This window comes from Paenibacillus sp. J22FR21, from assembly GCF_056269135.1.
In genome coordinates, this window is sequence record NZ_JBWDNJ010000005.1 from 230687 (window position 1) to 579379 (window position 348693).

Genomic DNA, 348693 nt, shown 5'->3' on the forward strand with positions numbered 1-348693 from the left:
CGCGCAAGCTGGTCCTGTTTCAGCAGCGGAGCTCGGACAAGGATACCTATCCGGGTTACTACGATATTACGGCGGCCGGTCATCTGGCGGCCGGCGAGTCGATGCGCGATGCTGCTCGCGAAATTGAAGAGGAGCTCGGCGCATCTATCCCGTTCGAGGCGCTAATTCCGCTTTGCGAAGCCCGTAAAGAAGCTTCGGGCTTCGCCAAGGGTGCAGCGTTTATCGACCGCGAGGTCAGCGAGGTGTTCGGTTTCGTTTATGACGCGCCGCTCGGGTCGCTGACCCTGCAAGCCGAAGAAGTGGCCGGGGTGTACGAAGCCGACCTCGAAGAGATGATTGCCCTGTTTGAAGGATCGCGGGATCTTGCAGAGGCGGCCGGTTTCCGGCTTGGCCCCGATCACCAGCAGCTCCCTTCGACGGTACAAGTGAAGGCGGCCGACTTTGTAACACGGCCTTCAAGCTATTATTCAGGCGTATTCCGCGCTTTGCTGCTCCATTTGTGAGCAGCAGGGCGGAACTGCGCCTTTTTTTGCCTCTTCTGGACGGACTCATTGTTGAGCTGACCTGCCCTCGGTTCCCTGTAGAAGCCGACTTCCGGGTCTGACTCGCCCCTCTGCCGCCTCCTACGTTCTGCCCCGCCAACTGTTCCCACCTCTTATAAAACTGATCAAGCATGCCATGTATTTGATAGAAATACGTGCTCTGAGGTGCCAGATCGAAATCATTCAGAAAGTCTTCGCCAAAAATTCTAGACGCCTCTTGATGAATGCATCCATGCAAATTCGAGCCCTCGATAAACAACCCGAGCTGATCCAGCGTGCTGAACGACTGCAAGTTATTCATAAGGCGCGCTTCGGCGTTTCTGTTGTAACAGCTGGTGTTGCGGATCGCCTCAGGCACACTTTGCCACGGCGCGACCAGCTGCGGGTCATACCCTTGTTGATAATACCACTGCAGCGCTTTATTGATAAAATAACGATGGAATTGCATAAACTTTGCACCATATCCCGCCGGCAGCTGCGAAGGATCATCGTGATGATTGGCATGGTGCCATTGCACATGCTCCTGCAGAAGTGCTGACGGAAAATTCTGAATAAACGGCATACCTGTCCCCTCCTATGCCAAACGTCCATTTCCAGTTAGTCTATGCCGGTGTCCCGGGAGGGGTTCATCACAAATAAGGGCTGCCTCACCGAAGTGAAGACAGCCCTTACAGAGGAAGACGGTTCGCCAATCAAATTTAGAAGTTGTTACAATTTCCCATCGATACGCAAATGTCGAATGTAATGCGGACGTCGCAGCAATTACCAAACACACATGAAATGCGTACACAAGCCATACGGCCTTGGTGGAAGAAACAGACAACGTTACAGTTGGAGCCGATCAACTCTTCAATGACTTTACGATTTCTGCAGCGGATAGCACGCACAAGCTTAGCAGCTGCTACCGGCGAACGAAGCTGACAGAACAAATCGGATAGATCCGCACCTGCCTCTTGGATACCTTCAACAGCGCCATCACGTTGATTACAACAATGGCTGCCGCTTCTGTTTCCCATCACTTGCTCGTTGGAAACACGCGCACCGCGAGATTTGCGGGATTTTGAAGCCACCTTTTGAACACTCTTCACTTTCAATTTAATTGACACCTGATTTCCTCCTTTCAAACGAACTACAATACACTATGAAAGGAGCGGTGTTCTAGTATAAGACAAGATTCCCGCAGCAAACGCATAACCTGAAAGCCGCTGTTTCTGCGTAGTCGATCGCCTTCCCCTCTATCAGCCTACCTCTTATAGCCGATTTGGTGTCATGACGGTATAATGGCCTGCTATTCCAAGCGATTGGATGCCTATATGAACAGCAATTCTATGACTATCCGAACATCAAAATAAGCGCAGCCTCCGAAACCTCGGAAACCACGCCCTTATTGGATTGTTATGGTGCTGGTGAAGGGAATTGAACCCCCGGCCTACGCATTACGAGTGCGTTGCTCTGCCCCTGAGCTACACCAGCTTGACCTTACTTTTGCTGCACATAACGGCTACTTTTTTCAATATACTGCAACGCTTTCTCATCGTCAATCCTCTTAATAGCATCTATCTAGGACTGCTGCGAGTCTCCTATTGAGCAAGAATCCCCCGTGATTAATCACGGGGGATTCGCCTAATTCGCATCCACCCGTCTATTAGCTACCTAACCCCACAGCCTACTGCGACGTCAGAGGCAACTGGTTGTGAGGTTAGAGGCGGCCACCTGCGAGGTCAGAGTTAGTTTGGTCCGAGGCCAGAGGCCGCTCGCGCCACTCGTCAGGAACACGCCATCACATCACAGCGCAACGTCTACTCCTGCGCCACCGTCGGCACGCCATACGGCATAACCGGCAGCCGCAGCGTGAACTTGCTGCCCTCGCCCTTTCGACTCTCGAGCGACAACGTGCCGCCAAGCAGCCGGGCTAGCTGCAGGCTGATCGACAGGCCAAGCCCTGTCCCGCCATAATTGCGGTTAATGGAGCCGTCTTCCTGCTGGAACGCCTCAAAGATTAACTGCTGCTTCTCCGCCTCGATGCCGATGCCGGAATCGATGATGGAGAACAAAATTCGCTGCGGCGACACCATTCGCACGGCCGGGCGGCCCCACGACACCGGATTCCAGTTCCGAAGCGTCCGTTTCTTCAGCGCTGACGGCTCGATCGGCACGCCTCCCTCAACTTTGACAACGAGCTTAACAGAGCCCGATTCAGTAAATTTGAAGGCATTGACCAGCAAGTTTCGCAAGATCTGATTGACCCGCAGCGCATCGGATTGCATAGCCTCCGGTACAGCCGGGGAAATTTCGGTTTCAAAGAGCAGCTTCTTCTGTCCTGCGACTGGGAGAAACTGCTGATGCAGCGTTTGGACAAGCTCCTCGATCGACAGCGGCTCGATGTTGACGTCCATCTTCCCGGCTTCCACCTTGGAGAGATCGAGAATGTCATTGATCAGCTGCAGCAGATCGTTTCCTGCCCCGTTAATCAGCTCCGCATATCGGACATCCTCAGCACTATACCGACCCGTATCCTCTTCCTGCATTAACTGAGACAGCAGAATAATACTGTTCAGCGGCGTCTTCAACTCATGCGACATGTTTGCAAGAAACTCGGATTTGTATTTGCTCGCCAGCATCAGCTCGCGAGCCTTCTCTTCCACATCACGCTTAGCCTCCCGCAGCTCACGCGTCTGTCTGCGCAGCAGCATATTCATGGTTCGCAGCTCGTCAACGCGCTGCTGCTCCTTCTGGAAATCACGAATGATAAAGATTAGCAGCGCACATAACAAGAGCCGCAGCGGCAGCGCGTAGATGCCAAACTCCTGCCAATACGTACGCACACTCATAAGATCCAGATGGAGCAAGGTCAGGGTCACAATTAAAGCATACACGACATTTACTACAAGTAAGGTGGCTGTACTTTTCCAGATGAATCGCCACGGCTTCCATTTCAACCAATTGCTTAGCCAAGCACTGACGAGACCCACGATAACCATGTTTAAGAATCCTGCTATGGCCGCTTCATCGAAGTCGAGAAATAGCCGTCCGAAGCCGATACCCACGCCGATCAGAGCGATGACATAAGGGGATGGAAAGACGAGCACAGCAATAATGAGCGGCGCTATGCGCAGATCAAGCAGGTGCAAATCGCCCATCCGCGGCCCGAATGCCATCGCACACCAACCGCCGACTATGAACATCGCTATAGTCAGACCGTATTTGACACGATTCGACGCATATTGAAAAAGGTATCTGTACCCCAAATCAAACAAATAAGCAAGAGCGATGAGCAAACTGATATTGGCGAACAATGCTTTTGCATTAGTCAAAACGTGATCCCCCTGCCTTCCGATTGTTGGTTATTACCCTATATTTGGTGGAATGACACACGGGTGGATTAATATTGTACCACTTCGCAAATAATACCATTACCCCCCTGCTCAAATTGCCGAATTTTGTTGTAATTTGTTAGAAAAGGTTAAGTAAATCAAACAAAAGTCTCATTTCGATTTTATAAGTGACTAAAAGATTTTGTATACAATGTGGTTATTAAAGTAAACGGAGGCGCATTCCCAATGACAAAGGTCATTACCTTCAAAAATCGTTCCGTACCAGTCCACTACCCATCCGAGCAACTATCCTACATGGAGCTCCTGCACAATAAATTGTTGGAAATGGAATTCAACTTTGATTTCCGTAAGAAGTGGAAACGTATCAAGTCCGTTGAAATGATTCGTGACGTCGCTATTTTACAATACAGTGACGGTACAAAGCTATATCTGGAAGTGTGCTAACGGAATCCCCCTCCGCCTTGCATACACCGCAACGAAAAAGGCAGTCCGCAAGTTGGCGTACATTCGATGTGTCGAATGTGCGCTCGTGCAGACTGCCCTTTTATTTGATTACACGGACTGAAGCTGAAGGAGATGCGTACCGATGGCTTCTTCTTGCATCGGCATGCCGAGCAGGTACCCTTGATAGAAGTCGCAGCCCCATTGCTTCAACAGCTCCAGCTGTCCCTCGTACTCTACGCCTTCTGCGACCACCTCAAGACCAAGCTCATGCATAAGTGCGATTAATGCCTTCACAATCGCACTATCCGCGTCCTGGTCGCAAATATGCCTGATATACGAGGTTTCCAGCTTCAGCGTATGGAGCGGCAGAATCCTTAAATAAGTCAATGACGCATAACCGATACCGAAGTCATCCAGTGAAATGCGAATGCCTAAATCACTTAGCTGCTTCAGAACCGCGCACGCCTTCTCACCACAATCGATCATGCTTTTCTCGGTAATTTCGATTTCCAAGCCTTCTGCCGACGTCGCTGTTTCTTCCAGTATGCGCTGCAAAGATTGGACGAACTCCGGCAGAACAAGCTGGTTCGGCGATAGATTAACAGATATGATCATGTTCGCCAGCCCTCTGGCGCCGGTCCTGTTCAGCATCCCGCAAGCTTCACGGATGACCCACTCGCCGATTTCCACAATTTGACCGCTCTGCTCAGCAAGCGGAACAAATTCCTCCGGCAAGAGTAAGCCGAGCTGTGGGTGCTGCCAGCGCAGAAGCGCCTCAAAGCCTCTCAACCGCCCATTCACCTCGTATAGAGGTTGATAATAGAGCGACAGCTCCTCGCTCTGCAGAACGTTGCGCAGCGCGATTCTGATGGCTTCTGTCCGAAGAATCTGTGCAGCACCGTCTTCCGCATATACAACAACCTGGTTGCCGCCTGCTGCCTTCGCTTGCTGAAGTGCAGTTTCAGCATGACGAACGATCCGCTCTGCCGTCTCACCGTCTGCTGGATAGCTGCTTACACCGATACTGCATAAAGGCTGCAAATTCTGTCCGCGGACCTCCAGCCAATCCTCTGCGGTCTTCTTCAGCTCTTCGATGAGCTTGTTCGATTCTATAGGCGCATCGTCCATTTTCACAAGTCGGAATAAGAGGAATGTATTGCCGCTAAACCGGAATACCGAACCTGACCAATGCGTAAGCTCGCACAGTCGATTGGCCATCTGACGAAGTGCCTCGTCGCCGAATGCAGTTCCTCTGGTTTCATTGATGAGATAAAAGCGATCCATATCTACTAGCGCTGTAAGCACGCCTCTATTGCAGCTTCTTGCCAAGGAAACCGCTCTTGCAAGCATCGCAAACGCAGCCTTCCGCCCCGGCAAGCCTGTTAGTGAATCATATACCTGATCAGCAGGCACATTCCCACGACGCTGCGAAGCAGCCCGCTGAGAGAATGGATCCCTGACTTCCATCACCAATCACCGATCCTTTCGACCTAACCCCAACATAGCTACACTAGGTCAATTATCACATAAAAGCAGTAGGAATAAAGTAGGTATGTAAGGTTCCTGCATTAATTTTAGCTAAAAAAATGCGTAAAAAAGCTCTCTGCCGCATAAGTTTCGTGCCCCGGCACAGAGCTTCTGTTATTTCTGTCATTTTATGGTTTGTTTCATGAAAAAAGCAGCGCTTCAAAGATGCGCTGCTTTCGATCCGCTTTCATGCAAAGCAGCGCAATACTATCGCGCCGCATTTGCATGATCAATATACCGATTCCACCTCAGTAACATACTTATACCCGACTCCCCAGACGGTGCGGATATAGTGCGGCTCCTTCGGGTTCTTCTCTAGTTTGCGTCGTAGATTCACGATATGTACATCGATTGCTCGATCCGTAACAAAGGAGTCAAACCCTCGAATCGCATTAATTAGGTCTTCTCGGCTGAATACTTTACCGGGATGTGTAAGAAACAGCTTCATCAGTTCAAACTCGGAGAAGGTCGTTTCGACAAGCGTTCCGCGCACAAGCAGCAATCGCCGCTCCGAATCCAGCCTGATTGTCGTCTCGGCTTTCTCGTTGTCGTTCTCTGCTTGAAGGGCGCCTTCAGCGACCGACGTTTGCATCAGCTTCGCTCTGCGAATAAGCGCTTCTACACGGGCACTCAGCTCGTGCATGGAGAAGGGTTTGCATAAGTAATCGTCCGCGCCCGCACGCAGAGCTTGGACACGCTCAGATACTTCAGACTTCATAGATACAATCATAATGGGAACCGAGGAGTGCTGGCGTATTTGGAGGCACAGCTCTGTACCATCCCAGTCAGGTAGCATGAGATCGAGTAGAACGACATCCGGTTCGAACTGTTCCAGCAGCTTCAATCCTTGCCCGCCGGTAGCAGCCTGTTTAATTTCGTAGCCCTCTTCAGACATGTACATGGACAGCATATCGCTCATCATCACATCATCTTCGATAACCAGTATTTTGTACATGTTTCTCACCTCATGAAGGGATTCATGAATCGACTAATCTTCTTACTACTAATATACAATAGGAAGATCAACCCAACAATAGATTGTTAGAAATTTGTTAGGATATATTGTCGAATTCTGTCAACTCTGACAAATGAGAAATAAGTTCTTTCAGAACCTCATTCACTTCCGCTGCGGCTGTATACACCGCGTCAATTTCCAGCCATTCTTCCGACGCCTTTAGCAGTTGCTCCAGATCCTGCGCGGTTCTGGCCAGCTTGACTGCAGACAAATTACCCGCAACCCCTTTGAGCGTATGTGCCATCCGGCGAGCCAGTGCAAAATCCCCGTTCGTCAGCGCTTCATGCAGCCGCTCATCAAAACTTACGTAATCCTTCACAAACAGCTTTAACATATGGTTCAAAATATCTCGCTTCCCATTCACCCGCTGCAGCGCCGCTTCCAGTTGCAAGCCGGGTATCCCCTTGTGCAGCCATTCGTCATCCAGCGATTGAACAGGCACATAGACAGCGCCTACGGCATCACGTTCTCTGGACTTCGTCTTGGCCGGCTCGACACGCAGTTCCCCTCCGTAACGAATCCACTTCGATATGATCTGCAGCAGTGTACTCGGAGAAATCGGCTTCGTCAGTACATCATTCATGCCCAGCTGCATATACCGATCATGGTCCTCCTGCATAATATTCGCCGTAAGTGCCACGATAGGCAGCCGATCATACTTCGAGTCTAGGCGAATAATTCGCGCTGCCTCATCGCCGTCCATCTCCGGCATATGGATGTCCATAAGAATGAGATCATAACGTCGTGTGGTTAGTTTCCGAAGTACTTCGGTGCCGGTCTCCGCCACATCCACGGTAAAACCCCATTCGCGCAGATGTTCCACGGCAACCAATTGATTGATATCGTTATCCTCAGCAAGCAGAATAGCGCCGCTTGGCCGTTTCGGCTTCTCTATAGCGGCAACAGCCACTTCGGCATTAGCCTCCGTCACAACCCGCTCCGTACGCTCACACAACGTCAATAACGATTGATAGAGACTGACCCGAGTGGCCGGCTTCACCAGAATCGCATCCGGACGTTTCTCCTCCGGCAGCTTCAGCAGCTCCTCGCGTCCGTAGGCTGTCGTCAGCGCAATCGTTTTAACCCCGGCATCCCTCGCCGTTTCATGCATATCATGCCAGGTCTCTTCCCCGTACATATCAGACATTTCAAAGTCGAGCAGCAGCGCGAATGGCCGTACACCTATGCCAGACCGAAGCAGCCTCTCTTGGGCTGTTTTCCATGAAGTGAGCGCAATTGGCGTCAATCCACTATCTTCGAGTCCAATGCAAAGCCGCTGACTAAGCAGCTCGTAATCCTCGACGACCCAGACGGAGTACTCTTCGCCTTGTCCCAGCACGAATCGGCCCTGCTGCCGTTCCTCCGCTATTGGAAGCTCAATCGTAAAGGTAAACTGACTGCCTTTGCCGATCTCGCTCTTCACTTGAATGGTGCCGCCCATCAGTTCGACTAGTCGCTTCACAATGACCAGCCCAAGACCTGTTCCGCCGTATTTACGATTCGTGGCAGCATCCGCTTGGACAAACGGCTTAAACAGCTTGGACAGCTGCTCTTCCGTCATGCCGATTCCGGTGTCCTCCACAAGGAAAGCAAGCCGCACATTCTTCTCTAAGCGCCCTCGCGATTGCAATTGGACCTGCAGCTTGACATGCCCGTGCTCCGTAAACTTAATCGCATTCACACATAGATTCAGCAGTACCTGCTCAATTCGCAGCCAGTCTCCGATCAATTGCTCCGGCAAATCATTCGGTGTATCAATAATAAATTGGAAGCGTTCCTTGCCGCCTACGAACATACTGAGCAGCTCGGTCAGCTTATGGATCATACTGTAAGGATCAAACGGCATTTCGTTCAGCTCGATTTTACCGGCCTCGACTTTAGCAAAGTCCAAAATATCGTTAATAATCGAGAGCAGCGCTTCGGAGGAATCTCGCGTCTTATGGAGATAATCCAGCTGCAGCGAAGTCAGCTCCGTCTTCTGCATCAGCCCGGTCAGACCGATGATACCGGCCAGCGGAGTTCTGATCTCATGGCTGATTTGCGCCAAGAAGTGGCTCTTGGCCAAGTTGGCACTTTCCGCCTCGCGCCTTGCATGCTCAAGCTCGAACTGCACCCGTTTATGCTCCGAGATATCACGGGCAATACAGGAATAGAAGGTTTCGCCAGTCTCATCATCACGGTGAACGACAAGGATCTTGGAAACCGGAATAAACTCCCCTTGAACCGTCCGCAGCAGCACCTCGTCCTCTTGGTAGCCGTAGGCTTGGGCATCCTCGATTCCTTGCAGCAGCTCGCCGATGGTGCGCATCGGCATTTCATCATTGTCATTATAGGATTTATGTATGCCAAGAAGCGCTCGACCCGCCGCATTAATGTAGAGCAGACGGCCTTGATCATCGAACATCGCGATAAGGTCCTTCGCAGCCCCCATAACCTTGAACTGTCTGTTGCGCGCCTTCTCTGCTTGCTTCTGCATCGTAATATCACGGGCAATCGCAGCTACACCGATAAAACGGCCCTCTCGGTCCCTCATCCCGTTCGAGCTGTGCGCAACCGGGAAGCTCGTCCCATCCTTACGAAGATAGTTCCACTCCCGTTCATAGGAGAACCGTTCCGATCGAAGCATTTCGAATACCGTAAGATCTGCAGGAACCGGGTAGCCATGACGTATAGAAAGCCGTTCAGACTCCCGCTGAATATCCGACGGATCAATAAACAGCAGTCCCGTTGCTTTATTGATGACCTCTTCTGCTTTGTACCCCAGCATCAGCTCTGCCGCTTTACTGAAGTAAGTGACGCGATATTGATCATCCAGCACTATGAAGGCGAATTGATTCTGGTTGATCATCGCATCCATGCGGCCGAACATGCCGCTCAGCTGCACCTTCATTTCATTGACCGAATGCGACAGCTGCGAGATCTCATCGCCGCTGTCATCCAGTACGTTATTCACGTCAAATCGACCGGCGGCGGCCGCTTCCGTTACATTGATTACGCGTTTAATCCGTCTGATGATATGATCGGAGAACAAGAAGAACAGAATCGTCAGCATAGCCTCCGCAATAACAATAGAGAGAACAGAACGCCACTTAATCGCTTCCAGCGGCTGCCTAATTTCAGATAGGGATACGTTTAATCCAATATGCCAGGACGTACCTTTTACAGCGGAGAAGAACAAGATGGAGGAGCCGGATTGCCCATCCAGCTCAAAATAACCCTTATCATTAACGAGCATATCCAGCGCGGCCGGCTGGAATGGCAGCTCTTCGGACAGTATCGATTTCGAGGACAAGTCAAGCAGCCCGCTATCCTTGGGCGCTTCGATAATTTCTGCCTTATCGTTATACATGAATAATCTGTCGGTTGTCCCCACCCGAATATTCAAATGTTCGCTGTACATACGCTCGGCGAGCAAGGAGGCATAGATAATGCCGATGACCTCGTTGGTCGTGCCGTATACCGGAACTTGGATCACAATGATTTTGCTCTTCGTGCTGCCATTTGTCATCGGATCTGTCACGACGACCCGACCGCTCATAGCTATGGGAAAGGAGGGGTCATTAGCTAATTCGATGATTCTTCCGTCGCTGAGCAGCGCTTTGCCGCTTGGATCGGCATAACCGATCGTCTCAAACGGCGAACCCGTTCTGCGCGTCTCATTCCAGAAATAAGCTTCTCGCTCAAAATTCGCACCGAAACGGACTTGATCGGTTCGGCTCATCACTTCTACCTCTGCTCGGCGGGTATCGATCCATGACGACAAATTGTTTGCTGTATTTTGAACCTTCGTATTCGCCTTCTCGATTAGCGCTTCCATTATGGTATGCTGGGCTGCTGAGTAATTGCCGTAGCCGACTATCGTCAGCGCTCCTGAGGTCACAACGAGGATAAGGACAAGAACTTTGGTTCGCAATGAGAAACTTCCCAATCTAAGCCCTCCAGTAAGAAACAATGGTAGTAATTCCCCTATTATACCTTGAGAGGAAATAGCTTCATAGATCATGCTGGAGTTTCACGTTCGATATCGCCCTAGGAATTTGTTTGCATTTGCTCAACCTGCAAGCGATGAATGTAATAATGTTTGGAGCAATAGCCTTTACTGATCGACGATTTCTGGCATTTCACCCACTTGCACAGCGTGGGCTCTGCGGATTGACGGACCTTGGTCACGACCGGATCCCCGTGTCTGCGCCAGCGCTGATGATGCATGGAGCACATGCTCTTCGCCTTCACCGGTTTGTCACATTCATTAACGGTACAATTTTGCATACAAATTCGCCCTCTCGATGTAAATACAATGATGCAGCTCTATGTATTATTATGAGTGAAAATGCTTCATTTGGAAAGTTGCCAATCTTGCATTTTTGCTGGCGAATGTAGCATTGCACGATCCGCTTGGATGATAATCGGAAGACCGAATAATAAAAATATTCATAAATAATCATAATTACTTATAAATAATCAGTTGATAATTCAGTTTTGCGCTCTTATACTGTTCTATAAACGACGAATGGATTGCGTTTACATTCGATAGATTGTACATGCACTCAACAGCCAAAGCCGATTGCGAGGGATAGCCAAAGTGACACTATTGACCGCTATATTTCATACCATACGAACGCCATTAGCTGTTGTTGTAGGACGGGGTGACGACATACGGTTTAACAGAGCAAACAAGGCCTTCTCCAATCTTGTGGGCTGCTCTGAAGCAGAACTGGCAGGCTTGCCGCCAAGCAGACTGTTCTCAGCCTGGAACAATAACAATCTGCTCACCTCCATTAGTTCTGAAACTGTGCTGTTAGATCGGCCGAAACCCGATGAGCCGCAGCGACTGCTCCTCACCTGGGAAGCCGTGAAGGATACGGAAGAGCCAGCCTATCTGCTCACAGCCGAAGATATTACAGCCAAGACCTGGATCGACACGATGAGCAGCTCGAAGAAAGTGATGTTCTCCGGCATATTAAACGATCGTTATGTCATAGAGCGGTATTATCAACATGATTCTGCACCTCTGTTTGGCCGCCTCTTCCGTATTCAGCAAGAGTCTCTGCATGTGTTCTTCAATAACCATGATCGCGACCGTCTGATCTATGCGCTTGAGCAAGCCTCTCTTCACAATCGAATGGACCGCATTGTCGTTCAAACCAAGCTGGCCGCCAATACCGCCCAGCTGGAGCTGCATATCACCTTCCGTCCATTCTACAGCGGCGATGGTGTACTGAAGCACTTCGGTTTCGTTGTGACCGATGTCCAGACGATTTCGGAGGCCGTCGACCCGTCGGTTACGTTAAAAGTGCTGATGGCGCGCAGTTATATGTCAGCTCAGCAGCTATCCATCGAAACCGGAATATCGCTGCAGACGATTTCGAAGCTTCGCAATGGCAAGATCGGCAAGCCGCAACGGCAGACCGCGATGCTCATTGCATCCAAGCTGAACGTGACGCCTCAAGATATTTGGCCGTAACCAAGATGCAGTTATCCTTATAATCACACAAAAGCGGAGATCCCAAGGATCTCCGCTTTTCTATGTTTTGAGCTTCCGTCGTGGCACTTTAATTCCCCGATAATAGTAGGCTGAGTCGCTTCCCAACTCTAACGGTTGTGACAGTGGTTATTTGGCTTATATAGACCCATTTCATTTTCTAAGGGTTGCCAACGAGCTTATTTGAACATTTCCCACTGGGAATCGACCAATCTGGTGCAAATAACGTCTGTCACAACCGTTAGCTTTTTACAAAGGCATATTTCCACGTAATAGCCACGCTGACAACCGTAAAAATTTTGTTCATCAAGTATAGACTACAATGAAGCAGCAGCCGAGACTTTCACGGGCAGCATGAAAGAGGAGATCCCTCCTAAGGATCTCCTCTTATTCGCATTATTGCGCTGCTTTATGTACGAGCTTCAAGCTGCGACTGTTCGCCGCGATCTCTTCGAAAAATTCCGCATCCGCAGCAGCCAAACGTCGCCAAGCTTTGACACAGGTAGGATCAAAGTGAGCTCCGCTGCCTTGAATGATAATATCCATCGCTTCCTCATGCGTCATCGCCTGGCGGTAAGAACGCGAAGAGGTTAGCGCATCATAGACGTCCGCGATCGCCGTTATACGAGCCAGCAGCGGAATACTCTCGCCGATCAGCCGATCCGGATACCCGGTTCCATCCCATTTCTCATGATGGGAACGGATAACCGACAGCTCGTCTTTCAGGAACCCGAGCCTCTTGCACATATCATAGCCGGAAACCGGATGACGTTCGATGACTAGCCGTTCTTCCGGCGTAAGCTTCCCTGCCTTGTTCAAGATCGCATCCGGCACCCTCAGCTTCCCGACGTCATGCACAACGCCGCCCTGCGCAATGGCGCGCAGCTGATGCTTGTTGAGTTCCATCTCCTCGCCAAGTCGAAGCGCATACAGCGCTACGCGATTGTTATGGCCAGCTGTATAGGCGTCGCGCGCCTCCGTTGCCATAATAAGCGCCTGAACGCTTGGCGTCTTGCAGGCTTCAAGCCAAGCACGCGGATCGGATTGAAACAATACTTTCAGCGAATTGCTGAAGGATCCTTGCGAGAAGTACTGCCGAAGCAGTCCAACTAACATGATGACCATAGAGAACAATAACAATAGGTGATAGAGCCACCAGCTTAATTTCCAGGCCGTGCCCATGACGATGATATATTGAGCCGCGATAATGAGTCCGACACTATGAACAATCGCGCGCTGCAGCGGGAACCCGGCACTTCGGTACGATTGCCAATACCGATACATCGTCCACACACAGGTTATACAGGTGATCGACGCGGCGATCCATTTGTATGGGTCAATATTAAGCGGAATATTGTCTATGAGATGCGGCTGCTGCAGGGCGAGCAAGAAGACGAAGCCGAGCAGCACCAGCCAAGCCGGGATGAGCCACGTTCGCATTTTGGAAAGCTGCCTAATAATGAATCGATCGGTCGATACGGAAGACAAGAAAAGCCACACGGAGGTAACCAATACGCTAAGCTGTGCCAACACACTCGGCAAATGCCCGGCATGAATGATGAATCCGGGCGTAGTCAGTCCATGCAACACGAATATACCGGCTAGCGACACATACGCAAGCGACATGAATCCAACCTTAATATTCCGCAGACGATGTCCGGCAATACCAACAGCGATGGCAGCCACAATTGCCAGCGCAGCCACAAGCGTTACAATTTGAAAATGCCGCTCCGGCGCTTCTACAGAAATATCGAGTGTCTTCAAGGAGCGCAGCCCTTCAAACAATAAAATCGGCAGGAAGACGCCCAGAATCGGTCCGATGGCGGATTTTTCTTTCATCTGCATGGGTTTAAGCTCCTTCTCATAGTTCTGCCTCTCCAAGTAACGCAAACGCCAAATTCAGTCGCCGACTTGAATGGTCGTAAACATCCCGCCGGCAGGCAGCGTGAAATTATTCGAGGCATGATGCGGGATATGGCAATGAAACGGCCAGCGGCCCGGGTTCCATGCATCGAATTGAATATCACGTGTCTCACCCGGTGCCACGAATACGGTGCTCTTCCGAAGTCGGTTCCAAGGCGGTACCTCATTGCCGTCATAAGCGGTTTCCAGCATCTGCACGCCATGCAGATGCATGGGATGCCCTTGCATCCCCAAATTAGCCAGCCGGATTCGAACGCAGTCCCTCACCCGCACATGAAGCGGCGACGTATTCGGGAAGCAGCGTCCATTCATGGTAAAGAAATTGAATCCATCCGATAAGGGGTCAACGTGATAGATCCCCGGGTGGAGTTCACCTTTCGGAAGGCCGTTCAAATGAAACTCCTGAAGCATATAGGCAAAGTCTCTGGTGACTAATTTCTCCTGTCGATTCGCAATGATTAGCAACCCGCCAAGCCCCATCATTTCCTGCCGTATGGATTCATAATGGCTGTGATACATATGTGTGCCGGGCGGATTCACAATCTGAAATCGGTAATCTAACCCGTACCCCGGCTGAATGAGAGGTGAAGGCTCAAACGGCGGCACACCATCCATCGCATTAGGCACGTCAAGCCCATGCCAATGAACACTCGTCGGCTCCGGCAAGTTGTTGATGACTCGAATTTGAACGAAATCCCCCGGCTCCACTACGATGGTCGGCCCGGGAATCGAACCGTTATATCCATAGCCTTGCATAAATACTCCTGGCAGAAGCTCCTGCTGAACCACACCGGCGAACAATTCAAAGCATTTCACCCCACCAATCACACGATAGGGCAGCAGCGGCAAATCCGGCGATTCTACCAAACACATCTCCCCCTATTCATAAACAACGAAGTTTATGCCGGGAAGTGCTAGAATATGACTTCTTCCTGATAGGTCTAATATCCTTCTTTCAGAATATCGGTATTTCGACAATAAAATTGTAGTTTCGCAGATAATTCCCAGAGATTTCGCAGACATAAAGAAAATAGGGCTCCGCTTGCTTGAATAAGCAATAGGAACCCTATAATTGTTCTACTTGGGGCCAACCGATAAATCGCCGGATCCTGTATGAATATGCACTGGAATGGATCCATTGCCGAAGAGCAGAACGTCGCGATCATCCTTGTCCGTCGACTGCTCACCACCATCCCAATCATTATCGAGGCTGCCAGAGCCGTGACTAAACGTTATGCGTGCCGATGTCGGCTGCTCATCTGTCTGAATCGAAACATCACCGCTGCCGGTCTCCAGATCCACAGGCTGTTCGAGTTCTTTCTGAATCAGATCGATATCGCCGCTGTTCGTTTCGATTTGAAGCTCTGCAGCACTATCCGTTAGTTCGACATCACCGCTGCCGACGTCAACCGTGAACTTCTTCGCCTTCAGGCCTTCCGTGGAAACATTACCTGAGCCTGCGTTCACCGCAATAAGATCCGTTGCCGTAACATCAGCGAAGCTTATGTTCCCGCTGCCGATCTCGGCTTCAATGGATTGCGCGTTCAACTGCTGGAGTGTCATATCCCCTGAACCGGTTTGCAGATTAATGCGGTCCACTTTCAACTGCGCCATATCAATATCTCCGCTGCCTCCATCAAACATCAGCTTCCGATACTGCTGCTCCGGCAGCTCTAACCGCAAATCCAGATTTAGAATGTTAATTCCTATTGTAAAGCCGACTCCATCCTGGACGGAAACCCGAAGGACATTGCCTTCTCTCTGAAGCTCCAGTTTTAATTTATCCCGATACTTCTTGCTGGCGCGGCCTGTCAGCTCTGCCTTCACTTCATTATTCGAGCTCGGGACGATGGTGATATCCAAGCTGCCGGTATCGATCTCAACCTCTTCAATGCCGTCACCGGCCACCGATTGCTCCTGAGTCACCTTCTCCGTTCCAAGGGAGAGCGCTCCGTCTTTGCGGAATGTGCCGAAGGCGCCGATCAAACCGACAACGAGCAGTATCAATGCGACAACGATCCAATTTCTCATCCTTTTTTCACCCTTATCACTCTGGAATTAAATTTCAAATAACTCAAGGTCATCTTGGCAAAAGCTCGTGTCAACCAATGCGCGCCTGCACCTATCAGCATCCCGAGCGCAATTAGCACCATGGAGAGGAAGGTTCCTTGCAGAAGCGTAATTCCGCCTCCAAATGCGCCTTCATAGATCGCCATTATGGAGGAGAGTCCGACTGCAATAGCTGTCGCCCATATCGCAACCAGTACGCCAAGCAGTCCGACGTAAGGGCCCAGCACGAAAACGAGATTGAAGAAACCTAAGCTGACTGCGGCGAGTACAGCTCGTGATACGAGCGTGATGCTTCCGCTCTTAATCGAAGCTTGATCGACGCGATAATTGAGCATCAGCTCCTTCGCAATCAGACGCGGATCGCCAAGCTCGTCGGCTGCTTCCGCTTCCGATCGACCATGCTCGGCTGCCATGCGAAAATGTTCTTCATAATCGTACATCCACTCCCTGCGAAGCGACTCCGGCACAGGTGACAGCAGCTCCCACAGCTGTCCCAAATACTGCTCTCTGATCATCGTTCGACACCCTCCTTAATCAATTCATCCACTGCGACGGAGAATGTCCGCCATTCACTGATTAGCCCCATGAGATGCGTATGCCCTTTAGGCGTGAGTTTGTAATATTTGCGCGGAGGACCTTCAGATGATTCTTTAAGATAGGTTGAAAAATAACCCTCCTGCGTCAAGCGGCTAAGCAGTGGATAAACACTGCCGACAGCGACCTCGAACTTCGCGGACATGGTGACCGCAAGCTCGTAACCATATCGGTCCTCCCAAGCGGTCAACGCAAGAACGCACAAATCGAGCACGCCTTTCTTAAACTGTACATTCATAGTCAACGCTCCTATACCATATCGTTAGGTATTCATTAATGTAGAATAGCTGATCAAAAAAAATGTTCCTGCTGCTATAGTATATCGTTGAGTATTCATTTATGCAATATAGCGTTTGAAAAATAGTTGTTTGCCCATGGAGAAGCTCTGTCGTTTTAGTACACCGCTGCAATATGGTATGCTTGTTCGCAAATAACCATACTTAGGAGGCTTCCACAATGAGTCAGAACCGCTATGAAGTACAATCACAACACGATGGAACATATACAATATACACGTTGACGGATTCCGTCACGAATTCTTCGGTTACGATCTGTCCTGAGCGAGGTGCGATTGCAACCAGCTGCATGCTGGGCGGCGAGGAGCTGTTCTATCTTGATAAAGCGACCTACCTTGATCCGGAGGCGAATATCCGCGGCGGTAATCCGATTCTTTTCCCGATCTGCGGTCAGCTGCCCGGCGGGCAATATGAATGGAATGGCACGGTTTATTCGATGCGTAATCACGGTGTTGCGCGGAATCGTGCTTGGGAAGTTGTTAGCGACTCCGATGCGGGCGAAGCCGCAGTGACGGTACGTTTGCGCAGCAGCGAGGCAACACTGACCGAGTATCCTTGGCAGTTTGAGCTGTTGTTCACTTATGCGCTCGTTGAAGGCGAGCTGCAAATCCGCCAGACGTACAGCAACCTGTCGGACTCTCCGATGCCGTTCTATGCGGGATTCCATCCGTACTTCCGTTCGGAGTCGAAGGATCTGGTGTATGGCACGGATGCGACGCGTTATTTGGATTATAACGACAATGAGGTTAAATCCATCGACGGCGTGATCTCACTTGATGGCTTGAAAGAATCCGTCGCTTTGCTTGATGCTGATGCGCGTTCCATTACCTTCCCCGGCCCCGATGGCCGTGGAACCGTTTCGTTAGCTTACAGTGATGCGTTCAAATACGTGGTGCTGTGGCAGGTGAACGGCTCCCCGTTCGTCTGCGTCGAGCCATGGATGGCACTGAACGGCGAGCTGGTGAGCAGAGATGAACTCCCGATGCTGGAGGCCGGCGGGAAGATGGAGCTGTTCGTGAAGATCGGGTACAGCGGGTAGGAAGCTGCTGATCTAAATCGGGTACAGCGATTAGGAACGTCATTAGCGAAGAAGGGCCAGACATCCTGCGGATGTCCGGCCCTTCTTCTTATTATTGGCTCGCCGACTGAGTGGCCCTTGCGCTGTCGGGCCATTTGGCGTAGGTGAGGCGCATGTATGAGCGGTACTGTGTACCTCTCTTCAGCCGATATCCACCATTCCCGGCGCATGAGAGGTACCACGTACCTCACTTGCCCGCAATAACCTCGATAGCTGCTCATGAGCGGTAACCGTTACCTCTCACACCCACCAAAAGTTACTCCAAACCGATCTTCAACTAATTATGCCGTATCTGCTTCATTCGTCGCTTTCCCACCATAGTGCTGCTATGAAAACAACTCTCCGGGCAGACTTCTGCACGAAAATTCGCTGCTTCCGCTTCCATGTAGACCTCTGGGTAGGCTTCTTCCTCGAAATTAGATGCTTTGGCTTCCATGTAGACCTCTGGGTATGCTTCTTATACTTAGGAGCTACTCTTGTGTTGTCCTGGGTTCTACTCTTTCGCCGAACTCACCATTTCACCACCAATGTGTTGTCCTGGGAGCCACTCTGAAAGTTAACTTCCACCACTCCGCATTATCTACTTTGCTCGACACCTCCAACCTTTGCACCGCCTGAGCTATTGCACGCGGCAGGCTATGACTTGCCGCTCGAACTTGCCCTTGCGGACGATGCAGCGGTCGGTGATGGTGAAGCCGACTTCCGCAATATCTTCGTCGATGTGCTCCGTCGTGACGATGATGACGCGCTTCGCCAAGCGGCCCGCGCTGCGGAGCATAGCCACCCGCTCCGCAGACGGCAGCTTCGAGCACAGATTGTAAGGCAGATCGATGATCGCCGAATCGAAGGCGCGTCGATTGCCGCCAGACCCTGTGCCACCTGACGCTGCGTCGCCAGCCCCCCGTGAGAGTAAATCACTCGGTTCTAGCGTCGTCATATCCGCGAGCTTGACCACGTCCGGCATGCCGAAGTGAGCCAGATTAATACGGGCTCCCTTCAACGCCAGCGGGTTATTGTCGAAGCCAACGATGGAGATGCCCATCGACAATGCCTCGATAATGACCGTGCCGATGCCGCAGCATGGGTCGACCACCTGCTCATCCGTCGTCGGCGCGGCAATATTCACGACTGCCCGTGCCACACGCGTACTAAGCGCAGTGGAATACGGCTGCGGTTTATCGTTGTACTTTAGCCACAGCGCCTCGCTTTTCTCATACTCCCCGAATAGGTAGCGTCCATCCGCGTAGGCTACGCCAAATAACCGATCGGGCCGCCGCATCTCCGCTTTGCCAACGATCTGCCAGCCGATCTCCTTCTCGATCGCCCGCTGGCGGTCGAAATCAAACGACACACGCTCATCGCCGCCCCCGACAAACACGACTTTGAACGTTCTTCCCTCAAGCCGAACGGCATCCGCAACCTGTGCTGCAATACCGGCAGAGTCGTCTGCTTCGAGCCCAATACTGAGTTTCCCGCGGATAAACGGACTTCTCCCCGGTTCTATGTTTTTATCGCTTATCACACAACCATTATCTGGATCGAAGCCGAATAACGAGCGAATTTCCATATCACATAAGTCCGACTCATCCTCATGAGACGTGACCGGATAATAAAACCGATCTCCGGGTAGCTCTTCAACCGCCCCTAAACCTTTTACCACTTTTTGCACATTTTCACCCTCATCACCTAGCTGCTAAACACCTTAATATTACTGTCCCAAACTGCGGTAGGTTCGAAATACGATCGATTGATTGTAGTTGCCGAAGCCTTCACCGTAGATGGTCAATCCGCCGACGTGCTCGGCACCTTCCGGTACAGCCAGTCGGAGCAGCCAATCATTACGCGTCATCACAATATCCTGCAGCGACACATTCGACAAGCGCTGACCATCGATGAACGTCCCGTGGTTCGTAACCCGAATCACTTTAAGCCAGCCATATTGATTGACACTCCACCAAGAAGGGGTCAAGCGGCCGCGCCCTTCGCCGGAATCGCCGGGACTGGTCCAGACGCCAAGCAGCGTATCGTTTAAATGAAAATGAATGTCTGATGGCCAGTCCACGCGGACACCCGGGTATTCCGAGCCGATCTCAACCGAGATCTCAATTTCCTCGAGTGCTTGCCCCTGCAGCACATAATTGGGGATGCGGTATTCCACATACCCTTTGCCAAACCACAAAATTTGCGCGTGCATCCGTTCCGGTTCCATGAAATAACGCGGATCATCGAATTGGCCGATGATGTGCTCGGAGGTTGCAAGACCACAGGTAGGATGCACCTCGAAAGCGGTATAGTGGCCTACCGGAATCGACACCTCATGATACTCCCGTTTCGGCTCAACAGTCTGCGGAATGGTAATTTCCACGTGGCCGGCAGCAAGCGAACAGATTTTGTGCGTACCGCCTCCTCGCCGAACAAGCTTGGTCTCGATGAGACCGCCTTTCTCCAGCTTCTTGGCGTGCATGGTCAAGATCGCGCTGCTTAAGCCGAGTGCAGCTGCAAGCTCCTTAATATTCATAGGCTGCACCGTAAGAAGCTCCAGGATGCGCAGTCGCACATCACTTGCAAGCGCTTCGTAAAGAGGGAGCCATTTGCGGTCCAGGTTCGCTTTGATCATCGTGTACGGTCCTTCCGTCTCGCTTTAGTTAACAGATATATTAATTCAATTCCTGCAAAAAGAAAAGCTTGCACGTGCCACCCGAATTGCGGTTTAATTAGCGGTAGATGGATCTATTATATATTAATTAATTAATTATTTCATTAATCCAATGCAATCCAATCCAATTCAATGATGAAGAGGTGAATCCCCGCATGTCACTGAAAGCGAAAATGATAGTCGATAAGGATTTTACGATTGGCGAGGTCGATCCACGGATATTCGGTTCGTTCGTCGAGCATCTGGGGCGCGCGGTATACGGGGGAATTTATGAGCCGGGTCATGCGACTGCGGATGAGCAAGGCTTTCGCGGCGATGTGCTGGAGCTGATCAAAGGCATCGATGTACCGGTCGTTCGGTACCCGGGAGGAAACTTCGTCTCCGGCTATAACTGGGAGGATGGCGTTGGACCGATCGAGCTGCGCCCAAGGCGCCTTGAACTCGCATGGCGGACCATTGAACCGAATTTGTTCGGGCTCAATGAGTTTGTGGACTGGTGCCGCAAAGCGAACACTGCGCCGATGATGGCCGTCAATCTGGGAACGCGCGGTCCCGATGAAGCACGTCAACTTGTCGAATATGCCAACCATCCCTCCGGTTCGCAATTAAGCGACCTGCGCATTGCACATGGTTATAAACAGCCGCACGGCATCAAAACCTGGTGTCTGGGCAACGAGATGGACGGACCTTGGCAAATCGGGGCCAAAACCGCCACAGAGTATGGCCGAATCGCCGCCGAGAGCGCGAAGGTAATGAAATGGGTGGACCCTTCCATAGAAGTGGTTGCCTGCGGCAGCTCCAACCTCGGCATGGCTACGTTCCCAGAGTGGGAGCGCACGGTGCTGGACCTTTGCTACAATGAGGTCGACTACATCTCCCTGCACCAATACTACGGCAACAGGGACAAAGATACGTCGAACTTCTTGGCCCAATCCATGGGTATGGATTCCTTCATCAATACCGTCATCTCCACCTGCGACTACGTACAAGCGACGAAACGAAGCAAGAAACGGATGAATCTCTCCTTCGATGAGTGGAACGTGTGGTATCACTCCAACGAGGCCGACTCCCGTATCGAGCCATGGTCCATTGCACCGCCGCAGCTCGAAGATGTTTATAATCACGAGGATGCGCTGCTTGTCGGAAGCATGCTGATCAGTATGTTAAAGCGAGCCGATCGCGTCAAAATGGCCTGCCTCGCGCAGCTCGTTAACGTTATCGCGCCAATTATGACGGCAAACGGCGGCGGAGCTTGGAAGCAGACCATCTATTATCCTTATATGCACGCTAGTATTTTCGGACGCGGTACGGTCCTTGTGCCCCTTACTTCTTCGCCGAAATATGATGCAAAAGATTACACCGACGTCCCGTACCTTGACGCGGTTGCCGTACACAATACGGAGGCCGGCGAAGTAACGGTGTTTGCCGTTAACCGCCACTTAAGCGAATCGCTGCCGCTCGAAATCGATCTGCGCAGCTTCGGCGAAGCTCGTATCCTTGAGCATATCGTGCTGGAAAGCGATGACTTGAAAGCCGCTAATACACTGGAAGCGCCAAACCGTGTCGCTCCTCATACCGGCGGCAATGCAGTTATTGAAGGCAGCGGCGTGGCAGCATCCCTCGGCAAAGCGTCATGGAATGTGATTCGACTTAAGCTGGCGTAAAGCGCAGCAGCAATAAACAAGAGCAGGCGGATACTTCTGACTACGAAGTACCCGTCTGCTCTTTCTTTTTCCTATAATCGACCGTCTGCAAAAGCTAAAATATACGTCCAATCCACCTCGGTCAAATCATGCTTGCCCGCGCGAATATGATAGCCGCAGCGCTCGGTATACAGCGGTGTATCCAGCTCCGGAAACGGCTCTGCCGCCAGTCCGTCAGCCTCGAACAACCGGTACGCGGGCTCTGCTTGCTGCAAGGATAGATACTCGGATGCCGGATCAGCCCACTCATCTTCCGCCGCGCTCGAAACATAGAGCAGCCGCGGTGCAATCAGCGCTAGCAGCATATGCTGATCAACCGGCAGCTCATCCTCGCGTTCATTGTAGCTTTTATAGTTCTCCGAGAACCAATGCGGGAAGTACGAGTTAATCTGATGAACGCGCTCCCCGACTTTCCCCCGCGAAATCGCCGCGCCGGTGCAGCCGGACTCATTGCTGACGACCATTGCAAAACGTTCGTCGAGCGCGCCGGCCCAGAGCGCGGTTTTGCCCCCGCGAGAATGGCCGATGACGGCAACCCGGGCCGAATCGACGTCCGGATCCGTCTCCAAATAGTCCATGGCGCGGCTAAGCCCCCACGCCCATGCGGAGATCGTGCCCCATGAATCCCCGGCGCGAGGGCGATCCTTCGGATCAAACAACCCGTGCACCCCGTTACGGAAGCCATCATGCTCGTCGGGATCGATGTCCTCGGCGGCAATCATCGCCGTGCCATACCCGCTGTCGATAATTTGCTCCACCGGCCAGAAAGGCGTGGAAGGCGATTCTCCTTCCCGCACCGCAGACAGCCTGCCGTGATCGAGCAGCAGAAACACGGGCCACCGCTTCTTCTCGGCTCCGCCAGAATCGGCAGGAACATACAAGGTTAAGCGAATGCGGCCTTGGCCGCCGCTTTCTCCTTCGCCATCCCCTACGAAATGTATATCGATGTTCTTGCGGACGGCCTTGCCATCTAAGCACGGCTCTTGCGCAGCAACGGCGAAGATCATCCATTGCGGCCGACTCACCGGCTGCCTGCCGTAAACATGCTCAGCGAATAGCTCAAGCAGCTCGGGCCTGCGCCGCTCCTTCCATTCCCCTGCCGAATCGATTTCTTTGCCATCAAGACTGACCAGAAGCTGCGGTATCGAACGTTCCACGGATTGTTCCTCCTTTGATAGCTGCATATGCCGTAATACATTCGACCCGGTGCATATTTTTCCTCCGCTTGGAAAAAAATACTTCGAGAGGTGTAGCTATGGAAGCCTATGTCGAAACGCTGCAAAAGCAAACAAAAACCCAGCACGACTTAAGAATCGATCAGCTCCAAGTGGGATCGATCACACTGTGGATGGCCGGCTACGAATCCCTTGTGAACTGGGAGGAAACCATTTCGTTTATCTCGAACTGCGGCATCGGCACGGATTCCGGCTTCGAGGAAATCTGCGCGCGCTTATTAGGGCAAGCTTGGACACCTGCTACTATGGATCTTTTGCTGCAGGGGAAGGTCGTCTTGATCGACGCGACGGCAAATCGCGCATTCAGTTTTCAAGGCAAGCTCAAGCAGCTCGAACGTGCCATTGATAAAGCGGAAAACGAGTTCCTCCCCTTCTCGTCAGCGATCGCCTTCATGGAGCCCTTAACCACCAACATGGGCATTCTGCGCAGAACGATTGATTCAACCGAGCTCCAGATCGAGATTCTTCACTTCCAAGGTGTTGCTCAGAAGCAAGCTGCCTTGGTGTATCTATCGGAAGACGTGGATCGAGATTTGCTCGAAACCGCCAAGAATGCCTTGAAGAAGGCTTCGAAGCAAGACGTCCGGAACGGACAGGACCTCATCCGCATCTTCGGCCAAAGCCGCTATCATTTGTTGTCTCCTTATCATAAAACGGAGCTGCCCGGACAAGCCGTCGCTTCCATGATGCAAGGCAGAGTCCTTCTGCTGATCGACGGCGAGCCGACCGCGTACGTGCTTCCATTGGTATTCAGTGATTTCATTGCATTGGAATGGGACAGACAATTCCCTATACCCATCATGCTGCTCCTGCGCGGCTTGCGCTTGCTCAGCATTCTGGTCGCACTGCTGATACCAGGGCTATATGTAGCTCTTGTATCCGTTAATCCCGAGACGCTGCGGATCGAGCTCGCCCTTTCAATCGCCGAAAGCCGGATCGGCATACCGCTGCCGACGTTTCTCGAGATGCTGCTGCTTCTAATAATCAGCGAAATCATCATCGAAGCGACGCAGCGTCTGCCCAAAACCATCGCATCGACGAACTGCTTGATCGGCGGCATTATTCTCGGCCAGGCCATCGTTGACGCCAAGCTCGTAAGCAACCTCGTCATCATCGTGCTTGCAGCCTCGGTGACGGCTCATTTTGCTTTTCCAAACTACTTGAATACGCTGATCGTGCGGATGCTGCGGTCAGGGGTCGTTATCCTTTCGGGCGTATTCGGGATCTTCGGCTTATTCGTCGCCTTTATCGCCATCTGCTACTACGTGTGCAGCCTGGAGCGGTTTGGCGTTCCGTTCATGGATTTTCTCTCTGCGAAAGAAGCAAGAACAATGACTCCAAGAAAGAAGTGTCGCAATTGATGCATCGATGGGTCGCCACTATGACTGCTCCTATATTCTTTATAGCCGCCCACTGCAGCATCCTGTTTGCCGCCTTTACGCGTTCGATGCTGGAAACGACCGAATACGGCCATTGGGAGCCTGTATGCTTGAGTATGGGGATCGAACTGTTACTCCTTCTGCTGCTGCTGCTGGGGTTCCGCAAAGCCGGGAACAAAGATTACGCCGACCTGTTTCTGCCCCTTGGCAAATGGATTAGCGCCGCGTTGATCGTGCCGCTGACCGGGTTCATCATGCTTATTCCGATTTTGGCGCTGCGTTATTTTGCCGAACTGATGATTATCGTTTTTATCTCGAGCTCACCGCTTCACGTCATCTTGGCTGTGCTCTGCCTGCTTATGTTCTTCGGAGCATCAATCGGACCGCAGGGCATTATGAGAGGCAGCACCCTACTCACGTTAATTAACTTTCCTGTGCTGTTATTCGCCATATTCGCATGCTTTCAAAATGCCAAATTCGTGCGCGTTTACCCGCTTATCAATCCGAGTATGGACTTTTTGTCGAATAGCACCTTTTTAATAACGCTGTTCTCGATCTGTCCGTTCCTGCTTCTAGGCATGCTGCCTCCCGTGTGCAAGGTGAAGATACGGCCAATCTTAATCAGCTTCGTCTTAATATCGTTGCTGCACGTTGTCGTCCTGTATATTCCAATCGTCATTTATGGCCTCAATGCGGCGAAGATTATGAATTTCCCGCTCATGACCAGCTTCGACTCCGTTAATATTACATGGACGGTGTTCAACCGGATTTCGCTGTTTTATGCCGTTGCGCTGCTTGCATTCGTCATGACGCTCAGTTCGTTCTCTCTGTGGTCTTCCGCGCTCCTGATTCGCAAGATGATTCCGGCTTGGCGCGAGACCTACATCCGGATTTCTCTTAGCCTCGTTGTCTTCATAATCAGCTTCGTCATTCCAAGCTGGAACGATTACATCCGGGTCTTTGCCGCCGATACGTGGTTCCGCCTGTTGATTTACGCGGTCATTCCGATCGCCGTCTTCTTACGGGGAAGATCGATTGCCGCTCAGGAGGGAAAGCGGGTTTTGACTGAATGATGCGCCGGGCACGTACAGCTGTGTTGTTGCTCCTCTGCATGCTCTCCTTAACCGCCTGCTGGGACATCAAAGATGTAAACCATCGCATGCTTCCTATCGTGATGGGCATCTCTTACGGGGAGGCAAAGAAATATCGGGTTTTTATTCAAGTTCCGCTTCCGTATGGCCGAAAGCTCATATCCAAGGTGCATTACGAGGAGGCCGACACGATCAGCAAAGCGCTGACCCAAATCGATACCAACATCGAAGCCGGCATCGACTTCATGCATCTGCAGCTGGTTTTGTTCGACCGCAAAGTCGCCGTAGACGGCATCCGGGACGAAATGGCTTATATGATACGAAGCCAGCATATGCCGACGAAAGCGCTTGTGGCCATCACCTCGCAAAATATAGAGCAATTTCTCAATCATACCGGAAAATCCATCCAGACTGACGGAAGCGCCTTAATGAATTTTTTCAATAAGAACGCCGGCTGGAGCCCCGAAATCAATCTTGCCTACCTCTGGGAAACCTTCGGCGCCATCCACTCGGATACGCAGGATGTCACGATTCCGATTCTGCAATCGGGCAAATCGACCATGATGGAATTCGTTGGTTCGGCCATCATGTCGAAGGAAAAAATGGTGGGCGAAATTTCGCAGGAGCAATCGCTGCTGGTGAACTTATACGACGAGCTGTTCCAAGGCTCCGTAGTCGAAACCGCCCATCAAGCCAGCGTGTCCATCGTCAATTGCGATAATCGTCTTCGCACGTCTTGGCGGGACGGAAAGCCCGTGCTGAATATGCGCTTGAAGCTGTCGCTGCATCTGCTCGAGAACAACGGCAACATGTCCGAGCAGCAAATCGAAAGCGCGTTATCGGAGGCGATGGAGAAACGGTACAAGCAATTATTCAAGAAGCTGCAAGCCAGCAAATCGGATTCGCTGGGGACGGGCGAAATTTTCCGGAACAAGTTGGCCTTCTCCAAGCTCAAGCTATGGCGCGAAACGTATTACCCCCGGCTCATACCGGAAATCAAGGTAAAATGTGTCATTACGAATACGGGCGACATCCAGGAAAATTAGCCGCTTTATGATCGGCTCTCTTAAGTAGAAAAAATGACGGCGCTAATATCTCTGCGCCGTCATTTTTTTTATTTGGATACCGCTACTTGTTGTTAGTTCGCTGCTTTCCCGCCAATGTGGGGTACCTGGTACCCAGCCTACAGCTGATAGCCGACGGCTCTCTTCCAGCCCCCGTATACTTCACCGCGCCACGCTTCATCAAGCTCCGGTTCGAAGGTGCGATCGAGCGCCCATAATCCGCGCAGCTCATCCATGCCGCTCCAGAACCCTACGCCGAGCCCGGCCAGATATGCGGCGCCAAGCGCAGTCGTTTCAAGCAGAACCGGCCTAATGACAGATACGCCGAGCAAATCGGCTTGGAATTGCATGAGCAGCCCATTCGCAACTGCCCCACCGTCTACCCGCAGCTCCGTCAGCGGCAATCCGGACTCCTCGGTCATCGTGTTCAGCACGTCCGCCGTCTGATACGCAATTGACTCGAGCGCCGCGCGCACCAGATGAGCCGAAGTCGCGCCGCGGGTAAGACCTGTGATCATGCCGCGCGCATCCGCGTTCCAATACGGCGTGCCAAGCCCGGTAAACGCGGGCACGAAGTAGACGCCAAGCGTATCCGCGACCGACGCGGCCAGCGCTTCGCTGTCTGATGCATGCGCAATCAGACCGAGCCCGTCGCGCAGCCACTGCATGACGGAGCCTGCCGTGAACACGCTGCCTTCGAGCGCGTAGGTAGTCCGGCCGTCAATCTGCCACGCAATCGTCGTGAGCAGCCCTTTCGCCGATGCAACCGGCGCGTCGCCGGTGTTCTTGAGCAGGAAGCAGCCCGTCCCGTACGTATTCTTCGCCATGCCGGTATCGAAGCAGCCCTGCCCGAACAGCGCGGCTTGCTGATCGCCTGCCACGCCTGCGATCGGAATCCCCGCTGCTTGCGAGCTCGAACCTGCTGCATCGCCGCCTGCTCCATCGCCAAGCGAACGCGTATACCCGAATATGCCGCTGGACGGCTTCACCTCCGGCAGCATGGCAGCCGGAATACCGAGCTTCGCCAAGATGTCGGCATCCCATTCCAGCGTATGAATGTTATACAGCATCGTCCGCGACGCATTGGAAACATCCGTAGCATGCACGGCACCTTCCGTCAGCTTCCAGATCAGCCAGCTGTCTATCGTTCCGGCCAGCGCTTGCCCCTGCTCCGCTTGCTCGCGAAGCCCCGGCACGGTATCCAGCAGCCACTTCAGCTTCGTGCCGGAGAAATACGGATCGAGCAGCAGGCCGGTTCGCGCGCGCACCTCATCCTCCCAGCCATCGGCTTTCAGCGCTTCGCATAGCGCGCTCGTCCGGCGGCACTGCCATACGATCGCAGGATGAAGCGGCTCGCCGGTTTGGGCGTCCCAGACCACAAGCGTTTCACGCTGATTCGTAATCCCGATCGCGCGAATCTGCTCCACGCCAACGCCGGCCGCCGCATCCCGCATCACTTGCAGCTGCTTCTGCCAAATCTCATTTGCATCCTGTTCCACCCAACCAGCCTGCGGGAATACAGAGGCAAACTCGTGCTGCGCGGATCCGGCAGCACGCCCTTGCTCATCAAACAGGATCGCCCGGCAGGAGGTCGTTCCCTCGTCCAAAGCTAATATATAGCGCTCCATTGTCTTCGCTCCCCGTTACAAGCCTTCACCTTCAACCTATTCTTGCACCAATTCGGGAAATTCCGTAACCGCCTTGAATTCCGCCTGCACGCGGGCCAATTCCGCCTTGCCCTGTGCATCATTCCAGCCAAAGCGCTGCCCCATCAATCGAAGGACAGGCTGTACCAGCGTTTCTGCCCGTTTGCGGTCAAACAATATCATACTCGTCCGCCGCAGCAGGAAATCAACCGCGCTGCAGGTCATCTCTTCCTCAATCGCGTAATCGAGCTCCGCTCGCAAGGTGCGATCCCAATTAATAGATGCTCCTCCGAACCCGGAGGAAGCCTGCCCCGCAGCCGCAGATCCAGCCGCTCCAGTCGCGCCAACCGCCACCGTAATACGTCCAGCCACCGCTTTGGTCGCTGCCGGAGCCGGCCCTTTTGCCGAAGCTCCCGCTCCTGCGCCAGCCGAGCCGCCGGCTCCGGTCGATCCTGCCATCGCCACAACGCCGGCAGCTCCCGCAGCAACACCGGAGTCCCCGCTGTCCGCTTCCCGAAGCGCGGAATAACGCGCCAATAAATGCGCGGCATTGCTGCCATATCGCGCAATCCAGATCTTCAAATCCTCCTGCGGCACACCTAGCTTCAATCCTTGGTTCAGCAATTCCGCACGAAGCTCGTCGAACGAACGATACCCGCCATAATCGCCGCCGGAGAGCATTTCATCCCCTGTCGTGCAGCGGCCGAACTTCCGTCCGGTACCGCGTTTAATCTCATCTGCGACGAGATCCACGACCTTCTCGGCCATTTTGCGGAAGCCTGTCAGCTTGCCGCCTGCGATTGTAATAAGCCCTTTCTCCGAAATGAACATTTCGTCCTTCCGGGAAATTTCCGAGGGGCTCTTTCCATCTTCGTGAATGAGCGGCCGAACTCCTGCCCAGCATGACTCTACATCCGCTTCCGTAAGCTTCGCCGTAGGAAAAGCGGCATTCGCCGCATGTAACAGATAACCGCGGTCCGCGCGCGTCGTCACAACGGAACCGGGTTCGCCGTGATAGAACGTATCCGTCGTCCCGATATAGGTTTTGCCGTCCCGCGGAATGATGAAGATCATCCGGCCATCCGGCACATCGATATAAACCGCCTGCTGCACCGGCAGTCGCTCACCGCCTACAACCAAATGCACGCCCTTGGTCAACAGCAGCCTTTTGCCCGTCACTTCGCCGTCCAGTCTGCGCACATGATCGACCCAAGGACCTGCCGCATTCACGATCTTCCGCGCATAGACGTCATAATGCTTGCCGCTGCGCACATCCGCAATTCGAGCGCCGCACACGACGCCGTCTCGATACAGCATCTCTTCCACTTTGGCATAGTTCACGATCTCCGCGCCATGCCGATGAGCGGTCTTCATCACCTCAAGCGTCAGCCTCGCATCGTCGGTCCGGTACTCATAATAGTAGCCCGAACCGCGCAGTCCCTCCCGCTTCAGCAGCGGCTCCAGCGCTTCCGTTTGCTCACGCCGATACATTTTACGCCGCTCCGCACGCTTAACGCCTGCAAGTCTGTCATAAATATACAAGCCAATGGAAGAAGCCAAATACCCGTAGGTGCCGCCTTTATAAACCGGCATCAGCATCGGTGTCGGCGTCACGACATGCGGCGCATGCTTGTGCAGCAGCGCCCGTTCGCGACCTACCTCGGCAACCAGCTTAACTTCACCTTGCTTCAAATATCGCAGTCCGCCATGCACCAGCTTGGTCGAGCGGCTGCTCGTACCTTGCGCAAAATCGCCCATCTCCACAAGACCTGTCCGAAGACCGCGCCGCGATGCATCCCACGCGATGCCGGCCCCCGTAATGCCGCCCCCGATGATAAGCACATCGAGCAGCTCCGATGACATTCGCTCTAGACGCGCCGCCCGGTGCTCCACCGAGAAAGATTCGCCCATGCCGTTCATTCCCCCTTTACCGTACATCCGAAATAAATGGAATCATTACCCCTTAACCGCCGAACCGACCGTAAGCGCATTTTCCACTTGCTCGCTAAAGAGCATATACATCAGCAATGTCGGCAAGCTGGCAATCGTCATCGCCGCGCCCATCGCACCCCAGTCCGTCGTGAATTGACCTTGGAAGAAGAGTAAGCCAAGCGGCAATGTTTTCAAAGACTCTTTAGTTATCAGTATAAGCGCAATAGGAAATTCATTCCACGCAGCCAGAAATACGAAAATGATCATCGTCGCAACCGCAGGTCGTATAATCGGCAACATAATGCTGAAGAACGCCCGATAGATCGATGCCCCGTCGATGCAAGCCGATTCTTCGAGTTCAACCGGAATACTGCGGAAGAAACCGTAGAACACCAAGGTGGCAAAAGAAAGATTGAACGCAATATAAGGAACAATCAGCGTGGCATAGGAATTCGCCAGATGAAAGTCGCGCATCAGAATCGCGAGCGGAATCATAATGACCTGCACCGGTACAAACATCCCGATCGTCATATAGACTCTGGCTGCTCCGCTAAGCCGCCATTTCATACGAGCGACCGCATACGCGAACAGCACCGCAAGCGATAGACTTCCGACAACCGTAGCTATCGATACAATAACGCTATTCGTAAAGTACTGCGGCACATTAAAGCTTCGCCAAGCGGTCACATAATTCTCGAAACGGAAATGCGTCGGCAATCCAAACGGATTGGTGACGAAGATCTCATTATTGTCTTTGAGCGAGTACGCGATCATCCAGAACAAAGGATAAATAGAGAGCAAGGCGTACAACCAAATCATCAGATTGGACACGGGGTGCTTCAGTTTGAACATTCTCATAGGTGACATCTCCTTCCTAGTATACGATGGGATCGCGCGCGATAAGCCGGTTAATCAGCAGCGTAATCACCAAACATTCAATAACGAGAAATGCTGCCGAGGCGCTGCCATAACCAAACTCGCCTACCCGGAACGCCGAACGATACATCATGTAAGTGAGCGTATACGTTGTTGTGCCCGGACCGCCGCCAGTCATAATGAACATGTTGGCAAAAGCATTCAAGCCGCCCGTAAGCGCCAGCACCAAGCAGAACTTATAGGTTTCAGAGAGCAGAGGAATCGTAATGCGGGCATGGGCCTGCAGCTTGTTGGCTCCATCGATCCGTGCCGCTTCCATGTAATGCTCCGGCACTGATTTGACTGCCGCGAGCAGCAGCGCGAAGTGATACCCCATGTACTGCCAGGCATTAACGGCTGCAAGTGCAAAGATCGCTGTCTTCTCATTCGTCAGCCAATCCTGCCGATACGAGAGGCCAAGCGCCTCGAACAGCTTGTTCAGCAAACCATACTCACCGTTGTACATCGCAAGCCACAGCTGACACACGACCGTGATCGACAGCACGACGGGAATAAATACGCTGATCCGCACGAATTTACGGCCGCGCATCGCAATTTCCGCTACGGCGAAGGCAAGCAGCGTGCCGATAATAATCTGCACAACCGCAATAACTACCGCAAACATCGCACCGTTATACACGGATGTTCGGAATATGCGGTCATGGAACAATCGCTTATAGTTGTCGAGGAAGATGAACTTCCCTTGGGTCAAACCGTCCCAATCCAGCAAGCTTCGGTAGAAGACCTGCACGACAGGATAGAACACAACAACGGTATATAGTAAAAGGGCCGGTAAAATAAACAGTAGAATTGCCGTCTTGTTGCCCAGGTATTTTCTCATGCCGCCACTTCCTTTGTTATGAAATCATCCGTTTAGAGAAGAAAAACCCATACCGGGAAGCCGGCATGGGTTTTTCCGGTTAAAGCTTACGCGCCGCACCGCTATCGGACGGCGCTTCAAACCTCATGTTTCAAGCCGCTTCCTTACTTCGAAGCTTCAATTGCACTGTCAACGTCTTGCACGAACTGATCTGCCGTATAGTTGCCTGTCATCAAATTCTGCGAAGCATCCTCAATCGCCGCTTTAAACTTCGGATTGCTCAGACCCCATGCGAACGAGGTTGTTTTCATGTTCGGAATATCTGTAGCCAGCTGCTCCATGATCGTCGGGAATTTGTTGATGATCGCTTTATCGACCTTCGTTGCCACGAACGGCGTACCGCGCTCGGTGTATTTGTACTCCGCATACTTCTCTGCGATGAACGCTGCTACTTTCGCCGCAAGCTCTGGGTCTTTCGTTGCCGAGCTGACCGCGTAGCCGCCAGGACCGCCGCCGCCGCTGAAGTTCAATTTGGCACCATCATACGCCGCTGCATCCGCTGCCGGGATGTACATGTAGCCCAATTTGTCGCCAAGCGCTTTGGTCGAGGCATCGATTTCCCACTGACCGTTGACGAACATCGCCGCTTTTCCTTCATGGAACAGCGCTGCCGCTTGGTCGTAGTTGAGGTTCGTTGCGCCTTTCGGCAGCAAGCCTGCACGTACAAGCGTTACGATTTGCTCCGCTGCTTGCTTGAACGCCGGATCGCTTGCTTTTGCCTCGCCTTTGTCCAGCTTCGTAATGCCCGCCGGCTCCGTGCGAGTCGCGAACATATCGAACAGGGCAACGGTCGGCCATTTCTCTTTCGCAAATAGGGAGAGCGGTGTAATACCTTTCTCATTGAATGCTTTAACGGCCGTCATCAGCTCATCGTAGGTTGTCGGCACCTTCACGTTATTGGTCTCGAAGAGCTCCTTGTTGTAGAACATCAGCGCCAGCTCATTGCCGGCATACGGGAAGGCGTAGATATGGCCGTCTTCCGTGACGAGCGTATTCATGGCACTCGGCTGCATTTTGTCCTTGAAACCGAATTTGTCGGCATATTGGTCAAGCTCCAGAATGTTGCCTGATTTCTTCATCGTATTGATAATATCAAGACCCGCTTGGAAAATATCCGGCAAATTGCCTGTCGCTGCATACGTTTTGAGCTTCTGTCCATCATCTTGCGCCTGCACGTCAAGCTCCAGCTCCACATTCGGCATTTCCTTCTTCAGCTCAGCGACTGCATAATCGTAAGGCTTCTTCGTATCGTCATCCGCATATTGCGCGTAAATCCGCAGCTTAACCGGCTCTGTATTCTCGGCTGGCGCGTTTGTGCCTTCTTCTGCCGGCTTGTTGTTGCTGCCCGTATTCGTCGCATTCTTGTCTGTGTCGTTATTCGAGCCGCAGGCCGCCAAACTTGTTACCATCACAGCTGAAATAAGCATTAGTGTCCATTTTTTCATCTTTAATACCCTCCCCTAATACTGTGTGCATCCCTTACGTTTCTCATTATAAAATGCCCTTTCACCCCCGATAATGGAAAAAACGATGGCGTTTTGTATTATCCGCGCATCGTTTCATTCCCTTTTATCCGATTCTCGTATTCGCTCGGCGACCAACCGAAGAACTTCTTGAAGCTTTTGCTGAAGTAGCTGCCGTCGCTGTATCCGATACTCTCCGCGATATCCGACAGCTTGCGGTTGCCTGCTCCGAGCAGCTCCTTCGCTTTATTCATCCGAATATGCGTAATGTAATCCGTGACGGTCATCCCGTTCTCTTTCTTAAACACGGCGCGCAAGTAGCTGGCGTTGATGAACACATGCTGGGCAACCTTCTCTACGCCAAGCTCGGCATCGCCGTATTGCTCTTCGATGAAGGTTTTGGCCGCCTGGGCTATAATAGACGACCGTGTCTTCTTGTAACGCCTCGTATAGTGAACGGCCTTGGTGAACAGCTCCTTCATCCACCGCTCGGCTTCGTCTATGGAGGCCAGCTCGCGGATTTCGTGATACGGGAAGAAATGCTCACCGAAGCAATCCTCAATCGGCTGACCCGCTTCGCTGACATAACCGAGACAGACCGATACGAGGCTCATGCAGATTACGTAGGTATAGTCGATCGACAGCTTCTTCTCCCGGATCAGCCGGAACAGCTCGCTTAGCTTAGCCTCAATTCTCACATCATCTTGTGCACGCAGCAGCAGCTGCAGCTCATCGCCAAGCTCCGGCGGATATTGCACGCCTGTTCCTTCCTTCGAGATATGCTGCCCGAAGGCGATGACGCGGTCATTACCCAGCACAAACTTGTTCTGCAGCGCCGTTAGCGCCTCTTCGTAAGAGCAGCGTATGCCGCTAATTCCGCTATAGATTTGGCCAACGCCGATCGTAATCGTGAGTTTCAAATATCGCTTAATCAGCATGCACAGCTTCTCGAACGGCTCCAGCTTCGGAAGCTCCGGCTGCGGCGATTGCGAAGTAACTGCAGCAGCCCCAGCACCGTGCGCCAAGCCATACAGACAGATAATTCGCCCTTCCGGTCCATTGAAGATAACAGGCTTCCCGCCGGAATCCTCCATCGCTTCGGCAAGAATGTTGGTCACGGCATATTTCCATAGCAGCCGTTCGCTGACCTCGCCCCACTTGCGATCAATCTCATCGATCTCGATACAAGCGACCGCATAAGCTTTGGCATCCAGCCGCAGCTGATAGGAGCTGAGCTGCTGCAGAAGCACATCCTCATGTTCGGCTAATTCTCCGCTGACCAGCCGGTTCAGCACGCTCTCCTTCATCAGCTGCAAATTCTTCAGATGCGTCGACTGCTCTTCCCTCTGTTTGCGGTGATGCTCCTGCAGCTTCAGCAGCGTAAGCGTCAGCTCATCCTTGGAGAATGGCTTTAAGATATAGTCCTCGACACCGAGCTTCAGCGCACGCCTCGCATAGTCGAATTCATTATGTCCCGTGATCAGCACGATGCTGATGCCGGGGTAATCTTCCTTCAAACGCTGAGCCAGCTCCAGCCCATCCATGAATGGCATCGTAATATCGACAAGCGCGATATCCGGCGTTATCTTCCGGGCGATTTCGAGCGCTTCAAGCCCGTTCTTCGCTTCACCAATGATTCGATAGCCATATAACTCCCAGTCCAGCACCGTGCGCAAATACTCGCGGAAGATCGACTCATCATCTGCGATCAGTAAATTCAACATGTTTGCCGCCTCCCGTCTCTTCCTGCTGCTCCATTGGCAATCGTACTTGTATCTCTGTTCCCACGCCGGGTTCACTGATCAGCGTCAGTCCATACCCCTCGCCAAAATACAACTTAATCCGGCTGTCCACGCTGCGCATCCCGAACGAGCTCCCCGTATTTCCGGCAGCGGACAACGGCGCGACTGCCGATGTCTTGGCGGTATCCGCGCTTGGCTGCAGCAAGGTCTCCAGGCGGTGCTGCGGAATTCCGACTCCGTCGTCCTTCACGGTGAGCAGCAAATCCTGCCCTTCGATGCCGCCTGTCACGATGAGGTGGCCAAACTCCCCCTTCGTCTTCAGGCCATGATAGATGGCATTCTCCACGAGCGGCTGCAGCGTCAGTTTCAGCACCGTGCAGGAGAGCACTTCCGGCTGCACGTCGATTTGGTAATCAAACACATCGGCATACCGAATTCGCTGAATGGCCAAATAATCGCGCAGTCCCTGCAGCTCATCCTGAAGGGGAATCGCCTCTTTCCCCTGGCTTAAGACGATCCGGTAATAGTCGGCGAGCGATTTGGTTGTGCGCTGCACATCCTTGACCCGCCCGATCTCCGAGAGGGTATAAATGACATCGAGCGTATTGTATAAGAAATGAGGCTTTATTTGAGATTGAATCAGAGCAAGCTCATACTCCCGTTTCTTCTTCTGCTCGAACCGCACATTATCCAGTAACTGATTAATGCGAGTAAGCATCGTATTAAAGCCGGATGCGAGCAGCCCCAGCTCGTCATTCGATTTGACCGGCAGTTGGATGGTAAGATTCCCTTCTTTCACCAGCTTCATATACTTGGTCAGCAGCACGATAGGCCTGGCAATGAGTCGATTCAGAATGCCGGCACCCATCAGCGCGAACAAGAAGCAGAAGAAGCCGATCGTCATAATGAGCGCCGTGATTTTGCGATTATCTGCTGTCAACGCGTTAAACGGCTCCATGGAGATCAGCTTCCAGCCGAACTTCGGCATCTCCGAGCTGATCACAAGCAGCTTGTCCCCTTGGAACCGATCGATTGTCGAGCCGCTGTTCGTCTCATTGATCCACTGCCGCAGCGCCTGATCTTCAACGGGCTTCAGCAGCTGTTCCTTGTCTGTCGAGGAGACGATCGTTCCGGCTTGATCGGTCAGCATGTAGCTGCCGCTCTGGTCCGTACCGATGTTATTGTAAATCGCCGAGAGCGATTGTTCCTTCACATTAAGCACCAACAGACCGAGCTCCTGGCCGGTGTAGATGTTGTTGATTTTCTTACCCACCGTAAGCACCGGCTCATCTGCCCCGAGTGTAAGAAAGTTTCTCTTATCCATCGGAAACCAGATGTTCTGACCAGTCGTTTCCCGAATGCGCTTCAGCATTGCGGTTTGCAGAAGTGTCTCCGGCTGCGGCTCACCCGCGTTCTCAATCGCAGCCGAGGTGCCATAGATCGTGCCATAGGTATCAATGAATGCAGCGCTCTCGACATCCGGGAAGACGAGCAGCGCAAAACTAAGCTGATTGGTAATCAAGGTCGACAGCAGCAGCGAGCGCTCCCGGCTGATTTCCCCTTTGTTATGGTCTTGAATGACGCGGTTTAAGTTAATCGTCAAGATATTCGCGCAGCTCTCCGCATTCGTCATGATCCCATTCATTCGCGTGATGATCAGCGAGGAGTTGTCACTCACGTTACTGATCGTCTTATCGACGATCGCATTCGTATAAATGCTGTTGGACGCAAAACCCAGCACAAGCAGCGGCACAATGATAAGCGGAATATAAATGGCGATGATTTTGTTGCGAATCACTTGATTCCGCAGCCAATTGGGATAGAACCAGTTTATCAGCACAGTTGCTTTGCTCCTTTCGCATGTTCCCAATATCCAGCAACATTATAGCACAGCCCTGTTCAAAGACACCTCTGCATGCTACACTCTAGGAAAATAACGCTGCATGCAACTGGCGAAATCAGTGGAATGAACCACGAGGGAGCATGCGGATCGAAATACACCGTTCGCCTGGGGAGAAGTATTTGCGGCTGGCTATGTCTTGCGACGAGCCTGCCCGCGAATGCTTTTTTTCGTACATGCAGGTCACTCAATTCCAATTTGAGGGAGAAGATCTCTATGGCCATTGTCTTGAAAGCGAAAGAAGCGGCAGAGCTTATGTATTCGGAAATAGCGGCCCGCGTAGAGGAATGGAAGAAGAATGGAAACCAGCCTTCTCTGGCGACACTACTAGTCGAAGGAGATCCTGCTTCAGCTTATTATGCACGCTCCAAGCAGAAGATTGCCGAGAAGCTGGGCATATCGTTTCAGCTCCATACTTTCGGAACCGATGTCTCGGAAGAGGAATTGAAGCGCGTCATCACAGCGCTGAATGCGGATGAAGACATTCACGGCATCATGCTTGAGCTCCCTCTGCCCGCGCATCTATCGGCAGCTGCCATTGAGGCTTGCATTGCCCCTGCCAAGGATATCGACGGTGTTACACCGTCGAATAAGCTGGCGGTTTACACCGGTAGTGATAAAGGGTTGCAGCCCGCAACGCCGCAGGCTTGCATCGGACTTCTTAAGCATTACGGGTACCAGTTAGAAGGACGCAACGTGGCTTTAGTAGGCAGAGGGCAGACGGTCGGGCTGCCGTTGTTCCATCTCCTTCAACGCGAGAATGCTACCGTGACCGTTTGTCATTCCAGGACGCCTGATCTAGGCGCTCATTTGAAGCATGCGGAAATCGCCATCGTTGCGGTTGGCAAGCCGGAGGTGATTACGAAGGACATGGCGCATCCGGGCTTAACGGTCATCGACGCAGGTATTAACGAGCTTGCCGATGGTACGATCACCGGTGATGCAGCTGCAGATCTGGGAGATGCGGCAGCGGCTGTCTCGCCGGTTCCCGGTGGCGTTGGCACCTTAACGACGGCGATCCTGTATCGCAATCTGATGAGAGCTATCGATATCCAGATGTCTCTGAAAGGGGATGCGTAACGATGTCTACTGTAACGTGGGATGATTCCATTCGCCGCTTCCTAGAGAAGGCGGCCAGCTCCGACCCGACGCCGGGCGGCGGAAGCGCAGCCGCACTTGCCGCAGCGCTCGGCACAGCCATGACGGCAATGGCGGCACATCTCTCGCAAGGGGAGAAATACGCGGATGCTCGTCTCGAAATCAATGCGACCTTGAACGAGATGAGCCGACTATCCACTTCATGTGAAGCTATGCTCGCCTCCGACATGGCAGCCTTTGACGGTTATATGCTTGCACTGAAGCTGCCCAAGCAAAGCGAGGCTGAGAAATCGCTTCGTCAAGAGGCGCTCCATGACGCAACCATTGCCGCCATCGAAGCCCCGCTCCGACTGATGGAGGTATGCAGCGCGGCGCTGCAGTCGACGCTAAGCATTGCTTCCTGCACGAATGCGCATGTCATCTCAGACCTGGGAATCGGTGCTGTGCTGCTTGAAGCCGCCGCGCAAGCTGCGCTCTTAACGGTAGAGATCAATTTAGCGGCGCTGAAGGATGAAGGGATTAAGGCTCATTATGCAGCGAAACGGTCCGCCCTTATCGCTGAAATTGAACAACTCAAAAACCGGACATTAGCTGTCGTTCGCGACAGAATCTAATGTCCGGTTCCTGCTTCCCTTTACACCCTCAAGCCGCTCCCTGCACCCTTACGCTGAAGCGCACTCCTTCGGCCGTATTGGCAATGCTATATTCAGCGCCATGAGCATCCAGTACTTTGCTGACAATATAGAGACCAAGTCCGCTGCCGCCGGTTGAGCGGCTGCGTGACTGCTCTGCCCGGTAGAAAGGCTCGAACAATCGAGGCAGCTTCGATTCCTCTACCTGCACACCGGTGTTCAGCACTTCAAGTCTATACCAGGTACAAGGATCACGCTGCTCATTGGCAGCAGGCACCTCTTCCGATAGTCGAACAACGACCCGCTCCGCATCCCCGGAATATTGAACGGCATTCGTAATAATGTTCGATACCGCCTTCGACATGAGCCGCTCATCGGCCGTAATCATCGCTTCCTCCGGCAGCTCAACCTCCAGCTGCATATGTTTGACATCTGCCAAGTAGCTCATACTATTCATCGATTCCCGCACCAATTCAGTTAGATCCACCTTGCGCATCAGCGGACGGAAATCCCGGCTTTCCAGCTTGGACAGCTCCAGAATCTCGTGCACAAGCTTATCCATATCCTGCATGATCGTATACGATTGGCGCAAATATCTGTCCCGATCGCGGTAGGAGCCCACATTAGCAATCATCGCCTCCAATTGACCGCTGACCGCCGTTATCGGCGTCTTGAGTTCATGGGAAATCGTCGCCACGAATTCCCGCCGTTTCGCTTCCTGCTCACGTTCCTGCTCGATATCGCTCTTGAGCTGGGCGTTCGCATCCTGCAGCTCCCCCATCGTCAGCTGCAAATTAACCGCTAATTTGCTGAGGCTAAACGACAGCTCACCCAGCTCGTCCTTCGTGTTCAGCGCAGGCTTCGTAACGGAGAAGTCGAGTTTGGCCAACCGTTTGGCCACTCGATTAAGCGAGAGAAGCGGCCGTGCGATTAGCCGGGAATAGATAAGCGCTCCGCCAACCGCAATCAATAGAATCGGGATCAGCATATACGGCAGGAATAGCAATATCACATCGGCCGCTTCCCCGATTGGCTGCAGCGGGGCATCCACTGACAGGGTGTAAGGATCGTCGCTTTCTGCGAATTTAATCGTCTTATCGACGCTCAGCATTTGCATGTTCGGGCCGCCGCCATTACCGTCGCCGGGCCCTTTCGTAATCTCACGGCCATCGATCACCCGACCCGCTTCAAGCTGCTTTCGCATACCAAGGTAACTCGCATTACGGGACAGCCAGCCGTTCATTCCCCGATAACTCGGCGGGATATAATACCCCTGCCCCTCCTTATCACGAATCATGAGCGCCGCATTATGCTCTTGACCAAACTTCGCCATCAGCGGAATGGCATCAGCCGCACTCACGCCGTCGATCTGTTTCACCAGTTCGCTGAAGCTGCTCTCCAGACGGGATTGCTTGATGTTCTTGTAATAACCCGGCAGCATGAAGTAGAGGGTTAAATAGATAAGTAAGGCCGATACGACCAGCAGCGCCGCCGTAACCATGAAGATCTTAAACCGTATTCCCTTGCGCCGGATCATCCTTCCACCAACGCCAGCTCAGACTCCAGCGAGTAGCCGACCCCTTTTACCGTACGAATGACGGAGATGCCGAGCTTCTTGCGGATATTCTTAATATGAGCATCGACGATACGGGAATCGCCGTAGAAGTCGTAGCCCCATACTTTGTCCAGCAGCATGTCACGTGTCATAATCCGTCCGGCGTTATGTACGAGCGTATGCAGAATATCGAATTCCTTCGTCGTCGTGTCTATGAGCTTGCCGTCGACGTAGATTTTGTAAGCATCGGCATCCAGCCTCAGTCTACCGTCGAACAGCTGCTCCCCGGAAAGCCCGCTGCGCGTGCGCCTAAGGACGGCCTCCACCCGTTTCATCAATACATGGAACGAGAATGGTTTCGTCACATAATCATCCGCTTCTTCCTCGAACGCGCGCAGCTGATCCTTCTCCTCGCCCAGTGCCGTCAGTACGATGACCGGCGTATCGGAACGCTCGCGAATGCTGCGGCATATCTCGTAGCCATGCATGGAAGGCAGCATCAAATCTAAGATGACGAGGTCGTACGACGATTGCTGAAATTTCTCCCAGCCTTCCAATCCGTCCCCTGCTACATCCACCTCATATTGTTGTGCCCGAAGAAACTCAGCAATGAGCTCTTGTATATAATAATCGTCTTCGATAACCAATATCGCGGCAGGCATCGTCCAATCCCCCATCCTACTTAAGCATGTTACCTCCAGCTTAACCGATGAAGATGAAAACAGTATGAATCGTTTCTGAAAAAATACTGAAAACCGTTAGTGACATGCAAAAAACCACCAGCTTCCTGCTGATGGTTTCGTTAAGCACGTTTATCATTGATGGCCTTCATTAATGTTCCGTGTTCTGGCGTGCCAGCTTCTCCTGCGCCATCCGCACCAGCTCTTTGACCATCGCTCCGCCGATCTGACCGCCGATTTGACCTGCTGATTCCGTCGATAACTGGCCGTTGTAACCGTGCTCCAGCGGAATGCCGAGCGATTTCGCCACTTCATATTTCACATCATCAGGCCTGCTCGCATTTACGACATAGCCTTCACGGCGCATCACTTCCGCCTTAAATGCACTCATCTGAGCTTCTGCGCCCGGTACCAGGTGCTTCCTCCGACTTCTTCTTGCCATTATTTCTGCCGCCTCCTTAAGGGTGAGTCGTATAACTTACCGTTCCCTAAGGATAATTTCTCTATTCAATTTCAATCATCATTGATCTATTCAATCATCATTGATCTATTCAAACCAACCCTTGAACTTAAACCAAGCAAACATGCCCAACGCAAGCAGCACCATAAACACAAGCACGATATAGTAGCCTGCATGCCAGCCGAGCTCGGGCATATTGGAGAAATTCATGCCATAAATACCGGCAATAAACGTCAGCGGCATGAAGATGACGGTAATGACCGTCAATGTTTTCATGATGGTATTCATCCGATTGGAATTAAGCGACATATAGTGATCCCGCAGATCCGAGGTCATATCGCGATTGGAATCGACCATCTCCGCCAGCTTCAGCAGATGATCGTAGATATCGGTGAAGAAGTGATGATAATGCTTTAAAGCCTCGATTCTTTGCGTATTGAGGATCCGATACAGTAAGTCTCGCATAGGGACGATTGTTTTGCGCAGCCGGAGCAGCTTGTTTCGAATTTCGAACACATGGCTGAGGTCCGTTCGGAATCCTTGATCGGAGCCGCCTAATTCCAGCAGCTGATCCTCGATTGCCTGCAGCGCCGGAAAATATTGATCCACCAGCTCATCCATCACGGTATAAGCGGCATGCAGACTGCCATGGGCTTCCGTGTGCGGTTTGCGGATGATTTTCTCCCAGGCCCGGTCGACCTCCTGTAGCTGCAGTTGATGGTAAGTCACCAAGAAATTCGGACCGACAAACAGATCCACTTCAGACGCCTCCAGCGTCTGCTCGTGAATCGCATGAAGCACGAAGAAATGTACATCGTCGTAATGGTCCATTTTGGGACGCTGCAAGTAAAGCAGACAATCCTCTATAGCCAGCGGGTGAAAATGAAAATAATCCTCCAACAGCTTCGCTTCTTCTCCTGTTGGCTCGCAGAAATCGACCCAGTACCATCTAAGATGCGTTACGCTGCTTAAGTCTTCCAGTTTGTTCAACTGCCGGATATGGTGATCGTTCGTAATGGCAAGAATTCGAATCATGGATCAAGAGACTCCGTCCGTTTTTTTGTCCTTATTGTATCATTAACGGTACTTAAACTTGAAGCTCACAACACCGCTATTATCCATCGTGTAGGAATAAGATGCGAGAACTTCGCCATAGTTCTTCAGCAGAGCTTCCCAGCCGCTTGGCCCTTGCTCGTCCTTATAGGTGCGTTTGATGGTGATGGACGACAAACGCGCTTCAACAGCGCTGCTGATTCTCGCTTCGAACTCTGCTTGATTGTTCACGGTGAGGCCGTTGATTACGTAGTAATTGAACGTATTGGCGGCAGCTTCCGGAAGATTGTCCTTCCAAGCATGATCCTCTCGAAGCGCTTCATCTGTCACGTTGAAATAGCCGTAGTTCAATCTCCCCGCCACATCCGGAACAGGATCGTCCCACGTGACATCGAGGTTGTAATACGCTCCATCAATCTTCACTTTGTTCCACGCATGGCTGCCGCCGTCTGCCGTGCCGATTACGATATGAGATTCAATTCCCGCCATGCTTAGCAGTAGATCAGCGGTTCCCGCATAACCTTGGCATACCGCGACGCCATTCACCAGCACCCCGTACACGGAGTACGATTCCGGCGGAACGGTGTCATTCTTGTAATTCTCGTAATCATAGGCGGTATGCTGCAAAATATAATCATGAATAGCCAGCTCGCGTTCATATTCGGTCATACCCGGTCGGATGATCTCTGCAAGCACCGCTCTCGCTCGGGTGTCGATTTCTTGGAGCTGCTCATCCTTGATGACGACGGGAAGCGATTGTTTGGCCGCCCCCAGCAGATCTTCCTCATCGTTCACAAAATAAGTCCCGAACCGCGAGAAAATCCGGTACACCAGCACGATGGCCTGCTCCCGTGTCGTCGTCACGCGCGGCTGAAATCGCAGCTGGTTGCCGCTCACATTGCCTTTCATGATGCCGTTACCGGACAGCATGCTGATCGCATCGCGCGACCACTTGGCGAGCTGCTTGTCGTCCGCGAACTTCGCCGGCGTTCCTTTGCCCTCTTGGAGCTTCGTTTGGAAGCCCGCTTTGGTCAGCGTGTTATAGAGCATCAGCGCGAGCTGCTCACGCGTCACATTCGCCTTGGGCGAGAAGGTGTTCGGGCTTGTCCCTTTAATAATGCCGAGCTCGTAAGCTTGGCCGATTCGATAATTCGTCGTATCCCGGAACGGATTCTGCTTCGGCTCCGCCGGTTTCGTATTCGTCAGCACTTCGTAGAGCTGAACGGCCATCTCGCAAAACTCCTGACGCGTCAATGCCAATCGATAGCTATTCGTTAACCCATAGGGGATAAGTCCGCTCGTAATCGCGTCTTGAATTTCTTGCTTCGCCCACTCGCTCGGTGATCCGGTTACTGCTGCTACTGCTGCATTCGCTCGTTTCGGCGCCGTCTCCAGCTGACTCGCTGCTGTTAGGCCGACGGCGGCAATGAGTGCGATTTTGATCCACTTCGTTCTCATGTTTCTCGTGATCCCCCTGCTATTGGCAAATCTATCCACGTAGTTCCTACTAGCTTAGCATAAAATTTGTCTATCATTTACAATTATTTGGATATTAGTCGTTTTTACTATATTAATAACCTCTGAGCGAGAGTTGTGAAACTTGGGGGGATGCTGAGTGGTGGGTGCTGAGAGTCGGGTTTTCCGTCTCTCAGGCGCTGGGGCAGCAGGTTTCCCGAGTGTGGAGTATAAGCGGATATTCCGCTTATCGAGTCGGTCTCCGATCCGAAATGAGCTCATTAGACGATATTCACGAGAAACTAAGAAAACACCTTCGGAAAGCAGCCGCAGCCGCTTTCCGAAGGTGTTTCCCCCACTATTCGTTCAAATAAATCGTTGCCCGATTCTGCAGCTGCTTCGCCGCTTCGTCCGCCGACTTTCGGCCCTCGAAGAACGCCGCTGCCTCTTCCTTCACCATATCCATTATGGCGCTGTCGTCGCCGCTGAACCGCTTGATCCGAGGAATCGTATCGACGATCGCTTTGACATCTTCCTCCGTCACCGTCGGCGGCGTAATTTCCCCCTCCGGTCCCGCTATCTTGATATTGCCGCTCTCCAGCATGTTCATCGACTCTTCCACCTGTTTCGCCGTCATATCCTTGCGCACGGAGAAGCCCATAATGCCAGGCGTTCCCTGAGCCTCGGCGGACAACAAGTATTTCATGAATGACCATGCTTCCTTCTTGGCGCCTGACTTCTCATTCAGTGCAAGCATCAGATCGCTGTCGTAGGTCATGCCTTTCGCCTCGCCGCCGGACGGCGTCTGGAATACCTGACCTTTGCCCTGGAACATCATCTCCGGAAGCATAACCAGATCCATCGGCATCATCAGATTCATATGACCGAACGACTGTTGACCGGGACCCGGCATCCCATCGCTGACCAAGCCATCGTCGTAGAGTCCCTTCAAGTTTTCCAGCATCGCCGCGAAATCACCTTGGTCAAAGCTCGCCTTCTTCGCCGCCGCATCCACATAGTGCTCATAGCTGGACTCCACCATCAACCGCAGCATCTGATCCTTCGACATCCCGCTCATCGTATACTTGTCCGGCTTGCCGTCGCCATCCTCGTCCTTCATAAGCTTATGGGCAATATCCGTAAAATCCTTCCATGTCCATTTGCCATCGTCGACAGTAACACCTGCCCCAGCCAGCTCCTCCGTATTAGCGAGCATCACATCAAGCGAGAATCGAAGCGGCAGCGCTGCCTGCTTGCCTTCGACCGTCACCCCATCCATAATGCCCTCATAGTAATCTTGAATGTTAAAATCTTTATCGTCCTTCATCAGCGACCGAAGATCCGTAAGCAGTCCTTTCTCCGCATACTTGTTGAACGGCAGATCCTGCACCGCTATAAGATCCGCGCCTTTGCCCGACATCAGCTCCGTGTTGACGGTACTCAGAAACTTCTCCTTGTCCGCCGAATTCTCGTCCCCGCCGCCCGCTCTTCTGGTCACCTTCTTGCCCATTTCCGGCGTTGCAATCGCAGCAGTGATCTGGATATCGATGTCCGGATGCGCCTTCTCGAAATTCGCTTCCGCCGTTTGCAAGAAACGGTCATTCTCCAGAACGGATACGGTGACTACCGTCTTGCCATCCTTCGTTTTGGCCGGCGGCTGCTCTCCCGTATTTGCGTTCCCGCCGTTGCCGCCTCCACTTGAGCACGCTGTTATCGCCGTCATGAGCGCCAGGCTGACACAACCGGTTGTAATCGCAGTTTTCGCTTTCTTCTTCATTCTGAACACACTCCCTGGGATCATCTAAACTATTATTTCAAACGCACGCGCTGGTCCTCGCTTAGCGGCTCGCTCATCTCATCAACGACCTTCTCATCCGGCATAATCCCGTCCACAATCTCCGTATTCGTCGCATCCGAATCACCGATCGTAACCGCTGCTTTCACTGCCGTATAGATATTGCCGAGCGGTCCTTTCTTCTCCTTCACAACCCAAACGTAGTACCCTTCGGTACCTTGCTGTACCGTATCGCTGGCTAGAATGATACCGCCGATCCGCCCGGTCTTCTTCACGGAAAGCTTCACTTGGTCGCCAAGCTGCAGCTCCTGACCGGTGAGCTTCACTGTAATTTTCTTCTGTTCGTCATCGGCATCGCCCGAGCCGCCACCGCCGAGTGCTCCGCTGTCTTCTACGTCCTCGATATCGTCGACCGCGCCTTTCACCATCTTCCGCTTATCGCCGATATAGGCCGACAACGACACCGTTTCACCGATGCGCAGCTTATCCGCATCGTCTGCGTCGTCGGTAAAGCTGAAGATAAGTCCCTCGCTTACATCCGCCAGTTCAGCCACAGCCTGCCCACGCGAGGAAGGCAGCCCCTCCGTCGCTTGCAGCTTAGTTACGATGCCGTCGAACGGCGCACGAACAGCGCTGCTGCTCACAATGTCTTCGCGCATCGTTTCGAGCTTTCGGCGCTGAATGTCCAGATCGTACTCGGCAATTTTCAAGTCACGTTTAAGATCACGCACCGACGACTCGTTGCCCTGCCGCAGCGCATCGATGATCTGTTCCCGCTGCTTCTCCATCCGCAGCTTCGCCTGCGCATATCGCGTCTCTTCATCCGTGAGATCCCGCTTGGCGTCCGTTGTATCATAGGAAATCAACGTCTGCCCTTTCTTGACGGCGTCGCCTTCTTCTACATGGATCTTCGTCACATCACCGTCGCCTTCGGCGTACAGCTCCTCCGATTTCTCCGCCTCCAGCTCGCCTTCACCGGAAACGGTACGTTCCAGCTGTCCGAAATCAGGCTTCGTCACCGTCACTTTCGGCAGCGCCATGCCCGCAATCGTGTTCGAGAAGAACGTGAGCACGGCAAGCGCGCCGAAGAAAAAAATCAGCACTGTGCCCATGAGCCGTTTGCGTCGCTTCAAGCGATTATCGTCCAGCATCGTGGACATTCTCTTCACTCCTAAACTGTTGTGTACTTTTGTTTGCCACCAACCTAGCCCCGGCTACCCCTTCAGCCCGGACAGCTGAATGCCGGCTATGAGATCGTTCTCGCCATAGAGAAAAATAAACAACATCGGCGCCATATAGAGCACCGAAACGGCAAAAGCGATGCCCTGCTCCCCTTCCCGAATCCGGGACAAATAGACCGACAGCGGCTGCTTCACCGCATCGGTCAGCATGATGAGCGGCTGCTCGACCATGTTCCAGTTGTCGATGAAGAGCAGAATCACCAGCGCGGCAAGTCCCGGCCTGCACATCGGCAGTACAATGCGCAGGAACAGCTGCGTATGGCCTGCACCGTCCATTTTGCCTGCTTCCACGTAAGCCGTTGGAATCTGCAGCATAAACTGTCGCAATAAGAAGACGCCGAATGCCGCGAAGATGCCGGGCCATATGATTGCACCGAAGCTATTCAGCAATCCAAGCCGGTCAGCCATGATGTAATTCGGCACAAGCGTGACTTGGAACGGCATGAGCATTGTAATGAGGTACAGGAAGAACAGCTTGTCTCGTCCCGCAAATTGCAGCTTGCCAAGCGCATAAGCCGCCAGTGCCGCAACGAGGGTCTGCCCGGCAATAATCGGCACCGTCATCACAACCGCATTCCAGAACATCGCCAGAAACTGCGGTTTTCGGAAGAGCGCCTCCCCGTACTGCTCGAGCGTCACCTTGTCCGGAATCAGCTTGAGCACGGCGAACTGATCTGCTTTTGAATCGGATGAGCTCCCGGAATCCCCTTCCGCACTAGGCGACAAAATACCATAGGCTGCCGTAATTTCATCCTCCGACATGAAGGAATTGCTGATCGTGAATACAAGTGGAAACAGCATACCTGCAGCGAATAGGGCGAGCATGAAAGTAAGCATGATTTTGGCAAAAGTTCGCGGCTTTTCCCTCATTCCATCCGCCTCCTCAGCGCCCGCTCCAGCCTGAACACCACGGCAACAAACAACGTAATGACAAGCGCCATCACATACGCGGCCGAGGTCAGCTTCTGGTAATCCAAGGACAGAAACATATTGTTCATATAATGCTGCAGCATGTAGATGCTCTCATCGGGATATTCCCCTGCAATCAGATACGTCTCGCGGAACACTTTGAACGAACCGATAACCGACATGACGAAGACGAAGAACGCCGTCGGTGTCAAGTAAACAAGCGTAATATGGCGCAGCTTCCACCACCAGCCTGCACCTTCCACAGATGCGGCTTCGTAATAGTCCTCCGGGATATTTTGCAAACCTGCCAGATAAAGCACCATGTTATAGCCCGTGTTCTTCCACAGAAAGACCAGCAATACAACGGCTCTTGCCGTTCCCGAGCCCATCCAGTCCTTCGTTGCCAGCCCATGCTCTTGCAGGAAAGCATTCAGAAAACCGTTGCCGTCGAATAATATCTGCCACAGCATCACGATCGAAGCGACCGGAACGACCAGCGGCATGACATAGAACGTGCGCAGCCAGTTTCGGGCATACACATCACGCGTGAGCAGAAGCGCCAGTAGTAACGAAATGACCATCAGCAGCGGAACGCTTACGGCCGTGAACAATGCGGTGTTCGATGCCGCCTTGCGAAATGAGCTGCTCTCCAGCAGCTCCACATAATTGGAGAGGCCGACGAAGCTGCCGTTCACCGGACTGTCCACCAGCGAATAGTAGCATCCTGCCGCAAACGGAATCAGGAAGAACAGCCCGAAGCCGATCAGACTCGGCAGAAGGAACACGACCGCCGCACTGCTGTCTCGCTGCAGCAAGCGATTGAATTTCATAACAACCTCCTATACGATAGTGAGAGCGAATGCTTTTGCTTCGGGCGTGCAGCAAATCGATTTTGGGGATCCTTCTCTGCAACGCGCCCAGCTAAAGAACGGCATGAACCGTTTCTTCTCACTTGTAACTGTAAAAGCGCGATGTGACAGCTGTGTGACAATGAAGGAGGAAACGGTATTGTGAGCGGACATGTACTACTTGTCGAGGATGAGCCCCTTATGCGGCAGCTCATTGTCGATTACTTGCATGGGGAAAATATTACGGTTATCGAGGCAGCCAACGGCGAAGAAGCGCTGCTCCGGTTCGCGGCAGAACCGGTCGCACTCGTCATCTTGGATATTATGATGCCGAAGCTGGACGGCTACAGCGTCTGCCGTTCGATTCGAGAACGGTCCGATGTGATGATTATTATGCTGACGGCTCGGTCAGCCGAGGACGACAAGCTTCTTGGCTATGATCTCGGCGCGGATGATTACATGACGAAGCCGTTCAGCCCGAAGGAGCTGACCGCGAAGGTGAAGGCGCTGTTGAAACGAGTAGAACTCTTGGCCGCAGCTGCTGCTTCGACCTCGGTTTCTAAGGCCGGAGACGACCAAGACGGCAGCTTGATCACGCTCGATGGGCTGACGATCAAAGAGGCTTCGCACGAGGTGAAGGTCGATGGCGAGGAGCTGACGCTGTCGCCGAAGGAATATGATTTGCTGCTGTATATGTACCGCAACCGGAATATCGTATTAACGCGGGACATGCTGCTCAATCATGTATGGGGCTTCGATTATTTCGGCGATGCGCGAACGGTCGATACCCATATTAAGCGTCTGCGGCAGAAGCTCGGCAGCAAGGCGGAGCTGATCTGCACCGTGCGCGGCAACGGCTATCAGCTCAAGGTGAAACGATGAAGCGCGGGCGGAGCGTTGCGTTTAAGCTGTTTACCGTCACGACCATCGTGTTCATCGTGTTTATCACCCTCATTATGGTGCTGCAGCTGTTCTTCTTCGAGAGCTATTATGAACGGCAGAAAATCAAGGCCATCAAGCGTGAATTTACGGAACTTCGGAACAAGTATGTCGTGGTGGGCGACACGCCTCCCTCGGGAACCGACGCGGGGACGCCGGGGACGAATACAGCAGTGCCTGCCCCTGACTCGGAGACGGGGACCGATGGAGATGCGGGAGATCCGGGGACAAGTACAAATGCAAGACGTACCACTGCCCCTGCAAGCGGGCTAACAAGTCCCGGTGTAAGCTTCAAAGTCAAATCAGAGTCAAGGGCCGAGTCGGACTCAGCGTCTGAGTCCGCTCCTGCCGAAGGTGGTAACGGATCGACTTTCGAGCGGTTTTTCGGGGATTTCCGCATGCCGCTCCCTGCAGGATTATCGGGAGAAATGACCTCCGGGGGAACGGGATTACCGCTGTACTTCTCCCCCTTCGAGAACAGATACTTCGCGCTGACGGCCAAGTTTGAATTTGATGAAGAGGGAATTAAGGCCATTGCGATCGGTGCGGGTCAGCAGCAAAGACGTATCTTTATTAGCATTGATCAGCTAAACGGCGATGTGATGCGGATGATTCAAAATCCGGTCTCGCAGGAGCAAGTAGACAATTTGATGACAGGTGTCGTCCAATGGCTGCAAGATCCGGAGAAGGTGAACCGGGTGTTCGACCGAGGCGAAACCGTCGTGTATCGCAGTAAAGGCTTTGGCCCGATGAATATTGGCAACAACCAGCTCATTGCAGCCGCTGCGTTGCCTCCTGTAGACGGCACTCGCCAAGTGCTGTTTGCAGTCTCATCGCTGCAGCCGGTCAGCGATGCGGGGACGGTTATCAAAGACTTCTATCTGTATTTCTATGGACTCGCCATCGTGCTCATCCTGCTGCTGTCCTTCCTCTACTCCGGCATGATTACGAAGCCGCTGCGCAAGCTGAATCAGGTTGCGCTTCGTCTCTCGAAGCTGGATTTCTCGGTGAAGAGCGGCATCAAGCGTAATGATGAGATTGGGAGTCTGTCGCAGACGTTTGATTTTCTGTCGGATAATCTTCAGCATGCGCTTGGCGAGCTACAGGCAGCGAATGTACAGCTCAAGGAAGAATTCGAGAAAGAAAAGCAGCTGGAAGCGATGCGGCGTGAATTCGTTGCAGGTGTTTCGCATGAGCTCAAGACGCCGATCAGTCTCATTAGCGGGTATGCCGAAGGCTTGCGCGATGGGATCGGAGGCGCCGAGAAACGCGAGCAGTATCTCGGTGTTATCATGGACGAGACCAGCCGAATGTCGGGTCTCGTTAACGATATGCTGGATTTGGCGCAGCTGGAATCCGGCAAATATCGGCTCGTCAGCGGCAGCTTCGATCTGCGCGCATGTGCGAATGCTTTCTTGCAGCGTCACGCGGAGCCGCTGGAGCGCAAGGCGATCGCATTGAACGCAATACTTCCGGAGGAGAAGGCCGAGATGCCGGCGTACGGTGACCGTTTCCGGCTGGAGCAGGTGCTGGCGAACCTCATGAGCAACGCCATCCGCCACACCGTACAAGCCGGAGCCATCGAGCTGCGAATTGCCGAGGAGCCCGATCAGTGGCTGCTCTCACTCTGGAATGAAGGCGAAGCGATTCCGGAAGCCGAGCTAAAGCGCATCTGGGAGCAATTCTACCGCACCGACCATTCCCGCAGCCGCGAGCTGGGCGGAACCGGCATCGGGCTCGCCATCGTGAAGCATATTCTGCTGCTGCACGGCAGCACCTTCGGCGTGCGCAACCACGGCAGCGGCGTGGAATTCTACTTTACCGTCGCGAAAGCGGAGCATGACATAATCGAAGCCTAGAAAGACCGGAGTAACGATACACAGATGATGTTACTGAGGGGTTGTTTTTGTCATCGCTAAGATGATGGGGGCAGCCTTTTTAATATTTGGTCAATGTGGGGTACTGGGTACCTCTCTTCAGCGTGCAATGTTAGTTTTTAGACAATGTGGGGTACTGAGTACCTCTCTTCAGCGCGAAACGGTGGTTTCTGGTCAATGTGGGGTACTGGGTACCTCTCAGCGAGTAAAGTAGCATACGTAGAGAGATCCACATCGATGGATCTTCGGGGAATAGGAGATTGTAGATCACGCAGGGAACTAAGTTAGAAGGAATTCAAGGATAATAAAACAGTAGATTACCTAGGGATCTACTTTAACGGGAAATCGGGGTAATGGGTGATCTAAACCTAGATCCACCCATTCTTCTCCGCGATCCCAATCGCGTCGATACGGTTCTTCGCCTCCAGCTTCTGGATCGCTTCGGACAAGTAATTGCGGACCGTCCCCGCTGAGAGGAATAACCGCCCCGCGATGTCGCTTGCGGTCAGACCCGCAGCCGCGAGCCGGAGCACTTCCTGCTCCCGTTCGGTGAGCGGATTCTCCGCTTCCCAGAACGATAGCGCCAGCTCCGGACTAACCGCGCGGCCGCCTTGCGACACGGTGCGAAGTGCTGCGCCAAGCTCGTCGATCGGCGAATCTTTGAGCAGGAATCCGCGCGCGCCAGCCTTCATCGCCCGCTGGAAATACCCCGAGCGAGAGAAGGTCGTCAGGATGACCACCCGGCACGGATGGGCCAGCTCCTTCAGCTTCTCCGCTACATCGAGGCCGCTCATCTCCGGCATCTCAATGTCCATGACGCAGAGATCGGGAGACAGCTCGCGGATCATATCCAGCGCTTGTTTGCCATTCTCCGCTTGACCGATCACTTCGATGTCATCCTCCATGTCCAGCAACGCACTCAGCGCGCCGCGCAGCATGCCTTGATCTTCAGCTACCACAATTTTCACCGCTCATCCTCCTCCCTTGCCGCCCGATTTCTCCACCAGTGGAACCGTAAACGTCAGCACAGTGCCTCTTCCTACTGACTCCAAGACAAGATCGCCATCGATTAATTTAAGACGCTCTCTCATGCCCCGCAAACCATTGCCGCCAAGTAATCCACCGCCTATATCGAGCGGCCGCTGACCTGCAGCCTCACTGCTCTTGCTCACTCCGATTCCGTCATCCGCCACGATCAGCTTCAGCTTGCCCGGTTCCCATTCCAGTCGAAGCGTACATACCCGCGCACGACTGTGCTTGACGATGTTTGTCACGGATTCCCGCAGGCACATCCCCAGAATATTATCAAGCAGCGGCGATGGCAGCTCCCGTTCAAAGTCGCTCTCCCCGCGCTCCAATACGATACCCGCAGCAGCCAAGATGCGCTTCGCCTGATCGACCTCGTCACGCAGCTTCACCGCGTTCATCCCGGACACCAGCTCCCGTACCTGACGAAGCGCAGCACGCGAGGTCGCCTGAATATCGCGCACCTCCTGCACGGCCCGCTCAGGCTGCTTAAGAATAAGCTTCTCCGCGAGCTCACTCTTCAGCGTTATAAGCGACAACGTATGACCGAGCGTATCATGCAAATCCCTTGAGATACGCTGCCGCTCCTCATTCTTGGACAATCGCGAAATTTCTTCGTTTGCCAGGCCCAGCTTCTTCCGAAGCTCCTTCGACCTCCGGCCTAACACCAGAGCGAAGGGAACAACGATGATGACAATCATCGCCGGAACAAACTGCAACAGCGCATCTGTGTGGTTATACATCTTCCAATACCACATCGTCGACGCAAACAGAGCCACAAGCCCGCCCATAGCAAGGGTAAGTTGCTTGCGATTGGTCAGCATTCCAATAACCGGCGCTGGGTAGAAAGCCATATACAAAGCACCTTCACTGCTGAAACAGAACGCTCCGACGATCAAGAGCATCCCGAGTATGCACAAGAGACGCCCCCGTTCAAAACAGTAGCTATAAATGTACATCGCTATAAAAATAACGACTGCCGTCAACCCCAACGCAACCCTGACTGGCGGCTGATTGAATAAATGATAAAGCGGGAACACAAGATAGACTAACCATATCATTGCAAATAACACAGGTGGTCCGACTTGTGGCCGCTTCATCATGTTCCGCATTCCGTTACACCGCTTCCTGCTTTTTCATTATCCATGATGATACCACCATCAGAACGACTACGTAAATTGCCAGAATGCCGATTCCCGACCAATCCAAGGAATGGCCGCCGATAATGTTCCAAGCCCCTTGCCCGAGTCGGTACGTGGGTGTTACCTCGGCTACCTTCTGCATGGTGGAGGACATCGTTTCAACCGGCATCCACAGACCGCCCACAACAGACAGACCCATATAAGCGACCGTACTCAATACCTGTACGGCATCCGGATTGCGCATTGTGCCGAACAAGGTGCCAAGCGTCATAAACGACAACCCGCCGAGCCAAATCCATGCTCCGCTTGCAATCCAGGTCGAAGCAGGCAAGTCGATACCCTTAGCGATACCGCCAATCAGGAACATCATAACAACGATGAAGAGATTGATGATGGCTTGTGATGCGATTTTCGATACGATATAAGCCCATGATGGAAGCGGGGTAATGCGCAGCATGCGAATCCATCCTTGCGAGCGTTCACGTGCTAAGCGGATACTGTAGGTCGAGAAGCTGGCTCCGATAATGCCATAGCAAGTCATCGACATGAGGTAATAAGCCGACCAGTCCACGCCACCGACAACCTTATTGTCGCCAACGATATTGGAGAACAGGAAGTAGAAAATAATCGGCATGACAATAGAGAAGATAAAGAATCGTTTATTGCGGACCGTACGCAGCAGCTCCGCCTTGCACTGGGCGAGAGTCGCCCTAACCATAGTTCCATTCATTATTTTCACTCCCACTAGTTTATCCCGATCACTCAGGGGTTATTTGACTAATTCGTTGACTGCTGCACGAGCGCTTGGAACGCATCCTCTAGCCCGCCGGTTTGAATTTCGATGTCGCGCATATCAAAGCGTTTCTCAACTAACGCGATAATGAGTCGGTCCGTGTCAGAGCTGTACAGCTTCACTTTGCGACCGCTCCATTCCACATCCGTCACATCCGGCAGTGCAAGCAGCGATTCGGTCGTTACACTGTCACCTGCGATGAACGAGATTACGCGTCCTGTCGTCTCGGCTTTAATCTCGCTTGGCGTGCCATCGGCGATCAGCTTACCGTTATTGATTACGATAATGCGGTCAGCAACGCTGTCGGCTTCGTCTAGATAATGCGTCGTCAACACAATCGTTTTGCCCTTGCCTGCCATCGCTTTGACCGTATCCCAGAACAGCTGGCGCGAAGTGACGTCCATCCCCACAGTCGGTTCATCGAGAAAAATAACATCCGGATCGCCGGCAAGCGCCAGCGCAAAACCAAGCCTTCTCTGCTGCCCGCCCGACAACGCGGTTGCGAACTTGTTCTTCTCTTCTGTCAGGTTGGAAACCTTCAATAGGTATTCGAGCGGCAGCGGCTTCTTGTAGTAGCTGCGGAACAATTCGATGCTCTCGCCTACCTTCAGTCCATCAATTACGCTGACATCCTGGAGCATCGCACCGATTCGATCACGCACTTGCTGATCACGGGGATCGCCGCCAAGCAGCTTCACTGTCCCTTTCGTCGGCTTGTGCATGCCAAGGATCATGGATACGGTTGTTGTTTTGCCGGCACCGTTCGGACCGAGCAGTGCCACAACGGTTCCCTCCGCAATGGATAACGTCAAATCGCTTACGGCCGTTTTGTCTTTATACACCTTGCTGACACCGGTTAGCTGTATTGCAGCTTTCATGATCGTTCACTCCTCATATCGCTTTCTCTGATGTCCTTAGTGTACCGAATGGAGTACCTGCCTGACATCCATGAATGTAATCTGTTTCGCATGACAAATGTCATATCGCTGTAGTTTCCAAAGAAAAGAAATGAATGGAACTTGATTTCCAGCCTAGTTGTGTGTATAATTAGGAGTTGTATCAAGTGTAACCTCTGGTTTTTTCCTCGTATTCGTTGTGATTACCCTTCAAATCACCACACATTCAAATTCCTTTTATTCACGGCTGCTTTAAGGAACACGGATTCACACTGGCGCGGTCGAGGAACCGCAAGGACGTTAGAGAGGTTAGGGCTTTCGTTGCTTTCGTGCACGTTTTTTATTGAAAGTAGGAAGACATTGGCGGTTACGCTTATCATATATTGCGGCGCAAGTTACGACGCCTGCACATAGTGAACATACAAGAAGGAACGAATGACGACGCATTTGGCGCGTTGTACGTCTCTTCAAACCACAAGACCCTCGCTTCTATATGAAGCGAGGGTCGTCCAATTTCTACGGGCTATCTTAATTTATCGGGACCGTATTCCCTTTCTTCTCCAAGCTAATCCACACCAGTCCGGCAATCATGAACACCGTACCGCCCAGCTGCCAGCCGCTGATTTGCTCATTGAAGAAGAAGTAACCTACCGCAACCGCCGAAGCCGGGACGACATAACGGAAGAAATTCGCCCGTGTGGCGCCGATTTTGAACATGCTCGCATTCCACACCATGAACGAGAATATCGTGCAAATCAGCACGTTAAACGCGATAGCCGTATACGAGCTGGACGTTAGCGAGCCCCATTCTACCTTACTCCACGAGCCTAACGTGAACGGGAACATAAACAGCATGCCGAAGGTGATGTACCAGGTGCTGACACGCAAGGCCGAATACGTCTTCATCAGCGGCATACACGCGAGGTTATACAAAGCACCGATGACGCTAACCCCAAGAGCCAGCATATTGCCTACCATATTATCCGAGGAGAGATCAAAGCCCTCCGATCCGCCCAGAATAACTAAGCAAACCCCCGCCATAGCCGCCACACCGCCAACAATCAGACGAGCCGACATCCGCTCCCGCATAAATAACGGTCCAAGCAATGCTGCGAAAATCGGCCACGGTGCCACATTCAACAGCGATGCGTTAGCGAGCGTCGTTAATTTAATCGAGTACATCACCGCGATTTCCAGCCCCGTTACGCCTACCAAGCCGATTGCCGCCAGCTGTAACGCTGCCTTGATCGGTACTCGAACGCTGCCTTCCTTCAGGTAGAGCAAGAGGAAGAAGAATGGCGTAGCGATGGAGAAACGCAGAAAAGCGAACAGAATCGGATCAAAGGTCTCCATCGCTTTACGTGATACGCCGAAATTAGCTCCCCAAATCGCCGAAACCAACACCAAACCAAAGTAATACATCCATTTGCGATCTTGCTTCATTTGGTTATTCGAGCCCCATTCCCGTAAGTTTCCATTGCCAACAGTTTGACGGATTTATGGTTGAAATACAACAAAAAAAATAATCGGCGCTCCGCGTTTGGAGCACCGATCAGGATACCATAAGGTGAGCCGTCCGCCGCCGTCCTCTTCCGAAAGCCGCTCGTAGGCGCAGCTTTAATAAAACGGCTTCAGCACCATGAAAATGAAAAGCAGGGTCCCCATCGCCGTAGCTCCGTAATAGAGCTTGTTAGCTTTGTTCAGCAATCGAACCTGACTGTCGGGAACCACTTGATCTGCGCTTAGCGACTTCGAATTCTCGATCTCCACGCCGAGCTGCTTCGTCACCGGCGCGGCAAAGCCGATTACCAGCACTTGAATCGCGATATAGAGCGCAAGCGAGGCCAGAATCCAGAAGCTGACGAACTCCCATCCGTCCGCGAAAACGAGAATTAGGCCCGTAATGACGGCGAGCGAGCCGCCAATCTTCGGAAACAACTCCAGTTTACTGCCGAGTTTAAACGCTGAGCGCAATTCCCCGACACTGTCTTTCTTGCCAAACAGCGTGTGGATGAAGAACGTTGGGCCTACCCCAATGATGGCTGACATGACGTGGATGAGTACAAGCCATTTCAATTTAACTCACCTCTTCGTGTAATTATTTGGAAAAACCGTCCTATGTATGGAACAAGATGTATATTACCACGTGTTCACTTACAGCTATCTTACGTGCAACTTACACTAAATAATTCCAAATTTACTGACTGCCTTTGTCAGTCATGTAACGTATACTAGAGACTGTGACAACGGCATTATGAGAAGAGCGGGAGGAACGCGAATTGGATAAACTCGACTTAACGAAAGCAGACAAAACCTATTACGGCGCCCGTAAGAAGCCTGAGCTGATTACTTTGCCTAACTTGCCTTATTTGCAAATTACAGGCTCCGGCGCTCCTGAAAGCGAGTCTTTTAAGGCAGCGATCGAGGCGATGTATACAGCGGCTTACAGCATTAAAGCGCTGTGCAAGCAAGCCGAGCAGGACTTCACCGTTGCTAAGCTGGAAGGACAATGGTGGGTAGAGGACATGAGTCTGGATCCGCTCGAAACGCCGCGCGAGCTGTGGCAGTGGACGCTGCTTATCCGTCAGCCGGACTATGTAACCGCCGCTATTGCGGAAGAGGGCTTGCAGATTGCCGTGAAGAAGAAGCCGCTTATACCGGTGAGCAGCGTCAGCTTCGGCCAGCTCTCAGAAGGAACATGCGTGCAAATGCTGCATGTCGGCCCGTTCAGCACGGAGCCGGAAACACTGGCAATCATGTATGCGTACATAGAGCAGCAAGGACTCGCAATTAGCGGGAAGCATCATGAGATTTATTTGTCTGACTTCCGGAAGACGGCGGCGGAGTCGCTTCGGACGATTTTGCGATATCCGGTTGCTAAATGATGAAACAAAAAAACGTTCCTCAGCCGCGCATGTACGGTGAAGAAACGTTTTTGATAGGGGCTGCATTCGTTTTCGTTTAGGAGACTTTCATAATGCTGCTTAGGGGTGAATCACTACTTGATTCGAGATTGCGGGAGGCAATTTGGAACAGCATATCCTGTGCCATCGTCTCCAGCGTGTAGCGTGGCTTGAAGCCCCACTCGTTCCGGGCTGCAGACGTATCGAGGGAGTTCGGCCAGCTCTGGGCGATTCCCTCTCTTATCGGATCAATCTGATAAGTAAGCTTGAACGAGGGCAGCAGCTTTCTGATTTCGGCAGCCAACTGCTCCGGATCTATGCTCATCGCGGAAACATTGTAGGCGTTACGGTGGATCAGCTTAGCGGAATCGGCCTCCATCAGTTGGATGATGGCGTCGATGGCATCAGGCATGTACATCATATCCATGAATGTTCCCTTATTAATATATGAGCTATATTCGCCGCCGCGGATCGCTTCGAAGAACATCGCTACTGCATAATCGGTCGTCCCTCCGCCAGGAGGCGTGAGGTACGAAATCAGACCAGGGAAACGCAAGCCTCGCGTATCAACGCCGAACTTACGATAATAATAGTCGCACAGCAGCTCGCCCGCTACTTTGTTAATGCCATACATGGTGATCGGACGCTGAATGGTCACTTGCGGCGTGAGATCCTTTGGCGAATCCGGCCCGAACACGCCGATCGAGCTCGGAGTAAAGAACTGACATTTCAGTTCTCTGGCTACTTCAAGCGCATTCAAGAGTCCACCCATGTTCAGCTCCCAGGCGAACAGCGGGTTTGCTTCGGCAGTCGCTGACAGAAGTGCGGCGAGGTGGATCACGGTATCTATGTTATATTTGCGCGCGATATCAAGGAAGGCTTGCCGATTGTTCACATCAAGCAGTTCGAAAGGTCCGGCTGCCGCTGCAGGTGCATGGCTTGGTTTAATATCGGTCGCAATGACTTGATCTTCTCCATAACGGGCGCGCAGCGCGGTGACAAGCTCACTGCCGATTTGGCCCGATGAACCGGTTACTAGTATCTTCTTCATATCCGTTTCGCCTCCGAATCCTAAGGTGAGCTTTCCCTACACGCCGATTTGCTTCTTCACATTCTCATAGATGGCGAGCGCCTGATCGAGCATCTCAGTCGTATGTGCTGCCGTTGGCATGTTGCGTACACGGCCTGCGCCCTTCGCAACGGTCGGGAATACGATCGCTTTGGCATATACACCTGCTTCGAACAGTGCCTTGCTGAACTGCTGAGTTTTCACTTCGTCTCCAATAATACACGGAATGATCGGCGTTTCGGTGTGTCCGGTATCGAAGCCGAGCTGCTGCAAGCCATTGCGGAAATACGCGGCATTGCTCCATAGCTTCTCCTGTAGTTCTGCGCTATCGGACAAAATATCCAGTGCAGCGCTGCATGCGGCGGCAATTGCCGGCGGTGTTGCCGTCGAGAATAAGAACGGACGGCTTCTTACTTTCAGCCATTCGATCAGCTCGCGTTTGCCGGCCACATATCCGCCAACGACGCCGATCGCTTTGGACAACGTACCGATTTGAAAATCAACCCGATCGGACAACCCGAAATGTTTAACCGTGCCTGCCCCTTTGCCAAGTACGCCTGAGCCGTGCGCATCATCGACATAGGTGATGAGGTCATAGCGTTCCGCAATCTCCACGATTTCCGGTAGCTTCGCAATGTCTCCATCCATCGAGAACACGCCATCCGTGATGACCATGATTTTGTTATATTGACCGGACGCTCTCGCTTCCTTCGCCTGCTTCTCCAGGTCTTCCATATCCGAATGCTTAAAACGAATGACCTTCGCTTTGGTCAACCGGCAGCCGTCAATAATAGAAGCATGGTTAAGCTCATCAGAGAGAATCGCATCCCCTGCCTCCATTACCGCTGAAATCGCTGCCATATTACAGTTGAAACCGGATTGGTACGCTATAGCGGCCTCCGTTTGCTTGAAATGCGCTAATTTCGTCTCTAATTCCTCGTGAATGTCCATCGTTCCGTTGATCGTACGTACGGCACCGGCACCTACTCCATATTTGCGAAGAGCACGCTCTGCGGCTTGAATGAGTCTTTCATCGCCTGCCAAACCTAAGTAGTTATTGGAGGAAAGATTGATCAGTTCTCGGTTGTTAATATGAATAAGCGGACCGTTGCCGCCTTGCAGGACGTTAATCTCGTTAAATAACCCGTTCTTCTTCATTTCTTCCAAGTTACGCTGCAGATAAGCGGTCAATGATGAACTAGACATAGTCGGCATCCCCATCTCAATTGGTTTAAACATCCATTGGCTTATATTATACATATGTATGTTATGACGCACAATAGTTTTGTATGCTATAACGCACGCAGTGTCTTCGACTTTTGTTCGCGCTTGGGCTACAATAGGTTAAATAGGAGAGCGAAGCAGGAGGCTTTATATGGAGCAGATTCACATCAAACTGGGGCGGAATTTGAAGATGATCCGTCAAACGAGAGGACTCAGCCTGGACAAGGTTGCCGAGCTGACCGGCGTCAGCAAAGCGATGCTCGGTCAGATTGAACGCGGTGAGACAAGCCCGACGATCTCGATTATTTGGAAGATTGCCAATGGGCTTCGGCTTTCTTTTACCACGTTAATTGAGGAGCCTCCTTCTGAGGTTGCGGTTATTACGAAGGAAGATTTGGAACCGCTGCTCGAAGCAGACGGACACTATCGCGTCTATCCGATGTTTCCGTTCGAGCCCACGAAGAAATTCGAGGTCTATTCGGTCGAAATGGATGCCGGCTGCACGCATGAATCCGAGGCGCACAGCCCCGGCGTGGAAGAATATATTCTCGTCTCTTCAGGGACGCTCATCGTCGAGATCCAGAACACTTCCTATACCGTAGGAGCAGGCAGCGCTGTTCGCTACGCGGCGGATCAGCCGCATTTGTACCATAATCCCGGTGAAGAGATCGTGCGTTATGATGCGATTATCTACTATCCTTAAATGCTAAAAGACGAAATAGATGAAGAAAGGACGATTCATGTTATGAATAATCGTATTGAGCAGCTGGTTGCCTATATGGAGCAGCATGCCATTGACGCCGTACTTATCACCATGCCGAAGCATGTCTATTACTTGACCGGTTTTGCGACCGACCCGCATGAGCGGTTTCTCGGACTCTTGATTCCTCGGCAAGCGGAGCCGCTGTTGATCGTGCCGGCTCTTGATCTGGAAGCCGCGCAGGCTGCATCCTCTGTGACAACCATCCATACGCATACAGACACCGACAATCCATATGAGGTGTTAACTAAGCTTATGCCCGCAGGCGTTCAGTCGCTTGGGCTGGAGAAGGACTATATGACGGTCAGTCGTTTCGAGGCGATCAGCCGTGCCGTTGGTGCGAGCGTCTATGCGGATATCGACGAGCCGCTCCGTGAAATGCGCGTCATTAAGACGCCGGACGAAGTCGTGCGCATGAAGCATGCCGTCCTCATTATCGAGGACGTGCTGCGTGCCGGTATCGCGCAAGTGAAGCCGGGCGTCAGCGAAATCGAGCTCGTCGCCGAGCTGGAGTACCAGATGAAGAAGCTCGGTGCGAGCGGTCCTTCCTTCTCGACGATGGTGCTGGCCGGCGAGAATTCTGCTCTGCCGCATGGCGTGCCGGGTTCGCGGGTGGTGCGCGAAGGTGAGCTGCTGTTGTTTGATCTTGGCGTCTATGCGGATGGGTATGCATCCGATATAACGCGGACTTTCGCGGTTGGCGACATCTCGGAGGAGCAAACGAAGATCTATAACACGGTGCTGGCGGCGAACCTGCGCGGGATCGAAGCCACGCGCCCCGGCGCTACGCTTGCGAGTCTCGACCGCGCGGCCCGCGAGCATATTGAGTCGGCCGGCTACGGCCCGTACTTCATGCACCGGCTCGGCCATGGCCTTGGGATGGACGTGCACGAGTACCCATCCGTGCATGGTCAGAACCAGGACGTGCTGCGCAGCGGCATGGTCTTCACGATCGAGCCGGGCATCTACGTGCCAGGCATCGGCGGGGTGCGGATTGAGGACGACGTCCTCGTCACGGATGGCGGCGCCCTGGTGCTGACGACGTTCCCGAAGGAACTTACGGTGATCGGGTAGGGTCGGCAGCGGACGGGTTGGTTCGGTCAAGGGCTGAGAGTCGGGTTTTCCTACTCTCAGCTTCTCGTGTGGGTTCGGATTGGTTAGTTTAAAGGCTGAGAGTCGGATTTCTCGACTCTCAGCCTTTTTTCGAGGTGGTTTTGGCGGTGAAAGTCGGGTTTTCCTACTCTCACTTTCTCGGGAAGGTCTGGATTGGCTACTTTGGAGACTGAAAGTCGGATTTCTCGACTCTCAGTCTTTATTAGAGTGGTTTTGGCGGTGAGAGCCCCTGAAGGACAGATTGGTTAGTTGTGAGAGCCCTGTATCTGTTATTTCGGCAGTTTCGACACTCTTTTAGCGGATATGCCGCTTACGCTTCCCTTTTCGCCTCCGATTTGCATCTGTAAGCGAAATATCCGCTTACACCTTCCGCGGCGAGCCCTTGTCCGCTTACAGCAAGGCTCCACCGCGAGCCCTATCCCTGCTCACCTTCCGCATTCACGTTAATTAGAGGAATCACCCATTCAATCCAGGACAATTCTTCTTTCAATAAGCCTACCTTGCGCCGGTACAGCAGGTAACGGCCGAATTGCTTGGAGGTTGGATCCTTCACAATTGCGGGGTCGGCCTCCATGATCTCGAGTTCCGCCTCCACTCGCTGCAATCGCTCCATGAGCGCCGCCGTCCGTTCTTTAAACAACCGGAGCGCAATAGCAGGTTCCACCAGTCCGATCGCATACACTTTGAGCAGAAATTCATCGCGCTCGATGCTCTCCCCGGCCGGTGCGTCGTCGATCCAGTTTCGCAGCACTGCAGCGCCATCCTCGGTGATGGTGTACAGCTTCTTGTCCGGCTTCCCCGTCTGCCCGATCAATTCGCAGGTTACCATCTTCTCTTGCTCCAGCATCGCGAGCAGCGGATAGATCTGGCTATGCTTGGCCTGCCAGAACAATTTGAGCATTTTTGTCAACTCATACCCCGTGCACGACTTGCGTGCCAGCATGCCGAGCAGTCCGTATGATAATGTATTCATGAAACCTTTTCCCCCTTAGTGCGCTCTATATGAGAAAAGAGTACCATAACTGCCGCCGAAACGCATGCAAAGCCACAACGTCATTGCCATGAGTGCGCTTTCTTGCTAAGATGATAGCAGAAGCAACAGCCGTTTCACCTTGTTCCGCTCGGTACGGAGCAGCGATCCTGCCACCGATTTTGCGGGTAAAAGAGGGGTAAGTAACTATGAATCAAACGGAAGCGGAATTCAGCAATTTGGTCAAAGCGTTCCGCAAACGGCATATGGGCAAAGGCCCCGGCCGCATTTCGACGACTTTCTGCAAGCACTGGGCCATTTGCGAAATGGAAGGCAATCTATCGCCGGTCGAGAAGTTTATTGCCACCGCGAGCGACGGCAAACAGATGCTGCGCGAAGCGCGAACACAGTGGGTAAAGGACATTTACCGCAACCATCCCCCAACGGAGATGGAGCAGCTGCTAGGCGCACGATTCCTGGAGTTATATGTAGATATCGATATTGACAAAGATTTCGGCATGTCCGTGTTCGTGTTCGATCAAGACATTGAACGCAAATTCGGCAGCAGCCGTTAACGATACGTGTTGGCGCTTGGCAGCGAACCTGCAAGAGACTAACCGCGAAGAGACGATTTTTCTTGGAAAAGAAAATGTCGGACTCGGCGCGGTTTTTTTATTTCGAAGGAGGCACCACTAATGGGTAATACCAAACACACCGGGCCAATCAAACTCCCCGGCAAACCCGATCCGAAGCTATGGGTAAGCAAAGTCCCCTTCGGGCTCGGCAAAGTAAAACCGAAGCATATTCGAGACACGATCAAAGTAATGGCCGATAACCGGGACAATCTGCCGTATGCGATGCGGATCTTGACGCAGGGCGTGTGCGATGGCTGCGCGCTTGGCGTTTCCGGTCTCTACGATCAGACGCTCGCAGGTCCGCATGTGTGCACCACCAGACTCAATCTTCTGCGGCTCAACACCATGCCGGCGATCAAGCCTAATGTGCTGCATGCCGACATCGACGAGCTGCGCAAGATGGACAGCACCGAGCTGCGCAAGCTAGGTCGGCTGCCTTATCCGCTCATCAGGCGTAAAGGCGAGCGCAAGTTCAGCCGTTTGTCCTGGGATGCGGCACTCGACATGATCGCGGCGCGAATCCGCCAAATCGATCCGAAACAATTGGCGCTCTACTTAACGGCGCGCGGCATTACGAACGAGTCTTATTATGCTGCAGCCAAGGTCGCTCGCTTCCTCGGAACGAATAACATCGACAATGCCTCGCGCATCTGCCACTCCCCTTCCAAGACGGCGCTTAAGCGTTCCGTCGGCATAGGCGCATCGAGCTGCAACTACAAGGATTGGATCGGCACCGATGTGCTCGTCTTCTGGGGCAGCGTTGCCGCTAATAATCAACCGGTATCGACCAAATATATGTATGCGGCCAAACGCAAAGGGACGAAAATTATCGTCATTAATCCTTATCGCGAGCCGGCCATGGACGGGTACTGGGTCCCTTCCATCGCAGAGTCTGCGCTGTTTGGCACCAAGCTCGCCGACGACTTCTATCAAGTGAACATTGGCGGCGATATCGCCTTCATGCACGGCATCATGAAGCATTGGTTCGCTATGGAAATGGAGAAGCCCGGCTCAGCCATCGACCGCAAATTCGTCCGTGAGCATGTGAACGGCTACGAGGAGCTGCGGCTGCATGTCAAGAGCCAAGACTGGGCGCAGTTGGAGCGTTCCTCCGGTATCTCGCGTCAGCGGATGGAGGAATTCGCGGAGCTGCTCGCTGCTTCGAAGTCCGGAGTATTCGTCTGGAGCATGGGACTCACGCAGCACCGCTTCGGCACCGACAACATTTCGCAGGTAGCCAATCTTGCGCTGCTGCGCGGTTTTCTGGGCCGCGAATATTGCGGCCTGATGCCGATTCGCGGGCATAGCGGCGTACAGGGCTCCGGTGAAATGGGGGCCGATCCCTTCAGCTTGCCGGGCGGCGAATTCAAGGGCGACGACATCCCTCGTGTCGAGAATGTATGGGGCTTTAAGCTGCCAACGTGGCAAGGCGACATCGTCGGTGTTACGCTGGAGAACGCGCTGCTTCCCGAGGATCATGAGCGGAAGCTGAAGCTGTTCTATACGTCCGGCGGCAACTTCCTGGAAACGATGCCGGAGCCGGATTTTGTCCGTGAATGTTTGGAGTCCATTCAGATCCGCGTCCATCAGGATATCGTGCTCAACACCTCCACGCTGGCTGATGCGAAGGAAGCCGTCATCGTGCTTCCGGCGATGACACGCTATGAGCAGCCTGGCGGCGGCACCTCCACCTCGACCGAGCGTATGGTGTATTTCTCGCCGGAGATCGCCGGTCCTCGCATCGAGGAAGCGCGCACGGAATGGCAGATCTATTGCGATCTCGCTGCGCGCGTAGATCCGGAGCGCGCTGCGCTTGTGCAATTCAAGGACGCGCATGCCCTGCGCGCCGAAATCGCCAAAGCTTCCCCCAATTACGACGGCGTCCAGCATCTGAAGAACAAGGGCGACGTGTTCCAGTGGGGCGGCGCTTGGCTGTGCGAGGACGGTGTCTGCCCGACCAAGGACGGACGCGGACGACTCATCCCGGTTGAACTGCCGGAGCTGCGCAAGCCGGAAGGACATTTCTATATCACGTCGCGCCGCGGCAAGCAGTTCAACTCCATGATCTACAGCAACAAAGACCCGTTCAATGCTGCAGATCGGTATGATGTCCTGCTGAGCAAGAACGATGCGGCGAAGCACGGAATTACGGAAGGCGAGGCCGTTGTCCTCTACAACAGCAGCGGCAGCTTCCATGGCAGAGCCAAATTCGCCGACATCGCCTCCGGCAATCTGGAGTTGTACTGGCCGGAATGCAATGCGCTGCTGCCGAAGAAAGTATATGAACCTTATGCCGGGATACCGGAGTACAATACAGCAGTCGTGATGGAGCGAGCGGAAACGTATCATGCGTTGAAGGATACGAGATATGTAGAGAAACGCATCGCGGAACTGGATCAGGAAATTGCGGACGAGGATTAACATCGGTTCGAAGAAGTCTCTTACGATAGGGAGGAACCATACATGCTGCCAAGCATCACAGCCAAGTGGCGCATTCGCAAATACAGCGGCGGCGCAGTCTCCCTGCAGGAGGACGACATCGCGACGGAGTATCCGCTGACGGTGCGACTGAATGGCGAGGAATTTGCCACCATCGTCTGTTCACCAACCGATCTGGAGGAAATGATCATCGGCTTCTTGGCCTCCGAAGGGGTCATCAGACAAGCGGCCGAGATTGAATCGCTTCGTATCGACGAGGAGCGAGGCTTCGTCTACGTCGAGCTCTTTAACAAACACTCAACTAGCAAAGACGAGGTTTCCAAACGATTCATCGGCTCCTGCTGCGGGAAGAGCCGCCAGTTTTATTTTCACAACGATGCCCGTACCGCACGTACGTCGATGAGCCGAATGACGATCTCGCCGGCCCAGTGCAGCGCACTTATTCGATTACTACAAAATAGCTCCGGAGAATTCAAGCTGACCGGCGGCGTACACAATGCAGCCCTCTGCACCGCTACGGAGCTGCTTGCCGTACGAACCGACATCGGCCGCCACAATGCGCTCGATAAGCTGTTCGGCTATTCGCTTCAGCAGCGCGTTGCGATAAGCGATAAAATCATCGCCTTCAGCGGTCGACTGTCTTCCGAGGTCGTACTGAAGGCGGCCAAAATCGGCGTCGGCATTCTGCTCTCGAAGTCCGCACCGACGGACCTCGCGCTCAAGCTCGCCGAGGATCTGGGCATCACATGCGTCGGGTTTATCCGAGGCCATGAAATGAATGTGTATACACATGGTCATCGAATCGTGGATGAACAAAACGAAAGCGAGGGGCGCTAGTGCGCCCCTCGCTTTTTTTGCAGCATGATTAGTGATGAACCGGAGTCTTCGCCTTCTCCAGCAGCTTCTTAATATTCGCCTCAAACTTCAGCGGTTTGGTCGTCGGCGAGTAACGCTTCACGACGCGCCCTTGCGCATCCACCAGAAACTTCGTGAAATTCCACTTGATCCCCGAGCCGAACAATCCGGATGCTTCACTCTTCAGATACTTATATAACGGGTCGGCGTTTGGCCCGTTCACGTCGATTTTGCCAAGCAGCGGGAACGTGACGCCAAAATTAATTTGGCAGGTCTCTTCCATGTCGTCATTCTTTACAGGCTCTTGATTCTGGAATTGATTACACGGGAAACCCAGCACGGTCAGTCCCGTATCCTTATACGTTTCGTGCAGTCGCTGCAGCTCTTTGAACTGAGGCGCCAGTCCGCATTTGGTCGCTGTATTTACGATAAGCAGCACTTGGCCGCGGTAATCGGACAATGATTTCTCCTCGCCCTTAACCGTTTGCACCTTAAAGTCGTACACGTTCATGCCACGTCACCTCGTTTATATTTTATACAATATTATTGTAAACAATTTATTAGGGTTTGAAAAGCATGTTTTTCCATCATTATTAATATTGCACAAATCGTTCTTAATTCTGCATATCCTCAGCACACTTTCTAATCCATACAATGAAAACAGAGCACGAACCCATTGAAGGAGGCGTCACACTTGGTTGCCATGAGACAGCAAATCTTGTTTCTGAATTTGACTACACCTGATTTAAAATCCCCCACGATTGCCTGGTCCCTGTACGACGGCGCTGCGCCTGAAGATGCACTGCCCATGAATACCGGAGACTCCAACGAGCCGCCATACAAATCGGTTCTTCATGCCATGCGAGATGGCTGGAATGTCATTCAGGTCCCTTCGCTGCCGCACTATCCCGCAGGTCAGGAGCATGATACCGGCCATCTGCCTTACGAATATGTACTTGAGAGGAAGGTGCCTCTACATGAGTAGCTTGAACATGACACCCGCAGATCCGAAACATCTGCTCACTTCTGCGCAAATGGCGAAGTTCGTCACCGACGGATTCCTGCTGCTGGATGCCTTCATCCCCCAGCATCTGAATGAGTTGGTTTATAAAGAGCAAATTCAGCACAGCCAGGGCCATAAGTTCTGGAACGAATCCGAGCATATCCGCAGCGTGTTCGAATTACCCGAGGTGCAAGGAATCATTCAGAGCTTGGTCGGTCTCGAGCCCGTGTACGACCATTCTTTTCAGCATATCGTTCCTGCAAACTACCTGATCTCGCAGGATTGGCATGGCGATTCCATTATCGATGTTCGCCCGCACGCCTTCGATATCCAGCTGTTCTACTTCTCCCACGACGCTCCGCCGGAGATGGGGCCGACCCTCATTCTGCCAGGCTCCCATTTGCGCAAGATTAATACCTTCAGTCTCGCAAGGTACAAAAATATTACCGGTCAACGGCAGCTCGCAGGCAAAGCCGGTTCGCTCGCCATTCTTCATCACGGCATCTGGCACTGCGCGCAGCCGAACTATACGGACAAGACCCGCTACGTCTTCAAGCTCCGCTTGCGTCCGGGCCAGGAGCAGCGCGGTCTGTTCAATCTCGAAGGCTATCGCGAGCCGGAAGTCGCCCGTATTATCCAGCAGGGCTACCAACGCTGGCAGGGCAACGAAGACCGCCTCGATCATATGCAGCGGGCCAAATTGTGGCGTTATGTAACCGGAGACGACACTGTCGATGTGTCCTTCGAAGGTGCGCTGACTCGGATGGGCATCTAGCTCGCATCTGGCATCCAACTGCCAGCTAAGCAGTTCTCCAACAACGAATAGAGCCCTCTACTTCCGCGGATGAGAGGGCTTTTTATCATACCATCGATTCTTGCGTGACCAGGCTCTTCGTCCGCCTCCGATATACGACTGGCTGTACGCCTGTCAGCTCCCTGAACAGTCTGCTAAACTGCGACGTTGTAGAGAAGCCGCAGTCCATCGCAATCACGGCCAGCTTCTTGTCCGTGTTGGCGAGCTCCAGCTTCGCTTGATTGACACGCCGCTGTATCAAATATTGCACCGGCGAGAGCCCCGTGCTGCGCTTGAACAAATGCCGGAAATAATCGTAGCTGTAGCCGGAGATTTGTGCCAATTGCGGCATATTCAGCTTCTGGCTGTAATTCTCGTCGATGTACAGCCTTGAATGCAGCAGCTTCTCGCTGTCCGGCAGTGCAGATACTCTTTTGCCCGTACGCTCTAATTCGATAATGACAAGCTGCGTGAGGACATCCAGTTTGACGCTGAACAGCGGCTTCTTCTCCATCATTTCATGTTTCATCTGAAGCAGCAGCGTTAATAGCGTCTTGTGTTCATCATCCATATAAATACCGTTGGCAAGCGGAACCGGATAGTCGTCATACGTGAATCCGATAAAAATCACTTCCGTCTCCGTATCATGCCGCTCATCATGCAGATGATCCGGTCTCGTTAACGTAATCGTGTTGGCGCTGTACGGGTACCATTCGCCGTTCAAATTCATCATTCCGGAGCCGCTTACATAATAAACGAGCTCATAGCAATTATGCTTATGCAAGTCCACGTAAGTGCCCTGCTTATGTGTGGAATAGAACAAAAAGTCGAATTGACAATGCATGCTCGGCCCACCTCTCCAAATAACCATTTCGTGCTAGAAAAGAACCGTTTGATTATCGCTGTGGTTGCGTATTCCGTTTACATTTAATGTATTCGAAGCTCATTATACATCCACATAATAGTATTGAGAAGGAGTGCAGCGGACATGAGTGCTTGGCGTGACGGACTTACTGAAGATGAGGTTCAGCGATATTGGGAAGATGGGTTTCTCGTGTATGACGATGCGCTTACAGCAGAAGAGGTCGAGCTCTACCGGACGATTTGTGCAAGTGAAGCCGTGATATCCAATCGCTCGCAAGCGATGTATAAGCAAGAAACGGTTCATCTGCTTGGCTTAACGACGATGCATCCGGCGCTGCTGGATTTGGCGAGACACCCTGCCATCGTATCCAAAATCATCCCATTGCTCGGACCGGACATTCAAATTCAGCATTCGAAGCTGGCTACGAAGCCGCCGGCCAAGGGGCTCGGCGAATTCCCGTGGCATCAGGATTTCGCTTTCTACCCGCATACCAACACGGATCTGCTGTCGGTCATGATCATGCTGGATGATGCGACGCCGGAGAACGGATGCATGCAAATGGTCAAAGGAAGCCATAAGCTCGGGCTGCTCGATCATTCGATGGATGGTTATTTTGTCGCTGGCTGCCAGGAACCGCAATATTGGGAGAATGCAGAGGAGCAGACCGTGCAGATTACGCCGAAGGCGGGAGGCATCAGCATTCATCATTGCCTGACGCTGCACGGATCCCCTGTGAATCTGTCCGGTAAGGAGCGAAGAGGCATCGTGATTTCATACCGGGCCGATGATGCTTATCAGCTGGCGGATAACTTGTTCAACGACACGGGCCTCATGGTATGCGGCGAGCGCAAGGAGTTGGTACGGTGCGAGCCTGCGACTTATCGTTTGCCGAAGCGCCATCAGCCGCTCTCGAAGTCCGGAACGTATAGACCTTTCGGAACGGCGTGGAATCAAGTTGGCAGTGAAGTGACCGATTATTCATAGGAACAATAAGCCCTCCACATTCGCCAACCCGGCGATCGTAGAGGGCTTTTATACTCGATTACTGTTGCTGAGGTGATTGCTCGCGCATCACTTTGCGGTAGTCGCTGGGGCTGACGCCGGTGTGCTGCTTGAACATTTTGGAGAATTGATATAACGAGCTGCCAATCCGCTCTGCCGCTTCGGAGACGGACATGTCCGTCGACTGCATCCACTGCTTCGCCTTCTCCATCCGCCGCTGGTTCAAATACTGAATCGGCGAGCAGCCGGTTACCGACTTAAACACGCGAATGAAGTAATTCGGGTGAAAATGGACAAGCTCCGCCAGCTGATCCAGCCTCACGTCATCGGCCAAATGATGATCCAAATAAGCGAGCACCTGACTAACCTTATCCAGAGACCCGCCAGCCTCGGATTGCCGCAGACGCGCTTCGCCTCCCTGCTCCAGAAACTCACACAGTATCTCCTGCAGCAGTAGCTTGGCCCGAAGCATCGAGGTCAGTCCATTCTCACGATAGTGGCGCACAAGCTCGCCGAACCGCTCCGACGTCGCCGCTTGATCCGGAACATCGACGCAGCTTGGTGCCTCCAGTAGTTGAAAGAGCTCCTGATCGCCGACCTTGGCATTGAAATGGCAGAAGAACTTGCTGAACACCCGATCCTCCAATGTTCGTACCGACAGCATAGTTCCGGCAGGTAAAATGACCAGCTGCCCGCGCTTCGGGTACAACTCCTCATCCCCAATTCGAACATGTCCCCCATCCCCCAGAAAATAATAGAGTCGATTGAAATCCGATAATACATCCATATGGTACCAGCTTGAGGTGCAAGTGAAGAATGCCGCCTCTGATATATGCATGTGCAGGTTCGATATATAGCTGCCCAGCGCTTCTCTTTGCAAGCTCAACAAACCCCGTTCCCATTCATTCGTGTATTTAGCTCATTCTCCTAATCTACTACAATTTAGTAAAAATTGAATAGGCAACCTGCTAGAGTCATGCTAGAATTTTATACGTTACAGTTTGTATATATATGTTTGCGAAGGAGAGACGCTATTTGTCATTAAAGAGACTGATCAAAACGACCTCAGTCAGCTTATGTTCAACACTTCTCGCCACTCTACTCTTACAACAGGTCGCATCTGCACAATCGGTAACGCCCTCATCCATCAACCCTAATCTCATCCACTTCAACAGCCAGTCAAGCATCCTGCCCGCCTCCCTCTCACCTAAGTCAACTGCCCGCAAACCTGCCTTTATCTCACCTCATTTGCATACCGAATCATCCGCAGTCACTCGCGTCATCGTTCAACTTAGCAGCCAACCCATAGCTGCAGGTCAATTTGCTGCAAAATCAGGCATCAGCTCGCTTGCAGCCGAATCGTCGGAGAGCTCGCTTCGTACGGAACAAACCGGTTTTATCAACACAGCGCTTACGAAAGGCATCAATCTCAAGGTTAACTACCGCTTCAATACGGTATTGAACGGTCTCGAGGTATCCGTGCCTGCTAATCAAATTCCACAGCTAGCCAAGCTGCCGGGCGTGCTTTCCATTTACGAGAACCGTACGTATACAAGCATTCCGGTGATGGAGCCTACAGTGAATGAAGACGAAATCCCTTATGACATCGACCCAATTCATCAGATCGGCGCTGATGCCGCTTGGGCGAAAGAGCTTACCGGTGAAGGTCTCAAAGTCGGCGTCATCGACACCGGCGTTGACTATTTACATCCGGATTTAGCCGGAGCTTATAAAGGCGGGTATGATTCCGCCAATGGGGACGATGATCCTTATGAGGACTATGGTCCAGGACTAGCCGTATCGGCGCATGGGACGCATGTGTCCGGTACAATTGTTGGCAGAGCCGAGAATACAACCTCCAGCGTAGTTCAGAAAGGTATTGCATACAAATCTGATTTGTATGTCTATAAAGTACTGTCTGCCGATGCTAACGGCGACGCCACGGGAACCACTGCTACTGTCATCGATGGTATTGAAAGAGCTGTTAAGGACGGCATGGATGTCATTAACTTGTCACTAGGGTCTAGTGGCGATTTGGATCCGAACTCGCCGGATGCCATTGCGGTAAACAATGCCGTACTGGCCGGAACTGTTGTTGTTATTGCAAACGGCAACGCCGGTGAATATGGCTATTACACGATGGGAACGCCGGCAAGCTCGCAGCTGGGCATCTCCGTCGGTGCTGCGGACAGCCCTGGAATCCGGTTTGCTGCAGACGCTGTAAGCTCGCTAAGCAGTACTTCCTATGAGCTGCATGCCATGGGCTGGCGGACAGCCGAAGAGAATTTTGAAGAGACCCTTGGCGCGGCGCCGCTGGATGCGGTGTATGTCGGCCTTGGTGCTGAAGCTGATTATACGGACTTGAACGTAACCGGCAAAGTAGTTCTGATTTCCCGAGGCACGCTTGCGTTCGTGGAAAAAATCGCAAACGCCAAGAAACACGGTGCTATAGCGGCTATCATTTTCAATGGCAGAGCTAAGGGCGATGATAAAAATAAAGCAGACCTCTCGGATTCCATTTCAGAAGCTCTTGACGGCTATATCGGAGAGAATGCCTTCCTTGGAGACAGCTTCGATTTCATCCCGACCTACGATATGTCCGGGACTGAGGGCCGCGCACTTGCCCGTGCCATTGTTGCAGACAACGGAGTTACTCCGCTTACGCTGACATTCAGTGGGTTCGAAAGTGCTATGTCCAGCGGTGACCATATGGTTTATTTTAGCTCCAGAGGTCCGAATTCGGACGGCATGTACGGCATAAAGCCGGACTTTGCTGCTCCGGGCAACAGTATTAGGTCAACCTGGCCTGAATATGCCAAGTATGACCCCGAAGCTTCCTATGAGGAAGCCTACAACCGCATCTCCGGGACAAGTATGGCAACACCTCATGTTGCTGGCCTCTCGTTGTTGTTACTGCAGGAACATCCGGATTGGACTCCTTTCGACGTACGTGCTGCACTAGCTAATACGTCAGATACCCTCTACGATCCGAATGGCGTGCAATATGATGTATACACGCAAGGCGCGGGTCGCGTTAATATGGCGAATGCGATTGAAACGCCTGCTTTGCTGCAGACGATTGACGAGCTGACGATCTACGACAAGAACCTGCAGCCGGTTCAAGTGACTAACTACGGCGACTCTGCCAGCTTCGGTTTGATGATGGCAGGTGCTGAAGCCGCAACTGAACAGCTGCAGTTGAAAAACACCTCGGATGAAGAAGTGACTTACCACGCTAAAGTTAATCCGTCTAATCCAAGTGCTATCAATGTTCAGCTAACGGGTTTGGAGGGCGAAAATGTAACGGCGTCTGCTCATTCTGCGTCACCTTTTGCTCTCACGCTTGCACCTCTTGCGGATGCTGCCGAGGGAATATATGAAGGCGAAGTGGTGCTTGAGAGCGACGGGCATCCTGCCTTGCATCTTCCTTTTGTGGTGCATGTCGGCGAGCAAAAACCTGATAATGGATATGGCGTGCAGGATTTGATGCTATCACCTAATGTAATTTCCCCTCCCTTTGAGGGCATTGATGGTGTGCCGGAGTCGATGAATCTAAACTTTGATTTACGCGCAGATGATGCTTTTGCATTAGGTGCAAAAGTATATAATCTCGATGATCAATTTATAGGCTATTTGAAGTTGGACATCAATACTGACAGGGAAGGGAATCTGATTCCTATCGAGCCGGGCATCAAAAAATATGAAGACCTGAACACCACTTACATGACTGTCGACGACGAGGGCAACATCCTATTTGATGCGAACGACGAACCAATCTGGGGTGAGCTTTCTGACGGCACGTACCGTTTGGAAGTATTTGCACCTTTGCTTGATAAGGTAAGCGGAGAGCCGCTCTACGATGAAGAAGGCAGGCTTTACGCCTACTCCTCTATCACCACTTTTGCCGTTCACTCCTACGGAGCTCTCGTTCAAGAGGCTGATAAGGATTTCGCAGCTACGATCTCCAACCGGACCGTCCTTAATCAAGCTGTACTGACGTTTCCGGAAAACGAAGGTATTACCTACCATGTTACAAAGAGCAGTGATACTACGCTCATTGATGATAACGGTGTACTCAAAGCACAGCCTAGGTCCACTAGAACAGTAGATCTTACCGTCACGATTGCCTCAGCAATCATGCCTAGTGTTAAGACTAGCGAGGTAGTATCTGTAGATCTAGCAGGTATTGGTGGAGGTAGTGGGTTCTACATTCCATACACGCCAACGATCCCAAATGATAATCCAACAATCACGAAGTTGCTTGAGCAAGGCCAACATGCATCCTTTCTCAATTCCTCTACTTCACCAACAGGAACAACGGTGAAAGTAACCATTACGGAAGATGAGCTGAAGAAAGCGTTGCAAGAAGCTTCTCCTGCACCTGCCGCACTCATCCTGAAAGTGAATGTGGATGAGAAGCAGCAGGCGGTATTGGAGCTGACACCTGCACAATTGAAGCTGCTAGCCGGCGCAGCTGCCGGTAGCACGGTTATTCTGACAACAGGGTCATCGTCGATTTCACTTCCTACATCCCTGTTCGCGAATCTCCCTGCGGATGAATCTGTTCGCGTGACTATCGCAGCCGACGGAACTGCCGCAGATGCCTTCAAGGCGGAGAACTCTGGTGCCGTTGTGGTAGGAACGCCGATTTCCTTCGAAGTGGATGCCGTGACGGATAAAGGAGCAACACCGCTATCGGTACCGATTACGACGATAATTAAACGCAGCTTTACCGTGACCGGCAGCAGTGCCGTCAATCGACTCGGCGTATTATTCGAAGAGAATGGCAGTTTCTTCCCTGCTCCGGCCGCCTCTGAAACTCATACAGACGGCACGGTTACGGTTGTAGTAAGCCGCCCTGGTCTTTCCACTTACGCTGCGGCTTACCGGAACACAGCCTTTGCAGATATTAAGTTCTCATGGGCCCAATCCGCCATTCAAGCACTTGCGGATACGTTCTTGCTCAACGGTACATCGCCTACAACCTTCGCGCCGAAGCAGCAAGTGACGCGAGCCGAATTTGCCGTCATGCTCGCTCGTGCGCTTGGCTTGCAATCTTCTGACGCGAAGGCTGCTTTTGCCGATGTGGCTCAGAATACTTGGTATGCCAATGGAGTAGCCGCCGCCGTTGAGGCTGGACTGGTTAAAGGCGACAGTCAAGGACTGTTCAAGCCGAATGCTCCAATAAGCAGACAGGATTTATCGGTCATCTTGGCTCGCGCGTTGAAGCTGCTGCAAGTATCTGCGCCAACACTTCCACCGCATGTTGCGTATCACGATGTAGCCGATATCGCTCCGTATGCAACGGATAGCATCGAACTCGTGACCAACAGCGGCCTGATGAAGGGCATCGACCTGAATGGCGCGGCTAACTTCCAGCCAACTGTTTCTGTCACTCGCGAAACCGCGGCAAGCGTTATTTACAACCTGCTGCGTGAGGCAAAGCTGATCAACTAATGGAATGGTAAAGAAGCCGTAATCCCCGCAGAGCTGTTGAACTGCGCGGGGGTTGCGGCTTTTTTATATGCGCTGATATGGAGTGGCAACAATAAGCAGGTATAGAGCGTCAAAGGGATAGAGGTGAGTGTGATGAAGAAAACGCGGGGCTTGCTCGTCGTTTGCCTGCTGATTATGTCCATGTTTATTATCGGCTGCTCAACAGGAGGTGGAGCATCGATTTCGGAAGAGAACTCGACTGAACCGCCTAATGCTGTCATGGTTGTTGATCGAATGGAGATTCCACTTATTAAGGGCTCCTACCAATGGAAGAATGCCATCGCAGACGCTCCAGCTCCCGACATGCTGGTGCGGGATTCGAAGGTTTATACTGTTAAATCTCGTGCAGCGTTAACGATTTCTTTTCTAAGTGGACCAGAGCCTACCGAAACATGGGGCGGTCTTTGGGTCAATCAGAATTTCACGCCATTAACGAAACAAGATGGCAAGATCATCCTTCCATCTGAACCGGGCCAATACATTCTCCTCGCAGGCGGAAAATGGTCGGAAGGCGATTGCAGCTACGCCGCGATTATTGATGTCGTTGAATAGTTCCATATGGGTTGAGTAGCAGTGGTGTGCGACCAACAACAACAAAACTCCGGGCCACCATGCACAACCACGCATGGTAACCCGGAGTCCTATTCTACTTCGCAGCTGCAGCTGCAGCTGCGACAGCCTGCGACAGCTTCTCTACCGCTCTGGCTGTGCCGCTCTTCTGCTCTTCCAGACCTTCGTACTCGACGCTCATCCAGCCGTCGTAGCCTACGCCAGCAAGATTGCCGACGATTGAGGCAACTCCTACGTCGCCTTCGGTCGGCACGGAGCCGACAAACGGCAGACCGCTAAGCGCGCGATACACGCCATCCTTCTGATCTTCGCCCACGCGCGCGAAGTCTTTGGCATGCACGTGACGGATCAACGGATGCAGCGCTTCGAATGCTTGCGCAGGCACATCGTCTACGAGCAAGAAATTGCCCATGTCGAAGGTGCTGCGCAGTGCCGGCGAACCGACCAGGGTGATGATATCCTGCACCTGCTCCGATTTACCAGCGAAGATGCCGTGGTTCTCCAAGCAGAGCACAACGCCTTTGCTCTCTGCATAAGCAGCTCCTTGCGCCAGCCCTTCCACGATCCAGCCTTTCGCCTGCTCGTAGCTGATGCCTTCTTTGCGATCGCCCGCGAACACGCGAACAACCTCAGCGCCGAACTCGACTGCCATATCAACAGCCAAGATGATATCCTGCAGCTGCACTTCACGCTCTTCAGCCGTCGTTTTCACAAAATCATTGCAAGCCCCGAAACACGCCAGCTTAATGCCCGTACGAGCCAAAGCCTCGTGAACCGCAGGCACGTCGCTCTCCTTATTCCAGAACACGCTGAGCAGCTCGACTCCTTGCGCGCCTACCGAAGCAGCGTAATCGATAAAGTCCGCATTTTGCCAAGAACCATCGTACAAATATTTATGGCAGCTCCATACACTAATCGCGATTTTCATCCTAAAATATCCTCCAATCAGCACCCTATCGGTACTGTTTAATAAACTCCACCGCTCTGCGAATATCCAGCTCCGGCTTCGCGCCGACCTCACGTTCGATCGTTAGATAACCTGTATAGCCAATGGACTGCAGGGCAGCGAAATAAGCGTCAAAATCAACAGTTCCCTCACCAAGCGGAACTTCTTCAAAATCCAATCCGCCGGCAGCCATCTCTGCAATATGCTCATGCGTCATTTTCTGATAACCAAGGAACCCGTAGACCTGGCGCGGATCAACGACACGCAGTCTCCGGCCATCCTTCACATGGGTATGCACGATGTAATCCTTCAACGTAATCACGCCTTGTACCGGATCATCACCTGTTACCATGACCATATTGGCCGGGTCGAAGTTGACGGAAACGCCGTTCGTGCTCAGCGTATCGAGGAAGCTCTTCAAATGCGCAGCCGGTTCCGGACCTGTCTCAATCGCAAAATAAGCATTCAAACTCTTCGCATACTGGCCAAGCTCTTCGCACGCCTGCTGCATCGCCGCATAGATCGCACCGTTCTTATCGTCAGGCACAATACCGATATGAGTCGTCACGATGTTGGTGCCGAGCTCGACAGCCAGATCAAGAATCCGCTTGGACTGCTCGACCTTCTCCGCATTGGCAGCCCCATCCTGGAAGCCATGTCCACCCAAATCGCCGCATAGCGCAGAGATATCCAGCCCTAGTCCGTCGATATACGAACGCATTTCACGTCTTGCAGATGCATCCATATTCGCAGGGTCCATTTCACCGGATACCGCATAGATTTGTACGCCTTCTGCGCCGACTTCTTTGGCCTTCAACAATCCTTCGCGGACGCCAATACCGAAGCTGTCCACAATAACGCCTATTTTATTGGATAAATGAATCGTCATCGTATGTGTCAACCCTTCTGATTAAAAATGAATTTCGGTTCCTTTTGCAGCCGACTCATAGATTGCGCACAGCATGCGTGTCACTTCTACGCCATCTTGCACAGGGCTCAGCGTCTCTGTACGACCGAGGCAGCTGTTGATGAAATGTCCGATTTCACGCCCGAACGCATCGTTGAAATCAAACGTAGTGTGATCCACCTGCGGCGTCGTATTCACGATCGTGTTGTGTTTCTCGCCCATGATAACAAGCGCCGGCTCCACTTCTGCTCCGCCTTGGTCGCCATATAACTTCACAGACAGCTCATCCTTCTGCGCATGCAGCGTGAAGCTGACATCCACCATCAAGGAAGCGCCGTTCTCGAAGCGGATAATTGCATTTGCCAAATCCTCTACATCGTTCTTCTCTGCATCATAATCCGCGGCTTGATAGAAGCCCAGATTCTTAATATGCGAACGGTTGCCAAGCTTACGGTACGTATTGCCGCTTACGGACTTCACCTTCGGTTTGCCCATGAGGTACCAGCAAATATCAATAATATGAACGCCAAGATCGATCAGCGGACCGCCGCCGGAGCGTTCAATATCGGAGAACCAGCCGCCCGGATTGCCGAGCCTGCGCAGGCATGTTGCTTTTGCATAATAGATTTCGCCAAGATCGCCGGCATCGATAAATCGTTTCAGAACCTCAATGCTCGAAGCATATCGACGTACAAAACCAACCTGCAGCAATTTACCTGTTGCTTCGACTGCCGCTTGAACACGTTCTGCTTCCGCGACTGTTTTGCAAAGGGGCTTCTCGCACAACACATGCTTGCCCGCTTCCAGCGCAGCAATCGTAATTTCAGCATGCGTGTTATTCCATGTACAGATACTTACCGCATCAATGCCGGGATCAGCAAGCAGCTCATGATAATCCGTGTAAATTTTGGAAGCCCCATACTTATCTGCCGCCGCTTGAGCGCGCGCTTCGTTCTTATCGCAAATCGCTACAAGGACAGCATCGCTATTGGAAGCGTAAGCCCCCAGATGGGCACCGGAAATCGAACCCGCACCAATTACTCCTATGTTTAACTTCTTCGCCGTCGTTGTCATGATTTGATCAACCTTTCGCTTCTGTAATCGTTTCCGTTTATAATGAGTTTACCTTGTGATGAAGGATGGGAGAATGCACACCATGCCAACCTACATGGACAATATGATCAGTCCGCTTCCAATGCGCCTGTTCGACTGCATGGTTGATGTGAAGAAGCTGCGGGTGAAATCGCTGATGATCACGAATGCCGGTCATTTGCCCGGACGCACTTCCAGGCGGGAAAACGCTGAATTTGATCGTTGGTCATTCGTATATATCGGAGCAGGTCGAGGATACTACCAAACGGACGCTGAGGATCGGCAAGTTGTCGAGGCCGGATCGCTCTTCTGCTTGTACCCCGGCGCCGTGTTTCAATACGGACCGGAGACGGATGGCTGCTGGGACGAGTATTATTTTGCACTCGAGGGCGAACGTGTCGAAGAATGGCTTGCGAACTGGTACGAGCATCCCGAGCTCGTGAAATTCGTCGGTACGGACGAGAGCTTCCTAAGTAAAATCGAGCTCATCTTCCAGCTCATGGACAGCGCCGTTCCCGCCAATCAAGATCGTGCCGCACTCGCGCTGGAATCGCTGCTCTTCGATATGTCGCTGCGCTTCAATCAGACGCAGACGAGCAGCCGTGCCTTATTCGTGCATAACCTGCTGGACGACTTGGCCGGCACGGTCTACCAGCCGCTCGACAGCACGGCACTCGCTGCACGACATCATATCTCGATTCCGACGTTAAGACGAATCGTGCACGACTATACGGGTTATCCGCTTGGCGAATTTGTTCACCGGCTCAAAGTAGCGGAGGCCAAGAAGCTGCTCCTGAACACCGACAAAACCGTCATGGAAATCTCGTCGCTCCTGGGCTATACCGATACGTTCTACTTTTCTCGCCTGTTCAAGAAACTTACGGATACGGCGCCAACGACTTATCGCTCCCGGATGGGGTAACGAAACGAACGAAAACCCGCCCTTTCAAGGGGCGGGTTTATTTAGGTATCATCCTTAGTCGCGCTCTTCCAAATTCCGCTCCAGATAACTCTCGAGCGCATTGGAGATTTCAAATACGGTATGCGCGAGGTCATAATTCTCGAAAGCGTGCTCGCACCGTGATTGATAGCGGATAGCCGTTTCATATTGATCCAAATTAGATTTTATAATATCGGGGTCTATTCCCTCTTGGGTTTGCCTTTCCTGAACGGTACGCCGATCTGCATAAATGAACAGCCGCACTACCTGTTCCCCGTACATATCCTTAAGCGCATGAGCACCTTCATGATTCAGAATCAGATAGATGCTGCCGCCTTTCTTCAAACTATACGCAATGTCTTTGCCCCGTAACCCGTAGCGATTCCCATTGACGGTAACGCTTTCAATAAAATCGCCGTCGGCATCGAACTGATCATACAGCTCAGGGGTGATGAAGTGGTAATCCTGACCGTTCACTTCACCCGGACGCGGTCTGCGTGTCGCATACGAGATTACTTTGGTAATACCGAGCGTTGTGCCTACACTATCTGCTACTGTCTTGCGTCCGGAGCCATCCGGTCCCGTAAATACGAAAATCAGCTCACGATCCTTCTGTTCACTCATCGTCACAGCCTCCTGAACTCTTGGATTGGTCTATCCGTTCGGGTCTAGCAGGGCGAAAACTTCAGGCTTTGAATCTGTTATTCCATTATAGCTTAAACCAGTAAAATCCAGCAATCGTCGACTGTACAATCCCATTGACTTTTTTTGGCGGATAGGATACATTTTACAAAATAAACAAAATAAGTTCTCTTACGTTGGAAGCACCCGTAAGCAAAGGCAATCTTGCCTTTCTTGCGGGTGTTTTTGCGTTTACAAGGGGAACCCGTCCAAGGAGGAGCTTATCACTATGCTACATTCTATGATGAGAAAGCCGATTTCAGCCGTATTACTTGCTCTGCTCGCACTATTGATCTCCATGCCTTCCGCCGTCTCCGCGTCATCCGTGAAGCTGACCGAATCTGCCCAAACCAAGCTATCCAAGCAAATATCCACCGCCAATTATGCCATGAGGCAGAATCTCACCGCTCAATTGCTGAGCCTAACGACTCTCCAGCAGAGGGAGGACACACTCGATACAGCAATCGCTTCCCTTCACTATTACAATGGCAATGCAATGACCGCGCTGCGCGCGCGAATCACCCAGATCGATGCAGCGAAGATCACCAAGCTTACGCAGGACGTAGCTCAGACCAAAGAACGATATAAACCGCTCTTCGCAATGTACACGTCGTTAAATACGCAAATTAAAGACGCCAAATTCCTCAAACTGAAGAGTTTGGCTGCCTTACTCCAAATTCAAGCGGATCTGCTGAAGCCCTCCACCCAACTGGCCCGCACTGAAATTCGTATCAAAGAAGAACTGCTTAAGAATGCAAAGGCTGCCACTTCTGCCACGATCAAGCATTTGCGTGCGAAACTCGCCGAAACAGACCCGCTGCGCAGCCAGATTACATCGGTCCAATCGGTTATTTCCGGCATGAAGAAGAACATATCACCCGTCGTCAAAACCATGAACGAGACGATAAAAGCAAACTCCTATGAAGGTACGCTGCAATCGCTGACCACGCTCGTATCCATTTCTCGCACCATTGTGGAGCAGAAACAGCGAGTCAGTACTTTTGAAAATCGCATTTCCGAAATCATCCGCGCAACGAACACCGAAATTCCGGCCAAATAACGACTGCACTCCTGACATGCGCGGCATTAGAATGGAATAGCATTGTAAGAGGAGAGTTCCGGCATCTGCTTTCTTAGCGTTGAACTTGAGGAGGGGAAACAATGCAAATTCATGTCGTGCAGGCGGGACAAACACTTTACCGACTGTCACAGGCGTACGGGATACCCGTTTCTGATATCACTTCCGCTAATGAGATTTCGCCTAACGATACGCTGGTTATCGGACAGGCACTTGTCATTCCGATTGTCGGGCAATATTATTGGGTGCTTCCGGGGGACACACTAACTACAATCGCGAGTAAATTCGGTACTACGGCGGCCACGCTCGCTTCAATTAACGATATCGGGATCAATAGTCCATTAAAGGTAGGCCATCGCCTCTATATCCCGCCAATTCCAAGACGCAACGCCGTTATCAACGCTTACATTGATCCACGAGGGACCACGGTCTCCCCTGCATTGACAGAGGCAGCCAGAAGTGCGTCTCCGCATCTTACCTATCTGGCACCATCAAGCTTCCGCATCCAACGTGACGGTACAATCGCCCTGCCTCCGCTCGGTGATCTCGAATCCATTGCCCGGCGTCATCGAACAGCGATGATGATGACGATCACCAACTTGGAAGGCGATCAGTTCAGCGCTGAGCTCGGCGAGCTCATTCTAAACGATAAAGCGCTGCAGGATAAACTGATTGCCAACATTTTGGACACAGCGAAACGCCTGAATTTCAAGGACATCCACTTCGATCTGGAGCATCTCCGCCCGGAAGATAAGGAAGCCTATAACCGATTTCTGCGCAAAGCTGTCGTCCCGATCCACAAGGCAGGACTCACCATGTCCACAGCGCTCGCTCCCAAAACAAGCGCTACCCAGCAAGGCGCATGGTATTCCGCCCATGATTATAAAGCTCACGGGGAGATCGCCGATTTTGTCATTATCATGACCTATGAGTGGGGCTACAGCGGTGGACCGCCAATGCCCGTCTCACCGATCGGCCCGGTTCGAACGGTGCTGGAGTACGCCCTCACGGAAATTCCGGCGAACAAAATCGTCATGGGGCAAAATTTGTACGGCTATGACTGGACACTGCCTTATGTGGCAGGCGGCGCCTATGCCAGGGCCATCAGTCCGCAAGCGGCTATCGCTCTCGCGCGACAATACAATGCTGAAATCTTATACGACAACACCGCTCAGGCGCCGAATTTCTCTTATTGGGATGCGAATGGCAAGGAGCATAAGGTATGGTTTGAGGATGCCCGTTCTATTCAAGCGAAATTCAACCTGCTGAAACAACTTAATCTGCGCGGCATTAGTTATTGGAAGCTCGGTCTTAGCTTCCCGCAGAACTGGTTGTTAATCGAAGATAATTTTAATGTCGTTAAACTGCTGCCTTAGCATCGCCGATGCTGTAATGGCGGCATTAAGATGATGATTAGCACTCTGATTGCAGTTTCGGCCTTGCGCCGAGCTGGATGAGGAGTGCTTATTTGTCGTCTCAGCAGTCTAAGGTCGGAGGCGTCCCCCGCCTTAAGGCCAGCATCAAGAACAGCCGCCAGACGGTTTCGAGGAAGGCCGTCCTCTTTTAAACTAAGGATATCAGTTAAACGACATCACCACACGCCAGCACAACACATCACTTCACAATAGACGGCAATCACTTCACCACTATAACAAACACAAACCTAAAGGAGATGTTTCGCATGAAGAAGCTTTACCGTTCCACTTTGAACCGCAAATTAACGGGGCTATCCGGTGGGATTGGCGATTGGCTCGGCGTTGACCCGACCATCATCCGACTTGTTCTGATCGTATCCGGCGTGTTTAGCCTCGGTACCACACTGCTTGTGTATATTATCGCAAGTTTGCTTGTACCGAAAGCGCCATTCGAGGTATTGTCCCCGGACAGCCACTTCCGTTTTCACGCCTAATTCATAAAAAACCAAAACTAGGAGATGTTCAACAATGGGATTGTTAAACCGAATTTTCAACATTACACAGGCAGCTGCCAACGAATTGCTCGACAAGCTGGAAGATCCGTCCATGATGCTCAACCAATATGTACGCGGCATGCAGGATGAGATCGCCAATGCACAGCAAGAGTTGTTTAAACAAGAAGCCATGATTAAAGGGCTGCAGCAGCAAGCGAGCGAAGCTGCTGTAATGGCAGAACACAGCGAAACCAAAGCGCTGGATGCCATGAGAGCCGGCAATGAAGCAACGGCGCGCGAGGCACTAACCGCGAAGCTGCATTACACCGATAAGGTACAGGAATATTCGCAGTGGATCGAGAAGGCGAAGCTAACAATCGCTGAGCTGACACAGCGGCTGGAGAAAGCCCGTGCAGAGCTCCCTCTGCTGCTCAAGAAACGTGAAGAGCTGCTTGCACGCATTCAACAAACAGCAGCGAAGTCCCGCTCCGGTATGCCGAGCTTCAGCGTTGGCCGTGCCAGCCTGGAAGGCGGATCCGCTTCACGCGGCTTCCAACGGATTGAAGAGAAAATCGCGCAATGGGAAGCCCATGTGGCCATGTCCCGCCAACCATACGGCGCGGGCTACAGCGATTCTTACGGTGCATCACCTGCTGCGGGTACAACAGGCATACCTGCTAAGGATGCGCTGATCAATGAGCAAATGGAACAGCTGCGCAGAAAACTGCCAACGGAATAAGCTGCACTTAAACGAAATAAACAACCTGATTTCGGCACATGCCGTGATCAGGTTGTTTGCATTTATACCTATTTAGGCTTCTCTACCAGCCGTATTTAGCTGGACCCCATTCTTTGCGCACGAGGTCCTGCTTCACATAGAGCAAGCTGCGATTCGGCACATCTTCCTCTAGAATGACGCCTGATCCGACAACGCTATAGATCCCGACCTTCACACCCGGCATCAGAATCGCATTCACGCCGGTGCGGACAAAGTCGCCTAAATAAATCGCATTGCTGTGCTCGCGAGGTGTTTCTCTGCGACCTTTGATACGATGCGAGGTGTTCCCATCGTCGAAACGCAGCGTGCCGCAGACGGTAGCCGCACCAAGATCAGTAGAGGTGCCGATTACACCGTAGAACTCCATGTAATGATACAAGTACACCGTATCGAAGATAACGCCGTCGAGCTCTGCGCAATGATTAACCACGCAGTGATTGCCCACTGTCGTACCCTCGGAGAGAAAGCAATAATTGCCGATGTACGTATCATTACCGATCATATGGCTGCCTTTCAGTATCGCGCCATTCTCGATTGTCGTATGATCCCCGACAATCACGTTGCCTTCGATAATGACATTACGGCCGATTTTGCTGCCTACGCCAAGCTTTACGAAACCTTCGATCGAAGCGCTCGGATCAATCGAAGCGCCTTCGGCGAGCACATGGCCGGTCAGCTTCGCACACTCACGGCGAGCCACGATTTCATTGGCAAGCAGAATATGCCATGGTTTGTCCAGATCGACGAATTCACCGATTGTCTCCACCGCACGAACCGCATAACCGTCATTCATGCAATCCAGCAACGACATTTCCAAATGTCCCTCAAGCGGCGGCATCATGCCGACCTGTACGCTTGTAAACAAACCGGAGCTGGCGCTGGCATAAGCCCAGAAATCCTTGCTGAATGCAAATGCACAGAAGCGGTGGCTGTAGTCGTCGCGCGGATGCCCCATAATATGGTCAACGCTGTCGTTCTTCAGTCTGCAGCAGATCCAGTCCGAGGAAGGCTGTTGCCCCAGCGGATGCACCAGCGCAGCGGCTATCTCGTTTCCGGATCGCTGTTCGAACGAGGCGGCAAGTCGGCCAAGATCCGCTTGATCCACCAGTGTATCACCGTACATGACGAGGATATCCTCATCCCCGCATGCGCTGCGAGCAGCACATAGTGAGAACGCCGTTCCTTGCGCCTTCTCATCGTTAACGACGATAATGTCCATTCCTTCGTTTGCACACGAGCTGGGACCATGCTCCCGGAAGTAGTTGCGGATCTGGCCGTGCAGCTTGCCTCCGACGATGATGACTTTGCTATAACCAAGCGCCTTGAGTGACTCCACTTGATGCGCGATGAGCGGCTTCGTTGCAACCGGGATCATCGCCTTTGGCCGAATTTCGGCGTAGGGCCACATTTTCGTACCCGCTCCGGCGGCCAGAATTATCGCTGTTCTCATGCAGGCTTTGTTCCCTTCACTCTTATAGATTGTCAATCCAGCGATCTCTAACGGCAATCGCCGCTCCGACGAGCGTACTCTTCTCCTCATAATTCGAGAAAGTCAATTTCAAATTATCGTATATGTCTTTATGCAGCCGATCCTTAAGCCGCTCCGAGATTAACGCAATAAACGGTTCGCCGAACGCATTGTACTGTCCTGCGATAATAATCATATGTGGATCGAACAGCCATGCGATATTGTTGAAAGCTGTAGCCAAGCAGTCTGCAACACGGATTAATTCCTTGGCAACAATGGGATCTCCCCCTTGAAACCGCTCCACATAGCTCTTCGAACGTGTAGCGCCCGCAAGCTCATCCTGCTCTTCAATGCGGCGAACAAATTCATTCCACGAAATCATTTGCTCCAGGTTCTGTCCGCTTCCATGCGCAATGACGATCTGTCCGATTTCACCGGCAAGGTGGTTGGCACCCTCCGAGATTTCGTTCCAAGCCGCACTCGCCCCACCGACGCCTTCACCCAAATAAATAAAGAAAATCGATTTAGAAGCAGGGTCCGGCACCCGCTGCAGCTCGGCCATCGCGGCCAGCTTCACATCGTGGTCGATAATAATCGGAAACTCCGGCAGAAATTTCGTGAGCACGTGATGCAGGTTCACTTCTCCAAATGCCGGGATGAGACAGTTCACAACCAAATCCTTCTCTTGGTTGTACGGTCCGGGAGTGGAGACTCCTATGCCAATCAGCTCATTCTCCTTCTGCAGCTGCTCAATCGTGCCAAGTATGTCTTTGCAAAACTGCTCAATATTTTGAATATACGTCAGCTCATTCTGATACGTGTACGAATAAGAGCTTAAGGTAACAAGCGATAAATCCTTAATCACATAATGAAAATGAATCGATGTGAAGTCGATGACGAGCATCTGCTTCTGACCGGGCAAGAACCGAAGCAGGTTCGGTTTCCTGCCGACTGTGCTTTTCTCATCCTTCGTTTCATCGGTTATACCGACGTTCACGAAATCCTCCACAATCGAAGAAACCGTAGCGGCGCTTAGGTTTGTTTTACGAGCAAGCTCCAGACGAGTTGTAAGATCGCTATGAATTAATTCCTCGAATACCAGCTTACGGTTCTGAATTTTGACCGAGTTAATATTAACCAACTGCTTCTTCAATAGGACCACACTCTCTATCGGTTAAATAATCAATGTTTATACTCCTATATTCTACCACTACATTCTACTTGAGTGAACCTTCCGTTAAACCGCTTACGATGTGACGGTGGAACAGCACATAGACCAGAATCATCGGGATCGTCACGATCGAAAGCGCGGAGAACAGCAAGTGATAGTTCGTAATGTAACGGCTGGAGAAGGCGAGCAAGCCTGTCGGGATGGTCTTCAGTTTATCGTTCTGAATATACAAGAGCGCAAGCAGAAACTCGTTCCAGGAATTGAGCGCCGAGAAGATCGCTACGCTGGACAAGCCCGGCATCATGAGCGGTACCATGACACGCGAGAAGATCGTAAAATCGGTTGCGCCATCCATGCGCGAGGACTCTAACAGCTCTTTCGGAAGCGAGTCGTTGTGCGCCTTGAGCAGAAATACCGCAAGCGGCAAGCCCATCGCAATGTATGGAATAATGAGGGCAAAGCGGGTATCCTTCAGGTTCAAATATTCGAAAATATAGTTTTGCGCGATAAAATAGGATTGCAGCGGCATGAACAACCCGAGTACGAACATCGCCAATAACAATTTGCTGCCCTTAAACTCCAGCTTGCTGAATGCGAAAGCAGCCAGCGCGGCGAGGACAAGAATGAAGACGACGGTTACGGATGTCGTAATCAGGCTGTTGAGCGCGTACACGTTCATCTTGCCGACCTTCCAAGCTTGCACCCAGTTGTTCAAATCAATCTTCTCCGGGAACGAGAATGGTGAGGAGAAAATCTGTCTGTTGGACTTGAAGGACGAAATAATCATCCAGTACATCGGATAGAAGAATAGGAGCGACAACAAGGACATGCCGATATAATAGCCGGCGGATGATAGTTTATTCACAAAGCTTGGTTTGCTTTTGTATACGGTAGCACTCATGGGACAATCTCCTTTTCACGCCTAATATTCCAGCTTCCCTGCATCCTTCGGCTTTAGTTTGTTGAACAGAATCCCAATCAGTGTAATGACAATCGTCATCAGGACAGCAAGCGCGGAGCCATAACCGACATCGCCGTTCTTGAACACCACTTTGACTAGGTAGGTCGTTACGATTTCGGTTTTGTTGTTTGGTCCGCCGTTTGTCATGACGTAGAACAAGTCAAAGGCTTGGAAGCCGCCTAAGATACAAAGCAGGAGACCTACTTCAATCAGATCCATGATCATTGGAATCTTGATACGGAAGAAGACCTGCCATTCCGTTGCTCCATCCAAATGCGCAGCCTCGTACACTTCCTTCGGAATACGCTGGATCCCGGCATAGAAGATCGTCATGTAGAAGCCTGCGGAGACCCATCCGGAGACGACTGATACCGCGATCATAGCCGTCTTGCTCTCGCCCAGCCACACATGCTGCAGGCTGTCCAGCCCCAGGGAGTGAAGCAGCGAGTTGATCAATCCGAAATCGGCGTTATACACGAACGCCCAGAGGTACGAAACGATAACCATCGGGAGCATCATCGGCGTGAAGAAAGCAACGCGGAACAATCCGGTACCGCGGAAATTCATCGTAATCAGCCCGGCCAGCGCCAGTCCAACCACAATTTCCAGCACAATGGTCAATAAGATATATTCGAAAATGTGCACGTACGACATCACGTAGATCTGATCTTTAATAGCACGAATGTAGTTATCAAAGCCGGCAAAGCTCATCTCGCCGTATCCCTTCCACTTGAAGAAGCTGAAGGAGAAGGTCATGACGATCGGGATCAGCACCGCAAAGGCGAACATCAGAACAGCCGGGGCGACAAACAAATACGGGGCAATACGCCATTTCTTATTCAAGTTCCGCGACCTCATTTCGAGTTTCGTTTGTTTAAAGGGATGCACCGAGCATCGCTTAACGCGAATTCCGAGTGCATCCCACATTTTGGCGAAGTGTATTAAAGTTACTTCTTGTCCGTCTTTAAATGTGCAATTTTCTTATCCACTTCCGCCAGCGCGGCTTCAGGTGTATTGTCTCCACCCAGCACTTGGGAGGTCGCGGAGTTCAGTGCATCCGCGATTTCCAGGTTGTAGCCCGTATCCGGCGGCGATACAAGCGCGCTCGCGTTCTTCAGCATGTCGTTCAGCTTTACAGTAAGCGCATCGGTCTTCGAAGGATCTACTGAGCCTTTCGCCATCGGCGTAATGCCGTTCTCAAGCAGCTTCGCAGATGCTTCAGGGGATACATAGAGCTTCATGAAATCAATCGCAGCTTGCAGATGCTCGGTTTTCTTGTTGATCATGTAGCCTGTTGCTACGCCCAGCACGCTGGACTGATCCCCTGCGCCGCCCGGCATGGAAGGCAGATTGAAGAAGTCATATTCGAAATCCGGCGCCTCTTCCATCGCAGTCGATACAAACCAGCTGCCGATCGGGTGCATAGCAGCTTGTCCGTTCATAAACAGCGTATCCGCTTCGTTATCCGCAATCGCGTTCGCGCTCTTGTTCACAAGCTCGTTATCACGCAGTTCCTTAATATAGGTAAGCGCCTTAACGAATTCAGGCGAATTGAATGGCTTGTTCAGTGTCAGTGCGTCCGCATATGCCTGCTCGCCTACTACGCGGGAGATCATATGCGCCATCCAGTTGCCGCCTGCCCACAGATCTTTGTTGCCTACGGCAATTGGCGTAATGTCGGCTGCTTTGATTTTCTTCGACACGTCGATAAACTCGTCCCATGTTTTCGGCGGGGTTAGCTTCAAGTTGTTGAAGATTTCTTTGTTATACCAAACGACGTTCGTCACGTCTGCATTGCTTGGAATCATGTATACCTTGTCATCGATCTTCATGCCGTTGTAATCCGAATCCACGAAACGATCCTTCAAGCCTTCTTGCTGAACCGCTTCCGTCAAATCTGCCGCGTAGCCTTCGTCATTGCGCATCTTCAGACGCTGACCGGCCCATTCAAAATAAATATCCGGCGCATTATCGCTGTTCAGCAGGTTCGGAAGTCCAATCGTTTGGTACATATCATCGTCTTGGAAGTTCAGATCAACCGTGACATTCGGATGCGCCGCCTCATACTCGTCTTTAAGCTCGTTCCAGACCGCAATCAGCTTCTCGCCCGGAGAACCCATTGCAATGCGAAGCGTAAACTCTTCCGTACTTGCTGCTTGATTGCCTTCATTGCCATTGGCAGCCTTGTTATCCGCATTCCCGCAGCCTGCCGCACCGGATAGAACCAGCATTGCCGCACTTAACGTCATCATCATTTTTTTCATCGTAAGAGACCCCCTATATGATAGTTAAACACGGACTTCTTCAAACACTTTGTTAGCAAAAATATCAATGATATCGCCGAATACATACGTCCGATCCGCCTTGAATGCAGCGTACTGACTTTTAAACGATGACATGCAAACCTGGTTCGGCGTCTTCAAACAATCAAGACCCAGTTGCAGCATTTGGCTGCCATTTGCAAATTTCAGAATCCAACGATCCATCTCATCGTGGGCCGCCTCGTTATCCATGCCGCGCAGCAGATGCGCCGCAGCCTCTCCCAGCTCCGCAACAAAGGCATCTATTTGCTCAAACGCCTCTTCGCGACTGCCAAAATCATGCGTGAATAAAAACTGCTCGATTGCTTCGTTCAGCCTCGGCGCATTTCGCAAGTTCAAGCAGGAGTAGAGCACATTGTCGGCAAATACGAGAAAAGGCTTATAATCCTTCTCGCCCACAATCTGCAGTACCGCACGCTTCCAACTACTCTCCGGGTCGTAACTCACAGGATTCCACAGATAATCCGCGATCGTTGCAATTGCAAATTTACTGCTTTCGGCATACTCCATGCAGTTAGCGATAATCCCTCTTGTAAAACGATACAAATGCGGATCGCGCTCACGGTAAGGTCCGATGTGCATTTCATTGGTCATTTCGACATCGTTGACCGGATAGTTGTCCCAGTAGAGCGGCTTATGGTAGGTGTTCTGCACGAACGTCGCAGCTTCAAGCAGCGTTATTTCCCGGGAGCAAATGTACCGTCCGGTCCAGAACATATCGATGCCCGGATCCAAATTCCGGCCAAGCTTCGATACGTAATACTCATTGCCTTTGCCGTGATACTGAGTCGGGCAGACGACCAGTTGGATCGAAGGATCGAAAGCTTTGAGTTCCGCGTACACCTGCTGCGTCACCTCAATATGCGCAGCTACGAGATCCTCGTAGACTTCCCGATCCTCCGCGTGCTGCAGCTCGCTTGGAATATCATCGAAGAGCAGGCCGAACTTCCGGATACCGATACCGTGAATATGTTTGATTTTGGAGATGAGCTGCGCACGGTCTTCACTGCTGGAATACCGCATCGACAAGCCGGGTCCAATGCAATAATAGAAATCAAGATATAGCGAACTCGCTTCCGCGAATATCAGTTTCAGCCGCTCGTAGGATGCTGCGTCATACATCTCCCGCCACTTAGCACGATGATAGATATCATCCTTCGGTCCGTAGAAATAAGTATTCATGCCGGATAATGAGATAAACCGCAGCATTCGGCGCTGCTCCTCTTGCCCCCATGGCTCGCCATAGAAACCTTCAATAATGCCGCGCAGCGGGAACAAGGGATACTCATAGATAACGCCGTTTGTCAACGTATCGCCCTGCATGAGCACACGCAGTTTGTTGAGCGCAAACCATAGGGAGCGTTCCCCCGAATGGGTAATGACGACATTCTTTCCATCGCCGTCGCCCTCAGAGCGAATGTCCAGCTGAAAAATTTCATCCGACAACGTGCTCGTCTCTCGGATATAAGTGAACCGTTCGTTATGCACAGAGATGGTCGCGATACGGAGCTCTCCTGCCGCAGCCGGCTCTTCGGTGACCCGGCATTCGCTCTCATGCAGCTCGCACCACTTCTGGATCACACGGCCTGCCGTACTAACCGCAGTCGCTTCTTGTATCGTGATGGTCCTTGGCAGAGTCCGTTTCATAACGCTCGAATCACCCCTCTGTACTTGTGCACTAGGCTTTGATTGATGCTGTCTCCGCCATCCGCGTTGCTGCTCGCAAACACCTCGGGCATCGAGCCACCCTCCACCATAAGCTCAACCGTCTCAGCCACGATCGCATTGACAATCGCAGCGCCAATTGCTGTCGACGTTGGCGCAACCCTGCGCGGGAAGCCGTCGATCGCAACGCTTGCATCACCGATTGAGCCGTGATTATCAATGACGGTATCGCATACTTGGTAAAGCAGTTTACCGCTGCTGTGTCTGGACGTTGCCGATTCGGAGTGCTTCAGACTAGTCAAAGCCACAACATGCAGCCCCCGTTCACGGGCAATCAGAGCCATTTCGATATTGACCGCATTGCGTCCCGAATTGGATGCAATAAGCAGTACATCGCCATCGCAGGTTTGCTGTTGGTCGAATATGATTTGCGCAAGTCCCGGCAGTCGTTCAAGCTCCGTACTCTGCAGTGCATTGGAGTGAAGCATGAGCCCCTCCAGAAAGATCGGGTTCACGTTGGCCAAACCGCCGGCACGGTAAAACATCTCCTCCGCCATCATATGCGAATGCCCCGTACCGAATAGATGCAGCCGGCCCCCGTTCGTGAAGGCATGAGCGATTTTCCCGGCCGCCTCACGTATCGCATGGATTTCTTTATCCATGACCGAAGCAAGGAGCTCTTCTAGCTGTGCTAAATATCGTAATGCTGCCGTCACCGTAATTCCCCTCTCTCTGATTTATGCCGATTCGGTAGAACGCCGCGGATAAGTAGTGCCTAATTGCTGTAAAATATCTTCCGTGAGCATCGTTCCCGTTCGCTGAAAGCAGCAGATAATCGCTCCAATCTCCGGGGGGAAGCCTAGCAGGTCAACCTTCACATGGCTATGCTTCAACTCGATTTTGCCTTTAAGCTGTTCATATATATAGCGGTTGTGTTGAAAAACGCCACCGTACACACCGATCTTGACACCTTCGAAGTTACCGAGCTTTTTCACCAACATGTCCGCATGCTTCTCTAAGTCATAAACGGCTTGATCAATCACTTGCCTCGCAACCTTATCGCCTTGCTCCGCGCATTTGGCCACTTCTGTTGCAAACCCTGCTATCAGATGGCGTTCCATGCGGGGATTATAATACACGTCGATTAATTCGCGCATATGCGCGATTGAAAAATAATCCAATACCTGTTGAGATAAGTATGTCTCTTCGCCGAGTTGCTCATAACTCGCAATGGCTGCTTTAATGCCGTTCATGGCAATATCATGGGCGCTGCCTTCATCGCCAAGTCGATAACCCCAGCCTCCGACAATGCTTAACTCGCCGCTTGACAGCATCGCAACTGCCATTGAGCCGGTGCCGCTGATAATCAGCCCTCCCGGGTTGCCGAGTGTTAACGCCATAAGTGCGATATACGAATCGCTGTGCATGTATATCGATTGTGCTTGAATAATCGGTGATGCAAATGCTAACGTCGCTTCCTCGCTTGCTTCTTGATCGAGTGCCGACATGCCTATAAAAGCAGTATCGTATTCCGCAAATCCATACTCAGCTTGCAATTGCTTCATGATTGCCGCACAGTTCGTACGGGCTTGTTCCATACCAACCGAATAATAATTGATGGAATGTCCGGTAGCGCCAGCCAGAATCCGGCCCGAATCATCGGACACGATCGCCGTCGTACGCGTTCCGCCACCATCAATGCCCAGAAATAGCTTCCGATTCTCCATCCCATTTCTCTCCTGCCATAGCCATGGAGAAGGGGATCAAGTTGATCCCCTTCTATGGCCGGTCATTCTAGCTTGTCTTAGTTTTGAGCTTCTTTGATCATGCCGTAGTAGCGGCCGAGCCAGTATGGAAGGGTGAACGGTGTACCGTCTTCCATGTTATTCTTCTTGTAATTGAAGTTTTCATTAGCTGCATAAGGTGTTTCAACAAAGAATGGGTTGCTGTTGTCCTTCGTAATTCTGCGCTCATCCGTAGGAAGTGCATAGTTCGTCTGATTGTTCGCTTTCGTTTCACGATTACCAGGTTCAATGAAGAACACATCCTGACGGTCATACCGCGCGGTAAACACGAATCGGTATTCCGGCATACGGTAGAGGAATCTAACCGCAGAGTCCAGATCCACGTCCGATTTCTCCGGATGCGCAAGCTGATACAAGAATGTGTAGAATGGATTCTCTTCACGCTTCTCGTTCTCGAACCATTGATCGAAGGCAGCTACGATTAGGTCATATCTGGTTTTATCTTTCTCAAGAACAACCAGCTGATAAACCGGGAACCAGCCAAGCTCCTCGTCGGAATAGTTGATGTATTGCGTCCAGTCATTGTGAATAGTCGCATTGATATTGGAGTATTCATCTGAGCTTTCAGCATCACCGTAACCATCTTCTGGGGCTACTTGTTCTCTTGTTGCCACCTTCTGACCAAGAATGTCATAAGCGGTGGTCGCTTGACGTACAACGCGACGCTTGATGTAATCCAATGCCATAGCGATATAGCCTTTACCGTTCTCAAATTCATCTTCTTTGCTGTAATCGCCATCAAAGGCTTTCTCGTATGCGGCTTCGAATTTCGCTGCATCTTCCGGGTAGTTCTCTTTTGTAACGTAAGCAGCGGTTTTGAAGGCAGCCATAACTTCAAGCGCGTTCAACGGACCATCTTCATAGCCGTACGAAAGTGCATCGTTACCTTTGTCGTCTACGCCTACGTTTGCGTTCCATAGCTGCTGACCTTCCATAACCGAAAGGCTGTCATTAAAGTATTTGGACGACCATCTCGACCATTGCGTCGATTTGCCTGTTGCATCTTTAATGTAGTAGTTTTCGTTCTCGATGATTAGGTTCGTCATACGGTCCGTAGCTTCGGCAATATAATCTTTCAATTCAGCCAGGTCCGCATCGCTCTCATCGTCACACAAATATTTGTATGCGGTCATAAACAGAGCATAGTGACCGTCTACTTCATCGGAAGAAGTATCAGCTTTATACACGATCTGGTTCTGATCGATATAGCCGTCTTTGATTACTGATTCCGGGAATAGGTCGTTAAAGAATTGCGGGATTTTCTCATAAATCGGTACTGTCAATTGGAACAACGGTTTATCAGCTGCAGATGTGCTTTGATCCCCATCCTTATACTTCTTGTCTACCGTGTTGCCGAGATCAGTTTCCTCTTTTATCTTTTGTGTGATAACGGGCATGACTTGATACACCGGTGCTTCGTAATCGCCATCTTCAAAGGTATCAACGAGAGTTTTCAGATCTGTACCGAGCTTCGGAAGACCTGTTCTGCCTGCGTTTAACGCTTGGATAGAATCCGGGCTCAAACCGACACCATTATAATTGAGTACGCCATGACCACCAGATGGGAATAATGTGTCGCCCTTCTTGACCATCGCATCCTTCGTCACGCGAACGATGGAATAGCCAATTGGCTCTTTACCTTCTTGAATCATACTAGGAACAATGGCATTCGGATTCGGGGAGCCATCCATAATGGAATGGAACCAGAAGCCATTCGTGTTTTGGAAGCCATAATCTGTATTGTCAGAAGTCTTCGCGCCTGCTTCGCTTGTCAGCATGTACGAACGAGCAGGGAATCCATTGCCGCGTCCCGATACATAATCCAGCAGAAGTACGGCTTTCGTAGCTTTCAGCGCTGCCGCTTTAGCGACATCGATTTCCGCTTGCTGCTCTAAAGTCGGATTCGCATATTCCGTTTTCAACGTTTGATAACGGAATATTTCACCCATGGCATACATAGCTGTCCACAGGCCGTCATTGTCGCTAGTTGACGGTGTGGAAGTAAACTTACCTGTCGGGGAGTTATAGTCCACATAGTTCTTTCCTTCATCCGTGAACGTAACCGTTGTGCCAGTGACCATGCCGCGTCTGGTATGAACGTCACTGGTAATTTTCTCGTAAATCGCCGATTTCTCTTGCAGCGTCTTCTTCGGCATTGTGATATGGGTAGCACCAATAGCATTTCGCACCCAAACTCCGCCTGCGCCATCGCTTGCAAGACCCGTAACGTTATCGTCTGCGCCGTAGAGGTAACGAGCGCCCGCCATGTATTGCACAACGTCACGTGCATCTTTTTCAGTGAAATCAACACGCTGAAGACCATTTTGCGTACCGATCCAGAATACGCCGTCTGCATCCTTGATCGCGACATTGACATCAGCCTGATTGCCGGAAGGAATGAACACCAGATCTGTTTTGGTAGTTACCCAAGTAAGGCCGCTAGGAATATTGGCAGTTGTGTAGTACACCACTTGTTTAGTCGGATAAGCTTGCAGCTGAACCGGTGAATAGTTAACTGCCGATGCAGGAGCATCTGCTGCGAAGACATTGGTAACCGGCAGCGATAACAACATCGATGCGGCGAGTACGCCGGAAAGAACTTTAGAACGTTTCTTAAGTTTGGACATGTCTAATTTCCCCCTCTTCTATTCCATGATGTGTGATACGCCGTCTACCGTAACTGCATAAACACCTGTTTTGCCATCGTCAACCAATAGCAGTACTTTGTTATCCGCCAGATCACCGCTGTCCTTCGTGTAGGTAACCATTTCATTGGTCGCCAGGTCCACACGGGTAACACCGGAATCCGTTCCGAGCCACAAGTAATCTCTTGCTTCTTTCAGAACCGAAGTATTAACACCGCGAAGCGCCGCAAAAATCGATGGCTTAATATCCAGATCCGCGTTTACGTAGTTACCGGCATTCACCAAGTTCGGAAGCGCATTGGCTGCCGGATTGGCCGTTTTATCATACGTCGGGTCCTGCATTAGCTGAAGATAAAGCTTCACATATCCGCGTGCTCCGTTATCAGCGAATTTCGTTGTCACGTAGTCGTAGGTAAATTGCTTTACGTCCGCGTCGTTAGTGCCGCCTCCGCCGCCAATTACGCCACCTCCGCCTTCAATTGGCGCCGTGCCGCCTTTAACTTCTTTGCCGCCAATTGTAGCGCTGTCCGCTTTAACCGTAACTTTCTCCGGAGCAGTCTCAAGCTTTACGCCGTTTGCGTTAATCGTTGCGTCAGCAATCTTACCTGTACCCTTCACTTCGGCAGCACCGTCAACGCTCAGCTTCTCAACCTTCGTGCCGGCATCGAGTGTTACTGTGCTCCCTGCCGCCGTGTTCGCGATGGAGAAGTTGGTTACCGTTGCCGATTCCATACCCACATTGGTATCCGAAATGACCGTTACATCGCCAAATTTACCAACCAGTGTAACGTTGTTGTTTGTGCCTGCGGCAACCGTAACATTAGCTGCTGTGCCCGTTGTATTCTCAACACGACCATCGGAGAGAATACTAATGCCATTAGTCGATGATGAAGTACCGTTCAATACGACGCGAACCGCTGCGTCTTCTTTATTAATCACAATGCTTCCTGCCTGCGTGTTGTTAAGCTCGACGCTATGCACGCCGCCGCCAAGTACGTAAATCGTGCCCGCAATCTTGGCATTCTCGATGGTGAGGTTACCTTCGCCAACGCCTGGCGTGATGTACAAATTGCCGGATAGCGTAACTCCTGACAAGGTGCCGCCAGCTGTGTTTACAACAAGGTTCTTCCCTGTAATGTCCGAATGCTTGTCCGCATCCGCTACCAATGTACCCATGATATTGTTAATCATCTTAATCGCTTCTGCGCGTGTAAGCTGTTTAGTCGGTTGGAAGAGTCCTTCCGGAGTACCTGCAATGTAGCCTGCGGCTTTCATTGCATGGACAGCATCCTTCGCCCATTGCGATACTTGATTGTCATCTTTAAACCCGGCAGCGCCGGCTGTAGCCGAAACCTCGAATAAGCGGCTTAGAATAAGTGCTGCTTTCTCTCTGGAGAGATTCTCTAGCGGAGCCATCTTGCCGCTTGGATCACCGGTAATGATGCCCGCTGCGTGAGCTTTGGCAATTTCGGATGCGTACCAAGCAGAAGCAGGAACATCACTGAATGTTTGGTTGCTTTGTTTGGAGAAGTTGAACACCCGGTTCAGCATGGTAACGAACTCCGATTTCGTAACTGCACGGTTAGGACTAATTGTGCCGTCATCATTCCCTTTGATCAGCCCAAGCGTCTTCCATGTGCTAATTTCAGATGATGCCCATGCCGGGATCGCTTCTGTAGAAGACTTGTCCGCTGATGCAAATTGCGCGCATGCAATTGTCGTCGCGATTGAAAGTGATACAACCAAGCCTTGCTTCAACTTTCTTTTCATATTGTTACCCCCCTGTGTGATGTCTGCTGCTTGAAACCAAATGGCCCCATGTGATCATCAATTCTTGTTAGAAAGCGCTATCAACTTCTTCATTATAGATTGGGTTATTACATATTTCAATAATTATTTTAATACATATTTTAATTGTTATATAATATGCATTCTCGCTGGTTTTAAAGAGAAAATAAAAGAGCCTTCCCTGATTGGGAAGGCTCTGTTTCAATCTTGTGCATTTATTCAGTTTGCTGCTGCTTGGAGCTGTGCCAGAAGGCCCGCCAATGTCTCATTCTCATAGCCTGTAATCTGAATATCCGCCTGGGATAAATCCATGTGCGAGGTGATCGGATTCGGAACCGCGATGGCCTTCAGCCCTGCAGCTTTTGCTGCCTTCAGTCCGTTCAGGGAATCCTCCACCGCTACAGCTTCAAACGGCTGTACGCCAAGCGCCACAACGGCCAACCGGTAAAGCGCCGGATCAGGCTTCACAAGCTCGACATCGTCTCTTGTATAAATCGCCTCGAAATAATCAGCGATGCCCTGCTCCCTCAGATGCCTGTCGATCCATCTCCGATCGGAGCTCGAAGCAAGACCGATCCGCAGCCCGAGCTGCTTCGCTTCCTCCAGGAGCTCCAGAACACCTTGGCGGAGTTTCACTTCGCGAAGCGATTCGTCATGCAGAACTTTGAAGCGCTCCTTAAGCGCAGTCTTATCAAGCGCCTTCCCCGTAAGCTCCTGCAAATCATCATATGGATTGAATGGTCCACCTATTGTTCCTACGCAGAGTGCCCATTTCTCCAGCTCGAGCACCTGCCCGTGCTCCTCATAAATCTTGCAAAACGCGTCATACTCGCAGGATTCCGTATCCACCAGCGTACCGTCGAAATCAAATACAATTGCACGTATTGTCGATGACGACATAGAATCTCCCCCATTTCCATTACCCTGATCGTAGTCGAATGGCTTCCTTTATGTAAATAGCGAAGGACCACTTCACAAAAATAAAACGATCGCACGCCGCTACCTCGCACGCCAAATTCTGCATCGCCATCCGGTTGCTCATGCCCCCAATACGCCTCCCCTTCGGATCAGGCGTATCGCCGAAATTCCGCATGCCGCGCCGCGAGCTGCGTCGCTCATAGTCAGCGCGCGCAATAAAAATTAAAAACCGTCAGCCTCCACAGCTGACGGTTCTCATTGCGACAATTATAGCAGGAAGAAGCCTTCTTCCTGTAGATATTGTTCAGCCTCTTCATAGGTTTCGAGCACCATTTCGAGGTTCGGTCCGGCATACACGTACCACAGGTCATCCTCATGCTTCAGAATCAGCGACTGCTTCTCGGGTCCGAACCACGTCGAGGCATGTACCTCACCGCGCGGGGCAGCAGCTGCCTTGGCGCTCTTCGATGTCGGCTCCGGCGCACGGTAGGATAGAGAGCGAATCGACTCCTCTACCAACTGACGGAACGCATCGGCTTCATAGCCGCGGACGTTCACAAACCCCTTCTCATCCGTATCATAGCCACGCAAATGTCCGGCATACACGAACCCATTTCCATTCGGGTGCAGGTGGAACGCCACATTTTTCTTATCGAACAGGCTTTCATCATACTGATAATTCACACGGCCGAGTGACACGTCCTTCCGCTTGAGCTCAGGAAAGGACTCCAAAATCGAAAGCTTCTGGTCAAAACTGAGCATAATCGCCTCCGGGGAACGGTAATATTTGCTGTGATTATACCACAGCAGCTACGCAAGACAAAACTTACATCACGGACTGATACGACATTTTATGTCGTAACAGCTATTTTATACTTAATCCTGTATTCACTTCAGCTTTCGAAAGAGGGTCATTACCAATGGCAAAAACGAAACGCGGGCGTGCACTGTGGAGCCTTCCATCTCGCGGCCGCGGCACTTGTCCGGTCTGCAGCAGAACACGTACCAAACTGCTCTATCCTCGGGCTAAAACAGACGGATCTACGGTCAAAGTATGTAAACGATGCATCCACTCTCCGCAGGATTCCGTAGATCGCATTACCGGTTAGACAGCTGCCCGTTCTCCATCAGGGGGGCGGGCGCCTATTTCGGACTCAAACTTTGCTTGTCAGTCGAAGGCTTCGGATGATGTAATACATACAGATGCATCATGCGAACGTTTGATTAAAGGAGGGTACGACTTGAGCAACATGCACCGAATCAGGTGGTTCGATAGTCAGATCAGAGAAGGCAAGTACCCGAGCAGCACGCAGCTGGCTCAGCAATTCGAAATCTCGAAGCGCCAGGCGCAGCGCGATATCGAGTATTTGACCTACTCGCTCTCAGCCCCCTTGCTTTATGTCGCTAAATACCGCGGATATTGCTACGAGAATAAAACATACGCGCTTCCCTTGCTCTATATGACCGACGAGGAGAAGAAGGTGTTAAAATATTTAGCCTACCGCTACCGACAGTACAATTATGATAATGCGGCATCGGTCAACCGTGTCGCGCATTTGCTTGAACGCTTCTCGGAAGAGGAGACCGAAGAGCTGGAGCAGCGACTGCCCATCTTTGAAACGAATCCGCAGCTCATTCACATCTTTGAGCGGCTTTCTTATGCGATTTCGCAGCATTTGGTCGTAAGGATCACCTATCGGGATGAATCGGGGCTGCTGCAGTTATCCATACGCCCGCTCAAGCTGATGAGTCAATACAACAGCGATTATGTCATTGCCTATTGCGAAGAAGCTGACAAGCAGCGCTTATTGAGGCTGGATGGCATCAGCAGTGTGGATGTGACGACTGCGAGGTTCGAGCCCATGGATGCAGAGTCGCTGGAATGGGGCGCAGGCGGTACTTCTGCGGGATCACCGCAGCGCAAGCCTTACACCGCCCAAGTAAAGCTGGCTCAGCCAATCGCCTCGGATTCTTGGCACGGGTATCGGATACGAACCTCTACGCCTGAACAGGCCTTATACACCGTTGAATTTCATGAAATTGAATCATTCCTCCATCATTTGATGGTGTCCGCTTGGGAGGCGCTGCTCGCACCAAGGTGGCTTCGAGAACAGCTCGATGCTCTGTGCAGACGTACGCTGGAACGATTAGGAGAAGGAGGCGCAGCGAAAACATGACACGTGTATTGCTGGAAACTATCAACATGAAACGGCAATCCAAGTCGTACATCGACAGCCTGCATGCGATATTATCGGCAGCGAGGTTGTTCGAAGGCCCTAAATATATGCTTGCCGGCCTCACCGGAATGGCCTTCAAATTTACGGTCCATGAGCGGCTGCTGCCATTCTCGGTATCCGCATATGGACAATGGGGCGACGAGCATTCCCCGGCTATTCGCAATCTAGGTCTCTATACCGTTTGGGATGCAGGTCGCACTCGCCACCCCACCTTCGCTTATTATCAGCAGGATGCTGTCAAATGGATCAAACAATCGCTTGATGATGGGCTTGGGGTCATCTACTGGATTCCGGAGTTTGGCGTCATCTGCGGTTACGATGATGAGGATGCCGTATTCTATATCCAAGACGGACACTCCTCCGACTATACAATCGTGCTATACGATAATCTCGGCTTAAACTTCACCGGCTTCTGGTACTGTCAGATTTTCGGTGAGCGGCTTGAGCCTCCGATTCCGGATATGGTGCTGGAATCGCTTCGGCTCGCCATTCACGACTGGGATACCCCTTATAAGACCTTACCGAATACCGATATCGCTTCCGGTAAATTCGCTTACACCTTCTTGCGGAATGGACTGCAAAGCGGAGATTACGATGAAGGCGGCGCCGTCTATATCATGGATGACTATATGTACACGCGCGAAGAAATCGCCTCTTATCTGCGTGATGTCTCGGGGGAGTTTAGCGGGCTGGAGGAGGCTTCCGCCGCTTACGAGGCGTTACTCCTGCTGGTTCCCGGCATGAAGTCCTGCATCATGGAGAATGGCATCAAAGGCAGACATATTGATCCTTTGAGCCGTGATGTCTTATGCGATCTGCTGCATCAAGCTGAGGAGCTTGAGGAGCGTGCAATTACAGTATTCCGAGCCATCTCCGAGCGCTATCCGGATTTGAGCCGTTCAACGATTCGCAGGTGGGGCGTTGCCACGCCGCGCTAATTAAGGGAGGAGGTGTCGCCGCACATGACGCCGACAAGACAACTTGCACATTTACAGCTCACTAGGCAGTCGCTTTCCTATATGGATGCGATGCACGCTGTACTCGTCCATCAAGGTTTTTTTGCACAATCCAAGTCGATGCTGGCAGGAATGACCTCGATGGGATTTCGGTTTACGGTCCATCGCAGGCTGGCCGCTCCATCCACTTCCGCTTACAACTGGCTCGCGGAGCATTTTCTCGCTGCCGATTTCATTGGCATGACCAGCTCCCAGCACGCGGGCTTCAACTTTGACCATGCCTTCCCTCTCTATCAGAAGCATACACTCCGGGCTATTAAAGAGAGCATTAACCGCGGCGCAGGTGTGATCTTCTGGAAGGATGCCTTCGTCATCGCCGCCGGGTACGATGATGATGCCCAGGTTCTGCTGTATGCCGATGGATCAGAAGCAGACGGGGAGCTTAGTCGGCTGCCTTATGCGGATTTCGGTCGCAGCGGTCACTCCCCTTACTGGTACTATCAACTCATCGAAAATCACATCGCGCTCGATTCGCATGAGGTGTACCGGGAGTCGCTCATGCAAGCGATACACTACTGGGAGTCGCATGATGCCCTGCTTCCGGCAAGCGAATACGCCTGCGGTGAGCAGGCTTACCTCGCGCTGATCGAAGTGCTGGGGCATGGTGAATACGACTCGGCCGAAGCAGTGGCGGTGATCCGCACGTATGCCGCAGCCAAGCAAGATATCGCTGCGTATACGGACGCGCTCGGACTTATCTGGCCCGGCTGTCAGCCGATCGCCGCTTGTTATGTTAAGGTGAGTGAAATTTTCGGGCAGCTGTCGGAGACGTTGGCAGGTACAATCGACGGGGATGATGGCGGCGTGAACGGGGATGAAGCTCGTGCTGATGGTGAGGTAGGCGGTGATGTTATTAATGCTGATGCTGGCGGTGGCGCCAGCCCCGGTGCAGACGCCGCCTTACATGCGAACCGTCTAGTCTCTCTGCTTCGGGAAGCACGAGACCACGAACAAGAAGCGATAACGCTCATCAAGCAGTTCATGCGGGAAACGGTCCATAACCGATTTCATGACATTGCTCTGCGGTAATTGGAACTTGTTTCTTATTTTGGTTGTATCCAGGAATCGCGGGGCACAATAGGAGTGATTTGTGACATGTATACTCCAAGCAAAGGTGGGCCTAAGCAATGCGTAACCGGGAGCAGTACCAAGACAGAGAAGCATACAACGAAACCTCTAACACGGCGGCAGGCATCAATACGCCGTTAGACCATCAAGACACCAGTCCTCTGGACATGATCAGCCATGCCATTGAAGAAATCGTCGACAAAGTCCAGCATGCCTTCGATGGCGCGGATAATGACGATGAGCAGCGTTATTCCAGTCATTCAGACGGACATTCGTTCTAACCTGAGATTTGGCAAGCTGCTGCTGCAGGTGCAGTTGCAGTTGCAGTTGCAGTTGCAGTTGCAGTTGCAGTTGCAGTTGCAGTTGGCAGATTGTTGAAATGCTGCATTTTCTGCAACATTTCTTTGGGAAAAGAGCCTTCGCCGAGGAAATGTTGCTGTTAATGCAACAATCTCTGCTCCAATTGCGAATCAGCGGCCATTCCTCGAGCAAATGTTGCCTACTATGCAACAACTGGTCACATCCACACCTCTCAGTGGGGTAAATGCTGCATTTGCTGCAACATTTCTAACGGCGGCAGCCCCTATTGGAACGCTCACTCAACATGCCAGACAAATAGACAAAGGGGCATCCGCCAACCAAACGGATGCCCCTCTATTGTTTACAACGGCAGTACGCGTACCGCAGCTTGTTTGCCACTCAGCTGAATGCCCGTTTCCTTCTTCCCGCTTCCGGAAAGGTCCTTTAACAGCTGCTCAAGCAGCTCCTTCGCCTTGGGTCCTTCCTTCCCTTGAACGCGGACAACAAGATCAACAGCGTTGCCGGAAGCGAGCAGCTTCTCGCACTGGCGCAGCTTCGTGTCGTAATCATGCTCTTCGATATGCGGCGTCAGGCGGATTTCCTTCGCTTTAAGCGGCTGATCCTTCTTCCGCTCTTCACGTTTCGCCGCAGCCGCTGATTCCTTGGCTGCGCCGCGGCTAATCAGCGTGCAAGGCGGAGGGCTGCTCATCAGCGATGTGCAGACCAAATCAACCTTATACTCTCTTGCAAGCGCCAGCGCCTCCTCACGAGAGACAACGCCCAGCGACTCGCCGTTTAACCCCGTTAACAGAACCTCGGATGCTTTAATTTGCTCATTTACGATCATAACCGATGACCATTCCTCTCTATCAGAACTAGATAGTACAAATTCTGTTCTATTGAATAATCACTATATGTTTCAAACCAGTAACTAACTCTTCAACAAATAATCACACCGCTCTGATGAGCGTGTGCTTATTGACATGCCAACGCTAACGGTTGTGACAGTGGTTATTTAGCCTAAAAAAGCCCTATGTATTTTCTAACGGTTGCCAGCGAGCTTATTTGCACGTTTTCCACTAGGAATCGACCCATTTGCTGCCAATAACGTCTGTCACAACCGTTAGCGTTTCAAACAGGCTAATTTACATGAAATAGCCACTCTGACAACCGTTACACCTATTATTCATGGTTTATAGACAATAAAATTGGCTGTCGAGATGACTTTCTCGGGCAGCCTGAACACCCTATACAGGTGTTCCCCGTTAAACATAGTATTATTCAAGATCAGGCTTCCTCAACCGACAATGTCGCCTTCTCCTCACTGCGGAACGTCCAGTAATAATTCAGGACAAAGTTAAACAGAGGGATGACAACCGTGACCAGCAGCTGGCCGACGGTATAGCGGAAGTGCAATGCCTCAACCGAGACATACATGATGCCGGTATTTAACATTAATCCGCTTACGGACACGACCGTATACTTGACGATCGAGCGTAATCCGGTAGTCCGGGCGGAGGAGAACGTCCAAGTTCGATTCAAATAATAAGATACTACTAATACCGCAATAAAGCCGATTGCCGATGCCAGCGCCGGATGGAGTTGAAAACGTTCGACCAATGCAATAAGCAGCATAAAGTGAAGCGCCGTTCCGATAACGCCGACAACACCATACTTGATCATGATCTTAAGTTTCATGTTTCCTCAATGCTCGCGGCCACTTCCGCACGATAGTCTAACGACTCTTTCGAGGAGGCCGCTCCATATGCTGCTTCACGGATGAAATAGCGAGGCCTTCCCTTGACTTCCATATAGATCGACGCCATGTACTCTCCTATTATACCAAGCGAGATTAAGATGAGACTACCCGTAAAGAGAAGGAGCAGAATAACGGTCGTAAATCCGCTTACGGCGGTACCCGTGAAATAACGAACCAACGTTTGAATACCCAAGAGGGCGGAACCGATCAAGAAAATAACACCGAATAAGTTTACGATTCGCAGCGGGATGGAGGAGAAAGCAACGATTGCTTGCACTCCAAGTTTAATGAGGCTAAATAGGCTCCACTGGCTGTTGCCCCCGACCCGCTCCGGCACCTCGAAAGGAATTTGCGCGCGTTCGAAACCGACCCATGCGGTCATCCCTCGGAAGAACGTGTTTCGTTCGGGCATCAGCCTCCACGCATCTACGATCCTGCGATCCAATAGTTTAAAATCGGAGGCGCCGCGCAGGTCGAGTCCGGATAATCGATTCAATAAACGGTAAAAGATAGAGGCGCCAAGCGCTTTGTCGAATCGTTCTTTGCCGCGATTTACTTTGACGCACTCCACGATTTGTTTGCCCTCATGCCTCCAAAGATGGATCATCTGGGCTAGCAGGCTCGGGGGATGCTGCATGTCAGAGTCCATAATAATGACGGCTCTTCCTCTCGCTTGATCCAAGCCGGCACAAAGCGCGTATTCTTTGCCAAAGTTGCGGCTTAGCCGGTAGGAGTACAACTCGGGCAATTGCTGACTAAGCGCCGACAGCTCGTGCCAAGTCCCGTCCCGGGAGCCATCATCAATGACGATGATTTCGAATGAGGATGTCGTTTTCTGCAATTGTTCCGTTACGGTTCGGAGCGAATCGGCAATATGAACCGCTTCGTTATAGACGGGGATCACGACTGAGATTTCAATGTTCTTCAATTGGTTGTTCCCCCTTTACCACCTTGTATAATCGCCATTCATAACGTTGCATCGGATCTTCAAAACTTTTGTAGAACGTGGCAAACTCGCTGCCATGCTCGAATAAATTCGGATAGGTTTTATTAATCGTACTATACACGGGCAACCGAGGAATTAAGATATAATCGACCCCATTTCCCTTCGGATCCGTAACGGCATCTCGAAAATCATAATCGCTCGTAATCATGAACCGTTTCGGATATTTGCTGTTCACGATGATCATGAACGATGCGGCGCTGTCGGTTAGGATCGTATCGTTCTTCAGGTTCTCGTCCAGCCATTTGGCTACCGAACGATCCAATTGAATGCTCTTGATATGCCTGCCCTGCTTATACGTGAGGAACGTATTCTCATCCGGCGCAATGAGCGGATTCGTCAAGGCATAGGTGAGCAGCCCTACCGTCACGACAAGGCTGGTCAGCACAACGGCGCAATTCCGGAAGTTGATCTTCACTTTGCTTAATTCATAAGGCAACCAGGCTACCGTTATCGGATACACGTACATGAAGTAACGGAACCAGGCAAAGGAAGAAGAGTTTAGCAGCAGCAAAAACTGCAAAGCAGGGATCGAGCAAAAGACGAGAACAAGAACCACGATGTCCCACTTGAAGAGTCGCTTGTTCATCAATCTAAGTAAGATTACACCAATAAGCGGGGCAGAGAACCACGCTGTTTTCTTGATGCAGAGCCATAGCGCTAGGATTGGGCTATTGAATATTTTCTCGAAGTTAGCGTCTGCCTTGAGTGAATCGGATTGCGCGACATTCGAATATTCCGAGTTCAAGAAATAGAGCGGATTGTGCATGATCGTATAGTTAAAGAAAATCCAAATGAGTCCCGAGAATACGGCTGGAAGCAGCAGGAGAATCCACGTCGCTTCGATATGATGATACTTCTGCTTATATCGAAGTTTCCTCGATTCCTCCGGATGGGCATGACCGAAAATAAACCAGATGACCACGAATACCGCGCACGCCATCGCGAACCCGACCGGTACCGCTTCATATCTCGTCCAGAATGCGAGCGCTAAAGCAAAACCCGCTTTCACCAACCCGGTCGAGTCCCGCCGCTCCATCCAATCCGTAAACTGAATCATGGCATACAGCAGGAACAATAAATAAGGAGAATCGCTTAAGCCATTGACGCCGAATAAGAAGATAAACGGGTTCAGGGAATACAGGATCACGATGCTCAGCGTTAACCAACGTGGCAAACCGAACCGAATTCCCGTCTTGTAGATCAACATGGCAGCGAGTCCCGAGAAGATGCTGCTGACAACGACGGCAGCAAGCGCGTGAGACGCAAGAGCCGGAAACAAGGGATAGAGCAGCAGAACGACAAGATCCAACAAGCTTGGCAGCGGCGTCCAGACGAAGCCGATCGCGCCAAGATGGGGATCCCGACTATAGAGAACATAGAAAGCATTAGCGACCCGACTGACAGAATCGGAATGCATGTACCCCTGCGTATAGCTGATATAGAATCCTACCGCGAACGCGGTCAGGCTTATGAATACGAACAACATCCAAGCTAGCAGCTTGTCCGACTTACTTTGCTGATGCGGAGGAGATTGACTAATCATTATCCTTTGCGAGCCTCCATTAATAAGGTAAGCAGCGACTATGCACCGATCTTCTCACTTGCGCTCGCAGGTGCGTGTCCATGCGTGGTTTTCTCCCAATAGAAGGGGTTCGTAATAAGCTGAATGCCCGCTTTGACGGCTGCTATACTAATTAGAATCCAATAGATCGGCGTAAGCAGCGTGTATTTGATGTTGCCAAACGAGAATACCGATTTGTTCTTGTTGTGCAGCTGTTCGGTAATGCGATAGACGCCCATCGTGTTGCTGTAAACGAACAGGAAGTTCCCGCAGAATAGCTCAATTGCGGCCAGGTAATAAATCGGACCCGGGAAGAACAACGAAATCGCGTCTACTTTACCCAAGTACCACACCACAAGCATCAGCCAGAAAATAGGATTCAATAACGGAAGCAGCGGTGTCGCCAAGATCATGACTTGGAATCCGATGAATCCTTTCGTACCGATTTCTCTCCATAACTTGATCGGGTTTCGCATATGAACAAGCCAGGTTTGCATATAGCCCTTAATCCATCTGGAGCGTTGACGAATCCAGTTGCCTAAACGGCTGTTGGCTTCTTCCCACGTGTGGGAATCAACGATAGCCGTCTTATAGCCTTCCTTGTACAGCCGTACTCCCAAATCCGCGTCCTCGGTAACGTTGTACGGATCCCAAGCATTTAACTTCTTAAGTACACTCATCTTAAAATGATTCGAGGTTCCACCAAGCGGAATCGGAATGTCCAATTGCATAACGCCCGGCAGCAATAATTCGAACCACATGCTGTATTCATGGGTAAACCATCTGGTCAAAATGTTCTGTTCACTGTTGAAATAGTTCAGCTTCGCCTGAATACAGCAGCAGTTCTCGGACTCTTGCTGGAAAGCCAGATGGACTTTCTTGAGCTGGTCGGGATCGGGTCGATCTTCCGCATCGTAGATGACTACATATTCTCCGTATGCCCGAATCAGTCCGTAGTTGCAGGCCTTCGGTTTGGTTTTGGGAAGGCTGTGCGGCACGACAAGAACCGTATAATAAGCCGGTAAATTCATCGCTTTAAGCATGTCCTGCGCTTCCGTATCGTCTTCCTCGATCAGAAGCCTCACGTCGAGCTTGGATTTCGGATAATCCAAGCCCTCTATATTGTTCAGCAATTGCGGGATAACGGCGCTCTCCTTGTACATCGGAACTAATATCGTATAGACGGGAAGCGTTCGTTCATCGATCTCAGCGATCTGCTGCGGAGTAAAGCGAAGCTGAGAGGACTCCTTCATGCCGAATAAGATAATGGTGTATTTGAAGACGGACATCCCGATATAAGCAATCTGAATGATGATATTCGCAATGATCAGCGTCCAAAGCCAATTCCATACCAACCCGCCGACCAGAATCGCCGCGGCAAGTCCGATCATCAACCATTGAGATAACATAATCGTAATATGGGCTGAATTCTCGGGCTGCGCGAGCATAAGCTTCGTGGTGCTTTCATCCATAAGCTCCTGCTCGTAAGCCGCCTTGTAGAAAAACTCCATTTCTTCGCGGGTAGCCAGCACTTGCTCAACCGCTTGTCCGAGATGCTGTTCGAGCTCGGCTAACTGTTCTGCCGTCAGAATCGAACCTACGGCTACTAACAGACGTTTCTTATCGCTATTTATAATAATGGCGTTATAGGCTCTGGCCGTCGCCTCGGGAAGCTTCAACTCTTGCTCGATGGAAAACTCGCTCCCGATGCGCCCTACTTGGTTCTGCGTCGCGATGGCTCTGTACAGCCGATCCGGCTCAATAAACCGCAAAGACAACAGAATATCGCCCAGAACACCGCCGCTTTTCTGCTGGAAAGCAAGAGCCTCGCGCAACTGCTCCTGCGTAATTTCACCAGTCTGCACGAGCATCTCCCCGAGACGCCCTTTGGAAGCGACCTTCTTGGTTGCCCATTGAATAAGCTCGCGATCAAGATGGAATAACTCCGCAATAATATCGCCGATCCGACCACCGAATTTAGCTTGGTAGTCTACGGCTTCCTTTAATTCGGCTTCTGTAATTAAGCCTTCCTTCAGGAGGGCATCCCCAATCCTTATCACCTGCATGCTTGCGGTCATCCTCCTTTCCTTGCCTACTTCCGTTCTTCCCAATCGTATTCGCAGCGACGTATATCGGAATCGCTTATAGGGTCTCCGATTTGAACCTCGATGAGGTTAATGGGATCTATCGCTTTGATCGCATGTTTGGTACCGGAAGGAATGTGGATCACATCTCCGGCCTTCGCATGGAATCTCCGTTCGTTTACCAGAACCTCCGCCGTCCCGCTGATGAACGTCCATATTTCATCCCGGAACTCGTGATCATGATAAGGAATCGCTTTGCCTGCCCAAATATGAACGCGTTTCGTCACGACCTGGCGGCTCGCGGACGGATTCTCCTCGTCGATGATGCGATACCAGCCATATTCGGTTTCTTCGTACATGGGGCGTGTCGTAATGGACTGTACGAGATCCTTCAGCCTTGGACTGGCTTCCCGGTCAATGACCAGGATTCCGTCCGGACTTGCGGCAACGATTGCGTCCGTTATCCCCATCACGACGACCGGAATTTGCAGCTCGTTAATAATGTAGGTGTTTACGCTATCGTCACTGATGATGCCTTTCCCATTGAGATGACGGGGCATCGTTTCGGTCCACTCATCCCATGTCCCCAAGTCGTTCCATCGCCCGGCATACGGATACACGAGAATGCTGCGTTCCCGTTCTACAACCTGATAATCGAAGCTAATGGAGGGCAGGCTAGCATAGTGAAGCTGAAGACGCTCGTAATCGATCGGCCACGATCCCTCCTGAAGCAAATCCAACATATACTGCAACCGGAAAGCAAATACGCCGCAATTCCAAAGCGCTCCTTGATTAATTAAAGCGGAAGCCTCTTCGATGGATGGTTTTTCTACAAATCTATCAATCTGAAGCAGCTTGGATTGTTCGTGCACAGCGCCAGCGAGAATATAACCGAATTTCTCGGAGGGATGCGTTGGTTTTAACCCCATTAATCCAAGATTACCCACTGTATCGTTAAATTGAATAGCTAATTGCTTAATGGAGGAGAAGAAGCTGTCATCCGCATCAACATCGACAGGCATCACGACAACGACTTCGTCGGCATTGACCTTTAATTCGCTGCTAAGAAAGCTGGATGCCAAGCAAATAGCAGGGAATGTATCCTTTCGGCTAGGCTCAAGAACAAGCGGGACCTCGTTCCCGATTTGAGCTTGTATGATTTCCTGTTGATCTTTACTGGCAGCTATGACTGAATATGCCGCAAGGCCATGTTCCTCCAGCTTCGCCCAAACACGCTGTATCATCGAGGTTTGAACATCTTCCGAGGGATCCTGGGCAGCCATGACCCGCATAAATTGTTTCGAGCGGTAATCATTAGACAGGGGCCACAATCTTTTCCCTGACCCCCCGGATAAAAGGATGATTCGCATATTGTTCTCCTCTATCGTTAAAAAATCGAATGAAATTATAGGACTTAAGTAACACAACTTTTACATACACACTACTACTATAATCGTAGATACCCGAAAATCATTCATTTAGTTTCTTCCAGTTTCTATTTAAATTATGGGAGGAATGTTATTTATTTTACGTAAAGGAAGAAGTACGTAAACTAAGTTTGCACATACGAAATAGCCTCAAAGTCAAAAACATTGATTTCGGGGCTATCTCGCTTGCATTGCATTACACTATTTACCACTAAATTTCAGCACTGAATTCCAATTCCATTGTTCATAGTAATTAGTACCGATATCGATGTTCGCGATCCATTGCACCGCCTTGTTCTCACCTTGACCGAGAGGTGCAACGAGTACATTGGCCATGCTCCGATTCGATCTCACCCAGGCAAGCCCATCTGCTCCAAGCGATACCGGGCCATAATCCCCGTATCCGCCTGCGCTCTTCGTGATTCGTTTCTGCTGTCCCCCATCCAAACTCACGCTCGCCAGATACGGGTAAGGTCGATTTCCCGAGCTGCCTGCTCCTTCGCTCGCCTTTGCCCGTGATACGACGATATTCACCGGACTCCGCCAAGCGAAATCTTGATCGACAAAGCCTGCCGGCGTCAGGTCATTCCTCGGCTGAATATCCGGAACGCCTGTCACGCGCAGCTGTTTATTAGACGTCGCTTCTCTGCCAATCCCACCGATATAAGCCAGCTCGTCGCGTTGCAGTGACCATTGTATCCAACCGGCATGGTTCACCATCTGATCAACCGGCTTGAATACGGAGCCGTCGGCCGCCAGCACGCATAACGTGTTGCTGTCTGCTGAGAGGGAAGCCGTCGGAATCGCGAGGAACGCCATCCATTTGCCGTTTACCGACCACTTGAACACGCTTGTTCCAACGACAGGCAATTCATTCAGCTGCGAAGGCAGCACGTACAGCTGCTTCGCTTGAACGGAGCCTGCCCCAGTCATATCCGGCTGCATCGCAAGCTGCATGATGCGAACAGGCGTCTGACCGTTAAATGTCCCTTGCGTCGAAACCACGAAGCCGGCACCGTCCGGCAGCCAGCCATAATTGCTGATATTTCCAATCGCCGAGCTCACCTCCACCGGCTTCGTCGCTTCCTGCGTGTCAACAACATAGAGCCGCTGCTCCTCATCGAAAGCGAGCAGCAGTCGATTCGGCGACCATTTATAATTGCGGCCGCCGTTCACGGCAACCAGATGTTTCGCTCCTGTCGATACATCCAGCATCCATAGCTCATTGGATTGTTCCCCGGCTGCATAGGCAAGCCATTGTCCGTCGTTAGACCACTTCGGCGAAAGGACGTGCTCCGCTTGCGTGAGCTGTTTCTCATCGCCGCCCACCTTCACCCACAGAGCACCGCCACGCACAAACGCAGCCGTTAGAGGTTTCTTCTGTTCTTGCGCCGACGGCGCTGGTGCCTGCATTTGCTCCTGCACCTGTGCCTGCATCTGCTCCTGTGCCTGCATCTGCTCCTGTGCCTCTACCTGCGATGGCTCCTGCTTGGTCTCCGCCGCCCGCACGATCGTCCCATTCATCCCGATTAGTGAAGCACCAATAACAATTGTGAACAGAGCAGCGAGCAGCCGGCTCCCGGTATGTGTCATTCGACTCTTTTTCATATACCCTCCATCTATTCCTTCGTGTTCCGAAGTAGTATGGGCGGTTTTCCCAATTAATATGAGCGGCTACTCCCCTACATAAAGAGAAAAGCTGCCGAACATCGCAATTCTGCGACACCCGGCAGCTATTCCAGCTTACTTCTTCTCTTGTACGATACGCTCAATCAGCGGCAGCATCCAATCATTCAGCTCGCGGAACTCGTAGCCGGCTGCTTCAGCTTTGGCCGTATCCATGTACCACGGCTCCGGCACGCCAAACGGCGAGCTGTGCTGCTCATCGGTTTCAATCGCCACGTAGGCTTGCTTCCCCGTCGCCTTCTCAATCCATGCCACAATGCCGCCCGGCGAAATCTCCCCGCGTGAGCAGGCATTGAACGGACCGGTCTCCGCGTTGCGACCCAGCCAGTCCAGGAACGCTGCCGCTTCATCCGCATCGATGAAGGACATCACCGCATCGGCATTCGGAATGCCCAGCGGCAGCTCTTGCTGCACATGCTCCACATGGAAGTGCAGCCGCCTTGTGTAATCATCGTCTCCGAGCACAATGGGGAAACGGACTGCCGCAACGGGGAACGGAGCCTTTTGGAAGAAAACCGCTTCTACTAATCGCTTGCCTTCTCCATAGTTGATTTCCGCCGGATAAGGCTGCGGAATGGGGTACGTCACCGCATCAAAGAACGACTCCGACTTACGCGGCTCCCCGAATGGATACACGCTTAGCGTCGAGGTCACGATATATTTGCCCGTGCGGCCGGCGAACAGCTTAACCGCCTCTTCGGCCTCTTTCGGGTTATAGCAGATGTTATCGTAAACGACGTCATAACGACCCTCGCCGATCGCGGACTCCAGCGCCTCCGCATCCGTCCGATCTACCTGCAAATGCTGCACGCGATCGCCGAATGGATGCTCCTGTGCTCCCCTGGTTACGATCGTCACCCGATCTCCCGCTTCCAACAGACGTTCCACCAGCTTCTTGCCAAAAAAACGCGTACCGCCCAACACCAGCACATGACGCATATCTTCCACTCCTTCTATTGCCGTATGTTTCTATCTTGCCATATTTGGCAGTTCCTTCGCAAAAGCCGCCCTCTCAAACAAAAAAACCACCCGCTCTTGACGAACGGATGGCTGCATGCTCATTAATGATGCGGTTTTAACTCAATTACCTTGACAGCCTCCGTGATCTCGCGCAATACATCGGACTGCTGCTGCGGGTTCAAATAATGAGCTTTAATATAAGCCTCACCCTGTTGAGAAGAAGTGTAATGAGTGGGAAGATGGTTAAGTGTTAAGAGCAGAATATCCAGCTTGCATCGGTCACAGCCGCACTTGAGGATACCCGTCTTGACATAATGCTCCTCCATTACAGCCGCCACAATAGGTTCCATGACATTCAATACAGGCAAACTCCCGGAATAATTCATGCGCACGCTCCCATGCAAGTCTTTGAAGTCCATTATACTGGATTTCGTTTCCTAGCACAGCGGCACTTTGGACCTATAGCCAGCTGCCTATATAGCCTTGTTGATTACAGCCTCACTTATGCCTGTTTGCTCCAAGACAGCCAACTGCTCCAAGAGCATGATTCCGCTAAGCTGCGTACTCAGCGTAACGCGTTCCACGGGCTTCGAGCTCCAGTCCGTATTGAACACGCAGCGGCTCTCATCTCGGCCATGCTCCCAGAGCGATGCAGCGTTGTACATCAGCAGTGGCAAGGCGGCACTAAAAGATGAAGGAACTTCCTGCGCAAGCTCGCCTAAGTAGCGTACGAGAATGCCTTTGAACAACCCGCCATCTCCATCTTGCTCATCCGGAAGAAGCCCGCTGCTCGGATGAATCAGTTCCTTCTCAGAAGCAATCGCAGTACGCATCGCATCCTCTAGGTAAGCTTGCTCTCCCGTGATCCGGAACAGCTCCACGGCTGCGCCGATAAACACGCCTTGGCAGTACGTAAACTTCCATTCCTTATCGATCGCACCGTCGCCTTCCCGATTCATCCCATCCCACACGAAGCCGTTGTCCGGGTTTACGAGCTTGTGCTTCAGCCAGCCGTAAATCTTCTCAGCCCACTGCAGATCCTCCGCGCGTCCGAATTGCTTAAACAAGCGTGCCGCAAGGATTGCCGCAGGCCCATTCGCAGGCGTATTCTTGTAATCGAGCTGCGACTTCTGCCAGGCGATTCCGCCGCCCATATGGTCGTTCCAGCCGGTCTGAATATCCTCCCATAGCAGCAGTGCCGCCGCTTTGTACTTCTCCGCACCAAGCGCCTTATACGCGCGAAGCCATGCGATCGCCATCCACTCCATGTCGTCGTACAGCTCATTGGGGAATGCACCGCCATTGCGCGTCAGCAGCCCCTCATAGATTTCCTCGAGCAGCAGCGCATACTTCGCATCCTTCGTCCGCTCATAGCCGTCTACCAGCGCATCGACCGCATGCGCCATCCACCAATAATGAAAGATTGTATTACAAGCCCCATCGGGGCAAGGAATTTCAATATCGAACAACCGAATAGCAGGGTTCCAAAATAATTCTGACAGCGCCTGCTGCGCCTCTTCCGCACGACTATCCCATGTCATGGCCATCACTCTCCCGCTAATCCGAAGTTATTGTCTCTCTATCTGCGCCGCCTGCTCGAGCAGCATGACCGCACTCAACTGTGTACTGAGCTGAACGACCGTGTCCGGCGTTTGAGCCCAGGAGTTGCTGAACAGTGCGTTGTCTTTCCCTTTGCCGTATTCCCATAAGCTGTCTGCATTCGTGAGCAGCATGTCGCTGAGTTCCTTCTTCGAAGGGTCCAGCTTGATTAGTTCACCGATGTATCGGACGAGCACGCCTTTGAATAACCCGCCATCCCCATCGCCCTCAGAGGGCAGCATCCCGGTTGCCGGAGACAAGAAGTCCTGCTTCAAATTAGCTGCCGTCTGACGCGCATCGTCTAAGTACGACTTCTCCTTCGTCACGCGATACAACTCAACCCCTGCGCCAATATAGACACCTTGGCCGTAAGTGAATTTCCAATCCTTATCCACGGCGCCGTCGCCTTGACGGTTAATGCCATCCCAGACCAGCCCTGTTGCCGGATCAACAAGCGTCTGCTTCTGCCAGTCGTACAATTTCTTCGCCCAAGCCAGATCAGCCGCATCTTGCGTATGTTCGTATATACGTGCCGCCAATATGACTGCAGGTGCATTCGCCGGCGTGTTCTTATAATCCAGCTGCTCCTTGCGCCAAGCAATCCCGCCGCCCATTTCATCATTCCAGCCGGTCTGAATTTCCTGCCACAGTGCGAGCGCTGCCTGTTTGTATCGTTCGTCCTCTGTCGCATCGAAGGCTCGCAGCCAAGCGAGTGCCATCCATTCCATGTCGTCATAATAATCGTTAACGAATACTCCGGCATTGCGATCAAGAATACCCTGGTACAGCTTGCCCAGCTGCTCCGCATATTTCTTGTCCTCCGTCCGTTCATATCCATCCACCAGAACATCCACGGCATGCGCAAGCCACCAATAGTTAAACGGATCCGAGCATAGCTGTGCGATGCATGGGGCCGCATTATTGAACAAGCCCCGTTTCTCATCCCAGAAGGATTCCTCCAGCTCTTGCTGAGCTAAGTCAGCCCGCTCGCTCCATACGGAAGCAGAGCTGCCTCCCGCTCCCGTCAAAGCGGTTCCTGCTCCGAGCCGCCACGCTATCGCCAGGCCGACAATGACAAGGATCGCTGCTGTGATGATAAGGAGTGCGCTAGGTTTCATACGATTCATTCGGTTCACTCCCCTAACCTTTAACGCCGCTAAAGGCAATCCCTTGGACAAAATATTTCTGCAGCAGCAAGAACAGCACCAGAATCGGCAGCACGGCAATGAGCGCACCGGCCATCATCGGCCCGAAATCGGTCTGATGGTTGTAAGAGAACGCTTGAAGCCCCATCTGCACCGTCGCTTTCTCCGGATCATTCAGAATGATCATCGGCCATAAGAAGCTGTTCCAGCCGGCTTGGAAGGTGAAGATCGACAGCGTCGCGAGCGCCGGCTTCGTCAGCGGCAGATAGATGTTCCAGAAGATGCGGAACTCTTTGCAGCCTTCGATCCGCGCCATCTCCATCATGTCCGAAGGCAAGGTAAGGAAGAACTGCCGCATGAAGAATACCGCAAACGACCCCGAAGCGCCCGGCAAAATAATGCCCCAAAACGAGTTCAGAAACCCGTTGCCGCCTCCTCCGAGCAGGTCATTGCCGCCCATGAGCGGAAAATGCTTCAGCACGTAGAAGCTTGGAATCATGGTGACAATGCCCGGAATCATCATCGCTGCCAGCAATACTCGGAAGAGCGGCTTGCTTAGCTTGAAGTTCAGCTTCGCAAAGGCGTATCCGCTGATGGAGCCGAAGAACAAGTTGGCCAGCACTCCGGCAGCGGCCAGAAGAAACGAATTCCAGAAATACAATCCGAACGGAACGGTCGTAAACGCGCTCCTGTAATGTTCCAGCGTAAGCGTGGATGGAATCCACTTGATCGGCATGGAGAAGATCTCGTCGCTCGGTTTAAACGAGGTGATGAGACTCCAGAAAAATGGCAGAAACATCATGACAGAGATCGTAATGGTCACGATGTAGAACAACACCGTCCCTACCGCTTTGCGAACGGAATAGGAGTTGAATGTGCCCGTCCCATGATTCGGGGCGAGGCGATTGATTACTTGCTGCTGCGCCATACGTGCGCCCCTCCTTACACGATCGACTCTTCGGATTTGTTAACACGCATATTGATGAACGAGAAGATAAGAATGGCGATTGCCAGAATGAAGGCTTGCGCGGAGGCATAGCCCATTTGCAATTGGTTAAAGCCCTGCTGATAGATCAGGTAAACCGGTGTCTTGGTCACGTTGCCCGGACCGCCTTGCGTAAGCACGAAAGCTTGATCGAACAGCTGCAGCGCCCCGATGATGGACATGGTGCTGACGAGGAACGTGGTCGGACGCAGCTGAGGCCATGTGATATAGCGGAAGCGGTCAAACGCCGTTGCGCCGTCCAGCTTCGCCGATTCATACAAGTAATCCGGCACGCCTTGCAGACCCGCGATATAGATGACCATATTGGAGCCGACGCTCTGCCACAGCGTAACCATGATGATCGAGAACATCGCCGTCTCAGTCTGCGCCAGCCAAGCCGGTCCAAGGATGCCGAAGTAGCTGAGAATATTGTTAATGAGGCCGAACTCCGGGTGGAGCAGCCAGATCCAGACCGTAGCCGCAGCCACTGCGGACGTTAAGGTTGGCAAATAGTTCATCGTACGGAACAGCTTCACGCCAAGCCGTTTGAAGTTCAGAAGCAGCGCGAGCAGCAAGGAAATCATAATATTTAAGGGGATAAAAATAACGGCGTAATAACACACGTTCTTGAACGTCTGCCAGAACAGCACATCGTCCACAAGACGCTTATAATTGTCGATGCCGACAAAGTCCATCCGGCTGACAACGTCATAGTTCGTAAAGCTCAAATAAAGGGCCATTACGACCGGAATGACCGTAAATGCCAGAAACAACAGCATCGTGGGGGTAATGAAGAGGTAAGCCGTTCTCGCCTGATGCCGATTTAATTTGCCTATGGAAGCCATGATTGCCGGTTCCTCCTTCCGCTTGCAGCGCTTAATGACAGCTTAAGGTACAGAGAAGGGAGGTATCTCCCCTCCCTTCTCGTATGACCTATAGGCGTGCTTATTTTACAACAGCATTATCCGTTAGCAGTTGGTCACCGCGCTGCTGTGCTTTCTTGAGCGTATCCTCGAGACTTTGCTTCGATTGCTGGAACAGCTGCAGGTTCGGTGTCAGTGCATCGCCTTCCATGACCGAGTAGCCTGGGTGTGTCGGACGAATCTTCGCGAATTCAAGCGTATCCAGGAACGGCTTCCAGAACGGATCGTCCTTGAAGAACGGATCTTCGAGCGCCGGCTTGAAGCCCGGAATGTTCAAACTTGTTTTGGCCCACAGCAGTGCGTTGTCTTTGTTTGCCGTCCACCATTTAATGAATTCCCATGCTTCTGCTTGATGCTTCGAGCCCTCCGGAATGACAAGGCCGAAACCGCCCATTACGCTGCCTTTGTCCCCATTCGGTCCTGTCGGCGGAGGCGCGATACCGAAGTCGAGGTCTTTGCCGTATTTCTTATACGTGCTCAGCATCCATGGACCTGTATATTGCATCGCCAGCTTGCCTGTTACAAATGCGTCTGTCCCTTCGCCAAGACCTTGCTCGAAGCCGACTTTATATACTTTATCCGTGTTTAGCAGGCGATCCCAATATTGCAGAACGGCTTTGCCTTGATCGTTATTGAAGTTTGTTTTCGTACCGTCTTCGCTCAGCATCTGTCCGCCTGCTTGCTGCAGGTACATGTTGAACAATCCGTTGTCGCCAAGGGAGAAGCCCGCTACTTCCAGCTTATTGCCGTTCCACTTGGTTGTTTTAATCGCAGCCTGCTCCAGCTCATCCCATGTGGTCGGCGGTTGGTTGATTCCCGCATCGGTAAGCAGCTTCTTGTTATAGAAGAGTGCGCGTGCATCTACAGTGAGCGGCAGTCCGTATAATTTATCTTGGTAGGAGAGCTCATTCAGTGCTTCACCGTAGAAATCATCCTTGCTAAGGCCATCCTTCGCCATAAACTCATCAACCGGGTGAAGGACGTTCTTCGGTGCATATAGGGAGGTTCTCCATCTGTCCCAGAACAGAATATCCGGTGATCCGCCAGAAGTGGCTGCCGTGAGGAATTTCGTAATCATATCTTGCTGCAGGACGTACTTGACGCGAATCTTGTCTTGCGCTTTGTTGAAGGCATCTACCATGGTTTCAAACTGCTTCTGACCTTCGCCGCCCCAATCGCCCCAAAATGTAAGTTCAACCGGTTCCGAAGATGTAGAATTCGAGCTGTTGTTAATCGATGCGTTGTTATTGGCTGTCTTATTGTCGTTGCCATTGCTTCCGCATCCGGTTGCCGCCACGACAACTACCGCTGCAAGTGCTGTTAAAGAGATCCACTTTTTCACTATAACTGCCTCCCTTTATGTATTTGTTATTGCTTCCCGCAGGCCTCTGCGCTCGAAACCGCGGTTGGTATTCCGTTTGTTAACCGCTTACATTTTTCATTATATTGGCATGTAACTAGTATGTCAATATAAATATGTATAACATTTAATTAATATTGTTATACTATATAATTTAGTTGATATATTAATAGAGAAATCCACAACCCGCGAGACTCTCATGTCCTCCTATGCCCGTTTCCGGGTCATGAGCGGTTCCTGGTACCTCTCTTACTCTCAAAACCGTCGCTTTCAGGCCATGAGCGGTACCCAGTACCTCTCTCTTGTAACAAAACAAGTCCATGAACGGCACTGCCGCTCATGGACTTGCTCTCTTCATGATGAAGCTGGTATATTATCTGGCTCGCATCGGGCCTGTCGAATTCCCCAGAATTAGCGTGGCCTCCAGCAATGTTCGGTTAGGAGTCGTGTGGCCCTCGCGCAGCTTAAGCACATTCTCGTAGGCGGTTTTCCCCATTCCGAACTGATTCTGCTGCAGATGGGTCAGCGGGAAGCCGCCGTTGATCTCAGGGCTGTCGAAGCAAATGACCGAGATATCGCCGGGGACGGACAGTCCCATCTCACTGGCAGCACGAAGCGCTAGTTGTGCGATGTTATACTCGGTTGCGAAGATCGCCGTAATTTGCGGGTATTCGCGCAGGCGAGCAATGATTTTCTCAATATCCCGAATGCGGTTCTCTTCTGCGTTGCCCTGCGGCAGCGCCGACGTAATATCATCGATCCACAGCTCGCGGTCAACCATAATGCCCTTCTCCGCATGCGCTTGAATGAAGCCTTCAATGCGATCCTCAATTGCCGTCGTATCCCTCGGCGGAGGCGTCAGGAACGCAATGGATTTGTGGCCGAGCTCGAAGAGATAATTCGTGCCTGTGATGGCTGCCTTCACGTTATCGGTGCTGATCGAGCCGGCAGAGATCCCTTTCAAATGACGATCTATGAGCACGAACGGAAACTTCATAATAGCAAGCTTCAGTATCTCCGCATTGAAATATTCCCCTTGCGCCGGGAAAATAATAAGCCCGTCTACGCCAAGCTCCAGCAAGCCTTGAATGGCTTCTTCTTCATAGGAAGGGATACCGAAGGAACGGCGCAGCACCAAGTAGCTGTCATTCTCGCGGGATGCTTCTTCCATTCCATAGATAAGCCCCGTTCCGTAGCTGTCTGCAAAGTCTGTAATAACAAGCCCGATAAGCAGCTTGCCCCCCGCATTGCGCGGCGCCTGCTGTTGATGGGAAGCGCCAATTGCCGGCTTAACGGCCGCCTTCTCCTGCGCCTCCGCTACGAAGGAGCCGCGCCCGGGCTGGCGAATAATATAGCCTTCGTTAGCCAGCAGCTCCAGCGCCTTCTTGCTTGTGATGCGGCTGACGCCGTGTTCATCGCCAAGCTCCTTCTCCGAAGGCACCCGGTCGCCAACCTCGTACTTCCGTTCTATAATTTGATCGCGAAGTGCTTCGAATATCTTTTCGTACATAGGTTTGGATGCAGACTCGTTAGACATAGTTGAACCTCCATGAGATCGCAATTGCTCCACCGTCTCAGCTGACGGCTCGTTCCGAGCTTATTTTATACCAATATATCATGATATATGCGATTTGCCAAGATGAATTGATATATCGGCCTTGCGGAAATGTGAGCAGACACAAAGAACTCCCTGCCAGTAGACGACGCTCTACTTAACAGGGAGACTGTTTATCTATTATCTATGCGATCGATTAGGTTGCAGCAACCACTAATTCTTGTTTGAGGAAAGCGATAAACCGTTTGGATTCTTCCAGCGACAATTGTTGACCACACTGCGTGAATTGAAATTTCTCTGCGATTTCATTGTCTGACAGATGAAGTTGATTAACAAGTGACTGTACTTCCTTACTGATTGGTGTCATCTAATCCTCTCCCTCTATTAATACCTAACCCCATCATAGCAGTAGAGTTTCAGATAACTATTAGATTTGTATAAGCCAATTATTAGATTCGGAAAAGCGCTTACAAAATAACACTTGCAAAAAATGGATGGCCCATGATATAACGAAATCAAGAAATCTAAACGTTTAGATAACTGAACGTGAAGGGTGGATCGGAGGTCCTGCCAATGACCAAAATCGGCATTAAAGAAATTGCCGCGATGGCTGATGTATCCACGGCCACCGTATCTTACGTACTCAACGGCACCCGGAACGTCAAGCTGAAGACTCGTGAGCGCGTATTGAAGGTGATTGAGGAGCTGAACTATAAGCCCAATGATATCGCCAAGAGCCTCAAGATTAAACGCACGAACACCATCGGCGTCATCGCTGAGGATGTGACCGTATTCAATGTGCCGGAAATCATCGATGGCATTAACGATTTTGCCGACCAGCATGACATGCATATCTTGCTAACGAATCTACGGCTTCACAAGCGAATCGGACGTAACTTTGAGCACACCGAGAACTACCGTAAATATGCGGTCAACGCGGTTTCCGAGCTGCTCAGCAAGCAGGTCGAAGGCATTATTTATATCGGCGTGCACCCCCGCGAGCTAACGGGACTGATTGACACCGCAGGCAAACCCATCGTATACACCTACTGTTACACGCAGAATGATCTCTCCATCCAATACAACGACGAGCTAGCCTCCTATGAAGCCATGTGCCACTTAATCAAGAAAGGCCATACCCGAGTTGCCATCATCAGTGGCATAATGAACTCCCTTCCGTCGCAGCGCCGATTTAACGGTTATTACAAAGCCATCACCGAACACCAGCTTCCATTTGATCCTCAATTAGTCAAGATGGGCGACTGGGAAGCGGAATCCGGCTATCGACTAACCCAAGAACTGCTTGCCCTGTCTGATCGACCAACTGCCATTCTCTCCATGAACGACGTCATGGCTGTCGGCGTATTGCGGGCCGCTTCCGAGGCAGACGTACATATTCCCAGAGACTTGTCCGTTGTCGGCTTCGACAATCGTGAATTCAGCAGCTACCTTATCCCTCGTATTACCACTATGGATCTTCCACTTCACGAAATGGGCTTTCAAGCCATGGACTCGCTCACACGTATTATCCGCGGAGAAGTTCTCGATCTGAACCCGCTGCCTTCATGCACACTCATCGAACGGGATTCCGTAGCTCCGCCAAAAGGGTGACGCTCCCCCTTTCCCTGCTTCTGAGAAGTAACTCGCCGCACCTGCATGGGACGGCGACTGGCGTTTCTTCTATTTTCACAAAGTTAAACGTTTAGATTTCGACTTAAAACCTGCAAAGGTTTAAGTATATTGACTACATTGGAGGCGTTTGTATGGGGTCAGCCAGTAAATTCGTGAAATTGGCTTCGCTCGTCCTTCTTACTGTCGCACTTATCGCGGGCTGCAGCTCGAATTCCAACAACAACGACAACAAAGCAACGAATCAGAATGCTGCAACAAACGACAAGGACACGAGCACGGATACGTCCAAGAACGTGGATACCTCGAAGGAAACGGTGACGATTACGTACACGGACTGGGCTAACAGCGAGGAAGCCAAGTCTTACCGCAAAGTGCTCGACAAGTTCGAAGAGCTGCATCCGAACATCAAGATCGACTACCAGAACATTCCCTACAACGACTATGGTGCGAAGCTCACAGCCATGGCCGCCTCGGACACCCTCCCTGACATTGGCAACCTGCTCGAAGCCGATGCGCTTAAGTGGAATGAATCCGGCAAGCTGCTCGACCTCACTGCTTTCTATGAGAACGGCACCGTAACACCGAAGATCGAGAGCAACAAGTTCGTCTCCCCAGATGGCAAACTGCTAGGCTACAGCATCGCCAATGAAATTATCCTCCTCCACTACAACAAGCAGCTGTTCGACGATGCAAGTCTCCCTTACCCGCCTGCCGAAACCGAGAAAGCCTGGACCTGGGATCAAATGCTGGATACAGCACGCAAGCTGACACTGGACAAAAACGGCAAGCACCCGAATGATGAAGGCTTCGATAAAGACAACATCATCCAATACGGCATCCAAATCACAACGGCGGCTGACTTCTTCTGGACTCCCTTCGCGATCAGCAATGGCGGCGGCGAAGTAAGCCAAGACGGCAAAGAACTGCTGCTCGATAAACCGGAAACGATTGAAGCCATTCAGAAGGTTGCCGATCTCGCGCTGAAGGAGCATGTCGCACCGCTGCCTGCTCAAGCTGCCAATCTCGGCGATGTCGGTCAACGTCTCCTCACGAAGAAGGTTGCCATGGTCACCTCCGGCCAATGGGAGCTCGTCAATATCAATCCGCAGCTTAGCCAAGGCCTCAAGAACGGTATCGGCGTCCTGCCGATCTTCAAGAAACCGGCGACGACCAATACCGGTACCCCTGTAGTCATCTTCAACACGACCAAGCATAAGGATGAAGTAGTCGAGCTCTACAAATATATTATGGATCCCAACAACAGCCAGGCCAACTTCGACAGCGGCGTCTGGATGCCTACGGAAGCCAACTGGTACACGGATGATGCCCTTATCAAGAAATGGACAGCAAGCCCGGTTCATCCGCCGGAGTACAGAACAGCGGTTATCGATTATGCACTCAAAGCGACTTATCCGACACCATGGTTCTTCCTCCCAACCTACAGCCGCATCGGCGAAGTGCTGAATCCGGGCCTCGATCCGGTATGGCTGGGCACGAAGACCGCGCAGCAGGCAATCACCGAGATGATGCCTAAAATTCAAGCGATATTCGACAGCGGCAAAGCAATCGAGTAATTACGATCACGTATCTGCGTGTGAGGAGACCATGAGTCATGAGCTGCAATCATGGCCTCCTCCACGTTCCGGCCGGAGGAGGAACGAACCGTGGCGATTCGGAAGACAACAAGCTATAGGAATCATACCCGGCAGCGGGTTTTGTTTGCCTATTTGACCATATTGCCTGCCATACTGGGCGTGCTGCTGTTCACTGTCCTGCCGCTGCTGTACAGCTTCTATTTGAGCTTTACGAAGTGGGATATTTTTCACTCGGAGCAGTGGGTGGGGTTCGACAATTATCACAAGATTTTCACAGAGGATCTCTTCTTCACGAAGTCCCTTCGAGTGACTGCCTATTACTCCATCGGGAATGTACTCGCTTGTATCGTCTTCTGTTTCGTTGTCGCGCTGCTCCTTAATCAGAACATCCGCGGCCGAGCTTTCTTTCGTTCCGTGTTCTACTTGCCTTCTGTCATTCCGATTCTCGCAACGAGCTTAATTTGGTATTGGCTCTACGACATTGATTTCGGCGTCATTAACCACATCCTCAGCTGGTTTCACATTCCGAAGCAAATGTGGGTCAGCAGTCCGGGCACTGTTATACCGTCGATTATTATTATGTCCGTGTGGGCTTCAGGCAATATCATCGTCATCTTCCTCGCCGGGCTGCAGGATGTCCCCCGTCATCTGTTAGAAGCGGTGGAAATCGACGGCGGCAACTGGTGGAGCAAGCTTCGCTCCGTCACGATTCCGCTGATGTCACCGGTTATTTTCTATAACATCATTCTGGCCTTCGTCAATTCCGTGACTACCTTCACGCAGACCTATACGCTGGGCACGCAAGGCGGCGGCCCCAATGATTCTGCGTTATTCTATGCCTTTCTTATCTATCGCGAAGCGTTCAAGCATATGAATATGGGCTATGCCTGTGCCCTTGCGATGGTGCTGTTCGTCATTGTCTCGCTCTTCACGCTGCTGCTGTTTAGAATTTCTCGATTCTGGGTCCACTACGAAGGGGGCAGAAGCTGATGGCCAAGCGTTTACCAAGCCGGCTGCTCACTTACTTCGTGCTCCTTCTGTTGACAGCCATCGTGCTGCTTCCGATGTACTGGATCGTTCGCACCTCACTGATGAACCTGATCGAAACGATGCAGTTTCCGCCAAAGTGGATTCCATCCGCCTTTCGGATCAGCAACTACACAGATGTCATGGACCGCGTCCACTTCGGGCGGGATTTTAAGAATACCTTTATCATCGTCATCCCCGTCCTCATCGGCGTTGCGTTTACGAGCAGTATCGCTGCCTTCTCGTTCGCCAGAGTCGAGTTTCCGCTGCGAAATTTCTGGTTTGCGCTTGTCATCATGACCATTCTGCTTCCCGGCATCATTACGCTCGTTCCCCTCTATGTAGGCTGGTCCAAAATTGGGCTGACCAATACGTTCTGGCCGCTTATTCTGCCTGCGTTCTTCGGAGGAGGGTCCTTTAATATCTTTCTGTTCCGGCAGTTTCTGCTGACGATTCCGCGGGAGCTGGATGAATCGGCCATTATCGATGGGGCCAGCTATTTCATGGTCTATCGCAAAATCATTCTGCCACTCATTCGGCCGGCTATGGTCGTCGTTCTCCTGTTTACCTTTATCGGCGTATGGAATGACTTTCTCGGACAGCTCATTTATTTGGGCCGGGAGCAGCTCTACACGGTCGCACTTGGCTTGTCCTCTCTTCGCGGCGCACTGAATACTCCCTACAACCTCCTGATGGCCGCAACCACGATCGTTGTTAGTCCCGCCATCATCGTATTTCTAATCGGTCAACGCTACTTTATCGAGGGTATTGCAACGACCGGGATTAAGGGGTAAAGGAATGAGACCTATGGATCAGATGGAGAAAGACTCCGTTTCCGTTTCAGCATTGAATCGTTCACGTCCGCTGCCGCTAAGCAGTGTTCGTATTCAAGATAGCTTCTGGTCCGAGTACATTCGTCTTGTACGTGATGTTGTCGTTCCTTATCAATGGGAGGCGCTTAATGACCGCGTTCCCGGTGCCGAACCGAGCCATGCCATTCACAACTTCAAAATTGCCGCAGGCGACGAACAGGGTTCCTTCTACGGCATGGTGTTTCAGGACAGCGATGTTGCCAAATGGCTGGAGGCCGTCGGCTATTTGCTCGCCTCCGAGCACGACCCCGAGCTCGTGAAATTGGCCGACGAGGTGATCGATGTGCTCGCGCGAGCACAGCAGCCGGATGGATATCTCAATACGTATTTCACGTTAAGAGAACCCGGCAAACGATGGACGAACCTGAGCGAATGCCATGAATTATATTGCGCGGGACATCTCATTGAAGCGGCCACCGCCTATCATGCTGCTACCGGCAATCTGCAAGTACTCGACATTGCCTGCCGATTCGCGGATTATATCGATACGATATTTGGCCCTGAGCCAGCCAAGCTGCAAGGGTATGACGGCCACCCCGAGATCGAGCTCGCGCTGGTAATGTTATACCGGGTAACAGGTGAACGCAGGTATCTGTCGCTTAGCCAATTCTTCCTTGATCAGCGCGGCTCGCAGCCGCATTTCTATAAGCAGGAATGGGAGAAACGAGGCGGAACGGTCCATTTTCCGGGGCTTCTAATGTCTCATGATTATGCCTATAGTCAAGCTCACTTGCCTGTCCGCCAGCAGGAAGCAGCCGACGGCCATGCCGTTCGACTCGTCTATCTGTGTGCCGGAATGGCCGACGTAGCGGCGGAAACCGGAGATCTGGAGCTGCTGGCAGCTTGCCGGAGGTTATGGTCGAACATGGTGACCAAGCGCATGTACATCACCGGCGGCATCGGCTCCATGGCGCATGGAGAATCGTTCACCTACGATTACGACTTGCCCAGTGATACGGCCTATGCGGAGACTTGCGCATCCATCGGGCTGATCTTCTTCGCATCGCGTATGCTGCAGATTGAGCCTGCGGAAGGCTGCTACGCCGATGTGCTTGAACGCGCGCTGTACAATACCGTAGTCAGCGGCATGTCTCGAGATGGGAAGCATTTCTTCTATGTGAACCCGCTTGAAGTGCATCCGGAGGCCTGTAGTCACAATCATAATTACAAGCACATTAATCCCGAACGCCAAGGCTGGTTCGGCTGTGCCTGCTGCCCGCCTAATATCGCGAGGCTGCTCGCATCCCTCGGCCAATATATCTACACGACGCGTGATCGGACGCTGTACACCCATCTCTACATAGGTGGGCAAGCCGAATGGGAGCTTGACGGTAACGTTATCAGCCTTGTGCAAGAGTCGGATTACGCATGGAATGGCGCCGTTCGGATACGGATTGAGCATGCCGCTGCGGCGCCTGTGGCATTCACGCTTTCCCTGCGAATTCCGAGCTGGAGCGCCGGCGGATACAGCATCCATATTAACGGACAATTGGCCAAGTCCTCCTCCTCGGATTCGGATTCGAGTGAAGCAGTGCGCGGTAGCGGGTATGTAGAATTAAACCGAGTATGGCAAAGCGGCGATACAGTCGATATTACATTCGATATGCCGATCCTGCGTATGAAGGGCCATCCTCTCATTCGGCATACTTTCGGCAAAACAGCCCTGCAGCGAGGTCCTTTCGTTTATTGTTTGGAGGAAGCGGACAACGGTGCCCATTTACATCAGGTTGCGCTTCTGCACGATGGTGATCTTGCGGTGCAGTTTGACCCGCGGCTGCTTGGCGGTCTATGCACGATCACTGCAGATGCAGAGCGGCAAGGCTCTCCCGCAGACTGGCAGGGGTCGCTGTACGCCAGCGATATGAAATGGGAAAACACCCCCATGAAAGCGACCTTCATCCCCTACTACGCCTGGGCCAATCGCGGCATTGGCGAAATGGCGGTTTGGATTGAGGATAGGTTATAGCGAAAAAGCTGACCCAAAGTGCGCCTTATGGCGGCTTAGGGTCAGCTTTTTGACTGGAATGCCATTCATCGAGCTCGCAGCAGGTTAGTGATTGGATGTTCCTGCACGCTAACAAATCCTAGTGGTCTTATTTCAACAGAATAATAGGGATTGAAATTCTAACGAATCCTACATACTGGCCTTATTCGGAGTCAATCGGCCCTAATGCTGCCGATTTTGCCAAAATAGTCCCTCTACGATTCGTTAGAATTATTTTCGCGCTAATTTCGTACAAATAAGACCTGCTGGATTCGTTAGCGCGAATCCATGGCTATAACAGCCCAAATTGCTGTCTCTGGCTTAGCAGGCATTGAGTCTAGATCCACAATCCTAGGTGAATCGTCGCCGATTACCGCGTGATGGCGAGCAGCCACAGCGAATTCACCCCAACCTGTCACCTCCTTCTCCACCGAACAAATGGCAAATACATGAGCGTGAAAATAAGCAGCGCGATGACTTCTTCTACGATTAAGTAGTACGGATAGGGCCCTAGCAAGTCGAGCAAAGAAGCGCCTTCCGGCTTGTGCCGGAGGAACATATAGTTGGCATCTAACAAGAGGTCTGTCCCTCCCACAACGACGAGGAGGACATTCAGAAAAATCATCGTAATCCCAATCGATCTCCAAGTAGGCCGGTAGTTATCAATCCAGGTCATATACAGCGCGGCCAGAATAATAGCGATATGCACAATAAAGAAGTGAAAGTAGCGGAAATGCGGGAACGGATAATCCAGATCCGGCGTCAGCATCGCCTGCAGCGCTCCGCCAATTCCGGCGAAGAAGACGATTTGATACAAGAGTCGGTTTCGAGTGAGCAGCATGATTACAGCGAGCAATTGCGATATACTGCATAGTTCGAGCGGCAGCGTATACTGGATATCCCACAGTCCCTGGTCAGCATACCAGTAATAGAGGACAACCTGAGGGACAAGCAGTCCCAGCAGAATAACATATCGGATAATCGTTCTGGAAGATTCATGCAGCCTTATACTGAATTTATACCCGTACATCAGAAGAGCCAACACTACCATTACAGCGAGCACTGCTATGTGCGAGTTAGAGTACGCGATGAAATGCTCTGTCGTATGACGCGAGAAAAATGAAGGTATATCGCCCATCCCCCTTTGATGTTAACTGTTATGTCGCTCTACTAAGGCAGCCTGTAATCACTCTATATAGCTTGCGGCGATGATTATAAACGAAACCAGAAAGACTCCAATGTAGAACAATAGAGTCGGTATGCGTGAGCCGACTTCGAATTCGTTTTGCGAGTTTATGCTCGGATTACCTGGTAGGTACTCAAGTATCGTATTATCCTCTTCGTCATAAAAGACATTTGCCCTCTCGAGCCCATCCGTACTTGTAGAAAGTACACTTGCCTCTTTCTTCTTCCGCCTCATATCCACGTAGCTGTAGCACAGGAAAACTAAAGTACCGTTATTATAGATCATAAACGAATTCTTCCATTCTTTGAACGTACCTATTGATTGATGCCCGCTCTCAAGGAGTTTGATTTTTCTACTAGCCCTTACTTGGCTGACACAAACAAGTACGCAGCCCAAGAAAAGCAGTGCTGCGGATAATGCTACACCCTCCGGATTCCCGGGGATATTATACACGATGAGATAGATGCCCAAAAGACACATGATGAAACTGCTCTTCATCATTTTCGCTCCAAAACGTACAGTAAACTTCAAAGAATCCGGTATGTTTCTCATGCTTGCCGCTCCCGCTACAGTGTCAAATACACGCTCAAACTCTAGCATAATATGGAAGTTGGTTTTTCACAATCATACATATGTCTATCGGGAGGGAGCTGAACCTGCCATGGGGCTGCTCGTGATCTACTGGCTCGGACCAGCCCGCCTAGCCTTAAGGAACCCACGTCTATCAGGGGCTGAACCTGCCATGGCTGCTGCTCGTGCTCTACGAAAATGTTGCCTATTATGCAACAAAAGTGGACTCTCGAGGGTGGTCGGGGAGTGTGGCTCAGCGGCATAATAAAAAGACGATCTCAAAAGTAGCTCTGCACACTTTTGAGACCGCCCCACAATTATTCCTTCACGCTTCCAAGCACAATCCCTTTCATGAAGAACCGTTGCAGAAACGGATACACCATCAAGATCGGCAGCGCGCCGAGGAAGATCTGCGCCGCCTTCGCGGTGCGGTCGTTCACCTCGGTGAGCGACTTCATGTCCGCCGAGGACATCAGCGTCAAATCCCGGTTGATGACCACCGTCTGCAGGTAACTTTGCAGCGGATAGTGATCCGGCGAGTTCATGAAGATCAGCCCGTCAAACCAGGAGTTCCAATGGTTAACCGTAGCGAATAAGGTGATCGTTGCCAGCGCCGGCAGCGACAGCGGAAGGAAGATCCGCCACAGCGTCGTCCAATGTCCCGCGCCATCCATGAACGCGGCTTCCTCCAGCTCCTTCGGCAGCCCGCGGAAGAAGTTCAGCAGCAGAATAACGTTGAACACCGGTACTGCACCTGGAAGCACCATCGCCCAGATACTATCCATAATGCCGGTGTATTTGATTGTCATATAGAGCGGAATCAATCCGCCGCTGAATAGAATCGTAATGACGAACACCCAGGCATAGAACGTCCGCATCGGAAATTTCTTGGCTTCTTTAGCAAGCGGATATGCAATTAGCACGGTAAGCAGCATGTTGACCGGAATACCGAGGGCGACCCTCTTCAAGGTTACGAGAATGGATTTGAAGAAGGCCGGTTTATGTAATACATATTCATAGGAGCTCAGTGAGAATTGCACCGGCCAAAGCTTGACGTAACCGGCCTGAGCGGCCGCGCTTGAGCTGAACGATATGGCAAGGACGTGTATGATCGGCAAAATACATAGCAGACCGAGACAGGCAAGAAAAACGTAGTTAAAGGATAGAAACAATCTGCGACCAACCGTGTAATACTCCAGCACTCCCGCCCTCTCCTCTCATCAGAAAATACGATAATTGGCGAATCGATAAGCCAAATAATAGGACAATGATATGCTGAACAGCGAGACAACGGATCTAAAAATACCTACTGCCGTTGCCACCCCATACTGCGCATCAATCAGACCGATTCGATAGACGAAGGTATCAATGATATCGCCTGTCTCGTACACCTGCGGACTATATAAATTAAACACCTGGTCAAACCCGGCGTTCAGCACATTTCCTAAGCTTAAGGTCATTAACAAGATAATAATCGGCATCATTCCCGGCAGCGTCACATGCAGCGTCTGTTTCCATCGGCCTGCTCCATCGACGATAGCCGCTTCGTACAGTGTCGGATTAATGCTCGTTAATGCCGCTAAATAAACGATCGTATTGAAACCAAACTCCTTCCACGTGTCCGTGATTACCAGCACATAGCGGAACCAGTTATTATCCCCCAGAAAATAAATCGGCTCAATGCCGACCCACCCCAGCACTTGATTGACAATCCCGCTCGTCGGCGACAAAATATCGATCAGAATGCCCCCGAGAATGATCCACGACAGAAAGTGAGGCAAATATACAACCGTCTGAACACCGCGTTTGAAAACTTCCTTCCGCACCTCGTTCAGCAGCAGTGCAGTGACGATCGGCGCCACCAGGCCGGCAACGATTTTCATAATGGCGATCAAGATCGTATTCCATACGATCTGCCTGGACTCCGGCATTTCCATCACGTAACGAAAATTATCGAGCCCCACCCATTTGGATTCAAACACGCCTATTGCGGGTTTAAACTTCTCGAAAGCAATGATAAAGCCTAACATTGGACCGTAGCTGTAAATCAGAATGAGGATGAGACCCGGCAAAATCATCAAGTGCAGCGGAAGCGTTCCGCTCCAATTTCTCCGTAACAAAGCGTTCCCTCCCTGCCCTGTTTAGTCAAAAGACGGGGGAAGACGTCGCTTCCCCCGCCTGCATCGTACTACGCATGCACTGCATGATCGAGCTTACTTGCTCTTCGCCCAATCATTCACTTCTTGCGTAATTTCATCGCCGCCAAGTTTCTTCCACTCTTCAACGAATTTATCGAACGTATCCAGCGAGTCGCCCATAATGATCTTCGTGAACGTCTCAAGCTCTCTCTTCTGCAGGTTCGATTCTTTCTCGACCATGGCAGGCGTCGGAGCACCGTAGAACTCAGTCAGCTTGAGCGCTTTGCCGCTGACATATTGATCGATGACTTTGAACGAGCCTTCTTTGCCGAAGATGCGCTCATACGCCCAGTTCAGCGGTTCTTTGCTGCTGCCATCCATCCAGGAAAGGGTTTTGTCGTACATATCCTTTTCTTCCGGATTGAGTGCCGACAAGTCTTTGCTGTCTAGTGCGGACGTGACGTGAAGGTAGATATCTAGGTTTTTGCGTGCCGGCCATGCTTGGAACGGCATGTTCTTGAACTTCTCGAACCCTTCGCTCGTGAAGTATTTCGCATAGTTCTCAGAAGTTGTTGTTTCGCCCCAGCCGGTTTCCACGAACAGGTTGATCATCTTCAGCAGCGCTTCAGGATGTTCAGCACCCTTCTTCACGACAAAATATTGTCCGACCGAGAAGCCGACCTGCGGCGTAACCGGTTGATCGTCTGCCGAAACGAGCGGGTACGACTGCCACTGCGCGTTCGGGTCGTTCTTCTTGTTATCTACGAGCGGCCACAGCGGATTCCACATCTGGCCGAACTGCATGCCGATTTTGTTCGAAGTCGTCAATTCCGCTTCTTTACCGCCATCTTTGACGCCGAACTCTTTGTCGATTTGACCCTTCTTATACAGCTCTTGCAGAACGCCGAGCGCTGTCTTCATCTCAGGCTGAATGCTGCCGTAGACAATATTGCCGCTTGCGTCTTTGATCCATGATTTCGGATAAGCGTGGTAGCTGTTCATAAGTCCCGTAATATCGGCGAAGCCGCCGTATAAGTCTTTGTTCATCGCGATGCCGTAGGAGTTGGGCTTGCCGTCGCCGTCCGGGTCTTGCTTCGTGAACGCATCCGAGATGGCAAGCACGTCAGCCATCGATTGCGGCGGCTGCAGGCCAAGCTTATCGAGCCAATCCTTACGAATCCAGATCATCCCCGCTCCATCCATGGAGGAGCCGGTGTTCGGGATCGCCATCAGCTTACCGCCGAACGTAGCCGAGGATAGCGCTGCCGGACCGTCTTGATTGAGAATTTCTTTCAGGAAAGGAGAAGCGTATTTCTCATAAACAGCGGTCAAATCTTCAAGCTCATCCGCTTCCTGCAGCTGCTTGAGCTGCTTGGCGTTAACCGGGATGAATGCCGGTAAATCGCCCGAGGCGATGGAAACGTTCATCTTCTGCTCACCTTGGCCGCCCGGCTGATCGCCGCTGACAACCCAGTCATACTTCACTGTAATGCCAAGCTTCTCTTGGAGCTGCTGCGTCCACATGTTGTTGTCGATCGTCTGACCTTCCATGAACTTGAACGTATCGTTGATGATTCGCACACTCGTGATGTTGATCGGCGGATCATACTTGCCGAAGTACGGATCAGGCTCTGCCGCAGGTGCAGGCTCGTTCGTATTCGCATTGGTGCTGTTACCGGTATCCGCCGTATTCGTCGATGTATTGGTTTTGTCATTCCCTGTGGAATTGGAAGTATTCTTGTTGTTGTTGTTATTCCCCGAGCTGCAAGCGGTTACAAAAACAAAAATAAAAGTCATAAGCAGAACCGCAGTCCATTTGTATGGCTTTCGCATTCCCCTAACCTCCCTTTTATTTTGCAAGCTTCCTACTCCTCCAGTATAGAATGATGGCACTTTGCTCCACTATGGAACAATCTATAGATTCGTGGTCTCCTGTATAGGTATTCTCGCAGACAACTATTCCCTTGCCCGATATTCCTGCGGAGTCAGCTGAATCCGTTTCTTGAAGAAGCGGATAAAATAACCCGATGTCTCAAACCCGACCTTGTCGGCAATCTCATGGATTTTGAGCGGCGTGGCTGTAAGCAGCTCTTTCGCTTTCTCCAGGCGCAGCTCGGCGATGTATTCCGATAAATTCATGCCTGTCTGCTGTTTATAGAGAACGGACAAGTACGCAGGATTTAAGTAGACGATCTCGGATAAGCTCGTGAGCGACAGATCGCCGCCCAGATTGTTCCGTATATACTGATGCAGCCGTGCAATCAGCTGATGCGTCCGTTCATGCTGAATCGATTTGCGCCTTGCATAAATCGTGGACGTCGTCTGAAGCAGATAGTTAAGCGCAGCCTCGCTCGATGGATGGGCGGAGAGGTTCATCAATCCATCCCTGACAGCGGCATCGCCTTCGCCGGCGCGTCCCTCCCCTCCCTGCGTCAGTTGACTGAGCAGGAGATTGGCAATGGCATAATAGACAAGCGTATATTCGGCATATTGAGTAGGCAGCGAGGTATAGCTCTTAATCGCCCCAGCGAAAGCCTCCTCGGTACCATCCTCCAGCAAATGCTCCAGCTGCAGCATCAGTGTTCGCAGGGGCGGCAGGGCAGCCTCAGGAGCGACTCCCTCTTCACGCCGGTCTAAGATCAGCAGCATGCAATCCCGCGTCCCCAGTCCGACGATCAACCTTTTCTTCATCTGCTCGTATACGCGAGGCAGCTGCTCCCACTCCGCGGGCTGTGCACCGCAAATCAGCGAGACAGGCAGCTTCAGCAGCTTGTCACAGGTTTGCTGAATCGATTCCATCGTACCCTGTACGAAGCTGACGGTGTCCCGCCATGTATCACTTTGCTCGCTAGCTTGCGCTGCCGGCTGCAGGAGGCAAATAAAATGGTGCATATCCAAACTCGCAGTAAACACGACTAACGGCGCATAGTATTCTGAGGCAATATTTTGGACGGCATAGAGCATCAATGCTCTGTCGTGATAGCTTCCTTCTCCCCAGCGGTCGATGCGTCCGATGAGCGGAATAACCGGCGCATCACTGCGCAGCGGAATGTGCAGCTCCTGCAGCTTCTCTTCCGTCGCAACGGAATGAGCCTCGCTCGACTCCAACACCGCCATTAACCAGTCTCGGTGCAGCAAGGGCAGCGCACGGCTCAATCGGTCCTTGGCCTGCAGCATAAACTGCTGGCTCTGCGACTCCGCAGCCAGACTATCAATCGCTTTGCGAATGCTGCGAATGATCGCTTCGTCGCCTTCGGTTTTGAGAATATAGTCAATGGAACCTGTCCGAATGGCAAGCTGCGCGGTTTCCAGGTTATGAATGCCGGTGAGAAAAATAATCTTGCAGCGCGGCCACTGCGCCACAATCCGCTGCTGGAGCTCAAGTCCGGTCATGCCCGGCATACGTACATCGCTAAGCACAATGTCAATCTTCGTCCGCGTCAGCCACTCGAGCGCTTCCTCCGGGGAGTAGGCCCGATAGATGTCCAGCTCCAAACCCGGCGTATCCTCGATCATTTCATACAGGCCGTCTACCGTGAATCTCTCGTCATCCACAATCAATAAGCGGTTCATCCTCCGTACCCACCTCCCTCGGAATCGTCATCGTCACTTTGAGGCCTCGTTCCTCGCCCAAGCTGAGCGTCAGACCGCCGCCCCCGTACTTGATAATAATGCGCCGGTGGACGTTAAGCAGACCGGTATGCTCTGTCGGCTGCGCTTTGTCGAGTAAACTCAACTGCAGCTCGCGCAATTTCTCCTCATCCATGTTCTCCCCGTTGTCGGTAATGGAAATCTCGATCGCCCCGGGTTTCGTGCGGAATGCGACTGTAATTAAACCATTCCTTCGCTTATGCTCCAGGCCATGGTTGTAGGCGTTCTCGATAATCGGCTGGACGATGAGACGAGGAACCGGGAAGGCGCGCAGTTCCTCAGGTACCTCCTCGAACTCCACCATGATCCGCTCGGAGAATCGGATCGATTGGATTTCCGCATACGTGCGGGCATGGTGAATCTCGTTTGCCAGCGGTACTTCATCCGAGCCGTCGCGTGTGATGTATTGAAAATATTCACCCAAATGCTTCGTGAAATAAATAACATTATCATGGTCCCTCTGCTGAGCCATTCGGTACAGAATAAAGTAGCTGTTGTACAGAAAGTGCGGATTGATCTGCGACTGCAGATGGCGCAGCTCTGCCAGTCGGGCAAGATACTGCTGCTCATATACTTCATGGACAAGCACATCAAGCCGCTTCACCATGCCGTTAAACTGTCCGTACAAATATCCGAATTCATCCTGCAGCGGGTAATGGACCTCCAGATTGAACTGTCCCTGCTCGATGCGCCGAAAGGAGCGAACGAGCCGTTTGAGCGGTTGATGAATAATGAGATAAATACTGTAGGAGAACAATAGAACCAGGAAGACGGACATCGCAGACAGCACATAGAACCAGAACCGATAGACTTGCAGCGACGCGTTAACTTTGTTCGCGGGGACATACATAAGCAAGGTCATGTCGAGCCGCGAAGAATGGTTGGAGACCACCAGATAAGACTGGTCTTGCCATTCCACCGACTGCAGTTTGCCTTCCTCCGTCGCATCTTCTTCGTGCTGAAAATCATGAATGAGCTCCTCATCCACCGCGTCCGAACCGCCGCTAATGAGAAAAGGCTGTTTGTTCCCGATCAGCGCCGTATGTCCGCCTTCATTCGTAAACTCCTGCAGCACTTTGCTTAATTCAGAACGCGAAATCTCAATGGCAAGAAGGAAGACAGGACTTCTTCGGCTAGAGATCGCAGGGTCGGGATATGGAATACTAATGAAGAGCCGTTCTTTCCACAATAGAAAGGGAGACTCAAACCGATTCGTCGACTTGCTCAGCGCGTGGAATTGCTCTTCATCAAAGTTACCGATGACGTTGGCATTGGCAGACACGGTTCGGTTCATGGCAGGGATAAAGGCGATGGCATTATCCACGAATTTGCTGGATTTCTGAAGGGCATCGAGGCGGCTCTTCAGACGAAGCTGCGCTTGCATCTTCTCGATTTCCGTCATCACCTCAGAGGAGGAGGACAGTTTAAGCAAATCGTCATCATTGACATATTCCTGGAGCTGCCGAATGGCACTGTCGATATCGAATTCCAGCATGTTCATATAGAGAGAGGTCCGCGATACAAGGGAGTCTGTGATTTCTTTCTGGACGTGGGAGGAGCCGGTTTCGTTCATTTTCCAGCTGATGATGTAAAGCGGTGCGAGTGTAACAAGGAAAGTGAGGACAAGCTTGGGCAATATAGATACAGAAGCGATGCGTTTCAGGATATTCAGCAGCATTTGCCACCCCCGGCATAGTAGTTGCTTCTATCACGCAGGAAACGCTCCACCTGTGATGGGAAAGCACAGATGCACGGATGCACGAGCCAGGAGGAGTATCCTACATAATTCTCCACATATCGCCAATTCCCTCCCCGGCCCATTAATGTATAATGGTTATTTACTTGTAATTAGTTAGCAGCTTGAAATAACTCTGAGGGTGTTCCATAATAAAGATATCAATGGCGCACTACCGCATACCAACTACCAAAGATACAGGAGGTCATGTTAACAATGACTGATTCCATAAAAGTACCGCTGTCCGTATTAGACTTAGCATCCGTTATCGATGTCGGGACGCCGGCGGACTCGTTCCGTAATACACTGGACCTCGCGCGCCACGCTGAGCGGCTTGGCTATAACCGCTACTGGCTCGCCGAGCATCATAACATGGCAGGCATCGCAAGCTCGGCTACCTCAGTCGTCATCGGCTATGTAGCCGGCGGCACGAAACGCATTCGCGTCGGCTCCGGCGGCATTATGCTGCCGAATCATTCTCCGCTTGTCATTGCCGAGCAGTTTGGCACGCTGGAGTCGATGTACCCGGGCCGAATCGATCTTGGCCTTGGCCGCGCACCGGGCTCTGACCAGACGACGGCTCGCGCGCTTCGCCGCGATCTGGCTTCGAACGGGCAGGAGTTCCCGGAGCTGCTGTCCGAGCTGCGCGCTTACTTCCATCCGCCGGCGGATTCCGTTAGGCCGGTGCGCGCCACACCCGGCGAAGGCTTGGATGTGCCGATCTGGCTGCTCGGCTCAAGCGGCTTCAGCGCGAAGCTGGCTGGCGAGCTAGGCTTGCCATTCTCGTTCGCGAGCCACTTTGCTCCGGAGTATCTCATGCCGGCGATCCATCTCTACCGCAGCAGCTTCCGCCCGTCCGAAGCACTCGCGAAGCCTTATGTCATGATCGGCATCAATATTGTCGCCGCGGACACTGATGAGGAAGCAAGCTTCCTCGCGACTTCGCAGCAGCAGCAATTCCTCAGCCTCATCCGCGGCCGTCCGGGCAAGCTGAAGCCGCCGATCGACGACATGGATGAGCTGTGGATGGCGCATGAGCGCGATGCGCTGCAGTCCAAATTCAAGTATGCGATCACCGGAAACAAGGCAACCGTAGCTGCTCGCCTGCGTGAAATTCTAAGTGAGACGATGGTCGACGAACTAATCGTCACCTCCCAGATTTACGATCATACCGCGCGTCTGCGGTCTTATGAGATCGTGGCTGAAGCAGCCGGGCTGGAAAGCTCTGCGGCGGACTAATTAAGCATGGTATCAAGAAACGCCCTTTACTCGGCCCGCTTCATAGCGGAACCTCGTAAAGGGCGTTTCTTTATTGTTCATCCATCGCCAGAACCTTGCTCATGTTCACCTGCTCCAGCATATGCCCGATGTTGCCTTCACCGGCATAGAGCGACATGTCGAAGAAATCATGATGCAGCTCCGACCAATAGAGCTCGTTCTCATCACCAGCTACCTCCACATCGCGTTTCAACTTACCGGCGTAAACCTCCACATAACAGTCCTGCAGATAATAGGTGAAGTCCATGACATGATGCAAAGTGACATCCACTTGCGAAATGCCGGTTTCTTCCGCCAGCTCACGATAAGCTGCATCGATCCCTGACTCGCCGGGTTCGATTTTGCCGCCAACCAAATTGCTTAATCCTTTATACGGCTCCTTCAGTCGCGTGCACATGAGCAGCCTTTCCTCGTTCTTGCTGTAAATCATCAGCACATTATATCCCTGCAAGTTCAGGCGCCCTCCCGCGAGTTATTAATAAGAAACCTTCTTCGTCGCTATAGCCTTACCATCCTGACCGACAGCTTCCATTGTAAGTTCTCGATCCGTAATCCGCTCATCCGCCAGTACATACCAGAGTCTTATTGGCTTGGTGTCTACGAGGGTCGCCTTCGTCCGGACCTGTTTATCTCCATCTTGGAACATCACGTTTATGGAACGAATGTGATCATCGCTTATAACCCCGTAGAGCATAGTCGGTACCAGTGCGATTTCGCCGGCAAACCCGTCATCCGCGAGATAAGCCTTGATGCTGCCATATTCCGCCGACTGCTTCGTTACCCATTTGCCGAAAATATTCTTTTTCAATAATCCATAGCCCAGATCCGTTACCGCAAGGTCCTTGGCTGCACTTACCGCCTGTTCCTCCGGTACGCTCAAGTAGAACGCTAGCGTATCTCCCTGATCCACTTTCGTTTGATACAGGAGCTGCACCTTCTTCATATGGCCTTTATTGAGCACTTCCTCCACGGTGGAGCTGTTCCGCGTGCCCATGAAAGTATTGAGCAGCAGCAGCACGAGCACTGCGCCCAGCACATAGTAGATTCTCTTGCCTTTAAGTATCACTGCCTATCCCTACCTTCCGAAGCTCCTAACACCGAATGTTCGGTAGCTTCCCCACTGCTCAGCCTGCTATACAAAAGATTGCTTAACCGTCCCTTTGCCCGCTTCCACTTCAATCTCCGCATAAGCTCCATTAATCAAAGTGATCTGCGGCGGAACATGTCCGCAATCGACATCCACGACAATAGGCAGCCCAAGCTCTGCAGCCAAATCGGTGTACACATCTTCAATGGTGTAATTCTCAACCGGTCTGTCAGCGGGACTGCGGCCGAACAAAATGCCGGAGCAGTTCTCGAACCAGCCTGCCAGCTTCATCTGAACCAGCGATCGGCGTACATCCGCCGTGTTCAACTCGCAATTCTCGAGCACCCATACTACCGGTTCCCCGGGAATGTATTGCTCTCTGAACCGCCGAACATCGCCGTACGGCGTGCCGATTAAATGCCGAACGACATCGATGCAGCCCGCGAGCAATCTTCCTTTCATTATTGTTTTGCCGCTGAACCGCTCATCGTTCTCTCCGCTGGGTGATTCAATCTCGCCGCTAGGCAGCACTTTGCGCCAATAGGTGGGTTCCGTCAGGTTGAACACGTTCGGATTGTCGCTCACCCAGTCCTTCTGATAATGAAGCGAGGACCGCTGCTCGCAGGATTCGCCGGCTTGGGTCGAGAGAACGGTCTGCCACATGGCAGTCGTCTCATCAGGCACTTCTCCTCTGAGGTCCACAATATTCGTACCATGCGCCGTGGCGATTCCCGTCCTGAGTGTGATGGCAAGCAGCAGTACGCTTAGATCGGAATACCCGAGCACCCATTTGGCTGGCAGATGAGCATAGTCTACCTGATCCACCATCTCAATTAACAATTCGCCGCCCCAAGGGGGAATGATCAGATCGACTCCGGCATCCTGCATCATCGCATTAAACTCTTGTGCGCGCACTGCAGCGGGAGCGGATTTCGCTTTATTTTGCGTATAGGTTGTAGCTCCATATTTAATGGCAAACCCTCTCGTTCCTAGTCGCTCACTAACCTGTTCCAGCAGTCCGTGCGCCACCGGATCTACTCCGGACGAAGGTGCAGTAACCCCAATTGTCGCTCCCTCAGTCATCCAAGGGTATTGAATCGTTCCCATCTTCGCGCTCCCCTTTTGTTAAATGGAATAGGTGAACCTCGTCGCTTGCTCGCTCCACGCCCAGAATCGGTTAGCCTCTTCCGCGGATGCCGCCAGCTTCGAAACCGCAAGTGGCTTCAGCTTGTAGAAATAATCGCCGGACTTGCCGCCAATCTTAGACTCGGCCGCACTCGCCAGAAACACAGCTGTCGCCGAGCCCTGCTCCGCCGTCTGGAAGAATGGACGCATCAGCTTATGGACGAGCGCACCGAACCCCGTGTTCCGATTCACCCCGATGTCGGTCGACACTACGCCGGGATGCAGCGCATAGACCGGGATGCCGGCTCCACTTAATTTGCGTGCAAGCTCCTTCGTGAACCAAATATTTGCGATCTTCGAGCGGCTGTAAGCGCGCCAGACCGTGAAGCTCTTGGACATTCCCGGATCTGCGTAGTCCATTGTGCCAATCTTATGTGCACCGGAGGATACGTTTACAATCCGCGCCGATTGACTCTGACGCAGAAGCGGCAGCAGCAAACCCGTCAGCAGATAATGCCCCAGATGGTTCACGCCAAGCTGACGCTCGAACCCATCCGCCGTTTCTTCCCGCTTCAGCGTAATAACGCCCGCATTGTTGACCAGCACATCGAGATGGCTTGTCCGGCTCGCCAGCTCCGTCGCAGCTTCTCGGATGCTCGCGAAGGAAGCGAGGTCGCAGAGCAGCAGCTCTGCATCTCCGCGACCGGACTTGCGGTTCGCGTAGTCTACAGCCGCCTGCCCCTTCTCCCGATTTCGCGCAAGCATGAATACCTTCATACCGTGCTCCGCTGCAAGCATCGCGGCCGTTGCCCGTCCCATACCACCGCTTGCTCCGGTTACTAGGGCGATTCGCTGTGAATGATCACTGTTCGTCATTGACGAGTCACTCCTTTAGAGGGATTATGATTGCGCGGATAACCTGGCGACACATTGCTCGAGGTTGTCCAGCGTTTCCTTCAACTGCTCCTGCAGCTGCTTTATGGACCACTTGCCGTCAACTCCGTTGAGACGCCGCAGATCACCTGCGATTAGAAGCACCATCCATAACGAGAACAGCGCGGTGAATAAGTAATAGCCCTGCTTGAATGCGTTCGCTTCGAGTTTGATCCCGTGGCTGGCACTTTGAAGGATGTATCGATTCAGCAGTTCTTCGCGGAGCTCAGGCGTCATCGCCTTCGGGAACACGGGATGCGTCGAATCGATCAAGTGATACAGATCCCAGTAGCGGCTGTTCAGATGTGCATGCTCCCAATCGAGCACGCTGACGGCGCCCTTCACCCGCGCGTAGTTGCCGAGGTGCAGGTCACCATGCGAGATCACGTTTCTCTGCCACTGCTGGGTGGAGGCTGCTGATTGCATCATTAGTGACTCCAGATGCCGGAGGACTGACTCTGCATTCGTGAACCTTGTCGCGAGCGGTTCCAGCAGCTCATTACGGCGACGGAGATCCATCACCTGCTTCGCAATATCCTCGATGAACGGCTTCGGCCCAAGCAGCTGTTGCTGCTGCAAGTGTTCCACAGGCAAGGCATGCCACCACGCCACATGCGCGATGAGTTCAAGCGCAGCGTTCTCTTCGAATTTGTGTTCAAGAGGTCCCAAGTCCTCGAACAGCTGCCAGCTGTTCTCGCTGGTCGCAACCTCCGAGCCAGCCAGCAGCTGCGGATAAACGGCGGGAAAAGACATCCCCTTCAATATATGCTCATACACCCAGGCCTCTTGCCCAAGCTGACTCTCATTCGTTAACGGCTTGAATATGTAACTTTCCTCGGGCGACACATAGACGCGCTCCACACACTTCCCGTTCGTACCCGTGTAGAGAATATCTCTTCTCCAGATTCGACGATCATCCAGCGTCCCATCCGGCCGTACGATTTCCTTCAACGCGCGTCACCTCCTACTCCACTGAAAACATTCCCATATAACGCCTATTGTACATGTAAAATGAGGCAGATGAAACGGCCATCCGCACGATATCGCGGGAATCCCGCTGCCACGCCGAAGGGTGGGAGGTGATTGGTTGGTGGCAATATAGTTGGTAGGTGGTCGATGTGCTCGTTTGGTGGCAGTCGGCGCATCACTTCCCCCTCCTAAGTAGTATGGCCACCGGAAATGTTTCGCTTTCTGCAACATTACAAGGCAATATCGAGCCTTTTCTAATAGATATTGCACAACATGCAACATTTTCGGCTCAAAACGCTCTTTAGGCGCTCATCTGCTCAGAAATGTTGCATTTTCTGCATAATTAGCGACTGAGGCACCCTTAAGACAGCCGATTTGTTGCACTTTATGCAACAATCGCTCACTCCTCTCACTATCGGACACCACTGCCACGTACACCCCCCCCGCTCCTCTCTCCCATCCCGCTCAACAAAAAAAGAACTGTTCCAAAAGTCACCTAGCACACTTTTGAAACAGTCCTTCACTATTACAAACCCTTGCTCGACGCAGCTGCCGCGGCAGCATCCATTCCGGCTGGAGCATCAGCCGAAGCGGTCGCCTGCTCGCCCGTTTGCAGCTGATACATCTTGAAGTACCGGCCCTGCAGCGCCATCAGCTCGCGGTGATTGCCTCGCTCCACGATCTCGCCGCGATGCAGCACGAGGATCTGATCCGCCTCGCGGATCGTCGAGAGACGGTGCGCGATGACTAGCGTCGTGCGTCCTTCGCTGACGACCTTCAGCGCCTGCTGTATCAAGCCTTCCGTTTCACTGTCGATGCTGGCCGTCGCCTCGTCCAGGATGAGAATGGAAGGGTCGAACGCCAGCGCCCGAGCAAACGAGATCAACTGTCGCTGCCCGGAAGACAGCGTGCTCCCGCGTTCCACTACCTGCTCATCATAGCCGCCGGGCAGCTGCTCGATGAACGGTGCGGCACCAACTTCACGCAGCGCATTCTTCACGCGGTCAATGCTAATGTCCTTGTTGTACAAGCTGACATTGAACTTGATATCGCCTGCGAACAAGAACGGATCCTGCAGCACGATGCCCATATGCTTGCGCAAAGCCTGCTTCGAGAAGCTGCTAATATCGCGCCCATCGATGGTGATGACACCTTCCTGCGGCTCATAGAAGCCGAGCAGCAGGTTCATGATGGAGCTTTTGCCAGAGCCGGTATGGCCGACAAGCGCAACCGTCTCGCCTCTATGCGCCTCAAACGAGATGCCTTTCAGCACATTCTCGCCTTCCTTATAAGCGAAGGTCACGTTGTCGAATTTCACAACGCCTTCTGGGCGGTTAACGCCTGCAGTATCTTCAACTTCCTTGCCTTCGATGTCCATAATCGCGAACACCTTCTCAGCCGAAACGAAAGCCCGCTGTGCATTGGTCAACTGATCGAATATCCCGATAATCGGCTGGAAGATCCGGCCCATATAATCGATAAACGCATAAAACACCCCGAAGGAAATGGCCGTCTGCAGCGACTCTCTTCCGAAATACCACACCACATAAGCTGTAACCAAACTGCCGATGGTGCCTACGATATTACGCGAGGACAGAGAGAACACCCGGAACTGCTTTACTTGATTCACATAACGATCCTCGTTCAGCACCTCGAACTCCTCGATCGTTACTTTTTCCCTGCGAAAAGCTTGAATGATCGGCATGACGACTATCGATTCATTGATCATCGCGTTCATGTCGCTTAACCGAGCGCGCATGATGGTGATGAAGACCTTTGAGTATTTTAAATGCACATACATGATGATCACGAACAGCGGCGGCAGCAGCAGCGCGTACAGCGCAAGCCGTGCATCCAAGATAAACAGCGCCGTGTAAATCCCCGCCAGCTGTACAAGACTGACCACGAAGGTCGCCATGAAGCTCATAAACAGATCACGCACAGCTTCCGTATCGTTCGCGATACGCGAGACGACCTGTCCAATCGGAGTGTTGTCAAAATACTTCAGCGGAATTCGCCCGATATGCCGCATCAAGTCGATCCGCATGTTCTTAATGATGCGAAGTGCCGTGGCTTGCAGCAGGTACGATTGTGAAAAGTTACATATGCTGGCTGTGAGCAGCAGCCCCATGTAGAGGCCCAGTAGCTTAAGCACTGCGCCGATGTCTCGTTCATCGATCGATAGATGCTTGTCGATGATGGTTTTGGTAATATACGGTCCGCCGAGCTCAGCGCCGACCGCAATGCAAAGGATGAGCAGCGCCGCGATAATACGGTATTTGTAGACGAGTGCATAGCCGAGAAGCCTTCTCGTCGTCGATGGATTCATAGCTACCTCCTGAATTCGGATGCCCGTAAGCGGGCTAATTTGTTGGCTTGCGCCTATTTCCGATATACCTAGCTCACTAACGCCGCTAATCGCGCCTAGTTTAGACAGACCTATCTCACTAAGGCCGCTAATCGAGCCTAGTGTAGCTAGTCTTCCAAACTAGCTTCCATCTGCTGGCGGTCCCATTGCTGCCTGTACCAGCCGCCGAAATGCATCAGCTCTTCGTGTGTGCCTTCTTCAACAATGCGCCCATCATCGAGCACCAGAATCCAATCCGCGTGGCTGACGGCAGATAAGCGGTGCGTGGCGATGAAGGTCGTCTTGCCTGCCCGCTCCAGGCGGATATGATGCAGGATGCGGCTTTCCGTTCTGGCATCCACCGCCGACAAAGCGTCATCCAGCAGCAGAATCTCTGAATCGATAAGCAGCGCCCTCGCGATGGCAAGCCGCTGCTTCTGACCGCCGGAGAGCATGACGCCGTTCTCGCCGACGATCGTGCCAAGCCCTTCCGGCATCGCGGCGATATCCGAGGTGAAGGAAGCCATCTCGACTGCTTTTGCAATCTCGGCTTCCGTAGCCTGAGGTTTGCCGAGCGCGATATTGTCGCTGATGGACTTCGAGAGCAGCAGATGCTCCTGCGGCACATAGGCGATCCAGCGTTTCACTTGGTCGATGGCGATCTGTTCAACAGGCACCCCCGAGATAAACAGCTTGTCCGAATCAACGGGGTATTGTCTTAGAAGCTGCTTCAGCAGCGTACTCTTCCCGCTTCCCGTACGGCCAACGATGCCAAGCGTCTGCCCACGCTCAAGCGTGAACGATACCTCGCGCAAACTAGGCTGATTGGCTGTTGGGTAGGTGAACGTCAGCTCCTTCATCTCAATCGTCGTCGGAGTGGCCACCTCTACCGGTGATGCTATATCCGCAAGATCCGGCTCTTGCTTGAACGCTTGCTCCAACCGATCCGCAGAGGCACTACCCCGCTGCAGGACGTTGATAAACTCACCGAAAGAAATCATCGGCCAAATTAACATCCCTAAATAAATATTAAAGGAGATTAACTGTCCCAGCGTAATCTCATCGTGAAATACCAGATAACTGCCATAGCCGATGCCGATGGAGTAGCTGACACCCACAATAAGCGAGATAAGCGGCTGAAACAGTGCATTAAGAATAGAAACTTCACGGTTGCGATCCATAACCTCCGTCGTCACCCGGTCAAATGCAGTCAGATCATGCTCTTCCTGCACGTAGGAACGAACAACTCGTATACCCGAGATGGACTCCAGTGCATGGTTGTTCATTTTGCCAAAAGCATCCTGAGCCGCCATGAACCGAACCCGGACTCGTTTCCCCAGCTTGTTGATGACGATGGCCAGCAGCGGCAGCGGAATTAATGCGGCGATCATAAGCTTGTAGTCGATCAGCGAAATCATCGTGATGATGACGACCGATGCGCCCACGAGCGTATTCACAAGCGTCATCACCCCGTACCCCGCCGTATTGCCTATGGCCAGAATATCGTTGGTAGCCAGCGCCATCAGCTGACCGGTATTGTTCCGTTGGAAGAACGAAGGCGTCATACGAGTCATATGAGCCAGAAACCGTCCGCGCAGCAGCTTCTCGATCAGCACCGAGTTGCCGAACAGCGTTGTAATCCAAATATATACGAGCACATATAAGAGCAAAGAGAGACTAACCAGCAGCAGCACGGTGCTGCTCAGCTGAGAAGCCGTCAGCGTGTGCTCGCGAATGCGGTCAATGGTGTTCCCGATCATTTTCGGCGGAACCGTCGTTAACAGGCTCACCACCGTCATCAAGCTGATGGCAAGCGTGTAATGCATCCATCTGAGTTTAAAGAACCACTGAAGCCGTGTCACGAAAGACAAGATATTGCCCCCTTTATTCATTCTGCCAAAAGTTACTACCTTAATTGTACCTCTTGCTGCAATGTACCAACATCTCACCTTGTATCCTTATAGTAATTTGCCCAAAACTGGATATTTCCTCCTACCTGCTGTAAACGAACATCGCTTTACTGCCGCAAGCAAACCCGCCTTCGAGCTGCATGCAAAATGACAGCCAAAAACGGGTCCATCGTTTGAACATATCTTCGCGATACTTCTTGTTCAATGAACGCTTCGCGGCTTCAACGCTGCCTCTCGTCTTGGCTTCCGGCTTGCCAGGAAGACGCCGAAGAGGATAATAACGAGCCCTGCGAGCATGTTCCATTTGATCGCTTCGTCTAGAAGAACCGAGCCCCAAATCAGCGCGGTAGAAGGCACCAAATACGTGACCATGGAGGCGAATTCTGCGCTGCCCTTCTCGACCATATAGTAGAACAAGATATAGGCGAAGCCCGAGCCGAAAATCCCAAGCCCGATAATATGCGGCACATTGCTCATATCGCTCACATGCCCCCACGTTATCGACTCCGTAGAAAATGCCAGCGTGCCGCTGACGATCGCACTGCTAAGCAGCGTGCCGTATGTAATTTGGTACATGGAGCAGCCTCGCACGGACAGCCTTTTGGACAATTGCGAGCCCACAGCATAACAGAACGTAGCCGTCAGCATGCCGATTAGTCCAATGCCGTTGACCGACAGCAGCGCGCCGGGACGAATGCCGAGCAGAATCACCAGGCCGATTGTCGCTACACCGATGCCTACCCACTGCATGTAATGCGACTTGCTCTTGAAGAACAGAATGCCCACGATGATCGTCCACACCGGTGTCATCGCATTCAAGATCGAAGCCATGCTGCTCGTCAGATGCTGCTCGCTGAATCCGATCAAGGTCCAAGGCAGCGCCGTATTGATCAGTGCCATGATAAACATCGCCGGCCAGGGCAGGCTGCGGAAAGCAAAAGGCTTCTTGAAGATCAGCATAATGAACAGCACAACAACCAGTCCGCAGAATGATCGCAGAAACGCAATCGACCACGGGCCAAAGTCATGCAGCAATAGTTTGATAAAATAAAACGAACCGCCCCAAATGAGGCTTAACAGCAGAAGTGCAGCATAGATGAGTCTGGGCAACCTGTAATCCTTCTTTCTATTCCTTAATAATTCGGTTCAGGCTCGTAGCGGAATTCCCCCAAATCGATCGTGCCGGCGGGACTCACGTAGACTCCTTCACCCTCAAGCAACACACGCTGCATGTAGCGCCCGTCACCGTCGCCGATGGCGATCTCGCCTTTTCCGTTAATGACGCGGTGCCATGGCAGTCCATGCTTCTCGCTCATGGAATGAAGAATACGCACCACCTGCCGCGCCCCTCTTGGGCTGCCGGCCTGTGCCGCGATCTGACCGTACGTCATGACCGTGCCTGATGGGATTTTCGCGATAACTGCTATTACTTGTTGCGTAAATGGCGTCATGACGCACCTCCTATAATCTCTATTAGTATACACCCTATACTGCCTGCCCCTGCAACCAAAGTTGAATGATCGACCCCTGCTGCCCTCCGAGAAATTCCCCCCTTAGGGAAAAAGTAGGGTTATATGTTAGAATAAATTTATTCTGCCTTGTAGGAGTGAGTCCATTGCCTAATTTTCAAGAAAAACTCGAGCGTTACGCAGCTCTTGCCGTTGAGGTCGGCGTAAATGTTCAGCCTGGCCAAACCTTAGTGATTTCTACATCCCTGTCATGCGCGCCTTTCGTGCGTCTTGTCGTGAAGAAAGCTTATGAAGTCGGCGCCAAAAACGTTCATGTAGAGTGGAATGACGATGTCGTCACTCGCACCAAATACGAGCTTGCCCCAGATGAAGCTTTCACAGAATATCCGGAATGGCGTGCAAAAGGCTGGGAGCAGATGGCTGCTGATAACGCGGCATTCCTCAGCATCATCGCACCTAACCCGGATCTGCTGAAAGGCACGAAGCCTGAGCGCATCGCCAATGCGAACAAAGCGGCAGGCATCGCGCTGAAGACATGGAGAAGCTACACCATGTCCGACAAAGTCAGCTGGTCCATCGTCGCCGTTCCATCCCCGGATTGGGCGGCTAAAGTGTTCCCGGATGTGGAGCCAAGCGGTCAAGAGGATGCGCTATGGGATGCCATCTTCGCAGCAACTCGCATGAACGAAGAAGATCCTGTCGCTGCTTGGAAGTCGCACATTGAAGTGCTGGATACGAAAGCTTCGCACTTGAACGAGAAGAAATTCCGCAAGCTGCACTATACAGCGCCGGGAACCGATCTCACGATTGAGCTGGCACCGGGCCATATCTGGATCAGCGCAGGCAGCGAGAACGCGAAGGGCGATATCTTCGTCGCGAACATGCCGACAGAGGAAGTGTTCACTGCCCCGCTTAGAGGCGGCGTGAATGGAACTGTGTCCAGCACGAAACCGCTTAGCTACGGCGGCAACCTGATCAAGGATTTCTCGCTGACGTTTAAGGACGGTCAAATCATTGACGTGCAAGCCGAAGAAGGACTTGAAGTCCTTAAGAACCTTGTCGCCACAGACGAAGGCGCCGCTTACCTCGGCGAAGTCGCGCTTGTTCCCCATCGTTCCCCAATCTCGGATACGAACCTCGTGTTCTACAACACGCTGTTTGACGAGAATGCTTCCTGTCACTTGGCAATCGGCAAAGCCTATGCTTTCTGTATTGAAGGCGGCAAAACGATGAACGAGGAAGAACAAGTCGCGAACGGCCTCAACAACAGCCTCGTGCACGTGGACTTCATGATCGGCTCCGCAGAGCTGAACATCGAAGGCGAGCGCGTCGACGGCACGACGGAAACGATCTTCCGCAACGGCAACTGGGCGTTCTAGAAAGCTAGACGTACGAAAACACCAATCTGAACAGCCTTATTGGCTGCAGATTGGTGTTTTTCAGTGTGTCGAGAAATTCACGTTGATAATACGTCGGTTGAATACCTTCCGGCACGGCAAGAAGGCAATCTTCTTTATGTCCTGTCCTACGCGATGAGCGCATGCTTCTTCGCATTCCAACTTTAACGGTTGTGACAGTGGTTATTCGGTATAAATCCAGCATTTTTAAATGCTAACGGTTGCCAGTAAGCTTATTTGAACGTTCTCCTCTGGAATTCGACCCATTTATTGCAAATAAGTTCTCTCACAACCTTTAGATTGTCAAAAAGGCTTATTTACATAAAATAGCCACTCTGACAACCGTTAAAGTTTGTTCAATCATATATAGACCAAAAAGTGCTGCCGAGACTTCCTCTGGCAAACTGAAAAGCACCAATCCAATGCCGCATATGGCATTGAGATTGGTGCTTTTTCTAGTTAAGTTCCTTAAAGCACCTTCGACAAGAACGCCTTCGTCCGCTCCTGCTGCGGATGCTCGAAGATCTGTGCCGGCGTGCCTTGCTCGACGATGTAGCCCTGCTCCATGAAGATGACGCGGTCGCCTACTTCGCGGGCGAAGCCCATTTCATGCGTGACGACAACCATCGTCATGCCTTCCTTCGCGAGCTGCTTCATAACCGCAAGCACCTCGCCTACCATCTCCGGATCGAGCGCCGATGTCGGCTCGTCGAAGAGCATGATCTTCGGCTCCATCGCAAGCGCACGCGCAATCGCGACGCGCTGGGATTGACCGCCGGACAGCGAAGCCGGATAAGCATTCGCTTTGTCGGACAAGCCTACCTTCTCGAGCAGCTCCAACGCTTTGGCGCGTGCTTTCTGAGCCGGCCATTTGCGAATTTGAATCGGACCAATCGTAATATTGTCCAGCACCTTCAGATGCGGGAACAAATTAAACTGCTGAAACACCATACCCACTTCGGTACGGATGCTTGTGATGCTCGTATTCTTATCCATCAGCGACTGGCCTTCGATCACAATGTTGCCGCCTGTCGGTTCTTCCAATAGGTTAAGGCAGCGCAGAAACGTCGATTTGCCTGATCCGGAAGGACCGATGACAACGACAACTTCTTGGTTGCTGATATCTACGTTAATATCTTTAAGTACGACATTCGTGCCGAACGCTTTGGACAACCCGGTTACTTGAATGATTGGACTCATGTGCATTACACTTTCCTTTCCAACGCATTGAGCAGCTTACTTAATGAGTAAGTAAGAATGAAGTAAATGAGCGCAGCTGTCAGGTACGGCTCCCATACACGAATGTACTGCCCCTTCATGACGTTGCTCCAATACATAATCTCAGGCGCCGTAATAAGCGCAACCAGCGAGGAGTCCTTCACAAGGACGATAAATTCGTTACCGAAAGCCGGAATCATCCGTTTGATCGCCTGCGGGAGCACGATGAAACGCATCGTTTGAGCATGCGTCATACCAAGCGATTTCGCCGCTTCTGTCTGACCTTTGTCGATGGACTGAATACCAGCCCTGTATATTTCAGCCGTGTAGGCTGCAGCATTCAAAGATAAAGCGGTGATAGCCGCAACAATCGCATTCGTTTTACCGTAAACGAACGGAATAAGACCGAAGTGCACGATATAAATCTGCACAAGCAGCGGAGTTCCGCGGAAGAAATTGATGTAAGACTGCATCGGCCACCGAAGAAACCAGCGAGTCGACATTTTGCCGAAGCTAACGAGTAATCCCAAGATCGAACCGATCAAAATCCCCGATAAGGAAATCCCGATGGTATACAGCGTCCCCTTCAGTAGAAGCGGCGCATAATCCATAATGATATCAAATCTAAATCTTAAATCCATCCCAATTCGCCCTTTCGTCTTCTTTACATCGATGATAGGCTAAGCGAACAAAAGGGCATGCGCAATCACGCATGCCCTTGGCGCTTTCTTACTTCAACAGATTAGCCGTATTCGGCTCTTCGCCAAACCATTTCTTATACAGTTCTGCATATTTGCCGTTCTGGATGATTGTCTTAATCGCCGGGTCCAGCTTCGCTTTCAATTCGCTGCCTTTCGGATACAGAATGCCGTAATACTCCGGCGTGAAGTTTGTTGTATCCGAAATTTCTTGGTATTTCTTATCCGGGTTATTCTTGATGTAATCACGAACGATCGCAATATCGGCCACAACCGCATCTGCGCCGCCTTGATCCAGCTCAAGCAAAGCAACGGCATTGCTGTCGAATTTCTTCAAATCCGTGTTGCTGTTACCCATGATCTCCGTCATCAAGATGTCAGCTGTAGTACCGGTTTGAACAGCAACCTTCTTATCTTTCAAGTCAAGCGCACTCTTAATGTCGCTGCCTTCTTTAACCATAATGACGTTAATGGATTCAAAATACGGCATAGAGTAGTCGTAAGTTTGTTTGCGCTCGTCTGTGATCGAGATACTCGAGATTCCTGCTTGGAACTCTGTAGCTTTCTCTACGCCAACCAGCATGCCATCCCAGCCCGTGTTCTTCACTTCATGCTTTAGGCCGGCTTCATCCATAACGGCGTCAAGGAATTCGATGTCGAAGCCCGTGATTTTGTCTTTGTCCATATATTCCATTGGAGCATAAGCCGCATCTGTTGCAAACATGTACGTTGTATCATCACTGCTGTTGCCTGCTTCGCTGCCTGTGTTGTTATTGTTACTGTTCTTCGCACCACAACCAGAGAGAATTACCGCTGTCACTAATGTAAGAATAGCTATAATATACCACTTTTTCATTCTGTTTCCCCCTAAAGTCATCTTTAATACACTAAAGATTCTATCAAGAAAAAAGTCTTGTTTCAATTTAAATTTTTAAATTGTCAGGTAATCTCACATATTACCAAGTTTAATGGATATCCATGCTTGTGAATAAATGTGTACCTAAACCCCAGTATCTATTCTTCTCCAATTTCGATGTTTGGATTAAAATCCGCTACAACAAGCACATCCATATGCCGTCCATCACGCAGAATGGTGTCGACCACGCATTTATTCCGCAGCTTGCTCCAGAAGCCTTGACCGGATTGACCGAGCACCATTTGGGAGCTCTTCAACACGTTCGCCTTCGCCAGCAAAGCAGCAGGTACATCGTTACGCGAGACATTGTGCTCGACCTCGAACGTACCGCCAAGTCGCGCCGTTAACTCTTGCAGCTCTGCAATCCGCTCCTCTTCACCAGGCACCGCATCCGTCTGCACGTAATGAACATGCCAATCCGCTTTGAGCCTATGCGCAATTCGGAAGCCGCGGCGAATGAGTCGCTCCGCTTTCTTGTTCACCGTTACCGCAACGAAGATTGATTCGTGACGACGCCATGGACCGCGAAGCGAACCGTTGCGTTCCCATGATTCCAGTCGCTCATCGACATCGTCCGCGATTTCCCGCAAAGCAAGCTCGCGCAGCGCAATTAGATTACCTGTCTTGAAGAAGCCGCAGAGCGCGTCCTCAACGTCGCACATTTTATAAATATGACCTTCCCGCATCCGTTGCTGCAGCGTGTCAGGCGCCACATCGATCAGCTCAACCTCATCGGCAACGCGCAGCATCAGGTCCGGAACCGTCTCTTTTACAGCAGTCCCTGTAATTTGCTCCACCGCATCCTTCAAGCTTTCCAGATGGTGAATGTTCATTGTCGCAATAACGGATATGCCGGCGTCCAGGATCTCCTGAACATCCTCGTACCTCCGTTTGTTGCGGCAGCTCGGTGCGTTGTTATAGGCCAGCTCATCAATCAGCACAACCTCCGGATTGCGCGCAATAATCGCGTCCACATCCATCTCCGAGTAAACCTGGCCATCGCATTCAACTGTCCGACGAGGCACAACCTCAAGCCGTCCGGCCTGATCCTGCGTTTCCGCGCGGTCATGCGTCTCCATAAGTCCAACTACAACATCGATTTCTTTGCGCAGCAAATCATTGCCCTCGCGAAGCATCATATAGGACTTGCCCACTCCCGGTGCTGCGCCGACATAGACCTTGAATTTACCGCGGCGAATCCGCTCGATCTTCTTCTCGACCTCTTGCGCACTCAGCCTCCGGTACGGCTCGGCTGTCATCTTCGGGGTTGCCCGTTTCGTCGGCAGTACTCGCTCCCCCTCATGATCGGCTCTGTCCGCCATGAAGAAAACGTCAATGTTGCGCATTTGTTTCAGCACGCTTCCCGCGATAGAACCCTGTGCAATCTCCTGTGCACGCGTCTGCTTGGAATGCCCCATAACAATACGGGTGGCATTAATCAGCATCGCGTATTTAATGAGTGCACGCGGGATTTGTCTTCTATTATTAACCAGAATCTCTCTAAAGCCGGCATCCACCTTCTCGGTCAGCTTCAGAATGGAGCGCTTGAAGTCATCTCTCTCCTTCGTGGGCTCCTGGCTGGAATCGACGAAGACTACAACCTCCAAGTCGCCGCCAAGACGTTTGGCGATTTGTTGCCCGCGCCGGATATAGATCGAACCATTCCAGTGATACTGCGCCGCTACCAAGATGCGCTCCGTCGCGCCGGACGGCCCGATGAAGCCCTGCTCTTCGCGGTATTTCTCCAGCGACTCGTTCACGCCCTCCGCCATCAGCCGAAGCGCAATCTCTCTGAGCTTGCCGAGGTTCCCACGCTTGAGCAGCCCGGGATCTTTAATATTATTTAAACGCCCTTCATTTAGGCGTGACAGAATCGTTTCCGGTGAAGCATCGATTAACCGCACCTCATCTGCCAATTCCAGCAGATCCGCGGACACCGTACATTCCGCTGTGATGCCTGTCAATTTCTGCGCAAGCTCGGTTACTCCTTCGAGTTCGTATACATTCACGGTCGTGATGATGCTGATACCATGACTCAGAAGAAATTGGATGTCCTCCAAACGGTTCGGGAATTTCGCTTCCGGACGGTTCTCGTGCGCCAGCCCGTCAACGAGCAGCACCTCCGGATTCCGTTCCAGAATGGCATCCAAATTAAGATCCTTCTTCTCCACGTCCCCCTTGTACCAATGAATACTCGGAATCCGCTCCAAATCAGCAAGCTGCTCCACCGTTTCAGGTCGGCGCATCGTCGAAACTGCGCAGATCACAACCTCAATGCCTTGCTGCATAAGCGCTTGGCCTTCGCGCAGCATATGATAGGTTTTGCCTGAGCCGCTCACGGCACCAACATAAATTTTAAGACGGCCGCGATGAATTTTGGAGATGGATAAGAGCATTTCTTCAGGGGTTTTGCGGCGGTAACCAGCCATGACAACTTCGCCTTCCTTTCTACACCTTTAAACTTACATAATCTTCGCAAACTTATTCTTCTTTGTGACCATCCTTACCTTATAAAACGCACAAAAAAGAAGCCTGCAGGGGGATTGCCTCTTTAACACAGAGGAACGCCTCTCGCGGCTTCTAGGCACAAGTTATCATCAAAGTGTCTATTGCACGAACATTCGTTGCCTCTCTTATACGCTTTCGAGGTTAGCTGACGGATTCGGGCGTGAGAGTCGCCCTACTTGAAGCGTCGACCATGCGGTCTGTTCTTCAAGATTCACCCCAGATGAGTGGTTCCCCCGATTTCTATTCAGAAATTCAGCGCTATAGCAGAAGATTAAGCATGAATCGTATGTTACGCCTGCGCATGTCTTTTGTAAAGGAATGCCGCAAACGGTTTCGTTCTCATTTCCAGCCAACTGACGCGAATATAACGCTTACAATGGAGTAGATCGCAAGCACTCTCCTTCTACCTCACTAATTTGCCGTTTCTCACAAATAAGGCGAAATAGAAGAGACAGCCTGCTGCTTCGCGCTAGTTATAACCGAAGCCCATTTCAATTAACCGGAGCAGCAGACCAATCAGGAAGCCGCAAACGGCACCGTTCACCCTAATCCATTGCAGGTCCTGCCCCACTTTATCTTCAATTAACTCCACCAGCTGATCATTGTCGAGACGATCGAGGTTCTCCTTGACGAACGAGCCGATCTTCGCGTGATTGCGTTCAATGAGTCCGGCGATCTGCCCTTTCAACCAATGCTCGGCATCCTGAACCAAGCCGTGGTTCTCCTCCAGGCGATCAAGCAGCCCCTCCAGCATCGGCCAAACCTTAGCTGCAAAATCCTCCGAATGAAGGAACGTAATGCCCCTCTCGCGCAGCGATTCGAACAACCGTGTCATCTCGCCATCCAGATCGAAGGAAGCAAGCAATTCATCGCGCAGCGCGTTCAACTGTCCGGTCTCGGCCAAACGTGAGATTAACATCTCCAGCCCTTGATGCAGATGCTTCATAATAACTGCACGACGATCCGTGCCTTGAACCTTCAGTTCATTAATCTTCGTTAGGATAAAGGATTGCAGCATCGTGCCCAGCCGATCCTCATCCAGATAGCCGATAAACGCGTTGACCGCAAATTGCATCAGGCCGCCCAGATTCAGCCCTTTCACGAGCTGCATCGCCGCATTGCCCAGCTCGCGGCGCATCCCTTCGGTGCTCGCCCATTCTTCCGCACGCTCCAGCAGCAGATCGAGCAGACGCTCGTCTACGCCATTCTCCACGGCGTTGCGCAAGAAGCCGCGCAGCGCTGCTTCCAAATCAATTCGCTCCACCGCGGAGCGAATTTCCCCCGAGAGAATAGGGACTAGCTTCTCCATCTCGATCGTACGCAGCGCTCCCTCAAGCAGATGAGGCAGACGCTCGCTGTGTACCGCCGAATGAGCCGCCTGGCGTAGAGCAGGCAACAGCTGCTTCGCCAGCTCAATCTGCCGCAGCTTCTCGATCATGCTCTCCTTCGCAAGCAGCCGATCCTCGAGCACGCGCACGATACCGTCCGACATCTTCTTGCGATTGCGCGGCAGCAGCGCCGTATGCGGAATCGGAATTCTCAGCGGGTGGCGAAACAGCGCCGTAACGGCAAACCAGTCCGCGAGCCCCCCGATGACACCGGCCTCGAAGCCGACATGCAGCAAGCTAAGCCCCGTGCCGCCGAAAGGCAGCGTAGCCGCGAAACCCGTTGCCATAATACCAAGCGATATATTAGCAATATGTTTGTTTTTTCTCGAATCGTTCGCCATGTTCTTCCTCCTACTAGTGCTTCTTTACACCATACCACTTCATACGAATCAGTTGCAAAAACAGCCCTAAAAGCAAGAAAAAAGAGACAAGACCCGGGGTCTGTCTCTTCCTCCGCCTTCAGTCGCCATTGCGCTCGTCAGTTCTTCCGGCGCTCTAGCTTATGAATACGGGTAATTTTGGATTTATTATATGCTTTTTGCGATAGCTTGTATAGGAAGGAACAGAAATTATGCTTGATAAACAGAGAGGCCTCCACTACAATAGGGAAAGAAACAAAAGTTAAAGCACTTTAACTTTGAATTCGAACAAGTTAATTATCATCGGGATTAGATCCTATATTTTTTTGAATTAAAGTATAACCGCTTTAACTTTACTCGCCGGAGGAGAATGCATACGCATGAAGGTTAGTATTTTCGATGTCGCCAAGAAGTCGGGCCTCTCTGTTGTCACGGTATCCCGCGTGCTTAACGGTGCAGGTTCTGTGCGCGAGAAGAATCGACAGAAGGTGCTTGAGGTGATGAAGGAGCTCGATTATCGCCCAAGTGCGGCCGCTCGCAGCCTCGCAAGGGGCAAGACCGGTATTATCGGCCTCATCATGACCACCATGCAGGATTCTTTCTTCGATGAAATCGTCAATGAGATTAACGGTATTCTGGCTGAGCAGGGATACTTCCTCGCTGTAGCTGTGACGAAGAGCATCAGCCGGGAGGACAGTCACTATCTGATCCAAGAGGACCGCGTGGATGGTATTATTCTGCTCTCACCGATTGAAGAAGACCATTATATTATTGAAATGAAACGACGGAATATTCCTTACGTCCTGATCGATAATCAGAAACCGGAGAATGATGTCTACTCCATTACCGTGAACAATTTCAAAGGTGGTTATACCGCGGCGCAACATCTGATTGAGCTTGGACATACATCCATTGCGCATCTTAGCGGCAGTGAAATGTTTAGAAGTACTCGGGAACGCCGCAATGGCTTCCTGGAGGCGCTTCAGGAAGCCGGCATCCAGCCGTTCGAGCTCGTTTCCGGCGAATATTCGGCTGAGTTCGGCTATCAATCGGCTAGGCGATGGATCGAAGCGCAGCAGCTTCCGGGCGCGGTTTTCGCCGGCGATGATTATATCGCGATCGGCGTTATTAATGCCTTTATGGAGGCCGGCATTCGCGTTCCGGATGAAGTTGCCGTAATCGGCTATGACGATCAGCAGGTCGCTACGTTGCTGCGCCCCCTCTTGACGACGATACGGCAGCCGGCTGACCGCATCGGAGCGGCCGCTACAGAAGTGCTGCTTAAGCGAATCGACGGATCGATGAAACGTGCAGCCAATCTGCGGATTGACCCTGAGCTCGTGCTCCGCCAATCAACAGGAACTGTCATGAAGCACAATCAGCTGGAAAATACTTAATGGATCGACCTTTTGGAAACAAGCATTACTAGGGGTAGCCTACGGAGACAGGAGTGGCAATAATGGCTTATTATTTGGGCATAGACGGCGGCGGCACGAAAACGCACGCCCTGCTCACAGACGAACACGGCAATGTGCTTGGCAAAGGACACAGCGGGAACGGCAATCATCAGCTTGATGCAGAAGGCGCTGCTCGGCACTTGGCGGAAGCCGTATCCGCGGCACTGACACAAGCGGGAATCAACCACGAGGATGTACAGCATGCCTATTTCGGTCTGGCAGGTGCTGACCGGGAAGCGGATTATCGGATCCTGCATCCCATCGTGAGCGCGATCGGCCTACCTCGCTACTCGATTACTTGCGACACCATGATCGGACTGCGCGCCGGAACAGATCGTTCCTATGGAATTTCGGTCATTTGCGGTACCGGCACCAACTGCGCCGGCCGCAACAGGGAAGGCGTCCATATCCAATGCGGCGGCTTCGAATATATGCATGGCGATTTCGGCGGAGGCGCTTCGCTGAACATTGAGGCATTCCGTACCGTAATTCGCGCCTGGGATGGTCGAGAGAAGCCAACGCTGCTCACTGATTTGCTGCTTCGTTTCCTGGGATATCCCGATGTTGAAACGATGTTTCACGATTTCCTCGATCATGACAAGAAGGTGCCGGTAGACGTCACGAAGCTGCTGTTTGAAGCAGCGGCGCTTGGCGATGAAGCTGCGATTGCTATCCTTCACCATCAAGGGACGGAGCTCGGCAAGTCAGTGGCCGCCGTTGCGCGGCGCCTAGGGATGGCCGGCGAGACTTTCGATGTTGTGCTGGCAGGCAGCCTGCTGACACGCGGTGACCGCGGCGGCTGGATTCGGGGGCCGGTTGAAGAGCTTGTATCGGCCGCCGCACCATCGGCAACACTTGTCACATTGACGGTCGATCCGGTCTTCGGCGCTGTCTGGTCTGCTATGGAAGCAGATGGCTTAACGATTGAGCAAGATGTTTATACCCGTATGCGAGCACTTGGCGAATTCGATGATATCAAACTATAACGCATAACTAACGATATGGAATGGGATGTGACTGGGATGGCAGACGGATTGAAGGTTGTTGTTATTGGGGGAGGTTCCTCCTATACCCCGGAGCTGGTTGAAGGATTTATTCGATTTCATCATGAGCTTCCGGTACGCGAGCTATGGCTCGTCGATATTGAGGCAGGTCTTCATAAGCTAAACATTGTCGGTAATTTAGCCAAACGTATGGTGGAACGCTCCGGCCTTCCGATCGAAGTGCACCTGACGACAGACCGCCGAACGGCGATCAAAGGCGCTGATTTCATCAGCACCCAGATGCGTGTCGGCATGCTCGAAGCGCGCGGCAGAGACGAGTCCATTCCGCTGAAATACGGCGTAATCGGGCAGGAAACGACCGGCCCAGGCGGCATGATGAAAGCATTGAGGACGATTCCGGTATTGCTGGACATCTGCCGAGATATCGAGGAGCTGGCGCCTCAAGCATGGCTGCTTAACTTCACGAACCCGGCAGGTATCGTTACCGAGGCCATCCACACCCATTCCAACGTACGCAGCGTCGGTCTGTGCAATGCTCCGATCGGACTGACCAAATGGCTGACTACCACATACGAAACAGCGCCGGAGCATATCTACACCGAGTTCGTTGGCTTGAATCACCTGCACTGGGTGACACGCGTAGACGTTAACGGCGTAGATAAGCTTCCTGAGCTGCTAAACAATACGGAAGGCTTCAGCGGCAAGAACGTGCCGCAGACAGGCTGGAATCCGGATTTCCTCCGCTCGCTCGGTGCACTGCCTTCTTATTATCTAAAGTATTTCTATATGACCGATGAGATGCTGGCCGAACAGCAGGAATCCTTCAAGCGAGACGGCAACCGCGCAGCAGTCGTGAAACGTGTAGAAGATGAATTGTTCCAGCTGTACGCTGACCCTGATCTGAGCGAGAAACCCAAGCAGCTTGAGCAGCGCGGCGGGGCTTACTATTCCGAGGCTGCCGTTAATCTCATGAAGTCGCTTTACAACGGCAAGAACGACATCCAAACGCTTAATGTCGCTAATAATGGCACGATTGACTTCTTGCCCGACAACGCGTCAATTGAAGTGAACTGTGTCGTGACGAAGAGCGGCCCGCTGCCCCTTCCTCTGACGAATGTGCCTCTGCATGTCAAAGGTTTAATTCATGCCGTTAAAACCTACGAGCAGCTCACAATAGAAGCAGCCGTCTCCGGCAGTCGTGATATCGCGCTCCAAGCGATGGTTCACCATCCGTTGGTACCGAGCGTAGAAATCGCGATTAAACTGCTGGATGAGATGCTGGAAGCGAACAGAGACTATTTGCCGCAGTTTTTCCCACAATCGTAATTGCAACAGTATAGACCGAGCAGAGAGTCATGGGACTCACTGCTCGGTCTTTTGTATTTATAAATTAACATTTTGTTCATTTTCTTTCTCCTACTTTCGTTGTATGATGATTATTGTGATAATGATTCTCAGTATCAGCGAATTTATTTCATGGGCTTTCATTTATATGAACCATTAATCATTACGTTTCGAGCAGCGGCGGAAACCAACTTAAATAGAGTAGAAGAAAGTAGGCACATACGTGAACAATCAACTGGAATTATTCGATGTTACCATAATCGGGGGCGGCCCGGCCGGCCTCTACTCCGCTTTCTATAGCGGCATGCGGGAGATGAAGACGAAGCTGATCGAAGCACGTGAAGAGCTAGGCGGACGCATTCTCATCTACCCGGAGAAAATGATATGGGATGTTGGCGGCCTCACCCCTACGCTTGGCGCCAAGTTAATCGAGCAGCTAGTGACGCAAGCGATGACGTTCGAGCCGACTGTCGTGCTCGGTCAGCATATTATCGGCCTCGAGCGGCAAGCAGACGATACGATAATACTTACTGCTGCATCCGGAGAGAAGCACTGGACGCGCTCGGTCGTGCTCGCGATCGGCTACGGCATTCTGGAGCTGGCAAAGCTTGAGATCGAAGGTGCGGATCGTTTCGAGGTGACGAACCTGCATTATACCGTGCAGTCGCTGGAGGAGTTCCGAGGCAAACATGTGCTCATCTCCGGCGGCGGGGACTCCGCGGTCGACTGGGCCAATATGATCGAGCCGATTGCGGCAAGCCTGACCGTCGTGCATCGACGGGATAAGTTCGGCGGCCATGAGCGCAACGTGACGCAGATGAGGCAATCGTCCGCATCCGTTCGTACGCCGTACGCTGTGCAAGCGCTGCACAGCAGCAACGGGAGCGCCATCGACCGCGTGTCGATTACCCATATGGAAACCGGCGAAGTAGAGCAGCTTAGTGTGGATGCGGTCATCGTCAACCATGGGCTGCGGTACAACTTCGGCGCGATTCGCGATTGGGGCGTCGAGATGGGAGAATGGAACGCCCATGTCAGCAGCAAAATGGAGACGAACCTCCCGGGCGTCTTCGCAGCAGGCGATTTCGTCGTGCACGATAGCAAGGTGCATCTGATCGCAGGCACGTTCACCGATGCCGTGAACGCGACGAACAGCGTCAAAACCTATCTTGACCCTGCCGCCGACAAGACGGCCTATGTCTCCTCGCACAACTCGCGCTTCAAGGAGAAGAATCGCCAGCTTGGCGTTGCCGTGGACGATGAGGAGGAGCATTAAGGGGGGCCGCCTCCTTCGTGCGACTCTCGTCGGTGAAATGTTGATTATTGAGCAACATATCACCGACGAGAGGCACCGAAATCACCAAATATTGCGATAAATGCAATATTCCAGGTCTATCCGTGCCAGATATGGCGAAAATCAATACGAATGTTGCATTTGAGCAGCATATTCGATATAAAGGCTGCTGCTAGGAGAGAATGCTGCATGTTGCGCAACATATTCACTGCGAGTTTAACTCCGAGATGCAAAAAGGGCTGAGAGATCGCCTACGATCACTCAGCCCTGAACTGTTACTACTTTTCACCGGGAATGTAGGACACCTGGAGGTCTAGATGAGAGAAACTTCGGCGAATTGAGCCCATGTAGCGAACCAGGAGGTCTACATGGGAGCAACTTCGGCGAAATCAGACCATGTAGCGCACCAGGAGGTCTACTTCTTGGAAGCAACTTCAGCGAATTGAGCCCATGTAGCGCACCAGGAGGTCTACTTGGGAGCAACTTCGGTGATTTGAGCCCATGTAGACCTCCAGGAAATCTACTTATGAGCAACTGCGGCTAGCTCAGCCACGCTACCTCTCCGCCAGAAGCTGCTGGCGGTATTCCGTCGGCGTTACGTTCATCTTCCTGCGGAACACCTGCGTGAAATGGCGTACATCCGAGTAGCCGATTCGCTCGGCGATTTCGGCCAGCTTGAGGCCCGGCTGCAGCAGCAGCTCCCTTGCCTGCTCGATGCGCAGACTGATGACGTAGTCTTTGTACCCTTGCCCTGTCTTCTGCTTGAACAACTGGCTGAAATAGATCGGATTCAAGAACACGACCGACGCCACCTTCTCGAGCGACAGCTCCTCGTTATAATGCGCCTTCAAATATTGCAAAGCCACCTCGATTGCCTTGTCCCCGCCCTCTTGACGATCGCCTGCAGTCGTCACCGACGACTGGCGCAAACGCCTTACCTCGTCCGGAATGTGAGTAAACTCACGAATCATATCCGAAGATGTAATATGAAACGGCACCTTGAGATAGTGGCTGAGATGCGTGCGCAGCTCCTGCAGCAGTTCGCCCTCGGTCCGATTATCCTCCAGTTGAACAAGCCCAAGCAAGCTCTGGCGGTCGAAGTTGACGACAACCCCTTGTCCATGCCGATCAATCAGCTCAGACATTACATTTTCGATAATAAAATGCTCCAGCTGTACGTTCTTAACCGCCTCTTCTATCCGCACCATGATCAAACGGAATTCCGGGTATCGGTCGATCAGCTCGCCGATGTCCAAGTTGCCGATATCGAGTCCCGACGCCAGCCGCTGGAAGACGGCTTCCCGCAAGTACTTCAGGTTCGTCTTCAGCAGCTCGCTTTCCCTCGTAATCGCGGACTCCTGCTTCGCTTCATCGGCCAGCTGCGCCATCAGCTCGACAAGACGTGTTTTGCCAATCGGCTTAAGCAGGTAGTCGCGCGCACCTAGCCGCACTGCCTTCTGAGCGTACGAGAACTCGGAATGCGCGGAGATGACGACCCATTTGGCATGGGGATACTTACGGCGGGACATCTTCATAAACTCCAAGCCATCGATGCCGGGCATCAATATATCCGTCAACACAATATCAATCGGCTGACTGTCCATCAGTTTAACCGCTTCCTCCGCCGAAGCTGCCAAATGAATGGAATAGTCGGGAAAAGCCCGCTTGATCGTCCGTTTCACGCCTTCACGAATGACGCCTTCATCATCCGCGATGAGAATATTCACTGCCATGGACAGTCGCTCCTTCCTTGGTCGGCGGCAGAAGAAGCGGCACCGTAATGATTGCGGTTGTCCCTTCGTTCAGCACACTCCTAAGTTCCACACCGTATGCATCGCCATACATATGCCGAATCCGCCGCTGCAGGTTCACCAGACCGATGCCGCCTTCATGCCGGACTGCCTCATGCTCCTCCAGTTCAGCCTCATCCTCCGGATTCAGCAGCGATGCATTCAACTTTGCCAGCGCAGCCTCATCCATCCCCGCACCGTTATCCTGCACGATGATTCGCAATTGACGTTCATCCGCTTCCGTGTAGACGCGCAGCGAGCCGCACCGATCAACGAGCGGCTCCAAGCCGTATTTCACCGCGTTTTCGATAATGGGCTGCAGGGTCATTTTGGGCAATGGGATGTTCAGCCACGGTTCTCCTACATCTATGTCCACGGTTAGGCGTCCTTCCAAGCGTGTCACAATAATCGTCAGATAATGCTCGGTCTGTTCGATTTCCTCCCGCATACTGACCGCATGATCTTCCCAATAACTGCTGTAACGGAACAGCCGCGATAGAGACAGCACCACTTCGCCCAGCCGGTCATGGCCTTTCTCATCGAGCATCCAGTAGATCATATCAAGCGTGTTATAGAGAAAATGGGGATTCACCTGCGACTGCAGCGCCTTCAGCTCCGCATTCTTCTCACTGACAGAGGAGATCTTCACCCGTTCAATAAGCTCTGCGATCTGATTCACCATCTGATTAAACGAAGCGACCAATATGTTGATTTCCTGATAAGAGGTGACATTCAGCGAGCCGCGGAAATTACCGATTTCGACCTGCTTCATCTCGGAGATCAACCGCTTAAGCGGCGAAGATATCGTCCGCGAGAAAATCGTCGCAATGAGCGTCGCAACCAGAACGAGCGCTGAGCCTACCAGAAGCAGAAACCGCTGCGTCTCCGCCAGCTCTACATTCAGATCCTTATCCGGCGTCACGCTGAGTACCGTCCAATCTGCATAAGGAAGCTTCGAAGATACGATTAACTGATCATCTTTCTCCATCACAACCGGAATCCCATCAATCGGGCGCTCTAAGCTCGCAAGCCAGGGTTCATCCCAAGTGATAGAGGTCGTGGAGACGACTTTTCCCTCACCGGACATCAAAAAAACCTGGCTATGCGCGCCAAGCTTCAAATTCTCCATAGCCGCAATAATCGCCCTCGGACTTGTTTCGAACAGCTCGATACCAACCTGCTTATGATTGTTCAGATCATAGATCGGCCGGCCAAAAGCAAACACAGAGCGGTTCTCCACCTGATCGATAATGGAGCGTTCAAACACACCAAGCCATACCATACTGCCGGTAGATGCTTTGATTTGCTTATACCAATCGGTTTTCGCATAGTCCGGGTCCACTACATTGGCGTAGTTTCCGTAGTTATACACTTTCCCTTTGTCCGTTAATACATGAATCCCGATGATATCCTCCTGCGACAGGAAGGCTGCGCCAAGGATATTCGTAATGTTCCGCTCATTAAAATAATCGACAGCAGGGCTGTCGACTACAGGATTGCTCAGAATCCGAGCTAAATCGTTATTGCCGATGACGGACTTGGACAGACTGTCATAGCTTTTCAGAAGAAGGTCAAACAAACCTACCGTCTGCGATACGTTCTGCTTGGATAAGCCGCTGACCTTCTCATGAAATTGCACCGTCGTTCGGTTATAGTACAGAATGCTGACGATCAGTAAGATTGCAGCCATACTGATGAGGAACAGCACGAATAATCGGTATTGAATGGAGTGAAATCCGCGTGCCACTGGCCTTTCCGCCTCTCATGAACCCATTCCTTACCCTTTCACCGCTCCGGCTACCATACCCTTCGTGATTTTCTCGGAGAGTACGAAGTAAACGAGCATAACAGGCAAGGCGCCAAGTACAAGGTATGCACCGATTGCACCAAAATTGGCGTTGTACTGACTAACGAAATTATATATGCCGAAAGGAAGAGTTTTCAACTTCTCTGCAGAGATAAATGTCGCAGCCATGATGTACTCGTTCCAAATCGTGATGAACGTCAGGATTACTACTGTCATAATCGGCGGTACCGATATCGGCAGGATGATGCTGCGGAAGATCCGGTATACGCTAGCTCCGTCCATAAAGGCCGACTCTTCGATCTCGGCTGGGATGCCGCGCATAAATCCGCTGAGGATAAAGACGGCAATCGGCGTCGAGAACGCGATATACGGCAGAATGAGCGACAAACGAGTATTCAGAATATCCAAGTTACTGAAAATAACCATAAGCGGCAGAAGCGTTGCTTGCATCGGAATCATCATCCCAAGCAGAAAGATCAATGTTACAAGCGGTCCATACTTCCATTTGAATCGCGAAATCGCATATGCCACCATGGAGCTCAGCACGATAACGCAAACCAATGTAATCGAGGTAACAATCAAGCTGTTGCTCAAGTATTTCAAGTAATGACCGCTCGTATAAGCGGCTTTATAGTTACCCCATTGCGGCGAGGTCGGCAGAGAAAAGAAATGACCGCCGAGAATTTGCTCGTTTGTTTTGAGCGAGTACATCACAAGCCAGAGCAATGGGTAAATTTGCGTGACGACAAGGATCGAGAGAAGTAGATACACGAGCCCTTTTTTAATACCTGCCATGTTCTTTGTTCTCCCTTCTTAGCTGTATTTCGCTTCGACTTTTTTGAAGACGAAATTGATGACGACTGTAAAAATCAAGCAAATCATGACAAGGATTGTAGCGAGTGCACTTCCGTATCCGTATTTAAGCGATAGGAACGACATGTTGTACATATGCATCGAAATGGTATCCGTCGCATGTGCAGGACCGCCGCCTGTCATTACCCAAACAAGGTCGAAGGCTTGCAAGGAGCCGATAAACGCAAGAATGATTGAGATTTTGAAGATCGGAATCGCCATCGGATACGTAATGTACCAGTCGGATTTGAAGCCTTCCGCGCCGTCGATTTTGGCCGCTTCATAAATTTCACTCGAAATGTTCTGCACACCTGTGTATTGAATGAGCAGATGGTAACCGAAGTATTGCCATAGCGATACAAAATACAAACAGTACATGGCAACTTTCGGCTCTGTCAGCCAGCTGCGTGTCCAGCTTTCCAGTCCAATCGCGTTCAGAACGCCATTGAGCATACCGCCCATTTCAGTTGGGTTGTAGATCGTTTTCCAAAGTTGACCAATAATAACGACTGACAAGATAACAGGTACAAAATAGAGCGAAACCAGCGTGTTTGCTTTACGTACGTAACGATTCATCAGTGCTGCGATAAATAGACAGATCGGAATTTCCGCCATGGAAAATACCGAGTACATTAACGTGCGGCGAACGGATGGCCAGAAGTTTGTATCTTCAGTCAGGATCGTTTTAAAGTTATCGAGCCCGATAAATTTCGCCTTGTTGATGCTGTCCCAATCCAGCAAGCTGTCGTATACCGAAACGACGATCGGAACGAACACGAGGCAGATATAGAGAAGCAGACACGGCAGGACGAAAACTGCAATAGTGCGGGCCGGGACTTTTAAAACATTCACTGGGGTTGCCTCCTGATCGTAATAGATTGAAAATAAAGCCGTAAACGGATGGAAGCCGCTAAGTATGCCTCCACCCGCAAACGACTAGCTATTTAGTACTTCTTATTTATTCGCGTCAAATGCTGCTTGGTGCTCCTGAGCTACTGCTGCAGGGTCAACCTTTTGAACGAACATGTTTTGGATGCTGCTAAGGTGAGCTTGTGCGATAGCTGGTTTCATTGTGTTATCGAACGCCAGGTCTCCGCCTTTAACGCCTTTGAACAGATCAAGTACGCTGATTGCAAGATCGGAGTAGCCAGCTGCTTTGAAGTCACCTTCAATGATTTGACCGCTGCCTACTGCGTTTTTCAGCTCGAACTGTTTCTTAGGCATGTTCAGCATGAAGTAGTTCAGGAAATCTTTTGTAGCTTGCAGATGTTTGCTGTTAGCCGAGATTGCGAATGCGGAACCCGGAGCAAGCATGAATTGGTCTGGATCGCCTTTGCCGCCTACAGTAGGGAATTTGAATGCGCCCACTTTGCCGCCAACGGAGGAAGCATCGATTGCGCCTGTTTCCCAAGTACCCATGATCATCATAGCTGCTTTACCTGTTTTGAATAGGTTGCCGCCTGTGTTGTAGTCAACGGATGTTGCGCCTTCGTTGAATGCTTTGGCTTGGATCAGATCTTGCATTTTGGATACTGCGTCTACGAATGCAGGATCATTAAATGTTTTCTTGCCGTCTTGCACGTCTTGCAGGAAGCCAGGGCCGCCGTTTGTGCGAAGCAATACGTTCATGAACAAGAACGAACCTGTCCAAGAATCCTTCTCACCGATTGCGATTGGCGTGATGTTTTTGGCTTTCAATTTCTTCACGTCATCGATGAACTGCTCGTAAGTCGTAGGTACTTCAGTAATACCTGCTTGTGTGAACAGATCTTTGTTGTAGTAAACAACTTCGATATTGTTGCCGTCTGGCAATGCGTATACGTTGTTGTCGAAGCTGTAGTAGTCGAGAAGACCTTTTTGGAATGTATCTTTCAGGCCGTTCTGATCCAGCATATCGTTCAATGGAGCGAAGAGGCCAGCGTCTACGAAAGGCTTCATTTGTGCGGATGGGTTCACGATCGTGATGTCCGGCACTTCTTTGGAAGCGGCTTGCGTTTTAAGCTTCAGCTTCTGTTGGTCTGTGTTAAGCGTATCCAGCTCGATCGTTACGTTCGGGTGATCCTTCGTGTATTGATCTACGATCGAGTGAAGCATTTTGTACGAAGGCGTTTCAGGATCCGGGTAGATGTTCTGGAACGTGATCGTTACTTTCTCGTCGCTTGCGTTGCCGCCTGCATTTGTGCCTGCGTTTGTACCTGTATTCGTATTATCTGCTGTGTTATTGTCTTTGTTACCACATGCTGTTGCTCCAAGCAGCAATGCTGCTGCCGTCAACGCAACTGCAGTTGTTTTCATCGTTTTGCTTGCCATGTTCTCTATTCCCCCTCGGGTTGATATACGCTTATTATCATGCACAGAGGCATCAGCAACAATGCGCGAAATCAAGGAGTGAGGTTTGCTTTTTCAAGGTTGTGTGAAGAAAACAGACTTCTTCTGCACCAATAAGAAGAGCGGAATGCGCGCCTGCGGTGGCTGAATTCAAACAAATATGTAAAGGATTACAAGCATATGCCGGTGAGTTATGTGCGGGAAGGCGAGCGGTTTGCAACTTTCGAAACAACTTTCGGAACAGCTTTCGAAACAATTCGAAACTTAAATAATGTACCTCCGTCGTGCTATGATGGTAGAAGCGTTAGAACATTGATGTACTCACTATCCCCCATAAGCGAAAGGACGTTTATTCATGGAATCAATCCGTAATATTTATTGCGTCGGACGCAATTATGCGCTGCATGCCAAAGAGCTCGGCAACGATGTGCCGGAGGAGCCGATGATCTTCTCCAAGCCTACGCATGCGCTTCATCCCGCAGTGGGCAAGCTTGAACTTCCCGGCACCATCGGCGAAATTCATTATGAACTGGAGGTTGTGGTGCGCATCGGAGCGAGTTATCTGCCGGGCATGAAGGCTGAAGAACTCGTGGACGGCATTGCGCTCGGCATCGACCTGACGGCGCGCGATGTACAGTCGAAGCTGAAGGAGAAGCGCCATCCTTGGCTGCTGGCGAAAGGCTTCGTCGGCTCTGCGGTGCTGAGTCCGTTCACACCGTTTACAAGCGTGGAGGATTTCACGCAATTAACGTTTAGCCTGCTTAAGAACGAGGAGACGGTGCAAACCGGCTGTCCGCAGGACATGATCTTCCCGCTGCAGCAGTTGGTCGACTTCATCGGCACCAACATGGGACTCGGCGCAGGCGATGTCATCTACACCGGCACACCGGCCGGCGTTGGTCCTCTGGCCGATGGGGACATGCTGGAGATGAAGCTGATCGCCGGCGGCAAGGAAGAGACCTATGGTCCACTTTATGTGGACATGATTTGATTGATGGGCCGCCCCGGGTTATGTGGGGCGGTTTTTTTGTGTTGGCCGCGGGGGCGCCGGGGTTGGCCGTGGGGCGAGGGCATTCCCGTGGCGTGGCCTATGGCCCTAGGGGAGGCGCGGGTGACTGCGCGGTAGACTTCTAGGTAAGCTTCTTGGCACCAAATTCGCTGCTATCGCCACCATGTAGACCTCTAGGTAAGCTTCTTGGTACCAGATTCACTGCTTTCTCCATCATGTAGACTTCCTGATTAGCTTCTTTGCACCAAATTCGCTTCCATCTCCATCATGTAGACTTCCTGATTAGCTTCTTGGCACAAATTCGTTGATTCCTCCACCATGTAGACCTCCTAGTCAGCTTCTTACTCCAGATTCGCTCGCTCCCGCTACAGCCGTGCCTCTTGTGTTGCAACTATTGTAATTGGAGCTGAGAGTCCGTTTTGGGGACTTTCAGCGTTATTCCGGCATGGTTTTCGCGCTGAGAGTTCAATTTTTGCACTCTCAGCCAACTTTCACAGGGGGGACAGGTTAGTTTGTTTGATGAGAGTCCGTTTTGGGGACTCTCATCTTCATACCGTTGTGGTTTTGATGATGAGAGTTCAATTTCCGCACTCTCAGCCATCTTTCGAAGGGGACTGGTTAGTTGAGGTGCTGAGAGTCCGTTTTGAGAACTCTCAGCTTCTTTTCGCCGTGGTTTTCGAGATGAGAGTTCAGTTTCCGCACTCTCAGCCATCTTTCGCGGGGAGACTTAGCGGCGCGCCAACGAACAACAAAGGACAGCTCCACAAACCCGAGCTGTCCTTCCCGTTACTCATACATCGCAAGTGCCGACACCGAGATTGCTGCGATTCGGTCGTCCTTTAACTCGAACTCCAGCGCCAACCGATTCTCTTTGTCGATGTAGCCAAATGCATTTCCACGCGTATAGTAGTTTTCCCCGTACAGCTTCTGCGCGCTTTCCCGGGTATCGCCCAGTTTCACGCCCTTCGAGGTAGCGACCTTGGGGCTGAGCGAGTAGGCCAGCACGACATTACTGAGCGAGGTGTACTGATATTCCTCGTACATGAATAGAAAAGTTCTGCCGTTATTAAGCGTACGCTGCGGCTTACCTAACTTGGTAACGAGCTCCTGCTCGGTAAGGCCCAGCTTCACCTTATCCCCGCTTTTCTCGGTACTCAAGTCAGTCGAGCCAATTTTGTCGATGAACGTTAGCGGCGTTTCACTCTTGCCACCGCATGCTGCAAGCAGTATAGCTAAGCCACTTAATAAGATGATGAATTGCATGATGCGTTTCACTGCAAACCTTCACTCCCTCATACACTTAAACGGCGCGAAACGCCGACTTCCGGCTTTCGCATCCCGTTTTCCAATCTCAAGCATTCAGCTTCTCAGGTTCCAACGTCATTCCAGCCATTCAGGCCTCTGCTATCCTGACTACTCCGATTTCTGACTTTCACTTACAGCTTACAGCATCCCGCGAAGCCTGTCCGCAAGCACCTGCATCATGCTGCGCAATACGCCAATGTTCTGGAAGCAAAGCATGAACACTTGGTCGCGGTGCAATTGAAGCAGTACAGTCGGGCTCGCTGCTGTGCAATCTGCGGAACGAAGTCCGCTGTCGATGACGGCCATTTCGCCGAAGCATTCGCCTTCCGCGAGCGTCGCGAATGTTTGGCTGCCCTTATGTACGCGAACGCTTCCCTCTATAATACCGTACAACGTATCGCCGTAATCATCAACCCGGCAGATCGATTCACCCGCCGCGTACTCCACTTCCTCAACAAGCTGCGCGAGAGCGATGACATCCTCTTGGGATAAACGGGCAAACAGATCGATCTTTTGCAGAATGAGCACCCGCCGCAAAATAATATCGTTCGCCATGCCGTGCCCCTCTTGTGAAGACTCCGTGACCGCCCCTCCTGCATCAGCAGCCGAAGCCGCTGCAACTTCCGCTTGATGCTCCTCCGCAGGAATCGAACGAACCGACGATTGCTGTGCCAGCTTCGAGCGCAGACGCCTCGAGAGCAGCTTCATCATTTCAAGCGCAATGCCGGTACGGTCAAAGATCACATCATAGAAGCCCGACGAATCGAGCCGCCACAATACAAGATCCTCTTCGGCCATAACCGTAGCTGTCCGCAATCGACGCGTCAAAATCGCGGTCTGTCCGAAGCACTCTCCGGCATTACGTTCATTGATTTTCTCAGCGCCACGATAAATACCGGTTCGCCCGCTTTGAATGAGATAGAGCGCATCTCCGGGATCATTCACCTGAAACACGGTAGCCCCTTTCGAATAGGTCACCCGCTCCATGCGCATCGCAATCATCGAAAGCTCCCGTGCCGACAACCCATCGAACAAGGAGACCTTCTTCAACATGGAAATCCGTTCCATCTGTTCGCTTAGCCATGTCTCATCTACGGAATGTCGGCCAGGTACCGCCTCTTCCGCCTTGCTCCTTGAAGCAAACTGAATAACTTGGCAGAGCCACTCATCGCCTTGATCATTCATCCAGTCTAATTCAAGCGACGCCTCGTTCTTCACGACATTCGCTGTCACCGTACGGGAAGCCGACATCAGCTTCGCCAGCTCCATTCGCAGGTTCCCCTGCACCAGCTGGTCGATAATTTCTGCCGCATTCGCTTGTTGGCGTGCCGCGCCTTCGGTCCAGTTCACGTACACCGCTTGAATGGTTTTGGCTTCATAGATAAAACCGAGCAGCAGGAATATCCGCTTAATCATCGCAGAACGAACCTGCTCGACCGCTTCCGCCACTTCCTCATAGCCTTCAACTGCAATGAGATCACCTTGGTACGAAGTAAACCGTCCGTACAGCTCCAGCTCGAGCAATATATTCGCCTCGAACCCTTTGGCATCCACCTGCTGGATGCCTTTACGCATCCGGGTCATCGCTTCCAACAGCTTATCTCGCATTTCGAAATTCGCCGGTTCATATCGCTGGAACAACAAGTCGAAAGCCTGCTGCCCGCCGATTCGCTCAAACACTTTCGGCAAATGTAAAGTTACCGATTCCACATCAAAATAGGCTGCGAGCAGCTTCAGAATCTCCCGCTCATCATAAGCAGCCAGCGTTTCGACAGCCGCCTCCCGTGTCTCGTTATGCTGCAGCATCGGCACAATATGCGGCACAAGCTCCGGCACTTGCAGCACAGCAGCGGACTGCACAGCGAATTTACGAACTTGCGGCGCCTCATCCCGAAGCAGCGGAATCAGCGGTTTGTAGAACTCCCGAATGCCGATCTGACCGAATAGAATTGCCATTGAAGTACGCTCATCCTCACGAGAGCTCTCCATGAGTTCCTTCAACGTGCCCACGGCGCGGAACATTCCCTCGATGCCGTAATATTTGATCAAACCCGCAATGGCAGCCGACTTCACGTCCATGTCCTCTTCGCTAAGCCGCGCCGTAATATCATCCAAATGCTCATCCTTCGCATACGCCGCCAAAGCAAGGATGGCAGCAGCCCGAACTCGGCTATGCCCTTCCCCAATAAGCGCCAGCAGCGATTCTTCTTGCCCTGCAGGCTGCTTCCGTTCCATGTAACGAAGCGCCTCTTCGCAAACCTCTTGCGAGGGGTGACGAAGCAATCCTTCCAGATGCGGCATAAGGTCAAATCCATCAATATCCTGCAAAATCTTCAGCGCATACAGCACCTGCACCTTATCGGGCTGCACAAGTGTATCCGTCAGCACCCGCAAGCTGGCAGGGTCCATCAGATCGAGCTGACCCTCATGCAGGTCATGTCCCCTGGTTTTCAAAGTAGACAGAAGCGCCTCCAGGTAAGCCCCTTTCACCTTCACGGCTGCTACGATACAGACGCAAAGCAGCGTCAAAATCACATAGCTAAACTGCTGCGTCGTCAACAGCTGAGACAGCAGAATTAAACTGACAGCGGCGATCCCTTTGGCACCGTTACGAACGATACCGTCAAGGAAGCTCTTCGCCGAATTACGCCACTCCGGCGGAATCGGGAACATGACGAGCTGGCTGACCGATGAATAAATCGTATCGCCAAGCACCTTGTCGCTCCCTTTTACAATCACAACCATCGCCAGCACAGGCATCATCAATACGCCGAGGCTTCCGGTGAACAGGGCAATCGGGAATACCAAGATCGCAGTCATGACACCGAACCTTGTAAGCAGCTTACCCGCGACGAATAGCTGAATAAACAATGCCAGCAACCCGGAGAATCCATAGAAGCTCCCCATAAATCCGGCCAATGCCTCATCCTGAAGCGTCCCCCGCAAAATAACCTTAAACTGATAGTCGATCAACGTCAGGGTAATAACGAGCGCCGCTGACATGATTGCAATATATTTGAGATGGGGGACATTGCGGAATAAGCCGCCGCTTTCCTTCTTCTTCGCACCGCTGCCGCCAGCCTGTTTACGTTGAGGCTTAACGGAGGTGAACAGGTCTGACCCTTTCCCTGCGAGCTTCAATAACCGAATAACCGCTACAAGCGCAAGCAGTTGAAGCGCGGCATAGAAGCAAATCAGGTTCGCTGTCCCTACTAGAGGAACAACAAGCTTCAGACCGAAACCACTTATTATTCCGCCCATAAGTCCGCCGCTGCCGACAAGTCCGATGGTCCGTTTGACCTTGCGCTGATCCAGAATGGACGCTGCAAACTGCCAGAAACAGACGATCATAAGGAAATTGAACACATCATAACCAACGTAGATTACCGGATATACCCAGCTGAAATCCATGCCCACGCCAAGCCGCGAGATCAACACCAGCGCAGAAATAAGCGGAATGAGCAGCTTCAGCAAATGATCCATCCGAAACCGCGGACTGAATCGTTGGAACAGCAGCCCGATTAACAGAAGCGCTGCCGACTGCGGCACATACATAAAGGAAAGCTGCGAGGCGCCGAAACGGGACAGAAACAGCGCATCCGCCGCAGTTCTGCCAACCGTCGAAGCCGATGAAACCGCAAACAAATAAATAAAGAGGAAAAGCACCTTCGTATACTCTTCCTTGTCTTCGCCAAATTTGCGAAAGGTTTGCCCAAACGCGTTTCCCGAAATTAATTTCATTACCGGCCGCTCCTACCCGAACACTTTAGTGACATCTTTTAGTAATTTTCGACAGAGGGAATCCGATGTCCTCCAAAAGTCGCAATCATTTTACAGGAAAAAAGTCCCATTACGATGAGGGGTGGAGAACAACGCAAAAAGAGCACAGACCAGATGGGTCCGTGCTCTTTGCTCTCAGGCTACTCGAGAAAGACTGGGGCAGCCACTTTCATGTTTAACGGTTGCCAGCGTGGCTATTTCATGGAAATAAGCCTGTTTGAAACTCTAGCGGTTGTGACAGGCGTTATTTGCAGCAAATGGGGCGATTTCCAGTGGGAAACACTCAAATAAGCTCGTTGGCAACCGTTAGAAAATAAAAAGGGCCAATTTAGGCCAAATAACCACTCTCACAACCGTTAGCGTTGGCATGCGAAAAAACATACGCTCATCGCAAATTTTGCGGAGCCATTAATGGGCAGATAAGCGCTCAGCCGCCCAACCCAGCAAGCCCCTTCGGTGCTACTCAGACTATCGAGACTTTCACGGAGGGAGACAACGAGAGCACAGACCCGATAGGCCTGTGCTCTCCTCACTTGCTTCAATCGCTTACTTCCCGCCTGCTGCCGCTCCGTTATCCGATTCCTCGCCGGTAGTTTGATAGGCGATTAATACGATATTGCTGGCTGTTTGCTTACGCAAATCCGATTCGAATTGCTGCAGCTGCGCCAATAGCTGTCCGTCTAGTTGAGCCGGTTTATAATTCACGAGAGTCCCTCCATTGCTAGATTTCAGGTTTACTCTCATTGTTAACTGCAATAGCCCTGCTTATGCGTCGACCGGACAGAATTATGGCAAATCGATCAGCATGAATTGCCCGCCATTCTTGCTGGCAATAACGAGCTCCTCCAGATCGGTAATTCGCGCGGAATCGCTTCGGCTCAACTGATGCTCACCGTTTAACGTGACTTCACCTTCCATGACGAACAGGAAGATTTTGCGTGCGGCATCCTGCTCGAACGAAACGCTGTTACCTGCTTCAAGGCGAGAAAGGTAAATGGTAAGATCCTGATGAATCGATGTGATCGTTTCGCTTTGAAGACGCTGCGACACAATGGGAAGCAGTGCATTCTTCATCGCAGCAGAATCGAACGCCTTTTGCTCGTAAGACGGTGTTAGCCCCTTCGCCTCTGGGAGGAACCACATCTGCAGCAGGTTAGCTACTTCGGTGTCTGACGAATTGACTTCGGAATGCAGAATCCCCGTTCCCGCTGTCATGCGCTGAACCTCGCCTGCTCTTAAAACCTCTTTGCCGCCCGTGTTGTCCTCATGCGCGAGCTCGCCCCGCATCACGACCGTAACGATCTCCATATCCCGGTGCGGATGCGTGCCGAATCCTTTGCTTGGTTGAATATAATCCTCATTAAATACGCGCAGCGGACCAAAATTCAAGTTGTCCGGATCGTAATAATCTGCAAACGAAAAACTAAAATTAAACTGTAGCCATCCCAAGTCCCCAGAATGTCTCGATGCTGCCGGATATATTGCGATCATGGTCCAGAACACTCCTCATGATTTCATTTTTACTCACTTACTTTATGTAAGTATGTGTGCTATAGTTAGCTTTGTCAAGGAGGGATTCCATTGGATCATTTGTACATTCGCCACACCGTTGGCGGCCGATTATTTCTCGATTCGAAGAAGCATGAACTAACGTTCTCCATCGCACCCGCAGAGGGCCGAGAAGGCTGGAAGCTCTGTATTGATGCCGTGGAAGAATCCATCGGCGCACCGATTTGCCGGCATCATGACGAGCTGAATATCTTTGTCGTCGCCGATGGCGCTGTTGATCAGAAGACTTGGTATTATTCTACACATGGCCTCGTCGAATATGACGCAGCAGCCAATCAGCTCATCATCTGGGCCGATGGCAGAATCGACTACACCGTCTAGCTTGTGTAAGCTCGCTTCACCTTTATACCCAACCCCAGAAAAACCCGTCCCGCTCCCAAGCTGCGCGCCCGCCGTGCAGCTTTTTGAATGCTTTCTTGACTTCCTTGTCGATGGACTCGTTGCCATTCTCATTGACATAAATAAACTGCTCCCCGAAATGCGCCTTGATATGCGCAACCGCCTGCTCCTGACGCAGCATGCCTGCCGACTTCAGCTCCTGTACCATCCACTCTGCTGCTTCTTGCGCTGTATGTTCCATTTTACCCATCGCCTCTTCCCGCTTGCATTTGTTGAACCATTTGTTCGCCAACTCCGTATGTATCGATTAAGTACGCATACCTATTTATTAGGAGGGGTTGCCATTATGCATGTTGTGGAACCGAATACGAAGAAGGTCAATTTGAAGCCCTATATTCTGTATGCCCTATTGATCGTGGTCGGTGTCATCGTCGCCTTTAACGGGTTCCAGACCGTCCAGTACGGCAATGTCGGTTTGTACAAAACGTTCGGTAAATTGAATGATAACATACTGTCGCCCGGCATTCATATGAAAATCCCATTCGTGCAGAGCATCATTCAGGTGAATGTGCAGGTGACCAAGGCGGAGACCGATACGAGTGCGTCCTCTATGGACTTGCAGCCTGTTTCCACGCATGTGGCCGTCAACTACTCCGTCGACAAAGCGGCCGCGTATAAGCTGATGAACAACGTCGGCGGCTCGTTCGACAATGTGATCGTGAACCCGGCTATTCAGGAAATCGTAAAAGAAGTGACTGCCCGCTACCCGGCGGAGGACTTGATTGCGAAGCGCGACGTCGTTGCCGCCGAAATCCGGGAGCACCTGACGACGCGGCTCGCCAAGTATAATTTGATCGTGGCAGACATTAACATCGTGAACTTCAAGTTTTCCGATGCGTTCAACGCGTCGATCGAAGCGAAGCAGGTTGCGCAGCAGCAGGCGTTGAAGGCCGAGAACGACCTCAAACGGGTACAAATCGAGGCGAAGCAGAAGATCGCTCAGGCACAGGCGGAAGCGGAATCGCTGAAGCTGAAGAAGCAAGAGGTAACGCCGGAGCTAATCCAGCTGAAGCAAATCGAGGTGCAGGAGATGGCCGTGGAGAAATGGAACGGCAGCCTGCCTAACGTGACCGGCGGAGCGACACCGTTTATCGATGTGAGCAGCTTTGGGAGCGGCGGGAAGTAGGTCGAGTGGTTGAGAGTTGGTTGAACGGTTGATAAAGGGCAAGTTAGAAGGCTGGAGCCGGGGGTTGAGGCTCTCGGCCTTTTGTGTTTTATAGCCGGTTGGTCAAAGGGGCGCGCTTTCTAAAGTGGTTTCGCACGGGGATCTTCTTTCGTCTAAAACTCGCACTTGTGCGGTATCTGCTACCTCTCTTTTACTCTTCTTGCTGAAATACCACCAATGTGCGGTGCCTGCTACCTCTCTTTCATTCTTATCTTGCGCTCGTTTCACCGCTATCTGGCCAATCTGAGTCTCTTTTCGTCGAATTTAAATTTATGTAGTTTCGGGATCCTCTTTAATGGGGTTCGTTAATTTGCTGAGAGTTCGTTTTTCGCACTCTCAGCACCTTTTGCAGGGAGAGGGGGGGTAGTTTATTTACTGAGAGTTCGCTCCTCGCATTCTCAGCTTCGGCGCTGCGTGGTTTCGCCGCCGGGCTCCATCTTCAAAGCTTCGCATCCGGTGTGAATCGGCCGAAAGCAACGAGAAACTTGACGAACAGCACCTGCCGCGAGAGCGCGAGATGCGCGTAAAACCACTTTGTTTAGCGAATGAGCACTTCCTTTGTCACCCTTGCAGGGAGTGGTTGCGAGAGCGCGAATTACCTATGCATTCCACCCGAACGGAGTGATAGGATTGGAACTTGTCAAAAGCAAGGACGCAGCTGAGTCGTTGAACGTCAGCCAAACCACGGTCAAACGCTGGGCTTCCCACTTCCCTCATTATTTTCAAAAGGATCGATTCGGCCATTATGTATTCTCGCGCAGTGACCTGTCGATGCTCGCTTATATCAAAGATTCGCTCGAACGCGGAGAAACGATGGATATGATCGTGTTACCTGAGCCCGAGCTGCAGCCGGAACACCATGCCGACGAACGGGCAAACCATTCCGATTCGCATCCCCTGCTGTCCGGCTACAACGAGCAGGTGGCCGCCGCATCAGAATCGCACGACTCCGAGCTTCACTGCCGCTTGGTGCTGGTTGAGCGCAGACTCGAACAGAAGGCCGACGAGGTTGTCGCAGCGCAAATATTGCAGCATCGCTCCGAGCTGGAGGAGCTGCGCAAGATGATTGATCACCTAAGCGCAGCCATCGAATATGCCAAGCAGCCTATTCCGCCCTTGAGCATACCCCCATACGCCGCCGAGACCGCGGCAGCCTTAGAATCGCCTGTTTCCGTCCCATCGCCCGCACGCAAACGCGGCTTGTTTCGCTCCTTATTTGTCTGGTTTTGATTTCCCCGGAAATAGGATTGCAAAGGGGAGAATAATGACCGTCACGACCGCGAGTGCTCCGATAGCCAGAACGCGTTCATCCAGCAGCAGCTGTACGAGCAGTGACAGCACAATGCCGCCTAAATTGCCGAACAAGAGCAGCAGCCCCGTAACAGCTCCGGCAGTGCGCGGCTCCGCTTTGGCCTCGGCAAACGAAAGCACTATAGGCAAGTCGGCGAGCAGCAGCAGTCCGGCCAAAGCCAGCAATGTCATAAACAGCCAGGTAGGCATCCCTGCCGCAAGGAACACAAGCAATACCGCGCTAACCGCGAGTGACAGCACAAGCACGTTTCGTGCACGATTCCCGCGCATTGCGAAGTCCGGCAGCACCGCCGCCCCGATAATACCAGCCGCCGTCATGAGTCCAAGGCCAGTTCCGACCTGCACCGAATCATAGCCGATGGCATCTGCCAATACTTCGAGCCATGTCGCCAGCGTAATGAAAATGCCGAAGCCCGCAAACAGGAGCAAACTGAACAAACGAACCCACTGCTGCGACCAAAGTGCCCGCAAGGCGCGAAGCGCCGGCGCAGGCTCTGCATCAGTCGCCCCTTCATACAAGGGAGGCTTGCGAAGAGTAACCAGCAGCGCAAGGCAAGCAGCTGCACTAATAATGGCCTGCGTCCACAGAACGGCAGGCATTCCGCCCCATTCCAGCAAGAATAGCACCGTCACATTGGATATCATGATGCCGACAAACAAGCTGGCCGTACCGGCTGCAATGGCAATTGGACGTTTGGGCGGTGCTGCATAGAGCACCGCCATTTTGTTCACCGCATTGAGCACAAGCGGCTGACCGACGGCGATGATGAACTGTCCGGCAAGCGCATACTCATATCCGGGCACAACCCGGATCAATGCGCCGGCGACAGTAAGTCCCGCTCCCCATGTGAGCGCGCCACGGAAACTGCGATCGGATGCGAAACCAAACGGGATAGACAGCAGCACATAGATAAGCGGGAAAACGAGCGACAGCCACCCGACAGCATCGACAGATACGCCCCACTGCTCGGAGGCATCCGTCGTAATCGGCGTAAAAGTCACCCATAGCAGCTGAGTGACAGCCACCAATCCTGCATAAGCAGCGATAACGGACCAGCGCGAAGCTCCTTGCTCTTGCTCTTGATTCAAGCGATTATTATCCCCCGTCATAGCGACAACTCCGGAACCCCGAACAGCTTCTCCAAGTAAGGGTTCAACAGAACGCGATCCGGATCATACTGTTCCCGCAGATTGACGAATGAGTTCCACATCGGATACAGCTCCTGCAGCTGCGATGCGCGAAGAGAGTGCATTTTGCCCCAATGCGGCCGCCCTCCATAACGCAGGAAGATCTTCTCCATCGCCGCAAAATAAGCCCCGTACGGCATCCCTTTATACATATGTACGGCAATATAAGCAGAATCCCGGCCATAGGCAGGGCTCAGCCAGATGTCATCGCCCTTGGCATAACGGCACTCAATCGGAAAATGAACCGCAAATTGCTCTTCTTCCATTACCGCACGCATCTCTGCGATGACAGCGGGCATCGCCTCCGCGGGCAGATTGTATTCCATCTCATTGAAACGCACGAGCCGCTTCGTCGCGAACAGACGATGGCTGTACGACACCTTGCTAAACAGAGGGAACTGCGCCGCAGAGAATCGGCTTACGGGCCTGCATAGCTTCGGAACCTGTCGGCACATTCCGGATAACAAACCGAATACGCCATTCTCCAGCACCACGTCGCTGATATAATCGCCTACCCGCCTCGGAGTGACGGGCTCGGTCGTTTCATTCATGATTTTGAGCTGACACGATTCCGCGTAGGGAAACCAATACATCTCGAAGTGACGGTGCGAGTCCGCAAGCGTTGTCAGCTGCGTCAAACTTTCCGTGAGCTTCGTCCGCTTGCTCTCGTAGCGCATTCTGAATGCAGATCGGAGTCTCAGCTTCACCTGTACCAATACGCCGAGTGCGCCTAGCGATACTTGCATGCCTCGAAACGTCTCCGGATGAGAATCCAACGAGCACTCGACTACCTCACCGCTCCCGGTTACAAACGTCAGTCCAATCACCTGTGTCGCAATATTGCCGAACTCCCGGCCTGTGCCGTGCGTGCCGGTGCTTATTGCACCCGCAATGGACTGGACGTCAATATCACCGAGATTCTCCTGCGCTAACCCTTGCTGAAACAGCAACTCCCCTAGCAGCTTCAGCTTCGTACCGGCCCAGACCGTGGCGGTTTCTGCTTCGGCATCGACTTCAACCAAACCTTGCATGCGGTCAAGGGAGACAAGCACATCACCGGAAGCCGCGATTGGCGTAAACGAATGCCCCGTTCCGACAACCCGGAGTTTCCTCCCCTCTCGACTGCACATCCGTACAATTTCGACGACTTCTTCTATGGATTCGGGATATAGAACCATACTCGGTGTGGCCTGTACGGAGCCTGACCAATTCGACCACGCTACCCGCATTGCCGCATGTCCATTCATACAAAACAAGCCCCCATTCCGCGATAGGTTGCATATTCACCGATGATTTGCCCATTGGATACGGCAACCAGCTGCAAGAAGCGCTCGCACAGCTCTCCTGCTTTGGCGTGGCGGAAGAAGACCGGATCGCCTAGCGACAGCGTCAGTCCCCTCTTCACACGCAGAGGTGTCTGCACCTCGCCTGCCCCCTCCAGCGGTAACAGCTCCAACCCTTCCGGGAGATACACCTGCGCCTGTTTCTCGATCCCTACCGCCCCGGAGGCTGTATAACCGCCGCCCATACAGGTGACGATATCCGGCCTTGGGCAGCGGACAATCTCCACCGCATACCCTGCCGCAGGCTCATAGCGAAACCCGCTGTAAGCGTCAAACAAGCCCGGCGCATAGAACCCGGAGCCTGCCGTTATCTCCGTCACGCAAACTTCCAGACGCGAGCTGTCCATGCTGCCCGTGCCCCCGGCATTCACGAAACGAAGCCCCGCAACGCCGATCGCTTCGAGGCCCTCCACGACTTCGCGTCGCCGTTTCGCCACTTCGGCGATCGAGCGTTTCTTCAGCCAGCGGATCACGCTGTTCTTCAGAGGCTTGCCTGGCACATTATCGCCAAGACCGGCAACCTGCGCCTCGTAGCCCATAATGCCGTCCAGCTTAAGCCACGGTGATGCGACGATAAGCTCCGCAACGGGGCGCACTTGCTCCCAGCTCGATAATGGCGAACGCCAGACGCCAAAATGCAATCCCGGATAATCGGCCGACATATCGATATCCACACATAACGGCACGACAATTGCCTGTTCTGCGGCAATGCGCTCCAAGTGCTGCACATGTTCGGCACAGTCGACCATGAATGTAATGGAGCGCCCTTCCCCGATGGACCTAACCAGCTCGGCAATCCGATCCGGCTGCCACTGCGGGTAGCCAAGCAGCAGATCATCGAATCCTTCGCGAATGAGCATCGCTGCTTCGTCGGCGGTATAACACATGATCCCTTGATATACCGGACTGCTGGCCAGAATGCGCCGCATGACCTCCGGGCAGCGGATCGATTTGCTCGCGATCCGTACCTTCTTGCTTCCCGCAGCCTGCGCAATGGCCGCGATGTTGCGGTCCAGCCTATCCAAATCCACGAATGCAAACGGCATCGGCAGACCCTCAAAAACCGTTTTGTAATACGCATAGGTATCCATCATAGTCGTCTGCACATCCTCTTTCGGCTACGGCTTCATTAGCATGCGAATAAACTTGAGTCCATTCTTGGCAGACGGGTAACGGAATGGAAAATCAAACAACGTGGTCTGCTTCAGCACACTCTTCTTATGGGAGAACGTGAGGAAGCTTTGTTCGCCGTGATAGCTGCCCGTTCCACTGTGACCTACCCCGCCAAACGGCAAATACGGAGTTCCGATATGCAGCAGCGTATCGTTAATACAGCCGCCCCCGAAGGAGACAGTTTCCGTAAACAGCTGCTGCACCGCTTGATCCTTGCTGAAAATATACAAGGCCAGCGGCTTGGGCCGCGCATTCACAATCGCTACCACCTCGCGCGGGTCCTCATAAGTGAACACCGGCAGGATCGGACCGAAGATCTCTTCCTGCATAATAGGGGAGTCCCACGACACGTCTTCAAGCACAGTCGGTGCGATGCGCAGCTTCTCGTCGTCCGCTCCTCCACCGATGGCAGCCGTGCCATCTTTCAGAAACCCGCGAAGACGATCATAGTGGCGGCGAGAGACGATCGCGCCATAGTCCGGGTGCTCCAAAGGCGTCTCGCCATAGAATGCCGTCACCGATTGGTGGATGGCGGCAAGCAGCTCATCTTTGACGCTGTGATGCACAAGCAGATAATCAGGCGCGAGGCAGGTTTGCCCGCTATTGAGAAATTTGCCGAAGGCAATCCGTCTGGCCGCAAGCGCAATTGACGCATCATGATGGACGATGCACGGCGACTTGCCTCCGAGCTCTAACGTGACGGCAGTCAGATGCTTCGCTGCCGCAGCCATCACGGACTTGCCAACCTCTACCCCGCCGGTGAAGAAGATATGATCGAAAGGCAGCTCCAGCAATGCCTGACTCGTCTCTACCCCGCCTTGGATGACGGCAATATACTCGGGCCGGAAGCTGCCTGCAATTATAGAAGCGATGACGTCCGTCGTTGCCAGTGATAATTCGGATGGTTTCAACACAGCTGTATTACCAGCGGCGATTGCGCCGATTAGCGGAACTAACGTGAGATTGAAGGGATAATTCCAGGGGGCTATGATGAGTGATGAACCAAGCGGCTCCGGCATCACGTAACCTCGGCTGCCAAGATGCGTAGACGGCGTCTTGACCCGCTTCGGCTTCATCCATTTCTTCAGATGTTTAATCGCGAAGTTGATCTCGGTGTAGAAGGGGCCGATCTCCAGTGTGTACGCTTCATGCTCGCTCTTATTTAGATCCGTGTGGAGCGCCGCGATAATCGCGGCCTCACGCTCCACCACGGCTTCTTTCAATTTCCGCAGCTGCTCTATTCGAAACGCATAACCTCGGCTTTCGCCCGTCTGAAACCAGACGTGCTGCCGTTTCAACAATTCCTCGAAGGAAGCCATGATATCCCTGCTCTCCCGGTGAGCCGGACGAAGCCGGCCCTCCGAATGTAAGTGCTTACACAAATTCGTAACAAAGAAGCCTATGCCTCCGATTAGCGTACCTGGGCAATGACCGCATTGTGCGCCTTGATATAGCCATGGCGAATGATGTCGAAGCCATTTTTGTAAATATATAAGCCCATCTGCTCCACCGTCATCAGCTCGCGATACGTGTGATTCATGATATCGGCCATAATGACGTAGAACAGCCTGCTCTTCCACTGATTGCGTGGTGTCGTGAAGATCGCATAGCCGCCGTCCTTGAGGAATCTGCGATGCCAATCGACAACCTCCGGTTTGTAGGTGTCCGGGAAATGCTCCAGCAAGCCGACCGAGAGCACAATATCAAACGTCTTGCCAAACGATAGATGACGAACATCATCGACCACGTATTCGATATTGAAGTCGGGCTTATAATACACCTTCGGCCCGCCTGTAGATGAGCTTGAGCCCAGAAACGGATACGAATCGGGAAACTCTCCGTGACGTACGGTTTTGCAATACGCGTCATAGTCGACCAGCACAACCTCGGCACCCGGATACAGCGCCGCAAGCTGCATCGCCTCATAGCCTTCCGCAGCACCAAGAAACAGAATGCGCGGACGCACCACATTCAGACCTTCAAACAAGGATCGTTTACCGCGTGGGTCCCATACACCGTCTTGCACACGGTGCACATAATTCCAAAAATGAATGCGGGCCACATCGCCAAGCGCAGCACGAATTTCGGAGGGCTTGAACGTTGCGAGACTCTTCATGAACGCAGACTGCTCGCTGCTGATTTCCTTCGGGATGTCCTTGTCGAACCACTCATGAAAGGCTTTGTTAAAATAGGTCCACGATGTCTTCGCATCCATCGCCTTCTCATGCTCCTGCTCCCACTGCTTACGGGTTTCCGACATTGTCCGCACCTCGTAAGGCTTGCCTACCCGCTCCCAGGTCAGCTGCGACCAATCCTGCACCGTATTCACTCGAATAAACTTCTCGTATGCCTTGTCTTTGTGCGAACGAAGGTCAACCCGGTAGGAAGGCGTAAGCTCCGTCAAGCCAAGCTGCTGCTCCGAGTAGGGCTGCGCTAAGCGGGAAGCATTCTTTGCTACATTCATTCCTTACTCACCTCGCTCCGTGTAATGACCAGCTATACAACAAATTATATCATCCGCAACCAATCTGTAGTGGTGAATTATTCCCGGTTTCCGCACCCTGCTAGGCTATTCTCTGCAAAGATTGCAGCAGCACCGTGTAAATCAGAGCCGGATCAAACGGTTTGGTCAAATAATAGTCCATACCCGCTTCGAGTACTTCTTCCTGCACACCTTTCATCGCATCCGCGGTCATCGCAATAATTGGCGTTTGCTTCGCATGCTCGATCTGGCGGATCAGTTTGGTTGCCTCGTACCCATCCATAATCGGCATCTGCAAATCCATCAGAATAACGTCGTATCGCTTGCCGTGTACGCTGTTCACCGCTTCCTCACCGTTATCTACAACATCGATGAGCATGCCCATTCCCTTGAGCAGCTCCATCGCTACAAGCTGATTAATCGCATTATCCTCCACAAGCAGCACGGAAGCACCGCGAAGCAGCGCGTATTTCTCAGCATTCTCCGCATTATCCGTCTCGAGGGGCTTAACGCCGGCTTGCGGCTTCATCAGCGAAATGACTTCATCGAACAGATGCGACTGGCTAATCGGATAGAAGAACACCTTCTCGATTGCCGGAGAAGGTACGCCTCTTTGCAGCTCCATTTCGTGATAGGCGCTCGTAAGCACAATAGACTGCGATTTGTCCGGCAGATCTCGTTTGATCCGCTCCGCAAGCTGCACCGCATCTCCGGCCTGCAGCTTCCAATCCACCATAATTAAGTCATACCGGTTATGCATCGAGATGTTATAGATCGCTTCTTGCTCCGATGCCGCCAAGCTGACAATAAACTTAAACTGCTCCAGCTGATTGCGCAGCACCTGCTGCATCTCCGGATTATCGCAAATGAGCAGCACGCGCAGAAACTTCATGTCCAGCTCCAGTCCCTGCCGCATGACCGGTGCATCCGTGCTTCTGAATTCCGCCATGAAGGAGAAGCAGCTGCCTACGCCGGGCGTGCTTTCCACCTCAAGCTTACCGTTCATTAACTCCACGAATTTCTGACTGATAACGAGCCCTAATCCTGTCCCGCCGTATCGCCGCGTCGTCGACATGTCTGCCTGCGTGAAGTTATGGAACAGCTTCTTCTGCTCCTCGGCGCTGATGCCGATGCCGGTATCTCTCACTGCAAAATGAAGCGTGACATCGTGCTCATCGCTCTTCACATAATCGATGGCAATCGCAATTTCCCCTTGATGCGTGAATTTCACCGCATTGTTAACGAGGTTAAGCAGGACCTGCTTGAGGCGCAGCGGATCGCCGCTCAGCATTTGCGGTACACGGTGATCAATCGCGAAATGCAGCTTGAGCTCCTTCTCGTACGCTTTAACCGCCACAATATTGGAGAGATCATGAATGACCTCGTACAGGTCAAAAGCAATCTGCTCAAGCATAATTTTGTTCGCTTCGATTTTCGAGAAATCCAGAATGTCGTCAATGATATTGAGCAAGCTTCTCGTCGATAGAATCGATTTGTTGACATAGTCCTTCTGTCTGTCCGAGAGCTCCGTCTTCTGCAGTAAATAATTAAGTCCCAGAATCGCATTGATCGGCGTTCGTATCTCATGGCTCATCTGCGCCAGGAACTGGCTCTTCGCTTTGTTCGCCCCATCGGCTTCGCGTTTGAGCTTCCAGTCGGTCAAGTCATGGAAGGTGACCTTGATCCGCAGCTTCCCTTTCACAGTCATAGGCAGAATCGTGACGGAGAAGCTTCTGGGGGATTGGCCCTCGAAGTAAAGATCCAGCTCGAAGCGGTGCATCTCTTTCGTTTCTACGCCTTCACGGAAATACCGCTCCCACTCTTCCTCTTTGCCGATGCGCACCAAATCCGTCAGCCGTTTGCCCTCGATTCCTTCCATATTCAGATCCAGCATCTGTGCCAGCTTCGCGTTAACCGACAGAATCGTCCCATCGCTATTGAACGCAATGAAGATATCGTTCGAATTCTCTACGATGGTCCGGTATCGTTCCTCGCTCTCGAGCAGATCATCTTCCGCTTGCTTCCAATTCGTAATATCAGTGCTGGAGAGAATGATCTCCGTGACTTGTCCCTCCTTAAAGATCGGCTGCACGATGTTAAACGTCCGAAACTCGTTAAAGCCGGACTCATATCTGACTTCCTCGCCTCTAAACGCACGATCGTAAATGGCTGAGACCAGTTCAACATGCTCTTGGGTCAACCCTTCCAAATCATTTGGCCGTTTGCCCGTTATCTCGCTGCTATTCCAGCCTTGTTTGAGCAGCAGCTGTCCTTCAATTAAGGAATAGCGGTAATCGCCGTGACTGTCCCGAATGATCTTCGCCGTCATCCCGGATTGGAGGTGCAGCAGCCGATGCAGCTCTTCGCTTGCGCGGAGATTCTTCTGCTCGAGCTCACTCGCACGGATGATGTAGGATCGGAAATAAATCATCGCGTAACAGCCCAGTGTATTCGTCGTGCTGAGAATCAACAGGATCTTAACCGGAATATGAATCATCTGCGTTCCGATGATCAGGAAAGCAATTCCGCTGAACAGCGTGACATACACCCACTGACGGAAGTGGCCTTTGACGCGCAGCATGATGAATCCGGCCCCGCCTACATAAACCAGCATCGTCACGATTGCCGTAATGGTGCCGATCCCGAACGGTGATACCGTCATCCGATATAACATGACTAATGCTCCCGCTATCGCCGCAGCCCAGAACCCTCCGAAATATGTCGCCATCAACACCGGAACATAACGTAAATCGATGACAATGCTATCGCTTAGCCGGACGCCGTAGTAGACCAGAATACAGCCAAGAACCCCTTGCACGAGGCCTAATTTAAGGATTTCTTTCCACTTGCTATATTTTCTGTTAGTTGCAAACAGCCTGCTGGAGAAGAAAGTGATCATGGTCATGAATGCTGCGTTAACAACCAAATCTTTTATCATTAATGCTCACCTTCCCGCTGTGAATGTCATAGGTATCGTTATCCATTATTCGACATAATTCGCCAATTTCCTCTGCTTGTCGACAAATAAAAGAGAGATGCCGGATCAGCACCTCTCTTCATATTCGCCTCTTGTATACAGTTAATAAGTCTTGGTTTCCAGCTCATTAAGCGGTTTAAAGGTGTAGCCTTGCTGCCTTGCCGCATCGATGATTTGAGGGAGCGCCTCAGTATTGTCTTTGGACACGCTGTGCAGCAGGATGACCGCTCCCGGGTGAAGCTGCTTCATTACATTGTCGTAGGCGTAACGCCAGCCGCGCTGAGCATTAGGCTCCCAATCCCTGTAGGCGACCGACCAGAACACACTCGTATACCCTTGCTCCTTGCTGACGGCAAGTACCCGACTATTGAAAATCCCCCGAGGCGGACGAAGGAACTGCATCTCCTGCTGTCCGGTCAGCTCCGTTACGGCCGTCTTCACTTTCGCGAGCTCCGTTTGAATCTGCGTGCTTGGAATGACACTCATATCCGGGTGGCTCCAGGAGTGGTTGCCAATCAGATGGCCCTCTGCGGCCATCCGTTTTACCAGTTCGGGCTTGTCCTTGACGTAATGACCGGTTACGAAAAAGATGGCCGGTACGCCCTTCTCCTTCAACACATCCAGAATGCGGCTTGTGAAGCCATTCTCGTAGCCGTTATCGAAGGTCAGATACAGCTCTCTTTGTTTCGTATCGCCAAGGAAGATCGCTCCATGCTGCTCCAGAATCTGCTGAAAGCCTTCTTCTCTGATCGAGGGCAGCGTGCCGCCGACGCTCTTCTTAAATCCAAAATGATAGGGCCCTCCCGGCGCACCAATCGTTTCCGATGCCATCGCTGTTCCTGCAACGGATAACATAAGGACAAGCGACGCCAACAGAGAAAGCCAAGCTTGTGGGCGAAGACGGTTTGGTTTGTACATGATGTTCGATGCTCACCACTTTCTTCTCGCATGTTGCCTGCTGCATGTTGGAATTGGAACCATACAGAAGTTACTGTATCCTGTAATGCTGGAAGTTATGTGAATTTTTCGGACAAGCTGCAAGGTCTTGGTCATATCTATGCTAAAATAAGCGGAGTAAATGCCGACTGTGAGGAGAAATCGACAATGACTGCTGCAATTGTGAAAATAAGAGGAAGTGTATTTATCGGCGGCTTGCAGTGGCTCCCTGCCATGACCGACCCCGAAACCGGGCTGATCCATGAATATGCTGGCGATGCGCGGGAATTCACGCCTCATGCTGTGAATACAGGGCGATCTCGCGTGGAGCAAGAGGTGGTCGTTGATTTCGTGAAGCGCAAGCTGTTCACGTTCGCGAATACGGGCTCGACTACGCTGCGAGTGACTAAGCCGGGCGGGATATCGGAGTTTAAGCAAGGCAAGGCATCTGCCGATGGCGTAATCGTTTCGAATGAAACATGGGACGCTTCCTCGGTTTCCTTCATCATGAGCGCGACTGCCGCCAATCCGCTGCGTCCAGCTGCTCCGGCTGTAGATTATGAGCTCCAAGTGACCGTTCATGAAGAATCCGGTCACGTCGAAGTGAAGGGCAGACATGACGGTTTCCCTTGCTTCGAGTTTTATAAGCAGGTTGATTTTGGCGATTTCGAGCTGCTCTACAGCCACGATTTCCGCGTTACGGGCGATACCCCTGCCGCAATGGCCGGAGACATGGAATATCAGTTCGAGCGCATGCTCACTAGCACGGAAAGCTAAGGAAGGAAGGAGGGACTTTCATGGCCTTGTACCGCCGTCTCCAGACGGATGCCGATTTCACTGAGGCGATGGAGCGCCAGTTCAAGCTTCGCGTCTATAAGGACGACCATATCGTCGACTCCGGCGGCATCATTATCCGCTTCGATGACACGATCGTCGTCAGTCAATCCAGCGTCAGCGACGTCGCTTACCACGACCGCAACGCATGCGAGTTCTTCGAAATTCGCAGAAGGTAGCCCAGTCGTCGCTAGTAGGAGTGCGTACGCTCACACGGGAAGAAAAGCTTCATTGCCTTGTTGGCAGTACTCGAATCGGTCGGGTTCGACCTGTTGAGTTGAAATGTTGCCTTTTGTGAGCAACATTCGGTTAGGTACGACCTCTTGAGTTGAAATGTTGCCTTTCGTGCAACACTTCTTCTGTAAATGAGCTCGATTAGCGGAATAGGTTCGACCTCTGGAGGCTTCAAACACAAAGAGCTGTCCCCTAAGTGACAAGTCGCACTTTGGGGACAGCTCTTCTTTGCCCTATTCGAATCGAATCGTTTGGATCTCGTATGGCTTAAACGACAATGTCAGTACGCCGTCTGCACCGATGCTGCATGGTTCCAGCTCATCCTCAAGCAGATTCACGATGCTCGCCCGCTTCGTACCTGCCGGCAGCTGCACTTTCACTTGATCACGGCTTCCCGTCGATTCATAGAAGCGGAGAATGGTTCCTTCGCCGCGTTCTGCCGGTTTGACGGTATCCAGCAAGACCGTGCGGCTGTCCAGCTTCAGCATCGAGTGGGATGCCGGCAAGGCATTTGCCGATGCGCTGCTCTCCGGAAGACGGAGGGCAATCGCCGGATGGTTCAATTCCGCTGCCCTGCGCACAACCTCAGCCTGACGCCAGTCCTGCTCGTGCGGGAACAAGGAATACGTGAACTCATGCTCGCCCAGATCAGCCGTATTATCCGGCCATTTCGGAGCGCGCAGCAAGGATAGACGCAGCACACCGTCTTTCACGTCGTAGCCGTATTTGCAATCGTTCAGCAGGCTGACGCCGTAGCCGCCTTCCGATAAATCCGCCCAGCGATGGCCGCAGACTTCGAATTGCGCCTGCTCCCAGCTCGTATTGCGGTGTGTCGGACGCTCCATAGCGCCAAACGGAATTTCATAAGTTGCCTTCGTGCTCAAGACATCCACCGGGAATGCAACCTTCAGCAATTTATGGCTCTCATTCCACCGCACGCGCGTCTTGAAATCAACACGCTTCTGATGATGGTACAGCATGAGATCCTGCTCAATCACCGATTCGCCCAATCGCCACTCGAAACGAATGACGTCAAGCGCTTCGCCGGAGAGCACAAGCCGCTTCGAAATCAGCTCCGCTTCGCCCGCTCTGTATTGCTCAAACTTTGGATCGATGTCCCACGCGTCCCAGTATAACGGTCTGTCGTGGAAGAACTGCAGCTCATTCGCTTTCGCACCTTTTGGCAATAGCTCACGATTCGCCGCTTTGTCGAGCCAGCGGACGATTTCCCCGCGCTCATTAAATGCCAGCTTATAGTGAACGGTTTCCCACTCGTCCAGGGAACCGCCTTCGGCAGCTGCGGCTCGGCTCACCCGACGCTGCTTCGCCTCATCCCCTTTGGGCTCCCGCAGCCAGATCGTTGTGTAGCCGAAAGCCGGGATAGCGGAGACGGCAATCGACAACGCAAATTTGCCGCAATCCAGCTCAATCCGATCGCACGGCAGGCGATTGCCTTCGCCATCAAATGCACAAACGCCTACTTGATGCGCGCCGACTTCGAGAACGACCGTTTCATCGCGCTCCCAACCGAGACTATTAAACACGGCGTATGGCGTGCCTTCGCCGACAGCGCCAATCTCTCCGGCGACGGTAAGCATCGCTTGCGAGAGCCCTTGGTTGCCCAGCTCAAAGATTCGCTCGTATTCCGCAGCTGACGTGACATACGTTTCCGTAATCGCGGTACCCGGAATAATGTCATGGAACTGGTTAAGCATCATCAGTTTCCAGCCCTCGGCAAGCGCCTCCGTATCACCGCCGACTCCCGTATATGCACGAGCCAGCGAGCTCCAAATCTCCGCTTCGCGGTACAGCACTTCCGCTTTACGGTTGCTTCTCTTATTGCGGCCATGCGTCGTCAAGGTGCCGCGATGCAGCTCCAGATACAAGTCCCCATGCCACTCCGGCAAGGTGTGCGAGACTTCCTCCACGGATTCGAAGAAGGCAGCCGCCGTGCTGAAGCTGCTTGTCGGAAGACCCGGCATCAACGAGCCGCGCTTCGCGAACTCAATCATTTCGCGCGTTACCCCGCCGCCTCCGTCACCATGTCCGTACAGCAGCATCAGCTCGTTCAGCTTGTCCTTCTGACGATACTCTCTCCAGTGTTCCTCAACGTCTTTGGGTCTCGTGTGCTCATTAATGCCATGGTTCAAGTAAGAGACAATGGCAGTCCCGTCGATGCCGACCCATTGGAACAGCTCATGCGGGAACTTATTCGTATCGTTCCAATTCAGCTTCGTCGTCATGAAATAATCGACGCCTGCCAGCTTCAGCAGCTGAGGCAGCGACGCGCAATAACCGAACGTGTCCGGCAGCCATTCAATCGCCGAGCTCTTGTTAAACTCATCGCGGTAGAAGAGCTGACCATACAGCATTTGGCGAACGAGCGACTCCCCGCTTGGGATGTTAAGATCCGGTTCGACCCACATACCCCCGACGAGCTCCCAGCGGTCGTCTGCTATGGCTTGTTTGATTTTGGCATAGAGGGCCGGATCATGCTCCTTCACAAACGCATACAGGAGCGGCTGGCTCTGGGAGTAGATGAACTCCGGGTATTCCTCCATCAGCGACGTCATTGTCGAGAACGTACGGCTCGCTTTGCGCACCGTCTCCCGAACAGGCCACAGCCACGCGATATCGATATGGGATTGTCCGACCAGATGCATCTTGCCCTGCGACGCGTTCGCCGGGAATTGCTCACCGATAAGGTCGCGAAGTCCCTTCTCAATGGCAGCAAGCAGCTCCGGGCTATGCCAGCTATCCTCCGGCAATTGCTCCGCTTCTTTCATGGTCCCATACAGCGCGTCAAGCATCTGCTGGCGGCTGTAGTCCTGCTCCGGCAGCATGCGCATCGTCTCGTAGACGGCTTGAACACTGTAGAGCAAGCTCTGCGCCGCCTTATTCACGCGAACCAGCTTCACCTCATAATTCGTTACCGGCGATACCACAGGAGCTTGGTTGTTCAGTGGATCAACCGGCTCCGGAATGGGATCAAACAATTCAATCTCAAGGAGCGGCTCACGGCCCGCACCTTTGAGGTAGAGTGGAACGAAATCATGATTGCGATCCAGACCCTGATAAGACGCACCGTTCACGCGCAGCAGTCCCTCGCCGCCACCGCTCATCGTCAAACCGGCCGTTCCATTCTCCCAATGATCAGGAATCGAGATCTGCTTCTTCAGAAAATAAGTAATGCCATGCTTCCCGTCCAGACGTGTGTCCTTCAGGATACTTGGCTCCCCGCCGGGAAGCGTCTCATATTCGCCCGGCAAGCCGTAGCGAACCTTTCTGATCTCCCAATCCAGCAAAGTCGTCGCCTCTGCCCATTGACGCTCCGACAGGTTACGAATAAAACGATGAATGCGATACATTCCCTACACCTCACTTCGCACATGCAAAGATGTGCTGATTACGTCTTCTGCGTGTCTTCCGATCATCATCAGGAATTCCCCTGCTTCTACAAACGGCTTCAGGTTGACATCCAGCATTTGCAGATGCTCCTTACTTACGATGAAGCTGACGGTCTTGGTTTCTCCCGGCTCAAGCGCCACACGCTCGAAGCCTTTCAGTTCTTTCCCCGGACGGGTAATGGAGCTCACTTTATCGGAGATATAGAATTGAACGACCTCTGTACCTGCAACCTTACCGGTATTGGATACCTTTACGGAAACGACGGCCTTCCCATCCGGTGCGATCACTTCCGGGAATACAGCAAGCTCGCTGTATTCGAACCTAGTATAGCTCAGTCCGAAGCCAAACGGATAACGCGGCTTGGCATCCATTTCCAAATACCGCTTGCCTCGGGAGCGTTTGCCGTTATAGTAGACCGGAAGCTGGCCGACATGCTTCGGAACCGATATCGTCAGTCTGCCTGACGGATTGACGTCGCCGAACAGAATATCGGCAAGCGCGGCACCGCCTTCTTGCCCCGGATACCAGGCCTCAAGAATGGCATCGGCATGCTCGTCGATCCATGGCTCTACGATCGGGCGCCCGTTAATATAGACTACGATGAGCTTCTTGCCTAATTTATGAATTTCCTGCGCCAGCATAAGCTGTACGCCCATCAAATGAAGTCCGGTGCGGTCGATCCCTTCACCGCATTCCATATCGCTCCAAGCAAGCTCCGATACGACGGATGCGCCTGTGCGCAAATCGATCGTGCCTTCGCCAAAGTCTCGCGCGCTCGAACCGCCAAGCGCCAGTATGACCACATCGGCCTGCTCCGCGCAAGCCAAAGCGGAAGCGAAACCTTCCTTGGAATCGCCTTGAATTCTGCAGCCCGGGGCGTAGAGCACACGGTCCTGCGCTTGCTTGCCAAGCGCTGCCTTAATGCCGTCAAGCAGCGTAACGATTTGCTCGCGCGGCTGCGGCGACGTGTAATCGCCAAGCTGGTTGTAGATGTTATCGGCATTGGGACCGATCACGGCGATTCGGCAACTGCCGGCCGCTTTGGACAGAGGCAGTGCCGCGCTTTCGTTCTTCAGCATGATAATGCCTTGACGAGCGACCTCGCGCGCCAGCTCAGCATGCTCCCGGCAGCCGATAATCTTCCCGGCCGCAGTCGGATCAACATACGCACGATCGAACAATCCGAGCTCGAACTTGGCTCTAAGAATCCGCTCGACGGCCACATCGAGATCCGCTTCCTCAATCAAGCCGTTACGCAGCGCATCATGTAGATGTCCGGCGAACATCGCCCCCGACATCTCCATATCGATGCCTGCCTTGAGCGAGATCGCCGAGGCTTCTTCGCCATCCTTGGCGACATCATGTCCCCAAGCCAGCATGTTAATCGCTCCGCAATCGGTAATGACGAACCCGTCAAAACCCCAATCTTCGCGAAGCACTTGCTCCAGCAGCTCGGCATTCGACGTGCAAGGAACGCCGTCGATCTCGTTATAGGCCGGCATGATCGACTTTGCACCCGCCTCGACGCCTTTACGAAACGGAAGCAGGTCGACTTCATGCAGCTCCCGTTTGCCCATATGGGCAGGACCGGCATTGCGTCCTCCCTCTGAGGCGCCATAGCCGACAAAATGCTTCAGCGTAGCAATCACGCTTCCTTCTCCATCAAGCCGTTCCCCTTGCAATCCCTGTACGGCAGCAACCGCCAGCTCCCCGATCATGAACGGGTCTTCCCCGAAGCACTCCTCGGTTCTGCCCCAGCGCGGATCCCGTACGACGTCAAGCACCGGCGAATAAGTAGCGGCCCCGCCTTGGCTGCGGGTTTCGAGCGCAACAGCACGGCACATCTCGCGGTATAGATCCACATTCCATGCGCTTCCGATCAGAAGCGGAACCGGAAATACGGTAGCGCCAATCGCCATATGACCATGCGAGCACTCTTCACCAAACAGAATCGGAATACCGAGTCTGGACTGTTCCATGGCGAAACGCTGAATTTCATTCACCGCGCGTGCGCCTTCCTCTGGCGATAGCCCGTTCTCCAGCGTCACTTCTGTCCACGGATCGGCACGAAGCGTGCCATAGAGTGAACCGATGCCGCCTTTCTTCATCTGCTCTTGAAAGTCAGCGTCCAGCTCGATCGTACCATCAGCCCTCTTATGATACATTTTCCACCCGAATGGCTGGGTCATCTGACCGATCTTCTCTTCGACTGTCATGTGTGCCAGCAAATCACTTACCCGTTCAGAGATTGTAAGCGAAGCGTCTTTGTAACGCATAATACCTTCCTCCTTCATTCCTAACAAGAAAACACAAGGAAGTATGCCCGAAGGAATACTTCCTTGTTGTTTGATTTATTTCTTCTCAATTGCGGATTGATAAATTTGGATGTATTGCGGCAGGTTCAAACCATCGAACCCTTTCACGTAACCATCCCAATCTTTTTCAATGTCCTTGTCGCCGATGATGAACTGAGCCATGTTCGAATTGACATAATCCTTGATGGAAGTCGCCAATTGAGCGATTGTATCCGTATCTTCTGCTTTCACATAAGCGCCGGATGGGTAAGTTTCCTTCGGTGCATAGGCATCATATGCTGCTGTTGCATCTGCAAGGCGTTTCTCGTAACCCGCAGCTGTCAGCGGATCTTGAGCTGTCGCGAACAAATCGCGGAATTCCTTGGACAAGTCTTTAGGTCCAAGAAGCGACCAGCTATCATTGCGCACAACATTTTCGTCTAGCGGCTGCAGTCCGGAGAAGCTGTACTTCGCAGGTTGTCCGGAAATGTTAAGCTCGCCTGCTTCTGCTTTCTTCCAGCCAATGCCTTCTTTGACGCCATATTCGCTGAACAACGAGCCTTCTTCGCTATACGCATAGTCCATGATTTTGATTGCGGCGATTTGCTGCGCTTCAGACGCTTTGTTCGTAATGGCCATCGGGAACTCGCTGATCCCTTGGGATGTGCCTGCAAGTTGAACGCCGCCTGGGCCTTTTACCGGCGGTACGATAACCCAGTGCTTCTGACGCTCATCTTTATCTTCGTAAGCTTTAACCAGGTAGCTGACAAGAGCAGTCGTAATGGAACCTACGATTTCATCGCCCTCACGTTGGCCGAGTTGACCAACCGCTTGGTCGTTCTGTGTAAAGGATGCTTTGTCGATCAAACCTTCGGAGTACAGCTTGTGCATATAGGCCAAGCCTTCTTTCCACTCCGGCTTGTTCGCTGCAAAGTCTACTTTACCATCTGTTACCGTTAAATACTTATCATTATCGTTATAAATAAATGAATTCATTAGATAGGAGTCGATATTACCGTTCCAAACCGATTTGTTCGGAGCACCTGTCAATGGAATTTCATCTGCCTTGCCATTGCCGTTCGGATCTTGCGTTTTGAAAGCTTTCAGAACCGTATACAGCTCGTCAGTCGTTGTAGGAACAGCAAGTCCTACCTTGTCGAGCCATTCTTTGTTCATCCAGAACTTCTGTGCATGTGTACAGTGGTAACATTCATTCGTACGTGCAATGCCGTAAATATTGCCGTCTGGCGCTGTCATCGCTTCTTTCAGATAAGGCTTCTTCTCAAACATCGCTTTCAAGTTCGGCGCATATTTGTCAATGAGATCGTTAAGCGGAATAAGCACGCCTTGCTTGCCGTAAGTCATCAAGTCACCGGTCGTAAATTTCGCTTCCAGGAACACTTCCGGATAGTCGCCGCTTGCAAGCAGCAGCTGTCTACGGTCTACGAGTGCGTCAGTAGGAGCGACATCCCACTTGATTTTAACGTTGAATTTCTCTTCCACGAGTTTCGTGTAATCATTGTCCTCAAGCGGCGCTTTGCCTTGTGGTGCAAAAAATCCGATATCGATAGGACCAGAAGCCTCTTCAGTAGCTGCATTGTTTCCAGTTGTTTCATTGCCTGCACCGGCATTCTCTTTGTTGTTGCTGCCACATGCGGAAAGAACGATACTGCTGATCAATACGATCATGAGTGATACCCAGATGGACTTTTTCAAAACGAACTCCTCCTAGAATGAATAGTTTCGTTGCAGCTGCTCGAACTTCCCGAGCAGTTCCCCCTGATTGCCTGATTGCCGACGCGCTTCTGACTGATCGATGATGTCGTTGCCCCACCTCCACAATTAGTTCACACTATTGTTGAAGTTAGCCCTTTAAGGAACCAACCATAACACCTTTGACGAAATGCTTTTGTACGAAAGGATACATGATGAGAACAGGTACGCAGGCTACGACGATCAGCGCATATTTCAGCACCTGCTCGAAGCCTTTATCACGAAGACTCTGTGCGGTATTCGCCAGCATCGCCGGGTCAGCTGCATTAAGAATCAGCATGTTGCGAAGGACATATTGCAGCGGGAAAAGATGTTCCGATCTCAAGTAGATCAGGGCATCAAAGTAAGCATTCCAGTGGCCTACGGCGTACATCAGCGTCATTACGGCCAAGACCGGTTTGGACAATGGCAATACGATGCTGAGCAGATACCGTATATCTCGGCAACCATCCATTTGCGAAGCTTCTTGGAGCTCCTGCGGAATCGAGGATTGGAAGAAGGTTCGGGCGATAATGACTTGAAAAATGGAGAACGCTCCGGGGAGCCACAGCGCCCAGCGTGTATCCAGCATGTGTAAATTTTTTACCAACAAGTACGTTGGTATGAGTCCGCCGCTAAAGAATAATGTCACCATCATGAGAATCATGATGTATTTGCGGCCCGGCATCGTACGCTGCGACAGCGGGAAAGCCATGAGGACCGTAAAAGCGACGTTAATCAGTGTTCCGAAAATCGTATAAATAAAGCTGTTATAATAACCTGTCATGAGCTGCGAGCTCTGGAAGATCGACTTATAAGCTCTAAAGGAGAAGTCGACCGGATAAAGCCACACTTTGCCCGAAACAACGGCATCCGGCGAGCTGAGCGATGAGCTGAAAATATAAAGCAACGGATAAAGTACTGTCAGCGTAATTGCTGCAAGCAAGAGATAAAGACTTATCAGCAAGACACGGTCGCCGAAAGGTTCCCTGATTTTTTGTTTGATTGTCATAGACGGCCGCCTTTCTACCATAAGCTGTTTTGTGAAACTCTGCGTGCAACTGCGTTTACACCGACAAGCAGGATCAAGTTAATGACGGAGTTGAACAGTCCAACCGCAGAAGAGAAGCTGAAGTTCGCTCCAAGCAAACCAACCTTGTACACATAAGTCGAGATAACCTCGGACGTACTCAAGTTCAACGAATTTTGCATCAAGAAGATTTTCTCAAAGCCGACTGCCATGACATTGCCCAGACTTAGAATAAGCAGCGTAATGGTAATCGGGAGCAGGGAAGGCAAATCGATATGAATGATTTTCTTATACCGCGATGCGCCATCCATCCGTGCAGCTTCATAGAGCGAAGGATCGACGCTGGCCAATGCCGCGATATAGATGATGGATGCATAGCCCATTTCCTGCCACACGCCGGACCAGACATAAATGGATTTAAATAGCTTCGGCTCACCCATGAAGTTAACGGACTCCCATCCTAAGAAGGACATGACCCTGTCAATTACCCCGACATGCGGTGAAAGCATCAATATAATAATCGATACCATGATAACCGTCGAAATAAAGTGAGGCGCGTAAGTGATCATTTGAACCGACCGTTTAAAGAAGCCTGTCCGTATTTCGTTTAACGCCAGCGCCAGCAGAATCGGTATCGGGAATCCTGCCAAGAGCGAGTAGAAGCTGATGATCAGCGTATTTTTAATAAGGATTGGGAAGTTCGGCGAGCTAAACAAATTATCAAAGTGTTTAAACCCTACCCATGGGCTGCCCAAGATTCCTTTAATGACATTAAAATCTTTAAACGCGATAATTACTCCAAACATCGGTATATATTTGAAGATGATAAGATAGAGTACCGGTAGAAGGACAAGCAGGTATAGCTCCCAACTCCGCTTCATTTTGCCCCATGTCTGCGCCATCCGCATTACCCCTTTATTCAGTGTCGTATTCGATAGCTCGATTCTAGCCCGCCGAGGACAACACCAGCAATTCGTAAGATTCCGCGATACCACCTTTTTCGCACAGTGCACTGTTGACGGTTAGTAGCACGAGGAAATAAGGGTACTCCTCATTTTTCTACAGATGGACTTTTTCGCCCCCGTAAAGCGCCGAATTTCGTGTAGACACGGCCTTATACCAGGCTCTTAAGCGCAAAAAAACCTTGGTATCCGCCACTGTTGCTGGCATGACCCAAGGTTATAGAATGCCCATCACTTCTGCTGCTTGCGGTAATCACTTGGTGAAAGTCCCGCAACGTTCTTGAAGGCACGATTGAAGGAGTTGTAATTAAAATAGCCGACCTGCACGCTTATTTCCTGTAAAGATGTATCGGTAGTGAGCAGCAGCTGTTTGGCTTTATCCATTCGCAGTCCGATTAAGAAATCCACAAAGTTCCCGCCGGACTCTTCTTTGAACAGCTTGCTGATGTTCTTCGCATGAATGTTGAATTTGTCGCTAAGATGGTCAAGCGAGAGCTCCGGATTGGCATAATGCTCTTCAATATAGGCCCGAATATCGCTGATTACAGCCCGCGTCCGTTGGGAATCCTTAAGCGCCTGTAAGCGATCTGTAGCCGTTTCGAAGATTTCTGTGCAGCCCTGCTTCAATTCCGCTGCCGTTTCCCAACTTCTCCCAAGCTCAACCAGCTCAGCGCCTGCATCCTTCCACACATTCCGATAATCCTTGGACAGCTCCACAAACACGCGGCTAAGCTGCTGGTGCAGGAACTGCAGGAAGCTCTCGATTTCCTTCCGCGATGAGATGGAATCTTGGATTTGTTCGAACAGCTCGTCCAGATGTTTCTTCCAACCACTTTCAGCAAGCCTGATCGCCTGAGATAGGGAGTGAATGGTGCCAAAATAATCATGCACACGGAACTTAGACGCATCTAGCTCTGATGGCTGAAGCAATCTCCCCGTCCCGAGCACGGCTTTATATTGCAGTAAATTGCCTGCGAGCTCGTAGGAGCTCCGAATTCCTTCGAGACTGTGCGCCACAGCTCCTGAGCCGATCGTAACCGTGAAGCTCAAATTGCTGTGAACCCATTCCACGATTTGTCCGCCGATGTGTACGCTTAGTAGAGCTGCATCCGCTTCATCCGGTACCCATACGACAGCGGCCAGCTTACTATCTACAATCCACTCCGCCCAAACGCTTGCCCCGCTAAGCGCAGACATTTCCTGCGTAACGCTGGATACGACGAATTTGAGAATGGATTGATCCTGATGATGATAGTTCTCGATAAACTGCTGATAACGGTCAATTTCCAGAACAAGCACGAAAGCCTGTAAACCCGCCGGATTAATATGATAAGTAAGCAAATCCGCCTGCCATTCTGTCTCGCGAATAGGCACCCGTCCTTCCATGGCCTCATGAAAGCGATGCTTCTTCTTCAGAATAACTGTTTCTTTGTTCTGCTCCCTTGTCTTCGTCGTTTCCTCCATCAGATGCTCCAGCGCACCGCGGATAAACCCGAATTCATTGTCTCCGGTTTTGCCATCCTCCGGTTTAATTAACGCACTTGTGCGAATCAGGGAAACTAACTGACTGATCGGTTTATAATTGCGCCTCGTCACGTGGACGACCCAGATAACGCCCAGGAGAACCGCAACGATGGCAATGATGACCCAAATGCTATAGAAATTGAGGGCAAGCCGCGACAAAACCGAATCAACCGGCCCGCTCTCCACTTCCCATCCCGTATAAGGAGAAACGTAATGGGAAAGCACACTTCTGCTTCCTTGGCTTGCCGCGCTGTTATCCACTAAGCTGCTGCCAAGCTTGTCGCTGATGTGAACAAAAGTGAGATTCTGATTGTACATCGGCGTAATGGAGGCTTTCAATTTGGACAAGCTGACATTCACGACGATATAACCCTTCTTCTCCGTCGTAAAATGCGGATAATCCTGCACAAGCGTAATGACATCCTTCAGTTTCTCAGCCGTATAGGGTTTATAGCTTCTTTTTCCTGTCCATTTCCCCGGCGGCAGTCTCTGCTCTATGTAAGGTTGTATAAATGGCTTGTCCACGAAGTCTGCGGTGATGCCGGATCCGTCGCCAACGACGAAATCATCCTTTAACCGGATGAGATACGCGGAATCTATGATCGGATAATTAAGCTTCCAGTCATCCATGAGCGTATTCGCTTGCATCGTGATGTACACATCTTCGCTCTTCGCATTAAAGAACTTCCTTAGCTCCGCAGTCGAAAGCGTGTCCCGCAGGATGCGGTAATCCAGCGTTTTGAGCGAATTGTCTGTGAACCGTACAACCTGCTGGGCAAGAAATTCATTGGCCTTAATCGCTTCTTTGCGGTTCTGTTCATTCAGCGTTTGGAAGAAAACCACGAATAGTATGGTTACCACGACAAAAAACACGGGAAGATAAGATAATAGTAATTTACGGAACCAATTGCTGTTCATGTTCATCCCCCATTATCTTATGTTCCCGCGCTACCGGTTAAAAATACACTTTATTCTACACTAATCAATCGCTTATTTCCAATCCCCCAAGTAAAACGATTCTATCATTTACTTCGTAGCCATGCGGAAAACATGTGCAATCGGAGCTGCTCCGACAAGCTGACTCTTCGGAAGATGTACGATTATGCCTTCTTGATCCAGCGTGTAGAACACATTTTCTTCCGTTCCCACGAGCTCGATGCCCGTAATCGCTTCTGTATACGGAATTCGGATCTGTTCGGAAACCGGCGAATCTTCGCTTGCATACAGATACGTGCAGTATACGGTGTCACCTTTGCGCGTAAATGCACAATCACTAGTATAGTAAGGCGCGCAAATGCGCGTGCCATAGACCGCTTCGCCATACACTTTCATCCAAGCTCCGAGATCCTTCATGCTCTTCACTGCGCCTTTAGGCAATCTGCCGTCAGGCTGTGGTCCGACATTGAGCGCCAGGTTGCCGCCTTTAGCTACAACCTCCATCAAGATATGAACCAATTGGCGCGCCGACTTGTACTTGTCCTCGAAGCCGAACGAGAACGACGTACCAATCGTGATGCAGCTTTCCCATGGCACATGCAGCGGACGATCCGGGATCGTTTGCTCCGGTGTGACGTAGTTCTCATACGCGCCGCCAACTGTACGGTCAGCCGACAGCAGCCATGGCTGCGATGTCTGACGTGCACGCTCGACCACTTCTCCCAAACGAATATCTTGATTCACTTTACCGCCATCTCGTACCCAACCGGCATCCAGCCATAGAATGTCGATACGGCCGTAGCGAGTCATCAGCTCCATAATTTGCTCATGCGTGAACTGGACAAATTTCTCCCACATGGAAGGATGCTCCGCCGGATTGTAAGAAGGTCCGCGCCACATATGGCGGCCTCTCTCCATTCCCGGTGCCCAGTAATAAGGGGTATTCCAGTCCGCTTTAGAGAAATACGTCGCGATCGCAAGCCCTTTATCACGGAAGGCATCGAATACATTCTTGCAAATGTCCGCGTAACGGTGCGCATGGAAAGGCGTTTCCTTGCCAGTAATGCGGTAATCCGTCGTATGCGTGTCCCACATGCAGAAGCCATCGTGATGCTTAGTCGTGAAGATCAAATATTTGAAACCGCCCTCGGCAGCTACTTCAGCCCACTTCTCCGGTTCGAAGCGAATCGGATTGAACGTCTTGTTCAGCGCGAAATACTCGCGTTTCATTTCTTCATAGTCATTCGTCCAATCGACGTCGTTTCGTGCCCAGTCGCCGTCTTCGTCACTAAGTGTCCACGATTCCACCATGCCGATTTGGGAATAGGGACCCCAGTGCATCATCAAGGCGAGCTTCTGATCCTGGAACCATTCCAGACGCTCCAAGGTTATAGGGTCTGTCGGTTTGACCCATTCAGATTCACTGCTATAATTATGAACGCCATTTTCCACTTCATGTACGGTTTCACTCATGTATTTAGCCTCCTTAATAGTTAACGATGCTTCGCTTAGGCGAGCATGGCTCCAATCTTCTTCTCATTCATCAGCTTCAGAATCAGCTCGCCGAACAACGTGTTTGCCCAAGCAAACCACGATCTTGTGAATTGCGCCGGATCATCCACGCTGAAGCCTTCATGCATGAAGCCGGTATTGCCATCTGTCGCGATCAGCAGCTTCACCAGCTCCGCGATCTCCTGATCGTCGGTCGAGGTGAGTGCTTGCATGACCAAGCTGATATGCCAGATATAACGCGGCGGTGTATGCGGGCTTCCGATGCCTTTCGCACAGCTGCCTTCGTAGTAATAAGGGTTGTCCTTGCTTAGGATGAATCGGCGCGTATTCAGGTAAATCGGATCGTCCTTGGCTGCATAGCCCAGGTAAGGAATAGACAACAGGCTTGGCACGTTTGCATCGTCCATCAGCGTGTAATTGCCCTGCCCATCGGTTTCATAGGCGTACATATCGCCGTACACCGGATGCTTGTAGATGCCGAAATCGCGAATGCCAAGGTCAATCTCTTCCTGCAGCGCCAGCGCTTCGCTCTGCAGAGATGCATCGCCCAGCACCTCGTTTGCGATTTCAGCCAAATAACCCAGCACCACGCTCGCGAACATGTTAGCCGGAACCAGATATCCATAGGCGCACGCATCATCACTTGGCCGGAAGCCGGACCATGTCATGCCTGTGTAGCTGACCGGTGCGCCCATTCCGTTGTTGTGGATCGTATCGCTCGGCGGGCCGGACAGACGAGTGAAGCGGTAAGGCGACTCCTCTACATGCTTCTGCTCCGTGCGCCATAGCTGTAGAATTCGTACCGCCGCCTGCTTGAAATCGTCATCGAAAGCAGCTGTGCTGCCTGTTTGTTTCCAGTACAGGTAGCTGATCTGGAGCGGATAACAGAGGGAATCAATCTCGTATTTGCGCTCCCATACCCATGGGCTTGGTGCAGGCAATTCGGTCACATCGTTCTCGTAGCGCATGTCGTTGGCCTCTTCATTGAAGGCATTCGCATAGGGATCGATGAGGATGCAGCGGAATTGGCGTTTCAACAGCCCTTCAATAATGCCGCGAAGCTCCGGATCTTCCGAAGCCAGCTGAATATAGGGCCTGACCTGTGCACTGGAATCTCGCAGCCACATCGCCGGGATGTCGCCGGTAAATACGAAGGATGTTCCGTCTTCCAGCTGGCGTGTAGTTGTTTCCAATGTGTTCGGGAAGCATTGCTTAAACATATGAAGCAGCTTCGGGTGCAAGGCTAGCTCGGCCTCCGCCATAGCTAGGATGTTTTCGATGGATTGCGGCAGTTTCGGTTTCAATTCAGTAGTCAGAGGATTCACCTTCTTATGTGTATTTTTCTTATTTCTTACGTTTAGTTGGCTGCTTGCTGCGGCTGGTGATTTAGCACCGGCGTATCCGTAAGCATAACCGTCGATGCTTGCGACGCATCATGCAGCTCGAATACGATGATTTCATTGCTGCCTTCGCGGAGAAGAGGGGCTGGCACATACAGCGTTTGCTGAGGGCCTTTGCTCCAGTAACGCCCCAGGTTGAAGCCATTTATGAAGACGACACCTTTCGTCCAGCCCTGCATGTCCAGGAACGTATCTGCGCCGGCCTCCGAAACGTGGAAAGTTCCTTTATAGAACCGAGGTCTATCCGTATTCGAGCTGTTCGCGGCCCAAGCCAGCTTCGATAAGTCTTCAAGCGGAATCGGCCGAATGGTCCAATTGAAGAGAAATTGGAACCCCAGTCGAACCCCTTCCGTGATCCCTTTGCGGTCTCTTAGGTAAGGGCCATAGTTGATTCTGCCCATATTCTCAACGAGAATATCCAGCCTCGCGCCTCCGGCCGGCACTTCAATCGCCAGCGATTGCGGTGTCTGCGATCGTTCGATTACGCCTCTGAATTCGCCATCCACATAAACCAATGCCCGGTCGCGTACCTCTTGCAGATAGAGCTGCTCTGAAGGCCGCGGTCCGGAAATGTGCGTTGAATACAAAATAAAACCATAATTCTGTCCAACCTTCTCCATCGGAAGCGGTGTAACGGATTGGAACGGTGCCGACAGAACGTCGAGCTGCTCCCATAATGCTGCCTGCTCAGTTAATTCGACTTGCCCGTAGGCACGGCGAGGGATAACAGGAGGTAACTCCAACGGACCGAGCTCCTCATACCGTGCAATGACTTCTCGGACCGCATAATACTTGGCTGTTGGCACACCAGTCTCATCCAACGGAGAATCGTAGTCATAGCTCGTAATCGTGGGCTCGAAGAGATTAGGCTCCTGGCAGTTTGCGCCATTATAGAAGCCGAAATTTGTACCGCCATGGAACATGTAGAAGTTGACGGAAGCGCCGGCAGCCAGCATTTCGTCCAGCACTGCTGCCGCGTCTGCAGCATCGCGTGTATGATGCGGTTTGCCCCAATGGTCAAACCACCCATTCCAATACTCCATGCACATAAGCGGCGAATCCGGCTGATATTCCTTCAGCTTATCGAAGGAAGAGGTCGGATTGGAGCCAAAGTTGACCGTTGACAGCACGCCTTGGACAGATCCGCCCTGCAGCAGCGCATCAGTGGGTCCATCGGAGGTGAACAGCGTTACATCAATACCGCGTTTAATAAGCGCCTGTTGCAAATAGTCCAGGTACACGGCGTCGTTGCCATAGCTGCCATATTCGTTCTCGATTTGTACGGCGATAATCGGTCCGCCATTTGTACAAAGCAGCGGTTTCAACCGCGGAATGAGTACATCATAATAAGCATCAACCTTGCTCAGATAAGCGGGATAGCTGCATCTCAGCTGCATATCGGAATCAGCCAGCAGCCATGCAGGCAGACCGCCAAATTCCCATTCCGCACAAATATATGGACTCGGACGAACAATGACATGCAAGCCGAGGCTGCCCGCAAGCTCGATATAAGCAAACACATCGGCAAGTCCATCGAAACAGAACTGCCCTTCGTACGGCTCATGTACATTCCAGGGAATGTAAGTCTCCACCGTGTTTAGTCCGCAAGCTTTCAACTTCATTAAACGGTCTTGCCAGTACTGAGGGACAATCCGGAAATAATGCATAGCGCCGGACAGAAGGCGGACAGGCTTGCCTTCATACACAAACGCACTTCCTTCTATCGAAAAATGGGTCAACATGCTCGCTCCTTACCTCTGTCTTGTAGACATAGGATAAACGCGGTACTTCCTGCGCTCAACGGGATTTTTTCGGGAAGTTCCCCTTTTTCCACCCTAAACAGGGTACTACACGATTTTCCCAAGCCCCTTCTACGTTGAAAAAGGAGAAGTCGGCGAAACTTGCATCCTCCATGACGCAAAATTCGCCTGCCGGCAGCAATAAGAAAAGGCGCATCCGATTATCGGCTGCGCCTCTTCTTAGCAGACCTATAGGTTAAAGCTTACGCTTCTTTGCGTTTCACAGGGAGATAAATGTCCATCTCCACGAGCTCTCGGCCCGGATGGCAGCGATAATCATACAGCTCGAACTCCGCGGAGCCGGCATGCTCATAACCGGAATGCGGGAACCACTCGCCGAAGATCGCTCCCCATGTGCTTTGGATCGTGTTAGAGAACTGCTCGGTCGGCACCTTCGGTGTCGTAAACACCGCATATTCAGCAGCTCCGAACTCGCGGCAGACGAGACCCTCCGGCACATTGTCGAAGTTCTCGGCTTCCATGCCAATCAGGTACTTGAAGCTTCCGGTCGCCATGTCGAAGCCGTGGCAGATGCCGAGCTCGATCGGGCTTTCCTTATGAACGCGGTTCGGAATACGGCCCGCCCAGCCGTTCTTCAGATACTCCTGCCAGTATGCCGGAATCTGGCGTTGATTCTCGCCATCGTTCGTGGATGTTGTAAGCTCGTAGCCGATGACCTTGTAAGCGGGTTTCGTTTCAATCCGATAATCCATGCGAATGCCTCCCAAATAAGGATTGTATTTGCGCTGCAGCACGTTTAGCTTCGAGTAAGCCGGCGGCTTGATCCCTTGCTTGCGGTAGTCAGCCGGCGTCATCTCGAACATGCGCTTGAAGGCGCGGGTGAACGTTTCATGATTCTGAAAGCCGTAGTTCAGCGCAATGTCGAGCAGCCTTGTATCCGAATAGGCAACCTGCCAAGCCGATAACGCCAGACGACGCTTACGCACGTATTCCATTACGGTATCTCCCGCCATGGACAGAAAGACCCGGTGGAAATGAAAGTCGGACAGCCTCGCGACTTGCGCCAGCCGCGATAAGGACAGCTCCTCCGCTACATGTGCTTCTACGTAATCAATAGTCGTTTGGATCTGCAGCAGGTAATCCTCCCTCATTCGAATGCATGACCTCCTCTTCCTTGCTGTACTCGTACTCCTTGTATTGTAACGTGGCTCCATGCTAATTTCTTGATGATTCTTGCTGAATCCTGCTCGCAGCATAAAAAAAGACCACCGTACTTTCCCGGCGGCCACTTCGTGCAATTTAAGCTACTTATTTGAACTTATCAGGAAACTGAGCAACGATCCCCTGTGCGAGAATATCCGCAAACATCAGCATGTGTGCCAGTCCTTCATCGAAAGCAAGAATATCGCCATTCCAGTCCTTCTTCAGCCTCGCGGTCACCGCAACCGTAATGAGCTGCAAATGCCTATCCATCATGCTCTTGATTTCTTTGTGCGTCCAATTCGGGTTAGCGCCGCTTAGAAATTTGGCAATATCGTCGGCATTGCGGTACCACGCTTTATTGTGCTTCTCCAAGTCCGCCTGATTCCCAGCCTTCGCCGCTTCAAGCACTTGTCCGGCAATCAGGATATGCTCCCGCAGCAGCTCAGCCAGCTTGTTGCCTGCGTTCTCGCCATAGTAGGGCTTAATGGCGTTGCCGAGATCCTGCTGATTGCGAAGCAGGCGCTCCAGCACCTTATCGCGGTCCGCAAGTCCCTCGGTCGCACTCACAATGTAGGATCTTGTCCAGTAGACATGGTCGCCCCACAGCTTCCGGAGCTCTTTGTTCAGGTTTACCATCGACTGCGTATAGCGAAGTTGATGGGCATGATGATCTTGCCTTGACGCTGAGGCATGTATTGGAGTAACTCCCAGCCCAAGCAGCACGCATACGAGCGTTAGGCTTAGCCATTGTTTTCTCATCCGCATTGTTGTTCTTCTCCTTTTGTGAGGCCGGTATAGTCGGTATGGTTAGCTCCTTTATTGTGGACATTTCCATTCATTTCATACACACAAGGTGAAACGGCCCGTGTTTGGCGGCGCAGCGCGTTTCATTCCGGTGAAATAGAAGCATTGTAGAAGGTGAAACTTATACTTTCTTCTATGTAGAGGCAGAAACCCGTACCCTTTGGCCACTCTCGGCATCTATTAACAGGAGTATAGCAACTAGCAGCGACATGAATGAGAGAGTAGGAGATAAGAGAATGTCGATGAGGAGAAACAGCAGTAGAGTCGTCACAAGCAGCAGCAAAACACGAGGAAATACCGTCAAAAACAGCCGAAAAGTTCGAAGCAGCAGCACGTCATGCACCGGGAGCGGCTACAGTAGAGCCGTTTATTCCACGGGAATAATTCGGCGAAATCCCGGTACCAACTTCGCCCTCGTTGACCTCGTCAACCTTGGCTATAGAAATGCCTTACGAATGAGTTTTCGAGTATTCGACTGGTCGAGCGGCCTGCCTGTCGCACTCACGTTGGCGCCGTGTAACACGACCAACTGCTTCGTATCCCTGGCCCCAGGCACGTCGAATTTCGTGTACGCGGACGTATCGAGCGTGAAGTATAAGTACGAAGTGCGCATCAGCCGCAGCACAGCGAATCGCAACGTAATCCTCAACGTGTTCGGCCTTAGCCAAGAGCCTGTCACGCCGCAGATTGGCAACAACGTGCTGCAGCATGCGCTTGTCCGCATTAGATGAGATTGCATAGATTCATCTCTCTACCGTCACGATAAAGAACGACAAAAAGTGGCTGAACTGAGTCCCCTCGGTTCAGCCACTTCGTTTACACATCCAGCTTCGCTTATACCCGCTTCTTCCACGCCTTCTCGCGTTCCCCGATCAGCGGGAATTCGCCAATCCGCAGGCGCGCGCTGCCGTAAGGGACAAGCGTCAATTCCGCGATCTCCTGACCTTCGGTCTTCGGATAGATCGGCGGCGTCCCCGCGTTGTTGCCCTCCATCTTCCACTCCCGCACCAGCTGACCGATTGCCTTCAACCGAACAGGCGCATGCTCGGCATCGAATGGTTGATACGGCACTTCACTCTCGCTAACCGCATAGTCGTTGTCTGCCAACAGGCCGTATTTCCAAGGCGTGCCCGGGTAAACCTCCCAGTCGTGAAACTTCGCCCGCTTCGTGAGCAGCTGCCAGTTCTCTTGAATCGGCAGGGCATAGACAAGCGGTCCGCGCTCAACGCTAATCGCATACAGATTGCGGGATGTCGTCGTAACGACCATCGGCAAACCAAGCGTCAGCACGTCTCCGTTCTTCCACTCGCGCTCCACGCGCGCATAACCATTAACGACGTTTAGCGAAACGTTAGCGCCGTTAACCGACAAGCTTGGCGAACCGCACCAGGCCGGAATGCGCAGCGAAATGGAGAAGGCTTCACTCGGACGATCCAGCGCCACAGCTATGTTAACCGTATCACGAAACGGATACTCACCGCTCACCGTTACCGTTGCCGTCGCACCGCTTCCAACCGACGCGTTCACCACGCTAGGCGCATACGACACAGCCGCCAAGCCGCCGTTCCCGTCACCCATCCACAGATGGGACGTAAACTTAGGCCAGCCCTGATGCATATTCGACGTGCAGCAGCCGAAATGCGGTTCCAGACCAAACAAGTTCGCATCGGGGCCGTTGCTCCAAGTCCGCGGAGCCACGTTGCACACGATTTGATTGACCTGCTGATCATATTGATGCGAAGTCCAGTCCTTAGAGATTGCGGCCGGGAGCGCGTTGAAAGCCACCTTTTCCAAAATATCCCCAAACCGTCCTTCGCCGAACACGCGCGTCAGATGCTCCATGGAATACATATACTCGACCACGGCGCACAGCTCGACGCCTTGACTTGGGCTCGTCCCCGATAACCACTCGTCTCCGGAGAACATGCCATGCGCTTGACCATGGTACGTCATCAAGCTGTCGATTCCGCGATGAACGGCAGCAAGCTCAACCTCTTCACCGCTTAGCTCATACCGGATCGCCGGGGTTTTGATGCCCATTGCCACATTGACGACATGCGTGCTCCAATCCCACTCCTCCACTTTGCGCCAGTACGGGAAGTCGTGAAACACATCGGTCCAATCGAGCGTCTGCTCGGCTACCGTCGCTGCCAGCTCCAGCAAGAACGCATCCCCTGTCTCTTTGTACAGCCATTGCACGCACAGTACCATCTCTGCGCCGCGTGCCTTGGCCCATCCCTCAAGCGGGTTAGCTGCAATATGACTGTGCACGTAACGGAAATATCGGGTCAAGAACGGAACAATACGCTCATCCCCCGTCACTTCCGCATATTGGGTCATCACCTTGAGCATGATCATGTAATGCCACCAGTCGTGCTTCTTGTTGATGTCATTATTGACCGATTGAATCGTTCCGCGCGGACCGAAATTGCCATCCTCCCCTTGGCTTGCGAGCGACCATTCCACCCAGCGCTGCGCTTTGGCAATCAGCCCCTCGTCCTCCAGCAAATAAGCAAGCGGCAGCAGTCCGTCCAAATAATAAGGCCCGCGCTCCCAGCTCTCCCCTTGACCGCCAATCCAACCGTTATCCGGCCCAACATCGCTCCAATGCTCTTCCAAATGTCCGGTTAATCCATCTGCCTGAATACGCAGCTGATTGCGGAGCCAGCCTGCAGGCTTAATCGCCCCTAGCGGTAATGCTTGAAATGCTGTGGCGATCAGCTTATTTATCGTCGTCTCCATATAAGTCGTCTCCTTCAGATCCTCATAGTAAGATTGCTATGAAGCGAATATAGCATGGTTACGTGTATACAGCCGATAGCCGATGACAACCCTTTTTTATCTAATCACAACATGAATTCAAATTCGCCCATATGGCACAATTCCTGATAAACACTTATGATAAAAGCAAAACCCTCCGAAAGGAGCGACTCTCGAATGTTCCGATTTACTTCTCCGCCCATGCCGCACTATATCACTTCGGGTGAGGATACCTATGCAGCAGGCGGCAAGCATCCGGGCCGTGCAAGCATCGGTGTATTCGATCTGCTCGCCGTAACACGCGGCACGCTCTATCTGGAAGAGGATGGTGTGCCGCTCACCGTTAGTGCCAATCAGTTTGCCATTCTGCGTCCGGATCGCGCGCACAAGACCGTGATTCCCTGCCAAGAGGAGACGCATTTCTACTGGCTTCATTTTCAAACGCTTGGCAGCTGGAGTGTTGTAGCGGAACGCGAACCGCATATGCCCCCGCCTATTACCGATCCCTACCCACAGATCGAAACCTTCGCGTTTCATGTGCCGAGATTCGGTGAGCTGCTCGCAAGGGAGGGCGTCTATGAACGGCTGCAAAATCTGCTGCTGCTCCATGCCGACTTCCATGCTGCAGCCCGTTTCCGCCAGCAAACCCTGCTGCTCGAGCTGCTGCTTCAGCTGCAAGAGGAGGGCAGCCATACCGCTGCTGCCAAGGACACGCAGCTTGCGCTCGCGGATGAAGCGGCTGCTTTCTTGCGCCGCAATTACCGGGAACAGCTCAGCTACAAGGAGCTGTCGGATCAGCTGCATTTTCACGCCAACTACATCGCGCTCTGCATGAAGAAAGCATTCGGCTGCACGCCGCAGGACTACCTCACACGCTACCGCATCGAGCAGGCGAAGCAGCTGCTCATTCATACCAGTGAGCCCATCGGTAAGATTGCCGAAGAAACCGGCTTCCAGACCTTCCCCTACTTCGTCCGCTGCTTCAGCAAGCACACGGGCGCTCGCCCGAAGGAGTTCCGGCTTCGATATCGATGATCAGCGAATGACAAAAGGCAGCTCAGCTTAGGACAACTTGCTTTCGTCCTGAGCCGAACTGCCTTTGCTAAACGGATTTATTTGACAATTCCCGTCCGGAGCTGCGTCACGCCGAACTCCAAGTACCCTTTCAAGCACGTCAGCACAAACACCCAGCCTTCTTTGTTGTCCACGATTTTACTCAGCAGCTCGGGATCATGATCTTGAAAGCCCTCTTCATTAATGGCAATAATCGTACACTCGTCAGGCTGCTCTTCCAAGGTAATGGTGACAATATGATCCTCGCCGGCCCATTGAAACACGATCTTCTTATCTGCCTCAACCTCAAGCAGCGTTATGCCCACTTCGGCATTGTACTCTTTGTAAATCAGCGTAACGCTCTTGCCTTTCTCCCATCGCTCCGAGCTGGTAGAGAACCAGAAGTTACCGATCTTAGCAGGGTCTACGAAGGCTTCGAACAGGTCGTGTGCCGGTCTGGCGATTCGAAATTTGGTTAGGTTATTCATAGGTATGTATCTCCTTTTGTCGCTCGGATTCATGGGAATGCGTGTGCCGGTGGCCCCGCTTCCTATTCTAGGATCTTCTGATAACTGGCAATGTCGAGCCACCTGCCAAACTTATGACCCACTTCTTTGAATAGTGCCGCTCGCTCGTAACCTAGTCGCTCAAACATTCGAATACTTCGCTCATTCTCCGTGCACACCGTGGCAACAAGCACATGAAACTCGCTCGCCCGCGCTTTCGTCTCCAGAAAAGCAACCATCTCTGCGCCAATTCGCTTGCCGAGATGCCCCGGAGCCAGATAAATCGTGACCTCCGCCGTCGTATTGTAGGCCTGCTTGTTCTTATGCTGCGTAAGCAATCCGTAGCCTATTATCGCACCTTCTTCTTCACACACATAGGTGCTGTACAGCGGATTGGCAGGCAGTACATTCGGCCGAATTTCGTCCATCGTCAGGGGAAGCGTGTGAAAAGAAACCGTCGTATGCACGACATAATGATTGTAAATCTCCAACACCTGCGGCAGATAACGTTCTTCCATCCGGGCAAATCGCATGATATTCGTCCCTTTCAGCAGTAGGTTCGACTCCCAATCCGCAATCCACTTTAACTCTACTCACCATACCATATTTTAGCGCGCAAAACGTAACCTATCGCGCCACCTGCAACAAACTAACCATGCTTATTCTAACGAACCATGGGGGCCTTATTTGGTCTCAAATGACGGCCAAAAAATTCTAACGAACCCACAGGGCCTTATTCAGTGAATTTCAGGTCCGTTGGGGCATGTTTTCTCCGAATAAGACCTCCTGGATTCGTTAGAGTATCGAGCTTCGAGCGGCGAGCGCAAAAAAGCCTCCCCATCGTCTCATCAGACAACGGAGAGGCTCCCTTCCACTTTTACGCCGATTGGCGTGCTTCCACGGCAGCAACCTTCTGCTGCTTCGCTTTGCCGACGAACAGCGCAAGCGGGAATGCAACAGCAGCGATTAAGGTTGCCAGCAGATATACATCGTTGACACTCATCGTGAACGCCATGTTCGCGATGTGCAGCTCATTCGTATCGCCGGCCATCGCGAGATCAGTACCGTGTTGAACGGAACGCGACGCAAGCAAGGTGGTGAAGATCGCAATCGCGAAGGAACCGAATACGTTACGCGTCCAGTTGGAGATCGAGGAAGCATGACCAACCAAGTGACGCGGAATTTGCTCCATCGCCGCGTTGCTCGCAGGCATCATAACCATCGCGATGCCGAGGTTACGAACCGTCATCCACCAGAGGATGTAGGAATGAGAAACGTCGATACTGAGCCAGCTAAGCGTCAGCGTACCGAGCGCAAGCAGCGGGATGCCCATCGCCATCAGCCAGCGCGGTCCGATTTTGCCATATAATTTGCCGACAACAGGCATAATAAGAGCCATAGCCAGCGAAGCCGGAAGAAGAATCAGCCCCGTGTCCATCGCAGACACATGCTGAATGCGCTGCAGGAAGATCGGCGTCAGGAATGTACCGGAGTACAAGCTGATCGTGAGAACAATCGTAATGATTAAGTTCAGCGTATAACGTCCGTTCTTAAACACATGCAAATTAAGCAGCGGAGTATCGGTCGTAAGCTCCCGCCAAATGAAGAGTACCAGCATCACAACACCTACGACGAGAAGCGAAATAATCCGGCCCGAATCCCAGCCCCAGTTGTGACCTTGACCAAGCGCAAGCAGCAACGAAGAACTGCTGACAAGGACGGTAATAAACCCGATGCCATCGAAGCTCTTCGGCACACTGAGACGATAGAATGGAATAAAGGCAAACACCAGCACGATCGAAATCAAGCCGATTGGAATGTTCATCAAGAACAGCCACTGCCAAGCGAAATTCTCCAGCAGCCAGCCGCTGAACGTCGGTCCGATTGCCGGAGCCATCATCGCAGCAAGCGACCAGAGCGCAATCGCCATCGCTTGTTTCTCACGCGGAACCACTTGATAGATAATGGCCATCGATGCCGGCAAGATCAAGCCGCTGAATGCGCCCTGCATAACACGGAATGCGATAAGCGAATACTCATCCCAAGATGCGGCACAAAGCACAGATGCAACAACGAAGCCGATAAGCGCGAATAAATAAAGCCGCTTATAGCTGAATTTCTCTCCCAAGTATCCAACGATCGGAGCCAGTGTGCCCATCGCCAGCATAAAGCCCGTCAGCGTCCATTGAATGGAGCCGAGCGTGGTATGAAAATGGTCCTGCAAAATCGGCAGCGCAATATTAATCGTACTCGATGCCAAAACACACAAAAAAGAGCCGACAAAAATCGCCGTCATAATCGGCCAAAACTTTACTTTGTCCTGCTGCTCCTGTTCAGTCAACTTCATTTCCCCCTCAATACCAGAGCATCTTCTCAAACAGGCACCTCTCCCGGCACCGTTGCATATATGTCGGTATTTACATATAATCAAAACCAATGACAATCATATACCACTACCAATAATATGTCAAAACTAACATATGGGAAGGACATCCTATGAACACCCTTGCTTATGGGCTCCTTAGTCTACTCTCTTATTCTCCTGATTCAGGTTATGACCTGATGTTGAAAATCCAGTCCTGTTGGCCCGCCAAGCACAGCCAAATCTATCCGCTCCTCTCCCAGATGGAGAGCGAGGGCTATGTTCGGCACGTACTCGTCACCCAAACCGATAAGCCGGATAAGAAGGTTTATTCGATAACCGATAAGGGTCGCGACGCCCTTCGCGCCTGGCTGACTGTACCTGCCAACGACCCCGTAATACGTGATGAGCTTATACTCAAAGTATTTGCCATGGATCAAGGTGACCCGGACGATATGAAGCGTCAGCTGGAGCTTCGCATCAATTACTGCCGCGACAGGGTACACTGGCTGGATCGCAGAATCGAATTCTATTCCTCGAAGGAGCCGCCTCCTTCACGGGGCATGCGGCTGCTGCTGGAGAGAGGACGGTTCGCCACGCAGTCCGATCTGAACTGGGCGGAATGGGCGCTTGAACAGCTGGAAGACGAATCGTAAACAAGAAGAGCTGAGATCCGGCGGACAATGCCAGGGACTCAGCTCTTTTATCTTATAGAGATGCAATAAGCTGGTGCAGCCATGATCAAAACGGTTATGATGCTGATAGAGCTTCACGAGCAGACCTTGCCCGATAGGGCACAAAGGAAAGGAATACCGCACATGAGCTACCATCTGACGCAGTCCGCTATTCTTTCGATGTGCGGGCAGCTTTCCTATAAGAAAGGGGAATCCGCTTTCCGCAGCCGGAAAGTAGCGATTACCTATTATGATCCGGACGCCGCTCGATGCGAGGCGACAGTCAAGCTGCAGGAAACGTTCGAAGTCAGCATCCGTTTCGATGACGATGGCGATGTTGCCGCCAAATGCAACTGCCCCTCCTTATCTTCCTACGACAAATATTGCTCCCATGTCGCGGCCGTCCTCTTGCTCTTGTACGATGCGCAGCAGAGCGGCCGAGCTCCGATGGGAGGGGGTAGCCAAACCGCACAAACCGCACATGCCGGCAACAGCCCTACTTCCGGTTCTGCCTCCCTAGAGTCGAGCGGCGAGCTCGCCCGCGAGCTGCTCTCCATGTTCGCTCCGGCGAGCTCGCGGAAGTCCATTCGCAGCGCTCAGACTCGGTTCGATACCCGCGAACCGCTTGCCGTCACCTTCGTCTGCAAGCCGTTTACTTACAGCGGCGGCAAGCTGCTGCTTGGCATCGAGCTGAAGGTCGGAACGAAGCGGCCGATCATCGTACAGCAGATTCGCGAGTTTCTCCGTCACATTGAACTCGGCGAGCCGTTTACGATTGCGAAATCCTTTCACTATGATCCGCAGCTGCACAGCTTCCTGCCGGAAGACTTCGAGGTGATCCGGCAGCTGATTGCGGTGCTGCAGCAGGAACGCTTATACCAAGAAACATCGAGCATCTATGCCATACATGCGGCTCCGCTCAGCGGCCAGCGTATGCTGCCGATCCCGCCCGGTGCTTGGAAGCCTCTGCTCGCCACGTTGATCAGCGCGCCTTCGACGATGCTCGAGCAAGGCAATACCGCTTATCCAACCATTGCGATATCCGAAGAGCGGATTCCGCCACTAACCTTCGATCTCCGGCAGCTTCATGAAAGCGGCGCTCCAATTCGCGACCGAGGCAGCTATCACGTTCAAGCGCAAGGCTTGGACCAACTGGTCATCATTGAAGCCTACGGTCTTATTCTCGTGGATGGCAGATTTATCGAGCTGCCGCCAGCCGCTTGCCGCCGACTGGCAGTGCTGCAGCAGCTGCAAGAACGGTCCTCCTTGCCTTATATTCCGATCCTTCCGGAACAAATCGAGCCCTTCATGGAGCGCGTAGTGCCGGAGCTGCTGAAGCTGGGCACTGTCCATATCGCGGAAGACGTGTCGCGCCGCATCACGCATCGGCCGCTCAAGGCTAAGCTGTTCCTCGACCGCGTCCGGGACAGACTTCTCGCTGCGCTGGAATTCCACTATGGCGACCTGGTCATCAATCCGCTGGAAGCCGAGAGCGAGGTCCGTACGAACGGACCGATTCTCGTGCGTGATGGCGAGCAGGAACGCCAGATTCTCACGCTTATGGAAGAGGCTTCTTTCGCCAAAACGGAGGCCGGCTACTTCTTAGGTGACGAGGACAGTGAATATCACTTCCTCTACCATGTCGTGCCGCAGCTGGAGAAGCTGCTGACGGTGCATGCCACTTCGGCCGTACGTACACGCATCCATACGGGAAGCGTACCGCCGATTGTGAAAGTCCAGTTTAACGAACGAACGAATTGGCTGGATTTCAAATTCGATATCGATGGCATACCTGAGGCCGAAATTCGCAAGCTGCTTAAGTCCATTGAGGAGAAGCGCAAATTTCACCGCTTGGCAACCGGCGCTCTAATGCCGCTTGAGACGGAAGCGATGCAGGAAATTATTCGCATGATTAACGAGGCTCGGTTCACGCTGAAGGATCTGCGCGATTCCGGCATTTCCATCCCGCTCTTCCGTGGTCTGCATCTGATGGATACGCCGAGGCAAGGCAGCTCGGTCAAGCTCGATAAACCGCTCAGACAGCTGCTCGAGAATCTCCGAAATCCGGATAATCTGGATTTCGAACTGCCGGAAGGCATGTCCGGCGTGCTGCGGGACTATCAAAGCTATGGTTATCAGTGGATGCGGACGCTGGCCCGATATGGCTTCGGCGGAATTCTTGCAGATGATATGGGGCTTGGCAAGACGTTGCAGGCCATCGCGTTCCTACAATCGTTCCTACCGGATATTCGCGAAGAACGACTGCCCGCACTAATCGTCGCCCCCGCTTCCATCACCTACAACTGGCGAAATGAGCTGCGTAAATTCGCGCCAAGCCTTCGCGTCGCGATTGTCGATGGGACGAAGCAAGAGCGAGACGCAATACTGAGAAGAAGCTCGACCCTTGATGTCTTAATTACATCTTATCCGCTGTTGCGGCGGGACATCGAAGCTTATGCCGGCATGTCCTTTCACACCTTGATTCTGGATGAAGCGCAAGCATTCAAGAATTACACCACTCAGACTGCGCAAAGCGTAAAGCTGCTGAAGGCGCGTCATCATTTCGCTCTGACAGGAACGCCTGTAGAGAATCGATTGGAGGATCTGTGGTCGATCTTCGATGCGGTGTGCCCCGAGCTCTTCCCGGCAAGACGCGCCTTCGGCGATCTGCCGCGCGAAGTCGTCGCGAAGCGCTCGCGTCCGTTCTTGCTGCGCCGCGTGAAGACCGACGTTCTGAAGGAGCTGCCGGAGAAGATCGAGTCCACGCAGGTGTCGAAGCTGCTGCCGGAGCAGAAGAAGCTGTATGCCGCCTATCTCGCCAAGCTTCGCGAGGAGACGCTGAAGCATCTGAACAAGGATACGCTGCATAAGAATCGGATCCGCATCTTAGCAGGCCTTACCCGTCTGCGCCAGCTATGCTGCCATCCCGCCCTCTTCATCGAGGACTATGCGGGCAGTTCAGCCAAGCTGGAGCAGCTGCTGGAGCTGATCGACGAATGCCGCGAAGCAGGCAAGCGGCTGCTCGTATTCTCGCAGTTCGTGGAGATGCTGAAGATCATCAAGCTGGAAATGCAGCGGCGCGAAATCCCCCATTTCTACTTGGATGGCAGTACGCCGTCCTCGGAACGAGCTGAGCTAAGCACAAGGTTCAACGATGGCGAGCGGGATTTATTCCTCATCTCGCTGAAAGCCGGCGGTACGGGACTTAACCTCACGGGTGCAGACACCGTCATTCTCTATGACCTCTGGTGGAACCCTGCCGTAGAGCAGCAGGCCGCCGACCGCGCGCATCGCATCGGACAGAAGAAGGTCGTCCAAGTCATCCGACTCGTCTCCGAAGGCACAGTCGAGGACAAAATGTACGAGCTGCAGCAGCGCAAGAAGAACCTCATCGACGAGGTGATTCAGCCCGGTCAAGAGGCGCTCTCTGCCCTCACCGCCGAGGAAATACAGGAGCTGCTTATGATCGAAGGATAGCTCCGCAGCACAAAAAAGACCGACTCCCCCGCGTAACGGCTACGCGTTCGGAATCGGTCTTTTTTCTACTTAGGAATCGTGCCGGGCGGCATTGAGCTCAATCACATTACGATCGGGATCGAGCAGGAAAATCTGAGAGAAACCCGTGATACTGTTACGGTTGTGACGATGCGGGATGCCGCACTCATTCAGCCAATCGATTGTTTCGTCAAAGTCGGCCACGCGAATCGCAAAATGTCCGTCCCTCGTATCAATGCCACTGGTGCGCTTCGTCTCGCCGTCATGTACGAGCAAATGCAGCTGCTGACCACCGCCGCCAACGGCATACCAAGCCCCTTCAAAATCAAACGCCGGCCGCTGAATCTCCTGTAAGCCGATCACATCTCGATAAAATGCCTTCGCCCGCTCGATATCTGTAACGATCAAGCTCACATGATGAATGCCCTCGTGGTGAATCATCGCGCTCGTTCACCGCCTTTTTCCCACCATTATAGCATCATTTACTGAGGCTCTGGCAGCGAAAATCGTTTCGCCCACGTCTTCCCGCCGTCAACGGTCCGGTAGACGCCGGACTTCGACAGGCTCGTTACCGCCAGATAGCCGGTAGTCGGCGACACGAACGAAAGCTTCCCTTCATACCCGGGCACAGCTATCGGCAAATTGCTCCATGTCTTGCCATCATCCAGCGATCGGCCGAATTGCAGATTATCCAGCGCTCCGCTGCCGGCTGCCAGGAATGCCCCTTGGCGCCCAAGCACCGCCATATCTGTCGGCCTTCCCGCCGGTCCTTCAAGTGTACCCGCAGGAGCAACCGGTCCCGGCGCCGGTCCGCCACCCGCAGTAGGATGCGAGATCACTTGCTTCCAGTGCGCGCCTGCATCCGCGGTATGGAACAACGAGTAGGACGTCTGCGACATCCCGGAATCGCCAACCAGCAGCACCCATATATCAGAGCTGTCCGTGCCATAGATGGCTCCGCCATAGTTGACGGATGCTTTGACCTTAAGGGAATCGGTCCAGTGGCGACCGCCGTCAGTCGTGCGCTTCACCTCATACCCGCCGGCAGCCAGCACCGTAATGACCCAGCCTTTATTTTCCGTTACGAAATGAACGTAGCGGGAGTTCGGCGGTGTCGTCAATTTGGTCCATGTTTGGCCGCCATTCGTCGTCTTGAAGGTGAATGCACGCGTAAACCCGTAACCCACTTGCTCGTTCAGAAAATCAATCCGCTCAAAACCATACTGCCCTGTAGGCACCCATGTATAGTCGGCGCCGCCATTTGTCGTTTTGAGCAGCGTATTCTGCTTCGTTGCACTCGTCTTTGCCAGCACATAGCCAACCGAATTGGTCAAGAACTCCATCTGGCTGAAGCTCAGTTTGCCTGTGTTATAGATGGCTTGCCAGTGGCAGCCCCCGTCTGATGTGCCGATCATGAAGCCGTTCCCGGCCGCGCGTCCGATAGTGGCGCCTAAGAACTGAATCGCCTGTATATGCGGAGCGTTCGTATCCGTCATCGCCTGTAAGTTCAATCCATGATTATCGGTTCTGCAGGCTGCGGAAGCCTCCGGTTCCGGCGCTGCCGCCTGTGCAGAAGCGTTATACCTCGCCGGCACCCATAAAGATGTCCCAAGCAGCACGGCCATCACCCACATCGCAACTCTTCTTCCTCTTCTCATCAACATCACCTCATATTCGTAAATTACCCAACGTTCCCCATTCTCTATCTCTTCTTCCTCTGACGAGTGAACGAAGCGGCCGGTTGCAGGACACGGAACCAAAATCTAACACTGCTTTTACAATTCTCACATCTTCCTCTAATCATTCGTTGCTATACTGGGTTCAACTAAACCACGAAGGAGCTGCACCAAATCCATGTCCACGTCTACGTCTACGAATTCCAGCATCATCTACACCACCAGGTTGAGCGAAAGTGACACCATGACCAACAAACTGATTTACCAAGTGAAACAGAATCAACTGTCAGATCAAGAGCTAAACAGACTTCAAACCCGCTGCAGTAAAGAACTAAGCGACCTGCGTAACGAACTGAACGTCTTGCTTCAAGAGCTTCGCATGATCGCAGATCGCAATACGGACAAGCCCCTTTCCCCTTCGAAAGCTGCCTAATCCTCGTTTTCATTCTTATCTACATGTTCATCGACCTATCCTCTACACCTACAACCAAACCCTGACTAAGCCAAAACAAGCCCGCGGTCACATAATCAAGTGCCGGGGCTTGTTTGCTTCTATTATTCACCTGCGATATTCCAGCGATGACGATATTGTTCCAGCTTAGGATGCAGCGATTGCGATGGTTTAGATGCCAGCAGCAATCTTAATTTGACGATCCACTCCTCGAACGAAGAGTAAGAGGCGAACAAATTAGCCGTCTCCGGCGTGATATACAAGAAGTAGGGGGATGGGTAGGACTCTGCCAGATGGCGCAGTGCCGCTTCGATCGGCGTATATTTCTTCCGCTTGCCTTCCAGCCCCTCTATGACAATGGTTAGCCCTCCGCTGTCTCTTCCGCCGACCTCATGCTGAGCTTCAAGCTCACGTTTCCAATCATGCAGTCGATCCAGCCTTTTATAATAAGGCAGCACGGTTTCCTTCGTCATCCGTCTGATTGTCTCTTCATGCAGCGGGTACAGCACCAGCTTGGCAAAACGATGCTTTACCGCCGTTTCCACGGCAAAAGCAAGACTCTCGTTTGACATCCGCTGGAAGGAATCATACACAATCATGGTTCCTTTTAGCTGCTCCTTAGGCGGCTCATAGCCATATGGAACGGTCTGGCCAATTTGATTCAAATCCGATCTCCTCCCTCCCAAGGTACTCTTTACCTGCTTGCTGTACTGAGTATACCCCGGCATTTGTGAATTGATGTCGTACTTGCGAAGGTTAAAACGTTTTAATTGTGAGTCTAGCGACAAAGTTGCATAGCCCACTCCCACTTATTCTAACGAATCGTAGAAGTCTTATTTGCCCGAAAATAACCCCTTCTCAGATGTAACGAATCGTGGGGGTCTTATTTCGGGACCCCTTACTTATCATAACAAATTCCATATATTGACGCTCTCAAATCGGTGTGCTACGTTAGCCGTATAAAACGTTTTTAGAGGGTGCGAGCGATGAGAAAGTCAGACCGCAGCGTCACGATCAAAGATATTGCGCGAGAAGCCGGCGTATCGATTTCTACGGTTTCTTTCGCCTTTAATGGCACCGCACCTGTCGCGCCTGATACGAAAGACCGCATATTCGAGGTTATCAAACGGCTGAACTATCAGCCGAACTCTGCAGCCCGCGGCCTTGTCACACGCAAGACGAACAATATTTGTTTGTTTACGCCTCAGCCTGCTTCTAATTTCTTCTCCTTTGCAGGCAACAGCGTGTTTCCCCATCTGCTGCAAGGCATAGGCGAGATACTGGATCAGAAGGATTATAATCTGCTGATTTCCTGGGATAATCAAGGCCATAAAGCCAAAACACCGAAGCTCATCAAGCTGATGCGCGAGCGTGCGATGGACGGTGTGCTGATCTGCTTGCCTAGCCACGATTCCTCGGTCATCGAAGAGCTGCTGGGCCATCATTTTCCCGTCGTCATCATTGGCAGCAACGGTCTGAAGAACCAGGTCAATTCCGTCGACGTCGATAATTACGATATCGCCTACCGCAACGTGCAGCATCTACTGGCGCTCGGGCATACGCGAATCGCATTCATCAGCCCGGGACCACTCGAATTTCTCGTATGTGAGGATCGGCTTGAAGGCTATCGTGGCGCCCTTGAAGAGGCAGGAATTCGGTACCGCGATGAGTACCTGTTTATCGGTGATGAGCTTGAAGGAAGCGGCTACCGCGCTGCGAATGCTTTGCTTAGCTTGAAGGAGCCGCCGACTGCCATCGTATCCGGACGGGATACACAAGCTGTCGGGGTGTACGAATATGCGAGGGAGCATCGCATATCCATCCCGGATGACCTCGCACTCATCAGCTTCGAGAACTCCGAGCTCGCCGAGAAATACGGTATTTCATCGGCGACAACAGATCTGCATGAGATCGGCAAGGAAGGCGCGAGGCTCCTCTATAAACTGCTCACCCGCAAGAAAGAACGCAGCGCTCAGAATATCGTCATCCCGTCGGAGCTTATTATTAGGTCCAGCTGTGGCGGCGCGAATCAGAAGATAGATAAGATAACCCATTCCCGGAGGTAGAACTCGCTATGTTTAAACATGCACGCCCCATCTGGCCGGAAGGGCTAGAGCAGGAAATGAATTGCACCGGCGGCTTTAGAGCTCAGTTTCAAGAGATTGGGACGGAACGCCGGATTGTAAGAATCACGGCTTCCTCCCGTTATCGCGTTTATGTGAATGGGCATTTCTGCGGGCATGGCCCGGCGGCAGGACCGCACGGCCATTACCGCGTCGATGAATGGGAGCTTTCGCCGAGTGTGGTGCAGGAAGGTCTGAACATCGTCGCCATTGAAGTCGCGGGCTATAATGTGAACAGCTTTTACACGCTTGACCAGCCTTCTTTTGTCCAGGCAGAGGTTGAGCTTGATGGCGTTGTCGCAGCTGCGACAGGTGATTCGGCTCGAGTCTTCGACGTGTTCGTGCTTCCGGAACGCGTGCAGAAGGTGCAGCGTTACAGCTTCCAGCGTGCTTTTATCGAGGCGTATCAGTTGGATGCGCATGTTCATGAGTGGCGCACAAACGCGGATTCGATCCCCGCTTCTCCGGCGGCTTCGAGTGCTATTATGGAAGAGAAACAGCTTCTGCCGCGGCGGGTAAGTTATTCGGACTTTGCGGTCAAAGCTCCGGCCGCCATCGTTGCCTCCGGCACGGTTGCGAAACGCGCCGATGGCGGGGCTGACGCAACTTCCCCATGGCGGGACCGTGCGTTAACCGGAATTGGCCCCTTGTTCAAAGGCTTCGAGATCAGCGAGCTGGCGCTCCTTCCTACGGATGAGTTGGGGGAGCTCGAGACGAGCCTGCCCAGCGATGCGGCAGCCGTTGCGTATGATGGGCAACCACTTCAATTGGGCACACAGGATACTTCGATACTGGCTTTTGACCGCAATCTATCCGGGTTTATTGGCATTCAGTTCACATGTGAGCGTGCTTCGCGCATTGCGATTACATTCGATGAGATTCTCTTGCATGGCGATGTCGATCATCTGCGGCTGGAATGCTCGAACGTCATCCATCTCGCCTGCGAGCCTGGTGCTTATGCCTTCGAATCGATTGAACCCTATACGCTGAAATATATGAAAATCATCGTTCTCGAAGGTGACTGCCTTCTCTCCGGCTGCACCTTACGGGAATATGCGAATCCGGATGCGGATCGCGCGAATTTCAGCAGCTCTGATGAGGCACTAGGGAAAATCTTCGAAGCAGCGAGGGAATCGTTCCGTCAGAATGCGGTTGATATTTTCATGGACTGCCCTTCTCGTGAACGTGCCGGCTGGTTATGCGACAGCTTCTTCACAGCTCGTGTTGAGGCCGATTTGACCGGACGCTCCGTCATTGAGCACAATTTCCTTGAGAATTTCGCGCTGCCGGAGCACTTCGCTCATCTGCCTGAGGGCATGCTGCCCATGTGTTATCCCGCGGATCATTACAGCGGCGAGTTCATTCCCAATTGGTCGCTGTGGTTCATTATTCAGCTGGAGGAATTCCGTTCGCGCGGCGGGGATGAGGAGCTGATCCGTTCCCTGCAGCCGCGAGTGGATGCGCTGCTGCGTTATTTTGAAGGCTTCCATAATGAGTTTGGGCTGCTGGAGAACTTGGAGAGCTGGGTGTTTATCGAATGGTCGAAGGCGAACAGCTTTGTTAGCGGCATTAACTTCCCTTCCAACATGCTCTACGCCGGGGCACTGGAAGCAGCAGGCCGGCTTTACCATAACGACGATTACTTGGCGCAAGGGGTCGCACTGAAGCAGGTCATTCGGGAATTTTCGTTCGATGGGAAGTTCTTCGTCGATCAGGCGATTGAGAATGCGGATGGCGAAATCGAAATGACCGACAACCGCACCGAAGTGTGCCAATACTACGCTGCCTTCTTCGGGATTGCGGATGCCGAGACGCAGCACGATTGGTACGCGAGCCTCGTTCACGATTTCAGCCCGAGCCGCGGCGCGGAGGAACCAACCATCGCCGATATTAGCGAGATCCATCCAGCAAACGCGTTTATCGGCTATTATTTACGCATGGAGCTGTTATCGCAATTAGGCGCCTCCGCACAGCTGCTGGAGGAGATCAAAGCTTTCTTCGGCTTAATGGCTGAGCAAACCGGTACGCTCTGGGAGCATAACCGTACGACTGCCAGCTGCAACCACGGCTTTGCCTCCCATGTCGTACGCAGTCTGTACCGCGATGCGCTTGGCATCGAATCGCTCGATCTGAAGCGGAATAAGCTGTCGATCGTCTTCACGAACACGTCGCTGCAATGGTGCAGCGGGAAGCTGCCGACACCGGAGGGGCTTGTCGAACTGGAATGGCGCATCGAGGATGGCGAGCTTCGTTACCGGATATCGGCACCGCCGCAGCTTACGGTTGAGGTGCGTAATTTCAGCGGGAAGCCGCTTGTTCGTGAGGAGTAGGAGGAACGAGTATGTCGCACTATGAGCACCTGTACAACGAAATCGGCGATCAGCTGGTCGTAAGCGATGAAGTCGTGAAGGGCAGCATGTTCGGCGCAAAATGTTTGAAAATCAACAAGAAAGCTTTTGCCATGTTCCACCGTGGCAACATGGTCTTCAAGCTGCCTGCGGACAACAGCGCCGCAGCTCTTGACGGCGCGGGGACATTCGAGCCGTCCCCGGGCAAAGCGATGAAGGGCTGGATCCAGGTCCCGCCTAACCACGCGGATCAGTGGGAAGAGCTCTCGAGCACGGCACTGCGCTATGTGCGCTCGCTGAGCGAGTAGCGATACTCCGCTTCTCTAACGCAGCTTCTCCCGGTGCGCGATTTATGTCTTAGCATCACGCATCATCACGACCATCACACCTCGCACGTGATTGAGAAAATGCTGCCTTTCATGCAACATTTATCGGGAAATGGTGGCCTCACGGAGGAAATGTTGCGCTAACTACAACATTTTCATCTCATCAAGCCATATATGGGCCATTCTTCATTGAAATGCTGCCATTTGTGCTACATTGGGCTCCATTTACCCACCGATGAGGGTGAAATGTTGCATTTCCGGCATCATTTCCGCCTCCAACAGCCCGGTCCGCTCGCATAAAACAAAAAGCTGCTCCAAAAGTCGCCTAATCGCAACTATTGGAGCAGCTTTTATTCATTACTTCGCGCTAAGCGCTCGCAGGCCAAGTGCCAACGCACCGCTCAAGCCGGCGTTGTCGCCAAGACCCGGAGGCACGATGTACTCGTCGATGCCGCCAAGCAACGCTTCCGCGCTGACGTAACCGTTCAGGTTCTTGCGAACCTCTTCACGGATGAGCGGGAAGAGATGCTCCTGATGCATAACGCCGCCGCCCAGAATAATACGCTTCGGCGACATGAGCAGAACCGCACTCGATACGGCCTGTCCAATATAGAAAGCCTCCATCGCCCAAGCCGGATGATCCACACCTAGCTCGCTGCCCTTCACTTTCCATCTGCCCTCAAGCGCCGGACCTGCAGCCATGCCTTCCAAGCAATCGCCATGATACGGGCAGAAGCCTTCATACGTATCCTCCGGATGACGACGCGTCAACACGTGTCCGCCCTCCGGATGAACCAATCCATGAACGAGCTTGCCTTCTGCATATACGCCGACACCGACACCGGTACCGATCGTGTAATAGAGACAGCTGTCCAGTCCGGCAGCCGCGCCCCAAGTTGCTTCACCGAGTGCAGCCGCGTTTACATCCGTATCCCAGCCAAAAGGAACGTCAAACACCTTGCGCAGCTCCGGCAGGAATGGATAGTTGCCCCAGCCCGGCTTCGGCGTTGTCGTAACATAGCCGTATAACGGACTATTCGGATCAATATTAATCGGACCGAACGAGCCGATCCCGATAGCTTCTACTTCTTTCTCACGGAAATACGCAATCACGTTCGCCAGCGTTTTCTCCGGCTGCTCGGTCGGGAAGCTCACCCGATCCAGAATTTCGCCTTTCTCATTACCGATCCCACAAACAAACTTCGTACCGCCGGCTTCCACCGCTCCAATAAGCATTATCCCCAGTTCCTCCCAGTCATAGTGTCACCATAATTAGTTTGTATACTATGCAAAATAGCAAAATTACCAGAGAACAGCAAGACTTTGTTCTAGATGATTCCGCTAAGCCAGCCCCATACCGCCTGCAGCGTCAGCCACTGGTTCGACAAGCCCATCCGATTCGTATACGGTGCATGCTCTCGAAAATAATCCGCATGTTTGCCAATAATCGGTACGCCGCATGCTCCGGCCGGCCCATGCTTATCCGGCTGCCATACAGGCAGGAAGCCGCGCTGCCCGCGAGCCCAGCCGCCGAATGTGCCCAGCCGGCTTATCTTATCAATCGCTCGGTCGCCAACAGACTCCGGCGACTCTGCGGTAGCATGAACAAACAGCACCGACTGCCGCAGCTCCTGCGCAATGCGGCATCGCGGCGAGCCAATCATCACTACCGGGCTCGGTGCCCCGCCCTCTTGCTCATGCAGAAGCTTCGCCGCTTGCACGGCTGCTACGCCGCCGCCGCTGTGGCCGATCAGAATCGTCCGGCCTCCCTGCAGCCCTCGGCGAAGTCGTCCAGCCTGAATCTCAGCGACCACGCGCTTCCCTCCAATGGAGCGAGCAGCATGCCGCGAACTAAGCCGCATATCACGCCCGATTTCCCAAAGCTGCGGGATGACGTTCCGGCTCCAATCCCCATAGGGGAAGAGCAGCTGCGAAGCACCTACCTCGTAGCCTTCTCGAGTCAGTATAGCATGCAGCGCAGCTCGAAAGCTCTCCATGAATTGCGGAGCGGTCGCCAGACCGCTCAGCAGATAAAGCGAGACCTCGCCTTTGGCAGGAGAATTACTCATGCGTTCCTTCCCCTTTATGCTCACGTTCGAATGTCATAGCCGCCGCAATCCGCTCCAGATCGCTGGGATGCGTATCCCGGAACCAGCGCACCAGCAGCGGCGGGTTAATATCGCTCAGCGTAATAACCGCAGTCTTCTGCTGCATCGAGATAGAGCCGTCCGCACTGCCGAGCAAATCCATCGCATAGGCATCAGCCGCGGATTCCGCGCCTCGCGACACGAGATTGCTAACCGGCAGCGACGCGAAAGACAGCACAGCGATAATCAGCAGCAAGAACGGCAGTGCCGTCATATCGGAGCGACTGCGAATGCCGAAGCGATCCCCGTAGCGGCGAATGCTCCATGTATAGATCCAGCCGCCAACAACAATAACCACAAGGGACGAACCGACAGCGCCTAGTGCGCTCCACTCTAAGTGGTGCATCACATAGTGCCCCATCTCATGCGCCATAATGAGCAGAATCTCCTGCTCGGTCAGCTGTTTCAGCGTCGTGTCCCACAGCACGATGCGCAGAGAAGAACCAATCCCAGTCACATAAGCGTTGATCGCATTGGTCTTGATGGACATATCCGCCTCATACACACGATCAGCCGGTATATCTGCTTTGGCAGCGAGCTCCAGAATTCTTGCTTCCAGCTGCGGATTAGACAGCTCCGTAAAATGATTGTACAGCGGATCAATGACGACCGGCTGCACATACATCATGAACACCGTGAACGGCACCGAGATCAGCCACAGCTTCAGCCACCATCGGCCCTTGCGAGAGAGAATCCAGAATGCTACCGCAGAAACAGCCAGCAGCGTCACATACCCCACGCCAAAGGCAACCAGTTTATCCCGAATCCACCCCGGTACAGGCTGCGTCGTAATGCCATACGACTTCGACAAGCTATAGCCAAACACGCGAAGCGGCAAATATAACAGAAACGAAGCCGCGTCAACTAGCAGCACGAATAGCGGAAACCGCACAACAAGCGGCAGCCCCCGGCGCTCCAATGCATCCCGCCAATAACGAGCGAGACCGCCGAAGAGCAGAAACAGATAAATCAGCCATTCCCATGGCCCGCTAATGAAGAATATCCAATTACGCAGCGCATTCAACACCGCACTGTCCTTCAGCTGCTCCGCGCTGAAGAATGTCGCCGGATCGGCGGCGGTCCCGACATACGCAGCCGGTACGTTATTCGGCGAGGTAAACCAGACATATACAGCCATCAAGACCGCATAGCCGGCCGTTAGTGCGATCCATTTCCATAACCCGGCGAACTTTCGCGAAGGCATAGAGTTACCACCTGCTTTTCCAATGTTTGGGATGAGATTATCATAGCACAGAAAAGAAGCCGACTCATCTTGAGCCGGCTTCCATCCACAAACACGAATTAAATAACTTCCCGCTCGTCATTGCCCGGCAAAGCTGGGAATGGCGCATGCGGTTCCGCTTGATACCAGAAGGTCGTAGAAGCGATATCGCTTTGCTGAGGCAGGTAGCGGCCGCCGGAACGCCAGCCCAGATCTTGAATCGTCACGCGCAGCTCGGATTCGAAACGAATCGGATCCTGAACATGCCAACGATACATTCCGAAACGTTGTTGGCTGCGGTACAGGCCATCCGGCTTAATGACTTGGTGCATACCGAGGAATGGCGTGGAGTAAACCCCATATTGTCCCTGCGGATGCTCCCAGTTCCATGCACCGCCGAAATAATCCTCCGTACCCGTTCCGCAGATCGTCGGGAACTCGCTGTCGCCGTCCATGAAGAACTTGATTTCGCCTTCGCCCCACCAGCCGGTGTTATTGACTTGCCAAGCGAGATAAGTACCCACGTAATGGCCTTTACCTTTAACGCCGTCAATTAACGTATGAACATCCTTGTAAGCGACCGGATTGCTTCTTCTCCACTGGGCGTGGAAATAAGCCATATCCTCCGGCACTTCCGTAAGGGTGTAATCGATTTGATAGTACAGGACAGCCTTGTCCGACTTTGACGTATTCTCCATTGTGAGGCGCGCCGAGCCGCGGAAAGGCATTTGCCAGTAGCTGTTCATGCCTCCGGCCGGATTAACCGCAACCGGGAACGAATTCACGTTGCAGCGCTCTTGCCAGCCGTTACAGAAGAAGTCGCCGACAGGTACTTCTACGGAAGGCGTCTCCTCATTGTCCCAATAAATGCGGAAGATCATATTTCTCCACGAACCGGGATGGCAGGTCAACCAAATATGTTGAATCGCACCGGGTCCGGTAATTTCGCCCATCGTTAATGTTTCTCCCGCCGCGATTTCGACGGATGGCGATACTTTCCAGCCGACTCCCAAATCACGTGCGCAGTTTGCGCCTGTACCCTCAGCAGCCATGGCGCCCTTGCCTGGCTCACCCGTAAAGTTCTCCGGGCTGATCGATCTCGTCTTCGCATTCGACAGTCTTGCTAGGTTTCCAATTCCCAAATCCAAACCATTAAAGTTATACAAGTCGCTGTACACTCCTCACGATAGAATGAAAACGGTTTACTTTTGTAACATGGCACCTATGCTACTCCCGCTTGGGACAAACTGTCAACGTTTTTTTGTAAAAAAAAGCAAGTCCACCCAACCGGCGGACTTGCTTCTTACTAACGCTGCATGAGCTCCTTCTGTTCCTTCCAGAAGGTATCCCAAGCCGTCAACGTTTCCTTCAACGTTGCTTCCCCGAGGAGCATCTGCTGTTCTGCTTTGGTCGAGCGTCTCTCCCATTCGGAATAGCTGGGGTATTGAATCGGGAGTCGATAGTACATGTATTTATCCGGGTTATTGTTCATTTCAATCAATGGTTTATAGGGACCTGTCATAAAAAACGGATCTGCAGCCGCAGTCGTGTGAATCGGCACCAATCCGTATCGTTTGCCCATAGAGATGTTCTGCTCAGGGCTCGACAGATACGCAATCAGCTTCCATGCCTCTTCCTTATGCAGCGATTGCGTGGGAATTCCCCAGCCTGCCGCTCCGACTGTAATTAACGCCTTGCCATTCGGTCCTGCTGGCATCGGGGCTGTGGCCCATGTGCCATGCGGCATCTTAGCCTGAAGCGTCTGAATGACATCGGAATCCTGGAGCAGCATAGCAGTCTGACCCGAGGTGAACGCATTGACCTGCTCTTCAAACCCAAAATACAACGACTCCTCCGGCGAGGCGTTCTTATAGAGCAATTCAAATAACGAAAGTGCTTGCTCCGCTTCAGGCGACGAATACGCACTCGTGCCGTCTTTGCGGAAGGCGCCGTCATCCACATTCATCCCATCGCCATTGTACGTCCGGACCATCGTATCAAAGATCGAATTGGCTCCCTTCGCGCCGCGGAAGGAGAATCCGTAGCGGTTCTTGCTGCGATCGGTCAGCTTCACGGCCGTCTCATACAGCTCCTGCCACGTTGCCGGCGGCATCAGCTTCTGACTGTCGAACCAATCCTTGCGATAATAGAGCTGCCGTTCATACAGGCCGTTGGCCAGAAAATAAAGCTGTCCCTGCACACTGCCCACATTCAGCGGAATTTCCGCCACGGTCGAGAAATCCTTCCAGCTCGCAGCATACGTATCCAGGGGATCGATGTACTGTTTACTTACATAGTCCGCAATATTAACATCCCGTACCTCGATCACGTCCAGATCTTGTTTAGCGGCAAGCATCGTTCGAATCGTCTCGTCCGCTTGGTCGAATGGAGGCGAAATCAGCTCCACATGAATCATCGGGTTCTGCGCCTCGAACTCCGCAATTTGTTCTTTCAAGATGCCCGTTCGCTGAGGGTTCGTCAAACTTTCCATCATCTTAAGAGTAACCTTCTCCGATGGTGCATTCGCCTGCACCGGCTCGCTCATTAGACTACCATTCTCCGAACTCGAATTATTCTTTGCGCTGCAGCCTGTTACCACGGTCAACATTATCAATGCGTAAACAAACGGGCGCAGCTTTCTAGTAGGATGAACTCCCATAGCTATAGCCTCCTGCCTGCATAACTGACATTTTCGACTAAACGATTCGCGCATTCCTCTGGTAAGAGAGGACGACTGAATATGTATCCCTGAACATCGTCACAGTTCAATTCGCTCAGTAGCTTCACTTGTTCCATCGTCTCGACGCCTTCGGCCGTTACGCATAAATTCAAACTGTGCGACATGACGATGATCGCTCCGACAATCGCACGCTCCTTCGGGTTCTGGATCATATCGTCCAAGAAGGACTTGTCCACCTTCAGTCGATGAATGGGGAAGTTCTTCAAGTAGCTGAGCGAAGAGTATCCTGTTCCAAAGTCATCGATGGAAATTTTGACACCCAGCTCAGAAAGGCCTTGCAGCGTAAGAATAACCTTCTCGACATCCTGCATCGCAATCGATTCCGTAATTTCAAGCTCCAGATATTGTGGTGAAAGTCCTGTCTGTTGCAAAATATTCGATACCGTTTCAATAATGCCGTTGCTCTGAAATTGATGAATGGATAAGTTGACGGAAACTTGCACCGCGGGTAATCCGGCGTCTTGCCATGCTTTATTCTGCTTGCATGCTGTATATAGAATCCATTCCCCTATCGGAATGATGAGACGGGAATCCTCGGCGATCGGGATAAATTCAGCCGGCGAAATGAGTCCATGCTCGTGATGTCTCCACCTGACCAGCGCCTCGACACCGGCGATTCGTCCGGTTGCGAGCTCGTATTGCGGCTGATACATCAGCAGCAGCTGCTCCCGCTCCAGCGCCTTGCGCAAATCCCGCTCCAGCGACAGGTTGCCGTAGGACTTCTTATCCATCGCTGCATCGTAAAACCTGTGACTGCTTCGTCCGCTTTCTTTGACGCTGTACATCGCCATATCGGCATTCTTAATGAGCGACTGTCCATCCTCGCCGTGGTGCGGATAAATACTGACACCGATGCTGGCGGAAACAAACAATTCTTTATCCTGATAATAAATAGGCTGTTGGATGAGTGCTGCAATTTCATAAATAACCGTTTCAACCTCGTCATACTCACTGATTTGAGGCATTAATACAAGAAACTCATCCCCGCCAAATCGTGCAATGGTGAAGGCTTTATTGAGGTGCCGCTTCAGCTTATCCGAAATATCAACGAGCAGCTTGTCACCCGCACCATGTCCGAAGGTATCGTTAATGATCTTGAGTCGATCCAAGTCAATAAACAGGACGGCAAAACGCTGCCCATGCTGCTTGGCAATGACGATCTCCTTCTCCAAGAGTTCGTTAAACAGCTTGCGGTTGGCCAAATCGGTCAAATGGTCATGATACGCCATATAGCGGATCCTGGCATCACTTCGCCTGCGCTGGTACAAATAATTGAGCAAATACGTCACAATCGCAATGGTAAGCACGCTTGCGAGTGTTGTATTGCGAATTTTACGTGTATCCTTCACAAGCTCCGAGACCGGAATCACCGCCTCAACCTTCCAACCCGCGGTGGACAGCTTGCCGGCCACAATCAACTGCTGCGTGCCGTTCACCTTGATCGTAGCGGTATCGATCGTCGACAAGGAGGCATCCTTGTCTATATCGGTCCGGTTCAGTGCAGGAACCGCGTAAACCTCTCCTTCACCGGCACCACGCGCCGCGCTTAGCAGATGGTTGCTCCCATCTAACATGACAATTTCGCCGCTGTCCCCAAGCTGTCTATCGGAGAGCGTATCATTCAACACACGAGTACTAATCTCGACCATGAGAAGATATCGTCGGCCGGAGCTCAGTGTCAAATTGCGGCTGATCGCAAACGACGACAAGCCGGACATGTAACCCTCGCTCTTCGTTTCATGCCATACGATCCTGCCTCCGGCCAAAGCTTGTTTATACCAATCGGTATGGGTGTAATCGATACTAGGTACATCAGGAGGGGTGGTCGTGATGACCTTCAAATCGGAATCCCGAGGCAAGAGGTGGACGGCCGTGATTTCGCCTTTGCTGAAGAAACGGACGGCAATGGTTGTTTTGATCGCATTCGAAGCGGTGTAACGTTCCAGCTGTCCGCTGCTGGTGCTGCTGTAATCGGCCAAATTGCTTAAGATCACGCCGTCTGTAATAAAGTTGTACGTCAGGTCCTCATAACTCCGTAACGTGAGGTTCAATTTATCGACAGACTGCATAACCATCTGCTGCGTCGAGAGCGTCATCTTCTCTTTCAGTATGGACTTGGACTGTGAGTAAGAGAAGAAGCTGATTCCGGCGACCAGCAAGGTAGAGCATAATAATATAAATAGAAAGGGCTTGAAATTCGCCTTCACAAACTCCGCCTCCTCAATCAGCATCTATATGTAGTAAAGCGGCATTTTCGACAAATTCCACCAAAAATCGTGCTTTTGGACTAATCTGATACTAATGTACCACACAGTCGTTAGTAAAGTTATTTAGTAACTGTTAGATTTCTATTTTTTCTCAAAAAAAATAGAAAAAAAACGTTCCGATCTGTGAGGAAAGGAACGTTACTTAAGCAGTCGATAGAGGTCATCAACAGACCTCATCGCGTATTCGAACCGGACCGGCTCTCCATCCTCCAGAAGGACGAGACAAGGTACACTGGCGATTCGCCATTCATCTCGCAGGGTCGGTGAGAAATTGATATTCATCGTCCGAATCGGTGTCGTGCTGCCGGCTGCTTCTACGATTTCGAGCATGCGCAGCCCCAGCTTGCATGTCCCGCATAGCGGCGTGAAGAAGTAGATCGCTTCCCGCCCCTTCTTCGCTTTGGGCTGTCCCAGCCATTCCTGTTCGGTCATCTCTTGAAAAGCCATATGCATACTCCAATCATCTGCCTGTATTCGGCGTAGAACGGACGCTTACTTGCGCCCGTAATCCGCTTTAATCTCGCCCCACTGCTTCGTCTGCCACTTGAGTACTTTATTCGAATACGTATTGGTTTGCAGCCACTTGACGGCACGGTCTACCATGCCCCAAATTTCTGCCGTTGACGCATCCCTGACAAGCGTAGAGGATACTTCCTTCTGTCTCACCCATTTGAGTGCATTCATCGAATCGCTGTATACCGTCTTATTACTGCCAAGTTTCTTCAAATAAGCCAGCCCATGTACAATGGCGAGAAACTCTCCGAGGTTATTCGTGCCTTTGGATACCGGGCCTACGGCGAAGATCACTTCGCCCGTTTGCGTATCCACGCCTTTATATTCCACGGGTCCGGGATTACCGTTTGTGCCAACGTCTACGGAGATGCTGTTATAATCTATCTCTTCGCTGCCTGCTTCCGCTGCGGAGCTCTTCCGTTTAAAGTTCTGCCCGGAACTGCTCGAGGCGCTGCTGCTGCCTTGTCCCCAATGCTTCTTCCATCCGCCTTGATAGGCTTCGTCGGCTGCTGCCTTTGTTTCATAGGACTTGAATTTCGCATCGTCAAATCCGCTCGTTTGAGCCTGACACTCACTCCAATTGCTGTATACGCCTGGCTTTCTTCCTACCCAAACGACATAAAACTTCTGCTTGGCCACCTGCCTACACACCTTCTTTAATCAAAGATTCACTGCCATAGACCTTCATTTGATTCCGACCCTGCTGCTTGGCCTCATAGAGTGCCTTGTCCGCATGCCGAACGAGCATCTCTTTGTCGATCAAGACCGTCGGCCTTAAGGCTGCTACACCTACACTAATTGTAACCGAGCTGCTAACGTGCGAAGCACGATGCGGGATACCCAGCTTCTTGATTTGATTGCCCAGCATGCTGCCAAACACCGCTGCATCTTCAATGTTCGTTTCCGGAAGCAGCACGATGAATTCCTCACCGCCGTATCGCGCAACAAATCCGCCGTTCGGCAGCGGTAAACTGCTTAGTACGCCGGCGACCTGCCGCAAGCAGGAATCCCCTTCTTGATGTCCATAGCTATCATTATACGCTTTAAAATAGTCGATGTCGCAAAGGATAACCGACAACGAAAGCGCCCCCTGAACAGCCAGCTCCCACTCTTTGTCGAACATTTCATCAAAATGTCGGCGGTTAGCGATGCCCGTCAGTCCGTCGACATGGGCTAGTTGAGAAAGCAGCTTATTCGTTTCCTGCAATTGCTGTTTCTCAAGCTTACGCTGCGTGATATCTCGGAAAATGACCATAACGGCGGGCTCGCCATTATATTGCATCCAAGATGCTGTCACTTCCACATCGATCGACTGCCCATCCATGCGCAAATATACGCTCTCGAAAGGCCGCAGGACGTCCCTGTTCTCAAGCACTTGCTGGACATGCTTGCTTGCTCTCGCCAAATAATCCGGATGCACCATATCCCGAAGCGGACGCTCCATTAACTGCTCCAGACTGCCATCACCCAGAAATTGAACGGCCTTCTGATTGGCGAGTACAACTTTACTGTCGATGACGACCAGAATGGCATCCGGTGACAACTCCACCAAGCGACGATAGCGGTCTTCACTTTCTTGTATGTCCTGCTCCGCTTTCTTCCGCCCGGTGATGTCGCTGCCAACTATGATGACTTCCACCGTTTCTCCGTCTTTCCTAATCGGCATGACACTGTTCAGATAGGTATATCCCTTTAGCTCGGACTCGTATTGAAACTGTTCCCCTGCCCATGCTCGGTCGTACACACTTCTAATATAAGCATGCATACCCTCCGGCATGATATCTTCCATGGTCTTGCCGATGTCCGCTTGCGTCAGCCCGATCCTATAGAACAGTTGGCCGTCAGCCATCGTGTAATGATAGCGGCCATCTACCTTCTTAATCTTAAACGTAATCCCCTGCTGCTCTCGCAGCAAGGTCGCATATTCCAACTGAAGCGCCTTGAACTGCGCCACCGCTCTGCTCATCCGAACGTAATAGAAGCGGCTCCCTAAGAGAGCCGCTGAAATTGCACCTATAATTGTGGTTGTACTTATCCAAGTCGTCATGTCTGTGCACCTGCTTGATAGGTTTATCAGTCATCATTCGACAACAATGGTGAATTTTCCTCTAAATGTAAGATCGCCGATTGTCTACTCAACTTACGAACTGAGAGGTAACGTGGAGAGCTTAATCTCGCCTGTCTTCACACTCATAATAAGCGTACGGCTTACTTGGCCGCCGACTTCAGCCTTAATGGGCTCTATGTTCATGTGCTGCAGCATGAGCTGCACTTGCTCCAGGTTGCGGCTTCCGATCCGGAAGTAATCACGCTTCTTCGGCTGTGCGCCTCCGAACAGCTGGATAATCAGGTTGTGCTTGCGGCAGCCAAACTGCTCCACCATCTTGCGAATAAGTAATGGAACGCCTGTTGTGGCAAAATGGCCCGGTCGATTGAGCTCGTCCTTCACGGAAAGCGGCTGCGGAAGCACAATATGAATTAAGCCCGCTACTTTCTTAACCGGGCAGTAAGCTGTAACCGCCACACAGGTGGACAGGGAGAAGGTTGTGATAGTCTCTACTTGGTTGCCTGAACAAACCCATTCTCCCAATCCAACGACTCTATTCATGCTGACTGACTCCTATCCCCTGTGGCGGTTACATTTGTTTGCTGCTCTGTCAGTATAGCAAGCAAATGTTAGAATTCTTCTAGAGTACAAGTTGTATGCAAGAAAATTTCGCTCATACTTTTCAAACTTTTTTTAATGATTGAAAAATGCGAGCTGGATGAAAAATAAGACCGCGAACAAATAGAAGATCGGGTGGACGTCTTTGCTTCTGCCGCGTACCAGCTTCAGAACCGGATAGACGATAAATCCTACACCGATGCCTGTCGCTATGCTATACGTTAATGGCATGAGGACAACGATGAGGAATGCAGGGAAGGCTTCCTCGATATCATGCCACTCGATTTTGCGCAGCACATTCAGCATTAAGAAACCGACGATAATAAGTGCAGGCGCCGTAATTGCCGGAATGCCTGCCAGTATGGATACCACAGGTGAGAAGAATAAGGTTACCGCGAGAAGGATACTAACGACTACAGCTGTAAGCCCTGTTCTGCCGCCGATCGCAACGCCTGCACTGGATTCAATATAAGCGGAAGTCGGACTTGTTCCAAGCAGCGCACCAACCGTTGTACCGGCAGCATCAGCCAGCAGCGCTCCTTGCGAACGCGGGAATTTATTGTCTTGTAACAGATTGGCCTGCTCGGCCACCCCCAGCATGGTTCCTGTTGTATCAAACAAGGTGATCAGCAGGAAGGTGAAAATGACCGAATAGAGCCCTTTCGTAAACACGCTGCCAATATCCAGCTGGAAGGCTGTTGCAGACAGTCCGCTGGGCATGGAAACAATGGCATCGGGAAAGTGCATCTGCCCGGTTATCGACGCAATAATGGCTGTAATGATCATGCCTATAAATAGAAACCCACGTACACGGTAAGCCATTAATATAAGAGAAATAACAAGGCCTACTATAGTAAGCAGCGTCATCGGCGCAGAGAGATCGCCCAGTGTCAGCAGTGTTGCCGGAGAGTCGACGATGATCTTTGCATTTTGCAAGCCGATGAAGGTAATGAACAACCCGATCCCTGCCGTGATGGCATGTTTCAGACTTGTAGGAATCGCATCGAGCAGCGCGTAGCGGAACGAAGTGAGTGACAGCAGCACGAACAGAATTCCCGCAACAAACACGGCTCCAAGCGCCACCTGCCACGATATCCCGCTTCCACCTACGACACTGAAGGCAAAATAGGCGTTTAACCCCATCCCGGGCGCAATAACGATCGGATAGTTTGCGAATAAACCCATAATTAGCGTTGCGACTATGCTGGCCAGCACCGTTGCGATGAATACGCCGTGAAAATCCATGCCCGCTTCGCTCAGAATGCCCGGGTTTACGATGACGATATAAACCATGGTTAGAAACGTCGTGATCCCTGCCATGATTTCGGTTGACACCGTAGTGCCACGTTCTTGCAGCTTAAATAGGTTGTCCATGTCTTGCAGCGCCTCCTGTAAACCTTGTTGACCTAGCTTCCCCCAAATCAAAAAACCTAACCTGCAAGCATAGGGAAAGTCATAGATACACGTATTCTATGGGCTGCCGATGAATTTTACAGGAATATTGTCTCTGTTCGCCTTTGTGTGAATCGAAACCTGATATAATAGAATGCAGTTTATGAGAATTCAATTGCAGGAGACGATTATGACGATATCACTCCCTTTTTCCATTAATGACACCGAGTGGACCGCGCTCGTTATGCAGGTGGGTACCCATTTCGACGACCTCACGATCAAACGAGGCTTCCAATACTATAAACAGGACCGGGTCCATTCGGCCATCATGACCGAACCTACAGTAATAGAAGCTTCGGTGGACGGCTCAGAGATGTACGATGTAAGTTTGTACTTGGATGATCTTCCGGAAAGCACGTGCACTTGTCCTGTCAAATCGAAAGGCTGCAAGCATATTATCGCAGTCTTGCTCTATTACGCCGCCTCGCAAGGGCGTTCCGTGCATGCCATTGTGAATGCTCGCTCCGCGGCAGCTGCTCATGCAAATGCCGCAGCTAAAGGCACTATAGGGACCGGAAAGGCTCAACCGCCCGTTCGCCCCGCAGCACTTCGTGCGGATGAGCTCGCAGCACTGAGCATTGCCGAGTGGCATGCGCGGTTTGGCAAGACGTTAGGCCCTTTCAATCACAGCCCTCGCTTCTTGCAGGAAGCGAAGGAAATGCTCTCGGGCATCCACAGCATGAAGCCGCCTCTCACACTGGTGCCGGAGCAGCTGTTTAATCTGCATGCTTACTTGTTCGTGCTGGAGAAGCTGGTGAAGCCGGCCCAGGAGGACTGGCGCCATTCCGGCCATTTCATGGGGTATCATACCCAGCTTGCGATGGATGAGCTGCTCGAAGCTGCGCTTCGCTGTTTGACCGAACCGCTGCCTATTGGTTCAGAGTCCGATTATTGGCCGCGCCTGAAGGAAACGCTGGCTTATTTGCGAGCGCATATGCTGAGGGAAGATCGCAGCTTGAACTGTTTTGCCAAGCTGTATCAGCTGTTCTGGATGAAGTGGATCCGGCCAAACTTGGATGGCAGCGAAGAGCTGGTGCAAGACGAATTGCGCGAGCTCCAGCAGGCCGAAGACGTACATGGGCAGCATCTGTCCCGTGTGCCTTGGATGCTGGCGCAATGCTTGCTGTTCTTCGAACTGCACCAAGACGAGGACGCTTGGGCGCTGCTTCAAGCAGAAGGTAAACGAGCCTCTCTGCAGCCGAGCCAAGTAGACCCTTTATTAGAAGCGCTCGTGCAGGCTGAGGCATGGCCAAGGCTCGTGAACTGGCTGGAACAGGTCGGTCCGATGCTCAGCCGTTATCGCAGCGATGACTTCAATTCCTATGGCGGCTATTGGGAGACTGCCCTCGCGCATGTTCAAGATGCGGAGCCGCGGATGTGGGCGACGCTTGGCGCCATGCTCCCCTATTCCCGCAGTCTCTACGAAGAGGCGCTGCTGACCTACGGCAGATGGCAGCAGTGGATGGATTATCAAATCAGCTCTGGTAAAGAACCCCTTGAGTTTAAGGTCGGTGTGCTGAAGCCGATCGAGAAAGAAGCGCCGGAGCTGCTGCTTCCTTTCTACCATCAAGCTGTTGAGCGTTACGTGCTGCTGAAGAATAGAGACAGCTATAAGGCTGCCGTGAAGCTGTTGAAACGTCTGAACAAGCTGTATAAGAAAACCAAGCAGGACGAGCGCTGGGAAGTCTTCATCGGCGGTTTTGTTGCCCGCCACAGCCGCCTTCGGGCCTTGCAAGAAGAGCTTCGGAAAGGAGGATTGCTGTCATGAGCACGTACACGGAGACGATCTCGGTTCAAGTCAGCCTGACTTCGCATGGGGATGCACTCATTCACGGCACGATACCGGGCCTCCTCGTAACGGGCGTATACGTGAAGCATCGGCTATTCGCATGGCACGCGCCTTCCTTCTACGGAACGGAGCTGGAGATCGAGAAGGTCCAGGACATGGAACTTGTGCTGCTCCCCTCAGAGCATGTCATTTCCTTCTTTGGCGAGCGCCGGCTGCTGGAGCATATGGAGTGGAATTGGGAAAATGATGCCGAGGCGCTGGTAAAGCTGGCACCTGTTCTCTCCGCATGTCTAGAGGAACGGAAGTATGCGCCAAGCTTCGCGGCTTACCGGAGCGGCAAGCTGCAGTGGATCTGGGACGAGGCGCAGCTGGATGCCGAGGCTATTGGGCTGCTTCGGCAATATGGATTGCAGGCCGAAGCCGGTGTTGATGACGGTGGGGAAAGCGAAGATGATGCTTTCTTCGCCGGTTTGCGCGCCGCGTTCTCGGCGGCTGTGTACGCGCGCTATTATGGAACGGAAGAGACAGCGGCAGATTTGCGCCGCGACTTCCCGATGCTCTTCGCGAAGGATCGTGCATCGGCAGTAGCCGGCATGGATGCACAGGCCTGGCTTGTCGCAGCCGGCTGGAAGGCCGATATGTCGCCGTTCCGGCCCTTGCTGCAGCTGCTTGAGCCGTCGGATGAAGGCGAGGATGAGTGGCAGCTTGCGCTCGTGCTGCAAGATAAGCGCGAGCCTTCGCTGCTCGTTCCGCTGCGGCTGACGAGGGATGGCTCGGCGCTAGGCTCGTGGCCGACTTCTTGGACGCCGCATGTGCGCGAGCGTTCGGCCGCTTGGCTGACGCATCTGCAGGCAAGCTTGCCTGCAGAACAGCTTGAGGGCGGCGACGACGATGTCTTGAATTGCCCGCTGACCGACGCTGATGCATGGCAATTCTTGACCGAGGGCAGCCAGCGGCTGCTCGCAGCGGGTTGGCAAGTGCTGCTTCCCGCCTGGTGGGAAGCAGCCAGTCGCAAGAAACCTCGGCTGCGGGCCAAGGTTCGTCCGGGCGCAGGCGGCGATCGCACAAGCGGCGGCGGTTCGCTGTTCGGTCTTGATTCGCTCGTGGATTTCGACTGGCGGATTGCAATCGGGGATACCGATCTGACCGAGGAGGAATTCATGGAGCTTGTTGCCCGCGGCGAACGTCTCGTTCGTTTCCGGGGCCGCTGGGTGCCGCTGGATCCGGTGCTTCTCGCGCAAATTCGCAAAGCGATGGCTAGTGTGGATCGCAGCAGCGGCTTGTCTTTTCAAGATATTATGCAGCTGCATTTGCTTGGGAACGGTGCGGATGGTGCGGTTGACGGTGCCGCAGATAGCGGCGGCGCTATCGGTGGCGAGGCAGATCCGGGCCGTGTTCAGCTTGAAGTGGAGCTTAATGAGCATCTGACGAAGCTCATGGCGCAGCTGACGCAGCAGACAGAATGGCCTTCGGTCCCTATTCCTGCGGGTTTGCAGGCGGAGCTGCGCAGCTATCAACGGGATGGCTTTGCATGGCTCGCCTTCCTGCGCCGCTTCGGGCTCGGCGCTTGTCTCGCCGACGACATGGGGCTTGGCAAAACCGTTCAGTTTATTACCTACCTCCTCCATGTGAAGGAGATGACTGAGCTTAACGGCGGTGGTCGTGGTGATGGCGGCGGTGATACGGTGCCGTCCCTGCTTATTTGTCCGACCTCCGTGCTCGGCAATTGGCAGAAGGAACTCAAGCGATTTGCCCCCTCGCTGCGCATCATGCTTCATTACGGAAGCAGGCGGCAGAGCGGCGAAGCTTTCCTCGCAGAGGCGAAGGAAGCGGATCTTGTGCTCACTTCGTTTGCTACTGCTGCGCTGGATCAGGATACAATCAGCAGCTTTAACTGGTCTTCGGTCTGCCTGGATGAGGCGCAGAACATTAAGAACGCCGGGACCAAACAATCTGTGGCCGTCCGCAGCTTCCCTGCTCGGCACCGCATTGCGCTGACCGGTACTCCCATTGAGAATCGACTTTCCGAGCTATGGTCGATCTATGATTTTATCAATCCGGGGTATCTCGGCAGCTCTCGCGCCTTCAATGAGCAATTCAGCCAAGCCATCGAGAAGGCGCGTGATGAGGAACGTACGCAGGATTTGCAGAAGCTGGTGAAGCCGTTCATGCTTCGCCGCAAGAAGAAGGATCCCGCGATTCAGCTCGATCTGCCGGATAAGAATGAGATGAAAACCTACATTAATCTCACCGCAGAGCAAGGCGCGCTCTACGATCAGACAGTTAATCAGCTGATGGAGAAGATGCAGTCGCTGGAGGGCATTGAGCGCAAAGGCGCCATTCTCGCTGCGCTTACCCAGCTCAAGCAGCTATGTGATCATCCGATGCTGCTCACGAAGGAACCGATTCCGGAACCGGATGAGGAAGGGTTGCTGGCTACGGAGCCCTTGATCGGCCGATCGGCTAAGCTGGAGCGACTGCTGGCGATGGTAAGGGAGTTGCGCGAGGAAGGCGAGCGCTGTTTGATTTTCACGCAGTATATTGGGATGGGGCAGATGCTGCAGCGGGTGCTGGGGCAGGAATTGCAGGAGCCGGTGCTCTATTTGCACGGCGGAACGTCCAAGACGGGCCGCGACCGGATGATCGAGCAGTTCCAGTCACAGTCTCTTCCGGCTGCGGAACAGCCGAACGTGTTTGTGCTGTCCATTAAGGCCGGAGGAGTCGGGCTGAATTTGACAGCGGCGAACCATGTCTTCCACTTTGATAGGTGGTGGAACCCGGCTGTAGAGAACCAAGCCACCGACCGGGCATACCGGATGGGCCAGACTCGCGATGTGCAGGTGCACAAGTTCATCTCGCTCGGCACGCTGGAGGAACGCATCGACGAAATGCTGGAGAGCAAGCAGCAACTGAGCGACAACGTCATCACTAGCTCCGAAGGCTGGATCACCGAACTGTCGACCGAAGCGCTGAAGGACATGTTCACCCTGCGCCGCGATTGGATGGTAGGTTAGCCGGTTTGATAATAATGCTTTCTCAAAATTGCCGCATTAGGGCGGCTTTTTGAGAAAGCTTTTTTTGTGTCGTGCTGCGCAAGCACCAGAGGCCTCGTTCGCCGCTCCTGCAAACTAAGCAGTTTGTTCCTGAACGATCCACCCGTTGTCATTTTGCGATTCGAAAATTCTAACGAACCGTAGAGGTCTTATTCGGTGAAATTCGAACAATATAAGGCTGTAAATTCAATAATAAGACCTGTAGGATCCGTTAGATTTTCAAAAGCACTCTTTTTCCCAAAATAAGCCCTCAGTGGTTCGTTAGCGTGTAAGTCTGCTGAGAAACTGTTGCGATAGCATCGACAATCGAGCGAGGACAGCGGACAGCCCCCAGTTGAAGGGCATTGGAGTCAACAACAAAGGCGACCCATCCTAGGTCGCCTCTATTCCGATCTATTTCACCTCAACCGCAAAATAAAACTCTGCCTGCCCTTGGTCAAGGAACCACTCGCAATGAATGTGGTACAAGTAAACACCTTTCTCGGCGGGGACGTAGTAGGGATCACCCTGATAATCCTTGCTTGTATGGGTCAGCGTGAACTCTTTAATCCCCGGCGGCGGGACTTGCTCTATTAGAGCACCACCTCCGACGACGACGGATTCCACTTCCGGTATAGATGCATCCACACTTGTGCAGGTTGCAGAATCCCGAGCGGATGAGCCGCACCACGAGTAGGCGCTTAGTTTCACGGGAATCGTTTCCCCATCGATAACGATCTTCGGTAATGGAGGTTTATCCCCTTTGATCCATCTTGAAGCGATTGCTTCCTGGACCGCCCCTTCCCCTGCCTTGTTCTGATGCGAGCCGAGGAGGAATCCTCCATAGAATGCACATGCGAGCGCAATCAGTGCGATCAATATGATGTTAGTTCTATTCATGCCAGCTCCCCCCTTTACCTCACCAGACGGCCGCTCTACATAGAAGGTTGCACGCACAGCACACTCACAGCTCCGTTTCAAGCAAAGAGCCCAGCCACTAACCGGCTGAGCTCTCTCTCCGTTCATGCTGCAAAAACCACTGGTACAACTCCGTATTCCGGTACGTCTCACTCATGATGGGGTGCTTCAGCCCCGGGTAGCTCGTGAAGGCGATATTGCCGCCGATCGCTTGGAGCGCCTGCACCATATCGCGCGTGCCGCTCACTGGCACAACATCGTCGTCTTCGCCGTGGAACGCCCAGATCGGGACGTCCTTCAGCAAGGCCGCTGCCTCGGGCTGGTACCAACCGGAGAGCGGAGCCACCGCCGCGAAGCGCTCCGGATAACGAGCCGCCAGATCCCATGCCCCGTTGCCGCCCATACTAAACCCGGTTAAATAAAGACGCCGCTCATCAATCCGGCAGGTCGCAACGAGATGATCGATCATCGCCATCACGCCATCGCGCTCGATCGGCCAGAACGAATGTGTCCTACACTGCGGAGCCGCGACGACAAATTTGAAAATGCCGCGGCTCTCCGCAATTGCCGGCAGCCCGTATCCGTCAAGCGCGCTCAGGTCGTCGCCGCGACGATTAATGCCGTGAAGAAACACGATCAGCGGCCAATTCTTCTCTTCGTGCTCGTCATAGCCCGATGGCAGAAAGAGCTGATAGCCAATCGAGATCGGCTTCCTGATTTCGGTCTGCAAGCTTTGCTTATACAATGCCATTCACAGCGTCCTCCCGCCAATTAACTTGGTAAAATAATACATCCACCAAGTCCGAATGACAACAATAAAATAGGACACCTACAAAGGTGCCCTGCTACAACTAAGATGAGACCGGATAATTCACTTGAAATTGCGCGCCTTCCACCCATTCGCCTCGTTCAAAGTCCCTGCCGATCACGAGCACACGATCGGGATACACTTCTACATAATAGCCTTGACTGCCGTCCTTATGCTCATCCTCATCGGTCCATAGGTAAGCCGTCGAAGCGGCATTAAACATCGCCGGCAGCTGCCCGCCCCCGTCGAAGAAATTATGCGGTGCATCCAGCTCCCAGTGCGTGTGACCGGTGAATAGAATCGCTTGGCGATGTTTGGCCAGCACGGCTTTGAGCTCCGCATCCTGCGTGACGCCATACCAGTTCTGCGCTTCCAGCGAGCCTGCAACCGTATCCTTCAGCGGCTGATGCAAGAAGACAAACACCGGCTTATCGGGCGAGGCCTCTTCGCCAAGCTTCGCATCCAGCCAAGCAAGCTGCGTCTCCGATAAGGTGCAGTACAGACCGATCCCCTCCTCCGTTCCGAGGAAGATAAAATGATACCCTTCAATCCAATGGTCATGATACATGCCGCTCATGCCGGTTTGCGCTAAGAATAGCTCCATGTGATGCTGCCATTCATCACCAATATCATGATTGCCGCTCGTCACGTACAACTTCGGGAGCGCCTCTCGGCTCGCATTCCAAATCCGGTTAAATTCCTCATACTCCTCGATAAACCCGTTATCCGTCAAATCGCCGGCATGCATGATACCGCAGCTTCCTTCACCATTCGCCGCAATATCGGCCAGCGCCCGCTCCAAATTCCGATTATGCTCATGCGCCGGATCATTGTTAATATGCGTGTCCGTTATGACTTGGAAGGAGAGCAAAGGCCGCTCCGAGAGCTCTTGATTAATTTTGATTTCCATAGAATGCAAATATCCCCCTTTAAAGTCGGTTTCAATGCCCCTTACTGCTCACTTGCAATCCGATAACACCAACAAGGATCAAACCAATCCATAAGAAGGAGACCGGAGGCAGTTTCTCGTCGAAAATAAAATACCCGGCAATCGTAATCAGCACGATTCCGACACCTGACCAAACGGCATAGACAACGCTAACCTGCAAATAACCAAGCGCGTAATTAATTAATGTGAAGCTTGCTGCATAGCAGACAAACATGATAATCGAAGGAATCAGCTTCGTGAAGCTTGCGGACAATTTCATCGAAATCGTACCGGTTAGCTCGAAGGCGATAGCAATCGCTAATAGAATCCAACCCACGGTGCTCTCACCTTTCATCATAGCTGCTTACGCAGTTCTAATTGAGACATAGAGACGATAACGGCATCCGCATCGGGCAGCTTCGCCCTAGCGCCATCACTAGCGTCGGCCGCAAGACCGATGGCAACTGCCGCTCCGGCGAATCGGGCCATCTTCATATCGCCATTGGTATCCCCGATGACAGCCACCCGCGAAGGAGAAAGCGACAGCCTCGAGCAGGCCAGCTCCACCATATCCGGGAACGGCTTGCCCCGCTCCACCTGATCCGTACCGATACAGGCTGCAAAATAGGACGTAAGCCCAAGCCATTCCAATTGCTTGACGGCTGCCTCGGTCTCATCCGCAGTTACGACAGCAAGGGTAAGCCCGTTCTCGCGGCATTGCTCCAGGAAAGGAATGACGCCGGGAAGCGCTTTGGCTGCTCGCGCCACGTTAAGCTGCTCATCCGCATATTGCCGGCATTGCTGCACGGCGAGCTTCGCCTCGGCCCATGATAGGCCCGCGAGATAACCTTGCCAGGCGAGCACGGCAACCAGATCATCGATCGTGCCCATCGCAAGGGGACCATTGCGATCGTAGTCGATGATCTCCCCATTCGAGGCATGACGCGTCCCCCATAGGGTTGCGATATCAAGCTGCATCGGCGGCAATTGGTTTGCCTCGAGCTGGTTAGCGAACGCGTCCAGCATATGCTCGCTCCATTTGCCCCAAGTGAAGATAAAATCGATTAACGTGCCGTCCTTATCAAATAAAATAGCATCAATCGGATAACTAACACCTGCTGCCGTCAATTGATTCAAGTCTTCATCCCCCTCATTACCACTATACTCATATCATACGCCTTCATCAATCGCAATTTGTTCAATAAATATTTAATTTTTGTCCAATAACAGCATATTCACGTATTTAATGATTTAAATTCAATAATTATTGAACTAAATAAACAAGGTTATTTCGTTTCTCCCATCGGTTTGGTATAATTTCTCGGAACCCTTGTACATTCGGAGGCGGAGGCGTAGAACGTGAAGAAAGTCACTTCGGGGAAACTAAAAGAACCGGTGTCGCCGCGCGAGCAGTTTCGCATGAAGGTCATCGATGCCATTGCAAAAACAATGGACTTGTACGGCGTTAATTATTCCTTTGGCCAGCTCTACGGCATTATGCTCTTCGAGGATCGGCCGATGACCCAAGAAGAGATGCAGGCCAGCATGAACATGAGCAAGAGCAATATGAGCTACGCCGTCCGCGCATTAATCGATTCCAAAATGATGGTCAAACTCGAAGAGAAGGCTGACCGTAAAGAGCTCTATGAAGTCGAAACAGATTTCTTCAAAGCGTTCCAACAATTCTTCGCAGCGAAGCTGCAGCGGGAAATCGATGTCATGCGCAGCGCTATTGACGAAGTGTTCCCTTCCTTATCGGAGATGATCCTCGAGCTGGACACCTCGGAGGAAGAGCGGATGTTATGTCTTAAGGACCTCCATAAATTAAAACACGCCGTACGTTATTATGAATGGCTGCAGCAATTCGTCAACCAGCTGGAGAGCGGACAATTCTTTCAGGGCTACTCAACTGAATAACACGTATATGCAAAAGAACCTTCAAACCCACTATTGCAGTGGCGTTGAAGGTTCTTTTTTCATAAAGCGATTAGCTTTCACCTTGTGGCTCCATCTTCTGCTCAAACGCAGGCAGATCCAGCTCACCGGAGATGAACAGCCGCTTTAGAAGATATGGATTCTGCAACGAGGTTGTCATGCCATCATCGAACGTAAATGCATAATCATACCCGCTGTCCTTCACGATCTTCATGGTCTCAAAGCTGCGCAGTCCATACGGATAAGCGATGACACGAACCGGTTTGGAGAAATGCTTCTCAAGTGCGGCCTTGGAACCGGCAATTTCATCAACCTGGCCTTTCGCCGTGTGGAGGGGCAAATACGGATGCGTCCGCGTGTGTGACATCAGATCCCATCCGCTGCTGCCAAGCTGATCAACTTCGCTCCAATTCATATAGTCCGGTCCGCCAACCCAGTTGGTCACCAGAAACTCCACAGCCACATAACCATACTTGTTCAAGATCGGATAGGCATTCGTATAGTTGTCCTTATAGCCGTCATCGAACGTGATCAGCACATTTCGTCCATCGTTCGGCATTTTTCCTTTCATTAATAGCTCGAATTGATCCAAGTTAATGCTCCGATAGCCTTGTTCGTGCAGCCACTGCATCTGTTCCTCGAGGTGAGCCGGACTGACCACATACTCCCCTGATTTCTTATCCGTAATCGAATGATAGCAGAGCACCGGAATCTGAACCTCTGACTCCCTGCCCGAGGCGAATACAACCACCGCTTTCTTGTAAGTAAGCAGCTGATTGACGCCAATAGTGAAGGATAGAATTGCAAAAATAAAACCAACGCACAGAATAAGAAGCTTGCGCTTGTAACGTCTATTCACTATGATCTTTTCTCCCGATTTTGCAGATTAGTTTTCACACTAGTTATTACTAAACCATACTAAATAGATCTAAATATAAAATAGAGATTCAATTCAGTAGGCTACTATGTTACGATACATCACATACATGATTTCATAGACGATGAAATGGAGTGTTCTTACTTATGATGAAACGCACTGCTGTGAAGATGCTGAGCATCGCCTTGCTAGTGGCTCTTCTTGCTGCAACGGCACAACCTGCAATCGCTGCTTCGAAGAAAACAGAGCTGCTTGTTTCGGCTGCCGCAAGCTTGAAGGACAGCCTTGCTGAAATCGAGAAAGGCTATGAAGCCAGCCATCCTACGATTGACTTGGTGTTTAACCTTGGTTCATCCGGTACCTTGCAGAAGCAAATCGAGCAAGGCGCTCCTGCTGACTTGTTCCTCTCTGCAGGTCAGAAACAAATGGACGCACTTAGTGATGCGAAGCTAATTGACCGCAGCTCGCTGCTGCTGAAGAATGAGCTCGTCATGGTCGTACCAACCGACAGCAAGAAAGCATTTACTACCGTTAAGCAAATGGCGGATAAAGATATCGAAACGATTGCGATCGGTCAACCGGAATCCGTTCCGGCCGGTCAATATGCGAAAGAAACGTTAACTACTCGCAAGGTATGGGATTCTGTTACATCCAAACTGGTCTACGCTAAAGACGTTCGCCAAGTGCTGACTTACGTAGAGACCGGGAATGTAGATGCAGGTTTCGTCTATAGGACAGATGCGCTCACTTCCAAGAAAGTAAAAGTGGCTCTTCGTATTATTCCGGGCGTTCATAAGCCGATTCTTTATCCGGCCGGTATCGTGAAAGACACGAAACATCTGAAAGAGGCTGCTGATTTCTATACGTATTTACAAGGCAGCAAGGCTGATGCTATATTCGTCAAATACGGTTTTATGCTGCCATAAGTCATAAGTCAGGATGATGAACAATGGATTGGCCAACCTTTCTTGAACCCATATCACTTTCCATCCAAGTATCGCTGATCGCCAGTGTCATCATGCTGGTGTTATCCGTCTTCATCGCTTGGCGGATGGCCCGAATGCGATTCTTCGGCAAAAGCATTGTCGATGCGATTCTGATGCTCCCGCTCGTGCTTCCGCCAACGGTCATCGGGTTCATCCTGCTCGTTACCTTCGGTCGGCGAAGCTGGGCCGGCAAGCTCTATGAGCAGCTGTTCGGCGGTCCGATTATTTTCACTTGGGAAGCTGCCGTCATCGCTGCTGTAGTCGTCGCGTTTCCGCTAGCTTATCGTACAATGAAAGCCGGCTTTGAGGGAATAGACCGCTCACTGGAAAATTCGGCAAGGGTGTACGGAGCGTCCGAATGGCAGGTGTTTCGATATATTACGCTTCCTCTCGCTTTTCGCTCGGTGACGACCGGCTATATTCTGGGCTTCGCACGCGGGCTCGGCGAATTCGGAGCAACGCTCATGATCGCCGGGAATATTCCGGGCAGAACGCAGACGATTCCTACCGCCATCTATGTTGCGATGGACGGAGGCAGCATGCGGATGGCATGGGCGTGGGCCGGATCCATGGTGGTGCTCTCCTTTATCATGCTCCTGATCGTCAATCGAATAACCAAAGAAGATCACTAATTGGAGAATCCCCTTTGCCTCGCATGCTGCGTGGCGAAGGGGATTTCATGCATAAGAGCCCCTCGCCGTGCACATCGAAGTGAAGTGCTCGCCGAGGGGCTCTCTTTGTCATTTTACATATCGAGCAGAATCCGTCCGCTCTCCCGTAAATCATAACCGCGAATGCTCCGCAGTTCACTTTGATAAGTATCGGATTGAATAATCTGCACGATGGCTTCGATCCACCGCAGATTATCCGGCCGCTTCAGCATGACCAGATCGTAACGCTCCTGAATAAGCGGCACGAATTCGACGCCTCCGACGATGTTTGCTGCCTGCTCGATCCCAACGCCAACATCGGCTTCACCCGAGGCGATTTTGCCGGCGATAGCCAGATGGCTATGTTCTTCATCCCGGTAACCGTCCAGCTGCTGCGCTGAAATCTGATGCAGCCTCAGCTGTTCATCGAGCAGCACGCGCGCACCCGAACCTTGCTCGCGGTTTACGATTCTTAGCCCCGGCTGACTCAAATCCGCCCATGTCCGCACCTGCTTCGGATTCCCTTGTTTGACATAGAAGCCAGCCGAACGCGCGAGCAGATGAACGACAATGACCGGCTTGCCGACAAGTAACTTTCGAATATAGGGCAAATTATATGTACCTGTATCGCCGTCAAGCAAATGGGTGCTTACGATGTCGGATTCGCCCTTGTACATGGAGATCAAACTGTCCGTGCTGCCGACGAATGAACGCAGCGGCCGATAGCCTGGCAATTGCTTCTCCATATGCTTGCTCAGCATGTCGAGGCTACTATCATGGCCGGTGATGACAAGCGAGCGTTCTGAAGCAGTACCCGGCTGCGGTGCAAACGGAAAAGTCGAGGCCGACGACGATGTGAGTCCCTGCGACTGCGAGTGTGACTGTAATTGCTGGTGCGCGGCTCCTTGACCGGAGGCTCCGGTTCCTTGTGCCCGATGCTTGTACACGTCAAGAGCGGAAGCATCCACCCGGATCTGCTTCCCGACCCGGTAAGAAGGGAGCTCGCCTTTCTTGATCAGATCATACACGGTGAGCTTGGATATTTTGAGCAGCTTGGCTATTTCTTCGGTCGTATAAGACGTATCGCTGGACATAGACACCTCTTTGTCATTTGTACTGTTCGTTCAATTATGACAGCCATTTCTTGTTGTTTCAATATGAATAGAAGGTGTATGATGGTTAAACACTTAGAACCAGAGGGATTTGCACAACATGAAAATCAGAGATTGGGATTCAAATTTAAAAATCCGCCTTGGCGGGGAAGCTGCTTTTAACGTTATTTTCTGGACCTTCTTTCCTTTCCTCTCCATCTATTTCACCCGCGAGTTCGGCAAAGGCTGGACCGGTGTCCTCCTCGTATTGTCTCAGCTGTTATCCGTATTTGCGAATTTGCTCGGTGGCTACTGCGCGGACCGTTTCGGACGCAAGCGCATGATGGTGTTTGCCGCATATGGACAAGCCATCGGTTATGGACTGTTCGCCCTTGCCGCATCTCCGTGGCTGTCGATGCCGATTCTCGGTTTCACCGGCTTCACCATGGCGAGCTTCTTCGGTGCCTTGTACTGGCCTGCCAGCCAAGCGATGGTCGCCGATGTGGTCGAGGAGAAAGACCAGGCGAGTGTCTTCGCCATCTTCTATACCGCGGCCAACGTAGCCGTTGTTGTCGGACCGTTGCTCGGGTCGCTATTATATGAGGATAATCCATATTCGGTATTGATGGGAGCCGCCATTATCTGTATGCTGCTCGCGCTCTTCATGAACTACCGCCTGCAGGAGACGCTTCCGGAGAAACTCGCCGAACGCAAACGCTCGAATGCCGGCGATCCTTGGTACCGTGCAGTCGCTGTGCAACTGCGGGACTACAAGGTTATCGCGTCGGACCGCGTCTTTCTGCTCTTCACCATAGCGGGCGTTCTGCTCTCGCAAACGTTCATGCAGCTCGACCTCTTGTTCCCGGTCTTCTTGAAGGAAACCATTCAGCAAGCCACGATCTTCTCGTTCAAGGACTGGCATCTGGAAGTCACCGGACAACAGTTGTTTGGCCTGATCGTATCCGAGAACGGACTGCTCGTCGCTCTCTTCACCGTCCTTGTGACCAAGTGGATTGTCGGCTTCCGCGATCGGTACATCTTCATCGGAGGCGCCTTACTCTATGCCGTAGGCATTCAGATGTTCGGCCTCATGTCCACCTTCTGGGGCTTCACGCTCGCGATTGCCATCTTCACCTTAGCTGAGCTGATGTCCGCAGGACCGCAGCAGGCCTTCATTGCAAGGCTTGCGCCGGAAGAGATGCGCGGGCAATATTTTGCCGCCGCCAGCTTGCGCTACACTCTCGGACGGACACTCTCGCCGCTCACCATTCCGCTAACCAGCTGGATTGGCTTCACATGGACGTTTACGTTGCTGGCCGTCCTCGCCGCATTCTCTGCGGTCATTTATAACAGCATGTTTAACTTATTCGATAAGCAGTCGGCATAAGCGGAAAGTCAGCGCTAGAGTGCGTCGAGAAAACCGACGTTTGATACAACGTCGGTTTTGTAGCTCCCGGCACACGGCACGATCTGACCTCCGACCGCCGCGATGAGCGCATGCTTGGTCGTCGCATTTCAGCGCTAACGGTTGTCACAGTGGTTATTTGGCCCCAATTTCCCCTTTTTATTTTCTAACGGTTGCCAGCGAGCTTATTTGAACGATTTCCACTGGGAATCGACCCATTTGCCGCAAATAACGTCTGCCACAACCGTAGATTTTCAAAATAGCTGATTTGCATGAAATAGTTACGCTGACAACCGTTAGGACAAACTCAGCCTGCTCCAGTTGTCGGCCTCATAAAGATGTAAGTGCATACAGAAATACAGAAAAACCTTATCCTGCATGGGCGGCTCGCAACGTTCGCGGTACCTCCAAGCTAGGTAAGGTTTATTCATGTTATGCAGCTGCCTACTCTCGGCCCATATAGAACAGCTCTTCCATCACACACCAAAGTCGCTCCGCTTCCGGTTTATCCGTCCACGGCTCGAAATGCGGCTCCATCGCTACGCCCCAATCAGGCGGTGTTTCGTTCGTTGAGAGCAGTCCCTTTCGAGGTGCCTCCACAATTGCGGGGAGCTCCTGATAGGAGAAGATATATTCGCCCAGACTGCCGATTATATAATATTTGTTGAACAATCTCGGCTTCTCTTCCTGCAGCTGATAATGCAAGAATACATAACTGGCGTACTGATCCGGCTTCAGCCTCGACAGACTGCCGACCCGCTGCGTTGGCCGGTAGTCCGGATGCCGCCAAGGTACGTCAGAGTGCGGAAGGTCATCGTGAAAAATATCATTCATCCGCAGCTCGAGGCTGCCCCCATCTCCGCCGATATTCGGCCATGTTTCCAGCAGTGCTGACAGCTTCTCATCGGCAGCCCATAAGCGAGCCCGCTCGACCTGATTGCTGGTGCCGTCGCTATTGCCGCCTTGCAACTGCTCCAAATAAGTAAACAGGTACCGCCCTTCGCGAAATACGCTGCATGTTTCTACGCCGCACTGCTTCAGCCGCGCCTTTAATGAAGCATCCGCTCCAGCCAGCTCGGTCAGGAATGCCTCCTCCATACCCGGCTTAATGGCAGAAATCCAGATGATCCGTTCGATCTCATTAGACATGTTATTCACTCCAAGGCTCCTGATAGGATGGATCGTTTGCGAACCGGGCCATGCCGAGTTCAAGCGTCGTATGGCTGCCTGGCTCAATCGTCACTTGCAGCCACTTATCGTTTACCTCTGCAGCAGCTGTTGCCGATTGCGGATTGAACAAGCCGCTTGGCAGCTTCTCCATCGTCGTGGACGCGCTAAGCTGGCTGCCATCGTTCACAGCAGCGCCAAACACCGTATACGCCACATTCGTGAATTGATGCTCGCCGAATGCGCCTGCTTGCAAGATTACGCTGCGGGACTCTGTCGGGTGAAGATTGACCAGCTTCACCGTCGTCCGTTCCGCTTCCAGCTTCTCAACCAGCGCCGCCACATCGGCAGGCAATCCCGGTCGCTTCGCATCGGCATCGTAATAACGGAGCCTCGCCTGCAGCAGACCACCGTTATACAGCGGAGACGGCGCACCGAGTGTAAGCTGCAGCAACCCTTCCAGCGTTACCGTATTGCGAATTTGCAAGTAATCGTCCCGGTAGCCGGCCGGATCTTCCGTATCCGTCCTCATGAAGCTGAGACGTTGATAAATCTGCGTCAAATTATAGTTCAGAATCTCTTCCGGATAGCTCGGATATTCCCCTTCCAAATAGGAAACCCAGCAATAATCATGCCCGGCTTGGTCCTTGTTCCGGAAATAACGGATTTGATTGTAATCCGGCTTAGCATAATTGCGAAGCGATTTCAGAAGCGTATGGTCGGCTTCCTCCATCGACATGTACCAGAGATGCGTCGGATAGAACGGCTCGATGGTCGTGAACTCGAACGCATGATCCTTCCACGTCACCGTCTTCCCATCGTCATCGAGAATAATATTGGAGGTCGTATACTGATACCAACCCGGATCGCCGAATTTATTAGGCAAATAGCGGGTGCCATCTTCCCCAACAATCGCCTTGTCGTTCATGATGGTCAGCTGTGAGCGCAGAAACTCCATGTATACCGGATCCCGTTCGAGCAGCAGTGCATTTTGCGCAGCTACACCAACGCCTTGACCAATACTTACCCAGCCATGCGGCCAAGTCCAGCCATACCAACCGCCGTACCACTTGCCGCCGTTATGCTCCCCGATGATCCCGTTCAAGCCGACATTATCCGGAATCAGGCCGCCGTTCTGTTTTGCCCTGTCGATCCAAGCATCAACGTACTCCTTCACCCATGTTTTGTACTTCGGATCGCCCGTGTGCAAATACGCATTCGTCACCATGCTGGTGGCGAGCAAATTCAGCGGAATATCGCCGCGCGAGGCACGTTCGACAATCGCCTTGCCCATCGCCAGCGCGCCTTCGTCATGCTTCAAATCATCCAGCGTTGCCACGCCCGGCACATCCTGGAAGTGCAGTCCGTAGTGCTTCATCCAATCGATATAGTACCAGCCGCTAAAATGAGTCGTGAAATTGCGGTCAGTCGCACCTTTGCTGCCTGAATGCGGATAAGGTATGATGCGATGCTCCGGGTCATAATTGATCGCTTCCGGGTCTTCGTTTAGGAATAGTCCGGCAAAACGCTTCGCCCGCTCTTTGATAACCGGATCATTCGGGTCCATCAAACCCATATGGTAGAACATCGTATACCCTTCGCCTTGGTGGAACCAGTCATAGCCCTGCTCATATTCCTTCTCGACCATTTTGTGGCCGGTACCGGAATCGTAACGCGCGAATTGCGTCGTAATCGCGTCGAATTCCTTCTTGGACAACGTCTTAAACTTCTCATGACCGCCTAAGATATAGAACAACGGCCAATTGAAAAAGCTCTCGTACATATCGTCCAACGCATCGATGCCGGTATGAGTATCCGTGGTTGGCCACAGAATCGTGCCGTCCGGACGAATATACCGTTCCAATAACGGCTCTACCGCGTCGTTCATCAGATTGATGAGCTGACGCTCCAGCAGCGCCCACTTCGGCGGCTCATAGAAAGCAAGATTAGCATGCAGTTTAAGCATAGCCATGCTCCTTCTTCCAGTTCTCGAATTCAATCTTCGCTTCTGCGTTTGGCGGGTAATGCGTGTGCAGAGACGCGCCTTCGTCCAGCTTCATCTTAATCCAGCGCTCCTCCAGCTCATCATGCGCTCTGGCAATCTTGACGATATCCTCCACGCATTGCGGCGGAATCGCTACAGCCCCATCACGGTCTACCAAAATAATATCGCCCGGCACGACAGACACCCCGCCGCAGCGAATCGGTTCATTAAAACCAACGGACATCAACGACCGCGGAATCGCGCCGCCGTGAACGCCTCTGGCCAGCACCGGGAAATTCACTGCTTTTACCCGCTGCAAGTCGCGGATACAGCCATCCACGATAATGGCTTGACCACCAAGGTAACGCAGACGACGTGTAAAAATATCACCGATTACGCCGGTTTCCATATGGCTGCCGGTATCAATCACGAGCACATCATTCGGCGTAATCGACTCCAGCGCAACCCGGTGCGGCGATTCCGGAAGGGTGTCATACTGCTGCTTCACGAGATCCTCACGAAGTGGGACGAAACGCAAGGTTACCGCGCGGCCTACCGCACTTTCCTGACCTTCGGGGAAGCTTAGCGGCATAATGCCTTGCATATAGGCGTTGCGGTACCCCATCTCAACAAGGGTATGGGAAGCTGTGCTTACACTGACCAGTTTCAATTCCTCCAGCAATTCATCGCTGATCGTATGGGTGTTTTTCACAATATAGGTCATGGTCGCAAACGCTCCTTTAGATGGTTAATTAGTTGGATCATGAATGGGATTAATAGGATTAGGCAAATAAGGACGGGCTGTCGGCGAACAAACTCATCACTCGGCTGTGATCTTCCGGCGCCAAGCCTTGGCCGTCGCAATAGGAGATGTTGGCACGCAATGAGCGGCTTGAAGCGGTGCCGGTCAGCGTGACATGAATATCCGGATTTTGCAGGCTAAAACGCATCCCCGGCTCAACCAGCCCTTTGGGCTCCGTGCGCCGCAGGAACGCTAAACTCTCCATACGTCTGGCTGCTTCGCTGGTCAGTTCTTCATTCAGGAACTTCGCAGGCGCATCCGCAAGAAGCCCCATGCCGAGAACGCTGCCGTTAATCACCGCGATGTTCTTCTCCTTGGCGAGCGGAATGATCTCCTTGGCAGCTGAATAATCGAGCAGCATATAACGTGCGTAGAATTGAATGGAATCGAACAAATCGGTCTCCATATAACGTTTCAGCAAATCTAGGTTGCGAGTCGTTACACCGAGATAACGAATCTTGCCTTCTTCCCGCAGCTTCTGCATCGCCGGAATCGCTTCGTTGATAATGACGTCATACGGTTTCTTCTCCACATCATGGAGCTGAAGCAGATCGATATAATCCGTCTGTAAGCGCTTTAGACTTTCTTCGACGGAGTTCATGATGCCCGCGTAATCGTAATCCTTATCGAAACGCGCGGCTTTCGTGGCGAGTACAATCTTCTCGCGTCTTCCACCGACGAGTGCCCGGCCGAAGCGCTCTTCCGATAAGCCGCCTCCGTATAACGGAGCCGTGTCGATGAAATTAACGCCCAGATCCAGCGACTCGTGAATGACGCGCTCGATTTCCGCTTCATTGACATCCTTGAAGTCGCCTCCGATTGGTGCTCCTCCCAGGCCAAGCTTGGATACCTTAAGTCCCGTTCGTCCAAATGTCGTATACTCCATGCCTCAGCGTCCTTCCACTTAAGAAGTATATTGATTTTGTTATTTCGTCTTCCATAAACTCAATATATACTATTATTATCGCGAATCGGATGCCTGTTTTTTGCGATTTATATACCAACTTTTTGCGGAGCTGATGAAGATGTACGATGCCCACTTTTTAGCCAAACCCGATTTTAACCGTTTCCCGGCATACCCAATTGGCGTTGGCCATATCTTCGATGAGCCCAATCACTTCGTTAATGGCATGCGTTATGCACAGAATTTCTACAATATTCACTTTGTCGTACGAGGCAGCGGGTGGCTCCGAACGAGTGTCGGATCCGTTGAGCTGAAGCCCGGCATGGGCTTCGTCTATGCGGAGGATCAGCATCAGCACTTCGGGACCTACGCGGATGACCCGTGGGAAGTGTGGTGGATTTACTTGAGCGGGGAAGGGATCCGGGATTTGATCGGCGATAAGCGGATCGGAGATGTCTGGGCTTTCTCGTATGAAAGCAATACGCGGCTGATCGCGCTTATGGAAGAGCTTTGGGACGCGGCAAGCAAGAACGATATGGCCTGCGTACCACGGTATGCCGCCTTATCGTATGAGATCCTGCTCGAAATTCTGCTCCATTCCGCTGACTTGAACGCGCCAAGCGAGCCCGGCTTGGTGCATGCCATCAGGCGCGCCGCCGAATTCATGCGCATGAACTGCGCCAAGGATTTGCCGCTGCAGAAGCTGGCCGATCAATGCGGAATAAGCCCGGCTTATTTCAGCCGGACTTTCCACATGCAGATGGGGATGCCGCCGCTAACCTATCTGAATATGCAGCGCATTGAGCTTTCGAAGCAAATGCTGATTACGACGTCCAAACCCGTGAAACAGATCGCCATTGAGGTCGGCTTCTCGAAGCCGAGCTACTACATCGAGCGCTTCCGCCTCGCCGAAGGCGTAACGCCCTCTATGTTCCGTGACCAGTACATGAGGCCGGAGGCGCTGCCTTAGTAAAGAGGAGAGACGCCGCGCAAGCAATACTACGCAATAGAGGCGCCAATACTGCAACACAAAAAAGCTGCCCCCAAGTCACAAGATGCACTTGGGGAACAGCTATTCATGGAGCTACTTTATGCCGTTAAGCCTGCGGCTGCGGTACGATCCGATACACCGCCGCACCTGTGCCAGCACCGGCCTCCGCTTCACTCTCGTCGCCGAGAATTGTCCAGCCATGCGACAAGACCCCCGACAGGCGCGCCTTCTCCGCCGGCGTCAGCGTAGTGACAACCGCTTCGCGGCCTTCCTCGAGCACAAGCTCAGGCTCCTGAACGAATGCAATGGCAATCCAGCTGCGAATGCCGCGAATGGTATTGTATTTGATCTGATACCCGGAGCGAACCGCCGCTTCGAACGTTGCCGGTTCTTTGGCAGCGAAAGCCGCCAGCTCCTCGTAGTTGAACTCATAAATGCTGGTGTCATCCTTCGGCAGGTCGCCTTGCTGAGTACGACGAATCAGTTCATCGTCCGACCAGCCCAGTACACGCAGCGATTCAATCAGCATTGCGTCCCATTGGGATAATTTCACCCGTTCCGTTCCTTCTGCTGCCATCATGATTTCCTCCCTACTGTATCAATCCATTCTACTCCAGCGCTACAAAATGACCCGGGCTGACTTCCCGCAAATCCGGCATTATTGCCCCGGCATCCTTCGTCCAGATCACGCGCTCGCTTACTGCACGCGGGTCCGGTACCGGGATCGAGGATAACAGCGCCTTCGTATAAGGATGCAGCGGATTCTCGTACAACTCCTCGCTTGATGCTACCTCGACCAACCGGCCGCCGTACATGACGCCAATCCGGTCCGAAATATGCCGTACCATCGACAAGTCATGCGCAATGAAGAGATACGTTAAGCCAAACTCCTGCTGCAAATCTTCCAGCATGTTAATGACCTGCGCCTGAACGGATACGTCGAGTGCCGAGATCGGCTCGTCGCATACGACAAAATCCGGTCGCACCGACAATGCTCTGGCAATTGAAATCCGCTGACGCTGACCGCCGCTGAACTCATGCGGATAACGAAGCAGATGCTCCCGCTTCAGTCCAACCCGCTCGAGCAGCGCAGCCACGGCGTCCTTGCGTTCAGCGCCGCGATGCAGCCCGTGAATATCCATAGGTTCCCCAATTAGCTCCAGCACGTTCATGCCGGGATTAAGCGATGAATACGGATCTTGGAAAATCGATTGGATGCGGCGACGGAACGGCTTCAACTGCCGCTCGCCAAGCGATGACAGCTGATGGCCGTCAAAGTGAACCTCACCCGCTGTATAGTCATAAAGCCGAAGCAAGCAGCGGCCGACAGTAGACTTACCGCTGCCGGACTCGCCGACAAGGCCGAACGTTTCTCCGCGTTTGATGCCGAAGCTGACGCCGTCAACGGCCTTCAGCACCTCGGTCGGTCTTCCCCATACATCTGTGCTCTTCGTGAAATGCTTCTTCAGTCCTCGCACTTCTACGAGCAAATCATCACGTCGTTCACTCATGGTTGCCGACCTCCTTGTCAACCGTTAACCAGCACAGCGAACGGTGCCCCGGCGAAACCTCCGTGACCGGCGGCAGTGCTGCGCACTTGGACATGGCATGCGGACAACGCGCCATGAACGGGCAACCCGGCGGCGGGTCTATTAAATTAGGCGGAGTGCCGTCGATTGGCACCAGCCGCTCCTTGGAGCCATTGCCCGGCTTCGGCAAGGAACGAAGCAATCCTTGTGTGTAAGGATGCTGCGGACTGTAGAAGATCTGCTCTACCGGTCCTTCCTCCATCACCATGCCGCCGTACATGACGACAACGCGGCTGCACACCTGCGCAACTACGCCTAAATCATGCGTAATGAGCGCGATTGCAGTCTGGGAGCGTTCTTTCAACTCCTTGAGCAAATCCAGAATTTGCGCCTGAATCGTCACGTCGAGCGCCGTTGTCGGCTCATCGGCAATGAGCAGCTCCGGCTGGCAGGATAGCGCCATCGCGATCATGACCCGCTGACGCATACCCCCGCTGAACTCATGCGGGTATTGACGCACGCGCCGCTCCGGCTCCGTAATGCCGACTTGTCGCAGCATCTCGATCGCCTCGGCGAGCGCGGCTTTCGGTCTCAAGCCGCGATGCCGCTCAATAATCTCCGACATCTGCTTCCCGATCCGCTGTACGGGATTGAGCGCCGTCATCGGGTCCTGGAACACCATCGCGATCCGATTGCCGCGCAGCTTGCGCCATTCTTTATCCGTTAGATTGGTGATTGATCTCCCGTCAAACTCAATATCCCCTTGAAGCACTTTGCCCGGCGGCGGAATAAGTCCCATCAGCGCTTTGGCTGTTACACTCTTACCGCTGCCGGATTCGCCGACGATGCCGACGGTTTCCCCTGCATCAATATGAAAGCTGACGCCGCGGACAGCTTGATTCTCCCCCTCACGGGTAAAGAACGAAACCTTAAGGTCCGTGGCGGTCAGTAAGCGTTTTGTCATCTGTGACTCACTCCCTTGTGCCTGGTTCACCGGTTATCTCCGAGTGAGCTTCGGTTCAAATCCGACGCGCAGAATATCACCCAGCACGTTGAAGCTAAGAACCGTCAGTAATATAAATAGTCCTGGAAACACCGCCAAGTAAGGCGCCTGTGCGATATAGCCCTGCGCATTGTTGAGCATGCTGCCCCACGTTGCGCTAGGCGGCTGCACCCCAAAGCCCAGAAAGCTAAGAGATGACTCCATCATAATCGCGTTACCGATCGTATTCGTAGCGCCTACGATAATGACAGGCATCAGGTTCGGCATAATATGCCGAATGATAATGCCGACGGCGCTCTGCCCGGAAGCTTTGGCATATAGCACGAATTCACGTTCTTTCACCGTCATCGTCTCGGCCCTTATAATTCGAGCGATATTCATCCACATTAATAATGCAATAATTAGAATAATGCTGCCGACATTCGGCTTCAAGAAAATGCTGAGCAAGAGCAGGACTAGGAACGAAGGAATCGACATGATGACCTCCACGCCCCGCATGAGTACATTATCCAGCTTGCCGCCGAAATAGCCGCTGATCACCCCGATGGTGACGCCAATACCCGTCGCCACTAACATGGATGCGAAGCCAACCATCAGCGACACACGACCACCGAACAACGCCCTTGTAAAATAATCACGACCGAAGTCATCCGTCCCGAACCAGTGGGCCGAGCTCGGCTTCTTCAGCCGTTCCGATACATTCAATTGATTGGGATCCTGCGAGGAGAGAAACGCCAGAATAGCGCCGATCGTCAGCACCGCCAAGATAACGACGGCCGCGATCCCAAATTTATTCGACAGTAGCTCGATTCTAACATTGCGCCATTTGGTGCGATTCATGAAGTCACCTCGTCTGTTTGATTCTCGGATCGGCAATGCCGTACAGCAGATCCGCGGCCAGATTCCCTATTATCAGCATCACGGATGAGAACAGCGTTATGCCCATAATAACGGGATAATCCATTCCCCTCGCGGCTGTCATGCCCAGTGATCCGATACCCGGCCAGGAAAATATCGTTTCCGTCACGATAGCGCCTGCCACCAAATCGGCCATGGACAGCCCAAGCAGCGTAATAACAGGCAGCAGCACATGCTTCATGACATGGCGATACAGAATCTTCATTCGAGTTGAACCGAATGCATATTGGATTTGTACATAGTCTTCTTTCAATTGTCCGATCGTACTCGAACGGATATAGCGCACATAGCCGGGCATGAACCCGAATGCCAACACGAGACAAGGCAGAATGCCATGCTTAATGACATCCCAAGCAGAGCTCGTACCGATTGTCCGCATGCCCATACTTGGCAGCCAGTGCAGCTTAACCGCAAAGAAATAAATAAACAGAATGGCAAGCCAGAACAGCGGCACAGAAATACCGATATAGGATAAGAAATTAATCAGCTTGTCCACCCATTTATTGCGGTATGCCCCTGCCAACAGCCCCAGCGGGATCGCAAGCAGTACGGCCAATCCAATCGCGGCGCCCATCAGCCCTGCCGTTGCAGGTAACCGATCGATGATTTGCTCTGTCACCGGCTGATGATTAATGAAGGAGTAACCCAGGTTACCTGTAAGGCAAGCTTTCAGCCACTCCCAATACTGTACAATCGCGGGCTGATCGAGCCCCATATTATGCCGAATCCGTTCAATATCGTCCGCATGCATGGCTGGCGTAACGAACGAAAGCACCGGATCGCCCGGAGCCATCTTAATCATAGCAAAGCAGACAACCGAGACGAAGAAGAGCATCGGGATGGTCTGCAATAATCGTTTGGCAATGAGCTGTCTCATGCTGGATTCTCCTTGCTTTCAAGTAGCAAAAAATAAGCTGGAACGATCCAGCTTATTTTTTGAACGTTCTTATTTCAAATATAGTTTGGACGGATCTTCGAAGATTACGACTGGTTTCAGAACCGCTTCGTCAATGCCGCCATAGCGTTTGTCCATGGCAACGATTGTTTTCGTGTAACCGATTGGGAAGAGAGGAGCATCATCCGCAACGATTTCTTGAATCTTCTTGTACACTTCACCGCGTTTTGCAGTATCGCCTTCCGCAGCGCCTTGCTTCCACAAGCCGTCTACTTCCGCATTGGAGTAATGTGTCGTGTTATAGTCAGCACCTGTCGCGTACAAGATGCTGTATGCATCAGGGTCAGAACCCATAATGTAACCACCAACGAAGAATTCGAAATCGGCTGCCTTCGGATCGTAAGCCTTATCGCCGAAAGCCGATGCATCCATATTTTGCAGTTCTACATTAAGACCGACTTCTTTAAGCTTCTGTTGCACGTATAGGGAAACCGACTCTTGAACTTTGTTGCCGCTCGACACGATGAAACGCAGCTTCTGTCCTTCTTTAACGCCTGCTGCTTTCAACAGCTCTTTCGCTTTCGCTGTATCATTGTCAAATGAAGCAACGTCATTCGTTTGGTAAAGGGTATCCGGCGTCAGGATCGAATGAGCCTGCTCTGCATAATCAGCAGAGGAGTAAGCCGCTTGAATGAGTTCTTCACGGTTTAGCGCATAAGACAGAGCTTGACGAACTTCTTTCTTCTTCAGAATGCCGGTGTCGCTGTTTGCATTGAAGTTCAGGTAAGACAGACGACCTTCGCTATAAGGCTTAATTTCGAAATTGCCTGTTGCATCAATTGTCGCTACGTCTTGCGGATCCAAGTATTTCACGTTGATCTCGCCGCTTTGCAGCGCTAGGTTCGCTGCATTCGTATCCTTAGCAACACGGTACGTAATGGAATCCAGATGCGGTTTGCCGCCAAAATAGTTATCGAAACGATCAAGCGTCAGGTATTCGCCTGTTTTGTATTCTTTGAATTTGAATGCACCGGAACCGATTGGCGCTGCATTCTTCGTGCTTTTCTCAATATCCGCTTCGTTCTCGAAGACGTGCTTCGGAATCGGCGTGATTTGTACCAAGGTTGCTTCGAATGCCGGGCTAACGCTCGGAAGCTTGAAGTCAACAGTAGTATCATCCACTTTAACCGCTTCGATTGGCTTGCCGCCAATGATCAGGTTGCCGCGCAGGAAGCTGTTTTGTTTCTCTTCCAGAATCTTATTGAATGTGAAGACAACGTCATCGGCAGTCAGTTTCTCGCCATCGTGCCAAGTCAGGCCGCTCTTCAGCTTTAAGGTATAAGTTAGGTTATCGGCAGATGGCATCAAGCTCTCTGCAAGATAGAATGTTTTCTTGCCGTTGTTGATTTGAAACAATGGTGCATATAGAGCTTGGTCAATTGTCAGGCTGACACGGTCGCTTGCATAGTTCGGGTTAAGGATTGTCGGATCAGCCGCTACAGCAATAATGAGGCTGCCGCCATCCTTCGGCTGCGATGCGTCGGTACCCGCATTGTCAGAGCTCTGTGTATTATTGGCCGGAGCGTTATTCGAAGCTGTGTTGTTCGAGTTCGAATTGCCACCGGAGCATGCACTGATTACCAGGGTAAGTAGGGCTAGAACGATAACGACGGGTAAACTTCTCTTGCTGCGCATTCTCTCATCCTCCAAGTATCTCTATGAAGAGTTTCAATTTGATATTCGTAATCATACATCGGAATACTCGGAATTACAATACCCATTCCAATAAGTATTCGTTAAATCTTAATTTTACCCATTATACTTCATTTATGAATCGCTGTGCGCGGGCAAATAAGGCAAAAAAGCGACCATTTACTGGCAAAATGCCGAGAATGATCGCTTTTTCTCAAAGACGTCTATACCTTCATAAAACAAACTAGCCGCGTGTAACGGATTGAATGTTGCCGGATGCCGCGCTCTCATATACCGCTTGGATACATTTGAAGTTAAACACCGCATCTTCGTTCAAGAGCGCAGCCGAATCATGACCCAGTACGCGTTCTACGAAGAAGTAAAGCGGCGCATCCATAAAGCTGTACGCATTGTCATTCGGAACTTGCGCTTCTTTCTCGGCTACAGAGCCTTGCTCGTCGAAGCGTTGAACGACTGCATCGCCGCCGAAATACGGCGACCATTTCACTGCGCCCAGCGTACCTTCAATCTCAACCAAGGAATAAGCTTCGCCATGCGTACAGGAAGAACGCTCATATTGCACGAGCACAGGACGGTCTTGGCCTTGTGCATGATAGCGCATCAGAGCGCCGGAGTTATGCTCCACATCGTAAACGACATCTTGCGGATCTGCGCCTGTTATAGGCTTTGCGATCCAGCCGCCAAGCACATCTACAGCCGATGGCTGAAGAATATCAGCAAGTACGGTGAAATCGTACGGACCCCAGTCCGTCAGAATGCCCCCGCCGCAAAGCTTGCTGTTCAAGAACCAACGGCTCTCCGGTTGGTACTCGACGCCTGCTCTTCCGCGTTGATCGCGGTGAATGAAGCTCACTTTGTAGATTTCGCCCAGGGCGCCGGAAGCTACAATCGCCTTCACTTGCTCTGTCTTCGGCAGACCGATAAAGCGGTCGCTGCAGTCGCCAAACAGCTTGCCTTGGTCCTTCGCCAGCTGCGAAAGCTCATCTGCTTCGGCAGCGTTCATCACAAGCGGCTTCTCGCAAAGTACGTGTCGGCCGGATTTCAGCGCATAGCTGGACAGCTCGAAATGCGTGAATGGCGGTGTGCATACAACAACGACATCATGCTCTTGTGCTTCTTCTGCCAGCATATCCTTCATATCGCTGAACGTAACAGCATGCGGAAACTGCTCAACAAAACTAGCCAATGCTTTCGGATTCGGATCCGCGACCTTCAGTTCGATGTCTGTCGGTGTTTCCCCGTAAAATTTATAAGCTGCTTCTGCGTGTGTGCGGGCGATGAAGCCTGCGCCAATCAGGTAAATTCTTGTTGCCATTCATGCTCACTCCTATACGTATAATGATAACCAGTCCCGAACTTCGTGCGCGGGCACGGAATACGTTATTATAACCCGAAAACGGTTACTCTATCAATCGTTATTCCGAAAAACCACGTCTCGCTTCCAACCCTGTCCAAATGTGCCACGGAAAGAGCCCCTTACTTCTTCAGCTCTTCCTTTACTTCCTCGACGATTTTGTCGCCGCCTTGCTCCTTCCAGTCCTTTACGAACTGGTCAAACGCATTTATCGGCTCATCGCCCAGTACGATCTTGTAGAAGGTTTCGGTCTCCATCGTCTGCAGGTTCGCCCAGCGAGTCTCCATCGTCTGCGTCATAGCCGAATACACCGGTTCGGTCACGTTCATCGGTAGTTTCAGTATGCCCGCTCCCATTAAATATGCTGCAGGCGGAGCCCAATCATCTGCATTCTTTCTCGGGTTCTTCCGATCGCGCAGCTCTTGCTCATAGACCAGCTGCATCTCGCCGTCCATCTCTTCCTTCTTCACCTTGCCGGCCAACGCATCCAGCAGCAGATCATGCTTACGCGTAGCCGCATCGGCATAGTCGATCGTCATCAGAAGCGGCCATAGGCCATGTCCAGAATCCAGCTTGATCGCCTGCTCATCAGGCGTACGCTCCGCCTGCACGCGCATGTTGGAGTACACAACCGCCGCCTCCGGATGCTCATAACCTTTTCGCACAACGAGAAAATTGTTACTTACCGGAACGCTCGCAATATTATATTGACCTTTCTCATCTTCAATCATGAATGGCTTCCAATCCGCTTCGGGATTCTTCTTCACGGCATCGACGAGTGCCCACGGCACCCACCAGGGGCCGAAGAAGGCTCCGCTCTTCCCGTTTAGGACCAGCTCGTCCGGATTTTTGCGAAGCGCAAACTCCTTATCAATCAAGCCTTCCGCATACATATCGTGAATCGCGTTAAGCGCTTGCTTCGTCCCGAACGTCGTAGATCCGTATACAACATCGCCATTCTCATCCTTGATCCAGATCATCGGATAGGCATGAAAGGCATTAAAGATGCCTTTGAAATCATGAATGCCGCCGCCCTCTGTTGCAAGCTGAAAGCTATTCCCCGTTAGTCCAATCGTGTCCGCTTGTCCATTGCCGTCCGGGTCCTTCTCGATGAATGCATGGAGTACCTGTTTCAGCTCATCGATTGTCCTCGGCGCCTTGAGATTCACTTTATCCAGCCAGTCTTTGCGAAGCCACAGAATGGACGGTGCATCCGCTTGAATCGCCACGCTTGGCAGCGCCATCAGCTTGCCGTCATAAGTGGCTTTCTCCAGCGCCTTGTCCTCTGTCGACTTATAGAAATCCTTCATTTGAGCCGAAGCGTATCGCTTGTAGACAGTCGTTAGATCCTCAAGCTGATTGGCTGCAGCCATGGCGCGAAAGGTCTTCTCATCCACAATCATCGCGTCCGGTATCTCGTCATTTGCGATCGCGAGCTGCATCTTCTGATCGAAATCCGTAGAAGAAGCGTCCCATAGCACCTTGGTCTTAATATTCGTTTTGTTAAATACATAATCCGTATATTCATTATCTTCAATCGTTTCCCCCGACTTCAACTTCAGACCGGGTCCAACGGATTTAATAACGCTCATTTCCACCGGCTCCGGGAGCTTGAAATAATCAACCTTCTCGGGATTGGCCTCATCGCTGCCGACATTCCCCGTCTTGTCCGCGTTGCCGCCTCCGCAGCCTGCCAATACTAAGGATGCAGCCATAACTAAAGAAACGGCTTTCATTAGCTTGTTCAATTCGCAATAGCCCCCTCTCCCGGTTGCTTGCCGTGCTGCTTCCATCATAGCATGAAAATTGAATGATATTAAATGCCTATGCCATGTAGTATATTACACGGCAAGTGAATTATAATTGTGGGGAGATCACGCTTACATCAGGAGAAGGTGAATGGACTGAAACTGCGCAAACCTCGAATCGGCATCGTGAAGAAAATGATTATCGGCTATATCGTCATCATTCTGCTGCCCACCATCTGCATCGGGTTGCTGTACTATAAACAGATTCATAATAACGCGATGAAGGATTTTGCCAATAACCGCGAATACTTCATCCAGCAGTTCGGCTCCTCCCTGACGATGAACATGAATCAGATCGAGATGATTCATGATATTTTTCAAACGAATAAGGTGCTGAGCGGCCTGCTATCCGGCAAGTACAAACAGGAGTCTGAGCAGGTCGGGGTCTATCTGAAGGAGCTCGTTCCGTTATTTTCCTTCTATAAAAGCAATTCGTTCTACATCGATCAAATCCGGATCTATAAGACAGACCCGAAGGTGCGGAGCATGGGGACAAGCATCGTGGACAGCGATGGCAGCATCCCGTCGCGAGCCTCCGGCCTGAAGGTCGGGGAAGGCTATTGGCTGCAGGAAATGTCTACGCCGTCTGCGCTGCAAATGATCTATTACAAGAAACTGTACAATGAGAATTTCACCCAAGCGATTGGACTTATGGAGATCAGGTTGAAATACACGTTCCTCTCCAGCATGTTCCACTCCTCTGATGTGAAAGGTACGCCGCTGCACTATTACATGGCCGAAGACAGCAATCCGAGAAAAGGCATCACCCATACCGAAATTGTGGCATTATCGGCCAAGCTGCCGCTCGAAAGTTCCGACAAGATGCGGATCTACTCGTCCGTTCAGCAGTCCAAATCGCTGCAGTACCTGGATTCGGAGCTTGGCCTGCTGATGATGAACAGCTTCTATGTACCGCGGCTGTCCTCCACGATCTTGACCGTGACACCGACCAGCGAGCTCTTCCAGAAAACGAAAAATTCCGTACGATTCTACTTGCTGATGATTAGCGCCTTGCTGCTCATCCTCTCATTCGCCTATTTCTTTACCGTCTCCACTGTCGTGCAACGCATCGTCAAGCTCGGCAAGCATATGCGAGGTAACCTGCTGGCCAAATATAAAGAAGAACAAGACAGCGATGAGATCGCCTTCCTCGTCTCTTCCTACAATAAAATGATCGATCGCAATGACGAGCTGATGAGCAAAGTAGACATTTCGCAGCTTCGGCAGAAGGAAGCCGCTTATCTGGCGCTGCAGGCCCAGATTAACCCTCATTTTATCTACAACGGGCTTGAAGCGATTCGAATGGCCGCAGAGGAAAGCGACAGCCCTGACGTAGCCAAAATGATCTATGCGCTCGGACAATCGATCCGTTACAGCTTGTCCAAGAGCCAGTATGTCGTGCTGCGGGACGAGCTCTCGCATATTCGCAGCTACCTGCAAATTTATAAGGTTCGGATGGAAGAGCGGCTTCAATACGAAATTGATGTCGAGGATGAGAGCCTCCTTCGCATCGCCTGTCCGCGATTTATCATCCAACCGCTGGTGGAGAACGCCATCGTGCACGGCATATCCAAGAAGCGCGGCACAGGTACGCTGCGCATCCGCTTGTACAGCGAAGGCGCCTTAGCCTTGGTTCGCATTCAAGATGACGGGGCCGGTATCCCGCCGGAGCGGCTTGAGATGCTTCGTCAGAAGCTTGATGGCTTCGTGGGTACGCAGGAGCCTGAACAGGAGCAGGGCGGAATCGGCGTTATGAATGTCCATGAGCGAATGATCAGCCATTTTGGACCCGCTTATGGGCTTAGGATAGAGAGTGAGCCAGGAGTCGGAACGACGATTACATTATCCATGCCGAAGGAGGGAAATGCCGTTGAAGCTCCTCATCGTTGAAGATGAAGCGCCAATCTTGCGGGGATTGCTGCGCAAAATCAAACAATTCCATACCCCCTTCACGGACATTACAGGTGCCTCCGGCGCGGCGGAAGCACTGGAGACGCTGCGGCAGCATGGGGCTGATCTGGTCATGACCGACATCAACATGCCGGAGATGAACGGGCTGGAGCTCATCCAAACCGCTAAGAGCGAAGGGCTATGCAGCCGCTTCATTATTTTGTCCGGTTATGATGATTTCTCTTATGCGCGGGATGCGCTGCGGCTGCAGGTCATCGACTATCTGCTCAAGCCTATCGATGATGAACAGCTTGAAGAGCTGCTCACCCGGCTTGGCCAAGCCGCCCTCGCTGAACATGAGAAACATGAGGCCGAAGAGCAGGAGACCTTCACTGAGGTCGCTGAGCATGACTATGTGGAGAAGCCGGAAGCCAGCAAGCAAATGCTGGAGTATATTGAAGCGAACTACGTGAGAGATCTGTCTCTCAGTTCCGTTGCGGAGCATGTCGGCCTGCACCCTAACTATGTGAGCCATCTGTTCAAGAAAGAAAACGGCATGAATGTGCTCGCCTATATCCAGCAGCTCAGGGTCATCAAAGCGAAGGAGCTGCTCATCTCGCGGCCTTCTCTGCCGCTTAGCGAGGTGGCGATGCAGACCGGCTTCGAGAGTCAGCGGCATTTCTTCAAGGTGTTTAAGAAACATACGAACATGACGCCTCGCCAATTCGGCGAAGCCCAGCATCCGGCGAAGAAGGAAACGCATTAACGCCGAACCATCACTGTTGACAGACAATATTTAAAGCCGACCCCACAAGGGTCGGCTTTTTAGCTGCATGACCTATTCTTTTACCGCACCGACCATCATGCCGGATACGAAATACTTCTGCATGAACGGATAGACGAGCAGAATCGGAAGCGAAGCGATAAACACTTGCGACGCCTGGATCGTACGATTCGATACTTTGTTCATAAGCTGCGCTTGCGCCTTCGTAAGCAGTCTGCTGTTCGATTCCACAAGGATGGTCTGCAAGTAAGACTGCAGCGGGTAATCCTTCTGGCTTTTCAAATAGATCAATCCGTCAAACCATGCATTCCAGTGTCCAACCGCCGAGAATACGATCAGCGTTGCAATAATCGGCATCGACAAAGCGAGGTACAGCGTACCGAGAATGCGGAAATGTCCTGCACCGTCCATGTACGCGGACTCTTCAATATCCTTCGGAATATTCCGGAAGAAGTTGGAGAGGAGCAGCACGTTAAATACCGAGATCGCGCCCGGAATGACGAGCGACCAAATCGTACCGTACAGATGGGTGTTCTTCACGATCATAAAGGTCGGAATAAGACCGCCCGAGAACAGCATCGTGACGACAAAGTACCAGGCAAAGAACGACTGATGCTTAAAATTCTGTTGGCTCTTGGAGAGTGGGTATGCCGCCAGTACCGTGAGGAACATGCTGATTGCCACGCCAAGAAAGACACGTTTCACGGAAACGAACATCGCCGTCCAAAATTCGGAGTTGCTTAGAATATATTCATACGACTTCAGCGAGAACTGTACCGGCCAGAACGTAACCTCGCCGGCCGTTACCGCGCTGCTCTTGCTGAAAGAAATCGCAAGTACGTGAAGCATAGGAATGAGACAGGCAAGTGAGAACAGAATGAACAGCAAGCCGTTCAAGTTCAAGAAAATACGTCTGCCTAACGAACGATCTACCATTTAATTTCCCCTCCAGACTTTAGAAAATGCGATGATCCGATATTTTGCGGGCCAGATAGTACGATGCAACAATGAGGATTAGGCTGACAACGGAACGGAACAAGCCGATCGCAGCACCTAACGAATATTGAGCCTGCTGAATCCCCATCCGATAGACCCATGTATCGATAACATCGCCTGTCGAGTAGACAGCCGAAGAGTAGAGCATAAGTACTTGTTCAAAGCCGGCATTAAGAATGTAGCCAAGACTTAGTGTCCCCATAAGAACAATGGTCGATTTCATGCCTGGAAGCGTAATATTCAGCGTTTGTCTCCAGCGGCTTGCGCCGTCCATAACAGACGCTTCGTAAAGCGTCGGATCGATTGTCGTAATTGCTGCAAGATATACAATCGTACCGAAGCCGGTTATTTGCCATGTCTCAGTAGCTACAAGAATATAAGGAAACCACGAAGCTTTCTCAAGGAAAATAATCGGGTCAAAGCCCATTTTGCCAAGCATCACATTAATTAAACCGTCACGAGAGAGCATATCCCGGAAGATGCCGCCGAGGATAACCCACGAAAGGAAGTAAGGAAAATAAACAATGGTTTGCACGGTACGCTTGAACACTTTTGATACAATTTCATTGAGAAGAATGGCAACCGCAATGGCTGCGAACGTTTCGACGATAATTTTCATCGTTGCGATAAAGAGCGTGTTGGCAACGACTTGCTTCACATCAGGAATTTGCATGAGACGTCTGAAATGATCCAAGCCTACCCATTTGGAGCCAAAGAAACCTTGCGTCGGCTCATATTTCTGGAAAGCCATGATAACCCCGAACATCGGGAGATAGGAATAGATAAATACGACAACGACTGGAAGAATTAGCATGAGATACAGCGCCAGCTGCTTCTTCGGAATTTTGAAAGCGTTCATAAGCTCGCCCCTTACGATGACTAAATTTAAGGCTAAGAATAGATGCAGAGAACGGATGCACGTGCCATCCGAACTCTGCAGGTTCTACTCCAATTCCTTATTTCTTCTCAAACCACTCTTGAACGCTTTCTTTGTTCTTCGCTTCAAACCATTTGTTCACGACCGGATTTACAGCGGAAGCATACATGGAATCGTATTGCTTCAAGAAATCGTCATACGCGCTGATGTCTGCACCTTTCACTACGTTCAGGAACATAACATCCCATGCTTTTTTGATGATTGGTGCATTGTCGAGCATTTCTTGTGTCGGCATAGCTGTGTACTCGTTCATCGCGAATCTTTTTTCCTTGATGTACTGATCTACGACAGCAAGGGAGCCTTTGTCTGTATAGGACAGGTAGGACGGGAATCCGGCAGCATCATTCTTATCTGCATAGGATTTGGATTGATCATAGAACAGTTTATACGCTTCGGACAGCTTATCCGTCGAGCCTGTTTTGAATGCATCGCTAATGTCTAGGAATGCTTGATAGTTGAACGACGGGTTGTAGATCGGCATCGAGTACAGTTGGAAAATACCTGCGTTCGTTGTCGGATCTGTGTTGTATTTACCGAACTGCATCGTCTCCGGATTGTTGTTCAAATCATGGAACAGGTTCGCCATCGTTACAAGCGCCTCAGGGTTTTTAACGCCCTTCTTCGCTACATTGACACCAAGAACGGTCGCTGCCGTAACCGAAGATTTGCCCGGTTTGTCGTCTACCGATGGAATGCCTACCGGCTCCCATTTCGCATTCGGGTTCTTCTCAAGTTCTAGGTTAAGCGGCCACCAAGCATCCCACAGTCCGCCGAAAGCGACGAACGATTGTGCATTCACGATTTGCTCGTTGTATTTCGCACTGTCAAGCGATGCGAAGTCTGGGTGGATGTAGCCTTTCTTGTAGTACTCTTGCAGTTTCAGAAGCGCAGCACGCGTGTTTTCACGTGTTTCTGAACCGAACATCCCGTGCTCGAGCTCGCCTTTGCTGTTCTTCACCCAAATGTCCGGATACGAATGGAACATATTGAAGAACGCGCCGCCGATACCCCAGTTAACGGAATCCATGCTGGCGTCTGCCAGTGGAATCGGGTATTTCTCTCCGCCTGTGCCGTCGTAGTCGTTCTTCTTGAACGCTTCAAGCACTTTGTCCAAATCAGCAACTGTCTTAGGCGCCTCTAGGCCGGCTTTCTTCAAGTTGTCTTCACGGATCCAGAGCATGTTGCCTTGATCGTGGTAGGTCATACCGTTAGGCAAACCGTAGATTTTGCCATTCTTCGTTACGCCTTCAAGCAATCCCAAGTAGTCGCCTGTCAAATACTGCTTGGTATATTTAGACGCATAGTCTTGAACGACTTTCGTAATATCCTCCAGTTGGCCGGTCGATGCAAGCTTCTCGAATTGTGGAGGCGTTACATAGAAGAAGTCAGGCAAGTCGCCGCTTGCAATCATCAGGTTCATCTTCTCTTCGGCTTGCTCGGCGGGTGAAGTCCAATTATATTTCAGCTTGATGCCAAGCTTCTCTTCCCAAGTCTTTGTATAAATGTTGTTTTCAATCGTGATATCTTTGGGCATATTTTGCAGAACGCCGTTGTTCGTATGAACCGTCGTTACTTCAATGGCCGGCGAATATTTGCCAGGATCTTTGGGCTCCGAGTTCGGATCCAGCAGTTTGGAGATGTCAGCGGTTTCATTTGAATCGGAAGAACCGCTATTATTGTTGTTGTTTCCACAAGCTGCGAGTGATAGCGATAACGATAGACACAATGTAAGAGAGGCAAGCTTAACTTTGTAATTCTTTTTCATCTTTAAAATCCCCCTGTTTACTTGAAGTAATGGTGCAAATCCGCTATTTCCAAACTTTACTTTAGGCCAATTGCTGAGTAACTCCGACTCATGAGCTTAGCGTTCGCACGACTTGCTTCTACACAGAATAGAAACGTTTCAAAGACCGGGAGTTTCTTCAACGCTTCGCTATTGAATGCGCTTCCCAATGAAGATCGCGTGCGTATCAGGTATCCGTCTACCTCCTTCATTTCTATATCCACACTATACATGAAGCGCTTTCAAGATGAATACGGATCATTTCTTATATGATAGTGACCAAAATTAAGATTGCTTGTTTAAGTGTCGTTTATACAGGGAAAATCAGCTGCGAAAATGGGATAATGAGGCGGAATTGCGAAACGTTTCACTAATTCCGATGGAGTCGCGGATGTTTGGCGATAAATCGCAAGTTGCTGCTGGCTCGAAGTCGCAGAGATTCGACTTATTCGAGTATGAGAGTGCCTAGGAAGCTACTTTGGTGGTCGGTCGGCGGAATAGGTGAATGACTGGGGTAACTAGGGAACTGCTTATGCGGGAATTGGGCGGAATGTGCGCATGAAGCGTACCAGCAGTAGTCGTGGGAGCTACTCTTTGCTCGATTCTGCCGCGTTTCGGAGGATGTGTGGTCCTGGGAGCTTTTAGTTATTTGGAGGCGAAATGTTGCCGGAAAAGCAACATTCCTCAACAAAATGAACGCCCACTTCCGCAGAAAGCGGAAATAGACGTTCACTGGCGATCAAAAGCATACTAGCAGAAACAAGCTACTCCCACGGATACTTCGTCAGCAAGAAATCCGCGAATTTCTTGCTTTCTTCTCTGCGGTGCTTTCGCATTTCGGCGCGGCGCTCGGCGGTTTCGTGCAGCTTCTTCTCTTCCTCCGTCTCCGGCACAATCTCCGGAACGCCTGTCGGACGGTTGTTCTCATCCAGCGCTACGAAGGTGAGAAAAGCGGTCGCGGCGATTTTGCGGTCACCGCTTCTTAGGTCCTCGCGGATAACCTTCACGAAGACCTCCATCGAGCTCGTGCCCGTCCACGTGATGAACGATTCCAGCGAGACCGAGTCGGTTGGGCGTATCGGCTGCAAGAAATCGACGGAATCCGTTGAGGCCGTTACCGCCGTAGCTCGGCACAGCTTCGAGACGGAAATCGAAGCAATATCGTCGATATACGACATCAGCTTCCCGCCAAACAGCGTATTGTGATTGTTGACATCCGTCGGAAACACCCGTGACACTTTGAAGCACCGCGTTTCCCTGACTGTCTTGGTTTCCAAAACCGTTCACCCACCTCAAAGGTACATTTGTGTTATGGGTACGCAGATTTACGCATTTTGTTACGGATATGCATGTGCTTTCTCTTCGATTAGCTCCGATACGGTGACAAACTTAAACCCTCGCCGCGCAAGCTCCGGAAGGATAATCCGCAGCGCCTTCACTGTATGGATAGAACCGGGAATATAGTCATGGAGCAGAACAATATCCCCGTTCCTTGCATTCTTGAGCACCTTGCGCACAATATAATTCACGCCCGGACTGCGCCAATCGCTGGTATCCTGATGCCAGGACCAGAGCACTGTCGTGTAGCCGAGCTTGCGTGCAACTTGAATCGTCTGATCACTGTAGAAGCCGCCCGGAGGACGGAATAAATGCGGCTTCTTGCCGGTCAGCGCGACCAGCGAATCCTCCGTCTGCATAATCTCATTCTGAATCGTCGAGAGCGCGGTGCCCTTCGTCAGAAAAGCATGGCTATATGTATGATTGGCAACCTCATGACCTTCCGCGACTTCTCGCCTAATTAGTTCCGGAAATTCTTTGACACGGTAACCCAGTACGAAGAACGTCGCTTTGGCATTGTACAGCTTAAGCAGATCCAGTATGTCATTCGTCATTTCCGGATAGGGACCATCATCGAAGGTGAGCGCAATCTTCTTCTCATTGAGCGGCACCTCCCATATGATATCCCCCCGGCTCTCATAGAAATAACGGTCTTTCTTCGGCAGCTGAAACCCGCATAACAGGCAAAAGCACAGCAGAACTGCCGAGCAGCGCCATACCACAACCACATGCGTTCCTCCTGTTCATCCATTCAACACCTTATACTATGTGCGCGCAAACTGGGATTTATCCTCAAAATAGCGACCGACCCATATATAAAAAGCCTCCATGTCCACCACACAATAGGGGACACGAAGGCATTTGCCAACAAAAGAATTATGAGGCCTGCTGCTGCGTACGCTTCTTCGAAGAGTCGAAGTTATTCATGTCGATGCCCGCCCAAATATTCGGCAGCTTCACATCCTCGGGATGATCGAATACGAGAAAAGCCGTTGGCAAGTAACGCGCGCCGTACTTACTTGAAGGTTTATTGACTACTTCGTCATCCTTCACCATGACCGTGGATGAACCGCCATCCAAATTCGCAGCCGTCACGGCACCCTTCTCAAGCAAAATCTTCTGCACATCATACAACGTTGCACCGACCGAATAGCCAGGCTGGCGCCCGTCGATTACGACGAATACGATCGTGCCGTCTTCCAGCTGCGCCATACAAGTACGAGGCGCGATTCCCCAGCCGTCGGCCTCGCTCTTAATAAGGCCTTTGCCGTTCACGATAAATTTGGGCTGGAAGGTTACCGCATCCGAAACCCCCATGGCTAGCAGCTGTTTAGGCGAATAACGACCCGCCACCATCAAACCGTTGCGGTCAATACCGACCACATTCACTTTCGCATTCATACCGTTGCCTTTATACAGCACTTTCCCGCCGGACATGACGATACCGGCCGGCTTAAACCCATTACCACTCCAGTTCGGATCATCGAATGCGCCGCCGTTCACGCCGGCAATGGCACCTGTCCGCTTCACCATGCTCTCCACTCGTTCGCCTGAACCGACAATGCTGGTCGTGACGACACGGATCATTTTCGGATCATGCACATACATCAAATAGCCTTTAAACCCTTTACGCGAAATCGGCTCAATCGTCACCGTCCCCTTCGGGTGTGAGGCCAGATTGACATTATGATTATCTTTGACGTCTGCCATCGCATCGAACTGCTCGTTATACGCCGCTACACGGTTATCTAGCTCTGCTTGTCCGATCAAATATTTCGCCAAATAACGATGCTTGCTCGTAATCAGCGTATCCGCCATCATGTACCGAATATCGGAGCCGGATGGCGTCAGGTAGAACCATCCGCTGCCAGCCAGCACGGCCACAACCAGTAAGGCAGACAACCGCTTGACCGTTCGCTGCCAACGTTTCTTTGTGCGTTGCACAGGATGGGAAGTTCGCCTTCTGGGCGTCATCGATGTCGTTTCTAAGTTGTTGTCCATTATGCTGCACCCCTTTGTTGTATGGTCTGTATGTTTAGTCGCGGCTTCCACACCGTGACTTCTCGTTTCGCATCATCACATCCCATCACTATAGAAGCTAAATCTTAAGAAAAGCTTAAAATCGTCATAAGTTACCATGGCAATAAAAGTGAATCACGGAGGCACGGAGTTATTTTGGCGGAATTGCGCAAGCTATACGGGAATACGTAAAGGAGGTCATTTCACGTGCAGCAAACGCAATCCACTCAGCAGCAGGCAGGCATCATGCCGGTGCCGCCCAAAGTCATTACAACCAAAGACGCGTCTTATTTGAAAGACCAATTGTCCTGGCTTCTTCTGGCCATGAAGAAATGCAGCCATTTTGCCCGAGAATGCTCTGACCCTGAAATCGGCCAAGCCATTCATAAAGCAGGCAAGATGCATGAACGCCACTATACCCTTCTGCTCAAGCATCTGCAGAACAACAACACGCAGGAAATGAAGAACGTTCCCCAACATTAGAAAGGAGGTACACCGATCGTGAGCCCGAACAATCAGAATTCGATCCAAAATCCGAAACCGCCCTATGAGCCGCAGGTAAAAGGCCCCGAGTTAACGGATCGCGACCGCATCAACGATATCCTGGCGACGGAAAAGTATTTGGGTGACAGCTTCAGCATCGCAGCCAATGAAGCCAGTCATACCTCCCTCCATCAGGATATTATGACGGTGCTGACTGAGACGCATCAATGCCAGCACGAGATCTTCGAGCTGATGTTCCGCAAGGGACATTACAAGCTGGAAGCCGAAGAGCAGACGAAACTCGACGAAGCTTACCAGCAGTTCAACGGCTATTCCAGTCAGTTCCCATACGGCGCCTCGAATACATTGCAATAAGCTCAGCCGGATGGTTTACCAATAACAGCGATCTTATCTCGGGACTTGTTCCTTACCGAGGGAAGGTCGCTTTTTTCACATTGCATGCACGCCGCCTGAAACTTCTGGTCCGTTAGCTGCGTCAAATGGTTAACGTTTATCAAGAGGAGTGTGCTCAATGACTTCAATGACTAAGAAGAGCTACCGGCAATCACCTAGAAGAGCTTTGCTGGGTGTAATGCTCACGATATCGTTATTGACCCCAACTATGGCAGCTGCTGCTGACGGAAATGCCTCAGACAAGCTTCTCACCGCTATCACGCAGATGGACTCCGGCGCGCATAGCTCCTATGCGGTACAGTCGGACGGCAGCGTTTGGGCATGGGGCGGAGGCACCGCCTCGATCGGTAATGGAGCTACGACTCCCGCCTATACACCTATGCAATTACATTTGGATCATGTGACCAGAGTTTCCGGTGGATACCGGCATGCCTTGTTTCTGCAGGATGACGGCTCCGTTTGGTCAGTCGGGGGCAATGAGCATGGACAGCTTGGGAATGACAAACAGACTACGGCGATTACCACTTCCCCGATTAAAGTGAATGGATTGTCCGATATCATCATGGTTTCTGCCGGTGATAACCACAGCCTTGTGCTGCGACAAGATGGAACCGTCTGGGGGTTCGGCGGCAATGAGAAAGGGCAGCTAGGCAACGATTCGCGTCAAAATGCCTTAAAGCCGGTGCAAATAGAGAATCTGCCCTCCATCGTCTCCATCGCGGCCGGGATGTACACGTCTGCTGCGCTGGGCAATGGCGGCGAGATTTGGGTTTGGGGGCTGGAAGCTTACGGCGGCGGAAAGTCGGATGTCATTCGCAAGCCTTCCATGGTCAAGGGAGACGGCGAATATACCGCCATGGATATCGATCAATTCTATGGAACGGCGCTGCGCGCTGACGGTACGGTATGGATGTGGACCAATCAAGCGTGGTATCAGCCGGAGCGAACGATGTTGAAGCCATTTCAAGTACCGGGGCTGACAGATATCGTCTCCATTAGTATGGATGCTGCCGTTAAAGCCGACGGTACGGTATGGACCTGGACCGTAGACCATCACGGCATTCCTCATGCTGCACAAGTGCCCGGCATCACAGGCGCAGTTTCGATTTCTTCTTCCGGTCTTAACCATCTCGTTCGCTTACAAGATGGCCATGTCATGTCATGGGGAGCTAATCAATATGGGCAAACCGGGCTTGGCGCACTGGAAACGGAAATCAAGACACCGCAATTCGTGAGAAAGCCAATTGCCGTCTACCTCAATGACCAAGAAACCGAGCTGACCATGCCGCCGTTGCTGCTTCATAACTCGGCTTATGTGCCGATACGGGGAGTTTTTCAGCAAATGGGGGCGGAGGTTCGCTGGGATATCCCAACCCGATCCGTCATTGCGAAGAATGCCACTTCTACGATTGTGCTGAACTCCGTCACCGGCCGCACCACGCTTAACGGCAGCGTCGTGCCTTCGCAAGAGAAGCCGGTCTTCGTGAACGACAGCGTGTTCGTCCCGCTTCGCCTCCTATCGGAGACGCTCGGTGCCCATGTCACATGGGATGAACCAGCCAACGCGGTGAGAATTGAGCAAGCTGCTCAAGCTGCGAACTAAATAAGATCGCACGAAAAAAGAGACCTCACACGAGGTCTCTTTCTCATTTCTATACCATTACTTTGCAAATCGCATTGGTAAAAGCAACCGGATCTTGAATCGGCAAGCCTTCAATCAGCAGCGCTTGGTTGTAAAGCAGCTGTGTATACAGGTTCAGCTTCTCCGCATCCTTGTCGGCCGCTTCCTTCAGCGATTGGAATACCGGGTGATTGACGTTAATCTCAAGCACCTTCTCCGCCTGCACGTCTTGGTTGTTCGGCATCGCCTTCAGGATTTTCTCCATCTCAATGGATACTTCGCCTTCGCTGGAGAGGCACACTGGGTGGCTCTTCAGACGCTTCGACGCTTTAACTTTGATTACTTTGCCGCTAAGGATCGTTTGCATTTGCTCGAACAGCTCTTTGCTGCCGCTCTCTTCTGCATCCTGCCCATCCTTATCCGCATCCGATTCAATACCGAGATCGCCGCTCGAGACGGACTTGAACTGCTTCTCTTTGTAGCTCATGATCGACTTGATTGCGAACTCATCGATATCGTCGGTGAAGTAGAGAATTTCATAGCCCTTGTCCGAAACAACCTCGATAGCCGGAAGCTTCTCGATCCGCTCGATGGAATCACCTGCAGCGTAGTAGATAAACTTCTGGTCTTCAGGCATTCTCGACACGTATTCGTCCAGCGAAACCAGCTTCTTCTCCTTGGAAGAGTGGAACAGCAGCAGATCCTGCAGCGTGTCCTTGTTCATGCCGTAGTCGCTGTACACGCCGAATTTCAGTTGGCGACCGAATGCTTTGTAGAAGGTTTCGTACTTGTCGCGCTCGTCCTTCTGCAGGCTTTGCAGCTGGCTCTTGATCTTGTTCTTAATGTTCTTCGCGATGAGCGTCAGCTGACGGTCATGCTGCAGCATCTCACGGGAGATGTTCAGCGACAGATCCTCGGAATCGACCATCCCTTTGACGAAGCTGAAGTAGTCCGGCAGCAGATCCGCGCATTTATTCATGATCAGAACGCCGTTGGAATAGAGCTCAAGTCCTTTCTCGTATTCCTTCGTGTAGTAATCGAACGGCGTGCTCTCCGGAATGTACAGAATCGCTTGGTATACAACCGCGCCGTCTGCACTGATATGGATATGCTTGAGCGGCTTATCGAAGCCGTAACGCTTCTCATTGTAGAACTGCTCGTAATCTGCTGCAGTCAGCTCGCTCTTATTCTTGCGCCAGATCGGCACCATGCTGTTCACGGTTTGCTCTTCCACATACGATTCCAGTTCAGCCTCTTCTTCGCCCTCGCTGCCCGCTTTCGGACGTTGTCCCTTCACATCCATCTTGATCGGGTAACGAATGAAGTCCGAGTACTTCTTGATGACGGTGCGCAGACGGTATTCCTCAAGGAACTCGTCATAGTTGTCGTCTTCTGTGTTCGGCTTGATGTGGAGCACGATCTCTGTGCCGACGGTCGCCTTCTCGCCTGGCGCGATCGTGTAGCCGTCCGCCCCTTCGGATTCCCACTTGAACGCTTCGTCGCTGCCAAGTGCACGGCTGGTTACCGTCACGCGGTCCGCTACCATGAACGCTGCATAGAAGCCAACACCGAACTGGCCGATAATGTTATGGCCATCTTTGCTTTCATTATCTTTCTTGAACGCCAGAGAGCCGCTCTTCGCGATGACGCCAAGATTGTTCTCCAGCTCTTCTTGCGTCATACCGATACCGGTATCCGTGAGCGTGAGCGTGCGTGCTTCCTTATCGGCCGTCACTTTCACATAATAATCAGCCTGGTTAAATACCAGGTTATCATCCGTTAATGCCTTGTAGTAAATCTTATCGATGGCATCACTCGCATTGGAGATCAGCTCCCGCAAGAAGATTTCTCGCTGCGTGTAGATGGAATTAATCATCATTTCGAGCAGTCGCTTGGACTCTGCCTTAAACTCTTGCTTGATCATTAGTCGATACCCTCCCAAAAAATGTCGCAGTCATGTCGTTAGCACTCTAGCTTTCGGAGTGCTAAACACTCTCTTTTTTATAGCATTTTTTTGGGAATGGCACAAGTACAATCGAAGTGTTAGCCTACAGGCTGTCCATTTACAACAAGCTTCGTTTCGATATTTCCGCGTGTTGCTTTGGAGTACGGACATACGCCTTTCGCCGCTTTGACCAGCTCTTCCGCCGTGTGCTGCTCCACGCCATCGATGTTCACGTGAAGCTGTACAGCCAGCCCGAATCCGCCTTCCGCATCTTTGCCGATGCTCACGTGCGCAGTTACATCCGTGCCGGAATGCTGGACCTTCTGCGAGCGAGCCACCAAGTTCAATGCACTGTCAAAGCAAGCCGAGTAGCCTGCTGCGAACAGCTGCTCCGGATTTGTACCTTCTTCACCGTTACCGCCCAGCGACTTCGGCATACGTAAATCCAGATTAAGCACACCGTCGGAGGAAGTTATCTTGCCATTCCGTCCGCCCTCTACTGTTGCGATTGCCGTATATAATGTTTCCATGTCTAATCTCTCCCTTGTCATTTTAATTGCATGCAATTTAATTGTGTAAAACCAATCTAACATCTTTCCCTGAAGTCGTCAACAAAAAAAAGCTAAGCCGAATAATCGGCCCAGCTCTACTGGTAAATCGTCGCTTTGAAAGGCGACCTTTAGTTTTATCCATTAATTGCCGAATAAATAGTTAGATGGCACTATCCAACGGTAAAGGTGGTTAAGATATCGGATGACGAAAGCCGCACAAATGGACAAGCTCCTTGACGCACATCATGAAGGAATCAACAGCTCTGATCTGATCGCAATCATCCAGCGCATTTTCAACTTCAATCTCGAAACCCTTCAGGTATCGCCTCTGCCGCGAGACGTATTGGATGCGTTCCTCCAGCAGGCCGCTGGTTCAGTGACTGGCACAGAGGTGCGCAGGATGATCAATGAAACGTTCGCGATTAATCTGGATGCTTTATCAGCACTGGAGCAGGCTCGAATTTCCCTCTATTCCAAAGGGCAATGGATGCTGCGGCATGAACGGGACTTGTTCGTCGTCCACACAGGGACCGATGACGTAGGAGTGAGCATTTACCCCACCCCCTATTATGCGGAGCACGCCGGCACCGCGCAGCTGCCGCAGGAGCTGCTGGAAGCCTTGGTCAGCTTGGGGTTCACCTGCGATGTGGAAGCTCGAACTTGTTCATACGCAAGCCCCCACGGCGAACCTGTTCCGGACGCCTTTAAGGGTCAAACGATGAAATCGGTTATGGCAACCATTCGAACCGTCTGCGCTCACCTCTAACACTGCTTCTACTTGCCGAAGGATGAGAGAAACTTAACGCGATCCCCCATCGGGGGGGTGCTGTTGTCCTTTAAGGCTACCTCTAGAATCGCCGGTCCCTTTAATGCCGTTAACGGCTCAATAAGCTCGGAACGGATATCGTCCATCCCGTTAATGCGGTAGCTCGGTATCCCCATCGCAGCAGCCATTCCCGCGATACTGACGGCTTCCTGCTCGAAGGAAGGATGGGTCCGCTTAAATTGCAGCGAATGCCCGTGATACACCATACCCAATCGGGCATTATTAACCACAATAAACAAGATCGGCAATCCCAATTCCTTGGCTGTCAGGATTTCCATCCCGTGCATGAAGAAACAGCCGTCTCCTGTAATGCACGCCACCGGACGATCCGGTTCCGCCAATTTGGAGCCGATCGCCGATGCAATCCCCGTTCCCATCGCCCCGAAGTGAACATTGATGTTGTACGAATCCCAATCCCGCACCTTCATATAATGAATGACGTAGGACATGAACTCTCCGATATCTACCGTATACCGCATATCCGTTGGGAGGCACTCTTGAATGTTCAGCAGCACATTTCTTGTGTTATAGTCTTCGGCTGCATTAAGAAGCGGCCAGTGCTGCTCTTTAACTACGTCAACTTCCCTTCTCTGGCCCGAAGCTCCAAGCGCTCTAAGCTCTTCGATCAACATCAGCAAGCTCAAATGGATGTCGCCAAGAATAGGCAGATCAATCTTATATTTGCGATTAAACACCGTTTCGTCAAAATCCAGCTGCACCGTATAACGGCCCTTAGTCAGATTCGTATTGTAGTTGTTCGTAGCGGTCTCGCCTAAGCTGGAGCCCACAATTAGCAATGCGCCGCCGTCATCCTCGGCAATCAAAGCCGAAGCCGCTTCATGGCCGGCGAAGCCAAACACGCCGACATACAAAGGATGGCTTTCCGGAATATAGCCTTTGGCCTGCGGCGTTGTGACGATCGGCCATGCCAGCAGCTCTGCCAGCTCAATCAAGGATTCCACCGAACCCCTAACCCCTTGTCCGACAAAGATGCAGCCTTTCTGCCTCTTCCGCAGCGCTTTCGCCGCTGTCTCTATCGTAGTAAGCTGAGGAATCATCGGTTTGCGCGGGAGTAAGGGCGGTAGGATCGGGTTGCCGATATCCGCATGCTGAACGTCTATCGGAATCGCCACGTGAACAGGTCCCGGCACGCCGGAGATGGCGATTTGGCAGGCTCTGGCTACTTCACGAAGCAGATCCTTCGCTTCCGTGACCAACACACTATACTTGGTCACGGGACGAAATACAGGAGCGACATCAAGCTCCTGCGAAGCATTCAATCCCATTGTGCTGACGGGAACAGCCCCGGTAATAAACAAAACCGGCAGATGCTCCCGCATCGCGTTAGCAGCGCCTGTCACCAAATTCGTTGCGCCCGGCCCGCTGCAGCCGATAGCTACGCTCAGCTGGCCGGTGTATTTGGCGTAGGCCGCAGCCATATACGAAGCTGCGCCTTCATGCTTTGTAACAATGGGTTCGATTTCCGGCATGTCATATAACTCATCGAAGAATGCATTAACGGAGCCTGCCGGAATTCCGAATAGATGCTTCACCCCATTTTCCCGTAAAAACTCCAATACCGCCCCTGCTGCTCTCATGTCTCCAGCCTCCCAATCGCATTAAATATGAAGAAATTGTTCTGCAATATCCTCCGCCTTCATAGGGCGACTGAAGTAATAGCCTTGCATTAAGTAACAGTCACGGGCAAATAGAAATTGAACATGCTGCTGGGTTTCAACACCTTCAGCGATAACGCTTAAGTTCAAGTTCTGTGCCAGCGTAATAATAATGTTCGTAATGGCCGCATTGTCATCGTCGTTGGTGATATCCTGCATGAATGATTTGTCGATCTTGAGCGTATCGATCGGCAAGCTCTTCAAGTAGCCAAGTGACGAGTACCCCGTTCCGAAGTCGTCGATGGCGATCTTGATGCCGAGCCCCTTGAGCTCCTTCATTGTTTTGAGCGTCAATTCCCGATTCTTGATGATCAGGTTCTCGGTGAGCTCCAGCTCCAAATGCTCGGGAGACAATCCAACTTCCCTGAGTACGTTATTGATCATCGAGAACAAATTGTTCTGTTCAAACTGACGAACAGACAAATTGACCGACATCCGGAACAGCGGATAGCCAAGGTTCTGCCATTCCTTTAACTGCCTGCATGCCTCTCTAAGCACCCATTCGCCGATCGGTACGATTAATGCCGTCTCTTCTGCAATCGGAATGAACTGATCCGGCGCAATAAGGCCTCTCTTCGGATGATTCCATCTGAGCAGCGCTTCAACACCGACAATCCGCTTCGTTTTGTAGTTGATTTGCGGCTGGTAATAAATCTCAAGCTCATTCTGATCAAGCGCCTTATAGAGATCGTTCTCCAGCTTCACGCGCTCGAACGTTCTGGTGTCCATGCCCTCGCTGAAGAAATGATAGCTGTTTCCCGAAATTTCCTTGGATTTGTACATGGCCGTGTCCGCGTTCTTGATTAAGGTTTCGCTCGTATCCCCGTTGTCCGGATAGAGGCTGATGCCGATGCTTGCCTTCATGTAGATCTCATTGTCCAGCAGCTGGAACGGATCCGTGAAGGAATCGACAACCAGCTGGACAACCTTCAGCACTTCGTTCTCGTTTTTAATATTAGGCAAGAAGATCGTGAACTCGTCGCCGCCCTGCCGCGAAACTGTCGCTCCCAGCGGCACGCAGTCACTGAGCCGTTTGGCCACATCCCGCAGCAAGAGGTCGCCGTAGCTGTGACCCATTGAATCGTTAATAAACTTGAAGCGATCCAAATCCAGGTACAGCACCGCTAGCTTCTCGTTATTGATCTGAGCTTGTGTCAGCCCTTGATTCAGCCTGTCCTTCAGCAGAAGGCGATTGGGCAAATCGGTCAAGCTGTCGAAATACGCGCGATATTTGATCTCTTCTTCCATCTGTTTCCGCTGCGTAATATCTTTGAAAGTTACAACTTCCCCTACGATTTCGTTACCTTCTCGGATGGAGGAGATCACATATTCAACCGGGAAGACGGATTTATCTTTTCTGCAGAACTTCTCATCCTGATAATGCCGGTTCCAATTGCCATCGCTTCCGGTCGGAGGATCTTGGCCCGTCACAATGGTGCAGGAGTCCTGTCCGATGATCTCTTGGCTTGAATCATAACCTAACATGGCGATGCCAGCCGGATTACAGAATGTAATCTTACGATCAAGATCCAAGCCGAAGATGCCCTCGCCGGCCGAGTTAAGGATCAGTTCCTTCTCTCGGCTGAGCTGCCGCAGCTCCGTCACGACACGTTCAAGCTCCTTGTTCTTCACCGTAACTTCCGAGGTTCTCTCTTTGATAATGATTTCTTGCTTCTCCATGTAGAGCAGGTTCGATAACGTCGAAGCGGTCGCATCGACAATCGACTGCCCGAGCTGAATAGTCGCTTCCGAGAAGACAAAGCTGCCTTCCTCCAAATTCACGACCGGAATAACCCCCAATACCTCGCCCATCGAGACGATCGGCAGCACGAGCATCCCCTTCATGCCAAAATTGCGGCATACTTCATGGTTAGGCCGTTCATCTGCGAAGACATCCGGGATCAGCACAGCCTTCTTCGTCCGAATGACCTCTTGGATCACCGGGTCGTTGCTCTCGTCAATGCGGATTTTGCTATGGGCTTCAATCCAGTCTTCTTCCGTCCAGTCGCTGTTCTTGCTCAGCTTCGCCGGCCGAATATGACTCTCCGTAATGGGGTCCAAGAGATGGACGCCGATGTTGTAATTATCGAGCACCTTGCCCAGATAGAAGAAACAGCTGTCCAAGCTCTCCTGCATCGTGGAGCACATCGCCAAATCACGCGTCACATCAAGGAGCAGCTGCTTCTCGGAAATCAGATTTTCTTTATGCGTTAAGTTCTTGGCATTTTGAATCGCAACAGCCGCCATATTCACATAAGCTTCAACCGTCTGAATCTCAGAGTGAGTCAGGTTCATCGGAATCCCATAGTCGAATAAAAATACAAGTCCAAACAGCTCTTGCTCGAACGAAATGGGGAGTACCAGCAGGGATTTTATTTGAAAACCTTGCACAGCTCGCGGGTCAGGACGCGTATCTCGGGAGGTGTCGGGGATATAGATCGTTTTTTTCGTTTCAATGACTTCTTTGGCCAGCAAATCCATCTCGGTATCGATGACATGCATATCGATGGTCCAGCCGTTGATGACGCTCGGCTTGCCGACATAACCGCGGAATGTGCCGTCCTCCTGAGGCAAATAGATACCTACCGAATTGCAGCGTACAATTTCCTCGGATATCGCCGTTGTCACATGCTCCAACACTTCACGCAGCTCAAGCTTCGTATTGATTAGCTTCGTTAAATTCGCGAGACGTGAATATCTCATTTGTTCTTTTAACATAAATGGATCCCCATTCCCCTAGTTTCTAGAACATCCGACGGTATGCAAATTTATCTATTAGTATAAAAATACTATGGAAGCCTTACAAATTTCTACACAAAAATATGAAAACGCCTTCAAAATGCGAAATTATTTTAATAATGTTAGGAAAAATGGCCTAAACTGTCATTTCGCGCTGCAAAGTGGTCAACAGCTCGGGACTACTGTCGATTGCAGCATTAAAAAAACCGAATCCGCCGGTTGGCAGATTCGGTCTTTGGCTAGGTCTAAAGTACAGGCAGCAGCACTCTGCTCGGATATTCAGCCGAGTGATAGATCGTCTGCTTTACGATCACCGGCTGCGGATCGTCGTATGGATTCAGGCCGGTATTCGTGTTCGGGAAGGCAACGAGCTTACTCGAGGACGTGATCGTGAATCGAATGCGATGTCCCGCTTTGAACGTATGCGCAATATTTTGCAGGAAGATCGTATACTTCTCTATCTTGCCCGGCGTTAGCAGTTCAGGTACATCGAAGCCATTGCGATACTTGGCCCTCACGATATAGTTGGAAAGTCGAATGGAGTTACCCTTCTCATCTACGTCGCTCAGCGTCACGACCCAATCCGTATCGACGCCTGCGCTCGCCGCATACAGCTCACAAGACAACTCGCCGGCAACGGTCAGCTCCTCCGTCAACGCCTCGCCTGTATAGACAAGGATATCGCTGCGCAGCTCATGCTTGCGCATATTCTCCGGCTCTCGCTCCCCGCTGTCTGCCACAGGCTCATCCGGATTGTACAGATACGAATCCGGCTCCGACTGAGCTGCCGTCGCAGGCGCGGCTCCCAGCACGCCATCGCCGAGACTCGAATTCGCTCGGCCGCCGCTGCCTAGGTAGAAGCTGCGCATCTCCGCTTCAACAGGCGTCCAATCCTCAGAGGTCCGCCATTCATTGGTTCCGACCACATAATAAGCGGCTCTCGGCTCCCGGTCGATGCCGTTGTCCATGCCTTTAAGGAAACGATCGAACCAGCGCAGCACGTTCACATCATAATCATAAACGACCGCTTCGTTGCTGAAGCTTACGCCCATGAGATCCCGTGCCCGGTTCGGGCCATGCTCCCATGGTCCGAGCCACAGCTTGCGGTTCGGCACATCATGCTCTGTCAGCATGCGCCACGTTTCCGAGACGCCTGCACTATCGCCATCGTACCAACCGGAGATAACGAACATCGGCGCCTTCACCTGATGGCCTCGCTCGGAGTACGTGCAGTTCCGCCAGAAATCATCGTACTCCGGATGCTCGCTCCACAAGTCCCAGGGCCCGGATGCTCGTCCGATCATTTGCTGCGGAATGTCGCGGATCGGCCTCGCATCGACAGCCTTCTCCGGATTCACCGTAATCCCCGCGAAGATATTAAAGTCCGTCCGCGTCCCCACCGACTGCGCCAGCGTCCAGCACAGCAAGGGCCACGAGCATACCGTGCCGCCCTTACGCACCGTATCCACGAACGGTGAGCCTACGTTAACCTCGTTAACGACGGCCTTTAAATTCGGATGTCCGCTGGTGGCTGCAGCCGTAACGACATAACCGAGGTACGATGCGCCCCACATGCCAACGTTACCGTCCGACCAGTCTTGCGCAATAATCCAATCGATCGTGTCAGAGCTGTCATCCCGCTCGTAATAGAACGGCACAAGCTCCCCTTCCGAATCTGCCCGTCCGCGGACATCCTGATTGACGACAGCGTAGCCTTTGTTCGCCCAGCGTTTCAGCTGATCCTTCTTCATATGGCGGTCATAGCAGGTACGAATCAGAATGGCCGGCAGCTTCGCCCCGGGTTCGATGCCCTCTGGCAGATATACATCCGTCGCAAGACGAACGCCATCCCGCATCGGGATTAAGTCCGTTCCCAGCTCCTGAATGCCATATCGTGCCTGCGATAACGTTGGCGAATCGTAGATCACCAGCGGAGTCAGCGCCTCATAACCTTCGGCAACGAGAATTTCCATCCCGTACCGGTTCGGTGCCACGAAGCCAATGACGCGTCCATCCACCGTCACCACATCCATTGCCGTATCCAGCCGCCGCGCCCACACTTGCGAAGTTACTTCACGGCCATCCATGCCAGCGGTATAGCGGATATGCTGACGATACACGTCTCCGTTCGCCAGCTTAACCTCTTCCCCGCTCCAAGCCGCTCCCTCGTACTGATCAAGGAACTGCTTGATTCGCTGCAAGGGCAGCATGTAGGGAGCCTGCTCCGACAGTACATTTTCCTGCATTTGCGTCCGACGTCTTGCATCTACCTTGGCATGCATAATCTTATCTGCCGTAAATCGAATCCGTCCTTCATACACGCCTGCACAATAGAGCTTAAACGTTGTCTCTTGTAGTCGTTTACTCATACTCGTCTCGCTGCCCCCTATCCCCATACCTGCTCAAACACGCGCAGCCAATTGCCGCCCATAATCTTCGCGATTTCTTCGTCCCGATACCCTCTGGCAACCAAACCCCGCGTAAAGTTGATAAAATGACTGTACTTCTCCAGCCCCTTCACCGTCTCCGTGGAAGGCCCGTCCCCTTTGGCAAAACCAAGCATCGGCGCCACATGCTCCTTGAAATGGACAAGCGCCCATTCCACATCACTCATCGGCCAGTCGGTACCGATGCCGACATGATCGACGCCAACGAGCCGCACAATATAGTCGATATGATGGAGCACATGCTCCATCGTCGTATCGTTCGGATCGCCGTGTACGAACCATGGCATGGCGAACACACCGATAACGCCGCCTGTTGCGGCAATCGCCTTTATTTCCTCATCGCTTTTGCAGCGAGCATGCCCGTATATGGCTTCAGCTCCGGTATGCGAAGCAATAACAGGCTGAGCGGATAGGCTGCACGCATCAAGCGTCGTTTGTTTGCCGCAGTGACTTGTATCGACGATAATGCCGAGCTCGTTCATACGGCCGATGAAACGCGCACCGAATTTGCTTACGCCTCCGTCCGAAGGTTCCATGCAGCCGGAAGCCACATAGTTCTGATTGTTGTACGTCAGTTGTAGAATTCGGAGTCCGAAGTGATGAAGCGTATCGAGCAAATCCAAGTTTTTGCCCAGGCCATCGTTCTCCTGCGCCGTTACGATGCCGGCTTTCCGTCCGCTGCGCTTGGCCTCTCGAATATCCTCAGCCGTCAGCGCTTTATCCAGCCAGTCCACGGCATCGAACTGGCGCTGCACGTCGCCCATGCTCGTGACGACGCTCTCCGGGCTCGATAGATCGAGCTCCCGATTACCAGCTGTAATGCCGGAGCGGTACCATTCTTCTTTGAACTCAGCAAGCCCCCCGCGGGCAATCATGCCTTTGATGAGTTTGGCTGGCATCATGCTGTATTCCATCGGTTGATCCCGATAAGGTTCGCATTGTTCGCGCAATTGTTCGGATACCTCCGCAGGTATCGCCTTCGGTGACAGCGGTCCTTGGAACAGCAGATCAATGATGATCATCTGCTCATGCAGCTGTCTTGCTCGCTCTTCTTCCTCCGCCGATAACGGGAAAGGGTACAGTCCCTCTGGTTGGTGATTCATGCTGAATTCCCTCTCCTACAAGTCAATTGGTGTGCCTTTATGTAAACGAATCGCTTCTTTCCATATAAAACCAGCTGCCGCCAAATCCTCGCTCGCCAGTCCAAGCGCCTTGAACAAGGTAATCGCTTGTTCCGAGCTTCGCCCCTGCTCGCTGCCTGTCAACAGTTCGCCAAGCTCGCCTCGAATATGCGCCTCCGTAATCACGCCTTCCGCAAGCGGAATAAGGTAATCGCCTGCTTCATTTACGGCAGATTCCCTGCGGTCAACATACAGCTCCGAACGCCGCACGAGCTCGGAGTCCAGCTCCCTGTCCTTCGCTCGGCATGCCCCTACCGCGTTGACATGTGCGCCATCCTTGACCCATTCTCCTTGGATAACAGGGGTCGTTGATGCCGTAACGGTGCAAATAATATCGGCCTCGGCCACCGCTTGCTCCGCAGTCGTCATCGTTTCTACGATGACGTGCGCGCCGAAGCGCTGCTCGGTCTCCAGCTTAAGCTGCGCCGCATGGGCCGGGTTCGGCCCCCATATCGCAATGCGCTTAATGGGCCGCACGAGCAGCATCGCTTCAATATGACTGCGCGCTTGCTCGCCGGTCCCAATGACCGCAAGCGCTGCCGCGTCTTCGCGAGCAAGCAGCTTCGTCGCCGCTGCGCTGACTGCCGCAGTGCGGATGGCCGTAATCTGCCTGCCGTCCACGATGGCTTCGAGCTCTCCCGTAACCGCATCAAACAGCGATACGAACCCTTGATGCGACGGTAATCGCTTCGCATGATTATCCGGGAAGACGGTAATGATTTTGGCGCCAACCTTCTCCTCCCGCTTCAAGTACGCAGGCATGAGTCCCATCAAATTGCCCCCGTGTACCGGAACAACGCTTCGTAGGGATTGTACCGCTTCTCCCGTAGTCAGGTCGGCCAGCACCTCTTCCATGATGCCGATACATCCCTTCATGGTCAGCAGTTCTTTGACTTCACTCTGTGTAATAACCAACATGCGATTCACCTGTTTCTTTATTTGCTCGTTCCAGTATAGCAGAATCTGTGTTACCTTTACTCGGACTCCGGCACCATGAATCGTTATGGCTCGCTGCCGGGCATTGTTTATACTTTTTTTAGAACTGGTTTATGGAATATTTACGGGTAGATACTACAATGAAATGGAAGGAGGCTTCCACGCCATGTCCATCCGAACGAAATTGTTATTCTCTTATATTGCGATGATTGTGATTCCGGTCTTGCTGCTAGGCATTACGGTCACCTTAGCGGCAAGTGTCTTCAAACAGGATATGACTTCCCAACCCGGACAAGAAGAACCGCAAAGCCATGTCCCGTTTGCCGAAATCCGCGACTTGTTCAGCGGACGCAGCGAGCTCGCATCCGGCCTTCGGTTCGTTGCCCAACATGATCCGAAGCTGCTCAGCGATCCCGCATTCCTTGCTTCGACGGAGTCGGAGCTGGCTCAGGTAGACGCCGGCATGGTTATTATTGGCGATAATGCAACAGCTCCAGCCTATACGTCTCCGGGACTGTCAGCCGAGGAAGTTATTGCCCAGATACAAGGCGACAGCAGTGAGCAAAGCGGCCATCGACGCTTCGATCACCCGGGACCGCCGAGCGGCAACAGCCTTGATCGAATTACCTACACGCGTCCGGACGGCAAGCCGGGTTCGATTATCATCGTATCCGATATGGAACCGGTCGCGCATTTCTTCAAAAGGTTCATCCCGACCGTGCTGCTGGCATTGCTTCTTGCACTCGTGCTGACGAACGGCGTTCTCACGTTCTTCGTCTCCCGAAGCATTATTAAGCCGCTGCACGCCCTGCGGGATGCCGCGGGACAAATCCGCGAGGGCCAGCTGGACCACGCCATTCATCTGCAGCGTAAGGACGAAATCGGACAGCTTGGATCGGCCTTTGAGGACATGCGTATCCGGCTGAAAGGCTCGATTAACGCACAGCTGCAGCTGGAACAGAGCCGTAAGGAGCTCCTTGCGAACATCTCCCACGACTTGAAGACGCCGATCACCGCTATCCAAGGCTGCGTCGACTGCCTGCGCGGAGGCGTTGCCGATACGGAGGAGAAACGGAACAAATACATCGATATGATTGGCGGCAAAACGACCGATATGAATCGGATGATCGAAGAGCTGCTGCTGTACTCCACGCTGGACATCGGCAAACTGCCGTTCCGGTTTGAGACGCTGGACGTCGCGGAGTATCTCCGCCTTACCGTCGATGAGCTGAAGCTGGACCCTCGGCTGAGCGGAGCCGCGATCCAGTTCCGCAACACCGCGGAAGCAGCAAATGCCGGCCAGCCGCTGCTCGTTCGAGCGGACCGCGAGAAGCTGCATCGGGCAATCTTTAACGTCGTCAATAACAGCATTAAACATATGGACAAAGCACCGCGCGTACTGACGATTGAGCTGAGTGGCGACGAGCTTCATTCCCCCACCGCAGCTATCACCATATCGGACAACGGCGCCGGCATCTCGCCGGAAGCGCTGCCCCATGTGTTCGACCAGTTCTACCGGGCAGAGTCATCGCGTCGCCCGGATGCGGGAAGCAGCGGTCTTGGGCTTGCTATCGTAAAACAAATTATAGAGGAGCATGGAGGTACGGTAGAAGCCAGAAGCCGCGAGGGCGAAGGGACAGCAATCACACTTCAACTCCCCGCCGTGCAGCGAGTACGTTTGTCTTCTGAAGAAAGGGAGGAGCCGCAATGAATCGAGCTCGCAAACGAATCTTGATTATCGAGGATGACCCTGTCATTGCCGAGGTGCAGAAGGACTACTTGGAGGCAAGCGGCTTCTCCGCAGATATTGCGGATCGCGGCGATCTTGGGCTCGAAATGGCGCTGCGAGGGGACGGGTATGACCTCCTTCTGCTCGACCTGATGCTGCCTCGGATGGATGGCTATGACGTATGCCGACGCGTTCGGGAAGCGAGCAACATCCCCATCCTGATCGTCTCCGCGAAGAAAGAGGAAGTGGACAAAATCCGCGGATTCGGACTGGGAGCAGACGATTATATTCTGAAGCCATTCGGGCTCGGCGAGCTGGTTGCACGAGTCAAAGCGCATCTGGCACGATACGACCGGCTTGTCGGCAGCGGCGAATGGCGCAGGGATGAGCTGCAGCTGCATAACATTCGCATCGATCGGCAATCTCGGCGCGTGTATGTCAACGATGAGGAATTACTCTTCACTGCCAAAGAGTACGATCTGCTGCTCTTCCTCGTCACGAATCCGAATCGGGTCTTCCGCAAGGAGGAATTGTTCGAGCGTATTTGGGGGCTGGACGCACTTGGCGATCATGCCACAGTCACCGTTCATATCAGCAAGCTGCGGGAGAAGCTCGAACGCGATCCGTCCAAGCCGCGGTATGTCGAGACCGTTTGGGGTGTCGGCTACAGATTCAACCTATAACCACTAGAGGAGCTGCGTTACGTGAAAAAGTTATCCTTACAAGGACGCAGAATCCTTCTGCTGCTGCATATTATGTTTGCCGCTATCATGCTTGGCGTGCAGGCTGTGTTTATCATTCTGGCGCTGACCGCTTCTGTAACCAGCGATAGTACGGTGCTGCACGCATGCTACTCCATCATGAATCTGCTTGCATCAAGCAGCGTTCGTGCCTCAACCATCGGGGTGACCGTCACCGGCATCATGTTGTCCGTAATGACTTCGTGGAAGCTGTTCCGCTACAACTGGATCATAGCCAAACAAGTGCTAACCTTGCTGTGCATCGGAGTCGGAATCATCGGTTTGTACGAATGGACGTTGAAAGGGATCGAACCGACTGCACAGGCCGGGCTTGGCGCATGGCAAACATCCGGTTTCACCGTCAATCACACGCTGCTCTGGATCGGAATCGTGCTGCAAACGGTATCGCTCGTCATCATGTATATTTTATCGATATGGAAACCGGGCGGCGAGAGGCGGTCGTATCGCAAACCATTAAAGGGAGCTAAGCAATCATGATCCGTATATCCAAAATCATTTTCTATGCACTAGCCTTACTGTTCGGGATTTCATTATTTACGCAAGTGTTTCTGGCGGGCCTCGCTATCTTCGATAATGGCGACTGGTCCATGCACAAGTCCTTCATCCACTACTTCGAGTTTGTTCCGATTGTCATGATCGTATTCTCCCTCATCGGCCGCATGGGCTGGAGAACCGTTACGTTATCAGCCTCATTGTATGTTTGCATCATCTTTCAATACATCTCCGTCAACCTAGATACACGCGTGATCGCGGCCATCCATCCCGTTACGGCATTACTGATGCTCTGGGGCACGCTGACGATCATTCGCCGCTCCAACCCATGGAAGTCCATTAGCAGTTAGTACCTCCCCATGCAAAGGAATACCACAAAAGAAGAGCCCCTAGGGATCTACATGTACAGGAATCCCGCCAATTTCGCACATGAAGAGCTCCTAGGGATCTTCTTGTGCGGGGATCCCTCCAATAATTTTTTCCTCCATTCATCAAAAGGCCGTCCCAAAATGGGACGGCCTCCTTTTATTTATGCGAAGTCGTGATTACCACTGCCAAGGCATTTTGACAGAAGCGCCGACTCTTTCGTGTCTGAACAGGCTTTTCACAGCTGGCGATGCTTGGTCATATGCTTCTTGTGGAACGTGAATCGATCCGCCTGCACCGTACCAGTCGTTGTTGTAGATCAATGCGATGTTCGTGCGGTTCTCTTGTGTACGGTTTGGCGTACCACGGTGCCACATGCGAATGTCACGGATAACAACCGAGCCTGCAGGCATGTAGACTTTCTCCGAGTACATCGATTTCGCAGCACGCAGCATTTCACCGTCGATGGACGTATGCTTGGTGCTCTCAGGGTCCAAATGCGTACCGCCCGGCCATACTTCAAGCGGTCCGTTCTCTTCATGAACATCCACAAGCGGAATATTCATAACCAGGCTGTATGCCGGCAGCGCTACACCAAGTGTAGGGAACAGCGGCGGTACGTCGGAGTGTACGTTTTGATAATCGGAACCTGGGCAAGCTGTATCCGAAGCGAGGTACGTGCAACGAACGCCTTCGCCAAGCACAGCGTTGATTACAGGCATTGCAAATGCGTTTGCTACCATGTAGTCATTTACGAATGGTTGTAAAAAAGGTAGGTGCATCTGTGCACGGTTCGTACCTGTATTATACCCAAATCTGTCGATGTATTCGTTGAAGATCGGAAGGAATGCATCCTTAATCTCTTGTACTTGCTCCTTGGACAAAACGCTTTCAAATCCGATATATCCATTCTTGCGAATTTGCTCGATAGCTACCTCGATTGTTTCTTGCTCCGGTACACCAGTCAGTTTCTCTTGCTCAGTCAATTTCAATAACATAGTTAATCACTCCTTGTTTTCGATTTATGTCCTGATTATACGTTGCAGATTCGAGGACGTATTGTATAATGGAATCGAAATTGTAAAAAAGTCAGAAAAAAACGAGTGATAAATTTGCCAGCAAACGATAACCTCCTGTCAGGTCTCGAAGAACTCATTGCCCTTATCGACTCAGAGTGGTCCTCCCTCGACTTGCATTCCTATGGCTTGTGGCGGAACCAAGGCTGGGATGGCGTGGGCCACAGCTTCGAGCTGAACTACTATATACAAGGCAGTAATGTGATTCGCCAGGACCAAGCCAGGGTAGAAGTCAAGCAGGGAGATCTGCTTTTTCTACCGGATACGATACGCAAGAGCAGCTGTGATGACGGCAGCTTCAAGGTGATTTTCTTATCCTTCTGGTTTAAGGACGATGCGTTAAACACAAGGTTGCGTCAGATTTATAAGACGATTGCCCGTGATTCCCAGCCGCTCGCGGTGCCCGGACTTGAGGATGATTTTGTCGCGCTCACTACGGAGCTTCGTTCCGGCCTGCGTTTCCCGCATCTGCTGAAGCATCTGTTTATCCATATTCTCGTGAAAATTTACAGGGCTGTTCATATCTATCATGGCACAAGGCCCAAGCATAATAAGCATGAACAAATGATTGGAGAGATCATCAAGGTGCTGAATGAGAACTACGGCTCCGACATTTCACTCGCTGATATCGCTGCAACCTATTCGCTGAACGAACGGTACCTGAATCATATTTTCAAAGGGGCAACCGGCATTCCGCTTGGGCGTTATTTAATGAAAATTCGCATTGAGCAGGCCAAACGGCTGCTGCGCACCACCCATCTGCAAATCACCGATATCGCAATGGATACCGGTTTCTTCGACGCCGCGCATTTCTGCAAATCGTTCAAGAAACATACCGAATACACGCCCGCCGAGTACAAAGCACGCATGGAATAAGCGGCGCGCTTGAATCTCGCATGCTTGTATGTCACAATCTTCTGTAGGACTATACCTATTCGCAATTTAGGAGGATGAAACGAATGAGAACGATGAAGCTCGGAAGCAGCTCCCTTGAGGTGCCGGTTCTTGCTGTAGGGTGTATGCGTATTAATGGGCTGGAGAAAGCCGAGGCGGAACGATTCGTCCAAACTTCGCTGGAAGCAGGGGCGAACTTCTTTGACCATGCTGATATTTATGGAGGCGGTAAGTGCGAGGAAATCTTCGCGGACGCTATACATATGAACGACGACGTGCGGGAGAAAATCATCCTGCAATCCAAATGCGGTATTCGCAATGGCATGTTCGACTTCTCCAAAGAACATATCCTAGACTCTGTAGATGCTATCTTGAAGCGCCTCAGAACAGACTACCTCGATATTCTGCTGCTGCACCGTCCCGATGCCCTGGTTGAGCCGCATGAAGTAGCGGAAGCATTCGATAAACTGGAGAGCTCCGGTAAGGTTCGCCATTTCGGCGTATCCAACCAGAATCCGATGCAAATTCAACTGCTTAAGAAAGTTGTTAAGCAGCCGCTTATTGCGAACCAGCTGCAGCTGAGCATCACGAATGCCAATATGATTTCGAACGGCATTAACGTCAATATGACGGTCGATTCGTCCATCAGCCGCGACGGCAGCATTCTGGATTACTGCCGCCTGAACGACATTACGATTCAGCCATGGTCCCCATTCCAATACGGCTTCTTCGAAGGCGTATTCCTGGGCAGCGAGAAGTTCCCAGAGCTGAATAAAGCGATCGATGAAGTCGCCGCTAAATACGAAGTGAGCAACACGACGATCGCCATTGCATGGCTGCTTCGCCATCCGGCACAAATGCAGCCGGTAACGGGCACTACAAGCGTCGAGCGGATTCTCGATTGCATCAAAGCAAGCGAAATCCACCTGACACGCGAAGAATGGTACGCCATCTACCGCGCAGCAGGCAATATTTTGCCATAAGACATAACAAAGGAGCTGAGATGTCCGTTCATTCGGACTTCCCGGCTCCTTCTTTTATTACAAGTATTTCTTCATACTGCTTAACGCAGTCCCCACAGTTCCTCGAACTTATCCGGATCCATGCCGGAGCGTTCATTGCGGTTCAGCGCATCTATCCGCACCATGTCTTCTGTCGACAATTCGAAGCCGAAGATATTGGCATTCTCACGGATTCTCTCCGTATTGGCGGATTTCGGGATCGTCACCACGCCGTTCTGCAAATCCCAGCGCAATACGATCTGCGCACCGGTGCACCCATACTTTCCGGCCAACTCTTGAATAATCGGCTCCTCCAACACTCTACCCAGCATCAGCGGGCTCCAAGCAACCAACTGAATACCCTTGCCAGTGCAATAACCCTGCAGTTCCCTCTGTGTCAGACGCGGATGATATTCCACTTGATTAACCGCCGGAACCACACTGCATTCTGCAAGCAGCGTGTCCAAGTGCCGCACCTGAAAATTACTGACACCAATCGCTCTTACTTTGCCCTCGGCATACAGCTTCTCCATCGCACGCCATGTATCCTTATAATGCTTACTAACCGGCCAGTGGATTAAGTAGAGATCGATGTACTCCATTCCCAGCTCGCTTAGCGATTTATCGAACGCCTTCAAAGTAGCGTCATAGCCTTGATTGGCGTTATCCACTTTGGTGGTAACGAATATCTCTTCTCTTGGGATCCCGCTCGCTCGGACCGCTCTGCCGACACCTTGCTCATTACGGTATGCCGCTGCCGTATCGATGCTGCGATAGCCCGCTTCAATTGCCGTACGAACCGCATGCTCCACATGCTCGCCGTCTTCCGGTCTGCCCTGCCATACCCCGAGCCCAAGCCAAGGCATAACAACTCCATTGTTCAGTGTGACACCGCTCGAAATGGTTTTCGTCATCTTGCACCTCTCCTCTACATCCGACTAATTCTACCCCATCATAGGACAGCGCACGTCGTTTGTCAGCATCGACAACCAAAAAAATCCACAACCGCATTATCCGGCCGTGGATTAATCTTCTTAAGCTTCAAGCGAATTTGTATTGGAATGTGGTGTATGCTCCCGGCTCACAATCGCCTTCTTCGTCCAAACCCCGCTCTTCCATCTAGCCAGCATCAGCAGTCCGCGTACCCATTCATCCACTGCGAACGAAATCCATACGCCGATTAAGCCCATCTCCAAATGAATGCCGAGGTAGTAGGACAACGGAACGCAAATGCCCCACATGGAGCAGACGCCCATTAAGACCGGGAACTTCGCATCCCCGGCTGCGCGAAGCGAGTTGATGACAACAATGTTGAATACCCGCCCCGGTTCCAAAATAATCGATAGGAGCAGGATACTCGCCCCAACCGCGATGACCTTGGGATCATCGGTGAACAACCCGACCAGCTGATAGCGGAATAGCGCCGCAATGCCGACTAATACGGCTGTCAGCAGAATGCTGATCCGCAAGCTTCGCAGCAGCCGGAAGTACGCGGCTTTCTTCTCACCGGCCCCGACCATATGCCCGACTATAATTTCCGTCCCCATGCCAATCGCCATGGACAACGCCATGAAATAAGCGCTGATATTGTAGACATACACATGGGCGCTGAGCGCCTGTTGGCCAATGATATTGATAAAGCCCATAATCATCATCATCTGCGACTGCCATGCCAGATGCTCTCCGGCAGACGGGAGGCCGATACCGAGTATTTTCTTCATGTACAGCTTATCGAAGGAAATATAATCGCGAAGCCTGATTGGGCTCGGCGTTTTGCGATACAAGAGAATGATTAATACGATGAGGCCGAGAATTCGGCTTCCGATCGTAGACACGGCTGCGCCGGTTACGCCCCATTCCGGGAAGCCAAAGTTCCCGAAGATGAGCAGGTAGTTGCCCGCGACATGAATCAAATTCACACCGAGTGTCACGTACATGACGTCCCGTGTATTGCCGTTCGAACGAATAATCGACGAGACCGCATACGAAATCGCCTCGATCCAAATAAATCCGCCGATCAGCTTCAAGTAGGTGCTCGCGATCGCGATTTGCGAGGGGTCGAGATGGAGCATTCGCATGCCCGGTTCGCTAAACAAGACAATGACGATACTGACGATCACGCCGAACATCAAATTCATCATGATCGCAAGCGCGGAGATGCGGCTTGCCGTTGCTTTCTGCCCCGCTCCCAAGTACTGCGTAACCGCTACGCTCGTTCCAATCGCGACAAAGCCGAACATCATAATACAGAACATAATAATTTCATTGGCAAATCCGACGGCTCCCGCCACTTTATCGGAGATCCGGCTGAGCATGAAAACATCGGCCGTTCCGAGCATCATGCGCAGCACCGAGTCCACCAGAATCGGCCATGACAAGGCAAAGAGACTCAGCTTCTTCCAAGAAGGTACAGCATCATTCTTAATCAAAGGAACTATCTCCTATCCCATTACGTTTCATCTCTCTATACCAATGGTTATTATCCCACCTCCAAATGACCCTGTCCATGACAAAAGACCTCCAATCCCGTATAGAGATGGAGGTCCTGCAATCCATTTTCTAATTCAGCACGGCTCAGCTTATGCCTGCATCCATGCTTTCATAACAGGCATTAACCGTTTCGCTTCTTCATAGCCTTCCTTATAGAGAGCATCCAGCTTTGCCGGGTCGCGCTCCATCCGCCCTACCGTCAGCTTCTGCTGCGGCCGAATGACGAAGAGATTCCCTTTACGCTCCTGCTCTTCAATATAAGCTAACGTGTCGTTGTAGATCTCATGCCGGCGAAGCATGATTTTGACAAACTCGGGATATTTCCTGTAGGCACGTCGCACGAGCCAGCTGAAACGATTGCGTGATTTGCGGTAACCCGTATCTCGGGTCAGAACGATGACATTGCGCTTAAAGCCGTCGCTCTCTGCTTTACGAAGCGGAATCGGGTCCGAGATCCCGCCATCCAGCAGGTTGCGGCCCTTATACTCCACAATCGGCGCGATAAAAGGAAGCGAGCTCGAAGCACGAATGATTTTCAACAGGTCAAAGCCCGGTTCATCCCGGTTGTAGAAGATCGTCTCCCCGGTATCGCAATCGGTCGTGCCGATGACAAACTGTTCTTTGCTCGCTTCGAAAGCTTGATAATCGAACGGAACAATGACATTCGGGAGCTCGTCGAAAATAAAATCCATGCCGAACAGCTCGCCTTTGTTGAAATAATTCTTCCACGAGATATAGCGCGGGTCCGTGACCCAACCTACATTTACCTCTCGATTGCGACCAAGCTGCCTCGATAAGTAACTTGCTGCCATGCAGGCTCCGGCCGATACGCCGATTGTATAGGGAAAGTACATGTTCTGTTCTGTAAAATAGTCCAGCACGCCGGCCGTATAGATGCCCCGCATGCCTCCGCCTTCCAGTACTAAACCGATGGATGAATCCATGACCTAACTCCTTTACCCTGTGCTTCCGTATTCGCTACATTCATTTTACCTATCGCTTAACGGCAGAGTCAATTTTACGACAAACAAGAGCCGACCTGACGCGGCCGGCTTTCTTGCTTATCTATTCGTATCAACTTGCAATGTCTCTGGAATCGACTGCTGCAGGTTTGTTTCCGAACATCGATGATAACGAATGACCGAACTTACGCTCCAGAACCTCCGCCAAGACAAGAGAGCCCATTAAACCCAGCAGCGCAGCGCATACCGATAGTGGAATTGCCCATAGATGCGGAGAATGCGAGAAGAAAGGAATCAGTGCAACTGCGGCAATCGGCGGTGCATTCCAATTGTATTTACGGATCAACCAAATGATAATGACAGCATTCACAAACAAGGTGAGCGAGCCCGGGTAGAGATAGAACAGAACCGTGCCTATCAAAGCTGATACAACAGCGCCAAAGGTAATCTTACCCAGCTCCGACATCAGATAAGTGCGAGAGAGAAACAGAAAGCTAAATGCGCCGATCGTCGGGAAAAACAGCGTATCCAGAAACGAAACATGCAGCGAGAGCCAGTAGAGCAGCACGACATACAAACAAATAGCTAAAGACTTCACATTCATTAGGTCGTTAAGGCCTCCTAATCGATTTACACCTTATTTATTATAACGACCTCTCTCGTAAAAATCACCCGAAAAATAGCCTTTTATTCCTACCTGACAACTAGGTTTTAGTGTATAATGAGGATAATGATTTGACCTACAAGGAGGGCCTTGAGATGAGTAAACAACCGATTCCCCTTACGTATGAGTGCGTAGACGATGTTCCTTTACACCGTGTTCGCGGCAACCAGCTCGGTATCTTGCTTAGCATTATCATAAGTGTAAGTACAGGACAGTTGTGGATACTGGCACTTCCTCTAGTCGTCCAACTGATCAGCCGCACCTATGGCGTAAACTATAATCTGTTTGTTCGTCTATTCGCCCCGTTATTCCCTGTCAGTGCTCGGACGGAGAGCCGCGAGCTGCTTCGGTTCAACAATTTACTGGCAATCCTATTCCTAGTAATCACCTTGGCCGCCTATGCGCTCGGGTTGCTGACAGCAGCTTATGTCGTGCTGGGCATGCTCACCGTAGCCGTAGTGCTTGCCCTTAGCGGATTTTGCGTCGGCTGCTTTATGTACTTTCATTGGAAACAATATTGGTTGAGACGGAAAATATCGTAATAAACAAGTCGAACAGCCCGCCCCATTCAATGGGGCGGGCTGTTTAGTCGTTGGATGACAATCATCTTCTATATTTCGATAAGAAGACATGCTCTTTCTTCTGAACGGCTTTCTCCCGATCCTGCATAATGTCATCTTTCAGTTTCGAGACACATTTGGCACAAAGCTTCCCTTGGCGGGTAGGCTCTGAACAAAGATCGCAGGCATCGGATAAATTCGGGTAATCGAATAATTTAAGCTTGCCTTTGCGGATATACGAGCGAATCTGCTGCACGGGAACAGAAGTCTGTTCAGCCACTTGCTCATTGGTAAGCTGACGGTTGCGCCTTAAAACCTGCTCAATCGAAATAATTTGTCCATCTTCCTCGGCCGTGCATGCTGCACATAGATTACGCAGATTCTTCTGGAATACTCTCCCACAATTGGGGCAATGCGCCACATTTAGTTCTATAGCCATATCATAACCTCACTAGTAATGGTTCTTATGAACTAATGATAGCATGGAGCATGGAAAAATTCACTAGAATTCATAACTGGCGTTGAGGATCCTTCCTCGCACAACTACCGCCGATGGCGACCATTTCATAAATGGCACAACCGATGTAGGCACCACGGAGGTTCCACCCACCTCCCTTGCATCCAAGGTGTGCGTAGTAATCCGATGTAACGCTGCGTCCCGGTTCCTTTCCCCCTATCCAATGGGCTGAACTTCGTCTAAAATGACAGTGAACCAACTCGGACTACCAATATTTTGCAAAGGAGCGCATGTTCATGAAAGTCGTAGTATTAGGTTGCGGCACAATGGGATACGTACACGCCGCTGCATTCAGCCGGATGCCCGGCGTCACGCTGGCCGCTGTGTGTGATATTGATGGGGAGCGCGCAGAACGCGTCGCCTCTTCACTTGGAACGACTTCCTATACCTCGTTCGAGGAAATGATGGATGCCGTCGATGCTGACGTCGTCTCGGTAGCTTTGCCTACTCCCTTCCATAAGGAATATGTGCTGAAGGTCGCTGCATTAGGCAAACATGTCATCTGCGAGAAACCGATCGCACCAACAGCCGAGGACGCTGAAGAGATGATTGCAGCTTGTCGCGCGCAAGGCGTGCGTCTGTTTGTCGGTCATGTCGTTCGTTTCTTCCCTGAATACGTGGATCTAAGTAAACGAATTGGGTCAGGTGCCATTGGTACCGTCGGCGTCGCCAACGCGAAGCGGATCGGCTCCCATCCGGGTGACCACTCGCCTTGGTATGCGGATAAAGAAGCCAGCGGCGGCGTGATCATGGATTTGATGATTCACGATATCGACTACATGCGCTCCCTCTTCGGAGATGTGAAATCGGTTTATGCGCTAAACCGGACGGAGCCTTCACTTGATTATGCACTCGTTACGCTGCGGTTTCACAATCATTCCACCATCGTTCATCTTGAATCCCATTGGGGATATCCGGGCGCATTCACGACTGCCGTGGATTTCGCCGGTACTTCGGGTGTTCTGCAATACGACAGCAGCACTTCTAAGTCGCTGCAAGTTCGCCGCACGGAAGCAGCTGCTGCCGAGAAATCGGTTCAGGTGCCGCAAAGTCCATCCTATCGTGATCCGTATTTCATCGAGCTGGCTCATTTTATCGACTGTATCCGCAGCGGGGCAGAGCCGATCGTGACGGCAGAAGATGCGAAGAAAGCGGTCGAGGTTGCAAGAGCTGCAATGGAATCGGCTGCTACCGGCCAATTGATCCGACTACAATCGACTGCTGGGGAGGCACGCTAATATGACGACTACATCTATCTCGGTTGGCCTGCTTAGTTTCGCCCATGGTCATGCCCACAGCTACACCGGCGAGCTGCTCCGTCGTTCCGATGTGACCATCGCCGGTTTCTGGGACGATAATCAAGACCGTGCCGATTCAATCGCAGCACAATATGGCTTCCGCCATTACGAATCCTTGCAGGAGCTTCTTGGCGCAGGTATCGATGCCGTCATTATCTGCTCGGAGAACGCGAAGCATGCTGATCTGACGCTCGCAGCAGCTGCGGCTAAGAAACATGTCATGTGCGAGAAACCGCTCGGCATCTCCGTGGAAGAGATGGAGCTGATGATTCAAGCTTGCGCAGTGAACGGCGTTCAGCTGATGACCGCCTTCCCTTGCCGATACATCCCAGCCGTCGTGGAAGCGAAGAATTCGATCGACCGCGGCGATATTGGAGAGATCGTTGCCATTAAAGGGACGAACCGCGGCTCGATGCCGGGCGATTGGTTCGTTGTCCCTTCCGCATCCGGCGGCGGTGCTGTTCTCGACCATACGGTGCATGTTATGGACCTGATGAACTGGTTCGTACAATCCGACGTAGTCGACGTGTATGCAGAAGCAGCTACCCTGTTCCATCCGGAGCTGGAGGTCGAAGATGCCGGTATGGTGCATGTCCGCTTCGGCAATGGCGTGATTGCCTCCTTGGATCCAAGCTGGTCCCGCTCCCGTTCGTTCCCGACATGGGGCGACGTCACGATGGAGATCATCGGTACGAATGGCGTCATCAGCATCAATTCCTTTGCACAGAAGAATGACCTGTACAGCAATCAGGAGTCGAAGGCGCAATGGTTATACTGGGGCGACGATATGGACGCAGGTCTCGTGGATGCCTTCATCAGCGCGATTCACAGCAGTTCTGCCGTGCCGATCACGGGCGAAGATGGCTTGAAATCGGCTCGAGTCGCGCTTGCTGCACTGGAATCGGCGAGATTGGAAGCGCCGGTTAAGCTTTAGGTAGTCTTTAAAGTGCGAAAAGAACCCACGGCCGCGGCTGTGGGTTTTTGGCATGACATGATGTTGGTCTAGTCCAAGCCAAATGGGATGCATATGATGGTTTAGCATCCTTATCTTGGGAAAACGGAGCTGAAATTGCCCCTCTCCACCAAATAAAGCCTGTACGGTTCGTTAGATTTTCAAACCGCCTCAAATCGCCCAAATAAGGCCTGTGTGGTTCGTTACAGCGAATGCCTACATACCATGACTATGAGAACCACCTATGCCGTCAATGTGGAAAGGATGCGAAGCCTCCTATGGAATTCAAGCTCGCTGCTGTCGGAGATATTTTGATGATTGGGCCGATTCTGCGGTCTGCCAAGCAACAAGGGGACCGTTATGCGTTCGAACCCCTATTCCAGAAGGTTGCTCCTTACCTCAAACAAGCGGATCTGGTCATCGGCAATCTGGAAACGCCGCTCGCCGGCAGAGAGACTGCCTATACGCGAGCGAACACCAGCACAGGTTTCTCCATGTTCAACTGTCCGGATGAGCTCGCACCAGCCCTGAAGTCCGCAGGCTTCGGCGTCTTAACGACAGCCAACAACCACTGCATGGACCGCGGAATAAAGGGCCTGCTCCGAACCATTCATGCACTTAACGATAACGGTCTGGCTCATACGGGCACCTATGCTTCCGATCCGGGAGTCGACAATCATATCATCGTCGAAGTAAAGGGCCTCAAGGTCGGCATCGCCAACTATTCCAAAGGAACCAACAACATTCCCCTGCCTGCCGGAGAGTCATGGCGGGTAAACACGGTTACTCCCAGCACCTACGCCAAAACAGCCGCACACATCCGCAGACTCGCGGGGCAGGTGGATGTCGTGATTGTTTGCCTGCATATCGGCAAAGAATGCCGTCATGTTCCGCTCCGGCAATCGCGTGAACTCGTGAGGCTGCTGCTCGCTAACGGCGCACACATCATACTCGGCCACCACCCGCATGTCCTTCAGCCGGCCTTCCATACCAAAGACGACCGCTTCGCCATCTACTCGCTTGGCAATTTCGCCTCCACTCGCCTTTACAAGAACGCTGCCACCAATTGCGGCGCCATTGCCCAACTAACCGTTGTCAAAGACGACAGCGGCAAGGTGCGCGTGAAAGAGGTCGGCTACGTTCCCACGTGGACAACGAGACTGACGACATCAAACGGCATAAGCTATCGGGTTCTCCCGATCCCCCAAACCTTGAAGAAGCCAGAGCCCGGTCAATCCGCAGCAGACCGGCAATTAATGCGCAAGGTGTGGAAGAAGATGTCCCCTCTGTTGGTCGAGAAGCGCACCATCACCTGAAATCCATACTGCTCCCCCCACCGCGATTATCCCGGAGAACAGCAAAAAGCCACATCCCGTTCGGGGATGCGGCTTCTTTCAATCATTTCCGAAGCACCGCGCGAACCGGACTTCCATCCGCCTCGGCCAGCGGCAGCGGGAGTGCGATCAGCTCATAATCCCCCGGTTCAACATGGTCTAGGACAAGTCCTTCCAGAATGTGAATGCCATGCCCGGCGAGCTCATGATGAGCGGGTAATTCTTTGCTGTCGAGCGGATCGACAGATGGCAAATCCAAGCCGATCAGCCGCACGCCATAACCTGCGAGATACGCGGCCATCTCAGGTTCGATTGGCGGTATCCACTGAGGAAACACATGCCTATCCTGCCACGCATCCGTACGAATCAACAGCCTCGTAACCCCCTCGAGCTCAACGCCGGCCAGATCATGCACGCCAATCGATGCAGGGTTTTGCAGATGAATGACTCTCGCCTGCCCAATATATAGATCAAGGTCAAGATCACGGACCCGTTTACCCTCATTGTCAAAATGAAACGGGGCATCAATATGCGTCCCCGTATGAATACTCATAACGATCTGGCCCACATTCACAGAGCCGCTCTCTTCTTTGCTCCAGCTCACCTTGTAGGAGAAGGGGGTGTCCCCCGGCCAAGTGGCGACCTTCTCATCGAGCGGCTGCGAAATATCTATCCAGGTGCTCATGCCTTCGTCTATCCCCTTCCTGCGTATCGCACCCATCACCGGCGCTCGATGCCTACAGCTTGGTGCGCATGCTCCACAGCTCAGGGAAGAACTGCTGATCTAGCGCTCTCTTCAAGTAATTAACCCCCGACGAACCGCCGGTTCCCATCTTATTGCCAATAATCCGCTCTACAGTCGTCATGTGATTAAAGCGCCAGAACTGCTGCTGGCTGCCGATATCCACGAGCTTCTCTGCCAGCTCATAGAGATCCCAATATTGATCGACATCGCGGTAAACGGTGAGCCATGCTTCTTCCACACTGGCATTCGGCTGGTAGTTTTGCGACCAATCCCGGTCCAATGCCTCTTGATCAATCGGCAAGCCGCGCGCTGCGAGCGCTCCGATAGCTGCATCATAGAGGCCCGGCTCGTTCAGTGCCTGCAGCATCTGCGTATACAGCTCGGTTTGATGCTTGAACACAGATAGGGTATGCACGTTTTTATTCCCCATTGCGAATTCAATTAACCGATTCTGATGCGATTGGAATCCGGAGGATGAACCAAGCGCATCGCGGAAGCCCATATATTCGGCCGGTGTCAGCGTCGAGAGCACGCTCCAGGATTGGATCAATTGCTGCTGAATTCGGGACACGCGCGCCAGCATTTTGAAGGAAGGCTCCAGATCGTTATTGCGGATCGAGAGCGTAGCCGCCTGCACCTCATGCAAGATGAGCTTCATCCACAGCTCGCTCGCTTGGTGAATGATAATAAACAGCATTTCATCGTGGTGGTCCGAGCATCTATGCTGACTTTCCAAAATTTTATCCAGATGAAGATAGTCCCCGTAGGACATCGATTTGGAGAAATCGGTTTGAATATCCTTCTCCAGCTTCCCGCTGCCTTGCTGCTCTTCATGGTTGTTCATTGTGTAAAAGCCCCTCTCAGTAATCATTAGGCAACGACTTCGCGTTCATTCTTAAACTGCTCGTATTCCTTGTCTGCCATGATTCGCTTCAGCTTCTGTACGACTTCCCATACCTCGGTATAAGAGTTATACAGGGCAACCGGCGCAAGCCGAATAATATTAGGTGCCCGGAAGTCCGGAATGATGCCGTTATGTTTCAAAGACTTGCACACCCTTGCTGCTTCCGGATGCTCCAAGCTGACATGACCGCCGCGTCTTACATCGTCACGCGGGCTGCCGATCTCAAATCCAAATTCGCCTAGCTCATGTTCAATTAGGTCGATTAAATATTGATTAATATGAAGCGACTTCTCCCGAATATTCGCAATGCCCGCTTCCGCAAAGATCTCCAGCGCACCAAGCAACGGAGCTAAGCTTAGCACATGAGGCGTGCCGATCTGATATGCCCCTGCCGATTCCGCAGGTGTTAGCGTATGCTCCATATCGAATTGTTTATCTTTTCGCGAGCCGAACCAGCCTGCCAAGCCGGGGTTCTTGCCGAAATGCTTCCGGTTTACGTAGAGCCCGCCAACGCTGCCCGGCCCGCCGCCAAGATGCTTATAATTGCACCAATAAGCAAAATCAACCTCCCACTCGCTAAACGAATGCGGGATCGCTCCGACAGAATGACAACCATCAAAACCAATGAGAATGCCGCGCTTATGGGCCTCCTCCGTCAAACGCTTCATATCTAGGATCTGCCCGCTGCGGTAGAGTACCGTCGGCAGTACGATCAACGCAATATCATCGGTCATCGCCGCGATAATATCCTCCTCTTCCAAGAAGCGGCCATCGCGGCTTTTCACTCGTACAAGATGTGTATCGGGATCATAACCGCGAATGCGCAGCTGACTCTGAAGCGCGTAAATATCAGAGGGGAATGTCAATTCATCCGCCAAAATCTTACTGCGCTCCCCTTGCGGCTCATAGAACGTAGCGACCAGCTGATGCAGGTTTACCGTCGTAGAACCGGTCACGATCACTTCCTCCGGGAAAGCGCCGACGAGTCCAGCGCTCATCTCACCTAGCTTCTCCGATAAGGTGAACCACGGGTGATTGCCTTGCATCCAACCGTCAATTCCGTGCTCCCTCCAGTCCGCGAGCGATTCCAGAAGCGTGCGTTCGGCCCGCTTCGACAGGAGCCCTAAGGAGTTTCCATCCATATAAATCGAATCCGGTTTCACGTAGAACTCTTCGCGAAACCTGGAAAGTTTATCTGCTGCATCTAATTGTTTAGCGTAATCTAATGTGGGTTGAAACGAATTGGTTTCCATAGCTGCTCCCTCGTTTTCACAGAATAATCGTTTGCTGAGGTGATCATATCAACCAATATGACATCGTGTCAATATGTTCAAATTAGGCACCCTTCATGCTGCGCCTACGTCTGAACGAACCTTTCATTTTCCATCCGTTTCTTATATTCTAGAAGGGTATGGACGGAGGGGGAGCACGAGATGGCCACAGAGAAAACGATAGATAAACGACACTTACGCTCCGCGCTGACTCGCCAGAAACTATTGGTTGCCGCCAAGCAGGTGTTTCTGGAGGAAGGGTTCCATAAAGCGACCATCTCGCAGATGATTCATGCCGCCTCAATCGGGTATGGAACAGCTTATGTTCATTTTCAAGGAAAAGAAGATTTGTTAAGCGTATTAATGGAGAATGTCATGGAGCAGTTTTATGAAATTGCCGCCATTTCTTTCGTGCCGGCAACGCGGGAAGAAGCGGTTCACACCATACGCAAACAAACCTTAGCTTTTCTCTTAATGGCCGAGGCAGAGCGTCATATGATGCAAGTTTTCGAGCAGGCGATCGGCATCTCATCTATCATCTCCGATAAGTGGAAGGGCATCCGCGAGAAGTTTATTCAGCGGATATCCAGCGACATCGCCTATTCGCAGTCGCATGGACTGGCACGAACCGACCTCAACCACCTGCTGATCGCACGCGGCTGGTTCTATACGAATGAAATGTACCTATGGGAAATCGTTCGGGACGAGCACCAAAGCTCGGTCGAGGAAATCGCAGTCAACATCACCGATCTCTATACGGCAGGACTATATCTCTAAAATAAAACCGGCCTCTGCAGCGAATGCAGTGGCCGGTTTCTGTTAATTGCCTGCTTGTACAATAATGCCTGACTGGTCGCCATCCACGACAATGTCCAATGTAGCGGCAGGATGACTTTGCTCACCTATAACTAGCTTGTAGCTGCCCGGGGCGATATCGGTCAGCTTAAACTCTCCATCCGAGTCCGTCCCCGGCCAGTAACTGCCGTCATTGCCGGATGTTACAAGCCTAACGGGCAAATCAGCAAGCGGGTTCCCACCGGCATCAACTGCCTTACCGCTCAAGGTGTAAGTAGGAACGGATAACTGAAGCGATATTTTGCTCAAATTTGACCCTTTAACCGTGATCTTATTCGAGGTTTGCAGTTTATAACCGGAGTAGTGAAACATAATCTTATAGGATCCGTTCGGAATTTGCTTAAACGTATAGGTGCCAGCAGCTCGATCTGCGTTCGTGACCGGATAATCGCGATCCTCGCCACGCAAATATACACCGGTATTAACGACTTCTCCATTCAAGTCCGCCACTTGCACCGTTACGGAGTAGCCTGTTCCATTCCCCGGCTGCTGCACTTCTTCGCTGTCGCCGGCATTGTCGTTATCGCCGAGCTCAACCTTATCTTCCGTATCATCCGACTTATTATAATTGCCGAACTGATAAGCTCGCCATAGCATAGCCGCTGCCTGCGCACGGGTAACCGGCTGCTGCGGGCGGAAGGTTTCATCCGGGTATCCCGATGCAATGCCTGTCTCGATCGCAATTGCCACAGCATCTCTGGCAAACTTGGAAATGCCGTTAAAGTCTTTAAACATCGCCTGGATCATGCTTTGATCAGGCAGATGCGTCTTGTCATAACCCTTCAGCTTAACCAGCGCGGTCGTAACATCCTCTCTAAGTGCAGGCGAACTCGGTTTAAACACCAGTTTCCCGCTGGAGAGCTTGTAACCGTTCAAGTATTGCTTCGATGCTTCAACGAACGGCGTCTCCCAATCGGACGGCTGTAGGTCGGCAAAGGTGGACTTAGTCACCTTCTTCGCTTTCATGCCGGCGGCCAGCATCATGATTTTGGCAAACTCTGCTCTCGTCACGATTTTCTCCGGTCTGAACTTGCCATCGGGATAACCGCCCAACACGCCGCGCTTCGCTAAGTCCTCAATCGCAGTCAGCGCCCAGTAATTATTGGCGACATCTTTGAAGGTTGAGCTAGCAGGCTGACCGTAATTAGGGTCGATATCATTGCCGTAATCCAGCGAGCCGCCCGGAGCAGGAGGCGCCTGGTCAGCCGGCGCTCCGCTCGATGCGCCTTTCACCACGACAACGCCGGCCTCTACATGCCATACATACTCTGTACTGATGGATGGCGCAATGAGCTGGTAAGAGACACCGTCGACCATTTTACTCAAGTCATTAATATGGAATTCAAAACCCGAGTCTGCCGGATCTCCAAACCCACCTCTGAGTTGCGCATACACATCCGGATAGCCTTCCGCCTTAAGCACAAAATCCGTTCCTGCCTTATCAATAAACACCATGTCTGAACCGTTAATATGCTCTCGCGTGGATACGATAAAGTCGAACGACACGTCTTGAATGGGCTTAATAATTCGAGGATCGCCCTTCCACAACGCTCGGTAAATATGAACATCACGGAGCTGACTTTCCGCCGCCGATGCGGAATAAGCCGGTATGAGCAGAGCGATAACCACAATAAGAAGTAACAGCTTGGATAAACCTTTCATGATCGATGCCCCTTTATAAAGAAATGAAAGGTGTCCCCGTTTAGGAGGACACCGAACTATGTGTTAAGACGGAAACTCGACGATCTCTGCTTCTTCGCCATCCACGATATCGACGACTTCCTCGTCATCGCCATTCTCTTCCTTGTTCTCATCCCCATATTGATACGCTCTCCAGAGCATCGCTGCTGCTTGCGCGCGCGTTACAGGCTGCTGCGCTCGGAACGTCTCATCCGGGAAGCCGGAAACGAGGTTGTTCTCAATCGCCAGTGCCACATAGTCCTTCGCATACGAGGAAATCGAATTGTAATCCTTAAACATCGCTTGAATAATCGTGCGGTCAGGCAGCTTCGTCTTGTTGTAGCCTTTGAGCTTCACGATCGCTACTGCAACATCCTCACGAGTTGCCGGTGCATCCGGTTTAAATACGAGCTTGCCGCTCGAAAGCTTATATCCGCTCAAGTACGATTTGGCAGCCTCTACGAAAGGAGCTTCCCAATCCGTTGCTTTAATATCGGAGAAGCTTGTTTTGGCTACTTTCGCAGGGGTAAGCCCCGCTGCCAGCACCATGATTTTCGCAAACTCAGCACGCGTAACGACTTTATCCGGTCTAAACTTGCCATCCGGATAGCCGCTGATGACGTTTCTTGTATTCAGGTCTTGAATGGCGCTGAAAGCCCAATATTGATTCGTAATATCCGAGAACTGGGATTCTCCGACACTGTTGTAGTTCGGGTCGATGTCATTGCCATAGTTATTCGGATTGGATGGCTGGCTTGGCTGTGCCGGTTGTGTCTGCTCTTCATTAAGGACCTTAACTGTCGTCTCGTTGTATGCAAGCGGGTTGCGGTTATCATCATAGAGAATCGTCAGCGCGTAATAGGTTCCGCCGCTTGGAAGGCCGCTGTTATAACCGCTTGCCGAATACGGCTCAGGCAGGCCCACATAGGCTGCAACGCCGATTTCATTAACAGCAAATGGAGCATTGGAGGATTGAACGGTAATATGCGTAAATAATTGCGCTTGTTCAGGCAGCTCTGTCCGGTTGATGACGGTTTTGAAGCTCTTCACACCCGGGATATGCTTCAGACCGGCTGTTAGCTCGACTGCACTGCTGGCAGCTGTCGTTTCCTCTGCATAGGAATAGTTCCTGAGACTCACTGTTGCCAAAACAACAATTAATGCAAAACATAGCACAGCTTTCAATGATAAATGCCGTGCGCGATTCTTTCTAATAAACCCTTCCATGTTGGCGGATGCCCCTCTCATCTTGGCAAATCTATCTATTAGTTTTATACCATAAATCACCATGTAAGAGTAGGAAATAATAGGATAAATTGCCTAGTTAACCTGCAACGTTCGACAGAACACAAGAAGGCCACATCCGCACCCGGATGTGGCCTTCACTGCTTATAGTTTAAACTTCTCAATCGCTTCTTCCAGACCCGAGCTTCGCAGCTTCAGCTGCTCCGTTGTAACGGCAATTCGCTTGGTCGCTGCCAGTTGATCGGCTGACATTCTCTGAATCAATGCGGTGTTGTCTGCAGCTGTACTCGAGATTTGCGAAATTTGCTCTACCGATGCCGCAACCTCTTCTGAGCCTGCCAGCACTTCCTCAGCCGCCGCGGAGATCTCCTGAATCTGACTGTTCACCAGATGGAATCGATCAACCGTCTGATCAAACATCATTTCCACATAACCGGACAGCTCCGTGCTCCGGTTCATCTCTGCGCTGCCTTCCAACATTCGCTTGCCGATATGAGCGGACTCCTGCGCAATCTGCCCAAGAAGCGAAGTGATGTGATTAGCAGACACAGAAGAAGCTTCAGCCAGCTTACGCACCTCACCGGCTACAATGGCAAAACCCGAGCCATGCTCTCCGGCTCTTGCCGCCTCAATGGAAGCATTCAGTGCCAATAGCTTCGTTTGATCCGCAACACTCGAGATGGAAGCAAGCACCGGCTCCATCTCTTGCATGAATGCATTCAGAGCTAAGACGGATTCGTTCGTCTGCCTTGCTACATCGGAGATGGAGACCACTTGCGTTCTTAGTTGGTGAATGGAATTACGGCCCTGTTCCGCGGAATCAAGCGCTTCTACAGAGGCGCTCGACACTTGAGATGACGCCTCGGATACGCGCTGAATCGCGTACGTAATTTCCTCCATCGATTTGGCGCTTTCTTCTGCTCCGATACGCTGATGCTGCGCGCCATCCGCCAATTGCGAGATGGATAGCTCGAGCTTCTCGTTCAAGTCGACCAGCTGCCCCGCCTCCGAGCCAAACTGATCAGTGGAATGAATGAGATCCTGCGTCGTTACCTGCATATCCCGAACTACATTGCCTAGCGTAACGCCAAGTCTGTCGCTCATTTTGTTCATCGCCGTGAAAGCTTGGCCGATCTCATCGGGCGAGCTTACTCGCATGGTGCCAAGATGTCCCTTCGCAGCAGAGAAGTCTCCTTCGGCCATCGCTTCTGCCCCTTTTACGACAATCCTTAAAGGCCTTAATGCACGGGACAGGAACACGGTAATGAAGATAAACACAAGCAAGATTACAATACCCATGATGACAAATAACGGCGTACTGGATTTCAAAACTTCCTTATAGATGGTTGTCGATACCGAGATATCCGTATCAATACCAATAGCGCCAATGATCGTACCCGATTCATTGCGAAGCGGCGCGTAAGATGAAATATAAGTCCCATATTCGGGATTATGAATAATGCCGGATTTGGCTGATTTTCCTTCTAACACCAACGCTATGGCATCCTTCGGCATATCAGTCACTTCACCAATCGGTGAAGCATCCTCATCCGCTTTAGGCTGACCATCGATTAGAATAATCGGTTCCCCTTGGTCATTGATTTGAATCGTATATACGTACAAAGCGCCGATCCGCTGACGATAATCATTCATGGCATCCCGAATTTGCCAATAGAGATCATTCTCCTTAGCATCCTTCGTATACGTCTCGTACAGCTTGACATCGAATTGTCCCGCATAGGCCTCAGCTGTATGCATGCCAAAGCTGCCGATCGCTTCTTCGCTTGCTTTCCTCGTGTTCTGGACTTGCAAGTAAATCAAAGTGGTAGACAGGATGACGAGAGTAGCCAAAATAAGAACAGATAACTTCACTGCCAGCCGGCTTCTAATGCTTAAGAACATGATACGTTTACTCCTCCTGCAGACCTATGTAATGGCTTCCACACTAGTCTACCATAATTTTCTCGCCAAAACTCCCCAAAATATCCCATGAAACAACAAAAAACGACCCCAAAAGGTCGTTCATCCTCACGATTAGGCTTCCCGCCTTAATCTTCGATCCCGAGCTGCAGCTTGCGTATACCGCGCACGCCGTCCAGTCCGGTAGGATCGTTCTGTGTCTTATGGTGAGCAAACTGCTCCGCCCGCTCAGAGGTACGGATGCGCAGCGGCTTCTTTTCCATCGCCACCAGCTCCCACATCACTTCCGCAACCGCGTCTGCGGACTGAGGCTCCGCGTTACGGCTTAAGAACGACTTCGTATACTGATCAATGATCGGCTTATACTCGTCCTCCAGAATACCGCCTGTACTTGCGACATGCCCCAGCACAGATTGGGTGAAATTCGTCGCGATTGCGCCCGGTTCCAGCAGTGTCACATCAATATTGAAAAATGGCTTGTAGTAGGTAGCCAAACTCTCAATCAAGCCCTCTACCGCAAACTTGCTTGCACAGTAGATTTCATTCATCGGCTGACCGACCAAGCCGCCTACGCTGGACGTTGCAATAATATGGCCATGACCGGCCTTCTGCATCATTGGCAGCGCAGCTTGAATCGTATGCATGACGCCATACACGTTCGTGCCGAAGATATGCTCGATTTCCTGCATTGGCGCTTGTCCCAGCGCGCGCAGATAGCCGATACCCGCATTGCAGAACAGTACATCAAGCTGCTTCTGCTCCCGTTTGATCTCATCGATTACGGTACGAATCGTATCCGGATCCGTTACCTCCATTTCGCGGTAATGGAGATTGTCATACCGTGCATACTGTTCCTGATCCCGCTCCAGCTGCCTCGTGCCGGCATATACAATCCAGCCGTTTTGTGCAAACTTAAGCGCGGTTGCGAGCCCAATGCCTGCCGACGCGCCGGTTATAAGTATGGTTTTGCTCATCGTTATGGTTTCACCCCTAAGTTATCCGATTGCTGTTTAGTAAAATGGATAGAGGGAGCCACCTTGGCCCCCTCATCCAATATTCCCTTATCGTTACCTATTCAGCCGCACTACGCTTTCATAATTCCTTTGTCTTTCAGCACCTTCATGAAGATGCCCCCTACTACGCTGCGATGTTGGAAGTTAAGTGCTCTTGCCGACAACGTATCCGTCCAATCGGAGAACATTACGCGGTCCGCCGTGTCATTGAGCATCTGCCAGATCGGTTCGACCAATGCGGTGAACGTTTCTTGTTCTTCAGCCAATGCAGCTGACCATACCAGCCAATCGGATTTGGTGTAGGTTGCCCGGCTGTCTAGCGGCGTACCGTACTTGTTGCTTTGTTTCGAGTACCAAGCCACTTCCTTCTGGATCATGGCTTTATCAAACAGCTCCGTGCCGAACAATTGATCCCAGATCAAATTGTATTTCAAGCTCCAGCTGCCCTCTTGGCCAAAAGCAAGCTTCGTATGATCACCGTCATCAGCAAGCACTCCCCACTGATCAGCCATTTCCTTCGCCGCATTGCGGTAGCGAGCGGCCTCATCGGCCTCGCCCTGCAGCTTCTTCAGAATCGAGAAGCTCGCGACGCCCATGATCGCTTTGACAGACAAGTTCGCATTACGAGCCAAATGGCCGGCAAAATCATCCGTACACAGCTGATTCTCCGGATCTAAACCATACTCCAGCAAATACGCTGTCCATTCCGTGAAAACATCCATTTGGTCGAAAATATACGCGCGATTCCCGCCGGCCAAACAAACAGCTGCAGCCATAACCAGCATGTTGCCGCATTCCTCAACAGGCATTTGACCTTCTCTGGCGTTCTCGCTATATACCTGACCATTGCCGATCGGATACTGCCCGATATCATGAGGCGCGAATTCGAACGGCCACTTATCGCTTCTGGTGTACTTCATAATCGGGCGAATCATCGCCTCAACCAGAGATGGATTGTAGAGTAAGAACAAAGGAACGGACGGGTAGCTGACATCTACGGTTGCCATGCAGCCATTGCTGTAACACTCTTTGGACAGGAACAGCAGCTCGCCATCCGTATCGGTCACGAGCTTGTGCGCCGCAATCGCCTGACGGTAAGAAAGCGCCAGAAGATCCCCGTATTTCTCTCCGCCTGACTTTACTCCGTCGGCCACAATTTCCTGATCGAATGCAGCGCAGCGCTCCATTAACTCGTTATATTCAGCGAATGCCGCCGCAATCATGTCGTCAGCGCTTAAGCCGTTTCGCTTCCAGTAAGCCTGCAGCTGATCGCCGAAATAAGTAACGGCGTATACATCGTCGTAAGCCAGCACTGCAAGCTCAGAAACCGGAGATGCGCCGACTTTACCCAGATCATATACGAGCGCCATAACCGGATTCGCTTCGGCCACCACTTGAGGCGATGCAGCCGGTTCGTTCGTTAGTTTCTCGTTACGTACGAAGAGTTTACGCAAATTAGCCGAATGCAGATAAGCACGCGTTTGCTCCGACTTCTGCGCGGTTAAATAGAAGTGGCCCCAATCGATGCGATGATCGTCGCCGGAACGATTCATATAGGCTTGCTGCTCATGGCTCATTTTCATCACTAGCAATTCATTGTTATCGGTAAGCTCCGATACGATCGCTTGGGAAGTCTGATCCACGCACCACTCGCCGGTTACGTCGAAATACACACTCACGTCATGCCCTTGTCCATCCAGGGATTTCACTTCGAATCCCACATAAGAAGCCGGTCTTGACAGCACCTCCAAATCCGTCAGCAGCAAAGGAGTCGTGAAGCGAACTGTCAATTCAATACCAGCTGCCTCAAAAGTATAGATCGTGCTGAGCGGCGTGACCTTGAGTCTGGTTTGCGTAAGTGCCTTCGGCTCAGAATAATAACGCTCCGCTCTCGGTTCTACTCGGCCTGCGAAGCGATATGGTACCCCGTCAATACGAATAAGCCCTGTCATGGCATGCCGTTGTCCCGTCCAATGGCGGGTGAAATCATCGGTTAAACGGTCAGCAGTTGACCATACGCTGAAATAAGGATCTACCGTTACTAAAGGTACTGCAGCTGGACGAATTGGATTCATAATTTGAACATCCTCCCATGGATATGTATATAAAAACTATAATGTATATATAAAACATAATATATATACGTAATTTTGTATATAGGTAAATGAGAACTGGGCCAAAGAAAAATGACAACAAAAAAGCCGACCAGCAGCGGTCGGCTTTGTTCATTATGGCTTCGGCGTTACGTTCTTTAACGCCGTCTTCAGTTCGGAGCTGGAGTTATGTAGAATGGGGAGCTCTTTCATACTGTTAGCCATTGGAGACTTACATTGCGCGCATGTCGGAACTTCCTCAAACGAGTAACTGTTCCTCATCCAACCATTGCAGCCTTCCTTCGTGCATGACCAAATGGCTGTCATTTCAAACGGCAAATCTTCAATGGGTCTCTTCCGTGAAAAATACATGAGCAAGTCCTCCCCTTCGTAACCTCATAAAAAAAGTCACATACCGAATCAGGCAACACCGCACCTTTTCGGTATGTGACATTAAGTCTCATATCTAATACGTGAATCAAACTATACCACACTATCGCTTAATTAGCGAAAGAAACCTTGTCCCAGAGCCTATATAGTGTTAACGGTTGATCCTATTTCTGCGCGAGAATTTCATCGATTTCGCTCTTGAGGAGCAAGTAGCGATGAACGCTTCGCATGATCGGAACCTTGGTTAGTTTATGTTTCTCTACGTACACCTTCATATGATCCTTAGAGAGGCCAAGCAAACTGCCGGCTTCCGTCACGGTTAACACAACTTCGTTGCTCGTTGCGTTGAACGTTTCCTTCACTTTCAAATTCCAGTCGTTAAACTCCTGCATAGTAAGTAACCTCACGTTTCTGTTTGATCCAATATTTCATTATACCATGAAATTGGAACCATTCCTAAAGCAAAAACAGGAAATGTAAGGCAATACTTAGCTGAATCATCACTCCATTCGTTTGAGCACGACAACGCGCAGCTCTCTTCGATGGGAATAGACCAACAACAGCAAATTGAACATTCCGAACAGAAGGACCGCGCCGGAATACCTCGCAAAGAACAAGAAGATCACCAGCAGCAGCATGCCTAGCACAACTTGAAAGGCATCTGCTTCCGAAGAGGACGGCTTTCCTCTGCTGAGCAATCGGCCCGACAATAGGAGCACTGCCAGAATAACGGCATAGGCGAGCGAAGCCGCGAAGCCCGTCAACCCGCTCCAAACGCCGAATGAAACTGCGATTGCTTTGCCTCCCTTCAAGCGTAAGAAAGGCGAGAAGATGTGGCCGAGAATGGCCGCGACAGCCGGCAGGATGATACCCGATCCTGTCACCGCATTCGTATGCACAAGCCAGAATATCGGGACATACCCCTTCAGAAAATCAAGCGCAACACCGGTCAACCCGTACGTATAACCAGCCGCTCTCCACAAGTTCAGCGCTCCCGGATTGCCATCGCCATGCTCCTTTAAATTATGCTTCGCCATTAAGCCAAGCCAATAAGAGAACATCAGCGATCCGGATAGGTAGGATAGGATCGTCCATAGGATCATCATCATTTTCTCCGAGCTCCCACATCAATACTTCGACCTTTCCAAGCCACTCGTCCAAAGAAAACAACCTGGTAAATGGAATACAGCATGATCATCAGAAAGAATACCGTGCTCAAGAAATGAACGGCAGGCAGCCAGTTGCCGAATCGACCTGTATAGTGGACAAAATAATAAATTTGCACGGTGTATAGAACGTACCCCATCGCGAGCGGCATTCCCCATGAGGTTCCCAAGAAGAACGGAGTCGCCTCCACCATAATTAATCCGATTAACCAAACCGCCACGAGCAGTGTTGTCCGCAAACTGAGCTTGCTCGTACTAAGCACAGCTCCTTTGCTGAAGCCTTCAATCTCGCTGCGAATGCCGCCGGGGTACATGCGGAAGGATACCTTATCGTACCCGATGTAATTCACGACCGGAATACCCGCTTCAATAAATTTAGCGCCTAGATTCAAGTCGTCCAGCAGCTCTCCCTTAATGCCCTCATGACCTTGCACCTTGTCATAGAGCGTTCTGGTCGTGAGAATACATGACCCGTACAACCCTTTCGTGGCATTCGTCCGTTCCATGGGCGATGTGAAAGCGAACAAGCCCAGGAGGTTGGGGATTAGCGCCAATTTCTCATAGAGCTTCTCTGCCTGATGATACGGTACGACCGAGATCGTTCCGCCGGCCAGTTCTCTCGCCGCAATGAGTGCATGAAGCGCATCCGGAGCGAGTCTGACATCGGCATCCAGAAAAGCGATGAGCTCTCCGGTGCTCTGCAAGTAGCCGTTCCAGACAGCCCAGTTCTTACCTGTCCATCCTAAGGGCAGCTCGGGACTCGCAATGACTTTGACGCCATAACTCGCTGCAATCGCTCTTGTCTGATCCTCGGAATGATCGTCCACGACGATAATCTCAATCTCTTCTATAGTCTGGGCTCGGAGCGAACGCAGCAGATGCGGCAAGTTGCCCTCTTCATTCCTAGCCGGGATAATGACGGACAGCTGCTGCTTTCGCTGCAAACGGGGATGATCGTGAAGATCGACAGGAATCGTATTTCTACGGAACAAAATCAATCCCGCAGCACACGCACCCATCAGCACAGCAATAATCAACATCCCCATTCCATTACCCCCTAGGACTTGTTTTATGGCTATAAGTAGAATATATGGCATCGATGTATGGATCTATGAACTTATTTCGGTTAACGCCAATTAATCCCTTTTTTATGATCCCTATATTTAATCTTTCAGAAGCGCATTCGCAATCAGCATATCAAACTTGCGAATGTCTACGCCTTTTTGCAATTTCACTTTAATATGGCCCGCTCGTGTCCACAACTCAACCTCTGCATTGATATCGAGGAATCCACCGGCGTTCTCTGTAGACCACATGTTAATCGAAGAATAAGGGAGAGAATAGATCTCAACTTTCTTGCCTGTGATGCCTTGCACATCTCGTACAATTAACCGTTTATTCGTGAAAATAGCCGTATCGCGGAAGGTTTTGTAAGCCGTAACCGCTACTTCTCCTGCCACCAGCAGTGCATGGACGTCTTGCGGTATCGGACACTCCGAAACCAAGGTCCACTCTAGAATACTTGAAGTCGCTGCCATCTACTTAGCCCCCTGTTCATGATTTTACTCAAGCTTCCCTCACCCTTCGATTGCACACTATGATATATGTATCATGAAGAGAGTTAGAATATTTTGTCAATCACAATCGCGAAAATCACAAAAACAATCCCACATCTGCATCTTCATGCGGATGTGGGATCAAAACGGTGCCAGTTAGCGTTCTTTCATTCCGATCAATAGGTTTTGATAATATTCTCGATGCAATTCATAAGCTTATTAAACTCGGCCAGTGCTTGCTCCGCGTCGTGAACCGCAATCGCAGCGAACATGGTATGATGGTACTCGTACGTTTCGTCGAACAGCTTTTGTTCACCAAGCGGTTCATTGAAAAACTTCTCGTACAGAGCAGATATAGACTCCAGCACGCTGGCCAAAATCGGATTGGACGCCGCACTCATGACACCCCGGTGGAATGCCAAATCGATTTGCGAGGTCGGTTTCCCCAATTCTTTCAGACGGCTGTATTCCTTCAAACATGCCGTCAGTTCATCAATTTGAACCTGCGTAATCCGCTGGGCTGCTAATTCGACCGCCTTTCCCTCCAGCGCCCGGCGCACATCTAATATCGAAAGCAAAAATCGCTTCTCATTTTCTATTTTGATTTTACCGGCAAACCGATAAGTGCCTACATCTCGGACATAGATCCCCTTTCCGTTAGCGACGGTGAGGACATCAATCGCCTCCAGATAGCGCAGCGCTTCTCGGAGAGAAGAGCGACCAACGCCGAACATCTGCGTCATCACCTCGGCCGATGGAAGCTTATCTCCTTCCTGAAGGCCTTTCTCTTCAATATAATTTTGAATTTCCTGCGATACCAGCTCAGGCATCAATTGCCGTTGGATCTTAGCCACAAACGAATCACTCCCCGCATTTACGAATCCAAGCTTTCAGAACCTGTTATAGCTGTAAATCGCCAACTTGCGCCCAGGTCTGATCCAAGTCACGGATCAAATCGTCGACGCTCTCCAATCCGATATGCAGACGGATCAGGCTGCGCGCCTCTGCCGTACAACCAGCGTAAGCCGGATTAACGATGACGAGTGACTCGAAGCCGCCCCAGCTGACCCCGATCTTGAACAGCTTCAACTGGCCCGCCCATTGCCGCATCTTCTCCGGAGACTCGGCAGATTCGAACGAGAACAACCCGCTCGAGCCGTTCATTTGCTTTAATCCAAGCTCGTACTGCGGATGCGAAGGGAGCGAGGGGTAATTGACTCGCAACACATAAGGCTGGCTGGCCATATGAGTCGCGACCTTTAGTGTGCTGCTCTCATGCCGCTCCATGCGAAGGGGCAGCGTACGCAGGCAGCGAGTAACCAGGGCAGCCGTGTGCGCCGTCATGATGCCACCGAACAGCATATATTCTTCCTCTGCAATTCGACTGATGAGTCGCTCCGATCCGAGCACAACACCGGCAACGCTGTCGCTTTGCCCTGAGATGTACTTGGTAACGGAGTGCACGACGAGGTCGATGCCAAGTTCCAATGGACGCTGGAATACAGGCGTAGCCCAGGAGTTATCCGCGATCGTAACGATTCCGCGACTGCGGGCAAGCTCCGCACAGGCCTTCAGGTCCTGCAGTTGGAACAGCATCGAAGTCGGGCTTTCCAGATAGATCAGCTTGGTTTCCGGGCGAAGCGCTGAACGAATGTTGTCCATCTGGCTTCCGTCCACCAGCGTCGATTCAATGCCGAAGCGCTTCAAGTACTGGGTCACGAACGAACGCGTCGGCCCGTATGCCTGATCCACGCAAACGATATGGTCACCGGCCTTCACCGACGAGAGGATCGCAGCTGAGATTGCAGCCATCCCCGAAGCGAAGCACTTCGCCATTTCCGCATGTTCCAGTTCGGCCAGCTTATCCTCTAAATACCGCACGGTCGGGTTATTTCCCCGCGAGTAGACATGATGGGTCTGCTGCTGCTTCCCAGCCTCCTGAAATTTGTCATACGATTCAAAGGCGAATAGGCTTGTTTGATAGATCGGTATATTAATCGATCCGTGATGTCGTTCATCGACGGCGTCATGTGCCGTCAAGGTGTACTGCCATTCTCGGCCGTTCTTCTCTGTCATCCGTTACACGCCTCCTTCCATCCCTGTACGCCGGCTGTTATCCCTTAACAGCCCCCTGCGTCAACCCTTCGACGATGAATCGCTGCGCAAGGGCGAACAAAGCAATAGTCGGAATGACGGACAACACGGTTCCTGCCGACATCGCCCCCCAATCCACATCAAACTTCATGACGAAGGAATTCATGGCCACAGGCAGCGTCTTGAGCGATTCGTCATCGATAAATAGGACCGCCATGAACAATTCGTTCCAGTTCTGCACAAAGGCGAAAATAAAAGTGGCCGCAATCCCATTGAGCATGACTGGCATAATGACGCGAATCAGCGCCGACATCCGGGAGCAGCCATCGATCATCGCCGCCTCTTCCAGGCTGGACGGGATCCGTTCAAAAAAACCTTTTAGCAATATGGTCGAAAACGGAATTAAACCGACCGTGTACATCAGAATGAGCGAGGATCGCGTATTAATTAAATCCAAGCGGGACATTAGCAAATATAGGGGGGCCAGCGCCACGAAGCCCGGAAGCATCTGCGTCAGAAAGAATCCCAGCATGATCTGCCGGTGACCGCGAAATTTAAATCGGGCCAGCACATAGGCGCTAAGAACCGCAATGCAGACAACAACCGCTGCAGCACTGAGCGAAATCAGCATACTGTTGGCAATATAGATGTGGAATTTGGAAATTTTGATAATGTTGATGTAATTTTGAAAGCTCAAATGATCGGGCCAGTATTTCAGCGGGAAGGAGAAGATTTCTTTCTGCGGCTTCAGTGATGTGATCACAATCCAATAGAGCGGAAACACCATCACCATTAAATAGATCGTCAAGAAAACGACCTTCAACCCTTTCGACAGGTGCCGCTTCATATTAGAAGTCCCCCATTTTCTCAGATCTCGTCACGGTTAAATAAAAGATCGTATAGAGCATGAGAATGCCGATCATGAGGATGCCGATTGCAGAAGCCGCGCCATAATCGCCGCCGTACATGATCTTGTCAAGCATAAGGGAAGACAAAATATGCGTTGAGCCGGCAGGCCCGCCGTTCGTTAACCCATAAATAATCGATGGATCATTGAATATCCAGATTGCGCGCAGCAGCGTAGTCGTAATGACAGTCGGCATAATATACGGCAGTGTAATGTTCACCAGCTTGCGTGCGCCGTTAGCGCCGTCCATGCTTCCTGCTTCGTAGAGCTCGGATGGCACCGACTGCAGCGCGGCCAGCAGCATGATCGCGAAAAAGGCGATTCCATACCATATATTCGCAACAATGACCGAGGCCATCGCCCAATTCGGATCCGACAAGAAGCCGATTCGCTCATGAATGATTCCGGTTCGGAGCAGCAAGTCGTTGATGACTCCGATCTGTGAATTGAACATCCATTTCCAAATCAGGCCAATCAGAAATCCGGACAGCGCCCAGGGATAGAAGACAAAGCCCTGGAAGATTCCCCGCCCGCGGAACCGTTTGTTTAATAGCAGTGCGACAGTCATACCGATCGTAAATTGTGAAATAAGGGAGATGAACACCCAATAGATGCTGTTAATCGAGGCATGTTTAAATTTCAAATCTTGAAACATATTCTTGAAGTTGTCAAAGCCGATGAAATGAACGTCAGTCAGATCGAAGAGCTGATAGTTCTGAAACGCCATCACGATACCGCGCAAGAAAGGATAGTAGGTAAATACAAGCATCAGGACCACTGTAGGCAACAAACTGAAAAAGATGAAGCCACGCGGCGAATTGCGGTAACTGGCCTGCACTCGCCCAATGATGGAAGGCTGATCATCTTTCATGAATCGCACCACCTTATTCGGAGTTAAGTGGTGATGAGGGGTGACTGCTCGTCACCCATCATCCCTTGTGCATCCATTTATTTTTTCAAATTTGCTCGTTGATCCGCCCAGAACTGATCCCATTGCTTCAAGGTATCATCAAGCGATACTTTGCCCAGCAGCATCGATTGACCGCTTTCCATCGCGATTTGTCCCCATTGGCCGATACCCGGATATTTCGTGTTCGCTTTCAGGTTCACGAATTCGTCCGGCTTGCTGGACATTTCAAGCAGCGACTTATACATATCCGTTTGGAAGAATGCATCTTCGCTGGCCGTGGAATGAATAGGAATAAGGGCCGTCTTTTGAGCGAAATACGTATTTTGTTCCGGACTCGATAGGAAGGCGATCAGCTTAAATGCCTCATCCTTGTTCTTCGAGTAATTCGTGATCCCCCAGCCTGCGCCGCCGGTTGCCGTAAACGCCTTACCGCTTGGCCCTCTCGGCATCGGAGCTGTGCCAATGGTGTTGACATCCATTTTCTCCATTAAAGCCGGGATAGCGTCAGGGTCTTGCAGCAGGATGCCGGTGACTCCTGATGTGAATGCTTGAACCTGCTCTTGGTAGCCCCAGTTGATCGAGTCTTTCGGAGAGCCCTCATTGTAAAGCTTCACATACAGTTCAAGTGCTTTCTTCGCTTCCGGCGTGGAGTACATCGACTTGCCGTCTTTCAGGAACGTTGAATCATCATGATCGATATTATCAAAGTTGTAGTTCAGAATAATCGTATCCGGTACGCCGTTAGCGCCCGCTCCGCCACGGAACGAGAACCCATAACGGTTCTTGCTTGCGTCTGTCAGCTTAATCGCGGCCTCAACCATCTCTTCATAATTCGTCGGCGGTTGAATGCCCTTCTCTTGGAACCAGTCTTTGCGATAGAACATCTGACGCTGATACATGCCGTTCGTGATAAAATACAGCTTGTCATTAAGCGTTGCCACCGACTTGGCTACGTCGACTTCAGTTGCATAATCTGACCAGTCTTTCACGTAGTCATTAAGCGGCTCAAGGTAGCCATTATTGGAAAATTCGGAAATGGTGGAGTCGCGCACTTCCAACACGTCAAGATCCTGCTTAGCTCCGAGAATGGTTTTGATTTTATTGTCAGCTTGGTCAAAAGGAGGCGAAATCAATTCAACTTTAATATTCGGATTGGCTGCTTCAAACTTGGAAATCATCTCATTCAAAACCGTTGTTCGGGCCGGACTCGTCAAGCTCTCGATCATGCGCAGCGTGACCTTCTTCCCTGACCCGCCGCCGTTGTCGTTACAGCCTGCCATAACGCCTACAAGCAACACACCTGCGACCGCACCGAATAACATCTTTTTCTGTTTCCCTGCCGCCATTTCAATAGCCTCCTTTTGGTATAACAAGCCTCCAACTTGCATTCAATTCTCTTCCATATCTTCCAGGCATACACTCTGCCTGTCTGATAGCATCAGTGTAATTGAAGGCGCTTTATCCTACAATACATTTTCTCAATATTTCCAATTTTATTTTTATTTTGAATATTAAGGCTATTAATTAATGCCGTTTATGATTTCCAAACAGAAAAAAACCACATTCTCATGCGAATGTGGTTTTAAGCTTCCTTGATTTCATGTCATACATTTCGCGATCTGCGACATTCAGCAAATCGTCCAAGTCCTTCGCATCATACGGATACACGGAAGTGCCAATAGAAACCGATACATCCATATTGTACGCTTTCGATAATATCTTGAGCGTGTCTCTAATTTGTATCATCATGACATCTCCATCTCTACTGTCTGCATTCGAAAGTGGAGAGATAATTAGGAACTCATCACCCGCCCAACGTGCAATGATTGACTTATTGGCAGCATGCGATGACAAGATCGTTGCAATAGCCTGGAGCACCTTGTCTCCCATCTCGTGTCCGTACGTATCATTTATATGTTTAAAGTTATCTACGTCAATGAGAAACAATTGCAGGCTCTCATTCTTTTTGTCCATTCGCGCAAGGAGTCTTGGGAATTGCTGAATGACGAATCTCCTGTTGTAGATTTCGGTCAATACATCCTTCTCCGCGTAAAATCTGACCTTGTCATATTGGCTGCCGAGCCACCAACATATCAATACTGCAGGCACGCCAAGATACGGTAATTGGAAGAGCGGGAAATTGTAATACATGCTCCCATAAATACGGGCTATCACGATCAATGCCATCACAACAGTCGTAATCACGATTCTACCTGCATAGTTCATTGTCGATCTCCGCTTTCCAATCCGAGTATGACCATCCTCGAAACAAATCACATTAGAGTAGGGTAGGATTACCTATCCCTTTTCGACGCCTTCCATTAAATCCCTGTTTTGTATAGGACAAATGATCTAAATTCCTCCAATTACCCTAGCCCAGTTTCTGGCCGCAATTCGGGCAGAAGTTGGCTCCTTCATTCTTGGCGCCGCAATTGGGACAGAAGTTCGGCTTCTTGCCGCCTCCCGTGGACGAAGGAACCGCTGCTGTGTCTGAGCTCTTATCTGCCTCAGCTTGCTGATTCTGGTTCTGGTGGTTCATATTTTTCAGCATTTCGCCAGCGATATTCATGCCCATCATCATGCCGGCCATATCCGCGGCAGCTCCGCCGCCCTGCACTTTCCCGGATGAGATGCCATCGGTCATGCTCACTTGCTGATACTTCTGCAAATTGCCGATCATCTCATGCGAAGCCGTCTTCGTAATCATGTCCTGAATCTCTTGCGGATAATTGAAGCTCATGACCTGGAAACCGGTGATCGCGATCCCGATATCCATCAGCTGCATATCCAGATCCTCGCGAATTCCCTTCGCAATGTCGGATGCATTCGCCTGCAGATTGAACATATCCTTGCCCTCTCGGCTGATCCACTTCATCAGCAGTTGATCCAGCACGGCAGTGATTCGGATTTTGACATCCTCGACCAAATAATCTTGTCTGACCCCGGCAATCTTATCAATCAGCGCCATATAGTCGCTCACTTTGAACGTAAACGTACCATTAGCGCGGATCGGCATCCCCCCCGGAAGCTGAGTGGTTGGAATTAGTACCGGATTCTGCGTGCCCCATCTCACGGTAATCTCCTTCGTATTCACGAAGAGAACCTCTACCCTCATGCCGCTGTTGAAGCCAAACTTGAACCCTTTCAGCGTAGACAAGAAGGGAATGATGTCCGAATCGATCTGGAAGGAGCCTTCATCCTTGAAAATCCCCTCTACCTTACCGTTATTCAGAAAAACAGCATCTTGACCGGCGCGAATAATGAGCTTGCTTCCCTTCTTGATCTCCCGGTTGTTCCACTTCCAGAAAATCATATCATCCCTAAACTCTTCCCATTCCACAACGTTTGCGAACTGATTCCCGAAAAGCCCCATGCCATTCCCATCCCTTCTATAATCCGTATTGTTTGACGATTAGAAAGACCCTCTGCTTCCGCTATGGGAATGACCGCCGCCGCTAGTCCCGCCGCCGCCACCGCCGCCTGAACTGCGGCCTTTGTTCTTCGGAATCCTGCTCTTCGTAACAGTCGTCCGAATATACTGATCCGCATGCTCCAACACGCCTGAAGTGCTTGAATCCTCATAGGTCGCCCGAGTGACTGTAATTCGGCCGCCTGAACGAAACACCATCACACTGACGACAATACCCCCGATGACTAACGCTGCTCCCAGCTGAAACCAGATGGTAAACAAGATATTATCGGGATTTACGCCGGGCTTGAACCCCATATACTTGTGCGAGAGCGTAATATACCTTGTGAATGCTTGGGCATAATCACCTTGCGTCAGATCCGGCGAAATGGCGTTTCGAATCTTGTCCAGCCTGCCGCTATCGAGACTGGTTTCCGCTTTGCCAAAGCCGGCCAAATAAACCTGACGATTGTTCATGTCCATGGTCAGGATAACCGCATTACCGTGTGGCTTATCATACCCCGGGGCCTCATTATCGTAGAAATCCTCCGTCATCAGCTGAACATCCCGGTTCTCCGTATTAGCGGATGTAAGAATGATGATGTCGGTCTCTCGATCAGCCCCGTATTTCGTCGCCAAGGTGCTCAGATCAACTTGTTCCTGCTCGCTGAGCAGATGAGCCTGATCATAAATGAGCTTCTTATTCCCCGTCGCAGCTGCCGCCGCTGTAGACAATGAGGGAATTATTAAGGCCATCAAACAAATCGTAAGTGCGACGAGCGCTGCGGCCAGAAGCTTAGGCTGTTTTCTCACAGGAACCCGCCTCCCATCATCCAGGAAACGATCTTTAACCCCACGAATGAAATTGTAGAAACGCCTGCAAACCATGCGGTTACCTTCGCCTTGCTAATAGGCGGTTTGCCCACTACCTTCCCTGTCTGACCATTCATCGCAAACGTATACTCCTGCCGATTATAGTTATACCTGATCATCCACACGGGGAGCAGCACATAATCCGCCTGTTTCACGGTCGTGTCGATTTGCTTATCGGTGTACATCACGCTCGAGTACCCTTGTACCGTTGAAGATATATAGGCATCGATGTAGGAGCTCGTTTTCTCCTTTGCCCGCGGAAATAACTGTTCATCATTATAGCTATATTTCTCCGCCAGATAACCGGCCAGATAAGGGGTCTTGAATGCTTTCAGCTGATCATAGGGAAACGGCTCCAGCTTATCCATCAGCTCATCATTCATTTTCTCCGATGCATCGATCGGCAGCCTTACATAGTTCAACCGGATTTTGCGATAGATATTGAAATGCTGCGTCTCTGTATACCTATAATCGCCTTGTGTATAGATTCTAACCCTCGTGCCCTGGCCGTGAACCTCAATGCCGTTGTTCAAGTCATAGAGCCAGAAGGGAACGTACATCCCTGTGATCCCGGCGATCCGATCCGCTGTCATGAACCCCTTAGGCGTAAGCAAACCGTTTCTGCACCATTTCTTGAACGCCTTCATCGCGGCTTCCTTAGAGATCGTGAAGGGAATCACCATTACCGGAGCAAAATCCCCCGACAACCGATCGCTCAGCACCACGGCAGATCCGCAAAAGCTGCATGTCGTTGCACTTGTCTCCCGCTCCGTTACGATGACCGCTCCGCAGCTGTTGCAGTGATACTCCTTCACATCGGTTTCTGTAACTGCCTGCTGTTTCAGCGGATCGGAGATTTGATCAATCTGATCCTGTCGTCCGCAGCTGGGACAAGACAGCGTTCCTGTGCCTGCATCGAACACCATACCGCTGCCGCAATTGGGACACTTATACTCGATAACCGTCGCCACGTTGCTCACCTCGACTTTAATCTTTCTTTGATTGCTGTGAGCTCATCTTCAGGTGTTGTCTGTACAGCGGCCGCAGATGCTGCAGTCGTACCTGCTGCTGACTGCTTCTCGAGCTGGGCGATCAATACGTCCAGATCGTCTTCTTGTGCCTCTGCTCTAAGCTCAACTAGAGCCATCGCTTCGTTCAACGCCTGATTCGCCTTCTCTTCCATTGTGCTGATGGCAGCGCTCGCTTCGCTGCCAGCTCGTTGCTGCGCATTGCCATCTGCCAGCTTCGCTTTCAGCTCGGTATGCCGCGCTTCCAGCTGTGCCAGATCGGACACGAGCTTATCCTGCATATGCTTCATCATCGTCGCCTTCGCGGAAGCCCGGGTGTACACAGCCTCCACCTCCGCATATTTCTCGGTCTGCTTCGATTTGAGCTCCAGAAATTTGAACGCATTCTCATCTGCACCGGACTCCGCAGACTTCTCCGCATATCGCTGCAGCTTCTTGATCTCGGCGCTGCATTCATCCAACTCCCGCTTGGCTCTGCTCTCCTCAAGCAGTACTGCCGCAGTCTCCGCCTTCACTTGGCCGAGATCGCTATGTAAGCTCTCCATGTACGTCTCTACAGTCTTCTCCGGATTATCCGCATGGTCAAGCAAACCATGCATATTGGCTTTCATCACGTCTCTAAACCTCGATAAGATCCCCATCACAAGCTCCTCCTTCGAAGTCTTACATTATCTTCTATACTACATCAAATCGGCTCTTATATTTAATTTGTACAATATATTGTTTACTTCTTCTGGTAAAAGAAGTTTTTAACACGGGCTATAATCGAGGATAAGAACGGAAAGGAGGTTGCATCAGCTTACGATTGTAAGCGCTTTATTTTTATTTACCAAATTCACTCGCAGGGGGATGCAATAAATGACTCGAACAATCAAACGCGTAATCTCGATTTTGCTGGCAGCAGCTTTGCTTATTCCTTCCGGCCTGTTGGCTCCGGCTGCACAAGCTGCGGTTGCAGAGACGACCGTTGTTTATCACGAAGATTTTGCCGGCGGCATTGGTAAAGCCATTCAATCGGGTGGTGCCAGCTTGACGAAGGTCTCCGATAAGACTTTTGACGGCAATGCCGACGGGGCTGCTCTATCCGTAAGCAACAGGGCGAATACCTGGGACGCAGCCGATTTCAAATTCACCGACATCGGACTTACGAACGGTAAAACCTATACCGTAACTGTCCAAGGCTATGTGGATTCAGGTGCAGCCGTGCCTGACGGTTCGCAAGCCTATCTGCAAACGGTAAACAGCTATGGCTTCTTGGCTGGCGCTAACTTTGCTGCCGGTGCAGCTTTCACGCTGACGAAAGAGTTTACGGTGGATACGAGCAAAGATACGAGCCTGCGCGTGCAATCCAGCGAATCCGGCAAAACAGTGCCGTTCTACGTGGGCGATATCCTCATCACGGCTAAGAAACCAGCGACAGATGTAAACACGGTATATCACGAGGACTTTGCCAGCAGCAAAGGCGCTGCTACGCAATCCGGCGGCGCGAGCTTGACGCAAGTTACCGGCAAGGTCTTTGATGGCAATGCCGACGGAGCTGCTTTATCCGTAAGCAACAGGGCGAATACCTGGGACGCAGCCGATTTCAAATTCACCGACATCGGACTTACGAACGGTAAAACCTATACCGTAACCGTTCAAGGCTATGTTGACTCCGGCACGGTCATACCAGACGGTTCACAAGCCTATCTGCAAACGGTGAACAGCTACGGCTTCTTAGCTGGCGCAAATTTCGCAGCCGGAGCAGCTTTCACGCTGACAAAAGAGTTTACGGTGGATACGAGCAAAGATTCGAGCCTGCGCGTGCAATCCAGTGAATCCGGCAAAACCGTACCTTTCTACATCGGGGATGTCCTCATCACCGAGAAAGTGACTGCGACCCCGGAAGAGCCTGAGGTAGAAGAGCCGCGGCCTCCGGCCTTGGATTTCAGCACCGTTACGTTTGAGGATCAAACGGCAGGCGGCTTTGTAGGCCGGGCAGGTACGGAAACACTGACTGTAACCAATGAAGCCAATCATTCCGAAGCAGGCTCTTACGCTTTGAAAGTAGAAGGCCGTACTGATACATGGCATGGGCCGACATTGCGCGTAGAGAAATATGTAGACAAGGGCTCCGAATATAAAATCACAGCCTGGGTCAAACTGATCTCTCCCGCAAGCTCGCAGCTTCAGCTGTCTACGCAGGTTGGTCAAGGAAGCAGCGCGAACTATGTTCAGCTTGCTGGCAAAACAATCAGCGCAAGCGACGGCTGGGTGAAATACGAAGGTACCTACCGATACAACAATGTAAGCAGCGAGTTCTTATCGATCTATGTAGAGAGCTCCGCTAACAAAACAGCTTCCTACTACATCGACGATATCAGCTTTGAAAGCACAGGCTCCGGCCCGATCTCCATTCAGAAGGATCTGGCTCCTATTAAAGACACGTACCAGGACGATTTCCTCATCGGTAACGCGATTTCCTCTGAGGATCTGGAAGGCGTCAGACTCGAGCTTCTGAAGCAGCATTTCAACGTCGTAACGGCAGGCAACGCAATGAAGCCGGATGCGCTTCAACCTACGAAGGGCAACTTTACCTTTGCGGCAGCCGATACACTTGTCGATAAAGTGCTGGCTGAAGGTCTTCAGATGCACGGGCATGTGCTGGTATGGCATCAGCAATCACCTGCGTGGCTGAATACGACTAAGGATGGCAATGACAACACGATTCCACTAGGCCGCGAGGAAGCACTCACGAATTTGAAGACCCATATCCAAACGGTCATGGAGCATTTCGGCAGTAAGGTCATTTCATGGGATGTCGTTAACGAAGCGATGAACGATAACCCCTCCGACCCTGCAGATTGGGAGGCATCCTTGCGCCAAACACCATGGAATAATGCGATTGGAACGGATTATGTAGAGCAGGCATTCTTGGCAGCAAGAGAAGTGCTGAATGCGCATCCGGATTGGGACATCAAGCTCTATTACAACGATTACAACGAGGATAATCAGAATAAAGCGCAAGCGATCACCAACATGGTCAAAGAAATAAACGACAGATATGCGGAGACGCACCCTGGCAAGCTCCTCATTGATGGTGTCGGTATGCAGGCCCACTACAGTGTGAATACGAACCCGGACAATGTACAACTGTCCTTAGAGAAGTTTATTTCATTAGGTGTAGAAATCAGCATTACGGAGCTCGACATTCAGGCAGGAAGCAACTATCAGCTGTCCGAGCCGCTTGCCAATGCTCAAGGTTACTTGTATGCACAGCTGTTTGACATTTTCCAAGCACATGCTGCTAATATCAAGCGGGTTACCCTCTGGGGCATGGATGATAATACGAGCTGGCGGGCCGCTTCCAACCCGCTATTGTTTGATAAGAATCTGCAAGCCAAACCGGCTTATTACGGCGTGATCGACCCGGCTGCATTTATGGAAGAGCATCAGCCCGTATTGGCAGAAGCCAATCAAGCAACCGCGTTCGCTGCTACGCCGGTAGTCGATGGTACCGTTGACGCGATTTGGAGCCAGACACAGGAAATACCGATTAACCGGTATCAAACGGCATGGCAAGGAGCGAGCGGAGTTGCCAAAGCGCTCTGGGATGAGCACAATCTGTATGTATTGATTCAGGTGAGCGACGCACAGCTCGACAAAGCAAATGTAAACAAGTATGAACAAGATTCCGTCGAAATCTTCGTAGATCAAAACAACGCGAAAACATCGTTCTATCAAGAGGATGACGGTCAGTACAGAGTAAACTTTGACAATGAGACCTCCTTCAATCCGTCAAGCCTTGCAGCCGATTTCGAATCCGCAACTAAGGTGTCCGGCACCAATTACACGGTTGAAGTGAAAATCCCGTTGAATTCGATTACGCCGGCTAACGACAAGAAGCTCGGTTTTGACGTGCAGATCAATGACGCTAAGGACGGCTCCCGCCAAAGCGTAACCGCGTGGAACGATACGACGGGTAACGGCTATATGGACACATCCGTTTACGGTGTACTAACGCTTACCACTACGAAGACCTATCAGGGCGGTGGCAGCATTGTCAGCCTACCAACCGGCAGCGTCCAGAATCAGAACGGCGTCGTTACGATTAATCCGGAAATGAAGACGGACAACGGACGCGCTATCGGCACGATTTCAGGCGATAATTTGAAGAAGGCGCTGGAGCAAGCCGCTCCTGCAGCTAACGGCGAGAAACAAGTCGTCATTGAGCTGCCGAAGCAGGCGAACGCGACATCGTACGAAGTACAATTACCGACACAAAGTCTGAAAGGGCAAGAATCCTTCGTCCTTTCGGTGAAGACCGAGAACGCAACGATCCAAATTCCAAGCAACATGCTGTCCAGCGTGACAGACAAAGCAGAGCAAGTATCCATCCGTGTGGGCAAAGCTTCAACAGACAGCTTGGATGCCGTTACCCGCGAGCTGATTGGCAACCGTCCGGTTATCGATCTGAACTTAGTCGCAGCAGGCAACACCATCCTTGCATGGAACAATCCGGCTGCGCCTGTATCGGTCGCAATCCCTTACACGCCGACGGCGGAAGAACTCAGCAACCCGGATCATATCGTGATTTGGTACATCGACGGTCAAGGCAAGGCGACACAGATTCCGAACGCTCGATATGATGCGGCAAGCCAAACGGTTGTTTTCCAAACGACCCACTTCAGCACCTATGCGGTAGGCTCCGTATTCAAGACGTTCGGTGACCTGCAGCATGTACCTTGGGCCAAACAAGCCATAGAGGCTATGGCGTCGCATACTATTATCAAGGGAACAGCTGAGAACAGCTTCTCTCCAGCCGCCTCCATTAAACGAGCAGACTTTATTGCTCTCCTAGTAAGAGCACTGGAACTGCATGGCTCAGGCAAAGAAGGCGCTATGTTCAGCGATGTCGAGCAAACCGTATATTATTACAACGAGCTGGTTATCGCCAAGGAGCTGGGAATCGCAACCGGCTTCGATAATAATACCTTCCAGCCAGGAAGCACAATCTCCCGTCAAGATATGATGGTGCTGACAACACGTGCACTGGCCGCCGCCGGCAAGCCAATCGGGACTGCCGGAGCACTAGATGCTTATGCAGATACCGCTGCAATTTCCGGGTACGCGCAAGACAGCGCGGCAGCACTGGTGAAAGCCGGAATCGTAAACGGCAAGAACGGCAACCTCGCGCCGCACGACTCACTCACCCGCGCCGAAGCGGCAGTCATCCTGTACCGCATTTGGAATCTGTAAGACCCCGCCAAAAGTAAAACCCACATCCATTAGGATGTGGGTTTTCAATGTCGAGAAACCTGCTTTAGCTACAACTTCGGTTTAGCTTTCAAGCACGGCACGTGAACAATCTATTTCATGCCTACAACGTCATCGCCTGTCCATACCGCGCCAGATACGCTTCCTTCTCTTTGTAGTCCGGCATGACGCTTCCTACAAGTCTCCAGAACGACCGATCATGATTCATATGTGACAGGTGGCACAGCTCATGAATAATGACATAGTCAATGACCTCGATCGGGGCCATGGCCAGACGATAGTTAAACGTGAGTTGTTTCTTCGAGCTGCAGCTCCCCCATTTGGTGCTGGATTCTACGATCTCGATCGACTTTGGCGTGACCTTCAGCTGCTTCTGATAGGCCGCAATACGTTCCAGAACAATCTTCTTACAGCTGGCAAAATAAAATTTCTTCAACCGTTGCCGAAGCTCTGCTTCATTCTGCGCCGTTATATCAATTAAATCGCTCAACAAGCAGTACTTCCCCAGATGGAGGAACTTGCCCTGTTCTTGATACTCTTTCAACGTCAGCGCTTCACGAGATTTCTCTATCCGATCGAGCTGTGCCGTAATCGCTCGTTCATGCTGTTTCACTGCACGAATGATCATCTCTTCGCCGGTGCCGTTAGGAGCCTTCACCGTAATTAAACCTGTAGGCTCAATTTGGATCGATAGCTTCTTCCCAGCCCCATAGGCGACATGAACATCAATGGTTCGCTGTTCAAGTTGAATCTCCATAACCTACAGACAGCACTTTTTATGTTTTTTCCCGCTGCCGCATGGACATGGTTCATTTCTTCCGACTTTCGAGGATGCCGCCGGAAACTGGATCACATTCCCATTCTCCACTGTCTTCGGTCTTAGCTCATTGGGCGTAAAACCGCGATTAGACCACATTCTCGTATTGTTATGCACATTAATAATTAACGGCGCAACATCCTTTAGCTGATTCTTGTTCAAACGAATCTTGCGCTGATCAAACTCTTCCATAATGACACTAAGCGGCTCTTCCATCGCACAAGCGAGCTGGATATCATCCACGAGCGCCTCCGCCTGCTTCTCTGTTTTGCCTAGTTCCTGCATGATGTAGCTCTTCAATGTCTCCAACTGAGGCGTCTTCTCGAAATAATCGATATTCGCATAAAGCAGCAGCTCTTCTTGGGGAGGAATGTAGTACGGCTTGTCCTTCACGCTCTCTAAGAACGCTTCATAATCGTCCAAGTCTTCGCCATCTAGGCTATCGCTAAACAGAAATCCGCGCTGAATATCCCAAGTCAGCACCTTATCGGAGACAGATAAACGAATGGCATGGAGCTTCTCTTCCGTCAAACCAACATCGTTCTGGTCGTTAATAATCTCAATGAGCTTGTTCACGGGGCAGATGCCATACAAGTTAGCAGCAGCCTCCATGTAGCGCAGCACCAGTTGGTTTACATGGCGCTCCTCTTGGAAAGACTTCTGGTCCAACTTCTTATACACGGCTTTGACTTCCTCCGGCATAACAAAGAACAGCTCGTCCCCTTCCAGGAAGCTGAATACCAACCCTTTATCCATCAGAAACAAGTAAGCATCGGCGTAAATCGTATTATCCTGAATATACGATACTTCGAGAAGCCGGTTCACAAACTCCCACTCCTGCGGCTCCGCTGTAAGGAAAGCCGACCGTACTTGCGTCACATTCGTAATCCGATCGCAAAGCGCATCTACGAGCTCCTGCTTCTTCAGCTTGGAGCGCCCCGCTAGCGCGCAATTGGCAGCGATGAAATTCAACCGATCCTTCGTTAGCTGTCCAAGGATATCATTCAAGCTGGTCTTAACCGTACCTTTAATGGCATTATTCACATTCAACTGCAGCATTTCTTTTTGTAAATCCATACCTAAACCCCTTTACATTTCAACCAATATATATAGATTGTACCCTAACCAGGCTCTCAATTGAAGCGAATGGTAGGATTAAGCAATTTTATCAACCAACTTATTCCTGGCAGGCTGGGCCTTCCAACACCTTCAATGTCCGCACCAGCTCCTGCTCGCATCCTTCCGCCGTCTGCCATCTGTTCTCCAGCAATCCTCGCACAAAGTCTTGTACCACCGGATCAAGGTCCAGTTCTTCCTCCCAGCCCAGCTCCTCCTGTCCTTCATGCGGGATGTAACCTGCGTACATAAGAAACAAGAAGAGATGGCCTAGGCCATACAAGTCGCTTGCCGGTTCAGGCACACGCATCCGGTGCTTCACGGCTCCCCAGCTGTCCGCGAATCCGCTTGGTTCAACCTTGTCGCAGGCAGACTCTTCGCCTATTCGGCAAGCTAACCCAACGTCGATGATAACCAGTTTATCGCCACTAACCAGAACATTAGGGATACGCACATCCCGGTGAATATAGCCGGCTTCATGCATATACCGCAGCGGCTGCAGCAATTGCCGGATGAGGCGCAATGCTTCCTGCTGGCTGTATCTTCTCTCGCTCCCCATTACAACGTGCTCTAGGCTATTTCCTTCAACCAGCTCCATGACGAGCACCATTTCTCTGCCATGAGCGGCATAATCCAGCCACTGTGGAATTTGCGGATGATGGAGTTCTCGAAGAATCTCGCTCTCACGCTTAAGCATCTTACGGGCCAAGCTTCGCTTGCTCGGCTTACCTCGCTTCATTAGGGCAATAGCTCCGCTTCTAAGATCCGTGCAGCGATAAGCTTGGCCGTAGCTCCCCATGCCTAGGAACTGCTCAATGCTATACCTGCCCGCCCATACCGCGCCATCCCGGAGCGGATAATCCAGCCAATTGAACCACCTTTCCCGCCACCATGCACCTAACATCCGCATCACTCCCTGCTTTCACTTACGGCTGCAACAGGTGCTCGGTTCCTAATTATCGAATTGCAATTGGGCGATTAATAACGAAACCTGATCCGTCAAGCTACGTATTATTTTACAAGTCTAAAGCGCTTCCACTTGAATTTGATATAGGAGGTCTAACGCGTATGTTAAGACATCTATTGAACCGCCTCTTCAACTCCTTGCTCGGCCGCAAGCATCACGGTTCACACGGGCACTACGGACATCAGCATCACAGCAGCAGCGATTATAAGAAAGGTAACCAGTACCCCACACATCACTCCAATTATGGCCATGGGCACTATAAGAAGAAACATGGCAGCTATAGCAGCTAACTACCGGAACCCGATCATCCTTGGTCGGGTTTATTTTTATTTTGTTATTTGTTATGGATCAAGTAGGAAAGGAAACCCTATTACAAGAATCATGTAAGGAAGCCAAAACAATGGAGGTTATCATGGGAAGAGTCATACATTTCGAAATTCATGTCGATGACATGGACCGCGCTAAGAAGTTTTATGGAGAAGTATTCGGCTGGACATTCGAGGATTACAGCAGCTACGCCGGCATGCCCTACTTTGGAGCTGTGACAGGTGATGCGGATGCAATGGGAATCAACGGTGCTTTGATGCAGCGCCATGGCGCTTCTCCACAGCCGGGGCAGCCTGTGAATGGTTTTGCCTGCACAATGGGAACCGGCGACTACGACGCGACGGAAGCCAAGATCCTAGCGAACGGCGGCACAGTCGCATTACCGAAATACGCACTGCCCGGCATGGCGTGGCAGGGGTACTATATGGATACAGAAGGTAACATTATTGGGATCCATCAACCGGACGTGAATGCAAAATAGTATTTCGTATGTGAACAATCTGGGTAACTTGTACAAAGACACCTAATCGGTGTCTTTTTATATTAATAACTTCTTGATACATTAATTAAATGAGTAGTAGTTGGATACTGAGTTATTTTACTTCGTTGACGTAATTAAAACCATTATTGTTTAGATAGTGCATTAGCGCATCACCAAGATTTGGTTTCGACACTTGAATCATTTCATTGAGACCTGTATCACTAAGAAATGAAATTTCAGAGTAGAGTACAATTGGCAATTGCTTATTGTTTTTGAAGCGTTTTTCTGGTCCTCCACTTTTGTTAACATATCTCCACGTATGTCCAACAACTACTGTATCTTTAGGAACAGCACCTTCCTCAATAAATCTGGTATTTGCGTAGTTCATTTTAATATTTCCGTAACTGACAGCTCCTACTTTTTTATTCTGCACAACTAATACTTTATCAGGAAAGAAATAAAGTTTTTGTTGGCCGACGGGAATACATGGAACCTTGACGTTAGTCTTAATATATTTCGGAACATCAGACTTAATATAAATGCTCTGTCTCCTAATAACTGTGGATGCTCCAGCATGATATTTTCGGTCACTAACCTTCCCCGATGCACCAATATGCCATTTGCTTCCTGACGACATAATATCATTAAACGTGTCATAAAAATTCTGTACCTTGGCTTCTGTTGAATCATCAATATCATAAATAATTATTGTTGTTTTACGGAATCTATCTAAAAAGATTAGGATTACGATAGCAGCGATACCAAGCATCATAAATGAAGTCGAGCTCAACAGTACTGTCAGAACAATACCCCATATCCACAAAGGAAACATTTTGTATTTCTTGTTGATTTCATTCAGTAGATCCTGTGAGGTAGAATCATTGATATCTAACGCATCAGTGCTTTCAATTTCTTGCATATGAACATTATCACGAGTTAACTTATCATCTTCTATTTTATGTCTAGTTGAAGCCCCTCGTCTTCTCGCGATCATTTTTTTATAATACAATCCATTCGAACCCATATGTATGTAGTTTCCTCGTGGGCCAGTACCTATTCGAAATCCTCTTATTCCTGCTGAGACTCCTACCCCTGATTTAGAAAAATTGAGCCTAATTCCTCCGAGTGAAATTGACTTCCGTACGTAGAACCCCATCTCCAATTCTCCCTTATTCACAAGTTAAATATATTTCCAGTTTCAGCGCATCAAGCAACCTGCTCGTCATTCACTATGCTTTGGCTCTGTCTGTACTCCATAGCAACCATTGTTGTAATGAACTCGACAGTTGGATCAATATCTTGCACAATATTTTGAAGAGTTTCAACATTTATTGTAAAAAATTCTTTCCGAAGATTAATCTTATTTACCCGCTGTTTATTTAACATCTGATGAAGCTTCTGCTCTAGGCTTACTGCATCATTACTAAATATCATTGCATGAATATCAAACTTAAACGGTACCGATGCATCTCCGAGCTCATCTATTCGTTCCAATGGTTCTAGTCTTCTTGTCATACCTATTTTAAACATTTGATTACCAAATGATCCGAGGTTGGAAATCGCATATACGTAGCCGGCTTTTCCATTTGCTCTTTTGATAATTTCCTCTTTTTGCTCCTCAAGTCTTTCATATTGCTGTTGCAGTTCTATAATTCTAATTTCCAATGCTGCAACTTTGTTTAGATCCGTCTCCTTACTTAATAGTTCTTTATTTTTCAACAATTCATTGAGGTATTTCTCTTCCTCTTTTTCAATTTTCTTTCGTTCCTCCTCGAGCAACTTCCTTTCTTCCGCTTCCTGACGCATTTGTTCTCGTATCCTGCGTTGCTCTTCTTTTTCCTGTTCTTTTTGAATGTAATATTTGTATTCAATTCGAATTGCATTCTCAAACAAAGGATCAAGCTCAGAAAGGAACCTTGTTATAGTCGGTAGTATGCTCGCATTTCCACTTCCAGCGATCTTTAGATACTTGTCAATCAGAATTTTCGAGTTTTCTAAAGCTCTATCTAAATTCGTATAGCTTAATGTGTATAAGATATTTTGAAGCTCAGCCTGTAATCCGATGACCATTAAATCGTAAATTGTCATATTCGCTTTTGTTGTATATCGTGATTGATATGCTGTTAGCAACGTTTTAATTTCTTTATTGTTTGCATTCATTTCGCCACGTAAAATTTTAGAGTTCTTGTGGTGAAGATCTAGATGTACCACAGTATCCAGGATGCCCTCGTCAGTTAATGCTTGTTCAAAAGCATTTAATTCCTTCTCAATTATTGTAAAGTTAATAGCTTGTGGAAACTTCTCAACAAGATTTTTTATACCTTGGCTTTCAACTTTTCCTTTGCGAATTAGCTTCTCATACTTTTTAATTTCTTTGGAAGTTACATCCGCTTTTAGTTCCAACTCAGTTATCTCAGACATTATAGACAACTTCCTACCTTCAAGCTGGTTTACTTCAAGGTTACTTTGCTGCATAATGGACACCGCTTGTTCCTGTGCCTCTAAAATGATTTTGTTAGATTCAATTTGTACTCCCATTCTTGCTTGAGATATCGCATCCTCGACGACATTATTGAGATTGTCGCTCATTATTTCAAGTTCTTTCACTCGAGCACTTTTAACTTGCAAAGCTCTATCCAGTGCGAAAAGTTCCTTAATCTTTTTAAACATCGATTACTCCCCCAATATATCAAGTAGGACTTTAGACTAATTTTATAGTAATTCATAGACTGAATAAAGGGAAAAATGTTATTTTTTATAAATTAGATTCCACTCAAGAGAATCTCGTATCAGCCTTCTATTATCAAATTTTTTCATCCAAAATAACCTACCAACAGATTCCTTCATACAAAAAAGCCTCTTATCCCAAAGGATAAAAGGCTTTTCTATACATGCGGAAAGCGGGTGATGGGAATCGAACCCACGCTATTAGCTTGGAAGGCTAAAGTTCTACCATTGAACTACACCCGCAGAAAATATGGTCGGGATGACACGATTTGAACATGCGACCCCCTGGTCCCAAACCAGGTGCTCTACCAAGCTGAGCTACATCCCGCGATTCATGAAACAAACTTTCAAGGCGCCACCCAGATTCGAACTGGGGGTGAAGCTTTTGCAGAGCTCTGCCTTACCACTTGGCTATGGCGCCATGATGGAGCGGAAGACGGGAATCGAACCCGCGACCCTCGCCTTGGCAAGGCGATGCTCTACCGCTGAGCCACTTCCGCAGATGGTGATGGTGCGGTCAAGAGGACTCGAACCTCCACGTCATTGCTGACACTAGAACCTGAATCTAGCGCGTCTGCCAATTCCGCCATGACCGCGTAACAAGATAAAGTGAGTCATGTAGGATTCGAACCTACGACACCCTGATTAAAAGTCAGGTGCTCTACCAACTGAGCTAATGACTCGTAATGGCTGGGGATCTAGGATTCGAACCTAGGGATGACGGAGTCAAAGTCCGTTGCCTTACCGCTTGGCTAATCCCCAACATGAAGCATTTAGTTTGGTTAGAAAAAATGGGGCGACCGATGGGAATTGAACCCACGAATGCCGGATCCACAAACCGGTGCGTTAACCACTTCGCCACGACCGCCGTATAAATATGGTGGAGGATGATGGATTCGAACCACCGAACTCGAAGAGAGCAGATTTACAGTCTGCCGTGTTTAGCCACTTCACTAATCCTCCATGATGGTGCCGGCGAGAGGATTCGAACCCCCGACCTACTGATTACAAGTCAGTTGCTCTACCAACTGAGCTACACCGGCATATGAACTTACAGTTTGAAAAATGGTGGCTCGGGACGGAATCGAACCGCCGACACGAGGAT

At 51.7% G+C, this 348693-nt stretch carries 294 protein-coding genes, 11 tRNA genes and 2 riboswitches (1 of these 307 running past the window's edge); of the genes, 85 read left to right on the top strand and 220 right to left on the bottom strand.

Annotated elements, in window-relative coordinates:
• On the top strand, positions 1–503 hold the 3' portion of the coding sequence (locus AC0YNS_RS19530) for an NUDIX hydrolase (RefSeq protein WP_475782651.1). The gene continues 157 nt to the left of window position 1, outside the view; only the last 503 of its 660 coding nucleotides appear in the window; its start codon lies off the left edge, out of view; it ends in the stop codon at positions 501–503.
• A 259-nt stretch (positions 504–762) separates the two neighbouring features.
• Entirely contained in the window at positions 763–1080 is a 318-nt protein-coding gene (locus AC0YNS_RS19535) for a hypothetical protein (protein WP_475782652.1), read from the top strand.
• Between the two features lie 160 nt (positions 1081–1240).
• Here the strand turns inward: AC0YNS_RS19535 and AC0YNS_RS19540 are convergent, their stop codons facing one another.
• From AC0YNS_RS19540 to AC0YNS_RS19570, 7 genes are all read right to left on the bottom strand, one after another.
• Complete coding sequence (locus tag AC0YNS_RS19540) at positions 1241–1648, bottom strand: hypothetical protein (protein WP_475782653.1); 408 nt, start codon at positions 1646–1648, stop codon at positions 1241–1243.
• Between the two features lie 292 nt (positions 1649–1940).
• Positions 1941–2015 (bottom strand) — tRNA-Thr (locus AC0YNS_RS19545).
• Positions 2016–2341: 326 nt separating this feature from the next.
• Entirely contained in the window at positions 2342–3856 is a 1515-nt protein-coding gene (locus AC0YNS_RS19550; protein WP_475782654.1) for a sensor histidine kinase, read from the bottom strand.
• 573 nt (positions 3857–4429) lie between these two features.
• On the bottom strand, positions 4430–5788 hold the full coding sequence (locus AC0YNS_RS19555) for a putative bifunctional diguanylate cyclase/phosphodiesterase (RefSeq protein WP_475782927.1): 1359 nt from the start codon (positions 5786–5788) through the stop codon (positions 4430–4432).
• A gap of 289 nt (positions 5789–6077) precedes the next feature.
• Positions 6078–6803, bottom strand: coding sequence for a response regulator transcription factor (locus AC0YNS_RS19560; RefSeq protein WP_475782655.1), 726 nt, complete (start codon positions 6801–6803; stop codon positions 6078–6080).
• A 97-nt stretch (positions 6804–6900) separates the two neighbouring features.
• Complete coding sequence (locus AC0YNS_RS19565; protein WP_475782656.1) at positions 6901–10776, bottom strand: response regulator; 3876 nt, start codon at positions 10774–10776, stop codon at positions 6901–6903.
• 116 nt (positions 10777–10892) lie between these two features.
• Positions 10893–11132 carry a hypothetical protein gene (locus AC0YNS_RS19570; protein WP_475782657.1) on the bottom strand — a complete coding sequence of 80 codons (240 nt, stop codon included), beginning with the start codon at positions 11130–11132 and terminating at the stop codon, positions 10893–10895.
• A 313-nt stretch (positions 11133–11445) separates the two neighbouring features.
• Here AC0YNS_RS19570 and AC0YNS_RS19575 point away from each other — a divergent pair, with 313 nt between their 5' ends.
• Complete coding sequence (locus AC0YNS_RS19575; protein ID WP_475782658.1) at positions 11446–12327, top strand: helix-turn-helix domain-containing protein; 882 nt, start codon at positions 11446–11448, stop codon at positions 12325–12327.
• Positions 12328–12741: 414 nt separating this feature from the next.
• Here the strand turns inward: AC0YNS_RS19575 and AC0YNS_RS19580 are convergent, their stop codons facing one another.
• From AC0YNS_RS19580 to AC0YNS_RS19600, 5 genes are all read right to left on the bottom strand, one after another.
• Complete coding sequence (locus AC0YNS_RS19580; RefSeq protein ID WP_475782659.1) at positions 12742–14190, bottom strand: HD-GYP domain-containing protein; 1449 nt, start codon at positions 14188–14190, stop codon at positions 12742–12744.
• A 54-nt stretch (positions 14191–14244) separates the two neighbouring features.
• A complete protein-coding gene (locus tag AC0YNS_RS19585; RefSeq protein ID WP_475782660.1) occupies positions 14245–15135 on the bottom strand; it encodes a multicopper oxidase family protein in 891 nt (296 codons plus the stop codon).
• Between the two features lie 210 nt (positions 15136–15345).
• Positions 15346–16299: a DUF4097 family beta strand repeat-containing protein gene (locus tag AC0YNS_RS19590; protein ID WP_475782661.1), complete on the bottom strand. Its 954-nt coding sequence runs from the start codon at positions 16297–16299 to the stop codon at positions 15346–15348.
• On the bottom strand, positions 16296–16853 hold the full coding sequence (locus AC0YNS_RS19595) for an HAAS signaling domain-containing protein (protein WP_475782662.1): 558 nt from the start codon (positions 16851–16853) through the stop codon (positions 16296–16298). Before AC0YNS_RS19595 ends, AC0YNS_RS19590 begins: the two co-directional genes overlap by 4 nt.
• Entirely contained in the window at positions 16850–17170 is a 321-nt protein-coding gene (locus AC0YNS_RS19600; RefSeq protein ID WP_091224208.1) for a PadR family transcriptional regulator, read from the bottom strand. The genes AC0YNS_RS19595 and AC0YNS_RS19600 overlap by 4 nt, the downstream gene beginning before the upstream one ends.
• Positions 17171–17388: 218 nt before the next feature.
• Here AC0YNS_RS19600 and AC0YNS_RS19605 point away from each other — a divergent pair, with 218 nt between their 5' ends.
• Positions 17389–18267 (top strand): aldose epimerase family protein, encoded by an 879-nt coding sequence (locus tag AC0YNS_RS19605; protein ID WP_475782663.1) that lies wholly within the window; start codon positions 17389–17391, stop codon positions 18265–18267.
• A 658-nt stretch (positions 18268–18925) separates the two neighbouring features.
• Here the strand turns inward: AC0YNS_RS19605 and AC0YNS_RS19610 are convergent.
• Together AC0YNS_RS19610 and AC0YNS_RS19615 are read right to left on the bottom strand one after the other, a co-directional pair.
• A complete protein-coding gene (locus tag AC0YNS_RS19610; protein WP_475782664.1) occupies positions 18926–19975 on the bottom strand; it encodes a TRM11 family SAM-dependent methyltransferase in 1050 nt (349 codons plus the stop codon).
• A gap of 39 nt (positions 19976–20014) precedes the next feature.
• Positions 20015–20923 carry an ArsR/SmtB family transcription factor gene (locus AC0YNS_RS19615; RefSeq protein WP_475782665.1) on the bottom strand — a complete coding sequence of 303 codons (909 nt, stop codon included), beginning with the start codon at positions 20921–20923 and terminating at the stop codon, positions 20015–20017.
• A 194-nt stretch (positions 20924–21117) separates the two neighbouring features.
• On the opposite strand from AC0YNS_RS19615, the gene arfA reads away from it, so the two are divergent.
• Positions 21118–22626 carry an arabinosylfuranosidase ArfA gene (arfA, locus tag AC0YNS_RS19620; RefSeq protein ID WP_475782666.1) on the top strand — a complete coding sequence of 503 codons (1509 nt, stop codon included), beginning with the start codon at positions 21118–21120 and terminating at the stop codon, positions 22624–22626.
• 71 nt (positions 22627–22697) lie between these two features.
• On the opposite strand, the gene AC0YNS_RS19625 is transcribed toward arfA, so the two are convergent.
• Positions 22698–23822, bottom strand: a complete 1125-nt coding sequence (locus AC0YNS_RS19625) for an alpha/beta hydrolase family protein (protein ID WP_475782667.1) — start codon at positions 23820–23822, stop codon at positions 22698–22700.
• A gap of 98 nt (positions 23823–23920) precedes the next feature.
• Between AC0YNS_RS19625 and AC0YNS_RS19630 the strand changes: the two genes are divergently transcribed.
• Genes AC0YNS_RS19630 through AC0YNS_RS19640 form a run of 3 tightly spaced genes read left to right on the top strand, consistent with a single transcriptional unit; the run spans position 23921 to position 27416 of the window.
• Positions 23921–25261: a spore germination protein gene (locus AC0YNS_RS19630; RefSeq protein ID WP_475782668.1), complete on the top strand. Its 1341-nt coding sequence runs from the start codon at positions 23921–23923 to the stop codon at positions 25259–25261.
• Positions 25261–26352 (top strand): GerAB/ArcD/ProY family transporter, encoded by a 1092-nt coding sequence (locus AC0YNS_RS19635; protein WP_475782928.1) that lies wholly within the window; start codon positions 25261–25263, stop codon positions 26350–26352. Before AC0YNS_RS19630 ends, AC0YNS_RS19635 begins: the two co-directional genes overlap by 1 nt.
• A complete protein-coding gene (locus AC0YNS_RS19640) occupies positions 26349–27416 on the top strand; it encodes a Ger(x)C family spore germination protein (RefSeq protein ID WP_475782669.1) in 1068 nt (355 codons plus the stop codon). The genes AC0YNS_RS19635 and AC0YNS_RS19640 overlap by 4 nt, the downstream gene beginning before the upstream one ends.
• A gap of 137 nt (positions 27417–27553) precedes the next feature.
• Here the strand turns inward: AC0YNS_RS19640 and glpK are convergent, their stop codons facing one another.
• The 7 genes from glpK to AC0YNS_RS19675 all read right to left on the bottom strand — a co-directional run bounded on the left by glpK (position 27554) and on the right by AC0YNS_RS19675 (position 37852).
• Positions 27554–29062, bottom strand: coding sequence for a glycerol kinase GlpK (glpK, locus tag AC0YNS_RS19645; RefSeq protein ID WP_475782670.1), 1509 nt, complete (start codon positions 29060–29062; stop codon positions 27554–27556).
• Positions 29063–29098: 36 nt separating this feature from the next.
• Complete coding sequence (locus AC0YNS_RS19650) at positions 29099–30991, bottom strand: glycerol-3-phosphate dehydrogenase/oxidase (RefSeq protein ID WP_475782671.1); 1893 nt, start codon at positions 30989–30991, stop codon at positions 29099–29101.
• A gap of 45 nt (positions 30992–31036) precedes the next feature.
• The gene (locus AC0YNS_RS19655) at positions 31037–31870 is read right to left on the bottom strand and encodes a carbohydrate ABC transporter permease (RefSeq protein WP_475782672.1); all 834 of its coding nucleotides are present in this window, start codon (positions 31868–31870) and stop codon (positions 31037–31039) included.
• A 16-nt stretch (positions 31871–31886) separates the two neighbouring features.
• The gene (locus AC0YNS_RS19660) at positions 31887–32768 is read right to left on the bottom strand and encodes a carbohydrate ABC transporter permease (protein WP_475782673.1); all 882 of its coding nucleotides are present in this window, start codon (positions 32766–32768) and stop codon (positions 31887–31889) included.
• A 143-nt stretch (positions 32769–32911) separates the two neighbouring features.
• Positions 32912–34252: an ABC transporter substrate-binding protein gene (locus AC0YNS_RS19665; RefSeq protein WP_475782674.1), complete on the bottom strand. Its 1341-nt coding sequence runs from the start codon at positions 34250–34252 to the stop codon at positions 32912–32914.
• Between the two features lie 98 nt (positions 34253–34350).
• Positions 34351–35994: a response regulator gene (locus AC0YNS_RS19670; RefSeq protein WP_475782675.1), complete on the bottom strand. Its 1644-nt coding sequence runs from the start codon at positions 35992–35994 to the stop codon at positions 34351–34353.
• Positions 35969–37852, bottom strand: coding sequence for a sensor histidine kinase (locus AC0YNS_RS19675; RefSeq protein ID WP_475782676.1), 1884 nt, complete (start codon positions 37850–37852; stop codon positions 35969–35971). The genes AC0YNS_RS19670 and AC0YNS_RS19675 overlap by 26 nt, the downstream gene beginning before the upstream one ends.
• Before the next feature lie 95 nt (positions 37853–37947).
• Positions 37948–38033, top strand: a riboswitch (ZMP/ZTP riboswitch).
• Positions 38034–38128: 95 nt separating this feature from the next.
• Between AC0YNS_RS19675 and AC0YNS_RS19680 the strand changes: the two genes are divergently transcribed.
• Both AC0YNS_RS19680 and AC0YNS_RS19685 read left to right on the top strand, forming a co-directional pair.
• The gene (locus AC0YNS_RS19680) at positions 38129–38992 is read left to right on the top strand and encodes a bifunctional 5,10-methylenetetrahydrofolate dehydrogenase/5,10-methenyltetrahydrofolate cyclohydrolase (RefSeq protein WP_475782677.1); all 864 of its coding nucleotides are present in this window, start codon (positions 38129–38131) and stop codon (positions 38990–38992) included.
• Between the two features lie 2 nt (positions 38993–38994).
• Complete coding sequence (locus AC0YNS_RS19685) at positions 38995–39624, top strand: cyclodeaminase/cyclohydrolase family protein (protein WP_475782678.1); 630 nt, start codon at positions 38995–38997, stop codon at positions 39622–39624.
• A gap of 28 nt (positions 39625–39652) precedes the next feature.
• On the opposite strand, the gene AC0YNS_RS19690 is transcribed toward AC0YNS_RS19685, so the two are convergent.
• The 9 genes from AC0YNS_RS19690 to AC0YNS_RS19730 form a co-directional block, all read right to left on the bottom strand.
• The gene (locus AC0YNS_RS19690) at positions 39653–41179 is read right to left on the bottom strand and encodes a sensor histidine kinase (RefSeq protein ID WP_475782679.1); all 1527 of its coding nucleotides are present in this window, start codon (positions 41177–41179) and stop codon (positions 39653–39655) included.
• Complete coding sequence (locus tag AC0YNS_RS19695) at positions 41176–41859, bottom strand: response regulator transcription factor (protein WP_090978629.1); 684 nt, start codon at positions 41857–41859, stop codon at positions 41176–41178. Before AC0YNS_RS19695 ends, AC0YNS_RS19690 begins: the two co-directional genes overlap by 4 nt.
• A gap of 169 nt (positions 41860–42028) precedes the next feature.
• Positions 42029–42319 carry a small, acid-soluble spore protein, alpha/beta type gene (locus AC0YNS_RS19700; RefSeq protein WP_475782680.1) on the bottom strand — a complete coding sequence of 97 codons (291 nt, stop codon included), beginning with the start codon at positions 42317–42319 and terminating at the stop codon, positions 42029–42031.
• A gap of 105 nt (positions 42320–42424) precedes the next feature.
• Positions 42425–43372, bottom strand: coding sequence for a magnesium/cobalt transporter CorA (corA, locus tag AC0YNS_RS19705; protein WP_475782681.1), 948 nt, complete (start codon positions 43370–43372; stop codon positions 42425–42427).
• 42 nt (positions 43373–43414) lie between these two features.
• Positions 43415–44848 carry an S-layer homology domain-containing protein gene (locus tag AC0YNS_RS19710; RefSeq protein WP_475782682.1) on the bottom strand — a complete coding sequence of 478 codons (1434 nt, stop codon included), beginning with the start codon at positions 44846–44848 and terminating at the stop codon, positions 43415–43417.
• A gap of 355 nt (positions 44849–45203) precedes the next feature.
• A complete protein-coding gene (locus AC0YNS_RS19715; RefSeq protein WP_475782683.1) occupies positions 45204–46622 on the bottom strand; it encodes an ABC transporter substrate-binding protein in 1419 nt (472 codons plus the stop codon).
• A 32-nt stretch (positions 46623–46654) separates the two neighbouring features.
• A complete protein-coding gene (locus tag AC0YNS_RS19720) occupies positions 46655–47800 on the bottom strand; it encodes an efflux RND transporter periplasmic adaptor subunit (protein ID WP_475782684.1) in 1146 nt (381 codons plus the stop codon).
• Between the two features lie 54 nt (positions 47801–47854).
• Positions 47855–48751 carry a carbohydrate ABC transporter permease gene (locus AC0YNS_RS19725; RefSeq protein ID WP_475782685.1) on the bottom strand — a complete coding sequence of 299 codons (897 nt, stop codon included), beginning with the start codon at positions 48749–48751 and terminating at the stop codon, positions 47855–47857.
• Positions 48748–49620 carry a carbohydrate ABC transporter permease gene (locus tag AC0YNS_RS19730; RefSeq protein ID WP_475782686.1) on the bottom strand — a complete coding sequence of 291 codons (873 nt, stop codon included), beginning with the start codon at positions 49618–49620 and terminating at the stop codon, positions 48748–48750. Before AC0YNS_RS19730 ends, AC0YNS_RS19725 begins: the two co-directional genes overlap by 4 nt.
• A 180-nt stretch (positions 49621–49800) precedes the next feature.
• Between AC0YNS_RS19730 and AC0YNS_RS19735 the strand changes: the two genes are divergently transcribed.
• Entirely contained in the window at positions 49801–50520 is a 720-nt protein-coding gene (locus tag AC0YNS_RS19735) for a response regulator transcription factor (RefSeq protein ID WP_475782687.1), read from the top strand.
• A complete protein-coding gene (locus tag AC0YNS_RS19740) occupies positions 50517–52436 on the top strand; it encodes a sensor histidine kinase (protein ID WP_475782688.1) in 1920 nt (639 codons plus the stop codon). The genes AC0YNS_RS19735 and AC0YNS_RS19740 overlap by 4 nt, the downstream gene beginning before the upstream one ends.
• A gap of 386 nt (positions 52437–52822) precedes the next feature.
• Here the strand turns inward: AC0YNS_RS19740 and AC0YNS_RS19745 are convergent, their stop codons facing one another.
• The 6 genes from AC0YNS_RS19745 to AC0YNS_RS19770 form a co-directional block, all read right to left on the bottom strand.
• A complete protein-coding gene (locus tag AC0YNS_RS19745; RefSeq protein WP_475782689.1) occupies positions 52823–53422 on the bottom strand; it encodes a response regulator transcription factor in 600 nt (199 codons plus the stop codon).
• Positions 53423–53425: 3 nt separating this feature from the next.
• Positions 53426–54592: a sensor histidine kinase gene (locus AC0YNS_RS19750; protein WP_475782690.1), complete on the bottom strand. Its 1167-nt coding sequence runs from the start codon at positions 54590–54592 to the stop codon at positions 53426–53428.
• A gap of 4 nt (positions 54593–54596) precedes the next feature.
• Positions 54597–55352: an ABC transporter permease gene (locus AC0YNS_RS19755; RefSeq protein WP_475782691.1), complete on the bottom strand. Its 756-nt coding sequence runs from the start codon at positions 55350–55352 to the stop codon at positions 54597–54599.
• Positions 55353–55399: 47 nt separating this feature from the next.
• Positions 55400–56293 (bottom strand): ABC transporter ATP-binding protein, encoded by an 894-nt coding sequence (locus AC0YNS_RS19760; RefSeq protein WP_475782692.1) that lies wholly within the window; start codon positions 56291–56293, stop codon positions 55400–55402.
• 546 nt (positions 56294–56839) lie between these two features.
• Positions 56840–57754 carry a DMT family transporter gene (locus AC0YNS_RS19765; protein ID WP_475782693.1) on the bottom strand — a complete coding sequence of 305 codons (915 nt, stop codon included), beginning with the start codon at positions 57752–57754 and terminating at the stop codon, positions 56840–56842.
• Between the two features lie 174 nt (positions 57755–57928).
• Positions 57929–58387, bottom strand: coding sequence for a DUF2269 family protein (locus AC0YNS_RS19770; RefSeq protein ID WP_475782694.1), 459 nt, complete (start codon positions 58385–58387; stop codon positions 57929–57931).
• Between the two features lie 203 nt (positions 58388–58590).
• On the opposite strand from AC0YNS_RS19770, the gene AC0YNS_RS19775 reads away from it, so the two are divergent.
• Complete coding sequence (locus AC0YNS_RS19775) at positions 58591–59196, top strand: GyrI-like domain-containing protein (RefSeq protein WP_475782695.1); 606 nt, start codon at positions 58591–58593, stop codon at positions 59194–59196.
• Positions 59197–59272: 76 nt separating this feature from the next.
• Here the strand turns inward: AC0YNS_RS19775 and AC0YNS_RS19780 are convergent, their stop codons facing one another.
• Together AC0YNS_RS19780 and AC0YNS_RS19785 are read right to left on the bottom strand one after the other, a co-directional pair.
• Entirely contained in the window at positions 59273–60265 is a 993-nt protein-coding gene (locus tag AC0YNS_RS19780; RefSeq protein WP_475782696.1) for an L-threonine 3-dehydrogenase, read from the bottom strand.
• Positions 60266–60301: 36 nt separating this feature from the next.
• Positions 60302–61489 carry a glycine C-acetyltransferase gene (locus tag AC0YNS_RS19785; protein WP_475782697.1) on the bottom strand — a complete coding sequence of 396 codons (1188 nt, stop codon included), beginning with the start codon at positions 61487–61489 and terminating at the stop codon, positions 60302–60304.
• Between the two features lie 169 nt (positions 61490–61658).
• Between AC0YNS_RS19785 and AC0YNS_RS19790 the strand changes: the two genes are divergently transcribed.
• Positions 61659–62210, top strand: coding sequence for a helix-turn-helix domain-containing protein (locus AC0YNS_RS19790; RefSeq protein ID WP_475782698.1), 552 nt, complete (start codon positions 61659–61661; stop codon positions 62208–62210).
• A gap of 42 nt (positions 62211–62252) precedes the next feature.
• Positions 62253–63341 carry a M24 family metallopeptidase gene (locus AC0YNS_RS19795; protein WP_475782929.1) on the top strand — a complete coding sequence of 363 codons (1089 nt, stop codon included), beginning with the start codon at positions 62253–62255 and terminating at the stop codon, positions 63339–63341.
• Between the two features lie 454 nt (positions 63342–63795).
• Here the strand turns inward: AC0YNS_RS19795 and AC0YNS_RS19800 are convergent, their stop codons facing one another.
• Positions 63796–64353 carry a PadR family transcriptional regulator gene (locus tag AC0YNS_RS19800; RefSeq protein WP_475782699.1) on the bottom strand — a complete coding sequence of 186 codons (558 nt, stop codon included), beginning with the start codon at positions 64351–64353 and terminating at the stop codon, positions 63796–63798.
• A 206-nt stretch (positions 64354–64559) separates the two neighbouring features.
• Between AC0YNS_RS19800 and AC0YNS_RS19805 the strand changes: the two genes are divergently transcribed.
• The 3 genes from AC0YNS_RS19805 to fdhD all read left to right on the top strand — a co-directional run bounded on the left by AC0YNS_RS19805 (position 64560) and on the right by fdhD (position 68261).
• A complete protein-coding gene (locus AC0YNS_RS19805) occupies positions 64560–64925 on the top strand; it encodes a Na-translocating system protein MpsC family protein (RefSeq protein WP_475782700.1) in 366 nt (121 codons plus the stop codon).
• Between the two features lie 120 nt (positions 64926–65045).
• A complete protein-coding gene (locus tag AC0YNS_RS19810; protein ID WP_475782701.1) occupies positions 65046–67406 on the top strand; it encodes an FdhF/YdeP family oxidoreductase in 2361 nt (786 codons plus the stop codon).
• Between the two features lie 42 nt (positions 67407–67448).
• Positions 67449–68261 carry a formate dehydrogenase accessory sulfurtransferase FdhD gene (fdhD, locus tag AC0YNS_RS19815; protein WP_475782702.1) on the top strand — a complete coding sequence of 271 codons (813 nt, stop codon included), beginning with the start codon at positions 67449–67451 and terminating at the stop codon, positions 68259–68261.
• Positions 68262–68289: 28 nt separating this feature from the next.
• Here fdhD and AC0YNS_RS19820 read toward each other — a convergent pair whose 3' ends face one another.
• Positions 68290–68790 carry a glutathione peroxidase gene (locus tag AC0YNS_RS19820; RefSeq protein WP_475782703.1) on the bottom strand — a complete coding sequence of 167 codons (501 nt, stop codon included), beginning with the start codon at positions 68788–68790 and terminating at the stop codon, positions 68290–68292.
• A 183-nt stretch (positions 68791–68973) separates the two neighbouring features.
• On the opposite strand from AC0YNS_RS19820, the gene AC0YNS_RS19825 reads away from it, so the two are divergent.
• Both AC0YNS_RS19825 and AC0YNS_RS19830 read left to right on the top strand, forming a co-directional pair.
• Positions 68974–69264, top strand: coding sequence for a hypothetical protein (locus tag AC0YNS_RS19825; protein WP_475782704.1), 291 nt, complete (start codon positions 68974–68976; stop codon positions 69262–69264).
• Positions 69257–70057, top strand: coding sequence for a phytanoyl-CoA dioxygenase family protein (locus tag AC0YNS_RS19830; RefSeq protein ID WP_475782705.1), 801 nt, complete (start codon positions 69257–69259; stop codon positions 70055–70057). The genes AC0YNS_RS19825 and AC0YNS_RS19830 overlap by 8 nt, the downstream gene beginning before the upstream one ends.
• 85 nt (positions 70058–70142) lie before the next feature.
• Here AC0YNS_RS19830 and AC0YNS_RS19835 read toward each other — a convergent pair whose 3' ends face one another.
• The gene (locus tag AC0YNS_RS19835; RefSeq protein ID WP_475782706.1) at positions 70143–70919 is read right to left on the bottom strand and encodes a helix-turn-helix transcriptional regulator; all 777 of its coding nucleotides are present in this window, start codon (positions 70917–70919) and stop codon (positions 70143–70145) included.
• 144 nt (positions 70920–71063) lie between these two features.
• Here AC0YNS_RS19835 and AC0YNS_RS19840 point away from each other — a divergent pair, with 144 nt between their 5' ends.
• The gene (locus AC0YNS_RS19840; RefSeq protein WP_475782707.1) at positions 71064–71924 is read left to right on the top strand and encodes a phytanoyl-CoA dioxygenase family protein; all 861 of its coding nucleotides are present in this window, start codon (positions 71064–71066) and stop codon (positions 71922–71924) included.
• Positions 71925–71982: 58 nt separating this feature from the next.
• Here the strand turns inward: AC0YNS_RS19840 and AC0YNS_RS19845 are convergent, their stop codons facing one another.
• The gene (locus tag AC0YNS_RS19845; protein WP_475782708.1) at positions 71983–72828 is read right to left on the bottom strand and encodes a helix-turn-helix transcriptional regulator; all 846 of its coding nucleotides are present in this window, start codon (positions 72826–72828) and stop codon (positions 71983–71985) included.
• A gap of 149 nt (positions 72829–72977) precedes the next feature.
• Between AC0YNS_RS19845 and AC0YNS_RS19850 the strand changes: the two genes are divergently transcribed.
• Both AC0YNS_RS19850 and AC0YNS_RS19855 read left to right on the top strand, forming a co-directional pair.
• On the top strand, positions 72978–77399 hold the full coding sequence (locus AC0YNS_RS19850) for a S8 family serine peptidase (protein ID WP_475782709.1): 4422 nt from the start codon (positions 72978–72980) through the stop codon (positions 77397–77399).
• A gap of 132 nt (positions 77400–77531) precedes the next feature.
• The gene (locus AC0YNS_RS19855) at positions 77532–77990 is read left to right on the top strand and encodes a hypothetical protein (RefSeq protein ID WP_475782710.1); all 459 of its coding nucleotides are present in this window, start codon (positions 77532–77534) and stop codon (positions 77988–77990) included.
• A 94-nt stretch (positions 77991–78084) separates the two neighbouring features.
• Here the strand turns inward: AC0YNS_RS19855 and AC0YNS_RS19860 are convergent, their stop codons facing one another.
• Genes AC0YNS_RS19860 through AC0YNS_RS19870 form a run of 3 tightly spaced genes read right to left on the bottom strand, consistent with a single transcriptional unit; the run spans position 78085 to position 80935 of the window.
• Positions 78085–78936, bottom strand: a complete 852-nt coding sequence (locus AC0YNS_RS19860; protein ID WP_475782711.1) for a sugar phosphate isomerase/epimerase family protein — start codon at positions 78934–78936, stop codon at positions 78085–78087.
• Between the two features lie 25 nt (positions 78937–78961).
• Positions 78962–79843 (bottom strand): sugar phosphate isomerase/epimerase family protein, encoded by an 882-nt coding sequence (locus AC0YNS_RS19865; protein WP_475782712.1) that lies wholly within the window; start codon positions 79841–79843, stop codon positions 78962–78964.
• Between the two features lie 21 nt (positions 79844–79864).
• Positions 79865–80935: a Gfo/Idh/MocA family protein gene (locus AC0YNS_RS19870; protein ID WP_475782713.1), complete on the bottom strand. Its 1071-nt coding sequence runs from the start codon at positions 80933–80935 to the stop codon at positions 79865–79867.
• A gap of 82 nt (positions 80936–81017) precedes the next feature.
• Between AC0YNS_RS19870 and AC0YNS_RS19875 the strand changes: the two genes are divergently transcribed.
• Positions 81018–81875: a helix-turn-helix domain-containing protein gene (locus tag AC0YNS_RS19875; RefSeq protein ID WP_475782714.1), complete on the top strand. Its 858-nt coding sequence runs from the start codon at positions 81018–81020 to the stop codon at positions 81873–81875.
• A 54-nt stretch (positions 81876–81929) separates the two neighbouring features.
• On the opposite strand, the gene AC0YNS_RS19880 is transcribed toward AC0YNS_RS19875, so the two are convergent.
• On the bottom strand, positions 81930–82517 hold the full coding sequence (locus AC0YNS_RS19880) for a guanylate kinase (RefSeq protein WP_475782715.1): 588 nt from the start codon (positions 82515–82517) through the stop codon (positions 81930–81932).
• Between the two features lie 286 nt (positions 82518–82803).
• On the opposite strand from AC0YNS_RS19880, the gene AC0YNS_RS19885 reads away from it, so the two are divergent.
• The 4 genes from AC0YNS_RS19885 (at position 82804) to AC0YNS_RS19900 (ending at position 86300) form a co-directional block, all read left to right on the top strand.
• Positions 82804–83634 carry a hypothetical protein gene (locus AC0YNS_RS19885; protein ID WP_475782716.1) on the top strand — a complete coding sequence of 277 codons (831 nt, stop codon included), beginning with the start codon at positions 82804–82806 and terminating at the stop codon, positions 83632–83634.
• A 101-nt stretch (positions 83635–83735) separates the two neighbouring features.
• Complete coding sequence (locus tag AC0YNS_RS19890) at positions 83736–85028, top strand: LysM peptidoglycan-binding domain-containing protein (RefSeq protein ID WP_475782717.1); 1293 nt, start codon at positions 83736–83738, stop codon at positions 85026–85028.
• Positions 85029–85333: 305 nt separating this feature from the next.
• Positions 85334–85561, top strand: a complete 228-nt coding sequence (locus AC0YNS_RS19895) for a PspC domain-containing protein (RefSeq protein ID WP_090978518.1) — start codon at positions 85334–85336, stop codon at positions 85559–85561.
• A gap of 34 nt (positions 85562–85595) precedes the next feature.
• On the top strand, positions 85596–86300 hold the full coding sequence (locus AC0YNS_RS19900; protein ID WP_475782718.1) for a PspA/IM30 family protein: 705 nt from the start codon (positions 85596–85598) through the stop codon (positions 86298–86300).
• An 82-nt stretch (positions 86301–86382) separates the two neighbouring features.
• On the opposite strand, the gene AC0YNS_RS19905 is transcribed toward AC0YNS_RS19900, so the two are convergent.
• From AC0YNS_RS19905 to AC0YNS_RS19965, 13 genes are all read right to left on the bottom strand, one after another.
• Positions 86383–87789, bottom strand: coding sequence for an NTP transferase domain-containing protein (locus tag AC0YNS_RS19905; protein ID WP_475782719.1), 1407 nt, complete (start codon positions 87787–87789; stop codon positions 86383–86385).
• 22 nt (positions 87790–87811) lie between these two features.
• The gene (locus AC0YNS_RS19910; protein ID WP_475782720.1) at positions 87812–88960 is read right to left on the bottom strand and encodes an ROK family protein; all 1149 of its coding nucleotides are present in this window, start codon (positions 88958–88960) and stop codon (positions 87812–87814) included.
• Between the two features lie 64 nt (positions 88961–89024).
• Complete coding sequence (locus AC0YNS_RS19915) at positions 89025–89879, bottom strand: carbohydrate ABC transporter permease (RefSeq protein ID WP_475782721.1); 855 nt, start codon at positions 89877–89879, stop codon at positions 89025–89027.
• 21 nt (positions 89880–89900) lie between these two features.
• Positions 89901–90782, bottom strand: coding sequence for a carbohydrate ABC transporter permease (locus tag AC0YNS_RS19920; protein ID WP_475782722.1), 882 nt, complete (start codon positions 90780–90782; stop codon positions 89901–89903).
• A gap of 104 nt (positions 90783–90886) precedes the next feature.
• Positions 90887–92203 carry an ABC transporter substrate-binding protein gene (locus tag AC0YNS_RS19925; protein WP_475782723.1) on the bottom strand — a complete coding sequence of 439 codons (1317 nt, stop codon included), beginning with the start codon at positions 92201–92203 and terminating at the stop codon, positions 90887–90889.
• Between the two features lie 24 nt (positions 92204–92227).
• Positions 92228–93907, bottom strand: a complete 1680-nt coding sequence (locus AC0YNS_RS19930; protein WP_475782724.1) for a protein O-GlcNAcase — start codon at positions 93905–93907, stop codon at positions 92228–92230.
• Entirely contained in the window at positions 93904–94641 is a 738-nt protein-coding gene (locus AC0YNS_RS19935; RefSeq protein WP_475782725.1) for an SIS domain-containing protein, read from the bottom strand. The genes AC0YNS_RS19930 and AC0YNS_RS19935 overlap by 4 nt, the downstream gene beginning before the upstream one ends.
• Positions 94642–94662: 21 nt before the next feature.
• A complete protein-coding gene (locus AC0YNS_RS19940; RefSeq protein ID WP_475782726.1) occupies positions 94663–95652 on the bottom strand; it encodes a BadF/BadG/BcrA/BcrD ATPase family protein in 990 nt (329 codons plus the stop codon).
• A 77-nt stretch (positions 95653–95729) separates the two neighbouring features.
• Positions 95730–98357 (bottom strand): hypothetical protein, encoded by a 2628-nt coding sequence (locus AC0YNS_RS19945; protein ID WP_475782727.1) that lies wholly within the window; start codon positions 98355–98357, stop codon positions 95730–95732.
• 18 nt (positions 98358–98375) lie between these two features.
• The gene (locus AC0YNS_RS19950; protein WP_475782728.1) at positions 98376–100145 is read right to left on the bottom strand and encodes an S-layer homology domain-containing protein; all 1770 of its coding nucleotides are present in this window, start codon (positions 100143–100145) and stop codon (positions 98376–98378) included.
• A gap of 237 nt (positions 100146–100382) precedes the next feature.
• A complete protein-coding gene (locus AC0YNS_RS19955; protein ID WP_475782729.1) occupies positions 100383–101063 on the bottom strand; it encodes an HAD-IA family hydrolase in 681 nt (226 codons plus the stop codon).
• A gap of 19 nt (positions 101064–101082) precedes the next feature.
• The gene (locus AC0YNS_RS19960; RefSeq protein ID WP_475782730.1) at positions 101083–101205 is read right to left on the bottom strand and encodes a hypothetical protein; all 123 of its coding nucleotides are present in this window, start codon (positions 101203–101205) and stop codon (positions 101083–101085) included.
• 143 nt (positions 101206–101348) lie between these two features.
• Positions 101349–101843, bottom strand: a complete 495-nt coding sequence (locus AC0YNS_RS19965) for a hypothetical protein (protein ID WP_475782731.1) — start codon at positions 101841–101843, stop codon at positions 101349–101351.
• 158 nt (positions 101844–102001) lie between these two features.
• Between AC0YNS_RS19965 and AC0YNS_RS19970 the strand changes: the two genes are divergently transcribed.
• From AC0YNS_RS19970 to AC0YNS_RS19990, 5 genes are all read left to right on the top strand, one after another.
• Positions 102002–102190 (top strand): hypothetical protein, encoded by a 189-nt coding sequence (locus tag AC0YNS_RS19970; RefSeq protein ID WP_475782732.1) that lies wholly within the window; start codon positions 102002–102004, stop codon positions 102188–102190.
• A 141-nt stretch (positions 102191–102331) separates the two neighbouring features.
• The gene (locus AC0YNS_RS19975) at positions 102332–103258 is read left to right on the top strand and encodes a helix-turn-helix transcriptional regulator (RefSeq protein WP_475782930.1); all 927 of its coding nucleotides are present in this window, start codon (positions 102332–102334) and stop codon (positions 103256–103258) included.
• Complete coding sequence (locus AC0YNS_RS19980) at positions 103255–104256, top strand: hypothetical protein (RefSeq protein ID WP_475782733.1); 1002 nt, start codon at positions 103255–103257, stop codon at positions 104254–104256. Before AC0YNS_RS19975 ends, AC0YNS_RS19980 begins: the two co-directional genes overlap by 4 nt.
• Positions 104257–104280: 24 nt before the next feature.
• Entirely contained in the window at positions 104281–105363 is a 1083-nt protein-coding gene (locus tag AC0YNS_RS19985; protein ID WP_475782734.1) for a hypothetical protein, read from the top strand.
• Positions 105364–105461: 98 nt separating this feature from the next.
• Positions 105462–105683, top strand: coding sequence for a hypothetical protein (locus tag AC0YNS_RS19990; RefSeq protein ID WP_475782735.1), 222 nt, complete (start codon positions 105462–105464; stop codon positions 105681–105683).
• Here AC0YNS_RS19990 and AC0YNS_RS19995 read toward each other — a convergent pair.
• The 17 genes from AC0YNS_RS19995 to AC0YNS_RS20075 all read right to left on the bottom strand — a co-directional run bounded on the left by AC0YNS_RS19995 (position 105680) and on the right by AC0YNS_RS20075 (position 124119).
• A complete protein-coding gene (locus AC0YNS_RS19995) occupies positions 105680–105802 on the bottom strand; it encodes a hypothetical protein (RefSeq protein ID WP_475782736.1) in 123 nt (40 codons plus the stop codon). The genes AC0YNS_RS19990 and AC0YNS_RS19995 overlap by 4 nt on opposite strands.
• 261 nt (positions 105803–106063) lie before the next feature.
• Positions 106064–106549, bottom strand: a complete 486-nt coding sequence (gene infC / locus AC0YNS_RS20000) for a translation initiation factor IF-3 (RefSeq protein ID WP_090978498.1) — start codon at positions 106547–106549, stop codon at positions 106064–106066.
• A gap of 440 nt (positions 106550–106989) precedes the next feature.
• On the bottom strand, positions 106990–107400 hold the full coding sequence (locus tag AC0YNS_RS20005) for a GtrA family protein (protein ID WP_475782737.1): 411 nt from the start codon (positions 107398–107400) through the stop codon (positions 106990–106992).
• Positions 107397–108389 carry a glycosyltransferase family 2 protein gene (locus AC0YNS_RS20010; RefSeq protein ID WP_475782738.1) on the bottom strand — a complete coding sequence of 331 codons (993 nt, stop codon included), beginning with the start codon at positions 108387–108389 and terminating at the stop codon, positions 107397–107399. The genes AC0YNS_RS20005 and AC0YNS_RS20010 overlap by 4 nt, the downstream gene beginning before the upstream one ends.
• Positions 108376–110010: an ArnT family glycosyltransferase gene (locus tag AC0YNS_RS20015; protein ID WP_475782739.1), complete on the bottom strand. Its 1635-nt coding sequence runs from the start codon at positions 110008–110010 to the stop codon at positions 108376–108378. The genes AC0YNS_RS20010 and AC0YNS_RS20015 overlap by 14 nt, the downstream gene beginning before the upstream one ends.
• A gap of 38 nt (positions 110011–110048) precedes the next feature.
• Positions 110049–112094, bottom strand: a complete 2046-nt coding sequence (locus AC0YNS_RS20020; protein ID WP_475782740.1) for a glycosyltransferase family 2 protein — start codon at positions 112092–112094, stop codon at positions 110049–110051.
• Positions 112095–112120: 26 nt separating this feature from the next.
• Complete coding sequence (locus AC0YNS_RS20025) at positions 112121–113482, bottom strand: sugar phosphate nucleotidyltransferase (protein WP_475782741.1); 1362 nt, start codon at positions 113480–113482, stop codon at positions 112121–112123.
• A 258-nt stretch (positions 113483–113740) separates the two neighbouring features.
• The gene (locus tag AC0YNS_RS20030; RefSeq protein ID WP_475782742.1) at positions 113741–115147 is read right to left on the bottom strand and encodes a hypothetical protein; all 1407 of its coding nucleotides are present in this window, start codon (positions 115145–115147) and stop codon (positions 113741–113743) included.
• A 135-nt stretch (positions 115148–115282) separates the two neighbouring features.
• Complete coding sequence (locus AC0YNS_RS20035; protein WP_475782743.1) at positions 115283–116164, bottom strand: NAD-dependent epimerase/dehydratase family protein; 882 nt, start codon at positions 116162–116164, stop codon at positions 115283–115285.
• Between the two features lie 122 nt (positions 116165–116286).
• On the bottom strand, positions 116287–116571 hold the full coding sequence (locus AC0YNS_RS20040) for a late competence development ComFB family protein (RefSeq protein ID WP_475782744.1): 285 nt from the start codon (positions 116569–116571) through the stop codon (positions 116287–116289).
• Positions 116572–116658: 87 nt separating this feature from the next.
• On the bottom strand, positions 116659–117726 hold the full coding sequence (locus AC0YNS_RS20045) for a glycoside hydrolase family 76 protein (RefSeq protein ID WP_475782745.1): 1068 nt from the start codon (positions 117724–117726) through the stop codon (positions 116659–116661).
• Positions 117727–117753: 27 nt separating this feature from the next.
• Positions 117754–118911 (bottom strand): glycoside hydrolase family 76 protein, encoded by a 1158-nt coding sequence (locus AC0YNS_RS20050; RefSeq protein WP_475782746.1) that lies wholly within the window; start codon positions 118909–118911, stop codon positions 117754–117756.
• Between the two features lie 13 nt (positions 118912–118924).
• A complete protein-coding gene (locus AC0YNS_RS20055) occupies positions 118925–119857 on the bottom strand; it encodes a carbohydrate ABC transporter permease (protein WP_475782747.1) in 933 nt (310 codons plus the stop codon).
• A 14-nt stretch (positions 119858–119871) separates the two neighbouring features.
• On the bottom strand, positions 119872–120759 hold the full coding sequence (locus tag AC0YNS_RS20060; RefSeq protein WP_475782748.1) for a carbohydrate ABC transporter permease: 888 nt from the start codon (positions 120757–120759) through the stop codon (positions 119872–119874).
• A gap of 100 nt (positions 120760–120859) precedes the next feature.
• Entirely contained in the window at positions 120860–122179 is a 1320-nt protein-coding gene (locus tag AC0YNS_RS20065; protein ID WP_475782749.1) for an ABC transporter substrate-binding protein, read from the bottom strand.
• A gap of 391 nt (positions 122180–122570) precedes the next feature.
• The gene (locus AC0YNS_RS20070) at positions 122571–123734 is read right to left on the bottom strand and encodes a GntR family transcriptional regulator (RefSeq protein ID WP_475782750.1); all 1164 of its coding nucleotides are present in this window, start codon (positions 123732–123734) and stop codon (positions 122571–122573) included.
• A gap of 214 nt (positions 123735–123948) precedes the next feature.
• Entirely contained in the window at positions 123949–124119 is a 171-nt protein-coding gene (locus AC0YNS_RS20075; protein ID WP_475782751.1) for a hypothetical protein, read from the bottom strand.
• Positions 124120–124325: 206 nt separating this feature from the next.
• Between AC0YNS_RS20075 and AC0YNS_RS20080 the strand changes: the two genes are divergently transcribed.
• From AC0YNS_RS20080 to AC0YNS_RS20100, 5 genes are all read left to right on the top strand, one after another.
• Positions 124326–125363 (top strand): LacI family DNA-binding transcriptional regulator, encoded by a 1038-nt coding sequence (locus AC0YNS_RS20080; RefSeq protein ID WP_475782752.1) that lies wholly within the window; start codon positions 124326–124328, stop codon positions 125361–125363.
• A 152-nt stretch (positions 125364–125515) separates the two neighbouring features.
• Entirely contained in the window at positions 125516–126958 is a 1443-nt protein-coding gene (locus AC0YNS_RS20085; RefSeq protein WP_475782753.1) for an ABC transporter substrate-binding protein, read from the top strand.
• A 90-nt stretch (positions 126959–127048) separates the two neighbouring features.
• On the top strand, positions 127049–127969 hold the full coding sequence (locus AC0YNS_RS20090; RefSeq protein ID WP_475782754.1) for a carbohydrate ABC transporter permease: 921 nt from the start codon (positions 127049–127051) through the stop codon (positions 127967–127969).
• Positions 127969–128799: a carbohydrate ABC transporter permease gene (locus tag AC0YNS_RS20095; protein WP_475782755.1), complete on the top strand. Its 831-nt coding sequence runs from the start codon at positions 127969–127971 to the stop codon at positions 128797–128799. The genes AC0YNS_RS20090 and AC0YNS_RS20095 overlap by 1 nt, the downstream gene beginning before the upstream one ends.
• A 4-nt stretch (positions 128800–128803) precedes the next feature.
• A complete protein-coding gene (locus AC0YNS_RS20100) occupies positions 128804–130843 on the top strand; it encodes a glycoside hydrolase family 127 protein (protein ID WP_475782756.1) in 2040 nt (679 codons plus the stop codon).
• A 433-nt stretch (positions 130844–131276) separates the two neighbouring features.
• Here the strand turns inward: AC0YNS_RS20100 and AC0YNS_RS20105 are convergent, their stop codons facing one another.
• The 7 genes from AC0YNS_RS20105 to AC0YNS_RS20135 all read right to left on the bottom strand — a co-directional run bounded on the left by AC0YNS_RS20105 (position 131277) and on the right by AC0YNS_RS20135 (position 140084).
• Entirely contained in the window at positions 131277–131999 is a 723-nt protein-coding gene (locus AC0YNS_RS20105) for a YwaF family protein (protein WP_475782757.1), read from the bottom strand.
• A gap of 48 nt (positions 132000–132047) precedes the next feature.
• Positions 132048–132599, bottom strand: a complete 552-nt coding sequence (locus AC0YNS_RS20110) for a hypothetical protein (protein WP_475782758.1) — start codon at positions 132597–132599, stop codon at positions 132048–132050.
• A 335-nt stretch (positions 132600–132934) separates the two neighbouring features.
• Entirely contained in the window at positions 132935–133819 is an 885-nt protein-coding gene (locus AC0YNS_RS20115; RefSeq protein ID WP_475782759.1) for a carbohydrate ABC transporter permease, read from the bottom strand.
• An 18-nt stretch (positions 133820–133837) separates the two neighbouring features.
• Positions 133838–134695, bottom strand: coding sequence for an ABC transporter permease (locus AC0YNS_RS20120; RefSeq protein ID WP_475782931.1), 858 nt, complete (start codon positions 134693–134695; stop codon positions 133838–133840).
• Between the two features lie 135 nt (positions 134696–134830).
• The gene (locus AC0YNS_RS20125) at positions 134831–136588 is read right to left on the bottom strand and encodes an extracellular solute-binding protein (protein WP_475782760.1); all 1758 of its coding nucleotides are present in this window, start codon (positions 136586–136588) and stop codon (positions 134831–134833) included.
• 123 nt (positions 136589–136711) lie between these two features.
• A complete protein-coding gene (locus AC0YNS_RS20130; protein ID WP_475782761.1) occupies positions 136712–138328 on the bottom strand; it encodes a response regulator transcription factor in 1617 nt (538 codons plus the stop codon).
• A complete protein-coding gene (locus AC0YNS_RS20135; RefSeq protein WP_475782762.1) occupies positions 138303–140084 on the bottom strand; it encodes a sensor histidine kinase in 1782 nt (593 codons plus the stop codon). Before AC0YNS_RS20135 ends, AC0YNS_RS20130 begins: the two co-directional genes overlap by 26 nt.
• A gap of 273 nt (positions 140085–140357) precedes the next feature.
• Here AC0YNS_RS20135 and AC0YNS_RS20140 point away from each other — a divergent pair, with 273 nt between their 5' ends.
• Positions 140358–141380, top strand: coding sequence for an LLM class flavin-dependent oxidoreductase (locus AC0YNS_RS20140; RefSeq protein WP_475782763.1), 1023 nt, complete (start codon positions 140358–140360; stop codon positions 141378–141380).
• Between the two features lie 70 nt (positions 141381–141450).
• Here AC0YNS_RS20140 and AC0YNS_RS20145 read toward each other — a convergent pair whose 3' ends face one another.
• The 9 genes from AC0YNS_RS20145 to AC0YNS_RS20185 all read right to left on the bottom strand — a co-directional run bounded on the left by AC0YNS_RS20145 (position 141451) and on the right by AC0YNS_RS20185 (position 151241).
• Positions 141451–141870 carry an NUDIX hydrolase gene (locus tag AC0YNS_RS20145; RefSeq protein ID WP_475782764.1) on the bottom strand — a complete coding sequence of 140 codons (420 nt, stop codon included), beginning with the start codon at positions 141868–141870 and terminating at the stop codon, positions 141451–141453.
• Positions 141871–141894: 24 nt separating this feature from the next.
• Complete coding sequence (locus tag AC0YNS_RS20150) at positions 141895–142485, bottom strand: hypothetical protein (protein ID WP_475782765.1); 591 nt, start codon at positions 142483–142485, stop codon at positions 141895–141897.
• Between the two features lie 66 nt (positions 142486–142551).
• Positions 142552–143613 carry a S66 family peptidase gene (locus tag AC0YNS_RS20155; RefSeq protein ID WP_475782766.1) on the bottom strand — a complete coding sequence of 354 codons (1062 nt, stop codon included), beginning with the start codon at positions 143611–143613 and terminating at the stop codon, positions 142552–142554.
• Positions 143614–143631: 18 nt separating this feature from the next.
• Positions 143632–144507 (bottom strand): SDR family oxidoreductase, encoded by an 876-nt coding sequence (locus tag AC0YNS_RS20160; protein ID WP_475782767.1) that lies wholly within the window; start codon positions 144505–144507, stop codon positions 143632–143634.
• 24 nt (positions 144508–144531) lie between these two features.
• Positions 144532–145515, bottom strand: a complete 984-nt coding sequence (locus AC0YNS_RS20165; RefSeq protein WP_475782768.1) for a phosphotransferase — start codon at positions 145513–145515, stop codon at positions 144532–144534.
• Positions 145516–146059: 544 nt separating this feature from the next.
• On the bottom strand, positions 146060–147862 hold the full coding sequence (locus AC0YNS_RS20170) for an ABC transporter ATP-binding protein (RefSeq protein ID WP_475782769.1): 1803 nt from the start codon (positions 147860–147862) through the stop codon (positions 146060–146062).
• 146 nt (positions 147863–148008) lie between these two features.
• Positions 148009–149754: an ABC transporter ATP-binding protein gene (locus AC0YNS_RS20175; RefSeq protein WP_475782932.1), complete on the bottom strand. Its 1746-nt coding sequence runs from the start codon at positions 149752–149754 to the stop codon at positions 148009–148011.
• Between the two features lie 237 nt (positions 149755–149991).
• Entirely contained in the window at positions 149992–150900 is a 909-nt protein-coding gene (locus AC0YNS_RS20180; protein ID WP_475782770.1) for a DMT family transporter, read from the bottom strand.
• Positions 150901–150923: 23 nt separating this feature from the next.
• The gene (locus AC0YNS_RS20185; protein WP_475782771.1) at positions 150924–151241 is read right to left on the bottom strand and encodes an MGMT family protein; all 318 of its coding nucleotides are present in this window, start codon (positions 151239–151241) and stop codon (positions 150924–150926) included.
• 164 nt (positions 151242–151405) lie between these two features.
• On the opposite strand from AC0YNS_RS20185, the gene AC0YNS_RS20190 reads away from it, so the two are divergent.
• The gene (locus AC0YNS_RS20190; RefSeq protein ID WP_475782772.1) at positions 151406–152638 is read left to right on the top strand and encodes an aminopeptidase; all 1233 of its coding nucleotides are present in this window, start codon (positions 151406–151408) and stop codon (positions 152636–152638) included.
• 486 nt (positions 152639–153124) lie between these two features.
• Here AC0YNS_RS20190 and AC0YNS_RS20195 read toward each other — a convergent pair whose 3' ends face one another.
• From AC0YNS_RS20195 to AC0YNS_RS20215, 5 genes are all read right to left on the bottom strand, one after another.
• Complete coding sequence (locus tag AC0YNS_RS20195) at positions 153125–153847, bottom strand: amino acid ABC transporter ATP-binding protein (RefSeq protein WP_475782933.1); 723 nt, start codon at positions 153845–153847, stop codon at positions 153125–153127.
• 14 nt (positions 153848–153861) lie between these two features.
• Entirely contained in the window at positions 153862–154515 is a 654-nt protein-coding gene (locus tag AC0YNS_RS20200; RefSeq protein ID WP_475782773.1) for an amino acid ABC transporter permease, read from the bottom strand.
• 88 nt (positions 154516–154603) lie between these two features.
• Positions 154604–155428: a basic amino acid ABC transporter substrate-binding protein gene (locus AC0YNS_RS20205; protein ID WP_475782774.1), complete on the bottom strand. Its 825-nt coding sequence runs from the start codon at positions 155426–155428 to the stop codon at positions 154604–154606.
• A 158-nt stretch (positions 155429–155586) separates the two neighbouring features.
• Positions 155587–157917, bottom strand: coding sequence for a histidine kinase (locus AC0YNS_RS20210; RefSeq protein ID WP_475782775.1), 2331 nt, complete (start codon positions 157915–157917; stop codon positions 155587–155589).
• A gap of 194 nt (positions 157918–158111) precedes the next feature.
• A riboswitch (cyclic di-AMP (ydaO/yuaA leader) is annotated at positions 158112–158264 on the bottom strand.
• A 201-nt stretch (positions 158265–158465) separates the two neighbouring features.
• Entirely contained in the window at positions 158466–159725 is a 1260-nt protein-coding gene (locus AC0YNS_RS20215) for a DUF445 domain-containing protein (RefSeq protein ID WP_475782776.1), read from the bottom strand.
• Between the two features lie 398 nt (positions 159726–160123).
• Here AC0YNS_RS20215 and AC0YNS_RS20220 point away from each other — a divergent pair, with 398 nt between their 5' ends.
• The 4 genes from AC0YNS_RS20220 to AC0YNS_RS20235 all read left to right on the top strand — a co-directional run bounded on the left by AC0YNS_RS20220 (position 160124) and on the right by AC0YNS_RS20235 (position 164824).
• The gene (locus AC0YNS_RS20220; RefSeq protein WP_475782777.1) at positions 160124–161140 is read left to right on the top strand and encodes a LacI family DNA-binding transcriptional regulator; all 1017 of its coding nucleotides are present in this window, start codon (positions 160124–160126) and stop codon (positions 161138–161140) included.
• Positions 161141–161202: 62 nt separating this feature from the next.
• The gene (locus AC0YNS_RS20225) at positions 161203–162186 is read left to right on the top strand and encodes an N-acetylglucosamine kinase (protein ID WP_475782778.1); all 984 of its coding nucleotides are present in this window, start codon (positions 161203–161205) and stop codon (positions 162184–162186) included.
• Between the two features lie 36 nt (positions 162187–162222).
• Positions 162223–163530, top strand: coding sequence for a 6-phospho-beta-glucosidase (locus tag AC0YNS_RS20230; RefSeq protein WP_475782779.1), 1308 nt, complete (start codon positions 162223–162225; stop codon positions 163528–163530).
• Between the two features lie 241 nt (positions 163531–163771).
• Positions 163772–164824, top strand: a complete 1053-nt coding sequence (locus AC0YNS_RS20235) for an NAD(P)/FAD-dependent oxidoreductase (RefSeq protein ID WP_475782780.1) — start codon at positions 163772–163774, stop codon at positions 164822–164824.
• A gap of 572 nt (positions 164825–165396) precedes the next feature.
• On the opposite strand, the gene AC0YNS_RS20240 is transcribed toward AC0YNS_RS20235, so the two are convergent.
• The 5 genes from AC0YNS_RS20240 to AC0YNS_RS20260 form a co-directional block, all read right to left on the bottom strand.
• Positions 165397–166569 (bottom strand): response regulator, encoded by a 1173-nt coding sequence (locus AC0YNS_RS20240; RefSeq protein ID WP_475782934.1) that lies wholly within the window; start codon positions 166567–166569, stop codon positions 165397–165399.
• On the bottom strand, positions 166547–168379 hold the full coding sequence (locus tag AC0YNS_RS20245; protein WP_475782781.1) for a sensor histidine kinase: 1833 nt from the start codon (positions 168377–168379) through the stop codon (positions 166547–166549). Before AC0YNS_RS20245 ends, AC0YNS_RS20240 begins: the two co-directional genes overlap by 23 nt.
• A 30-nt stretch (positions 168380–168409) precedes the next feature.
• A complete protein-coding gene (locus AC0YNS_RS20250) occupies positions 168410–169234 on the bottom strand; it encodes a carbohydrate ABC transporter permease (RefSeq protein WP_475782782.1) in 825 nt (274 codons plus the stop codon).
• Positions 169235–169252: 18 nt separating this feature from the next.
• Positions 169253–170143, bottom strand: coding sequence for a carbohydrate ABC transporter permease (locus tag AC0YNS_RS20255; protein ID WP_475782783.1), 891 nt, complete (start codon positions 170141–170143; stop codon positions 169253–169255).
• 102 nt (positions 170144–170245) lie between these two features.
• Entirely contained in the window at positions 170246–171601 is a 1356-nt protein-coding gene (locus AC0YNS_RS20260) for an extracellular solute-binding protein (protein WP_475782784.1), read from the bottom strand.
• Between the two features lie 373 nt (positions 171602–171974).
• Here AC0YNS_RS20260 and AC0YNS_RS20265 point away from each other — a divergent pair, with 373 nt between their 5' ends.
• The gene (locus AC0YNS_RS20265; RefSeq protein WP_475782785.1) at positions 171975–172610 is read left to right on the top strand and encodes a fumarylacetoacetate hydrolase family protein; all 636 of its coding nucleotides are present in this window, start codon (positions 171975–171977) and stop codon (positions 172608–172610) included.
• Between the two features lie 804 nt (positions 172611–173414).
• On the opposite strand, the gene AC0YNS_RS20270 is transcribed toward AC0YNS_RS20265, so the two are convergent.
• From AC0YNS_RS20270 to AC0YNS_RS20285, 4 genes are all read right to left on the bottom strand, one after another.
• On the bottom strand, positions 173415–173903 hold the full coding sequence (locus tag AC0YNS_RS20270; protein ID WP_475782786.1) for a hypothetical protein: 489 nt from the start codon (positions 173901–173903) through the stop codon (positions 173415–173417).
• Positions 173904–174071: 168 nt separating this feature from the next.
• Positions 174072–177674, bottom strand: coding sequence for an Npt1/Npt2 family nucleotide transporter (locus tag AC0YNS_RS20275; RefSeq protein WP_475782787.1), 3603 nt, complete (start codon positions 177672–177674; stop codon positions 174072–174074).
• 585 nt (positions 177675–178259) lie between these two features.
• Positions 178260–178418, bottom strand: a complete 159-nt coding sequence (locus tag AC0YNS_RS20280; RefSeq protein ID WP_475782788.1) for a hypothetical protein — start codon at positions 178416–178418, stop codon at positions 178260–178262.
• A gap of 81 nt (positions 178419–178499) precedes the next feature.
• A complete protein-coding gene (locus AC0YNS_RS20285; RefSeq protein ID WP_475782789.1) occupies positions 178500–179204 on the bottom strand; it encodes a pirin family protein in 705 nt (234 codons plus the stop codon).
• 90 nt (positions 179205–179294) lie between these two features.
• Between AC0YNS_RS20285 and AC0YNS_RS20290 the strand changes: the two genes are divergently transcribed.
• A complete protein-coding gene (locus AC0YNS_RS20290) occupies positions 179295–179603 on the top strand; it encodes a hypothetical protein (RefSeq protein WP_475782790.1) in 309 nt (102 codons plus the stop codon).
• 22 nt (positions 179604–179625) lie between these two features.
• On the opposite strand, the gene AC0YNS_RS20295 is transcribed toward AC0YNS_RS20290, so the two are convergent.
• Positions 179626–179862 (bottom strand): DUF6953 family protein, encoded by a 237-nt coding sequence (locus tag AC0YNS_RS20295; protein ID WP_210661813.1) that lies wholly within the window; start codon positions 179860–179862, stop codon positions 179626–179628.
• 105 nt (positions 179863–179967) lie between these two features.
• Here AC0YNS_RS20295 and AC0YNS_RS20300 point away from each other — a divergent pair, with 105 nt between their 5' ends.
• Positions 179968–180807, top strand: coding sequence for a prohibitin family protein (locus AC0YNS_RS20300; RefSeq protein ID WP_475782791.1), 840 nt, complete (start codon positions 179968–179970; stop codon positions 180805–180807).
• Between the two features lie 669 nt (positions 180808–181476).
• Positions 181477–182076 (top strand): MerR family transcriptional regulator, encoded by a 600-nt coding sequence (locus AC0YNS_RS20305; protein ID WP_475782792.1) that lies wholly within the window; start codon positions 181477–181479, stop codon positions 182074–182076.
• Here AC0YNS_RS20305 and AC0YNS_RS20310 read toward each other — a convergent pair.
• The 7 genes from AC0YNS_RS20310 to pdaA form a co-directional block, all read right to left on the bottom strand.
• Positions 182059–183267, bottom strand: coding sequence for an MFS transporter (locus tag AC0YNS_RS20310; RefSeq protein ID WP_475782793.1), 1209 nt, complete (start codon positions 183265–183267; stop codon positions 182059–182061). The two genes, AC0YNS_RS20305 and AC0YNS_RS20310, sit on opposite strands and share 18 nt — an antisense overlap.
• Complete coding sequence (locus tag AC0YNS_RS20315) at positions 183264–184592, bottom strand: D-arabinono-1,4-lactone oxidase (RefSeq protein WP_475782794.1); 1329 nt, start codon at positions 184590–184592, stop codon at positions 183264–183266. The genes AC0YNS_RS20310 and AC0YNS_RS20315 overlap by 4 nt, the downstream gene beginning before the upstream one ends.
• Entirely contained in the window at positions 184589–185779 is a 1191-nt protein-coding gene (locus tag AC0YNS_RS20320) for an amino acid deaminase/aldolase (RefSeq protein ID WP_475782935.1), read from the bottom strand. The genes AC0YNS_RS20315 and AC0YNS_RS20320 overlap by 4 nt, the downstream gene beginning before the upstream one ends.
• A gap of 27 nt (positions 185780–185806) precedes the next feature.
• Positions 185807–187180, bottom strand: coding sequence for an aldehyde dehydrogenase (locus AC0YNS_RS20325; protein ID WP_475782795.1), 1374 nt, complete (start codon positions 187178–187180; stop codon positions 185807–185809).
• A 92-nt stretch (positions 187181–187272) separates the two neighbouring features.
• The gene (locus tag AC0YNS_RS20330) at positions 187273–188325 is read right to left on the bottom strand and encodes a class I SAM-dependent methyltransferase (RefSeq protein ID WP_475782796.1); all 1053 of its coding nucleotides are present in this window, start codon (positions 188323–188325) and stop codon (positions 187273–187275) included.
• Between the two features lie 100 nt (positions 188326–188425).
• The gene (locus AC0YNS_RS20335; RefSeq protein ID WP_475782797.1) at positions 188426–191281 is read right to left on the bottom strand and encodes a response regulator; all 2856 of its coding nucleotides are present in this window, start codon (positions 191279–191281) and stop codon (positions 188426–188428) included.
• A 141-nt stretch (positions 191282–191422) separates the two neighbouring features.
• Complete coding sequence (gene pdaA, locus AC0YNS_RS20340) at positions 191423–192238, bottom strand: delta-lactam-biosynthetic de-N-acetylase (RefSeq protein ID WP_475782798.1); 816 nt, start codon at positions 192236–192238, stop codon at positions 191423–191425.
• Positions 192239–192424: 186 nt separating this feature from the next.
• Here pdaA and AC0YNS_RS20345 point away from each other — a divergent pair, with 186 nt between their 5' ends.
• Positions 192425–193033 (top strand): DUF3238 domain-containing protein, encoded by a 609-nt coding sequence (locus tag AC0YNS_RS20345; protein ID WP_475782799.1) that lies wholly within the window; start codon positions 192425–192427, stop codon positions 193031–193033.
• Between the two features lie 20 nt (positions 193034–193053).
• On the top strand, positions 193054–193269 hold the full coding sequence (locus tag AC0YNS_RS20350; RefSeq protein ID WP_475782800.1) for a hypothetical protein: 216 nt from the start codon (positions 193054–193056) through the stop codon (positions 193267–193269).
• Positions 193270–193557: 288 nt separating this feature from the next.
• Here AC0YNS_RS20350 and AC0YNS_RS20355 read toward each other — a convergent pair whose 3' ends face one another.
• The 11 genes from AC0YNS_RS20355 to AC0YNS_RS20405 all read right to left on the bottom strand — a co-directional run bounded on the left by AC0YNS_RS20355 (position 193558) and on the right by AC0YNS_RS20405 (position 211864).
• The gene (locus AC0YNS_RS20355) at positions 193558–196692 is read right to left on the bottom strand and encodes an alpha-mannosidase (RefSeq protein WP_475782801.1); all 3135 of its coding nucleotides are present in this window, start codon (positions 196690–196692) and stop codon (positions 193558–193560) included.
• Between the two features lie 3 nt (positions 196693–196695).
• A complete protein-coding gene (locus AC0YNS_RS20360; RefSeq protein ID WP_475782802.1) occupies positions 196696–199008 on the bottom strand; it encodes a glycoside hydrolase family 3 N-terminal domain-containing protein in 2313 nt (770 codons plus the stop codon).
• A gap of 75 nt (positions 199009–199083) precedes the next feature.
• Positions 199084–200742 (bottom strand): type 2 periplasmic-binding domain-containing protein, encoded by a 1659-nt coding sequence (locus tag AC0YNS_RS20365; protein WP_475782803.1) that lies wholly within the window; start codon positions 200740–200742, stop codon positions 199084–199086.
• Positions 200743–200890: 148 nt separating this feature from the next.
• Positions 200891–201790 carry a carbohydrate ABC transporter permease gene (locus AC0YNS_RS20370; RefSeq protein ID WP_475782804.1) on the bottom strand — a complete coding sequence of 300 codons (900 nt, stop codon included), beginning with the start codon at positions 201788–201790 and terminating at the stop codon, positions 200891–200893.
• 14 nt (positions 201791–201804) lie between these two features.
• A complete protein-coding gene (locus AC0YNS_RS20375) occupies positions 201805–202710 on the bottom strand; it encodes an ABC transporter permease (RefSeq protein WP_475782805.1) in 906 nt (301 codons plus the stop codon).
• A 291-nt stretch (positions 202711–203001) separates the two neighbouring features.
• Positions 203002–205212: a helix-turn-helix domain-containing protein gene (locus tag AC0YNS_RS20380; RefSeq protein WP_475782806.1), complete on the bottom strand. Its 2211-nt coding sequence runs from the start codon at positions 205210–205212 to the stop codon at positions 203002–203004.
• 108 nt (positions 205213–205320) lie between these two features.
• Positions 205321–206703, bottom strand: coding sequence for an alpha-L-fucosidase (locus AC0YNS_RS20385; protein WP_475782807.1), 1383 nt, complete (start codon positions 206701–206703; stop codon positions 205321–205323).
• A gap of 35 nt (positions 206704–206738) precedes the next feature.
• Positions 206739–208004, bottom strand: a complete 1266-nt coding sequence (locus AC0YNS_RS20390) for a glycoside hydrolase family 125 protein (protein ID WP_475782936.1) — start codon at positions 208002–208004, stop codon at positions 206739–206741.
• Positions 208005–208099: 95 nt separating this feature from the next.
• Positions 208100–209881 carry a beta-galactosidase gene (locus AC0YNS_RS20395; protein WP_475782937.1) on the bottom strand — a complete coding sequence of 594 codons (1782 nt, stop codon included), beginning with the start codon at positions 209879–209881 and terminating at the stop codon, positions 208100–208102.
• Between the two features lie 263 nt (positions 209882–210144).
• Positions 210145–211053, bottom strand: a complete 909-nt coding sequence (locus AC0YNS_RS20400) for an AraC family transcriptional regulator (RefSeq protein WP_475782808.1) — start codon at positions 211051–211053, stop codon at positions 210145–210147.
• A gap of 157 nt (positions 211054–211210) precedes the next feature.
• On the bottom strand, positions 211211–211864 hold the full coding sequence (locus tag AC0YNS_RS20405; RefSeq protein WP_475782938.1) for a glycosyltransferase: 654 nt from the start codon (positions 211862–211864) through the stop codon (positions 211211–211213).
• A gap of 281 nt (positions 211865–212145) precedes the next feature.
• Here AC0YNS_RS20405 and AC0YNS_RS20410 point away from each other — a divergent pair, with 281 nt between their 5' ends.
• Positions 212146–212640: a hypothetical protein gene (locus AC0YNS_RS20410; protein WP_475782809.1), complete on the top strand. Its 495-nt coding sequence runs from the start codon at positions 212146–212148 to the stop codon at positions 212638–212640.
• 103 nt (positions 212641–212743) lie between these two features.
• Here the strand turns inward: AC0YNS_RS20410 and AC0YNS_RS20415 are convergent, their stop codons facing one another.
• Positions 212744–214651, bottom strand: a complete 1908-nt coding sequence (locus tag AC0YNS_RS20415; protein WP_475782810.1) for a beta-L-arabinofuranosidase domain-containing protein — start codon at positions 214649–214651, stop codon at positions 212744–212746.
• Positions 214652–214846: 195 nt separating this feature from the next.
• On the opposite strand from AC0YNS_RS20415, the gene AC0YNS_RS20420 reads away from it, so the two are divergent.
• Positions 214847–215704 (top strand): helix-turn-helix transcriptional regulator, encoded by an 858-nt coding sequence (locus tag AC0YNS_RS20420; protein WP_475782811.1) that lies wholly within the window; start codon positions 214847–214849, stop codon positions 215702–215704.
• 77 nt (positions 215705–215781) lie between these two features.
• Here AC0YNS_RS20420 and AC0YNS_RS20425 read toward each other — a convergent pair whose 3' ends face one another.
• The 3 genes from AC0YNS_RS20425 to AC0YNS_RS20435 all read right to left on the bottom strand — a co-directional run bounded on the left by AC0YNS_RS20425 (position 215782) and on the right by AC0YNS_RS20435 (position 218569).
• Positions 215782–216210 (bottom strand): SRPBCC family protein, encoded by a 429-nt coding sequence (locus AC0YNS_RS20425; RefSeq protein WP_475782812.1) that lies wholly within the window; start codon positions 216208–216210, stop codon positions 215782–215784.
• A 62-nt stretch (positions 216211–216272) separates the two neighbouring features.
• Positions 216273–216761, bottom strand: a complete 489-nt coding sequence (locus tag AC0YNS_RS20430) for an N-acetyltransferase family protein (RefSeq protein ID WP_475782813.1) — start codon at positions 216759–216761, stop codon at positions 216273–216275.
• 344 nt (positions 216762–217105) lie between these two features.
• Positions 217106–218569: an MDR family MFS transporter gene (locus AC0YNS_RS20435; RefSeq protein WP_475782814.1), complete on the bottom strand. Its 1464-nt coding sequence runs from the start codon at positions 218567–218569 to the stop codon at positions 217106–217108.
• Between the two features lie 155 nt (positions 218570–218724).
• Here AC0YNS_RS20435 and AC0YNS_RS20440 point away from each other — a divergent pair, with 155 nt between their 5' ends.
• Both AC0YNS_RS20440 and AC0YNS_RS20445 read left to right on the top strand, forming a co-directional pair.
• Complete coding sequence (locus AC0YNS_RS20440) at positions 218725–219246, top strand: PadR family transcriptional regulator (RefSeq protein WP_475782815.1); 522 nt, start codon at positions 218725–218727, stop codon at positions 219244–219246.
• Positions 219247–219408: 162 nt separating this feature from the next.
• On the top strand, positions 219409–222741 hold the full coding sequence (locus AC0YNS_RS20445; RefSeq protein ID WP_475782816.1) for a DEAD/DEAH box helicase: 3333 nt from the start codon (positions 219409–219411) through the stop codon (positions 222739–222741).
• 69 nt (positions 222742–222810) lie between these two features.
• Here the strand turns inward: AC0YNS_RS20445 and AC0YNS_RS20450 are convergent, their stop codons facing one another.
• A complete protein-coding gene (locus tag AC0YNS_RS20450; RefSeq protein ID WP_475782817.1) occupies positions 222811–223200 on the bottom strand; it encodes a VOC family protein in 390 nt (129 codons plus the stop codon).
• Positions 223201–223241: 41 nt separating this feature from the next.
• The gene (locus AC0YNS_RS20455; protein WP_475782818.1) at positions 223242–224417 is read right to left on the bottom strand and encodes a WD40/YVTN/BNR-like repeat-containing protein; all 1176 of its coding nucleotides are present in this window, start codon (positions 224415–224417) and stop codon (positions 223242–223244) included.
• 196 nt (positions 224418–224613) lie between these two features.
• Between AC0YNS_RS20455 and AC0YNS_RS20460 the strand changes: the two genes are divergently transcribed.
• Positions 224614–224868: a hypothetical protein gene (locus tag AC0YNS_RS20460; RefSeq protein WP_475782819.1), complete on the top strand. Its 255-nt coding sequence runs from the start codon at positions 224614–224616 to the stop codon at positions 224866–224868.
• Between the two features lie 122 nt (positions 224869–224990).
• Here the strand turns inward: AC0YNS_RS20460 and AC0YNS_RS20465 are convergent, their stop codons facing one another.
• On the bottom strand, positions 224991–225551 hold the full coding sequence (locus AC0YNS_RS20465) for a hypothetical protein (RefSeq protein ID WP_475782820.1): 561 nt from the start codon (positions 225549–225551) through the stop codon (positions 224991–224993).
• Positions 225552–225872: 321 nt separating this feature from the next.
• On the opposite strand from AC0YNS_RS20465, the gene AC0YNS_RS20470 reads away from it, so the two are divergent.
• From AC0YNS_RS20470 to AC0YNS_RS20480, 3 genes are read left to right on the top strand one after another with little or no spacing between them, the layout of a single operon-like run.
• Positions 225873–226952, top strand: a complete 1080-nt coding sequence (locus AC0YNS_RS20470) for a LacI family DNA-binding transcriptional regulator (protein WP_475782821.1) — start codon at positions 225873–225875, stop codon at positions 226950–226952.
• A gap of 8 nt (positions 226953–226960) precedes the next feature.
• Positions 226961–229339, top strand: a complete 2379-nt coding sequence (locus tag AC0YNS_RS20475) for an alpha-L-rhamnosidase-related protein (protein WP_475782822.1) — start codon at positions 226961–226963, stop codon at positions 229337–229339.
• A gap of 11 nt (positions 229340–229350) precedes the next feature.
• Positions 229351–229665, top strand: a complete 315-nt coding sequence (locus AC0YNS_RS20480) for a TfoX/Sxy family protein (RefSeq protein ID WP_475782823.1) — start codon at positions 229351–229353, stop codon at positions 229663–229665.
• A gap of 375 nt (positions 229666–230040) precedes the next feature.
• Here the strand turns inward: AC0YNS_RS20480 and AC0YNS_RS20485 are convergent, their stop codons facing one another.
• The 11 genes from AC0YNS_RS20485 to AC0YNS_RS20535 all read right to left on the bottom strand — a co-directional run bounded on the left by AC0YNS_RS20485 (position 230041) and on the right by AC0YNS_RS20535 (position 242611).
• Positions 230041–230919, bottom strand: a complete 879-nt coding sequence (locus AC0YNS_RS20485; RefSeq protein ID WP_475782824.1) for an ROK family protein — start codon at positions 230917–230919, stop codon at positions 230041–230043.
• A 92-nt stretch (positions 230920–231011) separates the two neighbouring features.
• Positions 231012–231752, bottom strand: a complete 741-nt coding sequence (locus tag AC0YNS_RS20490; RefSeq protein ID WP_475782825.1) for an alpha/beta hydrolase family protein — start codon at positions 231750–231752, stop codon at positions 231012–231014.
• Positions 231745–233034: a M48 family metallopeptidase gene (locus AC0YNS_RS20495; RefSeq protein ID WP_475782826.1), complete on the bottom strand. Its 1290-nt coding sequence runs from the start codon at positions 233032–233034 to the stop codon at positions 231745–231747. The genes AC0YNS_RS20490 and AC0YNS_RS20495 overlap by 8 nt, the downstream gene beginning before the upstream one ends.
• A gap of 98 nt (positions 233035–233132) precedes the next feature.
• Positions 233133–234218 (bottom strand): glycoside hydrolase family 172 protein, encoded by a 1086-nt coding sequence (locus AC0YNS_RS20500; RefSeq protein WP_475782827.1) that lies wholly within the window; start codon positions 234216–234218, stop codon positions 233133–233135.
• 140 nt (positions 234219–234358) lie between these two features.
• Positions 234359–235597 (bottom strand): ABC transporter substrate-binding protein, encoded by a 1239-nt coding sequence (locus AC0YNS_RS20505; protein ID WP_475782828.1) that lies wholly within the window; start codon positions 235595–235597, stop codon positions 234359–234361.
• Between the two features lie 116 nt (positions 235598–235713).
• Positions 235714–237999 (bottom strand): putative bifunctional diguanylate cyclase/phosphodiesterase, encoded by a 2286-nt coding sequence (locus AC0YNS_RS20510; protein ID WP_475782829.1) that lies wholly within the window; start codon positions 237997–237999, stop codon positions 235714–235716.
• A 198-nt stretch (positions 238000–238197) separates the two neighbouring features.
• Positions 238198–238506, bottom strand: a complete 309-nt coding sequence (locus tag AC0YNS_RS20515) for a thioredoxin family protein (protein ID WP_475782830.1) — start codon at positions 238504–238506, stop codon at positions 238198–238200.
• A 45-nt stretch (positions 238507–238551) separates the two neighbouring features.
• Positions 238552–239211: a ribonuclease H gene (gene rnhA / locus AC0YNS_RS20520; protein ID WP_475782831.1), complete on the bottom strand. Its 660-nt coding sequence runs from the start codon at positions 239209–239211 to the stop codon at positions 238552–238554.
• Between the two features lie 4 nt (positions 239212–239215).
• Positions 239216–240619 carry a GGDEF domain-containing protein gene (locus AC0YNS_RS20525; protein ID WP_475782832.1) on the bottom strand — a complete coding sequence of 468 codons (1404 nt, stop codon included), beginning with the start codon at positions 240617–240619 and terminating at the stop codon, positions 239216–239218.
• Between the two features lie 93 nt (positions 240620–240712).
• Positions 240713–241180: a chemotaxis protein CheD gene (locus AC0YNS_RS20530; RefSeq protein WP_475782833.1), complete on the bottom strand. Its 468-nt coding sequence runs from the start codon at positions 241178–241180 to the stop codon at positions 240713–240715.
• A gap of 132 nt (positions 241181–241312) precedes the next feature.
• Positions 241313–242611 carry an NCS2 family permease gene (locus tag AC0YNS_RS20535; RefSeq protein WP_475782834.1) on the bottom strand — a complete coding sequence of 433 codons (1299 nt, stop codon included), beginning with the start codon at positions 242609–242611 and terminating at the stop codon, positions 241313–241315.
• 181 nt (positions 242612–242792) lie between these two features.
• Here AC0YNS_RS20535 and AC0YNS_RS20540 point away from each other — a divergent pair, with 181 nt between their 5' ends.
• Positions 242793–244457: an SWIM zinc finger family protein gene (locus AC0YNS_RS20540; protein ID WP_475782835.1), complete on the top strand. Its 1665-nt coding sequence runs from the start codon at positions 242793–242795 to the stop codon at positions 244455–244457.
• Positions 244454–247492: a DEAD/DEAH box helicase gene (locus AC0YNS_RS20545; protein WP_475782836.1), complete on the top strand. Its 3039-nt coding sequence runs from the start codon at positions 244454–244456 to the stop codon at positions 247490–247492. Before AC0YNS_RS20540 ends, AC0YNS_RS20545 begins: the two co-directional genes overlap by 4 nt.
• Positions 247493–247924: 432 nt before the next feature.
• On the opposite strand, the gene AC0YNS_RS20550 is transcribed toward AC0YNS_RS20545, so the two are convergent.
• The 5 genes from AC0YNS_RS20550 to AC0YNS_RS20570 all read right to left on the bottom strand — a co-directional run bounded on the left by AC0YNS_RS20550 (position 247925) and on the right by AC0YNS_RS20570 (position 251301).
• The gene (locus AC0YNS_RS20550; protein WP_475782837.1) at positions 247925–248410 is read right to left on the bottom strand and encodes a hypothetical protein; all 486 of its coding nucleotides are present in this window, start codon (positions 248408–248410) and stop codon (positions 247925–247927) included.
• Positions 248411–248507: 97 nt separating this feature from the next.
• Positions 248508–249179: a carboxylesterase family protein gene (locus AC0YNS_RS20555; RefSeq protein WP_475782838.1), complete on the bottom strand. Its 672-nt coding sequence runs from the start codon at positions 249177–249179 to the stop codon at positions 248508–248510.
• A gap of 100 nt (positions 249180–249279) precedes the next feature.
• Positions 249280–250146 carry a metallophosphoesterase family protein gene (locus AC0YNS_RS20560; RefSeq protein ID WP_475782839.1) on the bottom strand — a complete coding sequence of 289 codons (867 nt, stop codon included), beginning with the start codon at positions 250144–250146 and terminating at the stop codon, positions 249280–249282.
• 31 nt (positions 250147–250177) lie between these two features.
• The gene (locus AC0YNS_RS20565) at positions 250178–250501 is read right to left on the bottom strand and encodes a DMT family transporter (RefSeq protein ID WP_475782840.1); all 324 of its coding nucleotides are present in this window, start codon (positions 250499–250501) and stop codon (positions 250178–250180) included.
• A gap of 17 nt (positions 250502–250518) precedes the next feature.
• Entirely contained in the window at positions 250519–251301 is a 783-nt protein-coding gene (locus AC0YNS_RS20570) for an HAD family hydrolase (RefSeq protein WP_475782841.1), read from the bottom strand.
• Between the two features lie 222 nt (positions 251302–251523).
• Here AC0YNS_RS20570 and AC0YNS_RS20575 point away from each other — a divergent pair, with 222 nt between their 5' ends.
• Positions 251524–252081: a GbsR/MarR family transcriptional regulator gene (locus tag AC0YNS_RS20575; RefSeq protein WP_475782842.1), complete on the top strand. Its 558-nt coding sequence runs from the start codon at positions 251524–251526 to the stop codon at positions 252079–252081.
• 70 nt (positions 252082–252151) lie between these two features.
• Here the strand turns inward: AC0YNS_RS20575 and AC0YNS_RS20580 are convergent, their stop codons facing one another.
• On the bottom strand, positions 252152–252958 hold the full coding sequence (locus AC0YNS_RS20580) for a polysaccharide deacetylase family protein (RefSeq protein ID WP_475782843.1): 807 nt from the start codon (positions 252956–252958) through the stop codon (positions 252152–252154).
• A gap of 164 nt (positions 252959–253122) precedes the next feature.
• Here AC0YNS_RS20580 and modA point away from each other — a divergent pair, with 164 nt between their 5' ends.
• Both modA and modB read left to right on the top strand, forming a co-directional pair.
• Positions 253123–253902, top strand: coding sequence for a molybdate ABC transporter substrate-binding protein (gene modA / locus AC0YNS_RS20585; protein WP_475782844.1), 780 nt, complete (start codon positions 253123–253125; stop codon positions 253900–253902).
• Positions 253903–253925: 23 nt separating this feature from the next.
• The gene (gene modB, locus AC0YNS_RS20590; RefSeq protein WP_475782845.1) at positions 253926–254594 is read left to right on the top strand and encodes a molybdate ABC transporter permease subunit; all 669 of its coding nucleotides are present in this window, start codon (positions 253926–253928) and stop codon (positions 254592–254594) included.
• Positions 254595–254707: 113 nt separating this feature from the next.
• On the opposite strand, the gene AC0YNS_RS20595 is transcribed toward modB, so the two are convergent.
• Positions 254708–255706 carry a substrate-binding domain-containing protein gene (locus tag AC0YNS_RS20595; RefSeq protein ID WP_475782846.1) on the bottom strand — a complete coding sequence of 333 codons (999 nt, stop codon included), beginning with the start codon at positions 255704–255706 and terminating at the stop codon, positions 254708–254710.
• A gap of 118 nt (positions 255707–255824) precedes the next feature.
• Here AC0YNS_RS20595 and AC0YNS_RS20600 point away from each other — a divergent pair, with 118 nt between their 5' ends.
• A complete protein-coding gene (locus tag AC0YNS_RS20600; protein ID WP_475782847.1) occupies positions 255825–257090 on the top strand; it encodes an MDR family MFS transporter in 1266 nt (421 codons plus the stop codon).
• 462 nt (positions 257091–257552) lie between these two features.
• On the opposite strand, the gene AC0YNS_RS20605 is transcribed toward AC0YNS_RS20600, so the two are convergent.
• The 4 genes from AC0YNS_RS20605 to AC0YNS_RS20620 are packed head-to-tail and all read right to left on the bottom strand — an operon-like array spanning position 257553 to position 261947.
• Positions 257553–258257 (bottom strand): hypothetical protein, encoded by a 705-nt coding sequence (locus AC0YNS_RS20605; RefSeq protein ID WP_475782848.1) that lies wholly within the window; start codon positions 258255–258257, stop codon positions 257553–257555.
• A gap of 1 nt (position 258258) precedes the next feature.
• Positions 258259–260241, bottom strand: a complete 1983-nt coding sequence (locus tag AC0YNS_RS20610; RefSeq protein WP_475782849.1) for a DUF8034 domain-containing protein — start codon at positions 260239–260241, stop codon at positions 258259–258261.
• Positions 260234–260983: an RraA family protein gene (locus AC0YNS_RS20615; protein ID WP_475782850.1), complete on the bottom strand. Its 750-nt coding sequence runs from the start codon at positions 260981–260983 to the stop codon at positions 260234–260236. Before AC0YNS_RS20615 ends, AC0YNS_RS20610 begins: the two co-directional genes overlap by 8 nt.
• Before the next feature lie 58 nt (positions 260984–261041).
• Positions 261042–261947, bottom strand: coding sequence for an aldo/keto reductase (locus tag AC0YNS_RS20620; protein ID WP_475782851.1), 906 nt, complete (start codon positions 261945–261947; stop codon positions 261042–261044).
• Between the two features lie 139 nt (positions 261948–262086).
• Here AC0YNS_RS20620 and AC0YNS_RS20625 point away from each other — a divergent pair, with 139 nt between their 5' ends.
• Positions 262087–262935: a helix-turn-helix domain-containing protein gene (locus tag AC0YNS_RS20625; protein WP_475782852.1), complete on the top strand. Its 849-nt coding sequence runs from the start codon at positions 262087–262089 to the stop codon at positions 262933–262935.
• Positions 262936–263062: 127 nt separating this feature from the next.
• On the opposite strand, the gene AC0YNS_RS20630 is transcribed toward AC0YNS_RS20625, so the two are convergent.
• The 8 genes from AC0YNS_RS20630 to AC0YNS_RS20665 form a co-directional block, all read right to left on the bottom strand.
• A complete protein-coding gene (locus AC0YNS_RS20630) occupies positions 263063–263533 on the bottom strand; it encodes a hypothetical protein (protein WP_475782939.1) in 471 nt (156 codons plus the stop codon).
• Positions 263534–263564: 31 nt separating this feature from the next.
• Positions 263565–264467, bottom strand: coding sequence for an ABC transporter ATP-binding protein (locus AC0YNS_RS20635; protein ID WP_475782853.1), 903 nt, complete (start codon positions 264465–264467; stop codon positions 263565–263567).
• Complete coding sequence (locus tag AC0YNS_RS20640; RefSeq protein ID WP_475782854.1) at positions 264460–265449, bottom strand: ABC transporter ATP-binding protein; 990 nt, start codon at positions 265447–265449, stop codon at positions 264460–264462. The genes AC0YNS_RS20635 and AC0YNS_RS20640 overlap by 8 nt, the downstream gene beginning before the upstream one ends.
• A 33-nt stretch (positions 265450–265482) precedes the next feature.
• A complete protein-coding gene (locus tag AC0YNS_RS20645) occupies positions 265483–266328 on the bottom strand; it encodes an ABC transporter permease (protein WP_475782855.1) in 846 nt (281 codons plus the stop codon).
• Positions 266329–266332: 4 nt separating this feature from the next.
• A complete protein-coding gene (locus AC0YNS_RS20650) occupies positions 266333–267283 on the bottom strand; it encodes an ABC transporter permease (RefSeq protein WP_475782856.1) in 951 nt (316 codons plus the stop codon).
• 69 nt (positions 267284–267352) lie between these two features.
• Positions 267353–268996, bottom strand: a complete 1644-nt coding sequence (locus AC0YNS_RS20655) for an ABC transporter substrate-binding protein (protein WP_475782857.1) — start codon at positions 268994–268996, stop codon at positions 267353–267355.
• Between the two features lie 241 nt (positions 268997–269237).
• On the bottom strand, positions 269238–270329 hold the full coding sequence (locus AC0YNS_RS20660) for a Gfo/Idh/MocA family protein (protein ID WP_090982690.1): 1092 nt from the start codon (positions 270327–270329) through the stop codon (positions 269238–269240).
• 161 nt (positions 270330–270490) lie between these two features.
• Positions 270491–272116 (bottom strand): type 2 periplasmic-binding domain-containing protein, encoded by a 1626-nt coding sequence (locus AC0YNS_RS20665; RefSeq protein WP_475782858.1) that lies wholly within the window; start codon positions 272114–272116, stop codon positions 270491–270493.
• Between the two features lie 147 nt (positions 272117–272263).
• Between AC0YNS_RS20665 and AC0YNS_RS20670 the strand changes: the two genes are divergently transcribed.
• Entirely contained in the window at positions 272264–274066 is a 1803-nt protein-coding gene (locus AC0YNS_RS20670; RefSeq protein ID WP_475782859.1) for a sensor histidine kinase, read from the top strand.
• Positions 274047–274832: a response regulator transcription factor gene (locus tag AC0YNS_RS20675; protein WP_475782860.1), complete on the top strand. Its 786-nt coding sequence runs from the start codon at positions 274047–274049 to the stop codon at positions 274830–274832. Before AC0YNS_RS20670 ends, AC0YNS_RS20675 begins: the two co-directional genes overlap by 20 nt.
• Before the next feature lie 72 nt (positions 274833–274904).
• Here the strand turns inward: AC0YNS_RS20675 and AC0YNS_RS20680 are convergent, their stop codons facing one another.
• The 6 genes from AC0YNS_RS20680 to AC0YNS_RS20705 form a co-directional block, all read right to left on the bottom strand.
• Positions 274905–275786 (bottom strand): carbohydrate ABC transporter permease, encoded by an 882-nt coding sequence (locus AC0YNS_RS20680; RefSeq protein WP_475782861.1) that lies wholly within the window; start codon positions 275784–275786, stop codon positions 274905–274907.
• 19 nt (positions 275787–275805) lie between these two features.
• On the bottom strand, positions 275806–276705 hold the full coding sequence (locus AC0YNS_RS20685) for an ABC transporter permease (RefSeq protein ID WP_090982813.1): 900 nt from the start codon (positions 276703–276705) through the stop codon (positions 275806–275808).
• Between the two features lie 97 nt (positions 276706–276802).
• The gene (locus AC0YNS_RS20690; protein WP_475782862.1) at positions 276803–278548 is read right to left on the bottom strand and encodes a type 2 periplasmic-binding domain-containing protein; all 1746 of its coding nucleotides are present in this window, start codon (positions 278546–278548) and stop codon (positions 276803–276805) included.
• A gap of 782 nt (positions 278549–279330) precedes the next feature.
• A complete protein-coding gene (locus AC0YNS_RS20695; protein ID WP_475782863.1) occupies positions 279331–279843 on the bottom strand; it encodes an acyl-CoA thioesterase in 513 nt (170 codons plus the stop codon).
• 60 nt (positions 279844–279903) lie between these two features.
• The gene (locus AC0YNS_RS20700) at positions 279904–280632 is read right to left on the bottom strand and encodes a polysaccharide deacetylase family protein (RefSeq protein ID WP_475782864.1); all 729 of its coding nucleotides are present in this window, start codon (positions 280630–280632) and stop codon (positions 279904–279906) included.
• A gap of 148 nt (positions 280633–280780) precedes the next feature.
• Positions 280781–281905 (bottom strand): phosphodiester glycosidase family protein, encoded by a 1125-nt coding sequence (locus AC0YNS_RS20705; RefSeq protein ID WP_475782865.1) that lies wholly within the window; start codon positions 281903–281905, stop codon positions 280781–280783.
• A 225-nt stretch (positions 281906–282130) separates the two neighbouring features.
• On the opposite strand from AC0YNS_RS20705, the gene AC0YNS_RS20710 reads away from it, so the two are divergent.
• The 3 genes from AC0YNS_RS20710 to AC0YNS_RS20720 all read left to right on the top strand — a co-directional run bounded on the left by AC0YNS_RS20710 (position 282131) and on the right by AC0YNS_RS20720 (position 284423).
• Positions 282131–282406: a hypothetical protein gene (locus AC0YNS_RS20710; RefSeq protein WP_475782866.1), complete on the top strand. Its 276-nt coding sequence runs from the start codon at positions 282131–282133 to the stop codon at positions 282404–282406.
• 18 nt (positions 282407–282424) lie between these two features.
• Positions 282425–282781: a spore coat protein gene (locus AC0YNS_RS20715; RefSeq protein WP_475782867.1), complete on the top strand. Its 357-nt coding sequence runs from the start codon at positions 282425–282427 to the stop codon at positions 282779–282781.
• A gap of 157 nt (positions 282782–282938) precedes the next feature.
• The gene (locus AC0YNS_RS20720; RefSeq protein ID WP_475782868.1) at positions 282939–284423 is read left to right on the top strand and encodes an RCC1 domain-containing protein; all 1485 of its coding nucleotides are present in this window, start codon (positions 282939–282941) and stop codon (positions 284421–284423) included.
• Between the two features lie 49 nt (positions 284424–284472).
• Here the strand turns inward: AC0YNS_RS20720 and htpG are convergent, their stop codons facing one another.
• Together htpG and AC0YNS_RS20730 are read right to left on the bottom strand one after the other, a co-directional pair.
• A complete protein-coding gene (htpG, locus tag AC0YNS_RS20725) occupies positions 284473–286365 on the bottom strand; it encodes a molecular chaperone HtpG (RefSeq protein WP_475782869.1) in 1893 nt (630 codons plus the stop codon).
• Between the two features lie 119 nt (positions 286366–286484).
• Complete coding sequence (locus tag AC0YNS_RS20730; protein WP_475782870.1) at positions 286485–286916, bottom strand: organic hydroperoxide resistance protein; 432 nt, start codon at positions 286914–286916, stop codon at positions 286485–286487.
• Positions 286917–287139: 223 nt separating this feature from the next.
• Between AC0YNS_RS20730 and AC0YNS_RS20735 the strand changes: the two genes are divergently transcribed.
• The gene (locus AC0YNS_RS20735) at positions 287140–287703 is read left to right on the top strand and encodes a hypothetical protein (RefSeq protein WP_475782871.1); all 564 of its coding nucleotides are present in this window, start codon (positions 287140–287142) and stop codon (positions 287701–287703) included.
• A gap of 8 nt (positions 287704–287711) precedes the next feature.
• On the opposite strand, the gene AC0YNS_RS20740 is transcribed toward AC0YNS_RS20735, so the two are convergent.
• From AC0YNS_RS20740 to AC0YNS_RS20760, 5 genes are all read right to left on the bottom strand, one after another.
• Entirely contained in the window at positions 287712–289361 is a 1650-nt protein-coding gene (locus tag AC0YNS_RS20740) for a thiamine pyrophosphate-binding protein (RefSeq protein ID WP_475782872.1), read from the bottom strand.
• Positions 289362–289382: 21 nt separating this feature from the next.
• Positions 289383–292157, bottom strand: a complete 2775-nt coding sequence (locus tag AC0YNS_RS20745; RefSeq protein WP_475782873.1) for an EAL domain-containing protein — start codon at positions 292155–292157, stop codon at positions 289383–289385.
• Between the two features lie 266 nt (positions 292158–292423).
• A complete protein-coding gene (locus AC0YNS_RS20750) occupies positions 292424–294547 on the bottom strand; it encodes a CocE/NonD family hydrolase (RefSeq protein WP_475782874.1) in 2124 nt (707 codons plus the stop codon).
• Between the two features lie 17 nt (positions 294548–294564).
• The gene (locus AC0YNS_RS20755) at positions 294565–295728 is read right to left on the bottom strand and encodes a dipeptidase (RefSeq protein ID WP_475782875.1); all 1164 of its coding nucleotides are present in this window, start codon (positions 295726–295728) and stop codon (positions 294565–294567) included.
• 15 nt (positions 295729–295743) lie between these two features.
• Positions 295744–296724, bottom strand: coding sequence for an ornithine cyclodeaminase family protein (locus tag AC0YNS_RS20760; protein WP_475782876.1), 981 nt, complete (start codon positions 296722–296724; stop codon positions 295744–295746).
• A 184-nt stretch (positions 296725–296908) separates the two neighbouring features.
• On the opposite strand from AC0YNS_RS20760, the gene AC0YNS_RS20765 reads away from it, so the two are divergent.
• From AC0YNS_RS20765 to AC0YNS_RS20780, 4 genes are read left to right on the top strand one after another with little or no spacing between them, the layout of a single operon-like run.
• On the top strand, positions 296909–298453 hold the full coding sequence (locus AC0YNS_RS20765; protein WP_475782877.1) for a sensor histidine kinase: 1545 nt from the start codon (positions 296909–296911) through the stop codon (positions 298451–298453).
• On the top strand, positions 298450–299154 hold the full coding sequence (locus AC0YNS_RS20770; protein ID WP_475782878.1) for a response regulator transcription factor: 705 nt from the start codon (positions 298450–298452) through the stop codon (positions 299152–299154). Before AC0YNS_RS20765 ends, AC0YNS_RS20770 begins: the two co-directional genes overlap by 4 nt.
• A 21-nt stretch (positions 299155–299175) precedes the next feature.
• Complete coding sequence (locus AC0YNS_RS20775) at positions 299176–299709, top strand: hypothetical protein (RefSeq protein WP_475782879.1); 534 nt, start codon at positions 299176–299178, stop codon at positions 299707–299709.
• The gene (locus AC0YNS_RS20780) at positions 299706–300074 is read left to right on the top strand and encodes a DUF6220 domain-containing protein (protein WP_475782880.1); all 369 of its coding nucleotides are present in this window, start codon (positions 299706–299708) and stop codon (positions 300072–300074) included. The genes AC0YNS_RS20775 and AC0YNS_RS20780 overlap by 4 nt, the downstream gene beginning before the upstream one ends.
• Before the next feature lie 195 nt (positions 300075–300269).
• Here the strand turns inward: AC0YNS_RS20780 and AC0YNS_RS20785 are convergent, their stop codons facing one another.
• Positions 300270–301088: a phytanoyl-CoA dioxygenase family protein gene (locus tag AC0YNS_RS20785; RefSeq protein WP_090982727.1), complete on the bottom strand. Its 819-nt coding sequence runs from the start codon at positions 301086–301088 to the stop codon at positions 300270–300272.
• 114 nt (positions 301089–301202) lie between these two features.
• On the opposite strand from AC0YNS_RS20785, the gene AC0YNS_RS20790 reads away from it, so the two are divergent.
• Both AC0YNS_RS20790 and AC0YNS_RS20795 read left to right on the top strand, forming a co-directional pair.
• Positions 301203–302042: an AraC family transcriptional regulator gene (locus tag AC0YNS_RS20790; protein ID WP_475782881.1), complete on the top strand. Its 840-nt coding sequence runs from the start codon at positions 301203–301205 to the stop codon at positions 302040–302042.
• Between the two features lie 83 nt (positions 302043–302125).
• Positions 302126–303043, top strand: a complete 918-nt coding sequence (locus tag AC0YNS_RS20795) for an aldo/keto reductase (RefSeq protein WP_475782882.1) — start codon at positions 302126–302128, stop codon at positions 303041–303043.
• Between the two features lie 80 nt (positions 303044–303123).
• Here AC0YNS_RS20795 and AC0YNS_RS20800 read toward each other — a convergent pair whose 3' ends face one another.
• From AC0YNS_RS20800 to AC0YNS_RS20815, 4 genes are all read right to left on the bottom strand, one after another.
• Positions 303124–303975 (bottom strand): aldo/keto reductase, encoded by an 852-nt coding sequence (locus tag AC0YNS_RS20800; protein WP_475782883.1) that lies wholly within the window; start codon positions 303973–303975, stop codon positions 303124–303126.
• Between the two features lie 120 nt (positions 303976–304095).
• Positions 304096–305490, bottom strand: a complete 1395-nt coding sequence (locus AC0YNS_RS20805; protein WP_475782884.1) for an MATE family efflux transporter — start codon at positions 305488–305490, stop codon at positions 304096–304098.
• 150 nt (positions 305491–305640) lie between these two features.
• Positions 305641–306495: a patatin-like phospholipase family protein gene (locus AC0YNS_RS20810; RefSeq protein ID WP_475782885.1), complete on the bottom strand. Its 855-nt coding sequence runs from the start codon at positions 306493–306495 to the stop codon at positions 305641–305643.
• Positions 306496–306625: 130 nt separating this feature from the next.
• Positions 306626–307117: an HPP family protein gene (locus AC0YNS_RS20815; protein ID WP_475782886.1), complete on the bottom strand. Its 492-nt coding sequence runs from the start codon at positions 307115–307117 to the stop codon at positions 306626–306628.
• A gap of 155 nt (positions 307118–307272) precedes the next feature.
• Between AC0YNS_RS20815 and AC0YNS_RS20820 the strand changes: the two genes are divergently transcribed.
• Positions 307273–307719, top strand: a complete 447-nt coding sequence (locus AC0YNS_RS20820; protein ID WP_475782887.1) for a DUF4395 domain-containing protein — start codon at positions 307273–307275, stop codon at positions 307717–307719.
• A 61-nt stretch (positions 307720–307780) separates the two neighbouring features.
• On the opposite strand, the gene AC0YNS_RS20825 is transcribed toward AC0YNS_RS20820, so the two are convergent.
• Positions 307781–308176: a hypothetical protein gene (locus AC0YNS_RS20825; RefSeq protein WP_475782888.1), complete on the bottom strand. Its 396-nt coding sequence runs from the start codon at positions 308174–308176 to the stop codon at positions 307781–307783.
• A gap of 314 nt (positions 308177–308490) precedes the next feature.
• Here AC0YNS_RS20825 and AC0YNS_RS20830 point away from each other — a divergent pair, with 314 nt between their 5' ends.
• The 3 genes from AC0YNS_RS20830 (at position 308491) to AC0YNS_RS20840 (ending at position 311820) form a co-directional block, all read left to right on the top strand.
• On the top strand, positions 308491–309492 hold the full coding sequence (locus AC0YNS_RS20830; RefSeq protein WP_475782889.1) for a Gfo/Idh/MocA family protein: 1002 nt from the start codon (positions 308491–308493) through the stop codon (positions 309490–309492).
• A 1-nt stretch (position 309493) separates the two neighbouring features.
• On the top strand, positions 309494–310486 hold the full coding sequence (locus AC0YNS_RS20835; RefSeq protein ID WP_475782890.1) for a Gfo/Idh/MocA family protein: 993 nt from the start codon (positions 309494–309496) through the stop codon (positions 310484–310486).
• Between the two features lie 296 nt (positions 310487–310782).
• Positions 310783–311820 (top strand): CapA family protein, encoded by a 1038-nt coding sequence (locus tag AC0YNS_RS20840; protein WP_475782891.1) that lies wholly within the window; start codon positions 310783–310785, stop codon positions 311818–311820.
• Between the two features lie 82 nt (positions 311821–311902).
• Here AC0YNS_RS20840 and kynB read toward each other — a convergent pair whose 3' ends face one another.
• The 3 genes from kynB to kynU are packed head-to-tail and all read right to left on the bottom strand — an operon-like array spanning position 311903 to position 314740.
• Positions 311903–312523, bottom strand: coding sequence for an arylformamidase (gene kynB / locus AC0YNS_RS20845; protein WP_475782892.1), 621 nt, complete (start codon positions 312521–312523; stop codon positions 311903–311905).
• 52 nt (positions 312524–312575) lie between these two features.
• Positions 312576–313427, bottom strand: a complete 852-nt coding sequence (kynA, locus tag AC0YNS_RS20850; RefSeq protein WP_475782893.1) for a tryptophan 2,3-dioxygenase — start codon at positions 313425–313427, stop codon at positions 312576–312578.
• Between the two features lie 26 nt (positions 313428–313453).
• Positions 313454–314740, bottom strand: coding sequence for a kynureninase (gene kynU, locus AC0YNS_RS20855; protein ID WP_475782894.1), 1287 nt, complete (start codon positions 314738–314740; stop codon positions 313454–313456).
• Positions 314741–314920: 180 nt separating this feature from the next.
• On the opposite strand from kynU, the gene AC0YNS_RS20860 reads away from it, so the two are divergent.
• A complete protein-coding gene (locus AC0YNS_RS20860; protein ID WP_475782895.1) occupies positions 314921–315535 on the top strand; it encodes a TetR/AcrR family transcriptional regulator in 615 nt (204 codons plus the stop codon).
• A gap of 42 nt (positions 315536–315577) precedes the next feature.
• Here the strand turns inward: AC0YNS_RS20860 and AC0YNS_RS20865 are convergent, their stop codons facing one another.
• From AC0YNS_RS20865 to AC0YNS_RS20960, 20 genes are all read right to left on the bottom strand, one after another.
• Positions 315578–317275, bottom strand: coding sequence for an S-layer homology domain-containing protein (locus AC0YNS_RS20865; RefSeq protein WP_475782896.1), 1698 nt, complete (start codon positions 317273–317275; stop codon positions 315578–315580).
• A gap of 63 nt (positions 317276–317338) precedes the next feature.
• Positions 317339–318520, bottom strand: coding sequence for an S-layer homology domain-containing protein (locus AC0YNS_RS20870; RefSeq protein WP_475782897.1), 1182 nt, complete (start codon positions 318518–318520; stop codon positions 317339–317341).
• Positions 318521–318682: 162 nt separating this feature from the next.
• Entirely contained in the window at positions 318683–320440 is a 1758-nt protein-coding gene (locus AC0YNS_RS20875; protein ID WP_475782898.1) for a methyl-accepting chemotaxis protein, read from the bottom strand.
• Between the two features lie 146 nt (positions 320441–320586).
• Positions 320587–321432, bottom strand: a complete 846-nt coding sequence (locus AC0YNS_RS20880; RefSeq protein WP_475782899.1) for an SDR family oxidoreductase — start codon at positions 321430–321432, stop codon at positions 320587–320589.
• A 110-nt stretch (positions 321433–321542) separates the two neighbouring features.
• Positions 321543–323546, bottom strand: a complete 2004-nt coding sequence (locus tag AC0YNS_RS20885; protein WP_475782900.1) for a glutaminase family protein — start codon at positions 323544–323546, stop codon at positions 321543–321545.
• Positions 323547–323699: 153 nt separating this feature from the next.
• Positions 323700–323936 carry a cold-shock protein gene (locus AC0YNS_RS20890; RefSeq protein WP_475782901.1) on the bottom strand — a complete coding sequence of 79 codons (237 nt, stop codon included), beginning with the start codon at positions 323934–323936 and terminating at the stop codon, positions 323700–323702.
• A 182-nt stretch (positions 323937–324118) separates the two neighbouring features.
• Positions 324119–324346, bottom strand: coding sequence for a helix-turn-helix domain-containing protein (locus tag AC0YNS_RS20895; RefSeq protein WP_090982761.1), 228 nt, complete (start codon positions 324344–324346; stop codon positions 324119–324121).
• A 108-nt stretch (positions 324347–324454) separates the two neighbouring features.
• Positions 324455–325063: a glycerol-3-phosphate acyltransferase gene (locus tag AC0YNS_RS20900; protein ID WP_475782902.1), complete on the bottom strand. Its 609-nt coding sequence runs from the start codon at positions 325061–325063 to the stop codon at positions 324455–324457.
• On the bottom strand, positions 325060–326166 hold the full coding sequence (locus tag AC0YNS_RS20905) for a glycosyltransferase family 2 protein (RefSeq protein ID WP_475782903.1): 1107 nt from the start codon (positions 326164–326166) through the stop codon (positions 325060–325062). The genes AC0YNS_RS20900 and AC0YNS_RS20905 overlap by 4 nt, the downstream gene beginning before the upstream one ends.
• 117 nt (positions 326167–326283) lie before the next feature.
• Entirely contained in the window at positions 326284–326658 is a 375-nt protein-coding gene (locus AC0YNS_RS20910) for a PH domain-containing protein (RefSeq protein ID WP_475782904.1), read from the bottom strand.
• 194 nt (positions 326659–326852) lie between these two features.
• Positions 326853–327530 carry a FadR/GntR family transcriptional regulator gene (locus AC0YNS_RS20915; RefSeq protein ID WP_475782905.1) on the bottom strand — a complete coding sequence of 226 codons (678 nt, stop codon included), beginning with the start codon at positions 327528–327530 and terminating at the stop codon, positions 326853–326855.
• A 46-nt stretch (positions 327531–327576) separates the two neighbouring features.
• Positions 327577–328752 (bottom strand): trans-sulfuration enzyme family protein, encoded by a 1176-nt coding sequence (locus tag AC0YNS_RS20920; RefSeq protein ID WP_475782906.1) that lies wholly within the window; start codon positions 328750–328752, stop codon positions 327577–327579.
• A gap of 37 nt (positions 328753–328789) precedes the next feature.
• Positions 328790–329617 carry a carbohydrate ABC transporter permease gene (locus AC0YNS_RS20925; protein ID WP_475782907.1) on the bottom strand — a complete coding sequence of 276 codons (828 nt, stop codon included), beginning with the start codon at positions 329615–329617 and terminating at the stop codon, positions 328790–328792.
• 1 nt (position 329618) lies between these two features.
• Positions 329619–330548, bottom strand: coding sequence for a carbohydrate ABC transporter permease (locus tag AC0YNS_RS20930; RefSeq protein WP_475782908.1), 930 nt, complete (start codon positions 330546–330548; stop codon positions 329619–329621).
• A 77-nt stretch (positions 330549–330625) separates the two neighbouring features.
• Positions 330626–331933, bottom strand: a complete 1308-nt coding sequence (locus AC0YNS_RS20935) for an ABC transporter substrate-binding protein (RefSeq protein WP_475782909.1) — start codon at positions 331931–331933, stop codon at positions 330626–330628.
• Between the two features lie 220 nt (positions 331934–332153).
• On the bottom strand, positions 332154–332813 hold the full coding sequence (locus AC0YNS_RS20940) for a GGDEF domain-containing protein (protein ID WP_475782910.1): 660 nt from the start codon (positions 332811–332813) through the stop codon (positions 332154–332156).
• A 145-nt stretch (positions 332814–332958) separates the two neighbouring features.
• Positions 332959–333960 carry an SPFH domain-containing protein gene (locus AC0YNS_RS20945; RefSeq protein ID WP_475782911.1) on the bottom strand — a complete coding sequence of 334 codons (1002 nt, stop codon included), beginning with the start codon at positions 333958–333960 and terminating at the stop codon, positions 332959–332961.
• A gap of 39 nt (positions 333961–333999) precedes the next feature.
• Entirely contained in the window at positions 334000–334752 is a 753-nt protein-coding gene (locus AC0YNS_RS20950) for a TPM domain-containing protein (RefSeq protein WP_475782940.1), read from the bottom strand.
• 53 nt (positions 334753–334805) lie between these two features.
• The gene (locus AC0YNS_RS20955) at positions 334806–335840 is read right to left on the bottom strand and encodes a TFIIB-type zinc ribbon-containing protein (protein WP_475782912.1); all 1035 of its coding nucleotides are present in this window, start codon (positions 335838–335840) and stop codon (positions 334806–334808) included.
• 5 nt (positions 335841–335845) lie between these two features.
• Positions 335846–336538, bottom strand: a complete 693-nt coding sequence (locus AC0YNS_RS20960) for a PspA/IM30 family protein (protein ID WP_475782913.1) — start codon at positions 336536–336538, stop codon at positions 335846–335848.
• 217 nt (positions 336539–336755) lie between these two features.
• Between AC0YNS_RS20960 and AC0YNS_RS20965 the strand changes: the two genes are divergently transcribed.
• Positions 336756–341135, top strand: coding sequence for an endo-1,4-beta-xylanase (locus tag AC0YNS_RS20965; protein WP_475782914.1), 4380 nt, complete (start codon positions 336756–336758; stop codon positions 341133–341135).
• A 121-nt stretch (positions 341136–341256) separates the two neighbouring features.
• On the opposite strand, the gene AC0YNS_RS20970 is transcribed toward AC0YNS_RS20965, so the two are convergent.
• From AC0YNS_RS20970 to AC0YNS_RS20980, 3 genes are all read right to left on the bottom strand, one after another.
• On the bottom strand, positions 341257–341910 hold the full coding sequence (locus tag AC0YNS_RS20970) for a M48 family metallopeptidase (RefSeq protein ID WP_475782915.1): 654 nt from the start codon (positions 341908–341910) through the stop codon (positions 341257–341259).
• A gap of 3 nt (positions 341911–341913) precedes the next feature.
• Positions 341914–343047 carry a YecA family protein gene (locus AC0YNS_RS20975; RefSeq protein ID WP_475782916.1) on the bottom strand — a complete coding sequence of 378 codons (1134 nt, stop codon included), beginning with the start codon at positions 343045–343047 and terminating at the stop codon, positions 341914–341916.
• A 100-nt stretch (positions 343048–343147) separates the two neighbouring features.
• Positions 343148–343990: a serine/threonine protein kinase gene (locus AC0YNS_RS20980; protein ID WP_475782917.1), complete on the bottom strand. Its 843-nt coding sequence runs from the start codon at positions 343988–343990 to the stop codon at positions 343148–343150.
• A gap of 164 nt (positions 343991–344154) precedes the next feature.
• Between AC0YNS_RS20980 and AC0YNS_RS20985 the strand changes: the two genes are divergently transcribed.
• Positions 344155–344343: a hypothetical protein gene (locus AC0YNS_RS20985; protein WP_475782918.1), complete on the top strand. Its 189-nt coding sequence runs from the start codon at positions 344155–344157 to the stop codon at positions 344341–344343.
• Positions 344344–344465: 122 nt separating this feature from the next.
• Entirely contained in the window at positions 344466–344861 is a 396-nt protein-coding gene (locus AC0YNS_RS20990) for a VOC family protein (RefSeq protein WP_475782919.1), read from the top strand.
• 112 nt (positions 344862–344973) lie between these two features.
• Here AC0YNS_RS20990 and AC0YNS_RS20995 read toward each other — a convergent pair whose 3' ends face one another.
• The 12 genes from AC0YNS_RS20995 to AC0YNS_RS21050 form a co-directional block, all read right to left on the bottom strand.
• Positions 344974–346017: a DUF4236 domain-containing protein gene (locus AC0YNS_RS20995; protein ID WP_475782920.1), complete on the bottom strand. Its 1044-nt coding sequence runs from the start codon at positions 346015–346017 to the stop codon at positions 344974–344976.
• Between the two features lie 50 nt (positions 346018–346067).
• Positions 346068–347531 carry a GIY-YIG nuclease family protein gene (locus AC0YNS_RS21000; RefSeq protein ID WP_475782921.1) on the bottom strand — a complete coding sequence of 488 codons (1464 nt, stop codon included), beginning with the start codon at positions 347529–347531 and terminating at the stop codon, positions 346068–346070.
• A 229-nt stretch (positions 347532–347760) separates the two neighbouring features.
• Positions 347761–347831, bottom strand: a tRNA-Gly gene (locus AC0YNS_RS21005).
• Between the two features lie 8 nt (positions 347832–347839).
• Positions 347840–347916, bottom strand: a tRNA-Pro gene (locus AC0YNS_RS21010).
• Positions 347917–347938: 22 nt separating this feature from the next.
• Positions 347939–348009, bottom strand: a tRNA-Cys gene (locus tag AC0YNS_RS21015).
• A gap of 4 nt (positions 348010–348013) precedes the next feature.
• Positions 348014–348088 (bottom strand) — tRNA-Gly (locus AC0YNS_RS21020).
• 9 nt (positions 348089–348097) lie between these two features.
• A tRNA-Leu gene (locus AC0YNS_RS21025) sits at positions 348098–348184 on the bottom strand.
• 14 nt (positions 348185–348198) lie between these two features.
• Positions 348199–348271, bottom strand: a tRNA-Lys gene (locus AC0YNS_RS21030).
• A 4-nt stretch (positions 348272–348275) separates the two neighbouring features.
• Positions 348276–348350, bottom strand: a tRNA-Gln gene (locus tag AC0YNS_RS21035).
• Positions 348351–348380: 30 nt separating this feature from the next.
• Positions 348381–348456, bottom strand: a tRNA-His gene (locus tag AC0YNS_RS21040).
• Positions 348457–348466: 10 nt separating this feature from the next.
• Positions 348467–348551: transfer RNA gene (locus tag AC0YNS_RS21045), tRNA-Tyr, on the bottom strand.
• A gap of 4 nt (positions 348552–348555) precedes the next feature.
• A tRNA-Thr gene (locus tag AC0YNS_RS21050) sits at positions 348556–348631 on the bottom strand.
• Between the last annotated feature and the right edge of the window lie 62 nt (positions 348632–348693).

Excerpts from the sequence above, each read along its gene's own strand:
- AC0YNS_RS19535 (WP_475782652.1), top strand. The coding sequence starts at position 763 with ATGAATGCATCCATGCAAATTCGAGCCCTCGATAAACAACCCGAGCTG.
- AC0YNS_RS19555 (WP_475782927.1), bottom strand. The coding sequence starts at position 5,788 with ATGGAAGTCAGGGATCCATTCTCTCAGCGGGCTGCTTCGCAGCGTCGT.
- AC0YNS_RS19560 (WP_475782655.1), bottom strand. The coding sequence starts at position 6,803 with ATGTACAAAATACTGGTTATCGAAGATGATGTGATGATGAGCGATATG.
- AC0YNS_RS19570 (WP_475782657.1), bottom strand. The coding sequence starts at position 11,132 with ATGCAAAATTGTACCGTTAATGAATGTGACAAACCGGTGAAGGCGAAG.
- AC0YNS_RS19580 (WP_475782659.1), bottom strand. The coding sequence starts at position 14,190 with ATGCAGATGAAAGAAAAATCCGCCATCGGACCGATTCTGGGCGTCTTC.
- AC0YNS_RS19590 (WP_475782661.1), bottom strand. The coding sequence starts at position 16,299 with ATGAGAAATTGGATCGTTGTCGCATTGATACTGCTCGTTGTCGGTTTG.
- AC0YNS_RS19595 (WP_475782662.1), bottom strand. The coding sequence starts at position 16,853 with ATGATCAGAGAGCAGTATTTGGGACAGCTGTGGGAGCTGCTGTCACCT.
- AC0YNS_RS19600 (WP_091224208.1), bottom strand. The coding sequence starts at position 17,170 with ATGAATGTACAGTTTAAGAAAGGCGTGCTCGATTTGTGCGTTCTTGCG.
- AC0YNS_RS19605 (WP_475782663.1), top strand. The coding sequence starts at position 17,389 with ATGAGTCAGAACCGCTATGAAGTACAATCACAACACGATGGAACATAT.
- AC0YNS_RS19615 (WP_475782665.1), bottom strand. The coding sequence starts at position 20,923 with ATGATCAAAGCGAACCTGGACCGCAAATGGCTCCCTCTTTACGAAGCG.
- arfA (WP_475782666.1), top strand. The coding sequence starts at position 21,118 with ATGTCACTGAAAGCGAAAATGATAGTCGATAAGGATTTTACGATTGGC.
- AC0YNS_RS19630 (WP_475782668.1), top strand. The coding sequence starts at position 23,921 with ATGGAAGCCTATGTCGAAACGCTGCAAAAGCAAACAAAAACCCAGCAC.
- AC0YNS_RS19635 (WP_475782928.1), top strand. The coding sequence starts at position 25,261 with ATGCATCGATGGGTCGCCACTATGACTGCTCCTATATTCTTTATAGCC.
- AC0YNS_RS19640 (WP_475782669.1), top strand. The coding sequence starts at position 26,349 with ATGATGCGCCGGGCACGTACAGCTGTGTTGTTGCTCCTCTGCATGCTC.
- glpK (WP_475782670.1), bottom strand. The coding sequence starts at position 29,062 with ATGGAGCGCTATATATTAGCTTTGGACGAGGGAACGACCTCCTGCCGG.
- AC0YNS_RS19650 (WP_475782671.1), bottom strand. The coding sequence starts at position 30,991 with ATGGGCGAATCTTTCTCGGTGGAGCACCGGGCGGCGCGTCTAGAGCGA.
- AC0YNS_RS19655 (WP_475782672.1), bottom strand. The coding sequence starts at position 31,870 with ATGAGAATGTTCAAACTGAAGCACCCCGTGTCCAATCTGATGATTTGG.
- AC0YNS_RS19660 (WP_475782673.1), bottom strand. The coding sequence starts at position 32,768 with ATGAGAAAATACCTGGGCAACAAGACGGCAATTCTACTGTTTATTTTA.
- AC0YNS_RS19665 (WP_475782674.1), bottom strand. The coding sequence starts at position 34,252 with ATGAAAAAATGGACACTAATGCTTATTTCAGCTGTGATGGTAACAAGT.
- AC0YNS_RS19670 (WP_475782675.1), bottom strand. The coding sequence starts at position 35,994 with ATGTTGAATTTACTGATCGCAGATGATGAGTCGATCTTCCGCGAGTAT.
- AC0YNS_RS19680 (WP_475782677.1), top strand. The coding sequence starts at position 38,129 with ATGGCCATTGTCTTGAAAGCGAAAGAAGCGGCAGAGCTTATGTATTCG.
- AC0YNS_RS19685 (WP_475782678.1), top strand. The coding sequence starts at position 38,995 with ATGTCTACTGTAACGTGGGATGATTCCATTCGCCGCTTCCTAGAGAAG.
- AC0YNS_RS19690 (WP_475782679.1), bottom strand. The coding sequence starts at position 41,179 with ATGATCCGGCGCAAGGGAATACGGTTTAAGATCTTCATGGTTACGGCG.
- AC0YNS_RS19695 (WP_090978629.1), bottom strand. The coding sequence starts at position 41,859 with ATGCCTGCCGCGATATTGGTTATCGAAGACGATTATTATATACAAGAG.
- AC0YNS_RS19700 (WP_475782680.1), bottom strand. The coding sequence starts at position 42,319 with ATGGCAAGAAGAAGTCGGAGGAAGCACCTGGTACCGGGCGCAGAAGCT.
- corA (WP_475782681.1), bottom strand. The coding sequence starts at position 43,372 with ATGATTCGAATTCTTGCCATTACGAACGATCACCATATCCGGCAGTTG.
- AC0YNS_RS19710 (WP_475782682.1), bottom strand. The coding sequence starts at position 44,848 with ATGAGAACGAAGTGGATCAAAATCGCACTCATTGCCGCCGTCGGCCTA.
- AC0YNS_RS19715 (WP_475782683.1), bottom strand. The coding sequence starts at position 46,622 with ATGAAGAAGAAAGCGAAAACTGCGATTACAACCGGTTGTGTCAGCCTG.
- AC0YNS_RS19720 (WP_475782684.1), bottom strand. The coding sequence starts at position 47,800 with ATGTCCACGATGCTGGACGATAATCGCTTGAAGCGACGCAAACGGCTC.
- AC0YNS_RS19725 (WP_475782685.1), bottom strand. The coding sequence starts at position 48,751 with ATGAGGGAAAAGCCGCGAACTTTTGCCAAAATCATGCTTACTTTCATG.
- AC0YNS_RS19730 (WP_475782686.1), bottom strand. The coding sequence starts at position 49,620 with ATGAAATTCAATCGCTTGCTGCAGCGAGACAGCAGTGCGGCGGTCGTG.
- AC0YNS_RS19740 (WP_475782688.1), top strand. The coding sequence starts at position 50,517 with ATGAAGCGCGGGCGGAGCGTTGCGTTTAAGCTGTTTACCGTCACGACC.
- AC0YNS_RS19750 (WP_475782690.1), bottom strand. The coding sequence starts at position 54,592 with ATGCGGAACATGATGAAGCGGCCACAAGTCGGACCACCTGTGTTATTT.
- AC0YNS_RS19755 (WP_475782691.1), bottom strand. The coding sequence starts at position 55,352 with ATGAATGGAACTATGGTTAGGGCGACTCTCGCCCAGTGCAAGGCGGAG.
- AC0YNS_RS19760 (WP_475782692.1), bottom strand. The coding sequence starts at position 56,293 with ATGAAAGCTGCAATACAGCTAACCGGTGTCAGCAAGGTGTATAAAGAC.
- AC0YNS_RS19765 (WP_475782693.1), bottom strand. The coding sequence starts at position 57,754 with ATGAAGCAAGATCGCAAATGGATGTATTACTTTGGTTTGGTGTTGGTT.
- AC0YNS_RS19780 (WP_475782696.1), bottom strand. The coding sequence starts at position 60,265 with ATGAAGAAGATACTAGTAACCGGTTCATCGGGCCAAATCGGCAGTGAG.
- AC0YNS_RS19785 (WP_475782697.1), bottom strand. The coding sequence starts at position 61,489 with ATGTCTAGTTCATCATTGACCGCTTATCTGCAGCGTAACTTGGAAGAA.
- AC0YNS_RS19790 (WP_475782698.1), top strand. The coding sequence starts at position 61,659 with ATGGAGCAGATTCACATCAAACTGGGGCGGAATTTGAAGATGATCCGT.
- AC0YNS_RS19795 (WP_475782929.1), top strand. The coding sequence starts at position 62,253 with ATGAATAATCGTATTGAGCAGCTGGTTGCCTATATGGAGCAGCATGCC.
- AC0YNS_RS19800 (WP_475782699.1), bottom strand. The coding sequence starts at position 64,353 with ATGAATACATTATCATACGGACTGCTCGGCATGCTGGCACGCAAGTCG.
- AC0YNS_RS19805 (WP_475782700.1), top strand. The coding sequence starts at position 64,560 with ATGAATCAAACGGAAGCGGAATTCAGCAATTTGGTCAAAGCGTTCCGC.
- AC0YNS_RS19810 (WP_475782701.1), top strand. The coding sequence starts at position 65,046 with ATGGGTAATACCAAACACACCGGGCCAATCAAACTCCCCGGCAAACCC.
- fdhD (WP_475782702.1), top strand. The coding sequence starts at position 67,449 with ATGCTGCCAAGCATCACAGCCAAGTGGCGCATTCGCAAATACAGCGGC.
- AC0YNS_RS19820 (WP_475782703.1), bottom strand. The coding sequence starts at position 68,790 with ATGAACGTGTACGACTTTAAGGTGCAAACGGTTAAGGGCGAGGAGAAA.
- AC0YNS_RS19830 (WP_475782705.1), top strand. The coding sequence starts at position 69,257 with ATGAGTAGCTTGAACATGACACCCGCAGATCCGAAACATCTGCTCACT.
- AC0YNS_RS19835 (WP_475782706.1), bottom strand. The coding sequence starts at position 70,919 with ATGCATTGTCAATTCGACTTTTTGTTCTATTCCACACATAAGCAGGGC.
- AC0YNS_RS19840 (WP_475782707.1), top strand. The coding sequence starts at position 71,064 with ATGAGTGCTTGGCGTGACGGACTTACTGAAGATGAGGTTCAGCGATAT.
- AC0YNS_RS19855 (WP_475782710.1), top strand. The coding sequence starts at position 77,532 with ATGAAGAAAACGCGGGGCTTGCTCGTCGTTTGCCTGCTGATTATGTCC.
- AC0YNS_RS19860 (WP_475782711.1), bottom strand. The coding sequence starts at position 78,936 with ATGAAAATCGCGATTAGTGTATGGAGCTGCCATAAATATTTGTACGAT.
- AC0YNS_RS19865 (WP_475782712.1), bottom strand. The coding sequence starts at position 79,843 with ATGACGATTCATTTATCCAATAAAATAGGCGTTATTGTGGACAGCTTC.
- AC0YNS_RS19870 (WP_475782713.1), bottom strand. The coding sequence starts at position 80,935 with ATGACAACGACGGCGAAGAAGTTAAACATAGGAGTAATTGGTGCGGGT.
- AC0YNS_RS19875 (WP_475782714.1), top strand. The coding sequence starts at position 81,018 with ATGCCAACCTACATGGACAATATGATCAGTCCGCTTCCAATGCGCCTG.
- AC0YNS_RS19880 (WP_475782715.1), bottom strand. The coding sequence starts at position 82,517 with ATGAGTGAACAGAAGGATCGTGAGCTGATTTTCGTATTTACGGGACCG.
- AC0YNS_RS19885 (WP_475782716.1), top strand. The coding sequence starts at position 82,804 with ATGCTACATTCTATGATGAGAAAGCCGATTTCAGCCGTATTACTTGCT.
- AC0YNS_RS19890 (WP_475782717.1), top strand. The coding sequence starts at position 83,736 with ATGCAAATTCATGTCGTGCAGGCGGGACAAACACTTTACCGACTGTCA.
- AC0YNS_RS19895 (WP_090978518.1), top strand. The coding sequence starts at position 85,334 with ATGAAGAAGCTTTACCGTTCCACTTTGAACCGCAAATTAACGGGGCTA.
- AC0YNS_RS19900 (WP_475782718.1), top strand. The coding sequence starts at position 85,596 with ATGGGATTGTTAAACCGAATTTTCAACATTACACAGGCAGCTGCCAAC.
- AC0YNS_RS19905 (WP_475782719.1), bottom strand. The coding sequence starts at position 87,789 with ATGAGAACAGCGATAATTCTGGCCGCCGGAGCGGGTACGAAAATGTGG.
- AC0YNS_RS19915 (WP_475782721.1), bottom strand. The coding sequence starts at position 89,879 with ATGAGTGCTACCGTATACAAAAGCAAACCAAGCTTTGTGAATAAACTA.
- AC0YNS_RS19925 (WP_475782723.1), bottom strand. The coding sequence starts at position 92,203 with ATGAAAAAAATGATGATGACGTTAAGTGCGGCAATGCTGGTTCTATCC.
- AC0YNS_RS19930 (WP_475782724.1), bottom strand. The coding sequence starts at position 93,907 with ATGAAACGGACTCTGCCAAGGACCATCACGATACAAGAAGCGACTGCG.
- AC0YNS_RS19940 (WP_475782726.1), bottom strand. The coding sequence starts at position 95,652 with ATGGAGAATCGGAAGCTATTTCTGGGCATTGATGGTGGCGGAACGCGT.
- AC0YNS_RS19945 (WP_475782727.1), bottom strand. The coding sequence starts at position 98,357 with ATGTCCAAACTTAAGAAACGTTCTAAAGTTCTTTCCGGCGTACTCGCC.
- AC0YNS_RS19950 (WP_475782728.1), bottom strand. The coding sequence starts at position 100,145 with ATGAAAAGAAAGTTGAAGCAAGGCTTGGTTGTATCACTTTCAATCGCG.
- AC0YNS_RS19955 (WP_475782729.1), bottom strand. The coding sequence starts at position 101,063 with ATGTCGTCATCGACAATACGTGCAATTGTATTTGATTTCGACGGTACG.
- AC0YNS_RS19960 (WP_475782730.1), bottom strand. The coding sequence starts at position 101,205 with ATGAGCAACCGGATGGCGATGCAGAATTTGGCGTGCGAGGTAGCGGCG.
- AC0YNS_RS19965 (WP_475782731.1), bottom strand. The coding sequence starts at position 101,843 with ATGCTCAGTTTTGACCAGAAGCTTTCGATTTTGGAGTCCTTTCCTGAG.
- AC0YNS_RS19970 (WP_475782732.1), top strand. The coding sequence starts at position 102,002 with ATGGCAAAAACGAAACGCGGGCGTGCACTGTGGAGCCTTCCATCTCGC.
- AC0YNS_RS19975 (WP_475782930.1), top strand. The coding sequence starts at position 102,332 with ATGCACCGAATCAGGTGGTTCGATAGTCAGATCAGAGAAGGCAAGTAC.
- AC0YNS_RS19980 (WP_475782733.1), top strand. The coding sequence starts at position 103,255 with ATGACACGTGTATTGCTGGAAACTATCAACATGAAACGGCAATCCAAG.
- AC0YNS_RS19985 (WP_475782734.1), top strand. The coding sequence starts at position 104,281 with ATGACGCCGACAAGACAACTTGCACATTTACAGCTCACTAGGCAGTCG.
- AC0YNS_RS19990 (WP_475782735.1), top strand. The coding sequence starts at position 105,462 with ATGCGTAACCGGGAGCAGTACCAAGACAGAGAAGCATACAACGAAACC.
- AC0YNS_RS19995 (WP_475782736.1), bottom strand. The coding sequence starts at position 105,802 with ATGTTGCAGAAAATGCAGCATTTCAACAATCTGCCAACTGCAACTGCA.
- infC (WP_090978498.1), bottom strand. The coding sequence starts at position 106,549 with ATGATCGTAAATGAGCAAATTAAAGCATCCGAGGTTCTGTTAACGGGG.
- AC0YNS_RS20005 (WP_475782737.1), bottom strand. The coding sequence starts at position 107,400 with ATGAAACTTAAGATCATGATCAAGTATGGTGTTGTCGGCGTTATCGGA.
- AC0YNS_RS20015 (WP_475782739.1), bottom strand. The coding sequence starts at position 110,010 with ATGATTAGTCAATCTCCTCCGCATCAGCAAAGTAAGTCGGACAAGCTG.
- AC0YNS_RS20020 (WP_475782740.1), bottom strand. The coding sequence starts at position 112,094 with ATGCAGGTGATAAGGATTGGGGATGCCCTCCTGAAGGAAGGCTTAATT.
- AC0YNS_RS20025 (WP_475782741.1), bottom strand. The coding sequence starts at position 113,482 with ATGCGAATCATCCTTTTATCCGGGGGGTCAGGGAAAAGATTGTGGCCC.
- AC0YNS_RS20030 (WP_475782742.1), bottom strand. The coding sequence starts at position 115,147 with ATGAAAAAGAGTCGAATGACACATACCGGGAGCCGGCTGCTCGCTGCT.
- AC0YNS_RS20035 (WP_475782743.1), bottom strand. The coding sequence starts at position 116,164 with ATGCGTCATGTGCTGGTGTTGGGCGGTACGCGTTTTTTTGGCAAGAAG.
- AC0YNS_RS20040 (WP_475782744.1), bottom strand. The coding sequence starts at position 116,571 with ATGAATTATTCCGGGAGTTTGCCTGTATTGAATGTCATGGAACCTATT.
- AC0YNS_RS20045 (WP_475782745.1), bottom strand. The coding sequence starts at position 117,726 with ATGACATGGGATAGTCGTGCGGAAGAGGCGCAGCAGGCGCTGTCAGAA.
- AC0YNS_RS20050 (WP_475782746.1), bottom strand. The coding sequence starts at position 118,911 with ATGAATCGTATGAAACCTAGCGCACTCCTTATCATCACAGCAGCGATC.
- AC0YNS_RS20055 (WP_475782747.1), bottom strand. The coding sequence starts at position 119,857 with ATGGCGCAGCAGCAAGTAATCAATCGCCTCGCCCCGAATCATGGGACG.
- AC0YNS_RS20060 (WP_475782748.1), bottom strand. The coding sequence starts at position 120,759 with ATGGCTTCCATAGGCAAATTAAATCGGCATCAGGCGAGAACGGCTTAC.
- AC0YNS_RS20070 (WP_475782750.1), bottom strand. The coding sequence starts at position 123,734 with ATGTCTAACGAGTCTGCATCCAAACCTATGTACGAAAAGATATTCGAA.
- AC0YNS_RS20075 (WP_475782751.1), bottom strand. The coding sequence starts at position 124,119 with ATGACACCAATCAGTAAGGAAGTACAGTCACTTGTTAATCAACTTCAT.
- AC0YNS_RS20080 (WP_475782752.1), top strand. The coding sequence starts at position 124,326 with ATGACCAAAATCGGCATTAAAGAAATTGCCGCGATGGCTGATGTATCC.
- AC0YNS_RS20085 (WP_475782753.1), top strand. The coding sequence starts at position 125,516 with ATGGGGTCAGCCAGTAAATTCGTGAAATTGGCTTCGCTCGTCCTTCTT.
- AC0YNS_RS20095 (WP_475782755.1), top strand. The coding sequence starts at position 127,969 with ATGGCCAAGCGTTTACCAAGCCGGCTGCTCACTTACTTCGTGCTCCTT.
- AC0YNS_RS20100 (WP_475782756.1), top strand. The coding sequence starts at position 128,804 with ATGAGACCTATGGATCAGATGGAGAAAGACTCCGTTTCCGTTTCAGCA.
- AC0YNS_RS20105 (WP_475782757.1), bottom strand. The coding sequence starts at position 131,999 with ATGGGCGATATACCTTCATTTTTCTCGCGTCATACGACAGAGCATTTC.
- AC0YNS_RS20110 (WP_475782758.1), bottom strand. The coding sequence starts at position 132,599 with ATGAGAAACATACCGGATTCTTTGAAGTTTACTGTACGTTTTGGAGCG.
- AC0YNS_RS20120 (WP_475782931.1), bottom strand. The coding sequence starts at position 134,695 with ATGATTTTGCCGGGTCTCATCCTCATTCTGATTTACAGCTACGGTCCA.
- AC0YNS_RS20125 (WP_475782760.1), bottom strand. The coding sequence starts at position 136,588 with ATGCGAAAGCCATACAAATGGACTGCGGTTCTGCTTATGACTTTTATT.
- AC0YNS_RS20130 (WP_475782761.1), bottom strand. The coding sequence starts at position 138,328 with ATGAACCGCTTATTGATTGTGGATGACGAGAGATTCACGGTAGACGGC.
- AC0YNS_RS20135 (WP_475782762.1), bottom strand. The coding sequence starts at position 140,084 with ATGCTGCTGAATATCCTGAAACGCATCGCTTCTGTATCTATATTGCCC.
- AC0YNS_RS20140 (WP_475782763.1), top strand. The coding sequence starts at position 140,358 with ATGACTGATTCCATAAAAGTACCGCTGTCCGTATTAGACTTAGCATCC.
- AC0YNS_RS20155 (WP_475782766.1), bottom strand. The coding sequence starts at position 143,613 with ATGGGAACGATTCAATACCCTTGGATGACTGAGGGAGCGACAATTGGG.
- AC0YNS_RS20160 (WP_475782767.1), bottom strand. The coding sequence starts at position 144,507 with ATGACGAACAGTGATCATTCACAGCGAATCGCCCTAGTAACCGGAGCA.
- AC0YNS_RS20170 (WP_475782769.1), bottom strand. The coding sequence starts at position 147,862 with ATGAATCCATCGACGACGAGAAGGCTTCTCGGCTATGCACTCGTCTAC.
- AC0YNS_RS20185 (WP_475782771.1), bottom strand. The coding sequence starts at position 151,241 with ATGACGCCATTTACGCAACAAGTAATAGCAGTTATCGCGAAAATCCCA.
- AC0YNS_RS20200 (WP_475782773.1), bottom strand. The coding sequence starts at position 154,515 with ATGGATTTAAGATTTAGATTTGATATCATTATGGATTATGCGCCGCTT.
- AC0YNS_RS20205 (WP_475782774.1), bottom strand. The coding sequence starts at position 155,428 with ATGAAAAAGTGGTATATTATAGCTATTCTTACATTAGTGACAGCGGTA.
- AC0YNS_RS20210 (WP_475782775.1), bottom strand. The coding sequence starts at position 157,917 with ATGGCTGGTTACCGCCGCAAAACCCCTGAAGAAATGCTCTTATCCATC.
- AC0YNS_RS20215 (WP_475782776.1), bottom strand. The coding sequence starts at position 159,725 with ATGGCGAACGATTCGAGAAAAAACAAACATATTGCTAATATATCGCTT.
- AC0YNS_RS20220 (WP_475782777.1), top strand. The coding sequence starts at position 160,124 with ATGAAGGTTAGTATTTTCGATGTCGCCAAGAAGTCGGGCCTCTCTGTT.
- AC0YNS_RS20225 (WP_475782778.1), top strand. The coding sequence starts at position 161,203 with ATGGCTTATTATTTGGGCATAGACGGCGGCGGCACGAAAACGCACGCC.
- AC0YNS_RS20230 (WP_475782779.1), top strand. The coding sequence starts at position 162,223 with ATGGCAGACGGATTGAAGGTTGTTGTTATTGGGGGAGGTTCCTCCTAT.
- AC0YNS_RS20250 (WP_475782782.1), bottom strand. The coding sequence starts at position 169,234 with ATGGCAGGTATTAAAAAAGGGCTCGTGTATCTACTTCTCTCGATCCTT.
- AC0YNS_RS20260 (WP_475782784.1), bottom strand. The coding sequence starts at position 171,601 with ATGGCAAGCAAAACGATGAAAACAACTGCAGTTGCGTTGACGGCAGCA.
- AC0YNS_RS20265 (WP_475782785.1), top strand. The coding sequence starts at position 171,975 with ATGGAATCAATCCGTAATATTTATTGCGTCGGACGCAATTATGCGCTG.
- AC0YNS_RS20275 (WP_475782787.1), bottom strand. The coding sequence starts at position 177,674 with ATGAAATTAATTTCGGGAAACGCGTTTGGGCAAACCTTTCGCAAATTT.
- AC0YNS_RS20285 (WP_475782789.1), bottom strand. The coding sequence starts at position 179,204 with ATGATCGCAATATATCCGGCAGCATCGAGACATTCTGGGGACTTGGGA.
- AC0YNS_RS20295 (WP_210661813.1), bottom strand. The coding sequence starts at position 179,862 with ATGGAACATACAGCGCAAGAAGCAGCAGAGTGGATGGTACAGGAGCTG.
- AC0YNS_RS20300 (WP_475782791.1), top strand. The coding sequence starts at position 179,968 with ATGCATGTTGTGGAACCGAATACGAAGAAGGTCAATTTGAAGCCCTAT.
- AC0YNS_RS20310 (WP_475782793.1), bottom strand. The coding sequence starts at position 183,267 with ATGACGGGGGATAATAATCGCTTGAATCAAGAGCAAGAGCAAGGAGCT.
- AC0YNS_RS20315 (WP_475782794.1), bottom strand. The coding sequence starts at position 184,592 with ATGAATGGACATGCGGCAATGCGGGTAGCGTGGTCGAATTGGTCAGGC.
- AC0YNS_RS20320 (WP_475782935.1), bottom strand. The coding sequence starts at position 185,779 with ATGGATACCTATGCGTATTACAAAACGGTTTTTGAGGGTCTGCCGATG.
- AC0YNS_RS20325 (WP_475782795.1), bottom strand. The coding sequence starts at position 187,180 with ATGGCTTCCTTCGAGGAATTGTTGAAACGGCAGCACGTCTGGTTTCAG.
- AC0YNS_RS20330 (WP_475782796.1), bottom strand. The coding sequence starts at position 188,325 with ATGAATGTAGCAAAGAATGCTTCCCGCTTAGCGCAGCCCTACTCGGAG.
- AC0YNS_RS20335 (WP_475782797.1), bottom strand. The coding sequence starts at position 191,281 with ATGATAAAAGATTTGGTTGTTAACGCAGCATTCATGACCATGATCACT.
- pdaA (WP_475782798.1), bottom strand. The coding sequence starts at position 192,238 with ATGTACAAACCAAACCGTCTTCGCCCACAAGCTTGGCTTTCTCTGTTG.
- AC0YNS_RS20345 (WP_475782799.1), top strand. The coding sequence starts at position 192,425 with ATGACTGCTGCAATTGTGAAAATAAGAGGAAGTGTATTTATCGGCGGC.
- AC0YNS_RS20350 (WP_475782800.1), top strand. The coding sequence starts at position 193,054 with ATGGCCTTGTACCGCCGTCTCCAGACGGATGCCGATTTCACTGAGGCG.
- AC0YNS_RS20355 (WP_475782801.1), bottom strand. The coding sequence starts at position 196,692 with ATGTATCGCATTCATCGTTTTATTCGTAACCTGTCGGAGCGTCAATGG.
- AC0YNS_RS20360 (WP_475782802.1), bottom strand. The coding sequence starts at position 199,008 with ATGCGTTACAAAGACGCTTCGCTTACAATCTCTGAACGGGTAAGTGAT.
- AC0YNS_RS20370 (WP_475782804.1), bottom strand. The coding sequence starts at position 201,790 with ATGACAATCAAACAAAAAATCAGGGAACCTTTCGGCGACCGTGTCTTG.
- AC0YNS_RS20375 (WP_475782805.1), bottom strand. The coding sequence starts at position 202,710 with ATGGCGCAGACATGGGGCAAAATGAAGCGGAGTTGGGAGCTATACCTG.
- AC0YNS_RS20380 (WP_475782806.1), bottom strand. The coding sequence starts at position 205,212 with ATGAACAGCAATTGGTTCCGTAAATTACTATTATCTTATCTTCCCGTG.
- AC0YNS_RS20385 (WP_475782807.1), bottom strand. The coding sequence starts at position 206,703 with ATGAGTGAAACCGTACATGAAGTGGAAAATGGCGTTCATAATTATAGC.
- AC0YNS_RS20390 (WP_475782936.1), bottom strand. The coding sequence starts at position 208,004 with ATGGCGGAGGCCGAGCTAGCCTTGCACCCGAAGCTGCTTCATATGTTT.
- AC0YNS_RS20400 (WP_475782808.1), bottom strand. The coding sequence starts at position 211,053 with ATGAGGGAGGATTACCTGCTGCAGATCCAAACGACTATTGATTACGTA.
- AC0YNS_RS20405 (WP_475782938.1), bottom strand. The coding sequence starts at position 211,864 with ATGAGAAAACAATGGCTAAGCCTAACGCTCGTATGCGTGCTGCTTGGG.
- AC0YNS_RS20410 (WP_475782809.1), top strand. The coding sequence starts at position 212,146 with ATGTCGATGAGGAGAAACAGCAGTAGAGTCGTCACAAGCAGCAGCAAA.
- AC0YNS_RS20415 (WP_475782810.1), bottom strand. The coding sequence starts at position 214,651 with ATGGAGACGACGATAAATAAGCTGATCGCCACAGCATTTCAAGCATTA.
- AC0YNS_RS20420 (WP_475782811.1), top strand. The coding sequence starts at position 214,847 with ATGTTCCGATTTACTTCTCCGCCCATGCCGCACTATATCACTTCGGGT.
- AC0YNS_RS20425 (WP_475782812.1), bottom strand. The coding sequence starts at position 216,210 with ATGAATAACCTAACCAAATTTCGAATCGCCAGACCGGCACACGACCTG.
- AC0YNS_RS20430 (WP_475782813.1), bottom strand. The coding sequence starts at position 216,761 with ATGCGATTTGCCCGGATGGAAGAACGTTATCTGCCGCAGGTGTTGGAG.
- AC0YNS_RS20440 (WP_475782815.1), top strand. The coding sequence starts at position 218,725 with ATGAACACCCTTGCTTATGGGCTCCTTAGTCTACTCTCTTATTCTCCT.
- AC0YNS_RS20445 (WP_475782816.1), top strand. The coding sequence starts at position 219,409 with ATGAGCTACCATCTGACGCAGTCCGCTATTCTTTCGATGTGCGGGCAG.
- AC0YNS_RS20450 (WP_475782817.1), bottom strand. The coding sequence starts at position 223,200 with ATGATTCACCACGAGGGCATTCATCATGTGAGCTTGATCGTTACAGAT.
- AC0YNS_RS20455 (WP_475782818.1), bottom strand. The coding sequence starts at position 224,417 with ATGAGAAGAGGAAGAAGAGTTGCGATGTGGGTGATGGCCGTGCTGCTT.
- AC0YNS_RS20460 (WP_475782819.1), top strand. The coding sequence starts at position 224,614 with ATGTCCACGTCTACGTCTACGAATTCCAGCATCATCTACACCACCAGG.
- AC0YNS_RS20470 (WP_475782821.1), top strand. The coding sequence starts at position 225,873 with ATGAGAAAGTCAGACCGCAGCGTCACGATCAAAGATATTGCGCGAGAA.
- AC0YNS_RS20475 (WP_475782822.1), top strand. The coding sequence starts at position 226,961 with ATGTTTAAACATGCACGCCCCATCTGGCCGGAAGGGCTAGAGCAGGAA.
- AC0YNS_RS20480 (WP_475782823.1), top strand. The coding sequence starts at position 229,351 with ATGTCGCACTATGAGCACCTGTACAACGAAATCGGCGATCAGCTGGTC.
- AC0YNS_RS20485 (WP_475782824.1), bottom strand. The coding sequence starts at position 230,919 with ATGCTTATTGGAGCGGTGGAAGCCGGCGGTACGAAGTTTGTTTGTGGG.
- AC0YNS_RS20490 (WP_475782825.1), bottom strand. The coding sequence starts at position 231,752 with ATGAGTAATTCTCCTGCCAAAGGCGAGGTCTCGCTTTATCTGCTGAGC.
- AC0YNS_RS20495 (WP_475782826.1), bottom strand. The coding sequence starts at position 233,034 with ATGCCTTCGCGAAAGTTCGCCGGGTTATGGAAATGGATCGCACTAACG.
- AC0YNS_RS20505 (WP_475782828.1), bottom strand. The coding sequence starts at position 235,597 with ATGAGCGAGCCGGTGCAGGCGAATGCACCATCGGAGAAGGTTACTCTT.
- AC0YNS_RS20515 (WP_475782830.1), bottom strand. The coding sequence starts at position 238,506 with ATGGCTTTTCAAGAGATGACCGAACAGGAATGGCTGGGACAGCCCAAA.
- AC0YNS_RS20525 (WP_475782832.1), bottom strand. The coding sequence starts at position 240,619 with ATGACGACTTGGATAAGTACAACCACAATTATAGGTGCAATTTCAGCG.
- AC0YNS_RS20530 (WP_475782833.1), bottom strand. The coding sequence starts at position 241,180 with ATGAATAGAGTCGTTGGATTGGGAGAATGGGTTTGTTCAGGCAACCAA.
- AC0YNS_RS20535 (WP_475782834.1), bottom strand. The coding sequence starts at position 242,611 with ATGGACAACCTATTTAAGCTGCAAGAACGTGGCACTACGGTGTCAACC.
- AC0YNS_RS20540 (WP_475782835.1), top strand. The coding sequence starts at position 242,793 with ATGAGAATTCAATTGCAGGAGACGATTATGACGATATCACTCCCTTTT.
- AC0YNS_RS20545 (WP_475782836.1), top strand. The coding sequence starts at position 244,454 with ATGAGCACGTACACGGAGACGATCTCGGTTCAAGTCAGCCTGACTTCG.
- AC0YNS_RS20550 (WP_475782837.1), bottom strand. The coding sequence starts at position 248,410 with ATGAATAGAACTAACATCATATTGATCGCACTGATTGCGCTCGCATGT.
- AC0YNS_RS20555 (WP_475782838.1), bottom strand. The coding sequence starts at position 249,179 with ATGGCATTGTATAAGCAAAGCTTGCAGACCGAAATCAGGAAGCCGATC.
- AC0YNS_RS20560 (WP_475782839.1), bottom strand. The coding sequence starts at position 250,146 with ATGGAAATCAAAATTAATCAAGAGCTCTCGGAGCGGCCTTTGCTCTCC.
- modA (WP_475782844.1), top strand. The coding sequence starts at position 253,123 with ATGATGAAACGCACTGCTGTGAAGATGCTGAGCATCGCCTTGCTAGTG.
- modB (WP_475782845.1), top strand. The coding sequence starts at position 253,926 with ATGGATTGGCCAACCTTTCTTGAACCCATATCACTTTCCATCCAAGTA.
- AC0YNS_RS20595 (WP_475782846.1), bottom strand. The coding sequence starts at position 255,706 with ATGTCCAGCGATACGTCTTATACGACCGAAGAAATAGCCAAGCTGCTC.
- AC0YNS_RS20600 (WP_475782847.1), top strand. The coding sequence starts at position 255,825 with ATGAAAATCAGAGATTGGGATTCAAATTTAAAAATCCGCCTTGGCGGG.
- AC0YNS_RS20605 (WP_475782848.1), bottom strand. The coding sequence starts at position 258,257 with ATGTCTAATGAGATCGAACGGATCATCTGGATTTCTGCCATTAAGCCG.
- AC0YNS_RS20610 (WP_475782849.1), bottom strand. The coding sequence starts at position 260,241 with ATGCTTAAACTGCATGCTAATCTTGCTTTCTATGAGCCGCCGAAGTGG.
- AC0YNS_RS20615 (WP_475782850.1), bottom strand. The coding sequence starts at position 260,983 with ATGACCTATATTGTGAAAAACACCCATACGATCAGCGATGAATTGCTG.
- AC0YNS_RS20620 (WP_475782851.1), bottom strand. The coding sequence starts at position 261,947 with ATGGAGTATACGACATTTGGACGAACGGGACTTAAGGTATCCAAGCTT.
- AC0YNS_RS20625 (WP_475782852.1), top strand. The coding sequence starts at position 262,087 with ATGTACGATGCCCACTTTTTAGCCAAACCCGATTTTAACCGTTTCCCG.
- AC0YNS_RS20630 (WP_475782939.1), bottom strand. The coding sequence starts at position 263,533 with ATGGCAGCAGAAGGAACGGAACGGGTGAAATTATCCCAATGGGACGCA.
- AC0YNS_RS20635 (WP_475782853.1), bottom strand. The coding sequence starts at position 264,467 with ATGAGTGAACGACGTGATGATTTGCTCGTAGAAGTGCGAGGACTGAAG.
- AC0YNS_RS20640 (WP_475782854.1), bottom strand. The coding sequence starts at position 265,449 with ATGACAAAACGCTTACTGACCGCCACGGACCTTAAGGTTTCGTTCTTT.
- AC0YNS_RS20645 (WP_475782855.1), bottom strand. The coding sequence starts at position 266,328 with ATGAATCGCACCAAATGGCGCAATGTTAGAATCGAGCTACTGTCGAAT.
- AC0YNS_RS20650 (WP_475782856.1), bottom strand. The coding sequence starts at position 267,283 with ATGAGACAGCTCATTGCCAAACGATTATTGCAGACCATCCCGATGCTC.
- AC0YNS_RS20655 (WP_475782857.1), bottom strand. The coding sequence starts at position 268,996 with ATGCGCAGCAAGAGAAGTTTACCCGTCGTTATCGTTCTAGCCCTACTT.
- AC0YNS_RS20660 (WP_090982690.1), bottom strand. The coding sequence starts at position 270,329 with ATGGCAACAAGAATTTACCTGATTGGCGCAGGCTTCATCGCCCGCACA.
- AC0YNS_RS20680 (WP_475782861.1), bottom strand. The coding sequence starts at position 275,786 with ATGGTAGATCGTTCGTTAGGCAGACGTATTTTCTTGAACTTGAACGGC.
- AC0YNS_RS20685 (WP_090982813.1), bottom strand. The coding sequence starts at position 276,705 with ATGAACGCTTTCAAAATTCCGAAGAAGCAGCTGGCGCTGTATCTCATG.
- AC0YNS_RS20690 (WP_475782862.1), bottom strand. The coding sequence starts at position 278,548 with ATGAAAAAGAATTACAAAGTTAAGCTTGCCTCTCTTACATTGTGTCTA.
- AC0YNS_RS20705 (WP_475782865.1), bottom strand. The coding sequence starts at position 281,905 with ATGGACAACAACTTAGAAACGACATCGATGACGCCCAGAAGGCGAACT.
- AC0YNS_RS20720 (WP_475782868.1), top strand. The coding sequence starts at position 282,939 with ATGACTTCAATGACTAAGAAGAGCTACCGGCAATCACCTAGAAGAGCT.
- htpG (WP_475782869.1), bottom strand. The coding sequence starts at position 286,365 with ATGATCAAGCAAGAGTTTAAGGCAGAGTCCAAGCGACTGCTCGAAATG.
- AC0YNS_RS20730 (WP_475782870.1), bottom strand. The coding sequence starts at position 286,916 with ATGGAAACATTATATACGGCAATCGCAACAGTAGAGGGCGGACGGAAT.
- AC0YNS_RS20735 (WP_475782871.1), top strand. The coding sequence starts at position 287,140 with ATGACGAAAGCCGCACAAATGGACAAGCTCCTTGACGCACATCATGAA.
- AC0YNS_RS20740 (WP_475782872.1), bottom strand. The coding sequence starts at position 289,361 with ATGAGAGCAGCAGGGGCGGTATTGGAGTTTTTACGGGAAAATGGGGTG.
- AC0YNS_RS20745 (WP_475782873.1), bottom strand. The coding sequence starts at position 292,157 with ATGTTAAAAGAACAAATGAGATATTCACGTCTCGCGAATTTAACGAAG.
- AC0YNS_RS20750 (WP_475782874.1), bottom strand. The coding sequence starts at position 294,547 with ATGAGTAAACGACTACAAGAGACAACGTTTAAGCTCTATTGTGCAGGC.
- AC0YNS_RS20755 (WP_475782875.1), bottom strand. The coding sequence starts at position 295,728 with ATGAATCACCAACCAGAGGGACTGTACCCTTTCCCGTTATCGGCGGAG.
- AC0YNS_RS20760 (WP_475782876.1), bottom strand. The coding sequence starts at position 296,724 with ATGTTGGTTATTACACAGAGTGAAGTCAAAGAACTGCTGACCATGAAG.
- AC0YNS_RS20765 (WP_475782877.1), top strand. The coding sequence starts at position 296,909 with ATGTCCATCCGAACGAAATTGTTATTCTCTTATATTGCGATGATTGTG.
- AC0YNS_RS20770 (WP_475782878.1), top strand. The coding sequence starts at position 298,450 with ATGAATCGAGCTCGCAAACGAATCTTGATTATCGAGGATGACCCTGTC.
- AC0YNS_RS20780 (WP_475782880.1), top strand. The coding sequence starts at position 299,706 with ATGATCCGTATATCCAAAATCATTTTCTATGCACTAGCCTTACTGTTC.
- AC0YNS_RS20785 (WP_090982727.1), bottom strand. The coding sequence starts at position 301,088 with ATGTTATTGAAATTGACTGAGCAAGAGAAACTGACTGGTGTACCGGAG.
- AC0YNS_RS20795 (WP_475782882.1), top strand. The coding sequence starts at position 302,126 with ATGAGAACGATGAAGCTCGGAAGCAGCTCCCTTGAGGTGCCGGTTCTT.
- AC0YNS_RS20800 (WP_475782883.1), bottom strand. The coding sequence starts at position 303,975 with ATGACGAAAACCATTTCGAGCGGTGTCACACTGAACAATGGAGTTGTT.
- AC0YNS_RS20810 (WP_475782885.1), bottom strand. The coding sequence starts at position 306,495 with ATGGATTCATCCATCGGTTTAGTACTGGAAGGCGGAGGCATGCGGGGC.
- AC0YNS_RS20815 (WP_475782886.1), bottom strand. The coding sequence starts at position 307,117 with ATGAATGTGAAGTCTTTAGCTATTTGTTTGTATGTCGTGCTGCTCTAC.
- AC0YNS_RS20820 (WP_475782887.1), top strand. The coding sequence starts at position 307,273 with ATGAGTAAACAACCGATTCCCCTTACGTATGAGTGCGTAGACGATGTT.
- AC0YNS_RS20825 (WP_475782888.1), bottom strand. The coding sequence starts at position 308,176 with ATGGCTATAGAACTAAATGTGGCGCATTGCCCCAATTGTGGGAGAGTA.
- AC0YNS_RS20830 (WP_475782889.1), top strand. The coding sequence starts at position 308,491 with ATGAAAGTCGTAGTATTAGGTTGCGGCACAATGGGATACGTACACGCC.
- AC0YNS_RS20835 (WP_475782890.1), top strand. The coding sequence starts at position 309,494 with ATGACGACTACATCTATCTCGGTTGGCCTGCTTAGTTTCGCCCATGGT.
- AC0YNS_RS20840 (WP_475782891.1), top strand. The coding sequence starts at position 310,783 with ATGGAATTCAAGCTCGCTGCTGTCGGAGATATTTTGATGATTGGGCCG.
- kynB (WP_475782892.1), bottom strand. The coding sequence starts at position 312,523 with ATGAGCACCTGGATAGATATTTCGCAGCCGCTCGATGAGAAGGTCGCC.
- kynA (WP_475782893.1), bottom strand. The coding sequence starts at position 313,427 with ATGAACAACCATGAAGAGCAGCAAGGCAGCGGGAAGCTGGAGAAGGAT.
- kynU (WP_475782894.1), bottom strand. The coding sequence starts at position 314,740 with ATGGAAACCAATTCGTTTCAACCCACATTAGATTACGCTAAACAATTA.
- AC0YNS_RS20860 (WP_475782895.1), top strand. The coding sequence starts at position 314,921 with ATGGCCACAGAGAAAACGATAGATAAACGACACTTACGCTCCGCGCTG.
- AC0YNS_RS20865 (WP_475782896.1), bottom strand. The coding sequence starts at position 317,275 with ATGAAAGGTTTATCCAAGCTGTTACTTCTTATTGTGGTTATCGCTCTG.
- AC0YNS_RS20870 (WP_475782897.1), bottom strand. The coding sequence starts at position 318,520 with ATGGAAGGGTTTATTAGAAAGAATCGCGCACGGCATTTATCATTGAAA.
- AC0YNS_RS20875 (WP_475782898.1), bottom strand. The coding sequence starts at position 320,440 with ATGTTCTTAAGCATTAGAAGCCGGCTGGCAGTGAAGTTATCTGTTCTT.
- AC0YNS_RS20880 (WP_475782899.1), bottom strand. The coding sequence starts at position 321,432 with ATGAGCAAAACCATACTTATAACCGGCGCGTCGGCAGGCATTGGGCTC.
- AC0YNS_RS20885 (WP_475782900.1), bottom strand. The coding sequence starts at position 323,546 with ATGAATCCAATTCGTCCAGCTGCAGTACCTTTAGTAACGGTAGATCCT.
- AC0YNS_RS20890 (WP_475782901.1), bottom strand. The coding sequence starts at position 323,936 with ATGTATTTTTCACGGAAGAGACCCATTGAAGATTTGCCGTTTGAAATG.
- AC0YNS_RS20895 (WP_090982761.1), bottom strand. The coding sequence starts at position 324,346 with ATGCAGGAGTTTAACGACTGGAATTTGAAAGTGAAGGAAACGTTCAAC.
- AC0YNS_RS20900 (WP_475782902.1), bottom strand. The coding sequence starts at position 325,063 with ATGATGATGATCCTATGGACGATCCTATCCTACCTATCCGGATCGCTG.
- AC0YNS_RS20905 (WP_475782903.1), bottom strand. The coding sequence starts at position 326,166 with ATGGGGATGTTGATTATTGCTGTGCTGATGGGTGCGTGTGCTGCGGGA.
- AC0YNS_RS20910 (WP_475782904.1), bottom strand. The coding sequence starts at position 326,658 with ATGGCAGCGACTTCAAGTATTCTAGAGTGGACCTTGGTTTCGGAGTGT.
- AC0YNS_RS20920 (WP_475782906.1), bottom strand. The coding sequence starts at position 328,752 with ATGACAGAGAAGAACGGCCGAGAATGGCAGTACACCTTGACGGCACAT.
- AC0YNS_RS20925 (WP_475782907.1), bottom strand. The coding sequence starts at position 329,617 with ATGAAGCGGCACCTGTCGAAAGGGTTGAAGGTCGTTTTCTTGACGATC.
- AC0YNS_RS20930 (WP_475782908.1), bottom strand. The coding sequence starts at position 330,548 with ATGAAAGATGATCAGCCTTCCATCATTGGGCGAGTGCAGGCCAGTTAC.
- AC0YNS_RS20935 (WP_475782909.1), bottom strand. The coding sequence starts at position 331,933 with ATGGCGGCAGGGAAACAGAAAAAGATGTTATTCGGTGCGGTCGCAGGT.
- AC0YNS_RS20940 (WP_475782910.1), bottom strand. The coding sequence starts at position 332,813 with ATGAACTATGCAGGTAGAATCGTGATTACGACTGTTGTGATGGCATTG.
- AC0YNS_RS20945 (WP_475782911.1), bottom strand. The coding sequence starts at position 333,960 with ATGGGGCTTTTCGGGAATCAGTTCGCAAACGTTGTGGAATGGGAAGAG.
- AC0YNS_RS20950 (WP_475782940.1), bottom strand. The coding sequence starts at position 334,752 with ATGGCCTTAATAATTCCCTCATTGTCTACAGCGGCGGCAGCTGCGACG.
- AC0YNS_RS20960 (WP_475782913.1), bottom strand. The coding sequence starts at position 336,538 with ATGGGGATCTTATCGAGGTTTAGAGACGTGATGAAAGCCAATATGCAT.
- AC0YNS_RS20965 (WP_475782914.1), top strand. The coding sequence starts at position 336,756 with ATGACTCGAACAATCAAACGCGTAATCTCGATTTTGCTGGCAGCAGCT.
- AC0YNS_RS20970 (WP_475782915.1), bottom strand. The coding sequence starts at position 341,910 with ATGGAGATTCAACTTGAACAGCGAACCATTGATGTTCATGTCGCCTAT.
- AC0YNS_RS20975 (WP_475782916.1), bottom strand. The coding sequence starts at position 343,047 with ATGGATTTACAAAAAGAAATGCTGCAGTTGAATGTGAATAATGCCATT.
- AC0YNS_RS20980 (WP_475782917.1), bottom strand. The coding sequence starts at position 343,990 with ATGTTAGGTGCATGGTGGCGGGAAAGGTGGTTCAATTGGCTGGATTAT.
- AC0YNS_RS20985 (WP_475782918.1), top strand. The coding sequence starts at position 344,155 with ATGTTAAGACATCTATTGAACCGCCTCTTCAACTCCTTGCTCGGCCGC.
- AC0YNS_RS20990 (WP_475782919.1), top strand. The coding sequence starts at position 344,466 with ATGGGAAGAGTCATACATTTCGAAATTCATGTCGATGACATGGACCGC.
- AC0YNS_RS20995 (WP_475782920.1), bottom strand. The coding sequence starts at position 346,017 with ATGGGGTTCTACGTACGGAAGTCAATTTCACTCGGAGGAATTAGGCTC.
- AC0YNS_RS21000 (WP_475782921.1), bottom strand. The coding sequence starts at position 347,531 with ATGTTTAAAAAGATTAAGGAACTTTTCGCACTGGATAGAGCTTTGCAA.